The sequence below is a fragment of the Pseudomonas sp. AA-38 genome (assembly GCF_029457475.1).
Lineage (GTDB): Bacteria > Pseudomonadota > Gammaproteobacteria > Pseudomonadales > Pseudomonadaceae > Aquipseudomonas.
Genome location: NZ_CP120359.1, coordinates 2,001,866 through 2,463,238, shown reverse-complemented (window position 1 = coordinate 2,463,238; position 461,373 = coordinate 2,001,866). Strand labels below are relative to the sequence as shown.

The following is a 461,373-nucleotide window of genomic DNA, read 5'->3' as shown; positions in this document are numbered from 1 at the left end:
GGGTGTATTCGCCCAGGCCATTCACGCCAAGCCTGCGACCCTCAAGAACTGGGAGCAGAACCGCTCAAAGCCCAACGATCAGGCCACTGTCTTGATCCGTATCCTGAGCAAGCATCCAGAACTCATACGCGAGCTGGCGTAGATCACAGAGCGCTGTTGTTGCCTGTAATAGCAGTCAGTCGGCAGAACCACTCGCCGGGTACCCAAATAAATTGGGAAGCGAAATGAAGCGGGCGGTATGCAAAGGCCTTCGCCACAACTCGTTTCGCCCTCAGGCAACGTCTGCAGGGCGCTGATGGCTCCGCGCCCTGTCACCTCGATCATCCAGACTACCCATTTCGAGATGATCTGGAGCGAAAAGTAATCAGCGTCAACCGGATTACAACGTTGTTAGCCGAATAGTTCCCAGCGCTGAGGGTGAACCCTACTATCAGATAGGGAGCGACCTGCGGTCACGGACTGCCGATCACAACCGGCAGAAATTGGCCAAGAGCTGCCTGTCGGAACAGGCAGCTGAAGAGGAAAATTCGCGCGCTCTCCCCCCTCACAGCAATCTAGCGCAATAGAAGCAATGGGCTGGTAGTAGTGCGCAGCATGTGGGCAGTGGTGCTCCCCACCAGGAACTGCCGGATTCGAGAATGCCCGTAGGCGCCCATCACGAGCAGATCAATACCGTGCTCTTCTTGGTAGGCATGCAGTGCGGGTTCAACCTCCCCAGTCCGGATGGCCGTATGTACCTTGTGCCCTGCCGAGGTCAGTGTTGAACAGGCCGCCTCCATCTGCACTGCATTCTCTGTCGTCTCAGTTCCGACCATCACCAGATGAATAGGAAGTCCTTTCATTAAAGGGCTGGCGGCCAACATCTCAACTCCCTTGCGCGTGGTGGCGCCGCCATCGAAAGCTAGCATCACGCTTTCCGGCTTCTTGAAGCTGGCCGGCGTTACCAGTACAGGACGGTGCATGATTCGAATGACACTTTCCAACTGGCTGCCGACGTGTAGTTCGGCACCGTCACTGGACTCGCCCTGGCGACCGATCACCAGCACGCGGATGTCGTTTTCAAGCTCGCGCAGGCTTTCCAGAAGATCGCCATGGCGCTGCCTGGTTTCCGGCGAACTCACGCCGTCGGCGATGGCCCGCTCCTTCGCGGCAGCGAGCATGACGAGGCCTTGTTCCAGAGCCAGCTTGTTGCGTTGCTCGTCCAACGCGGCGAGTTCATCCAGCAGATGCTCTCGACTGCCCAAACCGATGTTGCCGCTCAAATTGGCGGACACCGGATACTGGCGTTGATCCAATACATGCAGGAAGGTGAGCGGGGCATCCAGGCGCTGGCTGGCCCAGGCCGCATAGTCGCAAACAGCAGGGGCGGAGGCGGAGCCGTCAATGCAAGCGGTAACGTAGGTCATCGTTGTTCTCCTTGTCAGTGGCCCATGAGTTGGTCGATGGCATCGGGTTTGTCGTGCACACCAAAACGGTCGACGATAGTGGCGCTGGCCTCATTGAGGCCCAGCACCTCGACCTCGGTGCCTTCGCGGCGCAGCTTGACCACCACCTTGTCCAGAGCAGCGACGGCAGTGATATCCCAGAAGTGAGCGCGACTCAGGTCGATGGTCACCTTGCTAATCGCTTCCTTGAAATCGAACGCCGCAACGAACTTGTCGGCCGAGCTGAAGAACACTTGGCCAATCACCTTGTAGGTGCGGTGGTCGGCCGCTTCATTCAGCTCTGAGCCAATCGCCATGTAATGACCGACCTTGTTGGCGAAGAACATCGCAGCCAGCAGAACCCCGACCAGAACGCCATAGGCGAGGTTGTGGGTGAAGACCACCACGACCACAGTCGCAACCATCACGATGTTTGTGGAGAGGGGGAATTTGCGCAGGTTACGCAGCGAGTCCCAACTGAAGGTGCCGATAGACACCATGATCATCACCGCCACCAGCGCGGCCATTGGTATCTGGCTGACCCAGTCACTGAGGAAAACCACCATCAGTAGCAGCACTACTCCCGCGATCAGTGTGGAAAGACGGGTACGGCCTCCGGATTTCACGTTGATCACCGATTGTCCGATCATGGCGCAACCGGCCATGCCGCCCATAAGGCCCGAAGCAATGTTGGCAACGCCTTGACCTTTGCACTCGCGGTTCTTGTCGCTGGTGGTATCGGTCAGGTCATCGACGATGGTCGCGGTCATCATCGACTCCAGCAGACCGACCACAGCCAGTGCTGCCGAGTAAGGAAAGATGATCGCCAGGGTCTCGAAGGTCAGTGGCACGTCAGGCCACAGGAAGATCGGGAGCGTATCCGGCAGTTGGCCCATGTCGCCGACGGTGCGGATATCCAGTCCGAGATAGATGGCAACTGCGGTCAAGACCAGGATGCACACCAACGGTGAGGGAATCACCTTGCCGAGCTTGGGTACATAGGGAAACAGGTAGATGATGCCGAGGCCGGCAGCCGTCATGGCGTAAACGTGCCAGGTGACATTGGTCAGTTCAGGTAGCTGTGCCATGAAGATCAGGATCGCCAGCGCATTGACGAATCCGGTCACCACCGAACGAGACACGAAGCGCATCAACGAGCCGAGCTTCAGGTACCCGGCGGCGATCTGAAGCACTCCACACAGCAGCGTGGCTGCCAGCAGGTACTCCAGGCCATGGTTCTTGACCAGGGTCACCATCAGCAGCGCCATCGCCCCGGTTGCCGCCGAAATCATGCCGGGTCGACCGCCAACGAAAGCGATCACAACGGCGATACAGAACGACGCATACAGGCCGACCTTGGGATCGACACCCGCGATGATGGAAAAGGCGATGGCCTCCGGAATCAGCGCAAGCGCAACGACGAGACCGGCGAGCACATCGCCTCTCAGATTCGAAAACCAATTCTGTTTGATTGTCTGCAACATCAGTAAATCCAAGGCAATGGACGCGACAGCACAATGCCAAGACGGCGTGCAGGAAGCGTCAGGTTCAAGTTGTAGGAGTCACGTGGCGCCGTGTGGAACGGCAGATTTGCTACAGGCGCAGCAAGACGAATCAGTCGGTAAGCCGAGCTGACTCAGGGAGGGGGCTAAGCGTTATGGCGGCGTAGGCAGCCAGGCAGAGATTTTCGAGGCGTTCATGCTGTCAGGTATTGAGCAGTCAGAGCAGGAAAGAGCGCAGACCATACCACGGTGAGCTCAGTCTTGCGACATTAGGGCAAAAGTTAGAGCCTAAGCTTGAGTTATGCCGATGACTACTTTTTGGCCGATATCTCCCGTTCGATGTACGTCATACCTTGCTAAGTTTATCCGTCAACCGCCATACCCTGCGGTGCTATTCCACTCTTCTTAATCTCCACCGAAACGGTCTTTGACCCCTACTCCCCCAGTACCGAACCTCTCGCCCGCGGCACATCTGCGTGCCGTGCGTTTTGCCTGGGAGGTCGGGTTCAGGGATGCATGCAACAACGGTTCTGTACGGCCAAGTGCTGGTGGTGTTGGCCATTACCCTGTCCGGGGTGTGGGGTGCTACGCAGTGGACGGCGGCCACGCTCGGCTATCAGGCGCGCCTGGGGGCACCCTGGTTCGATCTGCTGGGCACGCCGGTGTATCACCCCTGGCGTCTATTCGAGTGGTGGTTTGTCTTCGATGCCTATGCGCCGGATGTCTTCAACGTCGGCGGCAGCATCGCCGCCTGCAGCAGCCTGCTGGCGTTGGTGGTGGCCATCGGCATGGCGATCTGGCGGGCGCGCCAGGCACGCCGAGTCACCACCTACGGTTCGGCGCGCTGGGCCGATGCGGATGAGGTGCGCAAGGCCGGCCTGACCCAGCCCGCGGGCGTGTTCCTCGGCCAATTCGACGATCAGTATCTGCGCCACGAAGGCCCCGAGCATGTGCTGACCTTCGCGCCCACGCGCTCGGGTAAGGGCGTCGGCCTAGTGGTGCCTACCCTGCTCTCCTGGCCTTCCTCGGCGGTCATCCACGACATCAAGGGCGAGAACTGGAGCCTGACCGCGGGATGGCGCTCACGTTTCTCCCACTGTCTGCTGTTCAACCCCACCGACCTAGCTTCGGCAGCCTACAACCCGCTGCTGGAAGTGCGTCGCGGTGCCCACGAGGTACGCGACGTGCAGAACATCGCCGATATCCTGGTCGACCCCGAGGGCGCGCTAGAGCGGCGCAACCACTGGGAGAAGACCAGCCACGCGCTGCTGGTCGGTGCCATCCTGCATGTGCTCTACGCCGGCCAGGACAAGACCCTGCGCGGCGTGGCCAACTTCCTCTCCGATCCGGCCTGCACCTTCGAGCTGACGCTGCACCGGATGATGACCACGCCGCACCTGGGTGATGCACCGCATCCGGTGGTGGCCTCTGCGGCGCGGGAGGTGCTGAACAAAAGCGACAACGAGCGCTCGGGCGTGCTGTCCACGGCCATGTCCTTCCTCGGCCTGTACCGGGACCCTACGGTCGCTGAGGTCACCTCGCGCTGCGACTGGCGCATCGCCGACCTGATCTCGGCCGAGCATCCGGTGTCGCTGTATCTGGTGGTGCCGCCCTCGGATATCAGCCGTACCAAGCCGCTGATCCGCCTGATCCTCAATCAGGTCGGCCGGCGCCTGACCGAGTCGCTCGACGGCTCCGATGGCATCGAGCGCCGGCACAAGCTGCTGTTGATGCTCGATGAGTTTCCGGCGCTGGGGCGGCTGGATTTCTTCGAGACAGCGCTGGCCTTCATGGCCGGCTATGGGCTGCGCGCGTTCCTGATCTCGCAGTCGCTGAACCAGATCGACAAGGCCTACGGCCAGAATCACTCGATCCTCGACAATTGCCATGTGCGGGTGACCTTCGCCACCAACGACGAACGTACTGCCAAGCGCATCTCCGAGACCCTCGGTACTGCCACCGAACTGCGCGCGCAGCGCAACTACGCCGGCCACCGTCTGGCGCCCTGGCTGGGCCATCTGATGGTCTCGCGCCAGGAAACCGCCCGCCCACTGCTGACCCCGGGCGAGGTAATGCAACTGCCCAGCGACGAGGCCGTGGTGATGCTCTCCGGCCTCGCACCGATCCGTGCGAAGAAGCTGCGCTACTTCACCGACGCCAACTTCCAGAGCAGGGTGCTGCCGGTGCCGCGCTTGCAGCCGGGCGGCTATGCCGACGCTCCGGCGCCACGCGCGGACGACTGGAGCGGCCTGACCGTGCCTGCGTCCGTTGCCGTGTCGCCGGCCGACCTGAGCGATGACGAAACCATTGAGGACGGCGGCCCGCGCCGTCAGCCCGAACTGGCGGAGCTCGCCCAGTTCCCGGGTCACGACGAGCTGGCCGGCGACCTGCTGCTGCTCGACGAGGATGACGTCCCCGCCCCCTTCCCCACCCAGCCGGACCCGCGCCTGCAGCGCGTGGCGCGGCTGGCCGCCCTCGACCCTGACGATGGAATAGCCCTATGAGCCGAGCCCGCCTCAACCTGTTTATACAACCCGAGCATGCGAAGCGCCTGAACGAATTGGCAATCACCAAGGGCGTGTCGAAGTCCTCGATCATCGCTGCGGCGTTGGCCTCCTGGCTGTCGCCCGAGTCCGGTGAGCAGCGCGAGGTGGCCATGGCCAAACGCCTGGATCGCCTGTCACGTCAGTTCGAGCGCTTGGAGCGCGACCAGCACATCCTGATCGAGACTGTGGCGCTGTATGTGCGCTACTACCTCACGGTCAGCACGCCGGTACCAGAGGCGCATCAGGAAGCAGCACGCGCGCAGGGCAAGCTGCGCTTCAGCCAGTTCGTCGAGCAATTGGGGCGCCACCTGCAGCGCGGACGCAGCCTGGTCAGAGACGTGCACGAAGAGGTTCAGGCAGAGGCCCAAGTCTCGGGAGAGCGTCCATGACTGTCGCCTCGTCCCCTATGCTGAGTGCAGCGGCAGCTTCTCTGGATCGCCGCACGCGCATGTTGCGCACGGCAATGGGCCCGCTGATTGCCGCGGCCCTGGATGATCCGGAAGTGGTCGAGGTGATGCTCAACCCCGATGGCGTGCTCTGGCTGGATCGACTGTCCGCTGGCCGCGCCCATCTGGGCATGCTAGCGGCTGCCGATGGTGAACGGATCATCCGCCTGGTGGCAGCGCATGTCGGCCAGGAGGTACATCGCAACAAGCCGCTACTGAGCGCCGAGCTGCCAGAGACTGGCGAGCGCTTCGAGGGTCTACTGCCGCCAGTGGTGGCCGGGCCGACCTTCGCTCTGCGCAAACGCGCCGCTGGCGTCATCCCGCTGCAGCAGTACGTGGCCGACGGCATCCTGAGCGCCGAGCAGGCAGAGCACCTGCGCGTGGCAGTGCGTGACCGGCAGAACATCCTGGTGGCCGGCGGCACCAGCAGCGGCAAGACCACCCTGGCCAATGCATTGCTGGCCGAAGTAGCCGGTAGTGGTGATCGCGTGCTGGTGCTGGAGGATACGGTCGAGTTGCAGTGTCCGTCCCATGATCACGTCGCCCTGCGCACCAAGCCCGGCGTGGTCTCCATGGCAGATCTAGTGCGCAGCACGCTGCGCCTGCGCCCCGATCGTGTGGTGGTCGGCGAGGTTCGTGGCGGCGAGGCGCTGGATCTGGTCAAGGCCTGGGGCACCGGCCATCCCGGCGGTATCGCCACCATTCACGCTGGCTCTGCACAGGGCGCACTGCTGCGCCTGGAGCAACTCATTCTGGAAGTCGCCCTGACCGCGCCGCGGGCGTTGATCGCCGAGGCGGTCAACCTGGTGGTGTTTCTCGCCGGGCGTGGCCGCACGCGCTATGTCCAGCAGATCGCCCGCGTCACCGGCTATGACGAGCGCGGCTATCAACTCACTTCCATCGCCCCCGCATTCATTCCTTCGCTGACTCAGGAAAACAGCCATGACTGCCTGCCATCCACGCGCTGCTAATCGTCGTCGCCTCATCGGAGCCTTGTCGCTCGGAGCCCTCTGCCTGGGCGCATCCCTGCCTGCGCTCGCTGCTGGCTCCGGCATGCCATGGGAGGGACCGCTGCAATCGATCCTTGATTCGGTACAGGGTCCGGTGGCGCGGATCATCGCGGTGATCATCATCATTACCACAGGCCTGACGCTGGCGTTCGGCGACACCAGCGGCGGCTTTCGCAAGCTGATCCAGATCGTCTTCGGCCTGTCGATTGCCTTCGCCGCGTCGTCGTTCTTCCTCAGCTTTTTCAGCTTTGCCGGCGGGGCGGTGATCGCATGAACGGCGAGCGCGAACTCATCCCCGGTTTCGAGGTGCCACTGCACCGTTCGCTGGCCGAGCCGATTCTGCTCGGTGGCGCACCACGCAACGTGGCGATCCTCAACGGCACTCTGGCGGCAGTGGTCGGCCTGGGCTTGCAGCTGTGGCTGCCTGGCTTGGCGCTCTGGTTGGTAGGCCACTCGCTGGCGGTGTGGGGTGCCCGTCTGGACCCGCAGTTCCTCCACGTGTTTGCCCGACACATCAAGCAGCCGTCACTGCTGGATGTGTGAGGAGGCCGCCATGCTGAACCTCACCGAATACCAGCGCCGCCCCGCCCAACTCGCCGACTGGCTACCCTGGGCCGGCCTGGTCGCACCCGGCATCGTGCTGAACAAGGACGGTTCGTTCCAGCGCAGCCTGCGCTTTCGCGGGCCGGACCTGGACAGTGCTACCCAAAGCGAACTGGTGGCCACCTCGGCGCGCCTAAACAATGCCCTGCGTCGCCTTGGCTCGGGCTGGGCGCTGTTTGTCGAAGCCGAGCGTCTGGCGGCGGCGGACTACCCTGACAGCGACTTTCCAGAGCCGTTGTCCTGGCTGGTGGACGAGGAGCGCCGTGCCGCCTTCGAGGCGCACGGAAGCCACTTCGAGAGTAACTACCAGCTTACGCTGCTCTACCTGGCGCCGGAGGAATCGCGCTCGCGCGCCGTCGGCCTGCTCTACGAGCACCGGCCACAGCGCGGCGTCGACTGGCGCGAACGGCTGGCTGCCTTTGTCGCCGAAACGGATCGTTTCTTCGATCTGCTGGACGGGGTGATGCCGGAGCTCGCCTGGCTCGATGACAGCCAGACGCTGACTTACCTGCATGCCACGATTTCGACCCATCGCCAGCGGGTGGCTGTACCCGAGGTGCCTTTCCACCTCGATGCCCTGCTGGCCGACAGTCCCCTGACCACGGGCCTGGCGCCACGCCTGGGTGAGCAGCACCTGCGCACGCTGTCGGTCCGTGGCTTCCCCACCTCGACGTGGCCAGGCGTGCTGGACGACCTTAACCGTCTGGGCTTCGCCTATCGCTGGTCGACCCGTTTTATCTGTCTGGACAAGGACGAGGCCGAGAAGGAACTGGTGCGCCTGCGCCGGCAGTGGTTTGCCAAGCGCAAGGGTGTCCTGGCGCTGCTGCGCGAAGCAATCTTCCAGCAGGAAAGCCCACTGCTCGACAGCGACGCAGCGAACAAGGCCAGCGACGCTGATGCGGCGCTGCAGGAACTCGGTGCCGATCAGGTGGCCTTCGGCTATGTGACGGCCACGGTGACGGTGAGCGATGCCGACGCCCAGGTCGCCGACGAGAAGCTGCGCCGGGTCGAGCGGGTGATCCAAGGGCGCGGCTTCGTCACCATCGCCGAGAGTCTCAACGCGGTGGAGGCGTGGCTGTCGTCGATCCCCGGCAACGCCTACGCCAATGTCCGCCAGCCGCTGATCTCCACGCTCAATCTGGCGCACCTGATGCCGGTCTCGGCAGTCTGGGCTGGCCCAGCACGCAACGAACATCTGGAAGGCCCGCCATTGGTGATCACCCGCACCGATGGCGCGACGCCGTTTCGTCTGGTCACCCATGTCGGCGATGTCGGCCACACGCTGGTGGCCGGCCCCACTGGCATGGGCAAGTCGGTGTTGCTGGCGATCCTGGCCCTGCAGTTCCGGCGCTACCCGGGTTCGCGCCTGTTTCTCTTCGACATGGGGCGTTCGCTGCGCGCTACGGTGCTGGGGTTAGGTGGCGAGCACTATGACCTCGGCGGCGATGGCGACCTGGCCTTCCAGCCCCTCGCGCGCATCGACCAACCCGGCTACCGAGCCTGGGCCGCCGAGTGGCTGGAAGCGCGCTTGCTGCAGGAAGGCGTGGCCGTCGGCCCCGAGCAGAAGGCTGCGCTGTGGACGGCACTCGACAGCCTGGCCGGTGCGCCGGAGACGCAGCGCACACTGACCGGTTTGTCCGTGCTGCTGCAGGACAACGCCCTGCGCCAGGCACTGCAACCCTATGTGCTGGGCGGTACTCATGGCGCATTGCTGGATGCCGACCAGGATCGGCTGGGCAGCGCCGACGTGCAGTGCTTCGAGATGGAGGAGTTGATGCACAGCAAGGCGGCGGTGGCTGCAGTGCTGAGCTACCTGTTCGCCCGTTTCGAGGAGCGCTTCGACGGCGCGCCGACGCTGCTGATCCTCGACGAGGCCTGGCTGTTCCTCGACGACCCGCTGTTCGCCGCACGTATCCGCCAGTGGCTCAAGACCCTGCGCAAGAAGAACGTCAGCGTCATCTTCGCCACTCAGTCGCTGGCCGACATCAAGGATTCCAGCATCGCCGCGGCGATCATCGAGAGCTGCACCAGCCGCATCTTCCTGCCCAACCCGCAGGCGGGCGAGCCTCAGATCCGCGGCATCTACCAGGGCTTCGGCCTCAACGACCGACAGATCGAGATCATCACCCATGCCACGCCCAAGCGTGATTACTACTACCAGTCGCGCCTGGGCAACCGCCTGTTCGACCTCGACCTCGACCTGGGGCCAGTGGCGCTGGCCTTCGCCGCCTCTGCCAGCCCGGCCGAGCAGCGCGAGATCGACCGCATCCTGCAGGCGTCCGGCGCCGCCGATTTCGCTCCAGCCTGGTTGCGTTACCGCGGCCTGGAATGGGCCGCCGACCTGATTACTGCCTATCCCTCGTCACGCAAGGAGTGCCTGTCATGAGATCCCCTGTCCACCGCTTCCCCTGCGCCACGCTGCTGGTGCTTGGCTTGCTGGCTGTGCAGCCGGTCAGCGCCCTGACGGTAATCGATCCGACCAATTTGGTGCAGAACACGCTGACTGCAGTTCGCACCTTGGAGATGTCGAACAATCAGGTTCGCCAGTTACAGAACGAGACCCAGATGCTGCTGAACCAGGCCCGTCATCTGCAGCGACTGGACTACAACGTGGTCAGCCAGTTGCGCGCGAGCTTGGCCAACACCGAGCGGCTGCTCGCCGAGGCACGAGGGCTGGCCTACGAAGTGCAGCGCCTGGATCAGGAGTTCAGCCGACTCTACCCGAACGAGTACACCGGCGACGTCAGCAGCCAACGCCTTGCAGAAGAAGCACGCGAACGCTGGCAGCAGGGCCTCGACGGGCTGCATACGGCGCTGCGTGTACAGGCTCAGATAAGGCAGAACCTGGCCGAGGATGAGAGCGCCTTGGCCGCTCTGGTGCAGCAGAGTCAGTCCGCGGGTGGCGCCTTGCAGGCTGCCCAGGCTACCAACCAACTGCTGGCCCTGCAGGCCAAGCAATCGATCCAGGCACAGCAGTTGCAGATCACCCAGAACCGCGCCGTCGCCTTGGAGCTTGCCCGTCAGTCTGCAGCGGCCGAAGAGGCACGCGAACGGCGGCGGCGCTTTATGGGTAATGGCACGCCCTATACCCCCTACCCCGTGCAGTTCTATCGGTAGGGAGGCGCCCTCATGAAATTCCTGACACTGCTGCCGTTGCTGGTGCTGGTCGCCTGCGGACAGGGCGACAACAGCGTCATGCCTAAGCAAGAAGATGCGACTGAGCGCTTCTACTCCGGCTGCGCCCGGCCCGGCGAATTTCTGCGGCCTACCGACTTGCCCGCGATTCCACCAAGCTTCGACGAGGACGCGCAATGAACGACGTCAGCGTGATCGACCGATTCCTCGAGGTGTTCGGGCTGTATATCGACACCGGCTTCGGCCTGCTCGGCGGTGAGGTGGCCTTTCTCACCATGACCCTGGTGGTGATCGACATGACCCTGGCCGGGCTGTTCTGGGCCATGGGCGGTGAGGACGTCAGCGCCAAACTGATCCGCAAGACCCTCTATGTCGGTGCCTTCGCCTTCATCATCGGCAACTTCAATTCCCTGGCGAAGATCGTCTTCAACTCCTTCGCCGGGTTGGGTCTGTTGGCCTCAGGTTCAGGGTTGAGTCATGCGGAGTTTCTGCAGCCAGGGCGGTTGGCCGCGATTGGGGTTGATGCCGGAGGGCCGCTGATTGAGCAGATCAGCAAGCTAAGCGGCTTTCCCGAAGTCTTCGGTAACCTGCACAGCATCCTGGTGCTGTTCCTGGCCTGGCTGGTGGTGATCGTCAGTTTCTTCTTCCTGGCCATTCAGCTGTTCGTGACCTTGGTCGAGTTCAAGCTGACCACCCTCGCTGGCTTCGTGCTGGTGCCCTTCGCGCTGTGGAACAAGACCGCCTTTCTCGCCGAGAAGGTGCTAGGCAATGTGGTCGCGTCCGGCATCAAGGTGCTGGTGCTGGCGGTGATCGTCGGCATTGGCAGCGGGCTGTTCGCCGAGTTCCAGGCCGTACCGGACGAGCCCTCCATCGACCATGCACTGGTGGTCATGCTCGCCTCGCTGGCCTTGCTCGGCCTGGGCATCTTCGGGCCAGGCATTGCCACCGGCCTGGTCTCCGGCGCACCGCAACTGGGTGCTGGTGCAGCAGCCGGTACCGCGCTAGGCGCGGCAGGTATGGCAGCGGGTGCTGCTGCAGTAGTCACAGGTGTCGGCGGCGCGGTATTGGCCGGCGCCCGTATGGCACCCGGTGCAGCACGCTTGGCAATGGGCGGCGTTCGCTCTCTGGCAGGAGCCTCTTCCGGCGCTTCAGCAAGTGGTGCCCCCGCCACTTCCGATCCTGCGACCGCCCCAGCCAAACAGCCCGACTGGGCCAAGCGCCTGCAGCGCAGGCAGCAACTCTCACAGGCTACCAGCACGGTCACCCACACCCTGCGTGGTGGCGATGGCGGTGGTTCATCACCTGGGCCGCAGATCCGCGACCCATCGAGTTCGTAAAGGAGGACGAGGATGCGATTCAGACGTCCACGGGTGCGCTACAGCGACACCCCTCAACCTGTCACCCCTTACCAGGCAGCGGCACAGGCCTGGGACCTGCGCATGGGCAGCAGCCTGGCGCAGGCACGCAACTGGCGGCTGATGGCCTTCGGTTGCCTGGGCCTGGCGCTGCTGATGGCTGGCGGACTGGTCTGGCGTTCGGCGCAGTCGACGGTGACGCCCTACGTGGTGGAGGTCGACAACCTCGGCCGGTGCGCGCCGTCGGCGAAGCCGCCAGTCCCTACCAGCCCCAAGATGCGCAAATCGCCCATCACCTGGCGCGCTTTATCGAGCAGGTGCGCTCGCTATCGATAGATCCGGTGGTGGTGCGGCAGAACTGGCTGGAGGCCTATCACACCACCACCGACCGCGGCGCAGCCACCCTCAACGACTATGCCCGCGTCAACGATCCCTTTACTCGGGTCGGCAAGGAGTCGGTATCGGTCGAGGTCACCAGCGTGGTGCGGGCCAGCGATAGCTCGTTCCAGGTGCGCTGGATCGAACGTCGCTTCGTGAATGGTTCAGCCGCCGGCCTGGAGCGCTGGACCGCAGTGATCTCGCTGGTAGTGCAACCGCCACGCACCGAGGAAAAGCTGCGCCGCAACCCGCTCGGCATCTACGTCAACGGCCTGTCCTGGAGCCGTGAGCTGGACACTACGGAAGGAGCCAAGAAACCATGAAAACCTCCCTTCACCTCTCAATCTGCACTCTGCTGCTGAGCGTGCTGGCCGGCTGCGCCAGCCAGGAACCACCAGTGATCGCGCTGGATGAACCGGTAGAAGCGCAGCGCCTGCCGGAGCCGCCCAAGCCCATCGAAGTGGTGGAAGTCCCCAAGCCCCTGGCCCTGCCGGCGCAGCTCAAGCCGCTGCCAAAAACTCAACCCAGCAAACCCGCCAAGGAACCGGCCGACGAGCGCGTGCGAGTCTCGCGCGCCAATCGCGAGGCTCGAGTCGCGCCGAGCCGGGAAGGCTATATCAACGCCATTCAGGTGTGGCCTTACTCCGATGGCGCGCTGTATCAGGTGTACGCCAGCCCGGGTCGGGTGACGGCAATCAACCTGCAGCCCGGTGAGGAACTTGTCACCGTGGCCGCCGGCGACACCGTGCGCTGGATCGTCGGTGACACCACCAGCGGCAGCGGCGATGAGTTGCGCACCAGCGTGCTGATCAAACCGACGCGGCTCGACCTCAAGACCAACTTGGTGATCACCACCACGCGCCGCACCTACCTGATCGAGCTGAGTTCCACCGAGCAGGCCTGGATGGCGTCGGTGTCCTGGGACTATCCGAAGGATCGCATGCTCGCCCTGCAACGCCGTGCCAGTGCCGCTCAGGCCGCGGCGCCGGTGGATGCCGGCCTAACGCTGGAGCAGCTGCGCTTTCGTTATGCAATCAGCGGCAGCAATCCTCCCTGGAAGCCGCTGCGTGCCTTCGACGATGGGCGCAAGGTGTATATCCAGTTCCCCGCCGGTATCGCCCAGGGCGAGCTGCCGCCGCTGTTCGTAATTGGCCCCGAAGGTGACGGGCAACTGGTCAACTATCGCTTCCGCTCGCCCTACTACATCGTCGACCGCCTGTTCGGCGCGGCCGAGCTGCGCCTGGGCGCCGACAAGGGTGACGTGGTGCGGATCGAACGCACCGATGGCGTGGCACGGAGGCGCTGAGCATGACGGGTAAGGACAACGACCAAAACGCGGTAACCTCGCTACCGCCCAAGGAGGCGCCGGAGTCGCTGGAGCTGCGAGCCAAGCCGCGTCCGGTCACCCGCCTCAACCCACGCATGCTGGCGGTAGTAGTCGGCGGCCTATCGGCTGCGGTACTGGGTGCCATGCTGTGGTCGCTGCAGCCGCAACAGCGCCGCCCAGGCGCCGAGCCGAACGAGCTATACAACGTCGATCGCGTGGCACGCTCCGAGGGGCTGGAGCACTTGCCAGCAGACTACTCGCAGTTACCGCCTCCACCGGCTCCCGAGATACCGCAACTGGGGCCGCCGCTGCCCGGCGATCTGGGCGGGCCAATCCTCAGGGCGGAGCAGCAGGCGCAAGGTTACGGGCATGGGCCAGATGCCGCCGAAGCTGAGCGCCTGGCCCTGCTCAAGGAAGCCGAGGAAGCAGCGCAGTCCTCGGTATTCTTCCAAACCAGCAGCGCGAGGAAATCGAACGCTGCATCCACTGGGAGTGCCCAACTAGATCCCATGACCCTGGGGATGGCTTCGTCAGGCGCGGTAGCTGCAGTTGCAGGAACGCCAACCCAGCAGGAACGGAACGAGGCGTTTCTCAGTAAATACGTAAACGCACAAATCCGTAATTCCGGCTTGCTGCAGATGCCTGAGTCGCCCTACCAGGTGATGGCCGGCACCGTCATCCCGGCAGCGCTGGTCACCGGCATCAAGTCGGATCTACCTGGCGACGTGATCGCCACAGTGACCGAGCCGGTCTACGACAGTGCCACCGGTCAGCACGTGCTGATTCCCCAAGACTCGCGCCTGCTGGGCCGCTACAACAGCCAGGTGAGCTACGGACAAAGCCGCGTGCAGGTGGTGTGGCAGCGAGTGATCCTGCCGGACACCTCGTCCTTCCAGCTCGACAACCTGGTCGGTACCGATGCCGCCGGCTATGCCGGTCTCGAGGATGGCGTCGACTGGCATTGGGATCGGATTGTCGCCGGCGCGGCCATGACAAGCCTGCTGGGCATCGGTGCAGAGTTGGCGGCACCGACCAGTCGCACCGACGGCGACCGCATCATCATCGCCGGACGCGACAGCCTGCAAGACACGGTGAATCAGGTCGGCCAGAAGGTTACCCGCCGCAACCTCGATATTCAGCCCACGTTGACCCAGCGCCCTGGCCTGCCCCTGCGCGTAATCGTCAATCGCGATCTGGTGCTGCGTCCATACCAGCCCATCACAGCTCAACAAAGGAACCCGCAATGAGCACGACCAAGCTACGCCTCGGCCCGCTGCCGAAAACCGAGAACACAAAGCTTACCTTCACCTGCCCGGCCAGCCTAAAGGTTGACCTCGAGCGCTACGCGGCGCTGCACTCACAGACCTACGGTGAAGAAGTCGACGCCCTGACGCTCATTCCGCACATGCTGGAGGCCTTCATGGCGAGGGATCGGGTGTTCAGGAGAACAAATACACAATCCTGCAGCGGCAATTGATAAGCCTGCATCCCCTCCCAGCTGCCGTGATGACAACGGCAGAAAACCCACACACGGTTGAAAACCGTGACCTAATACATCACACTTATCGCCATGATCGTAAGCTTCCGCACAAAGGTCTACGCATTTTTTTTGAATCTGGCTCAACCAAAGGCATCCGGGCCGACCACGCAAAGCGCCTGGGCCGAATGCTAAGTTTTATGGATAGAGCCAATGAACCCGCCGACCTCGACATCCCCGGTTGGCGGCTACATCCCCTCAAAGGGGAACTGGAAGAGTTCTGGTCACTCACCGTCAATGGAAACTGGCGAGTGATTTTTCGATTCGTGGGTAGCGACATCGAGCTCGTCGACTACCTTGACTATCACTAAACAGGAGGGGGTTATCCATGGCCATGTTCAACCCACCGCATCCTGGTGAAACCCTGCTTGAGGACGTGCTCCCCGAACTGGGCATCAGCATTGCCGAACTTGCCCGCCGCCTTGGCTTTGCGCGGGAATCCCTGTCTCGCATCTTGCACGGCCATGCGCCGGTCAGTCCGGATTTGGCTGTTCGCCTAGAGTTGGCCGGCATCGGCAAAGCTCGCACCTGGCTCGGAGTGCAAGCCGACTACGACCTTTGGCAAGCCAGGCATCGCGAACAGCCGAACATCGAGCGCTTTGCTGCGATTGCTTAGTTCCGTATGGAAGATGACGACTGATAACGAGGGAGGCGACATCGATGAGAAGAAAGATTCTTGGGAGCAATTCAAGCCCACTATCGACCTTCTTCAGGAGCAGCTCTGATACAGCCAAGCGCGCTGCTTACGGCGCAGCAGCTGAGCGCGCCATCGAAAGTCAGCGCAAGGTACTCGAAAAAGCGAAACTCATTCGAGAAGCCAAGGCAATAGCCTGAAGTTTTCGTCGCGCCAACGAGCGCCGCTATCCACGTACGGCTTTGAGGGATTAGCCTTTCCAGCGACGCCCACCCAGTACATGCCGAAATGACAACGGCTGGGCAATCCGCGATCACTACCGACGATCAAACATCTCGAAGGCCGCTTGCAACTGAGAATGGTCGGAAGCCCGCTTCGCAGCTGATCGTGAAGCAAGATTCTGCAGTTTCCGTTTTACCGCAGGTAGCTCTGCTGCCTGTGGCAACTGGATCAAGTCAAAATCTGGATTCTCCATCTCGACGGATTCCAGAAATGCTCTCGACTGCGGGGTAAGCCACTCTGAAATTTGTCGAAGAAGCCTGGCGCGGTGCTCCAGCAGTATCTCTGAGCTGACAGGGGCAGCAGTCATACCACGGAAGTGGGTCTGGTATATCGCCTCGAAATCCTTGGGTTCATTGGGAACCAGCATCTCCCAGGCAGGTTTCGGGCTACAGGTCATGTAGATCAGGAAGGTTCGCCAAAGTCGCTCATCTGTGCGCGGATCGGCCAGAAGCAAACCGATATCAAACAGGTCGCGCGGATGCTGCCTCGACAATGCTGCTGCCATTTTCCCCGCATATAGATCCGCAAAGTCGAGCACCTGGATCGAGGCAAAGCCAAAGGCCTCCTGGACCTGCGGCTGGACAACCATTGTCCGTACCGGATGCACGGAACCGCGCATCACCGGAGTCGTTTCTATTTGGACTCGGGCTCGTCCACGACTCACTATCAGTCTGTTTATGAAGCCACCTCTCTCTGGCGCCGATGTTTGTACCTGTAGCCTTAATGGCGCAGAGCCAAGTGCCCTTCCCAGACTTTCTAATGCATCGGAGATCTGACCAGCATCCTGCGCATAGTCCTGCATCGGCAACCAAGTCAGATCGATATCCACAGACAACCTGGGCAAGTCATGCTCGAACAGGTTGATCGCCGTCCCTCCTTTGAGGGCAAATCGTGTTTCTTTCGCCAAGGTCGGCAGAATTTCCACCAACAACTGGACTCGGTCGGTGTAGCGCTTATCCCAGGTGCTCATCAAGATCCGCCGGCAAGGTTATTTGGTAGGTTGGGTTCAAGCGACCACCGGGAACCAGACAACGCTTTCCCTTCCCTAGATAGACGCCGTCCAACGAGACATGATCCACCCAGGCGTGCTGGTGGCGTTCTGCGAGGGCTAGGAACAAGCGCTTGGCTTTTATGCTGGTGCAATGTCGCAGCAGCATGCTTACCCTTTGAGGACGGAGGGTGTCCGCACCCTGCATCAGCGCATCCACTTCATAAACGAGCGACGCGTCTGACACGCCATCACACAGCTCGAGGATTGCGCGCTCAGGTGTCGCGACGACGATGCGGCCGCGGTCGCCATCAGCATCCACCCACTCGAGCCCAAGATTCCTTAGGGCTTCGTCATCCATGTCGGCCTTGAATGACAGTGCTGAAAGATTGAATGGGCTTTTGCCGCACAGCACCACCTCAGCCTTCAAGGGAAGCTTTTCCACCCAGGCAGGGAGGCTTCCAGGGCCATATAGAGTGACCCTCTCACGCTCGCCCAACCGCAGGTAGTGCTCGTGCCCATGCCAAGCCAAGGCAAAACGCCCGCCAACATGCAGCGGCAATCGCTCTCCTCCCTGCAGCGCGCGCACTACAGCAGCCCAGGTGAGACGTCCGCCTCGTCGTTGATAGATTCCACGCGCAGGCGATTCCAGCCAACCGCTCGCGATATATCGCGCTACCAGATTGCTGCTGTAGCCATGAGCCTTCAACCAGCCACTGGATACCAGGTCGCTGTCGCCGAGCCCTGCAAGCAAGGAGTTTAGTTTTTCAGGTTTTTGCACACTCATAGTGAGCAAAATAGAGTTTTTCTAAACCTCCCGCAAGAAGAAGGTTTACAGAAATCAAAAAAAACTCACCATTAGTGAGCAAAATTTAGTTTTTATAAACCCACACAGAGAACTCTTGAACATTGCTACCGCTCCCGAGGCCCCTTCCATTCCAGCAACGCCTGTAGCGGATCCAGCTCGCCAACAAGCTCACGCTCTTGGGCGAGCTTGGCCATAGCAATGCAGCGCTCGGTTTCGGGCAGATTCGATACGGAGTTCTCCGCATCACTGAAAAAGGCCTGGATCCGCTTTATGTCATCCCACTGCTTAATGACACACAGCAAGTCAGCCTTCGCCGGCTCCCTTGCCTCGTTTTGCAGTCGAATCCGCTCTCTCTCCTCACGCCTGCGAATCTGCTCCATCCCCTCTCCTCGGCCTCTCTACTAATCGGGCAACTACAGGCGCGGCGTCCGTGAGCTGCTGGACGATCTCATCCAGCTGGCCACATAGCGAGCGTTGCTTAGCCTCCCTCCAACGCTGAGACAATCAGTCCACGGATGATGCTGCAACGCCTGTGACGCCAACTGCCCCAGCGAATCTGCCCTTCTCTACTCTGCAATCCTCTCCTCCCGGTTGAGGCACACCAGAACGTGCCATATGGTGCCAAATAGACACCTTTCACGTATCACACAATCGCCGGTATGGTATCGGCGGGATCGTTATCCATGGAAGCGATACAGTTTTTGAGCCACGAGCAAGTCTGTGAGTTGACTGGCGCCAAGATAAGAGCGAAGCAAATCGAGGCCCTACGCAGAAACGGCATACCCCATACGATCAAAGCAAATGGCTGGCCATGTGTGATTGCGGCCAATCTATTGCCAGTGTCGAAGGTTAGCGTTGAGCGAGAAGTGACCTGGAGGTCGAGGAAGGCAGGATAGATGGGACGAAGACCAACAAACCTAGGGGCAATTCCGCGCCTGCGTGAGCGAAAACGCGGGAGCACGACATACTACTTCTATGACACCGGAGGCCGACCAAGGAAGGAGATTCCCCTTGGTCGAGATTACGGTCTGGCAATAATGAAGTACGCTGAACTTGAGCGCGATAGAACAGCTACAGAGCTACAACAGAAAGTCATTACGTTCGGGTATGTGGCTGGGAAATACCAAGTAGAGATTATTCCTACCAAGGCCCCCGGTACCCAAACGAAAAATCGCCAAGAACTGCGCAAGCTACTAGAGTTTTTCGACGACCCGCCAGCCCCACTTGAAGCGATCCAGCCTCAACACATTCGTCAGTATCTACGCTGGCGGCAATCCGCTCCAATTAGCGCGAACAGGGAGAAGGCTCTTCTCTCAGCAATCTGGAACTATGCACGAGAGATGGGTTACACCGCTCTTGCTAACCCGTGCGCGGGGGTGAAAGGCAACAAGGAAAAAGGACGCGACGTCTACATCGAAGACAGCCTCTTCCATGCCGTTTACTCAAAAGCGGATTCTGGCTTACGCGATGCGATGGACTTGGTTTATCTGACAGGACAACGTCCTGGAGATACCTTGCGCATGGACGAACGAGACATCAGAGACGGGCATCTGCATGTAAAGCAGTCAAAAACTGGCACCAAACGCCGCATTGAGGTTACAGGCGAACTCGGCCTGCTACTGGAAAGGATCAAGGCTCGAAAAGCAGGCCACAAAGTGCGCTCGACCAGACTGGTAGTGGCGGAGGATGGAATCGCTATGACTCCGGCAATGCTCCGCTCCCGGTTCGACAAGGCTAGAAAGGCGGCAGGTATCGAAAAAGCAGAGTTTCAGCTACGTGATCTACGGGCCAAAGCAGGCACCGACACGGCTGAATCAAGCGGAGACATCCTAAAAGCTAGAGACCAGCTTGGCCACACCACGGTAGTCATGACGGAGCATTACATCAGGGAGCGGCGAGGAAAAAAAGTGTCGCCAACAAGGTAATTGCGGAAAAAAACTGGAATTGCGGAAAAAGTGGGAAGAGAGGCGATATCTATAAGTGCTTGATTTTAAATGGTGCCCGAAGCCGGACTCGAACCGGCACGCCCTTGCGAGCGAGAGATTTTAAGTCTCCTGCGTCTACCGATTTCGCCATTCGGGCGGTAGCGCTGTGCGAAGGGCGGACTATATACAGCCCTCCGCCTCCTCGCAAGGCATGTAAAGCCTGCCTTGGGGAATGAAAAAGGCCTCGTAAATCATGGATCTACGAGGCCTTTTGAATTGGAGGCTGAGGTCGGAATCGAACCGGCGTTCACGGATTTGCAATCCGGTGCATAACCACTCTGCAACTCAGCCTTAAAACGAACGAGTCGCCTTGGCGACTCGTGTAAAACTGGAGCGGGAAACGAGACTCGAACTCGCGACCCCGACCTTGGCAAGGTCGTGCTCTACCAACTGAGCTATTCCCGCTTGTCTTGTCGACGGGCGCCATTCTATAGAATCGAATGGTGCCGTCAAGCCTTTGATTCAAAAATACTTATTTCTTTTCCGTGGTGGTGCTGAGGTGCGGCCAGGCGGCCAACAGGTAGTGCAACATCGACCACAGGGTCAGTACCGCAGCGACCACCAGCAGCACATAGCCGAGCACCACCCAGAAGGTGAAAACCGGTGGATTGCCCAGCAGGATGACCAGGGCGACCATCTGCGCCGCGGTTTTCCACTTACCCAGATTGGACACGGCCACGTGCGCCCGCGCACCCAGCTCGGCCATCCATTCCCGCAGCGCGGAGACCACGATCTCGCGGCCGATGATGGTGGCCGCTGCCAGGGTCAGCCAGAGGTTGGAGTGCTCGGCCACCAGCAGCACCAGCGCCACCGCCACCATCAGCTTGTCCGCGACCGGGTCGAGGAAGGCGCCGAAAGGCGTGCCCTGCTCCCAGCGGCGTGCCAGATAGCCATCGAGCCAGTCGGTTACGGCCGCAATGGCGAAGACCCCACTGGCCGCCCAGTAACTCCAGGAGAACGGCAGATAGAACAGCAGTATGAAGACCGGTATCAGCGCGACCCGGAGCAAGGTAAGCAAGTTGGGGATATTCATCGGCACAACTAGGCTGCGAGGTGAACGGGCATTCTACTCGCTGTGCAGAGTGTCATAAATCGACTCAGCGAGCTTTTTACTGATTCCGGGCGCTTTGGCGATCTCCTCGGCGCTGGCACGGGACAGCTCCTGCAGCCCACCGAAGTGATTGAGCAGTTCACGCCGCCTCTTGGGGCCGATGCCAGGCACTTCTTCCAGCGTCGAGGTACGCCGCGTCTTGCCCCGCCGCGCACGGTGCCCAGTGATCGCGAAACGGTGCGATTCGTCGCGGATCTGCTGGATCAGGTGCAACGCCGGTGAATTGCCGGGCAAGGTGAATTCGTGCTCGGCGTCATTCAGATACAGCACTTCGAGGCCGGGCTTGCGCGTCGTGCCCTTGGCCACGCCGAGCAGGATCAGGTCGGGCACGGCCAGTTCCTGCAGCACTTCGCGGGCCATGGCCAGTTGCCCCTTGCCGCCGTCCACCAGCAGCACGTCGGGCAACTTGCCCTCACCCTCCTTGATCTTGCTGAAACGTCGGGTCAGCGCCTGATGCATGGCGGCGTAGTCGTCGCCGGCAGTGACCCCTTCGATATTGAAGCGGCGGTAATCGGACTTGAGCGGGCCTTCGGGGCCGAACACCACGCAGGAGGCGACCGTCGCCTCGCCGCTGGAGTGGCTGATATCGAAGCACTCCATGCGCTGCGGTGGCTCGTCCATTTGCAACACGTTGGCCAGGGCCTCGAAGCGCTCGGCCAGGTGTTGCCGATTGGCCAGGCGCGCGGCCAGCGCCTGTTCGGCATTGGTCACGGCGAGCTGCTGCCAACGAGCACGGGTGCCGCGCACGCGCAAGCTGATGCTCAGGCTGCGGCCGCGCAGTGATTCGATGGCTTCGATCAGCGTGGCGAAGTCTTCATGCTGCACGTTGACGATCAGCTCGCTGGGCAGGTCGCGCTCGACATTACCCAGGTAGTACTGGGCGAGGAAGGCCATCAGCACATCGCCGCCCTCCTCCTCGATGGCCACCTGCGGGAAGAAGTTCTTGCTGCCCAGCACACGCCCACCGCGCACGCTGATCAGGTGCACGCAGGCGCCGCCCGGGGTAAGCATCACCGCCACCACGTCGACGTCGCCCGTGCCGCCTTCCATGCTCTGCTGATCCTGCACGCGACGGAGCATGGCTATCTGGTCGCGTAGTTCGGCGGCCCGCTCGAACTCCAGGGCCATGGAGGCCTTTTCCATGCTGGCGGATAGCTCCTCACTCAGCGCATTGCTACGCCCTTCGAGGAACATCACCGAGTGGCGCACGTCCTCGGCGTATTCCTGCGCCTCGACCAGGCCGACACAGGGCCCCTTGCAGCGCTTGATCTGGTATTGCAGGCACGGCCGCGTGCGGTTGCGGTAATAGCTGTCTTCGCACTGGCGAACGAGAAAGGTCTTCTGCAACAGCGCGAGGCTCTCACGAATCGCCAGCGCACTGGGATAGGGACCGAAATAGCGGCCCTTGGCCTTCTTCGCACCACGGTGGATGCCGAGACGGGGAAACTCGCCATCGGAGAGAAACACGTAAGGATAGGATTTGTCGTCGCGCAACAGGATGTTGTAGGGCGGCCGCCATTCCTTGATCAGCGTCTGCTCGAGCAGCAGCGCTTCGGTTTCATTGCCGGTGATGGTGGTTTCGATCTGCGTGATGCGCGCCACCAGCGCGGCGGTCTTGGGCGCCTGCCCGGTCTTGCGGAAGTAGCTGGCGAGGCGCTTCTTGAGGTTCTTCGCCTTACCCACGTAGAGCAGTCGGCCCTCGCCATCGAACATGCGATAGACGCCGGGGCGGCCACTGCAGGTCGCCAGGAAGGCACTGGAATCGAACGCAGCGGACATCTTCAGTTGACGGCGTCGACCATGCCGTGGCGTACCGCGAGCAGAGCCAGTTCGACGTCGCTGGTGATGGAAAGCTTCTCGAAGATGCGATAACGGTAGGTGTTGACCGTTTTCGGCGACAGGCACAGCTTGTCGGAGATGGTCTGCACCTTGTGACAGTTGGCGATCATCAGGGCGATCTGGATTTCCCGCTCGGAGAGCAGGTCGAACGGCGAGCCGCTGGTCTGCGGCTGGAAGGATTTCAGCGCCAGTTGCTGCGCGATCTGCGGGTCGATGTAACGCTGCCCGGCGAACACCAGGCGAATGGCCTGCACCATTTCATCCAGCGCGGCACCCTTGGTCAGATAACCGGCGGCACCGGCCTGTAGCAGGCGCGTGGGGAACGGGTCTTCCTCGCACACGGTGACGGCAACGACCTTGATGTCGGGATGGCTGCGCATCAGCTTGCGGGTAGCCTCCAGGCCGCCGATGCCAGGCATCTTCACGTCCATCAGAACCACGTCGGGTTTGAGTTCGCGAACCTTGAGCAGGGATTCCTCCCCGGTGCAGGCTTCGCCGACCACTTGTAGGCCATCGATATCGGCGAGCATGCGGGTAATACCCGTGCGAACCAGATCGTGGTCGTCGACTACCAGCACCCTAATCACTCGCCACCTCATTGCCCATTGTCAGCCACCACGCACGACGGTGAAATTCTACTTGCCGAGCACCATAGCAGGCAGGCTGATGAAGGCCCAGCTTGGCGCATGGCAGTCAAAAATTAAGCGTCAGATTAAGGTAAGGCGTTGCACAAGGCAAAAGAGAAATTGGCGGAAGCGGTGAGATTCGAACTCACGGATAGTTGCCCATCGACGGTTTTCAAGACCGTTGCCTTAAACCACTCGGCCACGCTTCCGTATTCGTAGTGCGCAGGCCAGGGATGTTGCATGCCTGCGCAGCGCTGCGGGCGGCAATCTTACCGGAACGCAACACACTGTCAAACTCTCTGTCTTGGCACTCGGGTAAGCTCTGTTATGATCCTGAACAATCGGATTACGGATCCCCTCGTACTTACCAGGAGTGTCGCCATGCAAGAGCAAGATTATGTACTCAACCACTCGCAGGCCGACCAGCTCGAGGTCAGCCGCGTGCTGCGCAACACTTACAGCCTGCTGGCCATTACCCTGGCCTTCAGCGGTCTGGTAGCCTTTCTCAGCCAGCGCGCCAACCTGCCGTACCCAAACTTCTTCGTGGTACTGATCGGCTTCTATGGCCTGTTCTTCCTCACCTATAAGCTGCGTGATTCGGCCTGGGGCCTGGTCTCCACCCTCGCCCTGACCGGTTTCATGGGCTATACCCTCGGCCCGTTCCTCAACCTCTATCTGGGCATGGCCAACGGCGCGCAAGTGATCACCTCGGCGTTCTCCATGACCGCGCTGGTGTTCTTCGGCCTGTCCGCCTACGTGCTCACCACCCGCAAGGACATGAGCTTCCTCAGCGGCTTCATCACCGCCGGCTTCTTCGTGCTGATCGGCGCGATGCTGGCCAGCTTCTTCTTCCAGATCAGCGGCCTGCAACTGGCGATTAGCGCCGGTTTCGTGCTGTTCTCCTCGGCGTGCATCCTGTTCCAGACCAGTGCCATCATCCACGGTGGCGAGCGCAACTACATCATGGCCACCATCAGCCTCTATGTGTCGATCTACAACCTGTTCATCAGCTTGCTGCAGATCTTCGGCATCATGGGTGGTGACGACTGATAGGTTTCGTCCCCCTCTGAGCCCGCCTCGGCGGGCTTTTCTTTTTGTGCGCAGCACCACCTGGCCTTATCATTGCCGCAGTTTTGAGCTGTCGGACGCCCCATGAAGTTTGCCATCGCCCTGTTCGCCGCCCCCCACCTGCCCGCCTCGCGCCGCGCCCTGCGCTTCGCCCAGGCGGCATTGGCCGGCGGTCACGAAATCGTCCGCCTGTTCTTCTACCAGGACGGCGTGCACAGCGCCGCCAGCAACGTGGTCACCCCGCAGGATGAGCTGGATATGCCCAGGGAGTGGCGCGAGTTCGTCACGGCCAACGGCCTGGACGCCGTGGTATGCATCGCGGCGGCGCTGCGCCGTGGCGTGCTGGATGAGGCAGAGGCACAGCGTTACGCCCGCCCGGCCGCCAACCTGCAGGCGCCCTGGGAGCTGTCCGGGCTGGGCCAGTTGCACGAGGCGGCGCAACAGGCCGACCGCCTGATCTGCTTCGGAGGCCACTGATGAGCAAATCGCTGTTGATCATCAGCCGTCAGCCCCCCTGGAGCGGCCCCGGCGCTCGCGAGGCACTGGATATCGCCCTGGCCGGCGGCGCCTTCGACCTGCCCATCGGCATGCTGTTTCTCGACGATGGCGTGCTGCAACTGAGCACTAGCCAGCAGCCTGGCGCGCTGCAACAGAAGGATCTCGGCGCCAACCTGCAGGCCTTGCCGATGTTCGGCGTCGAGGCGCTGTATGCCAGCCAGCGCAGCCTGAACGAGCGCGGCCTCGGCGAGGCCGAACTGAACCTCGAGGTGCAACGCCTGGACGACAGCGCGCTGACCGCCCTTCTCGACCGCTACGACCAGGTGATCACCCTCTGATGGCCACCCTGCATATTCTTTCCCATTCGCCATTCGCCGACAGCCGTCTGGCCAGTTGCCTGCGTCTGCTCGGTGCAGGTGACGCCCTGCTACTCAGCGGCGATGCGGTTTACGCGCTGCAACCCGGCACGGCCAATCTGCAGGCGCTGCAACTGATGCCGGCCAGCATTGCCCTGCATGCCCTGGACGAAGACCTCACCGCCCGTGGCCTGCAAGCACCGGAGCGGGTGCAGCCAGTGGACTACCCCGGGTTCGTAGAACTCTGCACCCGCTATGCCAAGGTCAATAGCTGGTTATGAGCTCGCTGAACGTCGGTGGACGCGAAATCGCCCTGGACAAGGACGGCTACTTGGTCGACCTGCAGGACTGGTCACGCCCTGTCGCCGAGGCACTGGCCATCGGCGAAGACCTGCAACTGAGCGATGAGCACTGGGAGATCCTCCAGCTATTGCGCGACTTCTATGCCGAATTCCAGCTCTCGCCAGCCAATCGCCCGCTGATCAAATACGTGGCGTTGAAACTGGGTGCGGAAAAAGGCAACAGCCTGCACCTCAATCGCCTGTTCAAGGGCACGCCCGCCAAACTCGCGGCCAAGCTCGCTGGCCTGCCGAAACCGACCAATTGCCTATGAATCTGCTCACTCCCGCCGAACACCCTTTCGCCCAGTTCGTGCGCATTCTCGGCAAGGGCAAACGTGGCGCACGCGGCCTGACCCGCGAGGAGGCCCGAGAAGCCATGGGCATGCTGCTCGATGGCAAGGTCGAAGACACCCAGCTCGGCGCTTTTCTGATGCTGCTGCGGCACAAGGAAGAAAGTGCTGAGGAGTTGGCCGGTTTCACCGAAGCGATCCGCCAGCGTCTGCCCGCACCGGTCGCCCAGGTCGATCTGGACTGGCCGAGCTATGCCGGCAAGAAACGCCATCTCCCCTGGTATCTGTTGGCGGCCAAGGCCCTGGCCGCCAGCGGCGTGCGCATCTTCATGCACGGCGGCGGCGCCCATACGGCCGGGCGCCTGTATACCGAACAACTACTCGCGTGCCTGGATATCCCGCGTTGCCAGGATTGGCAGGCAGTGGCGCAAACCCTCGACCAGCACAAGCTGGCCTTCGCCTACCTGGGCGACTGGATGGCTCCGCTGCAGCGCATGATCGACCTGCGTAATACCCTCGGCCTGCGCTCGCCGATTCACTCCCTGGCGCGAGTGATCAACCCACTTGCGGCCCGCTGCGGCCTGCAAAGCATCTTTCACCCCGGCTATCAGGCCGTGCACCGCGAGGCCAGCCGCCTGTTGGGCGATCATGCCATCGTCATCAAGGGCGAAGGCGGCGAGATCGAGGTCAACCCGGACGTCGCCTGCCATCTGTACGGGACGCGCGACGGCGAGGCCTGGGACGAAGAGTGGCCAGCGCTGTCGGCGCAGCGCCACGTCAAACCCGAGCGCCTGGATGCCGAGCACCTGCTGGCTGTCTGGCGCGGCGAGGCCGAAGATGACTATGCCCGCCTGGCCATTCTGGCGACCATGGCCGTAGCCTTGCGTGGCCTGGGCCTGGATCGCGACGCAGCCTTCAGCGAGGCGGAAAGACGCTGGAATGCTCGCCACTTATCGAGCTGACCGATAGGCGGATCCAGGTTTTTCCATCTTTCTATCGAAGCAACCGCGATAGACTGCAGGCTCATTCGCACACAAGAGGTAGGCCGAATGGGTTTGCTGATCGAAGGCACCTGGCACGATCAATGGTACGACACCGGCAAGAGCGGCCGCTTCCAGCGCGAGGAAGCGCAACGCCGTCACTGGATCACCGCCGACGGTAGCGCCGGCCCCAGCGGCGAGTCAGGCTTCAAGGCCGAGGCCGGGCGCTACCACCTGTACGTTTCCCTGGCCTGCCCCTGGGCACATCGCACCCTCCTTCTGCGCAAGCTCAAGGGCCTGGAAGATCTGATCGAGGTATCGGTGGTCAGTTGGCTGATGGGCGATCACGGCTGGACCTTCGACCCTCAGCATGGCTCCAGCGGTGACAAGCTCGACGGCCTGGAGTACCTGTACCAGCGCTATACCGCCGATGATGCCCAATATACGGGCCGCGTTACCGTGCCGTTGTTGTGGGACAAACAGCAGCAGCGCATCGTCAGCAACGAGTCGGCGGAAATCATCCGCATGTTCAACAGTGCGTTCGACGGCCTGACCGGCAACGACCTGGACCTCTATCCGCAGCCGCTGCGCGAGCGCATCGACCGGCTCAACGAGGGCATCTATCCGGCGGTGAACAACGGCGTCTACCGCGCCGGCTTCGCTACCACCCAGGAGGCCTACGAAGAGGCCTTCGACGAGCTGTTCACCACGCTCGACGAACTGGAAGCCCTGCTGGGCGAACGGCGCTACCTGGCCGGCGAGTACCTGACCGAGGCCGATATCCGCCTGTTCACTACGCTGATTCGCTTCGATGCCGTCTACCACGGGCACTTCAAGTGCAACCTGCGGCGCATCCTCGACTACCCAAACCTGTCCAACTGGCTGCGCGAGCTGTACCAGTGGCCGGGCGTCGCCGAGACGGTGGATTTCACCCATATCAAGTCGCACTACTACGCCAGCCACGCCACTATCAACCCTACCGGCATCATCCCCAAAGGGCCGTGGCAGGATTTCAGCCTGGCGCATGATCGCGAGCGCTTGCCGGGCAAGGGTGTATATCACCCGTAGGCCGATTGCGCTGGGCGGATCTTATTGATTCCCCCTGCTTCGCTCAGGCATCAGAGCCCGCGCTGCGCGCCCTCGAACCAGGCCAGCTTGTCACGCAGGGTGACCACCTCACCGACGATCACCAACGTCGGTGCGTGCACTTCGTGCTCGGCCACCAGCTGCGGCAAACTCTCCAGCGTGCCGGTGAATACCCGCTGGCTCTGCGTGGTGCCCTGCTGCACCAGGGCCGCCGGCGTGTTGGCTGCACGGCCGTGCGCGACCAGTTGCGCGCAGATATCCGGCAGGCCGACCAGGCCCATGTAGAACACCAGGGTTTGCCCTGGCGCCACTAGATCCTTCCAGGGCAGGTTGCTGCTGCCATCCTTGAGATGGCCGGTGACGAAGCGCACCGACTGCGCATGGTCGCGGTGGGTCAGCGGGATACCGGCGTAAGCGGCGCAGCCCGAGGCGGCGGTGATGCCCGGCACCACCTGGAAGGGAATGCCCTCGCCCGCCAGTTGCTCGATCTCTTCACCACCACGACCGAAGATGAAGGGGTCGCCGCCTTTCAGGCGCAGCACGCGCTTGCCTTCACGCGCCAGGTCGATCAGTAGCTGGTTGATCTGTTCCTGCGGCACGGCGTGCTCGGCGCGGCGCTTGCCCACATAGATGCGCTCGGCATCGCGGCGACACAGGTCGATGATCGCCGGGGCCACCAGGCGGTCATACAGCACCACGTCGGCCTGCTGCATCAGGCGCAGGGCACGGAAGGTCAGCAGGTCAGGGTCGCCAGGGCCGGCGCCGACCAGATACACCTCACCCAGCGCGCGCGGGGCGGCACCAGCCAGGCGTTCTTCCAGCAGGCGTTCACCTTCCTCCGGCTTGCCGGCGAATACGCTCTCGGCGATCTGCCCCTGGAACACGTCCTCCCAGAACACCCGGCGCTGCTGCACATCCGGGAATAGCTGCTTGACCCGATCACGGAAGCGCTTGCCGAGGTTGGCCAATTGGCCATAGGTGGCCGGAATCCAGGTTTCGATCTTGGCGCGAATCAACCTGGCCAGCACGGGGGCATCCCCGCCACTGCTGACCGCGACGATCAGCGGCGAGCGGTCGACGATGGCCGGGAAGATCACGCTGCACAGCGCCGGCGCATCCACCACGTTGACCGGGATGCCCAGCGCTTGCGCCTCGGCAGAAATGCGCGCATTGAGCGGTTCGTCGTCGGTGGCGGCGATCACCAGGCCGACGCCCTGCAGGTCGCCGCTGGCGTAACCGCGCAGAAACACACCAGCCTCGCCGGCCATGGCCTGCAGTTCGCTGCGGATCTCCGGAGCCACCACATGCAGGCGCGCCCCGGCCTCGGCCAGCAGACGCGCCTTGCGCAGCGCCACCTCACCACCGCCAACGACCAGCACTGGGCGGCCCTGCAGCTTGTGGAACAGCGGAAGGAATTGCATAAATCAGCCTCGCATGAGGTGGGAAGACGAACGGCGGCTCGTAGGGTGCGCCGTGCACACCGAACTACGCGGAAAGACCTTGGTGCGCACAGCACACCCTACGCGCGGCGACCATCGTCAGGCGTGCCGTTTGGAAACGAGGCGGCCGTGCCACCCCGCTGAACCGGCTTAGCCGATCACCTCGATACCGCCCATATAGGGCTTGAGCACTTCGGGCACGCGAATACTGCCGTCGGCCTGCTGGTAGTTTTCCAGTACCGCGACCAGGGTGCGCCCCACCGCCAGGCCGGAGCCATTGAGGGTGTGCACCAATTCGGTCTTGCCGGTTTCCGGGTTACGGTAGCGCGCCTGCATGCGGCGCGCCTGGAAGTCGCCGCAGTTGGAGCAGGAGGAAATCTCGCGATACTTGTCCTGGCTCGGCACCCAGACTTCCAGGTCGTAGGTCTTGGTGGCACCGAAGCCCATGTCGCCTGTGCACAGGGCCAGCACCCGGTAAGGCAACTCCAGCGCCTGCAGCACGCGCTCGGCGTTGGCGGTCAGGCTTTCCAGCGCCTCGTAGGACGTGCTCGGCTCGACGATCTGCACCATCTCCACCTTGTCGAACTGGTGCTGGCGGATCATGCCACGGGTATCGCGCCCGGAGGCACCCGCTTCGCTGCGGAAGCACGGGGTATGGGCGACGAACTTCAGCGGCAGTTGCTTGGCATCGAGAATCTCGCCGGCCACGATATTGGTCAGCGACACCTCGGCGGTGGGGATCAGGTAGAAGTCGGCCTCGCCCTCACGGGTGATCTTGAACAGGTCTTCCTCGAACTTGGGCAACTGGCCGGTGCCCTGCAGAGCCGGCGCCTGCACCAGATAAGGCGTATAGGCCTCTTCGTAGCCATGCTCGGCGGTGTGCAGGTTGATCATGAACTGCGCCAGGGCTCGGTGCAGGCGGGCGATGGGCCCGCGCAGCAGGGCGAAACGGGCGCCGGACAGCTTGGCCGCGGTCTCGAAATCCAGCCAGCCATGCTGCTCGCCAAGGGCGACGTGATCCTTGATCTCAAAGTCGAAGGCACGCGGGGTGCCCCAGCGCCGCACCTCGACGTTGTCTTCTTCGTCCGCGCCTACCGGCACCGACTCGTGCGGCAGGTTGGGAATGGTCAGCAGCAGGTGATCGAGTTCGGCCTGGATGCCATCCAGCTCACGCTTGGCCTCGTCCAGTTCATTGCCCATGCGATCGACGTCGGCCAGCAGCGGTGCTATGTCCTCGCCACGCGCCTTGGCCTGGCCGATGGACTTGGAGCGGCTGTTGCGCTCGGCCTGCAACTGCTCGGTGCGCACCTGCACCGACTTGCGCTGACTCTCCAGGGCCTCGAAGCGGGCGACGTCGAAGACGAAGCCTCGGGTGGCGAGGCGCTCGGCGATTTCGGTGAGTTGCGTGCGGACGAGTTTGGAATCGAGCATGTTCGGGTCTCAATACATCGGCGAAATAAGGTGACGGCCACCAGCGTGACGCGGGTGGTGGAGTGTAAAGCTTTAGCGGGTCAGGACGCCAATCGAGCCAGGCTCAGACCGGCCCAGGCCGCCAGCAGACCACCCAGGATACTGAGTGCCAGGTAGCCGATGGCCTCCGGGGCGCGCCCGCCCTCCAGCAGTTTCATGATTTCCAGGCTGAACGAGGAAAAGGTGGTGAAACCGCCCAGCACGCCCGTGACCAGGCCGGTGCGCAGCTCCAGAGGCAGATCGGTGCGCGTCAGGAACAGGCCCGAGAGCAGGCCGATCAGCAGGCAGCCGACGATGTTGACGGCAAGGGTGCCGAGGTAGAAATGCCGTGGCCAGTTGCCGGCAACCCAGCCCGCCACCAGAAAGCGCAGCACGGAACCCGCCGCGCCTCCCACGGCAACAGCAAGGGCTACGCGGATCATGGTTTTCTCCTCTGCCTTGGGCTGCTGGCATCCAGTTGACGCAGATGCTGCAGCTTGTCGCGAATCTTCAGTTCCAGCCCACGCGGCACCGGATCGTAATACTGGCGTGGTTCGAGGGCTTCGGGGAAGTAATCCTCACCTGCGGCGTAGGCGTCCGGCTCGTCGTGGGCATAGCGATACTCGTCGCCATAGCCGAGCTGCTTCATCAGCTTGGTCGGTGCGTTGCGCAGGTGCAGCGGCACTTCCTGCGAGCCCTGTTCGGCGGCATCGCGCATCGCTGCCTTGAAGGCCGTGTACACCGCGTTGCTCTTGGGCGCGCAGGCCAGGTAGACGATGGCCTGGGCCACCGCCAACTCACCCTCCGGACTGCCCAGGCGCTCCTGCACGTCCCAGGCATTGAGACACAGGGTCAGGGCGCGTGGATCGGCATTGCCGATATCCTCGCTGGCCATGCGTACCACACGGCGGGCGATGTACAGCGGGTCGCAGCCGCCGTCGAGCATGCGCGCGTACCAGTACAGCGCGCCGTCGGGGCTGGAGCCGCGCACCGACTTGTGCAGCGCGGAAATCTGGTCGTAGAAGGCCTCGCCGCCCTTGTCGAAACGCCGGCGGCTGTCACCCAGCAAGTTCTGCAGCAGTTCGACATCGATCTCGCCGCCGTCCTCGGCCAGGTCGGCGGCATTCTCGAGAAAGTTGAGCAGGCGCCGGCCATCGCCATCGGCAGCAGCCAGAAGAATCTGGAAGGCCTCGTCCGGCAGGCTCAACTGGCGCTCGCCCAGGCCTTTCGGGTCGTTCAGGGCGCGATTGACCAACTTGCGCATGGCCGCTTCGTCGAGGCTTTTCAGCACATAGACGCGGGCCCGCGACAGCAGTGCATTGTTCAGCTCGAACGAGGGGTTTTCCGTGGTGGCGCCGATGAAGATCAGCGTGCCGTCTTCCACGTAGGGCAGGAAGGCGTCCTGCTGGCTCTTGTTGAAGCGATGCACTTCATCGACGAAGAGGATGGTACGCCGCCCATACTGCGCCGCGTGCTGCTGGGCCACCTCCACGGCCTGGCGGATTTCCTTGACCCCCGAGAGCACGGCGGAAATGGTCTCGAAATGCGCGTCGGTGACCTTGGCCAGCAGCCGCGCCAGGGTGGTCTTGCCCACCCCAGGCGGGCCCCAGAATATCATCGAATGCAAGGCGCCCTGCTCCAGCGCCTCGCGTAGCGGCTTGCCCGGCCCCAGCACGTGCTCCTGGCCGACGTACTCGTCCAGGCTGGTGGCACGCAAACGCGCAGCCAGTGGCTGCGCGACGGGTTGGCGGCCGAACAGATCCACGGCTTACTCCTGGATGACGTCCGCGCCGTCGGGGATGTCGAAGCTGAACAGGCTGTCGTCGACCGGCTCGTTCATCTTCACGTTGAGGAACAGGATATTGGTGCGCTGGCCGATGCTGTCGATCAACTGCATGTCGTTGAGCACGCGGTTGCGGAAGGACAGGCGCAGGCTGTCGAACAGGCTGTCCTTGGCCTTGGGCTTGAGGATGAAGTCGACCACGCTGCCGCCTTCCTTGTAGTCGATCCCGAAGTTCTCGCGAATCTGCGACACGTCACCGGAGAGCAGCAGCGCCGGGGTATGGGTCAGACGCTGATCGAGGGTCTGGATGGTTACCTGCTCCAGATCCGGGTCGTACAGCCAGACCTTCTGGCCGTTGGAGACCAGCAACTGCTCCATGGGCTGGTCGGTATGCCAGCGGAACAGCCCCGGGCGCTTGAGCACCAGTTGCCCGGCGCTTTCCTGCAACTGCGTGCCGCTGGCATCGAGGGTCAGTTGGGAAAAACGGGCGCTGATGGTCTGCGCCTGGTTGAGCAATTCGGTCAGACGCTTGACGGCCGCGTCCTCGTCGGCATGAGCGGTGAGCCAGGTGAAACTCAGAGCAGCCAGCAACAGCAGGCGGATAAAGCGCATATGAACCCCTTGAGTCCGTGTAAGGATTGCCGGCAGCCGGAGCCGCCTCGAAATATCTAGACCGCAAGCCCAGCAGCCGGTGCCGGGCTGTCAGTCGCGTGACGGCCCGGGCGCGATGACCTCGCGCGAGCCGTTGGTGTTCATCGCGGTCACCACCCCTGCCATTTCCATCGCCTCGATCATCCGCGCGGCGCGGTTGTAGCCGATCTTCAGCTTGCGCTGCACGGCGGAAATGGAGGCTCTGCGGCTTTCCAGCACGAAGTTGACGGCCTCGTCGTACAGCGGGTCTTCCTCGCTGCCCTCACCGCCCCCTTCGCCACCGCCGCCCTCGAAGCCCGCACTGCCGCCTTCGTCGACACCGGCAAGGATGTCCTCGTTGTAATCCGGCGCGCCGCGCAGCTTCCACGCCTCGACCACGCGGTGCACCTCGTCATCGGAAACGAAGGCGCCATGCACACGGATGGGCAGACTGGTGCCGGGCGGCATATAGAGCATGTCACCGTGGCCCAGCAGTTGCTCGGCGCCACCCTGGTCGATGATAGTGCGCGAGTCGATCTTGCTCGACACCTGGAAGGCCATGCGCGTCGGGATGTTGGCCTTGATCAGGCCGGTGATCACGTCAACCGAGGGGCGCTGCGTCGCAAGAATCAGGTGAATACCGGCTGCCCGCGCCTTCTGGGCGATACGAGCGATGAGCTCTTCCACCTTCTTGCCGACGATCATCATCATGTCGGCGAATTCGTCCACCACCACGACGATGGTCGGCAAGGGTTTGAGTAGCGGCGCCTCGTCATCCATGTTCTCGCGGCGGAACAGGGGATCCGGGATGGGTTCGCCCGCTTCGATGGCATCCTTGACCTTGCGGTTGAAGCCCGCCAGGTTGCGCACGCCCATCTTCGACATCAGCTTGTAGCGCCGCTCCATCTCGGCCACGCTCCAGCGCAGGGCGTTGGCCGCCTCCTTCATGTCGGTGACCACGGGGCACAACAGGTGCGGAATGCCTTCGTAGATCGACAATTCGAGCATCTTCGGGTCGATCATGATCAGCCGCGCATCTTCCGGGCTCGACTTGAACAGGATCGACAGGATCATGGCGTTGACCCCCACCGACTTACCCGACCCGGTGGTACCGGCCACCAGCAGGTGTGGCATCTTGGCCAGATCGGTGATCACCGGCTTGCCGCCGATGTCATGCCCCAGGGCCAGGGTCACCGGCGACTTGGCTTCGTCGTACTCCGGCGTCGACAGCACTTCGGAAAAGCGCACGATCTGCCGGTTCTCGTTGGGAATCTCGATGCCTACGGTGGTCTTGCCTGGGATCACCTCGACCACGCGCACACTGGTCACCGCCAGCGAACGGGCCAGATCCTTGGCCAGGTTGGCGATACGGCTGACCTTGACCCCGGCGGCCGGCTGGATTTCGTAGCGGGTGATCACCGGGCCCGGGTGAATCGAATCCACCGCCACCTCGACGCCGAACTCCTTGAGCTTGATTTCCAGCAAATGGCCGACGCCGGCTAGCGATTCCGGCGAATACTCGACCTTCTTCGCCTCGGCCGGGTCGAGCAGCGAGATCGGTGGCAAGGTGCCTTCCACGGCGCTGTCAACGAACAGCGGCGCCTGCTTTTCCTTCTGTACGCGTTTGCTCGGCTCCGGCGCCTTGGTGGGCGGCGGCGTGGCGATGACCGGAGCCGGGCGCTTTTCGCGCTCGCTCATGTGCTTGCTCAGCGATTCCTCGCGCTCAAGCATGCGCTCCTTGACCCTGGCCTGTTCGCGGCGGTCGGCGATGACCGGCGCGGCCACTTCGTTGACCCGCTCGTCCAGCTCGCGCAATTGCGCGACCATCTGCTTGCGCTGACTGCGCGCGCTCCACCAGCCACTGATGGCACCGTAGATCAGCTCGATCAGATCGAGGGTGATCTTGCCGGTCAGATCCATCACGCGGAACCAGGACAGGTCGGTGAACACGGTCAGCCCGAAGAGAAACAGCGCCAGGAACAGCAAGGTACTGCCCTGCACGTTCAGCGCGTGTACCGCCAGGTCGCCCAGGCTGGCACCGAGCATGCCGCCGCCGGAACCCTGCATGCCGGGGCCGGCGGCGAAATGGATGTCGCCCAGCGCCACACCCGAGAGAATCAGGAACACCAGGCCAATGCTGTGCCAGGAAAACATCCAGCCATTGAAGTGCCAGGGTTGATTGCGCGTGCGAAACACCTGCAGGGTCTTGACCCCCAGCAGCAGCGGGAAGATGTAGGCGAAATAGCCCAGCGCGCCGAATAGCGCACTGGACAGCCAGGCACCGATGCTGCCGCCGGCATTGGCAATGCGCTGAACCTGAACGCTGTTGTCCCAAGCAGGATCCGAAGCGCTATAGGTGAGCAGCGTCATCAGCACGTACACACAGAGTGCTGCCAGGGCGATCAGAGCGCCTTCCTTCAGCCGGTACTGAAGTTTCAGGCGCCAATCCAGAGTCTGCGAGGTGGAATTCTTCAAAACAGCCATATCCTGCGCGCTAGGCGCGTCCATCGGTAATTGCCGCAAAAGGAGACATTGTACGGCTTTGCCCGCCTATCGTCATAACCTGAGCAATCAGACGGCGCTCCCGCAGCAGCAATGCTTCGGTGTAGCATAGCCGCCAGCAGATTCCATGCGGCTCAATTGGAGCATGCATTCTCTTTTGTGACAAAGGCTTATGGGGTTTTTTTATGAGCGAAGTCAAGCATTCACGCCTGATCATCCTGGGTTCCGGCCCTGCCGGTTACAGCGCTGCCGTCTACGCTGCGCGCGCCAATCTCAAGCCCGTGATCATCACCGGCATCCAGCCTGGCGGTCAGCTCACCACCACCACCGAAGTGGACAACTGGCCCGGTGACGTCGAAGGCCTCACCGGCCCCGCCCTGATGGAGCGCATGCAGAAGCATGCCGAGCGCTTCGACACCGAGATCATCTACGACCACATCCACACCGCCGAGTTGCAGAGCCGCCCCTTCGTGCTCAAGGGCGATAGTGGCACCTATAGCTGCGATGCGCTGATCATCGCCACCGGCGCCAGCGCCCAGTACCTCGGCCTGCCGTCGGAAGAGGCCTTCTCCGGCAAGGGTGTTTCGGCCTGCGCCACTTGCGATGGCTTCTTCTATCGCAACCAGGTGGTGGCCGTGATCGGTGGCGGCAATACCGCCGTGGAAGAAGCGCTGTATCTCTCCAACATCGCCAAGGAAGTGCACCTGGTGCATCGCCGCGACAAGCTGCGCGCGGAGAAGATCCTGCAGGACAAGCTGTTCGACAAGGCCGAGAACGGCAACATGCGCCTGCACTGGAACCACACCCTGGATGAAGTACTCGGCGACCAGACGGGTGTCACCGGCGTGCGCCTGAAAAACACCCTCGACGGCAGCACCCAGGAACTGGAGCTGGCGGGTGTGTTCATCGCCATCGGCCACAAGCCCAATACCGAGCTGTTCATCGGCCAACTGGACATGCACGACGGCTACCTGAAGATCAAGGGCGGCAGCGAAGGCAATGCCACCGCCACCAGCATCGAAGGCGTGTTCGCCGCCGGTGACGTGGCCGACCACGTCTACCGCCAGGCCATCACCTCGGCCGGCGCGGGCTGCATGGCCGCACTGGATGTCGAGAAGTTCCTCGACAACAACTGACGGACAAGGGCGAGCCGCCACGCTTGCCCTCCCCTGCCCTGCCGGAAAACTGCGCATGCTGACCTGGCTGCAACGTGACTCATTGCAATTCCCGCCACTCGACAAGGCCATGCGCGAGCCCAATGGCCTGCTGGCAGCCGGCGGCGACCTCAGCGCCGAACGTCTGATCAGCGCCTACCGCCACGGCTGTTTTCCCTGGTTTCAGGACGGCCAGCCGATCCTCTGGTGGTCACCGGATCCACGCACGGTGCTGTTCCCCGAGGAGCTTCACGTTTCCCGCAGCCTGGCCAAGCTGTTGCGCCAGCAGCGCTTTCGCGTCAGCTTCGACCAGGACTTCGCTGCCGTCATCGCTGCCTGCGCTGCGCCGCGGGATTACGCCGATGGCACCTGGATTACCCACGGCATGCAGCAAGCCTATCTGCGCCTGCATGAGCGCGGCCTCGCCCACTCGGTGGAGGTCTGGCAGGACGAGGAACTGGTCGGCGGCCTGTATGGCCTGGCCATGGGTCGCCTGTTCTTCGGCGAATCCATGTTCAGCCGTACCGACAACGCGTCCAAGGTGGGTTTCGTCACGCTGGTAGGCAAACTGCAGCAATGGGGCTTCACCCTCATCGACTGCCAGATGCCCACGCAACACCTGCATAGCTTCGGCGCCAGAGCCATACCGCGCGCCACCTTCGCCGAGTATCTACAGCGTTATCTGGACGAGCCCAGTACAGCCGACTGGCATCCATGACTCAGCGGGCGAATGCCGACAGCTTGTGACCTCGACAGATATTGCCCAACGCGTGTGGTAGGCCTCAAAACCCTGGCTTACACTCTAGAGGCAAGGCTTTAACGAGGTACCACCATGACCGAGCTGGCTCGCCTGAAGTTCTACGCCACCCAGCCCCATCCATGCAGCTACCTGCCCGACGAACAGGCCACCACCCTGTTTCTCGATCCCAGTCAGCCCATGGATGTACAGGTGTATGCCGAACTTTCCGACATGGGCTTTCGCCGTAGCGGCGACCATCTCTATCGCCCGCACTGCCAGCAATGCACGGCCTGCATTCCGGCGCGCATTCCCGCCGCGCTGTTCATCCCCAATCGCCAGCAACGCCGCATTCTCAAGCGCAACGAAGACATCCACGTGCGCTCGGTACGCCCGGCATTCACCGAGGAGTACTACGATCTGTACGTGCGCTACATCGAGCAGCGCCATGCCGATGGCGACATGTACCCACCCAGTCGCGATCAGTTCGCCACCTTCCTGGTGCGCGACCTGCAGTTCTCTCGCTTCTACGAGTTCCGCCTGCAAGATCGCCTGCTGGCCATCGCCGTCACCGACGTGCTACCCAATGGCCTTTCGGCGGTCTACACCTTCTATGACCCCGACGAGGAGCGACGCAGCCTCGGCCGCTTCGCCATTCTCTGGCAGATCGGCGAAACCGAGCGCCTGGGCCTGCAAGCCGTTTACCTGGGCTACTGGATCAAGAACTGCCGCAAGATGAACTACAAGACCCAGTACCGCCCCATCGAGCTCTTCGTCAATCAACGCTGGACGCTGCTGACCTAGGGTCTGTTGACGTTTCGCTCGCGGTTCGCGCCGAAGCGTCAACAGACCCTAGCGCCCTCCATCAACCTTCCAAGCCCCCTCGACAATCCAAGCCACTTGGCGTAGCCCTCTGTTTTCGGGCACAATGCACGCCGCTTTTGCCTGGCGCCAGTTGCACCGGGCCATTTTCTGGATACCGAGGGCTTTACTGCATGTCGAAAGAAGACAGCTTCGAAATGGAAGGCACTGTCGTCGACACCCTGCCCAACACCATGTTCCGCGTGGAGTTGGAAAACGGGCACGTCGTTACCGCGCACATCTCCGGCAAGATGCGCAAGAACTACATCCGCATTCTCACTGGTGACAAGGTGCGCGTCGAACTGACACCTTATGACTTGAGCAAGGGCCGCATCACCTACCGCGCCCGTTAAGCCAAGCACCAAACGAAAACGCCCGGCATCTGCCGGGCGTTTTCGTTGCCCCCTAAGGGCAACTCTAAAAACTACCTGCGTAGCCATCGCCGCGTTAAAAACAGGCTCAAAATGCTCATTTACAACACGTAAACTGCGCTTTTTCGCCTGTTTTTGCGGGGCCGCCATCGGTATTGCGCTGACTGCCTCGCTTACGTTTTTAGAGGCGCCCTAGAAGCGCAGCGGCCGAAGCCGCTGCAACCTGCGTGGCGATCAGGCGACCTCCGCCGCCGTCTCGAACTCGAAGCTCGGCTCGCCATCCTTGATGTCGATGTAGACCACGCCGCCGTGCTCGGCCAGTTCGCCAAAGAGGATTTCCTCCGCCAACGGACGCTTGATCTTGTCCTGGATCAGGCGTGCCATCGGCCTGGCGCCCATCTGCACGTCGTAGCCACGTTCGGCCAGCCAACCGCGCGCCGCATCGCTGACCTCCAGCGTGACATGCTTGTCCTCGAGCTGCGCCTGCAGTTCGGTGAGGAACTTGTCGACGATGCTCTTGATCACTTCGTGACTCAGGCGGCCAAACTGGATGATGGTATCCAGACGGTTGCGGAACTCCGGGGTGAAGCTCTTCTTGATGACTTCCATGGCATCGGTGGAGTGATCCTGCTGGGTGAAGCCGATCGACGCCCGCGACGCGGTTTCCGCACCGGCGTTGGTGGTCATGATCAGGATCACGTTACGGAAGTCCGCCTTGCGCCCGTTGTTGTCGGTCAGGGTGCCGTGATCCATCACCTGCAGCAGCAGGTTGAAGACTTCCGGGTGAGCCTTCTCGATCTCATCGAGCAGCAGCACGCAGTGCGGCTGCTTGGTGATGGCCTCGGTGAGCAGACCGCCCTGGTCGAAACCCACGTAGCCGGGCGGCGCACCGATCAGGCGCGACACGGTATGGCGTTCCATGTACTCGGACATGTCGAAGCGCACCAGCTCGATCCCCAGCGCTTTGGCCAGTTGCCGCGCCGCCTCGGTCTTGCCGACACCGGTGGGGCCGGCGAAGAGGAACGAGCCCACCGGCTTGTCCGGCGCCTTGAGCCCGGCGCGCGACAGCTTGATAGCGGTGGCCAGCGAATCGATGGCGGCGTCCTGGCCGAAGACGGTGAGCTTGAGGTCGCGCTCCAGATTGCGCAGCAGTTCCTTGTCGGAGCTGGAGACATGCTTCGGCGGAATTCGCGCGATCTTGGCGACGATGTCCTCGACCTGGGCCACATCGATACGCGCCACGCGCTTGTCTTCCGGCTGCAGGCGCTGATAGGCGCCGGCCTCGTCGATCACATCGATGGCCTTGTCCGGCATGTGCCGGTCATTGATGTAGCGCGCGGCCAGTTCGGCAGCGGCGCGCAGAGCCTCGTCGCTGTATTCGATGTGGTGGTGTTGCTCGAAACGTGCCTTGAGCCCCTTGAGGATGCCGACGGTATCCTCGACCGAGGGCTCGACCACGTCGACCTTCTGGAAGCGACGTGCCAGGGCGCGATCCTTCTCGAAGATGCCACGGAATTCCTGGAAAGTGGTGGAGCCGATGCAGCGGATCTCGCCGGAGGACAACAGCGGCTTGAGCAGGTTGGAGGCATCCATCACTCCGCCCGAGGCAGCCCCGGCACCGATGATGGTGTGGATCTCATCGATGAACAGGATCGCGTGCGGGCGCTTGCGCAGCTCGTTGAGCAGCGCCTTGAAGCGCTTCTCGAAGTCGCCCCGGTACTTGGTGCCGGCCAGCAAGGCACCGAGATCCAGCGAGTAGACCACGCTGTCGGCCAGCAGGTCGGGCACTTGTTCGTCGACGATGCGCTTGGCCAGGCCTTCGGCGATGGCGGTCTTGCCGACGCCAGCCTCGCCGACCAGCAACGGGTTGTTCTTGCGCCGACGAGCGAGAATCTGCGCCACGCGCTCGACTTCATGCTCACGACCGACCAGCGGATCGATGCGGCCCTGGCGGGCCAGCTCGTTCAGGTTGCTGGCATAGGCATCGAGCGGATTGCCAGAGGCGGAAGCTTCGCCACCCTCCTCGTCCTGCATCTCCGGGTCATGCTCATGCTGATCGCCATGGCCCGGCACCTTGGAAATACCATGAGCGATGTAGTTGACCACGTCGATACGGGCCACGCTCTGTTGCTTGAGCAGGAATACCGCCTGGCTTTCCTGCTCGCTGAAAATCGCCACCAGCACATTGGCACCGGTCACCTCGCGCTTGCCGGAGCTTTGCACATGGAACACCGCGCGCTGCAACACGCGCTGGAAGCCCAGGGTCGGCTGGGTTTCGCGGTCTTCGTCATGCTGGGGAATCAATGGCGTGGTGGAGTCGATGAACTCCTGCAGGTCATGGCGCAGCTTGTCGAGATTGGCTCCACAGGCACGCAGCACGCTGGCTGCCGCCTCGTTGTCGAGCAAGGCCAACAGCAGGTGCTCGACCGTCATGAACTCATGACGCTTGGCGCGAGCCTCTTTGAAGGCCAGATTGAGGGTGACTTCGAGCTCTCGGTTCAACATAGCTTCACCTCATACCCAAGTGGCCGGCGTTAGCCGTCCTTCTCTATTTCACAGAGTAGCGGATGCTGGCTCTCCCGTGCGTACTGATTGACCTGCATGGCCTTGGTCTCCGCAATGTCACGGGTGTAGACGCCGCATACCGCACGTCCTTCTGTATGGACGGCCAACATGATCTTGGTCGCCAGCTCCCGATTCATGCCGAAGAAGGTTTCAAGCACTTCGACGACGAAATCCATCGGGGTGTAGTCATCGTTGAATAGGACAACCTTGTACAGCGGTGGTGCCTTGAGCGCTGGCTTGGATTCCTGGATCGCGACGCCAGAGGAGTCGTCCTCATGCTCTGCCGGGTGATCCTGATTGAATGTTAGTCGAATCTGGCTACTTGCATGCATGTTGGAATCAAAGGTTCTCGGCTGGACGAACGGGGGGATGCTTGAAGGAGTTTGACTGACTTCTCAACCCATTGCCGTGCCAACTTGACTATCGGCAAAAGGGTGTTACAACCAATAAATACCCTTTCAATTTCAGGGTTTCAGGGATTCCGCGCCGTCGCCCAGCCGGATCGGTTAACGCGCGGAATCGAAGTGGATGATACTCCAGAGATGGGGTTCTTTGCAGAGGGATGTGAGCATGCTCAGCGGTAAGGTCAAGTGGTTCAACAACGCCAAAGGCTATGGATTCATCCTGGCCGATGGTCGAGATGAGGACCTGTTCGCCCACTACTCGGCCATTCAGATGGAGGGTTACAAGACACTCAAGGCAGGTCAGGCGGTTCGCTTCGACATCGTGCAAGGGCCCAAGGGCTTGCACGCTGTCAACATCAGCGCCGCCACCACGGCAACGGACGCCACGGTCAGCGCGCCACACACGGCCAGCAGTGAGAGCCCCGTCGACGCCTGATACTTCCCTGATCCACCAAGAGAAAAGGCCAGTCATGTGACTGGCCTTTTCTTTATCTACAGCCTGGCATTACATGTGCGCGATCATGGCGTCGCCGAACTCGGAGCAGGACAGCAGCTTCGCCCCATCCATCAAACGCTCGAAGTCATAGGTGACGGTCTTGGCAGCAATGGCGCCATTGGTGCCCTTGATGATCAGGTCGGCCGCTTCGGTCCAGCCCATATGGCGCAGCATCATCTCGGCCGAGAGGATCACCGAGCCCGGGTTGACCTTGTCCTGGCCAGCGTATTTCGGCGCGGTACCGTGGGTCGCCTCGAACATGGCCACCGAATCCGACAGGTTGGCGCCCGGCGCGATACCGATGCCGCCCACTTCCGCCGCCAGCGCATCGGACAGGTAGTCGCCATTGAGGTTGAGGGTGGCGATTACGTCATACTCGGCCGGACGCAACAGAATCTGCTGCAGCATGGCGTCGGCGATTACGTCCTTGACCACGATGTTCTTGCCGGTGCGCGGGTTCTTGAACTGCATCCAGGGGCCACCATCGAGCAGCTCGGCACCGAATTCCTCGCGTGCGAGCTCATAGCCCCACTCCTTGAAGGCACCTTCGGTGAATTTCATGATGTTGCCCTTGTGCACCAGGGTCACCGAGCTGCGATCGTTGTCCACCGCGTACTGCAGAGCCTTGCGCACCAGGCGCTTGGTGCCAGCCTCGGAAACCGGCTTGATGCCGATGCCGCACATGTCGGTGAAGCGGATCTTCTTGACCCCCATCTCTTCGGTGAGGAACTTGATGACCTTCTCCGCCTCGGGACTGCCGGCTTTCCATTCGACGCCGGCATAGATGTCCTCGGAGTTCTCGCGGAAGATCACCATGTCCACGTCACCCGGTTTCTTGACCGGGCTGGGCACGCCCTCGAACCAGCGTACCGGGCGCTGACAGACGTACAGGTCGAGCTCCTGACGCAGCGCCACGTTGAGCGAGCGAATGCCGCCGCCCACCGGAGTGGTCAGCGGCCCCTTGATCGAGACCACGTAATCACGCACGGCCTCGAGGGTTTCCTTCGGCAGCCAAGTGTCCTGGTCATAGACTTGGGTGGCCTTCTCGCCGGCGTAAACCTCCATCCAGGAAATCTTGCGGGCGCCGCCATAGGCCTTCTCGACTGCGGCATCGACCACCTTGAGCATCACCGGGGAAATATCCACGCCGATACCATCGCCCTCGATGTAGGGGATGATCGGGTTGTTCGGAACGTTCAGCGACATATCGGCATTGACGGTGATTTTGTCACCCTTGGCTGGCACCTGGATCTTTTGGTATCCCATTGCTGGACTCCATCTCATGGTTAGACAGTGTGCACTCCCGAGAGTAGCGCAAAGAGAAGATTCAGACACGCATGCAAAGGTCTTATGCAACTGGGCATTCTGCGACGCGTCGACGCAGTGATATACTGCTTAGGTGACTAACGAGTCATAAGGGGTGGCCCGTCTGGAACCGGATGGCAGCCTCTTGAAACCTGTGGCAGGCCACCACCGGCCACAGGCTCGAAACGCTCGACACTCTACGGGTGCATCCAACATCACCGCGGCGAGTCCTCGACCCGGCCCCACCACCAGGGGGCTCAAGCGCTTACCGGCGCAGGTCGAGTTTCTATGCGCGCTCAGCAAAGAAGAGAGTTAACGCTAAATGTCCACCCCCTCGAAGATCATCTACACCTTCACCGACGAAGCTCCGGCCCTTGCTACCTATTCGCTTCTGCCCATCGTGGAAGCCTTCGCCGCATCGGCCAATATCGCCGTTGAAACCCGCGACATCTCTCTTGCCGGGCGCATCCTGGCAAGCTTTGCCGACCGCCTGGATGCCGACAAGCGCATCGACGACGACCTGGCCAAACTGGCCGAGCTGACCCTGCAGCCGGACGCCAACATCATCAAGCTGCCCAACATCAGCGCCTCCGTACCCCAGCTCAAAGCTGCCATCGCCGAGCTGCAGGCCCAGGGCTACAACATCCCCAACTTCCCGGAAGACCCGCAGAGCGAGGAAGACAAGGAAGTGCGCGCCCGTTACGCCAAGATCCTCGGCAGCGCGGTGAACCCGGTGCTGCGCGAAGGCAACTCCGACCGTCGCGCCCCGGCCGCGGTCAAGGCCTACGCCCGCAAGCACCCGCATAGCATGGGCAAGTGGAGCATGGCCTCGCAGTCCCACGCCGACTACATGCGCGGCGGCGACTTCTTCTCCAGCGAGCAATCGATCACCATGGCCAAGGCCGGCGACGTGCGCATCGAGTTCGTCGGCAAGGACGGCAAGGTCGAGGTCAAGAAGCAACTCACCCTGCAGGAAGGCGAAGTGTTCGACAGCATGTTCATGAGCTGCCGCAAGCTGCGTGACTTCTTCGAGAAGACCCTGCAAGACTGCAAGGAAACCGGCGTGATGTGGTCCCTGCACGTCAAGGCGACCATGATGAAGGTCTCCCACCCCATCGTCTTCGGTCACGCCGTCAGCGTCTACTACAAGGACGTGTTCGACAAGTACGGCGCGCTGTTCAAGGAACTGGGCGTCAACCCGAACAACGGCATCAGCAGCGTCTACGACAAGATCAAGACACTGCCGGTTTCGCAGCAGGAAGAAATTCTCCATGACATCCACGAGGTCTACGCCCATCGCCCGGAAATGGCCATGGTCGACTCGGTCAAGGGCATCACCAACCTGCACATCCCGAGCGACGTCATCGTTGACGCCTCGATGCCGGCGATGATCCGCAACTCCGGTCAGATGTGGGGCAAGGACGGCAAGCAGAAAGACACCAAGGCCGTCATGCCTGAGAGCACCTACGCTCGCATTTACCAGGAAATGATCAACTTCTGCAAAACCAACGGTGCCTTCGACCCGACCACCATGGGCAGCGTGCCGAACGTCGGCCTGATGGCGCAGAAGGCCGAAGAATACGGTTCTCACGACAAGACCTTCGAGATGACCGCCGATGGCACCATGCGCGTCGTGGCCGCCGACGGTACCGTACTGATGCAGCACGAAGTCGAAGCCGGCGACATCTGGCGCGCCTGCCAGACCAAGGACGCGCCGATCCGCGACTGGGTCAAGCTGGCTGTTACCCGCGCCCGTCAGTCCAATACCCCGGCCATCTTCTGGCTGGATCCTGAGCGTGCCCACGACCGCGAGCTGCAGAAGAAGGTCGAGCTGTACCTCAAGGACCACGACCTGACTGGTCTGGACATCCGCATGATGGGCTACAACGAGGCCATCCGCGTATCCATGGAGCGCATGATCCGTGGCCAGGACACCATCTCGGTAACCGGCAACGTACTGCGTGACTACCTGACCGACCTGTTCCCGATCATGGAGCTGGGCACCTCGGCCAAGATGCTGTCCATCGTGCCGCTGATGGCGGGTGGCGGCATGTACGAAACCGGCGCCGGCGGTTCCGCGCCCAAGCACGTGCAGCAACTGGTGGAAGAGAACTACCTGCGCTGGGATTCGCTTGGCGAGTTCCTGGCCCTGGCCGTGTCGCTGGAAGAAACCGGCATCAAGACCGACAACGCCAAGGCCAAGGTGCTGGGCAAGACCCTGGATCAGGCCACCGGCAAGCTGCTGGACAACAACAAGTCCCCGGCGCGCAAGGTGGGCGAGATCGACAACCGCGGCAGCCACTTCTACCTGGCGCTGTACTGGGCGCAAGCCCTGGCCGAGCAGAACGACGATGCCGAGCTGAAGGCTCACTTCACCCCGCTGGCCAAGCAACTGACCGAGCAGGAAGCCACCATCGTTGCCGAACTGGCTGCCGTACAGGGCAAGCCGGCCGACATCGGCGGCTACTACCGCTCCAACCCCGAACTGACCAGCAAGGTGATGCGCCCCAGTGCAACCTTCAATGCTGCTCTGGCTGCACTGAATGCCTGATAAGGCCTGAGTGTGAAAGAACCCCGGTCTTGTGCCGGGGTTCTTTTTTATGGCGCGATGTCGAAAATCCCCACTTCCATCTGGAGCAAGCGAAATGCAGTGGCAACCCCATATCACCGTGGCCACGGTCATCGAAGATCAGGGCCGCTTCCTCTTCGTCGAGGAACTCAAGGCCGGTCGCCTGGTACTCAACCAGCCTGCCGGGCACCTGGAAGCCAACGAATCGCTGCGCCAGGCCGCGCTGCGCGAAACCCTCGAAGAAACCGGCTGGGACGTGGAGCTGACCGGCCTGACCGGCATCTATCTCTACACCGCGCCGAGCAACGGCGTGACCTACCAGCGCGTGTGCTTCAGCGCCCGCCCGTTGCGCCACGACCCCGAGCGCGAGCTGGACGCCGACATCAGCGGCATCACCTGGCTGAGCCGCGATGAACTGGCCGCCCAGCCCGAACGCTGGCGCAGCGAGCTGGTACTGCGCTGCGTGGAGGATTACCTGGCCGGCGTCAGCGGGCCGCTGGAGCTGGTGCGCGATTGATCGTCAGCGCATGCCTTCGTGTAGGGTGCGCTGCGCGCACCACGAAATAGCGCGGTGCTTGCTCGGTGCGCACAGCGCACCCTGCAGATGACCCTACGCTCGAACGTCCCGGATTTCATCCGGGCTATGGGGGCAGGCTTTCTGGTAGACTCGTCAGTTTTTCAGGCTTCACTCGCAGACTCCCATGCAAGCACCTAGCACCCAACGCGTGATCGTCGGCATGTCCGGCGGCGTCGATTCGTCCGTTTCCGCCCTGCTACTGTTGGAGCAGGGTTACCAGGTCGAAGGCCTGTTCATGAAGAACTGGGACGAAGACGACGGCACCGAATACTGCACCGCCATGGATGACCTGGCCGACGCCCAGGCCGTATGCGACCGCATCGGCATCAAGCTGCATACCGCCAACTTCGCCGCCGAATACTGGGACAACGTGTTCGAGCACTTCCTGGCCGAATACAAGGCCGGACGCACACCTAACCCGGACATCCTCTGCAACCGCGAAATCAAGTTCAAGGCCTTCCTCGACTACGCCCTGAGCCTGGGCGCTGACCTGATTGCCACCGGCCACTACGTGCGCCGCCGCGACATCGAGGGCCGTACCGAACTGCTCAAGGGGCTGGATCCGAACAAGGATCAGAGCTACTTCCTGCACGCCGTCGGCGGCGAGCAGATCGCCAAGACCCTGTTCCCGGTCGGGGAACTGGAAAAGCCGCAAGTACGGGCAATCGCCGAGAAATACGAGCTGGCCACGGCGAAGAAGAAGGACTCCACCGGCATCTGCTTCATCGGCGAACGCCGTTTCAGCGACTTTCTCAAGCAGTACCTGCCGGCCCAACCGGGCGACATCGAGACCACCGATGGCCAGGTCATCGGCCGTCATCATGGCCTGATGTACCACACCATCGGTCAGCGCCAAGGCCTGGGTATCGGCGGCATGAAGGATGCCGGCGACGAGCCCTGGTACGTACTGCGCAAGGATCTGACCCGCAACGTGCTGATCGTCGGCCAAGGCAACGAGCACCCCTGGCTGTTCTCCCGTGCCCTGCTCGCCTCGGACATCTACTGGGTCAACCCGGTGGATCTGAGCGCCCCGCGGCGCCTGAGCGCAAAGGTGCGTTACCGCCAGAGCGATCAGAACTGTACCCTGGAGAGAACCGAGAACGGCTATCGCGCCCTGTTCGACGAGCCCCAGCGCGCCGTTACCCCGGGCCAGTCCGTGGTGTTCTACGACGGCGAGGTGTGCCTGGGTGGCGGTGTGATCGAAACCGCCGAAGCTTGCCAAGGGGATGCTCGATGACCCCGATTCAGGAGCAATTGGTCGCCCTCGGCGCCGTCTTCGAGGCCGCCGTGCTGGCGGACCGGATCGCCCGCACCGGCCAGATCAGCGAAGCGTCGCTGGGCTGCATGCTCGGCAGCCTTCTCGTCCGTGATCCGCAAAGCACACTGGACGTCTACGGTGGCGACGACCTCAACCTGCGTGACGGCTATCGCGCTCTGATCAGCGCCCTGGAACGCAACCCGTCGGCCCTGCAGCGCGAACCACTGCGCTATTCCCTGGCGCTGATCGGCCTGGAGCGACAACTGGACAAACGCAGCGACATGCTGGAAATCATGGGCAGCCGCCTGGATCAGATCCAGCAACAGGTCGAGCACTTCGGCCTGGTGCATGACAACGTCATCGCGGCTTGTGGTGGCCTGTACCAGGACACCATCAGCACCTTCCGCCAGCGCATTCAGGTGCATGGCGACATGCGTTTCCTGCAGCAGCCGAACAACGCCGCGAAGATCCGCGCCCTGCTGCTTGCCGGCATTCGTTCGGCCCGCCTGTGGCGCCAACTCGGTGGGCATCGCTGGCAACTGGTATTCAGTCGCGGCAAGTTGCTCAAGGAACTCTACGCCCTGATGCGCGCCTGAATGAGCGCCCCGACTCGCAGCAGCAGACCGCTGCAGGGCGCCCTCCTGCTGGCCATATCCGCCCTGCTGCTCGCCTTTACCGGCGTCGGCATCCGCGAGATTTCCGCCAGCGTCAACAACGAGTCGGTGGTGTTCTTCCGCAATCTGGTGGGCGTGCTGTTCTTTCTGCCACTGCTGTTGGTGCGCGGGGTCAGGCCACTGCGCACCACTCGTCTGAAATCTCACCTGTGGCGCACCACCTACGGCCTGGCGGCGATGTACTGCTTCTTCTACGCCATCGCCCACCTGCCGCTGGCCGACGCCATGCTGTTCACCTACTCGGCACCGGTGTTCACTCCGCTGATCGCTCATTTCTGGCTCAAGGAGCCGCTGACTCGACGCATGCTCATCAGCAGCCTGATCGGTCTGTGCGGCGTGGCCCTGGTGGCCAAACCCAGCGCCGCTCTGTTCGAGGGCGAAGCATTGGTCGGCCTGGCCGCCAGCCTGCTGGCCGCCTTCGCTTTCGTGTCCATCCGCGAGATGAGCGACAGCGAGCCAGCCACGCGCATCGTCTTCTATTTCTCGCTGTTCAGCGCGCTGTTTTCCGCCATTCCCTTGTCCTGGAGTTGGCAACCACTGGATGCCAACCAGCTTGGTTGGCTACTGGGCATTGGCCTACTGGCCACCGCCAGCCAGGTGATCATGTCGCGCGCCTATGGCCTGGCACCGCCTGGGCTGATCGGCCCAGTCGCCTACCTGGCCATCGTCTTCGCCGGCCTCATCGCCTGGCTATTGTGGGGCGAGACGCCGGACAACCTCTCGCTGCTCGGCGCGGCATTCATCTTCGCCGCCAGCCTGCTTTCCATCAGCCGCAAGCGACAAGCTGCAAGTAACAGCAAGAACCGCAGCATTTCCTGAGCGGGTTCTACTTGCCGCTTGAAGCTTGAAGCTTGCGGCTGCTCTTTCATGTACAATATGCGCCCTTTTCGTCAGAGGCCATCCAGGCGCCTGAGCTAGAGCCCGCTTCAATGAGGCAGGCGTCATGCGCAGAGCCCCGGATGACCTATCAGCCCGACAGCCCGAGAACGCCCACATGCAGCTTTCCTCGCTCACCGCGGTTTCCCCCGTCGACGGCCGCTACGCCGGCAAAACCAGCGCCCTGCGCCCCATCTTCAGCGAATACGGCCTGATCCGTAGCCGCGTCCTGGTCGAAGTGCGCTGGCTGCAGCGCCTGGCCGCCCACGAAGGCATCCCGGAAGTCGCGCCCTTCTCCGCCGAAGCCAACGCCCTGCTCAACGAGCTGGCAGAGAACTTCGCCGTCGAGCACGCCGAGCGCGTCAAGGAAATCGAGCGCACCACCAACCACGACGTCAAGGCCGTGGAGTACCTGCTCAAGGAGCAGGCCGCCAAGCTGCCGGAACTGGACAAGGTCAGCGAGTTCATCCACTTCGCCTGCACCAGCGAGGACATCAACAACCTGTCCCACGCCCTGATGCTGCGCGAAGGCCGTGACAGCGTGCTGCTGCCGCTGATGAAGCAACTGGCAGGTGCCATTCGTGAACTGGCCGTCAAATTCGCTGACGTGCCGATGCTCTCGCGCACCCACGGCCAGCCAGCCTCGCCCACCACTCTGGGCAAAGAACTGGCCAACGTCGTCTACCGCCTGGAGCGGCAGATCGCCCAGGTCGCCGCCGTGCCGTTGCTGGGCAAGATCAACGGCGCCGTGGGCAACTACAACGCCCACCTGTCGGCCTACCCGAGCATCGACTGGGAGGCCAATGCCCGTCAGTTCATCGAAAACGACCTGGGCCTCTCCTGGAACCCCTACACCACCCAGATCGAGCCGCACGACTACATCGCCGAGCTGTTCGACGCCATCGCCCGCTTCAACACCATCCTCATCGACTTCGATCGCGACGTCTGGGGCTACATTTCCCTCGGTTACTTCAAGCAGAAGACCGTGGCCGGCGAGATCGGCTCCTCGACCATGCCGCACAAGGTCAACCCGATCGACTTCGAGAACTCCGAAGGTAATCTGGGCATCGCCAACGCCATCTTCCAGCACCTGGCCAGCAAGTTGCCGATATCCCGCTGGCAGCGCGATCTGACCGACTCCACCGTGCTGCGCAACCTGGGTGTCGGCTTCGCTCACAGCGTCATCGCCTATGAGGCAAGCCTCAAGGGAATCAGCAAGTTGGAGCTCAATGCTCAGCGAATTGCTGAAGATCTGGATGCCTGCTGGGAAGTGCTCGCCGAGCCGATCCAGACCGTGATGCGCCGCTACGCCATTGAGAACCCCTATGAAAAGCTCAAGGAATTGACCCGCGGCAAGGGCATCAGCGCCGAAGCGCTGCAAGCTTTCATCGACGGTCTGGACATGCCGACCGCCGCCAAGGAAGAGCTCAAGCAACTGACTCCGGCGCGCTATATCGGTAACGCCGTGGCTCAGGCCAAGCGTATCTGAGTACACCAGCCTCGAGGACGCCCGGCTGAGCCGGGCGTTTTTGTTTAAAGGTTTTTATCCATTTCAAGGGCTTATCGATGAATCCTGATACTCCGCTGCAGTTGCTGGGTGGCCTCACAGCCCGTGAATTCCTGCGTGACTACTGGCAGAAGAAGCCGCTGCTGGTGCGCCAGGCCATTCCTGACTTCGAGAGTCCGATCAGCCCGGACGAACTGGCCGGCCTGGCGCTGGAAGAAGAAGTCGAGTCGCGCCTGGTGATCGAGCATGGCGAGCGCCCCTGGGAGCTGCAGCGCGGCCCATTCAACGAAGACACCTTCCAGACGCTGCCCGAGCGTGACTGGACCCTGCTGGTGCAAGCCGTCGACCAGTTCGTCCCGGAAGTGGCCGAACTGCTGGAAGACTTCAAGTTCCTGCCCAAGTGGCGCATCGACGACCTGATGATCAGTTTCGCCGCCCCTGGTGGCGGCGTCGGCCCGCATTTCGACAACTACGACGTATTCCTGCTGCAGGCTCACGGCCATCGCCGCTGGCAGATTGGCCAGATGTGCGATGCCGACAGCCCGCTGCTCCCCCACGCCGATCTGAAGATCCTGGCTCAATTCGACCCAACCGATGAATGGGTGCTGGCACCCGGCGACATGCTCTACCTGCCGCCCTGCCTCGCCCACTGTGGCACCGCTGAGGATGATTGCATGACCTATTCCGTGGGCTTCCGCGCGCCAAGCGCCGCCGAAGTACTGACCCATTTCACTGACTTCCTCGGCCAGTTCCTGCCCGACGAAGAGCGCTACAGCGATGCCGACATCCAGCCCAGCGAGGATCCCAACCAGATCCAGCGCGACGCCCTGGAGCGTCTCAAGGCCTTGCTCAACGAACACATGAGCGACGAGCGTCTGCTGATGACCTGGTTCGGCCAGTTCATGACCGAACCCAAGTATCCGGAGCTGGTCGCCGGCATCGAGATCGAGGAGGAAGACTTCCTCGGCGCCTTGGAAGACGGCGCGATCCTCATCCGCAACCCCAGCGCGCGCATGGCGTGGTCGGAAGTGGGTGAAGACCTGGTGCTGTTCGCCAGCGGCCAGAGCCGCTTGGTTTCGACCAACCTGCGCGAGCTGCTGAAGCTGATCTGCAGCGCCGATGCGTTACATGTGGAAAACCTCGGCGCCTGGCTGGCCGACGACGAGGGGCGTACCCTGCTGTGGGAACTGGTCAAACAGGGCAGCCTGGGGTTTGCCGATGAGTGAGATCACCGTTCGCGTGGCGGATTGGTACCGAGACAGCGCCGAACTCCGCCGTATCCGCGACACCGTCTTCGTCGCCGAGCAATCGGTACCGCCCGAGCTGGAATGGGACGCCGAGGATGCCGAAGCGGTGCACTTCCTCGCCGAGGAAGGTGATTACGCCGTGGGCACCGCGCGTCTGCTACCGGATGGACATATCGGTCGTGTCTCGGTACTCAAGGACTGGCGCGGCCTCAAGGTTGGCGAGACGCTGATGCAGGCGGTGATCGCCGAAGCGGAAAAACGCGGCCTGCATCAGCAAATGCTCACCGCTCAGGTGCACGCCACGCCGTTCTATGAAAGGCTAGGCTTCAGGATTGTCAGCGACGAGTACCTCGACGCCGGCATACCGCACGTCGATATGGTGCGCACCAGCCAATAGAGAAGCAGATGAACGACAAACACGTCCCGGCCGACACAATCGATACGCCAGAATCCATGGAAATGGCGGCCATCGAATTTCAGTCGCCGGGGCGTTTTGCCGTGCACAATCCAGAGCCCGTCACGCCAGAGGCGAGGCAGTGGGATGCTGCTCCCTTCATCCTTGGTCAGCATGAGCGCCTGGAGCGTTTCAGCCAGCCGCCGGAAGCTTGCGCCCACGTTCTGGCACTGATGCAGCAGGCGCAACGCAGCCTGTGCCTGTACAGCGACGACCTGGAGCCCTGGCTCTACAACCATGGCAGTGTGCAGCAAGCCTGCAGTCGCTTTCTGCTGGCAAGCCCGCGGGCACGCCTGCGCATCCTGTTGCGCGATACGAGCCGCGCCGTGAAGGAAGGCCATCGCCTGCTCGCCCTATCGCGGCGACTGTCTTCCAACCTGCATATCCGCAAGCTCAATCCTGATTACCCCAGTCTCGAGCAAAGCTATCTGATTGCTGACGACAGCGGTTTGCTGCTGCGCCCAGAACTCGATCAGCATGCCGGTTACGCCGTCTACGCCGATCCGGCGCGCGTGCGTCAACATCGGACCCAGTTCGACCAGGCCTGGGACACCAGCATTACCGACCCCGATCTGCGGAGCTTCCTGCTATGACCCTGCGTAAGCTGCTCACTGCCCTGCTGCTCTGCCTGTGCCTGCCCCTGCAGGCGGCCACGGAGGTGATTCCGCTGAACTACCGCACCGCCGACGAGGTGCTCGGCGTGGTGCAGTCGATGCTCGGCAGCGAGGGCAAGGTCAGCGCCTATGGCAACCAACTGATCGTCAATGCGCCGCCGGCCAAGATCGGCGAAGTACGCGTACTGCTACAGCAGCTCGATACCCGCCCACGGCGCCTGCTGATCACCGTGGAAAGCGCCGATAGCAGCCAGCAGAACGACCGCGGCTATGGCGTCGACGGCAGCCTCAGTGCCGGTAACGCCGAGGTGCAGATCGGCCGTGGCGAAGTCAACGGCCGTGACCAAGTCCGCATCATCCGCCGCAGCACCGACAGCCGTGGCGGTGGCACCCAGCAGGTGCAGGCCACCGAAGGCTATCCGGCGCTGATCCAGGTGGGCCAGAGCGTGCCCTTGACCAGCACCCGCACCGGCCCCTACGGCCAGGTCTATCAGGACACTCAGTATCGCGACGTGACCCGCGGCTTCTACGTGACAGCAAGCCTCTCCGGCGAACTGGTACACCTCACCATCAGCAGTCAGCGTGATCGGCTCAGCAACAGCCGGCCGGGCGCGATCGACGTGCAGAGCACCGATACCCGTGTCAGCGGCCGTCTCGGCGAGTGGATGACCCTGGGCGGCGTCAGCGAGCAAAGCAGCTCCGGCGAGAGCGACGTCCTGCGCCGCTACAGCACCCAAGGGCGTGAAGACATGTCCCTGCGCATCAAGGTCGAAGCCCTCGACTGATATCTCCGACCAAAGTCCAATGCCCCTGCCCCTCTGGAAGCATGGACAAGTCGCGCAACCCCTGAAAGCCCTGAAACGCCCGCCCCATGCGGCGCGATGCGTGACCGACCAGTCGTCTACTGAATATGTAGTAGTCCGAAAAAAGCACTACAAAACGTTTGACGAAGCACCTGACGAGAGGCATGATGGCTTCGCTCCCGCTAGCCAGGGGTCCTGAAAAGGATCTCCAGATCGCCAACGAAGCACTTCGTAGCGGTCCGTGTCCCAACAGCCCACAAGGCCGTACGACGAGGTTGCGACTGGAACGAAGTTGTCCTGAGGGACGGGGAAGCGTCAAGTAACAGACAGATCGCCAGACTCAGCACTGCGCCAAGGGTTTCCACGAGCCCGAAGCCTGTAGCAACCGGCGGCCTGCTCGCCTGCCCCCCTCCTCGCAGTACAACCTCGCCTTTCAGCCGTTTTCTCGCCGTCGAAGTGGTAGCCGCCCGCAGCCGTCGCATTCATGCGCGTCTAGAGTGGGTAGTTGGTGCTCAAACAACACATTCTTTGAAGGATTGACCATGTCCGCATATCAAAACGACATCAAGGCTGTAGCCGCTCTGAAAGAGAAGTTCGGCAGCAGCTGGAGCGCTATCAACCCCGAGTCCGTCGCCCGTATGCGCGCCCAGAACCGCTTCAAGACTGGTCTGGAAATCGCTCAGTACACCGCTGACATCATGCGCAAGGACATGGAAGAGTACGACGCCGACTCCTCCCTCTACACCCAGTCCCTGGGCTGCTGGCACGGCTTCATCGGTCAGCAGAAGCTGATCTCGATCAAGAAGCACCTGAAGACCACCAACAAGAAATACCTGTACCTGTCCGGCTGGATGGTCGCCGCCCTGCGCTCGGACTTCGGCCCGCTGCCAGATCAGTCGATGCACGAGAAGACCGCCGTCTCCGACCTGATCGAGGAGCTGTACACCTTCCTGCGTCAGGCCGACAGCCGCGAGCTGGATCTGCTGTTCACCGCGCTGGATGCCGCTCGCGAAGCCGGCGACCAGGCCAAGGCTGCCGAGATCCAGAACCAGATCGACAACTTCGAGACCCACATCGTCCCGATCATTGCCGACATCGACGCGGGCTTCGGTAACCCGGAAGCCACCTACCTGCTGGCCAAGCGCATGATCGAAGCCGGTGCCTGCTGCATCCAGATCGAGAACCAGGTTTCCGACGAGAAACAGTGCGGTCACCAGGACGGTAAAGTGACCGTTCCCCACGCCGACTTCCTCGCCAAGATCGCTGCCGTTCGCTATGCCTTCCTCGAGCTGGGCATCGACAACGGCGTGATCGTCGCCCGTACCGACTCCCTGGGCGCCGGCCTGACCAAGCAGATCGCCGTCACCAACAAGCCGGGCGACCTGGGCGACCTGTACAACTCCTTCCTCGATTGCGAAGAAATCTCCGAAGCCGAGCTGGGCAACGGCGACGTCGTGATCAAGCGCGAAGGCAAACTGCTGCGTCCCAAGCGCCTGCCGTCCAACCTGTTCCAGTTCCGCAAGGGCACTGGCGAAGATCGCTGCGTACTGGACTGCATCACCAGCCTGCAGAACGGCGCCGACCTGCTGTGGATCGAGACCGAGAAGCCGCACGTTGGCCAGATCAAGGGCATGGTTGATCGCATCCGCGAAGTCATCCCGAACGCCAAGCTGGTCTATAACAACAGCCCGTCCTTCAACTGGACCCTGAACTTCCGTCAGCAGGTGTTCGACACCATGGTTGCCGAAGGCAAGGACGTGTCCGCCTACGACCGTGCCAAGCTGATGAGCGTGGAATACGACGAGACCGAACTGGCCAAGCTGGCCGACGAGAAGATCCGTACCTTCCAGCGCGACGGTTCGGCCCATGCCGGCATCTTCCACCACCTGATCACCCTGCCGACCTACCACACTGCGGCTCTGTCCACCGACAACCTGGCCAAGGGCTACTTCGCCGACCAGGGCATGCTGGCCTACGTCAAGGGCGTGCAGCGTCAGGAAATCCGTCAGGGCATCGCCTGCGTCAAGCACCAGAACATGGCTGGCTCCGACATCGGCGACAACCACAAGGAGTACTTCGCTGGCGAAGCTGCTCTGAAAGCCAGTGGTAAAGACAACACCATGAACCAGTTCCACTAAGAACGGTTCCCCGCAGCGGGCCACGCACCCGCTGCGCCTTTTGCCTAATCCGCCCCGGCTTGCCGGGGCTTTTTTATGCCTGGCGGTATCGCAAACGTCTCTGCCGGCGTCCTTCGGCGCCCCCAAAGAAGCAGTACCAACCCAGTGGTTTATTGCCCCCTTCTCCATGCTTTTTTGTGCAGCAGCGCACAGCGTCTGTCACTATTCCGTCGCTTTACTTGGTTAGCGTCATGGCTCCGTCGATCAGCCTAACCAGGAGCCCTCCGTGCGTAATCAAAAAGAGCAAGACGTGCTATTCGGCAATGGTGATGAACCGCTTAGCAATACGTCCGATAACCCCCATATCAATGACCTCATCGAAGCCGGTCTGAGCCGCCGCCAGGTGGTAGCCGGCGGTGCTGCGCTCGGCGTCATGGGTTTTCTCGGTGTTGCCCTGCCCGGCAGCGCCGAGGCCGCCGGCAATCCGCTCAAGGATCTGCTCGAACGCCTGAAAAAGCGCAACAAGCGTCTGCCATTCGATCCGGTGGCGGTTACCCGAGCGGATACCATCACCGTGCCAGCCGGTTACCGGGCTAGCGCTTTCATCCCCTGGGGCACGCCAATTCGTGGCAGCTTCCCGGCATTTCTCGAAAACGCCGGCAACAGTGCCGCCGATCAGGCCGACCAGACCGGCATGCACCATGACGGCATGCACTTCTTCCCCATCGATGGTCAGCGCGGCGGCGGTCACAAAAGCGACCACGGCCTGCTGGTACTCAACCACGAGTACATTGACGCTCAGCTCCTTCACCCCAACGGCCCCACGCTGATCGCAGGCAAGCGCAGCAGCGCCGATGAGGTTCGCAAGGAAATCAATGCCCACGGGGTTTCCGTGGTGGAAGTGCGCCGGGTGCGCGGCCAATGGGAGGTGCTGCCCAGCGCCCGCAACCGCCGCATCACTGGCGCCACGCCGATGCAGATCAGCGGCCCGGTACGCGGCCACGCCCTGCTACGGACTCGCTACAGCCCCGACGGCACCGCCACTCGCGGCACATTGAACAACTGCGCCAACGGCTTCACCCCCTGGGGCACCTACCTGACCTGCGAGGAAAACTGGGCCGGCTATTTCGCCAGTGGCGATGCCGAACGCCCGCGTGAAATGACCCGCTACGGCGTCGGCAGCGCCAGCCGCTACGGCTGGGATCACCTGGCCGGCGACGAATTCCAGCGTTTCAACGCCACCCGCATGGCCGCCGACGCCACCGGCGACTACCGCAACGAGCCGAATCACTTCGGCTGGATCGTCGAGATCGATCCCTTCGCGCCGGAATCCACCCCGATCAAGCGCACCGCACTGGGTCGCTTCGCCCACGAGGGCCTGGTGTTCGCCCCGGTCAAGCCGGGCCGTCCGGTGGTGTGCTATTCAGGCGACGATTCGCAGAACGAGTACATCTACAAGTTCGTCAGTCGCGGCAGGTACATACCGGGTCGCAGCAACGGCAGCCTGCTCGACGAGGGCACTCTTTACGTGGCGCGCTTCAAGGCCAACGGCAAGGGCGAGTGGCTGGCACTGGATATCAAGAACAAGGCTTTCCAGGCCGCCTGCGAGGCCGCCGGGGTAAGCTTCGCCGACCAGGGCGAAGTGCTGATCAACACCCGCCTGGCTGCCGACATCGTCGGCGCCACCAAGATGGATCGCCCGGAATGGGGCGCGGTGAACCCGAACAACGGCGACGTCTACTTCACCCTCACCAACAACAGTTCGCGCACCGTGGTCGATGCAGCCAACCCGCGTCCGGCCAATGCCTATGGCCACATCATCCGCTGGCGCGAGCAGAGCCGCGACTATGCCGGCCGCGAGTTCGTCTGGAGCCTGTTCCTGCTGGCAGGCCCAGAGAACGACAGCCTCGACCTCAACGGCAAGCCGCTGACCGCCGACAATCGCCTGGCCAGCCCGGATGGCCTGTGGTTCGATGAGGACGGTCGCCTGTGGATTCAGACCGACATGAGCGGCAGCCAGCTCGCCAGCGGGCCATTCGGCAACAACCAGATGCTGGTGGCCGAACCGACCACCGGTGAGATGAAGCGCTTCCTGGTTGGCCCCGCGGGTTGTGAGGTCACCGGTATCACTGCCACGCCGGACTTCCGCACGCTGTTCGTCAATATCCAGCATCCGGGTGAAGGCTCCACACCAACGAATTTCCGCAGCACCTGGCCGGACGGCCCCGGCCGTCGCCCACGCTCGGCCACAGTGATCGTCACGCGCGAAGACGGTAAGCCGCTGTTCTAAGCCTGTCGCAGGCCCCCTCTCCCGTGCAGGGCGAGGGGGGCCTCCTCTGTGCCGCCAACAGGCTGAAAACAACCAACTGCAGAACACGGCAAGCGGCTTGAACAGCTAAAACGAGCACACGCCTGGACGGTCATTGCGACCGCACCCATCACCCTAACCTTCCTGTCGTCATGACAGAAAAATTACTTTTTCTTATATAAAAAAGTTATTAATGCATTTAATGCATTAAAAATGCCGCCTACCATCTCCTTGCAGAGAGCGAGTCTCAACGCGAACGAAAGGGTTTTATTAGCATTCGTCCGCGCAATTTTTCTTCTGCTACCTTTAATCCTAGGAGCAGTGCGGATTTGCTGCGAAAGTTTCGTTCGTCCATCGGTATTGCTTCCAAAGTATGCTCGCGCGCCGCCGCCAAGTCTCGGACAATACTGACCGTTAAGCCCTTCGAGCGGCGTTACCAGTGCAGCACGCCCCCGATTCAGAGCGGTGAACGCGACAGAGTGTTGCATGGGTGCAACGAGGCAGTGCAGGTGCGTAAAACAATGAACCTATCCGCCGCGCGCCAATCTGCAACATCAGGCTCCTTGTGATGAGCGCTTGGCTGCAAGCGAGCCACAGGGCAAGGGTTTTGACACAAAGAAGACCGAATTTATTTGACGCTGGAAATTTACTTATGCCGTTCATCGGGCATAGAATTGTTTTCAGGATTTTTCAGAGCCCGTGCAGCCTGCGCGGCTCCATCATGAATAATAGAAGCCGTCTCTTTACCAAGGAGTACCGGCATGCCTGATGCGGTAACGACCATGTCCCATAACTGGGCTTTCGCTGTGTTCTTGCTGGGTGTTTGTGGGCTGATCGCCTTCATGCTCGGCGTTTCCAGTCTGCTCGGCAGCAAAGCCTGGGGACGTAGCAAGAACGAGCCTTTCGAGTCGGGCATGCTTCCTACCGGCAGCGCGCGTCTGCGCCTGTCAGCCAAGTTCTATCTGGTCGCGATGCTCTTCGTGATCTTCGACGTTGAAGCCCTCTATCTCTTCGCTTGGGCAGTCTCGGTGCGCGAAAGCGGCTGGGCGGGCCTGATCGAAGCTACAGTTTTCATAGCAATTCTGTTGGCAGGTCTTGTCTATCTTTGGCGTATCGGGGCGCTCGACTGGGCACCTCAGGGACGTCGTGAACGGCAGGCGAAGCTGAAACAATGAGGCTTTGGCGATGCAATACAAACTTACTCGGGTCGACCCGAATGCGCCCAACGAGGCGTATCCGATCGGCCAGCGGGAGGTCGTCTCCGACCCGCTGCTAGAGGACCAGGTTCACAAGAACATCTACATGGGCAAGCTCTCGGACGTGCTTAACGGCGCGGTCAACTGGGGGCGCAAGAATTCCTTGTGGCCGTACAACTTCGGCCTGTCCTGCTGCTATGTGGAAATGACCACTGCCTTCACCGCCCCGCACGACGTGGCGCGTTTCGGTGCGGAAGTCATTCGCGCATCACCCCGCCAGGCCGACTTCATGGTCATCGCCGGCACCTGCTTCATCAAGATGGCGCCGGTCATCCAGCGTCTCTATGAGCAGATGCTGGAACCCAAGTGGGTCATCTCCATGGGTTCATGCGCCAACTCCGGCGGCATGTACGACATCTACTCGGTCGTTCAGGGCGTGGACAAGTTCCTCCCCGTGGACGTCTACATTCCCGGCTGCCCGCCCCGTCCGGAGGCGTTCCTGCAAGGCTTGATGCTGCTGCAGGAATCCATCGGCCAGGAGCGCCGCCCGCTATCCTGGGTCGTTGGCGATCAAGGCATCTACCGTGCCGAAATGCCTTCGCAGAAGGAACAGCGACGCGAGCAGCGAATCGCCGTTACCAACCTGCGTAGCCCCGACGAAGTCTGAGCCGATGCTTGCCTGCGCAAGCGTCACGCCCACTTTCTACGTTGATCGACAGCGACCGAGACCATGACTCAAGACACCGTTGTGTCCATACCGCCTTACAAGGCTGACGACCAGGACGTCGTCGCCGAACTGCGCGCCCGTTTTGGCGACGACAGTTTCACCCTGCAAGCGACCCGCACCGGCATGCCGGTTCTCTGGGTCGCCCGTGAGCGCCTTATCGAAGTGCTCACCTGCCTGCGCAACCTGCCGCGCCCCTACGTGATGCTCTATGACCTGCATGGCGTCGACGAGCGCCTGCGTACCCAGCGTCGCGGCCTGCCGGACGCCGACTTCACGGTGTTCTATCACCTGATGTCGCTGGAGCGTAACAGTGACGTGATGATCAAGGTCGCCTTGTCCGAGCGCGACCTCAACCTGCCCACCGCCACCAGCATCTGGCCCAACGCCAACTGGTACGAGCGCGAAGTCTGGGACCTGTACGGCATCACCTTCACCGGCCACCCGCACCTGAGCCGCATCATGATGCCGCCGACCTGGGAAGGTCACCCGCTGCGCAAGGACTATCCCGCGCGCGCCACCGAATTCGATCCGTTCAGCCTGACCCTGGCCAAACAGCAGCTGGAAGAAGAAGCCGCGCGCTTCCGCCCGGAAGACTGGGGCATGAAACGCGGTGGCGAGCACGAGGACTACATGTTCCTCAACCTCGGCCCCAACCACCCCTCCGCCCACGGCGCGTTCCGCATCATCCTGCAGCTAGACGGCGAAGAGATCGTCGATTGCGTGCCGGAGATCGGCTACCACCACCGTGGCGCCGAGAAGATGGCCGAACGGCAGAGCTGGCACAGCTTCATCCCCTACACCGACCGCATCGACTACCTCGGCGGGGTGATGAACAACCTGCCCTACGTACTCTCGGTGGAGAAGCTCGCTGGCATCAAGGTGCCGGCCCGCGTCGACTTCATCCGCGTGATGCTCGCCGAGTTCTTCCGCATCACCAGCCACCTGCTGTTCCTCGGTACCTATATCCAGGACGTTGGCGCCATGACCCCGGTGTTCTTCACCTTCACCGACCGCCAGCGCGCCTACAAGGTGATCGAAGCCATCACCGGCTTCCGCCTGCACCCGGCCTGGTACCGTATCGGCGGCGTCGCCCACGACCTGCCACGCGGCTGGGACGGGCTGGTCAAGGAATTCGTCGACTGGCTGCCCAAACGTCTCGACGAGTACGAGAAAGCGGCGCTCAAGAACAGCATCCTCAAGGCCCGCACCATCGGCGTGGCGCAGTACAACACCAAGGAAGCGCTCGAATGGGGCACCACCGGTGCCGGCCTGCGCGCCACCGGTTGCGACTTCGACCTGCGCAAGGCGCGCCCCTATTCCGGCTACGAGCACTTCGATTTCGAAGTTCCGCTGGCGGCCAATGGCGATGCCTACGACCGCTGTATGGTGCGCGTGGAAGAGATGCGCCAGAGCATCCGCATCATCGACCAGTGCCTGAAGAACATGCCGGAAGGCCCATACAAGGCGGATCACCCGCTGACCACGCCGCCGCCGAAAGAGCGCACGCTGCAGCACATCGAAACCCTGATCACCCACTTCCTGCAGGTTTCCTGGGGCCCGGTCATGCCGGCCAACGAAGCCTTCCAGATGATCGAGGCGACCAAGGGCATCAACAGCTACTACCTGACGAGCGACGGCAGCACCATGAGCTACCGCACCCGGATTCGCACGCCCAGCTTCCCCCACCTGCAGCAGATCCCCTCGGTGATTCGCGGCAGCATGGTGGCGGATCTGATCGCCTACCTGGGCAGTATCGACTTCGTCATGGCCGACGTGGACCGCTGATCATGAATACGCTTATCCAGACAGACCGTTTCGTTCTCAGCGAAACCGAGCGCTCGGCCATCGAGCACGAGATGCACCACTACGAAGACCCGCGCGCCGCCAGCATCGAGGCGCTGAAGATCGTGCAGAAGCAGCGCGGCTGGGTGCCGGACGGTGCCGCTGACGCCATTGGCGAAGTCCTCGGCATCCCGGCCAGCGACGTCGAGGGCGTGGCCACCTTCTATAGCCAGATATTCCGTCAGCCGGTGGGCCGTCACGTGATTCGCGTGTGCGACAGCATGACCTGCTACATCGGTGGCCATGAATCGGTGGTCAGTGAAATGCAGAAGCAGCTCGGCATCGGCCTTGGCCAGACCACCAGCGATGAGCGTTTCACCCTGCTGCCGGTGTGCTGCCTGGGCAACTGCGACAAGGCTCCTGCGGTGATGATCGACGACGACACCTTCGGCGATGTCCAACCTGACGGCGTCGCCAAGCTGCTGGAGGACTACAAATGAAGCCCCTGACCTCCATCGGCCCAGCCAACCGCATCGCCCGCAGCGAAGAAACCCATCCGCTGACCTGGCGCCTGCGTGACGACGCCCAGCCGGTATGGCTGCAGGAGTATCAGCAGAAGAACGGTTATGCTGCCGCACGCAAGGCCCTGACCGAGATGGCTCAGGCCGACATCGTGCAGACCGTCAAGGAGTCCGGCCTCAAGGGTCGTGGCGGCGCGGGTTTCCCCACCGGCGTGAAGTGGGGCCTGATGCCGGCCGACGAATCCATGAACATCCGCTACCTGCTGTGCAACGCGGATGAAATGGAGCCCAACACCTGGAAAGACCGCATGCTGATGGAACAGCTGCCCCACCTGCTGGTGGAAGGCATGCTGATCTCCGCGCGCGCACTGAAGGCCTATCGCGGCTACATCTTCCTGCGCGGCGAGTACGTCGACGCCGCAGCCAACCTCAACCGCGCTATCGATGAAGCCAAGGCCGCCGGCCTGCTCGGCAAGAACATTTTTGGCAGCGGCTTCGATTTCGAGCTGTTCGTCCACACCGGCGCCGGCCGCTACATCTGCGGCGAGGAAACCGCACTGATCAACTCGCTGGAAGGCCGCCGCGCCAACCCGCGCGCCAAGCCGCCCTTCCCGGCCGCCGTCGGCGTCTGGGGCAAGCCGACCTGCGTCAATAACGTCGAGACCCTGTGCAACGTGCCGGCCATCGTCGGCCAGGGCGTGGACTGGTACAAGGGCCTCGCCCGCCCGGGCAGCGAAGACCACGGCACCAAGCTGATGGGGTTCTCCGGGAAGGTGAAGAACCCCGGTCTGTGGGAGCTGCCGTTCGGCATCACCGCCCGCGAATTATTCGAGGACTACGCCGGCGGCATGCGCGATGGTTACCAGCTCAAATGCTGGCAGCCGGGCGGCGCCGGCACCGGCTTCCTGCTGCCCGAACACCTCGAGGCGCAGATGTACGCCGGCGGCATCGCCAAGGTCGGCACACGCATGGGCACCGGCCTGGCGCTGGCAGTCGACGACTCGATCAGCATGGTTTCCCTGCTGCGCAACATGGAAGAGTTCTTCGCCCGCGAGTCCTGCGGCTGGTGCACGCCCTGCCGCGACGGCCTGCCGTGGAGCGTGAAGATCCTTCGTGCACTGGAGCGTGGCGAAGGCACACGCGAGGACATCGCCACCCTGCTCGGCCTGGTCAACTTCCTCGGCCCGGGCAAAACCTTCTGTGCTCACGCGCCAGGCGCCGTGGAGCCGTTGGGCAGTGCCATCAAGTATTTCCGTGAAGAGTTCGAGGCCGGTGTGGCCAAGGTGGCGACCACGCCCCGCATGCCGGCAAGAACGAGCTGAACAGACGAATTCCCTTAGCCAGCCGCTTTTCTGAAGCGGGTAAACGAAGACTGAAGAAATGGCCACTATCCACGTAGACGGCAAAGATTTCGAAGTCGATGGTGCAGACAACCTCCTGCAGGCCTGCCTGTCCCTTGGACTCGATATCCCCTACTTCTGCTGGCACCCGGCGCTTGGCAGCGTCGGCGCCTGCCGCCAGTGCGCGGTCAAGCAGTACAACGACGAGAACGACACCCGTGGTCGCATCGTCATGTCCTGCATGACGCCCGCCACCGATAACACCTGGATCAGCATCGACGACGAAGAGTCCAAGGCGTTCCGCGCCAGTGTCGTCGAATGGCTGATGACCAACCACCCGCACGACTGCCCAGTCTGTGAGGAAGGTGGCCACTGCCACCTGCAGGACATGACGGTGATGACCGGGCACAACACCCGTCGCTACCGCTTCACCAAGCGTACCCACCAGAACCAGGAACTCGGCCCGTTCATCGCCCACGAGATGAACCGCTGCATCGCCTGTTATCGCTGCGTGCGCTACTACAAGGACTACGCCGGCGGCACAGACCTGGGCGTCTACGGCGCGCATGACAACGTGTACTTCGGCCGTGTCGAGGACGGCACGCTGGAAAGCGAGTTTTCCGGCAACCTGGTCGAGGTCTGCCCGACCGGCGTGTTCACCGACAAGACCCACTCCGAGCGCTACAACCGCAAGTGGGACATGCAGTTCGCCCCGAGCATCTGCCATGGCTGCTCCAGCGGCTGCAACATCAGCCCCGGTGAGCGCTATGGCGAGCTGCGCCGTATCGAGAACCGCTTCAACGGCTCGGTGAACCAGTACTTTCTCTGCGACCGTGGCCGCTTCGGCTATGGCTACGTCAACCGCGAAGATCGCCCACGTCAGCCGCTGCTGGCCGGCCAGGCCATCGGCATCGATGCCGCGCTGGACAAGGCCGCCGAGCTGCTCAAGGGCAAGCGCGTGATCGGCATTGGCTCGCCGCGCGCCAGCCTGGAATCCAACTTCGCCCTGCGCGAGCTGGTGGGTGATGCCAATTACTACAGCGGCATCGCTGCCAGCGAACTGGCCAATATCCGCCTGATCCGCGACATCCTGCAAAACGGCCCGCTGCCGACCCCGACCCTGCGCGATGTCGAGCTGCACGACGCCATCTTCGTCCTCGGCGAAGACCTGACCCAGACCGCCGCACGCCTGGCCCTGGCCCTGCGCCAGGCGGTCAAGGGCAAGGCCACCGAGATCGCTGCCGGTGCACGCATCCAGGACTGGCACATGGCAGCGGTGCAGAACGTTGCCCAGCACGCTCGTCACCCGCTGTTTATCGCCAGCGTCGCTGAAACCCGCCTCGACGATATCGCCGAGCAGTGCGTGCACGCCGCGCCGGCCGACCTGGCCCGTATCGGTTTCGCCGTGGCCCACGCCATCGACCCGAGCGCCCCAGCCGTCGACGGCCTGGACGCCGAAGCCGGCGAACTGGTGCAACGCATCGCCGATGCCCTGATCAATGCCAAGCGCCCGCTGATCGTTTCCGGCGCCTCCCTGGGCGACAAGGCCCTGATCGAAGCCGCCGCCAATATCGCCAGCGCGCTGAAGAACCGCGAGAAGAAGGGCTCGCTGAGCCTGGTGGTGCCTGAGGCCAACAGCCTGGGGCTGGCCCTGCTCGGTGGCGACTCCGTCGATGCCGCACTCGATGCTCTGAGCAACGGCCAGGCCGATGCCGTGATCGTGCTGGAAAACGACCTGTACCGCCGCGCCGATGCCGCCAAGGTCGATGCCGCACTCAGCGCAGCACAGACGCTGATCGTCGCCGATCACCAGCGCACCGCCACCAGCGAACGCGCCCACCTGCTGCTGCCGGCGGCCAGCTTCGCCGAAGGCGACGGCACCCTGGTCAGCCTCGAAGGCCGCGCCCAGCGCTTCTTCCAGGTCTATGAGCCGAGCTACTACGACAGTAATATTCTGATCCGCGAAGGCTGGCGCTGGCTGCACGCGCTGCACAGCACCCTGCAAGGCAAGGCCGTGGACTGGACGCAACTGGATCAGGTCACCGAGGCCTGCGCCGCCAGCAACCCGCTGCTGGCCGGCATCAAGGACGCCGCGCCTAGCGCCTCGTTCCGCATCAAGGGCCTCAAGCTCGCTCGCGAGCCGCACCGCTACAGTGGTCGTACCGCCATGCGCGCTAATATCAGCGTGCACGAGCCGCGTCAGCCGCAAGATCAGGACACCGCCTTCGCCTTCTCCATGGAAGGCTACGCCGGCAGCAAGGAAGATCGGCAACAGATTCCGTTCGCCTGGTCGCCGGGCTGGAACTCGCCGCAGGCCTGGAACAAATTCCAGGACGAGGTCGGTGGTCATCTGCGCGCTGGCGACCCCGGCGTACGCCTGCTCGAAGCTGCCGGCAACGCCCTGCCCTGGTTCGCCGTGAACGCCGCGTTCAACCCGGCAGCCGGCACCTGGCAGGTGGCGCCGCTGCACCACCTGTTCGGCAGCGAGGAAAACTCCGCGCGCGCCAAACCGATTCAGGAACGCATGCCCGAGCCCTATGTGGCCCTGGCCCGCGATGAAGCGGCACGCCTGGGGGTGAATGACGGCGCGCTGCTGGCCCTGCGCGTCAACGGCCAGGCCCTGCGCCTGCCGCTGCAGGTGCGTGATGACCTGGCCATTGGCCTGGTCGGCCTACCGGTCGGCTTGCCGGGCATTGCCGCGACGCTCGCCGGTGCCAGCGTGACCCTGCTGCAGGAGGCCGCGCAATGAGTTGGCTGACGCCCGAACTGATCGAGATCGTCATCGCGGTACTCAAGGCCATCGTCATCCTGCTGGTGGTGGTGGTCTGCGGCGCGCTGCTGAGCTTCATCGAGCGCCGTCTGCTCGGCTGGTGGCAGGATCGCTACGGCCCCAACCGTGTGGGGCCGTTCGGCATGTTCCAGATCGCCGCCGACATGATCAAGATGTTCTTCAAGGAGGACTGGACGCCGCCGTTCGCCGACAAGTTCATCTTCATCCTGGCGCCGATGATCGCCTTCTCGGCGATGCTGATGGCCTTCGCCATCATCCCCATCACCCCGACCTGGGGCGTGGCGGATCTGAACATCGGCATCCTGTTCTTCTTCGCCATGGCGGGTCTTTCGGTCTATGCCGTGCTGTTCGCCGGCTGGTCGAGCAACAACAAGTTCGCCCTGCTCGGCAGCCTGCGTGCCTCGGCCCAGACCATCTCCTACGAGGTGTTCCTGGCCCTGGCGCTGATGGGCGTGGTGGCGCAGGTAGGCTCGTTCAACATGCGCGACATCGTCGACTACCAGGCGCAGAACCTGTGGTTCATCATTCCGCAGTTCTTCGGCTTCTGTACCTTCTTCATCGCCGCCGTCGCCGTGACCCACCGTCACCCCTTCGACCAGCCGGAAGCCGAGCAGGAGCTGGCCGATGGTTACCACATCGAATACGCCGGGATGAAGTGGGGCATGTTCTTCGTCGGCGAGTACGTGGCCATCGTCACCGTGTCGGCGCTGCTGGTAACCCTGTTCTTCGGTGGCTGGCACGGCCCGTTCGGCCTCCTGCCGCAGATTCCGTTCTTCTGGTTCGCGCTGAAAACGGCCTTCTTCATCATGATCTTCATCCTATTGCGCGCGTCGATCCCGCGCCCGCGCTATGACCAGGTCATGGCCTTCAGCTGGAAGTTCTGCCTGCCGCTGACCCTGATCAACCTGCTGGTGACCGGCGCCGTCGTGCTGGCCACGGCCCAGTAAGGAGAAAAGCAATGTTCAAGTACATCTGGGACGTGCTGGTCGGTACCGGCACCCAACTGCGCAGCCTGGTCATGGTCTTCAGCCATGGCTTTCGCAAGCGCGACACCCTGCAATACCCGGAAGAACCGGTCTACCTGCCGCCGCGCTACCGTGGCCGCATCGTCCTGACCCGCGACCCCGACGGCGAGGAACGCTGCGTGGCCTGCAACCTGTGCGCCGTGGCCTGCCCGGTGGGCTGCATCTCGCTGCAGAAGGCCGAGACCGATGACGGCCGCTGGTACCCGGAGTTCTTCCGTATCAACTTCTCGCGCTGCATCTTCTGCGGCCTGTGCGAGGAAGCCTGCCCGACCACCGCGATCCAGCTCACCCCCGATTTCGAGATGGGCGAGTTCAAGCGTCAGGATCTGGTGTACGAGAAGGAAGACCTGCTGATCAGCGGCCCCGGCAAGAACCCGGACTACAACTTCTACCGCGTTGCCGGTATGGCCATCGCCGGTAAGCCCAAGGGCGCCGCGCAGAACGAGGCCGAGCCGATCAACGTGAAGAGCCTGCTGCCTTAGGAGTTTCTGATGGAATTCGCGTTTTACTTCGCCGCCGGTGTGGCGGTGGCAGCAACGGTCGGGGTGGTCACCAATACCAACCCGGTGCATGCCCTGCTCTATCTCATCGTCTCGCTGCTGGCGGTGTCGATGGTGTTCTTCGCCCTCGGTGCGCCCTTTGCCGGTGCGCTGGAAATCATCGTCTATGCCGGCGCCATCATGGTGCTGTTCGTCTTCGTGGTGATGATGCTCAACCTTGGCCCGGCTGCTGCCGAGCAGGAGCGCAAGTGGCTGACGCCCGGTATCTGGGTCGGCCCGGCGATTCTCAGCGCCCTGCTGCTCGGCCAGTTGCTCTATGTGCTGCTCAATCACGTCAGCGACGCCCATATCGGCCACACCACGGTGGAAGCCAAGGCCGTCGGTATCAGCCTGTTCGGGCCTTATCTGCTGGCGGTAGAGCTGGCCTCCATGCTGTTGCTCGCCGCACTGGTCGCCGCCTACCACCTGGGCCGCCACGACGCCAAGGAGCCCACCGCATGACTGGAATCCCACTCGAACACGGCCTGGCCCTGGCCGGCGTGCTGTTCTGCATCGGCCTGGTCGGCCTGATGGTGCGGCGCAACATCCTGTTCATCCTGATGAGCCTGGAAGTGATGATGAACGCCGCTGCACTGGCCTTCGTCGTCGCTGGCGCCCGTTGGGGCGCGGCTGACGGCCAGGTGATGTTCATTCTGGTGATCACCCTGGCAGCCGCCGAGGCCAGCATCGGCCTGGCGATCCTGCTGCAGCTGTATCGCCGCTTCAACACCCTGGATATCGACGCTGCCAGCGAGATGCGCGGATGAACCTTCTAGCCCTGACTCTATTCTTCCCGCTGCTCGGCTGGCTGCTGCTGGCCTTCTCGCGCGGACGCTTCTCGGAAAACACCAGCGCGCTGATCGGTGTCGGCTCCATCGGCCTGGCCGCCGCCAGCGCTGCCTGGGTCATCGCCGCGTTCCTCGGCAACCCGCCGGCCGGCGGCGCCTACAGCCTCACCCTGTGGCAGTGGATGAGCGTCGAAGGCCTGGCGCCGAGCTTCACCCTGCATCTGGATGGCCTGTCGGCCACCATGCTCGGTGTGGTCACCGGCGTGGGTTTCCTGATTCACCTGTTCGCTAGCTGGTACATGCGCGGTGAAGAAGGCTATTCACGCTTCTTCGCCTACACCAACCTGTTCATCTTCAGCATGTTGCTGCTGGTATTGGGCGACAACCTGCTGGTGCTGTTCTTCGGCTGGGAAGGCGTGGGCCTGTGCTCGTACCTGCTGATCGGCTTCTACTACAAGCACGTGCCCAACGGTAACGCAGCGCTCAAGGCCTTCATTGTCACTCGCGTCGGCGACGTGTTCCTGATGATCGGCATGTTCCTGCTGTTCATCAACCTCGGCACCCTGAACATCCAGGAGCTGATGGTGCTGGCGCCGCAGCAATACGCGGCCGGCGACACCTGGCTGTGGCTCGCCACGCTGATGCTGCTGGGCGGCGCGGTCGGTAAATCCGCCCAGTTGCCGTTGCAGACCTGGCTGGCCGACGCCATGGCTGGCCCGACCCCGGTGTCGGCGCTGATCCACGCGGCGACCATGGTCACCGCCGGCGTATACCTGATCGCCCGTACCCACGGCCTGTTCCTGCTGACCCCGGAAATTCTCGAGCTGGTCGGTATCGTCGGCGGCGTGACCCTGGTGCTGGCCGGCTTCGCCGCCCTAGTGCAGACCGACATCAAGCGCATCCTCGCCTACTCGACCATGAGCCAGATCGGCTACATGTTCCTCGCCCTGGGCGTCGGTGCCTGGGATGCGGCGATCTTCCACCTGATGACCCACGCCTTCTTCAAGGCCCTGCTGTTCCTCGCTTCCGGCGCGGTGATCAACGCCTGCCACCACGAGCAGAACATCTTCAAGATGGGCGGCCTGTGGAAGAAACTGCCGCTGGCCTACGCCAGCTTCATCGTCGGTGGTTCCGCGCTGGCTGCCCTGCCGCTGCTGACCGCTGGTTTCTACTCCAAGGACGAGATCCTCTGGGAAGCCTTCGCCAGCGGCCACAGCGAGCTGCTCTATGCCGGCCTGGTCGGCGCCTTCCTGACCTCGATCTACACCTTCCGCCTGATCTTCATCGCCTTCCACGGCGAGCAGAAGACCGAGGCGCACGCCGGCCATGGCATCGCCTACAACCTGCCGCTACTGGTGCTGATCGTGCTGTCCACCTTTATCGGTGCCTGGATCACCCCGCCGCTGGCCGGCGTGCTGCCGCAAAGCGCCGGGCATGCCGGGGGCGAGGCCAAGCACAGCCTGGAGCTGCTGTCGGGGCTGATCGCGGTGAGCGGCATCGTCATCGCCGCCCTGCTCTTCCTCGGCCAGCGCCGCGTCGCCTCTGCCGTAGCGCAGAGCGCGCCGGGTCGCCTGCTGAGCGCCCTGTGGTTCGCCGCATGGGGCTTCGACTGGCTGTACGACAAGCTGTTCGTGCGCCCTTATCTGCTGCTCTGCCACCTGCTGCGCCGCGACCCCATCGACCGCGGCATCGGCCTCATCCCGCTGCTCGCGCGTGGCGGCAACGCCGCACTGGTGCGCAGCGAGAACGGCCAGGTGCGCTGGTACGCCGCTTCGATCGCCGGGGGCGCCGTACTGGTGCTCGCCGCCATCCTCTTTCTGAGTTAAGGAAAACAGCCTGATGATTCTGCCCTGGCTAATCCTGATTCCCTTCATCGGCGGCCTGCTGTGCTGGCAAGGCGAGCGCTTCGGCCACGTCCTGCCGCGCTGGATCGCCCTGATCACCATGAGCCTGCTGTTCGGCCTGAGCCTGTGGCTGTGGGTCAGCGGCGACTTCACCCTGGCGCCAGCCCCGGACGGCGGCCCGCGCTGGGCCCACGAGTTCGTCATCGACTGGATCCCGCGTCTGGGCATCACCATTCACCTGGCAATGGACGGCCTGTCGGTGCTGATGGTGGTGCTCACCGGCCTGCTCGGTGTGCTCTCTGTGCTCTGCTCGTGGAACGAGATCCAGAACCGCGTCGGCTTCTTCCACCTCAACCTGATGTGGATTCTCGGCGGCGTGGTCGGTGTGTTCCTCGCGGTCGATCTGTTCCTGTTCTTCTTCTTCTGGGAAATGATGCTGGTGCCGATGTACTTCCTCATCGCGCTCTGGGGTCATAGCGGCAGCGACGGGCGCACCCGCATCACCGCCGCCACCAAGTTCTTCATCTTCACCCAGGCCAGCGGCCTGATCATGCTGGTGTCGATCCTGGCCCTGGTGTTCGTGCACTTCAACCAGACCGGCGTGCTCAGCTTCAACTACGCCGATCTGCTGAAGACCCAACTGGCACCGGGCACTGAATACCTGTTGATGCTCGGTTTCTTCGTCGCCTTCGCGGTGAAGTTCCCGGTGGTGCCGGTGCACTCCTGGCTGCCTGACGCCCATGCCCAGGCGCCGACTGCCGGCTCGGTGGATCTGGCCGGCATCCTGCTGAAGACCGCCGCCTACGGCCTGCTGCGCTTCGCCCTGCCACTGTTCCCCAACGCCTCGGCGGAGTTCGCCCCCATCGCCCAGTGGCTCGGCGTGTTCGCCATCGTCTACGGCGCGCTGCTGTCCTTCGCGCAGACCGACATCAAGCGCCTGGTGGCCTACTCCAGCGTGTCGCACATGGGCTTCGTACTGATCGCCATCTATTCCGGCAGCCAGATCGCCCTGCAGGGCGCGGTGGTGCAGATGGTCGCCCACGGCCTGTCCGCTGCTGCGCTGTTTATCCTCTGCGGCCAGCTCTACGAGCGCGTGCACACCCGTGACCTGCGCCAGATGGGCGGGATCTGGGCGCGCATGCCCTGGCTGCCGGCCATCAGCCTGTTCTTTGCCGCCGCCGCGCTAGGCCTGCCCGGCACCGGCAACTTCGTCGGCGAGTTCCTCATCCTGATCGGCAGCTTCCCCGGGGCACCCTGGGTCGTGGTGATCGCCGCCAGCGGCCTGGTGCTGGGCTCGGTATACGCCCTAGCGATGATCCACCGTGCCTACTTCGGCCCGGTGCAACAGGGCGCGCCGCTACCGGGCCTGAAAGCCCGCGAACTGGCCATGGTACTCGGCCTCGGCATCCTGCTGATTCTGCTTGGCGTTTACCCGCAACCGGTGCTCGACACCTCCGCTGCCAGCATGCATGGCGTGCAGCAGTGGATGGCTGGCGCCCTCGATCAACTCGCCTCGGGCCGGTAAGGGTAAGGATTAGAGACTCATGGAACATCACGCTGTCGACTTCACCCTGCAACACCTGATCGCCCTGCTGCCACTGCTGGTGACCAGCCTCACCGCTGTCGTGGTGATGCTGGCCATCGCCGCCAAGCGTAATCACACGGTGACCTTCATCCTCTCGGTGGTGGGCCTGAACCTGGCGCTGTTGTCGCTCATTCCTGCGCTGGAAGTGGCACCGCTCGAGGTCACCCCGCTGCTGCTGATCGACAAGTTCGCCTGCTACTACATGGCCCTGGTGCTGGCCGCCAGCCTGGCCTGTATCACCCTGATCCACGCCTACCTGGGCGGCGATTCGGGCAAGGGCTACCCCGGCAACCGCGAGGAGCTGTACCTGCTGGTATTGCTGTCCGCCGCTGGCGGTCTGGTCCTGGTCAGCGCGCAGCACCTGGCCAGCCTGTTCATCGGTCTGGAACTGCTGTCGGTGCCTACCTACGGCATGATCGCCTATGCCTTCTTCAACAAACGCTCGCTGGAGGCCGGCATCAAATACATGGTGCTGTCGGCTGCGGGCAGTGCCTTCCTGCTGTTCGGCATGGCGCTGCTGTACGCCGACTCCGGCAACCTGGCCTTCGCCGATATCGGCATCAGCCTGATGCGTGAGAGCAGCCAACTGGTGCAGATCGGCATTGGCATGATGCTCATTGGCCTGGCCTTCAAACTGTCGCTGGTGCCCTTCCACCTGTGGACGCCGGACGTCTACGAAGGCGCTCCGGCGCCGGTGGCCGCCTTCCTCGCTACCGCCAGCAAGGTGGCTGTGTTCGCCGTGCTGTTGCGTCTGTACCAGATGTCTCCGGCCATGAGCGGTGGCTGGCTGAACGAGCTGCTGACCCTGATCGCCATTGCCTCGATCCTGTTCGGCAACCTGTTGGCCCTGCTGCAGAACAACCTCAAACGCCTGCTGGGTTACTCCTCCATCGCCCACTTCGGCTACCTGCTGGTGGCGCTGATCGCCAGCAAGGGCCTGGCCGAGGAAGCCGTCGGCGTCTACCTGGCCACCTACGTGCTGACCAGCCTCGGCGCCTTCGGCGTGATCACCCTGATGTCGACGCCCTACAGCGGCCGCGATGCCGATGCGCTGTACGAGTACCGTGGGCTGTTCTGGCGCCGTCCGTACCTGACCGCCGTGCTCACGGTGATGATGCTGTCGCTAGCCGGTATTCCGCTGACCGCGGGCTTCATCGGCAAGTTCTACGTGATCGCCGCCGGTGTCGAGGCGCAACTGTGGTGGCTGCTCGGCGCCATGGTGCTGGGCAGCGCCATCGGCGTGTTCTATTACCTGCGGGTGATGGTCACCCTGTTCATGCGCGAACCCAACCTGCATCGCCACGATGCGCCCTTCGACTGGGGCCAGCGTGCCGGCGGCATCATGCTGCTGGTGGTCGCCCTGCTCGCCTTCTTCCTCGGCGTGTACCCGCAACCGCTGCTGGAACTGGTTCAGCAAGCCGGACTGGTCGCCCTGGTGCAGTAAACGACAAGCCCCGCCGATGCGGGGCTTGTTCTTTTGAGGGTCGCGCTCAACGCCTGTGAGAAAGCTCCAGGGCCCAACGGCGTCTCTGAACCCCGGCGAGGAAATCAGTGCATGATCAGCGTCGAGTAGTCGTATAACCCCTGCGCCTCATTGCGCATTGCGCCGCTTACGGAAGCGCCCGGGGGCGACACCGAACATTTCCCGAAAACGCCGCTGAAAATGCGAGAGGGTGACGAAACCGCAAGCGACCGCGACCTCGAGCAAAGACTTGTTGGTGTACTGCAGCAATTGCCTCGCCCTGGAAAGACGCAGCTCCAGGTAATAGCGCGGCGGGGTCGCTTTCATATGACGGCAGAACAGGCGCTCGAGATGACGACGCGAAATGCCTGAGTAGCGTGCGATCTCATCGATTTCGATGGGGTCTTCTATGTTGCTGTGCATCAGCTCGAGCGCTGTCCTGAGCGGGTTCGGCAAGGTTGTATCGAGATCGATCGAGGCGACGGACACATCATAGGTCTGCCCCATCCTGTCGCAGCTCAGCACCTCTTCGACCGAACCGATCAACCCGGCATCCGCAGTCTTGCGCACGACCTCCAGCATCATGTTCAGCGAGCTGTTTGCCCCAGCGCAGCTGATTCGCTTGCGATCGACCACATAGGAGTGAGTCGTCACCTTCACCCTGGGGAAGAGCTCGGCCATCATCACCCGCCCTTCCGGGTGAAAAGCGCACTCATGGCCATCCATCAATCCCGCTTCAGCGAGAAAGTAGGCGCCGTTCCACAGTCCGCCAAGCAAGGCACCGCCAGCGTCGGCCTGACGCAACTTGCTTCTTAGCAACGGTATGGCGTGCAGATGGGTACGGAAACCACCGCACACCACGACCATGTACATGCCGCGCCCATTCAGATCGGCGAGCCGGCAGTCGACCGCGATGGAGATCCCCAGGTCGCTGACCACCACGTCCTGTTCCCCCACCACGAGTACCTGGTAAAGAGGCGTGCCGTTCATGAGATTGGTGGTGACCAAGGCATCCACTGCGCCGGTGAACGCCATCATCGAGAAGTTTTCCAGCAACACGAACGCCACTGGAAAAACAGCGGCGGGCCGTGTGTCACCTGGCTTGGGTTCCAGGTGCATACGATTCTTGTCTTTCAGAACACTCTCGAACGATGTTTTCACTGAGCAGAGGACTCCTGGCGAAGGTTATTGACCTTAGCCTGTGCACGAGGCCAGCGACTAACGCCGTGCGACCACGAACAAGCGTGGAAACGGCAGCAATACCCGACCATCGCCCTGCTGCGCATAGGCCTCGGCGATCGCTGCCTGGTAGCGCGCCAGGAATGCAGCCTGCTGCCCGGCATCCAGCGGTTGCAGGAATGGCAACAGCGCTGTGGACTTGAACCACTCCACCACCGCTGCTGCATTCTCCAATACATGGAAATAGGTGGTGCGCCAGATATCCAGCTCGCTGGCATGAGGGCTGAGGATGTCGTAATAGGTCTGCGCGCTATGCCGCTCGGCATGACTCACCTCGCCGATGCGCGCCGCCCACGGACCGTCTGCCGCCACTTCGCGGGCTAGACGGTGCGCCGGCTCATTCAGGTTGTCCGGCGTCTGGATCGCCAACCAACCGCCAGGCGAGAGTTGCGCCAACAGACGCGGATAGAGTTGCGCGTGATCCGGCAGCCATTGCAGCGAAGCATTGGCCAGGATCAGTTGCGGCGCGACCTCGGCCTGCCAGTGCTGGATATCCACCAACTGGAAGTTCACCTGCGGCAGCCGCTCACGCGCCGCGCGCAACATGTCCTCGCTGCTGTCGATACCCATCACCTGCGCTTCTGGCGCGTGGGCCTGCAATACAGCGGTGGAATTGCCGGGGCCACAGCCCAGATCCACGGCCCGTTCGATGCCCTGATGCGGCACCGCCGCCAGAAGATCGTGGACAGGTCGGGTGCGCTGACGCTCGAACAGGGAATATTGCTGAGCAGACCAGGCCATTGTCAGACTCCTTCATTTCACTCGCAGCGGCAGAATAACAGGGCGCGCCGGCAGTTTTCCGCTCCCCGCCACGGCATCACTGGCGGAAAGCCGCCATGCTGCGTGAACGGGGTCACAGCCCTGTTACGCAAGCCAGCGCCCTGGCGGAAATTCGCCACAATGGCACAAGCCTTGCGATTGGAGGGCACGCCCGTTGCCCAACAATACACTGCCGTGAACATCGCAACGGGCCCGAGCGACCAACACAGAGCGCCACCCACGAGCGCTCACACCACCGACAAGAAGAAAAGGAAGCAGTATGTTCGACATCCTCCGAGCCCTGGCTACCGGTGCCCTGGCGCTGGCCGCCCTCAGTTGCCAGGTGGCGCTGGCCGATGAACCTATCCTGATCAAGTTCTCTCACGTGGTGGCCGACAGCACCCCCAAGGGCCAGGGCGCATTGCTGTTCAAGCGACTGGTGGAACAGCGCCTGGGGGGCAAGGTCAAGGTCGAGGTCTACCCCAACTCCAGCCTTTACGGCGATGCCAATGAGCTGGAAGCACTGAACAAGAACGAAGTGCAGCTACTGGCCCCCTCCCTGGCCAAGTTCGAGCAATACACCAAGCAACTGCAGGTATTCGACCTGCCCTTCCTGTTCGATGATCTGGAGGCGGTCAACCGCTTCCAGAAGCGCGCCAAGGGCCGTCAGTTGCTGCGCTCGATGGAAGATCACAACATCGTCGGCCTGGCCTACTGGCACAACGGCATGAAGCAGTTGTCCGCCACTCGCGCGCTGCATGTCCCCGCCGACGCCAAGGGCCTGAGCTTCCGCATCCAGCCCTCGGCGGTACTGGAAGCGCAGTTCGGCGCGATTGGCGCAAATAGTCAGAAACTGCCCTTTTCCGAAGTCTTCAACGCCCTCAAGAGCGGCCAGGTGCAAGGCGCCGAGAACCCCTGGTCGAATATCTACAGCAAGAAGCTGCATGAAGTGCAACCCTTCATCACTGAAACCAACCACGGCGTGCTGGACTACATGCTGGTGAGCAACTCGCGCTTCTGGTACAGCATTCCGCACCATATCCGCACCGAGCTGGAAGCCATCATCGACGAAGTCACCTATGCGGTGAACAAGCAGGCCGAGGCCGACAACCTGGCCGACCGCCAACGCATCATCGACTCCGGCCGCTGCCAGGTCATCAGCCTCACCCCTGAACAGCGCCAGGCCTGGCGCGACGCCATGCGCCCGGTGTGGGCGCAGTTCGAGCAGCAGATCGGCGCGGACGTGCTCAAGGCGGCGCAGACGGTCAACCGTAAGCACCGCGATTGAACCTTCCCGACGCGTGGCGGGAAATCGCCACGCGTGCGCGCTACTCGGACGCCTCGCCCTGCCAACCGCCCCCCAATGCCGCGATCAGTTGCACGCTGGCCAGCAGGCGATTGCCCAGCAGGGTCAGGTTGGAGCGCTCGTTGTTCAGCGCCGTGGCCTGCACGTTGACCACGGCGTTGTAGTCGACGGTGCCGGCGCGGTACTGGTTCTCGATCAGGCGTAGCGACTCGCGCGCGGCATCCAGCGCCTCCCGCTGCACGCCGCTTTCCTGCTCCAGCACGCGCAACTGCACCAGGTAATCCTCCACTTCACGAAAGCTGTCCAGCACCGCCTGGCGATATTGCGCCACGGTCTGGTCGTACACCGCCTGGGTGCGCTGCAGCTCGGCGCTGCGCGCGCCGCCATCGAACAGGGTCAGGGCCAGTTGCGGGCCCAGCGACCAGAAACGGTTAGGCACCTCGATCCAGTCGGCGAAGCTGCTGCCACGATAGCCACCGCTGGCGCTGATGCTCAGGTCGGGGAACCATGCGGCTTCGGCCACGCCGATGCGGGCGTTGGCGGCCATCACCCGGCGCTCGGCGGCGGCGACGTCCGGGCGCCGCTCGAGCAATTGCGAAGGCAGTGCCACCGGCACCGCCGGCAGGGTCGGCACGCTCGCCCGTGGCGCGATGCTCAGTTCCGCGGGGCTCCCCCCCACCAACACGGCGATGGCGTGTTCGAGCTGGGCGCGCTGCCAGTTCAGGTCGATGGCCTGGGCCTGGGTGCTCTTGAGCTGCGTGGTGGCCTGAGACACGTCAGACCTGGGTACGATGCCGGCGCGGTACTGGTTCTCGGTCAGGCGCAGCGAGCGCGCATAGGCCGCCACCGTGGCATCGAGCAGGCGCTTCTGCTCGTCGAGCACGCGCAGTTGCAGGTAGTTCTGCACCAGCTCGCTCTGCAGGCTCAGGCGCACGGCGGCCAGGTCCGCCGCGCTGGCGGCGTAGTCCGCCTGGCTGGCCTCCAGATTGCGCCGCAGCTTGCCCCACAGATCCAGCTCCCACGCCGCGCTCAGACTCAGGTCATAGCTCTTGGACACGCTCGAACCACTGACGACCGACGAGCCTGCGAAGCGCGAATCGCTGCCCTCGCCCTGCCCGCTGCGCGTTACCCCGGCACTACCGGATAGCGTCGGCACGAAGCTGGCGCGGGCACTGCGCACCAGGGCCCGCGCCTGGCGGTACTGCGCCTCGGCGGCCGCCAGGTTCTGATTGGACACCTGCAGACGCTCGACCAGGGCATCGAGTTCGGCATCCCCGTATAGCTGCCACCAGGCGCCCCGTTCCAGGGCGTCGGCGGGGCTGGCCGTCTTCCAGCCTTCAACCTGTTTGAACTGCGCCGGCACGGCCAGCTCGGGGCGCTGATAGTCCGGCCCCAGGGCACAGCCACCGAGCATGCCAGCCAACAGCAAGGAGACGAGGGTTCGTGAGAAGGGAGCTCGGTTCATAGCGGATTTTCCAGCGAAGCGTCGCTGCGCACGCCACGCCAACGATTGACGCGATGCCGCAAGCGGTCGAAATAGAGGTACACCACCGGAGTGGTATAGAGCGTCAGCAGTTGGCTGAGCAGCAACCCGCCGACGATGGTCACACCCAGCGGCTGGCGCATTTCCGCCCCGGCGGCATTGCCCAGCACCAACGGCAGAGCACCGAGGATGGCGGCCAGGGTGGTCATCAGAATCGGGCGGAAACGCAGCAGGCAGGCCTGGCGGATCGACTCCTGCGGGCTGAGCCGTTGGCCGCGCTCCAGTTGCAGGGCCAGGTCGACCATCATGATGGCGTTCTTCTTGACGATACCGATGAGCAGGAACAGACCCAGTAGCGAGATCAGGCTGAACTCCATGCCCACCAGTTGCAACGCCAGCAAAGCGCCGACACCGGCCGAAGGCAGCGTGGAGAGAATGGTCAGCGGGTGCACGTAGCTCTCGTAGAGCACGCCAAGGACGATATACACCACCACCAGCGCCAGCAGGATCATCAGCGGCTGGTTGCCCTGCATCTGCTGGAAGGCCGCGCCGGTGCCGCCCATCATGCCCTGTACTTCGGTGGGCAGGTTCAGCCTGGCCACGGCTCGTTCGATGGCCTCGGTGGCCTGCTCCAGGCTTACTCCCTCAGCCAGGGAGAAGCCGATGTTCTCGGCGGCAAACTGGCCCTGGTGCTGCACCCGATCCTCTTCCAGACTCAGCTCCCAGCGGGCGAAGGTGGACAGCGGCACGCGCGCGCCGTCGGCGCTGATCACCTGGATCTGCCCCAGGGATTCCGGGTACTGGGCGTACTGCGGGTCGATCTCCATGACCACGCTGTACTGGTTCAGCGCCTCGTAGATGGTCGATACCTGACGCTGACTGAAGGCATTGTTGAGCACCGCGGTGATCATGCTCATGTCCACGCCCAGACGGCTGGCCGTCTCGCGATCGACCACCAGGCGGATCTGCTGCGCCCCTTCATTCTCCTTGGCGTCGATATCGGTGATTTCGGGCAAGGCGCGCAGGGCCTCGCGTACCTTCGGCAGCCACTGGCGCAGGGCGTCGAGGTCATCGGAGAGCAGCAGGTACTCGGTGTCCGAGCTGCGCCCCTCGCGGCCACCGAACTGCAGATCCTGATCGGGCATTAGGAACATGCGCCCGCCGGGCACCTTGGGCACTTCGTGGCGCAGACGGTTGATCACCGCCTGTGCCGACAGTTTGCGTTCTTCGATGGGCTTGAGGCGCACGATCATGAAGGCATTGTTGATGCCGCTGGCACCGCCGATGAAGCCGGCCACGCTGTGTACCGCAGGGTCGGCCAGCAGCGCCTTGCGAAAGGCCTCCATCTTCGGCTGCATGACCTGGAACGACAGGCCGTCGTCACCGCGAATGAAGCCGATCAACTGGCCGGTGTCCTGCTGTGGCATGAAGGTCTTGGGCACGCTGACGAACAGGTAGAGGTTCAGCGCGATGGTCGCCAGCAGGCTCAGCAGCATCAGCAGCGAGTGGCGCAGGGCCCAATCCAGGCTGCGCCCGTAGAAACCCAGCACCCGGGTCTGCAAGCGTTCACCCCACTGCTGCAGGCGCCCGCCTGGCTGCTGCTCCTCGGCCTTGAGCCAGCGCGCGCAGAGCATCGGCGTCAGGGTCAGCGACACCAGCAGGGAAATCACGATGGCCACTGCCAGGGTCAGCGAGAACTCGCGGAACAGGCGCTCGACGATGCCACCCATGAACAGGATGGAAATGAACACCGCCACCAGCGACAGGTTCATCGACAGCAGGGTGAAACCCACCTCGCGCGTGCCCTTGAAGGCGGCCTGCAGCGGTTTCTCGCCGTTGTGGATGTGCCGGGCGATGTTCTCCAGCACCACGATGGCATCGTCCACCACCAGGCCGGTGGCGATGATCAGCGCCATCAGCGACAGGTTGTTGAGGGAAAAGCCCAGCAGGTACATGGCGGCGAAGCTGCCAATCAGCGATACCGGCACCGCCAGCGCCGGAATCAACGCTGCGCGCCAGCGCCCGAGAAACGCCAGCACCACCAGGATCACCAGGGCCACGGCGATCAGCAGGGTCTGCTCCGCCTCATGCAAGGTGGCGCGGATCACCGGCGAGCGATCCATCGCCACCTGCAGCTCGACGCTGGCCGGAATCACCTCGCGCAGGGCCGGCAGCGCGGCGCGAATGTCGTCGATGGTCTGCAGGATGTTCGCCCCGCTCTGGCGGTTGATCACCAGCAGCACCGACTCCTTGTCATTGTAGAAACCGCTGTTGTAGCGATCCTCCACGCCGTCGGTGACGCTGGCCACGTCACCGAGGCGCACCGCAGCGCCGTCCTGGTAGCGAATGATCATCGGCAGGTAGTCGGCGGCGCTGGCCAACTGGTCGCTGGCCTGCACCTGCCAGCGGCGCTGTGCATCCTCCACCGCACCCTTGGGACGCAGCACGTTGCTGGCGGCGATGGCCTGACGCACCTCGTCCAGGGCGATGCCGTAATGATCGAGCAAGCGCGGCTCCAGCGCCACGCGCACCGCCGGCAGTGAGCTGCCGCCAACCTGCACCTCGCCGACACCACCGACCTGCGCCAGCTTCTGCGCCAGGATGGTGGAGGCCACATCGTATAGCTGGCCCTTGTCCAGGGTCTTGCTGGTCAGCGATAGCACCATGATCGGCGCCTGCGACGGATTGATCTTGCGGTAGCTGGGCATGCTGCGCATGCCGCTGGGTAGCAGCTCGCGGGCGGCATTGATCGCTGCCTGCACCTCACGGGCAGCGGTGTTGATGTCCTTGTCCAGGTCGAACTGCACCATGATCCGCGTATTGCCCTGGCTGCTGCGGCTGTTCATCTGGCTGATGCCGGAGATGCTGCCGAGCGAGCGTTCCAACGGCGTGGCCACGGTGGCCGCCATGATCTGCGGGCTGGCGCCGGGCAGGCTGGCCTGCACGGTGATGGTGGGAAAATCCATCTGCGGCAGCGGCGCCACCGGCAGCAGGCCGAAGCTCACCCCGCCCAGCAGCATGATCGCCAGGCTCAGCAGCAGGGTTGCCACTGGGCGACGGATAAAGGGAGCGGACAAGTTCATAGCGGCAAGCCACAAGCTTCAAGCTGCAAGCGAGCAGCAGAAGCCCGGCAGCGGACTGCCTTCAACTTGCGGCTTGTTGCTTGTAGCTTGCCGCTCATACCCCTACCCCCGCCGCACTACGCCCCGTAACCCGTCGCGACAGGCGATCGAAGTACAGGTAGATCACCGGCGTGGTGAACAGTGTCAGCACCTGGCTGACCAACAGGCCGCCAACCATCACCAGGCCCAGCGGCTGGCGCAGTTCGGCGCCGGAGCCAGAGGCCAGCATCAGCGGAATGGCGCCGAACAGCGCGGCCAGGGTGGTCATCAGGATCGGCCGGAAGCGCAGCAGCGCGGCCTGGTAGATCGCCGCCTCCGGAGTCATGCCCTGATGCCGCTCGGCCTCCAGGGCGAAGTCGATCATCATGATGGCGTTCTTCTTGACGATGCCGATGAGCAGGATGATGCCGATGATGGCGATCAGGCCCAGATCATTGCCGGTCAGCAGCAGCGCCAGCAAGGCGCCGACACCCGCCGAAGGCAGCGTGGAAAGAATGGTGATCGGGTGGATGTAGCTCTCGTAGAGCACGCCGAGCACGATGTACATGGTGACGATGGCCGCCAGGATCAGCAGCAGCGTGGACGACAGCGAAGCGCGGAAGGCCTCGGCAGCGCCCTGGAACTGGCTGTCGATGGCCGCCGGCAGGCCGATCTCCTGCTCGACCCGCTCGATTACCGCCACCGCCTCGCCCAGCGACACCCCCGGTGCCAGGTTGAACGACAGGGTCACCGCCGGGAACTGGCCGATATGGTTGACCAGCAGGCTGGCCGGGCGCTGCTCGACACGGGCCAGCGAGGACAGCGGCACCTGCTCGCCGTCGCCCGTGGCGACATGAATCTGGCCCAATGCCGCCGGGCCGATGCGCCCGCCGTCGCGGCTTTCCAGCACCACCCGGTACTGGCTGGCCTGGGTGTAGATGGTGCTGATCTGGCGCTGGCCGAAGGCATCGTACAAGGCGTCGTCGATGGCACTGACCCTGATGCCCAGGCGCGCGGCGGCGTCGCGGTCGATATGCAGATACACCTGCAAGCCACGGTTCTGCAGGTCGCTGGCCACATCGGTGAGCTGCGGCTGCCGGCGCAGCGCCTCGACCAGGCGCGGCGTCCAGCTTTCCAGCAACTGTCCATCGGGCGATTCCAGGCTGAACTGAAACTGGGTGCGGCTGATGCGATCCTCGATGGTCAGATCCTGCACCGGCTGCATGAACAGCTCGATGCCCGGCACCTTGGCCAACTCGGGGCGCAGACGCTCGATCACCTCGCTGGCGGTGACGTCGCGCTCGGCATGGGGCTTGAGGTTGATCAGCAGGCGACCGGTGTTGAGCGTCAGGTTGTTGCCATCGACACCGATCGAGGACGACAGGCTGGCCACCGCCGGATCCTTCAGGATCACCTCGGTGAGACGCTGCTGACGTTCGCTCATGGCGGTGAAGGAAATCGACTGCGGCGCTTCGGAAATGCCCTGGATCACCCCGGTGTCCTGCACCGGAAAGAAGCCCTTGGGCACCAGCACATAGAGCAACACGGTCAGGCCCAGTGTGGCCACGGCCACCAGCAGGGTCAGCGCCTGGTGACGCAGCACCCAGTTCAGGCCGACGCCATAACGCTCGATCATGGCGTCGATGAAGCGCCCTGCAACCTGGTGAAAACGGCCCTGCTCTGCGGCGCCTTCGACCTTGAGCAGGCGCGCACACATCATTGGCGTCAGGGTCAGCGACACCACCAGGGAAATCAGGATGGCCACCGCCAGGGTGATGGCGAACTCGCGGAACAGACGACCCACCACGTCGGCCATGAACAGCAACGGAATCAGCACGGCGATCAGGGACAGGGTCAACGACACCAGGGTGAAGCCGATCTGCCTCGCGCCCTTGAGCGCGGCGTTCAGCGGCGTCTCGCCCTCCTCCAGGTGGCGGGCGATGTTCTCCAGCATGACGATGGCATCGTCCACCACGAAGCCGGTGGCGATGGTCAGCGCCATCAGCGTCAGGTTATTGATGGTGAAGCCGGCCAGGTACATCACGGCGAAGGTGCCGATCAGCGACAGCGGCACCACCACCGAGGGGATCAGGGTGGCCGACAACTTGCGCAGGAACAGGAAGGTCACCATCACCACCAGGGCGATGGCCAGCAGCAATTCGTGCTGCACGTCGCGCACGGCCGCGCGGATGGTCTGGGTGCGGTCGGTAAGTACCCTGACCTCGACGCTGGCCGGCAAGGTGCTGGTCAGTTGCGGCAGCAGTGTCTGGATGCGCTCGACCACGTCGATGACGTTGGCCCCCGGCTGGCGCTGGACGTTGACCAGCACTGCCTGGTTGCGGTCGGCCCAGGCCGCCAGGCGCTCGTTCTCGGCGCCATCGATGATCTCGGCGACATCCTCCAGGCGCAGGGCCGCGCCGTCCTTGTAGGTCAGGATCAGTTCACGGTATTGCTCGACCGACTTGAGCTGGTCGTTGGCATCGAGCTGGGAAACCCGAGTCGGGCCGTCGAAATTGCCCTTGGGCTGGTTGACGTTGCTGCGGGTGATCAGGCTGCGCACGTCGGCCAGGCTCAGGCCATAGGCCGCCAGCGCCTCGGGGTTGACGCGAATGCGCACGGCCGGGCGCTGGCCACCGGCCAGAGTGACCAGGCCGACGCCGCTGGTCTGCGCCAGTTTCTGCGCCAGGCGGGTGTCCACCAGGTCGTTGACCTGCGGCAGCGGCAAGGACTTGGAGGTCACCGCCAGGGTCAGCACCGGGGTGTCGGCCGGGTTGACCTTGTTGTACACCGGCGGGGCCGGCAGATCCTCCGGCAGCAGATTGCTCGCCGCATTGATCGCCGCCTGCACCTCCTGCTCGGCCACCGCCAGGGAAATCTCCAGATTGAAGCGCAAGGTGATCACCGAGGCGCCACCGGAGCTGCTCGACGACATCTGCTTGAGCCCGGCCATCTGCCCGAACTGGCGTTCCAGCGGTGCGGTCACGGCGCTGGTCATCACGTCCGGGCTGGCGCCCGGGTAGAGCGTCAGCACGCGGATGGTGGGGTAATCCACCTCCGGCAACGCCGATACCGGCAGCAGGCGGTAGGCAATCAGGCCGCCGAGGAAGATCGCCACCATCAGCAGCGTGGTGGCGACCGGCCGCAGGATGAACGGGCGGGAGATGTTCATGGATCCTTCCGTGCTGCCCCTGCTCCGGGCGCGTCACGCGGCGGCACACTGGTTTCGGCCGGTACCGCTTCGACCACTTCCACCTGGGAGCCGTCACGCAGGCTGTCGGTGCCTTCCAGCACCACCCTTTCGCCAGGCTGCACGCCATTGCCCACCAGGCTGCGTTCGCCGGCGCTGGCGAGGATCTGCAGCGGACGCAGGCTGACCTTGTTGTCGCCATCGACCACGTAGACGAAGGTACCCTGACTGCCGAACTGCACCGCCGCCGACGGCACGATGGTGACGCCCTGGCGGTCATCCACGCGCAGGCGCACGTTGACGAACTGGTTGGGGAAGAGCATCTGCTCGGCGTTGTCGAAGCGTGCCTTGAGCTTCACCGTGCCGGTGGCGGTGTCGATCTGGTTGTCCAGGCTCTCCAGCACGCCTTCGGCCAGCTTGTGGCGTTCGCCGCGATCCCAGGCCTCCACCTTCAGGGTGGCACCCTCACGGCGACGCTGCAGCACCTGCGGCAGATCCTGCTCGGCAATGGTGAAGACCACGGCGATCGGATCGGTCTGGGTGATCACCACCAGCGGCGTGGTATCGCCACTGCTGACCAGATTGCCGACGTCCAGTTGGCGCAGGCCCAAGCGCCCGGCAATCGGCGCGCGAATCTGGGTGAAGTCGAGATCGAGCCTGGCCTTGGCTACATCCGCCTGGTTGCTCTGCAGAGTGCCGCGGTACTGGCCCACCAGCGCCTGCTGGGTATCCAGGGTCTGCTTGGCGATGCTGTCCTCGGCGTACAGGCCCTTGTAGCGCTGCAGATCCAGCTCGGCATTGCGCAGTTGCGCCTGGTTCTCCTGCAGCGTGCCTTGCGCCTGCTGCAGCGCCGCCCGATAGGGACGGGGGTCGATCACCGCCAGCAACTCACCGGCCTCGACCTTCTGCCCTTCCTCGAACAATACCTTGACCAGCTCGCCGTCGACCCGCGAACGCACGTTCACCGTGTTGTAGGCGGTCACCGTGCCCAGGGCCTTGAGTTCGATGGCGAATTCCCCCCGCTGCACCTCGGCCAGACGCACCGGCACCGGCCCCCTGTCACCGAAGCGCCCCAGCCCCATCGTTGGCGCGGGCGTCTTGCTCGGCCAGAACCACCACAGCAGCAGGAGCAGCGCGGCGAGCAGCACCAGAGCGATCAGCCATTGGCGAGAGGATTTCGTGGAAGCCTGGGGGGTATTGGACATGGAGAGCGCGGGATCACTTCTGTAGGAGCCGGAACGATAAGCACTGGGCGACGGCAAGCAAAGCCCATTTACCCGTTTTTTACCCTGCGCTTACGTAACCAACTGTTTGCACGTTCTGCTTGCGCAAATGAAAACGGCCTGCAAGGCAGGCCGTTTTCAGTGCACGTACGCCGCTTACTTGAGCACGGCCAGCGCAGCGCTGTAGTCCGGCTCGTTGGCGATCTCGCTCACCAGCTCGCTGTGCAGCACCTTGTCCTGCTCGTCCAGCACCACCACGGCACGCGCAGCCAGGCCGGTCAGCGGGCCGCTGGCAATGGCCACGCCGTAGTTCTTGAGGAAGTCGGCACCACGCAGGGTGGACAGGTTGATCACATTTTCCAGACCTTCGGCGCCGCAGAAACGGGCCTGAGCGAACGGCAGATCGGCAGAGATGCACAGCACCACGGTGTTGGCTAGCTGGCTGGCCTCGCCGTTGAACTTGCGCACCGAGGTTGCGCAGGTCGGGGTGTCGACGCTCGGGAAGATGTTCAGCACCTTGCGCTTGCCAGCCAGGCTGGCCAGGGTGACGTCGCTCAGATCGCCGCCGACCAGGCTGAACGCCGGAGCTTGCTGACCGACCTGCGGCAGTTGCCCCTCGACCTGCACCGGGTTGCCTTTGAGAGTGACTTGCGCCATTGGAACGTTCCTTTTTTCAGTGGGTTTTGCGGGAAACCGGTCGCCCGAGCGTTTCGCTCGGGCTTTGTCAGTGGGGTGTCAGACTAGCGCATAACCAGGGCCGATACACCATCGGCAGTGCGGGGGTTTGAGGATGGTTTCAGGGAGGCTCCTTGATGGCATCGGGAATGTTTGATTGATACCGGACTGGCAAGTTTGTGTGTTGGTTCGTTGAGTGTTCTGGACGCCGCTTTGGGTGTCTTCAGATACTCCGGGTTTCGCCCCCTCGGGCGACTCACTTTTCTTTGAAATGCGCAAAGAAAAGTAAGCAAAAGAAACGCACCCCCGCCATCCGGCCCCGGCTGCGCCGGGGTTCGTTCGTTCCATCATTGCTCCGAGGGCCCGCCGCGAAGGGCCATCCCTGGCCAGTCGCGGCTCTCGCGGCATCCATGCCGCTCAACCCTCTACACAACGATTCCACTCACCCTCCTGAAGGGGGGCTTTCGCGCGCCTGAGCGAATGGGCACTCCATAGGTTGCTCGGCGTGTTCTAGTGGCCATGAAGTCACGACTGGGTCGTCGAGTTAAACCAATACTTTCATTCGCGTAGGTTCATTCGCCTGGATAGCTTGCCGGCTTTCAGCCGGCATCCCGGTCAGCCCTAGGGCTGACACATGTACAAGCACTGCGCACTACTTCTGGGTTACCTCGCGTTCAGGCGCGTGCAGAGCCCGCCCAGGAGGGCGAACGCAATCGTCGTGGAAGAGGTCGAGCGACATGGATGTCGCGAGAGCCGCGATGGGCCAGGGATGGCCCACCGTGGCGGGCCTCTGGAACGGCGATGGAGTGAGCGAACCCTGGCGAAGCCAGGGCCGGATGACCGGGCGGAGGGTTTTGGTTACTTTTGCCCTACAAAAGTGACTCGCCTGGGAAGGCGAAATCAGAGACATCAGCAGAAACGCGGCAATCCGGAACAGGCACAAGAATAACCATCACAGGCCAACAAGATCACACACAAACTTGCCAGTCCGGTATCAACAATACCCCCCCTCAAAAATCCCGCCGATAGAACAGATCCAACGAACTGGCCAGGCCGCTGGCAGCCTCCAGATAAAGCCGCTTGGTCAGTTCGTAACGCAAGGCGATGGTACTGGCCGGCTCGAATACCCCAACCCCATAACGCAGGCTCAGCCGGTCGGTGATGGCGCCGCTGGCCACCACGCTGGTGGTGATGCCACTGCCCTGGGTGTCGAGCTGGAAGTCCTGAATGCCCAGGCTGCTGGCCAGGCTGCTGGTCAACGAGCTGCTGCCAGCCAACCCCAAAGCCAGGGCCGCCTGACCGAGCATGTTGTTGTCACCGCTGCTCTGCCCCATCGGCCGGCCCAGCACCAGATAGGACAAGGCCTGCTCCTGGCTCATCGCAGGCTCGGAGAAGATGGTGGTAGTGGGTTGCTCGGCATTGCCGGACAGGCGCAGCCCGGCCACCACATCGTCGACCTTGCGGATGGCCTCGACATCGAGGAAGGGCTGGTCGATCGGCCCGGCGAACAGCAATCGGGCGCGGCGGATGGTCAGGCGCTGGCCATAGGCGCGGTAGCGACCGTTGACCAGATCCAGCTCGCCACGGGTGTCCAGGTCATCGCCGATATGCACACGCCCGCGCAGGTCGGCGCTGAGGCCGAAGCCGCTGAAGGCCAGCTTGTCCTGGCCAACCTCGACCATGACGTCCATGGCGATACCCAGGGGCTGCTGCTCGCTCGCCGGTACCTGGCCGACGATCTGCGCATCGCCGGACACCTTGACCGTCGACGGAGGCAGCTCCCGCACGCTGATCTTGCCGCGCGGGATGGCCACCTTGCCACTCACGGCCAACTGCTCCTGGCGCAGTTGCAGACGCAGATCCGGCTCCACCTCCATCTTCGCGTAGGGCTCGACCGTCAGCGGCAGACGCTGGCCCTGCAGGCTCAGATCGGCCTGCTGCCCCTCGAACCAGCTCAATTCGCCGCGCAGGCTGCCGCGCCCCGCCTCGCCGCTGCTCCAGGTGCCATCGAGCTGCATCTGCTCGCCAGCGATGCGTGCCTGCAGTTGCAGGTTCTCCAGGCTGATGGGCAGCTCGCTACCGGCCAGCTCGCCGTTCTCCAGACGCAATTGGCCGTTGACCTGCGGCTCCAGCAGATGCCCGCCAATGCTGCCGCTGCCCAGCAGACGCCCTTGCAGGCGCTCGGCCATGGGCACGAAGGGGCGCAGCACTTCCAGGTCGAAGCCGCTCAGGCGGAACTCGCCCGTCAACGGCTTGCGCTGCGGGCGCGGATCGAGCTGCGTGCGCACCAAGAGCTCGCCCAGGCGTTCGCTGCGCAGACTCAGTTCGCTGTCCACCCGCTGCGGACGCAAGGTGCTGTCCAGACGCAGGCTGTCATAGGGAAAATCCAACCACTGCTGCTGATCCACCTGGCGAATGCGCAGGGTGCCAGCACCGGCATCGACCCGGATGTGACCATCAGGCCCGCTTGTCGGCAGCTCCACCTTGAGCCGTGCATCGAGCTGGCCCTGCCAGGCGAAATCATCCGGCAGCCAGGGTTGCAGGCTGGCCAGGGGGAAGTTCTCCAGCGTCCAGTCCAGGCTCGGTTGCGGCGCCAGACGTTGCTGCGCGCCACACAGGCTGGCCGGGCCAGAGCGCCAGCAGTGGGCACCCAGGCTCAGGCGGCCGTCGGCCAGGCGCTCCAGGGCCGCCGGATGCTGCAACTGCCAATCCTGGCCGCCGCTGTGTACCTGGCCGCTGGCGATACGTCCGCGCCAGTCGCCCTGCTCGTTCAGGCTGCCGTCGGCCGCCAGTTGCAGATTCAGCAGCGGCCCTTGCAGATTCAGGGTCAACGCCTGGCGGCGGATATCACCCTGGCCCCGGGCCTGCAAACGACCGAGAAAGGTGTCGTCGATATGGATGCCGTGCAGATCCAGACTGACCTGGGCCTGTTGCCGCGCATCCAGCTTGCCCTGCAGTTGCAGGCGGCGCAGGCTCGGCTCGCCGAACGCCAGGCGCTCGCCACTCAGTTGCGCTTGGCCCTGCGGCGCCTGCAAGGTGCCGGCCAGGCTGACCTGCCCCTGCAGTTGTCCCTGCAGCCCCGGCCATAGCTGCCCCAGACGTGGCAAAGCGAGTTCGAGCTGGCCGCGCAGGCGCTGATCCAACGCCCCCTGGCCGCTGACGCGGTTATCGCCCAGGCGCACCTGCAGGCGCTCCAGTTGCCATTGTTGCCCGGCTCCGCCGCCCTTGACCTGCAATTGCGCCGGCTGCCCGCGCAGGCGGCCAGCGAGGTCGATATCGGCCTGCGCCTGCAAGGTGCCTGCGGCAAAACGCCCCGAGGTATTGAGCGGGCCCGCCAGGTTGCCCGGCATTTGCGCCAGCCAGTAACCGGGGTCGAGGTCGCTGAGCTGGAGCCTGGCCTGCCAGTCGATGACCTCGGCGAAGCCCAGCTTGAGCACCCCTTCGGCACGCCCTTGGCCGGCTTGTAGCTGTATCTGGGGCAAGGTCACCTGCTCGAGGTCTCCGCTGAATGGGCTGATCAGGCTGAAGGCGCCGGCCGGCCCCTGCAGTTGCGCGTCGACATTGCCCAGGTAGTTGCCGCCGCTGTAGCTCATTTCGGCCTGCAAGCGTTGCAGGCTCACTGGCAGCGGCTCATCCAGGGGGTAAAGGCGCTGCCAGGGGAAATCCTCCCAGGCCAGTTGCGCATCGGCGCTGAAGGCCGCCTGCCAGTCGAGCTTGCCCTGCAGTTGCAGGTGTTGCTCGCCCTCGGCCTGAATGCGCAGTAGCTGGATATCCGCGCCACGAGCATCGACTCGACCAGCGAGCGTCACGGCCATGGCCCCCTGCTCAGCAGGTAGGCTGACCGAGCCTTCGACCCGGTATCCACTGGCCAGATCGCCCTGGGCACGCAGATCGACTTGCTGCAACTGCAAGGTGGCAGGCAGTTCGGCACTGGCGCTGAAGGCCGGACTGGTCAGATGCAACTCGACCGGCAGGTGTTCGGCCAGGGCCTGCACCTGGCCAACCAGGCGGCCTTCGAGGTAACCACTGCTGTCGGCCTGCACCTCGAGGCTGTGCTGCAATTCACCGCCGACCTGCAGGGCTAGCGTCCAGGGCTTGCCATCGACGGACGGCAGGCGGGCACGCCCGCTCAGGCTGGTCGGCCAGGCGCCTTGAGGTTGCAGTTCACCGCTAAGCTCCAGGGCCAGTTCATCGCGCTGCACGGCCAGGCGTTGCAGATGCACACCACCCTCGTCCCAGTTGGCGATCAGGCTCAACGCCTGCACCTGCGACTGGCCGTCAATACGCAGCTCGCCCAGTTGCACGTCACCCAGTTGCAGGCGCAACGGCAGATCGAGCGCCGGCAGGCTCAGGGGGGCGCTGTCGCTGGACGCGGAGGGAGGCAGGTCGAGGCCGGCCTGTTGCACGTGCAGACGATCCAGGCACAGGGTCAGGCGCAGCAGGCAGGCCGGCGACCAGGCCATGTCCAGGCCTTGCAGCATCAGGCGCGTATCGCCCTGTTGCCAGATCAGGCTATCGGCTTGCCAGGCGCGGCCCAGACGACCGTCGAAGCCCTGCACCTGCAAGCCCGGCACCTGCGTCAGCAACCAGCGGCTGCCCGCGCTGCTGCCCAGCAGCACGCCAATACCCAGGGCGAGCATCAGCAACAGACCCAACAGGCCGCCGGCCAGCCATGCCCAGGTGCGCCTCACAGCTCCGGCCCCATGGAAAAATGCAGACGTATGCCGCCATCGTCATCCAGCGCATGGGCCAGATCCAGGCGCAACGGCCCCACCGGCGAGATCCAGCGAATGCCGACCCCCACACCGGTCTTGAGGGTGGGAAACTCCAGCGAGTTGAACGCGTTGCCCTGGTCGACGAAGGTGGCCAGGCGCCACTTGTCCGTGAGGCTGTACTGGTATTCGGCGCTGGCGGCGAACAGGTAACGCCCGCCTATCCTGTCGCCGCGATCATTCTCCGGCGACAGGCTCTGGTAGTCGTAGCCACGCACGCTCTGATCGCCACCGGCGAAGAAGCGTAGCGACGGCGGCACGGCGGAAAAGCCATCGGTCTCGGTGCCACCGAACTGCACCCGGCCGAGGAAACGGTGGTTGTCGAAAACCGTGGTCAAGCCCTTGAACATGACATTGCCATGCAGCACGTTGGCATCGGACAACACGCCATCCACCGCGCCGCGCAACTCGAATTGCAGGCGATAGCCCTCATTGGGATCGAGGCGATTGTCGCTGCGCAGCAACGAATAACTGGCACCGGGCATCAGCAAGGTGCTCAGCCCCGAGTCATTGCCCAGGCGATATTCCTCGCGCTGGGCCTTGACCGACAGCACGCGCTGCCAGCCGCCCTCGCGCTGGCTGTGCCATTCCGGGCCGAAGGTGAGCAGGCGGCTGAGGCTGTCGCTACTGGCCAGCTCCTCGTACTGGTAACCGCCAGCAATACGCAGTTTGTCGGTCAAGGGGGGATCACCAGGAATGTCGTACCACAGGCCGACGTTCTGCCGCGGCGCGGACAGCTCCATGTCCACCCCATAGCTGTGCCCCTGCGGGTTGCGCCAGTGACGGATCCAGTTGGCACGCAGCCGTGGCCCCACATCGGTGGAGAATCCCAACCCCAGGCCCAGGGTACGCGGCTCACGGGTCTGCAGGGCGATGCTGACCGGAATGCGCAACTGCTCGGCCTGGGCGGGAATGGCATCGACCCGCACCGACTCGAAATAACCGCTGGACTGCAACGCCTGATAGAGTTCGGCGATCAGCGCCGAATCGTAGGGTGTATCGGCCTTGAACGGCACCATGCGCCGCAGCAGTTCCTCATCGAAGGGAAACTTGCCGGTGAAGGCAATATCCCCCAGGCGATAACGCGGCCCACTGACATAGACCAATTCGATGTCGGCGACTCCGGCGGCCGGATCGATACGCAGCGTCTGCTGGGTGAACCTGCCATCGAAAAAGCCGTAACGCGCGGCCTGGTTCTGGATCAGTCGCTTGGCATCTTCGTAGCGCCCATGGTTGAGCACCGCCCCTGGATGCAGGCGACTGTTGCTGGGCACGCGAAACGCGCTCAGCTCGCTGGCCGGGCCTTCGATACGAATGTCGACGTTGCGCAGGCGCACGCGTTCGCCCGGCTCCACCTCGAGGATCAGCCGCGGCGTTTCACCGGGCTCGACCCGACTGCGGATGCGCGCCTGGTAATAGCCGAGCGCCTGCGCCGCTTTCTGCGCCTCGTTCTCGGCGATGCGCCGCACGCGCCGCAGGGCCTGGATATCCCGCCCCTGTAGCGTGCCGACATAACCTTCGATGTTGGCCTTCAAGGCCGAGTTGGCTGGCGTGACCCGCACATCCAGCTCTGTGGCAGCCGTGGCGCAGGCGCTGAAGAGCATCAGCAGCAAGGTGCGCCGAACCTGTATCCATGCACTCATGGCGGCGGATGCTAACACGTCACAACACGCACGCCAGCGCGACTCGCCCCTCTGTTGCTGGACGTTCAGGCTGGAGCCGCTACCAGACTTTGCGGGTTGGGATGGAAGAACACATGCTCGACCACCGGACCGATGGCCAGCTCGCCAATTTCCTCGTAACCCTGGCGCCGATAGAAATCCAGATAGCGAGCGTTGCCGGTATCCAGCACCACGCCCTGCGAGCCAGTATCCTCGGCACACCAGTTATGCAGGGCTGCGAGCAGTTGCTCGCCGTAGTGCTGGCCCTGAAACTCCGGATGAATGCCGATCAGCGGCAGCACGTGGTAAGGCCCCGGCGGCAGGCAGGCGATCACCGCCTCATGGTATTCGAGGTAGCGTCGGGTACAGCGCAAGCCGGTGCTCAGCAGCATGCCCAGGCGCCAGCGCCAGCTTTCGGTGATGTCCAGACGCCGTTGCGGTGGCGCGATCAGCGCTGCGCCAATCAGCCGCTCATCGAGCAGCAGACCGATGGCCGGCAGTTCTTCGGCGAAGTGCTGCTTGACCAGCTCGCGTACCGTGGCCCGCACCCGCTGGTCGAAGCCGGCCCGCTCGGCCTCGAACAGGTAGGCGAAGGTAGGTTCGTGGCGGTAGGCGTGATAGAGCACGGAGCGCACTTCACGGGCGTAGCCGGCATCGAGCAGGCGAATTTCGGCAGGCGTGTCATGGGGCATGGCTGACCTCTACTGGTTGGGGTCTTGGAACCCATTCACGCACTGCAGTTCGTGGACAGGCTCTTTATTGGCAAGCTAGCAGCGACCCAGCACAACCGCCAGGCGCTGGCCGCCACGGCCCATGTCGGCTAGCATCGCCTTTTGCCTTCAGGGATCACCGCCCGTGAAAATCGTTTCCTTCAATATCAATGGCCTGCGTGCCCGTCCTCACCAACTGCAGGCTCTGATCGAAAAGCACCAGCCCGATGTGATCGGCCTGCAGGAAACCAAGGTGGCCGACGAACAGTTCCCCGAAGCGGAGATCCGTCAGCTCGGTTATCACGTGTACTATCACGGGCAGAAAGGCCATTACGGCGTCGCCCTGCTCTCGCGCAACGAGCCGCTGAGCCTGCACAAGGGCTTTCCCGGTGATGGCGAGGAGGCCCAGCGCCGTTTCATCTATGGCACCTTCGCCGATGCCCAGGGCAACCCCATCACCGTGATGAATGGCTATTTCCCCCAGGGCGAGAGCCGTGACCACCCGGTGAAGTTCCCGGCCAAGCAACGCTTCTACGCCGACCTGCAGCAATTGCTGGTGGAGCGCTTCGACCCGCAACAGGCGCTGGTGGTGATGGGCGATATCAACATCAGCCCCGAGGACTGCGATATCGGCATTGGCGAGCCCAACCGCCTGCGCTGGCTGAAAACCGGCAAGTGCAGCTTCCTGCCGGAAGAGCGCGAGTGGCTGGCCACCCTCAAAGACTGGGGCCTGGTGGATAGCTTTCGGCAGCTCAACCCACAAGTGAACGACCGTTTCAGCTGGTTCGACTACCGCAGCCGTGGCTTCGAGGACGAGCCCAAGCGCGGCCTGCGCATCGACGTGATCCTCGCCAGCAAGCCGCTGCAGGCACGCCTCAAGGACGCCGGCATCGACTACGAACTGCGTGGCATGGAGAAACCCTCCGACCACGCACCAATCTGGCTGGAACTGGCCTGAATAGACGGGTTCGTCATATCCCTGCAATCTCTTCGTCTTAATGTGCGCGGCATTTCCAGCCAACCCCAGAGCACCTCTAACAGGCGGTTGAAAAACTACCTGCGTTGCCATTGCTGCGTTAAAAACAGCCTCAAAATGCTCATTTACAACACGTAAACTGCGCTTTTTCGGCTGTTTTTGCCTTGCACTGGCTGCCTCGCCTACGTTTTTCAACGGCCTGCTGCAGGTGCCCAAGACAAGGTGTTTGCCGCATGTCGCGCGCCCAAGCCAGCCAAGACCACGAACTGTGGAGCCGTACCCTTTCCCTGCTGCTGCTCGGTTTCATCTGCTATGCCCTGCCTCTGTCAGTGTTCGCCGCTCAGGATGACGCCCCGGTACTGCGCGTGCAGGGCTCCAATACCATCGGCGCCAAATTAGGCCCGGAACTGATCAAGGGCCTGTTCGCCGCTCAGGGCCTGAGCGATATCCGCATCGTGCCGGGCGCGGCCGACAACGAGCAGCGCATTGTCGCCAAGGGCGCTGATGGACGCACCCTGGTGGCCGAGGTGGCGGCCCATGGTTCCGGTACGGGGTTCGTCGCCCTCGAAGAGAGCAGCGCCGATCTGGCAGCGGCCTCTCGCCCGATCAAGGACAGCGAGGCCGAGGCGCTGGCCGCTCTGGGCGACATGCGTAGCCTGGCAGCCGAGCAGATCATCGCCATCGACGGCCTGGCCATCATCGTCAACCCCGGCAACCCCGTGGCCCGCCTGGACATCGAGCAACTGGCCCGCCTGTTCGCCGGCGAGATTCGCGACTGGCGCGAACTCGGCGGCCGCCCCGGCACGGTGACGCTCTATGCCCGCGACGACAATTCCGGCACCTATGACACCTTCAAGGAGCTGGTACTGGCCCCCGGCACGCGCAAGCTGGCCGCCGAGGCCAAGCGATTCGAGTCCAGTACCGCGCTGTCCGATGCGGTGAGTCAGGATGCCAACGCCATCGGCTTCATCGGCCTGCCCTACATCCGCCAGGCCAAGGCCGTGGCCATAGCCTCCGGGGATTCGCAGCCCATGTTGCCGAGCACCAGCCTGATCGCCACCGAGGACTATCCGCTGTCGCGCCGCCTGTTCCTTTACGCTCCACCGCGCTCGAACAACACCTGGGTGCGCGCGCTGATCGATTTCGCCCATGGCCCCCAGGGGCAGAAGATCGTCGCCGACAGCGGCTTCATCGCACAGACGGTACGCGCCATCGAGGTTGCCCCGTCCGCGCAGATGCCCGCCGAGTACCGCGAACTCGCCGCAAAGGCCCAGCGCCTGTCGGTCAATTTCCGTTTCCAGGAAGGCAGCGCCAGCCTCGACAACAAGGCCCAGCGTGACCTGAACCGGGTGCTGGACTACCTCAGCGGCCACGACAAGATGCAGAACAAGGCGGTGCTGGTAGGCTTCGGCGACCCCAAGAGCGCGCCCTCACGTGCCGAGCTGCTGTCGAAGCTGCGCGCCATGGCGGTACGCCGTGAACTGGCGAGCCAGGGAGTGCTGTTTCGCGACATCATCGGCCTGGGCGACGAGCTGCCGGTGGCCGCCAATGACGAAGACAGCGGGCGTATCCGCAATCGCCGTGTCGAGGTATGGGTCTACTGACCCGCCTGACCAGCGCCCAGCGAATATAAGGCTCTTCGCAGAATCTCGGGAAAGTCTGTCTTGAGACTGGACTGGCAAGTTTGTGTGTGATCTTGTTGGCCTGTGATGGTTATTCTTGTGCCTGTTCCGGATTGCCGCGTTTCTGCTGATGTCTCTGATTTCTCCTTCCCAGGCGAGTCACTTTTGTAGGGCAAAAGTAACCAAAACCCTCCGCCCGGTCATCCGGCCCTGGCTTCGCCAGGGTTCGCTCACTCCATCGCCGCTCCAGAGGCCCGCCACGGTGGGCCATCCCTGGCCCATCGCGGCTCTCGCGACATCCATGTCGCTCGACCTCTTCCACGACGATTGCGTTCGCCCTCCTGGGCGGGCTCTGCACGCGCCTGAACGCGAGGTAACCCAGAAGTAGTGCGCAGTGCTTGTACATGTGTCAGCCCTAGGGCTGACCGGGATGCCGGCTGAAAGCCGGCAAGCTATCCAGGCGAATGAACCTACGCGAATGAAAGTATTGGTTTAACTCGATAGCCACATCGCTACTTCATAGCAACCAGAACACACTGTGCATACTCTGAAATGCCGGTTCGTTCAGGCGCGCAAATGTCCCCTTCAGGAGGGTGAGCGGAATCGTTGCGTAGAGGGGCGAGCGGCAGGGATGCCGCGAGAGGCGTAATGGGCCAGGGATGGCCCATGTACGCCGACCCCGGAGCAGTGCCGGAGTGAGGGAAGTCGAGCGAAGCGAGACCCGGATGGCGGGGGTGCGTTAATGAGATGGTCACCCCCACACCCAGCGAGGATTACGCTTCCACTGGGTGTTTTATTTGGAGGCCATCACCATGAATACAGTCGCGTTAGTTGGTATCGATCTCGGCAAGCACAGTTTCCACCTGCATGGGCAGGACAATGCCGGACAAGCTGTCTTTCGCAAGAAGACGACCCGCACGCAAATGATGCGGCTGCTAGGTAACCTGCCAACGTGCACAGTGGTGATGGAGGCCTGTACCGGATCGCACTTTCTGGCCCGGCAACTCATGAACTTCGGGCATGAGGTGAAGCTGATCTCGCCGCAGTTCGTGCGCCCCTTCGTCAAGACCAACAAGAACGACTTCATCGATGCCGAGGCGATCTGCGAAGCAGCTTCACGGCCCAGCATGCGCTTCGTGACACCCAAGACCGAAGCCCAACAAACCCTGTCGGTATTGCACCGAATGCGCGAATCCCTGGTACGCGACCGGACGAAAACGGCTAATCAGGCTCATGGTTTTCTGCTGGAATTCGGTATCAGCCTGCCTAAAGGCCTGTCGCAGGTCAGGCGCCTGCTGTGCACATTGGACGAGCACGAATTGCCGCCTCGTCTGGTCGGGCTGCTGAGGCGTCTGCATGAGCACTTCTGCTATCTGGATGAGCAGATCAAGGCGTTGGACAAGGAAATGGCCAGCCAGCTTGTCGAGGATGATCTGGGCAGCCGCCTGCTGACGATCCCCTGTGTAGGCACAATTACAGCCAGTCTGCTGTGTGCCGAAATGGGCGATGGCAAACAGTATGGCCGTAGTCGTGATTTTGCCGCTTCAGTGGGGCTGGTGCCACGCCAATACAGCACGGGAGGCAGGGCCAATCTGTTGGGCATCAGTAAGCGTGGCGACAAGAACCTGCGCCGGCTACTAGTGCAGTGCGCCAAGGTTTATTTGCAGCGCCTGGACTATCAGCAGGGCGCCTTAGCCGATTGGGTACGCTCGCTTCTTCAACGGCGTCACGCGAACACCGTGGCATGCGCCCTGGCCAACAAATTCGCCCGGATCGCCTGGGCAATTGCAACCAATCATTCGCAGTTTGAAGCGAGATCAGGCACTGCCGTCGCTTGATACCCGGTCTTACTGCTGTGATACGAAACACCCTTTCAGGTTTTGCGATGCTGAACAACCGATGACATGAACGGCACACCGGCCTGGTGAAGATCCTGGCAAAAGAATCGGCTTTTGAAGCCGCTGCGCTTATAAGGATCACCCGGCGCGACTCTCATCGTGGCGCGGGGCATACCCTATACAGACGCCAGATAGATTTAGGCAAGCCAATCATCCATCGCTGATCAGCGTTGCAAAAACGGGGGTGACCATAGATTTCTTTTGCTTACTTTTCTTTGCGCATTTCAAAGAAAAGTGAGTCGCCCGAGGGGGCGAAACAAGGAGTTTCCGAACACACCGAAGCGGCGTCCAGAACACCAACACAAGCCAACACACAAACTTGCCAGTCCGGTATCAACCAAAGCATTCCCCCTAAGCTGCAATCAACCCAAAATAATCCCTCACGGGGGGGATTGGCAGAATCTCGACTCGACGCTAGTCTTCGCCACGCGTGACGCCGGGCCCCTCTGGCGGTGAGCCTCTCACCGTGATGTCGGAGTCACTGAGTGAATTCTTTCGACTCAGGCAGACATTGGGAGAGCTCATGGACGCTCCACTTGCCTTTTTCACATCCCCCATCTTCGGCACACCTGGCTGGTTCTGGCTGGCCTTTCTGCTGCTGATCATCTTCCTGTTGGTGCTCGATCTCGGCGTGCTGCATCGCGATCAGCATGAGATCGAGATGCGCGAAAGCCTGCTGCTGTACTCAGGCTATTTCAGCGTCGGCGTCGCCTTCGGTGGCTGGATCTGGTGGCAGCTAGGCGCCATCAAGGCCATGGAGTACTACACCGGTTTTCTGGTGGAACAATCGCTGTCGATGGACAACGTATTCGTCATGGCGATGATCCTCGGTTACTTCAACATCCCTCGCCGCTATCAGCACCGTGTGCTGTTCTGGGGCGTTCTCGGGGTGATCGTGCTGCGCGCCATCATGATCGGCCTGGGCACGGCTCTGGTGCAGCAGTTCGACTGGATCCTCTACCTGTTCGGCGCCTTCCTGCTGTTCAGCGGCATCAAGATGCTGCGCAGTGGCGACGAGGAGAGCCATCCGAACCTGGCGCAGAACCCAGTGATGCGCTTCGTGCGCAAGCACGTACGCGTCAGCGACGAGCTGCATGGTGGCCGCTTCCTGGTGCGTCTGCAGGATCAGGCCAGCGGCAAGGCGTTGCTCTATGCCACACCGCTGCTGTTGGCCCTGGTGCTGATCGAGCTGGCCGACTTGGTGTTCGCCGTGGACAGTGTGCCGGCGGTGCTGTCCATCTCGCAGGATCCGTTCATCGTCTATACCTCGAACATCTTCGCCATCCTCGGCCTGCGCGCGCTGTACTTCGCCCTGGCAGCGCTGATGCACCGCTTCGTCTACCTCAAGTACGCACTGGCCCTGGTGCTCATCTACATCGGCGGCAAGATCTTCCTCCACGATCTGTTCAAGGTGCCTGCCCTGCTCTCCCTCGCCGTGACCCTGGGCCTGCTGGGCGGTGGCGTGCTGCTGTCCCTGCTCAAGACACGCGACCAAGAGCAATCGCCCCAGCACTGACCCTAGCGAAAATAGCGAGGCCCGCGATCGCGGGCCTCGTCCTGTTCAGCGGCTGGCTTTCATCATCTCGCGGGGCACGTACTTGCCGATCTCGTACTTGCCGATGGCCGCGCGGTGCACTTCGTCCGGGCCGTCGGCCAGGCGCAGGGTGCGCTGCATGGCGTACCAGTAGGCCAGCGGGAAGTCGTTGGAGACGCCGGCCCCGCCGTGCATCTGGATCGCCCGGTCGATCACCTTGAGCGCGACGTTGGGCGCCACCACCTTGATCTGGGCAATCTCGCTGGCGGCGATCTTGTTGCCCACGGTATCCATCATGAACGCTGCATTGAGCGTCAGCAGCCGCGCCTGGTTGATTTCCATGCGCGAGTCGGCGATATGGTCGATATTGCCGCCCAGGCGTGCCAGCGGCTTGCCGAAGGCGGTACGGCTCACGGCGCGCTTGCACATCAGCTCCAGGGCACGTTCGGCCATGCCGATCGAACGCATGCAGTGGTGGATACGGCCTGGGCCGAGGCGGCCCTGGGCAATCTCGAAGCCGCGCCCCTCGCCCAGCAGCACGTTGTCGTAAGGCACGCGCACGTTCTCGAACAGCACCTCGGCATGGCCATGCGGGGCGTCGTCGTAACCGAACACCGGCAGCGGGCGCAGCACGGTGACGCCAGGGGCATCCATCGGCACCAGGATCATCGAATGCTGCTGGTGACGGGGGGCGTCCGGGTTGGTCAGGCCCATGAAGATCATCACCTTGCAGCGGGGGTCGCAGGCGCCCGACGTCCACCACTTGCGGCCGTTGATCACCCATTCGTCACCCTCGCGACGGGCGTTGGCCTGCATGTTGGTGGCGTCAGAGGAAGCCACACCCGGCTCGGTCATGGCGAAGGCCGAACGGATGGTGCCGTCGAGCAACGGCTCCAGCCACTGCTGCTTCTGCGCCTCGTTGCCGTAGCGCACCAGCACCTCCATGTTGCCGGTATCCGGCGCGGCGCAGTTGAACGGCTCCGGACCGATCAGCGATCGCCCCATGATCTCGGCCAGCGGCGCATACTCGGTATTGCTCAGGCCGGCGCCATAATCCGACTCGGGCAGGAACAGGTTCCACAGCCCCTCGGCCTTGGCCTTGGCCTTGAGCTCTTCCATGATCGCCGTGGGCTGCCAGCGATCCCCTTCGGCCACCTGCTGCTCGAACAGCGCCTCGGCCGGATAGACATGCGCCTCCATGAACGCCGTGACGCGCTCACGCAGTTCTTGAACCTTGGGGGAGTAAGCGAAATTCATGGCGATACCTTCCGAGAGAGCTGTAGGTGAAGTCGTGAAAATCATGCTAGAGCAGCATAGAAAATTTATCGAACCTATTTTCAGCGTGTATGAACATTCATAACCGATATATGATCGCCCCATAACAAGACCCTCTGGAGCGCTTTCGGCATGAACCTGACCAAGGTGGATCTCAACCTTTTCATCGTATTCGACGCCATCTACACCGAAGCCAATCTGACCCGAGCCGGACAGATCGTCGGCATCACTCAGCCGGCCGTCTCCAACGCCCTCGCCCGCCTGCGCGAAACCTTCAACGATCCGCTGTTCGTGCGTACCGCCCAGGGTATGGTGCCCACCCCCATGGCGCAGAACATCATCGGCCCGGTGCGCAACGCGCTGCAGCTCCTACGCGTGTCGGTGCAGGAAAGCCGAACCTTCAACCCGCAGCAGGCCGGCAAGACCTACCGCATCAGCATGACCGACCTCTCCGAGCAGATCCTCCTGCCGCCGCTGTTCCAGCGCCTACGCCGCCTGGCGCCGAACGTGTGCATCGAGAGCTTTCTCGCCAAGCGCCGCGAAACCACCAAGGAGCTGGCCGCCGGGCGGCTGGATTTCGCTGTCGACGTGCCCCTCAACACCGACCCGCAGGTGCGGCATGTCAAGCTGCTGGAAGATCGCTACGTCTGCGCCATGCGCCTCGGTCACCCGCTGGCCAAGGAAAGGATCAGCCTCGACGAGTACCTGTCGCTGACCCACATCCACATCTCCAGCCGGCGCAGCGGCCTGGGTTACGTGGATCTGGCCCTGGGCAAGATGGGCATTCAGCGCCGTATAGCCCTGCGCTCACAGCACTACCTGATGGCCAGTAGCGTGATGCAGCAGACCGACATGGTCATGACCGTGCCATCGCGCTTCGCCCGCCGTCACAACCTGCACCACGTCGAGCTGCCGGTGAATGATGTGCCCTCTCTGGAAACTCACCTCTACTGGCATGAAAGCACCGACCAGGATCCGGCCAACCGCTGGATGCGCGAGCAGATGATCGAGCTGGCCCAGCACGTCACCGCCCAGGAGAAAAAGGCCGAACAGGCGTAGGGTGCGCTATGCGCACCGCACATCTACGCCCTCACCATCCCCTCCTGAACGCAAGAGGCCCGCACAGGGCGGGCCTCTTCGCAGCATTAGGCTTTGTACGAAAAGTGCCTGCGCTCGGTGATGCTGCGTTGAAATCGCTCTCAGAATGCTCATTTACAACGCGTAAACTGCGCTTCTTCGAGCGATTTCGCCTTGCCTGACCTTCGCTCGACGACTCTTCGTACAGAGCCTAGGGAAATCAGCGGGCCAGCTTGCCATCCAGCGACAGCTTGCCAGCGCCCTCGAACACCAGCGCAACGCTGATGGCCAGCAGCGCCAGGGCGAATTCGTAGCCGTTGTTGCTCATGAAGAAGCCATTGGCCAGGTGCACGCTGAAGATCGCCACCAACATGGTCACCCCCAGCACCGCCGCCGCCGGGCGTACCAGCAGGCCGATGATCAGTGCCAGGCCACCGAAAAACTCGGCACTACCGGCCATCAGCGCCATCAGGTAGCCCGGGGCCAGGCCGATGCTTTCCATCCACTGCGCCACGCCCGCCAGGCCGTAGCCGCCGAACCAGCCGAAAAGTTTCTGCGAGCCGTGAGCGGCGAAGATGAGGCCGGTGACGATACGCAGCAAGGTGATGCCAAAGCCGGCCTGGGTCGCGGTGATGTTCTTGAGCAGTGCGTTCATTGCGGGAGTTCCTTGGTGGATGGGGTTGACGGAGCCTAGAATCATCCAACTCTATCGATAATAAAAACGGAAAATACCGCTAAAAAATATCGATAAATTAGATTCTTACTTGGCCGTGACTCGCCGCCCCTGCGGCTCCAACGAATAACGCTCCCGGTCATAGGCCAAGTAGTACTTGTTGACCGCATTGACGTAGCTCACCACGCCCATGCCCATCTGCTCCATGGCCACCCGCTCCACCTGGAAGAACCACTGGTTGGGGTTGAGGCCGCGCCGCCGCGCCTCGGCGCGCAGTCCCTGCACCCGCTGCGGACCGAGGTTGTAGGCGGCCAGGACGAAGGCCATGCGTTCGCGCTCATTGAGCTGAGCACTGTTGAAGAAGTTGCGCCGGATCTTCGCCAGGTACTTGCTGCTGGCCTGGACGTTGCCGGCCAGGCTCTGAATATTGCTGACACCGACACTGCGCGCCGCCGCCGGAGTTATCTGCATCAGCCCCGTGGCGCCGCTGGCACCACGGGCCGCCGGGTTCAGGGTCGACTCCTTGAAGGCCAGCGCTGCCAGCATCAGCCAGTCGAGATCGTTCTGCTGAGCATGCTGCTGCAACACCGGTCGCACTTTCTCCAGGCGCTGCCGCTCGGTGCGACCGAACGGCGAATGCACCTTGTACAGACGACGATAGACACGCTGGAAGGTGGCGTCCTGATCGGCCGGCGCCTGATAGCCAGCGAGGAAACGGTCGATGCTCGCGCGCAGCATGGGCGCATCCGGGCGCACGAACCACTTCATCTCCCCCTCACTGGCAAACACCAGATGGCGGTCGACGCGCAGCTTGGGCATCACCTTGGCCCAACGTTCTGCGATCGGCAGCTCCACGGCGGTACGCTCGAAGATGCCCGCCTGCACCATCTCCAGCACGTCCTCCACCGCCAGGCTGGGGTCGACCCACTCCACCACGATAGGCGGCAACTTGCGCTCGACCAGGCGCTGATTGATCTCGCCCAGCGACTCGCCCACGGCGCTACCGGCAGGCAGCGACAGGCTGCGTCCGGCCAACTGCTCGAAGCTGCGGTAATGCCGGTTGCCCTGTTTGGATACCAGCACCAGCGGTACCTCGCGACGAATCGCCTTACTGGCACTGACATCATGCCCGGTACGCACGCTGAGCAACTCGCCGGGCGCGACCAGATCGCCTTCGCCTCGCTGCAAGGCGGCCAGGAGCTGATCCTTGGCCTTGGGTATCACCTTCAGGGTCAGGCTGCGTCCATCGCGCGCATTACGGTTGAGGTACTGCTCGAAGGCCCGCAGTCGATGGTACTCGACGCCAATGCTCTGTCCCTTGACCGAACCCGAGCTGTTGCGGCTCTGGTTGACCAGCACACGCAACTCGCCGCTGCTGCGAATCGCCGGCAGATCGCGACTCTGGCTAGGCTGACGACTGACCTCTGGCGGCCCGGCCAGGCGCGCGCTGGCGGGCAGCGGCAAGAGCGCCAGAAGGCAGAGGATCAGCAGCAGGCGCAATAGCGGTCTCCATGGGTGCCGACGAAGGCTTCGCCGGCCAGCGAAAAGGTGGCGGAGGGTCGCACAGCTTGGGTGAACTGCGCCACCTCGAAGCTCTCTCCAACCTTAAAAACACGACACAAGTTCCTGTAAATGATGGCTTTTCTGAGCGGCGGAGGAGATCTGTTATGCTCCGCCCAGGTAATGCTCAGGTGGCACCATGCAGCTCATCGATATCGGCGTCAATCTCACCCACCCCAGCCTGGCTCCGCAGGCCGAGGCCTTGTTGGAACGCGCGCAGGCAGCCGGTGTCTGCCAGTGGGTGCTGACCGGCACCAGTGTCGCCGAAAGCGAGGCCAGCCTGGCGCTTTGCCGACAGTTGGACGCTGGCGGCCAGCGCCTGTTCAGCACCGCCGGGGTGCACCCGCACGATGCCAGTAGCTGGAACGCCGCGACCGCCAATGCCCTGCAGGATCTGCTCGCCGAACCCCAGGTGCGCGCCGTTGGCGAATGCGGCCTGGATTTCGACCGTGACTTCTCACCCCGCCCCTTGCAGGAAAAGGCCCTGGAGGCGCAACTGGCGCTGGCGGCACAGTTGCGCAAGCCGGTGTTTCTCCACGAGCGTGCTGCTAGCCAGCGTCTGCTGGAGATACTGCGCGACTACCGCGACCATCTGCCGGCTGCCGTGGTGCATTGCTTCACCGGAGAGCGCAAGGCGCTGTATGCCTATCTCGACCTCGACCTGCACATCGGCATCACTGGCTGGGTCTGCGACGAACGGCGCGGCACGCACCTGCACCCACTGCTCAAGGACATACCCGGCGCGCGCCTGATGCTGGAAACCGATTCGCCCTTCCTGCTGCCCCGCACGCTGCGGCCCAAACCCAAGAGCGGGCGCAACGAACCGGCCTTCCTCACCGAGGTGCTGCGCGAGGTCGCCCTGCACCGCCAGCAAAGCCAGGAAGCACTGGCCAAACAAACCAGCGCAACCGCTCGCGACTTCTTCGCATTACCGACCATACTTGAGGTTGCCGCAGCCGACCTTTGATTGACGTCAAGCCGCCGACAGATGCCTGAGGCATAATGATGGCAAATAGCTAGGGTCTGTTGCCGTTTCGCGCACGGCCGCGACGGAGCCAGTTTTTGCGTGGGGCTAGGCGCGAGACGCGAAGTTTGGTCGCCCAAATGAGCCGTCGAGTAACGACGCACCACGCAAAAACTGGCCCGTCCCTGCGGGTTGCGCGGTAAATTGCGCCATGCGTCGTTGTGGGATTTGGCAAGGGAACGACCATTACCTGCATCCCACGCCTCGCGGAACGCCGCCCGGCCATGGCGCAATTTGGCGCAGCAACGCGGCTCGCGTCGAAACGGCAACAGACCCTAATAATCATCGCAAGAAAATGGACTCTATGAGCATGGGCGCCTGGATCAGCAATCTTTCCCTCAAATACAAGTTCTGGGCGGTGAACGCCGTCGCCTTCGCCATCACCCTGATGCTGGTACTGTTCGCCTTGCATATCGAACGATCGGCCCGCATCGACGACGCCCGTCAGGCCGCCAGCCAGCAGGCACGCCTGCTGCAGCAATGGCCAGCGCAAAGCCCCCTGCCGCAACTGGCCGAACTGAAAGTCCTCGACCAGGCCACTGGCCAAGCCGATACCAGTGGCTGGCAAGCGCTGCAGCATGATGCCTGGTTCAGCGACTCACCGAGCATTGGTACGCAGCGGTTCAAGTTGGCCGACGGCCGCCAGGCTGCGCTGCAGGTCAAGGCGCCAAGTCTGCTGCAACTGTTCGGCGAGCATGCCGCCAGCTATGCACTGGCCGTCGCCCTGCTGATGCTCCTGCTGCTGGCGGCCTCGCAACTGCTGATCCGCTTTCTGCTCAGCCACCTCAACACGCTCAAGGACGTCATGCTGCAGGCCGAGCGCAGTGGCGACCTGTCCCTGCGTGTACCGCTCTCCAGCCGCGACGAAGTAGGCCAGATGGCCGCCGCCTTCAACGCCATGCAGGCCGGTTACCAGCGCGTGGTCGGCACCGTGGGCCAGGTGGCTGGTGAACTGGACAGCGGCACCAGCAGCCTGGCGCGACACATGGGTAGTGTGCGCCAGGGCATGCTCGCCCAGCAGAGCGAAACCGACCAGGCCGCCACCGCGATCAACGAGATGTCCGCCACGGTGCAGCACATCGCCGAACACGCCAGCACCACCCGTGACCAGTCGCTCAGCGCCGATCAGCTCGCCCGTGCTGGCCAGCAGGTGGTCGAGCGCGTCGAGCAATCCATCGACGCCCTGTCGCAAGGGGTACGCCAGAGCGCCGGCAGCATCGAGCGCCTGGCCGAGGACAGCCAGCGCATCAGCCAGGTGGTGGCGGTGATCCATGGCATCGCCGAGCAGACCAATCTACTGGCACTCAATGCTGCCATCGAGGCGGCGCGGGCTGGCGAAATGGGTCGCGGCTTCGCCGTGGTGGCCGATGAGGTGCGTAATCTGGCCAAACGTGTGCAGAGCTCAACCGATGAGATCACCCAGATGATCGGCAACTTGCAAGGCGGCACCCGCGATGCCGTGGAGTTCATGCGTGAGAGTTCGGAGAACGCCACCCATTGCGTGCAGCTTGCTCAGGAAGCGGGCGAGTCGCTGGCTGCGATCACCGCGGCCGTTGCGCTGATGCGCGAAAGCAACACGCAAATCGCTGTGGCGGCCAACCAGCAGAGCCAGGTGGCCGAGGAAATGAGCCGCTCGGTGGTGGGCATCCGCGACGTCACCGAGCAGACCGTGGGGCAGACCCTGGAGTCCGCCGCCACCAGCCAGCAACTGGCCGAACTGGCGGGCCAGCTCAGCCGCGCCATCGGTCAGCTCAAGCTGTGATCAGCCGAACACCGTGACCGTCTGCCGGCTCAGTGCGATCAACTCGCCGCTCGGGCTCCACAGCCCGGCAGCGACATGGCCGTAACCATCGCGCGCGTGCTCGATCTCGGCGTGGTACAGGCACCATTGCTCGGTGCTCAGGTCATGCAGCGGCTGGACGAACTCGATGGTCCAGGTCAATGAACTACCCGGAGCCGGGCTCTTCAGATGCTGCAGCACGGCAGGTGGCCAGGCGTCGACCAGGGCCAGCAGGTGCGCCTCGGTAAGCGCTTGCGCTTCGGTTTCGCCCTTCAGACGCACCCAACCGCCCATCTGCCGTGAGGGGTTGTTGCTGAAGGGCATGCCGCCGATCCCCCAGCGCATGGCCAGGTAACGGGTGAATTCGGGGGTGACATTGCGGATGTAGGGCAGCTCTTGGCACTGCTCCACTGCCTTCATGCTCGGTGCCGATAGCGGCGCCACTTCGATTGCAGACTCTCTCGCCGCACCGAAGCTGCCCTGCACCAGGGTCACCACCTGACCCTCCTGGGTCGCGCGCAGGGCCATCTGGCTGACCGCCTTGCCCTCACGCAGCACCTCGGCCTCGAAGCATACCGGCACCTCAGGCACCACCGGTCCAACGAAGGTGATGGCCAAGGAACGCACAGGGCGCCCTACCGGCACCTTGGCGCACATCACCTCGTAGGCCAGCGCGGCGACCAGGCCACCGAAACCGGCACGGCCCTGGGCCCAGGTAGCGGGAATCAGCAATGCGTCGGGTTGGTTGCGCACAGCTTGCAGCAACTCGGAAAAGGTCATGAATACCTCGAATACGGGAAAGGCTCTGATCTTAGGGCATGTGATGCCCTGGCCAGCAGGCCACATCGGCCAAACAGACGGCGAAAATATCACCGTCGCGCCCAGTGCAAACCCAGCCTAGGTTCGGCGCTCAGTCGGCCAGAACAAAGTCCACCCGCAATACCAGGAGGCTGTCGTCGGCTTGCTGCTCGGCGGCCTGCATCGCCGCTTGCCAGACTGCCCGGTAAGGCGCGAGCGCAGGTTCCGTTTCCGCCAGGGCCAGCCATTGCAGGTTGTCGTGCCAGTCACCCAGCGCGCCCTGCGCGTGCTTCAAATGCGCCAGTGCACGGCGGCTCAGCCCAGACTCCCGCGGGTAGGCCTCGGCGGCGTAGCGTACCCGCTTGATCAACAGGCGCAGCCGATGGCGGTCGTGCGCCGGGTCGCGCAGGGCCAACGCCAGACGCTGCTGCTGGCGCTGCAAGCGGCGCTGGATGCGACGCGGCAGGTGATCCAGCTCGGCATTGGCAGCGGCCTGGCGCCAACGCTGTGGCCAGGCATCGAGCAATGCCAGCAGATCCTCCAGTTCCCGGGTAAGGGCCACCTCGGCCCGCCGTGGCGCCAACTCGCGGGCCATGGCATCGGCCGGGGCGCCCGCGCCGAGCTGGCGCAACTGCGCCTGCAGCACCTCGCGGTCACGCAATGGCCCGGTCAGGCGCCCCAAGGCGGCAGCGGCCTGTTCCAGGCTGTCCACCGTGGGCAGGCCACGCAAGGGCCTGAGCAGGCTGCGCATCCGCCGCAAGGTAATCCGCAGATCGTGCAGGGCCTCGTCGTCGGTGGCCTCTACCAGGCGCGCACGACAGGCATACAAACGCACCTGCAGCGCCAGAAGCTGCTCGACAGTGCTATCGACGAAAGCGCTCATCACCTCACTCCCTCTCTTTGGCTACAACACGGCGACGCCATGGCAAGGCCCGCCTCAGCTCACGCAAGATCCGTCGCAACACCGCAGCCGGTATGGCCTGCCCGGCATAACGCTGGCGCTCGTATTGCTCGGCGAAGGTGCGAATCAACACCGCCTGTTCGGGTAGAGCGCGCTCGGCACGCGCGGCATAGCTGCGCATGCCCTCGCCCGCAGTTGGCATCACCCCGTGGCGCGCCAGCATACGCTGGAAGCGACGCCAGAGCTGGCGCTGCGGATCCTCCCGGCGCTGCCAGGGCTTCAGCAGCCAGAGTGCCAGAAGCCCGACGAGCAAGGCTCCGCTACCGACCAGCGCCAGTGCCAGGCGCTGCCAATCCAGGCTGCCGAACCAGCGCTGCAACACCTGCACCTGCTGCTCGCCCTGGTAGCCCAGCACCCAGCGCTGCCAACCATAGTTGAGGCTATCCCATTGCAGGCGCAACTGATTGAGCCAGGTCAGGTTGCGATAGCGCAATGGCGAGAAGGGCTGATCCTCGAGAAAGGCTTCGTCTTCTCCCAAAGCCTCTGCAAGCCCTTGCTCGACCCGCTCCGGCGCCACCTGGAAGGTCGGGTCGACGCTGCGCCAGCCCTGCCCTGGCTGCCAGTACTCGACCCAGGCGTGGGCATCGAGCTGACGCACCAGCAGGTAATTGCCGCCGGGGTTCAGCTCGCCACCCTGATATCCGGCCACCACCCTTGCGGGAATACCGGCGGCGCGCAGCACGAAGGTCATGGCGCCGGCATAGTGCGCGCAGAAGCCGGCACGAGTGTCGAAGAGAAAAGCGTCGATGGCATTCTGGCCCAGGGGTTGCGGGCGCAGGGTGTAGTGATAGGGCTGGCGCTTGAAATGCTGCAACAGCGCCGCGACCAGCGCATCGTCCTGCGGATACTGGCGCCTGAGCTGCTCGGCCCATTCACGGGTGCGCGGCTCCCCCTCTGACGGCAGTTGCAGGTCGCGCCGCAACAGTTGCGGATCGGCCTGTGCCTCGCGCAGCGCCTGTGGCCAGGAGCGCGCCTGGTAGAGCAAGGGACGATCCACCGGGCTGCGCCGCTGCCAGCGAAAATCGCTCATCATGCGGCTGTCTTCCGGATTGATCTGGGCCACGTCCAGAGTGAACAGCCAGGGCCTGTTGCTCGGCTGCATGACGATACTGTACTCGACCGCCTCACCACGGGCCTGCCACTGCGGGGCACGAGGGATGGCCGCCTGGCCGGACTGCGACCAGCGCCGACCGTCGAAATGCTCCAGGGTCAGGGCGCGCCAGTAGAGTTCGCTGCGTGGCGGCATGGGGCCGTCGAAGCTGGCGCGAAAGGCCAGCGCCGGGGAGCGGCTGAGCTCGGCGATATCCCCTGGTGTCATGCTCTCGGCCAGCCCGGTGATGCCCTTGTCGCTGGGCATTGGCAGTGACCATAACGGCCCCAGGCGCGGGAAGAACAGGAACAACAGCAGCATCAGAGGCACGGCCTGCAGCATCAGGCTGGCCGCCAGGCGCAAGGTGGCCCAGGGGCGCCGGGCAAAGGCGCTCTGCTGCAGGCCAAGCAGCGCCGCCAGCAATGCCAGAACCGGCAGCAGGCTGTACAGGGCGGCAACAATACCGTCCTCGAACAGGTAGGAGGTCACCACGCAGAAGAAACCGAGGAAGATCAGCACCAGGGCATCGCGCCGGCTGCGCATCTCCACCAGCTTGAGGATGAAGGTGCAGATCAGCAGCACGGTGGCCGCTTCCATGCCCACCAGCGTCCCCCGTGAGGCGAAGATGCCGCCGATCACCGCAGCCAGCAACAGGCCCTTGGCCAGATTGCCGGGATGGCGCAGGCGCATGCGAAAGATCTGCACCCGCCAGAATGCCGCGACCAGCCACAGCCCCGCCACCCACAGCGGCAGATGCAGCAAGTGCGGGGCGATCACCAGCACCTGTGCCACCAGCAGCCAGGTCAGGGCGATACGCGGGATCAGTGGCTGGCTCATCACTTGCTCCCAAACAGCGCCAGGGCACGCAGACAACGTTCGCGGTGCGCGTCACCCTGCCCAACTTCGATCACCTGCCCGGGCAGGTGCAGGCCGAACGGCTGCTGCCGAGCACTGAGCTGCAGCACCCAGTGGCAGAGCAGCGACAGGCGCCTTTCCAGGTCGCCGCCCAGGCTGTCGAAGTCCAGCCATGGCTCGCGCCCGCTGAGCGTGGCGAACTCCTTGACCTGCAAGCCATGGCCACGGGAATAGGCCTTCCACGCCAGGCGGCGCTTGGAGTCACCCGGCTGATAGCTGCGCAGCCCTTGGAAGTCGTCGGCACCCTGGCCGCGCACCTGCTGCCCGTCCTCTTCCTCTTCGGCCAGCCCTGCGGCCAGCGGCAGCTCACCTTCCAGCGGGCGCGGGTAGACCAGCACCGGCTGATCCAGGTCGACCCAGCTCCAGGCCACCAGCAGCCCCAGCGGAAAGCGACTCTCGACACGCAAGCGCGGCGGTCGTAACCAGCCGCGCCGTTCGGTGGCGAGGCTCAGTTCCAGCTCCACCTGCCCCTGCGCCGGCACGTCGGCCAGTTGCAAGGCGGCCGGTGGCCAGCCCAGGGCCACGGCCTGGTGCTCACGGCCCTGGCTGTGCAGGCGCAGGCGAAATGCGGCCTGCTCACCGACGAATGCCGCCGCCGCGCCACCGGCTCTGAGCTCCAGGCCGGCCAGATTGCGATAGGTATGCAAGATGGCGACGACGAATACCGCCGCCAGCAGAAAGGTCAGGCCATAGGCCAGGCTGTTCTGGTAGTTGATCGCCACCAGCAACATCAGCAGCAGCACCAGGGCGAAAATGCCGCCCACCGCGCTGGGCAGAATGAAGATACGCCGCTGATCGAGACGCACGCTGGCTGCCGGCGGAATGCGCCGGGCCAACCAGCGTGACCAATACGGTTTGAGCAGGCGGCGCATCAGAGCGCAGGCACTTCACGCAGCAGCCATTGCACCAGGCTGCCGCCGCCATGCCCAGTTGGGTCGGCGCGCTCGCGCAGGCGGTGCCCCGCCACGGCCGGCAATACCGCCTGCACATCTTCGGGGATCACGTAGTCGCGCTCGGCCAGCAACGCCCAGGCCCGTGCCGCCGCGAGCAAGGCCAGGCTGGCGCGCGGCGACAGGCCCCAGGCGAACTGCGGCTGACTGCGCGTTGCCTCGACCAGGCGCAACACGTAATCCACCAGGGCGTCACTGGCACGCACCTTGGGCACCTCGGCCTGCAGGCGGGCCAGTTCGGCATGATCAAGGATAGGTTCAAGGCGCGGCAGCAGATCCCGCCGTGCATCCCCCAGCAACAGCGCCCGTTCGGCAGCCTGCGCCGGATAACCCAGCGACAAACGCATGAGGAAGCGGTCGAGCTGCGATTCCGGCAGGGCGAAGGTGCCGCCGCTGCTCACCGGGTTCTGCGTGGCGATGACGAAGAACGGCTCGGGCAAGGGCCGGGTGGCACCTTCGATGGTGACCTGGCCCTCCTCCATGGCTTCAAGCAGCGCGCTCTGGCTCTTGGGCGTGGCGCGGTTGATCTCATCGGCCAGCACCAGCTCGGCGAAGATCGGCCCGGGGTGGAAGACGAACTGGCCGCTTTCCTTGTCGAACACCGAGGTGCCGAGAATGTCGCCGGGCAACAGGTCGGAGGTGAACTGGATCCGCTGAAAGCTCAACCCCAGCACGCGCGCCAGGGCGTGGCTGAGGGTCGTCTTGCCCATCCCGGGCAGATCCTCGATCAGCAGGTGGCCACGGGCCAGGAGGCAGGCCAGTGCCAGGCGCACCTGCCCTTCCTTGCCCAGCAGCACCTGATTGACCGCATCGAGACAGGCATCCAGTTTACTTCGCATCATCGGCTCCTCGCGTCCAGGCTGCCGATGCTACTGGGCTGCCCGAGCCGGGCAAAGCGCCATGTAACCTTTGCTCACGAAACTGTGACGGCCCAGTCCTTTGCCGCCCGTCACCACCATTCAGAGCCTGAACTGCCCGGCCATGCCCTGCAGCTCGCGGCCCAGCTCGGCCAGTTGGGTGCTGGCCGCCGCCGTCTCGTCCATCGCCACGGCCGACTGGTCGGCGATGTCGCGGATGGAGGTGACGCTGCGGTTGATCTCCTCGGCCACGGCGGTCTGCTCCTCGGCGGCAGCGGCGATCTGCTGATTCATGTCGAAGATCTGCGCCACCGCTTCGGAAATGGCCGACAGCGCGCTTTCGGTCTGGTTGGCATCGGTCACCGCGTGGGTTACCAGGCTGGCGCTCTGCTGCATGTCCTGCACGGTACGCTGGGTACCCTCACGCAGCGTGGCAATCAGCGTCTCGATCTCGGCGGTGGATTGCTGGGTACGCCGGGCCAGGGCACGCACCTCATCGGCGACCACGGCGAAACCACGACCCTGTTCGCCCGCTCGCGCTGCCTCGATGGCCGCATTGAGCGCCAGCAGGTTGGTCTGCTCGGCCACGCTCTTGATCACGTCGAGCACCGCATCGATGCGCTGCGCATCCTGGCTCAGGCGCTCGATGCTGGCCGTCGTGGTATTCATCGCCTTGGCCAACTGGTCGACACGCTGCAGCGTCTGCCCGACCACCTGGTTGCCCGCGCCAACTCGCTCCTCGGCGTTGCGCGTGGCGGCGGCCGCCACCTCGGCGTTGCGCGCCACCTCATGCACCGTGGCCGCCATCTGACTCATGGCAGTCGCCACCTGGTCGGTTTCCGCTTTCTGCCCATTGACGCCCAGACGCGTCTGCTCGGTGACACCGGAAAGCGCCTGGGCCGCCGCGGAGATCCGCTCCACCCCGCCCTGCAGGCGCCCCACCATGTTGCGTAGATTGCTGGCCATGCTCTGCATCGCGGCGAGCAGTTGACCCACCTCATCGTCACGCGACACATCCAGTTGTACGCTCAGATCACCGGCGGCAATGCGCTCGGCCTGGGTGATCACCTGGCGCAGCGGACGCACGATCAGCTTGCTGATCAGCAACGCGGCACACAGCCCCAGCAGCAGGGCCAAGGCCGCCACCAGGACGATCAAACCACTGCTGGTGCGTTGTTCGCCGTGCATCACCTCGCGCTGTAGGCTCTGTACGCGATCGAGCTGGGTAAGCATGGCCTCGGCGGTGCTCACCAACTGCTGATAGACCTTTTTCTGCTGCTGCAGCAGCGTGGAATATTCCTTGAGGCGTTCGGTGAAGGAATCGACGTTGACCACCACATCGGCCAACACCGCTGCATAGCCGGGATCCTCCAGGGCGTCGCGCAGGCTGGCCGCGAGTTGCTGTGCCTCGACGGCCTCGGCAATCTGCTCGTCGGCGGCCTCGCCATCACGACGACTGGCCTCCAGGCGTTTGCGCGCCTCCCCCATCGCCTGCAGCAGCAATTGATGGATCTTGCCCACCTGCACGGCCTGCTGCACCGAAAGACCGCCTTGCTGCCCCTGGCTCGACTTGAGCAGATCGACGCCGTCCTCGGTCATGCCCTCCTGCAGCAGATCCAGGCTGTTGGCGGCGCTGACCACCAGCCAGTCGGCGGCATCCAGCGCGAGCTGCATGCCATCGGTCTGCTCCACGTAATGCTGAAAGGCGGTGCGGTACTGGTCGAGCAGCGGCTCGAGTTGCGTCAAAGCCTCGGCGCTGTCGCCCCCCAGTTCGCTGCGCAGCGCCTGGCTGCTCTGCAGGATGCTCTCGACCTGCTGCTGCAGGCGCTCGGCCTGCGCCTTGTCGCCGTTCAGGGCGAATCCCTGCTCCGTGGTGCGCATGCGCAACACCTGATCGCCCAGCACAGCCATGCGTTCCAGGCGCTCGGCCCCAGCATTGACCTCCCGCAGGGCCAGCAGGCCGGTCAGCGCCACCAGTACGGTGAGTGCCAGCACCAGAGAAAATCCCAGCATCAGTTTGGTGACCGTGCTAAGACTGGCCAAACGACCACTCAACGACCTTGCCATCGACCACTCCCCAGAACGAACGTCCAAACGTTGACAGTAGGAGTGTAGACCTGCAAGCGACAAGCCAGCCGGCAGGCGATTGGCCTGAACAGCTAAGAAGATGTCGCTTTTGTGCTATCAGGGGCGCTGCAGATGGAACAGCTCGGTCGTACGGCAGTAAGCACTGCCGCCCAGGCGCCCCACCAGGTCGAGCCGCAGTGGGTCGATGCGCCCCTGCTCATTGAGCACGGCGTCGTCGATATGTGCCAACAGCACTTCGGCGAAGATCAGGTGGCAGTTGGGCCGTTCAGGCGGATACGGCTGGATCTGCGCCACACGGCACTCGAAGGTCACCGCTGCTCCCGCGACGCGCGGCACGTCGATACGTTCGCAAGGCAAGCTGGCAATGGCGCCGTGCGCGAACTCGCTGACCTCGGGCGGCAGAACCGCTGCGCTGGCATTCATCGCTTCGGCCTGCGCGAAGCTGACCAGTTGAATCGCCAGTTCACCGCTGGCCTGGGCATTGCGCAGGCTGTCCTTGAGGCTGCCATCGTCACGGGTATTGACGTTGACCAGCACGGTGGCGGGATTGTCGCTGATGATCTGGAAGAAGCTGAACGGTGCCAGGTTGGCCACGCCCTCGGGCGAGCGGGTGGAGACCCAGGCGATGGGTCTGGGCGTGATGCTGGAGGCCAGCCAGCGATAGGCCTCCAGCGGGCTGAGCGAAGCGAAATCGAGCTGCATCAGCGCCCTGCTCGCGATTCGCGAATATAGAAGCGCGCCCGCTCGGCCTTGCTGACGCAGCCCTCATAGGCCTCGAACTGCTGCTGAGTCTTGGCCGCAGTCAGCAACGACAGCGCCTTGGAGTAGCTCACCGTACCGGCGAAGCCCTCGGCCTCGGCGATGCTCAGTTCCTTCCAGGCGGCATCCAGTTGGTTGGCACAGGTATCCCGGTAAACGGTCTTGCCGGCGCAGCCACTCAGCGCGACCGCCAGCAGCGGCAAACAGATCCAGTGTTTCATCGACCACACTCCTCGAACGGATATGACTACGGACTTGGCCCAGCCTATGACGCTGCAACACAACGAAAGTGCCCGGCTCACTCGCCGTTTCGTTCACGCAAGTATTGCACCACGGCTTGCTGCTCACCGGCGAATTCGATACGCCCCGCCTTGCTCTCGCGCTGGAACACGTACATGGGATCGTAATACTCCACCAGCAGAGCTTCGATCCAGCCACGGTGAGTGTCTACCTGGCCGTCGGCTTCCTGCTCGACCAAGGCCTGATCCATGATCGCGGCGAGGCGCTGGTAACGCTCGCCGCCCAGGCGCCGGGTGATGTTGGCCAGGCTTTCGCGCAAGCGCGCGGCATAGGCGGCAAAGCCCGCCTCCTCGCCCTGTTGCGCGACGAACTCCGCGCACAACTCCACCACGTAGGCCTGGAGGATACGCTCGATGCGATTCTGCAGACTGTCTTCCAGCCATACCAGCGGGTAATGCTGCATACCCTGGTGCAGCGGCAACGGCAAGGAGCAACGGCCGATCAGGCGCGCCTCGTCCTCCAGCACGAACTGCTGCTGGCCGCGAGCACGACGCTTGAGCAGGTCGATGGCCAAGGCATTCTCGAAGTCGATCTGCGCCGGCTGGGCGCTGGCCCGCTTGCCGAAGCTGGAGCCACGGTGGTTGGCGTGGCCTTCCAGATCCACGGCATTGGCCAGTTGCGCGATCACCTCGGTCTTGCCGGTGCCGGTCATGCCGCCGACCAGCACGAAAGTGCACTCCTGCAGCGCCTGTTCGGTGGTATGCAGGAGGAAGCTGCGCAGCGCCTTGTAGCCGCCGACCACGCGCGGGTAGTCGATGCCGGCCTCGCTCTTGAGCCACTGCTGGACGATCTGCGAACGCAGACCACCGCGGAAGCAGTACAGGTAACCCTCGGGATTGGCCTTGGCAAACGTTACCCAGGCCTCGATACGCTCGGCCTTGGTGCGCCCGCTGACCAGTCGGTGGCCCAGTTCGATGGCCGCCTGCTGGCCCTGCTGCTTGTAGCAGGTGCCCACCTTCTGCCGCTCGATATCGGTCATCAGCGGCAAGTTGATCACCCCCGGAAAGGCGCCTTTGGCGAACTCCACGGGAGCACGCGTATCCATAAGCGGCCAGTCATGCAGGAAAAGTTCGCGGTAGTCGGTGCAATCGTCGCGCATCAGTACACCTCGACCGCGTGACGCTGTCGCTCCACCAGCTCGCCGATGGGGGACAGATCCAGCCCCAGCTCGGCAGCCGTGGCGAGAAACTCGGCCTCGCCTTCAGGCATCACCGCGATCAGCAGGCCGCCACTGGTCTGCGGATCACACAGCAGCAACTTGACCAGCTCGGGCAGCGGTGCGATGCGTTCACCATAGCTGTCGAAGTTGCGCAACGTGCCACCCGGGATGCAGCCCTGCTCCAGGTAATGTTCCACGCCGGCCAGACGCGGTACGCGAGCGAACTCGACGCGGGCGCTGAGGCCGCTGCCATCGGCCATTTCCACCAGATGGCCGAGCAGGCCGAAACCGGTCACATCGGTCATGGCGCAAACCCCTTCGAGCTTGCCGAAACGGCTGCCGGGCTTGTTCAGGGTGCACATCCAGTCACGGGCCAGGCCGACATCTTCGGCACGCAGCCTGGCCTTCTTCTCGGCGGTGGTGAGAATGCCGATGCCCAGCGGCTTGGTCAGGTACAACTTGCAGCCGACGCTGGCGGTATCGTTGCGTTTGAGGTGGCGTTTTTCCACCAGGCCGGTCACGGCCAGGCCGAAGATCGGCTCCGGGGCATCGATCGAATGGCCGCCGGCCAAGGGGATGCCGGCTTCGTCGCAGATGGCGCGGCCACCCCGAATCACCTCGCGCGCCACTTCCGGGGCCAACACGTTGACCGGCCAGCCAAGGATGGCAATGGCCATCAGCGGGTCGCCACCCATGGCGTAGATGTCACTGATGGCGTTGGTGGCGGCGATACGGCCGAAATCGAAGGGATCGTCGACGATGGGCATGAAGAAATCGGTGGTCGAGACCACCCCGCGTTCCTCGTCGATGGCGTAGACCGCCGCGTCGTCACGCGAGGCATTGCCGACCCACAGACGCGGGTCGAGATGCTGTGCGCCGCTGCCGGCCAGTATCACTTCCAGCACCTTGGGGGAAATCTTGCAGCCGCATCCGGCACCATGGCTGTATTGGGTCAAACGGATCGGCTCGCTCATTGCATGCTCCGGCAGGGACGACTTGGCGGCGAATTCTAGCAAAAGGTGCCTTGGCGCCGCACACGGCGAAGGGTAAGGTCGGGGCTGAATTCGGGGGAAACAGTGATGAGCAAGAGAGTCGCACTGGTACTGGGCTCCGGTGGTGCGCGTGGCTACGCACACATCGGTGTGATTGACGAACTGCAAGCACGCGGCTACGAAATCGGCTGCATCGCGGGTTGTTCCATGGGGGCGGTGGTCGGCGGCATTTTCGCCGCTGGCAAGCTCGACCAGTATCGCCAATGGATCGAAAGCCTGGATTATCTCGACGTGCTGCGCCTGCTCGATGTCAGCTTCCGTCTCGGCGCGATTCGCGGTGAACGGGTGTTCGGGCGCATCCACGAGATCGTCGGCGACATCGACATCGAACAGCTATCGATTCCCTTCACAGCCGTGGCCACCGACCTCACCAACCAGCAGGAAATCTGGTTCCAGGAGGGCTGCCTGCACCAGGCCATGCGCGCCTCGGCCGCCATCCCCAGCCTGTTCACGCCAGTGATCCAGGGCAAGCGCGTGCTGGTCGATGGTGGCCTGCTCAACCCGCTGCCGATCGTGCCGGTGGTGTCCAGCCATTGCGACCTGATCGTGGCGGTCAACCTCAACGCCACCAACCAGTTGCGCTACAGCCTGCCGGTGATCGAGCGCCCGCCTGCACTCAAGGGGCGTATCGACCTGTTGATGGCCTCGCTCGGTGCCCGCCTGCCCAGTTTCAAGCGCAAGGACGATGACAGCCTGCTGCTGGCCGACGAACAGCGCCAGGCCAACGCCACCAGCGTGCCGGCAGCCCCCAGCCAGACCGAGGACAGCCCCGCGCCCAAGTCTGCCAGTGGCTCGCGCATCGCCGAGTTCAGCGGCCCGGCGTCGTTGCTCGAGCTGATCAACCAGAGCGTCGAGGTGATGCAGACCTCGCTGGCGCAATACAAGATCGCCGGTTACCCGCCGGACATCCTGGTCAACGTGCCCAAGCGCGTCTGCCGCTTCTTCGAGTTCTACAAGGCACCGGAGCTGATCATGCTCGGCCGCCAGATCGCCCGGGACACGCTGGACAAATACGAACGCGAGCAGGGCTGATCAGCCACGCGACTCCTCGCTGGGCAGCGCCTTTTCTGTCATGGCCTCGCTGGTTGGCGCCTTGTCCGCCACCCAGTCGCTGAGCAGGCTGTAGGCCACTGCCAGCAGGGTCGGGCCGAGGAACAGACCCATGAAGCCGAAGGCCAGAATGCCGCCGAACACGCCGAGCAGCACCACCACCAAGGGCAGGTTGCCGCCACGACTGATCAGATAGGGCTTGAGGATGTTGTCCACGCCGCTGATCACGAAGAAGCCCCAGATGCCGAGGAAGATCGCCATGCCGATCTCGCCCTGCCACACCAGCCAGGCCACGGCTGGCCCCCAGATCAGCGGCGGCACCATGATCAGGCTGCAACCGAAGGTCAGCAGCCCCAACAACAGTGCGCCCGGTACGCCAGCGATGAGAAACCCGACATAGGCCAGCAGCGCCTGCGCTGCGGCGGTGCCGATCACGCCGTTGACCACGCGCTGCACCGTACCGGCCACCAGCTCCAGATAATGATCGGCGCGTTCGGCGATCAACCGCTCCAGCAGGCTGCGCACGAACACCGCCAGACGCGGGCCGTCACGGTAGAAGAAAAACACCAGCACCAGGCTCAGGGCCAGCTCGAGCATGCCTCCGCCGATTCGTGCGCTGCGTGCCAGCAGCCAGTTACCGACCTGCCCCAGATAGGGGCGCAGGGTATCGAGGAAGGCCACCCCCTGCTGATCGATGGTGCGCCATAGCTCCGCCAGGCTCTGGCCCACCAGCGGCAGGCTGTCCAGCCAGCTAGGCGGCGGTGGCAGGCCGTCGACCTGCAGATCCTTGATCAGGGCATTGGCATCCTTGATGTGGTCGGCCAGATTGAACCCCAGCAACACCAACGGCACCGCCACCAGCAACACCCAGCAGCCGGTGAGAATACCGGCTGCCAGGGACAGACGCCCACCCAGCAGCAGGCTCAGCCTACGCATCAGCGGCCAACTGGCAAACGCCAGCAGCGCGGCCCAGAACAACGCCGACCAGAAGGGTGCGAGCACCCAGAGACTGGCGGCCAGCAGGCCAAGCAGCAGTATCTGCACCAGCAGCCGATCATTGGTGGCCATGGCGACGAACTCCTCGATTGATCATATCAACGACAGAGCGCCCGACTCGGGCGCTCTGGGGGGAACCTGGGAAACGAACCTGGCGATATTAGCAGGCCGTTGAAAAAAGTAGGCGACGACTGCATGGACGCAGGAAGCCAAAGCCGAAGTAGTCTTTCAACGGCCTGCTAGCGCAATAGCCTGACCTGCAATGTACCTTCCTGCCCCTCGCCCAGTTCCAGGCGGGCCTCACGTACGCGCTGAGCAATCAGCGCCTCACGCCAGTCCTCAGCCCGGGCGCCGCTGAGACTGACGCGCAGGGTGCTGTCGAGATTGAGGGTACGCGCCAGCAGGCGGCTCCACTCGGCATCGGGTGTGGCGTCTTGCGACAGACTCAACACGCCCTCGCTGCGTAGCTGACGCAGCAGGGTGGCGGGCGTCGACAACAGCCTGCCCAGAGCGCTTTTGGCGTCGAGCTGCTCGGCATGCAGGTAGGCGCGGCGATTGCCGCGGGTGATGCTATACAGCGCCACCAGGCTTTCATGCCGGGGCTCGGCCAGGCGCAACAGGGCATAGGCCTGCTGGTTGTCCGAGCCGTACAGCGTGGCATCGCCGAACACTGCATTGGCCCACAGGCTGCTCGACCCGCATTCACGGCCCTGACACCAGTACAGCAGCTCGGCACCGCCTGCCAGCAGAGCCTTGCGCGCCTGGTCAAACACCTGGTCAGCACTGTGGGTACTCGGCAGTTGGTAGGTCACGGCCTGTAGCTGCCCTTCCGCCAGCACTTCACGCTCGTAGCGCAAACGACCGCTGATACGGCGAACGGCGCCTTGCGGGTAGATACGCTCTACGTCCGGGGTACTCCGATAGGCGACGATCTGGCTCGCCGGGAAGCGTGGCAACACCTCGAGATCCTGGCTGCCCGGCACGTCCGCCGCCCAGATCCAGCTACTGCAGAACATGGCGATCGCCGCGGCCAGCCAAGCTAAAGGTTTCGTGGAGGCCCGCGCGCCGGATGCTACAGCCAGGCGCTGCGTGTGGCAGATGAAGGGGCTGACGATCATGCAATTCTCCATGGCAGACCGCCACACCTTTCCTCAAGGGCCTCCATCAAGTCAAGGCGAGCCCAGGAATGGATTGAAACAATCCGCTACACGCTGGGCCCCGGTTTCATCGTTCAGATGCAGGTGATGGCCGCCAGGCAGACGATGGATGTCGAATGGCAGACTTGCCAGCAAAGTTTCCAGTTGCGGCTGGGCCAGCACCATGCCCTGCTCGGCCAGCACCAGGCTCACCGGACACTGCAGCGCACGCACGAAGGCCTCGGCATGGGCACGACTCAGGCGCAGCGGCGAAGGCAGGGTCAGCCGCGCATCGCTGCGCCAGGTATAGCCACCCGGCACCGGCATCAGACCGCGGCGGGCGAGCAGTTCGGCGGCCTCGTAGCTGACCGCTCCGATGCCGGTCATGCGCGCCTTCACTGCACGCTCCAGGTCGGCATAAACCGGTTTGCGCTTGCCTTCCAGAGCCAGCTTGGCACGCAAGGCGTCACCCAGCTTGGCCGGCGCTTCATCCGCCTCGCTGGTATATGGCAGCAAGCCGTCGATCAGCGCCAGGCGCTCGATGCGCTCGGGCACGGCAGCGGCCAGCAGTACGGCGGTGATGGCGCCCATGGAATGACCGAGCATGGAGAAACGCTGCCAGCCGAACTGTTCGGCCACCATCAACACGTCATGGGCGTAAGCCCAGAGCGCGTAATCCGTCCCTGCTGGACGATGGTCGGAATGGCCGTGCCCGGCGAAGTCCAGAGCGACGATGCGCACCCCGTGCAGGCGCGGCGCCAGGTGCGCGAAGGTGGCGGCGTTGTCCAGCCAACCGTGCAGGGCGATCACCGGCCTGCCATCCTCCGGGCCATACAGATGGGCGGCCAGCTCGATATGCGACAGGCTCAGACGCACTTCCTCGAATGCCAGGCTCATGCGCACACCTCCTCGGCGGCGCTCCAGCGCGCGAACAACTGGCGCAGCAGCGCTGCGGTGTCCTGCGGGCGCTCCAGGGGAAACATGTGCCCGCCCGGTAGCTGATGGTATTCGGCGCGCGGCATGCGCCGTACCGCGCGGGTATGGTGTGGCAACACCACACGGCTATGCCGCCCCCGCACCATGGCCAGCGGCACGGCGAGCTGGCGCGGCTTGCCCGGCGCGATATGCGGCACGCTGCGGTAGATGCTGATTTCCGTCGCAGCGTCGAAACGCAGGCGCAGGCCCTGCTCCACTGGCTGCAGACCATGCTCGACATAGGCATCGAGGCACTCGGGGTCGAAACGGCGAAATAACGTCTTACCGGCGAAATAGGCACGCGCCTCGGCCAGGTCGGCGAAGGCCTCGCGCCGGCCCAAGGTTCGCCCAGCCGGGGTGATGCGATCGATGAAGCCGAAGCGCTTGGCCGCACGAATCACCATGCGATCGGCCAGGGTCAGTATCGGCGAGTCGAGCATCACCACGCCGCGGTACAGCTCCGGGCAACGCAGCGCGGCATGGTAATGCAGCACGCCACCGAGCGAGTGGCCGACGCCCCAGACCCGCTCGCCGCCCTTGCGCAGATGGTGGATCAGCTCCTCCACCAGATTGCTCCAGTTGTCATCCACCGGAAACGCCGGGTCGTGACCATGCTGCTGGAGATGCAGCACCCGGTAGTCCGGTGCCAGCGCGGCGAACAGCTTGCCGTAGGTGGCAGATGGAAAGCCATTGGCATGGGCGAAGAAGATCGGCTGCGACATGCGCGATTCCTGCAAGAGAACATGCGGCAATTCTCCAGCAGCCTCGCCAGGCCGGCAATGACCGTAACCGCCATGGATGACGGCGCAATGGCCAGGCCTATGACGCCAGGTGTCCGACGATGCTCGCGGCCACCAGTAGAAACACCAGGCCACAAACGAAATCGACGGTCGGCGCCACCTGCAGCAGCCGCTGACGCATCGCCGGGCGACTCAGGGTCAGGCCCAGCAAGCTGAACCAGAACAGACTGAGGCCGAACAGGAGCGCGGCACAGGCCATCTTGCCTGGCAGCGACATGTCCGCCGGCACCAGGCTGCTGAGCAGCGCCAGGAAGAATACCAGCGCCTTGGGATTGCCCAGGTTGGTCAGCACTCCGCGCAACCAGGGGCCGAATGCCGAAGGGGCCAGCTCGCCGTCCAGGCGCCGGCTGCTCGTGCCGCCGCGCCACCAGGCCTGTACCGCACCGATACCCAACCAGCCCAGGTAGAGCGCGCCAGCGACCTGCACCAGCTCGAACAACCAATGGGTGCGGCTGAGCAGCAAGGCCACGCCGCTGAGCACCAGGGTGCCATGCAGGAGAATGCCGCAGGCCAGCCCCAGGGCGCTGAGCAGACCGGCCCGGCGGCCCTGGTGCAAGGCGGTACGCACCACCAGGGCCACGTCCGGCCCGGGACTGACAAGGGCCACCGCGAAGACGGCAGCGAGCGACAGCAAGACGGATGTCTCCTGCATTGCGTTCTCCAGATGAGAGGAAGGTAGCGCAGTGTTTGCCGGTATCAGCCCTGGCGCAGGCGCGCCGGCGGCAGCCCATAGGTACGACGGAACAACCGCGAGAAATGCGCCTGATCGTAGAAGCCCAGGCGCAGGGCGATCTCGCTCAGTGGCTGGCCTGCCAATACCAGCGGCAACGCACGTTGCAGGCGCAACTGGGTGAGCCACTGGTGCGGTGGCAGACCGGTGTGCTGACGGAAACGCCGCAATGCCTGCCAGGGACTCATGGCGCAGAAGGCGGCGAGTTCTTCCAGTGAAGGAGGATCGTCCAGGCGACTCTCCAGCCAATCGCGCAGACGCTGCCAGGTTTGCCTGTCGAATGCCCGATTCGGCTCACTGATGCGCAAGCTCGAACCCATTTCCAGCAACTGCGCCAGGGCCTGCCAGAGCGCGCTTTCCTGAGCCAGTGGCGAGCCCCCGAGCATGGCGGCATGAAAGTGCTGCAGGCGCTGCGCCAGCAAGGGATGACGCAGACTCGTGGTGGTCAGCCTCGGCGCGCCCTGGCGCCCTTCGCTCAGGCTGCGGCTGGCCTCGTCGAGCCAATGCGGATCGAACGCCATGACCCGAATGCGATAGCCCGCACCATCCAGGCAGGCACCGTCGTGGATGCCCTCCGGCGCCATCAGCAGCACATCCCCTGCCCCGGCCTGACGCCGCTCGCCGCCATAGACATAGCGGTGCTGCCCCTGCACCAGCAGGCCGACGTGATATTCGAGGTGGAAATGCCGGGGAAAGGCGAAGCGATGGTACTCGGCGTCGATCAGGCGGACGCCGGGCAAACTGCTCTGGGTGTGAGTGATCTGTTCCATGGCGCCCACTCTAGCGCCATGGCTCGGCTAAAGCTTGGATGAAATTGCAGCCTTACTCAGCGCCCTGGCGGTTGCTCACCCAGCGGCACGATGGCCACGGTCAGGCGTGAGATGCAACTGGGTTTGCCGTCATCGCCATGCAGGCGAATGTCCCAGACATGGGTGCTGCGCCCCAGGTGCACGGCGCGCGCGACCGCATGAACACGCCCGCTGCGCAAGCCACGCAGGTGATTGGCGTTCACCTCCAGACCCACGCAATAGAAACGCTCGGGATCGATGCACAGGTAGCTGGCCATCGAGCCCAGGGTTTCGGCAAGCACCACCGAGGCGCCGCCGTGCAGCAGGCCATAAGGCTGATGGGTACGAGCATCGACCGCCATGCTGGCGCTGATCGAGTCGTCGTCGAAGGACTCGAAACGGATGTCGAGTACTTCGCCGATGGTATTGCTCAGGCTTGCATTGAGTGCCTCGAGATCAGGCGTACGCTGCCAAAGGCTCATGGAAATATCCTTGCGCTGGAAATACCGGGCCAGCATGCGCCAGCCCACCACAGGCTTCAATCGTGCCAGAGCACCACTTCGCCACGCTGCTGCCATTCGCCGAAGCGCTCGCCGTAGATGCCTTCGATCACCGCACGCTTGATCTTCAGCGTCGGCGTGAGGAAGCCGTTATCCACGCCCCAGACCTCCTTGACCAGCACCAACCCCTGCAGGCGCTCGTGCTGGTCGAGACGCCCGTTGATCTCCTCGACCAGCGCACGCAGACTGCTTTCGAGGCCTGCGCGCGCCTCGTTGGCCGACTCCTGGCGACCGATATCCGACAGCACGCAGAGCGCGATGGGCTGCGGCAGGCCATCGCCCACCACGCACACCTGTTCGATCCGCGGGTGCTCGCCCAGACGGTTCTCGATGGGCGCAGGCGCCACGTACTTGCCCTTGCTGGTCTTGAAGATCTCCTTGATCCGCCCGGTCAGACGCAGATTGCCCTCGGCGTCCTGCTCGCCCTTGTCGCCGGTACGCAGGAAACCATCGTCGGTGATGGCTTCAGCGGTCTTCAGCGGCTCCTTGTAATAACCCTGCATATTGGCCCCACTGCGCACCTGCACCTCGCCGTCCTCGGCGATGCGCACCTCCACGCCCGGGTTGTTCTGACCAATCCAGCCCTGCTTGAAACGACCGGGCCGGCATACATGGGAGTAACCACAGTTTTCGGTCATGCCGTAGACCTCCTGGATTTCCATACCCAGGCGGCGATACCAGTTGAGCAGCGCCTCAGGCACCGGCGCGGCGCCGGACAGCGCGTAGCGCACGGCATCGAGACCCAGGCCGGCCAGCACCTTGCGCCCGACGATGCGGCCGATGATCGGCAACCTGAGCAGACGCTCGAGCTTGTGCGCCGGCATCTTGGTGTACACGCCCATCTGGAACTTGGTCCAGATCCGCGGCACGCCGAACATCACGGTGGGGCGCGCCCGCTTGAGGTCATCGAGGAAGCTGTCCAGGCTCTCGGCGAAGAACACCGTCTGCCCGCCATAGAGCGAGGCCAGTTCGACGAACATGCGCTCGGCCACATGGCACAGCGGCAGGTAGGAAATCACCCGGTCGTCTTCGTTCACGCCGAACAGGCCGGTGGCATTGCTGGCGGCGAAGCCCAGATTGGAGAAGCTGTGCATCACCCCCTTGGGCATACCGGTGGTGCCGGAGGTGTAGATGATGGTGGCCAGTTGGCCGGGGGCCGGCTTGGGGTCGTCCTGGATCGGCGCACTGCACTGCAGGTCGTCCCAGCGGTGATCGAAGCTGCCCAGCGGATGCAGCGGCAGGCTGATGGTCGGCACACCTTCGGGCAGGCCCGGCGCCATGCTCGGCCAATCATCGAGCTTGCCGATGAAGGCCAGGGCCGCCTCCGAGTGCACCAGCACCTGACGCAGCGAATCCGCGGTGAGGTTGGGATACAGCGGCACCGAAACATGCCCGGCCATCCAGATCGCCAGGTCAGCGATGATCCAGTGCGCGCAGTTCTTGGAAACGATGGCGATACGGCTACCAGGGGGCAGTTCGCGGCTACGCAGCCAGTTGGCCGCGCGTCGCGCCTGCTCCCCTACATCCGCCCAGCTCAGCTCGAGCAGTTGACCGCCGGGCAGCGGTTGAACCATGTAGCGTTTGTTCGGGTGCCTTGCTTCACGCTCATAGAACAGCTCGAGCGGCAAACGGATCGCATCAGCCACAGGGCGTCCTCCTTGTTGTTTTTGTAGGGGTCAACCAAGCACTTGCTTGGTTGACTATTCCACGCACATCGAGGAGGCGCAAGTTAAGAAATGTTTCTGCTTCAGGCGGCAGGCGGATCAGCCTGTGCGAGACCCAGTGCCCCTAAAGGCTTTTGCTTGCAGCTTGTGGCTTGCAGCTTGAAGCTGCTCAATACGGATGAATCAGCGCCAACAGCTCCATCAGCCCGGCTGCCGGGATATCACCTTCCAGTTCCGCCAGGCTGGCCGTACGCATGGGCAGCGGCTCCTGACAGTGGCCGTGCACCAGCAACCCACCCAGAGCACCGATCAGCGGCTGGTGACTGACCAGCAACACCTCGACACCCTCTCGTCCATCGAGGTGTTTCAGGACATCCCGCGGGTCATTGTCCGGTGTCAGCCAGGGCACGGTATCTATCTGGCCGGCGAAGGCCAGCTCGCTGCGCACCAGCTCCGCCGTCTGCTGCGCACGCACGTAGGGGCTGGCGATGATGGCGCTCAGCGGCCGACCGGCCAGTTGCGCGGCAGCCTGCCGTACTTCCTTGCGACCGTGGGCGGTGAGCTCGCGGGCGGCGTCGCTGGCCGCCTGCGGCTCGGCCTCACCATGACGCAGCAGCCACAGCCTCACAGCTTGGGCTCCTCGTCACGCACCGGGTGCGGCGCTGGCGGGATGCTGTGCGCCGCCTCGCCTTCCGGAGCGCGCGGCGTCGGCCAGTCGGCGAAAGGCCAGGGTTTTTCATCGGTATTGAAGGTGCCGAAGCGGCCGATCTGCGCCAGGTACTGGCTGAGGCTGTCGCCAAACCCGAGCAGGCTGGCGTTCGGTGCGCCGTAGAACAGGCGATAACCCAGTTGCAGCAGCACCACGGCCCCCAGCAGCAGCTCCGCCAGTTGCCAGACGATGACGAAAATCACCATCCAGAGGATGCGCAGCAGTATCGATTCGCGCGCCAGTTCCCGTTGTTCGTCGCTCATGCTCTGCTCTCCTTCAGAAACCTGCGGTGGGGATGAAATCGACATCGGTTTTCGGTTCGCCGGTCATCAGCAGCTCGATCACCTGGGCCAGGGTGCGCCCCTCGAACAGTACGGCATGCAGCCCGGCGACCAGGGGCATATAGACGTCCAGCTCCTCGGCCCGAGCCTTGAGTACGCGCAGGGTGTTGACCCCTTCGGCCACCTCGCCCAGGCGCTCCACCGCCTCCTCCAGGCTCAGCCCCTCGCCCAGGGCGAAGCCGACCTGATAGTTGCGGCTTTTCGGTGACGAACAGGTAACGATCAGGTCGCCCACCCCGGCCAGACCAAGGAAGGTCATGGGGTTGGCGCCGAGCTTGACCGCGAAACGGGTCATCTCCGCCAGGGCACGGGTGATCAGCATGCTCTTGGTGTTCTCGCCCATGCCCAGGGCGGCAGCCATGCCGGACATGATGGCGTAGACGTTCTTCAGCGCGCCGCCGAGTTCGACGCCGAAACGGTCGGCACTGGCGTAAACGCGGAAGGTTCGACCGTGCAGGGCCTCCTGCACACGCAGGCAAAGCGCCTCGTCCTCGCTGGCGATGACCGTCGCGGTCAAGGCGTGATCGGCCACTTCCTTGGCCAGGTTCGGCCCGGACAGCACACCGATGCGCGCCGCCGGGGCGATTTCCTCGAGAATCTGGCTCATCAGCTTGAAGCTCTTGGCCTCGATGCCCTTGGTGGTACTGATCAGCATCTTGCCAGCCAGGAGCCCGGCCACTGGCTGCAGGGCCTCGCGCAGCGCGCTGGAAGGCAAGGCCACCAGCACCAGTTCGGCCTGCTCCAGGGCCATCTGCATGTCGCTGGTCGGCTCGATGCCGGGATGCAGCTTGACCCCCTTGAGGTAGCGTGGATTCTCGCCATTGCGGCGCATCTGCTCAGCCTGCTCGGGGTCGCGCATCCACTGCAGGACACGCTGACCGTTTTCCGCCAGCAGGTTGGCCAGAGCAGTACCGAAGCTGCCGCCACCGAGCACGGCAATGGGAAGGGACTCAGTCATAAATCATCCGATTGAAGCCATCTAGGCTGGCGTTTTACAGGCATTATACGGAGCCGAGAGCCATCGGCCAGGGGCAAAAATGCCCGGGCCGGCCAGCCGACGAGGCGCAAGACTGTCGAGGCCGGAGCTTGAACCGGTTCTCAGACGCTTTCGGCAAATGCAGGGCACCACTGGCAAAGACCTGCAGGTCGGTTACCATGCACGTTTGACGTTCATCGCCAAGGACGGAATCGTGCCTGCCGGTACTGCCCTGCTCCCCACCCAGAGTCTTCAGCCATGAGCCAACGCCGTGGTTGGAACATCCATACCCGGACCCAATTGATCAGCGTCGGTCCGGCCCTGTTGCTGACGTTGCTATTGACGGGTTTTCTCACTTTCACCCGGCTGCAGGATCTGCGTCAGGAACTCAACCACACCGGCCAGTTGATCGCCAATCAGCTCGCCCCAGCCACCGAGCAGGTGTTTCTCAGCGGCAATCTCGACGCCCTCGACCGCCTGCTGAGGGCCACGCTGGATACCCCGGACGTACGCTTCGCCGAGGTACGCGATCGCGACGACAATATCCTGGTCTACGTCGAGCGGCCCAAGCCTCATGGCCAGGGCACGGCGCACGTGGAGGTGTTCCAGGCCGCCATTCGCCTGCAGCGCCCGGCCGCCAACGTGCTCGGCACGCCAACCAGCCACAATGGCTATCTGGGCCGCGTGGTGGTGGCCATGTCCAACGACACCTTCAACGCCCGGCAGCAGGAGATCCTGCTCAAGGCCGCCGTGCTGTCGCTGCTCGCCCTGCTTCTTACCTTTCTCCTTGCCCGCCGCCTCGCCAGGCGTCTGGCGCAGCCGATCAGCGCCATGGGCCAGGCGCTGGAGCGTATCCAGGGCGGCGACTATAGCCAGCCCCTGCGCGAGGTGGGCAACGACGAGCTGACCGACCTCGCGCGGCATATCAACAACCTGGCCAGCACTCTGGATCGCAGCGGCCGTGAGCAACGCCTGGCCATCGAAGCGCTGGTGCAGGCGCGCGAGGAGTCGGAGCAGGCCAACCGCGCCAAATCCGATTTCCTGGCCATGATGAGCCATGAGCTGCGCACCCCGATGAATGGCGTGCTGGGCATGCTGCAACTGCTGGAGACCACCGAGCTCAACGACGAACAGGCCGAATACGCCGCCCTGGCTGCCGAATCCACCGAACACCTGCTCAAGGTGATCAACGACATACTCGATTTCTCGCGCATCGAACGCGGCGCCCTGGAGCTGGAGAGCATTCCCTTCAACCTGCCGGAACTGCTCGAAGGGTCAGTACAGGTGTTCCAACACAGTGCCCAACAACGCGGCCTGGAGCTTTCCCTGGAAATCCAGCCGGGCCTGGAACACCTGGAAATCAGCGGCGACCCCACGCGCATCCGGCAGATCCTGGTCAATCTGATCGGCAACGCGCTGAAGTTCACCGAAGAAGGCAGCATCGCCCTGCACGCCCAGTGGCAGATACTGGACGAGCAGGTGCTCTGGTTCACCTGCTCGGTACGCGACTCCGGCATCGGCATCGACAGCGAGCACCTCGGGCGCATGTTCGATGCCTTCGCCCAGGCGGACAACTCGATTTCCCGCCGCTATGGTGGCACGGGCCTGGGCCTGCCCATCGCGCGCACGCTGGCCGAACGCATGGGCGGCACCCTGAACGTGGAGAGTCAGGTAGGCAGCGGCTCGGTGTTCACCCTGGAGATTCCCCTGCCCTTCCGTCCAGCACAGGAACATCCGGCTGACATCGAGGGTCAACCTCTGGGTACAGGTGATGGCCAGCAGGTTCTGCTGGTGGAAGACAACCCGGTCAACCAGACCGTGATCGAAGCCATGCTGCGTAGTCTAGGCTACCGAGTCAGCCTGGCAGCCGATGGTCAGCAGGCCGTGCAACGCTTTGCAGAGCAGCCTTACGCGGCGATTCTCATGGATTGCCGCCTGCCGCTGATGGACGGCTACGAAGCCACCCGGCAGATTCGCCAGCAGGCACAAGGGCATGCGGTGCCGATCATTGCCCTGACCGCCAACGCGTTGCAGGGCGACCGCGAAACCTGCCTGGCCGCGGGCATGAACGATTACCTGGCCAAACCCTTCAAACGGGCGGATCTGCAGCGCATTCTGCAACGTTGGCTGCACCCTTGAGAGGGCAGGAACGGGCAAGACACAACGTACGCCGTTACATGCCGTGATGGCAGCCCTGTGACAAGCGCAGGCGAGCGGAGTACAACTGTACTCATCGCACTGTGACTTTCACCACAACGCAACAGTCTATGACTAGGCTGCCGGCATACACCCAGCGTTGGTGCCGGCCAGGACGATTCGCCCAGCCTTAGATGCATGGGGACAATTGAGGAGCTCGCATGACAAAACCAAACGCCTACTCTCGGGAAGATCTGCTCGCCTGCGGCCGCGGCGAACTGTTCGGCCCGGGGAACGCGCAACTGCCCGCCCCGAACATGCTGATGATCGATCGCATCGTTCATATCAGTGAAACCGGCGGCAAGTATGGCAAGGGCGAAATCGTCGCGGAGCTCGACATCAACCCGGACCTGTGGTTCTTCGCCTGCCACTTCGAGGGCGACCCGGTGATGCCAGGCTGCCTGGGCCTCGACGCCATGTGGCAACTGGTCGGCTTCTATCTCGGCTGGCAGGGCAACCCCGGCCGTGGCCGCGCGCTGGGCAGCGGCGAAGTCAAATTCTTCGGTCAGGTACTACCGACCGCCAAGAAAGTCACCTACAACATTCATATCAAGCGCACCATCAACCGCTCGCTGATTCTCGGCATCGCCGATGGCAACGTCAGCGTCGACGGCCGTGAAATCTACAGCGCTGAAGGCCTGCGTGTCGGCCTCTTCACCTCCACCGACAGTTTCTGAAGGACTTGCATATGCGTCGTGTCGTGATTACCGGTCTGGGCATCGTTTCCTGCCTGGGTACTGACAAAGAAACCGTTGCCAGCAGCCTGCGCGAAGGCAAATCGGGTATCCGCTTCAACCCGTCCTACGCGGAAATGGGCCTGCGCAGCCATGTTTCCGGCTCCGTTAACCTGAACCTGGAAGAGCTGATCGACCGCAAGATCATGCGTTTCATGGGCGACGCGGCCGCCTTCGCCTACCTGTCCATGGAGCAGGCGATCAAGGACGCCGGCCTGACTCCGGAGCAGGTTTCCAACCCGCGTACCGGTCTGATCGCAGGCTCCGGCGGCGCTTCCACCTTCAACCAGATGGAAGCCCTGGACATCCTGCGCGAGAAAGGCGTCAAGCGCATCGGCCCATACCGCGTCACCCGTACCATGGGCAGCACCGTTTCCGCCTGCCTGGCCACGCCCTTCCAGATCAAGGGCGTGAATTTCTCCATTTCTTCGGCCTGTGCCACCAGCGCGCATTGCATCGGCCAGGCTATGGAACAGATCCAACTGGGCAAGCAGGACGTGGTCTTCGCCGGCGGCGGCGAGGAAGAACACTGGAGCCAGAGCTGCCTGTTCGACGCCATGGGCGCCCTCTCCACCCAGTACAACGAGACCCCGGAAAAGGCCTCGCGCGCCTACGACGCCAAGCGTGACGGTTTCGTCATCGCCGGCGGTGGCGGCATGGTGGTGGTCGAGGAACTGGAACACGCCCTGGCCCGTGGCGCCAAGATCTACGCCGAGATCGTCGGCTACGGCGCCACCAGCGACGGCTACGACATGGTCGCCCCGAGCGGTGAAGGCGCGGTGCGCTGCATGCAGCAGGCGCTGGCCACCGTCGACACCCCGATCGACTACCTCAACACCCACGGCACCTCGACGCCGGTGGGCGACGTGGCGGAAATCCGCGGCGTGCGCGAAGTGTTCGCGGACAAGGCGCCGAAGATCAGCTCCACCAAGAGCCTCTCCGGCCACAGCCTGGGCGCTGCCGGCGTGCAGGAAGCCATTTACTGCATGCTGATGATGGAAAACAACTTCATCGCCGGCTCGGTCAACATCGACGAACTCGACCCGGAAGTGGCCGATATGCCGATCGTGCGCAAGACCGAAGAAAACGCCAAGATCGACACCGTGATGAGCAACAGCTTCGGTTTCGGCGGCACCAACGCCACCCTGGTGCTCAAGCGCTGGGCTGGTAAGTAACGGCTATAGCTGTGAAGAGAAACGGCGCCTGCGGGCGCCGTTTTCATTTAAGGGTTATTGCATTTTAGGGGGAATGCTGGTTGACACTGGACTGGCAAGTTTGTGTATTGGTTTCGGTCGTTTTCGGTGTTCAAGCTGCTTATCGGCGTTCTGCTGATGTTTTTGGTTTCGCCCTCCCGGGCGAGTCACTTTTGTAGGGCAAAAGTAACCAAAACCCTCCGCCCGATCATCCGGCCCTGACTGCGCCAGGGTTCGCTCACTCCACCGTCGCTCCAGAGGCCCGCCGCGGTGGGCCATCCCTGGCCCATCGTGGCTCTCGCGGCATCCATGCCGCTCAACCTATTCCACGACGATTCCGTTCGCCCTCCTGGGCGGGCTCTGCACGCGCCTGAACCTGCAGTAACCCCCTGATCCAACGGCGTACTTAGCGAGTACGCCCTACGCGCTGCTGTATAGAAAACGGCGCCTACGGGCGCCGTTTTCGTTTGTCGCATCCGAGCTGTCAGACCTTGAAGCGCGCCACCAGGCTGTTGAGATCCACCGCCAGACGAGACAGCTCCTGACTCGCAGCAGTGGTCTGGTTGGCCCCAGCCGAAGTCTGCATCGACAGATCGCGGATATTGACCAGGTTGCGATCCACCTCTCGCGCCACCTGCGCCTGCTCTTCAGAAGCACTGGCGATCACCAGATTGCGCTCGTTGATCGAGGCAATGGCCTCGGTAATCTGCTCCAGCGCCCCGCCGGCGGCCTGCGCCACCTCCAGTGTCGAGCGCGTGCGCCCATTGCTGCTTTGCATGGCGCTGACAGCGCGCTGAGTACCACTCTGGATGCCGCCGATCATCTGCTCGATTTCCTGGGTCGATTGCTGTGTGCGCTGCGCCAGCAGGCGTACCTCATCGGCCACCACGGCGAAACCACGGCCCTGTTCGCCGGCACGAGCGGCCTCGATGGCGGCATTAAGCGCCAGCAGGTTGGTCTGCTCGGCGATGGAGTGGATCACGTCGAGCACCTTGCCAATCTCCTGCACCCGTTGCGCCAGTTGCTCCACCTCGCCGGCGGTACTGGCCACATCAGTCGCCAACTGACCGATGGACTCCACCGTCTGACGCACCTGTTCGCGACCCTGGTGGGCAGTCTGGGTGGAAGCGCGCGAGGCTTCCGAGGTGCTCACGGCATTGCGCGCCACCTCCTCCACTGCGGCGGTCATTTCATTGACCGCCGTAGCCGCCTGTTCGATCTCGGTGTTCTGCTGATGCAGGCCACGGGTGGCGTCTTCGGTGACGGCATGCAGCTCTTCGGATGCCGAAGCCAATTGATTGGACGAGTCGGCGATGCTCTGAATGGTGCTGCGCAGGCTACCCTGCATTGCCTTCAGGGCGTTCAGCAGACGCGCCGGCTCGTCCTTGCCTGCAGCATGAATGGTCTGCGTGAGATCGCCAGACGCAACGAATTCGGCGGCCTGTACCGCCTCACCAAGCGGCGCGACGATGCTGCGGGTCAGCACCACGGCGAGCAAGATGGTAATGCCGAGTGCCAGGGCAATGGCGACGAAAACACCGTACCGGGCCTCGCTATTGGCACGCGCGATGGACTCGGTTGCCGCCTTGACCCCCTCGTCGTTCAATTTTGCCAGCGCGGTCAAGGACGTGGCCAACGCATCGGCATGGCGATTGAGCACATCCGTCTCGAAGCGGGCCATGGCCGCATCGAAATCGCCCGTCTGCGCCAGACGTAGCACCTCGGCGCGCTCTGCCAGATAGCTTTTCTCGGCCGCGCGGAACTGCTCGAATAGTTGCTGCTCCTTCGTGGAAGAAATACGCGACTCATAAGCCTCATAGACATTCTGGACATAGTTCAGCAACTCGTCCGCCCGCTTGAGGGTCAGTTCGGACTTGGCCACGTCGCGGTCGACCAATACGCGCAGGGTCAGCGCGCGTACCCGCAGCACCGTCTGCGACAGATCGTTGAGTGCCAGAATGCTGGGTACCCAGTTGTCTTCCACCTCCTGTGACTGTTGATTGATGTTTTGCAGCGTGACGAGCATCCATATGCCCATCAGCAAGACCAGCAACGCCACCAGACCGAACCCCAGACCTGCACGGGGAGCAATGGACATATTGCGCAGCGACATTCGATTCACCTGTTTCGGTTGTGCGCCGCCCCTGGCGATTCTGTGAATGCCCGAGGCGCTCGGCGCGTTTGTGCCTGAGTTCTCGAACGGTCACATGCACAGCTTCTACAGCATGACGACTGACCCCTTCAGGAGCCTAGTTCAGATATCCGGAGTTTGGACGAAGGTACGAAAAAGTGATCGGCACGCTGCGGAAAGACCCTAGCGATTCAGCGCCTTGGCCATCGCCTGATCGACGTGGTGACGCCATTCGCGATCGCGCCAGTCCTGCTCGCTGCTCACATGCCAGTCGTCACGTTGCTGGCTCTGCTCGCACTGGCGAAAGCCATCGTCCCACCCTTGCGTGTACAGAGGCTCGGACTGATAGCGGCTGAGCGCCTTGGTGTAACCGCCCAGCGGGCCGGCGGCTGCCCGTCCACTCTGGCAGCCCGCCTCGAAACCATCGACGAAGGCTGGCGGGTAGTCGGCGGCCAGCATGCTCTCACGCAGGCTCTGGCAGGCCACGAGCGTGACCAGCACCCCCCCAGCAGCATCCGTCGGTACAGGTTCATGTCAGGCACCGGCCATCCAACCAGACAACGCCGCCTTGAGCTGGCACAGCGCCCAGGGGCTGGTGCTGCAGGCACCGCTCTCCAGAGCGGTGCGCAACGCGCCGATGTCGGCACCGCGAATGTAGCGTTCGGCATCGCCCATGCGATCCTCACCACCGAAGCCGCCGCCGGCCATCTCGGCCAGCGCCTGCTCCTTGCTCCAGTCCTGATAGATGATTCGATACATCGCGGCGATCAGCCCCGTACGGTTCTGTCCGTGCTTGCAATGGATCAGCACCGGGCCTTGCGCCTGGGCCTGGCGGATGCTGCGCATCACCTCGATCACGTCGCTGTCGTCGATACGGTCGGTGTGCAACGGTAAATGAACCTGGCGCACACGCGGGTCGCGCAGCCATTGCCCGTCACCCTGCTGATAGAAGTTGATCACCGTGGTAACGCCGAGGTGCTGCAGTTGCGGCCAGTCCTGCGCCTTGGGCAAGGCGCTGCGATACAGATCGGGCGCCATGCGATAGAGGTTGATGTGCTTGTCCAGCGGCTGCGCCCAGCCGGCCGGCCGCACCGGCATGGCCGGCGCAGCGGGATTGCTGGCGCCCCAGGCCATGCTCAGGGGCAACGCCAACAGAGCACCCAGGAATACAGCAGCGGCGATAACCACGCGTAACATCTGCAACAAACCTTTCATTACCCCTGCCCTCCCCATGCCAGTTGTTCTTGCTGCGCCTGTACGGCAGGTGCCCGATACAGCACCAGACGGTAGGTCACCAGGCAGATGACCCAATCGATCAATAGCGTCCACAGGTTGTGTGAAAGAAAATGCGCGCCCTGCAGCATGCGCCCCAGCGAGAACAGCGAGCCGAGACCGAGCGCCACCATCAGCGCGACACGGGCGGCACGCGGCCTGCGGTCACGCAAAACGAAGAACAGCGCGATCAGCGAGAACCCGGCCGAGGCGTGGCCGCCCGGCCAACAGCGCCCCGGATTGGCAGTGGGCGCACGCTCGGCGAGCAACGGCGTGAAATGTTCCTGGCCACCGAACTCGCTGAGACTCCAGGGGCAATGCATGCCGGTCAGGGTCTTCAGCGGCGTGACTACCGAAGTGGAAAGCCCCAACGCCAGCACCAGATAGCCCAGCGCACGGCGCCAAGGCCGCAACCGCGTCGGCAACAGGCTGAGCAGGAAGCCGGCGATGGCCAGCACACCGACGACGATGACCGCCTGCTTGGCTCGGTCATGCAGGATGTCTTCCAGCCAGAAACTGTGACGACCGATAAAGCCCTCGCCAGGCTGGTAGAACAGATGCTCGATGGCAAAGTCCAGGGGGCTGGGGTCAATCGCCAGCAGCAAGGCCATCATCAACAGCGGGACGCCCAGAGCCAGCGGGAAGTTGAAGTAACGTGACCTCATGCTCGGCTCCTCAGCGCTGGCTCAGTTGAGAATCGGACTGCCCGCCGGGATGCCAGGCGATCAGACGCTTCTGAAAGGCGTGGCTGGCCCCCTGGTAGTAGGCGATGTCACGACGCATCAGCGGATCATCGCTGTCGACGCGTGTCTCACGGCTGAGCCCCAGGGCATCCACGTGGCGGCGCATGCCCTGGCGCGGACTGAGAATGGCCAGGTCGTGGCCGTCGAACAGCCCCAGATGCTGGTAGTTGCCCAGCAGCGCACGGCCTTGGGCGTGATCCTCACGCAGCAGGTTGCGGCCGAAGAAGGTGGACACGTAGTCCATGTTCATCAGCCCCAGCAACGTCGGCGCCACGTCGATCTGGCTGGCCACGTCGGCGTATTCGGCCGGGTTGATGTGTTTCGGCGAGTAGACGAACAGCGGGATGTGGTAGTTGGCCACCGGCAGGTCTTCGCGCCCGGCGCTGCCGGCGGTGTGGTCGGCGACGAAGACGAACAGGGTGTCGTCGAACCAGGGCTTGCTGCGCGCCTCGGTGAGGAACTGGCCGATGGCATAGTCGGTGTACTTCACCGCCCCCTCACGCCCCTCGCCCGACTTGATGTCGATACGACCATCGGGATAGGTGTAGGGACGGTGGTTGGAGGTGGTCATCAGTTGCAGGAAGAAGCGCTTGCCGCTGGCATGGTCGGCATCGGCCACCTTCAGCGCCTGGCGGTAGAGATCCTCGTCGGCCATGCCCCAGGCGTTCTGGAAGCTCATGTCGGCGTCGGCGACGCTGCTCTGGTCGACGATGCGATAGCCATTGCCGCCGAAGAACGCATTCATGTTGTCGAAATAGCCACGACCGCCGTAGATGAACACGCTGTCATAGCCCTTGGCAGTCAATTGCTGACCCAGGCTGGCATAGCCGGCCTCGCGACCGATGCGTTTGACGATGGAGCGCCCCGGCGTCGGCGGCATGGACAGGGTGATCGCCTCCAGGCCACGGTCGGTACGGGTACCGGTAGCGTAGAAATGGGTGAACACCAGGCTGTGCTTGCGCAGCTCGTCGAGGTTCGGGGTCAGTCCACGGCTATCGCCGAAACTGCCCAGGTACTTGGCACTGAGGCTTTCGATGGTCACCAGCACCACATTGAGCGGCTTGGGCTGGCCCGGGTTGTCGATCACCCGGCGGATGTCCTCCGGATCGCTGCCGATGAAGCGCGCATTGGGTTCGCTCACTTCCTCACGCAGCAAGCTGGCCACGGCCTGATCCGGCAAGGTGGCGTAGAACTGCCGATAATCCAGCTCGTTGTTACGGAAGGCGGCGAAGAACTGGTACGGCCCGTTGCTCGCCAGTTCGCGCTGATAGGTGTTGCCCCCCAGCCCGCGTGGCGCATCCTGGCCGACCAGGGCAAGACACAGGCCCACCAGCAAGGCCAGCAGCATCACGCCAGGCACCGCGCGCTTGAATGGCAGACGCGGCGCCTGCAGCGCATCATGCAGGGCACGCCGCAGGACGAAAGTCAGGCCAATCGCCAGGGCAGCCAGCAACGCCAGCAGCGGGTAGATCGGGTAGGACTCGAGGATGTTGTCCACCACCTCCTTGGAGTACACCAGGTAATCCACGGCGATGAAATTGAAGCGCACCCCGAATTCGTCCCAGAACAGCCACTCCGCCACGGCGGTGAAGAACATCACGAAGATGCTGACGGCGGCCACGCCCAGCAGCAGCCGCTGATGCCAGCGCCGCTGCCACAGCCAGGACGGGCACAGCAGCAGGTACAGGGTCATGGGCGTGGCGGCGTAGAGCAGAAAACTCAGGTCATAGACCAGGCCGACCCCGTACAGTCCCAGCAGATTGGCCGGCGTGACGCCGGCATCGCCCAGGTGGCTGACCAGCAGCACGCTACGGGTGAGGAAGAACACTGCCAGCCAGACCAGCAGAATGATCGACAGATAACGAAGTTGCGCGTAATGAAGCCGAGGCATCGTATGATCCTTTCAGGATGAAACGTGCCTCAGTCTGCTCAGGGCTGCGTGAGCCGCTCGTCAAAGCCATGTGAAAAAATCGTCAAACCCGGGACACCACCAATGCGCATTCTGGTCATCGAAGACAATCGGGACATCCTCGCCAACGTGCTCGACTACCTGCAGCTCAAAGGCTTTACCGTGGATTGCGCGCAGGACGGTTTGAGTGGCCTGCACCTGGCCAGCACCGGTCATTACGACCTGATCGTGCTGGACATCATGCTGCCCGGCATCGACGGCTATCAGGTGTGCAAGCGCCTGCGCGAGGATGGCCGCAACGAGGTACCAATCCTCATGCTCACGGCCCGCGATGCACTCGATGATCGCCTGCAGGGCCTCAATGCCGGCGCCGATGACTACCTGATCAAACCCTTCGCCCTGTCCGAGCTGGTGGCGCGTATCGAAGCCATCCTGCGCCGCAGCCAAGGCAGCCGCAAACGCCAGTTGCAGATCGCCGACCTGATCTACGACCTCGACACCCTGCACGTCAGCCGCGCCGGTCAACCGCTCAAGCTCAACCCGCTGGGCCTCAAGCTGCTGGCCATCCTCATGCAACGCAGCCCGGCCGTGGTGCGCCGCGAGGCGCTGGAGGAGGCACTGTGGGGCGACGACTGCCCGGACAGCGACAGCCTGCGCAGCCACGTCCACCAGTTGCGCCAGGTGCTCGACAAACCCTTCCCCACGCCCCTGCTGCATACTATCCACGGCGTCGGCTATCGCCTGGCGGAGACTGCCCATGCTGGCTAAGCAACCCTTCGAGCGGCGCATTCTCATCGCCTTCGTGCTGATGACCGTGGTGGTCAGCGGCCTGTTTTCCCTGAGCATCGTCGCGGTGGTGCACTTCATCGAAGAACACCTGGTCTCCCAGGAGCTGAGTCGTGAGCTGAGCGAAACCCTGAGGGAGGACATCAGCCAGGGCCACGCGCCACGCCTGGACAGCAGCACCCGCTTCTTCTCTTCGGCTCACCCCGAGTACGCCATTCCCCAGGCGTATGAAGGTCTACGAGAAGGCTTCAACGAGTTGTTCAGCGGTGATGAGGCGTATTACGTCTACGTGCAGCAGATCAACGGCCAGACCTACATGCTGGTGGAGGATCAAGAGGAGTTCGAGGCCCGCGAGAATGCCCTGTTCAACGTGGTGCTGGCCGGTTTTCTGCTCACCGTGCTGGCAGCCTGGGGCCTGGGCCTGATCACCGCCCGCAAGGTCATGGCACCGGTCACCCGCCTGGCACAACAGGTGCGCCACCGCGACCAGTTGCACCCGCTGGCGCCGCCACTGGCACCGGATTACCCGGATGACGAGATCGGCCAACTGGCGGCAGCCTTCGACAGCACCCTTGGTCAGGTACGCCAGTCACTGGAGCGCGAGCGCCTGTTCACCAGCGATGTCAGCCATGAGCTGCGCACCCCACTGATGGTCATTGCCTCCTCCTGCGAACTGCTCGCCGAGGCGCCGCTGGCCCCGCGCGAAAAGGAACAGGTGGCACGCATCGCCCGTGCCTGCGAGGAGATGCGCGAACTGGTGCAAACCTTCCTGCAACTGGCACGCGACAAGAGCAACGCGGCGGCGTTCGTCGGCGATCGCTCGCTGGCCAGTGTCGCCGAGGAACAGGCCACGCGTTGGGGAGCACTGATGCAGGAGAAGGGTCTGGACTTCCAGATGCGCATCGAAGGCCAGGACGAGGGCCAGTACAACGCCACCTTTCTCGCCACGGTGATGGCCAACCTGCTGCGCAATGCCCTGCACTACACCGAGCGCGGCAGCGTGCGCCTGATCCTCGAACGCGGCGCCTTCCGCATCGAAGACAGCGGTGCGGGGATTCCTGTCGAACAGCACGAGCAGATCTTCCAGCCCTTCGTCCGCGGCCCTCAGGCCCGTGGTGAAGGCCTCGGTCTGGGCCTGTCGCTGGTCAAGCGAATCTGCACCAAGCAGGGCTGGAAGGTCAGCCTGCAGAGTGAACCTGGGGGGGGCACCCGTTTCCGGGTGGAACTGGCGGCCGCGTCTTGACGAAATTTTCACAGCCCTTTGACGTGAACTTGATGCCCTGACCACTAGGGTAGCGAACGTAATCCATTGCCGGACGTTCGCCATGCACAAGCCAAGCCCCATCGAACTGGAATTCTCCCGCAAGTACGACCTCGACCACGCCCAGCAGTACCTGCACAAGCATCAGGACGGCCTGGCCAGGCGCCTGTCGCATTGGCGCGATATCCAGGTGGCGCGACGCGCCCTGAAGCTGGCCGAGCAGCCCAACCTGGTACTCGACCTGCCCTGTGGCGCCGGGCGCTTCTGGCCCATGCTCTGCGAACAGCAGAACCGGGTGATCCTCGCTGCCGACAATTCCGCCGACATGCTCGCCACCGCCCGCGCCGCCCAAGCACGCGAAGTCGTGGCACGGGTCAACAGCTTTCGTACCTCGGCCTTCGCCATCGACCTGGGTGCCAACGCGGTGGACTGCATCTTCTGCATCCGCCTGCTGCACCATATCGAGTCGAGTGAGCATCGCCTGGCCATCCTGCGTGAATTCCATCGGGTCAGCCGCGACAGCGTGATCGTCTCGCTGTGGGTCGACGGCAATTACAAGGCCTGGAAGCGCCGCCGCCTGGAAGCGCGTCGTGCCGCCGCTGGCCGCGCCACGCAGAACCAGAATCGCTTCGTGGTGCCGCGCGCGGTGATCGAGGGGGAGTTCCATCAGGCCGGTTTCGACATCGTCGGTCACCTGGACTTCCTGCCCGGCTATGCCATGTGGCGCACCTACGTGCTGCGCAAGGAGGTCTGAACATGGGCATCCTCAGCGAAAAAGCCTTGGTCGCCCTGCCCTCCAGCGAATTCGAGCGCTGGTGGCACAGCCCAGGTGAATGGGTCGAAGAAGCCAACCAGCGTCGTGGTGGCGAAAGCGGCGTGCGCCTGCTGCAAGCCTGGGACAGCAGCCGCCCGCCGCTATACTGCAAGCGCCAGACTGGCCACCTGCACCGCTCGCCACGCCATCCGCTCGGGCGGCCGACCATCCTGCGCGAGCTGCAGGCCTACCGCGCCTTCGCCCGGCTCGGCATCCGCACACCCAATATCATCTACTGCGCGGCACGCAAGCAGGCCGGCCAATGGCAGGCCCTGCTGGTCACTGAAGCGCTGAGCGGCTTCGTCAGCCTCGAAGACTGGTATGCCCAGCCTCATGCGCAGGCGCTCGAGCATGCCGTGCTGCAACAGGTGGCCGTGACCCTGGCGCGCCTGCACCTCGGCGGCTGGCAGCATGGCTGTTGCTACCCCAAGCACCTGTTCGTCAAGGTGCGCAGCGAGGGTGACGTGGATGTGGCCCTGCTCGATCTGGAAAAGAGCCGACGGCGCTGGTTGCTGCGTCAGGCACAGCGCGACCTCGGGCAATTGAAGCGGCATCGCGGCGCCATCCCGGAAAGCGCCATCGTCTACCTGCAGCAGGCTTACCAGCATGCCCTGCACAACCCCTGGGGAGTGCTGCAGCCGTGAATCCCAGCCCGCGACTGGATGCCCTTGACCTCAAGGGGCGCCGAGGCCTGCGCCGCATTCTCGATGCCAGCGGCTATTCGCTGGCTGGCCTGCGGGCGGCTTACACGGGTGAAGCCGCGTTCCGCCAACTGGTCTGGTTGAACCTGCTATTGCTGCCGCTGGCCTGCCTGGTGGACGTGAGCCGCGCCGAACGGGCGCTGCTGATCCTGGTACCCATGCTGGCGCTGGTAGTGGAGCTGCTCAATTCAGCCATCGAGGCGGTGGTCGATCGCATCTCCCTGAGCCTGCATCCGCTGTCCAAGCAGGCCAAGGACATGGGCAGCGCGGCCCAGATGGTCGCCCTGCTGATGATCGCCCTGACCTGGGCGATCATCCTGCTCTGATCAGCGCACCTCGAAGCGCTGTTCGGCCAGCTTGCGATCGCCCTGATAGACGATGAAGTGCCACTCCCCGGGCACCACCTCATGGTGCTCGGTGAACTCGAAGGCCATCACGTCCTGCGGCGCGCCGGGCACCAGCTTCTGCACCACCTCGAACTTGTCGTGGCGCTGGCCGTCCGGGGTGACCACGCCTGGGGTGAGATACAGCAACGTCAGCGGCGTATCCCCCTCGCGCTTGCCAGCCAGGCTGTAGCGCATGCCGAACTTGGTGCCGAGCTTGGCGGGAATCCGGTCGGTGACCTGGATATCCTGACTGCTGCGCGTCAGTACGCGTTCGCCGGGCTGGAAGTCCTGATAATCCGTGGTGAAGATGCCGTACTCCACCGGCCCTTCAACCCGTACGTCCGCCTGAACCAGGCCGGTGAAAGCGAACAGACCGGCAAGCAAAACCTTGGAAATATGCTGCATGACGCGCTCCTCGTTGAGATGAGCGCGAGCCTATGACCCTGCGGTGACAAACTGATGACAGCTCTACTGCGGTAGCTCCGCCCTTACCTTGCGCGGCAGCACCGAGAGGAAGTTGTCCCGCGCCACCTTGTGCGCCACGTCCTCGGGCAAGGCGTCGAGGAAGGGGTCGAAACCATGCATGTACTCGCCCAGGCTGCCAAAACGGCCGACCACGTCCGAGCCGATCATGAAACGCTCGGGATAGCTGCTGACCAGGTGCACCCAATCCGGGTCCGGTTTGCCGTTTTCGTCCAGCAGATAGGGGCGCAGCACGGTCCAGGACAGGTCGATATACAGGTTGGGGTAGTCGCCCAGCATGCGTTCCAGGGTCGGCAGGAGGAAGTCCAGTTTTTCCTGGTGGCGATGAATTTCCGCGCTGGTGCCGGCATGTGCCCAGATGAAGCGCACATGCGGATGATTGCGCAGCGGTTTTTCGATCTCCTGCAGATAGAGCGGATTGCGCTCGCGCTTGGAAGTGATGTTGGAATGCAGCATCACCGGCAGGTCGTATTCGGCGGCCAGGTGGAACACCCGCGCCAGCGCCTCGTTGTCAGCCCTCGGCGCACGGCCGTGGATCAGTGCGGTGAGATCGTCGTGGCGAGTGAAGATTTCGCCGATGCCCTGCCATAAACCCGGATCGAGTTCGAGCATGCGCCGGATGTGCGCGTCGGCATTCTTGTCATTGGGGTTGAAGCCGGACAGGAAGGGGTGAAAACGACGGCGCTGCTCGGCAGGCAGCCGCTTGTAGGCCTCGGCAACGAACACGTCGGTGGCGCTGTACCAGTAGGCATTGGCGTCGTCGCCGGCATAGTAACGCGGGCGCTTGGGTTCGTCCTCGTCCCATTTCTTGACCACCGGAATGCCGGAGAACATCACGTGATCGACGTTGTTCTGCGCCATCTTCTCCAGCAGCTCATCCATGCCGGCGCTTTCCTGGAAGAAATCCACGTAGTGCAAATGGGCATCGCTGTAGCGGTATTCACGGGCCTGGGCGGCGCCGTGGGCGAGCATCGCGCCGAAGGCCAACAGCAATGGCATCGAACGAAGAGTGAGCAAGGCGAGTCCTCCTGACGGTATGGCAGCATAGACCGCCGCGGCAGGCGGCAAGTTCGCCGCCTTCGCCCTGCGCTGGAGCGTGAAGAGCATGACTGCACCAACACTGCACGGCAGACGCTCGCTCGATGCCCTGCCAGTGCAATGGCTACGCCGGAGCGGTAATGGCACTTGGCTTGCAACACTCCAGGCAAAACAAAGGGGGAACAGCCATGATGCAGTTGCTGCGCAAACCAACCCGCAAAGCCCAGAATGAGGCCGCTCTGGAGGCCCTGTTCCAGGAACACGATCTCACCATTCGCCTGCCAGAACAGCAGCAGTGGATGACCCGCCTGAATCTGTTCAGCGCCGGCCTACAGCAGCGCATCCGCAGCAGCCTGACAGCCGCCGTCGGCATCGCTGCCCATGCGCCGCAACTGGCGAGTATCGCCGCCGCCAATCAGCAGAGCGGGCAAACCCTGGCGCAGTCTTCGGAATTGATCGCCAGCGCCAGTGAACAGGTCACCACCACCCTCGATGCCGAGCTGGTACCCGGTGCCGGCGAGGTCGCCCGGCTGTCCAGCGAAGTTTCCGCCACCCTGCATCGCTGCCAGGAAAGCGGCAAGGCCGTGCTAGACCAGGTCGAAGTGATCGATGCCAGCGAGGCACAACTGATTCAGGTGATCGGGCAACTGACCGCACAGCTCGACGAGGTGAGTAAGGTCATCGGCGTGATCGCCAGCATTTCCCAACAGACCAATCTGCTAGCCCTCAATGCCGCCATCGAGGCCGCGCGGGCCGGCGAGCATGGCCGTGGCTTCGCCGTGGTCGCCGAAGAGGTACGACGTCTGGCGGGCCGTACCACCGAAGCCACTGGCCAGGTCAGCGATATCATCGAAGGCTTCCGCACGGGCATGCAACAGCTCGGCGATGCCAGCCAGCAGATGCACCAGGCCGTGGCCGATGGCCGTTGCGGCATTCTCGCCGTCAGTTCAGGGCTGGACAGCACGCGCCAGGTCATGGATCGCCTGGACGCTCAGGTCGGGCAGATCGCCGCTGGCACCGAACAGATCGGCCAGGCCGTGCGCTCCATCAATGGCGACGTGCAAGACATCGCCCGTGTGGCCGGCGATCTGCTCGGCAAGGCTGGCCAGGTGCTGCACCATAGCCAGGCCGTGCGCGAAGACGGTGACCGTCTGCTCGCCGGGCTCGGCGACTTCCGCCTGGAAATCCACAACGCCGTACGTGCCAGTGTCGAGCAACTGGCGCAGCGCCCCGAACTGGGCGGCGAGGTGGCCGCCGCCGAACGCCTGCTCGAGAGCACTCTGGCACGCGACAATCGCTTCGAGCTGTTCTACCTGGTCGACCAGCGCGGCGTGCAGATTTCCGAGAACATCTTCGCCGCCGACCTGGCTCACGAGCAGCAGAGCAGTTGCCGAGGCTGCGACTGGAGCCAGCGCCCCTGGTTCCGCGCCGTGGCTGAACAGAAGGCCAGCCATATCACCCAGGTCTACCGTTCTTCGGCCACCGATGATTTCTGTTTCACCGTATCGGTGCCCATCCTCGATGGCCAGGGGCGTCTGCTGCGCGTTCTGGGTGCCGACGTGCGCCTGTCGGCACTGGTGTGAAGGGCCCTGCCTGGGCTAGGCTTGCGACCATTGCCGTCACGCCTTCCGGGAAGCGCCATGATCCGCATTCATAGCAGCAAGGGTCTGCAGCAACAGATCAGCATCGACGCCCACCAACTACTCGGCGACGTAGCTCCCGAACTGGGCGGCGACGGCGCCGGGCCTGATCCTCACGATCTGTTCGACGCCTCGCTCGGCACCTGCAAGGCCATGACCCTGCTGCTCTATGCGCGCCAGCGCGGCCTGCCGCTGGAGGGTATCGACGTCAGTGTCGAGCGCGACGACAGCGAAGAACGCGAGGGCAACTACCACCTGATCGTCGAGCTGTCGCTCAAGGGCCCTCTGGACGAGGCCCAGCGCCAGCAACTGCTGCGCATCGCCGACAAGTGTCCGATCCACAAGCTGATGACCAGCACCGATATCCAGATCGAAACCCGCCTGACCGGGGCCTCGGCATGAGCGGCCTGCAACTGATCCAGCCGCGCGCCGAAGACATTTCCGGCCAGCCGATCCTGCGTCCGCTGCCCTCGGCGCGTGCCCGCAGCATCGGCCCCTTCGTCTTCTTCGACCATATGCTGGAACAGGACTACCCAGCCGGCAGCGGCATGAACATCGCCCAGCATCCGCATATCGGCCTGTCCACCCTCACCTACCTGTTCGAGGGCCAGTTGCAGCACAAGGACAGCCTTGGCTCGGATCAGTTGGTCGAACCCGGTGACGTCAGTTGGATGACCGCTGGGCGCGGCGTCGCCCATGTCGAACGCACACCGCCCGGGCAACGCGGGCAGCACAAGCGTCTACATGGCTTGCAGGTCTGGCTGGCCCTGCCACAGGCGGAGGAAGACTGCGCCCCCAGCTACAAGCATCATCCCGCCGTCTCTCTGCCACGCAGCGAGGCCATGGGCGTAGGCATTACCCTGATCGCCGGCAGAGGTTTCTGCCTCGAATCACCCGTGCCGGTACGCTCCCCCACCCTCTACGCCGAGCTGCGTCTGACCGCCGGCGCCAGCCTGCTGATCCCGACCGAGTACAGCGAGCGTGCGCTCTATCTGATCGATGGCGAGGCCGAACTGGACAGTGAAGCCCTGCCCACCCATACCATGGCCGTCATTCCGGCCGGCGAGACACCGCTGCTTCGCGCCTGCGGCGAATGCCACCTGGCGCTGATCGGCGGTGAGCCCATCGGCCCACGGCGGATGAACTGGAATTTCGTAGCCAGCACCCCGCAATTGATCGACCAGGCGCGCCGACGCTGGGCCGCTGGCGACTGGCCGCAGGTGCCGGGAGAAACCGAGCGGATCGAGTTGCCCGGCTGAAATCCATCCCTAAACACCGGTACCAGGCGGTGCCTTTCATAGCAAAGGACTGCCATCTTGCCCTCGTATCGCACCCTCTCAGGCCTTCCGTTGTTGCCCGCGTTGGCCCTGGCCGATCTACCCAGTTTCAAACCTGAGCCCAGGCAGCACGCTCAGGTACAACAGCAAGGCGAAGGCTATTTTCTGCAGCGCGTACGGACTGCGGCAACCCTGAGACGCGCGTCGCAAGCACAAAAAAGGCTGCAGCCAAGGGATGCAGCCTTTGAGGAAAGCCCGTATCACTGCTCGGCAAACACCTCATCGAACAGATCGTTCATGGCCCTGAAGGCCCGCGCGGCCACCACCGGATGGTACTGATTAGAGCCCGGCACGTTGGCCTTGGGGTTGGTGAACGAGTGCACCGCACCGCCATAGCTGACCAGTTGCCAGTCGGCCTTGGCCGCCTTCATCTCGGCGATGAAGCCGTCGACCTGCTCCTGTGGCACGGCCGGGTCGTCCGCGCCGTGCAGCACCAGCACCGGCGCCTTGATGTTCTTGGCATCGGCAGGATTGGGGGTATCCAGATTGCCATGGAAGGAGACGAAGCCCTTCAGCGGCGCGCCCGAACGCGCCAGCTCCAGCACGGTGCCGCCACCGAAGCAGAAACCGATGGCACCCAGCTTGCTGACATCCAGCGCCACCTCGCTGCTCTGCGCCTTGAGCACCTCGACCGCCGCCTGGGCGCGCTTGCGCATCAGCGCGCGGTCGCTGCGCACCGCCGTGGCGGCCGCCTTGGCTTCGTCGGCATTGCTCGGGCGAATGGACTTGCCGTACATGTCGGCAAGAAACACCACGTACTTGTCCCCGGCGGCGCGCGCCGCCTTCTTCACCGTGTCCTCGTTCACCCCCATCCAGTTGGGCACAGCCAACAAACCGGGGCGTGGCGTGCTGACCGAATCGTCATAGACCAGCACGCCCTCGAAGGCTTCACCGTCGATTTCGTAGGGTATGGGCTTGGCCACGACCGCCGCCTCTGCCAGGCCACCGAGCGTGGCGCACAGGAGCGGAGCCAGGGTTTTCTTCTGCATGGGTAAGCATCCTCAGTGGTGAATGGATGAGCCACATGGCCCGTCGGCCACGCCTTGGCCGAGTAACCTTGTACAAAATGATCAGGCACCCTGTTCGGCCCAACGTTCCTTGATCTGCAGGATTTCCGGCAGACAGCCGATGAACAGCTCCACCAGGCGCGGGTCGAAGTGGCGGCCGCTCTGCTCGCGCAGGAAGGCAACAGCCTCTTCCACCGGCCAGGCCTGTTTGTAGGGACGCACGCTGGTCAGGGCATCGAAGACATCGGCAATGGCGACGATACGACCCTCCAGCGGGATGTCCTCGCCGCTGAGGCCGTTGGGGTAGCCAGTGCCGTCCCATTTCTCGTGGTGCGACAGGGCGATGCGCTGGGCGGTGCGCAGCAAGCCGGAACTGTGTTCGCCGATGATGCGCGCGCCGATCTCGACGTGCTGACGCATGATCTGCCATTCCTGTTCATCAAGCTTGCCCGGCTTGCGCAGCACCGCATCGGGTATGCCGATCTTGCCGACATCGTGCATGGGCGCGGCGTTGAGCAACTCCTCGGCCGCGCTCTCGCTGAAGCCGGCGGCCAGGGCCAGGATCTTGGAGAAATGGCTCATGCGGATCACATGCAGCCCGGTCTCGTTGTCCTTGTATTCGGCCGCCATGCCCAGGCGCTGGACGATCTGCAGGCGCGTGCGCTTGAGCTCGTCGAGGCGCACCAGGGACAGGTGCGTGCGCACCCGGGCGCGAACGATCGAGGGGCTGACCGGTTTGGTGATGTAGTCCACCGCACCCACCGCAAAGCCATGGGCCTCGTCGTCGATATCGGCCAGGGCGGTGACGAAGATCACCGGGATCGACTGCAACAAGGGGTCGGCCTTCAGGGTTTCGCACACTTCATAGCCGGTCATGCCGGGCATCATCACATCGAGCAGGATCAGGTCAGGCACTTCCCGCGCCGCCATTTCCAGTGCACGCGCCCCTTCCTTGGCGAACAGCAGGCGGTAATCGTCCTGCAGGATATGGCGCAGTACCTGCAGGTTGGTCGGCTCGTCATCGACCAGTAGCAGCAGCGGACGGGTATCGTTGGTCTGGGTCATGATTCGGGTATTTCCTCGTCCTGCAGTTGCAGCAACAGTTCATTCAGCTCGGCAAGTGCCAGATCGAAGTCGAAATCGTCCAGGGCCTGGCGGATGCGCGCCACGCTCGCCACATCGCTGCAGCCGCTCTCCAGTATCTGCATGGCGGCATCGTTCAGACCGCCTCGCAGCATGGCTTGACGCAATTGCAGGCCAGCCAGGTGCAAGGTGGCGCTGTCGAGTGGCTGCACAGGGGTGACCGGCGCCAGACCACCCGGCGGCAAGGGTACGGCAGCGGCGATGGCCTGCAAGGTCTGCTCGACACGCCCGGCCAGCTCCCGCAGCGTTGCCTCGTCCTCGGACTCGAAACCCTGTTCGAGGCGCAGTGCCAGCTCCGCCAGGCCGGTCAATGCCAGGTTGCCGGCCACACCGCGCAGACGATGCGCCAAAGCCCGACCGGCCTGCCAGTCTTGAGCGCCGAGCACCTCTTCGAGCCGTGCAGGCAGGTCTTTCTGTTCGGCGACGAAGGCATGAATGGCCTCAGCCATGCGCAGCGCACCGCCCCAACGCAGGCTGCCCCGTGCCCAGTCGAACAGGCCATCGCCGTTGTGCAGATGGCTGACGCTGGCCGGTACCTGGGTCAGGCCGCGCACCCGGGCAATTTCCCAGAGCAGTGCCTGCATGTCCAAGGGCTTGGCGGCGAAGGCATTCATGCCGGCATCCAACGCCGCCTGGCGGTCATGGTCGAGCACACTGGCAGTCAGGGCGATGATCGGTACTGCCGGGCGTGCCTGCTCGAGTTCCAGCGCACGAATGCGCCGCGAGGCTTCCAGCCCATCCATGCCGGGCATCTGCACGTCCATCAGAATCAGGTCGAAGCTGCCTTCGACGAATGCGGCGAGCACCTGTTCGCCATCGCCAACACAGTGCACGCGGTGCCCCAGGCGTTGCAGGTTGATTTGCAGCAGCTCAAGGTTCTGCGGCACGTCATCGGCAGCAAGGATGGACAGGCGCCCCAGCTCCGGCAATGCCACGTGCTGCGGCGATATCCTCTGCTTGCCGGCACGCAGTGGCAGCTCGACACTGAAGCAACTGCCCTGCCCCTCGATGCTCTCCACGCGCAATCGACCGCCCATCAGCTCGACCAACTGTCGCGAGATGGTGGTACCGAGGCCATTGCCACCGAAGCGACGGCTCATCGAGGCATCGGCCTGGGCGAAGGGGTCGAAGATCCTTTCCAGGCGATCAGCGGCGATGCCGATGCCGGTGTCTTTCACCGCCAAACGCATCGCTTCTGGCTCACCGGAAACCGTCAGGCACACTTCGCCCTCGAGGGTGAACTTGACCGCATTGCCCAGCAGGTTGGTCAGCACCTGCTGGATGCGCAGCGAGTCGCCGCAGAAGAATTCGGGCACCGCTTCCGGGTAATCCAGATGCAAGCGCAAGCCCTTGCTCTCGGCCGCCAGGCGCTGGGTGGCGCAGACCTGCTCGCATAACTCGCGCAGGGAAAAATCCAGGGCCTCCAGCTCGACGGCGCCGCGGTCGAGCTTGGCCGTATCGAGAATGTCGTTGAGCAGCCCCAGCAATGAGCGCGACGCGTCATGCACGGTTTTCAGGTGACGCCGCTGCTCGCTGGACAGCGAGGTATTCAGCAGCAGCTCGGTAAACCCGATGATGGCGTTCATCGGGGTGCGGATTTCGTGGCTCATGTTGGCCAGGAAGCTGCTGCGTGCGGCGGCAGCGGCCTCGGCGCGGTCACGGGCAGCACGCAGTTCCTGCTCCATCAAGCGCCTTGGGGTCAGGTCGGTGGCCAGCTTGACCACCTTGAAGGGTTTGCCATCGCTATCGAGAATCGGGTTGTAGCTGGCCTGGATCCAGCATTCGCGCCCGCCCTTGCCAAGCCGCCGGTACTCGCCCATACGGAAATGCCCGGCACGCAGTTCCTCCCAGCCCTGCCGGTAGGACTCGCTGGCCACCAGCTCAGGGTCGCAGAACATGGCATGGGGCTGACCAATCACTTCTTCGCGCGCGTAACCGAACAGCGCCAGAGCATTGTCGTTGATCTCCAGCACCCGGCCATCGAGGTCGAACTCCACCATGGCCATGGCCTTGCTGATGGCCGTGACCTTGCCCTCGTACTCGGCGTTGCGCTGCTTGGTTTCGGTCTGATCGAGCAATACGCCATCGATCCAGCGCGTCACACCCTCCGCGTCGCACACCGCACTGCCGCTTTCCCAGATCCAGTGCTCACGGCCATCGCGGTCGAACAGGCGGTACTCCACCGTGTAGTTGCGTTGCTGCTCGATGGCTCGGTTCACCTCATCGGCCACACGCTGGTAGTCATCCGGGTGATACAGATCGGCGATGGAGCAACGCCGGGAGATGAAATCCTCGGCACTCCAGCCCGTCAGCGTCTGCACCGCATCGCTGATGAACAGCATGCTCCAGTCGCGATCGAGCAGGCAGCGGAACGACACCCCGGGAATGTTGCCGATCAGCGAGCGGTATTGCAGTTCGCTCTCGCGCAGCGCCTTCTCCATGTGTTGCCGCTCGCTGATATCGCTGACGAAGACCACGAACAGGGGGCGATGACCGGCATGGGTGATGCCGACGCTGATCCGCACCGGTTTTTCCTCGCCGTCATGGCTCAGGCAAATCAGTTCCCGTTCGCCGTTGGCCATGGAGAGCTGCCCGCAGCGCAGATAATCGGCGAGCAGTTGCTCGATCTCTCCCACCAGGCGCTGGGGCACCAGAGTACTCATGTGCATGCCCACCAAGCTCTGCGGCGCCCAGCCGAATAGACGCGTGACCGAGCGATTGGCCGAACGCACGATGCCCCGATGATCGACGGTGACGATGGCATCCAAAGCCGTATCGAAGATCGAGCGCAGATGCTGCTCGCTGGCCTTGAGCTGCTGACTCATGCGGCGATAACGCAGCATGGTATTCACGGCCACCACGCAGACGGTCAGGGTGACGGTCAGCAGGGTGATGGCTACGGCGATGTAGCCGCTGTCCATCACCCCCGTGGGTTCGGCGAACTCGGGCGTGCCGACGAAACGCGCAGCCGCCATGCCGGTATAGTGCATGCCGCTGATGGCCAGGCCCATGACCAGCGCACTGATCGCCAAGGTCCAGAACGCGGGCAGTCGCCCTTCCAGGCCGAAGCGTATCCACAAGGCGAGTATGGCCAGGGCGATGGCCACGATGATGGACAGCGCGAACATCCAGGGGTCGTAGCGCAGCAGCGGCGTCATCTGCATCGCGGCCATGCCGCTGTAATGCATGGCGCCAATGCCCGCACCGACCAGCACGCCCCCCACGCAGAGCTGCGGCAGGCTCAGGTCACGCCGTGCCAGGAGGCTCAACGCCACCCAGGAAGCGCCCAGGCTGGGCAACATGGACAGCAGGGTGATGCCCAGGTCGAAATGCACGGTGGCGCACAGCTCGAAGGCCAGCATGCCGAGAAAGTGCATGGCCCAGATGCCACCACCGAGCGCCAGTGATCCGGTGAGGATGGTGACGTGCCGGGCCATGGGCTGGGTACTGTTACGCGCCTCGCCGGCCAGTTGCAGGGCCATGCCAGCGGTGAACACGGCGATGGTCAACGACAGCAGCACCAGACCGGGGTCGTAGTTGCTGAGAACCAGAACGGCAGGATCCGCGCCCATGATGAAGAGTAGATCGAAGAGCGCCATAGAACCCCGAAGCACGTAATTGAAGGCAAAGCGCCACCATCACAGCCGACAACCCTCTCCCTGTCAATCTATGGGGCTGATAGCAAAGCCTCGCGCACATGGCGCTGGGCAAGTGCGGCTGACGAAGCGGTCTTGCCGATAAACCTAGACAATAAAAACGCCGCGTTCCAATACGGAACGCGGCGTTTCTTGAAACGGGCTGGGAGCAGGCTCCCAGCATTCGGAGTCAGGCGGAAAGCTCGACCAGCAGCTTGTTCAGGCGCTGCACGTAGGCAGCCGGATCCTTCAGGCTGTCGCCGGCCGCCAAGGCCGCCTGATCGAAGAGGATATGCGAGAGGTCGGCGAAGCGGTCTTCGTCGGGCTCGGCATCCAGACGCTCGATCAGCGGATGCTCCGGGTTGAACTCGAAGATGGGCTTGGAGTCCGGCACCTTCTGCCCGCTGGCCTCGAGGATCTGGCGCATCTGCAGGCCGAGATCCTGTTCGCCAATGGCCAGGATCGCCGGCGAATCGGTGAGGCGGTGGGAGACGCGCACCTCGGCCACCTGCTCGCCCAGCGCACCCTTGAGGCGCTCGATCAGCCCCTCCTTGGCCTTGGCTACTTCCTCCTGGGCCTTCTTGTCCTCTTCCGAGTCCAGCTTGCCCAGGTCCAGGTCGCCACGGGCCACGTCGACGAATTGCTTGCCGTCGAACTCGGTCAGGTAGCTCATCAGCCACTCGTCGATGCGATCGGTGAGCAGCAGCACTTCGATGCCCTTCTTGCGGAAGACTTCCAGGTGCGGGCTGTTCTTGATCTGCGCGTAGGATTCGCCGGTGAGGTAGTAGATCTTGTCCTGGCCGTCCTTGACGCGGCTCAGGTAGTCGGCCAGCGACACGCTCTGCTCGTCGCCCTCGCCAGCGGTGGAAGCGAAGCGCAAGAGACCGGCGATCTTCTCCTTGTTGGCGAAGTCTTCCGCCGGACCTTCCTTGAGTACCTGACCGAAGGCCTTCCAGAAGGTCTTGTAGTCGTCCGGCTTGTCCTTGGCCAGCTTCTCCAGCATGTCCAGCACACGCTTGGTCAGTGCCGACTTCATCGAGTCGATCACCGGATCTTTCTGCAGGATCTCGCGGGACACGTTCAGCGACAGGTCGTTGGAGTCCACCACGCCCTTGATGAAACGCAGGTACAGCGGCAGGAACTCATCGGCCTGATCCATGATGAACACGCGCTGCACGTAGAGTTTGAGGCCCTTGGGCGCTTCGCGGTGGTACAGGTCGAACGGCGCACGGCCCGGCACGTAGAGCAGCGAGGTGTACTCCAGCTTGCCCTCGACCTTGTTGTGGCTCCAAGTCAGCGGGTTCTCGAAGTCGTGGCCGACGTGCTTGTAGAACTCCTGGTACTCCTCGTCCTTCACTTCGCTGCGTGGGCGGGTCCACAGGGCGCTGGCGCGGTTGACGGTTTCCCACTCGGGCTCGGTGGGCTTGTCCTTCTCATCGCCATAGTGCTCTTTCGGCAGCTCGATGGGCAGGGCGATGTGGTCGGAGTATTTCTTGACGATGTTGCGCAGACGCCAACCATCGGCGAACTCTTCCTCGCCCGCCTTCAGATGCAGGACGATACGGGTGCCACGCTCGGCTTTCTCGATAGTGGCCACCTCGAATTCACCCTCGCCCTGCGATGACCAATGCACGCCCTCGGCAGCCGAAAGACCGGCGCGACGGGTGAACACCTCCACCTTGTCGGCGACGATGAAGGCCGAGTAGAAGCCCACACCGAACTGGCCGATCAGGTGCGAATCCTTCTTCTGATCACCGGAGAGGTTCTTGAGGAAGTCGGCGGTGCCGGACTTGGCGATGGTGCCCAGGTGCGCGATGACCTCATCGCGGCTCATGCCGATGCCGTTGTCCTCGAGGGTAACGGTCTTGGCCTCCTTGTCGAAGGACAGGCGGATCTTCAGCTCGGCGCCGCCCTCGAGCAGCTCGGGCTTGGCCAATGCCTCGAAACGCAACTTGTCGGCGGCATCGGAGGCGTTGGAAATCAACTCGCGCAGGAAGATTTCCTTGTTCGAGTACAGGGAATGGATCATCAGGTGAAGCAGTTGCTTCACCTCGGTCTGGAAGCCCAGGGTTTCTTTTTGAGTTTCCACACTCATGGTCGTCTAACTCCACATGCTGGTCTGAGCCGCCGGGCGGCGGATGACCTACAGATGGGGCCAGTACGATGGATTTCAAGGGCTTAGGGTCTGTTGCCATTTGGCGCAGCAACGCGGCTCGCGTCGAAACGGCAACAGACCCTAGCGTGCAGCTAGGGCTCCAACAGTTCCAGGCGGCCGATTTCCTCCGGCGCGAAGCTGAAACTGGCCTGCCCGCCGCCGCTGCCCATCTGCTGGCTTAGACGAATGCTGCCGTCGCTGTCGATGCCGACGAAGCGCCCCTCCACCGTACCGCCATTGGTCCGAACCAGGCGCATACGCAGGTTACGGTACAGCTCCGGGCTTCGCTGCAGGCGCGTCAGACTGAAGCGTTCACGACGATCCAGCGGCCGGCTGACTCGGGGTTCCTCGACGACCTGGGGGTTCTCGGCCACCGGCTGGGCATCCGCCGCCGGCAAGGGTGGGAAGTGATCGGCCTCGACCACCCAGCCCTGCGCGCCCTTGTTCAGCCTGACCGGCAAACGCTCGAGCCGCGTACCGATCCGTGCCTCGACCTCCAGCTCCAGGCGTTCACCCTTGAAACTGAAGGTCGGCAGCCTGGACAGCTCCACCGCCTCGGTGGCGAAGCGTCGCTGCACGTAATCACGGAGCACGTAGGCAATGGTGTCACGCGAGTCGAAGCTGCGATCCACCCGGCCGTCACGGTAGCGCAGGTGATCCGTGTACAGTTCCACGCGGCCACTCAGGCTGGTCTTGAAACGCGGCGGCAGCACCAGATGAAAGTCACCGATCAGGCGGTTCGGCGCCTCTGGGCGCAGATCCAGGTGCAGGGTATAACCACGAGCGAGGCGGCGAGCCTCGGGCAGATCCTGCTCCGGCAGCAACCAGCTCAGTTCCACCTCCGGCAAGTTGCCGGTGTCTTGCGGTAGCACATCGACGCGCACCGGGCCGCTCACAGGCTGCGGCAGGCGAATGGTCAGCTCGCGCAAGGCGAAGAAATCCATGCCCTCACGCAGCCGCAGCACACCCTCGATCAACTCGCCCTGTTGCGGCTGGAACGGCAGGCCGTTGAGTTTGCCACGCAGATCGATGGCCAATTCGCGCGGTGCCTGTACCTCGGGCTGCAACCAGTCCAGACGCAAGATGGCCGCGAGCCGGTCAGCATCCTTGCTGGCCAACAGCGTCATGCCCACCACCAGCGGGATGATGCCCAGCCCCACCAGCATCAGGGCGCTGCGCGCCTTGGCCCAGTGCCGCAGGATATACAGCAGCGTCAGCGGGGGGATCAGGCTGCCCCAGCCCCACAGCAAGCTGGTGGAGAAAGCGCGCATGACCAGCCAAACCAGGCCTGCCAGGATCAACAGCAAGCCCCCGATAATCAGTAACGCATCCATCCAGCAGTTCCTTGTCTTCTATAGCGTGCGCAGGCAAAGCGCATCATCGCCGCAAGCCGTCGTGCGACCGTGCACCACGATAATGGCCGCTCCCCGAGTAATCCACCGAGGAGTCGATGATTTTCAGCAAATCTGTGCACCCTCTCATCCGGTGCGCCCCTCAACCTTGGATAGGGCCAGCGCCGGGAACTTCGTGGTGCTCGGTTGGCTCCAAGCAATGCGTATGGGCCCTGCCCCGCACCATAACTCTCAGACATGGAGTGCTATCGTGAAAAAACATCTGACTTACGTCCTGCTGCTTGCCACCGCTCTGGGTCTGGCCGCCTGCGAGAAGAGCCCGGAAGACAAGATGGAGTCGGCCAAGGAGTCAGTCTCCGAAGCCATGGACAACCTGGGCGATGCCGCCAAGGAGAGCGGCGAGGCCATCGAACAGAAAACCAACGAAGCCCTGGGTAACGAACCCACCACTGGCGAAAAGATTCAGAACGCTGCCGATGATGCAGCAGACGCCGTCGAGGATGCCGGCGATGAAGCCAAGGATGCCGTCGACGGCAACTGATCGCCCTCTCGAGCACGCAACGAGGCCCGCTCTGCGGGCCTCGTTCGTTTCATAGCGCCGGGCTGAGCATCAGCAGCAGGCTGCTGGCCAGACCGACGATCCATACCAGGCTGCGCTGCCAGTGCAGATCCCACCAGTACAGCAGCAGATAGAGCACGCGGCTGACCACGAAGGTAATCGCCAGAACGTCCACCAGTAGCCCATTGGTCTGGCTGACGTGAGCCATCAGCACCCCGGCGACGAACAGCGGAAAGGCCTCGAAGCTGTTCAGATGCGCTGCCAGGGCACGCGCGCCGAAGCCGGTCAGGCGTGCCTGCTGAGCGCGCGGATGATGGTTGTCGTAGCGTCCACTCCCCTCCTCGGCCATGGCCTTGGCCACCGGCGCCTTGGCGATGAAGATCAGCAAGGCACTGATGAAGATGCACCAGAACGGTATCGTCATTCGCTTTTCTCCTTGGCCGCCTCGGCGGCCGGTGTTGGGGTGTAGACCATCACTTCCAGCACGTCCGAGTGGAATTCGCGGTGATACAGCACCAGCACCACACCGGTGGTGACCAGCATGAAGAACCAGGGGTTGATGAACCAGGCCAGGGTGGCCATGCCGAAATAGTAGGCACGCAAGCCGAAGTTGAACTGGTTGGCGGCCATCGAAATCACCCGTGCAGCTCGCTCGGCGAAAGCCCTGCGTTCCGGCTCGATGACGTGCCGCTCACCCACCATGGGCGCCGAGCCCACCAGCACCGCAGCGAAGTTGTACTGGCGCATGCACCAACTGAAGGTGAAGAAGGCGTAGACGAAGATGATCCCCAGGCACAGCAGCTTGATCTCGGACAGGCCACGGCTGACCGGCTGCACGAAGGGAATGTCCGCCAGCAACGACAGGGCGCGGTCGGAGGCGCCCAGCACGGTGAGAATACCGGCGAGGATGATCAGCGTGCTGGAGGCGAAGAACGAGGCGTTACGTTCCAGGTTGCCGATCACGTTGGCATCGGCGATGCGGTTCTCGCGTAGCAGCATGCGCCGCATCCAGTCCTCGCGATAGAGGTGCAGGACACTGGCCAGGCACGGTGTGGTACGGCCCTTCCAGGAGGCATAGCGGGTATAGCCGCCCCAGCACAGAACGAACCAGAGCGCGGCGAGAAAATGGGGCAAAAGTGTGTTGCTGGTGGGCATGCCAACTCCTTGTATGACTGCCGCGAATTATAGCCGGAGCGCAGGCTTGCTGGTTCGACAAAAGGCAAAGAGAAACGCCGCGATTTCGCGGCGTTTCGTCGATTCAGGCGGCGCTGGTCTGCCGGCTGCCAAGGATGCGGTCGAGCAAGGCGACCAGTGCCAGGGTGACGAGTACCGGCACCAGCCAGCCCAGGCTCTGCCCAGCCAGCGGCAATTGGCCGAACCAGGCTGGTACATGCTCAGCATAGGCCGATGCGGCCAGACCGTCGGCCACACCGAAGACCAGGGTCACGGCCATCACCGGCACGAACACCAGCGCTTGCGAGCACCACAGGCGGTTGGCCAGGCTCAGGGCGACCAGAACGATGGCCAGCGGATACAGCCCCACCAGAACCGGAACGGAGAAGCTGATCAACTGGGTCAACCCCTGGTTGGCGACCACCAGGCTGAACAGCCCGAACAGGATCACCACCAGACGATAGGAAACCGGCAGCAGCTTGCTGAAGAACTCGCCACAGGCCGTCAACAGCCCCACCGCGGTGGTCATGCAGGCCAGGGTAATGACCACGGCCAGCAGCAGGCTGCCGGTGATACCGAAGGTATGGTTGACGTAGGTGGTCAGCACCTGCACACCATTTTCCGCATCACCGGCGATGCCCTGGCTGGTGGCGCCAAGATAGAACAGCGCCAGATACACCAGCGACAGGCCAATGGCCGCGATCATCCCGGCGATCATCGAGTAGCGTGTTACCAGAGCGCTGTCGCTGACACCGCGATCACGAATGGCACTGGCGATGACGATGCCGAACACCAGCGCACCCAGGGTATCCATGGTCAGGTAGCCCTGCAGGAAGCCCTGCACCAACGGTGCGTCACGGTAGCTGTCGCTGACCACACCGATCTCGCCGGCCGGCGCGAACAGCGCCGCACCACCAAGCACCAGCAAGGCACTGAGCAGCACCGGAGTGATGAATTTACCGATGCGATCCACCAGGCGCCCCGGATTGAGCGAGAGGAACAGCACCACGGCAAAGTACGCCAGGGTGTAGAGCAGCAAGGACAGCGCCTCGTCGCCCGTGAAAGGCGCGACGCCCATCTCGAAAGACACCACGGCGGTGCGCGGCGTGGCGAACAGAGGGCCGATGGCCAGATAGACGGCGACCGCCAGCAGCGTGCCGGCGACCTTGCCCAGCGGCGCGGTCAGGCTGTCCATGCCACCGCCGACACGGGCCAGCGCCACGACGGTGAGCAACGGCAGACCCACGCCCGTCAGCAGAAAGCCCAGGGCGGCAGGCAGTAGATTGGCCCCGGCGGCCAACCCGGCACTGGGCGGGAAGATGATGTTGCCGGCGCCGAGAAACAGCGCAAAAGTCATGAAACCAAGGGCCAGGACATCCAGGCCTTTCAAACGAGTCATAGCGGGAAATACCACAGGCAGGAATTCAGAAAGTCGCGCAGGTTTCCTTCAGGGATCAAGGGAAACGTCGCCCGAGCGTTTGGCTCGAACCACTGGGAGCGTCGCCCGGCGCTTGTGGCGCCACGGACAGGGTTAGCAGGCCATGGTAACGAAAACGGCCCTACAGCAGCTCAGAATGGGGCAAAACTGTCGAAATGCCGCAATTCGCTGTCGCATGCGTGATAGTTGCAGGACTCCACATGACGACCACCCTGCCCCATATACCTTCCCACTCTCATGGTTTGGCAGCTCCCGCAAAACAAAAAAGGCCACCCGAAGGTGGCCTCTCTCGATCCGCCAAGAACGCTTAGGCGTTCTTGACTTCCCAGCCGGTCAGCTCGGCCAGGGCCTTGCCGATGTCAGCCAGGGAACGCACGGTTTTCACACCAGCGTCCTGCAGGGCAGCGAACTTCTCGTCTGCAGTGCCCTTGCCGCCGGAGATGATGGCGCCAGCGTGGCCCATGCGCTTGCCGGGCGGAGCGGTCACGCCAGCGATGTAGGAAACCACCGGCTTGGTGACGTTGGCCTTGATGAAGGCAGCCGCTTCTTCCTCGGCCGAACCGCCGATCTCACCGATCATGACGATCGCTTCGGTCTTCGGGTCTTCCTGGAACAGCTTGAGGATGTCGATGAAGTTGGAGCCCGGGATGGGGTCACCGCCGATGCCCACGCAGGTGGACTGGCCGAAGCCGGCGTCGGTGGTCTGCTTCACGGCTTCATAGGTCAGGGTGCCCGAACGGGACACGATGCCAACCTTGCCTGGCAAGTGGATGTGACCCGGCATGATGCCGATCTTGCACTCGCCGGGAGTGATCACGCCCGGGCAGTTCGGGCCGATCAGGCGTACGCCCAGCTCGTCGCACTTGACCTTGGCTTCCAGCATGTCGATGGTCGGGATGCCTTCGGTGATGCAGACGATCAGCTTGATGCCGCCGTTGGCCGCTTCCAGGATCGAGTCCTTGCAGAACGGAGCCGGAACGTAGATCACCGACGCTTCGGCGCCAGTGGCTTCCACGGCTTCCTTGACGGTGTTGAACACCGGCAGGCCGAGGTGGGTGGAACCGCCCTTGCCGGGGGTCACGCCGCCAACCATCTTGGTGCCGTAGGCGATGGCTTGTTCGCTGTGGAAGGTGCCCTGCGAGCCGGTGAAGCCCTGGCAGATGACCTTGGTGTCTTTGTTGATCAGGATGCTCATTACTTACCCTCCGCGGCCTTGACGACCTGCTGGGCAGCGTCGGTCAGGCTGGTTGCCGCGATGATGTTCAGACCGCTTTCGGCCAGGACCTTGGCGCCCAGCTCAGCGTTGTTGCCTTCCAGACGGACGACGACCGGGACTTTCACGCCGACTTCTTTCACGGCGCCGATGATGCCTTCGGCAATCATGTCGCAACGAACGATGCCGCCGAAGATGTTCACCAGAACGGCAGCCACGTTGCTGTCGGACAGGATGATCTTGAACGCTTCGGTCACACGCTCTTTGGTAGCACCGCCGCCAACGTCGAGGAAGTTGGCCGGCTTGCCGCCGTGCAGGTTGACGATGTCCATGGTGCCCATGGCCAGGCCAGCACCGTTGACCATGCAGCCGATGTTGCCTTCCAGCGCGACGTAGTTCAGCTCCCACTTCTGCGCATGGGCTTCACGAGCGTCGTCCTGGGACGGGTCGTGCATAGCGCGCAGCTTGGGCTGGCGGTACATGGCGTTGGAGTCGATGTTGATCTTGGCATCCAGGCAGTGCAGGTTGCCGTCGGCCTTGATCACCAGCGGGTTAACTTCCAGCAGGGCCAGGTCGTAGTCCTGGAACAGCTTGGCCAGGTTGACGAAGATGTGGGTGAACTGCTTGATCTGATCACCTTCCAGGCCTAGCTGGAACGCCAGCTCGCGACCCTGGTACGGCTGTGCGCCAACCAGCGGATCGATGGTGGCCTTGAGGATCTTCTCAGGGGTTTCGTGAGCCACTTTCTCGATGTCCACGCCACCTTCGGTGGAGGCCATGAACACGATACGACGGCTGGAACGATCGACGACCGCGCCCAGGTACAGTTCCTTGGCGATGTCGGTGCAGGATTCGACCAGGATCTTGCTGACCGGCTGACCATTGGCGTCAGTCTGGTAGGTCACCAGACGCTTGCCCAGCCAGTTGGCGGCGAACGCCTTGGCGTCGTCCTTGCTCTTGACCAGCTTTACGCCACCGGCCTTGCCGCGGCCACCAGCGTGGAGCCTTGACGACCCACTCGCTGCCGCCGATTTTTTCGCAGGCCTCTGCGGCTTCTTCCGGGGTGTCCACCGCGAAGCCCTTGGATACAGGCAGGCCGTATTCAGCGAACAGCTGCTTACCCTGATACTCGTGAAGATTCATGCTTGTCTACCGTCTTCGTTTAGGTATTGCGCATTCGGCGCTGTACTTGTGATACCGCGCCACCTGTGACTGCCGGAGCAGTCCGCCGGGCATTCCGCAACCGGTTGAGCAACCGGCTGCGGGCCTTCCGACGTGGTTCTGCATTGCAGGGCCGACAGGATGAAGGGGCGAGAAGCCCCATCTGTCGATGACCCTGCACGAAACTCGAAGTGGCCGAACCAGTCGGCCACTGTCACGCTTAGCGCTTCTTGCGGTTGGCGATATGGATCGCGCCACCGTTGACCGCCAGGGCAGCTTCGTGCAGCGCCTCGGACAGGGTCGGGTGGGAGAAGACCATCATGCCGAGGTCTTCGGCGCTGGTGCCGAATTCCATGCCGATCGCGCCTTGCTGTACCAGCTCGGCAGCGCTCGGGCCAATCACGTGAACGCCCAGCACGCGGTCGGTGTTGGCATCGGCGATGACCTTGACCAGACCACCGGTATCGTTGGCAGCCATGGCACGGCCGCTGGCCGCGAAGGGGAAGGTACCGATATTGACGGCAACGCCTTCGGCCTTCAGTTGCTGCTCGGTCTTGCCGACCCAGGCGATTTCCGGGTGGGTGTAGATCACCGACGGGATCAGGTCGTAGTTGATCTGCGCCTTGTGCCCGGCGATGCGCTCGGCCACCATCACGCCCTCTTCCGAGGCCTTGTGCGCCAGCATCATGCCACGCACCACGTCACCGATGGCGTAGACGCCCGGAACGCTGGTTTCGCACTGGTCGTTGACGTAGATGTAGCCACGCTCGTCCAGATCCACACCGCTGTCGGCGGCCAGCAGATCGGTGGTCACCGGGCGACGCCCCACAGCCACGATCAGCTTGTCGAATACCATCTTCTGCTCGCCATTGGCGTCGGTGAAGGTGACGGTCACCTGCTTCTTCTTGACTTCGGTAGCCGTGACGCGAGCGCCCAGGCGGATGTCCAGGCCCTGCTTGGTCAGGGTCTTCTGGGCTTCCTTGGCGATCTGCTCGTCGGCGGCGACGAGGAACTTGTCCATGGCCTCCAGCACGGTGACTTCCGAACCCAGGCGGGCCCATACCGAGCCCAGCTCCAGGCCGATCACGCCAGCACCGATCACGCCCAGCTTCTTCGGTACGGCCTGGAATTCCAGGGCGCCGGTGGAGTCGACGATCACGTCCTGATCGACCGGGGCCGGCGGGATCTCCACCGGCTTGGAGCCGGAAGCGATGATCACGTGGGCGCCTTCGACCACCTGGGTCTTGCCGTCGCTGCCGGTGACTTCCACCTGCTTGCCAGCCAGCAGCTTGCCGTGGCCTTCGAGCAGGGTCACGCCGTTGGCCTTGAACAGCGCGCCGATACCGCCAGTCAGGTTCTTCACGATGTTGGCCTTGCGCCCGATCATCGCCGGCACATCGATGGTCACGCCCTTGGCCTCGATACCGTGAACGGCGAAGCCTTCCTTCGCTTCGTGATACTTCCAGGAGCTGTCCAGCAGCGCCTTGGAGGGAATGCAACCGACGTTCAGGCAAGTGCCGCCGAGGGCGATCTTGCCGTCCTTGCCCTGATACTTCTCGATGCAGGCGGTTTTCAGACCGAGTTGCGCTGCCTTGATGGCGGCGACGTAGCCACCTGGGCCGGCACCAATGACTACCACGTCGAATTTCTGGGTCATAAAAGATTCCTTTTCAGCTTCAAGCTTCAGTTTCAAGCTGCAAGGCGAAGGCTTCTACTTGAAGCTTGGCGCTTGCAGCTCGAGGCTGGTGTATTAGATGTCCAGCAGCAGGCGGGCCGGATCTTCGAGCAAGTTCTTGATGGTCACCAGGAAGGTCACGGCTTCCTTACCATCGATCAGGCGATGGTCGTAAGACAGCGCCAGGTACATCATCGGGCGGATCACCACCTGACCGTTGATCGCCATCGGGCGCTGAATGATGTTGTGCATACCCAGGATGGCAGCCTGCGGCGGGTTGACGATCGGCGTCGACATCATCGAACCGAAGGTACCACCATTGGTAATGGTGAAGGTGCCGCCGGTCATTTCCTCGATCGACAGTTTGCCGTCACGGGCCTTCTTGCCGAAGGTGGCGATGCCGTTCTCGATTTCCGCCAGGCTCATCAGCTCGGCATTGCGCAGTACCGGAACCACCAGGCCACGATCGCTGGACACGGCCACGCCGATGTCGGCATAGCCGTGGTAGACGATGTCGTTGCCGTCGATCGAGGCGTTGACCGCCGGGAAGCGCTTCAGCGCCTCGGTGGCGGCCTTGACGAAGAAGGACATGAAGCCCAGGCGCACGCCGTTGTGGGACTTCTCGAACAGATCCTTGTACTTCGAGCGCAGGGCCATGACTTCGGTCATGTCCACTTCGTTGAAGGTGGTCAGCATGGCCATGGAGGACTGCGCCTCGACCAGACGCTCGGCGATCTTGGCGCGCAGGCGGGTCATCGGCACGCGCTTCTCGGTGCGGTCGCCAGTGGCCACGACCGGCTCGGTAGCAGCCGGAGCAGCAGCAGGCTTGGCAGCGGCGGCCGGGGCGCTCTTCTTGGCTTCTACGGCGGCGACCACGTCTTCCTTGGTCACGCGGCCACCCTTGCCGGTGCCGGCGATGCTGTTCGGGTCGATGCCGTTCTCTTCGGCCAGCTTGCGCGCGGCCGGCGAGAGAATGGCGTCATCGCCAGCAGCGGCAGCCGGAGCAGCAGCCTGGGCCGGAGCAGCGGCAGCGGCCGGAGCGGCAGCCGGAGCAGCGGCGGCAGCGCCACCTTCGGTCAGCTTGCCCAGCAGCTCGTTGGAGAGAACGGTGTCACCTTCGTTCTTGATGATCTCGGCCAGAACGCCGTCGGCCTCGGCCAGGACTTCGATCACCACCTTGTCGGTTTCGATGTCGACGATCAGCTCATCACGTTTGACCGCTTCACCCGGCTTCTTGTGCCAGGTAGCGACGGTGCCGTCGGCAACCGATTCCGGGAAGGTTGGGGCTTTGATCTCGATAGCCATTGTGTGCGTTTCCTTAAATTCGGTTTGACCGGGAGGTGGCACCTGCCACCTCCCGGATGAAGGCGTTAAACAGTAAAGGCGTCCTGCAGCAGTTTTTCCTGCTGCTCGGCGTGCATCGACGCGTAACCGCAAGCAGGGGCTGCCGAAGCGTCACGGCCGGCATACTCGAGGAACAGGGTTCTCTTGTGTGCGGAGGTCACGCGACGCATGTGGTGCTGGCTGCAGTACCAGGCGCCCTGGTTCATGGGCTCTTCCTGGCACCAGACCACGTGCTTGAGGTTCTTGTACGGCGCCAGGGCCTCGGTCAGATCTTCTTCCGGGAACGGATAGAGCTGCTCGATACGCACGATGGCGATGTCTTCGCGACCTTCGGCTCGACGCTTCTCCAGCAGGTCGTAGTAGACCTTGCCGCTGCACAGGATCATGCGCTCGACCTTCTTCGGATCCAGCGAATCGATCTCGCCGATCACGGTCTGGAAGGAGCCTTCGGCCAGTTCTTCCAGGGTCGACACGGCCAGCTTGTGGCGCAGCAGCGACTTCGGCGTCAGCACCACCAGCGGCTTGCGCAGCGGGCGGATCACCTGGCGACGCAGCATGTGGTAGACCTGCGCCGGGGTGGTCGGCACGCACACCTGCATGTTGTGCTCGGCGCACAGTTGCAGGTAACGCTCCAGACGCGCCGAGCTGTGCTCGGGGCCCTGGCCTTCGTAGCCATGCGGCAGCAGCATGGTCAGGCCGCACAGGCGGCCCCACTTGGTCTCGCCGCTGGAGATGAACTGGTCGAATACCACCTGGGCGCCGTTGGCGAAGTCGCCGAACTGGGCTTCCCAGATCACCAGCGCGTTCGGCGTGGTGGTGGCATAGCCGTACTCGAAGGCCAGCACCGCTTCCTCGGAGAGGTAGGAGTCATACAGCTCGAACCTGGGCTGACCCTCGTAGAGGTTCTTCAGCGGAACGTAGGCCGATGCGTCCTTCTGGTTGTGCAGCACCGCATGGCGGTGCGAGAAGGTGCCACGGCCGATGTCCTGACCGGTCATGCGGATCGGATGGCCCTCGAACAGCAGCGTGGCGTAGGCCATGGTCTCGGCGAAACCCCAGTTGATCGGCAGGCCACCGGCCCCCATCTTCTGGCGATCTTCGAGAATCTTCGAGACCTGACGCTGCACCACGAAGCCTTCCGGTATCTCTAGCAGCTTGGCGGACAGATCCTGCAAGGTCTTCAGATCGAAACGGGTGTCGTGACGCGCGGTCCAGGCGTGGCCCAGATACGGGCGCCAGTCGACGAACAGCTCCTTGTTCGGCTCCTTGACCAGGCTCTTGACCACGTGCTGGCCATTGTCCAGCGCGGTACGGTACTCATCGACCTTGGCCTGCACGTCATCACTGGTCTGCACGCCGGCAGCCACCAGAGCATCGGCATACAGCTCACGAGTGGTGCGCTGCTTGGCGATCTGCTGATACATCAGCGGCTGGGTGCCGCTCGGCTCGTCGGCCTCGTTGTGGCCACGGCGGCGGTAGCAGACCAGATCGATGACCACGTCACGCTTGTATTGCATGCGGTAGTCGACGGCCAGCTGAGTGACGAACACCACCGCTTCCGGGTCGTCGCCATTCACATGGAAGATCGGCGCCTGAATCATCTTGGCCACGTCGGTGGCGTACTCGGTGGAGCGCGAGTCCAACGGGTTGCTGGTGGTGAAACCGACCTGGTTGTTGATCACGATGTGGATGGTGCCGCCCGTCTTGTAACCACGGGTCTGCGACATCTGGAAGGTCTCCATGACCACGCCCTGCCCTGCGAAAGCGGCATCACCGTGAATGGAGATCGGCAGTACCTTGTCGCCGGTGGCGTCGTTGCGACGATCCTGACGGGCACGCACGGAACCCTCGACCACCGGGGAAACGATCTCCAGGTGCGAGGGGTTGAACGCCAGCGCCAGGTGCACTTCGCCGCCCTGGGTCATGACGTTGGAGGAGAAACCCTGGTGGTACTTCACGTCACCGGAGGACAAGCCTTCGGCCTTCTTGCCCTCGAACTCGTCGAACAGATCACGCGGGTTCTTGCCCAGGGTGTTGACCAGCACGTTGAGGCGGCCACGGTGGGCCATGCCGATGACGATTTCCTTGGTGCCGTAGGAGCCCGAACGCTGGATGATCTCATCCATCATCGGGATCAGGCTTTCACCGCCTTCGAGGCCGAAACGCTTGGTGCCCGGGTACTTGGTGCCCAGGTACTTCTCCAGGCCCTCGGCCGCGGTCACGCGCTCGAGGATGTGGCCACGCAGCTCAGGCGAGAACTGCGGACGACCGCGCACGCTCTCCAGACGCTGGGCGAACCAGTTGCGCTGGCCGGAATCGACGATGTGGGTGAACTCGGCACCGATGGTGCGACAATATGTCTGCTGCAGCGCATCGCGGATTTCGCGTAGCGTTGCTTCTTCCTTGCCGATATACAGCTCGCCGGTACGGAAGGTGGTGTCCAGATCGGCGTCGGTCAGACCATAGTGATTGATCGACAGGTCGGACGGCGCAGTGCGCTCCCACAGCCCCAGCGGGTCGAGCTGAGCTGCCTGATGACCACGCATGCGATAGGCCTGGATCAGGCGCAGCACTTCCACCTGCTTCTTTTCGTGCTCGCTGCTCACAGCCCCGGCGGAAACCGGCTGAGCACGGCGCGAATTCTTGGCGAGCAGAACGAAATGATCACGGATGGTCGAGTGCGATACGTCCGTGGTACCGCTGCCATCGGTCGGCAGTTTCTGGAAGTAAGTGCGCCACTCTTCTGGCACAGCGTTGGGATCGTGCAGGTAGAGCTCGTAGAGCTCTTCCACGTAGGCAGCGTTACCACCGGATAGGTGGGCGCTTTCCCACATGCGCTGCATCACGCTTTCTTGCATGCTTGGTCACCCTCGGTAAGGGGACACCACCGGCGTGAATACCGCATGGCTCCAATCAAAGTCATGTTGACTGCGACTCGAATAAAGCCACTCGGGTTCCCGCAGATAGTCCGGGTACCAGCCCGGATGCCCCTGCTGGTCGTCATGTTTTTCAAAATGTGAATCACGGCTTTTTGGGCTGTGATTCCGGCTTTTGCTGCAATACCGGCCGAAGCCGGTACTGCAGGTGCTACAGGTACAGCGATTTGCGAATCAGGTGCCGCTCTGCAGCAGCATGTTACGCACGTGACCGATGGCCTTGGTCGGGTTCAGACCCTTGGGGCAAACGTTCACGCAGTTCATGATGCCGCGGCAACGGAACACGCTGAACGGATCATCCAGCGACGCCAGACGCTCGGCGGTCTTGGTGTCACGGCTGTCGGCCAGGAAACGATAGGCCTGCAGCAGCGCAGCGGGACCGAGGAACTTGTCCGGATTCCACCAGAAGGACGGGCAACTGGTGGAGCAGCACGCGCACAGGATGCACTCGTACAGCCCGTCGAGCTTCTCGCGATCTTCCGGGCTCTGCAGACGCTCGATGGCCGGAGCCGGGGTATCGTTCTGCAGGAACGGCTGCACCTTCTCGTACTGCTTGTAGAAGATGCTCATATCGACGACCAGGTCACGAATCACCGGCAGACCCGGCAACGGACGGATCACCAGCTTGCCGCCTTTCAGCCCCGCTGCGGACAGCGGGGTGATGCAGGCCAGGCCGTTCTTGCCGTTGATGTTCATGCCGTCGGAGCCGCAAACGCCTTCACGGCAGGAGCGACGATAGGAGAAACCTTCGTCCTGCTCCTTGATCAGCGCCAGCACGTCGAGAACCATGACGTCCTTGCCGCCGGTATCAACCTGGAAGTCCTGCATGAAGGGCGCAGCGTCCTTCTCCGGGTTGTAGCGATAAACACTGACTTGCAACATATCGGTCACCCTTAATAAGTCCGAACCTTGGGTTCAAATGCCGGAACGGTCTTCGGCGCGAAGTTCACGTCACGCTTGGCTACGCGCTTCTCGCCCGGGAAGTAGAGCGAATGGCACAGCCAGTTCTGATCGTCGCGCTCCTCGAAGTCTTCGCGAGCGTGCGCACCGCGCGACTCTTTGCGAGCCTCGGCAGCCACAGCGGTCGCTTCGGCGACTTCGAGCAGGTTTTGCAGTTCCAGCGCCTCGATACGCGCAGTGTTGAACGCCTGGCTCTTGTCGGAGATCTTCACCTTGGCGATACGCTCGCGCAGGTCGGCCAGTTGTTGGATACCCTTCTGCATGTACTCGCCAGTGCGGAACACGCCGAAGTAGTTTTGCATGCACTGTTGCAGCTCGCGCTTGAGCGGAGCGACTTCTTCGCCCGTGCTGCGCTCGTTGACGCCAGCCAGGCGAGCGAGCGACTGCTCGATGTCGGTTTCGCTGGCGCCACGGACTTCCACGCCTTCTTTCAGCGCTTTTTCCAGGTGCAGGCCAGCGGCGCGACCGAACACCACCAGATCCAGCAGCGAGTTGCCGCCCAGACGGTTGGCACCGTGTACCGACACGCAAGCCACTTCGCCCACGGCGAACAGGCCTTCGATGATGGTGTCCTTGCCGTTGGCATCCTGGGTGATGGCCTGGCCATGGATGTTGGTGGCAACGCCGCCCATCATGTAGTGGCAGGTCGGGATGACCGGGATCGGCGCGACCACCGGGTCGACGTGCGCGAAGGTCTTGGACAGTTCGCAGATACCCGGCAGGCGGCTGTGCAGCACTTCTTCACCGAGGTGATCGAGCTTGAGCAGCACGTGATCCTTGTTCGGGCCAACACCGTTGCCGGCGATGACTTCCTTGACCATGGAACGGGCAACCACGTCGCGACCGGCCAGGTCCTTGGCGTTCGGCGCGTAACGCTCCATGAAGCGCTCGCCATGGGCGTTGATCAGGTAACCACCCTCACCACGGCAACCTTCGGTGACCAGTACACCGGCACCGGCGATGCCAGTCGGGTGGAACTGCCACATCTCGATGTCCTGCACCGGCACGCCGGCACGCAGGGCCATGCCCACGCCATCGCCGGTGTTGATCAGGGCGTTGGTGGTGGAGGCGTAGATACGACCGGCACCGCCAGTGGCCAGAACCACGGCCTTGGAGCGGATGTAGACGGTTTCGCCGGTCTCGATGCAGATGGCGATGATGCCGACGATGGCGCCATCCTGGTTCTTCACCAGGTCAACGGCGTACCACTCGTTGAGGAACGAGGTGCCAGCCTTCAGGTTGGCCTGGTACAGGGTGTGCAGCAGCGCGTGACCGGTACGGTCGGCAGCGGCGCATGTACGGGCAGCCTGGGTCGGATTGTCCGGCCCCTTGGACTGACCGCCGAACGGACGCTGATAGATGCGGCCCTGCTCGGTACGGGAGAACGGCAGGCCCATGTGCTCGAGCTCGAACACCGCTTCCGGGCCGACGGAGCACATGTATTCGATGGCATCCTGGTCACCGATGTAGTCGGAGCCCTTGACGGTGTCGTACATGTGCCAGCGCCAATCGTCGTTCGGGTCAGCCGAAGCGATGGCGCAGGTGATGCCACCCTGAGCGGAAACGGTGTGCGAACGAGTCGGGAACACCTTGGTGACCACGGCAGTCTTGTGACCGCCCTGAGCCAGTTGCAGCGCGGCACGCATGCCGGCGCCGCCGCCACCTACGATGATGGCGTCATAGGAAAGAGTACGGATGCTAGCCATGAATCAGAAACCCCACAGAATCTGCACGCCCCAGACGAAAAACGCGAACATGGCGATGCCACACGCGGCCTGGAACAGGAAACGCACAATGGTCGCCGACTTGCCCAGCGCCATCGGCGTCAGGTAGTCAGTGGAGATGGTCCACATGCCGACCCAGGCGTGCACGCTCAGTGCAACCAGTGCCAGCAGGCTGAAGATGCGCATTGCGGTATGCGAGAACAGGCCGTGCCATTCGGCGTAGCCCATGCCCGGATTGCAGATCACATAGCCCAGCAGAAACAGCGTATAAGCCGCGAGAACGACCGCAGAAACGCGCTGCGCCATCCAGTCATAGAGGCCCGAACGCGAGAAATTCGTGACATTAGTTACCATATCCACACCCCCAGCAGCACGATCACGATCGCCGCAACGGCGATGACGATTTTCGAGCCCAGCTTGCCGCCTTCCAGCGTCTCACCGATGCCCATGTCCATGATCAGATGGCGCACACCGGCCACCAGGTGGTACAGCAGAGCGGACAACAGACCCCAGATCACGAACTTGGCCAGCGGGCTGGTCAGGCATTCCTTCACCTGGGCGAAGCCCTCTTCGGAAGTCAGCGACTTGTCGAGGCCGAACAGCAGAATGGCGATACCGACGAAGAGGATGACACCGGAGATACGGTGAAGAATGGACGTGTAAGCGGTGATCGGGAGCTTGATAGTCCTAAGGTCTAGGTTTACAGGTCGTTGGCTATTCACGGCTTTTTATCACACTGAGAGCCCCTAACTATCAGGGCAAAGTTGTTGGGAAGTGCACTGGTCAGGTACCCATCACCCAAGGAGTGACGACCGCCATTATATGGCCCTGAAGCCCCTGACGGTCGGGCGCAGAGTATAGACAGTTAGCAGACTAATGACAATGCAATGCCCTCCCCCAAAAAGCGCATTGCAGCCTTCGTACAAATGGCGTAAATAGCCCGCTTTTTTCGTTGAAAACCGCGCCAGAAGCCTTCTGCGACGGGGTTTTCGCAAATTGACATTCGGATTTATCCCACTATAGTGGTGCGGGCCCTGCGTGGGGGGCTGTCTGATGATTTCAAGCATAACTAGGAGGCCACACATGGCTGACAAAAAAGCGCAGTTGATCATCGAGGGCGATGCCCCCGTAGACCTGCCTGTTCTGACCGGCACCGTTGGTCCCGACGTAATCGACGTGCGAGGACTGACCTCCACGGGCCGCTTCACCTTCGACCCCGGCTTCATGTCCACCGCTTCCTGCGAGTCGAAGATCACCTACATCGACGGTGAAAAAGGCATTTTGTTGCACCGCGGCTACCCGATCGAACAGCTTGCCGAGAAATCCGACTACCTGGAAACCTGCTACCTGCTGCTCAACGGCGAACTGCCGACCCAGGCGCAGAAAGCCCAGTTCGTCAGCACCATCAAGAACCACACCATGGTGCACGAGCAACTCAAGACCTTCTTCAATGGCTTCCGCCGCGACGCTCACCCCATGGCCATCATGTGCGGCGTGGTCGGCGCCCTGTCCGCCTTCTATCACGACTCGCTGGACATCAAGAACCCGCAGCATCGCGAAGTTTCCGCCATGCGCCTGGTCGCCAAGATGCCGACCATCGCCGCCATGGCCTACAAGTACTCCATGGGCCAGCCCATGATGTACCCGCGCAATGACCTCAATTACGCGGAAAACTTCCTGCACATGATGTTCAACACCCCGGCCGAGATCAAACCGATCAGCCCGGTACTGGCCAAGGCGATGGACAAGATCTTCATCCTCCACGCCGACCACGAGCAGAACGCCTCCACCTCCACCGTGCGCCTGGCTGGCTCCTCGGGCGCCAACCCCTTCGCCTGTATCGCAGCCGGCATCGCCGCCCTCTGGGGCCCGGCGCACGGCGGCGCCAACGAAGCGGTGCTGACCATGCTCGACGAAATCGGCAGCGTGGAGAACATCGACAAGTTCGTGGCCAAGGCCAAGGACAAGGACGACCCGTTCAAGCTGATGGGCTTCGGCCACCGTGTGTACAAGAACTTCGACCCGCGCGCCAAGGTCATGAAGCAGACCTGCGACGAAGTCCTGGCCGAGCTGGGCATCAACGACCCGCAACTGGAACTGGCGATGAAGCTGGAAGAGATCGCGCGCAACGATCCTTACTTCAAGGAGCGCAACCTCTACCCGAACGTGGACTTCTACTCGGGCATCATCCTCAAGGCCATCGGCATTCCCACCTCGATGTTCACCGTGATCTTCGCCCTGGCGCGCACCGTCGGCTGGATCTCGCACTGGAAGGAAATGCTCTCTGGCCCGTACAAGATCGGCCGCCCGCGCCAGCTCTACACTGGCCATGCCAAGCGCGACCTGCCCGACGACCGGGGCTGATCGCCGCTGAAAGAAAAAGGGCTGCCAATGGCAGCCCTTTTCATTTGTACCCTGGAAAACTACTTTGCCTCCGCCTTGGCCCGTAGCGCCTTGAGCGTCTGCAAGGGCGCATCGACCACGAAGCTGTTGGCCAGCCAGGACGGCACGCTGCCACCCGGCTCGGTATGGGCTTCGTAGGTCACTTCCACCCGATGCTCGCCTTCCGGTTTGAGCAGCCACTCCCCCTCCAGGCTGGGTACACGCACGTAGCCCTTCTCCTTGGGCAAACGCCCTGGGTCGCCTTCGAGCATGCGTGTCACACTGCCGTCCGCCTCCTTGCGCGTCGTCACCTCAATCACCGAGTCACGCGCCTCTACCGGCCAGGGCATCTTGAAACGGGTGTACAGCCAGCTCTTGTCGCCCTCACGTTGCAACAAGCGTTGCTCCTGGCAGCTATAGACCCAGGCACAGGCACCAGGGACATCTTCCTGCAGGGCAAGCACCTTGGGCAGATCGGCATCGATGGTCACCACGCCACGATAAGCCTTGTACTTGGAGCCCGGCACATCGGCCAGATAGACCTTGATGCCCTCCTCCTCATGCTCTAGCTGCCATTTGCGCTCGGCCGCCTGAACGCCCGAGGCGCAGATCAACACGGCCAGCAATGCGATACGGGACTTGCTCATGACCACTCCTGAATGCTGTTTTCGTTTCGACCCGCGCACGCCGACACGAGTTCATGGGGCGAGGCGGTGGCTTGTTCGAGCCAGCCCAGCAGGCGGATCGCAGCCTCACGGCTGTCGCCGCACACCGCCTCGTCGGGCTTGAAGCCACCACACACCGCCGGACGCTCGGCGCGCCCGAACAGGGCGCACAGATGCTCGGCGGACAGATGAATGCAACGCACGCCGGCCGGCTTGCCTGCAGGCATACCGGGAATCGGCGAGCTGATGGAAGGCGCGATGCAGCAGGCACCACAACCGGCACGGCAATTCACGGCCAAAACTCCTCGGCAGACCAGATCGACGGCGGCGATAGTAGCGCCTGCCGAAGCCCGATGGGAGATTTGCTGTACGCGTTGCCGCTTCAAAATCGCGTTGCAGGCACTCCACACGAACCGCTCAGAGTCTTCAGCGATCGCTGGTCAGCCATCGGATGGATCATTACGCCCAAAGGGCATGCAACCTTCGCCACGAATGTCCCTCTGATACACAGACGCCAGAGCCCATACGCCGTTTGCCGGTAGTAGAAAGCTTTTCCATACTGGCGTACCGCGACGCACGCCCCAAACCGCTAAGGAGCGCCAATGGGACACTGGCTGGTCATCGACCTGGAAGCCACCACCGATGAGGGTGGCTGGCCACTGGAAGAAATGGAGATCATCGAGATCGGTGCCAGCCTGGTAACCGCCGCAGGCCACGAATGCGACCATTTCCAGCGTTTCGTGCGTCCACAGCGCCGGCCCTGCCTGACCGATTTCTGCCGTCAGCTCACCCATATCAACCAGAGCGACATCGATGCCGCCACCTCGCTGCCGCAGGTCTGGGCGCAATTCGAGCGCTGGCTCGGCCAGCATGCGCCACGCCTGGCTGGCTGGGGGAGCTGGGGCGACTACGATCGCCGGCAATTGCTGCACGAGTGGCAACAACATGGGCTTCACAGCCTGCTCAGCGCCACGCCGCACCTGAACCTCAAGCAGGCGTTCGCCAAGGCCCGGCAACTGTCGCGCCAGGTCGGCCTTAACCAGGCCCTGCAATTGTCCGGCCTGCAGTTTCAGGGGCAACAGCACCGCGCCTTGATGGATGCCCGCAACACGGCGCGCCTGCTGCCTCTGGTACTGCCCATCAAAGGGTGATGACGACACCAGAGCGCTTGGGCATACTGTCGGGCCTTTTCAGCCCAGCGGCGAGCGGTGCGTCAGCGCTGCTGTCGATTGCCTGGCCCCTTTCGCCCCCTTTCCGAGGAATCGCAGATGTTCAAGGTCAACGAGTACTTCGACGGCACCGTCAAATCCATCGGCTTCACCATGGCTGAAGGCCCTGCCACCATCGGTGTGATGGCGCCGGGTGAATACGAATTCGGCACCAGCCAACTGGAAGTCATGCACGTCGTCGCCGGTGCCCTGACCGTCAAGCTGCCGGGCAGCGAGAGCTGGGACACCTTCGCCGCTGGCAGCCAGTTCACCGTACCGGCCAACAGCAAGTTCCAGCTGAAGGTCTCCGTGGACACCGCCTATCTCTGCGAATACCGCTAACAGGCCGTTGAAAAACTACCTGCGTTGGCAATCCCGCGTTAAAAACGACCTCAAAATGCTCATTTACAGCTCGTAAACTCCGCTTTTTCGGTCGTTTTTGCCTTGTCTTGCCTGCCTCGCCTACGTTTTTCAAAAGCCTGGCAGCCCAAGGCGCCACGAAGAACCGGCCCCAGCGGCCGGTTTTTTCTTATCAGCATTACAGTTTCGGTGCGCGCGGCGCACCCTACTTCTGACACCCATTGACCCGCCAAGGACAGCCTCCATGCCCCGCACCGCCCTCTTCGCCCCTATCGCCCTGCTGGTGGTGGCCATGGTCTCGATCCAGAGCGGCGCCTCCCTGGCCAAGCATCTGTTCCCCCTGGTGGGCGCCGAAGGCACCACGACCCTGCGCCTGGTGCTCGGCGCGATCATCCTGTCACTGGTGATGCAGCCCTGGCGGGCCAAGCTGGATCTGCGCAAATGCCAGGCCCTGCTCGCCTATGGCCTGGCGCTGGGCGGCATGAACCTGCTGTTCTACATGTCGCTGCAGCGCATTCCACTGGGCATCGCCGTGGCCCTGGAATTCACCGGGCCACTGGCCCTGGCGCTGTTTTCCTCACGTCGCCCGCTGGATTTCGTCTGGGTGATCCTGGCCATCGTCGGCCTGTGGATGCTGCTGCCGACCGGCGCCACGCAGAGCGCCATCGACCCGCTGGGCGCAGCGCTGGCCCTGGCCGCCGGTGCGTGCTGGTCGCTGTACATCGTCTTTGGGCAGAAAGCCGGCGCCCAACATGGCCGGCATACCGTCGCCCTGGGCACCTGGGTCGCGGTGCTGCTGGTGCTGCCCATCGGCGCCTGGCGTGCCGGCAGCGACCTGCTCAACGTCGATCTGCTGCCCATCGCCCTGGGCGTGGCGGTGCTTTCCTCTGCCCTACCCTATAGCCTGGAAATGGTCGCATTGACCCGCCTGCCAGCGCGCACCTTCAGCGTCCTGATGAGTATGGAGCCCGCCATCGCCGCCCTCTGCGGCCTGGCGTTTCTCGGCGAGAAGCTGCTCTGGGGTCAGTGGCTGGCCGTCGGCGCCATCATCCTCGCCTCGGCCGGCGCCGCCGCCACCATCCGCCCCCAGCGCTGATCAGGCATTCTGGCCGAACTGCAGCTCGGCCAGGCGCGCATACAGCGGGCTGCTCTCGATCAGCTCGGCATGAGTGCCAATGGCCGCCAGACGTCCCTGTTCGATCACCGCGATACGATCCGCCTGCTTGATCGTGGCCAGACGGTGGGCGATCACCAGCGTGGTGCGCCCGGCCATCAGCGACGGCAGTGCCTGCTGGATCAGGTGCTCGCTCTCGGCATCCAGCGCACTGGTGGCTTCGTCGAGCAGCAGGATCGGCGCATCGGCGAGCAACGCGCGGGCAATTGCCAGGCGTTGACGCTGCCCACCGGAAAGCCCCAGGCCAGCCTCGCCCAGGTGGGTCTGATAGCCCTGCGGCAGGCGCTGGATGAACTCATGGGCGTGTGCCGCTCTAGCAGCGGCCTCCACCTCCGCCTGGCTGGCATCGAGGCGGCCATAGCGGATATTGTCCTCGACCGAACCGAAGAACAGCGCCGGATTCTGCGACACCAGGGCGAAGCAGCTACGCAGCGCATCGGGATCGAGCTGATCGATGGCCACGCCGTCCACCAGAATGCGCCCGGCCTGCGGGTCGAAAAAGCGCAGCAGCAGGTCGAACAGTGTCGACTTGCCAGCCCCGGACGGCCCCACCAGCGCCAGGGTTTCCCCCGCCGCCACCTGCAGGTCGATGCCATCGATGGCGTAGCTGTCCGAGCGCGACGGATAGGCGAAGCGCACACCCTGCAACTCGATGCGTCCCTGCACCGGCTGCGGCAGCGGTTGCGGCTGCTGCGGCGCGACTATGGCATTGCCGGCACGCAACAGCTCGGCGATGCGCTCGGCGGCGCCTGCGGCGCGCTGCAGCTCGCCAATCACCTCACTGAGGGTGCCGAACGACGAGCCGACGATCAGGGCGTAGAAGACGAAGGCCGCCAGTTCGCCACCGGAAATGCGCCCGGCGATCACATCCATGCCACCGACCCAGAGCATCACCCCCACCGCCCCGAGCACCAGCACGATGACCACGGTGATCAGCCAGGAGCGCTGGGCGATGCGCTTGCGCGCCACCTCGAACGCCGCCTCGACGGACGTGGCGAAACGACGCTTGTCCTCGTCCTGGTGGTTGTAGGCCTGCACCGTCTTGATCTGCCCGAGCACCTCGCCGACATAGCTGCCGACATCGGCCACGCGATCCTGGCTCTGCCGCGACAGCGCGCGCACACGGCGGCCGAACAGCAGGATTGGCGCCACCACCAGCGGCAAGGCCAGCAGCACGATGCCGCTGAGCTTGGGATTGGTGACCACCAGCAGCACGCTGCCGCCGATGAGCATGATCAGGTTGCGCAGCGCCATTGACAGCGACGAACCGATCACCGACTGCAGCAAGGTGGTGTCGGCGGTCAGCCGCGACTGGATTTCCGAACTGCGGTTGCTTTCGTAGAAGCCTGGATGCAGCTCGATCAAATGATCGAACACGCGCCGGCGGATATCGGCCACCACCCGCTCGCCGATCCAGGACACCAGGTAGAAGCGCATGTAGGTGCCCGCGGCCAGTGCCAGCACCAGCACGAAGAACAGCCCCAGGGAGTGGCGCAGCGCCGCAGGCGACTGCGTGGCCAGGCCCTGATCCACCAGCAACTTGATGCCCTGGCCCATGGACAGAGTAATGGCCGCCGTGAACATCAGCGCCAGCAGTGCGCCCAGCACCCGCCCGCGATAGGGCGCGATGAAACGCCAGGCCAGGCGTATGGCGCCGCGCTGGCGGGAAGAAAGCATCGATGTCATGGCAGGTCTCAGGAGTCAGCAGTCGAGGGGGCTTCCGCCAGCCAGGCCACGGCGCACAGCGCCAGGGCAGCCAGGTTGGTGGAAAGCGGATTGAACGCCTGAAGCAACAGATGGGGACTCAATAGCGCGACATCAAGCAGCAGCACCAGCAATATCAAGCCCGCGACCAGCAACGGCCAGCGCTGGCGGCGTACCGTCAGCAGGGCGATACCCAGCAGGATCTCGGCAGTGCCCCCGACAGCGGCGATCAGCCCTGGCGCGAACCAGGGATGATCCGGCAAGCCATGGGCGCCAATCATCGCCACTTCGTCAGGGCTGAGCCAGAGGATCTTCGGCACCAGGCCATGCCAGAGGAATACCGCTGCCAGCGCCAGGCGAGCGAGCCAGGCAATCCGTACCAGGCGCTGCTCAGTCATGCAGAAAGCGCTCGGCGTGGTCGGCGCTGGGCAGCAGGCAGACCTCATGGCGGCCGAACATGCGGTAGCGGTTCAGGGCAATACGCTCATAGCACCAGTCGCGCAGCGAGCGCGGAACCAGACGCAGCCAGGCCAACACCCGCCAAGGCTGGGGCAAGCGGGCAAGAATGCGCAGCAACGCGGTCGAGCGCAGATGCAGGCCCTGCTCGTCGATCAACGCCATGGTGTCGAAGTGATCGGTCGGTAAACCGTACCAGGCCAGCAACGCCTGCCCTTGGGCGGACTGCACGGACGCCAGGCGAAACTGCCGCGCAGGGTCGTGGCGGATAAGGAACTTCGCCCAGCGATTGCACAGCTTGCAGACGCCGTCGAACAGCACGACGCGCTCGCCTGCCGACAGGCCGGGTGGTAGCGATGGCTCCGTCATCGTAGGGCACTCGCCTGTTGCGCCTGCGGGCGGTATTGGCCAGTGATGCGGTAGGTGAAGAGGATGTCTTCCTCCTGCGTGCCGCGGCCGATGTTATGCAGGATCAGCGGCGCACCATTTGACGCCTGACGATCGCTGACGATGCCGATATGAGTCAGGCCGCGCCCCAGATCCCAGGTGACGATATCGCCAGCCTGGTAAGCCGCAGGATCCTGACTGACCGGCAGCGACCAGCCCTGACGCTTGAACCAGGTCATCAAGTTGGGCACGCGACGGTGGTCGATATTGCTGTCCGGCCGGCTCAGGCCCCAGTTTCTCGGGTAGACGGCAAAATTGCCGCGCATGTCGCGATGCACTGCCTCCTGCAGGTCCAGCCCCTGCTGGCGCAGCGCGCGGATCACCACGTCGGTGCACACGCCGGTGGCCAGGGGCACGTCGCCGCCCGGATAGTTCAACTGGCGGTAGGCCGGGTCATAGCCCAAGGTCACGCCGACCTGCTTGCGCGCATCCAGCACCAGCTTGTCCGCCTCGATGGCGTGCGCAGCGAATGCCAGCAGCCAGAGCGTGATGAAAACGACTATCCGCATCGCGACCTCCTATCGACTGAGGGGATAGAGCAATTCTTCCTTGTAACCCGCCCAGACCTTCACCGCATCCGGGAAGGCGTCATCCAGGCTCACGTCACCGCTGTCGACCAGCAGCGGCCGCCCGTCCAGCGTGCCCAGCTTGCGCTTGGTAGCGACCACCCGCAGGCGCTCCAGGCCGACCACACGCAGCACGCGCGGGCTGATCTGCTGATTGCCACGACCGATGATATGGCCCTGACCGCCGATGGCAGTGACCAGCAGGTAACTCGGATGCCCCTCGACCAGAGCGAACAGTTCGGCCTCGGTGACATCGCGGGCGATCACCCGCCCATCTTCGATCACATCGACGCCGAGCAAAGTGGTGTCCAGCCCCAGGTTCTGCGCCAGGCCATGCAAGGTCGAACCGGGGCCGAACACATATCGCACGCCGGGCTCCCATTCGCTCTCCAGCCAGGCTGCCAGATCGGCCAAAACCAGTTCCTCGGACTCCACGCCGCCCTGCTTGACCGCCTGCACGTAGCCGCCTTCCTGCGGCACGCACAGCTCGCCATACCAGCGCGCAGTGACCCGGCCGTCGCGCAGGGCGGCCTCGTCGATATCACGCACCTCGCCGCTGGCCAGACGCACCAGACCGCCCTCGACCAGCCGCACGGTCAGCTCCCCGGCCGCACGCGGGCTGATGGCGTAGACGCCGGACTGAATCTTCACGCCAGCCGGAATGCCCAACACTGGCTGCCCTTCGCGCACGGCGGCGCAGACGTCGCGCGCCGTGCCGTCGCCGCCGGCGAACAGAATCAGCGCGACACCCGCCTCCTGCAGTTGAACAACGGCACGCCGCGTATCCTCGGCCGTGGTAATGCCTTGCGCCACTTCTCCCAGCAATCGATGGGAAAAACCCATCTGCGCCAACAGATCACCGCCCATGGCGCCGGGATAGCTGACGAACTCGACACGCTCCTGCAGCGCCAGCAAGGGCTGCAACGCTGTACGCGTACGTTCGACGGCTTTCGGCTCGACGCCCAGCGCTAGTGCCTGCTCGGCCATGCCATCGCTACCCTTGAGCGCAGCGGGGCCGCCCAGGCCAGCGAGTGGGTTGATGATCAGACCTATATGGAAACGCGACATGAATGCCTCATTGCTGGCAGGCTGGCATGCCGCCTGCTTGTACCTGTTATGCGTCGCGGGATGACGGTTTTCCGTACCACGCCGTTGTCACCGCACGTTCATCCGCCGCCACTAGACTGCGCGCAGAACCGATGAGGAGACAGGCCATGAGCTTGCACAACACCGCCAATCAGCCGCAACACTCGAACAACCGTCCGCTGCCGACGCCGGTGGGCGGCTTCATCATCGATGCGCAGGGCCGCGAAGTACCGATCACCGAAGAGATGATCCAGCGTGCCTGCCAGTCGCTGGAGCAGAGCCTGCAAGGTCGCCCACAGAAACGCTGAACATCACCTTCCAGGGCTGCCGCGCCCGGCAGCCCTTTTTCCTGCCTACTCGCGCGGCACCAACTTGAGCGAGACGGAGTTGATGCAATAGCGCAGCCCGGTCGGGCGTGGCCCATCGGGAAACACATGGCCCAGGTGGGCATCGCACTTGGCGCATTTCACCTCGACACGGTGCATGCCGTGGCTGAAATCATCCAGCTCGCGGATCACCCCGTCGCTGACCGGCTGGAAATAGCTCGGCCAGCCGCTGCCGGAGTCGTACTTGGCGTCGGAATCGAACAGTGCTTCACCGCAGCAGGCGCAGTGATAGACACCCGGCACCTTGCTGTCGTGGTACTGCCCGGTGAAGGGGCGCTCCGTGCCGCCCAGGCGGCAGACGTGGAACTGTTCATCCGACAGCTCATCTCGCCAGGCATCCAGGGGTTTATCGAGCTTGTCCACGGACGGCTTCCTCCTCGTAAAAAAGCCCGACCGAAACCTTTGCCAGGGTCAGGCTGCAACGTATCATTCGTGCGCAGTCTGTCACCCGTCCTGCACGCTGCCAAGGCTCGCCCCGGCGATACTTTTTGCAGCGTGATTCAGCGGGCTCTCCATCGATCGGGATTTCTCACATGCAGGTCAGCAAATCGAACAAGCTCGCCAACGTCTGCTACGACATTCGCGGGCCGGTGCTCAAGCACGCCAAGCGTCTGGAAGAGGAAGGCCACCGCATCCTCAAGCTGAATATCGGCAATCCGGCGCCGTTCGGTTTCGAGGCGCCCGAGGAAATCCTTCAGGACGTCATCCGCAACCTGCCCACCGCCCAGGGCTACAGCGACTCCAAGGGACTGTTCAGCGCGCGCAAGGCGGTGATGCAGTACTACCAGCAGAAGCAGGTCGAAGGCGTCGGCATCGAGGACATCTACCTGGGCAACGGCGTGTCCGAGCTGATCGTCATGGCCATGCAGGCGCTGCTCAACAATGGTGACGAGGTGCTGATCCCGGCCCCGGACTACCCGCTGTGGACCGCCGCCGTGGCGCTCTCCGGTGGCAAGCCGGTGCACTACCTGTGCGACGAGCAGGCCGGCTGGTTCCCCGACATCGCCGACATGCGCGCCAAGATCACACCGAACACCAAGGCGCTGGTGCTGATCAACCCGAACAACCCCACCGGTGCGGTGTACTCGAAGGAAGTGCTACAGGACATCGTCGAACTGGCGCGCCAGCACAACCTGGTGATCTTCTCCGACGAGATCTACGACAAGATCCTCTACGACGAAGCCGTGCACATCAGCACCGCCTCGCTGGCCCCGGACGTGCTCTGCCTGACCTTCAACGGCCTGTCCAAGAGCTACCGCGTGGCCGGTTTCCGCTCCGGCTGGGTGGCCATCTCCGGGCCCAAGCACAAGGCGCAGAGCTATATCGAAGGCCTGGACATCCTGGCCAACATGCGCCTGTGCGCCAACGTGCCGAGCCAGCACGCGATCCAGACCGCCCTCGGCGGCTACCAGAGCATCAATGACCTGGTGCTGCCCAACGGCCGCCTGCTGGAGCAGCGCAACCGCGCCTGGGAACTGCTCAACGACATTCCGGGGGTCAGTTGCGTCAAACCCATGGGCGCGCTCTACGCCTTTCCGAAGATCGACCCCAAGGTCTGCCCGATCCACAACGACGAGAAGTTCGTCCTCGACCTGCTGCTGTCGGAGAAACTGCTGATCGTCCAGGGCACCGCCTTCAACTGGCCCTGGCCGGATCACTTCCGCGTGGTCACCCTGCCCCGCGTCGACGACCTGGAGCAGGCCATCGGCCGTATCGGCAACTTCCTCAAGGGTTACAGCCAGTAAGCCGACATGGATCTGCAGATCGACGACTTCTACAAGGATGCGGCCAGCGGCCTGCTCATGCTCTATCAGGCCTTCCCGCGCAAGATGGCGCTGTACGTGGAAGACCTGATCGGCCGCGAGGAGCCTGACGAATTCGGCCTGCCCAGCAAGCGCCACCAGGCCTGCCTGGGTGCCCTGCTGTGGCTGGCCGAGGAAGGCTACCTGCGCTACGAGTCGACCATCGCCTATGACGCACTGGATCAGGCGGTACTCAGCGAAAAGGGCTTCCTGCGCCTGTCACGGGGCATTCCTCACGCCCTGCGTGAAGGCGAAGCACTGCCGCCGAGCGTGCGCCGGGTGCATGCCACCCTGGCCTTTCAACTGCGTGAAGCCCTGGCACAACAGCATGGGGAACGAATCGCCCGTCTCACCCGTCTGTTGTTCGAAAGCCAAGCGGGCAAGGCAAGCGACATAGTTTGAAATAGTCGCCAGTTGAAAGCCCAAGGGGTGCGCCCTTATATAGCCCGCATCGCTCGTACGTCTTTTCCCGTGAGGAGTCCGTTCACACCATGATGCGCATTATGTTGTTCCTGGCCACCAACCTGGCGGTGCTGATCATAGCCAGCATCACCCTCAAACTGCTGGGGGTCGACCGCTTCACTGGCCAGAACCATGGCAGCCTGCTGATCTTCTGCGCCGTGTTCGGTTTCGCCGGTTCGCTGGTATCGCTGTTCCTCTCCAAGTGGATGGCGAAGATGAGCACCGGCACCCAGATCATCACCCAGCCACGCACCCGCCACGAACAGTGGCTGCTGCAGACCGTCGAAGAACTGTCGCGCGAAGCCGGCATCAAGATGCCGGAGGTCGGTATCTTCCCGGCCTACGAGTCCAACGCCTTCGCCACCGGCTGGAACAAGAACGACGCCCTGGTGGCCGTAAGTCAGGGCCTGCTGGAGCGCTTCTCGCCCGATGAAGTACGTGCGGTGCTGGCCCACGAGATCGGCCACGTGGCCAACGGCGACATGGTCACTCTGGCGCTGATCCAGGGCGTGGTGAACACCTTCGTGATGTTCTTCGCGCGCATCTTCGGCAACTTCGTCGACAAGGCCATCCTCAAGAACGAGGAAGGCCATGGCATTGGCTACTTCGTCGCGACCATCTTCGCCGAGCTGGTGCTGGGTATCCTGGCCAGCATCATCGTCATGTGGTTCTCGCGCAAACGTGAGTACAAGGCTGACGAGGCCGGCGCCCGCCTGGCCGGCACTGGCGCGATGATCGCCGCCCTGCAGCGCCTGCGCGCTGAACAGGGCGTGCCGGTGCAGATGCCCGACAGCCTGGCTGCCTTCGGCATCAACGGCAACCTGAAGAACGGCCTGGCCGGCCTGCTGATGAGCCACCCGCCGCTGGAAGACCGCATCGAGGCGCTGCGCCGCCGCGGCTGATACCTCTCTCGCTACGCACAGGGCGACCCTCGGGTCGCCCTTTTTCATGGTTCTTCGGATTTCTGGGGAATGTTTGGTTGATACCGGACTGGCAAGTTTGTGTGTTAGCTCGTATTGGTTCGTTGGGTGTTTTGGACGCCGCTTTGGGTGTTTTCAGATATTCCGGGTTTCGCCCCCTCGGGCGACTCACTTTTCTTTGAGCTGCGCAAAGAAAAAGTAAGCAAAAGAAACGCACCCCCGCCATCCGGAACTAGGCGTCCCCGTCATGCTTCGCTCGACTTCCCTCACTCCGGCACCGCTCCGGGGTCGGCGTACATGGGCCGTCCCTGGCCCATTACGCGGGGCCGCCATCGGTATCTCGCGGCATCCATGCCGCTCGCCCCCTGCGCAATGCCTGCGTTCGGCCTCCTGAAGGGGGAATTTGCGCGCCTGAACGAACAAAAATTCCAAGGCATGCTCGGCGTGTTCTGGTAGCAGTGAAACCACGATGTGGCTGTCGAATTAAACCAATAGTTTCATTCGCGCAGTTTCATTCGCCTGGATAGCTTGCCGGCTTCCAACAGGTATTCAGGTCAGCCCTAAGGCTGACCCATGTTCAACCACTCCACGCTAATTCTGGGTTACCTCGGGTGCAGGCGCGTGCAGAGCCCGCCCAGGAGGGCGAACGGAATCGTCGTGGAAGAGGTTGAGCGACATGGATGTCGCGAGAGCCGCGATGGGCCAGGGATGGCCCACCGCGGCGGGCCTCTGGAGCGGCGATGGAGTGAGCGAACCCTGGCGCAGCCAGGGCCGGATGACCGGGCGGAGGGTTTTGGTTACTTTTGCCCGTCAAAAGTGACTCGCCCGGGAGGGCGAAACCAGAAACATCAACAAAAACGCGGCAATTCGGAACAGACACAAGATCAACCAATACCGTATTGCCAATCTAGCGAGAGCATCTCACAGAACCTTTTCACCCCAGATGGTAGGCCACTGCGGATTCCACGGTCATCTGGCCACCCATTCCATGAACATCTGACCACCGATTCCACGCTGATCCGGCCACCCATTCCACGCGCATCCGGCCACTGATTCCACGGCCATCCGGCCACTCAACCGGGCAGGCAGCTACGCAGGATTTCTTCACTACCATCGACCTCTTTTTCGAAGCAGAGAGGTCGTCGTGGAGCGTTTATCCATGCGTAAGATTCGCGAAGTACTACGTCTCAAGTTCGAGGTCGGACTATCAGCTCGCCAGATTGCGGTCAGCGTGCAGGTCGGTCGTGTCACCGTCGGCGACTACCTCAATCGTTTTGCCGCCAGTGGTCTCAGTTGGCCCTGTTCGTTGTCCGATGCCGAGTTGGAGCAGCAACTGTTCCCGCCGGCCCCGGCGGTTGCCAGCGAGAAGCGGCCTTTACCCGATTGGGCATGGGTGCATGCCGAACTGCGCCGCCCCGGGGTGACCCTGGCGCTGCTCTGGCAGGAGTACCGCCTGAGCCAGCCGCAGGGCTTTCAGTACAGCTGGTTCTGTGAGCATTACCGAGCCTGGCAGGGCAAGTTGGACGTGGTGATGCGTCAGGAGCACCGCGTCGGCGAGAAGCTGTTCGTCGACTATGCCGGCCAGACGGTGCCGGTTATCGATCGCCACAGCGGCGAGATCCGCCAGGCGCAGGTGTTCATCGCAGTGCTCGGCGCGTCCAGCTACACCTTCGCCGAAGCCACCTGGTCGCAGCAGCTGCCGGACTGGCTAGGCTCCCATGCCCGCTGCTTTGCCTTCCTCGGCGGCGTGCCGGAGATCGTGGTGCCGGACAACCTGCGCAGCGCGGTAAGCAAGGCCCATCGTTACGAGCCGGACATCAACCCCAGCTACCGCGACCTGGCCGAGCACTACGGAGTGGCGGTGGTGCCGGCGCGGGCACGCAAACCGCGCGACAAGGCCAAGGCCGAAGTCGGCGTGCAGGTGGTCGAGCGTTGGATCCTCGCGGCCCTGCGCAACCGTCAGTTCTTCTCCTTGGACGAACTCAACAGCGCCATCTCCGTGTTGCTGGAGCGGCTCAACCAACGCCCGTTCAAGAAGCTGCCGGGCTCGCGCCAGACGGCCTTCGACAGCCTGGATCGTCCGGCGCTGCGCCCCCTGCCGGTGCAACCCTACGTCTACGCCGAGTGGAAGAAGGCGCGGGTGCACATCGACTACCACGTCGAGGTCGATGGGCATTACTACTCGGTGCCGTATCAACTGGTGAAGAAGCAGCTGGAGGTGCGCCTGACGGCGCGCACCGTCGAGTGTTTCCACGCCAACCAGCGAGTGGCCAGCCACCTGCGCTCAATGCACAAGGGCAGGCACAGCACGCAGGCCGAGCACATGCCCAAGAGCCATCGCGAGCATGCCGAGTGGACGCCGCAGCGGCTGATCCGCTGGGCCGAGCAGACCGGGCCGAACACCGCCGGCGTGATCCGGCACATCCTCGAACGGCGCATCCATCCGCAGCAGGGCTACCGGGCCTGCCTGGGCATCCTGCGCCTGGGCAAGACTCATGGCGAAGTGCGCTTGGAGCTGGCCTGCCGACGCGCCCTCAGCCTCGGCGCGTGCAGCTACAAGAGCCTCGAATCGATCCTGTGCCAGGGCCTGGAAAGCCTGCCGCTGGCTCAAGCCAACCTGCCGCTGCTGCCGGACGACCACGCCAACCTGCGCGGCCCCGGCTACTACCACTGAACCCAAGGAAACTCACCATGCTGCCCCATCCGACCCTGGACAAGCTGCAAACCCTGCGCCTGCACGGCATGCTCAAGGCGCTGAACGAACAACTGAAAACCCCGGACATCGACAGCCTGAGCTTCGAGGAACGCCTCGGCCTGCTGGTCGACCGCGAGCTGACTGAACGCGACGATAAGCGCCTGAGCAGCCGCCTGCGCCAGGCCCGGCTCAAGCACAACGCCTGCCTCGAAGACATCGACTACCGCAGCCCGCGCGGGCTGGATAAGGCGCTGATCCTGCAACTGAGCGGCGGCCAGTGGCTACGCGACGGCCTCAACCTGATCATCGGCGGCCCCACCGGCGTGGGCAAAACCTGGCTGGCCTGCGCCCTGGCCCACCAGGCCTGCCGGGACGGCTACAGCGTGCGCTACCTGCGTCTGCCGCGCCTACTGGAAGAGTTGGGCTTGGCCCATGGCGACGGGCGCTTCGCCAAGCTGATGAGCAGCTACGCCAAGACCGACCTGCTGATCCTCGACGACTGGGGCCTGGCGCCGTTCACCGCCGAACAGCGCCGCGACATGCTGGAGCTACTGGACGACCGCTACGGCCAGCGCTCGACCCTCGTGACCAGCCAAATGCCCGTGGACAACTGGCACGAACTGATCGGCGATCCAACCCTGGCCGATGCCATCCTCGACCGCCTGGTGCACAACGCTTATCGGATCAATCTGAAGGGTGAATCAATGCGCAAACGGACGCAGAAATTGACGACGCCAGCCAACCCAGACTAACAATGCCACCCCTGCGTCGCTGCGCTCCGACTGCCCGGCCGGATGGCCGTGGAACAGGTGGCCAGATGGCCCTGGAATGCCTGGCCAGATGAGAGCGGACTGGGTGGCCGGATGGCGTGGAATCCGCAGGCCACCTCATCCAACGCCTTGAGATCATGGCGAATGAACTTCCAGTTGCCCGCCAACACATCCTCACGTTGCAACTCGTCGACCACCCAGCGCCCCGCGAAATGCTCACGCACCTCGGCATCGCTGACCGAGAACGGCGGGCCGTCCATGCGTGACTGCTCGTAGTCCAGGGTCACCAGCAGGCCCTGGCAGCCCTCCGGCAGAATCGCTCGCAGATACGCCGCATAGCGTTCACGCATGGCCGCCGGCAAGGCGATCAGTGCGGCACGATCATAAAAGGCCTGGCAGTCGAGCACATCCTCAGCACTCAGGGCGAAGAAATCGCCGCACCAGAGTTCGATATCGGCGGCACGGTAACGCTCGAACGCGCCATGAACCTCGACCTGGGGCTGCAAACCGTGCTCGGCGAAGAATTCGCGAACGGCCTTCTGCGCCAGCTCTACCCCCAGCACCGCATGCCCCTGCCCAGCCAACCAGGCCAGGTCGAGACTCTTGCCGCACAGCGGCACCAGCACTTTCGCGCTGCTCTTTACGCCCAGGTTGGGCCAATGGCGCTGCAGATAGGGATTGACCTGGGCCTGGTGAAAGCCAATCTGATCGCGCGCCCAGCGCTCCTGCCAGAAAGCTTCGTGCATCTTTCCCTCTCAAATGGATGAACATTCACAACGGTAACGCCCAGACGCCTCGCCGGGGAAACCCTAACAGACGACGCCCGCAGGCGCCGACCAAAAGCATCGAAACAGCCGATAAGAATAGCGCAGAATATGCGTTATTCATCGATAGATAGCTCGGCGAGAATGAAGCCTCGTCACGGAGGTTTCCATGTTACCTGCGCTCTTCATCTCTCACGGCTCCCCCATGCTGGCGCTGGATTCCGGTGCCAGCGGTACGGCACTGGCACGCCTGGCCGCCGAATTGCCGCGTCCGCGCGCCATCCTGGTGGTGTCCGCGCATTGGGAGAGCGAGCAACTGCTGCTCACCGGCGCTGCCCAGCCGCAAACCTGGCATGACTTCTACGGCTTCCCGCCCGCCTTGTACGCGCTGCGTTACCCGGCCCCAGGCGCTCCCGAGCTCGCTGGCGAAGTGGCCGAGCTGCTCGGCGTGGCCGGCCTCAGCGCCGCCCTCGACCCACAGCGCCCATTCGATCACGGTGTCTGGGTACCGCTGTCGCTGATGTATCCGGCGGCCGACATCCCAGTGATCCAGCTCTCCCTGCCCAGCCGCCATGGCCCGGCGCTGCAGACGCGCATCGGGCAGGCCCTGACCAGCCTGCGCGAACGCGACATCCTGTTGATCGGCTCCGGCAGCATCACCCACAACCTGCGCGAGCTGGACTGGCACGCCGGGCCGGACGAGGGCACGCCCTGGGCCAAGGCGTTTCGCCAATGGATGGTGCAACAGCTCGCTGCGAACGACGAGCAGGCACTGCATGACTACCGGCAACGGGCACCGGAGGCGGTGCGCAACCATCCGAGCGACGAGCATCTGCTGCCGCTGTTCTTCGCCCGTGCGGCTGGTGGTGCCTTCGCCATCGAGCACAGCGGCTTCACCCACGGCGCGCTGGGCATGGATATCTACCGTTTCGGCTGAACAAGGTCAGACTGCAAGCAGGTCGAACCTCTGCGGCAATGCCAGGGTCGATACCCATAGACCCTGCGCATACGGAGGTAGCGACATGAGTTTTCACTGGGATCTGATCGAACGCCTGCTGCACGAGGCACAGAACTCCGCCGGCCAGCCCTTCGCGCCACGGCGTTATGCCGAGGAGCTGGCCGAAGAGCTCAGCCAGGCCGGAAAAGGCGTCGACGACCTCGACCATTTCCGCGCGGAGGCAACCCATTACGAGGCCAGCCTGCTCAAAGGCGACTTCATCGCACCACGCCCGGAAAGTGAAGGCGGCAACGGCGAGAACTTCGTCCTGACCACTCGCGGCGCGCAGCTCCTGAGCCTGCTCGACAGCAGCATTCCCGGCAGCGAACGACCGCGTGAAGTGCTCGACCAGGCTGGCGAAGCAGCGCTGACACCCGAGGTGTTCGACCGCCTCGCCCAAGAGGCCACCCTCGGCGAAACGCAGTAAACGGCGCACCATGAAAAACGCCGCGCCCGGTCAACCGGGCGCGGCGTTCTGTGCAAGCAGCAGACCCGGCGCTACGCCGGGTAATGCCTCAGTCTTCGCGGTAGCGGCGCAGCTTCAGGGCCTTGCCGGCGACGCGAGTGTCCTTGAGCTTGCCGAGCAGGCGATCCAGGCCATCTTCCGGCAGCTCTACCAGGCTGAAGGTCTCACGGATCTGGATGCGACCGATGGCTTCGCGGGCCAGGCCGCCCTCGTTGAGGATGGCGCCGAGCAGGTTCTTCGCGGCGATGCCGTCACGAGTGCCCAGGGCGGTACGGCAACGCACGCGACCTTCGGCCAGCGGCAGCGGCGCACGACGCTCACGGTATTCAGCGCGCTCGCCACCGCGTTCACCGTCACGCTCGCGACGCTCACGCGGCGCACCGCCAACACCCGGCACCAGCGGCTGCTCACGCTCCACGGTAGCCAGATCGAGCGCTTGGCCGTTGGTGGCCTTCTTCAGCAGCGCAGCGGCCAAGGCACGCGGGCTGCAGCCGATGTCGGCGGTCAGACGGTCGAGCAGATCGCCATGGCTGGCTTCGGCCTCGGCCACCAGCGGCGCCAGGCTGTTGGTCAGCTTCTTGATGCGTGCATCGAGCACCTGCTGCGGGTTGGGCAGCTTGGCCTCGCCGACCTTCTGCCCGGTAACGCGCTCGATCACCTGCAGCATGCGCCGCTCACGCGGGGTCACCAGCAGCAGCGCACGGCCTTCGCGGCCGGCACGGCCGGTACGGCCGATACGGTGCACGTAGGATTCCGGGTCGTAGGGCATGTCGACGTTGAACACATGGGTGATGCGCGGCACGTCGATACCACGGGCAGCCACGTCAGTGGCGACGACGATGTCCAGGCGGCCATCCTTGAGCGAGTCGATCACGCGCTCGCGCTGGTTCTGGGCGATGTCGCCATTCAGTGCGGCAGCCTTGTAGCCCTTGGCTTCCAGCGCGGCGGCCAGATCCAGGGTGGCCTGCTTGGTGCGCACGAAGGCGATCAGCGCGTCGAACTCTTCCACTTCCAGCAGGCGCAGCACGGCGTTGATCTTCTGATCGGCGTGGATCATCAGGTGCGCCTGCTCGATGCGCGAGACGGTCTGGGTCTTGGCGGCGATCTTGATGTGTTGCGGCTCGCGCAGGTGCTTCTCGGCGATGGCACGGATCGAATGCGGCAAGGTGGCGGAGAACAACACGCTCTGGCGGCTTTCCGGCATGGCCTCGAAGATGATCTCCAGATCGTCCATGAAGCCCAGCTTGAGCATCTCATCAGCCTCATCGAGCACCAGATGCTGGATGGTGGACAGCACTTTTTCGTCACGACGCAGGTGATCGACCAGGCGACCCGGCGTGGCGACGATGACCTGTGCACCCTGGCGAATGGCCTTGAGTTGCGGCCCCATCGGCGCGCCGCCGTAAACGGCAACCACGCTGACACCCGGCATTTGCTTGGAGTAAGTCTCGAAGGCGGTGGCAACCTGCAGGGCCAGCTCGCGAGTCGGGGCGAGGATCAGTACCTGCGGCTCACGCTTGGCCGGGTCGATCTTCGACAGCAGCGGCAGGGCAAAGGCGGCGGTCTTGCCGGTGCCGGTCTGGGCCTGGCCGATCATGTCATGGCCGGCGAGGATCACCGGAATGGCCTGCGACTGGATCGGCGACGGCTCTTCGTAACCGACGGCGGTCAGAGCGGCGAGAATATTGGGGTGAAGTCCGAGTGCGGCGAAGCCGCCGATTTCCTGGGTCATGGGGTCTGCCTCTGTGCATCCGCAAAGACCCAGGAACAAAGGCTGCACGTGCCATGTAGGACCTTGTGGGTCACCCTGGCAGCCGATAGACGGGCATTTGCGAAAACGATGGATGAAACGTCAAGAGTAGTTCGCCGCAGCGAACCAGCAACGAAGCGGGGCTTCGCAGTAGTGACGAGGCCGTTTTGGCCGGGCGCGGATCATACAGGATTTTTTAGCCTGAGGGACAGGTTTTTCCGACGCCAAGCTGCTGTCGCTGCGTTAACTGGCCGGGCGCAGCAGATCGATCAATGGCTGCAACGAATAGCCCAGCCGGGGCGCCATCTCGCCAGCACGCAGTTGCAGCAGGCCCAGATCCAGCTCCTGATCCAGGTCGGCGGGAATCAGCATCACCACGTTGCCCTCCTTCACCGGGCACTCCCAGTAATGGCGATGGAACAGGCCACGCAGCAGCGCCGCGCCCAGAGGCTTGCCGTCGTTGCCGGCCCACTGGTTGATGATCAGCCAACCGCCGGGGTTGAGCTTGGCCTGGCACTGCTCGAGAAAATTCCAGGCCAGGTGGCCAACACCCGGACCCTGGTCGGTATAGAGGTCGAGGAAGATCAGATCGGCGGTTTCCGCGCTGGGCAACAGCTCGATGGCGTCGCCGATGCGGATGGTCAGTCGCGGGTCGTCGTCGAGGCCGAGAAATTCCATGGCCAGGCGCGGCACGTCCGGGCGCAGCTCGATGGCCTCGACATCTTCCAGAGGCAGGAACTTCAGGCAGGCCTGAGTCAGGTTGCCCGCGCCCAGGCCGAGGAACAGGGCGGTCTCAGGCTTCTCATGAGCCAGGGCACCGAGCAGCATGGCGCGGGTGTAGTCGTACTCCAGCCAGGTCGGGTCGGCAGGAAAGACGCAGCTCTGCTCGATGGCATCGCCGAATTCGAGGAAACGATAGGCTCCGATCTGCACCACACGGATCACCCCGAAGGCATCGCGCACTTCGGCCAGCAGGACTTCGTCCAGCTTCTGCATCTCTTCGCTCGGCGGCAATCCCGGCATGTCCTTGCTCCTGAATGTCGTCCCTGAGCCACGCGGCCGGGTCACCGCTGCGATTGTCGGCCAAGCACTGCCGATGGTCACGCGATAATTACACGGCGAGCCGGCCGCCTTATCGGTTACCATGCGCGGCGCCTCAATCAGCCGCTAGAGATGCACCATGTCGCACGCCTGGAGCCCCGAAAGCTGGAGGGCCAAGCCCATCCAGCAACAGCCCGAATACCCCGACGCTGCCCACCTGGCACAGGTCGAACGAACCCTGGCCGGCTATCCGCCGCTGGTGTTCGCTGGTGAAGCACGCGAGTTGCGCCGCCAGTTCGCCGAAGTCACCCAGGGCCGCGCCTTCCTGCTCCAGGGCGGCGACTGCGCCGAAAGCTTCGCCGAGTTCTCCGCCGCGAAAATCCGCGACACCTTCAAGGTGCTGCTGCAGATGGCCATCGTCATGACCTTCGCCGCCGGCTGCCCGGTAGTCAAGGTCGGGCGCATGGCCGGCCAGTTCGCCAAGCCGCGCTCGTCCGGCAGCGAAACCCTCGATGGTGTCACCCTGCCCGCCTACCGGGGCGATATCGTCAACGGCATCGGCTTCGACGCCGCCAGTCGCGTGCCCGATCCCGAGCGCCTGCTGCAGGCCTATCATCAGGCCACCGCCAGCCTCAACCTGCTGCGTGCCTTCGCCCAGGGCGGCTTCGCCGACCTGCATCAGGTGCATCAGTGGAACCTCGACTTCATCGCCAACTCGGCGCTGGCCGAGAAGTACCACCAGCTCGCCGACCGCATCGACGAAACCCTGGCCTTCATGCGCGCGGTGGGCATGGACAGCGCACCACAGTTGCGCGAAACCAGCTTCTTCACCGCCCACGAGGCACTGCTGCTGAATTACGAGCAAGCCTTCGTCCGTCGCGACAGCCTCAGCGGTCGCTGGTACGACTGTTCCGCACACATGCTGTGGATCGGTGACCGCACCCGCCAGCTCGATGGTGCGCATGTCGAGTTCATGCGCGGCATCGAGAACCCCATCGGCGTCAAGGTCGGCCCGAGCATGGATGCGGACGAGCTGATCCGTCTGATCGACGTGCTCAACCCGGACAACGATCCGGGTCGCCTCAACCTGATCGTGCGCATGGGCGCGGACAAGGTCGAAGCGCACTTCCCGCGCCTGCTGCGCAAGGTACAGAGCGAAGGCCGCCAGGTGCTGTGGAGCTCCGACCCCATGCACGGCAACACCATCAAGGCCAGCAGCGGCTACAAGACCCGCGACTTCGCGCAGATTCTCGCCGAGGTGCGGCAGTTCTTCGCCGTGCACCAGGCCGAAGGCACATATGCCGGCGGTATCCATATCGAGATGACCGGGCAGAACGTCACCGAGTGCATCGGCGGCTCGCGACCGATCACCGAGGACGGCCTGTCCGACCGCTACCACACCCACTGCGACCCGCGCATGAACGCCGACCAGTCCCTGGAACTGGCCTTCATGATCGCCGAGACGCTGAAACAGGTGCGCCGCTGACTCAGCGCGCCCTGGCCAACGGCCAGGGCGCGAACCACCTCGCACTTCTTTCGTGCGATATCCGGCATAATGCCACCCCCTACGCGAGCACCCCAGCCGGTGCCTAAGACGCTACCAGCCGGAAAGGACTCGCGGCCAACACCTCCAACAAGGACGATGACCCATGCAACTGCGCACCACCCTCTCCGCTTTCGCCCTCTCCAGCGCCGTACTGCTGAGCGGCTGCCAAAACATGTCCCCCGACGCCATGCTGCAATCGGGCATGATGGCAGTGCAGGCCGCCACCCTCAGCGATGCCGAAGTCAAAAGCATGTCCGACAAGGCCTGCGCGCAAATGGATGCTTCCAACAGCATCGCCGGCCCGGACACCTCCTACGGCAAGCGCCTGAACAAGATCGCCGCCAACCTCGGCAACCAGGTCAATGGCACGCCGGTCAACTACAAGGTCTACCTCAATGACGAGGTCAACGCCTGGGCCATGGCCAACGGCTGCGTGCGCGTCTACAGCGGCCTGATGGACGCCATGAACGACAACGAGGTGGAAGGCGTGCTGGGCCACGAAATGGGCCACGTCGCCCTCGGCCACACCAAGAAGGCCATGCAGACCGCCTACGCCACCTCTGCCGCACGCAATGCCGCGGCTGCCTCGGGCAATGGCACCGTCGCCGCACTGTCATCCTCGCAACTGGGTGCACTGGGCGAACAACTGGTCAATGCGCAGTTCTCGCAAAGCCAGGAAAGCGCGGCCGACAACTTCTCCTTCGACCTGCTGACCGAACGCAACATCCCCCGCGAAGGCCTAGTCAGTGCATTCGAGAAACTGGCCAAACTCAGTGGCGGCGAGAGCAGCATGTTCGACTCGCACCCAAGCTCCGCCGAGCGCGCCGAAAATATGCGCAATCGCCTGGCGGCCAAGTAAGGGCAAGGCTCAGGGGCTGCGCCGTGGCCCCTGAGCCCACAGGGAGACAGTCATGTCGACGCTGAGCAAATATCTGATCGCCGCTCTGCCACTCCTGCCGCTGAACACATGGGCCGATTACGACAAGCAATACCAGGACTGCCTGGACGCCAATGGCACGGTCAACAACTCCGTCGTCGCAATCTGCGCGGAAGGCGTATCGAACAAGGCGAAGCAGGAGATGAACCGCATCTATCAACAGCTTTTCCTGAAGTTCCAGGCAAGCGCGCAAGAAGATGCCCAGCAGTTGGAAGCGGCGCAAAAGGCCTGGCTGATCTATCGCAACGGCCAATGTGAATTGCAGGGCCGCCGTGTCGGCTCACCGATGTATCACTATTGCCCGATGAAGATGAATATCGAGCGCGTCAACGAACTGCAATTCCTGCTGGATAACGGCATCTAGCCGAACACCCCTCGCTGGCTAACACTCGGCGCCAACCACACCTCATCCAGCCCCAGCCAATGCGCCAGCACTTGCAGCGAATCGCTCAGCGCCTGGCGCGCCTCCTCACTCAATACCGCCTCTTCCAGATGCACGGCATGCACCGCCAGGCGTCCGGCCGCGCGCTCGCTGCGCAGATCCACTCGCGCCAGCAGGCGTTCGTGATGCAGAAATGGCAGCACGTAGTAGCCATACACGCGCTTGGCCTGCGGGGTGTAGATCTCCAGGCGATAGCGGAAGCCGAACAGCCGCTCGGTACGCTCGCGCTCCCAGATCAGAGAATCGAAGGGCGACAGTAACGCGCTGTGGCGCACGCGCCGTGGGATGTGCGGCTCACCACGACAGTAGGCAGTCTGTCGCCAGCCTTGCACCGTTACCGGCAATAGCTCGCCGGCTTCCACCAGCTCGGCGATACGCCGCTTGCTGTCACCGACCTCGAGCCGGTAGTAGTCGCGCAGATCCTTCTCGGTGGCCACGCCAAGGGCATCGGCCGAACGCAACAAGAGTTGGCGCTGCGCTTCATCTTCGGCCAGGTCGGTGTGGTTCAGCAGTTCGTTCGGGATGACCCGCTCCGGCAGGTCGTACAAACGCTCGAAGCCACGCCGCCCCGCTACCGTCACCTCGCCAGCAGCGAACAGCCATTCCAGCGCCGTCTTTTCCGCGCTCCAGTCCCACCAGGGCCCGGCCTTCTCCGTGCGCGTGCTGAGGCTGCCGGCGCCTAATGCGCCACGCTCGCGCACTGCCTGCAGCACGGCTTCTATCACATCGCGCCGTTCCACGCCGAAGCGCGCCAGGCCTGGATAGATGCCCTGTCCGTCCGCCGCTCGGCGCATGCGCCAGCGCAGCAGCGGGTAGAGTTCCAGCGGCAGTAGAGACGCTTCATGCCCCCAGTACTCGAACAAGCGTCGGCGCCGCGCACGGCCCCAGGCCAGCTCATCAAGGTGCTGCGCCTGGTAATGGCCCAGGCGGGAGAACGCCGGCAAGTAATGCGAGCGCACCAGAGCATTGACCGAATCGATCTGCAGCACGCCCAGACGCTCGATCTGCGCCTGCAATTGCTTGTGGGCGATGGTGCCACGCGGCACACGACCGAAGCCCTGAGCTGCCAGGGCCAGGCGACGGGCTTCGCCAAGGGAAAGTGAGAGAGTCATGGCAAGCCAGCCTAGCAGGCCGGCGCCGCGAACGCATGGCGAAAGCTGAAGGCCTGTTGTGTAGCACCATGCTCGCGAAGATGAGCCAGACGCTCGGCCGCCTCCACTACACTCGGACGATGCCCGGCCGGCACCCACCACAGCACCTGATGCGCCTGCTCGACACGCTCGAACCATTCACGGCGGCGCTTGAGCATCTCGGTATGGGCGGATTTGTAGACGTAATCGCTAAGGGACTGAACATCCTGCCAGACCGACATATTGACCAAGACTTCCTCACCGAAGGGGCGGATGGCCGTGGCATCCCCCGCCTCGTCCTGCAGGCGCCAGACATAGCCGGGCGCGGCTTCGGCCAGCACATTGATGCGTTCCAGATTGGCGACGAAGTCGGCCATCTCCGGCGACTCCAGCGGCGCTTTCATCCAGGCGATATTCAGTTGGGCCAAGTGATAAGTGGACAATCTCCAGCCTCCTTGCGGATCAGGGTTGCTGCGGTACACCGCGCCAGCCGGCCAGGCGTCGGCGCAGCCAGGCCTCGCTGCTGACCAGCGTGATGCCACTGAGCACCAGCGCCGCGCCGATGACGAAGTTCAGGGTCAGCGGCTCGTCCAGTACCAGCACGCCGAAGGACACCCCGAACAGCGGGGTCATGAAGGAGAACACCGCCATGTTCGAGGCCAGGTAGCGACGCAGCAGCCAGAACCAGGCCAGGTAGGTGAAGAACGACACCACCACGCCCTGCAACAGGATGCTACCGATGACAAGCGGGCTCCAGCGCACCTGGCCGAGGTCGACCACCGCCAATGCATAAGCGAGCAGCAGGACGAAGGCCACCGCCAGTTGGTAGAACAGGGTCAGCCCGGCCGGCGCCTCGGACAGACGCGAGCCGCGCACCACCACGGTGGTGGCGCCCCAGGCCATGCCCGCGCACAGCGCCAGCGCATCGCCAAGCAGAATGCCGCGGTCGATCCCGGCCCAGTTGCCGCCGACGCCGAAAGCCATCACCACGCCGCCGAAGCACAACGCGATGCCCAGCCACTGCAGGCGCCGCAGGCGTTCGCTGGGCAGCAACAGGTGCAGGCCCAGCGCCGAGAAGATCGGCGCAGTATAGAGAAACACAGCCATGTGCGAGGCCGAGGTATGGCGCAGGCCGAGGGCGATAAAGAAGAACTCCAGCGCGAACAGCACCCCGGCCAACACGCCCGCGCGCCAGGTACAGCCCACCCAGCCCTGCCAGCCGCGCTGCCAGAGCAGCAGCAGGCCGACCAGCAAGGCGGCGATACCCGAACGCAGGGCCACCTGCAGCATGGGTTCGATATCCGGGGCCGCCAGCTTGATCGCCACCTGCTGGCTACCCCAGATGGCACAGAGCAACAGCATCAACTGGAACAGAAACAGGTCGGCGCCCTTGCGTACCGCAGTCATCACTTCACTCCTTGGTTCATTTGCGCAGCGGATCATCCCAGAACGGCCGCTCGCTTTCCTGCATCACGTCCGCGCGGCTCAAGCCCAGATCCTTCAGCGCCGCCATATCCAGCTCGGCCAACTGACGGCGCTCACGTGCCAGTTGCTGCCAGCGACGCAGCACGCGCCAGACATTGAGCAACTTCGGCAAGCGCCCGGACGGCATGGCCGAAGCCATCGCATAACCTTTCTGACCTTTCATCTCATCGCCCTCCCTGTGGGGTTGGCGCCAGTCTCACGCCGGGCTTATGATCAATCCAACGAATGTTTCTTATGCAATACATCTCGAGAGTTGATGAATGGCTTACCACCCCAGCATTGATACCGAATTGCTGCGCAGCTTCGTCGCCATCGCCGACACCGGCGGTTTCACCCGCGCCGCCGATGCGGTGAACCGCACCCAATCAGCGATCAGCATGCAGATGAAGCGATTGGAGGAAGACGTGGTGCAGCGCCCCTTGTTCGAGCGCGACGGCCGCCAGGTTCGGCTCACGCCCGAAGGCCAGGTGCTGCTGGGTTATGCGCGACGCATCCTCAAGCTGCATGGCGAGGTGCTCAACACCCTGCGCGAGCCACATATGGTCGGCGCCGTGCGCATCGGCACACCGGACGATTACGTGATGCGCTTTCTGCCGGAGATTCTCTCGCGCTTCGCCCAGGCCTACCCGCTGGTGCAGGTTGAGGTGCACTGCGAACCCTCCGGGCAATTGCTGCAGCGCCAGGATCTGGATCTGACCATCGTCACCCGCCAACCGGGCAAGGAGATCGGCCAGCTACTGCGCCAGGAGCGCTTCGCCTGGGCGGTGGCGCAGGGTTTCGCCCCGCACGAGCAGACGCCCATGCCGCTGGCGATGTTCAATGCCGACTGTTTCTGTCGCGAATGGGCGTGCAATGCGCTGGACGCGATGAGCCGCCCCTACCGCATCGCCTATACCAGCCCCAGCCTGTCGGCGATCTTCGCCGTGGTGCGCGCAGGATTGGCAGTGACCGCGCAACTGCAGAGCCTGATCACCCCCGATCTGCGCATTCTCGGCGAAGCCGAGGGCCTGCCGACGCTGCCGCTGACCAGCATCGTGCTGCTACGCAAGCAAGGCAGCCAGTCGCCAGTGACCGAGTGCCTGGCCGAGCATATCGTCGAGGGGTTCAGGCTCTAGCGCAGGGGGCAGCACAGCCTAAGACTTGCCGCTCGAGCACTTGGGCTCGACGGTGAACGTCCTGGAAACATCAACGGCGCCCAGGTGCTCCAGCGTGCGCCGGCCGATCAATACCGGATAGATCATCTTGCCGCGATTCTTCAGCGAGAACTCCTCGTTGTAGATGCGATCACCAATGCACATCTTCAATTTGACCACCGGGCGCCTTTCCGCACCGCCGGCGCCCCTGACCCTGACGTTCCTTTCGACGCGCCGCTCGAAGGGAATGCTCAGCGTTTTTCCGCTCTTGCTGTCATTGGCTTCCACATTGAAACGCACCCAGTCCTCGCCATCCTTCTCGAAGCGCTCGAGATCCTTGGCATCCATCGACGACGTCAGGGCGCCGGTATCCAGCTTGATCTTCAGCGAAGCCCTTTCAGGCAACAGCAGCCCCTCCTCTACCCACCCATAAACGCGGGGAGATGGCGAGTTCGTCTTCGAGTGCACCGCTGGCGAAGACATCATTGCCAGCATCAGCGCTACAGCGGAAGCGGTTACAGGGGGCATGGCCATCGACAGCTACCTCGGTTGTGAAAAGTCCACCCTACTCGGGTGCAGGTCAATTTTTCGTCAAATGGCCTGCTCGCTTGTCACAAGCAAAGTAGAACCACCCTCTTGAGAGTGGCAGGGTCAGATTTCAGTTCAGTGCGGAGCGGGACGCCCTACACGCTGCCAAAAAGGCCACGCTCGTTACTCGGCGCGATCCACCCGGCTCATGGCCTGACGCTCATAGCGCGGGTAGAGATGGCTGACGCTGCGGATCAGCTCGTAGCGGCTCAGATTCACCTGGGCGAAACGCGTGGGGATTGGCGTGCGGATCAGCTCGTTCATCTCGGCGCCCTGCTCCGCGCCCTGGCGCAGCAGGCCATCGAGCCAACCCAGGTAGTCGCGCATCTGCACGAAAGGCGCGGCGTCCCTGGCCAGTGGCCCGTGACCAGGCACGAGCTGCTTCCAGGGCAGCGCTTGCAGGCGATCCAGGTCGGCCAGCCAGACGTCCAGCCCCGGCGTGTTCGGCGTGGTCAGGGCGCGCTGGTAGAACAGGATGTCGCCCGCGAACAACACCCCTGTGCGCTCGTCGAGAATGGCCAGATCCGCGCCGGTATGGCCGCTCAGCGCCAGTAGCTGCAGGCGCCGACCGCCGATCTCAAGCACGCCCTCCTGCGCCTCTTCGGTGGGCAACACCACCTCGGTACCACGCATCCAGTCGCCCACCAGGCGGTACATGTTTTCCGCCATGGCATCGCCCTGCTCGGCTAGACGTTTCGTGGTGCCCGGCAAGGCGACGATAGGTACGTCGGTGAAGGCCTGGTTACCCAGCACGTGATCGGGGTGATGGTGAGTCAGCAGCACACGCAGCACCGGCTTGCCGGTGACCTTTTCGATAGCCTGATGCAGTGCCTCGCCATAGCGGCGCGAGGGGCCAGTGTCGATCACCACCACGCCGTCGGCGGTTTCGATGAAGCCGACATTGACGATATTGCCGCCGTTGTCCGCGGCGAAATTGTCGGTGCTGCCTTCCAGCAGCCAGACGCCTTCGGCGATCTGCCGGGGTAGCAGGTGGTAATCGAGGGCCTGGGCCAGGTTGGCGAGCAGGCAGGTCATCAATAGTATCCAGCGCATGGGGAGCACCCTTGGTGACTGGTGCGCGCAGCGCACCCTACGCCGCATCGTTCAGAACGCGGCCTGGAATTCGTTGCCGTTGTTGTCGCGCAGCCACAGCTCGGCGTGCTGGTCGCCACGCAGGTCGAAGGTCAGCGTCGGGTTCTCGCTGACCGCCGGGAACAGCTCCAGACGCCCCAGCACCTGGCCGTCAGGATCGCGCAGCTCGGCCCGTTCGATATAGAACTCGGGGATGCCACCGACCAGGCCGTTGTCCATCGGGTGCGACACCTGCAGGCGCAGGCGGCTGTCCTCGCCGCGCTGGAAGCGCTTGCCCAGCACCTGGCCCAGGCGCTCCTGCCAGCCGGCTTCGGCGCGCACCACACTGGGCGCGGTGCAGCCACCGCCGGCCGCCTCCACCCGTGCCGAGCCGATATGCCAGAGGCCGTCCTCGGTGAGCACCGCCGCACGAATCGGCGTGGCCTGCTCGACGCGGATGCGAATGGCCAAAGTCGGCTCCAGCGCCGCGCTGGGGGTGAAATCGACAATACGCGGGATGGGGTTGAGCTCGGCCCAGGCGAGGATGCGTCTGACCTTGCCGCGATAGGCGCTGGCGTCGATCTGGATCGGCACCTGGCGCGCGTCCTCGGCGAAGGGCGGTACCTCGAGGCGTACCAGCTCGTCGAAGACGAAGGGTTCGCCATCGAGCAAGCGCTGGTGGTAGTAGTCCCACATCACCGAGGCCACCGGATCGGGCTCCGCCGCCTGCGTCTCCCAACTCCAGACGCACAGCGCCAGTACTATCAGGCCACGCCAATCCATCGCCCACCTCCGGCTCGCGCCCTATTGGTATTGTTCGGGCTTCTCGAAGCGCAGACCGTACTGCCCGTAGAGGCGCTCCAGCGAACCATCGAGAATCAGGTTTTCCAGTTGTTCTTCCAGGGCATAGGCCAGTTGTCGATTGGTCTCGTGTACTGCCATGCCGATTTCCCAGATCTGCCGGCCCATGTCCGGGTAGGCGTTCTCGGCCAGCGCCAGTTGCGGATCATTGGCCTCGTGCAGCAGCCAGTCCACCTCGCCGCGCAGGGCCATCACCGCGTCCACCTCACCGGCACGCATGGCAGCGCAGGCCAAGGTCGGCGACGGATAGTGACGAGCCTGCGAGCGCAGCAAGCCGTCCATCGCGGAGCTGAGGTAGAACGACGGCACGCTATCCACCTCGACGCCAATGGGATGCTGCTGCAGGGCATTGATGCTCGGCACCTCGGCCAGGCGACGGCGGTCGAAGGCCAGTTGCCAGCGCTCGCGCTGATAGGGGCCGAACATCACCACGCGTTCGTTGACCAGCTCACCCAGTTCGTTGCGCATCTGCGCGTAGTCACGGTCGTAGGGCACGCGCAGCATCAGGTCGGCCAGCTCGCCCTGGGCGGTGACCCGGCCACGCCAGATGTAGTCGCGCAGGTCGTCGTCGAGCTTTTCGCCGGGTGGCGCCCAGATCACCTGCAGCCGCAGGCCCAGCCCAGCGGCCAGGGCCTTGGCCAGCTCATAGTCGACCCCACGCGGCTGGCCCTCCTGCTCGAAGCTGTAGGGCGGAAAGTTCTGGTACAGCGCCACACGCAACACGCCCTCTTCCATGATGCGGTCGTAGTCGCGCACCTGTGCCTGGGCAATACCCAGGCACAGGCCGCACGACAGGATCAGCCAGCGCATGGCTGCGGAGGTCGTGAAGCAGGAACGCAGCAGCATGATCATCAAGCGCTACTCCTCGACGTGCACGCTCTCCAGATAGCTGCGCACCGCCCACAGGGCTTCCTGGCTCAGGTAGTCGGCCATTTTCGGCATGTACACCCGGCCATCGCGCACCGCGCCGTTGATTACCCGCTCCTTGAACCACTCATCACCACTGGCTCCCGTTTCGAGCAGACGCAGGTCGGGGGCGATACCGCCAGACTTGGCTTCCAGGCCGTGGCAGGCGGCGCAGTTCTGGTTGTAGGCCGAGGCGCCGATCTCGATGGCGCGCGGGTTGCCACGGTAGGGGTTTTCTTCCAGCCATTCTTCACCCAGGGGGTCCAGGCCATCGGTATTGACCGCCTGGGGCACCACGTCGCCGTGCGCCCAGAGCTGGGTGGACGCGGCCAGCAGCATCAGGGCCAGGGTGGATTGGATCTTCTTCTTGTTCATGGCTAGGACCTCATCGAATGCACGCCGAACAGCCCGTTTCGAGCTTGTGGCGTCCATCTTAGAAAGGCCCCCGCGCGCACCGAATCCTGCTTTGGTGGCCGCGTTCTAGTCCCTTGGTAGTAGGGCTTGGGTGGGGGTTTGGCTGATGCCTTGGCAGCAAGGCCAAGTCATGGGGCGACTGGGAAATCCTCCCGGCGAAGTCGGGAGTTTTTCCGTAGGCGCGGAGGTGGCCGGGCACCACCATCGGCTTGCCACTGCGGCACTTTCAACTCCAACGGGAAGCACGACCATGACAACAAGAAACCTACCCAGCAGCCCTCGCCCCCTGGCCCTCGCCCTGATGCTGGCCGGCGGCCTGGCGCTGAGCCAGGGCGCGCTGGCCAAGCCGGTCACCTGGGAAGACATCGCCAATGACCACGCCACCACCAACAACGTGCTGCAGTACGGCATGGGCACCAACGCCCAGCGCTGGAGCCCGCTCACCCAGGTCAACGCCGACAACGTGTTCAAGCTCACCCCGGCCTGGAGCTATTCCTTCGGTGACGAGAAACAGCGCGGCCAGGAGTCGCAGGCCATCATCCATGACGGCGTGATCTACGTGACCGGCTCCTACTCGCGGGTGTTCGCCCTCGACGCCAAGACCGGCAAGCGCCTGTGGACCTACAGCCACCGCCTGCCCGACAACATTCGCCCGTGCTGCGACGTGGTCAACCGTGGCGCCGCCATCTACGGCGACAAGATCTACTTCGGCACCCTCGACGCCCGCGTCGTGGCGCTGAACAAGGACACCGGCAAGGTGGTCTGGAACAAGAAGTTCGCCGACCATGCCGCCGGCTACACCATGACCGGCGCCCCGACGCTGGTGAAGGACGGCAAGAGCGGTAAGGTACTGCTGATCCACGGCAGCTCCGGCGACGAGTTCGGCGTGGTCGGCAAGCTGTTTGCCCGCGACCCGGACACCGGCGAAGAAGTCTGGATGCGTCCCTTCGTCGAAGGTCACATGGGCCGCCTCAACGGCAAGGACAGCACCCCCACCGGCGACATCAAGGCACCGAGCTGGCCGGACGATCCCAACTCGCCCACCGGCAAGAAAGAGGCCTGGAGCCAGGGCGGTGGCGCACCGTGGCAGAGCGCCAGCTTCGATGCCGAAACCAACACCATCATCGTCGGCGCTGGCAACCCGGCCCCCTGGAACGGCTGGGCACGTACTGCCGACGGCGGCAACCCGCACGACTACGACAGCCTCTACACCTCCGGTCAGGTCGGCGTCGACCCCACCACTGGGGAAGTGAAGTGGTTCTACCAGCACACCCCCAACGACACCTGGGACTTCTCCGGTAACAACGAGTTGGTGCTGTTCGACTACAAGGACAAGGACGGCAAGGTCACCAAGGCCACCGCCCACGCCGACCGTAACGGTTTCTTCTACGTGGTCGACCGCGCCAACGGCAAGCTGAAGAATGCCTTCCCCTTCGTCGACAAGATCACCTGGGCCAGCCATATCGACCTGGAAACCGGCCGCCCAGTGGAAAACGAAGGCCAGCGCCCACCCAAGCCCAAGCCGGGTGAAAGCAAGGGTGAAGTGGTGGAAGTCTCGCCGCCCTTCCTCGGCGGCAAGAACTGGAACCCCATGGCCTACAGCCAGGACACCGGCCTGTTCTACGTGCCAGCCAACCACTGGAAGGAGGACTACTGGGCCGAGGAGCCGCACTACAAGAAAGGCTCCGCCTACCTGGGCATGGGCTTCCGCATCAAGCGCCTGTTCGACGACCACGTCGGCATCCTGCGCGCCATGAACCCCACCACCGGCAAGGTCGTGTGGGAGCACAAGGAGCGCCTGCCGCTGTGGGCCGGGGTGCTGGCCACCAAGGGCAATCTGGTGTTCACCGGCACCGGCGACGGCTACTTCAAGGCCTTCGACGCCAAGAACGGCAAGGAGCTGTGGAAGTTCCAGGTCGGCACCGGAATCATCTCCCCGCCCATCACCTGGGAGCAGGACGGCGAACAGTACATCGGCGTGACCGCCGGCTACGGCGGCGCCGTACCGCTGTGGGGCGGCGACATGGCCGAGCTGACCAAGCCGGTCGCCCAGGGCGGTTCTTTCTGGGTGTTCAAGCTGCCGAGCTGGGACAAGGCCAGCGCCCAGCGCTAAAGGCTGAACGCATGGCGCACGTAGGGTGCGCCATGCGCACCAGCTCCTCGCGTTGCAATCTCGCCCTCTGCACAGCGCCGTAGCCTGGGTTGAGCACGGCGAAACCCAGGGGCCTATTCCCCGGGTTTCGCGCCGCTCTACCCAGGCTACACAACTGCACTGCCCCATTGGTGCGCACAGCGCACCCTACATGAGGACTCGCCATGAACTACCTGCCTCTGCTTGTCCCGGTTCTGCTGCTGGTACTCGGCAGCCACGCCATCGGCGCCGAGACCGACAACGACGGCGTGCCGCAGATCAACGGCTGCCGCCTCGAACCCGACAGCAAATGCCCCAAGGCCGATCTGCGCGGTGCTGACCTACGCAACCTCGACCTGCGCCGCATGGACTTGTCCGGTGCCGATCTTTCCGGCGCCGACTTGCGCCACGCCAACCTCGACCTGGCCAATCTGGAAAAGGCCAAACTGCGCGGTGCCAATCTCACCCGCGCCAGCCTGCAACAAAGCAACCTGCGCCTGGCCGACTTCTCTGGCGCCAGCCTGGTGGCCATCGCCGGCTGGGGCCTGTTCGCCCAGGCTGCGCAATTCGAGGGGGCCGACCTGCGCGCCGCCAACCTGGAATTTGCCCGCCTCTCCGGGGCCAAGCTGCACGACGTGCAACTGCAGGCCGCCAACCTGGAAATGACCTGGCTGAGCAAGGCCGACCTCAAGGGTGCGCATCTGCAGGACGCCAACCTGCAGGAGGTGAAGCTCGGCGGCTCCAATCTGGAGAACGCCAACCTCAGCGGCGCACGAGTGCGCTTCGGCAACTTTCAGGATGCCAATATGCCCGGCTGTGTCGAGTGCCCCAAAGGCTGGGACTAAAACCTACCGTCCCCACACCCCGTAGGAGCGGCTGGGCGGCATTGCGCTTCAGCCGCGATCGCACCTGGATATCGCGACTAAAGCCGCTCCTACGCCCCACGCGAGCCCCAGGCTGAACCCCATCAGCCCCAGCGCGTAGGGTGGGCTTCAGCCCACCGACAGAGAGCACGGCTAACGGCAATCAGCACTCGCAATGCGGTCTAACCGCGCCCCCGGCATAAAACACACTGAACCATGCCCCTTCGGGGCAATCCCTTCTTAGGTCAGAGCGAGGCCGTTCCAGGTGAGCGGCCATCCATCAACGACCCAAGAGGGATCTTCCGTGACCACCACTTCAAGCATCCACCTGAGTCCACCCAACCGCCTGCATGCCATTCTGCTTTGCGGCCAGATGCCGTTGTTTCTCGGTGCCCTGCTCAGTGATTTCGCCTACTACCGCAGCTATCAGATCCAATGGAGCAACTTCGCCTCCTGGCTGATCGCCGGCGGCATGGTCTTCGCCGGCCTGGCCCTGCTGTTCGCCCTCATCGACCTGTTCCGCGAACGCGGTAACGGACATGCCAGCACCTACTTCCTGCTGCTTCTGGCCACCTGGCTCGTTGGCCTGGTCAATGCCCTGGAGCATGCCAAGGACGCCTGGGCCGCCATGCCCTGGGGGCTGCTGCTCTCGCTCATCGTCGCCCTGCTGGCCTGCGTCGCCACCTGGGTCGGCCTCGCCCAACCACGCCTGGAAGATGACCGATGAACCTCGCCAAGCTACTACCCACCCTGCCCCTCGCCCTGCTGCTCAGCGCCTGCGGTGAAGACCCTGGCAGCCCGCAACAGACCACCGGCGCCCAACCGCAACTGCCCGAGCCCGCACGCGGGCTGCTACCGAGCATGAGCATCGCCGAACCAACGCCCTGGGGCGATCAGCAGCCGACCGTACCGGAAGGCTTCAGCATCAGCGCCATCGCCACCGACCTGAAGATTCCCCGGCAGACCCTGGTGCTGCCCAATGGCGACATCCTCGTCGCCGAAGGCCGTGGCGGCAACGCGCCCAAGCTCAAGCCCAAGGACGTGATCGCCGGCATGATCAAGTCGCGCGGCACCACCTCGGTGGAAAGCGGCAACCGCCTGACCCTGCTGCGCGACGCCGACGGTGACGGCGCCTATGAACTGCAGACCGTCTTTGCGGAAAACCTCAACGCCCCTTACGGCCTGGCTTTGTATGAAGGCAATCTGTACGTGGCCAATCAGGACGCCCTGGTGCGCTTCGACTACAGCGAAGGCCAGACCCAGGCCATGGGCCCGCCCAGCAAGGTCACCGACCTGCCCTCAGAGATCAACCACCACTGGACCAAGGCGCTGACCGTCAGTGAGGACGGCCGCTACCTCTACGTCGGTATCGGCTCCAACAGCAACATCACCGAGCGCGGCATGGAGGTGGAAGCCGACCGCGCCATGGTCTGGCAGATCGACGCCGCAACCGGTGCCCACAAGCCCTATGCCACCGGCCTGCGCAACCCCACCGCACTGGCCATCCAGCCGGGCACCGGCACCCTGTGGACAGTGGTCAACGAGCGCGACGAACTGGGCGAGAACCTGGTGCCCGACTACCTCACCTCGGTCAAGGAAGGCGCCTTCTACGGCTGGCCCTATAGCTACTGGGGGCAGAACGTCGACCCACGGGTCAAGCCGCAGAACCCGGACAAGGTGGCCAGCGCCATCGCCCCGGACTACGCCCTCGGCGCCCACGTCGCCGCGCTGGGCCTGGACTTCTCCAGCGAAGTGATGGGTGGGCAATATGCCGACGGCGTATTCGTCGGCGAGCACGGAAGTTGGAACCGCGAGGATCCGGTGGGCTACAAGGTGGTCTTCGTGCCCTTTGAGAATGGCCGCCCCGCAGGCGACCCCATCGACTTCGTCACCGGCTTTCGCGACGACGACGGCAAAACCCGCGGCCGCCCGGTGGGCGTAACGGTCGACCCGCGCGGCGCGCTGATCGTGGCCGACGATCTGTCGAATACGGTTTGGCGGGTGGTGCGGGATGGTGGCGAATGAGGGGTTGAGGGTGGAAATGGCAAAGCGTTTCCACCCTCGGCATCTGAGCTGCGGACATGGTGGACAAGCTTCGCGTTGTCCACCCTACCCATACCTTTGCGTAGGGTGGATGACGCTTTTTTCATCCACCCTTGGCAGAATCAATGGCCGAGTCACCTGATCAAGGAACCTTTGTATTGGGACATACGCTGAACGAGCCGCGCCTATCCGCCATCAGAGTCGCCCTTTCCGACCTGTTCAATGACTTCCCGGTGGATTACGACGCCATAGCCCAGGCAGTCAAAGATATCGAACCGAAAATCCTCCACGAGATTCTCTACTCCGAAGTAGCGCCAGTGTGCTTTACGAATATCGCTGCCGCCGTACCCTCCGTCTGGACGGGCTTCGAGCCTGAATCACTCAACGCCATGATCGAAGCAAGGCTGGCAGCAAGAAAGAACAGTTGGATTCGCCGGCAAGCCGATAAAGCCCTGGCTGCCTGGCTTAAATTCAACTACGCCTATTTATGGAAGGAAGTTTCTCGCAGGCTTTGAGGTGAAACGGTGGACAAGCTTCGCGTTGTCCACCCTACATATCCCTTGCGTAGGGTGGATGATGCTTTTTCATCCACCATTGGTAACGCCAATGTCAGGGCTACTTGCTGGCAACACCGATGTCCGGCTACTGCTAACTACCAAATAGCACAGTGATGGCAGCGCCAATAGAACCACCTAAAATGGCAGCAAACAGAACTACTGCAAATTCTATATGCTTACTACTCTTACTCTGAAAATAATCTACAATCTCTGAAGTTTCTTTAACCGGATACACTGTCCAGTTCGCCAAGACCGCGTCAACAAAATCCCTTAGATAGACACTATGCTTGCCAGCCTTATAAATACTATAGTAGTGCGTGTCACGTATATTTTTATCAAATATTTCCTGCCCCTTAAACAAGCCTATATCTCTATATAGGCAATTCAACAATCGCGGCTTCTTAATAAATCTATCTCTAAGAGTTTTTCTGTAGCCTTCCCCCTCCATTTCAAGCAGCCCATGAAGACTCTCCTGCACCTTGCTCCACTCCAGAGCTCGCCTGGAGTGCAAAATTTTGAGTTCATAGAAGAAAGCAACCTCGCTTGAAATTTCCGTCAGCAATCTCTTAAATGCAACTTCCTCTGACTTATATTGATTGCAAGGATAAAAAAATTTCAGCTCATCGTAGCCAGGAATTTTGAGATGGGCCAGTTGAAACCTTGAAGAGTCATCTCCGGAAAATAGCTCATCTGAGCTAATCAAGAAGAAATCAGCATGAAATGGAGATGGCCCGACGAAGTCAAGCTTTAGAATACTGGCTCCCGAATCAACCTCTCGCTTTAAGTACTCTCTGACTATTTGAACAGCAGTAGATGGCGCCGAATCTTTGTTACCTCCAATGAGCTCCACAACCGAAAGAGCCCCATACCAATCATGCTTAAACGTGACCCGAAAATTCTCAGTATTAGTACGAACATATTTCTGATCACCCCCAACCAGCTCAGCCTGAACTCTTAACGGCAAATAAAGATCAAATGACAGATTAAACATTGAAACGTGTGGATAACAAGGATCCCCATCATTCATGTGGGTACTTATGGATGTATCGACCACCTCATCTTTAAAATCCAAATCAAAAAACAGCTCGACATTACTGATGTTAGGCAGCCGCTCCAACGAACCCCTTACCTCATCAATATATTCTTGAACTGTAATTTCTTTCTTAGCTCCACCTTTGAAAGAAAAGTGCAGACAACCGATACCAAATGCTTTCATCCATAGCCCTATTCGATTGGTGCTTTAAAAGTGATGAACCATATGCTATTTCAGTCCACAGACGGAGATTGGTCTAGTTATGTAACGCCCATCACGGCCTAGCGCCGTGACTCTACACCGCATGGAGGCTCTCTGGCGATCATGAGTGATCACCACGAGACAGCAGACCATTGCAGCCTACCCTTCCCCCTCAAGCACTCTCCAACCCCACCCGAACCACCCCACTATCAATCGCCAAATGCACCAGCTCCGCCTGCGAGGCGATCTGCAGTTTGTTCTTTACCAGGGTCTGGTAGTTGGACAGGGTCTTGGCACTGATGCATAGCTTCTCGGCGATCTGCTTCGGTGGCAGGCCGCGGGCGAGCATGACGAAGATCTCGAATTCTCGCTGGGTCAGCTCGCGCAGCCGGGGGTCGAGGCCATCGCTGCTGGTGGGGTTGCAAGCAAGCTGGGTGGCCAGTGGTTGTTCGATATAGGCGTGGCCAGCGGCGGTGCGTTTGACCGCCTCCACCAGCACTTCCGGTGAAGAGTTCTTGGTCAGGTAGCCGATGGCGCCGGCGTCCAGTGCCTGGCGTACCAGGGGCAGTTCGTCGTGCATGCTGAAGAACAGGATGCGCAGTTGCGGCAGGCGCTGGCGCAGGCGGCGGGTGGTTTCCAGGCCGCTGATGCCGGGCAGGCCGATATCCATGATGACCAGGTTGGGGATCTCTTCCTGCACCCGTTGCAGGGCCTGTTCGCCGTCGCAGGCCTCGCGCAGTTGCACGTCCGGTAACAGGGCGCGCAGCAGGCTGGCGTAGCCCTGGCGCACCACAGCGTGATCGTCTACCAGCAGAATCTTCATCGCGTTGCCTCCAGGGGAATATTCAGGCACAAGGCCCAGCCCGCTTGCGGGCGGCTGTGCAGGCGCAGTTCGCCGCCCAGGCTGCGGCTGCGTTCGCGCATCGAGCGCAGGCCGATGCCGGGGCGTAGCGGCAGTGCGGTGCCCTGGCCGTTGTCACGCACCAGCAGGCGCAGGCCCTGGCCACGGCGTTGCAGGCGAATGCGTACTTCGCTGGCGTCGGCATGGCGGGCCACATTGGTCAACGCCTCCTGCACCAGGCGATAGAGATGGGCCTTGCTCGCCAGCGGCAGGCTCGGCAGGTGCTCGCCCAGTTGCAGGCGGCAGCGAATGCCTTGCGCCTGCTGCCAGTCGGCGGCCAGTTGCTGCAGTGCCGGGCCAAGCTCCAGGCGCTCCAGCACCACCGGGTAGAGGTCGCGGATCAGGCTGCGAAAGCCCTGCTGCAGGCGCTCGCAGTTGTCGTCCAGCAGGCGCGCGGTGTCCTGCACCTGCTGTGGCCGGTCGGCGATCACCTTGAGCAGGCAGGCCTGGGCGCGAATGCCGCTGAGGTATTGGCCGAGGTCGTCGTGCAGGGTCTGCCCGAGGCGAGTGCGCTCGCGCTCCTGCAGCTCCAGCAGGGATTGGGTCAGCTCGGCGTTGTCCGCCTGCACCTGCTGCAGGGTGGTGGCCATGTCGTTGAAGTGGCCGGCCAGGCGCTTGGCCTCGGCCAGGCCGTGATCCCGCAAGCGGGTGTCGAAGTGGCCGGCACCGACCTGGCGCAGGCCGGTGAGCAGTTCGTCCAGCACGCGGCGGGCGCGGCGCACGGCGAAGCGGATGGTCAGCAGGCTGAGGATCAAGGCGAAGGCGCTGAGCAACAGCAGTTGCAGCAGCGAGTCCTGGATTTCCTCGATCTCGTCGAAGGGGTCGAGGGCGATATGCAGTTCACGGCCATCGGCCAGCGGCCAGGCATCGCTCACCAACGTCGTCGAACCCAGCAGGCGCTCGGCGATCCAGCGCTCGACCAGGCTCTTGCTCTGCGCCCTCGGCTGCTCGCCGGGGCGCAGCCAGCTCACGCGGATATGCCGCAGGTTGTCGGTCAGCTCCGGGCGCAGGCTACCGGGGTTGCTGCGCGCCACCTCGCCAAGGTACTCGACCACCGCCTCGGCGGCCTGTAACTCACGCTGCACGTCATGGCTGGCCTGGCGCAGCAGTAGCGTCAGCCCGGCCAGGGTCACCAGCACGAAGAGCAGGCTGACCACTAGGTTGATGCGGCCGAGGGCGCTCATCTGCTTGACCCGGCTACTTGACCACGAAGTAGCCGAGCATGCCCTTGCCTTCCAGACCCTTGGCGTAGAAGCGGTATTTGCCCGGTTTGACCGGCAGGAAGAAGATTTCCGCCTCGCCGGCGTCCTCGAACTCCAGTTCGGTGAGGGTCATGGCCTTGACCTCCACGCCGCCGGCCTCGACCTTGCGTAGGTAGATCGAAGTGGCGAACTCCGGCGCCTGGAAGGCGTATTCCTTCTGCCCGTTGGAGATGATCTTGAGCTGGTAGGCCTGGCCGGTTTCCAACTGGTACTCGCTCTGCGACATGAAGTAGTCACTGTCGTCGTTGCCCAGCACCAGGTCGGGCAGCGCCACCGGGCGGCGGGTCATATCGCCGGCGGCGTGCAACTGGTCGATGCCGAGCAGGCTGATGATCAGCAACAAAGGCAGCAGCAGGGCCTTGAAAATACGCATGAAGGTCACCGTTATTGTTATTGGGCGGTGCCTGCCATGCTAGGAAGTAAAGCCCCACACCGGGTTACTACCTTGGTACTACCAGGCTGGTACTTTGGGCAGGTTGGCCGCGCCAATTGGCGTGACGGACTACGACCTTCGTAGGTGGCGGGCGCTACCTTGGGCATATTTCCCGAGCTGGCCGCCCTTCCTATGCTGGGGCATCCTCCGATGGAGCCACCCCATGCGCCTGCTCTGCCACGCCCTGCTCTGCCTGTTCGCCAGCCTCGGTCTGAGCCTGGGCGCCAGCGCGGACGAGCTGCAGGTGCGCATCGGCTACCTGGCGCATCAGCCACTGCGTGGCCCGCTACTGTCCAACGTCATCCCCGAACCCACCGACGCAGGGCGCCGTGGCGCCGAACTGGCGATCATCGACAGCAACAGCACCGGGCGCTTTCTCAAACAGCGGTTCGAGTTGCACAGTGCCGAGAGCGACCAGGCCGATGAGTTGCTCGCCGCTGCCGAGCAGCAGCACCAGGCCGGCATTCGCCTGTTCGTGGTCAACGCCCCGGTCGCCACCCTGCGCCTGCTCAGCGAACGCCTGCCGGACAGCCTACTGTTCAATGCCGGCAGCGCCGACGATGGCCTGCGCCGCGAACAGTGCCTGGGCAACGTGCTGCATACCCTGCCCAGCCGCGCCATGCTGGCCGATGCCCTGGCACAGTTTCTCGCCGTGCGCAAATGGACGCGCTGGCTGCTGGTGACCGGCAACACCGAGGACGACAGCGCCTACGCCGACGCGCTCAAACGCGCGGCCAAACGCTTCGGCCACAAGATCGTCGCCGAGAAGCCGTGGAGCTTCGACAACGACCAGCGCCGCAGCGCCCAGGCGGAGATGCCGCTGTTCACCCAGGCTGGCGAATACGACGTGGTGCTGGTGGCCGACGAGCGCGGCGACTTCGGCGAATACCTGCCCTACAACACCTGGCTGCCGCGCCCGGTAGCCGGCACCCAGGGCCTGACCCCCACCGCCTGGCACAAGACGGTGGAAACCTTCGGCGCCGCGCAATTGCAGAAGCGCTTCGAGGCACTGGCCGGGCGCTGGATGAACGACCGCGACTTCGCCGCCTGGATGGCCGTACGCAGCATCGCCGCTGCCGTGACCAAGCTACGCGCCGCCGAGCCACAGGCGATTCGCACTCTGGCGCTGTCCGCCGACCTGCCGCTGGACGGCTTCAAGGGCCGCAAGCTGAGCTTCCGCCCGTGGAACGGCGAGCTGCGCCAGCCTATTCCGCTGGTGCACCCGCGCGCGCTGGTCAGCACCTCGCCGCAGGACGGTTTTCTCCACCCCAGCAACGAGATGGACAGCCTCGGCTATGACCGGCCTGAAGTGAGCTGCGATCTGGCGAGTACATCTGACTGATGGTGCGCGCACAGCGCACCCTACCCACACCGAGCCGTAGGGTGCGCCGCGCGCACCACATGCCGCCCAAGACAACAACAAGAGGATCAACCCCATGCGCCTGACCCGTCTCGCCTGCGCCGTCGCCTTCGGCCTGGCCTGCCACTCGGCCCTTGCCGCCACCGCCTACGTGTCCAATGAGAAGGATGACAGCATCAGCGTCATCGACCTGGACAGCCTCGAGGTCACCGCCACCCTGGACGTCGGCATGCGCCCGCGCGGCCTGCTGCTGTCTTCCGACAACAAGCTCTTGTACATCTGCGCCAGCGACTCGGATCGCGTGCAGGTGATGGATCTGGCCACACGCAAGATCGTCAAGGAGCTACCCTCCGGCGCCGACCCCGAGCAGTTCGCCCTGCACCCCAACGACCGCTGGCTGTACATCTCCAACGAGGACGATGCGCTGGTCACGGTGGTCGACACCCAGAGCGACGAGGTGCTGGCGCAGATCGACGTGGGCGTGGAACCCGAAGGCATGGCGGTGAGCCCGGACGGCAAGTGGGCGGTCAACACCAGCGAAACCACCAACATGCTGCACTGGATTGACACCAGCACCCAACAACTGGTGGACAACACCCTGGTCGACCAGCGCCCGCGCCACGTCGAGTTCGACAAGGATGGCAAGCGTCTGTGGGCCTCGGCAGAGATCGGTGGCACGGTAACGGTGCTGGATGTGGACTCGCGCCAGGTGCTCAAGGTGCTGAAGTTCGCCATCAAGGGCGTGCACCCGGACAAGGTGCAGCCGGTGGGGGTCAAGCTGACCGACGACGGCAAATACGCCTTTATCGCCCTCGGCCCGGCCAACCATGTGGCCGTGGTGGATGCCAAGACCTACGAGATTCTCGACTACCTGCTGGTGGGCCGGCGCGTCTGGCACCTGGAATTCACCCCGGATCAGAAGCGCCTGCTGACCACCAACGGCGTCAGCGGCGACGTGTCGGTGATCGACATCGACAACCTCAAGGTGAGCAAGTCGATCAAGGTCGGCCGCTACCCCTGGGGCGTAGTGGTGACGCCATGAACGCCCTCGAGGTGAGCGGCGTCGGTTTCGCCTATGGCGCGCGCCAGGCACTCGACGGGCTGGACTTCGAGCTGGCGCCGGGGCGCTTCGGCGCCCTGCTCGGCCCCAACGGCGCTGGCAAATCCACGCTGATCGCCCTGCTCACGCGCCTCTACGACCTGCAGCAGGGCGATATCCGTATCTTCGGCCACAGCCTGCGCGACGAACCGCGCCAGGCGTTGCGCCAGCTCGGTGTGGTATTCCAGCAGAGCACGCTGGATCTCGACCTGTCGGTGCAGCAGAACCTCGCCTACCACGCGGCATTGCATGGCATGCCGCGTCGCCAGGCACAGGCGCGTATCGACGAAGAGCTGCTGCGCCAGGATCTCGCCGAGCGCCGTCACGACAAGGTGCGCACGCTCAATGGCGGCCACCGCCGCCGCGTGGAGATCGCCCGCGCCCTGCTCCATCAACCGCGCCTGCTGCTGCTCGACGAGGCCAGCGCCGGGCTCGATCCGGCCAGCCGCCTGGCGCTGGGCCGGCACGTGCGCAACCTGTGCCGTGAGCAAGGCCTGTGCGTGCTGTGGACGACCCACCTGCTGGACGAGATCGAGTCCAGCGACGACCTGCTGATCCTCCATCGTGGCGAGCGCGTGGCCTGGGGCAAGGCCAGCCAGTTCGGCGATGACCTGGCCATCAGCTTCGCCCGCCTGACCGGCGACGAGGCGCTGGGTCGGGGGCATGTGCGCGAGGCGTTGCGGCCGAAACGTGGCGGCGACCACGACGATGATGAAACAGCCCCGGTGCGCACGGCGCACCCTACGCGAGGTGCGCGCTGATGAGTGCCTACTGGGAATGCCTGCGCGGCATCGTGCTGCGCGAATGGCTGCGCTTCGTCCTGCAGCGCTCGCGCTTTCTCAGCGCCCTGGTGCGGCCGCTGCTGTGGCTGCTGGTGTTCGCCGCCGGCTTTCGCGCCGCGCTGGGCATCGCCATCATCGAGCCGTACGACACCTACATCACCTACGACACCTACATCGTGCCGGGCCTGGCCTGCATGATCCTGCTGTTCAACGGCATGCAGGGCTCGCTGTCGATGGTCTATGACCGCGAGATGGGCAGCATGCGCGTGCTGCTCACCAGCCCGCTGCCACGGGCCTTCCTGCTCGCTGCCAAGCTGCTGGCCACGGCGCTGATCTCGCTGCTGCAGGTCTACGCCTTCCTCGCCATCGCCTGGGTGTATGGCGTGCAACCGCCAGCCTGGGGCCTGCTCGCCGCATTGCCGGCGCTGCTCTTGGTGGCGCTGCTGCTCAGCGCCCTCGGCTTGCTGCTGTCCAACGGCATACGGCAACTGGAGAACTTCGCCGGGGTGATGAATTTCGTAATCTTCCCCATGTTCTTCCTGTCATCGGCGCTGTACCCACTGTGGAAGATGCGCGAGTCCAGCGAGTGGCTGTACTGGCTGTGCGCGGTCAACCCCTTCACCCATGCCGTGGAATTGGTGCGCAACGCGCTGTATCTGCGCCTGCATGTCGAGGCACTGCTGATCTGTGTCGGCCTGACGCTGCTGCTCACCCTGCTCGCAGTGGTCAGCTTCAATCCGCAGCACGCGGCGCTGCGCAAGGCGGGATAGGTGCGCATCCATTGGCGCCTGTGCGGTCAGGATCGCCAATGAATTCGCGCCTGCAAAAACACCGGCACGCCCCATGACAGGCTCAGCCGCCATCCCCCTACTACTTTGGTACTGCTTTTCCTCTCCATCGTCGAATTCCCAAGCCTGCGACCATGGCCTGTAATACCCGCACAAGAATAAGTAGAGAACTCGCCATGAAGTACCGTCTGCCTGTGCCTGCAGGCCTGATGCTCGTCTCGCTGCTATTGGCCAACCTGGTGCACGCCGAAGCCCTGTTCGATGCCGAGGGCTATCGCAGCGGCCAGTACCGCAGCCCCACCCCGACTCATCTGGAAGGCGTGCAGGTCCTCGATACCCCCGCGTTGCAGAAACTGCTCGCCGCACGCCCCGCTACCCGCCTGATCGATGTCTACCGCCGCCCCTGGGTGCAGAACCGCTTCGTCGAGGACACACCCCACGCCAACCTGCCCGGCAGTCTGTGGCTGGCCAATGCCGGCGACGGCAATCTGGGAAGCCTCTGGCAGCGCTATTTCGCGCACCATCTGCAGCAGGCAAGTCAAGGCGACATGCGCCAACCCTTCGTGTTCTACTGCCGCTCCGATTGCTGGCTGAGCTGGAACGCCGCGCGCCGTGCCCAGGCCCTGGGCTATCGCGAGCTGTACTGGTACCGCGACGGCGTCGATGCCTGGGAACAGGCCGGCCTGCCCCTGGTGCCGGCGCAACCGGCCGAGATGCCGCACGCTTTCCTCACGCCCGCCGCCACACCATAATCACGACAACGAGGTGCAAGGCCATGTACAAGATTCTGATTGCCGACGACCATCCGCTGTTTCGTGAAGCCATCCATAACGTCATCGCCGACGGCTTTCCCGGCAGCGAGATCATGGAAACAGCCGACCTGGACAGCGCCCTGGCGCTGACCCAGGAACACGATGACCTGGATCTGATCCTGCTCGACCTGAACATGCCCGGCATGCACGGCCTGGGCGGCCTGATGAACCTGCGCAACGAGGCACCGACCATCCCGGTGGTGATCGTCTCCGCCGAGCAGGACAAACAGGTGGTGCTGCAGGCCATCACCTACGGCGCGGTGGGTTTCATCACCAAGTCCTCGCCTCGGGCGCAGATGACCGATGCCATCGGCCAGATCCTCGACGGCAACGTCTACCTGCCGCCGGACATCATCCGCACCCAGAAGAGCGGCAGCTCGCGCCCACACCACGACAACCCGAGCATCGCCCCGGAGCTGTTGCAGGCGCTGACGCGCAAGCAATTGCTGGTGCTCGAACGCATGACCAAGGGTGAATCGAACAAGCAGATCGCCTACAGCCTGGATATCGCCGAAACCACGGTCAAGGCGCATGTCTCGGCCATCCTGCGCAAGCTGGGGGTGCACAACCGGGTGCAGGCGATCCTCTCGGCCGGTGACATCGATTTCGCCGCCTACCTGCGGCGCTGAGCGCTGTGCTAAAACGGCGGCTTCCTCATCAGGAGCCGTCTCTATGCTGATCCGCCCCTTCCAACTGGCCGACCAAGCCGCCGTCATCGATCTCTGGCGGCGCTGCGACCTGATTCGTCCCTGGAACGATCCGTACAAGGACATCCAGCGCAAGCTCGCGGTGCAACCCGAGCTGTTTCTCCTCGGCGAACTCGATGGCGCCCTGGTCGCCTCGGCCATGGCCGGCTACGAAGGGCATCGCGGCTGGGTCAACTACCTGGCGGTGTGCCCCGACAGGCGCAAGCAGGGCCTGGCGCGGCAACTGATGCAGCATATCGAGGAAAAGATGCTTGCCCTGGGTTGCCCCAAGCTGAGCCTGCTGGTGCGCAATACCAACCAGCAGGCCCTGGCCTTCTACGAGCGCCTCGGCTACCAGGTCGATGCTTCGGTAAGCCTGGGCAAGCGCCTGATCAGCGACGAGTGATGGGCTGCTTCATATACGCAACTGGCCCAGACTCTGCAGCACGCTGGCGCCAGTGAACAGCATCAGTACCTGTTCCTCGGCCAGTGCGCGAATGGCCTCGCGCCGCTGCGGCTGGCCGATGTAGTCCAGTGACAGCTCGAACAGGTTGCGGCTGATCAGCCCCGACACCTGGCGCACGGTGTCAGCACTGACGATCCCCGGCAGCAGCTCCAGCTCGAGCAGATCCTCGGCCATGTCGCTGGCGAAATCGTCCATTACCTGGCGCAGCGCCTCGCGCAACACCGGCGAAGCACCATGCAGTTCACGCACGCCGATGATGAAGGCCTCGGGGTGCTCGGCGGCAAAGTCGAAGAACAGCTTCACCGTCTCGTGGCAGACCCGCCGTCCACGCCCGAGGTCGATGCCCAGCAGCTTGGGCAGCATCGCCCCCTTGTCGCTCACGGCCCGCTGCGCCGCCTCGCGGCGCAGGTCACGCAGTGGCTGGCGCAACAGCGTGTTGATCTCTTCGATGATGGTCAGACCGAGGTCGTCGACATCGCGAAAGTGCCGGTAGAAGGTGTTGGGGTTGAGCCCCGCCTCGCGCGCCAACTCGCGCAGGCCCAGGCTGCTCAGGCTGCGATGGGTCGAGGTAAGGCGTAACGCCGCCTCCAGCAACAGACGCTTGCCAGGTGCGGCCACGGCCCGTTCGCGCAGTGAGGTATCGTCGTCCTGCATGCTGACCCTACCTAAAGTTGGTTTGTCGATTGGCTGGATTGCCAAGGAGTATACACATGTCTACCTTGGTAGACAGATGTAGACACCCACAATAACGACAAGCAGGAGTCACTCCATGAACGCGTCCGTGTCACCGCTCCCGGCGACCCGCCACTGCAAGATCGCCATTCTCGGCAGCGGTTTTTCCGGCCTTGGCATGGCCATTCGCCTCAAGCAGGAGGGCGAAGAGAATTTCCTGCTGTTCGAGAAAGAGGCCGGCGTTGGCGGCACCTGGCGGGTGAACAACTATCCGGGGTGCGGCTGCGACGTGCAATCGCACCTGTACTCCTTCTCTTTCGAGCCGAACCCGAACTGGACGCGGATGTTCGCCAGGCAGCCGGAAATCAAGGCCTATCTCGAAGGGTGCTGGGAAAAATACCGCCTGCAGGACAAGACCCTGCTGGGCACCGAAGTGGTGGAGATTCGCTGGGACGAGCAGGCCGAACTGTGGCACCTGAAGGATCGCGCCGGCCAGCGCTACAGCGCGCAATTCGTGGTGTCCGGCATGGGCGCCCTGTCCACTCCCTCGATCCCCAAGCTCAAGGGTCTGGAAAATTTCACCGGTGAGGTCTTCCACTCGCAGCAGTGGAACCACGACTATGACCTGAGCGGCAAGCGCGTGGCGGTGATCGGCACCGGCGCCTCGGCCATTCAGTTCGTGCCGCAGATCCAGAAGCAGGTGGCGCGCCTCGACCTCTACCAGCGCACTGCGCCGTGGATCATGCCCAAGCCGGATCGCGCCATTCGCGACGACGAACGCAGCCGCTTCAAGCGCTTCCCACTGGCGCAGAAACTCTGGCGCGGCGCGCTCTACAGCATGCTCGAAAGCCGCGTGATCGCCTTCGCCTTCGCCCCGCGCCTGCTACGCCTGGCCCAGAACATCGCCAAGCGCTACATCCACAAGCAGATCAAGGATCCGGTGCTGCGCGCCAAGGTCACCCCGGACTACACCATGGGCTGCAAGCGTGTGCTGATCTCCAACGACTACTACCCGGCGCTGGTTCAGCCCAACGTCGAGGTGATCACCGACGGCATCGCCGAGATCCTGCCCCATGGCGTGCGCACCGCCGACGGCCAGGAGCGCGAGGTGGACGCCATCATCTTCGGCACCGGCTTCACCCCCAGCGACCCGCTGCCGCGCGGCACGGTGTTCGGCCGTGGTGGCGTCGACCTGCTCGACACCTGGCCCGAAGGCCCGGAAGCCTACAAGGGCACCATGACCGCCGGCTTCCCCAACCTGTTCTTCCTCATGGGGCCGAACACCGGCCTCGGCCATAACTCGATGGTGTACATGATCGAGTCGCAGATCCACTACGTGCTCGGCGCCCTGCGCCTGCTCGAAGAAGGCCAGTTGCAGAGCCTGGAACCCAAGCGCGCGGTGCAGGACGCCTTCAACCACAAGATCCAGGGCGCGGCCCGCAATACCGTGTGGAATGCCGGTGGCTGCATGAGCTGGTACCTGCACCCGGTCAGCGGACGCAACTGCACGGTATGGCCTGGTTTCACCTGGCGCTTCCGCATGCTCACCCGTCACTTCGATGCACCGGCCTACCACTTCAGCCGCAAGAACGCTGCACATCCAGCGCAGAGCAATGCCATTCACAGCCAGGAAGCCCAGGAGGCCAGCGCATGAAATCCTTCGAGAACAAGGTTGCCGCCATCACGGGTGCCGGTTCCGGCATCGGCCGAGCCCTGGCCTATCATCTGGCGCGCCAGGGCTGCCATCTGGCCCTGTCGGACGTGAATGTCGAGGGCCTGCACGAAACCGCCGAACAGGCACGCAAGCTTGGTGTCACCGTCAGCGCAACGCGGGTCGACGTCGCCGACCGCACCGCCGTCGAAGCCTGGGCTGGGCAGGTAGTAAGCGAGTTCGGCCGGGTCAACGCCATCTTCAACAATGCCGGCGTGGCCCAGGGTGGCACCGTGGAAGGCAACGACTACGCCGACTACGAGTGGATCATGGGCATCAACTTCTGGGGTGTGGTCAACGGCACCAAGGCCTTCCTGCCACACATCAAGGCCAGCGGCCAGGGCCATGTGATCAACGTTTCCAGCGTCTTCGGGCTGTTCTCGCAGCCGGGCATGAGTGGCTACAACGCCAGCAAGTTCGCCGTGCGCGGCTTTACCGAATCGCTGCGTCAGGAGCTGGACATGGCGCGCTGTGGGGTTTCCGCCAGTTGCGTGCACCCTGGCGGCATTCGCACCAACATCGCCAAGACCGCACGGATGAACGACAGCCTGGCCAAGGTCACCGGACAGGACATCGAGAAGGCGCGCCAGCAGTTCAACGACCAGTTGCTGCGCACCACGCCGGAACAGGCAGCCAAGGTCATCGTCAATGGCGTACTGGCCAACAAGCGGCGCATTCTCATCGGTGGCGACGCCCATGCCCTGGACTGGATGCAACGCAGCATGCCGGCGGCGTACCAGCGCCTGGTCACCTTCAGCATGGGCCTGGCCGCTCGCTTCGCGCCCAAAGGCGCGCGCAAGGCACGCGAAGCGACCGAGTAACACACTGGCAACCGCTTGATCGTTCAGCTAAGCGGTATGACCTTAGGGCCCGTTGAGTAACGGGCCTTCAAAATCCTCACCGTCCCTGGTCTGATGACCTTGGACGGTGAGGTCTCAATACATGGGATTTCCCAACACACCGCAGACACCCAGCACAGCAGCTTGTCAGGCCCGATTCCCTTCGTTTCACCTCCGAGATCCATCCCAATCACTGGCACATGCCTTGCTTCGCCAGAGGGTAAAGCGTCCTCCAATGGCGGAAAGACGCATTCGACAATGGCGTCGTACCCGCCGGCCGTGACAGGCTGGCTGGACGACGCTTTTTTATGGCCTGGCCATCCAGGTCACCCCGGATGTCGAGCAGGAACGATGCCTCATGAGTGAACATGACACCCCGCGCAATGACGCCCTGGCCTGGAGCCATGGCAGCGATGCACCGGAAAAGAGCGCCCTGAACATCGGTTTCATGGCCTTGAGCGATTCCGCCTCGGTGATCGTCGCCGCGACTCAAGGCTTTGCCGAAAAGCATGGCCTGAGCCTGCGACTGCAACGCCAGGCATCCTGGTCTGCCCTGCGTGATCGCCTGGTCAACGGCGAGCTGGATGCAGCCCACAGCCTCTACGGCCTGATCTATGGCGTGCAACTGGGCCTCGGCGGCGCACCGGCCACCGACATGGCGGTGCTCATGGGGCTGAACCAGAACGGCCAGAGCATCAACCTCTCGCATGGGCTGCAACAGGCCGGCGTGACCAGCAGTGAGGCACTGCGCAAGTACGTGCACCAGCATGAAGCAAAACTCACCTTCGCCCAGACCTTCCCCACCGGCACCCATGCCATGTGGCTGTATTACTGGCTGGCCAGCCAGGGCATCCACCCGCTGCGCGACGTGCGCAGCGTCGTGGTGCCGCCGCCGCAGATGGTCGAGCACCTCAAGGCCAGGCGTATCGACGGTTTCTGCGTCGGTGAACCCTGGACGGCCAAGGCCGTGGAAGACAATCTCGGCTGCATGCTCACTACCACCCAGGCGATCTGGCCGGATCATCCGGAAAAGGTACTGGGCTGCACGCGCAGCTTCGTCGAAGAGAACCCCAAGACGGCACGGGCCCTGATCAGCGCGGTACTGGAGGCCAGCCGCTTCATCGACGAGAGCGAGGAGAACCGCCGTGGCACGGCGCAACTGCTGAGCGGCAGTGCCTATGTCGACGCGCCGCTGTCGGCAATCCTGCCGCGTTTTCTTGGCCAGTATCAGGATGGCCTCGGCAATGCCTGGCAGGACGCCCATCGCCTGCGCTTCCACGCCGATGGCGCGGTCAACCTGCCCTATCTGTCGGATGCCATGTGGTTCATGACCCAGTTCCGTCGCTGGGGCCTGCTGCGTGATGACCCGGATTACCTGGGAGTCGCCCAGGCCGTTCAGCAACTGCAGATCTATCGCCAGGCGGCGGAAGCACTGGGCGTCGCCTGCCCCGAGCCCATGCGCGGTTGCGCTTTGCAGGGCGGCCCCTACTGGGACGGCAGTGATCCGGCCGGTTACGCCCGTAGCTTCGCCCTGCATGCCCTGGCCGACGCGCCAGCGCTCAGCGCCTGATCATCTGGAGAGCTGCCATGCTGCGTATCCTGCTGATCAATGACACACCGAAAAAGGTCGGCCGCCTCAAGAGCGCCCTGACCGAAGCCGGCTTCGAGGTGATCGACGAGTCCGGCCTGACCATCGACCTGCCGGCGCGGGTGGAAGCCGTGCGCCCCGATGTCATCCTCATCGACACCGAGTCTCCGGGGCGTGACGTGATGGAACAGGTGGTACTGGTCAGCCGCGACCAGCCTCGGCCCATCGTCATGTTCACCGACGAGCACGACCCCGGCGTGATGCGCCAGGCGATCCAGAGCGGTGTCAGCGCCTACATAGTCGAGGGCATTCACGCCCAGCGCCTGCAACCGATCCTCGACGTGGCCATGGCCCGCTTCGAGAGCGACCAGGCCCTGCGTGCCCAGTTGCAGGCCCGCGAGGCGCAACTGGCCGAACGCAAGCGCATCGAATTGGCCAAGGGCCTGCTGATGAAGATGAAGAGCTGCAACGAGGAAGAGGCCTACACCCTGATGCGCCGCCAAGCCATGAGTCGCCAGCAGAAGCTGATCCAGGTGGCCGAACAGATCATCGCCATGCACGACATGCTGGGGGGCTGAGACCTGACGGTCGGGTAAAAAACAGTCGAACCTTGCGTACCTCTCGCCACTCTCTGACTAGGCCTGTTCAGGCAGGCCTTTTCATTCAGGGAGCGTAGAGTTGCAGTCGCCACAGGCGAGCATGCGCGGCCCGGCAACGAGGACGAAAGCATGCAAGCACTCCCGTCACGCGCATTGAGCATCCAGTGGTTCGGCACTGCCCTGTGTGGCTGCCTGCTGGCCGGAAACGGCCATGCCGAGCTGTACAGGAGCGTTTCTCCGGGCGGCAACTTCGCCCTGGACAACTGGAATCTCACCGTCCCCCAGGACGCCGATGGCAGCACCGAAGGCACCGCGATCACCGCTCGCCCCGACCAGTTGACCGGCCCCTATGGTTACAAATCGCGCTGGTTTCGCACCGATGCGCAAGATGGCGCCATGACCTTCTGGGCTCCCATCAATGGCGCCACAGCCGGCGGTTCCAGCAGCCCACGCGCGGAACTGCGCGAGATGCTCGATCCCAGTAACCTGTCCATGACCTGGAGCGGCGCGGGCGAGTCGGTACAGGACGCCATGCTCAGGGTGATGCAGGTTCCGCAGGACGGCATCGTCATCGTCGGCCAGGTTCATGGCTACCGTAGCGCGCCCTTGATCATGGTCTATTACCGCTACGATGCCGCCCGCCAGACCGGCCGGGTCATCGCCAAGCTGCAGGGGCTACCGGAACAGGGGCCACCCTTTACCACCCATACACTGGCCAACGACATCGACCTGGGGGAAACCTTCAGCTATCGGATGAAGGTCAGCAAGAACGTGGCGACGGCCTCGGCCAATGGCGGGCCGAGCGCCCGCATGCCAATGGATCCGGCCTGGAACAGTCACACCTTCTACTTCAAGGCCGGTGCCTACCTGCACATGCATGGCGACAGAGCCAGCGAAGGTGCCCGCGTCAAGTTCTATCGCCTGGCTGCCAGCCACCCCAATGACGGGCTTGCGATCACCAGCGTTGCAGCCCTGCCCAACGCCCGGGCAGGCCAAGCCTATGAAGCCAGACTCAACAGCAGTGGCGGCCGTGGTGGAGCCACCTGGCGCCTGGTCAGCGGCCATCCACCAGCCGGCATACAGCTATCCCGCGATGGCACGATCAGCGGCACACCTCAGCTTTCGGCAGTCTCCGCCACGGCGCACTGGTTCGTGGCCCAGGTGCGCGACGTGAACGGCAATACCCTGCACAAGAAGTTCTCCATTCTGGTCGGAGACTGAGCAACGCCATCTGGCGCGGCCCGCGCCTTTGGCAGGGCCACCCTGCTGCTGCATGTGAAGCAAGCGCTGATAAGCCACTCCCACCGCTCCACTTGCGGCTTGGCGCTTGAAGCTTGCGGCTAAAAAGGCTTATCTTCGCCGTCGGCCACAGCAGTGGCCAACGTCGCTCGGACGGTTCCGGGCGCTTACGTACCCCGAGGAAATCATGGCCGAAAACGCCAAGCGCCGCTTTGCGCGCATCGATCGTCTCCCCCCTTATGTCTTCAACATCACCGCCGAACTGAAGATGGCCGCGCGCCGTCGTGGCGAGGACATCATCGACTTCTCCATGGGCAACCCCGACGGGGCGACACCGCCGCATATCGTCGAGAAGCTGGTGCAGGTCGCCCAGCGTGAAGACACCCATGGCTATTCCACCTCCCGCGGCATTCCCCGCCTGCGTCGCGCCATCTCGCGCTGGTACCAGGAACGCTACGACGTGGAGATCGACCCGGAAAGCGAAGCGATCGTCACCATCGGTTCCAAGGAAGGCCTGGCACACCTGATGCTGGCCACTCTGGATCATGGCGATACCGTGCTGGTGCCCAACCCCAGCTACCCCATCCACATCTACGGTGCGGTGATCGCCGGCGCCCAGGTGCGTTCGGTGCCGCTGGTACCGGGGGTGGATTTCTTCAACGAGCTGGAACGCGCCATCCGCGAATCGATCCCCAAGCCGAAGATGATGATTCTCGGCTTCCCCTCCAACCCCACCGCGCAGTGCGTGGAGCTGGACTTCTTCGAGCGCGTGGTGGCCCTGGCCAAGCAGTACGACGTGCTGGTGGTGCACGACCTGGCCTATGCCGATATCGTCTACGACGGCTGGAAGGCACCCTCGATCATGCAGGTGCCGGGCGCCAATGACATTGCGGTGGAGTTCTTCACCCTCTCCAAGAGCTACAACATGGCCGGTTGGCGCATCGGCTTCATGGTCGGCAACCCGGAACTGGTCAGCGCCCTGGCGCGGATCAAGAGCTACCACGACTACGGTACCTTCACCCCGCTGCAGGTGGCAGCCATCGCCGCCCTGGAGGGCGACCAGCAATGCGTGCGCGATATCGCCGAGCAATACCGCCAGCGCCGCAACCTGCTGGTCAAGGGCCTGCACGAAATCGGCTGGATGGTGGAGAAACCCAAGGCGTCGATGTACGTCTGGGCCAAGATACCCGAGGCCTACGCACACCTGGGCTCGCTGGAATTCGCCAAGAAGTTGCTGGCCGAGGCCAAGGTCTGCGTATCACCCGGCCTGGGTTTCGGCGACTATGGCGATGACCACGTGCGCTTCGCCCTGATCGAGAATCAGGATCGCACCCGTCAGGCACTGCGCGGCATCAAGGCCATGTTCAGGGCCGATGGCCTGCTGCCGGCGAAGAAGGCCAAGGCCGAGCAGGAGTGATGTGGAAGGGGCGCCAGCGATGGCGCCCCTTTCGTTTTGTTCAGCCGGAATAGTCCAGCGCCGTCCAGTTACGGCTAAGCCCCTGCGACAACACACACTGTGGGCTATCCAGTTCCTGATTGTGCAGCAGCGTGGTATCCCCTTCCGCTTCGCCAAGACGCTCGGTGAGCCACTGCAACCTGCCGCAATTGGGGGTTTCGATCACATAGCTGGCCGCGATGCTGGAGTGATGCCCCGGCAGATGGACCACATCCAGCACACGCCCCGCCTCTTCCACGCGTCTCCCGTCGGAAACCAACACGGCCCAGGCCTGTTTGCCGTCGATCACCAGGTAGGCGCCATTGGCCTGTGGCCGCTCCATCTGCGGCTGCGCACAACCGCCGAGCAGGGCCAATAGCACAATCGTCACAAGCATCTGTTGCATTGTTCATTCTCCTTTACCAGAACGCCCGTCAGGGGGATTGGGCGGGTGGATGTCGCTGCGATGGCCTAACTATTACGCGATACTGTTTATTTGTACAGTACTTTTCGGATAGGCTTGCAACCACTGATAAACGAGCAAGGCACAGGAGCATCATCATGCTGGACGTACTGCAAGTGAAACATCAGGTCAATCGCATGCCGCTGGAGCGCGTGCGCGCCATGGTCGAAGAGCTGCAGCGTGAAGGCCTGGTGATGGAGGGGCGCACCCCCTTCAACCGTACCCATTTCAATACCTGCTTCGCCGAAATCGAGGCGCTGCTGCAACGCGCCGGCTATCACCGGCAACTGGACGTGGTCGGCTATCAGGGCCTGGCCTATGCCCTGTTCGACCCTGCGCGCTGGGAGGCGGTGGAGGTGTTGCGCTGGCTGCGCGACTTCGTCGAGGAGTCGCGCAGCGTCCCGGCCTCCTGAACGCGCCTCAAAAACGTTCAGCGCAGGCATCGGATGCACGGCATTGGCCCCGCACAGGGCCTTCTCGGGCGCTGCTCGCTGCGCCTCGTGCGGCGCAGGTGACTGATTTGCAAGGCAATTGCCTCGCTTATCGAGGCTGGTGGAAAAACTGGCAAGCACTTTGCTAATTCCCCTCCAGCATCCTGCGTAGCGCGCCAACGGCGGCGGGCCGAGGATCACGGACAACGGCGTCCGTCGGATCACCTTCCTCCCAGCGAGGCGATCTGACGCACGCCGTTTTTTTGCGCCCGAAAAAAGAGATCAGCCCATGACCGATCGTGATTCGAAAAAAGCCGTCGACAGCAGCCGCCGTAATTTCCTCAAGCAATCCATCGCCATGGCCGGGGCCATCGGCGGTATCGCCGCCCTGGGGCTGTCGGCCCCGGCCTCGTTGCGTAGCGCCGCCTGGGCGGCCGGTTCCGACGCGCCGGAGAAGGCCGCGCTGAAGGTGGGTTTCATCCCGCTGACCGACTGCGCCTCGGTGGTGGTGGCCGCCACCCAGGGCTTCGGCGAGAAATACGGCCTGACCATCACCCCGAGCAAGGAGGCGTCCTGGGCCGGTGTGCGTGACAAGCTCAACACCGGCGAACTGGATGCTGCCCATGTGCTCTACGGCATGATGTACGGCGCCCAGCTCGGCCTGGCCGGCCCGCAGAAGGACATGGCCGTGCTCATGAGCCTGAACCAGAACGGCCAGGCCATCACCCTCTCCAAACAACTGCGCGAGGCCGGCGTGAGCAACGGCGCGCAACTGGCCGAACACATCAAGAAAGGCGGCAGCCCGCTGACATTCGCCCAGACCTTTCCCACCGGCACCCACGCCATGTGGCTGTACTACTGGCTCGGCAGCCTGGGCATCAACCCCATGAGCGACGTGAAGACCATCGTTGTGCCGCCACCGCAGATGGTCGCCAACATGCGCGTCGGCAACATGGACGGCTTCTGCGTCGGCGAGCCTTGGGGTGCGCGGGCGATCTTCGACAAGATCGGCTTCACCGCCACCACCACCCAGCAGATCTGGCCGGATCACCCGGAGAAGGTGCTCGGCACCACCCGCGCCTTCATCGAGCAGTATCCCAACGCCGCTCGCGCGCTGATCATGGCCGTGCTCGACGCCAGCCGGTTCATCGAGGCCAGCGAGGAGAACCGCAAGAGCACGGCCAAGCTGATTGCCGGCAAGGCCTACGTCAACGCGCCGGTACAGGTGATCGAGCCGCGCTTTCTCGCCCACTACGAGGACGGCCTCGGCAACAGTTGGCAGGACGAGCACGCCATGGCCTTCTGCAAGGACGGCAGCGTCAACTTCCCCTACCACTCCGACGGCATGTGGTTCCTCACCCAGTTCAAGCGCTGGGGCCTGCTCAAGGAGGCCCCGGATTACGCCGCCGTGGCCGCCCAGATCAACCAGACCGCGCTTTACGCCGAAGCCGCCGGCGCGCTCAAGCTGGCCGTGCCCGGCAGCCCGCTGCGCAGCAGCACGCTGATCGACGGCGTGGTCTGGGACGGCAGCGACCCGGCTGCCTACGCCGATTCCTTCGCCATCAAGGCCTGACCGGAGGTGAACATGAATGCGCCCCTGAAAACACCCCTGCAGCCCGTCGCCAAGCCGCGCCTGTCGTCGCGGCTGCCCAGCGCCGCGGCCCTGGGCAATCTGTGCAAGGCCGGCATCGCGCCGCTGCTGGGCATCCTCGTCTTCATCGGCTTCTGGTCGTTGCTGGCGCAGTACAGCGAGGGCCTGCCCGGGCCGCTGAGTACCTGGCAATCGGCGCTGGTGCTGTTCGCCGACCCCTTCTACGACAACGGCCCCAACGACATGGGCATCGGCTGGAACATCCTCAACTCGCTCGGCCGCGTCGGGGTCGGTTTCGGCCTGGCGGCGCTGGTGGGCATCCCGCTGGGCTTCGCCATCGGCCGCTTCGCCTTCCTCGCCGGCATGCTCGCGCCGGTCATCAGCCTGTTGCGTCCGGTCTCGCCACTGGCCTGGCTGCCCATTGGCCTGCTGGTGTTCGAGGCCGCCGGCCCGGCCTCGATCTGGGTGATCTTCATCAGCTCGATCTGGCCAATCATCCTCAATACCGCCGCCGGCGTGGCCAGCGTGCCGCAGGACTACCTCAACGTTGCCCGCGTGCTCAAGCTGTCGGAGTTCAAGGTGCTGACGCGCATCCTCTTCCCCGCCGTGCTGCCGCACTTGATGACCGGCATCCGCCTGGCCATCGGCGTGGCCTGGCTGGTGATCGTTGCCGCGGAGATGCTCACCGGCGGCATCGGCCTGGGTTTCTGGGTGTGGGACGAATGGAACAACCTCAACGTCGAGCACATTCTCATCGCCATCATCATCGTCGGCCTGGTGGGCCTGGCACTGGAGCAGACACTGCTGCTGATCGCCAAACGCTTCGACTACGCCAGCTAAGGAGACGAACATGGACAAATTCGTGGAGCTGACCGGCGTCAGCAAGCACTTCGACACCAGGAAAGGCCGCTTCCAGGCGCTGACAGACGTCAACCTGAGCATCGCCCGCGGCGAGTTCGTGGCGCTGATCGGCCACTCCGGCTGCGGCAAGTCGACGGTGCTCAACCTGATCGCCGGCCTGCTGGAAGCCAACGAGGGCGGACTGATCTGCAACGGCCGCGAGATCGACGGCCCCGGCCCCGAACGCGCCGTGGTGTTCCAGAACCACAGTCTGCTGCCCTGGATGACCTGCTTCGGCAACGTGCATCTGGCCGTGGAGCGGGTGTTCGGCGCACGCGAAGGCAAGGCCCAGCTCAAGGCCCGCACCGAACAGACGCTGAACATGGTCGGCCTGGGCCATGCCATGCACAAGCACCCGAACGAGATCTCCGGCGGCATGAAGCAGCGCGTCGGCATCGCCCGCGCCCTGGCCATGGAACCCAAGGTGCTGCTGATGGACGAGCCGTTCGGCGCCCTCGACGCCCTGACCCGTGCGCACCTGCAGGACGAGTTGCTGCGCATCGTCGCCCAGACCCGCAGCACCGTGGTGATGGTCACCCATGATGTGGACGAGGCGGTGCTGCTGTCCGATCGCATCGTGATGATGACCAACGGCCCGGCGGCGACCGTGGGCGAAACGCTCAGCGTCGAGCTGCCGCGCCCGCGCGATCGCCTGGCCCTGGCCAGCGACCCGCAGTACCACGCCTATCGCAGTGCCGTGCTGGAGTTCCTCTACCAGCGCCAGCAGCGCCCGGCCGCCTGAACCGATGCAACCGCCCCGGCTCATGGGCCGGGGCGGCGGAACCAATCGCTTCGCTTGTACACGAACAGGGATCCTCAACAATCAGGCAGGCAACTCCCGTGTTAGACCTCTCCACCTGGAATCTGTCGATTCCCACCGAACCGACTCCCACCACCATCAGCACCCAGCGCCTGAACAATGGCTATCAGAGCCGTTACTTTCGACGCAACGACGACGGCAGCGTGACCTTCTGGGTACCCGTCACCGGCTCCACCACCGAAGATGCCCGCTATCCACGCAGCGAGCTGCGCGAAACCCAGCGCGATGGCAGCCTCGACAACTGGCAGCATGCCAGTTCGGACAGTTACCTCAGTGCGGTACTGCAGGTCGATCAGGTGCCCAGCAAGGGCAAGGTGGTGATCGGCCAGGTGCACAGCACCGACGTGCCCGGCAGCGAGAACGACCCTCTGCTCAAGCTGCAGTATCACTATCGCCGTGGCGTCGGTCGCGTCGAACTGCTGCTGCGCGCCCGTCCAGGCGATAGCGAGGTGCAGAACATCCTGCTGGCCGACAACGTGCAGCTCGGCGAGCGCTTCGGCTACGACCTGCGGGTCACGCCCAGCGGGCGTATCGGCATCAGCGTGGCCAGTGTCGATGGCGACGAAGGCTCGCTGTACCGCCAGTTGAGCAGCCGCTGGAGCACCCAGAGCCTATACTTCAAGGCCGGCGCCTACGTGCAGGACAACTATGGGCCGGACAAGGAAGGAGGCCGCGTGACCTTCTACCACCTCAACAGTCAGCACCGCTGAGCAACTGCGTGATCCCAGCATCTGCACGATTGCGCAGCGCCATGCCCGTCAAGGCCGAAGCCACAGAGGCCCCCGCCAAATACGGCTGATCATCCGCCCCGTGAGCACGCCCCGTTGCGGTGCACCGGCCTCGCCAGCGCCTCCTTTTGCGCCAGGCACGGGTGCGCCGAACGCCCTCGAACCCGCAACCGCCGGGCTTTACCCTGCTTGGCGCAGCTCTTGCTAGATCACGGCACAAGGTAGCCAACGGCGGCCACCTCCTTCACGACAAAGACGTCGCCTCACCTCGCCCTCACGGGCCGTGGTGAAGCGACGTTTTTTTTCGTGTTCGCCCCAGTGTCCGGGGCTGGCGCAGACCTCGCGATCCGAACCTGCGCTGCAACCGCTCGAACCTGCTTGCGGCCCAGGCCGCAGGGCTCTGCATCACAAGTGCGGGCCTCCCCGGCAGGCGCGGCCGCCGTGTCCACGACCACGGTTCGCCGCGCGCTGTCGGGCTCCTTCTCGCTGATGAGGTGATCGATGAATACAAGTTTCTGGAAAGCCGGGCACGCCCCCACCCTGTTCGCCGCCTTTCTCTACTTCGACCTGAGCTTCATGGTCTGGTACCTGCTCGGGCCACTGGCGGTACAGATCGCCACCGATCTGGAGCTGAACGCCCAGCAACGCGGCCTGATGGTGGCCACGCCGATTCTGGCAGGCGCCGTGCTGCGCCTGCTGATGGGCTTTCTCGCCGATCGTCTGTCGCCCAAGACCGCCGGCCTGCTCGGCCAGGTGGTGGTCATCGTGGCGCTGTTCTGCGCCTGGCGAATCGGTATCGGCAGCTACGAACAGGCCTTGCTGCTGGGCCTGTTCCTCGGCTTCGCCGGTGCCGCCTTCGCCGTGGCACTGCCGCTGGCCTCGCAGTGGTATCCGCCGCAGCACCAGGGCAAGGCCATGGGCATCGCCGGCGCCGGCAACTCCGGCACGGTACTGGCGGCGCTGTTCGCCCCGGGCCTGGCCGCACTCTCGGGCTGGCAGAACGTGTTCGGCTGGGCGCTGATCCCGCTGCTGGCGGCCCTGGCGATCTTCGCCCTGGTGGCCAGAAACGCCCCGCAGCGCCCCAAGCCCAAGGCCTTCGCCGATTACCTCAGGGCCCTCGGCGACCGCGATAGCTGGTGGTTCATGTTCTTCTACAGCATTACCTTCGGTGGCTTCATCGGCCTGGCCAGCGCCCTGCCCGGCTACTTCAGCGACCAGTACGGGCTGAACCCGGTCACCGCCGGCTATTACACCGCCGCCTGCGTCTTCGCCGGCAGCCTGCTGCGCCCGCTCGGCGGCGCCCTGGCCGACCGCATCGGCGGCATCCGCACCCTGCTGATGATGTACGGCATCGCTTCACTGTGCATTGCCGTGGTGGGCTTCAACCTGCCCAGCTCGAGTGCGGCGCTGGCCTTGTTCGTCGCTGCGATGCTCGGCCTGGGTGCCGGCAACGGCGCGGTGTTCCAGCTGGTACCGCAGCGCTTTCGCGCGGAAATCGGCGTGATGACCGGGTTGATCGGCATGGCCGGTGGTATCGGCGGCTTCCTCCTCGCCGCCGGCCTCGGTGCCATCAAGCAGCACACGGGGGATTACCAGCTTGGCCTGTGGCTGTTCGCCAGCCTCGGCGTGCTGGCCTGGGTCGGTCTGCATGGGGTCAAGCAGCGCTGGCGCACCACCTGGGGCAGTGCCGCGGTCAGCGCTGCGCGGGTGTGAGCGAACCCTCGCTGGTTCACCTATCGTAGGGTGCGCCATGCGCACCAGCGCACCATCGTCGAGCCCGGTACGCACGGCGCACCCTACGATCCACAGCGCTTACCCAATCAACCATTTGCGGAAACCACCCATGGCCCTGCAACTGAGCACCGGCGAAGCCAGCGCCACCGGCCCGCGCAGCGAGAATCAGGACGCCCTGCGTGTGGTCACCCCGGCGCCGGCCCTGGCCGCCAGCCGGGGCTACCTGCTGAGCCTGGCCGACGGCGTCAGCCAGTGCGCCGATGGTGGCCTGGCGGCCCGTGCGACTCTGCAGGCACTGGCGCTGGATTATTACGCCACGCCGGAAACCTGGCCCGTGCAGTACAGCCTGGATCGCCTGCTCACCGCGCACAACCGCTGGCTGCAGGCCAACGGCGGCGGTCAGCCGCTGCTCACCACCCTCACCGCCCTGGTGCTGCGCGGCCGGCGCTATACCCTGGCGCATATCGGCGACAGTCGCGCCTATCTCTGGCGTGACGGCCAACTCATGCGCCTGACCGAGGATCATGTCTGGGAACAGCCGGGCATGCAGCATGTGCTCAAGCGCGCCATGGGTCTCGACCAGCATCTGGTGGTGGATTACCGGGAAGGTGAGCTGCAGGTCGCCGACGCCTTCCTGCTGATCAGCGATGGCGTCTGGAGCGCACTCAGCGACGCGCGTATCGCTCAATTGCTACAGAGCAGCAACGATGTCCAAGGCCTATGCCAGGCGCTGATCGCCGAAGCGCACCGCGTCGGCAGCCAGGACAACGCCAGTGCCCTGCTGGTGCGAATCGAGCGACTCCCCGAGGCAGCGGCCCTGGCCGACACCCTGGCGCAATTGGCGCACTGGCCGTTGCCACCGCGCCTGCGTGCCGGGCAACACTTCGAGGGCTGGCGGGTCGAAGGGCTGCTGGGCGAGTCGCGCCAGTCGCTGATCTATCGGGTCAGCGATGCCGATGGCCAGCCCTGGCTGCTCAAGACCCTGCCCACCAGCCGCGCCAGCGAAGAACAGGCTGGCCCGGCACTGTTGCAAGAAGAATGGCTGCTGCGCCGCGTCGCCGGTCGCCACTTCCCCGAAGTGCACGCCCTGCCACAACGCCAGCATCTGTATTACGTACAGCGCGAATACAAGGGACAAACCCTGGAGGCACGCCTACGCCAGACGGGCCCGCTGAGCCTGGCGCAGTGGCAGGATCTGGCACCACGCCTGATCAAGGCACTGGGGCTGCTACACCGGCGCAATATCGTCCATCGCGATATCAAGCCGGAGAACCTGCTGCTCGGCGACGACGGTGAACTGCGCGTACTCGACTTCGGCCTGGCCTACTGCCCAGGCCTGAGCCACGACGAGGTCCATAGCCTGCCCGGCACACCCAGCTATATCGCCCCGGAAGCCTTCGCCGGCAGCCCGCCCAACCCACAGCACGATCTTTACGCCGCTGGCGTGACGCTCTATCACCTGCTGTGCGGGCACTATCCCCATGGCGAGATCGAAGCCTTCCAGCGCCCGCGTTTCGCTCAACCCGTGCCGGTCAGCCGTTACCGCCCGGACATCCCGACCTGGCTCGACGAATTGCTCGCTCGCGCCGTCGACGCCAGCCCGGAACAGCGCTTCGAGACCGCCGAGGAATGGCTGCTGGCGCTGGACATGGGCGAGCGCAGATCGCTCGACAAGCGGCCACGGCCCTTGCTGGAACGCGAGCCACTGCGGGTCTGGCGCACGGTGGCGTTGCTGTCGCTGCTCATCAATCTGCTGCTGGCGGTACTGCTGCTCAAGTAATGCACGCACCAAGGCAAGGCATTGCGCCCTAGAAAGAGGCATCCATCGGTGAAAAAAGCGCCAACTATCGCTGCCGAGAGCCTGTAAACGGGCCACTCGGCGAGTTGGCACAAGCACTGCATTGGTATTGCCACAAGGTAAACAAGGCGCCTCCTTCAACGAAGAAGGTGGCGCCCCCCGATAGAACGGGATCTGGACAAAGGCGTCCTCGCTAGGTGACTAGCGGGACGCCTTTTTTGTTTTCCGGTTCGCCATTGCTGGCGACCACGCTCAGAGCCGTCGCGGCGCGAGATCGCACCCGACAACCTTTTACCGTGATCAACGATTCAGGAGACAGCCGGCATGCAGAAACTCAAGCTGGTGATGATCGGCAACGGCATGGCGGGTGTGCGCACCCTCGAAGAGCTGCTCAAGCTCGCCCCCGATCTTTATGACATCACGGTGTTCGGCGCCGAGCCGCACCCCAACTACAACCGCATCCTGCTTTCGCCGGTGCTGGCTGGCGAACAGACCTTCGAGGAGATCGTGCTCAACGACCTCAACTGGTACGCCGACAACGGCATCAAGCTGCTGCTCGGGCGCAAGGTAGTGAAGATCGACCGCAAGGCACGCCGGGTGATCGCCGATGACGGTAGCGAGGCCGAGTATGACCGCCTGCTGATCGCCACCGGTTCCACGCCCTTCATCCTGCCGATTCCGGGCAAGGATCTGGACGGCGTGATCGGCTACCGCGACATCGCCGACACCCAGACCATGATGGACACCGCCAAGACCCACAAGCATGCGGTGGTCATCGGTGGCGGCCTGCTCGGCCTGGAAGCGGCCAATGGCCTCAAGTTGCGCGGCATGGACGTGACCGTGGTGCACCTCGGCGATTGGCTGCTGGAGCGCCAGCTGGACCGTACCGCAGGCGAGCTGCTGCAGAAGTCGCTGGAAGACCGCGGCCTGAAGTTCCTCCTGCCCAAGCAAACCGCCGAACTGCTGGACAACGGCGAAGGCCGTGTGTGTGCGGTGAAGTTCAAGGACGGCGAAGTGATCCCGGCCGATCTGGTAGTGATGGCCGCCGGCATCCGCCCCAACACCGAACTGGCGGAGAGCGCCGGCATCGCCTGCAACCGTGGCATCCTGGTCAACGACACCCTGCAGACCTATGACCCGCGCGTCTATGCCATCGGCGAATGCGCCAGCCACCGTGGCATCGCCTACGGTCTGGTGGCGCCGCTGTTCGAGCAGGCCAAGGTCTGCGCCAACCACCTGGCCCAGCTCGGTTTCTCCCGCTATCAGGGCTCGGTGACCTCCACCAAGCTCAAGGTTACCGGCATCGACCTGTTCTCCGCCGGGGAATTCATGGGCGGCGAAGGCACCGAAACCATCACCCTCTCCGACCCCATCGGCGGCGTGTACAAGAAGCTGGTGATCAAGGACGACGTACTGGTCGGCGCCTGCCTGTACGGCGACACCGCCGATGGCGGCTGGTACTTCCGCCAGATCCGCGAGAACCACAACATCAGCGAGATTCGTGACCATTTGATGTTCGGCGAAGGCGCCATCGGCGACGTCGGCCACCAGGGCGCGGACAAGACCGCCAACATGCCCGACAGCATGGAAATCTGCGGCTGCAACGGCGTGTGCAAGGGCACCATCGTCAAGGCCATCCAGGAGAACGGCCTGTTCTCCGTCGACGAGGTCAAGAAGCACACCAAGGCGGCCAGCTCCTGCGGCTCCTGCGCCGGCCTGGTGGAGCAGATCCTGATCAGCACCGTGGGCGGTGCGGCAGACGTCAAGCCCAAGAGCGAGAAGGCCATCTGCGGCTGCTCCGACCTCAATCATGGGCAGATCCGCAAGGCCATCCGTGAACAGCACCTGACCTCCATGGTGCAGACCATGGAGTACCTGAACTGGAGCACGCCCAACGGCTGCGCCACCTGCCGCCCGGCGCTGAACTACTACCTGATTTCCACCTGGCCGGGCGAGGCTCAGGACGACCCGCAGTCGCGCCTGATCAACGAACGCGCCCACGCCAATATCCAGAAGGACGGCACCTACTCGGTGGTGCCGCGCATGTGGGGCGGCGTGACCAACCCGTCGGAGCTGCGCCGCATCGCCGACGTTGCCGACAAGTACAACGTGCCCATGGTCAAGGTCACCGGCGGCCAGCGCATCGACCTGCTGGGGATCAAGAAGGAAGACCTGCCGGCGGTGTGGAAGGAGCTGGACATGCCCTCCGGCCACGCCTACGGCAAATCCATCCGCACCGTGAAGACCTGCGTGGGCAGCGAGTTCTGCCGCTTCGGCACGCAGAACTCGACCCAGCTCGGCATCGACCTGGAGCACGACCTGTTCAACATGTGGTCGCCGCACAAGGTCAAGCTGGCGGTTTCCGGTTGCCCGCGCAACTGCGCCGAGGCTGGCATCAAGGACGTCGGCATCATCGGCGTGGACTCCGGCTTCGAGATCTACATCGGCGGCAACGGCGGCATCAAGACCGAGGTGGCCGAGTTCTTCGTCAAGGTCAAGACAGCCGAAGAAGTGCGCGAATACAACGCTGCCTTCCTCCAGCTCTACCGCGAGGAAGCCTTCTACCTGGAGCGCACCGTGCACTACCTGCAGCGTGTCGGCATGGAATACATCAAGAAGGCGGTGATCGACGACGAGGCCAACCGCAAGGCGCTGGCCGCGCGCCTGCACTATGCCCTGTCGTTCGAGCAGGATCCGTGGAAGCAGCGCATCGAGACGCCACAACTGAAGAAGGAATTCGACACCATCAAGGTCGTGCAACTCGAGGAGGCCACGGTATGAGCTGGCTGGATATCTGCGCCCTGGATGAGATCAACCCGTTGGGCTCGCGCATCGTCGAAGGCCCCAAGGGCGATATCGCCATCTTTCGTACCGCAGCCGACGAGGTCTTCGCCCTCGACGATCGATGCCCGCACAAGGGCGGCCCGCTGTCCCAGGGGCTGATCTACGGCAAGCGCGTGGCCTGCCCGTTGCACAACTGGCAGATCGAACTGGAATCCGGCGAGGCCGTGGCACCGGACGTCGGCTGCGCCCACCGACACCACGTCCGGGTCGAGAACGGCCGCGTGCTGCTGGCCCTGAATACCACCGAGAAATGTGCGTAAGCCGTAGGGAGGAAAATCGCTAAGCATTTTCCACCGACACAAATGCGCAGCGGAGGACAAAACACAGCGTTGTTCACCCTGCGCCTGTAGGAGCCCGATATGGCCAGCCCCACGCAAATTACCGCCTCCACCTGCTGCTACTGCGGCGTCGGCTGCGGCGTGCTGATCGAGCACGACGGCGAGCAGATCCTCGGCGTCGCCGGCGACCCCAGCCACCCGGCCAACTTCGGCAAGCTGTGCAGCAAGGGCTCGACCTTGCACCTGACCGGCGATCTCGACGCCCGCGGCCTGTACCCCGAGCTGCGTCTGGGCAAGAGCCTGGCCCGTACCCGCACGGACTGGAACAGCGCCCTGGATCACGCCGCGGCCGTGTTCGCCGAAACCATCCGCGAACACGGCCCGAACAGCGTCGCCTTCTACATTTCCGGGCAACTGCTGACCGAGGACTACTACGCCTTCAACAAGCTGGCCCGCGCCCTGGTCGGTACCCACAATATCGACTCCAACTCGCGGCTGTGCATGTCCAGCGCTGTGGTGGGCTACAAACGCAGCCTCGGCGCCGACGCGCCGCCCTGCTCCTACGAAGACATCGAACAGAGCGAGTGCGTGCTGATCGCCGGCTCCAACATGGCCTACGCCCACCCCGTGCTGTTCCGCCGCCTGGAAGAAGCCAAGGCGCGCCGGCCGGACATGAAAGTGATCGTCATCGACCCGCGGCGCACCGATACCTGCGAGTTGGCCGACCTGCATCTGGCGATACTGCCTGGCACCGATGTCGCCCTGTTCCACGGCATCCTGCATATCCTGCTGTGGGAAGGCTTGATCGACCGTGCCTACATCGACGCCCATACCGAAGGCTTCGAGGCGCTGAAGGATCTGGTACGCGACTACAGCCCCGCTGCCGTCGCGGAAATCTGCGGTATCAGTCGTGAGGCGCTGCAGACCTGCGCGCAATGGATCGGCCAGGCACCCAGCTTTCTCTCGCTCTGGTGCATGGGGCTCAATCAGTCATCCTCCGGCAGCGCCAAGAACAGCGCGCTGATCAACCTGCACCTGGCCACCGGACAGATCGGCAAACCCGGTGCAGGCCCCTTCTCCCTGACTGGCCAGCCCAACGCCATGGGCGGTCGCGAGACCGGCAGCCTGAGTAACCTGCTGCCCGGCCATCGTGAAGCCGGCGATGCCGAACACCGCGCCGAAGTCGCTGCCTACTGGGGTATCGATGCCCTGCCGGAGACGCCCGGCCTGTCCGCTATCGAACTCTTCGATGCGGTGCACGACGGGCGCATCAAGGCGCTGTGGATCGCCTGCACCAACCCGGCACAATCGCTGCCGAACCAGAACAAGGTGCACGAAGCCCTGGCCGCCTGCCCCTTCGTGGTGGTGCAGGAAGCCTTCTTCACCACCGAGACCTGCCACTACGCCGACCTGCTGCTACCCGCCGCCAGTTGGGGCGAGAAGGAAGGCACGGTGACCAACTCCGAGCGCCGCGTCAGCCATGTACGCCCGGCCGTGCCAGCGCCCGCAGAGGCGCGGCCCGACTGGTCGATCACCTGCGACTTCGCTCGTCGCCTGGAAACCCTGCTCCGCCCCGGCCTGCCCAGCCTGTTCGACTTCACCAGCAGCGAATCGCTGTTCGAGGAATACAAACACCTGACCGCCCAGCGCGATCTCGACCTCTCGGGGCTGAGCTACGCCCTGCTGGATGACCAGGGCCCGCAGCAATGGCCGTTTCCGGCCGATGCCAGCCAGGGCACCGCGCGCCTCTATGCCGACGGCCGCTTCCCCACCACCAGCGGCCGCGCACAGTTCCATGCCGATCCCTACCGCGCACCGAAGGAAAGGCGCGAGGCGCGCTATTCGCTGAGCCTCAACACCGGCCGCCTGCGCGACCAGTGGCACGGCATGAGTCGTACCGGTACGGCCGCGCAACTGTTCGGCCACGTCGAAGGCCCCTTGCTGGGTCTACACCCGGATGAATTGCGACGCAGGCGCCTGCAGGACGGCGATCTGGTCAGGCTGCGCAGCCGTCGCGGCAGTCTGATTCTGCCGGTGCAGAGCGACGACAGTGTGCGGCCTGGCCAGGCCTGGCTACCGATGCACTGGGGCAATCGTTTCCTGCGAGGTCTGGGCACCAATGTGCTGACCCAGCCGGCCTGCGATCCACTGTCCAAGCAGCCAGAGCTCAAGCATGCCGGCGTCGAGGTGGATAAGGTCGAGCTGCCCTGGCAGTTCTTCGCCCTGGTCGAAGGCCAAGTGCAGCAACGCCTCGAGGCGCTGCGCCCGCTATTCGAGGGCTTCGCCTTCGCCAGCCTCACGCCCACAGGGCGCGAGCGCCCCGCCCTGCTGATTCGTGCCGCCAGTACCGTAGCGCCGCAGCCCGAGTTGCTGGCGCAGATCGACCGGCTGCTGCACCTGAACGAAGGCCCGGTGCTGGCCTATGACGACCCACGCCGCACCGTCGGCAAGCGTGTGCGTATCGAGGAAGGCCGCATCGTCAGCATCCGCCTGGCCGGAGAAACCGCCGCCAGCGAATGGCTCAGAAGCTTGTGGCTGGATGGCCAGGCCGACGCCGATCTGCGTCGCTGGCTGCTCGCCCCGGTCTCGGCACCGCCGGGCAGCGCCAGCACTGCGCTGCGCGGCAAGACCCTGTGCAACTGCCTGAACGTCAGCGAAAGCGCGGTGTGCGCCGGCATCGAACGCGGCCTGGATCTGAACGGCCTCAAGCAGGAACTCAAGTGCGGCACCAGTTGCGGCTCCTGCGTCCCTGAAATCAAACGCCTGCTGGCTCGACAGCCAGCGGTGACACACGCGTAGGGTGCGCTGTGCGCACCGCTGCAAAATCATTCGGTGCGCACAACCCAGGCGGCCCCGCGACACCCTACGAGGTAGCAATATGAGCGCAAAAGTCTGGCTGGTGGGCGCTGGCCCTGGTGATCCCGAGCTGCTGACCCTCAAGGCGGTGAAAGCCCTGAGCCAGGCCGATATCGTGATGATCGACGATCTGGTCAACCCCGCCGTACTGGAGCACTGCCCAGGGGCACGCATCGTAGCTGTGGGCAAACGCGGCGGTTGCCGCTCCACCCCGCAGGCCTTCATTCATCGCCTGATGCTGCGCTATGCGCGCCAGGGCAAATGCGTGGTGCGCCTCAAGGGGGGCGACCCGTGCATCTTTGGTCGTGGCAGCGAAGAAGCCGACTGGCTGAACGCCCATGGCATCGAGGTGGAACTGGTCAACGGCATCACCGCCGGCCTGGCCGGTGCTACCCAGTGCGGCATCCCCCTGACCCTGCGCGGTGTCGCCCGTGGCGTCACCCTGGTCACAGCACATACGCAGGACGACAGCGGCCTGAACTGGCAAGCGCTGGCGCAGAGCGGTACGACCTTGGTGGTGTACATGGGCGTGGCCAAGCTGGACGAGATTCAGGCTGGCCTGCTCGCCGGCGGCATGAATGGCGATATGCCGGTGGCAATGATCGAAAACGCCTCGCTGCCCGCGCAGCGCGAATGTCGCAGCCGGCTCGCGGCGCTGCAGAACGATGCTGCGGCCTTTTCCCTGAAGAGCCCGGCCATCCTAGTGATTGGCGAAGTGGCCCGCGCCAGCGCCCAGATCAGCATGCCCCAGCTCCTGCATGCCTGACCGCTTCGCGCTCCTGCGAAGCCGTTGTTTGCCCGCTGTATTCGGCGGGCTTTTTTATTTCAGAAAAAGAAAAACCCGGCCGAGGCCGGGTTCTTCGCGAAGCATCAGGGCATTACTGCTTGACCTGAGCTTCCACTTCCGCTTCAACGCGACGGTTGATGGCACGACCTGCATCGGTGGCGTTGTCGGCAACCGGGCGGGTTTCGCCGTAACCAACAGTATTTACACGGCTGCCGTCTACGCCGTACTGGTTGACCAGCACGTTACGCACGGCGTTGGCACGACGCTCGGACAGTTTCTGGTTGTAGGCATCGGTACCGACGGAGTCGGTGTGACCTTCAACGGTGGTGGTGGTCTGCGGATACTGGTTCATGAAGTCAGCCAGGTTCTTGATGTCGCCATAGCTTTCTTCTTTCACGCGATCCTTGTCGAAGTCGAACTTGACGTCCAGCTCGACGCGAACGGTTTCCATGGCCGGTTCCGGAGCAGGCTCAGGCATCGGTTCCGGCGCTGCGGCAACGACCGGAGCCGGAGCCGGCTTGCTGCCGCCACCGAAGTTCAGACCAACACCCACGCCAGCTTGCCACTCGGTGTCGCCCTGATCGATGTTGTACAGAGCGTCGACGCCGGCACGGGCGTAGAACATATCGGTGAAGTAGTACTTGGCGCCGGCACCTGCGATGGCCAGAGTCGAGTGGTTACGACCACCGCTGTTGGCGTCGCCGATGCTCTGATGGCCGAAACCGGCAGACACGTAAGGACGCAGCCCTGCACCCGGCTGACCGAAGTGGTAGATGGCCTTCAGATCGCTCAAGTTGCCTTTGATGTTCTTGCTGCCCTGAGTGCCTTCACCACGCAGGTCGTGGTACTCACCGTAGGACAGTGCCAACTCGACGTCATCGGTCAGGTAGTAGCCGATGCTACCGCCGAACAGGTTACCTTCGTCATGCGCGAAATCACGCTGAGAATCGGTGAAGTAGCGATTGACGAAGCCTTCCACCTCGACTGCGCCTTGGCCTTGCGCCAGCGCGCCGAAGGAAGTAGCGGCAACGATAGAACCAATGACTACGCCCAAGGTGTTTTTTACTTTCATCCGTTAAATCCCCATCTTGATGGTTAATAAGTTCCCGTGTAACTCAAAGCGGCAACTTGGCGGCGATTTTATCAGATCTCGCCACTGCTTTAGTGTCAGTTTGCTGAATTAAGTTTCGGAATTGTCCGAAAATTTCTCCCGCAACCGATCCAGCGCACGCTTGTAGCGCATTTTCGTCGCGCTCAAGCCCATGTGCATGATGTCGGCGATCTCCTGGAACTCCAGTTCCGCAACGAAACGCAATACCAGAATTTCCCGGTCGATCGGATTAACGTGTACCAACCAGCGATCGAGCCCGCCGCGCTCTTCGACTTTGGGGGTCTTCTCGTCGGAGGCTTCCTCCAACGGATCCAAACTCAAGGCGTCAATCAGTCGGCGCTTTCTTCGCTCTTTACGGTACTGGGTGATGCACTCGTTATAAGTGATGCTATAGAGCCAGGTCTTGAACTTGGACTTGCCCTCGAAGTTCTTCAGGCCGTAGAGCACTTTCAGCATCACTTCCTGACAGACATCGTCAGCGTCTCTTTCGTTCCCCAGGTAACGTGCGCAGACATTGAACAGCGTGCGCTGATAGCGGCGCATCAGCTCTTCGTAGGCACGGGTGATGTGAAACAGCTCGTCATGGGCGCGCGCCACCAGCTCCTCATCGGTGAGCTCGCGGGGATCGTAACGCGTGGGCAGGGTTTGAGCTTTGTTCAAAACGGGTCAGGCCGACGGACAGGACGAAAGTGCCCGGCGGGTCTACCGGCCGGGCAGCTATATAAAATAACAGATTGGCGTCAGCGACTGTTCACCCGTTGTTCGAGCATCACGCGATTGGCCACCGAAACCAGCTCGCCGGAGTCGGTCAGCAGAATGGTCTTCACCGTGCCGATCTCTTCGATCTGTCCTTCGACCTCGCCGATCTGCACTTGTTGCCCAACCTGGTACAACTCGCGCACGTAGATACCCGCCAGGATCTGGCTGGCGATCTCACGGCTCCCCAGCCCCAGGGCCAGCGCGACCGCCAGACCGACGGAAATCAGCACGATGGCGATGACGTTGTTGAGCAGGTCGGTCTTGATTTCCAGTTGGCCGATGGCCACCGAGATGCTGATGATGATCACCAGCCCCTGGGCGACGCGTCCCAGGCCGTGGGCATACTCCAGGCCCACACCTTCGGCAGCGCCACGCACCAGGCTGCTGACCAGTTGTGCCAGCAGCACGCCAGCGAGCAGCACTAGGGCCGCCCCGAACACCTTGGGCAGATACAGCGCCAGCACGTCGAGGGTTGCAGACACGCGCTGCAGGCCGAGCGATTCAGCGGCCGAAACCAGGAAGATCAGCAGTACGAACCAGTAGACGATCTTGCCGATCAGGGTGGAGACCGATACCTGGATACCGACACGCCCCAGCAGCTTGGTCATCCCGGTGCCCATCATCAGGCGATCCAGCCCCACCTTGCCTAACAACTTGGACAGCAGGGTATCGAGCAGCTTGGCCACGACGAAGCCCAGCAACACCAGCACCAGCGCCACGAACAGATTGGGAATGAAGCCTGCCACCTTGTTCCACAGGGCGCTCATGGCGGCAATCAGGCTTTGGGTCCAGGGGTCGAGTTCCATTTCAATCGGCCTTGTCAGCGGAAGCGGAGGATTGGGTACGGCGCGAAACCGGCGCGACATGCGCCGAGCCGTTGTTCAGGGCGATCATCAGTGCTTGTAGCCAATGCCCCATCAGGCTGAACAGATCGCCCGCACCGACCTGGCGGTTGGCGGTCTTCAGCACGCGATGCAGGCAAGCGTCGTCATCGCGGCTCGCCGGCGTCGTCTTGAGCAGATCGCGCAGGGATTCTTCAAATGGGTCGTGCATGGGCACCTCACTGGATGTCTGGGCTAGACGCCCTTGCCATGGGCCAGGTCACAGTTCATAGCCAGCGCCAACGCCGAAACAGCAGCAGTTGCGCGACAGCCAGAACCACCATCAGGCCGCAGGCAACGAAGAACCCGGTCGGGCTTTCTGCCCCCGGAATACCGCCCACGTTGATGCCGAGCAGGCCGGTCAGGAACGTCAACGGCAGGAACATGCCGGTGATCACCGTGAAACGATACATGATGCGATCCATGCGCTCACGCAAACGCTGGCTCTCTGCTTCGAGCACCAGGCTGACGCGTTCGCGGACCAGTTCCAGCTCTTCCAGGTAACGGGTCAGGCTGTTGTTCAGCTCGTTCCAGTAATCACCGTCATCCTCTAAGAACCAGGGCTGCCGGCTGCGGACAAGCTGCGCATAGAGGTCACGCTGCGGCGCCAGGAAACGCCGCAGGCTGGCCGCACGGCGACGCACTTGCAGCATCAGGCCATGATCGGGACGATAGCGTTCGTCGCTGTCGAGACGGTCCTCTTCGGCTTCCAGTTGCTCGCTCAGCTCGGCCACCAGATCGTCGACCCGGTCAGTCAGGTGCCGGGCCAGTTCCAGCAGCAACTCGGAAGAGGTGCGCGGCCCTTTGCCAGCACACAGATCGGCGATCAGGGCGTCGGTGGCCAGCAGCGGGCGCAGGCGCAACGAGATGACCCGCTGAGCATCAGCGAAGATGCGCACCGAGACCATGTCTTCCGGCTCGGCCCCCGGATTTCGGTTAATGCCACGCAGGAATACCAGCAGTTCGTTGTCTGGCAGCGGCAACAGGCGTGGGCGGGTGTTTTCCTCCAGCAGCAGGTCGCAACTGAATTCGTCCAGCCCGCTGCTTTCACGCAACCAGCGCTGCGCCTGCGCCTGGCCACGATCCCAGTGCAGCCAGAGGCTTTCCTGGGCGCCGAGCTGCAGTTCGTCCAGCTCGCGCCGGTCGATGCTGCGCGCCCCGCCCTGCCCGTCGAGCACGAAGGCGTGCAGCAACGCCGAATCCTGATCGACCATCGGGCTTATTCCGGCATGCTCAAGGCTTGCGGGGAGACGATGATGCCGTTGTTGTCGGCATACAGGTACTCGCCTGGCTTGAAGGTCACGCCGCCGAAAGTCACCGGTACGTTGAGGTCGCCGATACCGCGCTTGTCGGTCTTCATCGGATGGCTGGCCAGGGCCTGTACGCCAAGATCGGTCTGCGCGATCACGTCGACGTCGCGAATGCAGCCGTACACGACTATTCCCGCCCAGCCATTCTTCGCTGCCTTCTCGGCCAGCATGTCGCCGAGCAACGCGCGGCGCAGCGAACCACCACCATCGACCACCAGCACACGGCCTTCGCCGGGCAGATCGACCTGCTCCTTGACCAGCGAGTTGTCCTCATGGCACTTGATGGTGACCATCTGCCCACCGAAGGAATCACGGCCACCGTAGTTGGCGAACATCGGCTCGACCACCTGCACCAGTTCCGGGTAGGCATCGCACAGGTCTGGGGTGATGTAGTGCATGGCAAAACTCCTTTGAGCAGGGATGGGAGCAGCTGGCCTTGAGCAGGCCGCTTGATTGCGACAGCGAAAAGCGAACGTCGCCCGGCACGCAGGCCGGAGAATGACCAAAGCGCCTGGAGGCGTCACATCTTACCGGGATGCCGCCTGTGATGAAACGCCCGGCATCGCCTAGAGGCTCTACTCCGAGATATCTGGCGGTAACTGCAGATGTTGCAACCAATGCTTTACCAACGGCCAGACTTCGGTTTGCGCCTCCTTGCTGACCAGCATTTCGATATGGCCGAGGTCGCTGGAAAAGCCATTGGCCTTGCTCAGCAACAGGAAGGTCGTGCTGGCCTGGCCGCACTGCTGCAGCAACTTGCGGCAGGCCCAGGCAGGATCCTGCCGATCGCCGACGGCGCTGACCGCCAGTACCGGCAGTCTGACCTCGGCCAGTCCCGCCCACCAGTCGCGCTCCGGCTCGCCGAAGCGTCCGAACAATCTCTGCCAGCGCAGGAATTCCCGCACAATGCCGATGGGTTCATCTTCCGGCCCACGCTTGAGCCGCCGCCCCGACAGGTAAGGGAACAGGCGCAGGGCCAGGCGTGCGCTCCATTGTACCGGCGGCAGCTTGAGCGGCCAGTGACCACGGCTTACCTGGCTGCCGAAAAGGCTGGCCGAGCGTACCCGCCCGCCATCCAGATACCAGCCGCCGAGCGCCGCCGCCAAAACAACACCGCCCAGTGAGTGACCGAGCCAATGCGCGGCCTGCCCCGTCTGCTCGAAAACGAAATCGGCGATAGCGGGCAGGTCGTACCGGGCATACTGCGCCACGCTGTTGTTGCGGTAGTCAGTGTTACGTGGCGACAAACCATGGCCACGCATCTCGGCGATCCATACATCAAAACCGGCGCGCGCCAGGTAGGCGCCCAGCCCCAACCCCCTGGGTGAATACCAGAAACGCCGGTTGGAGAAGCTGCCATGCAACAGCACCACCGGCACACCGCGCGGCGTGTCTGCAGCAGCCTGCCCCAGACGGGTCAGCGCCAGCTCGACGCTGGTATCGGGGCTGTTGTTGGGTTTGAGGCGGTAGACATCCTCGCTGAGGTCACCACGAAGCTCAGCGCTGACCAGGGCGACGGGAAAAAGCTCACTGCTGCTTTGCATGAATCGGACGACCACATGGGCAATTTGCCATGAAAAACGAAACACGAAACGGGCTGCACGCCCAGTAGGCCAAGCACGAAAAAGGGCGGGCTAACAGACCGCGCGAAAACGTAGCGAGCGAAGGTCAGGCAAGGCAAAGAACGGCGAAAAAGCGCAGTTTACGCGCTGTAAATGAGCATTTTGAGCCGTTCTTTAACGCAGCATGGCCGAGCGCAGTAGTTTTCTCGCGGTTTGTAACCCGCCCTTTCGTCACCTATTGGTGCCGCCTCAGGCAGCGCCACCCTCGGCGAGGAAGAACCAGGTGTCGAGTACCGAGTCCGGGTTCAGCGAAACGCTCTCGATGCCCTGCTCCATCAGCCACTTGGCCAGATCCGGGTGATCCGAGGGCCCCTGGCCGCAGATGCCGATGTACTTGCCGGCCTTGTTGCACGCGGCGATGGCGTTGGCCAGCAGCTTCTTGACCGCCGGGTTACGCTCGTCGAACAGGTGAGCGACGATGCCGGAGTCGCGATCCAGGCCCAGGGTTAGCTGGGTCAGATCGTTGGAGCCAATGGAGAAACCGTCAAAGAACTCGAGGAACTCCTCGGCCAGGATGGCGTTGGACGGCAGCTCGCACATCATGATGACCTTCAGGCCATCCTGACCGCGGGCCAGGCCGTTGCTGGCCAGCAGCTCGACCACTTGCGAGGCCTCACCCAGGGTACGCACGAAGGGCACCATGATCTCGACGTTGCTCAGGCCCATCTCACCACGCACCTTCTTCAGTGCACGGCATTCCAGCTCGAAGCAATCGCGGAAACTCTCGCTGATGTAGCGCGAGGCGCCACGGAAACCCAGCATCGGGTTCTCTTCTTCCGGCTCGTACAGCTTGCCGCCGATCAGGTTGGCGTACTCGTTGGACTTGAAGTCCGACAGGCGCACGATGACCTTCTTCGGCCAGAAGGCGGCGGCCAGGGTGCTGATGCCCTCGACCAGCTTCTCGACGTAGAAGTCGACCGGATCACCGTAACCGGCGATACGTTTCTCGACGCTATCCTTGATCTCCGCCGGCAGGCTGGCGAAGTTCAGCAGCGCCTTGGGGTGCACGCCGATCATGCGGTTGATGATGAACTCCAGGCGGGCCAGACCCACGCCTTCGTTCGGCAGTTGGGCGAAGTCGAAGGCACGATCCGGGTTACCGACGTTCATCATGATCTTGAACGGCAGTTCGGGCATGGCATCGACCGAATTCTTGCGGATGTCGAAGCCCAGTTCGCCCTCGAAAATGAAGCCGGTATCCCCTTCGGCGCAGGACACGGTGACGCCCTGGCCGTCCTTGAGCACGCTGGTGGCGTTGCCGCAACCGACCACAGCCGGGATACCCAGCTCACGGGCGATGATCGCCGCGTGACAGGTACGCCCGCCGCGGTTGGTGACGATGGCGCTGGCGCGTTTCATCACCGGCTCCCAGTCCGGATCGGTCATGTCGGAAACCAGCACGTCGCCTGGCTGCACCTTGTCCATCTCGGACACGTCGTGGATCACCCGCACCTTGCCGGCGCCGATGCGCTGACCGATGGCGCGGCCTTCCACCAGTACGGTGCCCTTCTCTTTCAGCAGGTAGCGCTCCATGACGGTGGCGCTGGAACGGCTCTTCACGGTTTCCGGACGAGCCTGGACGATGTACAGCTTGCCGTCGTCACCGTCCTTGGCCCACTCGATGTCCATCGGGCGGCCATAGTGCTTCTCGATGATAAGCGCCTGTTTGGCCAGCTCGCTGACCTCTGCGTCGGTGATGCAGAAACGCGCACGCTCGGCGCGGTCGACGTCGACAGTCTTGACCGAACGACCGGCCTTGGCCTCGTCGCCGTAGACCATCTTGATCGCCTTGCTGCCCAGGTTGCGACGCAGGATCGCCGGACGGCCCGCTTCCAGGGTCGGCTTGTGCACGTAGAATTCGTCGGGGTTCACCGCGCCCTGCACCACGGTCTCGCCGAGGCCGTAGGCGCCGGTGATGAACACCACGTCACGAAAGCCGGACTCGGTGTCCAGAGTGAACATCACCCCGGCGGTGCCGGTTTCCGAACGCACCATGCGCTGCACACCAGCAGACAGGGCGACCAGCTTGTGGTCGAAGCCCTGGTGCACGCGGTAGGCGATGGCACGGTCGTTGAACAGGGAAGCGAAGACTTCCTTGGTGGCACGGATCACGTTGTCCACGCCGCGGATGTTGAGGAAGGTTTCCTGCTGGCCGGCGAAGGACGCATCCGGCAGGTCTTCGGCGGTGGCCGAGGAACGTACGGCCACAGCCATGTTGTCGTTGCCAGCGCTCATGGCGGCGAAGGCATCGCGAATCTGCTTGTCCAGCTCGGCCGGGAAGTCGGCTTCCATAACCCACTGGCGAATCTGCGCGCCGGTCTTGGCCAGGGCGTTGACGTCGTCGACGTCGAGCGCATCGAGGGCCGCGTGGATCTGGGCATTCAGGCCGCTCTGCTCGAGGAAGTCGCGATAGGCCTGAGCCGTAGTGGCGAAACCGCCTGGAACCGAGACGCCGGCACCTGCCAGGTTGCTGATCATCTCGCCGAGGGATGCGTTTTTGCCCCCCACATGCTCTACATCGTGGACGCCGAGCTTATCGAGGGAAACTACGTACTCTACCAAGGTGATCTCTCCACTAACGGTGTTGGAAAAGCTCAGTGGGCTGCGCAATGTCGAACGACCAGAGTCGCGCGATTGTGGCCTTGCCCTTGAATAAGTAACAATGCCGAAACCCCCATGGGCCCGGCGAAAAACGCGGCCTATCATAGCCAAGAATCGATCTCAGCTTAAGGCCTTTGGCGCAAATGAAACGAACCGCTTTCTTCATCTCCGACGGCACCGGCATCACCGCCGAAACCCTGGGCCAGAGCTTGCTCGCGCAGTTCGAGAATATCCAATTCACCAAACTCACGCGTCCTTATATCGACAGCGTCGATAAAGCGCGCGCCATGGTACAACAAATCGATGCGGCCGCCGAAAGGGACGGCGCACGTCCGATCATCTTCGACACCATCGTCAATCGCGATATCCGTGCGATCCTCGATACGGCAAATGGTTTCATGATCGACATCTTCTCCACCTTTCTCTCGCCACTGGAACAGGAGCTGAGCTCGCACTCCTCCTACTCCGTCGGCAAGTCGCACTCCATCGGCCAGAACTCCAACTACATGGAGCGTATCGAGGCGGTCAACTTCGCCCTGGACAACGATGACGGTGCGCGCACTCACTATTACGACAAGGCCGACCTGATCCTGGTCGGCGTGTCGCGCTGCGGCAAGACGCCCACCTGCCTGTACATGGCCATGCAGTACGGCATCCGCGCCGCCAACTACCCCTTGACCGAAGACGACATGGAGCGCCTGCAACTGCCCGAGTCGTTGAAGAAGTACCGCGACAAACTGTTCGGCCTGACCATCGACCCGGATCGTCTCACCGCCATCCGCCACGAGCGCAAACCCAACAGCCGCTATGCCAGCTACGCCCAGTGCGAGTTCGAGGTGCGCGAAGTGGAGAACCTGTTCCGCCGCGAAAACATCGCCTTCATCAACTCCACGCATTTCTCGGTGGAGGAAATTTCGGCCAAGATTCTGGTGGAAAAAGGCGTGGAGCGCCGTCTCAAGTAACCTCGCGCGAGCCCAACATGACACTCAACGACGCCCTGCTGTTCGCCCCGCTCGCCCTGCTGATCGCTATAACACCGGGGCCCAACAATTTCTGCTCGATGAACAATGGCATCCGCCATGGTGTGGGCACCGCAGTGCTGGCCACCACTGGGCGAGTCGCCGCCTTTGCCTTTTTCCTCTCGATTTCGGCTGTCGGCCTCGGCGCGATGCTGCTGGCATCCGAGCGAGTATTCACTGCAATCAAATGGATCGGCGCCGCCTACCTGCTGTACTTGGGCATCAGCGCTTGGCGCAGCCACGCCTTCGCCCCGAGCGAGCAGCAAGGAGCGCTACCCTCACGGCGCAACTTGTGGCTGGCGACACGCCAAGAGTTCCTCATCGGCATCAGCAATCCCAAGGCGATCTTGTTGTTCGCGGCGATCTTTCCGCAATTCATCCGCACCGATCAGCCAGCCACCGAACAGTTTCTCTACCTCGGGGCGACCTACCTGCTGGCTGAATACGTGGCCTCGCTGCTATACGCACTATTCGGTCTGCAGATTCGCCGCCTGATCCGTACCGCTCGCGGTGTGCGCAACCTCAACCGCACCACCGGCGCCTTCTTCGTGGGTGCCGGTGGCCTGTTGCTGGGCACCAGCCAGCACTGAGCGATTCAGAAGCTGTCGCCCGGTACCCGCACCCAGCCTTCCATCAGAATGCGCGCACTGCGACTCATCACCGCCTTGGTCACCGTCCACTGCCCCTCGACCCGCTTGGCCTGGGCGCCGACCCGCAGGGTGCCGGACGGGTGACCGAAACGTACCGACTCGCGCTCGCCGCCACCAGCGGCCAGGTTGACCAGCGTCCCTGGAATCGCCGCCGCCGTGCCGATGGCCACCGCGCAGGTGCCCATCATGGCGTGGTGCAACTTGCCCATGGACAGCGCGCGCACCAACAGGTCGATATCACTGGCCTTGACGTCCTTGCCGCTTGAGGTGCAGTAATCCTTGGGTGGGCTGACGAAGGCGATCTTCGGGGTGTGCTGACGGGTCGCGGCCTCCTCGGCCGTCTTGATCAGCCCCATGCGCAGTGCGCCGGCAATGCGCATCTGCTCGAAGCGCGCCAGTTGCGCCGGGTCACCATTGATATCCTCACGCAGCTCGGTGCCCCGATAGCCGATGTCCTCTGCATTGACGAAGATGGTCGGGATGCCGGCGGTGATCATGGTGGCCTTGAAGGTGCCGATGCCAGGTACCTCCAGATCGTCCACCAGGTTGCCGGTGGGGAACATCGAGCCGCCCTCCTCGCCGTCATCGGACGGGGCGAGGAATTCCAGCACGATCTCGGCCGCCGGGAAGGTCACGCCGTCCAGCTCGAAGTCGCCAGTTTCCTGCACCTGCCCATTGCTGACCGGCACATGAGCGATGATGGTCTTGTGGATGTTGGCCTGCCAGATGCGCACCACGCAGGTGCCGTCCTCGGGAATTCGAGTGGGGTCGACCAGGCCGGCATGAATGGCGAAGGCGCCAGCCGCGGTGGACAGGTTGCCGCAGTTACCGCTCCAGTCGATGAAGGCCTTATCGATGGAGACCTGGCCGTAGAGGTAGTCGACATCGTGATCGGGCTGAGTGCTTTTCGACAGGATCACGCACTTGGAGGTGCTTGAGGTCGCGCCGCCCATGCCGTCGATCTGCGCGGCGTACGGATCGGGGCTACCGATCACGCGCATGAACAGTTTGTCACGGGCCTCGCCAGGCACCTGGCAGGACTCGGGCAGATCCTGTAGGCGGAAGAATACGCCCTTGCTGGTGCCGCCTCGGATGTAAGTGGCGGGGATTTTCACTTGAGGCAGATGAGCCATGAGTGCAGTCCTGAAGTAGCCCGGATGCAATCCGGGGAGAATCATTCAACCTTGCCCCGGATTTCATCCGGGCTACGCGCTTGTCTCCCCTCTCCCGCTTGCGGGAGAGGGGCCGGGGGAGAGGGTCTATCAGACAACACCGAGCCGCCTGCACCACCCTCTCCCCAGCCCTCTCCCATGAATGGGAGAGGGAGTAGACCGCGTCATCACGCCACCGCGCCTTCGAGGAAGTCCTTGGCGAAACGCTGCAGCACGCCACCGGCCTTGTACACGTTGACATCGGCAGCCGTATCCAGGCGGCAGGTCACCGGCACCTTGACCGTCTCGCCGTTACGGCGATTGACCACCAGGGTCAGGTCGCAGCGTGGCGAGATGTCGCCCTCGATGTCATAGGTTTCGGTGCCATCCAGGCCCAGGGTCAGGCGGGTGGTACCCGGCTTGAACTCCACCGGCAGCACGCCCATGCCCACCAGGTTGGTGCGATGGATGCGCTCGAAACCTTCGGCGACGATCACCTCCACACCCGCCAGACGCACGCCCTTGGCCGCCCAGTCACGGGACGAGCCCTGGCCATAGTCAGCACCGGCAACGATGATCAGGTTCTGCTTGCGGTTCATGTAGGTCTCGATGGCTTCCCACATTCGCATCACCTTGCCTTCGGGCTCCACCCGGGCCAGCGAGCCCTGCTTCACCTGCCCGTCGACCACGGCCATTTCGTTGACCAGTTGCGGGTTGGCGAAGGTGGCGCGTTGCGCAGTCAAATGGTCGCCACGGTGGGTGGCGTAGGAGTTGAAGTCTTCTTCCGGCAGGCCCATTTTCGCCAGGTACTCGCCAGCGGCCGAATCCGCCAGGATAGCGTTGGACGGCGACAGGTGATCGGTGGTGATGTTGTCCGGCAGGATCGCCAGCGGGCGCATGCCCTTGAGCGTACGCTCGCCGGCCAGCGCGCCTTCCCAATATGGCGGGCGGCGGATGTAGGTGGACATCGGCCGCCAGTCGTACAGCGGGCTCTCGGCCTCCTGCACGCTACCCAGGTCGAACATCGGGATGTAGATCTGCTTGAACTGCTCGGGCTTGACGCTCGCCGCGACTATGGCATCGATCTCCTCGTCGCTCGGCCACAGATCCTTCAGCGTGATCGGGTTGCCCTGAGCATCAGTGCCCAGCGCATCCTGCTCGATATCGAAACGCACGGTGCCGGCAATCGCATAGGCCACAACCAGCGGTGGCGAAGCGAGGAAGGCCTGCTTGGCATAGGGATGGATGCGCCCGTCGAAGTTGCGGTTGCCCGAGAGCACAGCGGTGGCGTACAGGTCGCGCTCGATGATTTCCTTCTGGATTTTCGGATCGAGCGCGCCAGACATGCCGTTACAGGTGGTACAAGCATAGGCGACGATGCCGAAGCCGAGCTTTTCCAGCTCCGGCAGCAGACCGGCCTCCTCCAGGTACAGCTTGGCGACCTTGGAGCCTGGCGCGAACGACGTTTTCACCCAGGGCTTACGCACCAGGCCCAGCGCATTGGCCTTCTTCGCCACCAGACCGGCAGCGATGACATTGCGCGGGTTGGAGGTGTTGGTGCAGCTAGTGATGGCGGCGATGATTACCGCGCCGTCAGGCATCAGGCCCTGGGCTTCTTCGCCCTTGCCGGCCTGCAGCTTGTCTTCGTCGGCGATACCACGCTCGGCTAGCGCCGAGGTCGGCAGGCGGCGATGCGGGTTGCTCGGGCCAGCCATATTGCGCACCACGCTGCCCAGATCAAAACGCAGCACGCGCTCGTACTCGGCGGTTTTCAGCGCGTCGCTCCACAGGCCGAGGGTCTTGGCGTAATTCTCCACCAACGCCACCTGCTCCGGTTCACGCCCGGTGAGCTTGAGGTAGTCGATGGTCTGGCCGTCGATATAGAACATCGAGGCCGTCGCACCATACTCGGGGCACATATTGGAGATGGTGGCGCGGTCGCCGATGGACAGGCTGTCGGCGCCCTCGCCGAAGAACTCGACCCAGGCACCGACCACGCGCTCCTTGCGCAGGAACTCGGTCAGTGCCAGGACGATATCGGTGGCGGTGATGCCAGGCTGGCGCTTGCCGGTCAGCTCGACGCCGACGATATCAGGCAGACGCATCATCGATGGATGGCCAAGCATCACCGTCTCGGCCTCCAGGCCGCCGACGCCGATGGCGATGACGCCCAGGGCATCGACATGCGGGGTATGCGAGTCGGTGCCGACGCAGGTATCGGGGAAGGCGATGCCGCCGCGCGCCTGGATCACCGGGCTCATCTTCTCCAGGTTGATCTGGTGCATGATGCCGTTGCCGGCCGGGATCACGTCGACGTTCTTGAACGCGGTCTTGGTCCAGTCGATGAAGTGGAAGCGATCCTCGTTGCGCCGATCCTCGATGGCACGGTTCTTCTCGAAGGCGTCAGGGTCGAAGCCCGGCGCCTCGACGGCCAGGGAGTGGTCGACGATCGGCTGGGTCGGCACCACCGGGTTGACCTTGGCCGGGTCACCACCTTTTTCTGCGATGGCGTCACGCAGGCCGGCCAGGTCGACCAGTGCGGTCTGGCCAAGGATGTCGTGGCACACCACACGCGCCGGGTACCAGGGAAAGTCCAGGTCGCGCTTGCGGTAGACCAGTTGCTCCAGCGAGGCGATCAGGTCTTGCGGATCGCAGCGGCGCACTAGCTGCTCGGCGAGCACGCGCGAGGTGTAGGGCAGCTTGCTCCAGGCGCCGGTCTGGATCGCCTCGACCGCCTCACGAGCGTCGAAGTAATCCAGCGCGGTACCGGGCAGGCGCTTGCGGTATTGACTGTTCACGGTTTCGGTCATTTTATTTACGGTCCTTGAGCGGCACGAACTTCAGGTCTTCGGGGCCTGTGTAGTTGGCGCTCGGGCGGATGATCTTGCCGTCGATGCGTTGCTCGATAACGTGCGCGGACCAGCCGGCGGTACGGGCGATAACGAACAACGGAGTGAACATGGCGGTGGGCACGCCCATCATGTGGTAGCTCACGGCGCTGAACCAGTCGAGGTTGGGGAACATCTTCTTGATCTCCCACATCACGCTTTCCAGTCGCTCGGCGATGTCATACATCTTGGTGTTGCCCTGCTCCACGGATAGCTCGCGGGCCACTTCCTTGATCACCTTGTTGCGCGGGTCGCTGACGGTGTAGACCGGGTGACCGAAGCCGATCACCACTTCCTTGCGCCCTACCCGCTCACGGATGTCGGCCTCGGCCTCGTCCGGGCTGTCGTAGCGCTTCTGCACCTCGAAGGCCACCTCATTGGCGCCGCCGTGTTTCGGCCCTCGCAGCGCGCCGATGGCGCCGGCGATGCAGGAGAACAGGTCGGAGCCGGTACCGGCAATCACCCGCGAGGTGAAGGTGGAGGCGTTGAATTCGTGCTCGGCATACAGGTTCAGCGAGGTGTGCATGGCGCGCACCCAGGACTCGCGCGGCTTCTCACCATGCAGCAGATGCAGAAAGTGGCCGCCAATGGAGTCGTCGTCGGTGTCCACCTCGATGCGTTTGCCGTTGTGGCTGTAGTGGTACCAGTACAGCAGCGCCGAACCCAGAGAGGCCATCAGCTTGTCGGCAATATCGCGGGCACCCGGGTGGTTGTGGTCATCCTTTTCCGGCGCCAGGCAACCGAGCACCGATACGGCGGTGCGCATCACGTCCATCGGGTGCGCCGAGGGCGGCAGAGTCTCCAGAGCCGCCTTCACCCCGGCCGGCAGGCCGCGCAGGGCCTTGAGCTTGGCCTTGTAGCCAGCCAGCTCGGCGACGTTGGGCAACTTGCCATGCACCAACAGATGGGCGATCTCCTCGAACTCGCAGCGGTTGGCGAAATCGAGCACATCATAGCCACGGTAATGCAGGTCGTTGCCTGTGCGGCCAACGGTGCACAGCGCGGTGTTGCCGGCGGCGGTGCCGCTCAGGGCGACGGATTTCTTCGGTTTGAAGCCAGGGGTGGTTTCGGTGGCACTCATGGTTATCTCCTCGAATCCTTGTTCTTGTCTTTATTTCTTGCCAGCAGCGAACAGCGCATCGAGCTTCTGCTCGAAGGCGTGGTAGCCGATGCGGTCGTAGAGTTCGGCGCGGGTCTGCATCAATTCGATCACGTCCTTCTGGTGGCCGTTCTGGCGGATCGAGGTGTAGACACTTTCCGCCGCCTTGTTCGCCGCACGGAAGGCCGACAGCGGATAAAGCTGGATGGCCACGCCGACCGAGGCCAGTTCGTCGCGGGTGAACAGCGGCGTGGCACCGAATTCGGTGATGTTGGCCAGCACCGGCACCTTCAGCGCCTCGACGAAGCGCTGGTAAGTGGGCAGGTCATAGGCCGCCTCGGCGAAGATACCGTCGGCACCCGCCTCGACGTAGGCTTGGCAGCGCTCGATGGCGGCGTCCACCCCCTCGGCCTGAATAGCGTCGGTACGGGCGATAAGGAAGAAGTCAGGATCGGTCTTGGCATCAGCGGCAGCCATCACGCGGTCGCACATTTCCTCGGTGGAAACGATCTCCTTGCCCGGACGGTGGCCGCAGCGCTTGGCACCGACCTGATCCTCGATATGCGCGGCAGCGGCACCTGCCTTGATCAGGTTCTTGATGGTGCGCTCGATGTTGAAGGCACTTGGGCCGAAGCCGGTGTCGATGTCCACCAGCAGCGGCAGGTCGCAGACATCGGTGATGCGGCGCACATCGGTCAGCACGTCATCGAGGGTGTTGATGCCCAGGTCTGGCAGGCCCAGGGAGCCGGCCGCCACGCCACCACCGGACAGGTAGATGGCGCGGAAACCGGCACGCTTGGCCAGCAATGCATGGTTGGCGTTGATCGCGCCGATCACCTGCAGCGGTTGCTCTTCGGCGAGGGCCTGGCGGAAACGCTGGCCGGCGGAAAGCTGGGTCATGAATCACCTCGGGTCTGGGATGAAGTGACGAGCGCCTCCTGATAGTGGCGCTCGATATTACGCTTGGAGGCGCCGATATGACGGCGCATCAGCAGTTCGGCCAGTTCGCCGTCACGTTCGGCGATGGCATCGAGAATGCGGTGGTGTTCGGCGAAAGCCTGGTGCGGTCGATTGGGCGTAGCGGAAAACTGCAGGCGGTACATGCGCACCAGTTGGTACAGCTCGTCGCACAGCAACTTGGCCAGGGTGCGATTGCCGCTGCCCTGGATGATCCGGTAGTGGAAATCGAAATCGCCTTCCTGCTGGTAGTAGCCGACGCCGGCCTTGAACGCGGCGTCCTGCTCGTGCAGCTCCAGCACCCGGCGCAGTTCGTCGATCTCGCCCTGGCTCATGCGCTCGGCGGCCAGGCGGCAGGCCATGCCTTCGAGGGACTCGCGAATCTCGTACAGCTCGATCAGCTCGCAATGGCTGAGCGACACCACCCGCGCCCCCACATGTGGCACCCGCACCAGCAACTTCTGCCCTTCCAGGCGATGGATCGCCTCGCGCAACGGGCCACGGCTGATGCCATAGGTGCGTGCCAGTTCGGGCTCGGAGATCTTGCTGCCAGGGGCGATCTCGCCGCGCACGATAGCTGACTGGATCAACCGGAAGACATGCTCGGCCAGGGTTCCAGAGTCTTCCTGCGCTTCTTGAGCCTCAATGACATTAAGCATATTGTCGACACTAAATTCTGAAAACAGCCAAATAGATACGCCAAACCAGCAGCCACGTCAAAGAAAAAAGCACTATTGTCGACAATGATGCAGATGCGTAGCCCCTTCCCCGTATCATGCCCATCGCCCTGTCGAAGCCTCGCCCTGATAGCTGCTCAGCCCGCCACAAGGCAACAAGCCCTGGCCTGGTTTCTTGAAGCCAACGACATGGCAGTTGCGCAATCGGTTACACCACCTGCGTTACAAGCAATTGTCAGCGGTCTTGCAGCACATGCTAGAATTCCTCGCATTTCGCCGCTGGCCCAGTGCCACTGCCTGCATCAATACGGCAGACTTGCGCTGCGACCGTTGCTCACTGGCGTATGGACAGTCCATCGCTTTACCTACTCAAGGACTCATGAGACTCCAGCTTCTAGCCTCCCTGCCCTGTCTGTTTGCACTGCTCAGCCCAAGCATGGCCGTGGGCAAGTCCATCTATGGCCTGAACGAGTACGTCCATATCGAAGAACTGGATTTGCTGGTTGCCGCCAAGCTCGACACCGGCGCCAAGACCGCCTCGCTCAGCGCTCGCGACATCAAACGCTTCAAGCGTGATGGCGAAACCTGGGTCAGCTTCATCCTGGCCATCGACGATACCCACGAGCGCACCTTCGAGCGCCCGCTGGCCAGGATCAGCAAGATCAAACGCCGCGCCGGCGACTATGATCCCGATGAAGACAAAACCTATACCGCACGCCCCGTAATCGACCTCGAACTGTGCCTGGGCCAGACCCTGCGCACGATAGAAGTGAACTTGACCGACCGAAGCGCATTCCAATACCCGCTTCTGATCGGCTCCGAAGCACTCAAACGCTTCGGTGCCATGGTCGATCCAAGCCTTAAATATGCCGCCGGCAAGCCTGGCTGCACCAACGACGCAACCCCTGGCGAGTAATTCCCATGCGCTCTCTGAACCTGCATCTGAAAGTCCTGATCACCCTGTTGGTGACCCTGGGCGTTCTGATTACGGCATATCAAATATTCATTCTCGGCATCCCGGTCACCGAGGATGAAACCGATGACCTGTGGAACATCGACGCCAAGGTCGAATTCCAGGCCAACCCGCGCGAGCCGGTGAAGTTGCAGATGTTCGTGCCGCCGCTGAGCCAGGATTACGTCAGCCTCAACGAGAGCTTCATCTCCAACAATTACGGGGTCAGCGTCAACCGTGTCGACGGCAACCGCCGCGTGACCTGGTCGGCCCGACGTGCCAGCGGCAAGCAGACTCTTTACTACCGTCTGGTGCTGACCAAGCGCTACAGCGGCGAACAGACTCAGGTCAAAGGCCCTATCTTCCGTGACAGCATGGTGGTCGAAGGCCCCGAGAAGATCGCCGCCGAAGCCCTGCTGGCGCCGATCCGCCAGCACTCGGCGGATGTCGAAACCTTCATCAGCGAGACCATCAAGCGCGTCAACAATAGCAATGACGACAACGTCAAGCTGCTACTCGGCGGCGACGCCTCCACCGCCAACAAGGCCAAGGTGGTCGACCTGCTGCTGTCCATCGCCCACGTACCGATGGAGCGCGTGCACACCATCCGCCTGCAGGCCGAGGTGGCGCAGTCGCCGGAACTGTGGCTGCGCAGCTTCAACGGCCAGAAATGGCTGTATTTCAACCCGGAAACTGGCGAGCAGGGCCTGCCGGCAGACCGACTGGTGTGGTGGATCGGCGACGACGATCTGATCAACCTCGAGGGCGGCAAGCAGGTGCAGGTCAGCTTCAGCCTGAACAACAGCGAGATGAACGCCATCCGCCTGGCCAAGCTGACCGACGAGAACACCGACGCGAGCTTCCTCGAATACTCGCTCTACGGCCTGCCGCTGCAAACCCAGCAGACCTTCATGATCATGGTGATGATCCCCATTGGCGTGCTGGTCATCCTCATCTTGCGTAACCTCGGCGGCCTGCAGACCCTCGGCACCTTCACCCCGGTGCTGATCGCCCTCGCCTTCCGTGAAACCCAGCTAGGCTTCGGTATCTTCCTATTCACCGTGATCACCGCGCTAGGCCTGTCGCTACGCTCCTATCTGGAGCACCTCAAGCTGCAGATGCTGCCGCGCCTGTCGGTGGTGCTGACCTTCGTTGTGGTGTTGATCGCCACCATCAGCCTGTTAAGCCACAAGCTGGGTCTGGAACGCGGCCTGTCGGTGGCCCTGTTCCCGATGGTGATTCTGACCATGACCATCGAGCGCCTGTCGATCACCTGGGAAGAGCGAGGCGGTAGCCATGCCTTCAAGGTCGCCATCGGCACCCTGTTCGCCGCCACCATCGCGCACCTGCTGATGACCGTGCCGGAACTGGTCTACTTCGTGTTCACCTTCCCGGCCATCCTGCTGATCCTGGTGGGCTTCATGCTGGCGATGGGACGCTACCGCGGCTACCGCCTGACCGAACTGTTCCGCTTCAAAGCCTTCCTCAAGGACTAAGACCATGTTCGGCCTGATCAAGACGTGGAAGGCCCTTGAAGCCAAGGGCATCATGGGCATCAACCGACGCAATGCGGACTACGTGCTGAAGTACAACAAACGGCACCTGTACCCCATCGTCGACGACAAGATCATCACCAAGGAGCGGGCCATCGAGGCCGGCATCGACGTGCCGGAGCTGTACGGCATCATTGAAACCGAGAAAGGCATCGACAAGCTCGACGAGATCATCGCCGGGCGCAACGACTTCGTCATCAAGCCGGCGCAGGGTGCCGGCGGTGACGGCATCATGGTGATCGCCGATCGTTTCGAGGATCGCTTCAAGACGGTATCCGGCAAGATCGTCAGCCACGAGGAGCTGGAACAGCAGATTTCCAGCATCCTGTCCGGCCTGTACTCCCTTGGCGGGCACCGCGACCGCGCGCTGATCGAGTACCGCGTGACCCCGGATACCATCTTCAAGAGCATCAGCTACGAAGGTGTGCCGGACATCCGCATCATCGTGCTGATGGGCTACCCGGTGATGGCCATGCTGCGTCTGCCTACCCGGCAGTCCAACGGCAAGGCCAACCTGCACCAGGGCGCCATCGGTGTCGGCGTGGATCTGGCCACCGGCGTCACTCTGCGCGGCACCTGGCTGAACAACAAGATCAGCAAGCACCCGGACACCACCAATGCGGTGGATGGCGTGCAACTGCCGAACTGGGACGGTTTCATGAAGCTCGCCGCTGGCTGCTACGAGCTGTGTGGCCTGGGCTACATCGGCGTGGACATGGTGCTGGATCAGGACAAGGGCCCGCTGATTCTCGAGCTCAACGCCCGCCCAGGCCTGAACATCCAGATCGCCAACGACTGCGGCCTCACCAAGCGTACCCATGCCGTCGAAGCGCGCCTGGAAGAACTGAAAGCCAAGGGCATTCAAGAGAACGCCGAGGAGCGTGTACGCTTCTCCCAGGAGCTGTTCGGCAACATCGTGCTCAAGCAGGACGATTGACCCCTGTGGAGCGGGTTGCCCCTCGCCAGAGCCTGCAACCCGCCGTAGCCCGGATGCAATCCGGGACCTGCCAGCGCCCCTCCCCTTAGGCTCAGCCCCTAACGCACGATCGCCAGCTCGAATTCACCTTCGTCGCCATGGGCATGTCGCTGCATGCCCGCCTCGTCCACGGCCAGCGCCTGCAGAGGCCGTTTGAACGGCTTGTTGTCGAGGGTCTGCAGACTGCGATCCTCGTCCGTGGTGAGCAGCAACACGTAGCGCTCGCCCTGCTCGGCGCGCACCTTGACCGTGCCCTCGATGAAAGCATAGCGGTACCAGGTTTCCGGATGGAGCTGGTACACCGCATCACTGACCAGGCGCGTCGGTCGCTTGGCCTCATCGAGAAACAACAGTGAGGGATACACCACCTGGCGATTGGCGAAACTGCGTACGCGCAGACCGTAGGTCTGGCGCGACGCCGGTAGACTCAAGGCCGCGTAATAACTGCGCCCCATGGGAAAGTCGAAGCTCGGCGAATAGCGGCTCAACTCTTCGTAACGCGGTTCCTCGACAGACAAGGGAGTGAAATCACTCTCGCGCATCTGCCCACAGCAACGCTGCAGCAACTCGGCATACAGGCCTTCACCGCGGGGCTCGCTGCCCTCCAACAGCGCCTGCATCGCCGCACTAGGCTGGCCATCGAGCGTCGGCAGTTTGCTCGCCACAGGCTCGAACTTAACCTGCCGTCCTTCGCTGTAATGCACCGCCTGCGCCCCGCTCGGCTTATTCTGCCGACCAGGTGCCAACACCGGCGAGTTGTGCATCTGCCCCTTCTCATCGACCCAGGTGTAGTAACGGCTGTCGGACTGGCTGCGGGCGAAACCACGCCCCTCCAGCTCATCGGCGTCGATGTAGTCACCGACTCGCTCTCCCGTACCCAGCAACTGGTCACGCTCCCCGCCTTCGCGGTTGCGCTCGCCCAGATAGAAGCTGTTGTGCAACTGGCCACCGCTGTCGACCCAGGTGTAGTAACGCCGCTTGCTCTCGCCCGTGTCCGGCGCACTGCCCGGCCATTTGCCGCTCTCCCCCAGCCGCGCCTGATCGCTGAGTTCGGCACGACGCTGCGCGCTGCGCTGCTGCTCGGCGAAGCGTTCGTCGACGAAGGTGTTGTGCACCCGACCTTGGTCATCCACCCAGGTCAGGTAACGGCTGGCTGCCAATGACGGCAGGCAGGCCAACAACAGCCAGGCCAACAGCAACAGGCGCATGATGTCAGAACCTCGTGGTGTAACTGAGGGAGAAGATATAGGCCTTCACCGTCGTCTCGATGTTGAGCCCCGCATAAGGGTTATAGACGAGCTTGTCCAGACCTTCGCAGTTGGCGTTGCAGCTACTGCCCGCCGGGATGCTCTGCTTGGAGACGAAGTAATTGAAGCCGGCTTCGATGGTGGTGTCCTTGTCCCAGCGATAAGCGAAACCGAGCCCATAGAGATCGGCGTCGCCCACAGGGGCCAGCACGTCAGCCTTGTTCTTGGGAATCGCCGAGGGGCGGTACTCGTAGCCGGCGCGCAGAGCCAGGCGGTCGTTGACCTCGTACTGCACGCCAACGCCCCAACTCCAGGTGTCTCGATAACCGCGATCAAGGATGATGCTACGGTTGGTCGCGTTTTGACTGCTGAAGGTCTTGGCGATGCGCAGGATATCCAGCTCACGATCGAACTCAATCTCGAAATTGTTCCAGTCGCTGTAACCAACCCAGCGCAGGTCGAAGTTGAACTGCCACTTGTCGAAGGGCCGTACCTTGATGCCGGTGCTGAAGGAGTCCGGGTAAGTCAACTTGAGCGAGGCATTACCGCTCTCCTCTTGCGCCCCATAGGGAAACAACGGGCTGAAGATTGCGCCAAACAACGAGCCCTGCAAACCGCTCCAGAAGCCGGCCCAGTCCTTGGAGTACTCGATGCGATACTTGCCCTGCAGATGCATCCGCGCTTCGCTCTGGTAGGTCGCGCCCCAAGCGAACCAGTCGGTGGGCTCCCAGAGAATGCCCAGGTTGTAGGTGGGTGACAGGCTCTGCTGCAGATCGAGCTGAAGGTTGGCCAGGGAGTCGAATGGGCCGATCCTGCCACCACAAACGTTGAAGAATGCTCCCAGAAGCTCCTGCAAACCTGGTTGACATAACGCCCTATTCAGTTCTTGGGTCAGCCCGGTGAGCAAGCTAGGGTTACGGAAATCCTGATTGAGCGCCATGGCCTGGTGCGAGAAGCCAATCGACAGCCCCAGCGACAGCTCGTCGTTGACCTGATAGGCCAGCGATGGCGAGAAGTAGGTAATGCGCTGCAGGGACACCTGACGGCCCTGAAAGCGCCCCGGATCGCTGTCGGAATCCCGCGAATAGCCCAGCGCCATGGGAGCGTAGACGTTGGTGGCAAAGGTGAACTTGGAACCCGGTGGGTTGATCGACAGCCCCGCCAGCGGCGCCGCCAGCAGTGGCATCTCGGTCATCCCCCCGAGGCCTGGCAGATACATGGCCGGTGTCGTGGTGCGGGTGCTGGAGTTCTTGTACGGATCGTCGTCGTAACCAAAGAAATTGTAGCCTTCACGCGGATCGAACTTGGCGCGGATGTCCATGACGCCGCTGATCATCTTCAGCGTGGTCATCCGCCCTTTGAGTTTGCTCAAAGCCGCCGGGTTGTAATGCACTGCGTCGATGCCAGTTGAGTCGGCCGTCACGGCGTTGCCCATGGCCATGGCCTTGGGGTTGCCGATGGTGAGGTTATTGGCCAGTTGCGCCTGCGCCGGCAACCACCAGCCAAGCGCCAGGCCCGCCAACAGCAGGGGCTGCAGCATTGCACGAGAAGTCATGAGAGTCGTACTCGCTGCTTATTGGGGCTTCAAACCCTTGATGTCCAGAGGCAAGGAAAATCCGAGCAGGACATCGGGGGAATCTTCGGTCATACCGAAGCCGGCGTTGATGTTGACGATACGATCCGGCGAGGTACGCAGACCAAGAGAGAAGTTCATCACCGCGCTGGTCTGCTCGGTGCCCTCGAACTTGGCATCCTCAAAAGTGAAGGTCGGCGCCAGGTTATGCGACATCTGGAACGAGGTGGCCAGGGACACGTCGTAGGACAGGGCATAGGCGAAGCCCATGCTGAGCGCCAGGCTCGCTCCCGGATCGACCGAACGCAACAGGCGCCCACCGCGCACCTGGTCGACGTTGCGCACCGGCATGTTGTAGGTGTAACCAAGCGAGCCGAACAGCACCACCGGGTCAACCACGTAGGACAGGTTGGCGCCGAAGCCCAGGTTGTAATAGCCATTGCCGGTAGACAGACCACTGTCCACCTTGACGTCGTAAGGGCTGTCCCCCGTGGGCAGGCCGAGCGTGGCGAACAGGGTGGTGACCGGTTTGCCCCGTGCCGACGACCAGGGCTGCCAGCGCAGGCTGAGCGACAGGTCGCCCAGGCTGTGGGTATCGATGTCGCGCTCGGTGTCGTACTTGGCGACGAAGGGCACGCGCACGCTGAACGTCAGGTTGTCCCAGACGCCATAGTCGAAGGTGAAGGAGTTGGTGAAGGTGTGCTGCGCCTCGCTCTGACCGATGACACTGAACACGTTGTTGCCCGTGCGTACCGTCTGGATCTGCGTGTCGCGCAGCAACGAATAATCGAAACCGTAGGTCAGGGTGCGCTCACCCTTCTTGAGCAGGGTGTAGCTCTTTTCCGCCGCCTGGAATACTTGCTCCAGCGCCTTGGCGCTGTCGGCGTCATCCTCTTTCTTGGTCAGCGCCTCACGCGCGTCGTCGACCGTAGCCTGCTCCGCAAACACCTGCTGCGTCTGTGCAGCGAGCAGTAGCACGAATGCCAGCCGCGCATATACCGAAAATCCCATGACGCTGCTCCCAGATCGTTATTGTTATGCCGGGTAAATCACTTGCGGCGGATGTACTGAATATCCCCTCCCGAGCCCAACTGGTCGGCTTGGTTGGTGGAGAACTTGGCCATTTGTGGAAACTCGCGAAAGGCCAGCAGGCTGATGGTGCGATCATCGATGATACGTAGATCGCGCTCACTCAGAGCCAGTGCATTGGGCGGCTCGTTACCGCTGGGGAAGATCACGAACAAGACGTTCTGATCCCAGATTTCCTCGAAGCGCACCCGGGTGAAACTGATGTTGCCCAAAGCCGGGTCGGCCACGAAAACATGATCGTTATAGACGTCACGCACCACGACGAAATGCTTGAAGCCCGCATAATGGATCGGCACGATGGCCGGATTTTCCAAGGATTCCAGATCACTGAAGGAAGCACGAAAGCCACCGCTCTTGTAACCCAGCGCCGTCACGAAACGCTTCATGTCGAGCAAGGAAAAGCCGCGGCGTTCGACGATCTTTTCCGCTTCGCCGAAACGCAGCAAACCTTCCATCACCTGGCGTTCCTGCAGGTTGCGCCCCAGGAAGTAGTCGAGCAGCGTGGTCAAGGCAGCGGAACCACAGCTATAGTCGTAGGCTTGGCGGGTAACGTTACGAAACTGCAGCTGGCTCATCGGCTCCAGCACCACAGACTCGCGCTGCACGGGATTCAGGGCGGCCTGGCCGATATTGACGGTGCCGGCGGGTGGCGGCTTGGTGTCGACAGCCTCGGTAAAACCGAACAGGCCGATCAGGCTGCCCACGAGGATTTCGATCATGTTGCTATCCGACGACTACCAGACTGAAGTGGCGACCCGAGCCACACCTCGCACTCAGGTCGCCTCATACCACTCAAGCGGAGATCAATGCCCCCAAATTCTGACGGTCGAACCGGCCATGTTGAGGTCGTTGACGGCGACACCACCGATGCTGTTGTTCCCGATGTTGACCGCACCGACCTTGACCTGACCATTGATGGTCGGCAGGCCGATCTGCAATTTGCTGTCGACCACGTCGATGGTCAGCGGCGCGTTGTCGTCGATGTTGAAGCCCGACAGGGTGACGGTATTCAGGCTCAGGGTGTTGCTGCCATCGGTGACGCCGTCTTCGGTATCGGTGTAGACGACGGAGCCGATGGTGGCATTGAAGTTACCGGAGATGCTGATGCCTGCCTGACCGGTGACATCCGACAGGGCAGAGTCGTCCAGCGCTTTCAGGTCAGCATGAGCGGCGAAGGGAAGCGCCACGACGGCAACGGCAAGAGCGATTTTTTTCAGGGTCATCATTGTTGTTATCTCCACAGTTCAAATGGGGGGTCCCCGGGCTCTGCCGGTGACGTCCTGTCACGAGCAGACTGATCGGCAGATGCCGATCTCCAGACCTGCCACGACTTCCATAGGTGTGCCAGGCTTGGACTCTCGAAGCACATTGCGCTTCGCGATGGCTACAAGCTACTAACCAGCCGGCGCCCTGCCAGCCCATCCAACGAATGGCGCGAAGGCTTTGCCGCGCGCCTTACGGAACTCAAGCCTCACTGAGCAGCCCCAGGCTTTTGCCCTTGAGCACAGCCTGAGTCCGGCTGCGCACTCCGAGCTTGGCAAACAGATTGTGCAGGTGCCACTTGATGGTGGCTTCCGACAGGTGCACGGCCTGGGCGATATCACGATTCGACAACCCAGCCGCCACGAGCCGCAGGATCTCTCGCTCGCGTGGGCTAATATCTTGATTTTCCTCGAAATCATGAGGATCCACAGCCAGGCGGCGACACTGCTCACGCATCAATTCAGGCACCTGCGGCCAGGCGGCGGCACGTTTGGGTAGCGCCTCGCTCCAGGCGTCCCACAGAGGCAGCAGCCACAGGGCTTCGTCCTGGAACAAGCGACGGTAACCGCACTGCCAGGCTTCTTCCAGAGTGTTGCCGAACAGCTCGAAAGCCTTGTCGCTGTTACCTTTTCGCCAGTACGCAACAGAAAGTAACAGCGCCAGACGCAAGCGCCGATCACGCTGATGGTCGGCATCCTGCTTGGCAAGACAGTTCTCCAGGCTCACCAGGGCCTTTTCCACACGCCGCTCGAACAGGGCCAGGCGGGCTTCGGCCAACGCCCAGGCGGTATGCGCATCGCCATAACGCTCGATGGGCAAGGGCGCGATATGCCGCTCCATCTGCAATAGAATGCGTTGCGCCTCGTTAGGTCGCCGCAACCACAGCAGAAACTGCACCTTGCAGCCCATGACAATGGCAAACACCCGCTCGTAACCGATTCCCTGCAAGCCACCGAGCCATTCATCGAGTTGCGCCAGGCCCTGCTCGGGCTCCCCTGCAAAGAAACGCGCCCGAGCCATCACCAACTGACCACGGCTGATCAGCTCGACCGGCGTCGCCACATCGCGCCAGGTCGTGGCCAGGGGCAGTTCGGCGAGGATGGCGGCATGCCGATCCTGCTCGTACAGCAGGTCGGCATAAGCCAGTGCGAGCGGCCCACCGACCCGGCTGCGGCGCCCGAACACCTGATCGACCCGTGCTCTGGCACGTTCGGCCAGGGCACATCCGCGCTCGAGCTCGCCATGCTCCTTGCAGATCAGCGCCTCGATCAGGCTGGACATCACGTGCAGATATTCGCTTTCACACTGGCGCAGGTTGTCACGCACCACGGCGATGGCCTTGGCCGCCTCACCGAACTCGCCCAGCAAGGCGAGTGCCGCCGCCTGCACGCAGGCCAGGCTGGCACGAAAGACCGGCTGATTCTGCGGAACCAGCGCCAGCCAGTGGCCAGCGACCTTGAGGCAAGCCTCGAGCTTGTCCTGATAGAGCAGCACCAGCGCCTTGAGCACCTGGGCAGCGGCGAGCAGTTCGAGCAGGCCGAAGTGCATGCCCTGGCCACGGCCCTGGGTCAGGCGCACGCTGACCTCCTCGATCAGGGCCTCGGATTCGGCGAATTTCTGCTCGAACGCCAACTGCCAGGCATAGAAGATCTGGAACACCGGCTGCTCGCTGATTACCAGCGGTGGAATGTCCTTGAGAATGGCGAGGATGCCGTACACCCGGTTGCTGGCGATCAGTTTCGCGCCCTGGCGCTCCAGTAGCTCGGCGGCAAATGCGTAATCGCGCGCGCGCAAGGCATATTTGATGGATTTGTCGGCCAGGTCGTGGCTTTCGCACCAGCGTGCCGCTGCGTGCAGCAGATGCGCCGGGTCGCCCCGCTTGACCAGGCGCCCCTGGAGAAAATCGCTGAACAAGTGATGGTAGCGGAACCACTCGCCCTGTTCATCCAACGGGATGACGAACAACTGCTCGCTCTGCAGACGCTGCAGCATCTCCTCGCCATCCTGACGACCAGTCAGGGCATTGCACAGCTCGGCGTTGAACTCATCGAGCATGGAGGTCTGGTCGAGAAACAACTGCAGGCCTTCCGGCAGTCTGGCCACCACGTCTTCGGCCAGGTAGTCGGCAATATCCCGCTCGGCACCGGACAGGCCGGCGAGGAAAGCACTGCGATCAAGTTGCCGGGGCAAAGCCAGCGCCGCCAGGTGCAATGCAGTGATCCAGCCCTCGGTGCGATCATGTAACTGATCCAGCTCCTCTTCGCCAAGCTCCAGTCGCTTGACCTCGCGAAAATAGGCGGCTGTCTCCGTGCGATTCAAGCGCAGATCATCGGCCAGCAGCCAGAAGGTGCCGCTCTCGAGCATGGGTTTGCCGTCGAGAAAGCCAGGCTGGTAGCGGGTACTGACCACTATGTGCACATGCTCGGGCAGGCGCTCGAGCAGATATCGCGCCCGTTCCGCCAAAGCGGGATAACGCAGCCGGTGGAAGTCATCGAGCATCACGTAGAGGTCATGGTCGATGGCCTTGAGATCTTCGGCAAAGGCATCGAGCACGGCCAGCAGGTTCCAGTTCAGGTCGCCTTGCAGCAGGCGTGATGCACTGTTGCCGACATTCGGGCAGACGGCTTCGATGGAAGCGATCAGGTACTGCAGCAAACGCGGCGGCTCACTGTCCACCTCATCGCACGAGAGCCAGGAAACATGCGCCCGTTCGGCCTGTAAGCGCTGGCGAAACTGGCTCAACACGGTGCTCTTGCCAAAACCGGCCGGGGCACTGAGCACCAGCAGACGCTGATTACGCGCGGCCATCAGGCGCTCGAGCAACGCCTCACGCTCGAGCAGTGGAGCCCCTTCGGCGTGCGGAGGATGCAGCTTGGTTCGCAACAGGGCGAAGGTTTGCAGGCTCGATGAAAGTTGTTCGGTCATGGTTCGAGTAGGCTCAGTTCACGGGCGCGACGGATGGCTTGGGTACGGTTACGCACCTTGAGCTTTTCATAGATGTTGTGCAGGTGCCATTTGACGGTACCGAGCGCCAGCGCCAGTTGCTGACCGATTTCGTCATTGGACAAGCCCTTGGCTGCGAGGCAGACCACCTCGCGCTCACGCTCGGTCAGCCCCTCCTCCAGCATGTCCATGGCCTGTTGCGCCTCGCGCCCAGGCCAGATGCCCAGAAGACTGCGCAGAAAGCCTTGCAGGGCCGGTTGGCGCTCGGCTGCTTCCAATTGCTGCAGTAACTGACGAATAGCCTCGCCCTCCTCGATGAACACGCTGCGCGCCCCTTCGCGCTCGGCGCAGATCAGGCATTGCACCAGCAGGCTCTGGGCCCGCTCCTGATAGCCCAGGCGCTGGTAACTCAGCGCAGCCAGCAGATCCAGGCGCATGCGCTGCAGATCATGCAGGCCTTCTTGTAACTGGGTACGCAGTTGCGCCAGCTCGTGCAGGGCCTCACTGTAATGGCCGCGGGCCTGCTGCAGACGGATGCGCGTCAGCCCCAGCACCCACAGCACCGGGTTGAGGGCACGTGACTGATAGGGCTCGGCCAGCTTGTTCCAGTCCACGCTCTTGAGCCGTTGTTCAGCGCGTTTGCAGCGATCGACCTGGGGTTCCTGCAGGATCAACGCAATCTCTTCGCCTACCGCCTGCACGTAAAAACGCCAGGACTGATTGCGGGCCGCCAGGTTCTGCATCAACACCAGGGTGGCGCTGGCCTCCTTGCTTGCCCCCTGCATGCGCTGCACCCGGGCCAGGCAGAGCATGGCCTGGGCATAGAGATCGATGGGGTTGATCACGTCGATGGTGGCGAGCGCCCAGCGCAGGCGCTCCTGCAGCCCGTCGAAACGCCCCTGCCGGTAATCGATCAGGGACTCGGTGATGGTCGGCAGCACCAGCGCCCGCGAGCGCTGGTCGAACCAGCCGGTGAAACGCTCACGCAACTGCTGGAAGAGCAGTTGCGCCTGTTTCAGACCGCCCTGCTCCAGGCACAGCAGCACCTCGACGTTGCTCAGTTGCATGTCGAGATAGTGGCCTTCGAGGAAATGATTGCGCTGTTGCGCCAAGGCCAGCAGGCGCCTTGCCGGCTCGGCCTGACCCAGCATCACCAGCGCCAGGGCGCCGACGATGAGAATGGCCACTTCGAGAAAGGCTGTGTGTTGCCCCAACTGCGCCTCGATACGTCGCGCCAGAAGCACGCAGGTGTCCAGGTCATCCTTCTGCAGGGCGATCACCGCCTTGATCGCCAGGGTGGCCAGCAAGCGCTCGCTCAATGGCCCGCTGTCACGCGTCGCCCCCCACCGCTCGAGCAATTCGTCGAGCAGACGGTAGGCTTCGCCTAGGCTCAGATCGGTGGCACGCGTCCAGACATCGGCCAGTACCAGCACCGGAAAGCGGCTCGCCACCTCGTCAGGCACCTGCTTACGCCACCGGTAGAGCAGGCCGAGCTGCCCGCGGTTGATCAGTTCCAGGCCGCAGCCGTCGAGCAAGGCGGCGAGCATTTCCGGGTCTTCGGCCAGGCTGGCATGCTCGATGGCCAAGTTCTGCATGTGATGGTTGGTGAACCACAGGCTGGCATTGAAGTGCAGTTGGCGAAAACGCTCGGGATCTCGTTCGCGCAGGCGAGCGCGCAGGAACTCGGCGAACTGGTTATGGAAGCGATACCACTGCCGCTCACGGTCCAGCGGCAGCAGGAAGAGCTGCATCGCCTCCAGCTCTTCCAGCAGTTGCTGGCCATCCTGACGTCCCGTCAGGGTATTGGCCAGATCGCCGCTGAGCTGCCGTGCCACGCCCAGCGCCAGGAGCTGTTCCTGACGCTCTGCCGGCAATTGCTCGAACACCGTATGCAGCAGGTAGTCGCCGACGGCATGCTGATCGCTGCCCAGCTCGAGCAAGGAGGCCACGGGTTGTGGCTGGTTACGCAGCCACAGGCTGGCCAGATGCACGCCGATCATCCAGCCTTCGGTATGCGCGTAGAGCGACTTGAGTGCAGCGCAGTCCAGGTGCACGCCGGCATGCTCGAGGTACTGACTCATTTCTTCGGGGCTCAGACGCAGTTCGTCCGCCCCCAGTTCGAGCAATAGCCCCTTGGCACGCAGTGTCGCCAGATTGAGCGCCGGTAACGAACGACTGCCGGCAGCGAGCATGAAACTGGCAGGCGCCAGTTTGACCATGCGGTTGAGGGCTGCCAGCAGGTCGCTGTCCTGAATAAGATGCAGGTCATCGAGCACCAGCAGCATGGGGGTCTGCACCCGCGCCAAGTCGCTCAGCAAAAGCTCCATGGCCGCTGCCACTGGCACACCCATCGGATTGCACAGATAACCGAGTGCATCCCGGCCCAAGCCTGGCACGACCTGACCGAGGGCATCGATCAAATGCTGGAAAAAACGCGACGGATCATCGTCATCGCAACCCAGCGACAGCCATACCACTTGCACACCCTGCTCCTGGCGGCGAGCGGCAAAGTCAACCAGCGCAGTGGTCTTACCAAAGCCGGCAGGAGCACAAAACAATACCAGGCGGACATGGGGATTGGCCGCAAGGGCTGCATCGACCCGTGGTCGTGCCATATAGAAGCCAGTGGCTGCCTGGGGCGGCGAAAGTTTCGAGCGCAGCAGGCCTCCAGTGGCTGGATCCTGTACTTCATCCATAGCCTGAACCCCTTCGTCGTTATTATTCTGGAGCAAAAAATCAGCGCGTCGCGGCCTCATACTAAACAGCCATCAGCGCTCAAGTAAACTGCTGGCAGACGCTCTAGGATGAATGTTGTCGGCACATTACAATCGCCACTTCGACTCATCCGACAGGCCCTCATGCTCACCTGCCAAGTTCATGCCTTGCCCTACCAGCCCGATCCCAGCGGCTATTTTCAGCGTCTGCGCCAGGCACCGGGTGCCGTACTGCTAGATGCCGGTCGACCGCTGGCGACTCGCGGACGCTATGACCTAATGAGCGCCTGGCCATTGGCAGAACTGGCACCCATTGCCGACGAATCGGCCAAGGCCTTTCTTCAACGCCTGCGTCAGGCACTGCATGAACTGGGTCAGGCCCAGCTTCCCGAACACCTCGAGCTCCCCTTTGCCGGCGGGCTGATCGGTTATCTGGCCTACGACTTCGGCAGACGCCTGGAGCACTTACCCAGCATAGCCGAGGATGATCTGCAGCTACCCGATGCAAGCCTTGGCCTGTACCCCTGGGCGCTGATCAGCGACCATCTGCTGGGCACCAGCCAGCTCGTCTTCCACCCCAGCCTGCCAGGCGACGAACGGCAACGCCTGCTGACCCTGTTCAACGCTCCAACCGCCCCCGAGCCGGCGCCATTTCGTCTCCTGCAGCCCTTTCGTGGCGATCTCGCAGCACGCGATTACCAGGCCGCCATCGAACGTATTCAGGCCTATATCCTGGCCGGCGACTGCTATCAGGTGAACTATACGCAGCGTTTCCAGGCCACTTATGAAGGCGATCCCTGGGGCGCCTACCTGGCCTTGCGCCAGGCCTGCCCCACACCTTTCTCAGGTTTCCAGAGCCTGAGCGGCGGCGGCGCGATTCTCAGCCTGTCGCCCGAACGCTTCCTCAGAGTCAGCCAGGGCCAGGTGGAAACCCGCCCGATCAAGGGCACCCGCCCGCGAGCGAAAGACCTTGCCGAAGATCGCGCGCACGCCGATGAGCTGCTGGCCAGCGACAAGGATCGGGCGGAGAACCTGATGATCGTCGATTTGCTGCGCAACGACCTGGGACGCAGCTGCCGCATCGGCTCGGTGCAGGTGCCGGAGCTGTTCGCGCTGGAAAGCTACCCCAACGTGCATCACCTGGTCAGCAGCATCACCGGCACGCTGGCCGCCGGCAAGGACGCACTGGATCTGATTGCCGGCGGCTTTCCCGGCGGCTCCATCACCGGCGCACCGAAAATCCGCGCCATGCAGATCATCGACGAGCTGGAACCGACGCGGCGCGGCCTCTACTGCGGCTCGCTGCTGTATCTGGACGTGCGCGGCGAGCTGGACAGCTCCATCGCCATCCGCAGCCTGCTGGTCAAGGATGGCCAGGTCAGTTGCTGGGGCGGCGGCGGCATCGTCGCCGACTCCAGCTGGCAGGCCGAGTATCAGGAGTCGATCACCAAGGTCAAGGTGCTGCTCGACACCCTGGAACGCCTGGGCCGCTGAGCCCCGTGGGAGCGAGCGTCGCGAGCGAAGCTTTTGCGGCACCGATATTCGCGAGCAGAGCTCGCTCCTACAGACTCCGCTGCAGCGCGGCGATGCCGCTGCGCGCGTTGGCCTGGGCGGCCAGCTCGCGCTCCTCCGCCGTGGCGTAGTCGCGGTCCCAGGCCAGCACCTTGGGCGTCATCAGGCGGTGCCACAGCGGCGGGATCATCGCCACGATGATGGTGGTCAGGTAGCCGCCGATCATCATCGGCGCATCGGGGAAGGGTTGCAGGTCCTGGTAGGGCACTTCGCCCTGGGCGTGGTGGTGGGAGTGGCGGGTCAGGTTGAACATGGTCCAGGAGCTGATGCGCCGGTTGCTGTTCCACGAGTGGCGCGGCTGCACCGGCGTGGCCGGGTTGCGCACCATGCCGTAGTGCTCCATGTAGTTGACGATCTCCAGCAAGGCCTTGCCCCACAGCGCGCAGGCGACGAAGAACAGCGCCGCCACCACCCCGCCCATGGCCCAGGCGGCCAGCACCAGCAGCGCGCTCATCAGGTGGCCGCGCAGCAGCGCGTTGCGCCAGCCGAACAGGGCATGGCCCTTGCGCTGCAGGCGCTTCTTCTCGATCTGCCAGGCGCTGAGGTTGCCCTTGAGGGTGGAGGCGAGGATATGGAAGTAGACGTTGCGCCCGCGCGGCGCGGTGGCCGGGTCCTCGCGGGTGGAAACGTAGCGGTGGTGGCCGTAGACGTGCTCGATGGCGAAGCTGGTGTCGAAGCTGAAGGCCAGCAGCCAGCGGCCGATCAGCATGGACACCGGGTCCCAGGTGCGGTGGGTCAGCTCGTGGGCGGTGATGGTGCCGATCATGCCGATCATCAGGCCGGTGAGGATCACCGCCGCGACGTGGTGGCCGAAGGCGGTCGCCTCGCGCGCGGCGAGCACGTCGTAGCCGCTCAGCGCGCTGGCCCAGGCGCCGAAGCCCAAGGGGTCGCCGCCGCTCACCGTCCATACCGCGGTGAACACGATCAACGCCAGCAGCGGCAGGGCCAGCCACAGTTGCACGGTGAGAATCCACGGATGCTTGAAGCGCGGGGTCGAGGTGTCGTCGCCGCACACGGCATCGCCCAGCAGGTAGATCGCCAGCACCGTCAGCAGGCCGCCGGTGGTGTAGGCGCCGCCGGCGAGCAGCGCCAGCACGGCGAACAGGCCGATGGCATGGAACAGGAAGTACTTCAGGTAATGCAGGATATTCATGGCGGTTTCTCTTGTTATGGGTAACGGGTCTGGCGGCTCTCAGGCCGAAGCCGCCAGGGTGTCCTGCTGCGTGGTGAAACGGTCGGCATGGATGTGCGCGCGGGCCACGCCGTGGCGCACCAGCTGCGCCACGGCGGCGTCGATCATCGCCGGCGGGCCGCACAGATAGGCGTGGGCGCCGGGCTCCAGCACCTGCGCCAGATGCTCGGTGACCAGCCCGCGCGCGCCCTGCCAGGGCGCATCGGCGGGCAACGCCGAGAGCACCGGGAGAAAGCGGAAGGGGCCGCGCCACTGCGCGGCGATGGCGCTGATTTCCTCCAGGGCGTAGAGGTCGCGCTCCTCGCGTGCGCCGAACAGCAGGGTCAGCGAGCGCGTCACGCCGCTGGCCAGGGCCTCCTGCAGCAACGCCAGGATCGGCGCCAGGCCGCTGCCGCCGGCGATCAGCAACAGCGGCGCAGCGCCCTGGCGCAGCCAGAAATCGCCCAGCGGCCCTTCCAGGCTGACGCGCTCACCGAGCAGGTTGTGTTCATGGACAAAGCTGGAGAACCGCCCGTCCGCCACCCGGCGCACGAAGAAGCTGACCTTGGCATCGGCCTGCGGCGGGCTGGCGAAGGAGTAGCTGCGCACCACGCCGGGCAGCGCCTCGATAGCGAGGTTGGCGTACTGGCCCGACTTGTACGGCAGGCTGGCGTCGAGCTGCAGCAGCAGGCGAGTGATGTCGTGGGTCAGGCGCTCCTGCGCCACCACGCGCCCCTCGACGCGGCGCCGGGCCTGCTGAACGCTCATGTCCACGGCGATGCGCACGTCGCTTTTCGGCACGCTCTGGCAGGCGAGGATGTAGCCCTGCTCCAGCTCCTCGTCGGAGAGGATGTAGCCGGTTTCGGTCAGCTCCCTGACCTGCCCCTCCAGCAGCCGGCACTTGCAGCTGGCGCAGCCGCCCACGCGGCAACTGTGGGGAAAATCCAGGCCCTGGCGCAGGGCGGCCTGCAGCAGGGTCTCCTTGGGCTCGACGCCGATCGTCCGGCCATTGATGCAGGCCGTGCTCGGGCGTCGCCTGGCGAACAGTGAAAACATGCGACCTCCTGTTGTAGTTGTGCGAATGAGGTGTCAGGCGTTTTCAGGTTAAGGACGGCGCGGCGCGGGCGTGAGGTTCGGGATTGACATCCACGGGTCATTTATTGACATTGTTCGCCGCAGTGATTCGCTTCCAGCGCAGGAGCCGCGATGCACAGCTTCACCCTACCCGCGCAGTACCTGCGGCAGATCGTCGGCCTGGTCGGCGACATGGGCGCCGACGTGCCGGCCTGGCTGGCACGCGCGCAACTGAACGAGGCGCAACTGGGCGAAAGCGAGCTGCGCCTGTCGCTGGCCACCTTCGAACGCCTGATCGAGGACGCCGTGGCGCGTACCGACGAGCCGGCCTTCGGCCTGCTGGTGGGCGAGCGCCTGGTGGTCAATACCCACGGCCTGCTGGGCTATGCAGCGATGAACAGCACCACCCTGCGCCAGGCCGCCCAGCTGATCGAACGCTATATCGGTCTGCGCACCAGCCTGGTGAGCATCCGCCTGGTGGAAACAGAGGGGGAAGCGCGCCTGGTCTTCGCCGAAGCGGCGCCGCTGGGCGGCATTGCCCGCCCGGTGCTGGAGGCGGTGATCCTGGCGATCAAGAACGTGCTGGACTTCATGACCCTGGGCAGTTGTCCGCTGGAGCGGGTCAGCTTCGCCTTCGCCAGGCCCGCCTATGCCGAGCTGGCCCATGAACTATGCCGGTGCGAGGTGCGCTACGACGCCGGCTGGAGCGGCGTCGTCCTGCCCGCCCAGAGCATCGACCAGCCGCTGAAGACGGCCGATGCGGCCAGCTTTCGCGATACCGAACAGATACTCCAGCGCGAACTGGCCAAGCTCACCGCCGAGCAGTCCATGAGCACGCGGGTGCGCCGGGTGCTGCTGGAAAAACAGGGCGGCTTCCCCTCGCTCAGCCTCACCGCCCGCCTCTTCCACCTGACCCCACGCACCCTGCACCGCCGCCTGCTGGCCGAGGGCACTTCGTTCAGGAGCCTGCTCGAGGAAGTACGCCACACCCTGGCCCGGGAGCACCTCAAGGCCGGGCGCATGACGGTGGAAGAGATCGCCTACAGCCTCGGCTACACCGACCTGGCCAACTTCCGCCGCGCCTTCAAGCGCTGGCAGCACCAGTCGCCCTCGGCCTATCGCGCCGAACAGCAGGAATAACGATCCGGCAGGGTGCGCCGTGCGCACCACGGGCACCCCGACAAACGCCGGTGCGCACGGCGCACCCTACGACTACAGACTCAGCTTGCGGTTCGACGCCTTGAGGAACTCGCCCTTGAGGTCTTCATAAGTGTGCACCGCCGGGAACTGCGGGAACTCGCGGATCACGTTGTCCGGCGCATGGAACAGGATGCCGGCATGGGCTTCGCTGAGCATGCTGGTGTCGTTGTACGAATCACCGGCAGCGATCACACGGTAGTAGAGGCTCTTGAAGGCGATCACCGACTGGCGCTTGGGATCCTTCTGGCGCAATTGATAGCTCACCACACGATCGTTCTCGTCGGTGATCAGGCGGTGGCACAGCAGGGTCGGGAAGCCCAGTTGACGCATCAGCGGCTGGGAAAACTCGTAGAAAGTGTCGGAAAGGATCACCACCTGGAAACGCTCGCGCAACCAGTCGACAAACGCCACTGCACCATCCAGCGGCTCGAGGGTGGCGATCACGTCCTGGATGTCCTTCAGCTTCAAACCGTGCTCATCGAGGATGCGCAGGCGCTGCTGCATCAGCACGTCATAGTCGGGGATGTCACGGGTGGTCGCCTTGAGCGACTCGATGCCGGTTTTTTCCGCGAAGGCAATCCAGATTTCCGGGACCAGTACGCCTTCCAGGTCGAGACACGCGATTTCCACAGGACACTCCTCGGTTGAGCCAAAAAGGAGCCGGCACTCTAGCCGCTGGGCTGTGCTCGTGCAATGCGGCCTCTTATAACCATAAGAAAGCTCGACAATAGTCTTGGTTATTTAGCCGCATAACCGGCCTTTGCTACCATCGCGCCCTCTCGCACACGATCTGGAGTCCTCAGCATGCAACTCGATCTGGACGCGCTCAACGCCGAGTACGGCAAGCAACCGGAAAAGCTGGTGCAATGGGCCATCGGCCTGGGCAAACCGGCCATCTGCACCACCAACTTCCGCCCCTTCGAGGCGGTCATCCTGCACATGGTCAGCCAGGTCAAACCGGACATTCCGGTGGTCTGGATGGACAATGGCTACAACACCGAGGCCACCTACCGCTTCGCCGACGAGGTGACGCGCAAGCTGGGCCTCAACCTGATCACCTATCTGCCCAAGCGCTCGCGCGCCCACCGCGAGGCGCTGGAAGGCCCGGTACCGGCCCTGGACGACCCGCGCCATGCAGCCTTCACCGAGGAGGTGAAACTGGAGCCCTTCACCCGTGCCCTGCGCGAGATGAATCCCGGCGTCTGGTTCACCGCCCTGCGCGCTACCGATACTGCCGTGCGTGCACAGATGGAGCCCATCAGCATCAACCCGGATGGCCTGATCAAGGTCGCCCCGCTGCTGCACTGGACGTCCAAGGATCTTTATCAGTATCTGGTAGCCCATGACCTGCCGAACGAGTTCGATTACTTCGACCCGACCAAGGGCGAAGACAACCGTGAGTGCGGGCTGCACCTGAGCCACTGATCGCTACCTCGCAACGAAAAATGGCGCCTGTGACGGCGCCATTTTTTCAGGTTTTTCGCGGAATCTCGGGAAAGTCAGTCTTGATACCGGACTGGCAAGTTTGTGTGTTGATTCTTCTTATGCCTGTTCCGAATTGCCGCGTTTTTGTTGATGTTTTTGGTTTCGCCCTCCCGGGCGAGTCACTTTGCGGGCAAAGTAACCAAACCCTCCGCCCTTTCATCCGGCCCTGGCTGCGCCAGGGTTCGTTCGCTCCATCGCCGCTCCAGAGGCCCGCCGCGGTGGGCCATCCCTGGCCCATCGCGGCTCTCGCGACATCCATGTCGCTCAACCTCTTCCACGACGATTCCGCTCACCCTCCTGGGCGGGCTCTGCACGCGCCTGAACCTGCGGTAAGCCAGAAGTAGTGCGCAGTGCTTGAACATGAGGTCAGCCGTAGGGCTGACCGGGATGCCGGCTGGAAGCCGGCATGCTATTCAAGCGAATGAAACTATGCGAATGAAAGTTTTGGTTTAATCCGGTGCCCCATCGCGGCTCCACAGCTACCAGAGCACGCCAGGCATGCCCGGAACCGATTTACGTTCAGGCGCGCTAACTCCCCCTTCAGGAGGCCGAACGTAGGCATTGCGCAGGGGGCGAGTGGCATGGATGCCACGAGAGGCGTAATGGGCCAGGGATGGCCCATGTACGCCGACCCCGGAGCAATGCCGGAGTGAGGGAAGTCGAGCGAAGCGAGACCCGGATGGCGGGGGTGCGTTTCTTTTGCTTACTTTTCTTTGCGCATTTCAAAGAAAAGTGAGTCGCCCGAGGGGGCGAAACAAGGAGTTTCCGAACACGCCGAAGCGGCGTCCAGAACGCCAACCAAGACAACGAGACCACACACAAACTTGCCAGTCCAGCATCAACCAAGCATTTCCCCAAAAAATGCTAAGAACATTTTTCATGGGTTGCGAACCTTCAGTGCATCGGCAGCTCGACACCCTCGAACAGTTCTTCCAGCTCGGTCTTGTTGTGGCACTGCACGGCCTTGGCCAGCATCTCGCGGGTCAGGTGCGGAGCGAAGCGCTCGATGAAATCGCACATGAACCCACGCAGGAAGGTGCCGCGGCGGAAACCGATCTTGGTCACGCTGGGCTCGAACAAATCGTCGGCATCGAGCACCACCAGATCCGGATCAAGCTTGGGATCGACGGCCATCTTGGCCACGATCCCCACGCCCAGATTGAGACGCACGTAGGTCTTGATCACGTCGGCGTCGGCGGCAGTGAACACTACTTTGGGTGTCAGGCCGCGATGATTGAAGGCCTCGTCCAGCTTGGAACGGCCAGTGAAGCCGAACACGTAGGTGACGATGGGGTGCTCGGCCAAAGCTTCAAGGGTGAGCTTGGGCAACTTCGCCAGCGGGTGGCCCTGCGGCACCACCACACAGCGGTTCCAGCGGTAGCAGGGCATCATGATCAGATCGTTGAACAGCTCCAGACCCTCGGTGGCGATGGCGAAGTCGACAACGCCATCGGCAGCCATCTCGGCGATCTGGGTCGGCGTGCCCTGGTGCATGTGCAGGGATACGTCCGGGTACTGCTTGATGAAGGCGCTGATCACCGGCGGCAAGGCATAGCGCGCCTGGGTATGGGTGGTGGCGATGGACAGCGTGCCCTTCTTCTCGTTGGAGAATTCCTGGGCGATCTGCTTGATGCTCTCGACCTTGCGCAGGATTTCTCCTGCAGTGGTGATGATGCGCTCACCGGCAGGAGTGACGCGTGTGAGATGCTTGCCACTACGAGCGAAAACCTCAACGCCCAGCTCATCCTCCAGCAGACGTATCTGCTTGCTGATCCCTGGCTGCGAGGTATACAGACTCTGCGCCGTGGCCGACACGTTGAGATCGTGATGCGCGACTTCCCAGATGTAGCGCAGTTGCTGAAGCTTCATAGATTTCCCTCAAAGCTGAACGGCCCGCTCATGATGGCCGGCATTCATATAACCATATTACTGGTTCATGGCCTAAATATAGATTGTTTTTCTGCTTAGAGCCTGAGCACGAAGACGTCAGCTTCCTCAGATATCTGCATGGGCACGATGCTGCAACATGGGCACCAGATACACCGGTACCTCCGATAGCTGCAACAGCCGTGACGCCGTGCGTCCCAGCGGCACGGCCATTTCCGCACCATGGCTGTGACTGCCTACGACCAGCAAATCCACCCCGAGTTTCTGTGATTCTTCGAGAATCACCGTGGGCGGATCTCCCTGAATCACCCGCACCGCCCGGATCTGATCGAGATCCTGCGCAGCATCGCCGAGCTCGTCGCGAAAACCTTCGAGCACGCGCTGCTCGATGCTCGACATCACCGTGCCCAGTCCATTGCTGCGCAGCTCCTTGAGCGTGTCGTCATCGAGATAGGTTTGCAGCACGGACTCGGCGAACAAGCCCATCGGCTCCACGGCATGCACCACATATAGATTGGCATTGAAGCTGCGCGTCAACGCCAGCGCATGTTGCAGCACATAAGAGGCATAGAGCCCAAGATCGGTGGCGTAAAGTATCGAGCGGATCATGTGCGGCCTCCTTGACTACTCTGACTTGGGCCCATCAATGAGAGTAGCAGCGCAGCGGATAACGCAAGGTTGGCCAAGCCATTCAGGACGAATGGTTATAAGTCATCGACGCAAGGACAAGCCTCGCAACGGTACGCCCCCTCGAGGGAAGGCCTGCTCGCACAGGCACTCAGGGAATCGGCTCATTGCTCACGCCATGGGGCACGTGCCCCGTTGCCACCACCTGCCGCGCGGCCTCGCAGTGCCCCGTCTGATCATCGAAGAACACATCGGCGGCAAATGCCTCCAGCACCGCGGACTTGTCCAGGCCACCGAGGAAGAAGGACTCGTCGAGGCGGATGTTCCACTCACGCAGGGTGCGAATCACCCGCTCGTGTGCCGGCGCCGAGCGGGCCGTGACCAGGGCTGTACGAATCGGGCAGGCATCCTCAGGGAAGGCCTGCTGCAAGCGGTGCAGCGCCGCAAGAAAGGGCTTGAACGGCCCGCCCGGCAAGGCCTGTCGGGCGGCGTCACGCTCATGGTTCTGAAAAGCGTGCAGCCCACCACTCTGGTAGACCCGTTCGGAATCGTCGGAAAACAACACGGCATCGCCATCGAAGGCGATGCGCAGCTCATTGCTCGCTGCGCGCCGCGAACCACCGGAAAGCAGCGTCGCCGCCCCGAAGCCGGCCTTGAGGGCACTGCGCACGTCATCGGCATGGGTGGAGAGAAACAGATGGCAACCAAACGCTGCCAGGTAGGGGTCGGGGCTGCGCCCACCGACGAAGGCAGCGCGGGAGATGCCCAGGCCATAGTGCTGAATCGAATTGAAGGCGCGCAGGCCGGTATCGGCACTGTTGCGCGACACCAGGATCACCTCGACGCGCTGCTCGCTGAGCCGAGCATTGAGCCCCAGCAACTTCTCCACCAGAGGGAAGGCATCACCGGGCATCAGCACTTCGTCCTCGTGCTCGATCTGGTAACGCCGGTAGGCTTCAACGCCTTCGCTTTCATAGACCTGGTGGCTCTCGCTGAGGTCGAACAGCGCCCGCGAGGAGATCGCCAACACCAGCTTGTCGCCCAACCCCTTGCCCATGACCTATGCCTCCTGCCGCGCCTGCAAGAACTGCAGAGCCTGATACAGTGCGCGCACCTTGGGCATGTCCTGCCCTGCCGCAGCGGCAGCCGCCAGCGGCGTGGCGTAGATGGCCTGCAGTTCGGCCGGGCGGCGCTGGGCGAAATCGTGGTACATGCTCGGCAGATAATCGGGCATGCGCTCGGTGGCCGCCAGCAGCTTGTCGGCATAGTTCTCCGGCATGTCGTGACCGAGCGCCTGTGCGGCCTGCACCACCTCGAGCATCAGGTCGCGGATCAGCGCACGGCTGCTGGGATTGCCCATCATCGCCTTGGTATCGGCATCGAGCAGTACCGAAAGGCCGTTGTAGGGCACGTTCCACACCAGCTTCTGCCAACGGGTCTGTTCGAGTTTGGCCATGGCCTGCGAATCCAGACCCGCCTTGCGAAACAGTTCCGCGCCCTCGTCCACCAAGCTACGCCGAGCCTCGTCATCCTCGGCTGGGCCACTGTGGTAGGCCAGGTTGATGGCGCCCAGGGCCTGATGCTCGATTACCCCTGGCGCACTGCGGTGAACGCAGATGTAGCACAGGCCACCGAGCAGATGCAGGCCGTCGTCCAGCAAGGGACGCAGCGCCGTCTCCACGCCCAGGCCGTTCTGCAGCAACACGACGCGCGCACCCGGCGCCCCTGCCTGATTGATCAGCGGGGCCAGTTCGGCATTGGCCGTGGTCTTGGCGCCCACCAGCAGCCAGTCACAGGCCGGCATGTCCTCGGCATGGCGATAGGCCTGCACCGGCTGCAGATGCAGCGCACCATGCACCTGGCTGTTGAGCTGCAGGCCATTGGCAGCTACGGCCGGGTACTCACTGCGTAGGAGAAAATGCACATCGAAACCAGCACGTGCCAGCAGCAGGCCATAGAAGCCACCAATGGCGCCAGTGCCAATGATGCCGATACGTGGCGCAGGATTAAGGGTCATCAGGGAAGCTCCTCAGCCGGGCGACGCAGGGCGTGGCCGACGGCAGTGATCAGTTCGGAAGACGTGAGAGGTGCCGACAGGGCGCCATGAAATTGACCGTTTCGCACGATGAACAATGCAGGCAGATGAAAGACTTCGTAGCGCGTCACCAAACCGGCATTGTGCCCGGCATCGATCCAGCACAGGCGATCCACCGGAAGGCCCATGCCAGGCAGGCTCTGCCGTGCCCAGCGGCAACTGGCACAGCCCATGCTAGTGAAGATCAGCAGCGATATGCCGTCGAGGTCGAGCAAGTGTCGGTCGGCATCCAGATCGGTCAACTCCAGTTGTATGGCTATACTGGAGTCACTGATATCACTTTGCCTGCAGTCGAGGTCAGTGCTCATGCGTAAATTTCTGCGTCATCCCAGCGACATGCCGGTGGAACTGGTTCTGCGCAGGCAAGCCAATATCCCGCGACAAAGACTGCACAATATCAGCCTCGGCGGGGTGGCGTGCAACTCGAGTCGCGCCTTTCGCCGCGGTACCGCAATAGAGATGCGCATCCCGCTGCTGGGCGAACAGGCCCGTTACCCAGGCGTCGTCGCCTGGTGTCGGCGTCAGGCCGACGACTATCTGGTCGGCATCGCCTTCACCGACGAGGACACCCTGTTTCGCGCGCGTATGGTCGAACAAGTGTGCCAGATCCAGCATTACCGGCAGCAGCTTGAACGGCACCAGGGCGCCCCCGTCTCCATCGAACACTGCGCGCAGGAATGGATCGCCCAGCATGCCGCCGGCTTTCCGCAATTGTCCTGAAGAGTCCGTCTATCGACCTCATTGGCCCTTCGCCCCATTGTCGCGCCGCGCCTTACGCGCTAAGGTTCGGCTCCCCCTGCTTGAACTGGCCGTGTCTACCATACCAGGGGAACGCTGGCGGCCTGCACCCGTGACCCGACGACCCTGACCTGATGACAAGCACGATGGCTGATTTACCGATCAACGACCTCAACGTCGCCTCCAATGAAACGCTGATCACCCCGGATCAGCTCAAGCGCGAAATCCCCCTGACCGATTCGGCGCAAGAGACCGTCGCCAACGGTCGCCAGGTGGTGCGTGACATCCTCGACGGCAGCGATCACCGTCTGTTCGTCGTGGTCGGCCCCTGCTCCATCCATGACATCAAGGCCGCACATGAATATGCCGAGCGCCTCAAGGTGCTGGCTGCCGAGGTGTCCGACACATTGTTCCTGGTGATGCGCGTGTACTTCGAGAAGCCGCGTACCACCGTGGGCTGGAAAGGCCTGATCAACGATCCCTACCTCGACGACTCGTTCAAGATTCAGGATGGCCTGCACATCGGTCGCAAGCTGCTGCTCGATCTCGCCGAGATGGGCCTGCCCACCGCCACCGAAGCGCTCGACCCGATCTCCCCGCAATACCTGCAGGATCTGATTAGCTGGTCGGCCATCGGCGCCCGCACCACCGAATCGCAGACCCACCGCGAGATGGCCTCCGGCCTGTCCTCGGCCGTCGGTTTCAAGAACGGCACCGATGGCGGCCTGACGGTGGCTATCAACGCTCTGCAATCGGTATCCAGCCCGCACCGTTTCCTCGGCATCAATCCCCAGGGTGGCGTCTCCATCGTCACCACCAAGGGCAACGCCTATGGCCATGTGGTGCTGCGCGGCGGCAACGGCAAACCCAACTATGATTCGGTCAGCGTTGCCATTTGCGAGCAGGAACTGACCAAGGCCGGCATCCGCCCGAACATCATGGTCGACTGCAGCCACGCCAACTCCAACAAGGATCCGGCCCTGCAACCGCTGGTGATGGAGAACGTCGCCAACCAGATCCTCGAAGGCAACAACTCCATCGTTGGCCTGATGGTGGAAAGCCACCTGGGCTGGGGCAACCAGTCGATTCCGAAGAACCTCTGCGACCTCAAGTACGGTGTGTCCATCACCGACGCCTGCATCGACTGGGACACCACCGAGAAGGCGCTGCGCAGCATGCATGCCAAACTCAAGGATATACTGCCCAAGCGCCAGCGTAGCTGAGCGCTTCATGCGCAAACGAAAACGCCGGGCATTGCCCGGCGTTTTTCTGTGCCCTGAACGCTCAGCTCACCTGATGGCGCTGGCGACGCTCCAGGTAGCGCTCGACGTAGGAGCAGGACGGGATCACAGTATAGCCTCGGTTTTCAGCATAGCGCAGGGCGTGCTCGGTCAAGGCTGCGGCGATGCCACGGCCGCGCAGGGAGTTGGGCACGAAGGTGCGGTAGATATCCAGCGTCTGCTTGCCCAGATCCATGTAGGCCAGGTAGGCACGATCACCGTCGACGGTGGTCACGAACTGATGACTGGCCTCGTCGTGATGAATGGATAACGCTTCGCTCATATCAACTCCTCTGTCCGTCGTACGCTTTCTCCGAAGCGCCTCGGTGCAGCGGCAACCTTCTGCTACTCGACGGCCAGCGGCCGGAAATGCCTGAAACCTGCCCTGCAACAATCTGCAATCCTTGCAGCTTAGCAGGGCACGTGGGTAACAGTCATGCGTAATCAACCACTTACACAAGGCTCAAGACGGCGATACAGGCCAGGCAGGCGACCACAGGAATCAGCACGGTGATGACGAAGATATCCTTGTAGGCCTGCTTGTGGGTCAGGCCCATGATCATCAGCAGGGCGATGACCGCACCGCAATGCGGCAACGAATCGAGCCCACCGGCGGCGATATTGGCGATACGGTGCAATATCTCCGGCTCGATGCCCATTTCCAGGTAACGCGGTGCCAGCGTCTGCATGAAGATTTGCAGGCCGCCCGACGACGAACCAACGATACCCGAAACCACGCTGACCGAAGCGAATACCGAAAGCAACGGCGGTAGCTCGACCGAGACGATCCACTGAGCGAACTGGGCGAAACCCGGCGTCTGCGTTACCACCCCACCAAAGCCGATCACAGCCGCGGTGTTGAGCAGCGGCATGATCGCATCATCCGCGCCCTGCCCCAGCGTCTGCAGCAGGTTGCGGCGCAACGCCGGGAACATCAGGATCGCCAGGCCGGTAGCCAGCACCAACGCCAGACTGGGCCAGAGGATCGGTTGCGCCTGACTGAACGCCAGCAGCCCGCCGAGCATCCCATCGCCCGCCACGACCATACCGGACAGCGCCAAAAGACGCGGCAGCAAAATGATGCCCAGGACGGCGACGATCGGCATCACCGCCATCCCCCAGTGCGGCCCGCTGCCAGGCGTGCCGGCCAAGTGCGCCATGCGCTCGTCCTGAGCATTGGCCTCGAAGCCCTCGCCGCGCTCACGGGCCAGGCGCCACTCACGTTGCAGGTAGGCCATGCCCAGCCCGACCATCAGCAGGCTCGCCAGCAGGCCGATCCAGGCTCCGGCGAACAGATCAGTGCCCAGAGCGCTGGCGGCGATTACGTTATGGATCGATGGCGAGCCCGGCAGCGCAGTCATGGTGAAGCTTCCCGCGCCAAGAGCAATGGCGCCACAGAACAGACGCTTGGGCAGATTGGCCTCGCGCATCAGGGAAATCCCCAAGGGGTACATGGTGAAGATCACCACGAACACCACCACACCACCATAGGTCAGCACTGCGCAGACCAGCATTGCCACCCACAGCGTGCGTTGCGTGCCCAAGCCACGCGTAATGGCCTGAGCAATGCTGCTGGCAGCCTGACTGGCAGCCATCACCTTGCCGAAGATGGCGCCACAGAGAAACAGCACGAAGAACTTGCCAGCGAAGGTAAAGGCTCCCAGTGGGCCAAACGGAAAGTACTCCAGCAAGGCCTTGGGCACCTGCACCGCATTGGTCAAGGCTACGAGGATCGCGCACAGCAGCGCAGCGATGAAGATGTTCACCCCACGCAGCGCCATGAAGATCAACAGCGCCAGCCCCACTAACAAGCCCAAGTTACCCAGCATCTTTTAAGCCCCTTATTGTTCTTAGTTGGATTACGCTGGCCTTACGACATCGCCGACCTAACCTACTGCACCCTCATTAAGTCGAGCCAGCGGCTTTTTGTTTGTTTTTTGTACAAACCACTGCTACGGCGCGTGCGGCGTCACTCGGAGAGTGAAAAAAAGATGTCACTCTTGCCTTCACTCAGTTTACTTACTGGAACTAACAGGTAGTATGTACGCCGGCTAATTTCCCAAAGTAGGGAAATTGCTTTTTATGGAAAACTCCACCTCAAGGGGAACACGATGAACAACGTTCTGAAATTCTCTGCTCTGGCTCTGGCCGCTGTTCTGGCTACTGGCTGCAGCAGCATGTCCAAAGAAACCGAAGCTCGTCTGACTGCTACCGAAGACGCTGCTGCTCGCGCTCAAGCCCGTGCCGATGAAGCCTACCGCAAGGCCGATGAAGCTCTGGCTGCTGCTCAGAAGGCTCAGCAGACCGCTGACGAAGCCAACGAGCGCGCTCTGCGCATGCTGGAAAAAGCTAGCCGCAAGTAATAGCGACGGGCTTTTCAAGAAGCCGATCCGGGCAACCGGGTCGGCTTTTTTGTTGCCTGCCATCCCTGGCGGCAACCCTTCTGGCCGTCGCAAGCGACGTCAAAAATTGCTCCCGGCAATTTTTTGTTGCCTGCCTCGCCTTGGAGCCACCCTTCGGGCCGTCGCAAGCGACGTCAAAAATTGCTCCTGGCAATTTTTTGTTGCCTGCCCATCAATGCCCAATCAGTGGGCAATAAAAAACCCGCCGATGCGAACATGGGCGGGCTTTTCGGGGCACCAGGCTCAGAACGACGGCTGTTCGCTGCTGGCAACCGTGCCGCCACTGGCCTGGGCAATGACCACCGGCAGGCCATCTTCGGCCGCCACGACTTCACGCACGCTGTCCCAGTCCAGGCGCAGGCCGGTGAGATCGTCACGTTTGAGCAACGCGTTGATCACTGCAGTGTGCTTATCCACCACCGAGGGCTCGCCTTTTTCGTTCAGCGGGGCATGCGCTTCCAGGTACACCTTGCCGCCACTGAGGCCGAACTTGTAGGGCTCGTTGATGATACGCACCGGCGTATTTACCGGCGCCATCGCCGCCAGCTCCAGGACGTTGTGGTTGAACATGCGGAAACAGCCATGGCTGACTTGCATACCGATACCGAACTTCTTGTTCGAGCCGTGGATCAGGTAGCCAGGGAAAGACAGAGACATCTTGTAGGGGCCCAGCGGGTTGTCCGGCCCCGGCGGCACCACGGTTGGCAGCGGATCGCCGTCTGCCGCATGCTCCTCACGGATCGACTTGGGTGGGTACCAGGCCGGGTTTGGCGTCTTGGCGGTGATACGCCCGGTGCCGAGCGGCGAGCCCCACCCCTCACGACCGATGCCGAGCGGGAAGGTGTACACCACGTTCTTGTCTTTCGGGTAGTAGTACAGACGGTACTCGGCGAGGTTGATCACGATCCCCTCACGCGGGCCAGGTGGCAGTATGAAACGAGTCGGCAGGACGACTTCCTTGCCCTCGCCCGGCAACCAAGGGTCGACGCCCGGGTTGGCCGCGACCATTTCCAGATAACCCAGGTTGTTGGCCTTGCCCAGATCCGCGAAGGTGTCTTCGTACTTGGCCTTGACCACCTGCACCTGACCGACGATGTCCTCACCAGGAGGAGGCAGGGGAAATTCGAGCGCCTGAACGGCGGTGCTGGAGCACAGAGCCAGCACAGCGAGACAACGGTTGACCGCAGAGAATCGCGACAACATCCGGGAATCCTTGATGGGTTGAAAGTTGAGTGAAGTCGATTGTACACCGCCGCCTGAAGCCTAGGCAGTCATCAGCCATCCGCCCAGTTGGAGCACAGACCCTGACGCTGCGCCTGCAGCACCGCCAGACAATCCGGGCAGAGGCGCCGATCGCGCAGCGACTCGCTTTGCATGGCTCGCCAACGGGGTTGCGCGGGCAGCAGTCCGCCGCACAGGGTGCGGTCGGCATGGCCGCCCAGGCGCAACTGCCGAGCCACCAGGTGCAGACGCACTTCGCGACAGGCGAACAGATCGAGCTGCTCGTCCGGCTCGATGAGCTGGTAGGCATGAATGGACCAGGCAGGACGCGGCATCTGGAGCTCCGGGGCGGGGTCGCCACATTAGCCGAAAGACCCTGACGGGAAAAGCCTCTAGCAGGCCGTTGAAAAACGTAGGCGAGGTAGGCAAGACAAGGCGAAAACGGCCGAAAAAGCGCAGTTTACGTATTGTAAATGAGCATTTTGACTGGGCTCGCACGCGAGGCTGTTTTTAACGCAGTATTGCCAACGTAGGTAGTTTTTCAACGCCCGCTAGAGCAGCGGCTCGAGCGCCGGCCAGGCATTATCAAGCAGCACTGGCTGAGCGGCGATATTGGGATGAATGCCATCGGCCTGCATCATCCCCGGCACACCACCCACGCCCTCGAGGAAGAACGGCACCAGCGCGACCCGCTGCGCCTGCGCTACATCAGCGAACACCTTGGCGAAAGCCGTGGTGTAGCGAACGCCATAATTAGGTGGCAGCTTCATCCCCAAAATCAGTACCTTGGCTCCGGCCTGCTGCGACTGCTCGACCATCGACGCAAGATTCTGTTGCAATTGCCCAGGAGGCAGGCCACGCAGGCCATCGTTACCGCCCAGTTCGATGACCACCACCTGCGGGCGATGCTCGGCAAGCAGCGCCGGCAGGCGCGCCAGGCCGCCTGCGCTGGTATCGCCACTGATCGAGGCATTGGCCACTCGATGGTCGAAACCCTCGTCCGAGAGGCGTTTTTCCAGCAACGCCACCCACCCCTGGCGGCTATCCAGGCCAAAAGCGGCGCTGATACTATCGCCGACCACAAGCAGGGTGCCTGCAACCGCCCCCTGGGTCCAGAACAGCAAGGCCAAGGCACCACTCAGCCACCATGCACGCATTGGATTCTCCATGACTTCGAGCATTCTCGCTGCGCGGAACCTTAGCAAAGTGGTCAGCAGCGCGGAAGGCGAGCTGACCATCCTCCATGATCTCGACCTGAACCTGGAAAAGGGCGACAGCCTGGCCATCGTCGGCAGCTCTGGCTCGGGCAAGTCCACCCTGCTCGGCCTGCTCGCCGGGCTAGACCTGCCCAGCGCCGGTAGCGTGCTGCTGGCCGGCCAGGACCTCAGCCTACTAGACGAGGATCAGCGCGCCCGCCTGCGTGCCGAGCATGTCGGCTTCGTGTTCCAGTCCTTCCAGTTGCTCGACAGCCTCAATGCGCTGGAAAACGTCATGCTGCCGATGGAGCTCGAAGGCCACGCCGATGCCCGCCAGCGTGCCCGCGCCCTGCTCGAACGAGTCGGCCTGGGCCAGCGCCTGTCGCACTACCCGCGCCAGTTGTCCGGTGGCGAGCAGCAGCGCGTGGCCATCGCCCGCGCCTTCGCCGCAGACCCGGACGTGCTGTTCGCCGACGAACCCACCGGCAACCTCGACACCCAGACCGGCGAGCGCATCAGCGATCTACTGTTCGCCCTCAATCAGGAGCGCGGTACCACCCTGGTGCTGGTTACCCATGACGAACGCCTGGCTCATCGCTGCCAGCGCCTGATCCGCCTCGAAGCCGGCCACCTGATCGACCAGGTACAGCCCTGATGACCCGCCTGTCCTTCGCCCGCCTGCTGACACTGGCCAGCCGCCAGTTGTGGCGTGAGGCTCGCTCCGGCGAGTTGCGCGTACTGTTCTTCGCCTTGCTGGTGGCCGTGGCAGCCAGTAGCGCCATCGGCTATTTCAGCGCACGGCTGAACGATGCCATGCTCCTGCGCGCCAGCGAGTTCCTCGCCGCCGACCTGCGCCTGAGCGGCAGCACGCCGGCCACGGAAGAACAGATCGAGGCCGGCAAACGCCTGGGCCTGCAGCACTCACACCTGGTCGAGTTCTCCAGCGTGGTGGCCGCCGGCGACGGCATTCAGCTTGCCAGCATCAAGGCAGCCGACGAGGCCTACCCCCTGCGCGGCGAGTTGCGCAGTGCCGCCGCCCCCTACCAGGCACAGCGCCCCGGGCAGCTTCCCGCCCCCGGCGAAGCCTGGGCCGAAGCGCGTCTGATGGTGGCCTTGGGCATTGCCGTGGGCGACGAGATCGAGATTGGCGCCAAACGCCTGCGCCTGAGTCGGGTGCTGACCTACGACCCAGCCAACGCTGGCGACTTTTATAGCCTCACGCCGAGAGTGCTGATCAACCTCGCCGACCTGGCTGCCACCGAAGTGGTGCAACCAGGCAGCCGCGTCACCTACCGAGAACTCTGGCGCGGCGACGGCCAGGCCCTGGCAGCCTATCGGCAAGCCGTGGAACCCGGCCTGCAACCCAACCAGCGCCTGGAGGACGCCCGCGTCGGCAATCGCCAAGTGGGCGGTGCCCTGGGCCGCGCCGAGCGCTATTTGAATCTGGCCAGCCTGGCCGCCGTACTGCTCGCGGGGGTCGCCGTGGCCCTGTCGGCCTCACGCTTCGCCAGCCGTCGCTTCGATGCCAGCGCCCTGCTGCGCTGCCTGGGCCTGTCACGCCGTGAAGCCCTCGGCCTGTTCAGCCTGCAACTGGCCTTGCTGGGGCTGCTGGCCTGCCTGCTCGGCGCCCTGATCGGCTGGTTCGGCCAGTACGTGCTGTTTCACCTGCTGCGCGGCCTGGTGCCGGATGATCTGCCGCCTGCCGGCATCTGGTCGGCGCTGGCGGGCATGGCTACCGGTCTGGTGGCGCTGGCGGGCTTCGCCCTGCCGCCACTGGCCGCGCTGGGCCGGGTGCCACCGCTGCGCGTGCTGCGTCGCGACGTGCTGCCAGTACCGGCCAGTTCCTGGTTGATCTACGGCGCAGCTTTGCTGGCGCTGGGCCTGATCATGTGGCGCCTGAGTCTGGATCTGCGCCTGACCCTGGCGCTGCTTGGCGGTGGACTGATCACCACGCTGCTGCTCGGTGGTTTGCTGCTCGCCGGCCTGCAGAGCCTGCGTCGCCTGCTGCAACGCTCCGCCCTGCCCTGGCGCCTGGGCCTGGGCCAGTTGCTGCGCCACCCGCTGGCGGCAGCCGGGCAAGCCCTGGCCTTCGGCCTGATCCTGCTGGCCATGGCGTTGATCGCCCTGTTGCGTGGCGAGTTGCTCGACACCTGGCAGGAACAGTTGCCCGCCGATGCCCCCAATCATTTCGCCCTCAACGTGCTGCCAGCCGAGCGCGATGCCTTCGCCGCGCGCCTGGCCGAACTGTCGCCACACCCGGCGCCGCTGTACCCGGTGGTACCGGGCCGCCTGGTAGCGATCAACGACGAGCCGGTCAGGCAGATCGTCAGCAAGGACAGCCGTGGCGAGCGCGCCGTGCAGCGCGATCTGAGCCTGACCTGGGCCGAGCAGTTGCCGAGCAGCAACCGCATCAGCAGCGGCCAGTGGTGGTCACCTGAAAGTCACAGTGAACTGCCAGGCGTATCGGTGGAAGCCGAACTGGCCGAAAGCCTGAAACTCAAGCTGGGTGACCGCCTGCGCTTCAACGTCGGCGGCATCGAGCGCGAAGCCCAGGTCAGCAGCCTGCGCGAGGTGGACTGGGACAGCTTCCAGCCCAACTTCTACATGATCTTCGAGCCGCAGACGTTGCAGGATCTGCCGACCACCTACCTCACCAGCTTCTACCTGCCGCCCGGCCATGATGCTGACCTGGTCGCCCTCAGCCGCGCTTTCCCCAGCGTCACCCTGCTGCAGGTCGATGCCGTGCTGGGGCAACTGCGCAGCATCCTCGCCCAGGTCACCCTGGCCATCGAATACGTGCTGTTGTTCGTCCTGGCGGCCGGCGTCACCGTGTTGCTCGCGGGCCTGCAATCCACACTCGACGAGCGCATCCGCCAGGGTGCCCTGTTGCGTGCCCTGGGGGCCGAGCGGCGCCTGCTGATGCAGGCCCGAAGGGCCGAGTTCGGCCTGCTCGGCGCGGCGGCGGGACTGTTGGCGGCACTGGGCTGCGAGCTGGTGAGCCTGCTGCTGTACCGCTATGCCTTCGATATCGCCTGGCAACCACACCCCTGGTTATTGCTGCTGCCTGTGATCGGCGCCTTGCTGGTAGGCAGCGCCGGTGTACTGGGTACGCGCCGTGCGCTCAACGCCAGCCCGCTCAACGTGTTGCGCGAAGGTTAAGGCTAGCAGGCTGTTGAAAAACTACCTACGTTGCCATTGCTGCGTTAAAAACAGCCTCAAAATGCTCATTTACAACACGTAAACTGCGCTTTTTCGGCTGTTTTTGCCTTGCACTGACTGCCTCGCCTACGTTTTTTCAACGGCCTGCTAGACGAGGGGTTTGCTAGACTGGCGCCCCCTTCAGCAGCCGAGTCGCCATGAGCCGTTATCGCCCCCCCGCCCTGCCGGTACACCGCTGATCACCCCCGAAGGCGAAGCGCGCCTGCGCGCCGAGCTGCACGAGCTCTGGCATGTGCGTCGCCCCCAGGTAACCCAGGCCGTCAGCGAGGCCGCCGCACAAGGGGATCGCTCGGAGAACGCCGAGTACACCTACGGCAAGAAGATGCTGCGCGAGATCGACAGCCGTGTGCGTTTTCTCAGCAAGCGCCTGGAAAAGCTCAAGGTGGTCAGCGAACGGCCATCGGATTCCAACAAGGTCTACTTCGGCGCCTGGGTCACCATCGAGGACGAAGACGGCGAACAGTCACGCTACCGCATCGTCGGCCCGGACGAGCTGGATCTCAAGCAGGGCCTGATCAGCATCGATTCACCGCTGGCGCGCGCCCTGGTCGGCAAGCCCCTGGACGCCGAAGTGCGAGTACACACGCCAACCGGCGAGAAGACCTGCTATATCGTCGAGATCGACTACCCCTAGACTCCGGGAGCGAGCCCGATTCGCGAACATTGGCGCTCATGAAGCTTCGCGAGCAGAACTCGCTCCTACACCTAGGGCAAGGATCAGCGCCGGGTGATCAGCCCCTGACGCGCCACCCTGACCAGCTCGGCGATGGTCGCGTCCCGCTGTTCGGCGGTGGGTGCCTGCACCACGGCCAGGTCGAAACTGTCACGCGCAAAGCGTGCCAGCGATTCGTCGTTCTGCACGAACTGGATGCGAAAGGCATGGGGCCCGCGCCAGCGCTTGGGCCAACCCTCGAGATAGCGCAGCAGCGTGGGCTGATGGCTACCGCCAAGGAGAATGCGTGGATTGCGCAGCGGCAGACCCGAAGTGATGGGCGCCAGGCGAATATGCAATTGGGGACAGGTCATGGTCGAGTCTCCGCCTCTTCTTCCCGCTGGGCAGCGGTGAGAGGCGACACCGAACCAGCGCTTTAGCGGAATTTCAGGCGTCTCGCGACTCCCTCTGGCGCCCCGCAAGTAGCTGTTTAAATCGGCGCAGAGCGGCATCCTAGAGAAGCCACATGGCAGCGTCAAGATGACAGCCGAAACACCAATCGCCGCCAATACAGCCAACCTTCGATTGGCTCACCCCTTCCGAAGCACCCTACAGCCTTCAAGTGGTTCCCAGTCCCCTACACGCCTTGTCAGGTGCGGCGTTTCTGGGTGTAACAAGAAGATGCCTGCACGATCCCCACAGTAAACTCGCCAATACCGACAAAGCCGCTCCAGCCGGCCATTCCCCGGAGATGCCGTGATGATGGCACGTTTCCTGCCGTGCCATTGTCAGCAAGGAAGGCCACGAATCAGCACAGGATGTGCCTGCAAAGTGCCCCCAATTCAACACGAGAGCACCCATGAACAAGAACAAGACCCTGCTCGCCCTCTGCCTCGGTGCCGGCCTGTTGACCTGCGCTCAGACGCAGGCTGCCTGGTTCGGCGCCTCTGGCTCCACCGGCTATACCCAGACCCGCTACCCCATCGTCCTCGGTCACGGCATGCTCGGTTTCGACGACATCTACGGCGTCGATTACTGGTATGGCATTCCTGATGCCCTGCGTCGCGACGGCGCCAGCGTCTACGTCACCGAAGTCAGCCAGTTGGACACCTCCGAAGCCCGTGGTGAGCAATTGCTGCAGCAGGTCGAGGAAATCGTCGCCATCAGCGGCAAGCCCAAGGTCAACCTGATCGGCCACAGTCATGGCGGCCCGACCACCCGCTACGTTGCCGCTGTACGCCCGGATCTGGTCGCCTCGGTCACCAGCGTCGGCGCTCCGCACAAGGGCTCGGCTGCCGCCGACTTCCTCAAGGAGCTCAGCGAAGGCCCTATCGGCCCGGCTGCCACCCCGATCCTGGTAGGTATGGTCAACGGCCTCGGTGCGATGATCAACTTCTTCTCTGGCGGCCCCAGCGACAGGGAGCAGAACGCCCTGGGCTCGCTGGAGTCGCTCAACAGCGAAGGGGCGGCACGCTTCAACGCCAAGTTCCCACAAGGCCTGCCGACCAGCGCCTGTGGCGAAGGCGCCTATAGCGTCAATGGCATTCGCTACTACTCCTGGAGCGGCACCAGCCCGCTGACCAACCCGCTCGACCCCAGCGACCTGCTGCTCGGTTCCGCCGCGCTGACCTTCAAAGGCGAGGACAACGACGGTCTGGTCGGGCGTTGCAGCTCGCACATGGGCCAGGTGATTCGCGACAACTATCGGATGAACCATCTCGACGAGGTCAACCAGACCATGGGCCTGACCAGCCTGTTCGAGACCGACCCGGTAACCGTCTACCGTCAGCACGCCAATCGTCTGAAGAACGCCGGGCTGTAATCCCCCCACGAGGGCCAGTCAGCACGGCTGGCTGGCCCTTTGTGCTGCTCAGGACGCTTTCGTGAAAAGACTCGCTCTGCTGCTTCCCCTGCTCTTCGCCGCCAGCCTGGCACTGATGCTCTATCTGCAACCTGCGGCCAATACCGAACATGAGGCCGTCGCCAAGCCTGTCACTGCCCAGGTGACGCCGCCAGACGACAGTGCACCCATCACCCGCAACGCACCCACACCCACTCAGACGAGCACCAGCCAGGCCAGCAAGCTGAATCTGCCGCGCTCGTTCATCGGTACCGAAATCGATGGCAGCCTGCGGGTAGACGCTGCCGGTAACCTGATCATCAGCGAAGATATCCGCCGTCTGTTCGACTACTTCCTCGCCAGTATTGGCGAAGAAAGCCTGGCTGCCAGCGTCGGGCGTCTACGTACCTATATCGACAGCCAGCTCGCCGAGCCGGCGCGCTCGCGTGCCCAGACCTTGCTCGATCAGTACCTCGACTACAAACGCGAACTGGTCTTGCTCGAGCGTGACCTGCCACAACTCCCCAATCTGGATGCTCTGCGCCAGCGTGAGAATGCCGTGCAGACCCTGCGCGCACGCCTGTTCGATGCCGAGACGCACCAGGCCTTCTTCGCCAATGAAGAGGGTTACAACCGCTTCACCCTGGAGCGCCTGGCCATCCGTCAGGACACGAGCCTGAGCGACGAAGCCAAGGGCCAGGCCATCGACCGCCTGCGCGCCAGCCTGCCAGCAGAGCTGCAGGAGGCCGTGCTGCCCGAGCTGCAACAGGAACTGCGCCAGCACACCGCGCGCCTGCAGGCCGAAGGTGCCAGCGCCGCACAGATCCGCCAGATGCGCCAGCAACTGGTGGGTGCCGAGGCCACTGCACGCCTGGAGGCGCTCGATCAGCAACGACAGCAATGGCAAAAGCGCGTGGACGACTACCTGGCCGCCAAGGCACGCATTCAGAACAATGAAGGCCTCAGCGCCAGCGACCGTGCAGCGGCCATCGACACGCTGGCCGCCGAGCGTTTCGACGAGCACGAACGCCTGCGTCTGCAAGCCGTCGAACAGCTAGCCAAATCGCGCAAGGAAGGCTGAACGGCAGCGGCTCGGCAATATTTCGATTGAAGCGAGGTTCTAGGGTGCGCCGTGCGCACCACCTGAGCGAGTACCGAGACTTGAACACGACGCAAATCCGCGCCCCTCTCCCACTTGGGGGAGAGGGGTTGGGGAAGAGGGTTTATTGCCCTCGGCAACGGCGCAACCCCCGATGCGCATAGCGCACCCTACAAACCGCGTGCGATCACCATGCGTTGTACATCGCTGGTGCCTTCGTAGATCTGGCAGACACGAACGTCGCGGTAGATACGCTCGACCGGGAAGTCCTTGAGGTAGCCATAGCCGCCCAGGGTCTGGATCGCCGCCGAGCACACCCGCTCGGCCATCTCCGAGGCGAACAGCTTGGCCATCGAGGCCTCGCTCAGGCAGGGCTGGCCCGCCTCGCGCAGGCTGGCGGCGTGATGCACCATCTGCCGCGCCACGGCGATCTGCGTGGCCATGTCGGCCAGGCGGAAGGCCACCGCCTGGTGCTCGATGATCGGCTTGCCGAAGGTCACCCGTTCCCGGGCGTAATCGCGCGCCGCCTCGAACGCCGCTCGCGCCATGCCCACCGCCTGTGCGGCAATGCCGATGCGCCCGCCTTCCAGGTTGGCCAGGGCAATGCGATAGCCCTCCCCCTCCTCACCCAAGCGCAGGCTGGCCGGAATACGCACACCATCGAGCTGCAGTTGGCAGGTATCGGAGGCATGCTGGCCGAGCTTGTCCTCCACCCGCACCACGGAGAAACCGGGGGTATCGGTGGGCACGATAAAAGCGCTGATGCCCTTCTTGCCCGCTTGCGGGTCGGTGACGGCGAAGACGATGACCATGCCGGCGTGGCTGCCGGAAGTGATGAACTGCTTGGCGCCATCGAGCACGTAATGCTCGCCGTCACGCCGGGCACGGGTGCGCAGGTCGCTGGCATCGGAGCCGGCTTGCGGCTCGGTGAGGGCGAAGGCGCCAAGCATGCGGCCTTCGGCCAGCGGGCGGAGAAAGCGCTGTTTCTGCTCTTCGCTGCCGTATTTGAGGATCGGCATGCAACCCACCGAGTTATGCACGCTCATGATGGTGGAGCAGGCGCCATCACCGGCAGCAATTTCCTCCAGCGCCATGGCGTAAGCCAGATGCCCCGTCTCGGCACCGCCCCACTGCTCGGGCACCAGCATGCCCATGAAACCCAGTTGGCCCATCTCGGCGATGGCCTCGGCGGGGAAACGATGCTCGCGATCCCACTCGGCAGCGAAGGGTTTCAGCCGCTCCTGGGCGAACTGGCGGGCCATATCGCGGATGAGGATTTCTTCTTCTCTGGGCAGCATCGCTGGCTCCGGGCGTAGGGTGCGCCGTGCGCACCACTGGTTGGCGGAAACACTCGGTGCGCACAGCGCACCCTACGGGTCGATTCAATACAACTCGATGGCCACGGCAGTGGCCTCGCCGCCGCCGATGCACACTGAGGCAACCCCACGCTTGAGCCCGCGCTGCTGCAGCGCCGCCAGCAGGGTCACCAGAATGCGCGCGCCGGAGGCGCCGATGGGGTGGCCCAGGGCGCAGGCGCCGCCGTGTACGTTGAGTTTGTCGTGGTCGATGCCCAGCTCGCGCATGGCCACCATGGGCACCACGGCAAAGGCCTCGTTGATCTCGAACAGATCGACCGTCTCCAAGGCCCATTCGGTACGCGCCAGCAAACGTTGGATCGCTGCCACCGGCGCGGTGGTGAACAGGTTCGGTGCCTGTGCATGACCGGCATGACCGACGATACGCGCCAGCGGCTTCAGACCGCGCTCCTGCGCCTCGGACAGACGCATCAGTAGCAACGCGGCGGCGCCATCGGAAATGGAGCTGGCATTGGCCGCCGTCACCGTGCCGCCTTCGCGGAACGCCGGTTTCAGGCTGGGAATCTTGTCCGGCCGGGCTTTGGGCGGCTGCTCGTCGGTATCCACCAGGCGCCGCTCACGCCCCTGCGGCGCCTCCACGGCAACGATCTCGCCTGCGAACGAACCGTCCGCTATCGCTAGCTGGGCGCGGCGCAGCGACTCCAGGGCATAGGCGTCCTGTTCCTCGCGACTGAAGCGATACTGCTCGGCGCAATCCTCGGCGAAGGTGCCCATCAGCCGGCCACGTTCGTAGGCGTCTTCCAGACCGTCGAGGAACATATGGTCGAGCACCTGGCCATGGCCCATGCGATAGCCGCTACGGGCGCGCGCCAGCAGGTATGGCGCGTTGGACATGCTCTCCATACCGCCAGCCACCAGCACGTCGGCGCTGCCGGCGAGCAACTGGTCATGGCCGAGCATCAGCGCCTGCATGCCGGAGCCGCACATCTTGTTCAGCGTGGTGCACTGCGCCGCCTGGCTCAGCCCGGCACCCAAAGCAGCCTGACGCGCCGGGGCCTGGCCCTGGCCGGCTTGCAGCACGCAGCCCATCAGCACGGTATCCACCGCTTCGGCGGCGAGGCCGACACGCTCCAGCGTCGCTCGTATGGCCGCTGCACCGAGTTCGGCCGCCGCAAGGCCGGCCAAATCACCGAGAAAGCCGCCCATGGGGGTGCGCGCGGCGCTGACAATGACGATGGGATCGAGTTGCTGATTCATGAGTTCACCTGCAGATCCTGTGGCCCGGATGCAATCCGGGAAATGTGTGGGACTCCCCGGATGGCATCCGGGCTACCGTTACTTCGCCGCCATGCGCAGTGCGCCATCGAGGCGGATCACCTCGCCATTGAGCATGGCGTTCTCGACGATATGCCGCACCAGCGCGGCGTATTCGTCGGGCCGACCCAGGCGCGGCGGAAACGGCACGTTGGCCGCCAGCGAGTCGCGCACCTCCTGCGGCATGCCGGCCATCATCGGCGTCTCGAACACGCCGGGAGCAATGCACATGACACGGATGCCGGAGCGCGCCAGATCGCGCGCCGCAGGCAGCGTGAGCGCCGCCACCCCGCCCTTGGACGCGGCATAGGCCACCTGGCCCATCTGCCCGTCGAACGCCGCCACCGAGGCGGTATTGATAATGACCCCACGCTCGCCGCCCGCGTTCGGCGTGTTCTGCGCCATGGCCGCGGCAGCCAGGCGCAGCAGGTTGAAGCTGCCGATCAGGTTGACCTCGACTGTGCGACGAAAGCTATCCAGGCCATGGGCGCCATTACGTCCCAGCACCTTCTCGGCCGGCGCGATACCGGCGCAATTGACCAACCCGTGCAGCGCGCCGAAGGCCTCCAGCGCCTGTGCCACGGCTACCTGGCCGTCTTCTTCACGGGTGATATCGGCGCTCACGAAGCTCGCAGCGGCGCCCAGTTCGGCAACGGCCTGCTGACCGGCCTGCTCGTTGATATCCAACAGCAGCACCTTACCGCCCTGCCCGACCAGTTCACGGGCCGTGGCCAGGCCAAGGCCGGAGGCACCGCCGCTGATCAGGAATACGCAATGTTCGATCTGCATGATGAGGTTCCTCGATCAGTGGCTGCCGGCGGCCGCCTGGGCCTTGGCGATTTCCTGGTTACGCAGCAGAAAGCGCTGGATCTTGCCGCTCGGGGTCTTCGGCAGCTCGCTGACGAACTCGATCTCGCGCGGGTAGGCATGGGCCGACAGGCGCTTGCGCACGTATTGCTGCAGCGTCTCGGCCAGTGCATCGTCCGCTGCGTGGCCGGCATGCAGCACCACGAAGGCCTTGACCCTTTCGGTACGCTCCGGGTCGGGCTTGCCGATCACCGCCGCCTCGATCACCGCCGGATGCTCGATCAGCGCGCTCTCCACATCGAAGGGGCCGACCCGGTAGCCGGAGGTGGTGATCACGTCATCGGCGCGTCCGACGAAACTGATGCTGCCATCGTCGTTCAGCTCCACCGTATCGCCACTGAGGTAGTAGTCGCCGACGAAGGCTTTCGTCGCCATGCCCCGATAACCGGGGAACCAGAACAGCGGCGAGCGCGCCATGTCCAGCGCCAGAATGCCGGGCTGACCAGGCGGCAGTTCGCGCTGCTGCTCGTCCAGCACCACCACGCGATGGCCGGGCATGGCAAAACCGGCAGCCCCCAGGCGCACCGGATGCTGCAGCGCATGGTGGTTGCACAGCACCATGCCCAGTTCGGTCTGCCCGTAATGATCGTGGATGGTGCAGCCCAGCCCATCGGCGAACCAGCGGATCACTTCCGGCGTCAGCGGCTCGCCGGCACTGCTCACCGCGCGCAGTTGCCCCTTGATCGTCGACTCCACCTCGTTACGCGCCGCCAGCAACAGACGATAGGCCGTGGGGGAGCCAGCCAGGTTGGTAATGCCGTGCTCACGGATCACCCGGCAGGTGCTCTCGACGCTGAACGCCCCCTCGTAGAAGGTGGTGGTATGCCCCAGTGCCAGCGGGCCGGTGACGGCGTAATACAAACCGTAGGCCCAACCGGGGTCGGCCAGGTTCCAGAAGCGATCCTCGGTGCGCAGCCCCACCGCCTCGCGCATGTAGCTGACGAAGGCGACGATGGCCTTGAGCGGCACCTGCAGCGGCTTGGCCAGGCCCGTGGTGCCGGAGGTGAACATCAGCAGGAAGGGATCGTCCGCCTGCCGCATCACCGGCTCGAAGCGATCCGTCTGCCGCTCCAGCTCGGCCCAGAAATCTTCACCCACCACCAGCGTGGGCGGCGCCTGCTCCACCTCGTCGAGCTTGCCACGGTTAAGCACATCGGTGACCACCAGCTTCGAGCCGGCCGTATGCACCCGGTGCTCGATGGCCTTGGGGCCGAAGGCGGTGAACAGCGGTTGATAGATGGCACCGGCGCGCCAGGTGCCGAGAATGGTGATCAACAGCTCCGGGGTACGCGGCAGAATGCCCGATACGCAATCGCCGGCGCCGATACCACGACTGGCCAGCAGATTGGCGAAGCGCGCCGAGGCGGCCTGCAACTGCTCGAAGGTCCAGGTGGCGCGCTCGCCATTGCGCCCCTCCCAGATCAGCGCCGTGCGCTCGGCACCGACATGGCGGTCGCAGCATTCCACGCAGGCATTGAGAGCATCGAGACGACCGGTCAGGGTACTGGCGACGGCAGCCTGGTAGTCGAATTCACGGGCAGCGGTAAAGTAATCGCGCATCGGGGTGATCTCCCGGATTGTTCTTATTGGATGCTGCGATCTTTACCCCGCGCCCGCCCGCCGGCAATGTCGAAAGGTCTCAATCTGAATGAGCAGAAATGACAAAAGCGCTGTTGCTCAAAGATTTTCTGGGTTGATCAGCGCGCGGTACTGGCCCGGCGTAGACCCCGTCCACTTCTTGAAGGCCTTGTAGAAGGCACTGGTATCGGCGAAACCCAATTCGCTGGCCAGCTCGCTGAAATTGCTCTCGTCATTGTCCAGGCTGGCGATGGCCAGGTCGCGCCGCACCTGATCCTTGAGCCCCTGATAGGACTGCCCGTGCAGCGACAGCTTGCGCCGCAGGGTCGAAGGCGCCATGTGGAAATGCCCGGCCAGCGCCTCCACATCCGGCCACTGTTCCGGTGCCAGGCTGCGCAAGTGGGCCTTGATCCGCGCACCCAGGCTCTGCGGGTCGCGGTAGCGCACCAGAATATTGCCCGGTGCCCCGGCGAGAAAGCGCTTGAGCTCATGCGGGCTGCGTCGGATCGGCACCTGCAGGCTGTCGGCATTGAACAACAGGCGGCTCTGCCCGCGCGCGAACTGCAGATTGCGGGTGAACATCACCTGATAATCCTCGATGTAGTCAGGCTGCGGGCAGCGTAGCTGGATGCCGAGTACATCGATGCGCCGCCCGGCCAGCCAGCAGCTCAGGCCATGGATGATCAGCCACAGGGTGAAATAGCCGAAGGCGCGGCAGGCCTGCCCAGGCGCCTCGTCGATGACGATGGCCGCCAGGCCATCGCGCACTTCCAGCCTCGGGCTGAAATCATCGAAGACCAGATGCAGAAAGCGCAGCGCGCCTTGCAAGGCCGCGCCCAGAGTAGGCTCCTTCGCCGCAGCGCGGGCCATGTAGGCGAAACTGCCCACCTTCATGCGCCGTGGGTTCATGCCGAAGAACTCATCGTCCATCTGCCGGGCGATGGCCAGCCAGAGCTGGCCATAGGCCTCGGACGACACCCTTGCGTCGAGCTGCGCCAGCAGCTCGCCGTCGATCCCGGCCTCGGCCAGCAACGCCGCCTCGTCGACGCCTTGGCGGCGCAGCTCGCACAGTGCTTCGAGCACCAGGCGCACGGAAATCGTGCCTTTTTCAGCGGACGCACCTGCCATGAGTTGCCTTGCTTCGTGGCTGTCGACAAGAGCGGCATTCTAGAGGCTTTGCCGTAGCGCCTGTCCAGCCGGTGAAATCGATCCGGACAACGGCAGCGTTGACAGTCTGCAAAAGCCAACTTAACGTTTACGTAAAGGTAAACAACAAGAACAGTGCCATGCCCACCACCTACAGCATCTCCGACCTGGCCCGCGAACTGGATGTCACCCCGCGCGCCATCCGCTTCTACGAGGAACAGGGCATGCTCGCCCCCGAACGCCGTGGCCAGGAGCGTATCTATCAGCCCAAGGATCTGGTGACCCTGAAACTCATCCTGCGTGGCAAGCGCATCGGCTTCTCCCTGGCCGAATGCAAGGAGCTAATCGACCTCTACGACCCCAGCAGCGGCAACCACAAACAGCTCAATACCTTCCTCGCCAAGATCGCCGAGCGTCGCCAGCAGCTTGAACAACAGTTGCTGGATATCCAGCAGATGCAACTGGAGCTGGATACCGCCGAGGAGCGCTGCCTGGCCGCCCTGGCCGACACTCACGCGCACCACTGAATCCGTCCCGGTGCGCACGGCGCACCCTACGACAACCATAGGTGACCCCATGAGCTACCCCACCCTCAACTTCGGCCTCGGCGAAACCCTCGACATGCTGCGCGACTCGGTGCACCAATTCGCCCAGGCCGAGCTGGCGCCGCGCGCCGCGCAGATCGACCGTGACAACGAATTCCCCATGGACATGTGGCGCAAGTTCGGTGACATGGGCTTGCTCGGCATGACGGTCAAGGAAGAGTACGGCGGCACCGACATGGGCTACCTGGCCCATGTGCTGGCCATGGAAGAAATCAGCCGCGCCTCGGCCTCGGTGGGCCTGTCCTACGGCGCGCATTCCAACCTGTGCGTCAACCAGATCCACAAGAACGGCAGCGAGGCGCAGAAGCAGAAATACCTGCCCAAGCTGTGCTCCGGCGAGCACATCGGCGCCCTGGCCATGAGCGAACCCAACGCCGGCTCCGACGTGGTGTCGATGAAGCTGCGCGCGGAAAAACGCGGCGACCGCTACGTGCTCAACGGCAACAAGATGTGGATCACCAACGGCCCTGATGCCCACACCTACGTGATCTACGCCAAGACCGACATCAACGCCGGCTCGCGCGGCATGACCGCCTTCATCGTCGAGCGCGACTTCAAGGGTTTCTCCCGCCACCAGAAGCTGGACAAGCTGGGCATGCGCGGCTCGAACACCTGCGAGCTGGTGTTCGAGGACTGTGAAGTGCCGGAAGAGAACATTCTCGGCGTCGAAGGCGGCGGCGTGCGCGTGCTGATGAGCGGCCTGGACTACGAGCGCACCGTGCTCTCCGGCGGCCCCACCGGGATCATGAGCGCCTGCATGGACGTGGTGCTGCCCTACGTGCACGAGCGCCAGCAGTTCAAGCAGTCCATCGGCGAATTCCAACTGGTACAGGGCAAGCTCGCCGATATGTACGCCGGCATGAATGCCTCCAAGTCCTACCTGTACAACGTCGCCAAGGCCTGTGATCGCGGTGAGGAGTCACGCAAGGACGCCGCCGCGGTGATCCTCTACACCGCCGAGATGGCCACCAGGATGGCCCTGGATACCATCCAGTTGCTCGGCGGCAACGGCTACACCAACGAGTACCCGGCCGGGCGCCTGCTGCGCGACGCCAAGCTCTACGAAATCGGCGCCGGCACCAGCGAAATCCGCCGCATGCTGATCGGCCGCGAGCTGTTCAACGAAACGAAATAAGCGGCAAGCCACAAGCTTCAAGCGGCAAGTAGCAGCGCTTTGGTGCTCTTGCTTGTAGCTTGCGGCTTGAAGCTTGCAGCTCCTACGGAGTAGGCCATGACCATCCTGCACACCCAGATCAACACCCGCTCACCCGAGTTCGCCGCCAATAGCGCGGCCATGCTCGCCCAGGTGGATGAACTGCGCGCCCTGCTCGCCCGCATCCATGAAGGCGGTGGCGCCAAGGCGCAGGAACGCCATACCTCGCGTGGCAAGCTGCTGCCACGCGAACGCATCAACCGCCTGCTCGATGCCGGCTCGCCCTTTCTCGAGATCGGCCAGCTCGCCGCCCATGAGGTGTACGGCGAGGACGTACCCGCCGCTGGGGTGATCGCTGGCATCGGCCGCGTCGAAGGCGTCGAGTGCATGATCGTGGCCAACGATGCCACGGTCAAAGGCGGCAGCTACTACCCGCTGACGGTGAAGAAGCACCTGCGTGCCCAGGCCATCGCCCGCGAGAACCGCCTGCCGTGCATCTACCTGGTGGACTCCGGCGGGGCCAACCTGCCGCGCCAGGACGAGGTGTTCCCGGATCGCGAGCACTTCGGTCGAATCTTCTTCAACCAGGCCAATATGAGCGCGCTGGGCATCCCGCAGATCGCCGTGGTCATGGGCTCCTGCACCGCCGGTGGCGCCTACGTGCCGGCCATGAGTGACGAGACCATCATGGTGCGCGAACAGGCCACCATCTTTCTCGCCGGCCCGCCGCTGGTGAAGGCTGCCACGGGTGAAGAAGTCACCGCCGAGGAACTGGGCGGTGCCGACCTGCACTGCAAGACCAGCGGCGTGGCCGATCACTATGCCGAGGACGACGAACATGCCCTGGCCCTGGCGCGCCGCTGCATCAGCAATTTGAACTGGCGCAAGCTCGGCCAGCTCGACAGCCGCGCGCCCATCGCCCCGCGCTACCCGGCCGAGGAGCTGTATGGGGTGATTCCGGCCGATGCCAAGCAGCCTTTCGATGTGCGCGAGGTGATCGCGCGGATCGTCGACGACTCGCAACTGGATGAATTCAAGGCGCTGTTCGGCACCACTCTGGTGTGCGGCTTCGCCCGCATCAACGGTTACCCGGTGGCGATCCTGGCCAACAACGGCATCCTTTTCGCCGAGTCAGCGCAAAAAGGCGCGCACTTCGTCGAACTGGCCTGCCAGCGCGGTATCCCGCTGTTGTTCCTGCAGAACATCACCGGCTTTATGGTCGGGCAGAAATATGAAGCTGGGGGAATTGCGAAACATGGCGCCAAGCTGGTCACCGCCGTGGCCTGCGCCCAGGTACCCAAGTTCACCGTGATCATCGGCGGCAGCTTCGGTGCCGGCAACTACGGCATGTGCGGCCGCGCCTACGACCCGCGATTCCTGTGGATGTGGCCCAACGCGCGCATTGGCGTGATGGGCGCGCAGCAGGCCGCAGGCGTGCTGGTGCAGGTCAAACGCGAACAGGCGCAGCGTGCCGGCCAGCCGTACTCCGACGAGGACGAACAGCGCCTCAAGCAGCCCATCGTCGAGCAGTACGAGCAACAGGCGCACGCGTTCTATTCCAGCGCCCGCCTGTGGGACGACGGCGTGATAGACCCGGCGCAGACCCGCGAAGTGCTGGCCCTGGCCCTGTCCGCCAGCCTCAACGCCCCCATCGAACCGACCCGCTTTGGCGTGTTTCGTATGTAGGGTGCGCTGTGCGCACCAATATTCAATGTATCGGTGCGCACAGCGCACCCTACGGAATGACCATGACCGACTTCACCACCGTACAGCTTGAAAAAGACCCGCGCGGATTCGCCACCCTCTGGCTGAACCGCCCGGAGAAGAACAACGCCTTCAACGCCGAGATGATCCGCGAGCTGATCCTCGCCCTCGACGCCGTCGGTGAAGACAAGAGCCTGCGTTTCCTCCTGCTGCGTGGCCGTGGCAAGCACTTTTCCGCTGGCGCCGATCTGGCCTGGATGCAGCACGCCGCCACCCTGGATTACAACGCCAACCTTAACGATGCCCGCGAACTGGCCGAGCTGATGTACAACCTGCACAGCCTGAAGATCCCCACACTGGCCGTGGTGCAAGGCGCCGCCTTCGGTGGCGCGGTGGGCCTGGCCAGTTGCTGCGACATGGCCATCGGCGCCGAGGATGCTCTGTTCTCGCTGTCCGAGGTGCGCATCGGCCTGGCTCCGGCAGTGATCAGCCCCTTCGTCGTGCAGGCCATGGGCGAGCGCGCGGCCAGGCGCTACGCGCTGACTGCCGAGCGCTTCGACGGCAAGCGCGCCCGCGAACTGGGCCTGCTGGCCGAATGCTTCCCGGCCGCTGACCTGGAAAGCCAGGTCGAGGCCTGGGTCGCCAACCTGCTGCACAACAGCCCACAGGCCATGCGCGCCAGCAAGGATCTGCTGCGCGAAGTCGGCAGCGGCGAGCTGACCCCCGCCCTGCGCCGCTATACCGAGAACGCCATCGCCCGCCTGCGCGTCAGCGCCGAGGGTCAGGAAGGCCTGCGCGCATTCCTGGAAAAACGCCAACCTTCCTGGCAGGAGCAATGACCATGATCGATACCCTGCTGGTCGCCAACCGTGGCGAGATCGCCTGCCGCGTGATGCGTACGGCCAAAGCCATGGGCATTCGTACCGTCGCCGTGCACAGCGCCATCGATGCCAGCGCACGGCATGTGCGCGAAGCCGACGTGGCGGTGAACCTCGGTGGCGCCAAACCTGGCGAAAGCTACCTGCTGATCGACAAGATCGTCGCCGCCGCCAAAGCCAGCGGCGCCCAGGCCATCCACCCGGGCTACGGCTTTCTCTCGGAGAACGCCGGTTTCGCCCACGCCTGTGAGGAGGCCGGGCTGATCTTCCTCGGCCCACCCGCCTCGGCCATCGAAGCCATGGGCAGCAAGTCGGCGGCCAAGTCGCTGATGGAAGCGGCCGGCGTACCGCTGGTGCCCGGCTACCACGGCGACAAGCAGGATCTCGACACCTTCCGCGAGGCCGCCGCACGCATCGGCTACCCGGTGCTGCTCAAGGCTGCCGCTGGCGGCGGTGGCAAGGGCATGAAGGTCGCCGAATCGGAAGCGCAGCTCGCCGAGACACTGGAATCGGCGCAGCGCGAAGCGCAATCGGCCTTCGGCGACTCGCGCATGCTGATAGAAAAATACGTCCTCAAGCCGCGCCACGTGGAGATTCAGGTGTTCGCCGACCAGCACGGCAACTGCCTGTACCTCAACGAGCGTGACTGCTCGATCCAGCGTCGCCACCAGAAGGTGGTGGAGGAGGCGCCAGCGCCGGGCCTCAGCCCCGAGCTGCGTCGCGCCATGGGCGAGGCGGCGGTCAAGGCCGCGCAGGCCATCGGCTACGTCGGCGCTGGTACGGTAGAGTTTCTGCTGGACGAGCGTGGCGACTTCTTCTTCATGGAGATGAACACCCGCCTGCAGGTGGAGCATCCGGTTACCGAGGCCATCACCGGGCTCGATCTGGTGGCCTGGCAGATTCGCGTCGCCCGTGGCGAACCGCTGCCGATCAGCCAGGCGCAGGTGCCGCTGAACGGCCACGCCATCGAGGTGCGGCTGTACGCCGAAGACCCGGATCACGTCTTCCTCCCTGCCACCGGCACCCTGGCGCTGTACCGCGAGGCCGCCAGTGGCGACGGGCGCCGTATCGACAGCGGCGTGGCCGAAGGCGATAGCGTTTCGCCCTTCTACGACCCGATGCTCGGCAAGCTGATCGCCTGGGGCGAGAACCGCGAACAGGCGCGCCTGCGCCTGCTGGCCATGCTCGACGACACCTTGGTTGGCGGGGTGAAGACCAACCTGGCGTTCCTGCGCCGCATCCTCGCCCATCCGGCCTTCGCCGCCTGCGAGCTGGATACGGACTTTATCCCGCGTCATCAGCAGCAATTGTTACCTGCCCCCAGTGAGTTGCCGGAGACCTTCTGGCAACTCGCCGCCGATGCCTGGGTACAGAGTGAGACGCCGCTAGAGCGCGACGATGACCCGCATTCGCCCTGGTCAGCCCGTAATGGTTGGCGCTCCGGCAGTCCAGCGGAAATCGAGCTACACCTGAGCTGCCAGGGCGAGAGCCGCAAGGTGCGCGCGAGCAACCTGGCCCACTTGCGGGGCGAAGCACTGCTGGCAGAGATCGACGGCACGCGCCAGCGCCTGCGTGCCATCCGCCGTGGCGACACGCTTTACTTGCAGTGGCACGGCGAGCTGCATGCCCTCACCCGCTTTGACCCCATCGCCGCCGCCGAGGCCAGCCATGCCCAGCATGGCGGTTTGAGCGCGCCGATGAACGGCAGCATCGTCCGTGTGCTGGTCGAGCCAGGCCAGGCGGTCGAGGCCGGCGCGACCCTGGTGGTACTGGAGGCGATGAAGATGGAGCACAGCATCCGCGCACCCGAGGCCGGCACGGTCAAGGCGCTGTATTGCGGCGAGGGGGAGATGGTCAGCGAAGGGGCGGTGCTGGTGGAGCTGGAGCCGTAGGATGGATCAGGCTTTATCGATCCACCGCCAGGCAATTCCCTTATCAGAGGGTGGACATGAAAAGCGATGTCCACCCTACGCCGCTCCGTAGGGTGGGCTTTAGCCCACCGATTCAGCTCAGCTCCATGTAGGACGAGTGCAACCCGCCCTATAGCTACCACGTCTTGCCGCAAGCGGTGCGCACGGCGCACCCTACGATGAACACGAGGACACCCGATGAACCTGCCCCAATCCGTACGCCTGGTGGAAGTCGGCCCGCGCGACGGCCTGCAGAACGAGAAACAGCCGATCAGCGTGGCCGACAAGGTGCGCCTGGTCGATGAGCTGAGCGCCGCCGGCCTGCACTATATCGAGGTGGGCAGCTTCGTCTCGCCCAAATGGGTGCCGCAGATGGCCGGCTCCGCCGAAGTATTCGCGGGTATCCAGCGCCAACCGGGCATCACCTACGCTGCCCTGACGCCCAACCTGAAAGGCTTCGAGGCCGCGCTGGAGGCCAAGGTCGAGGAAGTGGCAGTGTTCGCCGCCGCCAGCGAGGCCTTTTCGCAGAAGAACATCAACTGTTCCATCGCCGAAAGCCTGCAGCGTTTCGTGCCGCTGATGGAGGCGGCCAGGGCCGCGAACCTGCGCGTGCGTGGCTACGTCTCCTGCGTGCTCGGCTGCCCCTATGATGGGGAGGTCGATGCGGCCCAGGTCGCCAGCGTCGCACGTGAGCTGTATGCCATGGGCTGCCACGAGGTATCGCTGGGCGACACCATCGGCACCGGAACCGCCGGCAAGACACGCAGGATGTTCGAGGTCGTCGGCCGCGACATCCCGCGTGAGCGGCTGGCCGGGCATTTCCACGACACCTACGGCCAGGCATTGGCCAATATCTACGCCAGCCTGCTCGAGGGTATCAGCGTGTTCGACAGTTCGGTCGCAGGTCTGGGGGGCTGCCCCTATGCCAAAGGCGCCACTGGCAACGTCGCCAGCGAGGACGTGCTCTATCTGCTGCAGGGTCTGGGCATCGAAACCGGCGTGGACATGGATAAGCTGATCGCCGCTGGCCAGCGTATCTGCGAGGTGCTGGGCAAGGCCAATGGCTCGCGTGTCGCCCGCACCCGCCTGAGTCAATAAGCGCCGTAGGGTGGATCACGCCTCACCGATCCACCACAACGGTGGATGAGAAAAGCGTCATCCACCCTACGCCTGGCACTACGGGCGCGCGTAGTAAAGGTCGGTGCAATGCCAGCAAAGGTCGTCTGAGTTAAAGTCCAAAGGCCTGCACGGACTAAGCTCAAGCCCACAAGAACGACGAGGACTCACCATGCCGCAACCTCTGTGGACACCTTCGCCCGAGCGTATCGCCGCCAGCCGGATGGACGCCTTTCGCCGTTTTGTCAACCAGCGCCACGGTATGCAACTGGCCGACTACCCGGCCCTGCATGCCTGGAGCGTCGAGCAGCGCGAAGCCTTCTGGCAGGCCATAGTCGATTTCTTCGAGATTGCTTTCCATGCCCCCGCCGAATGCGTGCTGCGCGAAGGCCCGGCGATGCCGGATGCCCAGTGGTTCCCCAGCGCCACGCTGAATTTCGCCGAACACCTGCTGCGCCGCCGCGACGGCCACCCGGCGCTGGTGGCCATCGGCGAGGACGGCAGTCGCGAGCAGCTTAGCCATGCGCAACTGGCCGCCCATGTCGCCGGCCTGCAGCGTGCCCTGCGCGATGCTGGCGTGGGTATTGGCGACCGCGTCGCGGCCTTCATGCCCAACACCTGGCAGACCGTGGTAGGCATGCTCGCCAGCGCCAGCCTGGGCGCCACCTGGTCGAGTTGCTCGCCGGATTTCGGTACCCAGGGGGTGATCGACCGTTTCGGCCAGATCGAACCCAAGGTGCTGATCGCCGCCGCCGGCTACCGTTACGCCGGCAAGACCATCGACCTGACCGACAAGCTCAACGAAATCTTGGCGCAACTGCCCAGCCTGGAGCGCCTAATCATCGTGCCCTACTCACGGGAAGAGGCCAGCCCTAGCGATTACACGTCAGTTGCTCCAGTCAGCCTCTGGCAGGACTTCTACCAACCCGGCGGCGCGCCGCAGTTCACCCCGGTAGCCTTCGACCAACCGCTGTACATCCTCTACTCCAGCGGCACCACCGGCGTGCCGAAATGCATCGTCCATGGCGTCGGCGGCACCCTGCTGCAGCACGTCAAGGAGCATGGCCTGCACACCGACCTGGCTGCCAGCGACACCCTGTTCTACTACACCACCTGCGGCTGGATGATGTGGAACTGGCTGATGTCGGGCTTGGCCCTGGGCGCCACCCTGGTGCTCTACGACGGCTCACCCTTCCAGCCCGAGCCAACACGGCTGATCGACCTGATCGACGCCGAAGACATCTCCATCTTCGGTACCAGCGCCAAGTTCATCGCCGCGCTGGAGAAGGCCGGCGTCAAACCACGCCAAAGCCATAGGCTGAGCAGCCTAAAAGCCGTCCTCTCCACCGGCTCGCCGCTGGCCCACGAGAGCTTCGACTACGTCTACCGCGACGTAAAGCGCGACCTGTGCCTGTCGTCGATTTCCGGCGGCACCGATATCGTTTCCTGTTTCGCCCTGGGCAACCCGACCCTACCGGTCTGGCGCGGCGAACTGCAGTGCAAGGGCCTGGGCATGGACGTGCAGGTATGGAACGACAGCGCCCAGGCGGTGACGGGAGAAAAGGGCGAACTGGTTTGCGCCCGGCACTTCCCCTCGATGCCAGTGGGCTTCTGGAACGACGCAGACGGCGAGAAATTCCATGATGCCTATTTCGCCAGGTTCCCCGGCGTCTGGGCCCACGGCGACTATGCCGAAGAAACAGAGCACGGCGGCCTGGTCATCCATGGCCGCTCAGACGCGGTGCTCAATCCGGGCGGCGTGCGCATCGGCACCGCGGAAATCTACCGCCAGGTGGAAAAGGTGCCGCAGGTGCTGGAGTCCATCGCCATCGGCCAGGACTGGCAAGGCGATGTGCGCGTGGTGCTGTTCGTGCGCCTGCGTGATGGCGTGACGCTGGACGACGCCCTGCGCGAGGAAGTCCGCCAGGTGATCCGCGCCAACACCAGCCCACGCCACGTGCCGGCAAAGATCGTCCAGATTGCCGATATCCCCCGAACCCTCAGCGGCAAGATCGTCGAACTGGCGGTGCGCAATGTGGTTCATGGCCGCCCGGTAAAGAACACCGATGCCCTGGCCAACCCCCAGGCGCTAGCGTTATATCGTGATGTGCCAGAACTGCAGAACTAGATGAAAGAGCATCAGGCGGCCTGCGCCCTGGACATTCTCGGTGTCCAGGATCATTGCGCCCATATGCGTCACGCGGCGCCACTCATGGTTGGAGCGGGCGGCATCGGTTGTCGCAGGTCGACATCGGCAGCAGGCTCTATACTTTCCTCATCCAAGCCCGTGGATGTCGGCCGTGCCCATCATCTTCTGCCTGCTTGCCCTGTTGCTGCTGCCCCGCTACCTGGCCGCGGGAGAGACGGTGCTGCTCTACATGCCCGACGCCCCGCCGCTGACCCTGCACGAATATCAGGGTGGCTATGGCATGGTGGGTGATGTGGCGCTGGCGGCCATCGCCCGTAGTGGCCGGCTGAGCCAACTCATGGACGAGCCCTGGCCCAGAGCACAGGCCAGTGTCGCCGATGGCGAGGATCTGCTGATCATCCCGCTGTCGCGCACGCCGGATCGGGAAGAACGCTATAGCTGGATCGCCCCGATCATGCCGCTGGAGCGGGCCTTCTTCAGCCTGGACACCCCCGTGCACAGCTTCGCCGAGGCCCGCCAGCGCTATAGCCGCATCGGCGTCGGCCTGGGCACGGCGCAGGTGGAGATACTGCGGCGCGAGGGCTTCGCGGACAGCCAGGTGGTGCAGCTCAAACTGGGCGAGAATCCGGCGCGCCTGCTTGAACTGGGACGCATCGATGCCTGGTTCACCGGCATACCGGAAGCGCTATACATCTGGAACAAATCCAGTGAACGCCAGAACGATCTGCAGATGAGCCCGGCGCTGGCAAGAACCGACCTCTACCTGGCCTGCTCCAGGCTGTGCGACCCGCAGCTAATCGCCGAACTGCGAACGGCAGTGCTGGAGCTGGAAGCGGAAGGCGTCAGCCAGCGCTTGCGCCAGGCCTATCTGCCTGCGCCCCTCTACCCCTAGATGCCGTGGCGCCCCGGATCTTCCGGGGGCTGCTCCTGCTCGATCTCCTCCAGCTTCAGCTCCCACTCACTGGCTGCTGCCGCTTTCGCAGGCGCCGCGGGTGCAGCGGCGACAGGCGCCGGCTTGGCATTGGCTGGATTGTCGCGGTGCAGCTTGAGCTTGAGGCGCACGTTGTTCGCCGAGTCGGCATTCTTCACCGCCTCTTCCTCGTCGATGGCACCTTCGTGCACCAGGTCGATCAACGCCTGATCGAAGGTCTGCATGCCCAGGTTCTTCGACTTCTCCATGATTTCCTTGAGCTCGGAGAACTCGTTGCGCTTGATCAGATCGCGCACCGTCGGCGTGCCCAGCATCACCTCCACGGCGGCGCGACGCTTGCCATCGGCGGTCTTGACCAGGCGCTGGGAGACGAACGCCTTGAGGTTGTTGCCCAGATCGTTGAGCAGTTGCGGACGACGTTCTTCGGGGAAGAAATTGATGATGCGATCCAGCGCCTGGTTGGCGTTGTTGGCATGCAGGGTGGAAATGGCCAGGTGGCCGGTGTCGGCGAAGGCCAGGGCGTGCTCCATGGTTTCGCGGTCACGGATCTCGCCGATCAGGATCACGTCCGGCGCCTGACGCAGGGTGTTCTTCAGCGCGGCATGGAAGCTGCGAGTGTCCACCCCAACTTCGCGCTGGTTGATGATCGACTTCTTGTGCCGGTGCACGTACTCCACCGGGTCTTCGATGGTGATGATATGGCCGCCGCTGTTGCGGTTGCGGTAGTCGATCAGCGCCGCCAGGGAGGTCGACTTGCCCGAGCCGGTGCCACCGACGAAGAGCACCAGGCCACGCTTCTCCATCACCGTGTCGAGCAGCACTTCGGGCAGCTTGAGATCCTCGAAGCGCGGGATGTCCAGCTTGATGTTGCGCGCGACGATGGACACCTCGTTGCGCTGCTTGAAGATGTTGATACGGAAACGCCCGACGCCCGGCAGAGAGATCGCCAGGTTCATCTCCAATTCGCGCTCGAATTCCTCGCGCTGCGCACCGTCCATGATCGACTCGGCGATGGCCGCCACGTCGCCGGACTTCAAGGGCTCCTGGCTGAGCGCCTTGAGCACGCCATTGAACTTGGCGCAAGGCGGTGCGCCCGTGGAGAGGTACAGGTCGGAACCATCCTGGGTGGACAGCACCTTGAGCATTGCATGGAGATCCATGGCGGCATTCCCGTGAAGACAGTTGAATTACCATAGCCACGATTGACCGCCCTCTGAGTGGCGAGCCATGGCTGCAAACTGGCGTCATTCTGCTGGCGCAACGAATGCTGGCACAATACGCGCCCGGTGAATATGAGGACTGCATCAATGGCAAAGGCAATGGCCCGCCACATTCTGGTCAAGACCGAAGCGGAAGCCGCGGCGCTGAAAAAGCGCATCGCTGCCGGTGAGGCCTTCGACGTGCTGGCGCGCAAGCACTCCACCTGCCCCTCCGGCAAGAAAGGCGGCGACCTGGGCGAAGTGCGCCCCGGGCAGATGGTCCGCGCCGTGGATCAGGTGATCTTCAAGAAGGCCCTGCGCGAGGTGCACGGCCCGGTGAAGACGCAGTTCGGCTATCACCTGATCCAGGTGTTCTATCGCGACTGAAGGGCGCCTCTAAAAACTACCTGCGTTGCCATCGCTGCGTTAAAAACAGGCTGGAACGCCAGCCCGGTCAAATGCTCATTTACAGCTCGTAAACTGCGCTTTCTCGCCTGTTTTTGCCTTGCGCTGGCTGCCTCGCCTACGTTTTTAGAGGTGCCCTGATCGACCGCTGCTGGCACATAGCCTTTATTCGCGCGTTATCATGCCTGCTCCCGCCACCGTGCGCTTGCCTCAGGAGCCCCGATGAACGCCAGCCGCCCCGCCGTTTTCGCCCGTGAGTGCGACCTGGTCATGAAGGGCGGCATCACCAGCGGCATCGTCTACCCGCTGGCCATCAGCGAGATCGCCAAGGCCTTTCGCCTGCGCAGCATCGGTGGCACCAGCGCCGGGGCGATCGCCGCCGCAGCCGCGGCCGCAGCGGAACTCGGTCGCCAACGCTTCCAGGCCGGTGAACTGAGCGAGGATCCGCAAGGTTTCGCCGAGATCGAACGCCTGCCCCGGCACCTGTGCCTGCCGGCGGCGAGCGGCCAGGGCACCAAGCTGCTGGCACTGTTCCGCCCACAGCCCAGGCTCCGTGGTCTGTTCGACACCTTCACCGCCATGCTCGATGCCCGGCGCAAGCCCCTCGGTCTGCTACGCGCCGTGCTGCGTCATTATGGCTTGGCGGCAGGCCTCGGCGCCCTGCTCGGCGGCGGCCCGTTATGGCCGCTGGCATTCGGCGACCATGGCTGGCTGCTCTGGTTGTGGCTGCTGCTCAGCGCACTGGTCGGAGCCCTGGTGGCCGTCGCTATCTGCCTGCTGCGCCAGCTCGGCCGCGAACTGCCAGCCAATGGCTTCGGCCTGTGCAGCGGCATGTCCAGCTCGGACGACATCGCCCCAGGTGAAGCGCTGACCCCCTGGCTGAGCGACTACCTCGACCGCCTCAGCGGCCAGCGCCAGGCCTGCGCGAACGAAGCCGAGGCAGTGCAGTGCACCCGTCCCCTGACCTTCGGTGACCTGCGCCGGCATGGCATCGATCTGCAGATGATGACCACCTGCGCCAGCATGGCGCGCCCCTTCCGCCTGCCCTTTGGCAACGACGGCCGGGTACGCGAGAACAACCAGTTCTATTTCTCCCACTCGGAATTCGTCTCTCTCTTCCCCGCGCGTGTCGTCAACTGGATGTGCGCACGCCAGCGCCCGGAGCAGCAAGGCGAGCGCAGTGACGGCCTGTATCGCCTGCCACTGCCGGACGACCTGCCCGTGGTGGTGGCGGTGCGCATGAGCCTGAGCTTTCCCCTGCTGCTCAGCGCGGTGCCACTGCACGCCGTCGACTACCGGCACAGAGACAAACCCATGGAGCGCTGCTGGTTCACCGATGGCGGTATCGCCTCGAACTTTCCCATTCACTTCTTCGACCAGGCCCTGCCGACCCGGCCCACCTTCGGCCTCGACCTGGGCAGCACCGAGGACGCCCGCAGCCAGCGCGTGCATTTCCCCACGAGCAACAACGACGCGCGCCTGTCCTACTGGCGGCGCTTCCCCGGCAGCGGCCTCGGCGCCCTGGGTGGTTTCCTGCGCATCGTGATGAACGTGGCCAAGGACTGGAACCACGAGACCCTGTCGTTGCTACCGGGGTTTCGCGACCGTATCGGCCTGATCCAGCTGACCCGCGAGGAAGGCGGCCTGAACCTGACCATGCCGCCCGAGCGCATCGCCCGCCTGACCGAATACGGCCGCCAGGCCGGCATCGAGTTCGTCCGTCGCTTCGGCGACCCGGCTTGCTGGCAGGCCGGCGCGCAGGCCACCAAGATGAACTGGGAGAACCACCAGAGCATTCGCCTGCGCCTGATGTTGGCCAGCGTCGCCGAGCAGCTCACCAGCCTGGAACGCGCCTGCAGCAGCCTGGCGCAGACGCCCGAGGACTATGCGCGCTTCTTCCGCGAGAAACACAGCTACGCACTGCAGGGCCTCGGTAACCTGGCTGCCGACGCTGACGGCCAGTACCCGAGCCAGGCGGCGCTGGCCCTGGCGCAACTGGATGCCCTGCGCGAGCTGGCCAGGCTGATCGAGGCGCAAAGCCAACGCCGCCCTGCCCTGCATCCGGCCAAGGGCGCGCCGAAACCAACGCCGGAGCTGAAATTGCGTCCGCGTGTCTGAAGTACGTTTCCAGGAATCTAGGCGAGGCAGCCAGCGCAATACTGATGCTGGTTCTATGAAACACCGGAGCGATTCACGCCGGGCTGGCAAGTTTGTGTGTGGGTTGTTGGCTTGTTGGTTGTTCGGGTGCTTGTTCCGGATTGCAGCGTTTTTGTTGATGTTTTTGGTTTCGCCCTCCCGGGCGAGTCACTTTTGGGGCAAAAGTAACCAAAACCTCCGCCCGGTCATCCGGCCCTGGCTGCGCCAGGGTTCGCTCACTACATCGCCGTTCCAGAGGCCCGCCGCGAAGGGCCATCCATGGCCCATCGCGGCTCTCGGCTTTGGCATCCTGCGTCGCTCTACCTCCTGCATCCATGCAGTCGTCGCGACATCCATGTCGCTCAACCTCTTCCACGACGATTCCGTTCGCCCTCCTGGGCGGGCTCTGCACGCGCCTGAACCTGCGGTAACTCTCTGGAACTCTGTGTGCTTGAACATGAGGTCAGCCTTAGGGCTGACCAGAATGCCGGCTGCAAGCCGGCAATCTATTCAAGCGAATGAAACTACGCGAATGAAAGTTTTGGTTTAACTCGATAGTCCAGTCGCGATTTCACAACCACTAGAACACGCCGAGCATACTTTGGAATGCCCGTTCGTTCAGGCGCGCTAACTCCCCCTTCAGGAGGCCGAACGCAGGCATTGCGCAGGGGGCGAGCGGCATGGATGCCGCGAGAGGCGTAATGGGCCAGGGATGGCCCTTGTAAGCCGACCCCGGAGCAATGCCGGAGTGAGGGGAGTCGAGCGCAGCATGACGGGGACGCCTAGTTCCGGATGGCGGGGGTGCGTTTCTTTTGCTTACTTTTCTTTGCGCTGGGCGGCAATCCGAGTTCAAAGAAAAGTGAGTCGCCCGAGGGGGCGAAACAAGGAGTTTCTGAATACACCGCAGCGGCGTCCAAAAACACCCAACGAACCAATACGAGCTAACAAACAAACTTGCCAGTCCGCTATCAACCAAGCCCTCCCCCTAAAATCCGAAGAACCTGTTTTTAACGCTGCGATCACAACGACTGCATGGGGCAGGAAGCCCAAGCCGAGGCAGTGCTCAGAGGCGCTCTTGAAACTGCCCATCTACCCCACAAATCCCCTAGAATCGCCCGCTGCCTACGGGATGAATACCACGAGCCACCTTTACCCATGCCCACCATCACCCACGACATCGAGCGCTGCGCGCAGCAGCTACAGAGCGGCGAGCTGGTCGCCATGCCCACCGAAACCGTCTACGGCCTGGCCGCCGACGCCCGTAACGGCGACGCCGTGGCCAAGGTGTTCCAGCTCAAGCAGCGCCCGGACAGCAACCCGCTGATCGTCCACCTGGCCGATGCCGGCCAGGCCACAGACTGGGCCAGCCAGGTGCCGCCGCAGGCCCAGGCCCTGATGGATGCCTTCTGGCCGGGGCCGCTGACCCTGGTGCTGCCAGCGCGTGACGAAGTGCTGCGCAACGTCACCGCCGGGCAAGACAGCGTCGCCTTGCGCGTACCCGCCCACCCGGGCGCACGCGCCCTGCTGCAAGCCTTCGGCAGTGGGCTGGTGGCGCCCTCGGCCAATCGCTACATGTCCATCAGCCCCACCAGCGCAGCCCACGTTGCCCAGCAATTCTCAGACAGCGAGTTGCTGATCCTCGACGGCGGCCCCTGCCAGGTGGGCCTGGAATCGAGCATCGTCGCCCTGCTGCCCGGTGACGCCCCGCGCCTGCTGCGCCACGGTATGCTCGACCAGCAGCGCCTGCAGCAGGTGCTCGGGCAAGACCTGGAAACCCGCGACGGCGGCCTGCGTGCCCCAGGCCAGCACCGCCGCCACTATGCACCGGGCACCCAGGCCAGCACCTTCGTCGAGGTGCCCGAAGCGGCGCTGGATGCCCCCGACTGCGGCTGGATCTGGTGCGGCCAGGCGCGCCCGAGCCAAGGTCCTGCCATCGACCTCAGCGCCGACCCGGAACGTTACGCCGCCGGCCTGTACGCCGCCCTCTACCAGCTCGACGCCATGGCCCTGCGCCACCTGCATATCGCCCTGCCGCCAACGGGCGCGGCCTGGGCCGCGGTGCACGAGCGCCTGCAACGGGCCACCACCCAGTAATCCAGCCTGACGGCTCATCCCGCCGTCAGCGGGCGCCAGCCTCGTGCATCGCGTAGCTGCAGAGGGGCGCCGGGCTGGTCGTCCAGTTGCAACAGATACAGCCAAGCGTTCTCCACCAGCTCACGCACCACCTGATGCTCGGCGATCACCTGATCGATCATCGCGCGCGGCGCAGCGATCACCACGCTCAGGCGTACTGGCCGATGCACCCAGCGCTGACCATCGTGCAGCGATTGCCGCGCCAGGCCGATGCGCAGGTCGCCACCGTTGCCCTCGAACACGCCGATATGCCCACCCACCACGTTGTGCAGCACCTTGTTGCCACTGCCGAAGCGCAGGTTGTCGGTGGTCGAGGTCAGGTACTGCAGGTTGATCCAGTGCGTCACCAGCATGGGCGCGGTCATGATCTGCTCCAGCGCTTTGCCGCCCTCGTCCGCACGCCAGTCGTAGTCATGCAGGAAGGCCCTGCCCTGCAGGTCGAGGCCGCGACTGCGCGCACGCGGCGCGACGATGAACGCGGCATTGCCGGCTAGGCCCCACTCCGGGCGGGTCTGTGCCCAGTCATTGGCGCGCCGACGTAGCGCCGTCAGCAGGCGTGCGGGGCGTTGGCCCAGGTGTTCGAGGCCGAGCTGGCTAGCGCGGCTCTGGCGTACCTTGACCGCAGCGGCATCCAGCGCTTCGCGCAGACGCTGCCAGTGCGCAGTGAAGGCTGACGGCAAGCGTTCGCTGGCGAACACCTGCACCTCGTCGGTGGTGGTGTTGTGCAAGCCGGCCAGCACATGGCAATCAGCCGGCAGCTCGATGCCCTGCACGACCAGCCCCTGGCGCACCTGCGGGTCATTGAGCAATTCGGCCAGCACGCGCGCATTGACCTCGCCGCTCTGGCCGCAGCAGGCGCCGCAATCCAGCCCGGCCGCCTGGGGGTTGTTGGCACTCTGGCTGCCATGGCCGAGCAACAGGATCAGCGGCGGGAAATCCCGCGTCAGGCTCATCGCCCGCAGAATGCGCGCCGCCAGTTGTACCCGCTGCTCATCGGCCAGGGGCGCCAGTACCGGTTGCAAGCGCTGCCATTCACTGGCCTTCAAGGCCACGCGCTCGGCCGGGGTATGGCCCCGCAGCAGCCCACCGGTGTGACCAAGCAGCGCGGCGGCATGCCCCAGGCCGATGGACTCGACCAGGGTGAAGGCCGAGGCCGGCAAACGCCCGAACAGGCGCCAGCCACCCTGGCGGCCCAAACGCGCCTGGCGCCGTCCGGCCAGCTTGGCGTCGCAGTCGGCATCGCCGCAACTGTCGCTGACCGCCAGTTGCGGCGCCAGCAAGCCCGGCAATTGCGGGCGCGTGGCCGCCGTGCCCAGCGGGGTATAGGCGATGGGCAGGCCGAAGAAGCCGGCGAAACCGCCGGTCTGCACCTGCGGGCAAACCGCTTCCAGGGCTCGCCGCAGCGGCTCGGAGCGCACGTCGATGCAGAAGTAGACCCTGGCCAGCGGAGCCTCGGGAGCAGGTTCCTCGCCGTGGCCGCACAGAAGCTGCTGCAGGTGCTCCTGCCAGGCCAACTCCTCGGCACGCTGCCAGAGCTGCAATGCCTGCCAGGTGGCTGATGGCCGGCGACCACGCGCCAGTTGCCAGGCCTGACGCCAGGCGCTCCAGCGGCTGCCGGCGCCGCGCTGGTGGTCGTCCACCAGCCATTCCCAGGACGCGCGTATGGCCAGCAGGTCGAGCAGCGTGGCATCGTCGCCACCGGACAGGCGCGCCTGCCAGCGCCGGTAGGCGCACCAGGAAGCCCAGCCCAGGCTGCGCAGCAGCAGGCAGTCGAACCATTCATCCAGCTCGTCGACACCGAGCCCGAGGTGCTGCACCACGCTTTCCAGTGCCGCCTGTGGCTGTGGTGGCAGCTTGGCGATGCGCGCGCCCAGCTCAGGGCAGGCACTGAGCACGCTGAGGCCGCGGTCATCCTGCATGGCCTGGCGCCAGGCCTGGTACAGACCGTCCTGGCGATGCGGATGCCAGTCGGCCTGCGCCTCGTCGAACCAGGCGGCGCAGCACTGGCCGATCTGTTGGGTGATCAGCGTCGGCCAGCCCGGCAAGGCGATCTCGGCGTCGGTCATGTCCTCCAGCAGCGGCAGGCTGCGAGCTTCCTCGTGGACTGCGTGCAAGGCCTGCAACAGATCCGCGACCGTCAGGCCCTGGGGGTTGTCGGCCAGCACCTGCTGCAGATGACGTTCGCCGATCTGCCCATTGGCCCAGGCCTGGCGATAGTCCTCGGGCTTCAGGGTCAGGCGACTGCCTACACGGCGCCAGAGCTGCTCGGCCACCTCGCCCCAGTGCTGCTGGCGCCGCTCCCACAGGGGGCTGACGGCGATCATGCGATCCAGCGGCCAGGTCGGGGCGATACGCTCGCAGGCCCGGTTGGCAGCGGCATGCAGGGTGTCGCGGTCGATCACGGCGAAATATTCGATGGCGGTCATGGGCGCTCTCCGTTGACGGATACGGTGGCTTGCGGCGGGCGTACCGGCCACAGGCGAAAGGTCAGGCGGGTGAAATGTTCATCGAGGAAGAAGCCGGCGAATGCGGCCGGATACAGGCGCCGCGCCAGCGCCCCTTGCGGCCTCGCGACTATCCAGGCCTGCAGCAGGTAGAGGGCGAGGAACAAGCTCAGGGCCAACAGGCTCAGGGCCAGCGGCGCACCTGGCAGTTGCGGGCCTAGGTCAAGAATCCAGCTCGCCGCCAGGTGCCAGAGCAGGTACAGGCCCATCAGTGCCACCAGCATCGACCCGGCATGCAGCGCATGGCCACGGCGCAGGCACCAGGGGGCCAGGCCCACGGCGAGAATGATCAGCGCCTCCAGCGGCAGCGGGTGCGCCGGCACGAAATGCCGCCATGCCTGATCGAGCCCGATCACGGCCAGCGCTGCCAGCACCAGCGCCAGCAGCAAGGCAGCCAGGCCCGGCGCCGGGCGAGACGGCTGCAGCGCCTGCTGACGCACCTGCAGCACCGTCTCGCCGGAGGCCAGGAAGGCATGCGCCTTGTACAGCGAGTGTGCCAGCAGGTGCACCAACGCCAGTTCGTAGAGGCCCAAACCGCATTCCAGCAGCATGAAGCCCATCTGCGCGCAGGTCGACCAGGCCAGACGCACCTTGATGCTGATGCGGGTCATCATCACCAGCGCCGCGAGCACGGCGGTCAGGCCGCCGATCAGTACCAGCAGCGTCTGTGCCAGCGGCACGGCCGAAAGCAAGGGAGCGAAACGCAGCAGGACGAAGCCACCCAGGTTGACCACCCCGGCATGCAACAAGGCGGATACCGGCGTCGGCGCCTCCATCACCTGGATCAGCCAGCCATGCACCGGCAACTGCGCGGACTTGAGAATCACCGCCAGCACCAGCAGCACGGCGGCCAGTTGCAGATCCCAGCCCAGGGCCCCGCCCGGCTGCAGGCGCGCCGTCACCTGTTCGAGAATCGCTGCCAGTTCACTGCTGCCCGCTGCCCGTACCAGCAGCACGCTGGCCAGCAGCAGGCAGACATCGGCCAGGCGGCTGGCGAGGAATTTCTTGTGCGCCGCCACCTGCGCCTGAGGCCGATCGGGGTAGAAGGTCAGCAGTTGATGCAGGCACAGGCTGGAGACGATCCAGGCCGCCACCAGCAGGTACAGATCGCGGCTGGTGACCACCATGGCCACGGCTGCCAGGGTGCCCAGCAGCGCTAGCAGATAGCGACGCTGACCGGGTTCGCCTTGCAGGTAGCGAGCGGAGAACTCGATGATCACCCAGGCCAGCAGGCTGATCAGCGTGGCCATGGCTAGCCCCAGGCGGTCGGCGGGCTGGTCATCGAGTCCAGCCTGTAACAGCGCGGCCAGTACCAGTGCGAAGCCTGCCGCACCGGCCAGACGCCCCGGCAGCCACAGACGGCTGCCCTGCCGTTGCGGCCACAGTGCCACGGGCAGCAGCGCCAGGGCGTACAACCAGGGCAGCCAGGTGGCCAGTTCAGAATAAAGCGGGAGCATGAGCAATCTCCGAAGCGAGAAGATGGCTCTAGTCTCCGTTAGCACTTTTTTTATTTAAAATAGATTGATAAGAATTGAACATTCTTTTTTAGAGAACAAAAGATGCGCCGCCTGAATTTCCATCACCTGCATTATTTCTGGGCCGTGGCCAAGGAAGGTAACCTGACCCGCGCCGCTCAATCCCTGCACGTCGCCCAGTCGGCGCTGTCGACGCAGATCCGCGCGCTCGAGGAGCAGCTCGGTCACGCCCTGTTCATCCGCTCCGGGCGCAACCTGCTGCTGACCGAAGCCGGGCAACTGGTGCTGGATTATGCCGACAGCATCTTCGCCCTCGGCAGCGAGCTGCAGATGACCCTGCAGGGCGCGCTGCAGGCCAACCAGCGGCTGCGCATCGGCGCCGTGGCCACGCTGTCGCGTAACTTTCAGGAGAACCTGCTGCGCCCTTTCCTCGGCCGCCGCGAACTGCGCGTCACCCTGGAATCCGGCAGCCTCGGGGAGTTGCTGGAGCGTCTGGCCCTGCACAAGCTGGACGTGGTGCTGAGCAACCAGGCGGTGAGCAGCGACGCCCAGCGCTCCTGGCGCTGCCGCTTACTGGATAGACAGAGCGTGTGCCTGGTCGGCCCGCCACGCAGCGCCAGCTTCGACCTGTACCGCGACCTGCAACAGGCGCGCCTGATCGTGCCGGGACGCAGCAGCGACATTCGCAGCCAGTTCGAGCTGTTCTGCGACAGCCATGGCCTGCGCCCGGACATCTGCGCCGAAGTGGACGACATGGCCATGCTGCGTCTGCTGGCCCGCGACTCCGGCGACATGGCGCTGTTACCGGCGGTGGTGGTGCAGGACGAGCTGCAGGCCGGGGTGCTGCAGCTCTATGCCGAGATTCCGGAGATCGCCGAGCAGTTCTTCGCCGTGACCCTGCAGCGGCATTTCAACCTGAGCATTCTCGACGAACTGCTGGGCTGAACGCTGCAACTCGCCGAGCGAAGCAGTTGCCCCACTACTGTTTCGTGAGCGCCTGATAGAACGCCCGCACATTGGCGAAGGCCTCGCCGAAATAGGCCTCGTAGCTGTGCTTCTCGACATAGCCCAGATGCGGCGTGCAGAGCACTCGCGGGTGAGTGAGCAGCGGATGGTCGGCCTGCAGGATCGGCTCCTGCTCGAATACGTCCAGCGCCGCCTGGCCGGGCCGACCACGTTCCAACGCTTCGAGCAGCGCCCCCGGTGCGATCAGCTCGGCGCGGCTGCTGTTGACCAGCAATGCATCAGGCTTCATCCGCGCCAGGTCGGCAGCGCTCACGCAATACCGCGTGGCCTCGACCAGACGCAGATGCAGGCTGACGATATCGGCCTGCGCGAAGAAGGCCTCACGCGTCGGCGCGGCCTCATGACCATCGGCCACTGCCGCCTGGCGCGACGCCTCGCTGCCCCACACCAGCACCGGCATCTCGAAGGCCCGCGCATAGCGCGCCAGGCGCTGGCCGATCCTGCCGTAGCCCCAGATGCCCAGCGTCTGGCCGTACAGGCGTTGGCCCAGGTTGACCTGCCACTGCCCGGCGTACAGACCGTTCATGGCCTCACGCAACCCGCGCCGGGCATTGAGGATCAGCGCCCAAGTCAGCTCGGCGGCGGCAATCGGCGAGCCGGTGCCTTCGGCAACCGTCACACCACGCTCGCGACAGGCTTCCAGATCGAGATGCGGCCCTGCCCGCCCGGTCTGGCTGATCAGCTTGAGCCTGGGCAGGCGCTGCAACAGCGCGGCATCGAGGCGCGTGCGCTCACGGGTCAGCACCAGCGCGTCGGCCTCGGCGAAGCGCTCGGCCAGCACGTCCACGTCACTGACGGCATCGTGATACACGCGGACATCGAAGCCCTCCAGCAGGCTGAAACACTCGAGCCCCTGCACGACGCGCTGATAGTCATCGGGTATCACGATACGCATGCGACTTTCCTCTAGCGGTATCAGGCGGCGCTGGCGACGCCGGCCTTCTGCTCACGACGCGCACGCCAGGCACGCCAGAACGGCAGCACCACCATCACTGCCACCAGCGCCCAGACCACCCAGGTGATCGGGCTGGCGAAGAGGATACCGACATCACCGCTGGACAGCGACAGCGCCCGGCGCAGGTTCTGCTCCATCATCCCGCCCAGGATGAACCCCAGCAGAATCGCCGACAGGGGGAAATCCAGCTTGCGTAACACGTAGCCGAACAGACCGATGGCGATCATCAGATAGAGGTCGAAGGTGGTCGCGTGTACCGCGTACACGCCGATGGCAGTGATGATCGCCACCGCCGGCACCAGCGCCCAGTAAGGCACGGCGAGCACCTTGGTGAAGATCTTGATCATCGGCACGTTCATCACGATCAGCATGATGTTGGCGACGAACAGCGAGGCGATCAGGCCCCAGACGATGTCCGGCTGGTGCTGGAACAGCAACGGCCCCGGGGTGATGTTGTACAGCGTCAGGGCACCAAGCATCACCGCGGTGGTGCCCGAGCCCGGCACACCGAGGGTCAGCATCGGCACCATGGAACCGCAGGCGGCAGCGCTGTTGGCCGTTTCCGGTGCGGCCAGGCCGCGCAGGTCGCCATTGCCGAACCTGTTGTCCTTGACCGCCATGCGCTTCTCGCTCATGTACGACACCGCACTGGCCAGTGTTGCGCCGGCACCCGGCAACACGCCGAGGACGAAGCCGACCACACCACTGCGCAGGTTGGTAGCCAGCACGTAACCACCTTCTTTCAGGGTGAACAACATGCGGCCGCTGGCCTTGATCGCCTTCTGCCCGTGGTGGGTACGCTCGAGCAGCACCAGCAACTCACTGACCGAGAACAGCCCCAGCACCAGCACCACGAACTGAATCCCGTCGGCCAGCCCCAGGCTGCCGAAGGTGAAGCGATAGACGCCGCTGTTGGCGTCGATGCCCACGCATGACAACAGCAGGCCGATCAGCGCAGCCACGCCGGTCTTCAACGGTTTGCTGCCGGCCATCCCAGCCAGGCAGGTAATGGCAAAGACCATCAGCACGAAGTATTCGGCCGGGCCGAAGGCCACCGCCCATTTCGCCAGCAGGGGCGCGAACAGCACCACGCCGACGGTGGCGATCAGACCACCGATGAACGAACTCCAGGCCGACAGCGACAGGGCCACGCCAGCCTGCCCCTGACGGGCTAGGGGGTAACCGTCCAGGGTGGTCATCACGGCGGACGCCTCACCCGGAATGTTGAGCAGGATCGAGGAGATACGGCCGCCGTACTCGCAGCCCAGATAGACCGCTGCGAGCAGGATCAACGCCGTTTCCGGCGGCAGGCCGAGGGCGAAGGCCACGGGAATCAGCAGCGCCACGCCGTTGATCGGGCCAAGCCCCGGCAGCAGGCCGACCACCGTCCCGATCAGGGTTCCGCACAAGGCGGTGAGCAGATTGTAAGGACTCAACGCCACGCCAAAGCCATGGCTGAGATAACCGAGCGTTTCCATGGGTCAGCTCTCCAGATTCGCGAGAATGCCGAGCGGTAGCGGTACCGCCAGGGCTTTGTCGAACAGCAGGTACAGGCCGATGGCGAGTACCACGCCACTGATCAGGCTGTGGGGCCAGCGCCCGCCATACAGGCGCGCCATGCCCATGCCGAACAGCAGGCTGGCGAGAATGAAGCCGAGGGTCTCGAACAGCATGGCGTAACCGAGCATCAGGCCGAGGAAGGTCAGTGACTTGACCAGCACCGCCCGATTGAGCGGCGGCTCCTCGCCTTCGGCAGGCGCAGGCGGCTTGAGCAGCAGTTGCACGCAGCCGAGGGCGATCAGCAACAGCAGCAGCAATGGGAAGGCTTTCGGCCCGACCGGTTCATAGGAAAAAGGTGCGCTGTAGCCCCAGGCCAGAACGGCCAGCACACAGCAAAGCAGCAAGGTGACCCCTGCAAAGATACGATCATGCATGGTGTTGCTCCGCAGCGATGCGCCGCCCACAGGCGGCGCATGGGACTATCACTCAACCAGGCCGAATTCTTCGCCCAGCTTGCGGTATTCCTGTACCTGCGCCTTGACCAGCGTCTCCAGCGCCGGGCCGGTCACGTAGTCGGGCAACACATCACGATCAGCCAGGTAGGCCTGGAAATCCTTGGAGGCGTTGAGCTTGTCGAACTGCGCGTGCCACCAGGCCACGTCTTCGTCCTTCACATCCGGGCCGAGGAAGTAGCCACGGATCAGCGGCCACTGAATCTCGTAACCCTGCTCACGCGCGGTGGGGATCGAGGCCAGATCGCCGTCCAGGCGCTTCTCGCTGAACACCGCCAGGGTACGGATCTTGTTGCCCTTCTGCGCGCGGATCTCGCTGGCACTACCGGTAACCAGGTCGACATGCCCGCCCATCAGTGCCATATAGTGCTCGGCACCACCTTCAAACGCGGCATAACGCAGGTCACGCGGATTGACACCGGCAGCTCGGGCCAACAGCGCGATCTTCATCCAGCCCTGCCCGCCGATGCTGCCGCCACCGCCGACGATGATGCTCTTGGGATCCTTCTTCAGCGCCTGCACCACGTCGTCGAGATTCTTGTAGGGCGAGTCGTCGCGCACGGCCAGGGTGCCGTAGTCGTTGCCGATCACCGCCAGCCACTTCACCGCGTTCTCATCGAAACGGCCGTACTTGCCCAGGGCCAGGTTGAGCAACGAGGCACCGGAAAAGGCCACCAGCGTGCCCGGCTCGGCACGGCGGTTGGCGGCAATCGAGTTGTAGGCCACGGCGCCGATACCGCCGGGCATGTAGGTCACACGCATGGGCGACTCGAGCAGGCCTTCGTCCTTGAAACCGGCCTGGGCCAGCTTGCAGGTCAGGTCGAAGCCACCACCCGGTTTGCTCGGGGCGATGCATTCCGGACGCGCCGGTTCGTTGCCCAGCGCAGAGGCACTGGCCAGCAGAGCGGCAAGGGAAAGCGGCAGGATACGGCGGATGGAACGGGGGATCATGGTGGGTTCCTCTTATTAGATTTGTAGGCAAGGGCGCTGGGTTACCACAGCGGCACGATGTAGCTCAGGATCAGGCGATTCTCGTCCAGATCACGGACGAAGCTGGAGCGATAGGTGGCATTACGCCAGGTCAGGGTCAGGTTCTTCAGCGCACCCTGGCCGAAGGTGTAGGCGATATCGGTATCACGCTCCCATTCCTGACCTTCGCCGGCGGCGAGGTCGACCTGGTCGCCACGCACATAGCGGGTCATGAACTTCAGGCCCGGCACGCCGACGCTGGCGAAATCGAAGTCGTAGCGCAGTTGCCAGGAGCGCTCGTCAGGCCCGGCGAAGTCGTTGATCTGCACGAAGTTGGTCAGATACGGCGTGGCCCCATCGACATAGGTGAAGGCATCATCGCCACGCATCTTCTGGTAGCCAAGCCCCAGCGCATGACCGGCAAGGCTGTAGGTGAACATGCCATTGAGCGCCTGGTTGTCGATCTTGCCGGCCCGCTCCTGCCCTGCCTCGGCGTTGTTGAAGTAGCGCAGATCGCTCTTCAGCTTGCCTGGGCCCAGCGCCAGGGTGTGCTGCACGCCCGCGAAATGCTGACGGTAGACATCCCTCAGCTCGGCATGGTGGTAGCTGACCAGCAACTGCGGATTGATCGCATAGTCGACACCGCCGAAACGCAGGTCGTCACTTTCCGGGCTGCCACCGAAACGGCCGTTCTTGTTGTTCAGGGCGAGTTTGGCCGAACCGGACTCGTCGCGCTGTACCACCCGGTTGATTTCACCCAGGGTGAAGGTGGCGCGCTCGAGATCCTTGCTCTGCAACTGCCAGCCTTCGTATACCTGCGGCAACAGGCGCGAATTGCTGAACTGCAGGTAGGGCATCTTCGGCATCAGCGTACCGACACGCAGTTGGCTCTCGGCGAAGCGCACCTTGGCGGTCACGCCCAACTTGCTGTAATCGTCCTCGGGGCGGTTCTTGCTGTCGCGCGGCAACAGGTCGGTGCCGCTGCGAGCCTTCGAGGAATCCAGCTTCAGGCCGAGCATGCCGATGGCATCGACGCCGAAGCCCACGGTGCCCTCGGTGAAACCGGACTGCAGATTGAGAATGAAGCCCTGCGCCCACTCCTCGCGTTTGTTCTGCCCTGGGAACTGACGGAAGTCACGGTTGAGGTAGAAGTTGCGCAGTTCCAGGCTGGCCTTGCTGTCCTCGATGAAGCCGGCCGCCTGCAGACTGGGCAGCGACAGTGCCGACACACCGCAAGTGGTCAGCGTCAGTAGGGTCTTTCTTGTCATTGTGTTCAAGCCCTTGATGTGGTGGTGAGTGAAGCGGTGTCAGGTACCCGTTCGGCGACTGAGCGGGATGTAAACCTCGCCGGAGAACAGCCGGCGTGCGGTGCGCACCAGCGAGGCGCGCATGTTCTGTGGCTGCCCGTCAGCGGCAGGTTGCAGAGAGACTTCGATCTGCCCGCCGGGATGCTCCAGGCGTACCAGCGCTTCGCCAGCGATAGGCGCGATGTCCTGGGCGACGCTGCCGGGCACCGCACAGGCGGTCGCCAGACCGATGGCGCCGGTGGCGGCGACCGAACGGTGGCAGTTGTGCGGCATGAAATAGCGCACGCCGAGGGTGCCGCCATGGCGTGCCGGCGCCAGCAGCACCGGCTTGGGAATCACCATCTGCGAAACATCACCCAGGCCCATGGCCAGACCGGCTTGCAGACGGATGCGCTCCAGGCGCTGGAGGAATGCCGTATCGGCGTCCAGCTCGGCCGGCGACTCGTAACCGGTCTTGCCCAGTGCCTCGGCATGCAGCAGCACCATGGGCATGGCCATGTCGATGCAGGTGGCCTCTACCCCGTCGAAATGGTCACGGCTGCGGCCGGTGGGCAACAGGCTGCCGGTCTTGGCACCTGCAGCGTTGAGAAAGGTCAGCTGGATCGGCGCGGCGGTGCCGGGCACGCCATCGATGGCGGTATCGCCGTCGTAACGCACACGGCCATTGGGCGTCATCACGTCGGAGTCGACGAAGGTGTTGGTGTTGAGGTTGCGGATACGCACACGGGTCATCGGCGAGCTGGCGTTGACCAGCCCATGCTCGATGGCGAACGGGCCGATGGCGCAGAGCATGTTGCCGCAGTTGGGGGCGGTGTCGACACGGCGCTGAGTGACCATGACCTGCACAAACAGGTAATCGACATCGGCATCCGGATGAGGTGAGCGGCTGACGATCGCCACCTTGCTGGTCTGCGGGCTGCCACCGCCGATGCCATCGATCTCCAGCTCATGGCCCGACCCCATGAGATTGATCAGCAGCTCGTCGCGTTGCAGCGGGTCACTGGGCAAGTGATTGGCCAGGAATACCGGCCCTTTCGAGGTGCCGCCTCGCATGAGTACGCAAGGTACTGTCCGCATGATGCCTCCAGCGCATTAAAACTGGCGATTGTTGCTTTGCGTTGATTATGAAGAGGCCAAGTTTCTTCTGTAAAATGCATATATTTCGATATTTATTCCGATATATGCATTAATGCATCAGCCAAGTGTTCTGACTTGCCAGCCACAAGCGAAATGACTAGGGTTCATTGGTAAATTTCAGGCAAAAATAAAGAAGACTAATAACGAGCACGCATGAATTACGAACTCCAGGATATCCGTGCTTTCGTGAAAATCGCCGAATTCGGCAACTTTCACGAAGCCGCCAACGCCATCCATCTGTCTCAGCCTGCGCTGACCCGGCGCATGCAGAAGCTCGAAGAGAGCCTGGGCACGCAATTGCTCGATCGCACCACCCGGCGCGTCAGCCTGACCGCCGTTGGCCGCGACTTCCTGCCCAAGGCGCAGCGCCTGCTGGACGATTTCGAGCGCTCCATCCTCGGCATTCGCGAGCTGGCCGAGCGCCAGTCCGGCCAGGTCACCCTGGCCTGCATCCCGACCGCCGCGTTCTACTTCCTGCCCACGGTGATTCGCGCCTTCAACCTGCAGTATCCGAAGATCCGCATCCGCATCCTCGACCTCAGCGCCCATGAAGGGCTGGAGGCGGTGATCCGTGGCGAAGCGGATTTCGGCATCAACATGCAGAGCGGCCAGAGTGCGGAAATCGACTTCACCCCGCTGGTCAACGAGCCCTTCGTACTGGCCTGCCGGCGCGACCACCCCCTGGCCAAACAGTCGGAAGTGGCCTGGCGCGAACTGAGCGACTATCGCCTGATCGGCGTCGGCCGCCTCAGCGGCAACCGGGTGCTGCTCGACCATGGCCTGGCCCATCTGGACTGGCGCCCGAGCTGGTTCTACGAGGTGCAGCACCTGTCGACCTCACTGGGCATGGTCGAAGCCGGCCTGGGCATCGCCGCCCTGCCTAGCCTGGCCATGCCCGCCGAGGATCATCCGATACTGGTCAGACGGCCGCTGGTCGATCCGGTGATCAGCCGTACCCTGGGCCTGGTACGGCGCCGTGGCTCGTCGCTGTCACCGGCGGCCGAACAGTTCGTCGAAACGCTACTCAGACAATGGCCTGGCTATACCTCACTGGGTACCGCCAGTGAATCGAGCGTCGGCAAAGCAGAGTAAGGCCTCAAGCGCTCAAAGGCCGTGGCGCTACCGGCGCATGCTCGGCCAGCAGCGCCACGATCCAGTCGATGAACACCCGCAGCTTGGCACTGACATGGCGGTTCGGCGGGAAGGCCAGGTACATGGGCATAGGCGCCATCTGCCAATCCTCGAACAGAGGCACCAGTTCGCCACTGGCCAGATGCGGCTTGGCCATGTAGTCCGGGAGCCAGAGCATGCCCAGTCCTGCCAGCCCCGCCGCCAGATAGGCATTGCCATCGTCGACGGTGAGCAGCGGCCGGCCCTGGCTCTCGACACGCTCCTCCCCGCGCTGCATCGCATAGGGCAAGACCTTGCCCGTGCGCGACCAGAGAAAGCCCACGGTGCTGTGCCCGGCGTCCTCCAGCTCGCGCGGATGCAGCGGCATGCCGCTGCGTTGCAGATAGCCCGGCGTGGCATAGATGCCAAGCTGCAGATCGCCCACGTGCCGGGCGATCAGCGATTGATCGGTGATCTCGCCGCCGCGCACCACGCAATCGACGTTCTCACCGATGATGTCAACGATGCGATCGCTCACCCCCAGGGTTAGCTGGATTTCCGGATAGCGCGCGTAGAAGGCCGGCAATGCCGGGATCAGCAGCAGGCGCGCGAAGGGGCTGGGCACATCCACGCGCAGCCGCCCACGCGGGGCCAGAGCTGCGCTGGACAGGCTGGTCTCGGCATCGTCCAGCTCGGCCAGCAGGCGCACCACCCGCTCGTAGTAGACGGCGCCATCGGCGGTGACATTGACCTTGCGCGTGGTGCGGTTGAGCAGGCGCACACGCAGGCGCGCCTCCAGTTGCTGGACGAGCTGCGTCACGCTGCTGCGATTGATGTGCAACGTTTCGGCCGCCTTGGTGAAGCTGCCGGTCTCCACCACACGGGCGAACGCCTGCATTGCATCGAAACGATCCATCTCGGGTTTCTCTTTTGCTGCTGGATTGTTTGGATTCTACAAACAGTCATGACCCGAGGTGCGTGTTTATCCCGGTCAGGGCTCTTCCTAAAGTGGCTCCATCATTCACCACGGCCCAAACGGGTTCGGATGGAGGCAGGCAATGAGCAACAAACGTGATGTGGTTTTCCCGGCCGAGCGCCATGCGCTGTACGAGCTTCACCGCTATTCTCCGGCGATTCGCAGCAACGGCTTTCTGTTCGTCTCCGGTCAGGTCGGCAGCCGTAAGGACGGCTCACCGGAGCCGGATCTGCGAGCCCAGGTACGCCTGGCCTTCGCCAACCTCAATGCGATTCTGGCCGAGGCCGGCAGCAGCTTCGATGACGTAGTCGATACCACTCTGTTCATGCTCGATCCGCACGCTCAGTTCGAGACCATCTGGGAAGTCGCGGCCGAATACTGGGGCCAGGCCCCCTACCCGACCGTTACCGCCCTCGGCGTGACCTGGCTGGCCGGTTTCGATTTCGAGATCAAGGTAATCGCCAAGCTGCCGGCGTGAGAGATACTGCGCCCGGCCATGTAACTGAGCGCAGCAGACAAGCTCAGAGGTAGGTGAACACGCGCTCGGCCGGCAAACGCGATTTCGGCAACGCGGCGTTGAAATCGCTCTCGCTGTGATAGCCCAGCGCGACCATCACCAGGCTGCGCAGGCCGCGCTCGGCCAGGCCTAGCTCGGCATCCAGGGCATCGCGATCGATGCCTTCCATCGGCGTGGCATCCAGGCCCAGGCTGGCCGCGCCGAACAGCAGCGTGCCGAGCGCCAGGTAGGCCTGCTTCTCCATCCAGTGCGACATGTCGCCCAGTTCGCGATGCAGCTTCACGTAGCTGTTGCGGGTGTTCTGCTGGGTGGTACGGGCGGCATCGTCACGGAAGCGGCCATCGGCGCCCTCCTGCTCCAGCAGCGCCGCCAGGTGCGCCTCGCTCATCTCGCGCAGGGTGCAAATCAGGATCACGTGCGAGGCATCGAGCACCTTCGGCTGGTTGTAGACGAAGCCACCCTGAGTGCCCTTGGCCAGGCGCGCCTTGCCTTCGGTGGAGCTGGCCACGACGAAGTGCCAGGGCTGCGAGTTGACCGACGACGGCGCCAGGCGCAGCAACTCCAACAACTCATCGATGCTCGCCTGCTCCACCTGGCGGGTCGCATCGTAGGCCTTGGTGGTGTAGCGCTGGCGTGCGAAGGAAACGGGGTTCATGAAAGATCTCCTCGGTAAAGGTGGTAAGGGAATGAAGATCAGGCCGAATCAAGCAGACCGGCTCAGCCCAGCGCCCGTGCGCTGAAACGCGGCGCCGGTGCCACGATCTGCTCCTGCGCCGCCACCAGCGGCAGATCGCGCGCACCTTCTGCAGTCTGCTCAACCAGGGCATAGAGCGTCGCAGTGGCCAGTTCCAGAGCCTGTGGCAGTGCCTGCCCGGCCAGCAGGCGACCAAGCAAGGTGGCGGAGAACACGTCGCCCATGCCATTGGGCAAGGGGTGCAGGGCCAGGCGCGGGGTGCTTACCAGCCAGGCGCCCTCGCCGTTGACTGCCAAGGTGCCCAGCTCGCTGTCGGGGATATCCGGCGTCGCCAGGCTGGTGATCACCACGATATCCGGGCCACGACCACGCAGTTGCCGGGCGATCTTCACCGCTTCCTGCAGGCTGCCCAGCTTCGTGCCGGTGAGCAGCTCGAACTCGAACTGGTTGGGGGTGATGATGTTGGCGAAGGGAATCGCCTGGTCACGCAGAAAGTCCGGAATCGCCGGATTGACGAACACGCCCCGGCCGACATCGCCCATCACCGGGTCGCACAGGTAGCGCACGCCGGGATTGTGCTGGCGGATCTCGCCGACCGCTTCGAGAATCACCCGGCCGCTGTCGGCATCGCCCAGATAGCCCGACAGCACCGCCGACAGGCGCGGCAGCACGCCGCGCTCACGCAGCCCCAGCAACACCTCGCGCACGTGCTCGGCGCCGAATACCTGGCCACGGAACTGGCCGTAGCCGGTGTGGTTGGAGAACTGCACGGTATGGATCGGCAGCACCTCGAAGCCCAGGCGCTGCAGCGGGAAGACCGCCGCGGCATTACCGACATGGCCCCAGGCGACATGGGATTGGATCGATAGAACCAGCGGTGGCAGGACGGCACTCATCAGGGGCTCCGGCAGTGAAGGGACGGGTGGCGATTATTGGTCATGTCGAGGCCGCAAGGCCACTGCCGGCTCAGGCAGTGACCCGGGTTCCAACGCTCCACCATCGGCACGATGCCCCTAGCTGATCATCAGCCTGGAAACCACAAGCAGGGCGAGAAAAGGCGTGGCCAGGCCATGAAGTGTGAGTGGGCGCGACAACACACCGAGCAGCAGTACGATGCTCACCGCGAAAAACAGACTCTTGAAGCATTCCTCCACGCTCCCTCCGAGGCGCGTCCCGGGTCGCAGCGCCCCTCTCGACTGCCAGGCGCCAGCCGTACGCATGAGCATGAGCTCCGGCAGGGCTCATCAGGCAGACATCAGGCGGCCATGCGGCGACAGGCCTCGGCGCAAGCCTTGCAGGTCTTGGCGCAGTCCTGGCAGTGCTGGGCCTCATGCCGGCTGCACTCCTCGCCGCATTGGCTGCAGATCTCGGCGCAGACGCCACAGAAAGACGCTGCCAGCTCGCTGCCACTGGCCATCAGCGACGCCGCGAGGCGGCACACCTCCGAGCACTCGCGATCTAGCTGGATGCACTGGGCCATCATCTGCACCTGGCCTTCGCTCAGGCAGGCGGCAAAGCAACGGTCACAGGTCACGGCACAGTCCAGACAGGCCTTGATGCAGGATTCGATATCAGCGTTATTCATGAGCATTCTCCACTCGTGGTAGGTCTGCAATCGTCAGTCGATACCCGCCCCCGAGGCAGAGTCTCGGGCGACCACGGGCGCCAGGGCCGCGCACACACGGTTCGACTCGTGACATCGCACTGTGGCCCTGCATGGCACCTCGGGGCTCACCGAGCAGCACGTCAGTCATCAGCAACGTCGAGGGAAATCCTCGTTTCCCAGCCCATGCCGGTTTCAGTGGCGATGTGCGCAGTGGACAGGGGCAGGCAAAGCCAGGTTCAGGGAGTTTTCCGCCCTGCCCCTTGCCTCGCTCACCAGTGGCGCTGGGGTTCCGGGCCACGACCCGGCCGAGAGCAAAAACAGGCTGAACTCCCTACGAAGCTCCTCAGTCCCCATTACAGGAGCCATCGCCCAGCGACTGGCGCTACGCAACCTCGCTGGCAATTGGCGCATCGCCAACCCGTTCCACCGACTGCAGGAGAATCCAATGGCAAGCGTTCAACTGAACGACGCACTGGTGGTGATCACCGGCGCCTCGAGCGGCATCGGCCGCTGCGCCGCCCATGCCTTCGCCCGGCATGGCGCGCGCCTGGTGCTGGCGGCCCGTGATGAAGCGGCACTGGCCACAGCCGTCGAAGAATGCGAGCGAATCGGTGCCCGCGCCCTGGCCGTGCCTACCGACGTCACCCGTAACGAATCGATGCAGCACCTGGCCGAACAGGCCGCGGCCTTCGGCGATGGGCGCATCGATGTCTGGGTCAACAATGCCGGCGTCGGCGCGGTGGGCAGCTTCGAGGACACTCCGCTGAACGCTCACGAGCAGGTGGTGCAGACCGACCTGCTCGGCTACCTGCGCGGCGCCCATGTCGTGCTGCCGTATTTCAAGGCGCAGACCTCGGGCATCCTGATCAACACCCTGTCGCTCGGCAGTTGGGTCGCCCAGCCCTACGCGGCCGCCTATTCCGCCGCCAAGTACGGCTTGCGCGGGCTCACCGAGGCGCTGCGCGGCGAACTGGTGCGCTGGCCGCACATCCATATCTGCGACCTCTACCCAGCGGTGATGGACACCCCCGGCTTTCGCGATGGCGCCAACTTCACCGGCCACCAGCTCAGCCCGCCGCCACCACGCTACGATCCGCGCCAGGTCGCCGAGGCCATGGTGGAACTGGCCCTCGATCCCCGCCCGAGCCGCACGGTTGGGCTCGCCGCCACCCTGCTGCGCCTCGGCCACTTCCTCCTGCCGGGCTTCGCCCAGCTCTCCGGGCTGGTGGTGGGCAGCGCGCTGAAACGCGGGCCACGCACGCCGCACTCCACCGGCAACCTGTTCCAGCCAGCGACTGGAGAGCGGCGCATCGACGGCGGCTGGCGCAGCAACCCGGCGGATAGCCGGATGCCGGCCCTGCTGACCGGCACAGCGGCTGTGCTGCTGGTCGGCTGGGGGCTGATGCGCCTGCGTAATGGCTCTCGCTGAGCCGCCCGACCTGACTGGGCCGCAGCCGACACCCTGGACTTTCTCAGTGAGATGCAGAGGGTGCTGTTTCGCGCCGTGATGAGCTGGGCCTGCCGGCCAGCGAGCATTCGGCCAGGCGCCAGCGCCAGTTCGTGGCCTTGATCGAAGGGGCTGGCAGTATCGGCTTGGGACAACTGCGCGGGCGAGCAGAAGTCTTCTGTACGGAGTGAGTACTTCCCATCTGTACAGCAACATGCCCGGCCTGGCGCCGCTGGTAGCGTGGTCGCCCTCGCAGTAAGTAAATCTGTCCCGTTTTCCTTGTTCAATGGTGCGCGCGGCGCACCCTACCCTTGTGCGCCGCGGTGGCTGAAGTTACAGATGCCAAGTGATACCATTGCGCGCCTAGACGCCGCCCTGGGTACCAGCAGGCTATGGCGCCACGATACCCGACACATCCACCCATGCCGAGCAGCCCCAACGGCTCGTCTGCCGGCAGGGTCGTAGCCCTCACTCATCTGCGCAGGTTCGTCTTCCTCGGTTCGGGCCGGGATTGCAAGGCTCGAAGCGGTATCCCCGTTCAACAGCGCACCTCAAGTTACTGATAGGTAAGCCCTTTGATTTCCACCGCTAACATCACCATGCAGTTCGGCGCCAAGCCGCTGTTCGAGAACGTTTCCGTCAAGTTCAACAACGGCAACCGCTACGGTCTGATCGGCGCCAACGGCTGCGGCAAGTCGACTTTCATGAAGATTCTTGGCGGCGATCTGGAGCCGTCGGCCGGCCAGGTGATGCTCGAACCCAACGTGCGCCTGGGCAAGCTGCGCCAGGATCAGTTCGCCTACGAAGAATTCAACGTGATCGACACCGTGATCATGGGCCACGAGGAGCTGTGGAAGGTCAAGGCCGAGCGCGACCGCATCTATTCGCTGCCGGAAATGAGCGAAGAAGACGGCATGAAGGTGGGCGAGCTGGAAGGCGAGTTCGCCGAGATGGACGGCTACACCGCCGAGTCCCGCGCCGGCGAACTGCTACTAGGCCTGGGCATTCCGCTGGAACAGCACTTCGGCCCGATGAGCGAAGTCGCCCCCGGCTGGAAGCTGCGCGTACTGCTGGCTCAGGCGCTGTTCGCCGACCCGGACGTGCTGCTGCTCGACGAACCGACCAACCACCTGGATATCAACACCATCCGCTGGCTGGAAAACATCCTCACGGCGCGTAACAGCACCATGATCATCATTTCCCACGACCGCCACTTCCTGAATGCGGTCTGCACCCATATGGCCGACCTGGACTACGGCGAGCTGCGCCTGTTCCCCGGCAACTACGACGAGTACATGACCGCTGCGACCCAGGCACGCGAGCAACTGCTGGCCGACAACGCCAAGAAGAAGGCGCAGATCGCCGAGCTGCAGACCTTCGTCAGCCGCTTCTCGGCCAACGCCTCCAAGGCCAAGCAGGCCACCAGCCGCGCCAAGCAGATCGACAAGATCCAACTAGCCGAGGTCAAGCCGTCCAGCCGCGTCAGCCCGTTCATCCGCTTCGACCAGAACAAGAAGCTGCACCGCCAGGCGGTCACCGTCGAGAAGCTGTCCAAGGCCTTCGACGACAAGGTGCTGTTCAAGAACTTCAGCTTCACCATCGAGGCCGGCGAGCGTGTGGCCATCATCGGCCCCAACGGCATCGGCAAGACCACCCTGCTACGCAACCTGGTCGGTGAGATGACCCCGGACGCCGGCGCGGTGAAATGGACCGACAGTGCCGAGGTGGGCTACTACGCCCAGGATCACGCCCACGACTTCGAGGCCGACGAAACCCTGTTCGAGTGGATGGGTCAGTGGACCAGCGGCGAGCAGAACATTCGCGCCGCCCTGGGCCGCATGCTGTTCTCCTCCGACGAGATCCAGAAGTCGGTCAAGGTGCTCTCCGGTGGTGAGCAGGGCCGCATGCTGTTCGGCAAGCTGGCCTGCCAGAAGCCCAACGTGCTGGTGATGGACGAACCGACCAACCACCTGGACATGGAGTCCATCGAGGCGCTCAACCTGGCGCTGGAGAACTATCCCGGCACGCTGATCTTCGTCAGCCACGACCGTGAGTTCGTCAGCTCCCTGGCCACGCGCATCATCGAGCTGTCGGACAATGGTGTGACCGATTTCAGTGGCAGCTACGACGACTACCTGCGCAGCCAGGGCGTGATCGTCTGACGTCTGCTACAGAAATGAAGAAGCCCGCGACTGCGGGCTTTTTCATGGCCGCTCGATCAGGCCATAGGCGTCAGATGCGGAACTGACGCACCAGTGCGCTGAGGCGATCGCCTAGCCCAGCCAGGCTGCGCGCGGTCTGCGCGCCCTGCTCCGTCTCGCTGGCGACGCTGTCAACCGCTCCGGCAATCTGGTGCACGCTGCGGTTGATCTCCTCGGCCACAGCGGTCTGCTCCTCGGCCGCACTGGCGATCTGCGCGTTCATCGCGTTGATGGTGGCGATCAGTTGCGCGATGGCATCCAGCGAGGCGCCGGCCTTGTTCGCCTGTTCGCTGGTCAGCTCGCCGGCATCGCTGGAGCGGCGCATGGCCGTGACCGAAGCCTGGGTGCCCTGCTGCAGGCGGTCGATCATGCCCTGGATTTCCTGAGTGCTTTGCTGGGTGCGGCTGGCCAGCGCTCGCACCTCGTCGGCCACCACGGCGAAACCGCGCCCGGCCTCCCCGGCCCGCGCCGCCTCGATGGCCGCATTGAGCGCCAACAGGTTGGTCTGCTCGGCGATGGAACGGATCACGTCGAGCACGCTGACGATGGACTGCACGTCCTGCTGCAAGCTGTCCAGCGACGCGCCGCTGCTGCGGATATCCTCCACCAGGGCATGAATGCTCTGGATGCTGCCGTCGACCACGCGCTTGGCCTCCTGGCCTTCATGGTCGGTCTGCTGGGCAGCCTCGGCCGCGTTCTGCGCACTCTTGGCCACCTCATGCGCTGCCGCCGACATCTGGTTGATCGCCGTGGCCACCTGATCGGTTTCATGGCGCTGCTGCGCCATGGCCTGCTCGGAACGCTGCGCCTGAGCGGACACCTGACCGACCAGGTCGGTGAGCTGGCCGGTCATTTCGGCGATCTGCCGCACCAGACCATGGATCTTCTCGACGAAGCGATTGAAGGAGCCGGACAGCTCGCCCAGCTCATCCTGGCTGGTAATGGGGAGGCGATGGGTAAGATCACCGTCGCCCGCGGCGATGTCATCGAGGTTCGCCTTGATCTGCACCAGTGGCCGTAGAAAGGCATTGCCCAACCACACCGCGACGATACCGACCAGCACCAGCAGCACCGCTGCCACGACGACGACACTGGTGATGATGGTGCTGATGCGTTTGTCGATGGCTGCCTGCACCTCGGCGATCTGCGCCTCGATACCGTCAAGATTGAGCGCAGTACCCAACGCCATGTCCCACTTGGGCAGGTAGTAGCTGTAGGCGAGCTTGGGCACCTGCACCGACTCGTTGCCCGGCAGCGGCGAGGAATAGTTCACGAAGTAGGTATTGTTCTTGGCGACATTGACCAGCTCGCGGTTGATGTAAACGCCGTTCACATCACGCCGGTCAATCAGGCTCTTGCCGACGTCCACCGGGCTGTCGCTGCGAAACAGGCGCACCACGTTGGAATCATGCGCGAAGAAGTAACCGTCAGTGCCGTACTTGATCTTCGAGAGAATGGCGATAGCCTGCTCGCGGCTGGCCATGTCGCCCTGACTGGCGTTGTCGTAGAGGCTCTTCACCGCCCCGACGGCGATCTGGATGTAGTTCTGCAGCTCGGTGCGCTTCTCCTGCAGCAAACGCTCTCGGGTCTCGGCCACCTCGTCGGCGGCCAGGCTCTGCAACACCTGGGCGGCGGTACCGCTGAGCACCAGTGCGAAGAGCATCACCGGCACCAGGGCCAGGAGTATTACCTTGGCTTTCAATGTCAGGCGCATTTCTTGTTGTCCTTTATGCTGCCAATGAAAAAGCGGGGCTAGCGCTTGTATCGGCAGCCCCGCTGAAGAACTTGAAAGCGACCTGATGGACTGAAAATCCGAGCGCGGAAGATGCCCTCACAGAAGCATAGCTGCGGCCCAACCGAACGCTAGCAGCGGCAGGTTGTAGTGCACAAAGGTGGGCACCACGCTGTCCCAGATGTGGTTGTGCTGGCCGTCGATGTTCAGACCGGCGGTGGGCCCCAGGGTGGAGTCGGACGCCGGCGAGCCAGCATCGCCCAAGGCTCCGGCCGTGCCGACGATACTGACGATGGCCAAAGGGCTGAACCCCAGTTGCAGGCCCAGCGGGACGAAGATCGCGGCAATGATCGGCACGGTGGAGAATGACGAGCCGATGCCCATGGTCACCAGCAGCCCCACCAGCAGCATCAGCAGTGCGCCCAAGGCCTTGTTGTGGCCGATCAGCTCGGCCGCGCCATTCACCAGGGCCTTCACCTCGCCGGTCGCCTCCATCACGGCAGCGAAGCCGGCCGCTGCGATCATGATGAAGCCGATCATGGCCATCATCTTCATACCCTCGGTGAACAGGCCATCGGCCTCGCGCCAGCGCACCACACCGGAGATCGAGAAGATCACGAAGCCCGCCAGGGCGCCGATAATCATTGAGTCCAGCCAGAGCTGCACGACGAAGGCAGCGGCGATGGCAACGCCAGCCACCAGCAGGCTCATGGGGTTGTACTGGACGTTCACCCGCTCGGCCTGTTCGATCTTCTTCAGGTCGTAGCTGCGTTTACCGCGGTAGCTGAACAGCACGGCGACCAGCAACCCACAGAACATGCCCAGAGCCGGAATCGCCATGGCCTGGGTGATGCTCACGCCACTGACGTCGACGCCGGCATGCGCGACGTTGGCCAGCAGGATTTCGTTGAGGAAGATGCTGCCGAAGCCGACGGGCAGAAACATGTAAGGCGTGACCAGGCCGAAGGTCAGCACGCAGGCGATCAGTCGGCGATCCAGTTGCTGCCGGCTCATGACGTACAGCAGTGGCGGCACCAGCAGAGGGATGAAGGCGATATGGATCGGCAGAACGTTCTGCGAGGCGATAGCCACCAGGAGCAGCAGCGCGATCAGGCCCCACTTGAGCACAGCACCGCCACCTTCGTGCTGACTGTCGACCAGCCTCAATGCCTTGTCGGCCAGAGCATGAGCCAGGCCGGACTTGGCAATGGCCACGGCGAAGGCGCCCAGCAATGCGTAGGACAGCGCCACCTTGGCGCCACCACCAAGTCCCTGGTTGAACGCGGCCAGCGTGCCGTTAACGCCTAACCCACCGAGCATGCCACCGACCAGCGCACCGGCGATCAGCGCCACCACCACATGAACCCGACACAGGCTCAAGGCCAGCATGACGCCAACTGCCGCGATTACTGCGTTCATGAAAAGTCTCCAGCTATTCAGCGCGCGGCCATCGACCGCAAAAAACCGCGTACTCTGCCGCAAGCGGATCAGCGTGTCAAAACGGCGATCGTTCGATATATTGATCAACTCGTGCGATATAAAAATCAAACGCCCCACAACCTGTCGCTGAAAAAACGTCCAGATTCGCTCAAGAATTGTTCAATACACGCCGACACCTCTCTTATCCCAACCCCGGAAGTAGCCTGCTCATGCCCTTCAGTCGCCTTTCTATCCAGTGGAAAATCACCTTGCTGGCTGGGCTTTGCCTGCTGGCCATCGTCACGCTACTGGTCGGCGCATCGCAGTACCAGTCCAGTCGCAGCGCCATGCTGGTCAAGGACGCCAGCTCCACCATGCTGGAGGAAAGCGCCAAGCTGCGCCTGAAGGCACGTGCCGACCTGCAGGCCATTCGCATCCAGCGCTATTTCATGGATGCCTACCAGTACGGCAAAGGCGTCTCCAGGCAGATCCTGTTCCTGCGTGAGCAGGCCAATAAACGCTTTCTCGACGCCTACGATCTACGTGAAGACCTAACCCGCCAGGTACGCACCAGCCTCGAGGCCAACCCCAGCCTACTCGGCCTGTACCTGGTGTTTGAACCCAATGCGCTGGACGGCAAGGACGAACTCTTCATTGATCAGCTCAACCTGGGCAGCAACGATGTCGGGCGCTTTTCGCTGTACTGGTCTCAGCCGACACCGGGCCAGTTGAACTCAGAGGCAATGCCCGAGTCGCTACTGGCGGATAGTACCCTCGGCGACAACGGCGTGCCCTACAACGCCTGGAACACCTGCCCTCGCGAGACCCGACAGGCCTGCGTGCTCGAACCCTATTACGACGACGTGGCGGGACAGCGCATCCTCATGACCAGCATCGCCTTCCCATTGGAGCAGGATGGCAAGGTCATTGGTGTGATGGGCCTGGATATCAGCCTCGACAGCCTGCAGAAGATCAGCCTGGAGGCCAATCGCGAGCTTTACGAGGGCCAGGGCCACGTCAGCATCCTCAGCCCCTCTGCCCTGCTGGTCGGCCACAGCAGCAATGCCAGCCTGCTCAGCCTGCCGGTGGAACGCGCGTACCCGGAGCAAGCCGATCAATTGCGTCAACTGGTGCAGAACGGCAACGCTGCTGAACTCGATCACGGCAATACGCTGCGAGAGCTGAGCCCCTTCCGACCAATCCCTGAAGCCAAGCCCTGGAGCGTGCTGCTCGAAGTGCCCAAGCCCGTGTTGCTGGAGCGAGCCATTCAACTCGGCAACCAACTGAGTGAACGTCGCGCCAGCGACAGCCTGTTCGCCCTGTTGCTCGGTCTTGGCGCTATGGTCGCCGGTCTGTTGCTGATGTGGTTGACCGCACGCGGCGTGACCCGGCCCATTCTCAGTGTGGCCGCGATGCTCAAGGACATTGCCAGCGGCGAAGGTGACCTCACTCGCCGCCTGAGCTATGCCAAACGCGACGAGCTGGGTGAGCTGGCCGGTTGGTTCAACCGCTTTCTCGACAAGCTCCAGCCCATCATCGCCGACGTCAAGAACAGCGTCGTCGATGCGCGCAGCACCGCAGACCAGGCCGCGGCCATCGCCAGCCAGACCAGCGCGGGCATGCAGCAGCAGTACCGCGAGGTGGATCAGGTTGCCACCGCCTTCCAGGAAATGAGCGCCACGGCTCATGACGTGGCCCACAATGCAGCGCAGGCAGCTGAGGCGGCACGCGGTGCCGATCAGGCCAGCCGCGAAGGCCAGCAGGAGGTCGACAAGACCACGAGCAGCATCGAATTGCTGGCCAACGAGATGAATGTTGCCATGCAAGAGGTCGAAGGCCTGTCCAGCAGCAGCGAAAAGATTGGCTCGGTGCTGGAAGTGATTCGCGCCATCGCCGAGCAGACCAACCTGCTGGCACTCAATGCCGCCATCGAGGCGGCACGCGCAGGCGAGGCAGGTCGAGGCTTCGCTGTGGTGGCTGACGAGGTACGCAACCTGGCCCAGCGCACCCAGGGTTCGGTCGAAGAGATCCGCCAGGTCATCGAAAGCCTGCAAAACGGTACCCGCGAAGTAGTCAGCACCATGCAAAGCAGCTATCACCAGGCCCAGGGCAGTGTCGATCAGGTACAAAAGGCGGTCGCCGCGCTGCAGCGCATCAGCCAGGCGGTAAGCGTGATCACAGACATGAATCTGCAGATCGCCAGCGCGGCCGAAGAGCAAAGCTCGGTCGCCGAAGAGATCAACCGCAACGTCGCCGCGATTCGCGATGTCACCGAAGCCATTACCGCACAGGCAGGCGAATCGGCCCAGGTAAGCCAGAACCTAAATCGGCTGGCCAACCACCAGCAGGGTCTGATGGATCAGTTCCGCGTATGACGCCAGATCATCCCTGATCTGGCAGCGCCTCCCTTGCAGCGCAGGCGGTCAATGGCCTAGCCTGCGTTCTTTTTTTGAGGGAAGCAGCATGCTCAATATCGCCTTGGTCGCCGGCTCCAGCCGTAACAACAGCCAGTCGGGGAAGGTCGCACGTTTTCTGCGGCAGCGTCTGATCGAAATGGGTCATACCACCCAGGAATCGAGCAGCATCATCGACCTGGGTCTGGCGCCGCTGCCACTCTGGCCCGCCGAAGACGCCGGTCCCTGGGAGCTCTATCGCCAGCAACTGGCGGCAGCCGATGCCCTGGTGATCGTTGCGCCGGAGTGGAACGGCATGGCTTGTCCGGCAATCAAGAACTTCTTCCTCTACGCCAGCAAGGCGGAACTGGCGCACAAGCCGGGGCTGCTGGTGGGCGTTTCCTCGGGTATCGGTGGCGCCTACCCGATCAGCGAGCTGCGCGCCTCCAGCTACAAGAACTGCCGCCTCTGCTATCTGCCCGAACACCTGATCGTGCGCCAGGTGGAGAAGGTGCTGAATGCACCACAGGCGCAGGACGAAGCCGATCAGCGCATCCACGAGCGCGCCGATTATGCCCTCGATGTGCTGGTGCGCTACGCCCATGCTCTGCAGCCGGTACGCGCTGCCATAGGCTTCGACAACCCGGCGTTCGCCAACGGCATGTAAGGACGCTCAGCAGGCCGTTGAAAAACGTATGCGACGACTGCATGGATGCAGGAGGTAGAGCGAAGCAGGAAGCCCGAGCCGAGGCAGCCAGTGCAATACCGATGGCGGCCCCGCAAAAACAGGCGAAAAACGACCGGGGTCGCGCTCGACTTTACGAGCTGTAAATGAGCATTTTGATCGGACTCGCGCACGAGCCTGTTTTTAACGCAGCAATGGCAACGTAGGTAGTTTTTCAACAGCCTGTTAGCGGCTCGGCAGCTCGATGGCCACACGCAGCCCGCCCAGCGGGCTGTCCTGCAAGGTGATGGAGCCACCCCAGGCTTCGACGATATCGCGCACGATGCCCAGCCCCAGGCCATGCCCGGCGACTTGCTCGTCCAGGCGCGTGCCCCGCCCCAGCACCTCCTCACGGCGCTGCGGTTCGATGCCCGGGCCATCGTCATCGACATGGATCAGCAGCTTGCCAGGCGTCTCCTGTAACGCCAGGCGCACCTGGCCATCGGCCCATTTGCAAGCGTTGTCCAGCAGATTGCCGAGCAGCTCCAGCAGGTCTTCGCGATCGCGCTGCACCACCAGGCCGGCAGGTGCCTGCCAGTCCAGTTCGATGCCATGGTCATGAATCATCGCCAGGGTGGCGAATAGCCCTGGCAGTTCCTGGGCACAATCGAAGCGCGCGCCTGGCAGTGCCTCCCCTGCCAGGCGCGCACGGCCCAGCTCGCGGCTCAGGCGCTGTTCGATCTGTTCGAGCTGTTCGCGCAACGTGGCACGCAAGGCCGGATGGGCCGCCAATTCCTCGCGCCCGGCCAGGCTGATCAACACGGCCAACGGGGTTTTCAGGGCATGGCCCAGATTACCCAGGGCGTTACGCGAGCGCTTCAGGGTGTCCTCGGTATGGGCCAGCAGGTGGTTGATCTGCGCCACCAGGGGCTCCAGCTCTTCAGGCACTTGGGTATCCAGCTCGCTGCGCTGGCCTTGCTGCAACTGGGCGATCTGCTGGCGCACCTGCTCCAGAGGCTTCAGGGCTCGCCGCACCGTGTAGCGCTGAGCAATCAGGATCAGCACCAGCGCGGCGCCCCCCAGCCCTAGGCCCAGCCACTGCATGCGGCGAAAGCCCTGCAGGATCGGCGCGTAGTCCTGCGCCACGCTGATCGACAGGTTTTCCCCGTAACGCCGGTAGTCGGCGCGGTACACCAGCAGGCGCTGCCCTTGCGGCCCATCGCTGAGACCATCGTGCATGCCAGGGCCTGCAGGCTTGAGCAACTCACGATCCCACAACGAGCGTGAGCGCCAACTGTGATCAGTGAAATCGATGCGGAAATAATGGCCGGAGAACTGCCGCTGGAAGGACGGGTCGAGGCGCCGTTCATCCAGTTGCAGGCCCGCCGGGCCACGCACCAGAGCGGCCAGCAAGCCCTGCGCTTCGTCGCGCAGATCTTCCTCCAGGTAAGCGCGCAAACCACGGTCGAACACCCACAAGCCCGCCTGCGCCAGGGCCAGGCCAACCAGCAACAACACGGCCGCCAGGCCCAGGCTCAGGCGCCGCTGAATCGACCTCACCCACGCTCTCCGCTGAAGCGGTAGCCCTGGCCGCGCCGGGTTTCGATGACTTCGCGCCCCAGCTTGCCGCGCAGACGATTGACATGAACCTCGATCACGTTGGAATCACGCTCGGTTTCGCCATCGTAGAGGTGGTCGGCCAGGTGGCTCTTGGACAGGATCTGCCCAGGGTGCAGCATGAAATAGCGCAGCAGCCGGAATTCGGCGGCCGTCAGATCGATGCGCTGCCCGCCAGCGGTCACGCACTGGCGGCTTTCGTCCAGTTGCAGGCCGGCCGCCTCCAGTTGCGGCTGGTTAGCCAGGCCATGGGCACGGCGCAGCAGGGCCTGAATGCGCAAGGCCAGTTCTTCCGGGTGGAAGGGCTTGGTCAGGTAATCGTCGGCCCCTGCTTTCAGGCCCTCGATGCGCTCGGCCCAGGAACCGCGCGCGGTGAGCACCAGTACAGGGGTGGTCAGGCCGCCGGCACGCCACTCCTGCAACACCTCGAGCCCAGGTTTGCCCGGCAGACCGAGATCCAGAATGATCAGGTCATAGGGTTCGCTTGCGCCCTGGTATGCGGCATCGCGGCCGTCTGCCAGCCAATCCACGGCATACCCCTGGCGGGTCAGGCTCGCACTCAACTCATCGGCCAGGGGCACATGATCCTCAACCAGTAACAGGCGCATCAGTCATCTTCCTCGTCCTTCAGTACGCGTCCGTCACGCGCGTCCAGTTCCAGCTCGCGTACCACACCCTGCGGCGTGAGAATCTCCACTTCGTAGACCAGTACACCGTCCTCCTCCTCGAGTTCGGCCTCCAGCAGCGTGGAGCCAGGATAATGCTGATCCACCCGTTTCATCATCTGCTCGAAGGGCAGGATGACCCCCTCCCGGCGCAGGCGCAGGGCCTCGTCCTGGTCGAGATCACGCGCCAGGCTCACGCCACTGAGCAGCACGCCACTCAGCAGCATGAGGATGGCAAAGGTACGCATGTTCATCAGTCGTCCTGGTGGTTCTTCAGTATGGTGCCGCTACTGGCATCGAGTTCCAGATCCCATTGCACGCCATTGGCATCGTGCAATTCGACCTGATAGATGTAACGACCGTATTCATCTTCCAGCTCGCTTTCCCTGATACTGCCCCCGGGGTGCTGGGCCAGCGCCAGTTCATTGAGCTGCTCGAAGGTTTTGATGGTGCCGGCATCCTGCAGTCGCTGCGCCTCATCCGGTGCCAGATCGCGCGCCTGGGCAATGGTAGCGGCGCCAGCAAGCGTGGCAAAGGCCAGAACACTGAGCAATCGATTCATGAGTAGACTCCAGCAAAGAAAACTGTACGGCCACCACTGTAGGTAATGGCACTTAATTCAAGCTGAATGCTGTCTCGCACAGGTGCGTCATTCAGCCACTGAAGTCGCTTGGCCCTGCTTCACAGGGCTCTATAATCGCCAGCTTGCATCGATGGAGATGATGATGAGCGCAATCCATATCAAAGCCCCCGCCCTGACCATCAAGGCCGGCAGCAAGGCCCTGGCCCGCATCCGCGAGCAAGGCCTGAGCCCAGCGGATGTCGGCATTCTGCCGGGCGCCGCAGGCGGGCCCAAAGGGCTGGGCATTCAGGGGCTGGATCTGGCGCTGTTCGGCGACTGGCTGGCCCGGGCGCCGCGTGAACGGGCGCTGATCGGCGCCTCCATCGGCTCCTGGCGTTTCGCCAGCGCCTGTCTGCCCGACCCAGCCGAGGGCATTCGCCGACTCGGTGAACTCTACACCTCGCAACGCTTCGCCAAGGGCGTGAGCATGGCCGAAGTGTCAAGCACTTGTCGGCGCATGCTGGATGAGCTACTGGCCGATCAGGATGCCGACATCATCGGCAATGCCCACTACCGCCTGCATGTCGTCGTGGTGAGAAGTCAGGGCCTCTTGCAACACGATCATCGTGGCAAGCTCAGCCTCGGGCTGTCCTCGGTGATAGGTAACAACCTGCTGGCCCGACAACGCTTGGCGCGCCATTTCGAGCGGGTGATTCTGCATGACGCCCGCCAGCTACCGCCCCTGGCACGACTTCAGGACTTTACCTCGCACTTTCACGTGTTGACGGCCGACAACCTGCGCCACGCCCTTATGGCTTCCGGATCGATCCCCATGGTCATGGAAGCCATCCGTGAGATTCCCGGTCTGCAGCCGGGCGCCTACCGCGATGGCGGCCTGCTCGACTATCATCTCGACCTGCCCTACAGCGGTGACGACATCGTGCTCTACCCGCACTTCACCGACCGGGTGATTCCGGGCTGGTTCGACAAGGGCATTCCCTGGCGACGCAGCACGCCTGGGCATCTGCAGAACGTGGTGCTGCTTGCCCCCTCTGCGCAATACCTGGCGCGCCTGCCCCATGGCAAGCTGCCGGATCGTCGCGACTTCAAGCGCTATCTCGGCGACGATGCAGGTCGCGAACGTTACTGGCGGCAGGCCATGGCCGAAAGTGAACGCCTGGGTGACGAATTTCTCGAACTGGTGGAAAGCGGCCAGCTCGCGACTCGCTTGCAACCACTATGAGCTGAGGCGACTGTGCGCCTTCCTGAAGCTCACAGGCTGCCCGGCCGATGGGCAAGAACTGTTAAACTGCGCGCCCTAACGATCATGGCAAGCCGAGCGCAACACAGTGGAACTGTTCAAGGAATTCATCTTCGAGGCGGCCCATCGCCTCCCCCATGTCCCCGCAGGCCACAAATGCGGTCGCCTGCATGGCCACTCGTTCCGGGTGGCCCTGCATATCGAAGGCGAGGTGGATCCCCATACCGGCTGGATACGCGACTTCTCCGAGATCAAGGCAATCTTCAAGCCCATCTACGAGCAACTTGATCACAACTACCTCAACGACATCCCTGGCCTGGAAAACCCCACCAGCGAGGTGCTGGCCAAGTGGATCTGGCAACAGGTCAAACCCCTGCTGCCCGAACTGTCACGCGTGCGAATCCACGAGACCTGCACCAGCGGCTGCGAATATCGCGGCGATTGATCAGCGCCCCAGCCACACCAAGGCCACCTTCTAGGTGGCCTTTTCATTGCGCAGTCAGCGTAGGGTGCGCTGCGCGCACCATGGCCCATGCCCCCGGTGCTTCGGTGCGCACAGCGCACCCTACATGGCTTTAGGAGCCGGCTTGCCGGCGATGTGCCCCGGCCTCACCTCTTCGCCTGCAAGCGGGCTCCTACTGATTCACCACCCGCCGTATCAGACTTTCCCGCTGCACATCAGTGTAGGGTGCGCCGCGCGCACCATGGCCATAAACCCGGAGCATCGGTGCGCACAGCGCACCCTACGCCAGGCTTCGGCTTTTCCCGGCGCAAAGAAGAAACCCCAGACCGCGTTGGCGATCTGGGGTTTCGTATAGGAGCTTGACGATGATCTGGCCGGCACTCCGGGACTCTCACCGCCACCTGCCATTTTTCGCGCACATAGAAGAACGCCCTGACCAGTTACCTGATCAGGGCGTTCGTATAGGAGCTTGACGATGACCTACTCTCACATGGTGAAGCACCACACTACCATCGGCGATGCGTCGTTTCACTACTGAGTTCGGGATGGGATCAGGTGGTTCCAACGCTCTATGGTCGTCAAGCAATTCGGTTGGGATCTCGTCGTTAGACGCTATCCCCTGGATACGTGATAGAGGCTTTGTAGTTCTTGCAAATTTTCGGCTTTCTGTCGACTTCACCATCGACACCCTCTGCACGAGGGCAGATTGTTTGGGTGTTATATGGTCAAGCCTCACGGGCAATTAGTATTGGTTAGCTCAACGCCTCACAGCGCTTACACACCCAACCTATCAACGTCGTAGTCTCCGACGGCCCTTTAGGGAGCTCGAGGCTCCAGTGAGATCTCATCTTGAGGCAAGTTTCCCGCTTAGATGCTTTCAGCGGTTATCTCTTCCGAACATAGCTACCCGGCAGTGCCACTGGCGTGACAACCGGAACACCAGAGGTTCGTCCAACCCATCCTCTCGTACTAAGGTCAGCCCCTCTCAAATCTCAAACGTCCACGGCAGATAGGGACCGAACTGTCTCACGACGTTCTAAACCCAGCTCGCGTACCACTTTAAATGGCGAACAGCCATACCCTTGGACCGGCTTCAGCCCCAGGATGTGATGAGCCGACATCGAGGTGCCAAACACCGCCGTCGATATGAACTCTTGGGCGGTATCAGCCTGTTATCCCCGGAGTACCTTTTATCCGTTGAGCGATGGCCCTTCCATACAGAACCACCGGATCACTAAGACCTACTTTCGTACCTGCTCGACGTGTCTGTCTCGCAGTCAAGCGCGCTTTTGCCTTTATACTCTACGACCGATTTCCGACCGGTCTGAGCGCACCTTCGTACTCCTCCGTTACTCTTTGGGAGGAGACCGCCCCAGTCAAACTACCCACCATACACTGTCCTCGACCCGGATGACGGGCCAGAGTTAGAACCTCAAGGTTGCCAGGGTGGTATTTCAAGGATGGCTCCATGAGAACTGGCGTCCCCACTTCAAAGCCTCCCACCTATCCTACACAAGCAAGCTCAAAGTCCAGTGCAAAGCTATAGTAAAGGTTCACGGGGTCTTTCCGTCTAGCCGCGGATACACTGCATCTTCACAGCGATTTCAATTTCACTGAGTCTCGGGTGGAGACAGCGCCGCCATCGTTACGCCATTCGTGCAGGTCGGAACTTACCCGACAAGGAATTTCGCTACCTTAGGACCGTTATAGTTACGGCCGCCGTTTACCGGGGCTTCGATCAAGAGCTTCGCTTGCGCTAACCCCATCAATTAACCTTCCGGCACCGGGCAGGCGTCACACCCTATACGTCCACTTTCGTGTTTGCAGAGTGCTGTGTTTTTAATAAACAGTCGCAGCGGCCTGGTATCTTCGACCGGCATGGGCTTACGCAGTAAATGCTTCACCCTCACCGGCGCACCTTCTCCCGAAGTTACGGTGCCATTTTGCCTAGTTCCTTCACCCGAGTTCTCTCAAGCGCCTTGGTATTCTCTACCTAACCACCTGTGTCGGTTTGGGGTACGGTTCCTAGTTACCTGAAGCTTAGAAGCTTTTCCTGGAAGCATGGCATCAACCACTTCGCATTCTAAAAGAACGCTCGTCATCAGCTCTCGGCCTTGATCTCCCGGATTTACCTAAGAAACCAGCCTACCGCCTTAAACACGGACAACCAACGCCGTGCTGGCCTAGCCTTCTCCGTCCCTCCATCGCAGTAACTAGAAGTACGGGAATATTAACCCGTTTCCCATCGACTACGCATTTCTGCCTCGCCTTAGGGGCCGACTCACCCTGCGTCGATTAACGTTGCGCAGGAAACCTTGGTCTTTCGGCGTGCGAGTTTTTCACTCGCATTGTCGTTACTCATGTCAGCATTCGCACTTCTGATACCTCCAGCAAGCTTCTCAACTCACCTTCACAGGCTTACAGAACGCTCCTCTACCGCTCATCCAAAGGATGAACCCGTAGCTTCGGTGTATGGTTTGAGCCCCGTTACATCTTCCGCGCAGGCCGACTCGACTAGTGAGCTATTACGCTTTCTTTAAAGGATGGCTGCTTCTAAGCCAACCTCCTAGCTGTCTAAGCCTTCCCACATCGTTTCCCACTTAACCATAACTTTGGGACCTTAGCTGACGGTCTGGGTTGTTTCCCTTTTCACGACGGACGTTAGCACCCGCCGTGTGTCTCCCGTGCTGACACTTGCTGGTATTCGGAGTTTGCATCGGTTTGGTAAGTCGGGATGACCCCCTAGCCGAAACAGTGCTCTACCCCCAGCAGTGATACACGAGGCGCTACCTAAATAGCTTTCGAGGAGAACCAGCTATCTCCGAGCTTGATTAGCCTTTCACTCCGATCCACAGGTCATCCGCTAACTTTTCAACGGTAGTCGGTTCGGTCCTCCAGTCAGTGTTACCTAACCTTCAACCTGCCCATGGATAGATCGCCCGGTTTCGGGTCTATACCCAGCGACTAAAGCGCCCTATTAAGACTCGCTTTCGCTACGCCTCCCCTATTCGGTTAAGCTCGCCACTGAATATAAGTCGCTGACCCATTATACAAAAGGTACGCAGTCACCCAACAAAGTAGGCTCCCACTGCTTGTACGCATACGGTTTCAGGTTCTATTTCACTCCCCTCTCCGGGGTTCTTTTCGCCTTTCCCTCACGGTACTGGTTCACTATCGGTCAGTCAGTAGTATTTAGCCTTGGAGGATGGTCCCCCATGTTCAGACAAGGTTTCTCGTGCCCCGTCCTACTCGATTTCATTGATAAGAGCGTTTCGTGTACGGGGCTATCACCCACTACGGCGGCACTTTCCAGAGCCTTCCACTACACTCAAATCAACTTAAGGGCTAGTCCCCGTTCGCTCGCCACTACTTAGGGAATCTCGGTTGATTTCTTTTCCTCAGGGTACTTAGATGTTTCAGTTCCCCTGGTTCGCCTCTTGCACCTATGGATTCAGTACAAGATACCTAGGTTATCCTAGGTGGGTTCCCCCATTCAGACATCTCTGGATCACAGTCTGTTTGCCGACTCCCCAAAGCTTTTCGCAGGCTACCACGTCTTTCATCGCCTCTGACTGCCAAGGCATCCACCGTATGCGCTTCTTCACTTGACCATATAACCCCAAGCAATCTGGTTACTGTCTCAATCGTGAAGACGACATTCGCCGAAAATTTGCGTCTTGAGAACTACAAATTTTACCTTGACCAGATCAATTGCCAGTGAAAGCAATCAATCAGTCACTTCTATCACATATCCAAATTTTTAAAGAACGATGTTTCTACCGGTCAAAAGACCAGAAATCAGCACTCACCAGGTCTACCCTGAAGCGCTCATTTCTGAACTCTTTCCTTCTACCGCAACGCGCGAGAGTGGTGGAGCCAAGCGGGATCGAACCGCTGACCTCCTGCGTGCAAAGCAGGCGCTCTCCCAGCTGAGCTATGGCCCCGTAATCTTCTGCACCAAGCAATTGGTAGGTCTGGGCAGATTTGAACTGCCGACCTCACCCTTATCAGGGGTGCGCTCTAACCAACTGAGCTACAGACCTATAACAGGGTCGCGTTACAGCATCGTCTTCGACTATGAATCAAGCAATTCGTGTGGGAACTTATGAAGAAGCTGATGTCTTCGATTAAGGAGGTGATCCAGCCGCAGGTTCCCCTACGGCTACCTTGTTACGACTTCACCCCAGTCATGAATCACTCCGTGGTAACCGTCCCCCCGAAGGTTAGACTAGCTACTTCTGGAGCAACCCACTCCCATGGTGTGACGGGCGGTGTGTACAAGGCCCGGGAACGTATTCACCGTGACATTCTGATTCACGATTACTAGCGATTCCGACTTCACGCAGTCGAGTTGCAGACTGCGATCCGGACTACGATCGGTTTTATGGGATTAGCTCCACCTCGCGGCTTGGCAACCCTTTGTACCGACCATTGTAGCACGTGTGTAGCCCTGGCCGTAAGGGCCATGATGACTTGACGTCATCCCCACCTTCCTCCGGTTTGTCACCGGCAGTCTCCTTAGAGTGCCCACCCGAGGTGCTGGTAACTAAGGACAAGGGTTGCGCTCGTTACGGGACTTAACCCAACATCTCACGACACGAGCTGACGACAGCCATGCAGCACCTGTGTCTGAGTTCCCGAAGGCACCAATCCATCTCTGGAAAGTTCTCAGCATGTCAAGGCCAGGTAAGGTTCTTCGCGTTGCTTCGAATTAAACCACATGCTCCACCGCTTGTGCGGGCCCCCGTCAATTCATTTGAGTTTTAACCTTGCGGCCGTACTCCCCAGGCGGTCAACTTAATGCGTTAGCTGCGCCACTAAAATCTCAAGGATTCCAACGGCTAGTTGACATCGTTTACGGCGTGGACTACCAGGGTATCTAATCCTGTTTGCTCCCCACGCTTTCGCACCTCAGTGTCAGTATCAGTCCAGGTGGTCGCCTTCGCCACTGGTGTTCCTTCCTATATCTACGCATTTCACCGCTACACAGGAAATTCCACCACCCTCTACCGTACTCTAGCTCGCCAGTTTTGGATGCAGTTCCCAGGTTGAGCCCGGGGCTTTCACATCCAACTTAACGAACCACCTACGCGCGCTTTACGCCCAGTAATTCCGATTAACGCTTGCACCCTTCGTATTACCGCGGCTGCTGGCACGAAGTTAGCCGGTGCTTATTCTGTCGGTAACGTCAAAATTGCACGGTATTAACGTACAACCCTTCCTCCCAACTTAAAGTGCTTTACAATCCGAAGACCTTCTTCACACACGCGGCATGGCTGGATCAGGCTTTCGCCCATTGTCCAATATTCCCCACTGCTGCCTCCCGTAGGAGTCTGGACCGTGTCTCAGTTCCAGTGTGACTGATCATCCTCTCAGACCAGTTACGGATCGTCGCCTTGGTGAGCCATTACCTCACCAACTAGCTAATCCGACCTAGGCTCATCTGATAGCGCAAGGCCCGAAGGTCCCTGCTTTCTCCCGTAGGACGTATGCGGTATTAGCGTTCCTTTCGGAACGTTATCCCCCACTACCAGGCAGATTCCTAGGCATTACTCACCCGTCCGCCGCTAAATCAAGGAGCAAGCTCCTCTCATCCGCTCGACTTGCATGTGTTAGGCCTGCCGCCAGCGTTCAATCTGAGCCATGATCAAACTCTTCAGTTCAATACTGCTTGGGTTTTGAGAAAACCCTAAACTTGGCTCAGCAATCGCAAATCTCTTACTTAAAAGAGTAACTCTCGAATTCACGAGTGTTGCTTTGTGATGCTGATAATCTGTCGACTATCAGGCTTACCTCACAAGCACCCACACGAATTGCTTGATTCAGTTGTTAAAGAACAGTTGGTTAAGCCTCTCGCCTCAACCAGGCCGCGCATTCTACAGCAGCCTTTCTTTCTGTCAAGTCGTTTTCAAAAGAATTTTTTCTTTCTACTCAACCACTTGCGCCTTCGATCAGAACTTCTTCTCTCCAGCGGGAGGCGCATTCTACAGCGTTCAAAACCGCTGTCAACCACCTCTTTACAAACCGCTTTCGATCCATTCGATCGAACCACCAACAGGACTCAAACACCACCCTGTCGACCGGCGCGCATTCTACACGCCATACCCAGCCTTGCAAGCCCTTCATTTAACTTAACTTATTGATTAACAAGCAGTTTTTGAAGCGCTTCATCGCTGAAGTGGCGCGCATTCTACCGCCAGCAGAATGCGCGTCAAGCTTATTTTGCAGTTTTGTTACCTGGGTGACTCGAGCGCCTCGCGCAGACCGCTACGGCGCTCGACGCGACGCTGCAGCGCCTGCTCGAAGATGCCGGCACGGCTTTCGATCAGGCTGAACCAGTTTCTGGCGCGAGTGATACCGGTATAAAGCAGTTCCTTGGTCAACACAGGGTTGAGCGTGTCGGGCACCAGCAGTGCGCAATGCTCGAACTCCGAGCCCTGGGACTTGTGCACGGTCATGGCGAATACGGTTTCCACCGCGCTCAACCGGCTGGGCAGGATATGCCGCAGCTCGCCACTGCCATCGTTGCGCGGAAAGACCGCACGCAGCACCAGGCGCCTTTGGCCGCCCTCCTCGTCCGGCAGCTTCAGCGCGATGCCGATATCCCCGTTCATCAGACCTAAGCTGTAGTCGTTGCGCGTCACCAGAACGGGGCGGCCTTCGTACCAACCCTGATCGGCGTCCAGCAAACCGGCAACGTGCAGCGCCTGGGCGATGCGCTGGTTCATCGCCTCGACGCCCCAGCGCCCCTTGCGCACGGCACAGAGCAACTGAAAGCGGTCGAAGGCCGCCAGCACCGCTGCCGCCCAGGTATCCCATTGCAGATTCGCTGCCTCGAGTGCCGGCCGCCGCGCATGCAGTACCTGCAGATAGTGTCGATAGCCCTGCGCCTGCTGGCCGATGCCGTCGAGCAGCAGAGACTCAAGCGCTCCATCCTGCTCGCCAGTCAGAAGCAGCCGGTGCAGATCGCCATAGCCCCCCGTCAGCACCGCTTTGCTCTGATCAGCCTCACCGGCATTGACTGCCAAGGCCAACTGGCCGATGCCCGAGCGACTGTCGAAGCGTCGGGAGTGGCGCAGCATGACGATATGCTGCGCCAATGGCTGCTCGCCTTGCCTCAGACTGCCTTCAGGCAAGGGCTCCTGCGTGCGCGACTCGAGCCAGGCCAACGTCTGCGCACTGTAGCCACCCTGCTCGGCATCCCGGCAGAGATCACCCAGCACAGCGCCGGCTTCCACCGAGGCGAGCTGATCCTTGTCCCCCAGCAGAATCAGCCGCGCATGTACCGGCAGTGCGTCGAGCAGATTGGCCATCATCTCCAGATCGATCATCGAGGCTTCGTCCACCACCAGCACGTCCAACGGCAACGGATTGCTGGCATCGTGACGGAAGTGGCGGCTGTCCGGCAGGCTGCCGAGCAGGCGGTGCAAGGTGGTCACTGCAGTGGGAATCTGCAGCTTGATCGCCTCGTCCAACGGCAAGGACGCCACCTGAGCGCCAATCGATTCGGTCAGGCGCGCCGCTGCCTTGCCGGTGGGCGCGGCCAGGCTCAGGCGCAGCGCAGCCCCCTCGGCCATGGCCGCTTCCTGTAACAGCGCCAGCAAGCGCACCACAGTGGTGGTCTTGCCGGTGCCCGGCCCGCCGGTTATCAGGGTGAAACACCCGCGTGCCGCCAGGGCGCAGGCCAGTTTCTGCCAGTCGGTCAGGCGCTCGCCCGCCACCATCAGGGGCTCGGGGAACAGCCGGGCCAGGCGCGCGGCCAGTTGCGCCGGCTCCTGCGCTGGCCTTTGCAGGCGCTCGCGAATCTGCCCGGCGACGCGCTGCTCATAATCCCAGTAACGCCGCAGGTACAGGCAACTGCCACGCAATACCAGCGGCGCCGCCGGTGCCAGCAGGGTGCTGGAGCGGCAGGCTTCGAGCCAGTGCTCTAGCGTCAGCCCCTGCAGCACCTGCGAAGGCAACAGCAACTGCTCGGCCTCTTCGCCCTCCGGTGGCAACGAGAGCGCGAAGTCCGGGTCGTTCAAGGTAGCCGCCAGGTCCAGGCAGACGTGACCCTGCCCCAACTGGTGGCTGGCCAGGGCAGCGGCCAACAGCAGCAGAGGAGATGCCGATTCATCCAGTTCGGCAAGGAACTGCGCCAACGAGCGGTCCAGCTCGCGCAGCCAGCCACGTTCGCTCCAGGAGGCCAGCAGGGCGAAGAGCGCCTCGCGCGAAGCCAGAGCCGAATTCATGCCCGCACCTCCTCTGCAGCGCCGAGAAAGAGTGCATCGAGCTGTTCGATCAGCTCGCGTGCCGGCCGCGCCTGGTACTGCCCGCAGGCAGGTGCGCGCAGGAACAGGAAGAGCGCCCCGCCCAGGTGCCGGTCATAGTCGTAATCCGGCAGGCGCAGGCGCAACTGCCGGTGCAGGGCCAGCACATAGAGGACGTATTGCAGGTCGTAGCGATGCTCGAGCACGGCGTCGGTCATGGCCGCCTGGGTATAGGCCTGTTCGTCGCCGCCCAGCCAGTTGGATTTGTAATCAAGCACGTAATAGCGCCCCCCGTACTCGAAGGCCAGATCGATGAAGCCCTTGAACATGCCATTGAGGCGGTCGGCGCGTAGCGGTTGCCGCGCCTGCCCCGGCAACTCGAAGCGCTGCACCAGGGCATCCAGGCGCTGCACATCCACCTGACACGCCTCGAACCAGAACTCCAGCTCGGCCTGATAGTCGTCCAGCCGTGCCAGGCTGGCCGCATTCCCGCCGACCAGCTTCAACGGTTGTTGCAGCAGTGCCAGCAGCCAGTCCTGCAGCGGTTCGATCCAGGCCTCGAGGCCACGACGCTGGCAGCGCCGGGCCAGCAGGTCACGCAGCACATCAGGCTTGCCAAGCAGATGCGCGAAGCCTTCACTGGCCGCCAGCTCCAGCAGGCCATGGAGGAAAGTACCGGGGTTCGGCCCACGCGGGAAACGATGCAGCCCCTGCGCCGCCACCGATAGGGGCAGCGCTACCGGCGTGGCCGGTTCGTCATCGCTGGCATTCTGCATGGCGGCGCTGTCAGGCGCGGCATCTTCATGCCGTTGCACGCCCGACGAGTCCCCCTCCTCCAGGCGCAGCGCACTGTAGGAAGCGATCCACCAATGCTCGGCAGCGCGCCGCGATGGCGTGCGCCAGTGGGCCTGGAACGCCGATGCCGCCAGCGGCCGATAACGCTCGTCGCTCGCTTCGGGCAACGGCAACAGCACACTGCCTGGAGCCTGCTCGAAGCGCTCCAGCCAACGCCCAAGGTCGGCGCTCTGCGCCAAGGCATCGCCGCCGCCTAGCAGATAACCGAGCGCGGATTGATGCAGCCGCGACTTCCTGGCGTTGCCGATTTTCAGATCCGCCACCCCGAGCCAGCAGGCATGCCGCGCACGGGTCAGCGCCACGTAGAGCAGGCGCAGGTCCTCGCCGAGGCGCTCACGCTCGGCACGTTCGAGCGCCGCTTCGTCGGCCTTGAGCAGCAGGCGTCGGCGCTCGCCGTCCTGCACCAGCATGGGTTTCTTCTCATCCAGCGGGCGGAAGCCACAGATGAAGGGCAGGAATACCAGCGGGTACTCCAGGCCCTTGGACTTGTGGATGGTCACCACCCGCACCAGAGACTCGTCGCTTTCCAGACGCAGCACCTGCTCATCGGCGCCCCGCCCTTCGCCTGCCAGCAGTTCGCCGAGATGGCGGATCAGCGCCTGCTCGCCATCCAGCTCGCTGGCGGCCTGTTGCAGCAGCTCGGCCAGGTGCAGCAGGTTGGTCAACACCCGCTCGCCATCGTCACGCCCCATCAGCCGTTGCGGCAGCTCGAAGTCCTGCAGCAACTGGCGCAGCATCGGCAGCACACCCTGGCGCTGCCAGCACTGGCGATAGGCACGAAACTGCATGACGCGCCGTTCCCAGGTGCGCTCGTCGAGGTTGAGCCCTTCCAGCTCCTGTAACTGCAGACCCAGGGTGGCGCTGGCCAGGGCGGCGCGCAGCGGACGATCCTGATCCGGCTCGGCGCAGGCCCGCAGCCACAGCAGCAAGTCACGCGCCTCCTGGGCGGCGAATACCGAGTCCTTGTCCGATAGATAGACGCTGCGCACACCGCGCGCCGCCAGCTCACCACGGATCGCCTGGGCCTCGCTGAAGTCACGCACCAGCACGGCGATATCGCTGGGTTGCAGGGCTTTCAACTCAGCGCCGCGGAGGAAACCGGCCTGGTCACGTTGCCCCTGATTGAGCAACGCGGTGATTTCGCTGGCTGCGGAGGCGGCCATGGCCTCCACGTAGGCCTTCTTCGACAGCGGCTCGTCGCTGTGCAGGTGCCAGACCGTCAGTGCCGGTTGGCACTGGCCCTGCACCGTCCAGCTCTCCGGGCGGCCTTGCGCACCCACCTCGATAAATGGCAGATCGTCACGCAGCAGGAAGGCCCCCGCGCCACTCTCACGCCGCTCGGCCGCCAGGAACAGAGCATTGACCGCCTCCACCACGGCCTGACTGGAGCGGAAGTTGGTTTCCAGGTTGTAGTGGCGCCCCTGGGTGGCGCGGCGCGCACGCAGATAGGTGTGGATGTCAGCGCCACGGAAGGCATAGATGGCCTGCTTGGGGTCGCCGATCATGAACAGGCCACAGTCGGCGCGGTTGGCTTCGACCTGATAGAGGGTATCGAAGATGCGGTACTGCAGCGGGTCGGTGTCCTGGAATTCGTCGATCATCGCCACCGGAAACTGGCAGCGGATGACCTCGGCCAGGCGCGCGCCGTTCTCCCCTTGCAGCGCGGCATCGAGACGGATGAGCATGTCGTCGAAGCCCATCTCGGCGCGCTGGCGTTTTTCCCAGTCGAAACGCGCCCGCACCCAGGCGGCCGCGTGTCGCAGCGCCGGTTCGGCAGGGTCACTGAGCGCCGCCAGGCGTGCTTCCAGACCGGCCATGGCGACCAGCGCCGGATGTTGCGGTAACTCGCCCTTCCAGGCTTCGGCCAGACCATCTGGGGTCAGGCGCTTGAAGCCGCTGCCCAGATCGAGCGCAGCCTCGTCGCTGCCCGCCCATTCGCGCAACTTGTGCAGCCAGGGGTTGTAGTAGCGCGCCTGGATCTTGCGCGCGTCCACCTGTTTGTCGGCAACAGCCTTGTCCAGCAGCAGTTGCAGTTCATCGGCCCACTTCGTCCAGGGCGCCTTGAGCGCAGCCAGTTCGGTTTCGCGCTCGGCAAGTGCCTGTTCGAGCAACTCACCCAGCGCTTGCCCCTGAGCCTGATCCGCCTCGCCCAGCAGCGGCCGTAGCCGCTCACCGAGCGCATCCGGCGTGCCCCACTGCTGCGCCACCCAGCTCAATGCCGCGCCCTGCAAGGGATAGCAATGCTGCCGCCAGTAATCGCGCACCACCTCGGCGAGCAGCTCGCTGTGGTCGGTTTCCAGGGTCTGGCTGAACAGGCTGCCGCTGTCGAAGGCATGTTCGCGCAGCATGCGCTGGCACCAGCCGTGGATGGTAGACACTGCCGCCTCGTCCATCCATTGCGCGGCCAGCTCGAGGCGCCGCGCGCAATCGGGCCACTGTGCCTCGGAGAAGTCATCGCGCAGCGTCGCCAGCAAGGCATCGCCTTCACGGTCACCGCGAAAAACCGCCGCCGCCTCCACCAGGCGGGCACGAATGCGGTCGCGCAGCTCGCGGGTGGCGGCATCGGTGAAGGTCACCACCAGTATCTGCGGCGGCAGCAGCGGCTCGGCGAAGGCCGCCTCGCCACCGTAGCGCAGGATCAGACGCAAATACAGCGCGGAAATGGTGTAGGTCTTGCCCGTACCGGCGCTGGCCTCGATCAGGCGGCTGCCATGCAGGGGAAAACGCAGGGCCAGAGGGCGTTGCGCGGCACTCATGGCGTCACCTCCCCGAGCGCGCGCGGCTCACTGTCGAGCAAGGGCCGATACAGACGTTCGCTCCATTCGGCAAAGCCGCCGTCAGCGGTCAAGGCGGCATAATCCGGGAACTGGCGGGCCAGGCAGGCATTGGCCTGAACCTCTCCGGTCTGTTTGAAGGCGCCCTCGTAGGCGCTGCGCGCCTTATCCTCGTTGCCGTCGAGCAACCAGACCAGAGAAGTTTTCAGGGCCACCGGTAGCGGCGCGCACATGCCCTCGACCCAGCCCTGCAGCCAGGCATCGAGCACCTCACGGGCACGTTCGAGCGGCACCGGGTCGAAGGCCAGCGCCTGATCCTCGCCCACCAGCAGGGTGGTCAGCGGATGTTCGCAGGCCGAGGCGATCAGGTGCAGCACATAGGGTCGCAGCAGGCGGTGCCACTTCCAGGCGCCGTCCTTGGCCAGCGCCCCAGGCAGCATCTGCAAGCTGGCCAGCGTGCCATCGCGGCCTCGGCGCAGGCCACTGAGCCAGCCCTCAAGCAGCACTTCGCCCTGCACGTAATGCAACGCCAAGGGTGAGTCGATCACCTCTGGCCAAGCGTTACGCAGCATCCGGTAACGCTGAACCTGTGCTGGCAAGGGGGCTAGCAAGGCCTGGCGGTACTGTTCACCGAAGCCAGCCAGGGGCAGCACGCCGCTGCGCCGCAGACGTTCGGCGGCACTGGTCAGTGCCTGCTCGGGCGCTTCGTCATCCGCCAACAAGGCCGCCTTGAGCAGACGCTCTTGCAACTGGTAACGCGCCAGGCCGTCCAGGGCGAAGGGTTCGCTGTCCAAGCGAGGCTGCGCCTGTTCATCCAGGTACACCTTGAGGCGGCGACTGAACAGGCAGCGGACGGGATCGCGCAGAAAGCTCTGCAGCAGCTCCGGGGTCAGGGTGCGCCCCTCCTCCCACACCGGCAACGCACTCTCGAGCAGTGCCGGCGATGCCTGACCATGCAGGGCAGCCCACTCGTGGGCATAGCTGAAGAGCTGCGGATCGGCGCCGAAGTAGCGCCGACTGAACGGCTGCAAGGGGTGCACGGTGGTCAGCGCCTGCAACAGATCGCCGCCATCGTGCAGACGCCAGGCGTTGGCCAGGTGATCGCGCAGTTGGCCGATCAGTACCGAGGGCGGCCGCTCGCTGTTGTCGCGCACACTGCGCCCGACCCAGCTTATGTAGAGATGATCGCGGGCGGCGAGCAGCGCCTCCAGTAGCAGGTAACGGTCGTCCTCACGGCGCGAGCGATCGCCTGGGCGGTAATCGCCGGCCATCAGATCGAAGTCCAGCGGCGCCTGGCTGCGCGGGTAGTCGCCGTCGTTCATGCCCAGCAGGCAGACCTGGCGGAAGGGGATCGCGCGCATGGGCATCAGGGTGCAGAAGTTCACCGCACCGGTGAGAAAGCGTTGGCTGAGACGGCCCTGATCGAGACCGCCAAGCCAGGCTTCGCGCACCACCGCCAGCGGCAGAGCCTCCTCCAGCCCAGCGCCGTCGCAGAGTTCCAGCCAGGTATCGAGGGCTTCCAACAACTGGTTGCGCAGCACCTCGTCGCGCTCGTCCTGCGCGAGGAAGAAATCATCCAGCAAATCACGCAGACGCTGCCCCCAGAGCATCGGGGCAGCCGGTTCATGCAAGGCTTGCAGCAGACGCTCGAGGGCGTCGAGCAAGCGGTCGAGCGGGCCGATCAGAGCGGCATCGAGCCCGCCGATCTCGTCGAAGGGCTCGATATCCGCATAGGCTTCGCCGCGCCCCACCGCATAGCCCAGCAACATGCGGCGCAGACCGAAACGCCAAGTGTTCTGTTCCAGCCCCTGGCCGACACCAAGTGCCTCGCGCTGCTGGGCATCGAGCCCCCAGCGGATGCCGGCGCCCTCCAGCCAGCGGCGCAGGGTCGGTAGTTGTTCCTCGCTGATGGCGAAACGGGCACGCAGCGCGGCGACATCCAGCAGGTCGAGAATCTCGCTGACGCTGAAACGGCTCTCCGGCAGGCGCAGCAGGTGCTCCAGGGCAATCACCAGCGGCTCCTTGCCGCGCAACCCCTGGTCGGCCAGGGTGAAGGGAATGAAGCGCGGATCATCGCTGGCGAACTGGCCGAACACCGCCTGGATGTGCGGCGCGTAGGCATTGACGTCCGGCACCATGACGATCACGTCACGCGGGCGCAGGCTCGAATCGGCACTGAAACGGGCCAGTAGCTGATCGTGCAGCACTTCCACCTCGCGTTGCGCACTGTGCGCCACATGGAAACGCAGCGACTGATCCTGCTCTGGCTGTACCGGCGGCCAGGTGCTGCGGCTTTCCGCCAGCGTGCGCAGATCGAGGATGTCGTGCTGCAACTGGCCCAGCAGGCAGTCGTCCGCAGGCGGGCTGAACAGGTCGATGCGCTCGAACTGCTCACGGTAACGCTGCGGCTCGTCATACTGATCCAGCAGATTGATGTAGTCGCGCCCCTGCTTGCCCCAGGCGGCCAGCAACGGCTGGGCATGCTGGTGCATTTCCACTTCGTCGAACAGGCCTATCTGCCCGCCAGGGTCGCCCTTGCGCCGCTGGCGGCGGTACTGGTGGCGCAGCAGATCCTTGTCTTCGACGATATCGCCCCAGTGGTGCTGACAGGGGTTGTGCACGAAGAGCATCACCTGGCTGAAGCGCGCCATGGCTGCCAGCGCCTCGAGCATCTGCGCTGGCAGCGAGGAAATGCCGAACACCGTGATCCGCCGGGGCAGGCCGGCGGGCCGGCTATCCAGCGTGCCAAGGTGGGCGACGAAGCGCGGATGCACGCCGGCGCGGCTCTCAGCCAGGTGCTGCGGCCCGACATCGGCCAGCAGCGCCCGCCACAAGGCAGGCTGCCAGAGCGAAGCCTGGTCCAGTGGGCGCTCACCGCCGCGCGAGGTGCGCAGACGATCCAACCCGTTGGCCCAATCCTCCAGCCAATCGGCGCGGTAAACCTGATACTGGTCGAACAGATCGGCCAGGCGCTCGGCCAACTGATAGCGCTTGCGCAAGTCCTGATCGTCGGCCAGGAAGCGACGCAACGGCGCGAAGGCCTCCTCGGCCAGCAGCCCCGGCAGCAGGCGCATCAGGCGCCAGGTCAGCGGTGCCTTGTCCAGCGGCGACTGCGCAGGAATCGCCTCCTTGCCCAATACACTGCGATAGGCCTGCCAGAGAAAACGCGCCGGCAGCTCCACCTGCTGTGCAGCGGCGATGCCACAGCCGTCGTTCTCGGCCAGGGCCAGCTTGAGCCACTGCGCGATGCCGTTGCTCTGCACCAGCAGCACCTCGTTCTCCAGCGGCCGCAAGGGATAGCGGCGCATCCAGGCCACCGAGAGCGCACGCAGCTCCTCCAGATGGTTACCGTGGATGACGATGAGGCCGGGGGACAATTCCGGGCTGGCGGGCATCGACTGTCTGACTCCTGAGAAAACGAACCGCAAGTTTGCCAGCATTGCCCGCGAGATGCGCCATCGCGCGCAAAGGAACGCAGAGCGGCAGAAATGAAAAAGGGCGACCCGAGGGTCGCCCTTTTCTGCGATGAATCAGCCGAACTTAGTTCTGGCTTTCCATCTGAGCACGGATCAGATCACCAATGGTGGTCGGGCCGGTGCTTTCAACGTCTTGCTTGTTGCGCAGTTCCTTCATCGCGTCCTTCTCGTCCTCGACGTCTTTCGACTTGATGGACAGGCTGATAACGCGGGACTTGCGGTCAACGCTGATGATCTTGGCTTCTACTTCGTCGCCTTCTTTCAGCACGTTGCGCGCGTCTTCGACGCGGTCACGGCTGATTTCGGAGGCTTTCAGCGTGGCTTCGATCTCGTTGCCCAGGTCGATGATGGCGCCCTTGGCGTCGACTTCCTTGACGGTGCCGCGCACGATGCTGCCTTTGTCGTTCAGGGAAACGTAGTTGCTGAACGGATCGTCTTCCAGTTGCTTGATACCCAGGGAGATACGCTCACGCTCCGGGTCAACCGACAGGATGACGGTTTCCAGCTCGTCGCCCTTCTTGAAGCGACGCACGGCTTCTTCGCCAGGCTCGTTCCAGGAGATGTCGGACAGGTGAACCAGACCATCGATGCCGCCGTCCAGGCCGATGAAGATACCGAAATCGGTGATCGACTTGATGGTGCCGGAGATCTTGTCACCCTTGTTGAACTGACCGGAGAAGTCTTCCCACGGGTTGGTCTTGCACTGCTTGATACCCAGGGAGATACGACGACGCTCTTCGTCGATGTCCAGAACCATGACTTCCACTTCGTCGCCGACGTTGACGACCTTCGACGGGTGGATGTTCTTGTTGGTCCAGTCCATTTCGGACACGTGCACCAGACCTTCAACGCCTTCTTCCAGCTCAGCGAAGCAGCCGTAGTCGGTGAGGTTGGTGACGCGCGCCATGACGCGGGTGTTTTCCGGGTAACGAGCCTTGATGGCAACCCACGGATCTTCGCCCAGTTGCTTCAGACCCAGGGAAACGCGGTTACGCTCGCGATCGTACTTCAGAACCTTGACGTCGATCTCGTCGCCAACGTTGACGATCTCGGACGGGTGCTTGATGCGCTTCCAGGCCATGTCGGTGATGTGCAGCAGGCCGTCTACGCCGCCCAGGTCAACGAACGCACCGTAGTCGGTGAGGTTCTTGACGATACCTTTGACCTGCTGGCCTTCCTGCAGGGATTCCAGCAGAGCTTCGCGCTCGGCGCTGTTCTCGGCTTCCAGGACGCTACGACGGGAAACGACAACGTTGTTGCGCTTCTGGTCCAGCTTGATGACCTTGAATTCCAGCTCTTTGCCTTCCAGGTGAGTGGTATCACGCACCGGACGGACATCGACCAGGGAACCCGGCAGGAACGCGCGGATGCCGTTGACGTCAACGGTGAAGCCGCCTTTGACCTTACCGTTGATGACGCCCTTGACCACTTCTTCAGCGTTGAACGCAGCTTCCAGAACCAGCCAGGATTCAGCGCGCTTGGCTTTCTCGCGGGACAGCTTGGTTTCACCGAAGCCATCTTCAACCGCGTCCAGCGCGACGTGGACTTCGTCACCGACCTTGATGGTCAGCTCGCCTTGTTCGTTGAAGAACTGGTCGAGCGGGATGACGCCCTCGGACTTCAGGCCGGCGTGTACGGTAACCCAGTCACCGTCGATGTCGACCACGATGCCGGTGATGATGGCGCCCGGCTGCATGTCGAGGGATTTCAGGCTTTCTTCAAAAAGTTCTGCAAAGCTTTCGCTCATGTTGATTCCTGTTGATCAAGGGCGGGGATTCGCCCAAACCACACTCCAGACAATGTGGGTTCGTTCATGTAAAAAGAGGCCTGCGGGACTAGGACTGGTCTCCCGCATGCCTCCTTGCGAACCTGTCGGTTTAAGGCAACCGTGGCTCTGGTGAACCCCAGAGGGTTCTTTTACCCGGCGAGGTCGCGCGCGGCGACCTCGCTCAGAATTCGTTCCAGCACCTGCTCGATGGAAAGTTCGGTGGAATCCAGCACCAGCGCATCGGTTGCCGGTTTGAGCGGTGCCACCGCGCGCTGGGTATCACGCTCGTCGCGCGCCCGTATCTCATCAAGAAGACTCGCGAGATTAACATCATCGCCCTTGCCCTTCAACTGCAGGTAGCGGCGACGGGCACGCTCCTCGGCGCTGGCGGTGAGGAAAACCTTGAGTGGCGCGTCGCTGAACACCACGGTACCCATATCCCGCCCATCGGCCACCAGACCCGGCATTTCCCGGAAAGCGCGCTGACGTTGCAGCAGCGCTTCGCGCACGGCCGGCAGGGAAGCGACCATGGAAGCCCCCGCCCCCACCTGCTCGTTGCGGATGGCGTCGGTCACCTCTTCGCCTTCGAGGACGATGCGCTTGTCGGTGAACTGCACGTCCAGGTGCGCCGCCAGTTGCTTGAGCGCCTCTTCGTTGGTCAGGTCGATGCCGTGGTTGCCGGCGGCGAAGGCCAGCAGGCGATAGAGCGCGCCGGAGTCGAGCAGATTCCAGCCCAGTTGCTTGGCCAGCAGGGCGCAGACCGTGCCCTTGCCAGATCCGCTCGGCCCGTCGACGGTGATTACCGGAGCGTTCATGATTTGCCCTCTACTGCCACATTGATGCCGACCTCGGCCGCCAGGGCGAGGAAGTTGGGGAAGGACGTGGCGACGTTGGCGCAATCGTGAATGCGGATCGGCGCACTGGCGCGCAGCGAGGCAACACTGAAGGACATGGCGATACGGTGGTCGCCATGGGCCCAGACTTCGCCACCGCCAATGGCGCCGCCTTCGATGACGATGCCGTCCGGGGTTGGCTCGGCCTTGACGCCCAGGGCGACCAGGCCGTCGGCCATCACCTGGATGCGATCGGACTCCTTGACCCGCAGCTCTTCGGCGCCGCGCAGCACGGTACGGCCTTCTGCGCAGGCGGCGGCAACGAACAGCACCGGGAACTCATCGATGGCCAGCGGCACCAGGTCTTCGGGGATGTCGATGCCCTTGAGCTTGGCGGCGCGCACACGGATGTCGGCCACCGGCTCACCGCCCACTTCGCGCTGATTTTCCAGGCTGATATCGCCACCCATCAGCTTGAGAATGTCGATCACACCGGTACGGGTCGGGTTGATGCCAACGTGCTCCAGCACCAGTTCGGAACCTTCGGCAATACTGGCGGCAACCATAAAGAAGGCGGCGGAGGAGATATCGGCCGGCACTTCGATGCGCGTGGCGGTCAGCTTGTGGCCGGACTCGACGCTGGCCGTGCTGCCCTCGACGCTGACTGGGTAGCCGAAGCCACGCAGCATGCGCTCGGTGTGGTCACGGGTCGGCGCCGGCTCGGTCACCGAGGTGCGGCCAGCGGCATACAGCCCCGCCAGCAGCAGGCAGGATTTGACCTGAGCGCTGGCCATGGGCATTTCATAGGCCATGCCGGTCAGGCGCTGACCACCCTTGATGTGCAGCGGCGGGCGGCCTTCGGCGCCGGTCTCGATCACCGCGCCCATTTCCCGCAGCGGCTTGGCCACGCGGTTCATCGGGCGCTTGGACAGCGAGGCGTCGCCGGTCAGGGTGGTGTCGAACGGCTGCGCGGCCAGCAGGCCGGAGAGCAGACGCATGGACGTGCCGGAGTTGCCCATGTACAGCGGGCCGGCCGGGGCTTTCAGACCATGCAGACCGACGCCATGGATGGTCACACGGCCATGATGCGGGCCTTCGATAACCACGCCCATGTCACGAAACGCCTGCAGGGTAGCCAGGGCATCTTCGCCCTCGAGGAAGCCTTCGACCTCGGTGGTGCCCTCTGCCAGCGAACCCAGCATGATCGAGCGGTGCGAGATGGATTTGTCACCCGGCACGCGGATACGTCCAGCCAGCGAGCTACCAGGTTTTGCCAGGAAAATCAGATCGGTCGAATGCATAGCGTCCACATAGGCCCTGCGGGCCAGAATTTTGCTGAAATGTTCGCGGGCCACGCGAGCGCGGGTGAACACGCCCAGGAGTTGATGCCCGTCCCCGGCGTCGACCGCGTCGCGCAGGGCGTCGAGGTCGTCGCGAAAGGTGTCCAGGGTGCGCAGCACGGCCTCGCGGTTGGCGAGGAAGATATCGTGCCACATCACCGGGTCACTGCCGGCGATCCGCGTGAAGTCGCGAAAGCCGCCAGCGGCATAACGGAAGATTTCCAGATTCTCGCTGCGCTTGGCCAGCGAGTCGACCAGGGTGAAGGCCAGCAGGTGCGGCAGATGGCTGGTAGCCGCGAGTACCTGGTCGTGATGCTCCACGTCCATCTGCTCGACATCCGCGCCCAGCGCTTGCCACAGGCTCTGTACCAGCTCCAGCGCCGCATCGTCGCTGTGCTCGCTGGGGGTGAGGATGACCTTGTGCCGGCGGAACAGCTCGCCGTTGGAGGCCTCCACCCCGCTCTGTTCTGAGCCCGCAATGGGGTGCCCCGGCACGAAGCGCACCGCCCGCCCGAAGAAGGCCGTGCGCGCGGCGCGCACCACGTTGCCCTTGGCGCTACCGACATCGGTGAGAATCGCCTGGCCCAGCTCCAACTTGGCCAATTCGGCCAGCACCTTCTCCATGGCCAGGATCGGCACCGCAAGCTGGATCACCTCGGCGCCCTGACAGGCCTGAGCCAAATCGCTCTCGCAGCGATCGACCACACCCAACTCGACGGCCAGATGACGCGACTGCGGATCCAGATCGACACCCACCACCTCCCGACACAACCCGCGCTCACGTAACCCCTTGGCGAACGAACCGCCGATCAGACCCAGACCGATCACCACCAGGCGGCCGATCTTAGGGGGGCTCGGTTGCACTGCCGTTACAGTCTCGGTCACGCCGACAGCACCTTGCCCAGGGCATCGAGGAAGCGCGCATTCTCCCGTGGCAAGCCAATCGACACGCGCAAGAAGTTCGGCATGCGATAACCCGCCATTGGTCGCACGATCACCCCTTCGCGCAGCAGCGCGAGATTGATCGAGGCGGCATCGCGGCCGAAGTCGACGGCGATGAAATTGCCCTTCGAGGGAATCCAGCCAAGGCCCAACGCGCGCAGGCCCTCTTCCAGTTGCCGCATGCCGGCATCGTTGAGACGACGGCTCTCGGCCAGATAGTCGCTATCGGCCAGCGCGGCGCAGGCGGCCGCCAGGGCCAGACTGTTGACGTTGAACGGCTGACGTACGCGGTTGAGCACGTCGGCGATGGCCGGTGAGCTGATGGCGTAACCGACGCGCAGCGCCGCCAGGCCATAGGCTTTGGAGAAGGTGCGCGAAACCAGCAGGTTGGGATAGCGCGCCAGGTAATCCAGGCCATCGGGCAGTTCATCGCCTTCGGCGTACTCGATATAGGCCTCGTCCAGCACCACCAGCACTGTCTCCGGCACCTTGGCCAGGAAGGCCTCCAAGGCCTGCGGACCGAACCAGGTACCGGTCGGGTTGTTGGGGTTGGCGATGAACACCACGCGAGTCTTGTCGTCGATGGCAGCCAGCATGGCGCCCAGATCGTGGCCGTAGTCCCTGGCCGGCACGATCTTGCCCTGGGCACCAACGGCCTGGGTGGCGATGGGATACACCGCGAAGGCATAGTCGCTGAACACGGCATTGAGGCCAGGCGCCAGATAGGCCCGGGCAACCAGTTCGAGGATGTCGTTGGAGCCATTGCCCAGCGTCACCTGCGCAGCTTCGACGCCATAACGGGTCGCCAGCGCGGTTTTCAGATTGAAACCGTTGCCGTCCGGATAACGGGTCAGCTCGTCCAGCTCGGCACGGATCGCCGCCAGCACCTTGTCACTGGGGCCGAGCGGGTTCTCGTTGCTGGCCAGTTTGACGATACCGGCCGGATCGAGATCCAGCTCGCGCGCCAACTCATCGACCGGCTTGCCGGGCACGTAAGGGGACAGTTTTTGCACGCCCGGCTGAGCCAAGGCAAGGAAATCACAGGGCATAGCTACAAGCCTCAAGCTACAAGCTTCAAGAAAAAGCGACTCACGGCAGCACCTCCGGCATCAGGCGACAAACTGCTTCCCTCTTGCAGCTTGCGGCTTGACGCTTGCGGCTCAAAGTACCGCCTTCGGATAGGACCCCAGCACCTTCAGCGCCACAGCGTCTTGGGCAAGCTTCTCCAGCACGTCCTTGATCAACGGATCGCGATGGTGACCGACGAAGTCGATGAAGAACACGTAGGTCCACTTGCCGCTGCGCGACGGCCGCGTCTCGATGCGGGTCAGGTCGATACCGTTGTTGTGGAACGGTACCAGCAGCTCGTGCAGCGCGCCGGGCTTGTTGCGCATGGAGACGATGATCGAGGTCTTGTCGTCGCCGGTCGGCGGCACTTCCTGGTTGCCGATGATGAGAAAACGCGTGGAGTTGTCCGGGCGATCCTCGATCTTCTCCGCCAGTTTGCTCAGGCCATACAGGTTGGCCGCCATGTCGCCGGCGATGGCCGCGCTGTTCCACTCGCTCTTGACCCGCTTGGCCGCGTCGGCGTTGCTGGACACCGCCACGCGCTCGACGTTCGGGTAATGCGCGTCCAGCCACTTGCGGCACTGCGCCAGGGACTGGGCATGGGAATAGATGCGAGTGATCTTGTCGGTCTTGGTAGTTTCGCCCACCAGCAAGTGATGGTGGATGCGCAGTTCGACTTCGCCGCAGATCACCAGGTCATGCTCGAGGAAGCTGTCGAGTGTGTGGTTGATGGCACCCTCGGTGGAGTTTTCCACCGGCACCACACCGAAGTTCACCGCGCCGGCGGCCACTTCGCGGAACACTTCGTCGATGGCCGCCATCGGCACACTGATCACGGCATGGCCGAAATGCTTCATCGCCGCGGCCTGGCTGAAGGTGCCTTCCGGGCCGAGGTAGGCCACCTTGAGCGGATTCTCCAGGGCCAGACAGGAGGACATGATCTCGCGGAACAGCCGCGCCATTTCCTCGTTACCCAGCGGCCCCTGGTTACGCTCCATCACGCGCTTGAGCACCTGGGCTTCGCGCTCGGGACGATAGAACACCGGGGACTCGCCTTCCTTGAGTTCCTTCATCTTCACCCGCGCCACTTCTTCGGCGCAGCGGGCGCGATCACTGATCAGTTCGAGGATGCGCTCGTCCAGATTGTCGATGCGCACGCGCAGCGCCTGCAGCTCCTGCTCGGACATATCAACCGTGCTCCTTCTCGAACTCGGCCATGTAGGCCACCAGCGCCTCGACGGCATCCAGGCCGACGGCGTTGTAGATGGAAGCGCGCATGCCGCCGACCGAACGGTGTCCCTTGAGGTTGAGCAGGCCGCGCTCATCGGCACCGGCGAGGAAGACCTTGTCCAGCTTCTCGTCGGCCAGGCGGAACGGTACGTTCATCCAGGAACGGGCGTTATGGGCAATGGGGTTGCTGTAGAAATCGCTGCTGTCGATGGCCTTGTACAGCAGCTCCTTCTTGGCGCGGTTGACGCGCTCCATGGCCTCGACGCCACCCTGCTCCTTGAGCCACTGGAACACCAGGCCGGACAGGTACCAGGAATAGGTGGCCGGGGTGTTGTACATCGAGCCGTTGTCGGCCGAAACCTTGTAGTCGAGCATGGTCGGGCAGGCACTGCGGGCACGGCCAAGCAGGTCTTCGCGAACGATCACCACCACCAGACCACTGGGGCCGATGTTCTTCTGCGCACCGGCGTAGATCAGACCGAACTGCGACACGTCGATGGGGCGCGAGAGGATGTCCGAGGACATGTCCACCACCAGCGGGGTATCGCCGGTCTGCGGCACCCAGTCGAACTGCAGGCCGCCGATGGTTTCGTTACTGCAGTAATGCACGTAGGCGGCATCTTTCGACAGTTGCCAGTCGTTCTGTCCGGGAATGGCGAAGTAGTCGTGCGCCTTGGCACTGGCGGCCACGTTGATGGCGCCATAGCGACGCGCCTCTTCGATGGCCTTCTTCGACCAGATGCCGGTGTCGACGTAATCCGCCACGCCGTCTTCCGGCAGCAGGTTCAGCGGAATCTCGGCGAACTGCTGGCTGGCACCGCCCTGCAGGAACAACACCTTGTAGTCGTTGGGCACGGCGAGCAGATCGCGCAGGTCCTGTTCGGCCTGACTGGCGATGGCCACGTACTCGTCGCTGCGATGACTCATCTCCATCACCGACAGGCCCTTGCCCTGCCAGTCGAGCATCTCGGCCTGGGCGCGTTGCAGTACAGCGGTCGGCAGCGCGGCGGGGCCGGCGCAGAAGTTAAAAGCTCGCTTGCTCACGTCTGTCTCTCTCAGATTCACAGAACGCCACCACCAAGCAGTGGCATGTCCAAACTGTCTGCCGCACCCGTAGAAGGCGCTTTAGCGGCGACAGTCGCAGCTAAAACCCCTCCAACAGAACCCGACCTTACTCCTCGCCAGCTTCCTCGGCGTCAATGGCCGGTGCCTCGGCGCTTTCGGCGACTTCAACGCCCTCTTCACCTTCGACCAGCTCGTCTTCCTCTACCGGCGTCGGCTCCTGCACACGCTCCAGGCCCACCAGGGTCTCGTCCTTGGCCAGCTTGATCAGGGTCACACCCTGGGTGTTACGGCCGGAACTGGACACCTCGTCGACACGGGTACGCACCAGGGTGCCCTGGTCGGAAATCAGCATGATTTCCTCGCCGTCCTGCACCTGGATGGCACCGACCAGCTTGCCGTTACGCTCGCTGGTGACCATGGCGATCACGCCCTGGCCACCACGCCCGCGACGGGGGAACTTGCCCAGGCCGGTGCGCTTGCCGAAACCGCGCTCGGAGGCGGTCAGAATCTGTGCGCCGGACTCGGGAATCAGCATGGAGATCAGACGCTGATCCTTGCCCAGACGCATGCCACGCACACCGCGGGCGGTACGGCCCATGGTGCGCACCTTGCTCTCGGCGAAACGCAGCACCTTGCCAGCATCGGAGAACAGCATGACTTCCTTGGCGCCGTCGGTGATGGCAGCGGCGATCAGGGTGTCGCCCTCTTCCAGCTTCAGGGCGATCAGGCCGGCACTGCGCGGACGGCTGAACTGCACCAGCGGGGTCTTTTTCACGGTACCGAAGGCAGTGGCCATGAAGATGTAGGCACCGGTCGGCTCGGCCACCAGCTCGGGAGTTTCGCCCTCGACCTCCTCGACCTCTTCAGCCTCGACCACCTCGGTGGCCTCACCTTCGATCACCAGGCCTTCGTCGTCCAGATCCTCGTCGGCGCCCGCACTCTGCTGCAGGGCTTCAAGATCGATCTGCAGCATGGCAGTGATACGCTCGCCCTCGTCCAGCGGCAGCAGGTTGACCAGCGGGCGACCACGGGCGGTACGCGAGGCCTCGGGAATCTCGAAGGTACGCAGCCAGTACACCTTGCCCTTGCTGGAGAACAGCAGCAGGGTCGCGTGACTGTTGGCCACCAGCAGGTGTTCGACGTAGTCCTCGTCCTTCACCCCGGTGGCGGACTTGCCACGGCCACCGCGACGCTGCGCCTCATAGGCGGCCAGCGGCTGGCTCTTGGCATAGCCACCGTGGGAGATGGTGACGACGCGCTCTTCCTCGGTGATCAGATCGGCGATGGTCAGATCCTGACGCGAAGCGATGATCTCGGTACGGCGGGCATCGCCGAACTCGGCCTTGACCTTCTCCAGCTCCTCGCGGATGACTTCCATCAGGCGCTCGGGGCTGGTGAGAATGCGGATCAGCTCGCCGATCAGGCTGAGGATTTCCTGGTACTCGGCCAGCAGCTTCTCGTGCTCCAGGCCGGTCAGGCGGTGCAGGCGCAGCTCGAGGATGGCCTGGGCCTGCTCCGGCGACAGGTAGTACTTGCCGTCGCGCAGACCGTATTGTTCATCCAGCCCTTCCGGGCGGCAGGAATCAGCACCGGCGCGCTCGACCATGGCTTCCACCGCACTGGACTCCCAGGCGGTGGCGATCAAGCGTTCCTTGGCCTCGGCCGGGGTCGGCGAGCTCTTGATCAGCTCGATCACCGGGTCGATGTTGGACAGCGCGACGGCCTGGCCTTCGAGGATATGGCCACGCTCGCGCGCCTTGCGCAGTTCGTAGACGGTACGCCGGGTCACCACTTCGCGGCGGTGACGGACGAACACCTCGAGCATGTCCTTGAGGTTCATGGTCTTCGGCTGACCGTCGACCAGCGCCACCACGTTGATGCCGAACACGCTCTGCATCTGGGTCTGGGCGTACAGGTTGTTCAGCACCACGTCCGGCACTTCGCCGCGACGCAGTTCGATCACCACGCGCATGCCGTCCTTGTCGGACTCGTCACGCAGCTCGGTGATGCCTTCGATCTTCTTCTCTTTGACCAGCTCGGCGATCTTCTCGATCAGACGCGCCTTGTTGAGCTGGTACGGCAGCTCGGTCACCACCAGTTGCTGGCGACCGCCTACCTTGTCGATGTCCTCCACCTCGACCCGGGCGCGCACGTAGATGCGCCCACGGCCGGTGCGGTAGGCCTCGATGATGCCGGCGCGGCCGTTGATGATGCCGGCGGTGGGGAAATCCGGGCCGGGGATGTACTGCATCAGCTCATCGACGGTCAGCTCGGCGTTGTCCATCAGCGCCAGGCAGCCATCGATCACTTCGGAGAGGTTGTGCGGCGGGATGTTGGTGGCCATGCCCACGGCGATACCACTGGAGCCGTTGACCAGCAGGTTCGGTACCTTGGTCGGCATCACCGCCGGAATCTGCTCAGTGCCGTCGTAGTTGGGCACCCAATCGACGGTTTCCTTGTCCAGGTCGGCCAGCAGCTCATGAGCCAGCTTGGTCATGCGCACTTCGGTGTATCGCATGGCCGCGGCGTTGTCGCCGTCCACCGAACCGAAGTTGCCCTGGCCATCGACCAGCAGGTAGCGCAGAGAGAAATCCTGGGCCATGCGCACGATGGTGTCGTACACCGCGGTATCGCCGTGCGGGTGGTATTTACCGATCACGTCACCGACCACACGGGCGGATTTCTTGTAGGGCTTGTTCCAATCGTTGCCTAACTCGCTCATGGCATAGAGCACACGGCGGTGGACCGGCTTCAAGCCGTCGCGCGCATCCGGCAGCGCACGCCCGACGATCACGCTCATGGCGTAGTCGAGATAGGACTGTTTCAGCTCGTCTTCGATATTGACCGGGAGAATTTCTTTGGCCAGTTCGCCCATGAGAAGCCTGGTTCCTTTTTCTGGTGAAACTCCGCGTCATTCTTCCTGAACGCTACGAAGTTCGTCGGCATGGCGCCTGGCCATGACGACTCGCGATAAATCAACGGGTTATGCCGCGCTAAAGAGGCGCCGGGATCACTGCCGGCAGGCCCCATGAAAACTGCCGGAGCTTACCACAAAGCCCGCCCTGCACCTACCCCGCCACTGGCTGTGGCGGATGGCTCAGTGCAGGCGCTTGCGGCACATCAATTGCGCCAGTTTCTCGCTGTCCGGGCGCTCGACCACGCCCTTCTCGGTGACGATGTAGTCCACCAGATCCGCTGGCGTCACATCGAACACCGGGTTGCTCACCGCCACATCGGCGGCGATCGGCCGCCCGCCCAGCAGGCGCAGCTCATCGCCACTGCGCTCTTCGAGGGGGATGTCTTCGCCGCTTTCCAGCGCCATGTCGATGGTGGAGCTGGGCGCCACCACCATGAAGCGCACGCCGTGGTGCATGGCATTGACCGCAAGCTGATAGGTGCCGATCTTGTTGGCCACGTCGCCGTTGGCGGTGATGCGATCGGCGCCGACTATCACCCAGGACACGCCCTTGACCTTCATCAGGTGCGCGGCAGCGGCATCCACATTCAGGCTCACCGGCACGCCATCGCCGGCCAGCTCCCAGGCCGTCAGCCGCGCGCCCTGCAGCCAGGGCCGGGTTTCATCGACATAGACCCGTTCCACCAGCCCCTCCAGATGGGCCGCGCGAATCACCCCGAGCGCCGTGCCGAAGCCCCCTGTAGCCAGAGCGCCGGCATTGCAGTGGGTCATCAAGACCTGCTCGCTGCCCTGATGCTTGCGGATCAGTTCCATGCCCAGTTGCGCCATGGTCAGGTTGGCTTCGCGATCACTGGCGTGAATGCCCACCGCCTCGGCCTCGAGCTGCTCCAGTACACCCTGGTCGTCTTTCAGACGCTGCAGCCGCTCACGCATGCGCTGCAGCGCCCAGAACAGATTCACCGCCGTCGGGCGCGAAGCCGCCAGCCGCTGGAAGTCAGCCTCCAGCGCCTGACGCCAATCGCCACCCGCCGCCAGACAGGCCTGCGCACCGAGCACCACGCCATAGGCGGCGGCGATGCCAATGGCCGGCGCACCACGCACCACCATGTCGCGGATGGCCTGTGCCACCTCGGCAGCCGAATCGAAACGCAACCAGACCTGCTCCTGCGGCAACAGGCGCTGATCGAGCAGATAGAGCGCACCACCATGCCAATCGATTGCCTGAACCTTCTCTGCCGCCAGCAATTGCTCGCGCATCTGTTACCTCACCCTTGGCAATCGAAAACAGCTAAGTATACGCCGCCTGGCCAGCGCTCAGACAGCAAGCATCTGCATGCAGACGCTTCAAGCGCCTGATGTTCCTCTATAAACTGGCGCCCACCCATGCCCTCGATCCAAACGGATAGCCTGATGCCCTCAGCTCCACTCGATCTACTGCTTCTCCCCACCTGGCTGGTTCCGGTGGAGCCGGCTGGCGTCGTGCTGCGCGATCATGCCCTGGGCATCCGCGATGGCCAGATCGCCCTGCTCGCCCCGCGCGAGGAAGCCCTGCGCCAGGGCGCTCGGGAAGTACGCGAGCTGCCACACTGCCTGCTCGCCCCCGGCCTGATCAACGCCCACGGCCACGCGGCCATGAGCCTGCTGCGCGGCATTGCCGACGACCTGCCGTTGATGACCTGGCTGCACGAGCACATCTGGCCGGCCGAAGGCCAATGGGTCGACGAGGACTTCGTTCGTGACGGCACCGAGCTGGCCATTGCCGAGCAGATCAAAGTCGGCATCACCTGTTTCTCCGACATGTACTTCTACCCGCAGGTGGCCTGCCAATGCGTGCACGATGCCGGCGTGCGTGCGCAGATCAGCGTGCCGGTACTGGACTTTCCCGTGCCCGGCGCGCTCAACGCGGCAGAAGCGCTGCGCAAGGGCCTGCAACTGTTCGATGACCTCAAGCAACACCCACGCATCCGCATCGCCTTCGGCCCACACGCCCCTTATACGGTCAGCGACGACAAGCTCGAGGAAATACGCGTGCTGGCCGACGAACTGGATGCTGGCATCCAGATGCACGTGCACGAAACCGCCCAGGAAGTGGCCGAAGCCATGGCCAAGCAGGGCGAACGGCCGCTGGCACGCCTGGCGCGCCTGGGCCTGCTCGGGCCACGCTTCCAGGCCGTGCACATGACCCAGATCGACGACGAGGATCTGGCGCTGCTGGTGGAGCATAACTGCAGCGTGATCCACTGCCCGGAATCCAACCTCAAGCTGGCCAGCGGCTTCTGCCCGGTCGAGCGCCTGTGGCAGGCGGGCGTCAACGTCGCCATCGGCACCGACGGTGCGGCGAGCAACAACGACCTCGACCTGCTCGGCGAAACCCGCACGGCGGCCCTGCTGGCCAAGGCGGTGGCCGGTTCGGCCACCGCGCTGAACGCCCATAGCGCCTTGCGCATGGCCACGCTCAATGGCGCCCGCGCCCTCGGCCTGGAGGCACAGGTCGGCTCACTGGAAGTGGGCAAGCTGGCCGACGTGGTAGCCTTCGACCTTTCCGGACTGGCCCAGCAACCAATCTACGACCCGGTGTCGCAACTGATCTATGCCAGTGGCCGCGACTGTGTGAGGCACCTGTGGGTCGGCGGCAAGCAGCTCCTGGAAGACGGCCGCCTGACGCGCATGGACGAGACCGAGCTGATCGCCAGGGCCAGGGCCTGGGGAAGCCGGATCAGCGGTGCCAGCCGTCAAGCACATGACACCGACCCTGCGACAAACTGACATACATTGAACGAATTCGCGCCGCTCCATGCACACGCCTAAACTGGCAACATAGCGGCGATACGCTTTCCATGCTTTGAAAAAAGAGATGCTTATGAGCAACGTCGACCGCGCCGAAATCGCCAAATTCGAGGCCCTGGCTCACCGCTGGTGGGACAGGGAAAGCGAGTTCAAACCCCTGCACGACATCAACCCCTTGCGCGTCAACTGGATCGACGAGCGCGTCGGCCTGGCCGGCAAGCGTGTGCTGGACGTCGGCTGCGGTGGCGGCATCCTCAGCGAAGCCATGGCTCAGCGCGGCGCCAGCGTCACCGGCATCGACATGGGCGAAGCGCCGCTGTCGGTGGCCCAGTTGCACCAGTTGGAGTCCGGCGTCGAAGTCGAGTACCGGCAGATCACCGCCGAAGCCCTGGCCGAAGAAATGCCCGGCCAGTTCGACGTGGTCACCTGCCTGGAAATGCTCGAGCACGTGCCCGATCCGTCCTCGGTGATCCGCGCCTGCCACAAGCTGGTCAAACCTGGCGGCCAGGTGTTCTTCTCCACCATCAACCGCAACCCCAAGTCCTACCTGTTCGCAGTGATCGGCGCCGAGTACATCCTGCGCTTGCTGCCACGCGGCACCCACGACTTCAAGAAATTCATCCGCCCCTCCGAGCTCGGCGCCTGGAGCCGTGCCGCCGGGCTGGAGGTCAAGGACATCATCGGCCTGACCTACAACCCGCTGACCAAGCATTACAAACTGGCCGCCGACGTCGACGTCAACTACATGATCCAGACGCTGCGCGAGGAGTGAGACGCATGCGTTTGCAAGCGGTTCTTTTCGATATGGACGGCACGCTGCTCGATTCGGCACCGGACTTCATCGCCATCACCCAGGCCATGCGTGTCGCCCGTGGCCTGCCGCCGCTGCCGGACAAGGCCATTCGCGACCAGGTTTCCGGCGGTGCCCGCGCCATGGTCGCCTGCGCCTTCGACGAAGCGCCGGACTCGCCCGCCTTCGAGGCCCTGCGCCTGGAATTCCTCGAACGCTACCAAGAACACTGCGCGGTGCTGACCCGCCCGTTCGACGGCATCGAAGCCCTGCTCGCCGACATCGAACACGCGCGCCTGCCGTGGGGCGTGGCCACCAACAAACCGGTGCGCTACGCCGAGCCGATCATGCAGCGCCTGGGCCTGGCCGAGCGCTCGGTGGTGCTGGTCTGCCCGGATCACGTCGAGCAGAGCAAGCCGGCGCCGGACATGCTCCTGCTGGCCTGCCAAAAAATGGGCGTGAAACCCGAGGAAACCCTGTTCGTCGGCGACGATGCCCGCGATATCGACTCAGGCCGCGCGGCCGGCTGCCGCACGGTGGCAGTCACCTACGGCTATATCCACCCTGAAGACAACCCCCGCAACTGGGGCGCCGACGCGGTGGTCGACCACCCCTCGGAGCTACGCGCCATGCTCGATCGCGCCCTCTGTGGCTGCTAGCACAGCAGCGGCAGGCGGCCACCATTTCGTTTTCTGTTTTTTCTTGAAGCTTGCAGCTTGAGGCTTGCAGCTCTGCGAAGGAGATTTGTCCATGTACGACTACAGCGCCCGCCCCGACCTGCTCAAGGATCGGGTGATCCTGATCACCGGTGCCGGCCGCGGCATCGGGGCTGCGGCCGCGAAAAGCTTCGCGGCCCATGGCGCCACCGTGCTGCTGCTGGGCAAGACCGAAGCCAACCTGAGCCAGGTCTATGACGAGATCGAAGCCGCCGGCCATCCGCAGCCGGTGGTGATCCCCTTCAACCTGGAAACCGCCCTGCCGCATCAATACGACGAACTGGCGGTGATGATCGAGAACGAGTTCGGTCGCCTCGACGGCCTGCTGCACAACGCCTCCATCCTCGGCCCGCGCACGCCGCTGGAACAGCTTTCCGGCGACAACTTCATGCGGGTGATGCACGTCAACGTCAACGCCATGTTCATGCTCAGCAGCACCCTGCTGCCGCTGCTCAAGCTGTCGCAGGACGCCTCGGTGATCTTCACCTCCAGCAGCGTCGGTCGTAAGGGACGCGCCTACTGGGGTGCCTACGCGGTGTCCAAGTTCGCCACCGAAGGCCTGATGCAAGTGATGGCCGACGAGCTGGACGGCATCGCCAACGTACGCGCCAACAGCGTCAACCCCGGCGCCACGCGCACCTCCATGCGCGCCCAGGCCTACCCGGCGGAGAACCCGGCAAGCCGCCCCGAGCCGGAAGCGATCATGCCGCTCTATCTCTATCTGATGGGCCCGGACAGCCAGGGCGTCAATGGTCAGGCGCTGGATGCGCAATAGCTGCCAGCCCGGCCCAAGGCGGCGACAGCTTTCCGGCGCAAGCGGCATCAATTTGCCATCAACCTTTCTGCAAAGCCGGCAAATACTTGCCGGCAGGCCTCTTTAAAATCAAGCAAGCAACTGATTAATAAGGACTTTTAGATCACCACGAAACACCTGGCACGGAATTCGCTCTAACCTCTTCGTCGTCGCACTCTTGCGCCAGAGGTTCAGTCGTATGGCCCCCCCCCGCCGCCCCAACACCATTGATTTCGATGCAGCCAAACTGCAGCGTCTGGGCTTTTCCGGCAATCGCAACCTGCCGCTCAAACCCACCACGCTGGCCGAGCTGCGCCAGCAACTGAACCTGCAGCTACAAACCAGCCTGGAGATCGAGCGCATCCTCGAGCTGTTCTACCGTGAGGTGCAATCGCTGGTGCCAATCGACGCGATGGGGTTCCAGCATTCGTCGCACGATCTGCGCCTGGAGCTGGGCGAGCGTGCTCCGCATTCGGCGGGCTACCGCCTCAGCCATGACGGTGAGTACCTGGGCGAGCTGACCTTTCGCCGCCGTCAGCGCTTCGACGATGACGAACTGGCCCAGCTCGAGTCTTTGCTGGCCTGCCTGCTGTTCCCGCTGCGCAACGCCCTGCTCTACCGCACCGCCCTGCTAAGCGCCCTGCGCGACCCACTGACCAATACAGGCAACCGCATCGCCATGGATCAGGTGCTGCAACGCGAAGTCGACATGGCCAGGCGCAACCTGCATCCGCTGTCGCTGCTGATGCTGGATATCGACCACTTCAAGATGATCAACGACACTCACGGTCACGCTCAGGGTGACGAGGTGCTCAAGGCCGTCGCGCAGACGCTCAAGCAGCAACTGCGCAATGTCGACATGGTGTTCCGCTATGGCGGTGAGGAGTTCCTCATCATCCTCTCCAACACTGGCCGCGAGGCAGCCGCTCAGGTCGGCGAACGCCTGCGCTTCGCCGTGCTGGAACTGCAATGCCTGAATGCCGGCCAACCCATCGAAGTGTCCATCAGCCTCGGTTGCGCCAGCCTGCTGCCGGGTGAGTCCAGCGAGAGCCTGCTGCGCCGCGCTGACAACGCGCTCTATATCGCCAAGCGCGAAGGGCGTAACCGCTTGAGTATGGCGGGATAAGAGCAACCGCAAGCTACAAGCTACAAGCTACAAGCTACAAGCTACAAGCGATGACCCACTTGCAGCTTGTAGCTGCTCTATCGCTTACGCCCGAAGCCTGGACGCTGACCATCACCACCCGACGGGCGCTTGCCCGGCGACGAAGGGCGCGGTTTGCGCGCGGGGCGATCGGCCAACTCCACCGCTGGGCGCGGCTGACGCTTCTTCACATCGCCCGGGCGCTCGGCCACAGGAGTGCCACGTTCACGACGCTCGCCACCCTCCTGACGCGGGCCGCGAGACCCCCGCTGTTCGCCATCACGCTGACGCGCCGGCCGGCTCGCACGCTCGCCCTCGCCAGCCTCGTCCTTGGCAGGACGCAGCACGCGCTTGCCGCGCACTTCGGCCGGCTTGGCCGACTTGCGCTGCAGGCGGTCGAGCTTGTCGCGTACCTTTTCCTTCATCACCGGCAGCGCTTGCGGCGTCAGCCCCACTTCGGCGCTGAGGATGTCCACTTCGCGCTGATCCATCTCGCGCCAGCGGCCCATGGTGATGTCGGAGGTAAGGAACACCGGACCGAAACGCACACGCTTCAGCCGGCTGACCACCAGGCCCTGGGATTCCCAGAGACGACGCACCTCGCGGTTGCGCCCTTCCATCACCACGCAGTGATACCAGTGGTTAAGGCCATCGCCGCCCGGCGCTTCCTTGATATCGGTGAACTTGGCCGGGCCGTCCTCGAGCATCACGCCCTTTTTCAGGTTTTCCAGCATTTCCTCGGTGACTTCGCCGCGCACGCGCACGGCGTACTCGCGATCCATCTGGTAGGAGGGGTGCATCAGGCGGTTGGCCAGTTCACCGTCGGTGGTGAACAGCAGCAGGCCGGTGGTGTTGATGTCGAGACGGCCAATATTGATCCAGCGCCCCTCACGCGGGCGCGGCAGACGCTCGAAAACCGTGGAACGGCCTTCCGGGTCGTCACGGGTGCAGATCTCGCCGTCGGGCTTGTTGTAGATCAGTACGCGGCGCACCGAGGTGGCGACTTCTTCGCGCTTGAGCAAGCGGCCGTCGAGCACGATGGCGTCGCTGATCTCGACGCGCTGCCCCAGCCCGGCCACGGCGCCATTGACCTTGACGCGGCCCTCGCTGATCCAGGTCTCGATCTCGCGGCGCGAGCCCAGGCCCATGCGCGCCAGCACCTTCTGCAGTTTTTCCCCAGCCGGACGCTGGGTTTCGAGTTCGTTCATCTAAGGCACCTCCCGGTGTAATGATGGATGATCAAAAGGGCGCGAATCATACGCCCTGCAGAGAACTTAGGGTAGACGAATATGGGCTGCCGGCAGCAACCCGACCAGCGGCGCCAAGCCGGCGGCAGGGCTGCGATGCCCCTGCCGACCAGCCCTGCCAGATCTCAGAACGTCTCGCCCCTGGCCGCCTTATCCAGCAGCAGCGCCGGCGGCAGGAAGCGCTCGCCATACTGCTCGGCCAGGTACTGCGCGCGAGCCACGAAGTCCTTGACCCCGTACTGGTTGATGAACTGCAGCGCACCACCGGTCCAGGCGGCGAAACCGATGCCGAAGATCGAGCCGACGTTGGCATCGGCCACCGATTTCAGTACGCCCTCTTCCATGCAGCGCACCGTTTCGATGGCCTGGATGAACAGAATGCGGTCGCGCACATCCTCCTGAGCGATCTGCGCATCGGCCTTCTCGAAACGCGCCTTGAGCTCGGGCCACAGGTGTTTCTTGCCGCTGGCCGGATACTCATAGAAACCGGCCCCAGCCGCCTTGCCCGGACGCTTGTACTCACTCACCATCAGGTCGATGACGGCGAAGGCCGGGTGCTCAGGGATGGATTTGCCCTCGGCGGCCAGATCCGCGAGGGTTTGCTGACGGATATGGCTCATCAGGCTCATCGACACCTCGTCGCTGATCGCAAGCGGCCCGACCGGCATGCCGGCCTTGCGCGCCTCGTTCTCGATCAGCGCCGCGCTGACACCCTCGCCGAGCATGGCCAGGCCTTCGTTGGTGAAGGTGGCGAACACCCGTGAGGTGAAGAAGCCACGGCTGTCGTTGACCACGATGGGGGTCTTCTTGATCTGCATGACGTAGTCGAAGCCGCGCGCCAGCGTTTCATCCGAGGTCTTCTCGCCACGGATGATCTCCACCAGCGGCATCTTGTCCACCGGGCTGAAGAAATGCAGGCCGATGAAATTCTCCGGCTTGGCCACGGCAGTCGCCAGGCCGGTAATCGGCAACGTCGAGGTGTTGGAAGCGATCACCGCATCGCTCAGCGCAGCGGCTTCGGCGGCAGCGGTGACCTTGCCCTTGAGCGCGCGATCCTCGAACACCGCTTCGATGATCAGGTCGCAGCCGGCGAAATCAGCCTCGTTGTCGGTGGCCTTGATCAGCCCCAGGAAGGCCTCGCGCTGCGAGGCCGTCATATGGCCCTTGCTCACCTTCTTGTCCAGCAGCTTGGCCGAGTAGCCCTTGCCCTTCTCCGCCGCTTCGAGGGATACATCCTTGAGCACCACCTCGATACCGGCAGCCGCGGACACGTAGGCGATGCCTGCCCCCATCATGCCGGCACCAAGCACGCCGACCTTCTTCGTCTGGGTTTTCGCATAGCCCTGAGGGCGCGAGCCGCCAGCGTTGATCTCGTTGAGCTGAAACCAGAAGGTGCCGATCATGTTCTTCGCCACCTGGCCGCAGGTCAGCTCGGTGAAGTAACGCGCCTCGATGATCTGTGCGGTGTCGAAGTCCACCTGCGCGCCCTCGACGGCGGCGCACATGATCTTTTCCGGCGCCGGGAAGCAGCCCTTGGTCTTGTCGCGCAGCACGCTCGGCGCGATGGCCAGCATCTGCGCCACGTTCGGCGAACTCGGCGTGCCGCCGGGGATCTTGTAGCCCTGCACATCCCACGGCTGCTTGGCCGCCGGGTTGGCGGCGATCCAGGCACGCGCTTTGGCCAGCATCTCCTCACGGTCGCCGGCCAGATCGTGGATCAGGCCGGCCTTGAGCGCAGCGTCCGGGCGTACCTTCTTACCCTCGGCCAGGTACGGCAGGGCCTTTTCCAGGCCAAGCAGGCGCACCATGCGCACCACTCCGCCCCCCCCTGGCAGCAGGCCGAGGGTGACTTCCGGCAAGCCGAGCTGGACGTGGCTCTCGTTCAGGGCAATGCGGTGGTGGCAGGCCAGAGCGATTTCCCAGCCGCCACCCAGCGCCGCACCGTTGATGGCGGCGACCATCGGCTTGCCGAGGGTTTCCAGGCGGCGTAGCTGGCCCTTGACCTTGAGGATCATCGCGTAGAAACCCTGGGCCTCGGCCTGGGTGACCTTGATCAGTTCATTGAGGTCGCCGCCGGCGAAGAAGGTCTTCTTCGCCGAGGTGATGATCACCCCGGCAAGCGAATCCTTCTCGGCTTCCAGACGGTCGACGATCTGGCCCATGGCCTCGCGATACGCCGCGTTCATGGTATTGGCGCTCTGGCCGGGCATGTCCATGGTCAGGACGACGATATTGTCCTGGCCTTTTTCGTAACGGATGGCGTCAGTCATTTTTGTATTCTCTTCCCAAAGCTGTGGGAGCTGCGTAGGGCGGGTGCAACCCGCCAGCACACGAATGGCGGGTTTCACCCTACCGATCAGATTCGTTCGATGATGGTGGCGATGCCCATGCCGCCGCCCACGCAGAGGGTGGCAAGGCCGTAGCGCAACTGGCGCTTCTCCAGTTCATCGAGCAGTGTGCCGAGGATTGCGCAGCCGGTGGCGCCCAGCGGGTGGCCCATGGCGATGGAACCGCCGTTGACGTTGACCTTGTCCTCGCTCACGCCCATGTCCTTCATGAACTTCATGACAACGGAGGCAAAAGCCTCGTTGACCTCGAACAGGTCGATGTCGTCGATGGAGAGTCCCGCCTTGGCCAGCGCCTTGCGCGTGGCCGGCGCCGGGCCGGTGAGCATGATGGTCGGGTCGGTGCTGGTCACCGCCGTGGCGACGATGCGCGCGCGCGGCTTCAGGCCCAGTTCCTTGCCCTTGGCCGCCGAGCCGATCAGCATCAACGCCGCGCCGTCGACGATGCCGGAGCTGTTGCCCGGCGTATGCACGTGCTCGATGCGCTCGACATGGCTGTAGACGCGCAGTGCAGTGGAGTCGAAGCCCATCTGCCCCATCATCTCGAAGCTCGGCTTGAGCTTGCCGAGGCCTTCCAGAGTCGAATCGCCACGGATGAATTCGTCATGGTCGAGCAGCACGATGCCGTTCTGGTCGATCACCGGCACCAGCGACCTGGCGAACGAGCCATCGGCGCTGGCGCGCGCCGCCTTCTGCTGCGAGCGCAGGGCGAAGGCATCGACATCGGCGCGGCTGAAACCCTCCAGGGTGGCGATCAGGTCGGCACCGATACCCTGCGGTACGAAATTGGTGTGGATGTTGGTTTCCGGGTCCATCACCCAGGCGCCGCCGTCCGAGCCCATGGGCACGCGCGACATGGACTCCACGCCGCCCACCACCACCAGGTCCTCGAAGCCGGAGCGTACCTTCATCGCGCCCATGTTCACCGCCTCAAGCCCCGAGGCGCAGAAGCGGTTGAGCTGCACGCCGGCGACGCTGACGTCCCAGTCCGCGACCATGGCTGCGGTCTTGGCGATGTCGGCACCCTGATCGCCCACGGGCGTCACGCAGCCCAACACGATGTCGTCGACCTGGCTGGTATCCAGATCGTTGCGCGTTTGCAGGGCATTGAGCAGGCCGGCAATTAGCTGAACCGGCTTGACGCTGTACAGCGCGCCGTCCTTCTTGCCCTTGCCACGCGGTGTGCGCACCGCATCGAAAATATATGCTTCGGTCATGGCGTCCTCGGATATGGTGTGGCGCTAGCAGGCCTGTTCTTGTCGAGCACCTCTACCATAGCGCCGCCACCTGCTGGCTCAATGACCTAAGCGCTCAGGGGCATTGACTACAAAGCTCAGACGAACGGTCATCCTGCCCCCGGAAGCTTCGTCTGATCGAGCAAGCCGTCTAGCGCAAGGTTCCTGTGCCAACGGTCAGGAACTGGCATAACGCTAAGGTACGATGACTGCGCTGCTTGCAACCAAGTTGTCTAAAAAACTGCCGGTACCCGGCCTAGAGTTGTTCGTGCACGCAGTCGTCAAGGTGCATGGGATCGTCGCCGGGTCATGCCGGGGCGAGTGACAGGATCAGGCCCAGAAGTCGCAGCAGCCAAGCGGTCGCGCAGCGGTGCCGAACACCAGCCAATAACAACAAAGGCACCGGCCATGTTCAAACAACCGAAACTCCGCCAGGCGGGCATCATTCTCTTCGCCACCACCGTCATCCTGATCATTCCCAACCTGACCCGGCTGGTCAGTTGAGGCGCAGCCCCTAGCAGGCCGTTGAGAAACGTAGGCGACGACTGCATGGATGCAGGAGGTAGAGCGACGCAGGAAGCCAAAGCCGAGGTAGTTTTTCAACAGCCTGCTAGACCCGGGCTTTCTGTCAGGCGATGCTGTACGCCCCTGCACAGGAGTTCGACATGCGCCCGTTACTGCTGCTTCTCACCTTGAGTGGTCTGGCCCAGGCCGGGGAGATCGACCAGGACGCAGCCCTGGCTGCATTGCGCCAGCCCGCTGCCGTGCTGATCGATGTACGCACCGAGCAGGAATTCGCCGACGGCGCCCTGCCCGGCGCCATTCGCATCGGCCATGAGCAGATCGCCTCGCACATCGCCGAGCTGGCCCCCGACAAGGATCGGCCGTTGGTGCTGTATTGCCGCAGCGGACGGCGCTCGTCACTGGCCCAGGAAAAACTGCAGGCACTGGGCTACAGCCAGGTGATCAACGCCGGCGCCTACGACGACCTGGCCCCGCTGCTCGAGTCGGCCCGATGAAAGCCCTGCTCGCCAGCCTGCTGCTCCTGGCCTGCAGCGTACAGAGTGCCGAACTGCAAGTGATCCAGGGCGATGCCAGGCGTACCTGGAGCAGCGCCGAGCTGCTGAATCACCCGCAGGCGCGCGATATCGAAATCCCCGACGATGTGGCCTACAAGCGCAGCATGCACTATCGCGCCGTGCCGATAAGCGTTCTGCTCGATCGCATCGCCCCTGGTGATCACCTGCAAGCGGTGGCGCTCGATGGTTTCGCCGCCGAATTGCCCGCCGCCACCCTACTGGCCACACAGGGGGCTCGCGCCTGGCTGGCCGTGGAGGACGAGCGACAGCCCTGGCCGGCGCTGGCCAAGGGCAAACCCAGCGCCGGGCCTTTCTACCTGGTCTGGAGCAATCCGGCGGCCAGTCAGATCGGCCCCGAACAATGGCCCTATCAGGTCGCGACGATTCGCCAGTTGGCGCCGGTCGCCCAGCGCTTCCCCGCCCTGGTGCCAGCGGTGGATGCCAGCGCTGACGTGCAGGCCGGTTTCGCCGTCTACCAGAAGAACTGCATGGCCTGCCATCGCCTCAATGGCGCCGGCGATGCCGAGTTCGGCCCCGACCTGAACCTGCCACACAACCCCACCGAATACTTCACAGGCGACTTCCTGCGCCAGTACATCCGCGACCCACAGAGCCTGCGGCGCTGGCCGCAGGGGCGTATGCCGGGGTTCAGCGAAACGGTATTGCCGAGCGCCGAACTAGAGCGCCTGATCGCCTATCTGCGGCACATGGCACAGCGCAAGGGCAGCACGAATCTGTAGTAGGGTGCGCCGTGCGCACCGATGTTTCGGTCGGAGGTGCGCACAGCGCACCCTACTCCCTCCCAACGCCTATCGACACTTCACTGCTGTCGCACCTGCAACAACGGCGCCACCTGCACCTGGGCGTGCATCTGCTCGCAACCGCCACCACGGCGCATGCCACGTACCGGGCAGGCGTCAAGGTAGTCCAAGCCTACCGCCAGCTTGAGATGGCGCTCCGGGCGTGCCAGGCAGTTGGTCACGTCGAAGCTGTACCAGGCGTCGCCCACCCAGGCCTCGGCCCAGGCGTGGCTGGCCAGGTGCTCGGCGTCGTCGGTGTACAGATAACCCGACACGTAGCGCGCCGGCACGCCGAGGCTGCGCGCGCAGGCGAGGAAGGCATGGGTGTGATCCTGGCAGACGCCACGGCGGCCCGCGAAAGCCTCAGCGGCGCTGGTGTCCACTGCGGTGATGCCCGGCTGGTAGGCGATATGGGCGTTGAGCGCGTGCATCAGGTCGATCAGCCCATTGCGATCGGTGCGTGACTTGCTCTGCTGAGCGGCGAATTCGCGGATGGCATCGTCGGCCTGGGTCAAACGAGTGAAGCGTAGGAAGGGCAAGGCCGACTGGCTCTCGTGCTCGGCTTCGCAGCTTTCGTCGATGTCCACCTGACCGCGAGCGCCGATGACGATGGACTCGTGCGGCTCGTCCAGGGTCAGTACGTGCAGGATATTGCCGTAGGGGTCGAGCTGGGCGTGCACCGGGCGCGGCAGGTCGAGCTGCCAACTGAGCACCTGCTGGCGTTCGCTGTCATGCGGAGTCAGGCGTAGGTACTGGATGCTCGCGCGCACCTGATCATCGTAATGGTAGGTGGTGTCATGGCTGATCGAGAGTCTCATGCGACCTCCAGATAGGACGTATGGATGGTGTTGCCTAGCTGGCGCACCAGCAGGATGAAGTCGGTCAGCCAGGCATGCAGGCCTTCGTCGAGCACTTCATCGATGCTGGTGTAGCGCAGGCGGGCATCCAGTTCGGCGGCCAGGCGTTGTGCCGGGCGACCATTCTCTCCGGGTAGACCGGAAAGCATCAGGTTGAGTTCTTCCATGCAGGCACGCAGCGAGCGCGGCACGTCCGGGCGCAGCAAGAGCAGTTCGGCCACCTTGCGCGTACGCGGCGAGCCGCGGTAGCTCTCAGCGAAGGCCTCGAACGAGGACAGTGCCCGCAGCAAGGCACTCCATTGGTAATAGCTGCGGGCGGTGCGTTCTTCCAGTTCGTCGATTTCCTCGCCAAGCATTTCATAGCGGGCATCGAGCAGACGCAGAGTGTTGTCGGCGCGCTCGATGAAGGTGCCCAGGCGGATGAAGCGATAGGCCTCGCCACGCATGATGGTGCCGAAGGTGGCACCACGGAACAGGTGCGAACGTTCCTTGACCCATTCGCAGAAACGGCTGATGCCATAGCGCCCCAGGCCTTGTTCGGCGATGCCGCGCATCTCCAGCCAGGTGGCGTTGATGTTCTCCCACATGTCGGCGGTGATCCGCCCGCGCACCGCATGGGCATTGCTGCGCGCGACCTGCAGGCAGCAGTAGATGCTGCCGGGGTTGCTCGCATCGAGGGCGAAGAAGTGCAGCATGCGCTCGGCGTGCAGCGGGCCATGGCGCTCCAGGTAGTCGTCCAGGGTGCCGGTGATCAGCAGCGGCATGGCCAGCTCATCGAGGCCGTCGCCACGGCCGTCCTGCGGCATCAGCGACAGCGAATAGCTGACGTCGAGCATGCGCGCCAGGTTCTCGGCACGCTCCAGGTAACGCGACATCCAGTACAGATCGGAGGCAGTTCTCGAAAGCATGGGTCAGTCCTCCACCACCCAGGTGTCCTTGGTACCGCCGCCCTGCGACGAGTTGACCACCAGCGAGCCTTCGCGCAGTGCCACACGCGTCAGGCCGCCGGGCACCAGGCGGGTTTCGCGGCCGGTGAGGACGAACGGACGCAGGTCGATGTGGCGCGGAGCGATACCGCGTTCGACGAAGGTCGGACAGGTCGACAGGCACAGCGTCGGCTGGGCGATATAGGCCTCCGGCTTGGCCATCAGCCGCGCGCGGAAGTTCTCGATCTCGGCCTTGCTCGCCGCCGGGCCGACCAGCATGCCGTAGCCGCCGGAACCTTGGGTTTCCTTGACCACCAGCTCCGGCAGATGAGCCAGCACGTGGGACAGCTCTTCCGGCTTGCGGCACTGCCAGGTGGGCACGTTCTTGAGAATCGGCTCCTCGTCGAGGTAGAAGCGGATCATGTCGCCAACGAAGGGGTAGACCGACTTGTCGTCGGCCACGCCGGTGCCGATGGCATTGGCCAGCACCACATTGCGCGAGCGGTAGGCCGACAGCAAACCGGCGACGCCGAGCATGGACTCGGGGTTGAAGGCCAGTGGGTCGAGGAAGGCGTCGTCGAGGCGGCGGTAGATCACGTCCACCTGACGGGCGCCGGCAGTGGTACGCATGTAAACCTTGTCGTCACGCACGAACAGGTCGGCGCCCTCCACCAGCTCTACGCCCATTTCGCGGGCGAGGAAGGCATGCTCGAAGTAGGCGCTGTTGAAACGCCCCGGCGTCAGCACCACCACCGTGGGATTGTCCAGCGGGCTGGAGCTCTTCAGCGCATCGAGCAGCAGGTTCGGGTAGTGATCCACCGGCGCCACGCGCTGCGCGGCGAACAGCTCAGGGAACAGTCGCATCATCATCTTGCGGTCTTCGAGCATGTAGCTGACGCCGCTGGGGGTGCGCAGGTTGTCTTCCAGCACGTAGTAACTGCCGTCGCCGTCACGCACCAGGTCGACCCCGGCGATATGCGCGTAGATGTCACGGTGCAGGTCGAGGCCCTGCATGGCCATCTGGTAGCCCTCGTTGGCCAGCACCTGCTCGGCCGGGATGATCCCCGCCTTGATGATGCGCTGGTCGTGGTAGAGGTCGGCGAGGAACAGGTTGAGCGCCTGTACACGCTGAATGCAGCCGCGTTCGACGATGCGCCATTCGCTGGCGGGGATCGCACGCGGGATGATGTCGAAGGGAATCAGGCGCTCGGTGCCCTGGTCATCGCCATAGAGGGTGAAAGTGATACCGGCGCGGTGAAACAGAAGGTCGGCTTCTCGGCGGCGCTGGGCCAGCAGATCGTCCGGCGTCTCAGCCAGCCAGCGGGAAAATTCGCGGTAATGCGGGCGGACAGCGCCGCTCGCGTCGTACATCTCGTCATAAAAGGTGCGGGCCATGCCGTACTCCTTGTCACCCGGACTTGCAGGTACCTTTGCAAGCCCCGAGCCAGAGCAGTTAATCCTTTAATTTCAAGTACATACCAGCAGCATCCGAACAAAACGCACCACAAAGGTGCGCCGCCATGTTTCCGTCATGAAGCGCCGCCCCATTGCGTGGCAGGCACGATGGCCATCACCCGGACATGCAACCGAAGAAGGCCAAAAACCTTTGTCAGCCGCCCTGCGCCGGGCCGGACACGCAGAGGTCACATTGCGTGACCCATCGGTCAAGCGCAACCGCTTTTGCAACACGCCGGGCACGAAAAGGTATCCGAATGAAAGTGCATAGCCGGGGTGCATAGCAGCGCTTGCTGATGGCATGGCACGAGCGGCCAGCGTCTGCGACGGTTATGAAACAGCCTAGGCTCTGTTGCCCTATCGCGCACGCCGCGACGAAGCGGCAACAGCCTCTAGCGCATCTGTGACCGAACAGCATCCGAAGCGAGGAACTCCACGATGCTTCTGGTCGCCGTGTCGAGGTGCTGTTCATGGCTGAAGCCGGACGCCTTGAGGGGTTTCAGATCATGATCGGCCGCCTGTAACCAGTGCAGCTCGATGGTCGGTGACAGATCGTAAGTGGCGACGGCCTCGCGACTGCCCAGCGCATCGCGTTCACCCTGCACGATCAGTGTCGGTGTGCGCAGCTCGGCCAGGTGCGCGACTCGCGGCTTTTCCGGTTTGCCGGCGGCATAGAAGGGATAGCCGAGGCAGACCAGCGCTGCCGCCCCCAGCTCATCGGCCAGCAGGCTGGCCATGCGCCCGCCCATGGATTTGCCGCCGATGGCCACCGGCCCTGCGACCCGTTGGCGCACCTGGGCATATACCTCGCGCCATTGCTGGAGCAGTTGCGCCTGCGGATTGGGTGGACGCTTACGCCCATCCACACGTCGTTGCGCCATATAGGCGAACTCGAAGCGCACCACCTGCACGCCGCGCGCGGCAAGGCCTCGAGCCATGCTCTGCATGAACGGGCTGTCCATGGGAGCGCCGGCGCCGTGGGCGAGGATCAGGGTAATCCCGTCGCCCTGCGGCGCTTCGTCCCACTGCCAGGGCAGCCCCGACTCACATTGACCGGCGTCAATAAACCCAGATGGCCCTTTGCTCATGCTTACCTCGCGTCGATATCCGTGGTGTTCGTGGCCTGCTCATGCCTAGGGGTGCCACGGGTATCGGCCGCTCTGCCATAACCGTGGATGGAAGCCCAGACATGAACACAACAACCCGTTCCGCCTACAACTACAGGGTGGTTCGCCAGTTCGCCATTATGACGGTGGTTTGGGGCATCGTCGGCATGGGACTCGGCGTATTCATCGCTGCCCAGCTGGCCTGGCCCGAACTGAACTTCAACCTACCCTGGACCAGCTTCGGCCGGCTCCGCCCGCTGCATACCAATGCGGTGATCTTCGCCTTCGGTGGCTGCGCTCTGTTCGCCACCAGCTACTACGCGGTGCAACGCACCAGTCAGACCACGCTGTTCGCGCCGAAACTGGCGGCCTTCACCTTCTGGGGCTGGCAACTGGTGATCCTGCTCGCAGCCATCAGCCTGCCACTGGGCTGGACCAGTTCCAAGGAATACGCCGAGCTGGAATGGCCCATCGACATCCTCATCACCATCGTCTGGGTGTCCTACGCCATCGTCTTCTTCGGTACGGTAATGCAGCGCAAGGTCAGCCACATCTATGTGGGCAACTGGTTCTTCGGTGGTTTCATCCTCACCGTGGCCATTCTCCATCTGGTCAACAACATGGAGATTCCGGTCACCCTGACCAAGTCCTACTCGCTGTATGCCGGCGCCACCGATGCGATGATCCAGTGGTGGTACGGGCACAACGCCGTGGGCTTCTTCCTCACCGCCGGTTTCCTGGGGATGATGTATTACTTCGTGCCCAAGCAGGCCGGTCGCCCGGTCTACTCCTACCGCCTGTCCATCGTCCACTTCTGGGCGCTGATCGCGGTGTACATCTGGGCCGGCCCGCACCACCTGCACTACACCGCGCTGCCTGACTGGGCCCAGTCCCTGGGCATGGTGATGTCGCTGATCCTTCTGGCCCCCTCCTGGGGCGGCATGATCAACGGCATGATGACCCTCTCCGGTGCCTGGCACAAACTGCGTACCGACCCGATCCTGCGCTTCCTCGTGGTCTCCCTGGCCTTCTACGGCATGAGCACCTTCGAGGGCCCGATGATGGCCATCAAGACCGTCAACGCCCTGTCCCACTACACCGACTGGACCATCGGCCACGTACACGCCGGCGCCCTCGGCTGGGTCGCCATGGTGTCCATCGGCTCGCTGTATCACCTGATTCCCAAGGTGTTCGGCCGTGAGCAGATGCACAGCATCGGTCTGATCAACGCCCACTTCTGGCTGGCCACCATCGGCACCGTGCTGTACATCGCCTCGATGTGGGTCAACGGCATCACCCAGGGCCTGATGTGGCGTGCGGTCAACGAGGACGGCACCCTCACCTACTCCTTCGTCGAGGCGCTGGAAGCCAGTCACCCCGGCTTCGTGGTGCGGGTGATCGGCGGCGCCATCTTCTTCAGCGGCATGCTGCTGATGGCCTGGAACGTCTGGCTGACCGTGCGTAGCGCCAAATCCGTGGAGATGGAAGCAGCCGCGCAGTTCTCGGTAGAAGGAGCCCACTGATGAAACACGAGATTCTCGAGAAGAACATCGGCCTGATGGCCCTGGTGATGATCCTGGCGGTCAGCATCGGTGGCCTGACCCAGATCGTCCCGCTGTTCTTCCAGGACGTCACCAACGAGCCGGTCGATGGCCTCAAGCCCTACACCGCCCTGCAACTGGAAGGCCGTGACATCTACATCCGTGAAGGCTGCGTCGGCTGCCACTCGCAGATGATCCGCCCGTTCCGCGCCGAGACCGAGCGCTACGGCCACTACTCGGTCGCCGGCGAAAGCGTCTGGGATCACCCCTTCCTGTGGGGCTCCAAGCGTACCGGCCCGGATCTGGCACGGGTCGGCGGCCGCTACTCGGACGAGTGGCACCGCGCCCACCTGTACAACCCGCGCAACGTCGTGCCCGAGTCGAAGATGCCCGCCTACCCCTGGCTGGTGGAAGGCACCCTCGACGGCCAGGACACCGCCAAGAAGATGAGTGCCCTGCGCACCCTCGGCGTGCCCTACAGCGACGCCGACATTGCCGGTGCCAGCGACGCGGTCAAGGGCAAGACCGAGATGGAGGCGCTGGTCGCCTACCTGCAGGTGCTCGGCACCGCCGTGAAGAACAAGAGGTAAGCGCCATGTTCGAGTTCATCGATGTGGGTACGTTGCGCGGTCTGGGTACCGCACTGGTACTGATCGCCTTCACCGCAGTCACCTTCTGGGCCTATAGCGGCGAACGCCGCGACGAGTTCAACGCAGCGGCCAACCTGCCGTTCGCCGACGACAAGCCCGATGTCTGGAGTAATGAAGCATGACAGCCTTCTGGAGCATCTACGTCACCCTGCTCACCGTCGGCACGATGGTCGCGCTGTTCTGGCTGATCTTCGCCACCCGCAAGAGCGAAGTGCACAAGAACCCGACCGAGCAGACCATGGGCCATGCCTTCGATGGCATCGAGGAGTATGACAACCCGCTGCCCAAGTGGTGGTTCATGCTGTTCCTCGGCACCCTGGTGTTCGGCGCAGCCTACCTGCTGCTCTACCCGGGTCTGGGCAACTTCAAGGGCCTGCTGCCCGGCTACGAAGACGGCTGGACTCAGGTCAATCAGTGGCAGCGCGAGATGGATCGTGCCGATGAGCTGTACGGCCCGATCTTCGCCAAGTACGCCGCCATGCCCATCGCCGAAGTGGCCAAGGACGAGCAGGCGCAGAAGATGGGCGGCCGTCTGTTCGCCTCCAACTGTGCGGTGTGCCATGGTTCCGATGCCAAGGGCAGCTACGGTTTCCCCAACCTGACCGACGATAGCTGGCGCTGGGGCGGCGAGCCGGAAACCATCAAGACCACCATCCTCAAGGGGCGTCACGGCATGATGCCGCCGCAGGGTGCGGTGATCGGCGAGGACGGCGTACGCAACGCAGCCGCCTACGTGCTGACCAAACTGGGTGGCCGTGAACTGCCGGAAGGCGAAGTGGCGGATGTCGCCGCAGGCGAGAAGATCTTCTCCACTACCTGCTTCGCCTGCCATGGCGCAGACGGCAAGGGCACACCTGCCCTGGGCGCACCGGATCTGACCCACCCGAGCGCATTCATCTACGGCAGCAGCTTCGCTCAACTGCAGCAGACAATTCGCTATGGTCGCAATGGCAACATGCCTGCTCAGGAAGATTTCCTCGGTAACGACAAGGCCCACCTGCTGGCCGCCTATGTCTACAAGCTGAGCCACGGTAAAGAGCAATAACCCCGCCTCTTGCCGGTGGTCGCAGCCGCGACCACCGGCCCCTCCCTTCATGCGACCCGATGTCGCACCATCCGACCAACAGCAACGCAGGCTCCTTCACCTGCGCTAAGCTCGTTGACAGTCGCCATCTGCATACAATTCCAAGGCGATCCATTCCTAGCGCCGCGCAAACTGCTTGCGCAACGAGGTGCAAGGCGCTTTTTCAGGCCTGACCAACAGGCCGATGAAAAGCCCTGAAACCCTGATCGTGTCGGTGGGTTGCGTTGCAATGGCTACCTGCTTTCTCCATACTTGCCGCCGATTTTTGCCCCATAAAAATCCATTAACCGTGGAACCCCTAGCATGAGCACAGCAATCAGTCAGACTGCTTATAACTATAAGGTGGTCCGCCAGTTCGCCATTATGACGGTGATCTGGGGGGTCATAGGGATGGGTCTAGGCGTGTTCATCGCCGCACAACTCGTGTGGCCGGAACTCAACCTAGGCCTGCCGTGGACCAGCTTCGGCCGTCTGCGTCCCTTGCATACCAATGCGGTGATCTTCGCCTTCGGCGGATGCGCACTGTTCGCGACTTCGTATTACGTGGTCCAGCGTACCTGCCAGACGCGTCTGGTTTCCGATGGTCTGGCTGCATTCACCTTCTGGGGCTGGCAAGCCGTGATCGTGCTCGCCGTGATCACCCTGCCCCTGGGCTACACCAGCTCCAAGGAATACGCCGAACTCGAGTGGCCGATCGACATCCTGCTGGGTGTGGTCTGGATCACCTACCTGCTGGTGTTCTTCGGCACCATCATGAAGCGCAAGACCAAGCACATCTATGTGGGCAACTGGTTCTTCGGCGCCTTCATCCTGGTCACCGCCATGCTGCACATCGTCAACAGCATGGAAATGCCGGTCAGTCTGACCAAGTCCTACTCCATGTACTCCGGCGCCACCGACGCGATGATCCAATGGTGGTACGGTCACAATGCCGTGGGCTTCTTCCTGACCACCGGCTTCCTGGGCATGATGTACTACTTCGTACCCAAGCAGGCCGAGCGTCCGATCTACTCCTACCGCCTGTCCATCGTCCACTTCTGGGCGCTGATCACCCTGTACATCTGGGCCGGCCCGCACCACCTGCACTACACCGCCCTGCCGGACTGGGCCCAGTCCCTCGGCATGGCCATGTCGGTGATCCTCCTGGCGCCGAGCTGGGGTGGCATGATCAACGGCATGATGAGCCTGTCCGGTGCCTGGCACAAACTGCGCACCGACCCGATCCTGCGCTTCCTCGTGGTCTCCCTGGCCTTCTACGGCATGAGCACCTTCGAGGGCCCGATGATGGCCATCAAGACCGTCAACGCCCTGTCCCACTACACCGACTGGACCATCGGCCACGTACACGCCGGTGCCCTCGGCTGGGTAGCGATGATCTCCATCGGCTCGCTGTACCACCTGATTCCGAAGGTGTTCGGCCGCGAGCAGATGCACAGCATCGGTCTGATCAACGCCCACTTCTGGCTGGCCACCATCGGCACCGTGCTTTACATCGCCTCGATGTGGGTCAACGGCATCACCCAGGGCCTGATGTGGCGCGCAGTCAACGAAGACGGCACCCTGACCTACTCCTTCGTCGAAGCGCTGGAAGCCAGCCATCCCGGCTTCGTGGTGCGCATGATCGGCGGCGCTTTCTTCGTCACCGGCATGCTGCTGATGGCTTACAACACCTACCGCACCGTGCGTGCCGCCAAGCCGGCTGAATACGATGCGGCTGCGCAGATTCCCGCCGGAGTAGCTCACTGATGAAACACGAAATCATCGAGAAGAATATCGGCCTGATGGCGCTGCTGATGGTGATTGCCGTCAGCATCGGCGGCCTGACCCAGATCGTTCCGCTGTTCTTCCAGGACGTCACCAACGAGCCGGTGGAAGGCCTCAAGCCCTACACCGCGCTGGAACTGGAAGGCCGTGACATCTACATCGCCAACGGCTGCGTCGGCTGCCACTCGCAGATGATCCGTCCGTTCCGTGCAGAAACCGAGCGCTACGGCCACTACTCCGTCGCCGGCGAAAGCGTCTGGGATCACCCCTTCCTGTGGGGCTCCAAGCGTACCGGCCCGGATCTGGCCCGCGTCGGCGGCCGCTACTCGGACGAGTGGCATCGCGCCCACCTTTATAACCCGCGCAACGTCGTGCCCGAGTCGAAGATGCCCGCCTACCCCTGGCTGGTGGAAAACAAGCTCGATGGCAAGGACACCGCGAAGAAGATGGAAGTCATGCGTGGCTTCGGCATCCCCTACACCGACGAGGACATCGCCGGTGCCCGTGATGCAGTGAAAGGCAAGACCGAAATGGACGCGCTGGTCGCGTACCTGCAGGTTCTCGGCACTTCCATCAAGAACAAACGGTAAGACGCCATGGATATCGGGACTATTCGCGGAATCGGCACGGCGGTGGTGTTCATCGCCTTCATCAGCGTGGTGCTCTGGGCCTACAGCAGCAAGCGCAAGTCCAGCTTCGACGAAGCCGCCAACCTGCCCTTCGCCGACGACCCCGAAACCAAGCCCGAGTCCAAGCGTGACCAAGACTCTTCCAGGAGCAATAACCAATGACCACGTTCTGGAGTTGGTACGTAACCATCCTCTCCCTGGGCACCATCTTCGCCCTGACCTGGCTGATCTTCGGCACCCGCAAGGGCCAGCGCCAGGAAGTGACCGACGAAACCGTCGGCCACAGCTTCGATGGCATCGAGGAGTATGACAACCCGCTGCCCAAGTGGTGGTTCATGCTGTTCGTCGCCACCATCGTCTTCGCTCTGGGCTACCTGGCCCTGTATCCGGGCCTGGGCAACTTCAAAGGCCTGCTGCCGGGGTACGACTACCTCGACAGCGAGAGCAAGACCCCCTTCGCAGAAGGTGTACAGATTGCTGATGGCTCCATGCGTCACTCCGGCTGGACCGGCGTGCACCAGTGGGAGAAGGAAATGGCGCGCGCCGATGCGCAATACGGCCCGCTGTTCGCCAAGTACGCCGCCATGCCGATCGAGGAAGTGGCCAAGGACGAGCAAGCCCTGAAAATGGGTGGTCGCCTGTTCGCCTCCAACTGCTCGGTCTGCCACGGCTCCGATGCCAAGGGCAGCTATGGTTTCCCCAACCTGACCGACAACGAATGGCGCTGGGGCGGCGAGCCGGAAACCATCAAGACCACCATCCTCAAAGGTCGTGAAGGCGCCATGCCCGCCCAAGGCCCGGCCATCGGCGAAGACGGTGTACGCAACGTCGCCGCCTACGTGCTGACCCAACTGGCTGGCCGTCAACTGCCGGAAGGCGTGGAAGCCGACATCGCTGCTGGCCAGAAGGTCTTCGCCGGCACCTGCTTCGCGTGCCACGGCGCCGACGGCAAGGGCACCCCCGCCATGGGCGCGCCGAACCTGACCAACCCGGCAGCGTTCATCTACGGCAGCAGCTATGCTCAGTTGCAACAGACCATCCGCTACGGTCGTCACGGCAAGATGCCGGCCCAGGAAGAATTCCTCGGCAACGACAAGGTGCACCTGCTGGCTGCCTACGTTTACAGCCTGTCGCATCAGAGCGAAGAGCAGTAAGCGCAGCACGACTCTTTTGACAAGGGTCAATGAACGCCCGGGTCGCGACTGCTCGTCGCACCCGGGCGTTGTCTTTCAGGCGTACCATATGGGTACCGTGAAACGACCCTGACCGGCACGTATCGGCCTGGGCTGCCAACCAACCGCTGTGGTGCGCATCGATGAGCAATCAGATACCTGTCCAGGACATCACCCCCCCTGCCAAGAATGCCGGCGTCGATCTCTACGCCAGCCGCGAGAAGATCTACACCCGCGCCTTCACCGGGCTGTTCCGCAATCTGCGACTCGCAGGCGGCGCCCTGCTCTTCCTGCTGTTCTTCGGCACCGTCTGGCTCAACTGGGATGGTCGCCAGGCCGTGTGGTGGAACCTGCCGGAGCGCAAGTTCCATATCTTCGGCGCCACCTACTGGCCGCAGGACTTCATGCTGCTGTCCTGGCTGCTGATCATCTGCGCCTTCGGTCTGTTCTTCATCACCGTCTTCGCCGGCCGCGTCTGGTGCGGCTATACCTGCCCGCAGAGCGTGTTCACCTGGGTATTCATGTGGGCGGAGAAAGTCACCGAGGGTGACCGCAACCAGCGCATGAAGCTGGACAAGCAACCCATCAGCGGCAACAAGCTGGGACGCAAGCTCGCCAAGCATGGCATCTGGGTCGGCGTATCGCTGCTGACCGCCATTACCTTCGTCGGCTACTTCACGCCGATTCGCGACCTGGTGGTGGAGATCTTCACCGGCCAGGCCAGCGGCTGGGCCTATTTCTGGATCGGCTTCTTCACCCTCGCCACCTACGGCAATGCGGGCTACCTGCGCGAGCAGGTGTGCATCTACATGTGCCCCTATGCGCGCTTCCAGAGCGTGATGTTCGACCAGGACACCCTGATCGTCTCCTACGATCCGCGCCGCGGCGAGAAGCGTGGCCCGCGCAAGAAGGACGCGGACTACAAGGCCCAGGGCCTGGGTGACTGCATCGACTGCAAGATGTGCGTGCACGTCTGCCCCACTGGCATCGACATCCGCGACGGCCTGCAGATCGAGTGCATCGGCTGCGCGGCCTGCATCGATGCCTGCGACAGCATCATGGAGAAGATGAACTATCCCAAGGGACTGATCAGCTACACCACTGAACACAACCTGTCCGGCCACAAGACCCACCTGCTGCGGCCACGCCTGATCGGCTACGCTGTCGCGCTGGTGGCGATGATGGGCCTGTTCGCCTGGGCCGTGGCCAACCGCCCGCTGGTGGAGCTGGACGTGCTCAAGGATCGCGTGCTATTTCGCGAGAACGAGCGTGGCTACATCGAGAACGTCTACACCCTGAAGATCATGAACAAGGCGCAGCACGACATGACCTACGTGATCAGCGCCGACGGCCTCGACGGCCTGGTCTACGAAGGCAAGCGCGAGGTGCGCGCCCTCGCCGGCGAGGTGTACTCCTTCCCGGTGGAGCTCTCCATCGCGCCGGAGAAGCTGCCCTCGAGCGCCAACAACATCGTCTTCCACGTACAATCGGCGGACGACCCCAGTATCAAGAACGACGCTGACAGCCGCTTCATCGGCCCAAGCGTCCGCTGACAACGGAAAGAGCATGACCGAGCACGCACCATCGCCAGCCAAACCCTGGTACAAGCAGTTCTGGCCCTGGTTCATCATCGCCCTGCTGGGCTATTCGGTGGTGCAGGGCGTTGCCCTGCTCACCCTGGCCACCAAAAACCCACCGGGGTTGATTTCCGACGACTACTACGACGTCGGCAAAGGCATCAACCAGTCGCTGGAGCGCGAGAAACTGGCCGAGCGTCTGCAACTACATGGCGAGCTGGTATTGGACAACACCACCGGTACCGCCCTGCTCAGCCTGCAGGGTAACAGCCGCCCACAGCAGATCGTGCTCAACCTGATCTCTCCGACCCAGCCGGAGCGCGATCGCCGTGTCATCCTGCAACCGACGGCGGACGGCCAGTACCGTGGGCAGATGGTCGATCAGGTCAGCGGTCGCCGCTTCGTCGAACTGCTCGGCCAGGAAGGCAGCCAGAACTGGCGGCTGTTCGAGGAAGAGACCATCAGCGATGGCCAGAGCATCATGATCGGTGACAACCCCTCCTACTGACCCTGCCGATGCCCACCCCCACTCCCTGCTATCACTGTGGCCTGCCGGTGCCTGCCGGCAGCCAGTTCCATGCCGACGTGCTCGGCCAGACCCGCGAAATGTGCTGCCCCGGCTGTCAGGCCGTGGCCGAAGCCATCGTCGCCGGCGGCCTGGAGCATTACTACAGCCATCGCAGCGAGAACGCGGCCAACCCGCAGGCACTGCCCGCCGCCCTGCCGGATGAACTGGCGCTGTATGACCGCAGCGATGTGCAGCAGCCCTTCGTCCAGCACCAGGGCGAACTGAGCGAAACCCAGTTGCTGATCGAAGGTATTAGCTGCGCCGCCTGCGGCTGGCTGATCGAGAAGCACCTGCGCGGCGTGCCAGGCGTGGCCGAAGCGCACCTGAACCTGTCCAACCACCGCCTGCAGGTGCGCTGGCAGGACAGCCAGATCGCCCTGAGCAAGCTGCTCGCCGAACTGCGCCGCATCGGTTACGCCGCCCACCCCTGGCGCGCTGACGAGGTGGCCGAACGCATGGCCGCGGAAAACCGCCGGCGCATGCGCGAGCTGGGCGTGGCCGGGTTGTTGTGGATGCAGGTGATGATGGCGACCATGGCCACCTGGCCGGAATTCAACATCGACCTGTCGCCGGAGCTGGACAAGATCCTGCGCTGGACCAGCCTGTTTCTCACCACGCCTATCGTCTTCTACTGCTGCGGCCAGTTCTTCCGTGGCGCCCTGCGCGACCTGCGTACGCGTCACCTGACCATGGACGTCTCGGTCTCGCTGGCCATCGGCGGTGCCTACGTGGCCGGCATCTGGTCGACCATCACCGGCCAGGGCGAACTGTATTTCGACGCCGTGGGCATGTTTGCGCTGTTCTTGCTCGCCGGGCGCTACCTGGAGCGCCGTGCACGAGAACGGACGGCAGCCGCTACGGCGCAGTTGGTCAAGCTGCTACCGGCCTCCTGCCTGCGCTTGAACGCCGACGGCCAGAGCCAGCGCATCCTGCTCAGCGAGCTGCGCGAAGGTGAGCAAGTGCTGGTGCAACCCGGCTCGCTGATTCCCGCTGACGGGCGCATCCTCGCAGGCCAATCCAGTGTCGACGAATCGCTGCTCACTGGCGAATACCTGCCGCAGGCACGCGGCATCGGCGACCCCGTCACCGCCGGCACGTTGAACGTCGAAGGCCCGCTGACGGTGAGCGTGCAGGCCCTGGGCGACGCCACCCGGCTGTCGGCCATCGTGCGCCTGCTGGAGCGCGCGCAGAGCGAGAAGCCGCGCCTGGCAGAAATCGCCGACCGGGTTTCGCAGTGGTTTTTGCTGTTCATCCTCGTTGCCGCTGCCGTGGTCGGTCTCGCCTGGTGGGAAATCGACTCCAGCCGCGCCTTCTGGGTGGTGCTCGCCCTGCTCGTGGCCACCTGCCCCTGCGCATTGGCCCTAGCCACGCCGACCGCGCTGACCACCGCCACCGGCAGCCTGCACAAGCTGGGCCTGCTGCTGACCCGTGGCCATGTGCTCGAAGGCCTCAACCATATCGACACGCTGGTGCTGGACAAGACCGGCACCCTGACCGAAGGCCGCCTCGCCCTCAGCGCCATCCATCCGCTGCGCGAACTCGATCAGGACGCCTGCCTGGCCCTGGCCGCCGCCCTGGAAAACCGCTCCGAACACCCCATTGCCCGCGCCTTTGGCCAGGCGCCACGCGCAGCCGACAGCGTCGACAGCTATCCCGGCCAGGGCCTGCAGGGCCGCGTCGACGGCCGCCTGCTGCGCATCGGCGAAGCCGGCTTCGTCTGCGCCTTGAGTGGCCAGACCGTGCCAGCGATTACCAGCCAATATGGCCAGTGGCTGCTGCTGGGGGATGAGCAGGGCCCACTGGCGTGGTTCGTGCTCGACGACCGCCTGCGCGAGGATGCGCCCGAGCTGATCGCCGCCGCCCGCGCCCGTGGCTGGCACATCCACCTGCTGTCCGGCGACAGCTCGCCGATGGTGGGTGAAGTGGCGCGTCAGCTCGGCATCGAGGATGCCCGTGGCGGCCTGACCCCGGATGCCAAGCTGGCTGTACTCAAACAGTTGCATGCCGAAGGCCGTCGCGTACTGATGCTCGGCGATGGCGTCAATGACGTGCCGGTGCTGGCTGCAGCCGATATCAGCGTGGCCATGGGTTCGGCGTCCGACCTGGCCAAGACCAGTGCCGATGCCGTACTGCTGTCCAATCGCCTGAGCAGCCTGGTGCAGGGCCTGAGCATGGCCAAACGCACACGGCGTATCATCATCGAAAACCTGTGTTGGGCGACCCTGTACAATGGCCTGGTGCTGCCGTTCGCGGCGCTCGGCTGGATCACCCCCATCTGGGCAGCGGTGGGCATGTCGTTCAGCTCGCTGCTGGTGGTACTCAATGCCCTGCGTCTGAGCCGCTAAGCTGCAGCAAGCGTAGCCCGAACATCGAGGAGCGAGCCCTGCTCGCGAAGAAGCATTTCGCGAACAAGGCTCGCTCCTACCCAGACGCCACCCCGGAGAGCGTATGTCCGCCCTGTACATCCTGATTCCCGTCGCCATCGCCCTGGTCGCGTTCGCCATCTGGCTGTTCTTCTGGGCGGTGGACAGCGGCCAGTACGACGACCTCGACAGCCCCGCCCACAGCATTCTCTTCGACGACGAGGATCCGCTGCACAAGGCCGGCGTCGAGCAGGCCGAGGATCACAACAAGCCGGGCAAACCTGATGCTTGAGCTGGCTCCCCTGCTGGTGTCGGCGCTGATCCTCGGCCTGCTCGGCGGCGGTCATTGCCTGGGCATGTGTGGTGGCCTGATGGGCGCGCTGACCCTGGCGATTCCTCCGGAGCAACGCGGCAAGCGCCTGCGCCTGCTGCTGGCCTACAACCTCGGGCGCATTCTCAGCTACAGCGCCGCCGGCCTGCTCCTCGGCCTGGCCGGTTGGGCCGTGGCTGGCAGTAGCGCCGAAGTGGTCATGCGCAGCCTCGCTGCCCTGCTGCTGATCGCCATGGGCCTGTACCTGGCCGGCTGGTGGAGCGGGCTGACACGCATCGAAGCGCTGGGCCGTGGCCTGTGGCGGTACATCCAGCCCCTGACTCGGCGCTTCATGCCGGTCACCAGCATCCCGAAGGCCGTGGTGTTGGGCGGACTATGGGGCTGGCTGCCCTGCGGCCTGGTCTACAGCACCCTGCTGTGGGCCTCAAGCCAGGGCAATGCAGTGGACAGCGCCCTGCTGATGCTGGCGTTCGGCCTCGGCACCTGGCCAGTCTTGCTGGCCACCGGGCTGGCCGCCGAGCGCCTCACCGCGCTGCTGCGCAAACGGGGCGTGCGCATGGCGGGTGGCCTGCTGGTTATCCTGTTCGGCCTCTGGACCCTGCCCGGCCCGCACCAGCATTGGCTGATGGGGCACTAGAGCAGCTACAAGCCTCAAGAGGCAAGTAAAAGCAGAAGCACGAGCACGCGCGTAGCCCGGATGCAATCCGGGAAAACCTGCCACCACTCCCCGGATTGCATCCGGGCTACGTCGCCAGAGCAGCTACAAGCTGCAAGCCTCAAGCGTCAAGTAAAAACAGAAGCACGGGCTACGCTCTCGGTCGCCCCTGCCTTTCTCCCCGTTGATTCAGGTCAAGGCCCCCACACACCCGCATCCCTAGACTGGCCGCACAGCCTGTACAGGATTATTTCCCATGCTCGACGCCATCCAGTGGGATGCCGACCTGATCCGCCGCTACGATCTCGCCGGCCCGCGCTACACCTCCTATCCGACCGCCGTGCAGTTCCACGACGACATCGGCCCCTTCGACCTGCTGCATGCGCTGCGCGACAGCCGCAAGGCAGGCCGCCCACTGTCGCTCTACGTGCACATCCCGTTCTGTTCGCACATCTGCTATTACTGCGCCTGCAACAAGGTGATCACCAAGGATCGCGGTCGCGCCCTGCCCTATCTGGAGAAACTGGAACGGGAAATCGAGATCGTCAGCCGCTACATCGGCAAGGAACAGGTGATTGAGCAACTGCACTTCGGCGGCGGCACACCCACCTTCCTCAGTCACGACGAACTGCGCCGTCTGATGCAGCACCTGCGCCAGCATTTCAACCTGCTGGATGACGACTCCGGCGACTACAGCATCGAGATCGACCCCCGCGAAGCGGATTGGTCGACCATGGGCCTGCTGCGCGAGCTGGGTTTCAACCGCGTCAGCCTCGGCGTGCAGGATCTCGACCCCGAGGTGCAGCGCGCGGTCAACCGCCTGCAGACCCTGGAAGAAACCCGCGCCATAGTCGAGGCGGCACGCACCCTGCAGTTTCGCTCGTTGAACATCGACCTGATCTACGGCCTGCCCAAGCAAACCCCGGAGCGCTTCGCTCGCACCGTGGCCGAAGTGATCGCCCTGCAACCCGATCGCCTGTCAGTGTTCAACTATGCGCACCTGCCGGAACGCTTCATGCCACAGCGGCGCATCAACGCCGAGGATCTGCCGCCGGCGGCCGACAAGCTGGCCATGCTGCAGGCCAGCATCGAGCAACTGACCAAGGCCGGCTACCGTTACATCGGCATGGATCACTTCGCCCTGCCCGACGACGAGCTGGCGGTGGCGCAGGAGGAAGGCACCCTGCAGCGCAACTTCCAGGGCTATACCACCCACGGTCATTGCGACCTGATCGGCCTGGGGGTCTCGGCCATCAGCCAGATAGGTGACCTGTACAGTCAGAACGACAGCGACATCGGCAACTACCAGCAGAGCCTCGGCAATGGCCAACTAGCCACGCGCCGTGGCTTGCACTGCAACGCCGACGACCGCGTGCGGCGTGCCGTGATTCAGCAACTGATCTGCCACTTCGAGCTGGATTTCCGTGGCATCGAACAGGCTTACGCCATCGATTTCCGCTACTACTTCTCGGCGCTCTGGCCGGATCTGCAGCGCCTGCACGATGACGGCCTGATCGAACTTGGTGAACACGGCATCCGGGTACTGGCCGCCGGCCGCCTGCTGGTGCGCTCGCTGTGCATGCTGTTCGACCGTTACCTGACCGACCAGGTGCGTCAGCGCTTCTCACGGGTGATCTGAATAGCACGGCCTGTGTTTTGCGGCTTACAGCGTGTAGGAACGGATTTATCTGCGAAAGGGTTGCCGCCGTAGCCGCCAGAATCGCCAATGAATCCGCTCCCACGGTCGCGGACGATATCTGGCCGGCATCAGCCAGCACACCGTTTTCAGCCCATGGCCAGGGATGAGGCGGTCTGCATCTGTTCCTTGCTCAAGCCCTGCTCACGCATCTGCCTGATCAGGTTGGCATTGGCCGAGGTCAGTGCGCTATTGAGGCTGCTCAGCTCCGTCTGCAAGGCATCGGCCTTGGCCCGCTTGGTTTCCGCATCCAGGCTCTGGTCGGCCATCAGCGCCTTGAGTTCGGCCTGCTTGGCGGCGATCTCAGCCTTCAGCTTGCGGATCATCTTCAGCAACTCCTTGATGCTGTCCGGCAAGCCGCTCTCGTCGACATCCTTGTTGTTCGCCTCGCCCCTGCTGGCCGACAGGCTCTTGCCCAATTCCGACAGGCTGACCCGCAAGCCATCGCGCACCTCTTCAGGCGTCTGCTCGACTGCGATATTTTGTCGCTGAGAAGCTATGCTCAGGTTGCTCAGCGGGGTATTAGCGTCGATGCGCATCTTCGCACCTCCCTTGCTTTCGATTGCAACTGCTATCGGCCGCACCAGGACAAACTTGAACGTCAGTTCAGCTTTCTTTCGACTGGCCGCAAGCCTTGCCCTGCTGTACTCTTTAACGTCATTGCGTGTTTATCAGGAAGCGGAACGATGTCCGAGAACATCAAGCTGCGGGCACAGCACCAAGCCCATTGCAAGGATTGCAGCCTGGCCAGCCTGTGTCTGCCGATCTCGCTGAACATGGAAGACATGGACGCGCTCGACGAAATCGTCAAACGCGGTCGCCCACTGAAGAAAGGCGAGTTTCTGTTCCGTCAGGGCGATGCCTTCGGCTCGGTATTCGCGGTGCGCTCCGGTGCGTTGAAGACCTTCGGTCTGAGCGACTCGGGTGAGGAACAGATCACCGGCTTCCACCTGCCCAGCGAGCTGGTCGGCCTGTCCGGCGTCGATGGCGAGCGCTACCCGGTGTCGGCCCAGGCCCTGGAAACCACTTCGGTGTGCGAGATCCCCTTCGAGCGCCTGGATGACCTGGCTCTGCAACTGCCGCAACTGCGTCGCCAGCTCATGCGCATCATGAGCCGCGAGATCCGTGACGATCAGCAGATGATGTTGCTGCTGTCGAAGAAGACCGCCGACGAGCGCATCGCCACCTTCCTGGTCAACCTCTCCGCCCGCTTCCGCGCCCGAGGCTTTTCCGCCAACCAGTTCCGCCTGGCCATGTCACGCAACGAAATCGGCAACTACCTGGGTCTTGCCGTGGAGACGGTGTCCCGCGTGTTCACCCGCTTCCAGCAGAACAACTTGCTCGAGGCCGAAGGCAAGGAAGTGCACATTCTCGACCCCATCGAGCTGTGCGCCCTGGCCGGTGGCAATATCGACATCTGAAACCACCGCAGTCCCTGACACCAGCGGTTTCCCTCCAGCACGACAGCGCCGCGCATGCGCGGCGTTTTCGTCCGCGCGATTCCAGCAGGACACCCCATGATCTTCGACGAATTCAGCATCAAGACCCTGATCCGCCCGGTGGTGGACTTCCCCAAGCCCGGCGTGGTGTTCCGTGACATCACCCCGCTGTTCCAGTCGCCCCGCGCGTTGCGCATGGTCGCTGACAGCTTCATCCAGCGCTACGTCGAAGCCGAGTTCAGCCATATCGGCGCCATGGATGCCCGTGGTTTCCTGATCGGCTCGATCATCGCCTACGAACTGAACAAGCCACTGGTGCTATTTCGCAAGCAGGGCAAGCTGCCAGCCGACGTGCTCAGCGAGGGGTATCAGACCGAATACGGCGAAGCCTTCCTGGAAGTGCACGCCGACAGCCTGTGCGAAGGCGACTCGGTGCTGATCTTCGATGATCTGATCGCCACGGGTGGCACCCTGATCGCCGCCGCCAATCTGGTAAGGCGCATGGGTGCAACCATCCATGAGGCAGCCGCGATCATCGATCTGCCGGAACTGGGCGGCTCGCAGAAGCTGCAGGACGCCGGCATCGCCACCTTCACCCTGACCGCCTTCGCCCTCGACGAGCAGTAATCCCCAGGTCATCGCCACCTCCAGCCGCTCCGATCTGCACAAGGCTTCACCACTGCCGCAAAGGCTGTGAGCGAAGCCTGGCGACAAGGGCTCAGCAGCTCACGGAAACAATGGGTAACCCTTAATACCCAGGGCAAGCCCTCCAACACCTGATCAGCTTCGGTCTGGAAACCGTAGAATCATTCGCTCACTTCCCTGACCGAATCTCGATTGCCCCTTGACCATGAACGAACTCACTACGCATCCGAGTCCTGCTTGGCGTCAGCGCCTGGGCGCTGTCATGGACGGTACGTCCGTACAGCGTCTGATCACGGTATTGATCCTGATAAATGCCGCCATCCTCGGCATGCAGACCTCGCCGAACATCATGGCGCAATGGGGCAAACCACTGCTGATCCTCGACGCGCTGATCCTCGCCTGCTTCGTCATCGAGTTGCTCCTGCGCTTCACCGCACGCGGCCTGAAGCTGCTGCGCGACCCCTGGGCAGTGTTCGACTGCCTGGTGGTCGGCATCGCCCTGATTCCAGCCAGCGGCCCCTTCGCCGTGCTGCGCGCCCTGCGCGTATTGCGGGTGCTGCGCCTGGTGTCGATCAATCCGAGCATGCGCAAGGTGGTGCAAGCGCTGCTCGCCTCGCTGCCGGGCATGGGCAGCATCGTCATGCTCATGGGGCTGATCTTCTACGTCGCTGCGGTGATGGCCACGCAGTTGTTCGGCCAGAGCTTTCCCGAGTGGTTCGGCAACATCGGCGCCAGCCTCTATACCCTGTTCCAGGTGATGACCCTGGAAAGCTGGTCGATGGGCATCGTCCGCCCGGTGATGGAACAGCACCCACTGGCCTGGCTGTTCTTCGTGCCCTACATCCTCATCGCCACCTTCATGATGCTCAATCTGTTCATCGCGGTGATCGTCAACGCCATGCAGAGCACCCACGAGCCCAATGCCGAAGAACAGGCTGCGGTGGCGCGCGAGCAGGCCATACTCGACGAGCTGCGCGCACTGCGCCAGGAACTGAGCGAGCTGCGGCAAAAGCCGTCCTGAACGGCTCACGAGTGCAAGACCCGCCTAAAGTTGGCGGCGTTGGGCCGCATGAAACCTGATAGTTACATCGTTCAATGGCAAAGTCGCCGCAGGAGGCATGCGGCCCTATCCGCGACTGGTGCCAATCAGAGCCGCATAACAATCGGGAGCACGACTCCCCAAGAGGACTCGAACGATGACTGCAAGCACCGCTCTGCCCCAAGCGAAAGCCAGCTTCCCGGTTCGGCGCATGGATTTCAGCTTCACCGCGACGCCCAAATACTGGTTCTACAACGACCCGTTCATGAGCCAGTTCATGAACAACCTGTCCTCGCTGTTCCCCTACGGCGAGAAGTTCTTCGTCGACAGCGTGCGCGCGGTGCGTGACGAGATCACCGACCCGCAGTTGAAGAAGGACATCAGTGCCTTCATCGGCCAGGAAGCCATGCATTCCAAGGAACACGCGGCCTACAACGATTATGCCAACGAGCACGGCATCGATCTGGAACGCCTGGAACTGCGCATCAAGGTGCTGCTGGAATGGACGACTCGCTTCAGCACCAAGAAGCATCGCCTGGCGGCCACCTGCGCGCTGGAACACTTCACCGCCACCATGGCCGAGCAACTGCTCAAGCGCGAAGACCTCACCACCCAGATGAACGACCCCAAGCTGTACCAGCTATGGATGTGGCACGCCATCGAGGAGAATGAGCACAAGGCAGTCTGCTACGACGTCTACCAGAATCTCTACGGCGGCTACTTCACCCGCGTATTCGTGATGATGATGACCACGGTGATGTTCGCCGGGGTGATCGGCTGGTTCCAGTTGCATCTGCTGCGCAAGGACGGCCAACTGTTCAACTGGCGTAGCTGGGCGCTGGGCCTGCGCAAGCTGTTCGGCCCGCGTGAAGGTTTCTTCACCAAGATGATCGGCCCTTACCTGGACTACTACCGCCCGGGCTTCCATCCCAAGGATCACGACACCACCGAGCTGGAAAACCGCTGGCGCGCGCGCCTGGGCTTCTCCAGCTAAGTCAGGCCTGCACGACGCCGCGTTCGAGCAGATGATTCATCGCGGCCTTGAGTTTCATCGGCCGCACCGGCTTGTGCAGCAGGCTGTGGCCAAGTTCGCGCATCTGCAGCTTGAGTTCGTTGCTGTAGTTGGCGGTGATCATCAGCGCCGGTAGTGGCGTGCTGCGCCGTGCGTTGATCTGCGCCACGGCATCGACGCCGTTGCGCTCATCGTCCAGGTGGTAGTCGGCTATCAGCAGGTCGGCCTCGGCGTGGTAGTTGTCCACCTGGCGCGCCAGATCCTGCTCCGATAGCGCAGTGATCACCCGGCAGCCCCAGCCTTCGAGCAGGGTGCGCATGCCGGCGCAGATCGCCGCGTCGTTATCCAGCACCCACACGCGCGCACCGCTCAGACGCTCGAGCGGATATTGCGGGCTGTCCTCCAGGGTGCGTGCCCGTGGCGCGCGCCGGGTCAACGGCACCTCCACGGCGAACATCGACCCCCTGCCCTGCTGCGAGGCCACGCGGATGCGATGGCCGAGCATGCGGGCGATTTTGTCGACGATGGCCAGGCCCAGACCGAGGCCACGATCCTGTTTGCGTTGCACGTTATCGCCGCGCTTGAACTCCTGGAAAATCTCGCCGAGCTTGTCTGGCGCGATGCCGATGCCGCTGTCCCATACCTCGATGGACAGGCTGTTGCCGCGCCGCCGGCAACCCAGCAGGATGCGTCCGCTGGCGGTGTAGCGAATGGCGTTGCTGAGGAAATTGCGCAGAATCCGCGCCAGCAGTTGCACGTCGCTGCGCACCAGCGCCGTACTGGGCAGGTAATCCAGGCGCAGCCCCTCGCTGCTGGCGATCTGGTGGTATTCGGCGGCCAGGTTATGTAACAGCTCGCTGACGGCGAACGGCGCGATATCGGCCTTGATCACCCCAGCATCGAGCTTGGAAATGTCCACTAGGGTGCCGAGCAGACTCTCCACGTCCTCCAGGGAATTGCTGACGTTGCGTACCAGGGGTGCACAGCCGGACAGGTCATGCTTCTCAAGCAGCGCGCTGGTGAACAGGCGCGCTGCGTTGAGCGGTTGCAGCAGATCATGGCTGACCGCGGCGAGGAACTTGGTCTTGGACAGGTTGGCCTGCTCCGCCTCGCCCTTGGCCTCGCGCAGGCGCACCTCCATCTGCGTGCGCTCGTCGATTTCGCGGCGCAGTTGCTCGTTCACCGTGGTCAGCTCGGCAGTGCGTTCACGCACGCGCTGTTCCAGGTGCTGATAGGCCTGATGCAGGGCTTCGGCGGTACGACGGCGCTCGGTGATATCGCGGATCAGCACGAAGATGCCCACCACCTCGCCGCTGGCCTGCCGGTTGGGCACGTAGGAGCGCAGCATGTAGCGCTCCTGCCCGGCGTGATTGGTCTCGGCGAACTCGAAGGTCACGCTCTCGCCGGACAGTGCCCGCTCGACGTAAGGCTCCAGGCGCTGGCAGTGCTCATCGCTGTGCACTTCGCGCAGGCTCTGGCCTAGCATGGCGCCACGCGGCCAGCAGTACCATTCCTCGTAGACCTTGTTGGTGAATTCGTAGACCAGATCGGCAGACAGGTAGGCGATCAGCGCCGGCACATGGTCGGTGATCAGGCGGATCCAGCGCTCGCTGTCGCTCAGCGCCTGGGCCTGACGATGACGCTCGGTGATGTCGGTGAAGGTGTTGACGAAGCCGCCGGTGGGTAGCGGATGGGTGCGCACCTCGAGCATGCGCCCGTCGAACAGCCGTACCTCTACCTGACGCAACGGCTTGCCGGCGGCATCGCGGCTGTCCGGGGTCAGCGGCTGTAGCTCGCTTTCCGCCATCACCTCGGCGAAGGGCCTGTGCGCGTTGATCGGCGCCAGGCCGCAGAGCTCGAGGAAACGGTGATTCCACAGCTCCAGCGCGCCCTCGGCATTGACCATGGCCATGCCCTGAGACAGGTTGTCCACCGCACGCTGCAACAGGCGCGACTTCTGCGCCAGGGCCTGCTCGCGGCGCAGCGCCTCGCTCTGCTTGACCTCGGTGATGTCGGTGTAGAGGATCACCAGCCCGCCTTCGCGAGTCGGCCGCTCGCTGACCTGCACCCAACGGCCATCCTGCAGGCGGAACAGGCTCGGCTCGCCTTCCTTGCCCAGTTGCGCCTCCACCACCAGCCCGGTGCTGCGACTCAGGCGCTTGATCTCCTCCAACCGCGTGCCCGTGCCGATACGCGCCCGGCTGCGTGCCCACAGGGCCTTGAAACGGCTGTTGAAGAGGACGATGCGCTGACGGTCGTCGAACAGCACGAAGGCATCGGAAATGCTCTCGATGGCGTCGATCAGGTGCTGGTGCGCGGTCTCAGCGCGCAGGCGCGCATCGCTGAGCAACTGGTTGCTCGACTTGAGTTCGGCCATGGCCTGGTTCAGCGCGTCGGTGCGCTCGCGCACCTGCTCGGCCAGTACCACCGAGTGCTGGAAAGCGGCATAGGCATCGTCACCCCGCGAGTGGATCGATTCCACCCGCTCGATCAGCGCGGCGTTGATGCGCTTGAGCTTGGCGTTCTCCAGCTCCAGCGCGGCGCAGCGTGCCTGTAGCTCAGCGTTCGCAGCGTCCAGCGGGGCGACCAATGGCGACCCCGGTGAAGGTCTGGTTGATGTGCATGCCATTGAACTGCTCTCCGTAGGTGTTGAAGCCGATCACCCGCTGCTGACGCAGTAGGTCGGCGACCGGCTCGACGCCAGCGTCGTTCTCGATTTCCAGGCGGCGCAGGAAGCAGTCGCAACCGATGGTCAGCAGCAACGGGCCGAGGCGCTGCTGCAGACCGGCGAATAGCTGTTGCAGATTGGGCAGCAAGGGACCAGGGCGCATGCCGGTAAGGACGATGCCGTTCTCCACTGCGCAGTAGAAGGTCAGGCTGAGGTCGTCATGCACCTGCTGGATCGAACGCACGTAGTAGTGATCGCTGATGCGCACCGCCAGCGGATAGGCGGCGAATATGCGGTGATCCAGAGCCTCGAGTGGTACGCCGATCAGTTCGGCATACTCCTGCGCCGCCGGTGCGGCGTTGAGTTCGTACACCCGACGGCTGGCGCTGTCGGCACGGGTGACCACCAGTTTGTCGGCGCTGGGCAGGATGTGGTGGGTGCTGAACACCTCGAAATCCAGCCAGGTGTTGAACAACACCACCACCGCGGCACCACTGTGAAAGCGCCCGTCGTGATAGACATGGGTATGGGTCAGGTGGTTGTCGTCGCCGGCCGAACCGCCGAAATGCGGGATGCTGCCCAGTGCCGCGCTGAGCGCGCCGAGCACCAGCTCCTCGCGGCTGGAGAGGCCGTCGAGCAGGGTCAGGGCAAAGCTGTGGCCCTTGATCGAGGCCAGCTCGTTACTGCGGCAATCCTTGACCAGGCCATCGACCAGGTGCTGCGCATCGAGCAGGTTGAAGCGCTCCATCTCGTCGATCAGCACGCTGGCGATGGAGAAGCAGCGCAGGTCGAAGCCCAGCGCCACCACGCACCCTCGGCCATAGCCCTGCGGGGTGATCTCGCCGGCACTGGTGCAACCAACCAGGCTGACGCCGCCAAAGTGCGCCTCCAGCGCCTGACCAAGGCCATCGAGGTCATACTCGGCCGAGCAGAAAAACAGCACGAAACCGAGATAGGGATGGATCAGCTGGCGTGCCAGTTCCTGCGCGGCCAATTCCACGTCCTTCGTGCTGGAAACGGCGCTGACGACGCCCTCCGACTGATCCAAGGCCATATAACGCCCCAATACACCTGCTGGTCTTGGGGAAATTCTACGAAGCAGCCGGCGCTTCCCCCATGCTACTTGAGTACTGGGTAGTCGATCCGTATGGCGTACTCGCGAAGCAGTATGCCGCCTGATTCAGGCTCTGCACCCCAGGATGACCGATCCAGACGCACTCGCCAGACCAGCGCATTTGCCGATCTGCCCGCCGAAGCGCGCGCCAGGGCCATGGCTGGCGGAGCGCGCCTTGAATAGAGTCAGGTATCGCCTCTAATTCATAACAGTTCAAAGTGCGAGCCCCATGAGCCAAGCCGATCTGATTTCGCCCATTCGCTTTCTGGCCCACCTGCCGCAACACCTGCCACGCGTGCCACGCATGTTGCGCGGGCTCTACTACGCGGGTATCCGCAATCGCGAGAAGAGCCTGTCGCTGGCCTGGGCCCTGCAACTCGCCACCGAGCGCTACCCCGAGCGCCCGGCCATGATGGATGAGAACCGCCAGCTCAGCTATCGCGCGTTCAATGCCTGGGCCAACCGTCTGGCCTGGGCCTTCAAGGCCGAAGGGGTCGGCCATGGCGACGTGGTCGCGGTGATGCTGGAAAACCGCCTGGAACAGTTGGCTATCCTCGCCGGCTTGAGCAAACTCGGTGCGGTCGGCGCCCTGATCAACACCACCCAACGCGGCAAGGTGCTGGCGCACAGCTTCAACCTGGTCAAACCCCGCTTTCTGGTGATCGGCGACGAACTGCTCGGCGCCTTCGACGAAATCGCCGAGCAACTGCAGAACCAGCAGGCCAAACGCTACTGGGTTGCCGACCAGGATTGCCTGCGCGATCCCGGCCAGGCACCGGACGGCTGGAGCAACCTGATGCAACTGGCCGTCGGCCAGGCTGAAGACAACCCACCGGACAGCCTGCGCGTGCGCATGAAGGATCCCTGCTTCCTGATCTACACCTCGGGCACCACCGGCCTGCCCAAGGCCTCGATCATGAGCCATGGCAAGTGGATCAAGGCCTATGGCGGCTTCGGTCACTCCGGCCTGACGCTGAACGAACGTGACGTGCTCTACCTCACGCTGCCCTGTTACCACAACAACGCCGTTACCGTGTGCTGGAGCGCGGCGCTGGCCGGCGGCGCCGCCATCGCCCTGCGCCGGCGCTTCTCCGCCAGCGCCTTCTGGAGCGACGTGGCGCGCTACCAGGCCACCTGCTTCGGCTATATCGGCGAGCTGTGCCGCTACCTGCTCAACCAGCCGGTGCACCCGGCCGAACGGGGCAACAGCCTGCGCTGCATGATCGGCAATGGCCTGCGCCCATCGATCTGGGCCGAGTTCAAGGAGCGCTTCGGCATCGAGCAGATCACCGAATTCTATGCCTCCAGCGAAGGCAACATCGGCTTCACCAACGTCTTCAACTTCGACAACACCGTCGGCTACACCCCGGCCACCTACGCCATCGTCCGCTACGACCTGGAGAACGACCGCCCGGTCCGCAGCAGCAACGGTTTCCTGCAGAAGGCCGACAAGGGCGAAGCCGGTCTGCTGATCAGCGAGATCAGCGCCAAATGGCCCTTCGACGGCTACACCGACCCGGCCAAGAGCGAGTCGGTGATCCTGCGCAACGTGTTCAAGAAAGGCGATGCCTGGTTCAACACCGGCGACCTGATGCGCGACATCGGCTGCAAGCACGCACAGTTCGTCGACCGTCTCGGCGATACCTTCCGCTGGAAGGGCGAGAACGTCTCGACAACCGAGGTGGAAAACGTGCTCGGCGCCTTCCCCGGCGTGGAGGATGCTGTGGTCTATGGCGTGGAGATACCCGGCACCAACGGCCGCTGCGGCATGGCCGCGTTGCGCCTGGCACAAGGCTGCGAGCTGGACGGCGCCGCACTGGCCGCCTATCTCGATGCCGAGCTGCCAGCTTATGCCGCCCCGCTGTTCATCCGCCTGCTCGGCGAGGTGGAGACCACCGGCACCTTCAAGTACAAGAAGACCGATCTGAAACAGGCCGGCTACGATCCGAAAAAGGTAGACGAGCCACTCTACGTGCGCCTACCGGGCTCGACGAGCTTCCAGCCACTGGATGCCGATGTGCATACGGCTATCGAGCTGCAGGTGCATCGGTTCTGAATGACGTTACGCGGCGCCAGACAGTTGGCGCTGCGCTCCTGCCTGCCGCTACTGCTTGAACTCGAACTGCAGCTCGGCGCCTTCGATGGAATCCCAGTAGTCGTCCACTCGCGCGTTGTTGATCAGCTTGCCGCTGATCTGGAACGGGCCAGTGCTTTCGGGCTTCTCGCCGAACAGAGGCGGCAGCAGCGGTTTCAGCTCCTGCTCGGTTTTGCTTTGCAGTGCCTGCTCGAACAGCTCATGGGGCACGCTCAGATCCAGCGCCTGCGCCGCAGCCGGCTCTACCGGCTTGGGTTGTACGGGAGCGGGCTTGGGCGTGACGGCAACCGGCGCTTTGCCGGGCGCTACCACCGGCTTGGCCTCGACCGCTTCGCCCCGCGCCGGCGCGGCGGGCTTGGGCTTGGCGGCAGGTGCTTCGACAGGTGTGGTAACGGGGGCGGCCTGGGTAGGCTCGGGCGGCTGCGCCACGGGCTGCGGCACAGGTTCGCAAGCACTCAGCCAAGCCAGGCACAGCAATAACAGCAAAGACTTAGGTTTCATGGGGTACAACTGACTCATTCACTAACCCGCCCATGCTCCCCTGCCCGAACCTGTCTGGCAAGACGACTTACACGACTTTTACGCCGCATCTCATTCACGAGGTTCTTCTTCGGCCAGATGGCTCAGCTCGGCCTCGATATCCAGTTGCGGGTAATCGGCCTGGAGCTGCTCCAGCAGGCGCTGCGCCTCTTCCTGCTGACCAGTCTTGCGCAGCGCCAGCAGTTGCAACAATGCCTCGCGCGGCTCGCTCTGGATCACCAGCTCGGCCATGGGCGCCATGGCCTCTGAACTGGCCATGGGCGTGTCGGCCATCGCGGCAGGTGGCAGCGGACGCACCAGAGCCTCGGCCTTGAGGCGCTCCTGTGGTGCGGCCATACGCGCCATCGACTCGCTCTGCGCGGCACGCTTGGCGGCCATCGGTGCGGGTGCTGGTGCGGCGGGACTCATGGCCACGCTGGGCGGCACACTATCGAAGGCTTGCGGCACCTGCTCCAGCGTGCGCCAGGTCAGGCTGACACCGATGCCGACACAAGCCAGCCCGGCCACGGCCACCGACCAGCGCTGGCGGGTGCTGCCGAACAGCCATTGATGCAGACGCCGTGCCCAGCCAGCCTTGGCCTCATCGGCCCGGCGTGCCTCAGATGCAGCTACGCTGGCAGCGGCGAGGATACGCGCATCCAGCTCGGCCGAAGGTTCACCGCTGCCATGAGCACGGAAATGCGCCAGCAGCGCCTGTTCGTGATCCAACGGTTCTCGTTCATGGGTCATGCGGACAACTCCTCGGTGGCCAACAGCCGGCGCAGTTTCTGCAATGCATAGCGCAAACGGCTCTTGACCGTCTCCGCCGGCGTGCGGGTCAACTCGGCAATCTCGTTCAGTTCCAGGTCGCCGTGAGCGCGCAGCAGGAACACCTCGCGCTGCTCTTCCGGCAGGTCAGCCAGCGCAGCCTGCAGCCGCTCACTGTCGCGACTCAGGCCCCACTGCTGCTCCGGGCCGGGTTGCGGGTCGGCCTGGGCGTGCTGGTCCTCATCGTATTCGTCATGCCCGGTCTGATGTCGGCCCGTCTTGCGCCAGTGATCGATCAGGCGATTACGCGCGATCTGGTACAGCCAGGTCTTGAACAGCACGGCCTCGCGCTGCTCGCTCTGGCTGCGGATCAGGCTCATCCAGGTGTCCTGAAACACTTCCTCGGCCAGGGCATGATCGCCGCACAGGCCAAGCAGAAAGCGGAACAGGCCCAGCCGATGGCGCTGGTACAGCGCATTGAAGGCCGTGGCATCGCCGTGGCGGTAACGCCGCAGCAAAGCGGCGTCGTCATCCGTGAGAGGTGCGTTCACTGCTGAACTCGTGCGGGGGTGGAGGCGGAAGTGTGCAGGCTCTGGGCGATTTCGGCCAGTTGGATGAACTCGCCGCGCAGGCCGAAGCGATCCTCGCCCTTGGCCGAGCGCGCCAGCTCAATGCTCTGCGCCAGGCCGAAGTCGCCGATGTAGCGCCCATCCTTGAGTTGCTGGGCGAAGGCAGCGACTGCAGCGGCGAAGCGCAGATCCTCGCTGGCGGCGTTCATCTGCTTGGCCTCGGCACGCGCGATGGGGCGCTCCAGCAACCGACTGCTCACCTCTCCCGGCGCCTTGTAGCGAATCCGCAACCAGGCCAGTTCGCCACTCTTGCTCGCGGTCTGGGCAGTGGCCTTATAGCGCAGCGGCTCCAGCCAACCCTTGCTACCTGTCGGAACGATCTCGTACAGCGCAGTGACGGTGTGCCCGGCGCCAATATCACCGGCGTCGACCTTGTCATTGCTGAAATCCTCGCGCTTGAGTGCGCGGTTCTCGTAGCCCAGCAAGCGGTACTCGCTAACCTCGCTCGGGTTGAATTCCAGTTGCAGTTTCACGTCGCTGGCCACGGTGGCCAGGGTCGAGCCAAGCTGATCCACCAGCACCTTGCGTGCTTCACGCAGGTTGTCGATATAGGCGTAATTGCCGTTGCCGGCATCGGCCAGTTGCTCCATCAGACGCTCATTGTAGTTGTCCACGCCAAAACCCAGGGTGGTCAGCGAAATGCCGCTCTTGCGCTTGTCGGCGGCCAGTTGCTTGAGGCTGTCGAAGTCGCTGATGCCCACATTGAAATCACCATCGGTGGCCAGGAGGATGCGATTGATACCGCCGTCGATCAGGTGCTTGCTCGCCTGCTGATAGGCCAACTGGATACCGGACTCCCCTGCCGTCGAGCCACCGGCGCTGAGTTGATCGATGGCCGCACGGATCTTCGCCTTGTCGCTACCGGGCGTGGAGTCGAGCACCACCTGGCTGTCACCGGCATAGGTGACCAGCGAGACACGATCCTGCGGGCGCAGTTGCTCGACCAGCAGCTTCAGGGTGCCCTGCACCATCGGCAGCCCTTCGCGGCGCTGCATCGAGCCGGACACATCGACCAGAAACACCAGATTGGCCGGTGGCAGCTCATCGACGCTGCGATCAGAGGCCTTGATGGCGATGCGCAGCAGGCGGGTCTGTGGGTTCCAGGGCGTCACTGCCAGCTCGCTGCTGACACCGAAAGGCACATCACCCTGCGGCAACGGATAGTCATAAGGGAAGTAGTTGACCAGCTCCTCCAGGCGCACCGCATCCTTAGGAGGCAGTTGTCCATCGTTGAGAAAGCGCCGCACATTGGCGTAGCTGCCGGTGTCGACGTCGATGCTGAAGGTGGACACCGGCGTCTCGGCGACGGCGTGCACCGGGTTGTCGGCATAGGCCTGATACTGCTCCCGCGGCTGGTCACGGTAGCCTGGCGGCAAAGCGTCGGCCATCGGGGCCGGCGCGTAGGCCAGGTTCGCCATGCGTTTGTGGCTGGCCTCGGCAGCCATCTCGACTGTTGCAGGTGCTGCCAGGCGCCCAGGTGTCAGCGACGCCGCCGGCTCCGTACTGGACTGGGCCTCTGGCTCCGGGCCAGAGGCGCTGCAGGCGGCGAGCAGCAACAAGGTGCTCACAGAAAAACCGATGGACAACGGATGAACGAGCAACCGGAAATGAATGGGCATGATGCAGCTCCTGAGCAATGGCACGAGACCTTCGCTCAGGTAGACGCAGTTGCTTGATGAATCGGGTTAAAGCTCGAACAGGCTTTTCAACCTTCCCATGAGCCACCCGCCTCCTGGCACAACTGCGTGGCCAGCATGCCCAGGGTCATCAGCGCCCTTTCCGCCTCGCGATTCCACGGGATGCCGCAATTGAGTCGCACGCAGTGGTTGAACTGCTCGGTGTTGCTGAAGATCAGCCCCGGCGCGATGGAAATACCCTGCTGCAAGGCGCGCACGTGCAGATCCTTGGTATTGACCCGCGCTGGCAGGCTGACCCAGAGGATGAAGCCGCCCTTGGGCCGGGTCATCTGCGTGCCGGCCGGAAAATACTGCTGCACGGCCAGTTGGAAGGCGCTGAGGTTCTTGCGGTACTCCTGGCGGATATGCCGCAGATGGCGGTCATAACCACCGTTCTCCAGGTAAGCCGCTACCGCCATCTGGGTAACGCTGCACGCCGAATGGGTGGAAAAGGTCTGCAACCGCTGAATCTCGTCCTGATACTTGCCAGCGACGATCCAGCCGATGCGCACACCGGGCGAAAGCGTCTTGGAGAAGCTCGAGCAATAGATCACCCGGCTGTCGCGATCATGGGACTTGAGCGCCTTGGTCGGCCCCTGCTCGAACATCAGCTCGCCATAGATATCGTCCTCGACGATCTGGAAATCGTAATCGCCGGCTAGGCGCAGCAATTGGCGCTGGCGCTCCTCGGGGATGGTTCCGCCCAGCGGGTTGGACAGCCGCGCAGTCAGCACCAGTGCCTTGATCGGCCACTGGTTGGCCGCCAGTTGCAGCGCTTCGAGGCTGATGCCAGTGGTGGGGTCGCAGGGAATCTCGATGACCTTGAGGCCGAGCAGGTCAGCCAGTTGCAGCAGGCCATAGTAGGTCGGCGATTCCACGGCAATCAGATCGCCTGGCTTGGTCAGCACGCGCAGGCTCATCTGCAGTGCATCGACGCAACCATGGGTGATCACCACCTCGGACGGGTCGACCACCACCCCCGCATCGCGCATGCGGATCGCCACCTGGCGGCGCAGCGGCTCGAAGCCGGGGCTGAACATGTAGCTGAAGGCACGCGGGCTATGAAAGCGGGTGACCTTAGCCAGTTGCTGGTGCAGCGCGCGCACCGGCAGGTAATCGACATGGGGCACCGCGGCGCCCAGCGGGAACACCCCTTCGCGGCGCGACTCGGTGAGCACCTGATTGATGATGCTGGCGCGGGTGACCAGGCCAGGCCGCTCCACCTTGGCGATATCCGGGGTCGGTGCGGTCAGCGCGGGCGTCTGATGCACGTAGAAGCCCGATTGCGGCCGTGCACGGATCAGGCCCTGGTCTTCCAGATTGGCGTAGGCCTGTAGCACCGTGGCGTGGCTGACGTTGAGTTGCGCGCTCATCTTGCGCACCGAGGGCACACGTTCCCCCGGCTGGTAGACGCCGCGACGGATATCGTCGGCCAACTGCTGGGCGATACGTTGATAGAGCAACAGATTGGTCACGGCGAGCTCCTCCTGGCTACTGAACCATAACAGTAGCTGATAAGCGCAGAATTGTACCGGGACAGTTCAACATTGTTTTACTCGTACAACCAGGCCTCATGAAAAAGGTTGTTCGCGTTATAGGGGGATGCTTGCTTGACACTGGACCGGCAAGTTTGTGTGTGGTTGTTGTCTTGTTGGTTGTTCGGGTGCTTGTTCCGGCTTGCCGCGTTTTTGTTGATGTTTTTGGTTTCGCCCTCCCGGGCGAGTCACTTTTGTAGGGCAAGCCCACCAAAACCCTCCGCCCGGTCATCCGGCCCTGGCTGCGCCAGGGTTCGCTCACTCCATCGTCGCTCCAGAGGCCCGCCTTAGGGCTGACCGGGAAGCCGGCAAGCAATCCAGGCGAATGAAACTATTGGTTTAATTCGACAACCACGTCGTGATTCCACTGCTACCAGAACACGCCGAGCAGACCTTGGAATGCCGGTTCGTTCAGGCGCGCGAATGTCCCCCTTCAGGAGGGTGAGTGGAATCGTTGTGTAGAGGGTTGAGCGGCATGGATGCCGCGAGAGCCGCGACTGGCCAGGGATGGCCCTTCGCGGCGGGCCCTCGGAGCAATGATGGAACGAACGAACCCCGGCGCAGCCGGGGCCGGATGGCGGGGGTGCGTTTCTTTTGCTTACTTTTCTTTGCGCATTTCAAAGAAAAGTGAGTCGCCCGAGGGGGCGAAACAAGGAGTTTCTGAATACACTGAAGCGGCGTCCAGAACACATACCAGCACACAAACTTGCCAGTCCGGCGTCAAGACGACTTTCCCGAGACTCCACGAAGAACCATGAAAAACGCCGCGTCCCATACGGGGCGCGGCGTTGTTCGGAGCCTACACAAAGGCCTAGCGTTCGCTACCCAGTTGCCCGCGCTCATCGGAGAAGACGATCTCCACCCGGCGGTTCTGCGCCCGCCCGCGTGCCGAGGCGTTTTCCGCCACCGGGAAGTCGACGCCATAGCCCACCACCTGGATGCGCTTGGCGTCTATACCCAGGTCGATCAGCAGATCAGCCACCGTCTGCGCCCGGGCCCGTGACAGCTCCAGGTTCTCCTCGACGCTGCCAGTGTTGTCGGTATAGCCCTCGATGCGCACACGGCGCTGCGGGTTGATCTGCAGGAACTGCACGAGCTTGAGCAAGGTGCGATTGGCCGCTGGCTGCAGCTCGGCACGCCCGGCGTCGAAGAGCATGTCACCCAGGGTCATCACCAGGCCACGATCCGTCTCGCTGGCGGCGAGGCTGACCATCTGCTCCTCGAGCCAGCCATTGTGCTGCTGCACGCTGAGCAACTTGGCCTCGCGCAGAGTCAGTTGCAGGCGCTGCAACTCCAGCTCCAGCTTGGCCACGCGCTCCTGGTTCAAGCGGGTTTCGCTGTGCTGGCGGGCGATGGCAGCATAGCGTTCGCTGAGGTAGGCATAGTGGGCCACGTCCGCCCCACTGCCCCAGTAACTGGACAGGCGCTCGGCGCGAGCCAGGGATTCACCGGCGCGGATCACGTCCTTGGGGGCGGCACGCAGCACGTCCGGGTCTTCCTTGACCGACTGGAAGCTGGCGCGGGCGGCGTCGAGGGCCTCTTCGTTCGACGGCGATAGCGCACAGCCCGTGAGCGAAACGAGCAGCACTGCGAGCATCGGCAAGCCTTTCATCACATCGCCCCCAGTTGCTGGCGCAGTCGAGCAATACGGCGATTGAGCTCGGTCAGTTGCTCGCGGCTCCTGACGTTGAGGTGCTCGGCTTCGGCCAGGCGCGCATCCAGCTCAGCCTGCTCGGCCAGCAGGCGTGCCTCCTTGTTGTCCTCGTCCGCAGCAGCGATCCGAGCGCGCGCGTACTTGTCCTCGGCCTGGGCCAGCAACGGCGCCTGCTCGGCGCCAACAGCCAGCGCCTGCACCTGGCTCAGGGCCTGTTCGGTCAGGCGCAACTGCTCGGTCGGTGCCGGATCACTGGCACAGCCAGCGAGCGCCAGGGGTAGTATGAGTCTGCAAAGGTATCGATCGATCACGAAAACGTCCTACTGATTGGCATCGCCAACGGGGTCGGGTTGCATCTGCTGCGCTTGCCACAACGCCAGATTGCGCTGCAGGAACTGCTCGGGCACGCCTGCGGCAACCATTTCTGTCATCTTGCGCGCGAGCTGTCCACGCAGCCAGGGCTCGTTACAGGCCGAATTGTGCGACAGCGCGAGGTACAGGCCCTCGCTGGAAATCGGCGGTTCCAGTACCTCGAGGTCGCTGTCCACACCCAGGGTTTCCGCCAGCGCCAGGCCGGGGTAATGCTCAGAAAGCACATAGTCGGTACGCCCGAGCAAGAGCTTCTGGAACGCCTGGGTGAGACTGGCGACACCTTCCAGGGTCAGGTTCTGCTTGGCGAAAGCATCGAACTGCTGGCCGAAGCTGTTGCCCACCAGGGTGTCACCCTTGTGCCCTTGCAGATCGACCCAACTGCCATACGGGAAACCTTCACCCTTGCGCACCCAGACCACGCTTGGCGTGATGAAGAACGCGGGGTGTACATAATCCATGCTCTCTAGCCGTGGCAGGGTGATGAAGGCGCCGACCAGCAGGTCGACACGCCCGCTGCGCACCTCTTCCTGCGCCTGCGACCAGGGGCCAGTGTGGATCATCTCGATGGTCACGCCCAGCTCCTTGCCCAGTTGCTTGAGCAGGTCGGCATTGGCCCCGATCAGCTGCTTGGGGTTCTGCGGATCACGCCACAGATAAGGCGGGTACTCGGGATTCCCCGTGGCCACCAGACGCTCGCACTTGCCAGCCGCGAGCAATGAGCCCGGCAATATCAGCAGGCCCAGCCACAACAGCAGAGACTTCGATGCAAAGCACTTGAGCATTGGCTACTCTCGGTTCAGATGAGAATCGACGGCGAAAGCCTGCCGACGACTCGATGAAATGGGACTTCATGCTAGTTTAACCAAGCCGCCACGATAATCCCTGATAAGGATGGTCATGAAAAAATGCCTGCTTGGCCTCGTACTGCTTCTCGCCCTTGCCGCAACGACGCTCTACCTCTTCCCCGCAACTCAACTGGCCAGCCTGCGTCTGATCGAACAGTACCGCGCCGGCATGAGCCACGAGCGAACGCGCGTCGGCGATCTTAACATTCATTATTACCAGGGCGGGCCAGCAGAGGGCGAAGTGGTGGTGCTGATCCATGGCTTCGCCGCCGACAAGGACAACTGGCTGCGTTTCTCCCGTTACCTGACGGATCGCTATCGGGTCATCGCACTCGACCTGCCCGGCTTCGGCGAAAGCGACCGCCCGGCCGGCAGTTACGATGTCGGCACTCAGGCCGAACGCCTGGCCAACATCCTCGACGCCCTGGGCCTGCAGCATGTCCACCTGCTGGGCAACTCCATGGGCGGCCACATCGCCGCGCTGTATGCGGCGCGTTACCCTGAGCATGTGCGCTCCCTGGCATTGTTCGATAACGCTGGCGTCACCGCCCCGCACCTGAGCGAGCTTTACCAGCGCCTGCTGCAAGGCCAGCCCAACCCATTGATCGTTCATCAGCCAAAGGACTTCCAGGCCCTGTTGGACTTCGTCTTCGTCGAGCCTCCCTACCTGCCCGAGTCGCTCGAGCATTACCTGGCCGAACGCGCCATCGCCAACGCGGCGTATTACGAGCAGGTCTTCGCGCAACTGGTGGAGCGCTACGTTCCGCTGGAGCCACAACTGGCGAAGATCAGCGCGCCAACCCTGCTGCTCTGGGGCCGGCAAGATCGGGTGCTGGACGTGTCCAGTATCGAGGTGATGCAGCCGCTGCTGCAGAAGCCGAGCGTGGCTATCATGGAGGGTGTCGGTCACGTGCCCATGCTCGAACGCCCCGAGCAGAGCGCCCTGCTCTATCGGCAGTTTCTGCAAAGCGTGCAGTGAGTGAAGCCAGTACCTGGAAGAGGGTTCTGCGCATTCTATGGGGTGATGGTTGCTTGATACCGGACTGGCAATTCGGTGTTGGTTTTTTCTGGTGTCTGTTCCGAATTGCCGCGTTTTTGCTGATGTTTCTGGTTTCGCCCTCCCGGGCGAGTCACTTTGCGGGCAAAGTAACCAAAACCTCCGCCCTTTCATCCGGCCCTGGCTGCGCCAGGGTTCGCTCATTCCATCGCCGCTCCAGAGGCCCGCCGCGGTGGGCCATCCATGGCCCATCGCGGCTTTCGCGGCATCCATGCCGCTCAACCTCTTCCACGACGATTCCGTTCGCCCTCCTGGGCGGGCTCTGCACGCGCCTGAACCTGCGGTAACCCAGAATTAGCGTGGAGTGCTTGAACATGGGTCAGCCCTAGGGCTTACCAGAATGCCGGCTGCAAGCCGGCAAGCTATCCAGGCGAATGAAACTGCGCGAATGAAACTATTGGTTGAATTCGACAGCCAAATCGCGGCTCCACAGCGACCAGAACACGCCGGGTATGCCCGGAACCGATGTACGTTCAGGCGCGCTAACTCCCCCTTCAGGAGGCCGAACGTAGGCATTGCGCAGGGGGCGAGTGGCATGGATGCCACGAGAGGCGTAATGGGCCAGGGATGGCCCATGTACGCTGACCCCGGAGCGATGCCGGAGTGAGGGGAGTCGAGCGCAGCGAGACCCGGATGGCGGGGGTGCGTTTCTTTTGCTTACTTTTCTTTGCGCATTTCAAAGAAAAGTGAGTCGCCCGAGGGGGCGAAACAAGGAGTTTCTGAACACACCGAAGCGGCGTTTAGAACACCAGCAATCCAACACACAAACTTGCCAGTCCGGTATCAACCGAAAATCCACAAAAAACCAAAAAGAAAACCCGCTCATGGGAGCGGGTTTCTCTCGTAGCAGGAAAGCCAGCTTAAACCAGCTTTTCCAGCTCCGGTACGGCCTCGAACAGATCGGCCACCAGACCGTAGTCAGCCACCTGGAAGATCGGCGCTTCTTCGTCCTTGTTGATCGCCACGATCACCTTCGAGTCCTTCATACCGGCCAGGTGCTGGATGGCACCAGAGATGCCGACGGCGATGTACAGTTGCGGCGCGACGATCTTGCCGGTCTGACCGACCTGCATGTCGTTCGGCACGAAACCGGCGTCGACGGCGGCACGGGAAGCGCCGACGGCAGCGCCAAGCTTGTCGGCCAGCGCGTAGAGGTGCTTGAAGTTGTCGCCATTGCCCATGCCACGACCGCCGGAGACGACGATCTTGGCAGCGGTCAGCTCCGGACGGTCGGACTTGGCCAGCTCTTCACCGACGAAGGCGGACTTGCCGGCATCGGCCGGACCGGATACCGCTTCGACGGCAGCGGAGCCACCTTCGGCAGCGGCGGCGTCGAAACCGGTGGTACGCACGGTGATCACCTTGACCGCCGCCGAGGACTGCACAGTGGCGATGGCGTTACCGGCGTAGATCGGACGCTTGAAGGTGTCGGCGCTCTCGACGGCGATGATCTCGGAGATCTGGTCAACGTCCAGTTGCGCGGCCACGCGCGGCAGGTAGTTCTTGCCGTTGGTGGTGGCAGCAGCCAGGATGTGGCTGTAGTTCTTGCCCAGCTCGGCGATCAGCGGCGCGACGTTCTCCGGCAGTTGATGCGCGTAGGCGGCGTCGTCAGCCAGCAGTACCTTGGCCACGCCAGCAACCTTGGCAGCGGCTTCGGCTGCGGCAGAAGCGTTGCTGCCGGCAACCAGCACGTGGATATCGCCACCGATCTTCTGCGCGGCAGTGACGACGTTGAGGGTGGCGGGCGCCAGAGCGGCGTTGCTGTGTTCAGCGATAACCAGAATAGCCATTTAGATTACCTTCGCCTCGTTCTTCAGTTTCTCGACCAGTTCAGCCACGGACTTGACCTTGATGCCGGCGCTGCGGGCAGCCGGCGCTTCGACTTTCAGGGTCTTGACGGTGGACGCGGTGGAAACGCCCAGAGCGTCCGGGGTAACGGTTTCCAGCGGCTTCTTCTTGGCCTTCATGATGTTCGGCAGCGACGCGTAGCGCGGCTCGTTCAGGCGCAGGTCGGTGGTGACGATGGCCGGCAGGTTGAGGGCCACGGTCTGCAGACCGCCATCGATCTCGCGGGTGACGTTGACCTTGTCGCCGGCGACTTCCACCTTGGAGGCGAAGGTGCCCTGGGCGTAGCCGCTCAGCGCGGCCAGCATCTGGCCGGTCTGGTTGTTGTCACTGTCGATGGCCTGCTTGCCGAGAATCACCAGCTTCGGTTGCTCCTTGTCGACCACGGCCTTGAGCAGCTTGGCCACGGCCAGGGAGTTCAGCTCGTCGCTGGACTCGACCAGGATGGCACGGTCGGCGCCGAGTGCCAGGGCGGTACGCAGTTGTTCCTGAGCGGTGGTCGGGCCGATGGAGACGACGACGATCTCGCTCGCCACGCCCTTCTCCTTCAGGCGTACGGCTTCTTCCACGGCGATTTCGCAGAAGGGGTTCATGGACATCTTGACGTTGGCGAGGTCGACGCCGCTGTTGTCCGCCTTGACGCGGACCTTGACGTTGTAGTCGACCACTCGTTTGACAGCTACAAGAACCTTCATGGATTCCTCGTTACTCTCCGGTGAATAAGAATGTCGCCAAGGCGAGCCTGGCCAGTGATGCAGATCGGCCAGAATCAGCCTTCAGCCCAGACGGCGAGCGCAAAACCGCCCGTATCTTGACCCCGCGACCTGACTCGGTCAATACAGCGAACTGGCCGGTCATCCGCGATGTAGTAGGATTCTAGCAGGCCTACAGAAAATTCAAACAAACGTTTGTATTGGCCCGCTGGGAGGGTGTAGATATAATGCCGCAGCACTCAGGGAGACGAGTTGCGCCCTCCAATATAAAACATCGAAGAGCCTTGAGTAGGAGATAGCCTGTGGAACGCGAATTTATGGAGTTCGACGTCGTCATCGTCGGCGCCGGCCCGTCTGGCCTTTCCGCCGCCTGCCGACTGAAACAGAAAGCCGCTGAAGCGGGCCAGGAGATCAGCGTCTGCGTGGTCGAGAAAGGCTCCGAAGTCGGCGCTCACATCCTCTCCGGCGCGGTCTTCGAGCCTCGCGCTTTGAACGAACTGTTCCCTGACTGGAAAGAACTGGGCGCCCCGCTCAACACCCCGGTCAAGGGTGATGACATCTACCTGCTCAAGGACGCCGAGAGCGCCGTCAAGCTGCCCGGCTTCTTCGTGCCCAAGACTATGCACAACGAGGGCAACTATATCATCTCCCTCGGCAATCTGTGCCGCTGGCTGGCCCAGCAGGCCGAGAACCTGGGCGTGGAAATCTACCCCGGCTTCGCCGCTCAGGAAGCGCTGATCGACGACAACGGCGTGGTGCGTGGCATCGTCACCGGCGACCTGGGCGTCGACCGCGAAGGCAACCCGAAGGAAGGCTACTACACCCCGGGCATGGAACTGCGCGCCAAGTACACCCTGTTCGCCGAGGGCTGCCGTGGCCATATCGGCAAGCAACTGATCAAGAAGTACAAACTCGACAGCGAAGCCGACGCCCAGCACTACGGCATCGGCATCAAGGAAATCTGGGACGTCGACCCGGCCAAGCACCAGCAGGGCCTGGTGGTGCATACCGCCGGCTGGCCGCTGGACATCATGGGCAAGGAAAACACCGGCGGTTCCTTCCTCTATCACCTGGAGAACAACCAGGTAGTGGTCGGCCTGATCGTCGACCTGTCCTACGCCAACCCTCACCTGTCGCCTTTCGACGAGTTCCAGCGCTACAAGCACCACCCGGTGGTCAAGCAGTATCTGGAAGGTGGCAAGCGTGTCGCCTACGGTGCCCGCGCCATCTGCAAGGGCGGCCTGAACTCGCTGCCGAAGATGGTCTTCCCCGGTGGCGCGCTGATCGGCTGCGACCTCGGCACCCTGAACTTCGCCAAGATCAAGGGCAGCCATACCGCGATGAAGTCGGGCATGCTGGCTGCCGATGCCATCGCCGAAGCCCTGGCTGCAGGCCGTGAGGGCGGCGATGAGCTGACCAACTACGTCGACGGCTTCAAGGCCAGCTGGCTGTACGACGAACTGTTCCGCAGCCGTAACTTCGGCGCGGCCATCCACAAGTACGGCACCCTGATCGGCGGCGGCATCAACTGGCTGGATCAGAACGTCTTCGGCGGCAAGGCGCCCTTCACCCTGCACGACAACAAGCCGGACTATGCCTGCCTCAAGCCAGCAGCCGAGTGCTCCAAGATCGACTATCCCAAGCCGGACGGCAAACTGAGCTTCGACAAGCTGAGTTCGGTGTTCCTCTCCAACACCAACCATGAAGAAGAGCAGCCCTGCCACCTCAAGCTCGCCGACCCGAGCATTCCGCTGGCGAAGAACCTGCCGCTGTACGACGAACCGGCGCAGCGCTACTGCCCGGCCGGCGTGTACGAGGTAGTGACGCAGGAAGACGGCGAGAAGAAGTTCCAGATCAACGCGCAGAACTGCGTGCACTGCAAGACCTGCGACATCAAGGATCCGGCGCAGAACATCACCTGGGTGGCACCGGAAGGCACCGGCGGGCCGAACTACCCCAACATGTAATCCGGCCATCGCAACGAAAAGCCCGACTCGAAAGAGTCGGGCTTTTTCATTGCTTTTACTCGAAGCTTGTCGCTTGCAGCTTGCCGCTGCTACTCCTGGTAAATCATCTTGCGGCTCATGCCGCCGTCGATGACGAACTCCTGCCCGGTGACGAAACCGGCATCATCGGAGAGCAGCCAGGCCACTTGCGCTGCAATATCCTCCACGGTGCCGACACGGCCGACCGGATGCTGCGCATGGTCGAACACCGAGAGCGGCTCGCGCCGTTGCTGTACGGGGTCACGGGCATCGATCCAGCCCGGGCTGACGCAATTGACTCGCACCTCCGGCCCCAGGCTGATGGCCAGCGCATGGGTCAGCGCCAGCAGGCCACCCTTGCTCGCGGCATAGGCCTCGCAGTTGGCCTCGGACTGGCTGGCGCGGGTCGAGGCAATATTGACGATGGCGCCGCGATGACCACGCAAATATGGCGCACAGTGCTTGGCCAGCAGCATGGCGCCGGTGAGGTTCACCGCCAGTATGCGGTTCCAGCGCCTGAGGTCGAGCGATTCCAGCGGCGGCGTATGCGGGTCGGCGATGGCGGCGTTGCACACCAGCGCATCGAGGCGACCGAACTGGCCAAGCACTTCGGCGACGCCGACACTGACCTGATCTTCCTTGGCCACGTCCATGGCCACGAACCAGGCATTGGCACCCAGCGCTCGTGCCACCTTGGAGCCGCGTTCGCGGTCGACGTCCGCCAGCACCACCTGCCAGCCTTCGCAGACCAGCCAGGCGGCGATGCCCAGGCCGATACCGCGAGCCGCGCCGGCCACCAGCACGACTCGCCCGGTATTGGACGCGGCCTCACTGCCCCACTCGAACATGCTCAGAGCGCGGCCAGGCCGCGTGCCAGATCGGCCTTCAAATCATCCAGGTCTTCCAGGCCGACCGCGACGCGGATCAGGCTGTCGCGGATACCGGCATTGGCACGCTCCTGCGGGGTCAGACGCCCGTGTGAGGTGGTGGCCGGATGGGCGATGGTGGTCTTGGTGTCGCCGAGGTTGGTGGTGATGGAAATGACGCGGGTGGCGTCGATCACCTTCCAGGCGGCGTCACGCCCGCCCTTGACCTCGAAGCTGACCACCGCACCGAAGGCGCTCTGCTGCCGCTTCGCCAGCTCGTGCTGCGGATGGCTGGGCAGCCCGGCGTAATACACCCGCTCCACCTGCGGCTGTTGTTCCAGCCACAGCGCCAGTTGCAGGGCGCTGTCGCTCTGCGCCTGCATGCGGATGCGCAGGGTCTCCAGCCCCTTGAGGAACAGCCAGGCGTTGAACGGGCTCAGGGTCGGGCCGGCGGTACGCAGAAAGCCGACCACTTCCTTCATCTGATCGCGGCGCCCCGCCACCACACCACCCAGGCCGCGGCCCTGGCCGTCGATGTACTTGGTGGCCGAATGCATGACGATATCGGCACCCAGCCTCAACGGCTGCTGCAGCGCCGGCGTGCAGAAGCAGTTGTCCACTGCCAACAACGCGCCACGGGCATGGGCGATGTCGGCCAGCGCGGCGATATCCACCAGCTCGGCCAGCGGGTTGGAGGGCGACTCGACGAACAACAGCCGGGTGTTGGGCTTGAACGCTTCCTTCCAGGCATCGAGATCGGCCAGCGGCACGTAATCCACCTCGACACCGAAGCGCTTGAGGTACTTCTCGAACAGGCTGATGGTGGAGCCGAACACGCTGCGCGACACCAGCACGTGGTCGCCGCCGCTGCACAGGCTCATGACGATGGCGAGGATGGCCGACATGCCGGAAGCCGTGGCCACCGCCTGTTCGGCGCCCTCCAGGGCGGCGATGCGCTCCTCGAAGGTGCGCACCGTAGGGTTGGTATAACGCGAATAAACGTTGCCCGGCACCTCGCCAGCGAAACGCGAAGCAGCATCGGCCGCCGTGCGGAACACGTAGCTGGAGGTGAGGAACAGTGCCTCGCCGTGCTCGCCTTCCGGCGAACGGCGCTGGCCGGCACGCACCGCCAGGGTATCGAAGCCTGCGCCATCCAGATCGCTGTCGAGCCGACCGGCTTCCCATTCCAGTGTCATATCGCTACCTCACGCAAGTAGCCCGGATGCAATCCGGGAAATTCAATCTGCGATGGCCCCGGATTACATCCGGGCCATGCCTGAAGCCCGTCAGTTGTTATGCAGATCGATGATCGCACTGACAGCCTGCGATTTGGCCTTGCTGGCATCGTTGCGCGCCTGCTCGATGCGATCCAGATACGCCGCATCGACATCGCCGGTCACGTACTTGCCATCGAAGACCGCGCAGTCGAAGTTGTCGATCTTGATCTTCTTGCTGCCACTGACCGCCTCGATCAGGTCGGACAGGTCCTGGTAGACCAGCCAGTCGGCACCGATCAGCTCGCACACCTGTTCGGTGGTGCGGCCATGGGCGATCAGTTCGTGTGCACTGGGCATGTCGATGCCATACACGTTCGGGTAGCGCACCGCCGGCGCCGCCGAGCAGAAGTAGACGTTCTTCGCCCCGGCCTCACGGGCCATCTGAATGATCTGCTTGCAGGTGGTGCCGCGCACGATGGAGTCGTCCACCAGCATCACGTTCTTGCCGCGGAATTCCAATTCGATGGCGTTGAGCTTCTGCCGCACGGATTTCTTGCGCGCTGCCTGGCCGGGCATGATGAAGGTGCGGCCGATATAACGGTTCTTGACGAAGCCTTCGCGGAACTTCACGCCCAGGTGGTTGGCCAGCTCCAGCGCTGCAGTGCGGCTGGTATCGGGGATCGGAATGACCACGTCGATATCGTGATCCGGACGCTCGCGGAGGATCTTGTCGGCCAGCTTCTCGCCCATGCGCAGGCGCGCCTTGTACACCGAGATGCCATCCATGATCGAGTCCGGGCGCGCCAGATAGACATGCTCGAAGATGCACGGGGCGTACTTGGGATTGGTCGCGCACTGGCGGGTGAAGAGCTGGCCTTCCTCAGTGATGTACACCGCTTCGCCCGGCGCCAGGTCGCGGATCAGGGTGAAGCCGAGCACGTCCAGCGACACGCTTTCGGAGGCGATCATGTACTCCACGCCCTCGTCGGTGTGACGCTGGCCGAAGACGATGGGGCGAATGCCGTTGGGATCACGGAAGCCGACGATGCCGTAGCCGGTGATCATCGCCACCACCGCGTAGCCACCCACGCAGCGCTCGTGCACATGGCTGACGGCGGCGAACACGTCTTCCTCGGTGGGTTGCAGCTTGCCGCGCTGGGCCAGCTCGTGGGCAAACACGTTGAGCAGCACTTCCGAGTCGGAGTTGGTGTTGACGTGACGCAGATCGGACTCGTAGATCTCCTTGGCCAACTGCTCGACGTTGGTCAGGTTGCCGTTGTGCGCCAGGGTGATGCCATAGGGCGAGTTGACGTAGAACGGCTGCGCCTCGGCCGAGCTGGAGCTGCCGGCGGTGGGGTAACGCACGTGGCCGATACCCATGTGCCCGACCAGGCGCTGCATGTGGCGCTGCTGGAACACGTCGCGCACCAGGCCATTGTCCTTGCGCAGGAACAGCCGGCCTTCATGGCTGGTCACGATGCCGGCAGCGTCCTGGCCGCGATGCTGAAGGACGGTTAGCGCGTCATACAGCGCCTGATTGACGTTCGACTTGCCGACGATACCGACGATGCCACACATGTGCCACGACCCCTGCTAGATAGTTCAGGCTAATTCAGCGACCGGCACGGCGGTTGCCCGCGTCGGCCGCTCTTTTCAAAGCAGACCGGCTGGGTGAGCCGTTCCACCGTTAAACCATTGGCCCGACCAGCCCAGAATCAGATTCTTCGACCAATCGGCGACCATCAGAAAATGCGGCACCAGCTTCGACTGCTGCCACCAGGTATCCTGCTCCACCGGCGCCAGGCTGATCAGCCCCACCAACAGCACCACCAGCAGACCACCGCGCGCCGCGCCGAAGACCATGCCCAGAAAGCGATCGGTCCCCGACAGCCCGGTGACCCGAATCAACTCGCCAATGAGGAAATTCACCAGCGCACCGACCAGCAGCGTGGCGACGAACAGAATGGCACAGGCGGCGATGACTCGGGCAGAAGGTGTTTCGATGTATTCGACGAGATGCTGGGACAAGGCGCCACCGAACATCCAGGCAACCACGCCCGCGATGATCCAGGTGAGCAGCGACAGGGCTTCCTTGACGAAGCCACGCTTGAGGCTGATCAAGCTTGAGATGGCGATGACGGCGATGAACGCCCAATCGACCCAGGTAAATGCCACGGTGCAGTCTGCCAGCGGAAAAGGCCGGCATTCTAACAGAGCGCGGCGCGCGGAGTAACCGGGCGCCGCGTCCGAGACTTAGCCGGCCTCCGGCTGGAAGCGCACGACGAAGCCGTTGAGCTTGTGCTGGCGGTTGAGCTGGTCGCGCAGGCGCTCGGCCTCGGCGCGTTCGATCAGCGGCCCGACGAACACCCGGTTCATGCCGTCGAAGGTGCGGATATAGGCGTTGTAGCCCTGGCTGCGCAGGGTCTTCTGCAGGTTTTCCGCACCAGGGCGGCTGGACAGGCTGGCCAGTTGCACCGACCAGCTTATCGGCAGGCTGTTGGCGTCCAGACGGCTCTCCGGCTTGGTCGCGGGCGGCGTCGCAGGTTCGGCTGCCGGAGCCGGCTTGGCCTCGCTGGCCGGCGCTGGCTTCTGCTCTTCAGGCTGGGGGACAGGCACCTCTGCACCCAGGGGCGCCTGCGGATCGGCCGGCACCGGCTCCTGTGGCAACGCCTCGGGCTCGACCACTTCGGCTGGCTCGACCACGATCTCCGGCGCGGCTGGAGCCTGCGGCATCTGCGGCACGTCCACCACCACCTGGCGCATTTCGTCCTCGCGCGACAGCAGCATCGGCAGAAAGATGACCGCCAACGCCACCAGCACCAATGCGCCGACCATGCGCTGCTTGAGCCCCTTTTCCAACAAAGCCATGCCCTACTCCACGGTTGAAAAGCCACAAGCTGCGATACTGCCATCCCGACGCCGTGCAGCGCCAGCCTGTCAGCCGTGCTCGGCCAACCATTGCAGCGCTTCGGCCACGCAGAAGAATGAACCAAAGAGGAGAATCTCGTCCCCCTCAGCAGCCAGTTGGCATTGCGCCACCAAGGCCTCAGCGACGCTGCCATGCTGGCTGACCTGGGCACCGCGCATGCGCAACTGCTCGGCCAGTTCCGCCGCAGGCCGCGAACGCGGCGTGGCCAGAGGTGCCACGGCCCAGCTCGCAACCAGGCCTTGCAAGGGGACCACGACTCCGGGCAGATCCTTGTCGGCCAACAGGCCGAACACGGCCAGGCGCCGCCCCACCGGCGGACGGGCTTCTAGTCGCTGCGCCAGGTAGTCGGCGGCATGCGGGTTGTGCCCGACATCCAGGAGCAGGGTCAGGTGCTTGCCCTGCCAGGTCAGCGCACGCCGATCCAGGCGCCCCACCACTCGGGTGGCGAGCAAGGCACGGGTAATGGCTGCCTGATCCCAGGCCAGGCCGAGCAAGGCATAGGCCTGCACGGCCAGGGCAGCGTTCTCCATGGGCAGGTCGAGCAGAGGCAGATCATTCAGGCGCAGGACACGGCCCTGCTCATCCAGACCGAACCAGTCCCAGCCCGTCTCGCCGACACTCAGCCCGTAATCGCGCCCACGCAGGAAGAACGGCGTATCCAGGCGCACCACGGCATCGATCAGCGGCTGCGGTGGATCCAGATCACCACAGAGCGCCGGCTTGCCAGCGCGCATGATGCCGGCCTTCTCGAAGGCCACCGACTCGCGGCTGTCGCCCAGCCAGTCGGCATGGTCGAGGCCGATACTGGTGATCAGCGCCAGGTCGGCATCCACCAGATTCACCGCATCCAGACGTCCGCCCAGGCCGACCTCGAGCACCACGGCATCCAGCGCCGCGCGCTCGAACAGCCAGAAGGCCGCCAGGGTGCCCACCTCGAAATAGGTCAGGGAAATCTCGCCACGCGCCGCCTCGACGGCGGCGAAGGCCTGGCACAGCTCGTCGTCGCTGGCCTCGCGTCCCTCGATCACGACGCGCTCGTTGTAGCGCAGCAGGTGCGGCGAGCTATAGACCCCGACGCGCTGCCCCTGCTCGCGCAGCAGGCTGGCGATGAAGGCGCAGGTGGAGCCCTTGCCATTGGTACCGGTGACGGTGATCACCCGTGGCGCCGGCTGGCCAAGGCCCATACGCTGCGCCACCTCGCGCGAGCGCTCCAGACCCATGTCGATGGCCGAGGGGTGCAGTTGCTCGAGGTAGGCGAGCCATTCGCCCAGGCTGCGTTCGGTCATGTCATGCCGTGGCCGGCAGGGCCACAGGGGACGGACGATTCATCAATTGCGCGAGCAAACGTGCCAGACGCGGGCGCAGTTCGTCACGCGAAATGATCATGTCGATGGCGCCGTGCTCGAGGAGGAACTCGCTGCGCTGGAAGCCTTCCGGCAGCTTCTCGCGCACGGTCTGCTCGATCACCCGCGGGCCGGCGAAGCCGATCAGCGCTTTCGGCTCGGCGACGATCACGTCACCGAGCATGGCCAGGCTGGCGGAAACGCCGCCGTAGACCGGGTCAGTCAGCACGGAGATGAACGGCAGGCCTTCCTCGCGCAGGCGCGCCAGGGCCGCCGAGGTCTTGGCCATCTGCATCAGCGAGATCAGCGCCTCCTGCATGCGCGCACCACCGGAAGCGGAGAAGCACACCAGCGGGCAACGCTTTTCCAGAGCGACGTTGGCGGCCTGGACGAAACGCTCGCCGACGATGGCGCCCATGGAGCCGCCCATGAAGGAGAACTCGAAGGCGCAGACCGCGATCGGCATGCCTTCGAGGGTGCCGCTCATGGAGATCAGCGCATCCTTCTCGCCGGTCTGCTTCTGCGCGGCGGCCAGGCGATCCTTGTACTTCTTGCTGTCACGGAACTTCAGACGATCGACCGGCTCCAGATCGGCACCGATTTCCTCGCGGCCATCGGCATCGAGGAACAGATCGAGGCGACGACGCGCGCCGATACGCATGTGGTGGTTGCACTTGGGGCAGACATCCAGGGTCTTTTCCAGCTCGGGGCGATAGAGCACGGCCTCACAGGACGGGCACTTGTGCCAGAGCCCCTCGGGCACGGAACTCTTCTTCACCTCGGAACGCATGATCGAGGGGATGAGTTTGTCTACCAACCAGTTGCTCATGCTGTTATCTCTCCATAACCGATGGTCGGAGCGGGCGGCCACACAGCTACCCGCCTCCAGCAATTCGTTTGCGCCGCGTTCAGGCGGCACGACAGCTTAGTGGACGGCACCAGGCGCGCCGCCGTCACATCAGGCTAACGCGACCGCCTGCAGGAATGCGTGAATCTTGCCTGCATCCTTTATGCCTTTTGCCGCCTCCACCCCACCACTGACATCAACGGCGTAAGGGCGAACCTGGGCAATGGCCTGCGCAACGTTGTCCGCCGTCAGCCCGCCGGCAAGAATGATCGGCTTGCCGGCCTCGCACGGTACCAGCGACCAGTCGAACGCCGCCCCCGTGCCACCGGGCACACCTTCGACGAAGGTATCCAGAAGGATGCCGCGCGCACCGGCATAGGGCGCCAGCAGGGCTGCAACGTCCCCACCGGGGCGCACGCGCAGAGCCTTGATGTAGGGGCGGCCATGGCCTTCGCAGTCAGCCGGCGACTCCTCGCCATGGAACTGCAGCAGGTCGAGCGGCACCTGCGCCAGCACCGCCTGCAACTCCTCACGCGGCATGTCGACGAACAGCCCCACGCTGGTGACAAAAGGCGGCAAGGCGGCAACGATGGCCTGCGCCTGCTCGACACTGACCGCACGCGGGCTCTTGGCGTAGAACACCAGGCCAATGGCATCCGCCCCGGCCTCCACGGCGGCCAGCGCATCCTCCACGCGGGTAATGCCGCAAATCTTGCTGCGCACGCGCATTGGCTTCATACCTGTTGGCTGTCGGACGCAGGATGTTAGCAAAGGCCTAGCTCTGCCGCACATCCACCAGGCCGGAAAGAAAGTGTGGCCCCAGGTAGCGCGACGGCAGCTCGAACTCCTCGGGGTATTCGACCTCGACCAGATAGAGACCGTGAGGATGGGCGGTGACGCCGCCACTGCGCCGCTCGCCCCGCTCCAGCACCTCGCGCGCCCACTCCACGGGGCGCTCGCCAGCGCCAATGGTCATCAGCACACCGGCGATGTTGCGCACCATGTGATGAAGGAAGGCGTTGGCACGGATATCCAGCACGATGAAGCGACCATGCTCGATCAGCGCCAGATGATGGATGGTCTTGATCGGCGACTTGGCCTGGCACTGACTGGCGCGGAAGGCGCTGAAATCATGGGTGCCGACCATAGCCTCGGCCGCCTGGCGCATGCGCTGCAAGTCCAGCGGGCGGTGATTCCAGGTGACTTCCTCGGCCATGTGCGCGGGGCGGATCGGATCGTTGTAGATGACATAGCGATAACGCCGCGCCATGGCACTGAAACGAGCATGGAAATGCGCCGGCATGACCTTGGCCCAGGTCACGCTGATGTCCTTGGGCAGGTTCATGTTGGCGCCCATGATCCAGGCATGCAGCGGGCGCTCGACGGCGGTATCGAAGTGCACCACCTGGCCACTGGCATGCACCGAAGCATCGGTGCGACCGGCGCACATGATGTTCACTGGCGCGCCCCCCGCCACTTTCGACAGCGCCGACTCCAGGCAACCCTGAATGGAAGCGACCTTGCCACTCTGACGCTGGAAGCCGCGATAACGGGCGCCCTTGTACTCGACACCCAGGGCGATTCGGGAAAAGCCAGCGACCGCCATTTCGGCGGCCGCTACAGGTACTGCATCGGACATGGATCTCAAACCAGCTTGGCAATCATCTCGCGGGCTTCCTGTTGCTGAGCTTCGCTACCCTCGGCAACCACTTCATCGAGAATGTCGCGCGCACCTTCGGCATCACCCATGTCGATATAGGCACGGGCCAGATCCAGCTTGGTCGCGGTCTCGTCGGTGCCGGCGAGGAAGTCGAAATCATCGTCGCCTTCAAGATCCTCACTCAGGCCATCGCTGGCCGGCAGATCGAAGGTATCGGCCGGCTCGCTGGCCGCTTCGTTCTCGGCGGAGAGCTGTTCCAGCTCGGCACTGACCTCGTCGAGTTGCGCGGCGAAGCTGCCGACATCGGCGGGCTTGGCCGGCTCGTCGTCGGCCAGCGACAGGTCGAAATCGGACGGCAGATCCACTTCGTCAGCCGGGTTTTCCTCGGGCAGATCCAGACTCAGATCAGCCAGCGGATCGAGCTCTTCGGGTGCGGCAGGCTGCTCATCCAGGCTCGCCAGGAAATCGTCCGCCTCGTCACTTGTAGCAGGAGCAGCAGGCTCGTCCAGATCGAGGCTGAAGTCAGCCAGCTCGTCGGCCAGCGGCTTGCTCTCGGCAGGCTCGTCATCGAGCGACAGGTCGAAATCCAGGTCGTCCACGGCCTTGCTGGCCGGCTGCTCGTCGAGCAGACCGAAATCCAGATCCTCATCCAGCGCCGGGGTCGGCTCGGCCGGCTGCGCGCTGGCCTGCACGTCACGCTCCAGATCGCTCTCCAGGTCATCCAGGCTCAGGTCGAAGGCGTCATCCAGATCATCTGTCGTGCTAGCGGTTTCATTGCCGCCATCAGCCAGGCCAATGTCATCGAGGCTGAAATCCAGATCATCCGCCGCCGCACCTGCAGCAACACCAACCCCGACGAACGCGGCCATGGCCGGATACTTGCTCTTGAGCTGCTCGGCTTCGGCAGTGGCGCCACCGATTTCCCGCAGTTCGTTGTCCTGGCGGGCGAAGCCTTCGCGGTCACCCAGTTCGGCATAGACCTCCATCAGCTTCAAGCGCAGATCAGTACGATGCGGCTCGTCGTTGATGGCGTTGTGCAGCAGCTCGGCGGCCTGATTGAAGCGACCGTAGGCAATATAGATGTCGGCCTCGCCCAGCACGTCGCCGGTTTGCGCGGTCACACGATCCTCTGCAGCCGCCTTGGCCGGCTCATCGTCGAGACCGGCGAAGCTGTCTTCCGGCATGTCCAGCTCTTCGGCGAAGGCGCTGTCCTGAGCGAGCGCCTCGGCCTGCGCCTCATGCTGCTCCGACTCCTTCATGGCATTGCGCCGCGACAGGGCCATCAGACCGACCAGCAGCAGCAACAACGCACCGCCGCCGGCCAGCCCCAGGGTCATTGGATTGCCCAGCAGCTCATCGACAAAGCTGGGCTGCTCCACGGCTGGAGCCGCCGGCTGCGCAGGCTTGGCCGGTTCTGCGGCTGGCGCCTCGCTGGCCGCTGGCGGCGTTTCGACAGCAGGCTCCTGCACGGGCTCGGCAGGCTCTTCGCTGTAGTTGTAATCCGGTGCTGCAGCCGGTTCGGCCGGTGCTGGCTCGGTTGCCGCTGGCGCTTCTGCGGCGGCATTCTCGGCAGGCGCCGGGGCCTGCTCGGCGGCCGGCGCTGCTGGCGCCTCGGGCGTGGCAGCCGGTGTCTGGCCTGCCTGGGCGCTCTCGGCCTGCAGTTTTGCCAGTTGGCTGTCCTTGAGCTCGATCAGGCGTTGCAGCTTGTCCAACTGGCTCTGCAGATCACCGATGCGGCTCTGCAGCTCGGCATTTTCGCGTCGCGTCGAATCCAGGCTCTCCTGAGTCACGGCCAGCTTGTCGGCCAGGGCCTTGCTGTCGGCGGAGCCGGTATCGCTGCCCTGCGTCGCCTTGCCAGTCTCACCCGAAACCAGTTTCAGGCTATCGCCGCGCTCGGCCACGGCCGGAGCGGAGCCCGCTTCGGTGCGGCGCGTAGCGTCGAGCTGGCGGGAAGCAACGTCACGCCCTGCGCGCCAGGCGGCGTTCTGCTCGGCGACCTGAGCGATGGCTTCGGCGTTACTGCGGCTGCGAACCTGCTGCTCGTCGGGCAGACGCAGCACCTGGCCACTCTTCATGCGGTTGATGTTGCCACCGATGAAGGCATCCGGGTTCAGATCCTGAATGGCCAGCATGGCCTGGTGAACGCTACCACCCTCGACGCGCTGAGCGATTTCCCACAGCGTGTCGTTCTTCGCCGTGCGGTATTCATTGCCGGCAATGGCGCGCGACGGTGCAGCAGGCGCGGTGTTCGACCGCGGCGCAGCGCTGCCTGCCACGGGAGCTCGCGGCGCCGCACTCGGGCGTGGCGCGGGCGCAGGTGCGGCGACTGGAGCCTGCGGAGCAGCAGCGGCGGTTTGCGGGGAATACAGAGGCGGGTCAAGCAACAGGGTGTATTCACGCAACAACCGACCATTCGGCCAGAGCACTTCCACCAGGAAGTTCAGATAAGGTTCACGCACCGCCTTGCTGGATGTCACACGAATGACACTCTTACCGTTCGGCTTGAGTATCGGCGTGAACTTCAGGTCGGTGAGGAAGAACTGGCGGTCGACACCCGCTTTGGTGAACTCTTCAGGAGAAGCCAGTTTCGGCACGAGTTCGTCGGAGGTCAGATCGCGCACCTCCAACAATTCGATTTCCGCCACCAGAGGCTGGTTCAGCGAGGATTGCAGGGTCACTTCACCCAACCCCAGCGCATGCGCCATACCGGAAGACAGGGCGGAAGCCGCTGCGATTGCCAGCACCAGTTTGCGAACCCGAACCATAGCGTTATCCCTTGTTTTAACTTCTTTCTCGAAGACGAGAGGGGTTTAGATGAACACCGCCTGCATCCGCTGAATCAGCGGCTCCCCATTCGGTATTCATCCAAACCAGTATTGCCAAGCTAGAAAAATTCTTCAAATTTCTAGGTAAGTATCTTTTACAGATAGTGTTTTATCAACAACTCTGCTATTTGCACGGCATTCAGAGCAGCACCTTTTCGCACATTATCAGACGCAATCCACAAATTGAGCTGAGTCGGATCGGCAACGGCCTGGCGAATACGGCCCACCTGGATCACATCCTGCCCCAGCGCATCCCCCACAACCGTGGGGTAATCCCCCTCCTCTGCCAGCTCGAGTCCGGGCGCCTCGGCCAGGCAAGCAGTAATGGCCGCCACGTCCACCGGAGTATCACTCTCGAGAGTGACCGCCAGGCTATCCCCGAAGAATACCGGCACCTGGGCACAGGTCGCGGCAATGGGCAGGTGCGCATCGCCCAGCAATTGCTGCAACTCCGCTGCCAACCGTGCCTCCAGCCGCGCATGCCCCTGCTCGTCCGGCGTACCGATCTGAGCCAGTACGTTGAAGGCAATCTGCCGATCCACGCCCTGCGGCTCGAACGAACGGCCATTGAGCAACTCGGCGGTCTGCCGTGCCAGCTCCCGCACCCCGGCACGGCCCAGCGTGGAAGCCGACAACATGGCCGTCACCCCGATACGACGGGGCCGCAACAGAGAGCGTAGCGCCTGTGTCACCAGCGCGACAGCGACGGCAGCCGGCGTCGGGCTGCTGAGCAGGAAGGGTGGCCGCTGCGTCGCCAGCCACAGCTCACCTGCCTCTGGCAGCAGGCAGGGCGCCTGGGTCAAGGGCAATGCGGCGGACAGATCGATCAGTGAGCAGTTGGCCGCGACGATCCGCTCCAGGTACTCACGGGTGACCTCGGCACTGGCCGCACAGAACACCAGTTGCGCGGCCTTGAAATCGAACGCATCGAGTGCCCTGACCCGCACCTGGCGGTCACGAAACGACAGACTTTTCCCGGCGGATTCATCACTGGCCAGCAGATACAGATCCTTGACCGGAAAATCGCGCTCTTCGAGCAGACTGACCAGCGCTTCACCGATGTTCCCGGTGGCGCCCACGATGGCAATGGAAAGTGACTGGCTCATGAGGAAAACCTGTGACGCGAAGGGAGCGGCACTGTAACCGCGCCCTCGCGCCCAGGCAATCGGCTATCGGCGAGCCCACCGACAGCCGGGACGAATCAACGCTCCAGGAGGATACGCAGCATGCGTCGCAGCGGCTCGGCAGCGCCCCATAGCAACTGGTCGCCCACGGTGAAGGCACCGAGGTACTGCGAGCCCATGTTGAGCTTGCGCAGACGCCCGACCGGAACGCTCAGGGTGCCGGTCACGGCAGTCGGGCCGAGGTCGCGGATGGAATCTTCGCGATGGTTCGGCACCAGCTTGACCCAGGGATTGTGCTGGCTGATCAGGCCTTCGATGTCGGCCATCGGCACATCCTTGTTCAGCTTGATGGTCAGTGCCTGGCTGTGGCAACGCATGGCGCCGATGCGCACGCAGATGCCATCCACCGGGATCGGGCTCTTGAAGCGACCGAGGATCTTGTTGGTTTCGGCCTGGGCCTTCCACTCTTCACGGCTCTGCCCGTTCGGCAGTTCCTTGTCGATGTAGGGGATCAGGCTGCCGGCCAGCGGTACGCCAAAGTTGTCCACCGGGAAGGCCTCGCCACGCATGGCCTCGGCCACCTTGCGGTCGATATCGAGAATGGCGCTGGCCGGGTCAGCCAGTTCATCGGCGACGGCACCGTTGATCGCGCCCATCTGCTTGATCAGCTCGCGCATGTTCTGCGCACCGGCACCCGAGGCCGCCTGGTAGGTCATGGCGCTCATCCACTCGACCAGACCGGCTTCGTAGAGGCCGCCCAAGGCCATCAGCATCAGGCTGACGGTGCAATTGCCGCCGATGTAGTTCTTGCTGCCGGCGTCCAGCGCCTGGTCAATCACCTTGCGGTTGACCGGGTCGAGCACGATCACCGCGCTGTCGTCCATGCGCAGCGACGAGGCAGCATCGATCCAGTAGCCCTGCCAACCGGCTTCGCGCAGCTTGGGGAAGACTTCGTTGGTGTAGTCGCCGCCCTGGCAGGTCAGGATCACGTCCAAGCCTTTCAGGTCGTCGATGCTGTAGGCGTCCTTCAGCGGGGCAATGTCCTTGCCAATGGCGGGGCCCTGGCCACCGACATTGGAGGTGGTGAAGAACACCGGCTCGATCAGGTCGAAGTCCCGCTCTTCCAGCATGCGCTGCATGAGCACGGAACCGACCATGCCACGCCAACCGATCAGACCTACACGTTTCATAACGACTACACCTATATGAACAGCCCGCCGGAACCACCCCGGCGGGGCCGAGAAGATTACAGACTACGCAGCGCTTCGACTACTGCATCACCCATGGCAGCAGTACCGACCTTGGTCTTGCCTTCGGACCAGATGTCGCCAGTACGCAGGCCCTGATCCAGCACCAGGCTCACCGCTTTTTCGATGGCGTCGGCAGCGGTCACCTGGCCGAAGCTGTAACGTAGCATCATGGACACCGAGAGAATGGTGGCCAGCGGGTTGGCGATGCCCTGCCCAGCGATGTCCGGCGCAGAGCCATGGCACGGCTCGTACATGCCCTTGTTGTTGGCATCCAGGGATGCCGACGGCAGCATGCCGATGGAACCGGTGAGCATCGAAGCCTCGTCGGACAAAATGTCACCAAACATGTTGTCGGTGACCATCACGTCGAATTGCTTGGGGGCACGCACCAGTTGCATGGCGGCGTTGTCGACGTACATGTGGCTCAATTCGACGTCCGGGTAATCCCTGGCCACTTCCTCGACTACGGCGCGCCATAGCTGGCTGGAGGCCAGGACGTTGGCCTTGTCCACCGAGCACAGCTTCTTGTTGCGCACCATGGCCATGTCGAAACCGACCTTGGCGATACGGCGAATTTCACTCTCACTGTACGGCAGCGTGTCGTAAGCCATGCGCTCGCCGTTTTCCAACACCTTGCTCTCGCGCGGCTGGCCGAAGTAGATTCCGCCGGTCAGCTCACGGACGATAAGGATGTCCAGGCCGGCGACCACTTCCGGCTTGAGGCTGGAGGCCTCGGCCAGTTGCGGGTAGAGGATGGCCGGACGCAGGTTGCCGAACAGGCCCAGTTGCGAACGGATCTTCAGCAGGCCGCGCTCCGGGCGGATGGCCGGATCGATGGCGTCCCACTTGGGCCCACCAACGGCGCCGAGCAGCACGGCATCGGCGGCCTTGGCGCGCGCCAAGGTCTCGTCGGCCAGCGGCACGCCATAACGGTCGATGGCCGCGCCGCCCAGGTCATCGAAGCTCAGCTCGAAACCCAGGGCGTACTTGTCGTTGGCCAGGTTCAATACCTTGACCGCCTCGGCCATGATTTCCGGGCCGATACCGTCGCCAGGGAGAACCAGAATCTGCTTGCTCATCTTTTTTCCTTCGGAAATAGCTTCAAGCTGCAAGCCACAAGCACAAGCCGCTTTTACTTGCAGCTTGAAGCGTGCGGCTTGCAGCTCCTGTCATTTGATCGCGCCGAACAACCAGGGGCTGTTCTGCTGGTGTTTGGCCTCGAAGGCCTTGATCGCCTCCTGATCCTGCAGGGTCAGGCCGATGTCGTCCAGACCGTTGAGCAGGCAGTGCTTGCGGAAGGCGTCGACCTCGAAGGCGTACTGCACGCCATCGGGGCGAGTGACGGTCTGCGCCGCCAGATCGATGGTCAACTGATAACCCTCGGTGGCCTCGGCCTGCTCGAACAGCGCGTCCACCTCTTCATCCTTGAGGATGATCGGCAGCAGACCGTTCTTGAAGCTGTTGTTGTAGAAGATGTCGGCGAAGCTCGGCGCAATCACCGTGCGGAAACCGTACTCGTCCAGCGCCCAGGGCGCGTGCTCGCGCGAGGAGCCGCAGCCGAAGTTCTCACGGGCCAGCAGCACGCTGGCACCCTGATAACGCGGGAAGTTGAGCACGAAATCCGGGTTGATCGGGCGCTTGCTGTTGTCCTGGTTCGGCTGACCGACATCCAGGTAGCGCCACTCGTCGAACAGGTTGGGGCCGAAACCGGTGCGCTTGATCGACTTGAGGAATTGCTTGGGAATGATCTGGTCGGTGTCGACGTTGGCGCGATCGAGCGGGCAGACCAGGCCGGTGTGTTGGGTGAAGGCTTTCATCAAAACTCTCCTCAGGCCTGGATCAATTCGCGAACGTCGATGAAGCGACCGGTCACCGCAGCCGCAGCAGCCATGGCCGGACTCACTAGGTGGGTACGACCACCGGCGCCCTGACGCCCCTCGAAGTTGCGGTTGGAGGTGGAGGCGCAATGCTCGCCGCTGCCCAGCTTGTCCGGGTTCATCGCCAGGCACATGGAGCAGCCTGGCTCACGCCACTCGAAGCCGGCCTCGATGAAGATCTTGTCCAGCCCCTCGGCCTCGGCCTGCGCCTTGACCAGGCCGGAACCCGGCACCACCAGCGCCTGCTTGACGGTGGCAGCTACCTTGCGCCCCTTGGCCACCTCGGCGGCGGCGCGCAGGTCTTCGATGCGCGAGTTGGTGCAGGAGCCGATGAACACGCGATCGAGCTGGATAGCGGTGATCGGCTGATTGGCGGTCAGGCCCATGTACTTGAGCGCGCGGGTGATCGAGTCCTTCTTCACCGGGTCGCTTTCGCGCGCCGGATCCGGCACGTTCTGATCCACCGCCAACACCATCTCGGGCGAGGTGCCCCAGCTAACCTGCGGCTTGATGTCCTCGGCTTTCAGCTCGACCACGGTATCGAACACCGCATCGGCGTCGGACACCAGGTTCTGCCATTGCGCCACGGCCTTGTCCCAGTCGCTGCCCTTGGGCGCGAACGGGCGATCCTTGACATAGGCGATGGTCTTCTCGTCCACCGCCACCAGGCCCACACGGGCACCGGCCTCGATGGACATGTTGCAGATGGTCATGCGCCCTTCCAGGGACAGGTCGCGAATGGCGCTACCGGCGAACTCCAGGGCATGGCCATTGCCGCCGGCGGTGCCGATCTTGCCAATCACGGCGAGTACGATGTCCTTGGCGGTGACGCCGAACGGCAGCTTGCCCTCGACACGCACCTGCATGTTCTTCATCTTCTTGGCCACCAGGCACTGGGTGGCAAGCACGTGCTCGACCTCGGAAGTGCCGATGCCGTGGGCCAGCGCGCCGAAAGCGCCGTGGGTGGAGGTGTGCGAGTCGCCGCAGACCACGGTCATGCCGGGCAAGGTGGCGCCCTGCTCCGGGCCGACCACGTGAACGATGCCCTGGCGCACGTCGTTCATCTTGAATTCGAGGATGCCGAAGTCATCGCAGTTCTCGTCCAGGGTCTGTACCTGGATGCGCGAGACCTCGTCGGCAATGGCTTCGAGGCCGCCCTGGCGCTCGGCCTTGGTGGTCGGCACGTTGTGATCCGGGGTGGCGATGTTGGCGTCGATGCGCCACGGCTTGCGCCCAGCCAGGCGCAGCCCCTCGAAAGCCTGCGGCGAGGTCACTTCGTGGAGGATGTGACGATCGATGTAGATCAACGAGGAACCGTCGTCGCGACGTTTCACTTCGTGCATTTCCCAGAGCTTGTCGTAGAGCGTCTTGCCGGCCATCAGCCTATACCTCATCAGCGTCTTTCTATACCCGGGCGAAATGGCCCTGCGGCTTATGGGGTGAAATGCTATGATCACGAGACGAATAACTCAAATTCATATTTTTCATCCAGAGGATTCCAGAAAGGAATCCATTTCAAGCTGCAAGCGTCAAGCTACAAGCCGGAAGCAAAGACCGAGCGGCCCAGCTTGTGCCTTGCAGCTTGCCGCTTGGAGCTGCTTCTATGGATCTGGCCAACCTCAACGCCTTCATCGCCATCGCCGAAACCGGCAGTTTCTCCGAAGCCGGCGAGCGCCTGCATCTGACCCAACCAGCCGTGAGCAAGCGCATCGCCGGCCTGGAACAGCAACTGGGCGTGCGCCTGTTCGACCGCCTGGGCCGCGAGATCGGCCTGACCCAGGCCGGCCGCGCCCTGTTGCCACGCGCCTACCAGATACTCAACGTGCTGGACGATACGCGTCGCGCATTGACCAACCTGTCCGGTGAGGTCAGCGGCCGCCTCACCCTGGCCACCAGTCACCACATCGGCCTGCATCGCCTGCCCGCCCTGCTGCGCGCCTTCACCCGCGCCCACCCGCAGGTGGCACTGGACATCCAGTTCCTTGACTCGGAGGTGGCGTATGAAGAAGTGCTGCATGGCCGTGCCGAACTGGCGGTGATCACCCTCGCCCCGGAAACCCGCGAGCCGATCCGTGCCGTCGCCGTATGGGACGACCCGCTGGACTTCGTCGCCGCGCCAGAGCACCCGCTGGCGCGCAGCCAGGTGATCAGCCTGGCCGACGTGGCCCAGCACCCGGCGGTATTTCCCGGCGGCAACACCTTTACCCATCACATCGTCCAGCGTCTTTTCGAGGCCCAGGGCCTGACCCCCAATATCGCCATGAGCACCAACTACCTGGAAACCATCAAGATGATGGTCTCCATCGGCCTGGCCTGGAGCGTGCTGCCGCGCACCATGCTTGACGACCAGGTCACCCGCCTGCCCATCCCCGGCATTCAGCTAAGCCGGCAACTGGGCTACATCCTGCATACCGAGCGCACCCTGTCGAACGCCGCCCGCGCCTTCATGGACCTGCTCGACAGCCAGCGCGACGACCTTGCACAAGCAGCCATGCACCGTCTAACGTGAGGGCACAATACCAAGAACACATATTCATCATGCGCACCGCGCACCATCGGAGGACGGCTCGGCCATGGCCAGATCGACTGACCAGACTCCGCCCTTGCCTTACATTCCGGCGATGGATCCCGCCGAATTCGAGCAGACCTGGCAAGACGCGCAGCGCCTGCTGGCCGCTCTCAATGGCGCCCATCTCGGCACCTGGTACTGGGACATTCGCAGCGGCCAGGTGAGCTGGTCACGCGGCGCCCAGGCACTGTTCGGCCTGGATCCCAACCGGCCGGTCACGCAACCGCTGAACTACTTCGAGCTGATTCCGGAAGAAGAACGCCCCGCGATTCTGGCGAAGTTCGACGCCATCGTCAGGGGCGAACAGATCTTCGATGTCCTGCGCCATCGCATTCGCTGGCCCGATGGCAGCCTGCACTGGCTGGAAATCACCGGCAGCCTGCGACAAGAGGCAGACGGCAGCCAACGCATGTTCGGCGTGATCCGTGACATCAGCGCGCAACAGGAACGCGCCGCCGCCCTGCGTGCGTCGGAACAGCGCTTCGCCAGCCTGTTTCGTCTGAGCCCGGACATCATGATGCTGGTGCGCTACGAAACCAGCGAGATCCTCGAGGTCAATCAGCACTTTTCCCAGGCCTTCGGCTGGGCCAGCGATGAGGTGCTGGGCCGTAGCACCCATGAACTGAACATCTGGGTGCACAGCGAACAACGCGAGCAACTGCGCCAGCAAGCCCCGCTCAGCCGTGACCCGCTGATCCAGGAAGTGCAACTGCGCACACGCAACGGCACCATCCTCGACGGCGTGCTCTCCAGTCAGTACATCGAGCTGCAGGGCGATAACATGTTGCTCTGCACCTTCCTCGACACCAGCGCGCGCAAACGGGCGGACAATGCCCTGCGGGCCAGTGAGGAGAAGTTCGCCAAAGCCTTCATGCACACCCCCGATGCCGTCTCCATTTCCGATATCGCGAGCGGGCGCTTCATCGAGATCAATCCCAGCTTCGAGCGGCAATTTGGCTGGACGAATACCGAGGCCATCGGCCGCACCTCACTGGAGCTGGGCATCTGGGGCTCGGCCAGCGAGCGCCAGCGCATGCTCGACGCCCTGCACGATGGCCAGCTGAACAACCTCGAAGTGCGCCTGCACAGCCGCGATGGCAGCACCAGCAGCAATCTGCTGTTCGGCGGCCCCATCGAGCTGGACGGCAATACTTATCTGATCCTGACCATTCGCAACATCACCGAGCAACGCTTACAGGAACGGGCCCTGAAAGAAAGCCAGGAGCGTCTCAAACTGGCCCTGGACTCGGCCGAGCTGGGTACCTGGGACTGGCACATTCCAACCCAACGCCTGTACGCCAGTGCCCGCGCGGCAGAACTGCAAGGGCTGCCGGCCACCCCCTTCGACGGCGACTTTCTGAGCTTCTTCAACCACGTACCGATGAGTGATCGCCAAAACCTGCGCCAGAGCTATCTGCAATTGGTGGAGCAACGGCAGACGCACTATCAGGTGACCTATCGGGTCAATCTGGACAAAGGCAATCTGCGCTTTCTGGAAAGCACCGCCAAACTGCAGCTCGACGAAGCCGGCCAGCCACTGCGCATGGTCGGCACCCTGCTCGATATCAGCGAGCGCGTGCAGCGCGAGCAACGCCTGAAAGCCTCGGAGGAGAAGTTCGCCAGGGCTTTTTATTCCAGCCCCGACGCCATCATCATCAGCGAGCGCGACAGCGGGCGCTATATCGAGGTCAACCAGGGCTTTACCCGTATCACCGGTTACGAAGACTGGGAGGCAGTCGGCAAGACTGTCTACGAGCTGAACATCTGGGCCTGCCCGGAAGAGCGCAGGCAGATGATCGAGGATCTGCTGCTACACGGCCAGGTACTACACCGGGAAATGCACGGCAGGCACCGCAACGGCGAAGTGTTGTTGGTGGATGTCTCCGTGCAGCCCATCGAAATCGAGGGCACCCCCTGCCTGCTGCTCACCGCCCGTGATATCAGCGAACTGAAGCAGGCGCAGGCACAGGTGCAACACCTGGCCTATCACGATGCCCTGACCAACCTGCCCAACCGCGCCCTGCTGATGGAGCGCCTGACCCAGCAGATCGCCCTGCACAAACGCCTGGCCATGCATGGTGCCCTGCTGTTCATTGATCTCGACCACTTCAAGCACATCAACGACTCGCTCGGCCACCCGGTGGGCGACGCCGTACTGCGCCTGATCACCGCACGCCTCGAGGCCAGCGTGCGCGAAGAGGACACCGTCGCCCGCCTGGGCGGTGATGAATTCGTCGTGCTGATCTCCGGCCTGGAAAGCAAACGCTCGGAAGCCACCCGGCAGGTGCGCCAGGTGGCGGAAAAGCTGCGCCATCTGCTGGCCCAGCCGATGCTGCTCGACGGCCACCAACTGCAGGTCACGCCCAGCATCGGCATCGCCCTGATTCCCGATCATGGTGACAACCCGGCAGATCTGCTCAAACGCGCCGATATCGCCCTGTATCGCGCCAAGGACTCCGGGCGCAACACCATCCAGTTATTCCGCAGCACCATGCAGGACGCCGCCAGTGCACGCCTGCGCCTGGAGAGCGAGCTGCACCTGGCCCTGGCCCGCGGCGAATTCGAGCTGTACTTCCAGCCACAGGTGGACGCCAGCAGCGACCGCATCGCCGGGGCGGAGGTTCTGCTGCGCTGGCGTCACCCGGAACAGGGCATCCTCTCGCCGCTGCACTTCATCGAAGTGCTCGAGGAAAGCGGCCTGATCATCGAGGTGGGCGGCTGGGTGCTGGCAGAAGCCTGCCACGTCTGCGCCCGCCTGCTGGCAGATGAGCTGATCAGCGCCGGCCAGTTCAGCCTGTGCGTCAACATCAGCCCCCGGCAATTTCGCCAGCACGAGCTGGTCGAACGGATCGCCAACTGCCTGCGCGAAAGCCAGTTGCCCAATGCCATGCTCAAACTGGAAATCACCGAAGGCATCGTCATCCAGAACATCGAGGACACCATCGGCAAGATGCTGCGCCTGAAGAAGCATGGTGTCAGCTTCGCCATGGACGACTTCGGCACCGGCTACAGCTCGCTGACCTACCTCAAGCGCCTGCCGGTGGACATGCTGAAGATCGACCAGTCTTTCGTGCGCGAAGCCAACCACGATACCAACGATGCCGAGATCGTTCGCGCCATCATCGCCATGGCGCGCAGCCTCAACCTGGAAATGATCGCCGAGGGCGTGGAAAAGCAGGAGCAACTGGACTTTCTGCGCGCGCAAGGCTGCCATCACTACCAGGGTTACCTGTTCAGCAAGCCCCTGCCGGAGGGCGAATTCCGCGCCCTGCTGAGCCGGCAGCGCGGCTGAAATGCAGAAGGCGCCCCGTGGGGCGCCTTCCGTTCATGCATCCGACCGGATCAGTTGTCCTCCAGCGCCGGACGCTGGTTGCTGCCGATGGGGATGCGCTTGGGCTTGGCCTCTTCCGGCACGATGCGCTCCAGCTCGACACTCAGCAGGCCGTTGGCCAGGTTGGCGCCCTTGACCTCGATATGGTCGGCGAGGCGGAACGACAGCTTGAAGGCGCGCTGGGCGATGCCCTGGTGCAGGTAGCTGATGCTCTCGGCGCTACGGTCACGCTTGTTGCCCACCACGCTCAGCACACCGTTCTCGACCTGCAGCTCCAGGTCTTCTTCCTGGAAGCCGGCAGCCGCGACCACAATGCGATAGTGGTCATCGCCATGCTTCTCGACGTTATAGGGCGGGTAGGAGCTGCCGGCATCGTTGCTGCGCAGGGCAGACTCAAACAGATCATTGAAACGGTCGAAACCGACGGATTGGCGGAACAGAGGGGCCAAAGAAAGTACGTTGCTCATGAGTATTCTCCTGATTTCAGCAAGTTTCACGATGCGGAACCCGACTTCGGCATCCCGCAGTGACTTATCTAGGGGCGGCCAGAAGAATTTCAAGGCATGCACGATCACCGCGCGCAAGGTTGTGGATGGCGTAGGGTGCGCCGTGCGCACCAAGAGCCGAACCGTAGCCCGGATGTAATCCGGGAAAATGCGCCTCCCTGGATTTCATCCAGGCTACGAGACCTTAGCTGGAGGGCATCAGCAGCCGGTCGATGCGCTCGCAATCCTGCTCACGGCGTATCTCGGCAAACAAGGCCACGGCTTCCGGGTAGGTACGGGTGAGCATCGCCAGCCATTGTTTCAGTCGGCCTGGCGCATAGCGCGGCGCCAGTTTGCGCCGCGCCTGCTGCCAGAAGTCCTGCAACAGCGGCTGTAACTCGGCCCAGCTCATTTCCTCCGGCGCCTCCCCCGCCCTGACCGCCGCGATCTGCCGTGCCAGGCCAGGGCGAGACACCAGGCCGCGCCCCAGCATGATGTCCTCCACACCACTGATCTCCCGGCAGCGACGCCAGTCCTCCAGCGTCCACACCTCGCCGTTGGCGAACACCGGCACCGCTACCACCTCCTGCACCCGCGCCACCCATTCCCAGTGCGCTGGCGGCTTGTAGCCCTCGACCTTGGTACGCGCATGCACCACGATCTGACTCGCGCCACCCTCGGCGAGCGCACGGGCGCAATCCAGCGCCCCACTCTTGTCCTCGAAGCCCAGCCGCATCTTCGCCGTCACCGGAATCTCGGCCGGCAGCGTGCGCCGTACCTCGCGGACGATGGCGTGGAGCAGCTCCGGCTCCTTGAGCAGCACGGCGCCGCCGCGCGACTTGTTCACCGTCTTGGCCGGGCAGCCGAAGTTGAGGTCGATCACCGGTGCCCCGAGGGTGCAGGCGAAGGCGGCATTGTCAGCCAGGCATTGCGGGTCGGAGCCAAGGAACTGCACGCGCATCGGCGTACCGGCCCGAGTGCGCGCACCGTCGAACAGCTCGGGCGCCAGCTTGTGGTAGGTGGCCGCAGGCAACAGCCGCTCACTGACACGAATGAACTCGGTGACGCACCAGTCGATTCCGCCGATGCGGGTGAGGAGGTCGCGCAGGATCTCGTCGACCAGCCCTTCCATGGGCGCCAGGGCAATTTGCATGAGGTGATCCGGAAAAAGGGGGCGCACAGTTTAAGGGGTCGCGCGCGCCACGCAAGATGGGCGAAACTGGCCACATTGCAAACGGAGAGCCCCCATGCGCCCTGTCATATGCGCCCTGCTCGGCCTGCTCTGCATGACGACTCAGGCCAGCGAAAATCTGCCCCCGCCATCGGATCCGGTGGCCGATGCCCCGGCCCGGCTGATCGTCAGCCGCGACGAGCAGGCACCGAACGCCTGTGACGTGGAGCTGTACGTCAACCAGCAAGTGGTGGCCACGCTCGGCCCGGGGGAACGTACCAGCCTGGACTTGCCCAGCGGGGAACAGAGTCTGGCCGTGGCGATTTCACCGGAAGGCTATTGCGGCGGTACTGGCCCGCAGACCATGCAGTCGATACTGCTGAACCCGGGGGAAACCCGCCAGTTCGAGGTAAAGGTGGAACCCGATCAGGTGTTTCTCGCACCACGACTCGAATGAATGACATTACGCCTGCGGCACAGAAACTGGCAGCAAGGCCCTGCCATAACCCTCGATGAACTCCGCCGGCATGCGCTTGGGTCGACCGCTGGACAACTCGATGCAGACGAAGGTGGTCTTGGCTCTTAGCAGGGTCATGCCATCTTCCGGGCGCAGCAACTGGAAACGCCGATCCATCTTCAGACGCTGGTCGGATTCGACGATCCAGGTGGCCATCTGCAAGTGCTGCCCTTCGTAGGCACTGGCCAGGTAATCGATCTCGTGGCGCACCACGGCCATGGCCCGATCCAGGCGGCGATATTCGACCAGGTCCAGTCCCAGGAACTGCGAATGACGCCAGGCGCAGCGTTCCAGCCAGGTGACATAGACCGCGTTGTTGGCATGGCCAAGGCCATCGATGTCCTCGGCAGTCACCTCGATGTCGATGACGAAGGGGCTGGGCAACTCCCACTGCATGGCTATACCTCCAGTTTTGCCGGTCGCGCGCCGAGCTGAGTGATACTGCGCACGGGGCCGCCATGATACGACGCACAGCCAATCCCTGCAGCGCCAGAGCTTTCTCCTCATGATCTCATCGCGCCATAATGCGCGATGCACTTGCCTGAGAGCCCGAGAACGAGCAATTGACTGCCACCCTGCACCTATTGATGCTGCTGTTGCTACCTGCACTGACCTGGGCCAAGAGCCTGCCGCTGCCGGCCGATCACACCCAGATGCTACCTGGCCCCTACATGTTCGTCTGGAAGGATCCGAACGGCCAGGCCGACTTCAAGCAGGTCAGCACCCTGCCCGACTCCGCCTGGCAAGCCGTGGGCCGGCGCGATGCCAGCTTCGGCTACGGCGGTAATGCCTACTGGCTGCGTCTGGACGTGCATAATCCGCACGACCGTTCGCTGGATTGGATACTGGTGATCGGCAATCCGCTGCTCGACCAATTGGATGCCTATGGCCTGGACGGTGAGCGCATCTACCGCGCCGGCGACCAGCGCCCCTTTGCCTGGCGCTGGCTCGAACACCGCCAGTTGCTGTTGCCGCTGCGAGTGGAGCCTGGCGAGCAGCAGCGTATTTGGCTGCGCATGCAGACCGCAGGCTCGGCCAACCTCAGCGCCAGCCTGATGACACACGTAACCTTCAACCACCAGGAACAACTCAACCTGTTGCTGCAGGGCCTGTTCTTCGGTGCCTTGATTGCGATGCTCATCTACAACCTGAGCATCTTCTGCATCACCCGCGACCGCAATTACCTCTGGTACAGCCTGTTCGTCGCCAGCTTCAGCCTCTACCAATTCATCCAGCTCGGTTTCGCCCAGCAATGGTTGTGGCCTAACGCCCTGGCCTGGCAGCAGTTGAGCTTCCCGTTCATGTCGGCACTGGCGACGCTCTTCGGCATCCATTTCACCTATGGGGTACTGGAACTGGACAAGGCCCCCAAGGCCTATCGCTGGACAACCCAGGCGCTCAAGGCCTGTTGTTGGCTGGTGTTGGGCATGGCCTTGTTCGGCCCTTACACACCGGCCCTGTTCGGCAGTTTCGCGCTGCTGATCGCCTGCGCCCCCGTGGCTTTCATCATCACCCTGCTGCGCTGGCGCGAAGGCTATACAGCGGCACGCCTATTCGCCCTCGGCTGGTTCGTGCTGATCACCGCCAGCCTCGCCAGCATCTTCACTGGCACGGGCCTGCTGCCCTACTCGCTACTGACCCTGCACGCCCAGCAGATGGGTGGGCTGATCGAGATGACGGTGTTCTCCATCGCTCTCGCCGCGCGCATCCGCCAGGCGCAACAGGCCAAACGCCAGGCCCAGGCCAAGCTGATCGAGCAGGAACGCCGCCTCGGCCTCGAACAGGCCAAACGCCTGGAGCTGCAGCAACAGATCAGCGAAAACCTGGAGCAACGCGTCCAGGAGCGCACCGCAACCCTGCAGGACACTCTGCAGCAGTTATCCCAGGCCAACCAGCGTTTGGCGGAGTTGAATCGTCATGACGGTCTCACCGGCTTGCTCAACCGGCAGACACTGAGCGAGGAGCTGACACGTGCCTGCTTCCGCGCCATGCGCAGCCAGCAACCATTGGCCGTGCTGATGCTGGATCTGGATCATTTCAAACAGGTCAATGACCGGCATGGCCACCTGGCTGGTGACGCCTGCCTGCGCCATGCCGCCCAGCGCATCCGCCAGCGTCTGCGCAGCAGCGACTGGCTAGCGCGCTTCGGCGGCGAAGAGTTCGTCGCCCTGCTCGACAGTACGGATATGACCGGCGCGCTCGACCTGGCCGAACAATTGCGCGAAGACCTGGCCAGCAATCCCTGCCCCTATCAACAGCAGTCGATCCCGCTGAGCCTGAGCATCGGCCTGCATGCCGGAACGCCGAGCACCCCCGCTTGCGGCGAACACTGGCTCGACCTCGCTGACCGCGCGCTTTATCGCGCCAAGGCAGGCGGCCGTAACCGTGTGGCCTGTTACGAAGAGCAAGCGCTCGACAACGCCTGAGCAGTGCCCACAAACAAAAAGGGGCCGCTTCCGAAGAAGCAGCCCCTGGTTCCGCAAACGCGGCAAAAAATGATGTTCCTGCGCCCCTGCGAGCACCACGAAAAACCAGTGCGAAGGGGCGAAATGACGAGGCCAGCACTAGGCTGGCCTCGTTTGCGATTGGTGGAGCTAAACGGGATCGAACCGTTGACCTCTTGCATGCCATGCAAGCGCTCTCCCAGCTGAGCTATAGCCCCGAAACCTTGCGGTCGGCTCGCAACGCCTGCGCGCTGCGACTGGAAAATGGCGTCCCCTAGGGGACTCGAACCCCTGTTACCGCCGTGAAAGGGCGGTGTCCTAGGCCACTAGACGAAGGGGACGGAACCTTCGATGAACAAGGCCAGCACTTGGCTGGCCTGGTCAGTGTTTGGTGGAGCTAAACGGGATCGAACCGTTGACCTCTTGCATGCCATGCAAGCGCTCTCCCAGCTGAGCTATAGCCCCGAAACCTTGCGGTCGGCTGCAACGCCTGAGCGTTGCGGCTGGAATAAGTGGCGTCCCCTAGGGGACTCGAACCCCTGTTACCGCCGTGAAAGGGCGGTGTCCTAGGCCACTAGACGAAGGGGACGCAAGACCCTGATCGTGAACCGACTCACATCGATTCTGGCACTCCCGAAGGAGCCGAGATTGGTGGAGCTAAACGGGATCGAACCGTTGACCTCTTGCATGCCATGCAAGCGCTCTCCCAGCTGAGCTATAGCCCCATCTCGAGGACGGGGCGCATGTTAAGAGCGCCCCGAGTGCCTGTCAACAACATTTTTCCTGACGGGCAAAATTTTTTGCCACTAGAACAACTACTTACAGCCAACCCTGTGCTCGAACGCCGCCCCAGGCGTAGGGTGCGCTATGCGCACCGCTTGCTGGGCTGTTGAGCATCGGTGCGCATGGCGCCCCCCCTACGCAGCCTTCAACCGATGCTGGCCAGCAGCTTCTCCCACTCCTTGGTTTCTTTCTTCGAGGTACCGCCAAGCAGCTCCAGCGCCTGGCGCAAGCGGAAACGGGTCAGATCCGGGCCGAGGATTTCCATGGCATCGAGCACGGACACCGAGCTGGCCTGGCCGGTGATGGCGGCGAACATCAGCGGCATGGCATCACGCAGCTTCAGCTCCAGGTGTTCCACCACCGCTTGAATGCAGCCGGTGATACGGTCCTTCTCCCACTGGCGCAACGCTTCGAGCTTCCACAGGATCAGTTGCATCAACTGGCGCACCTGATCCGGCGACAGCTTCTTGTGCTCGAACAGCTTGGCGTCCAGGTTCAGCGCGCCGGAGAAGAAGAAGCCGGCCAGCGGTGCGATCTGGCTGAAGGTCTCCACCCTGCCCTGCACGT

General features: G+C 63.4%; 395 protein-coding genes, 11 tRNA genes, 3 rRNA genes and 5 pseudogenes (2 of these 414 only partly in view). 191 read left to right on the top strand and 223 right to left on the bottom strand.

Translation table 11 applies throughout. The features are described 5' to 3' along the window. Positions 1–142, top strand: the 3' portion of a protein-coding gene (locus PVE35_RS11220) for a transcriptional regulator (RefSeq protein WP_196622128.1). 167 nt of this gene lie to the left of the window's left edge; the window shows 142 of its 309 coding nt (coding positions 168–309); its start codon lies off the left edge, out of view; the stop codon is at positions 140–142. A gap of 412 nt (positions 143–554) precedes the next feature. Here PVE35_RS11220 and PVE35_RS11215 read toward each other — a convergent pair whose 3' ends face one another. After that, on the bottom strand, positions 555–1,406 hold the full coding sequence (locus PVE35_RS11215; protein ID WP_277374666.1) for a universal stress protein: 852 nt from the start codon (positions 1,404–1,406) through the stop codon (positions 555–557). Positions 1,407–1,420: 14 nt separating this feature from the next. After that, a complete protein-coding gene (locus PVE35_RS11210; protein WP_277374665.1) occupies positions 1,421–2,908 on the bottom strand; it encodes a SulP family inorganic anion transporter in 1,488 nt (495 codons plus the stop codon). Between the two features lie 530 nt (positions 2,909–3,438). Between PVE35_RS11210 and PVE35_RS11205 the strand changes: the two genes are divergently transcribed. From PVE35_RS11205 to PVE35_RS11130, 16 genes and pseudogenes are all read left to right on the top strand, one after another. Next, positions 3,439–5,430: a conjugal transfer protein TraG gene (locus tag PVE35_RS11205; RefSeq protein ID WP_277374664.1), complete on the top strand. Its 1,992-nt coding sequence runs from the start codon at positions 3,439–3,441 to the stop codon at positions 5,428–5,430. Then, the gene (locus tag PVE35_RS11200; protein ID WP_014596911.1) at positions 5,427–5,861 is read left to right on the top strand and encodes a CopG family transcriptional regulator; all 435 of its coding nucleotides are present in this window, start codon (positions 5,427–5,429) and stop codon (positions 5,859–5,861) included. Before PVE35_RS11205 ends, PVE35_RS11200 begins: the two co-directional genes overlap by 4 nt. A 59-nt stretch (positions 5,862–5,920) precedes the next feature. Then, positions 5,921–6,889 carry a P-type conjugative transfer ATPase TrbB gene (gene trbB / locus PVE35_RS11195; RefSeq protein WP_277374877.1) on the top strand — a complete coding sequence of 323 codons (969 nt, stop codon included), beginning with the start codon at positions 5,921–5,923 and terminating at the stop codon, positions 6,887–6,889. Between the two features lie 52 nt (positions 6,890–6,941). Next, positions 6,942–7,202, top strand: a pseudogene (locus PVE35_RS11190) (TrbC/VirB2 family protein); the annotation flags it as partial. Continuing rightward, complete coding sequence (locus PVE35_RS11185; protein WP_277374662.1) at positions 7,199–7,471, top strand: VirB3 family type IV secretion system protein; 273 nt, start codon at positions 7,199–7,201, stop codon at positions 7,469–7,471. The pseudogene PVE35_RS11190 and the gene PVE35_RS11185, both read left to right, overlap by 4 nt. 10 nt (positions 7,472–7,481) lie before the next feature. Continuing rightward, complete coding sequence (trbE, locus tag PVE35_RS11180; protein WP_277374661.1) at positions 7,482–9,917, top strand: conjugal transfer protein TrbE; 2,436 nt, start codon at positions 7,482–7,484, stop codon at positions 9,915–9,917. Further along, positions 9,914–10,648 (top strand): P-type conjugative transfer protein TrbJ, encoded by a 735-nt coding sequence (gene trbJ, locus PVE35_RS11175; protein WP_277374660.1) that lies wholly within the window; start codon positions 9,914–9,916, stop codon positions 10,646–10,648. Before trbE ends, trbJ begins: the two co-directional genes overlap by 4 nt. Positions 10,649–10,660: 12 nt before the next feature. Further along, positions 10,661–10,846, top strand: coding sequence for a hypothetical protein (locus PVE35_RS11170; protein WP_277374659.1), 186 nt, complete (start codon positions 10,661–10,663; stop codon positions 10,844–10,846). Further along, positions 10,843–12,003, top strand: a complete 1,161-nt coding sequence (gene trbL / locus PVE35_RS11165; protein WP_277374658.1) for a P-type conjugative transfer protein TrbL — start codon at positions 10,843–10,845, stop codon at positions 12,001–12,003. The genes PVE35_RS11170 and trbL overlap by 4 nt, the downstream gene beginning before the upstream one ends. Before the next feature lie 12 nt (positions 12,004–12,015). Then, positions 12,016–12,722 (top strand): annotated as a pseudogene (gene trbF, locus PVE35_RS11160) (conjugal transfer protein TrbF). Then, a complete protein-coding gene (trbG, locus tag PVE35_RS11155; RefSeq protein ID WP_277374657.1) occupies positions 12,719–13,705 on the top strand; it encodes a P-type conjugative transfer protein TrbG in 987 nt (328 codons plus the stop codon). The pseudogene trbF and the gene trbG overlap by 4 nt, the downstream one beginning before the upstream one ends. A 2-nt stretch (positions 13,706–13,707) precedes the next feature. Next, a complete protein-coding gene (locus tag PVE35_RS11150) occupies positions 13,708–14,973 on the top strand; it encodes a TrbI/VirB10 family protein (protein WP_277374656.1) in 1,266 nt (421 codons plus the stop codon). Next, a complete protein-coding gene (locus tag PVE35_RS11145; protein WP_277374655.1) occupies positions 14,970–15,203 on the top strand; it encodes a DUF2274 domain-containing protein in 234 nt (77 codons plus the stop codon). The genes PVE35_RS11150 and PVE35_RS11145 overlap by 4 nt, the downstream gene beginning before the upstream one ends. A 74-nt stretch (positions 15,204–15,277) precedes the next feature. Beyond that, on the top strand, positions 15,278–15,574 hold the full coding sequence (locus PVE35_RS11140; protein ID WP_346772065.1) for a type II toxin-antitoxin system RelE/ParE family toxin: 297 nt from the start codon (positions 15,278–15,280) through the stop codon (positions 15,572–15,574). A 17-nt stretch (positions 15,575–15,591) separates the two neighbouring features. Further along, complete coding sequence (locus tag PVE35_RS11135) at positions 15,592–15,879, top strand: HigA family addiction module antitoxin (protein WP_090337702.1); 288 nt, start codon at positions 15,592–15,594, stop codon at positions 15,877–15,879. 44 nt (positions 15,880–15,923) lie between these two features. Then, positions 15,924–16,097, top strand: coding sequence for a hypothetical protein (locus tag PVE35_RS11130; RefSeq protein WP_157782029.1), 174 nt, complete (start codon positions 15,924–15,926; stop codon positions 16,095–16,097). Between the two features lie 116 nt (positions 16,098–16,213). Here PVE35_RS11130 and PVE35_RS11125 read toward each other — a convergent pair whose 3' ends face one another. From PVE35_RS11125 to PVE35_RS11115, 3 genes are all read right to left on the bottom strand, one after another. Further along, positions 16,214–17,149 carry a nucleotidyl transferase AbiEii/AbiGii toxin family protein gene (locus tag PVE35_RS11125; protein ID WP_277374654.1) on the bottom strand — a complete coding sequence of 312 codons (936 nt, stop codon included), beginning with the start codon at positions 17,147–17,149 and terminating at the stop codon, positions 16,214–16,216. After that, a complete protein-coding gene (locus tag PVE35_RS11120) occupies positions 17,133–17,954 on the bottom strand; it encodes a type IV toxin-antitoxin system AbiEi family antitoxin domain-containing protein (protein WP_277374653.1) in 822 nt (273 codons plus the stop codon). Before PVE35_RS11120 ends, PVE35_RS11125 begins: the two co-directional genes overlap by 17 nt. 125 nt (positions 17,955–18,079) lie before the next feature. Further along, complete coding sequence (locus tag PVE35_RS11115; protein ID WP_277374652.1) at positions 18,080–18,355, bottom strand: hypothetical protein; 276 nt, start codon at positions 18,353–18,355, stop codon at positions 18,080–18,082. A gap of 303 nt (positions 18,356–18,658) precedes the next feature. Here PVE35_RS11115 and PVE35_RS11110 point away from each other — a divergent pair, with 303 nt between their 5' ends. Together PVE35_RS11110 and PVE35_RS11105 are read left to right on the top strand one after the other, a co-directional pair. Further along, positions 18,659–18,871, top strand: coding sequence for a DUF4224 domain-containing protein (locus PVE35_RS11110; RefSeq protein ID WP_277374651.1), 213 nt, complete (start codon positions 18,659–18,661; stop codon positions 18,869–18,871). Then, complete coding sequence (locus PVE35_RS11105) at positions 18,872–19,900, top strand: tyrosine-type recombinase/integrase (protein ID WP_277374650.1); 1,029 nt, start codon at positions 18,872–18,874, stop codon at positions 19,898–19,900. Between the two features lie 70 nt (positions 19,901–19,970). Here PVE35_RS11105 and PVE35_RS11100 read toward each other — a convergent pair. From PVE35_RS11100 to PVE35_RS11070, 7 genes are all read right to left on the bottom strand, one after another. Continuing rightward, a tRNA-Leu gene (locus PVE35_RS11100) sits at positions 19,971–20,057 on the bottom strand. A 120-nt stretch (positions 20,058–20,177) separates the two neighbouring features. Next, positions 20,178–20,251, bottom strand: a tRNA-Cys gene (locus PVE35_RS11095). Between the two features lie 38 nt (positions 20,252–20,289). Next, positions 20,290–20,365: transfer RNA gene (locus tag PVE35_RS11090), tRNA-Gly, on the bottom strand. A gap of 67 nt (positions 20,366–20,432) precedes the next feature. Beyond that, complete coding sequence (gene pgsA / locus PVE35_RS11085) at positions 20,433–20,993, bottom strand: CDP-diacylglycerol--glycerol-3-phosphate 3-phosphatidyltransferase (protein ID WP_268184091.1); 561 nt, start codon at positions 20,991–20,993, stop codon at positions 20,433–20,435. A 33-nt stretch (positions 20,994–21,026) separates the two neighbouring features. Then, positions 21,027–22,850: an excinuclease ABC subunit UvrC gene (gene uvrC / locus PVE35_RS11080; protein ID WP_277374649.1), complete on the bottom strand. Its 1,824-nt coding sequence runs from the start codon at positions 22,848–22,850 to the stop codon at positions 21,027–21,029. Between the two features lie 2 nt (positions 22,851–22,852). Continuing rightward, positions 22,853–23,497, bottom strand: a complete 645-nt coding sequence (uvrY, locus tag PVE35_RS11075) for a UvrY/SirA/GacA family response regulator transcription factor (protein WP_268184085.1) — start codon at positions 23,495–23,497, stop codon at positions 22,853–22,855. A gap of 160 nt (positions 23,498–23,657) precedes the next feature. Continuing rightward, positions 23,658–23,745: transfer RNA gene (locus PVE35_RS11070), tRNA-Ser, on the bottom strand. A gap of 172 nt (positions 23,746–23,917) precedes the next feature. Between PVE35_RS11070 and PVE35_RS11065 the strand changes: the two genes are divergently transcribed. From PVE35_RS11065 to PVE35_RS11035, 7 genes are all read left to right on the top strand, one after another. Further along, positions 23,918–24,586: a Bax inhibitor-1/YccA family protein gene (locus tag PVE35_RS11065; protein ID WP_277374648.1), complete on the top strand. Its 669-nt coding sequence runs from the start codon at positions 23,918–23,920 to the stop codon at positions 24,584–24,586. Between the two features lie 102 nt (positions 24,587–24,688). Continuing rightward, positions 24,689–25,081 (top strand): sulfurtransferase complex subunit TusD, encoded by a 393-nt coding sequence (gene tusD / locus PVE35_RS11060; protein WP_268184081.1) that lies wholly within the window; start codon positions 24,689–24,691, stop codon positions 25,079–25,081. Next, on the top strand, positions 25,081–25,440 hold the full coding sequence (gene tusC / locus PVE35_RS11055) for a sulfurtransferase complex subunit TusC (protein ID WP_268184080.1): 360 nt from the start codon (positions 25,081–25,083) through the stop codon (positions 25,438–25,440). The genes tusD and tusC overlap by 1 nt, the downstream gene beginning before the upstream one ends. Then, on the top strand, positions 25,440–25,739 hold the full coding sequence (gene tusB, locus PVE35_RS11050; protein ID WP_268184078.1) for a sulfurtransferase complex subunit TusB: 300 nt from the start codon (positions 25,440–25,442) through the stop codon (positions 25,737–25,739). The genes tusC and tusB overlap by 1 nt, the downstream gene beginning before the upstream one ends. After that, positions 25,736–26,071, top strand: a complete 336-nt coding sequence (locus tag PVE35_RS11045; RefSeq protein WP_268184076.1) for a TusE/DsrC/DsvC family sulfur relay protein — start codon at positions 25,736–25,738, stop codon at positions 26,069–26,071. The genes tusB and PVE35_RS11045 overlap by 4 nt, the downstream gene beginning before the upstream one ends. Then, a complete protein-coding gene (locus tag PVE35_RS11040; protein ID WP_277374647.1) occupies positions 26,068–27,051 on the top strand; it encodes a glycosyl transferase family protein in 984 nt (327 codons plus the stop codon). The genes PVE35_RS11045 and PVE35_RS11040 overlap by 4 nt, the downstream gene beginning before the upstream one ends. Positions 27,052–27,138: 87 nt before the next feature. Beyond that, complete coding sequence (locus PVE35_RS11035) at positions 27,139–28,137, top strand: glutathione S-transferase family protein (protein ID WP_277374646.1); 999 nt, start codon at positions 27,139–27,141, stop codon at positions 28,135–28,137. A 50-nt stretch (positions 28,138–28,187) separates the two neighbouring features. Here PVE35_RS11035 and cysG read toward each other — a convergent pair whose 3' ends face one another. The 6 genes from cysG to PVE35_RS11005 all read right to left on the bottom strand — a co-directional run bounded on the left by cysG (position 28,188) and on the right by PVE35_RS11005 (position 35,940). After that, positions 28,188–29,576, bottom strand: a complete 1,389-nt coding sequence (gene cysG / locus PVE35_RS11030; RefSeq protein WP_277374645.1) for a siroheme synthase CysG — start codon at positions 29,574–29,576, stop codon at positions 28,188–28,190. Between the two features lie 168 nt (positions 29,577–29,744). After that, positions 29,745–31,025: a serine--tRNA ligase gene (serS, locus tag PVE35_RS11025; protein WP_277374644.1), complete on the bottom strand. Its 1,281-nt coding sequence runs from the start codon at positions 31,023–31,025 to the stop codon at positions 29,745–29,747. A gap of 80 nt (positions 31,026–31,105) precedes the next feature. Next, the gene (gene crcB, locus PVE35_RS11020; protein ID WP_268184066.1) at positions 31,106–31,486 is read right to left on the bottom strand and encodes a fluoride efflux transporter CrcB; all 381 of its coding nucleotides are present in this window, start codon (positions 31,484–31,486) and stop codon (positions 31,106–31,108) included. Beyond that, positions 31,483–32,808, bottom strand: coding sequence for a replication-associated recombination protein A (locus PVE35_RS11015; protein ID WP_268184065.1), 1,326 nt, complete (start codon positions 32,806–32,808; stop codon positions 31,483–31,485). The genes crcB and PVE35_RS11015 overlap by 4 nt, the downstream gene beginning before the upstream one ends. A 3-nt stretch (positions 32,809–32,811) precedes the next feature. Then, positions 32,812–33,438 (bottom strand): outer membrane lipoprotein chaperone LolA, encoded by a 627-nt coding sequence (lolA, locus tag PVE35_RS11010; protein WP_268184064.1) that lies wholly within the window; start codon positions 33,436–33,438, stop codon positions 32,812–32,814. A gap of 90 nt (positions 33,439–33,528) precedes the next feature. Continuing rightward, positions 33,529–35,940, bottom strand: a complete 2,412-nt coding sequence (locus PVE35_RS11005; RefSeq protein WP_268184063.1) for a DNA translocase FtsK — start codon at positions 35,938–35,940, stop codon at positions 33,529–33,531. A 203-nt stretch (positions 35,941–36,143) separates the two neighbouring features. Between PVE35_RS11005 and trxB the strand changes: the two genes are divergently transcribed. The 4 genes from trxB to infA all read left to right on the top strand — a co-directional run bounded on the left by trxB (position 36,144) and on the right by infA (position 39,062). Next, complete coding sequence (gene trxB / locus PVE35_RS11000) at positions 36,144–37,094, top strand: thioredoxin-disulfide reductase (protein ID WP_268184062.1); 951 nt, start codon at positions 36,144–36,146, stop codon at positions 37,092–37,094. Between the two features lie 55 nt (positions 37,095–37,149). After that, the gene (gene aat / locus PVE35_RS10995) at positions 37,150–37,830 is read left to right on the top strand and encodes a leucyl/phenylalanyl-tRNA--protein transferase (protein WP_268184060.1); all 681 of its coding nucleotides are present in this window, start codon (positions 37,150–37,152) and stop codon (positions 37,828–37,830) included. Between the two features lie 114 nt (positions 37,831–37,944). Beyond that, positions 37,945–38,652 carry an arginyltransferase gene (locus PVE35_RS10990; RefSeq protein ID WP_268184058.1) on the top strand — a complete coding sequence of 236 codons (708 nt, stop codon included), beginning with the start codon at positions 37,945–37,947 and terminating at the stop codon, positions 38,650–38,652. 191 nt (positions 38,653–38,843) lie between these two features. Continuing rightward, positions 38,844–39,062: a translation initiation factor IF-1 gene (gene infA, locus PVE35_RS10985; RefSeq protein WP_002553999.1), complete on the top strand. Its 219-nt coding sequence runs from the start codon at positions 38,844–38,846 to the stop codon at positions 39,060–39,062. Between the two features lie 252 nt (positions 39,063–39,314). Here the strand turns inward: infA and clpA are convergent, their stop codons facing one another. Together clpA and clpS are read right to left on the bottom strand one after the other, a co-directional pair. Continuing rightward, positions 39,315–41,585 carry an ATP-dependent Clp protease ATP-binding subunit ClpA gene (gene clpA, locus PVE35_RS10980; protein WP_268184056.1) on the bottom strand — a complete coding sequence of 757 codons (2,271 nt, stop codon included), beginning with the start codon at positions 41,583–41,585 and terminating at the stop codon, positions 39,315–39,317. Between the two features lie 29 nt (positions 41,586–41,614). Then, on the bottom strand, positions 41,615–41,977 hold the full coding sequence (gene clpS, locus PVE35_RS10975; protein ID WP_268184055.1) for an ATP-dependent Clp protease adapter ClpS: 363 nt from the start codon (positions 41,975–41,977) through the stop codon (positions 41,615–41,617). A gap of 238 nt (positions 41,978–42,215) precedes the next feature. Between clpS and cspD the strand changes: the two genes are divergently transcribed. Beyond that, positions 42,216–42,485 carry a cold shock domain-containing protein CspD gene (gene cspD / locus PVE35_RS10970; protein ID WP_268184053.1) on the top strand — a complete coding sequence of 90 codons (270 nt, stop codon included), beginning with the start codon at positions 42,216–42,218 and terminating at the stop codon, positions 42,483–42,485. Positions 42,486–42,554: 69 nt separating this feature from the next. Here cspD and icd read toward each other — a convergent pair whose 3' ends face one another. Further along, positions 42,555–43,811: an NADP-dependent isocitrate dehydrogenase gene (icd, locus tag PVE35_RS10965; RefSeq protein ID WP_277374643.1), complete on the bottom strand. Its 1,257-nt coding sequence runs from the start codon at positions 43,809–43,811 to the stop codon at positions 42,555–42,557. Positions 43,812–44,172: 361 nt separating this feature from the next. On the opposite strand from icd, the gene PVE35_RS10960 reads away from it, so the two are divergent. From PVE35_RS10960 to nuoN, 25 genes are all read left to right on the top strand, one after another. Further along, on the top strand, positions 44,173–46,401 hold the full coding sequence (locus tag PVE35_RS10960) for an NADP-dependent isocitrate dehydrogenase (RefSeq protein ID WP_277374642.1): 2,229 nt from the start codon (positions 44,173–44,175) through the stop codon (positions 46,399–46,401). A gap of 94 nt (positions 46,402–46,495) precedes the next feature. Further along, positions 46,496–46,936 (top strand): NUDIX hydrolase, encoded by a 441-nt coding sequence (locus PVE35_RS10955; protein WP_277374641.1) that lies wholly within the window; start codon positions 46,496–46,498, stop codon positions 46,934–46,936. A 184-nt stretch (positions 46,937–47,120) separates the two neighbouring features. Next, a complete protein-coding gene (gene mnmA, locus PVE35_RS10950; protein WP_277374640.1) occupies positions 47,121–48,233 on the top strand; it encodes a tRNA 2-thiouridine(34) synthase MnmA in 1,113 nt (370 codons plus the stop codon). Further along, complete coding sequence (gene hflD / locus PVE35_RS10945; RefSeq protein WP_268184045.1) at positions 48,230–48,850, top strand: high frequency lysogenization protein HflD; 621 nt, start codon at positions 48,230–48,232, stop codon at positions 48,848–48,850. Before mnmA ends, hflD begins: the two co-directional genes overlap by 4 nt. After that, positions 48,851–49,747: a DMT family transporter gene (locus PVE35_RS10940; protein ID WP_277374639.1), complete on the top strand. Its 897-nt coding sequence runs from the start codon at positions 48,851–48,853 to the stop codon at positions 49,745–49,747. It abuts the gene before it with no gap. Positions 49,748–49,922: 175 nt separating this feature from the next. Further along, positions 49,923–51,293, top strand: a complete 1,371-nt coding sequence (purB, locus tag PVE35_RS10935; RefSeq protein ID WP_268184040.1) for an adenylosuccinate lyase — start codon at positions 49,923–49,925, stop codon at positions 51,291–51,293. Positions 51,294–51,370: 77 nt separating this feature from the next. Next, positions 51,371–52,537 carry a cupin domain-containing protein gene (locus PVE35_RS10930; protein WP_268184038.1) on the top strand — a complete coding sequence of 389 codons (1,167 nt, stop codon included), beginning with the start codon at positions 51,371–51,373 and terminating at the stop codon, positions 52,535–52,537. Further along, positions 52,530–52,955: a GNAT family N-acetyltransferase gene (locus PVE35_RS10925; protein WP_268184035.1), complete on the top strand. Its 426-nt coding sequence runs from the start codon at positions 52,530–52,532 to the stop codon at positions 52,953–52,955. The genes PVE35_RS10930 and PVE35_RS10925 overlap by 8 nt, the downstream gene beginning before the upstream one ends. A gap of 8 nt (positions 52,956–52,963) precedes the next feature. Further along, positions 52,964–53,605 carry a histone acetyltransferase HPA2 gene (locus PVE35_RS10920; protein WP_268184034.1) on the top strand — a complete coding sequence of 214 codons (642 nt, stop codon included), beginning with the start codon at positions 52,964–52,966 and terminating at the stop codon, positions 53,603–53,605. Further along, positions 53,602–54,411 (top strand): secretin N-terminal domain-containing protein, encoded by an 810-nt coding sequence (locus PVE35_RS10915; protein WP_268184032.1) that lies wholly within the window; start codon positions 53,602–53,604, stop codon positions 54,409–54,411. The genes PVE35_RS10920 and PVE35_RS10915 overlap by 4 nt, the downstream gene beginning before the upstream one ends. Before the next feature lie 560 nt (positions 54,412–54,971). Continuing rightward, a complete protein-coding gene (locus PVE35_RS10910) occupies positions 54,972–56,567 on the top strand; it encodes an isocitrate lyase (protein ID WP_268184031.1) in 1,596 nt (531 codons plus the stop codon). Positions 56,568–56,832: 265 nt separating this feature from the next. Beyond that, the gene (locus tag PVE35_RS10905; protein ID WP_277374638.1) at positions 56,833–58,836 is read left to right on the top strand and encodes a PhoX family phosphatase; all 2,004 of its coding nucleotides are present in this window, start codon (positions 56,833–56,835) and stop codon (positions 58,834–58,836) included. Between the two features lie 779 nt (positions 58,837–59,615). Further along, positions 59,616–60,029, top strand: coding sequence for an NADH-quinone oxidoreductase subunit A (locus PVE35_RS10900; RefSeq protein WP_013715479.1), 414 nt, complete (start codon positions 59,616–59,618; stop codon positions 60,027–60,029). 10 nt (positions 60,030–60,039) lie between these two features. Continuing rightward, positions 60,040–60,717: an NADH-quinone oxidoreductase subunit B gene (locus PVE35_RS10895; protein WP_013715478.1), complete on the top strand. Its 678-nt coding sequence runs from the start codon at positions 60,040–60,042 to the stop codon at positions 60,715–60,717. A 63-nt stretch (positions 60,718–60,780) separates the two neighbouring features. Beyond that, positions 60,781–62,562, top strand: a complete 1,782-nt coding sequence (gene nuoC / locus PVE35_RS10890) for an NADH-quinone oxidoreductase subunit C/D (RefSeq protein ID WP_277374637.1) — start codon at positions 60,781–60,783, stop codon at positions 62,560–62,562. Next, positions 62,559–63,059: an NADH-quinone oxidoreductase subunit NuoE gene (nuoE, locus tag PVE35_RS10885; RefSeq protein ID WP_277374876.1), complete on the top strand. Its 501-nt coding sequence runs from the start codon at positions 62,559–62,561 to the stop codon at positions 63,057–63,059. The genes nuoC and nuoE overlap by 4 nt, the downstream gene beginning before the upstream one ends. Beyond that, entirely contained in the window at positions 63,056–64,402 is a 1,347-nt protein-coding gene (gene nuoF, locus PVE35_RS10880; protein ID WP_277374636.1) for an NADH-quinone oxidoreductase subunit NuoF, read from the top strand. The genes nuoE and nuoF overlap by 4 nt, the downstream gene beginning before the upstream one ends. A 58-nt stretch (positions 64,403–64,460) precedes the next feature. Beyond that, a complete protein-coding gene (gene nuoG, locus PVE35_RS10875; protein WP_277374635.1) occupies positions 64,461–67,169 on the top strand; it encodes an NADH-quinone oxidoreductase subunit NuoG in 2,709 nt (902 codons plus the stop codon). After that, positions 67,166–68,158, top strand: a complete 993-nt coding sequence (gene nuoH / locus PVE35_RS10870) for an NADH-quinone oxidoreductase subunit NuoH (protein WP_013715473.1) — start codon at positions 67,166–67,168, stop codon at positions 68,156–68,158. Before nuoG ends, nuoH begins: the two co-directional genes overlap by 4 nt. 11 nt (positions 68,159–68,169) lie before the next feature. Continuing rightward, positions 68,170–68,718 carry an NADH-quinone oxidoreductase subunit NuoI gene (gene nuoI, locus PVE35_RS10865; protein WP_041979355.1) on the top strand — a complete coding sequence of 183 codons (549 nt, stop codon included), beginning with the start codon at positions 68,170–68,172 and terminating at the stop codon, positions 68,716–68,718. Positions 68,719–68,727: 9 nt separating this feature from the next. Next, on the top strand, positions 68,728–69,237 hold the full coding sequence (gene nuoJ, locus PVE35_RS10860; protein ID WP_017360843.1) for an NADH-quinone oxidoreductase subunit J: 510 nt from the start codon (positions 68,728–68,730) through the stop codon (positions 69,235–69,237). Next, positions 69,234–69,542, top strand: a complete 309-nt coding sequence (nuoK, locus tag PVE35_RS10855; RefSeq protein WP_003460477.1) for an NADH-quinone oxidoreductase subunit NuoK — start codon at positions 69,234–69,236, stop codon at positions 69,540–69,542. The genes nuoJ and nuoK overlap by 4 nt, the downstream gene beginning before the upstream one ends. Beyond that, complete coding sequence (gene nuoL, locus PVE35_RS10850) at positions 69,539–71,389, top strand: NADH-quinone oxidoreductase subunit L (protein WP_277374634.1); 1,851 nt, start codon at positions 69,539–69,541, stop codon at positions 71,387–71,389. Before nuoK ends, nuoL begins: the two co-directional genes overlap by 4 nt. Before the next feature lie 13 nt (positions 71,390–71,402). After that, positions 71,403–72,932 (top strand): NADH-quinone oxidoreductase subunit M, encoded by a 1,530-nt coding sequence (gene nuoM / locus PVE35_RS10845; RefSeq protein WP_277374633.1) that lies wholly within the window; start codon positions 71,403–71,405, stop codon positions 72,930–72,932. Between the two features lie 19 nt (positions 72,933–72,951). Then, positions 72,952–74,436: an NADH-quinone oxidoreductase subunit NuoN gene (gene nuoN / locus PVE35_RS10840; protein WP_277374632.1), complete on the top strand. Its 1,485-nt coding sequence runs from the start codon at positions 72,952–72,954 to the stop codon at positions 74,434–74,436. A gap of 147 nt (positions 74,437–74,583) precedes the next feature. Here the strand turns inward: nuoN and PVE35_RS10835 are convergent, their stop codons facing one another. Together PVE35_RS10835 and tam are read right to left on the bottom strand one after the other, a co-directional pair. Further along, positions 74,584–75,615, bottom strand: coding sequence for a GlxA family transcriptional regulator (locus PVE35_RS10835; protein WP_268184014.1), 1,032 nt, complete (start codon positions 75,613–75,615; stop codon positions 74,584–74,586). Between the two features lie 57 nt (positions 75,616–75,672). Continuing rightward, positions 75,673–76,434 (bottom strand): trans-aconitate 2-methyltransferase, encoded by a 762-nt coding sequence (tam, locus tag PVE35_RS10830; protein WP_277374631.1) that lies wholly within the window; start codon positions 76,432–76,434, stop codon positions 75,673–75,675. A gap of 298 nt (positions 76,435–76,732) precedes the next feature. Here tam and PVE35_RS10825 point away from each other — a divergent pair, with 298 nt between their 5' ends. After that, positions 76,733–77,740 carry a TRAP transporter substrate-binding protein gene (locus tag PVE35_RS10825; protein ID WP_277374630.1) on the top strand — a complete coding sequence of 336 codons (1,008 nt, stop codon included), beginning with the start codon at positions 76,733–76,735 and terminating at the stop codon, positions 77,738–77,740. A 40-nt stretch (positions 77,741–77,780) separates the two neighbouring features. Here PVE35_RS10825 and PVE35_RS10820 read toward each other — a convergent pair whose 3' ends face one another. From PVE35_RS10820 to PVE35_RS10785, 8 genes are all read right to left on the bottom strand, one after another. Continuing rightward, positions 77,781–79,223, bottom strand: a complete 1,443-nt coding sequence (locus PVE35_RS10820) for an efflux transporter outer membrane subunit (protein WP_277374629.1) — start codon at positions 79,221–79,223, stop codon at positions 77,781–77,783. After that, complete coding sequence (locus PVE35_RS10815; RefSeq protein ID WP_277374628.1) at positions 79,220–82,324, bottom strand: multidrug efflux RND transporter permease subunit; 3,105 nt, start codon at positions 82,322–82,324, stop codon at positions 79,220–79,222. Before PVE35_RS10815 ends, PVE35_RS10820 begins: the two co-directional genes overlap by 4 nt. Positions 82,325–82,418: 94 nt before the next feature. Further along, entirely contained in the window at positions 82,419–85,511 is a 3,093-nt protein-coding gene (locus PVE35_RS10810) for an MdtB/MuxB family multidrug efflux RND transporter permease subunit (protein ID WP_277374627.1), read from the bottom strand. After that, positions 85,508–86,734: an MdtA/MuxA family multidrug efflux RND transporter periplasmic adaptor subunit gene (locus PVE35_RS10805; protein WP_277374626.1), complete on the bottom strand. Its 1,227-nt coding sequence runs from the start codon at positions 86,732–86,734 to the stop codon at positions 85,508–85,510. Before PVE35_RS10805 ends, PVE35_RS10810 begins: the two co-directional genes overlap by 4 nt. Before the next feature lie 174 nt (positions 86,735–86,908). Next, a complete protein-coding gene (gene tpx, locus PVE35_RS10800; RefSeq protein ID WP_277374625.1) occupies positions 86,909–87,409 on the bottom strand; it encodes a thiol peroxidase in 501 nt (166 codons plus the stop codon). A 1,028-nt stretch (positions 87,410–88,437) separates the two neighbouring features. Beyond that, on the bottom strand, positions 88,438–92,067 hold the full coding sequence (locus PVE35_RS10795; RefSeq protein WP_277374875.1) for a translocation/assembly module TamB domain-containing protein: 3,630 nt from the start codon (positions 92,065–92,067) through the stop codon (positions 88,438–88,440). Between the two features lie 47 nt (positions 92,068–92,114). Next, the gene (locus PVE35_RS10790) at positions 92,115–93,842 is read right to left on the bottom strand and encodes an autotransporter assembly complex family protein (protein ID WP_277374624.1); all 1,728 of its coding nucleotides are present in this window, start codon (positions 93,840–93,842) and stop codon (positions 92,115–92,117) included. A gap of 65 nt (positions 93,843–93,907) precedes the next feature. After that, the gene (locus PVE35_RS10785) at positions 93,908–94,552 is read right to left on the bottom strand and encodes a GNAT family N-acetyltransferase (protein WP_268183995.1); all 645 of its coding nucleotides are present in this window, start codon (positions 94,550–94,552) and stop codon (positions 93,908–93,910) included. Positions 94,553–94,715: 163 nt separating this feature from the next. Here PVE35_RS10785 and xthA point away from each other — a divergent pair, with 163 nt between their 5' ends. From xthA to PVE35_RS10765, 4 genes are all read left to right on the top strand, one after another. Next, positions 94,716–95,528: an exodeoxyribonuclease III gene (xthA, locus tag PVE35_RS10780; RefSeq protein WP_277374623.1), complete on the top strand. Its 813-nt coding sequence runs from the start codon at positions 94,716–94,718 to the stop codon at positions 95,526–95,528. A 251-nt stretch (positions 95,529–95,779) separates the two neighbouring features. Next, positions 95,780–97,150, top strand: coding sequence for a substrate-binding domain-containing protein (locus PVE35_RS10775; RefSeq protein WP_277374622.1), 1,371 nt, complete (start codon positions 95,780–95,782; stop codon positions 97,148–97,150). Positions 97,151–97,980: 830 nt separating this feature from the next. Further along, positions 97,981–99,006, top strand: coding sequence for an IS110 family transposase (locus PVE35_RS10770; RefSeq protein WP_268179744.1), 1,026 nt, complete (start codon positions 97,981–97,983; stop codon positions 99,004–99,006). A gap of 583 nt (positions 99,007–99,589) precedes the next feature. Beyond that, positions 99,590–100,582: a TerC family protein gene (locus PVE35_RS10765; protein ID WP_277374621.1), complete on the top strand. Its 993-nt coding sequence runs from the start codon at positions 99,590–99,592 to the stop codon at positions 100,580–100,582. A 45-nt stretch (positions 100,583–100,627) separates the two neighbouring features. On the opposite strand, the gene PVE35_RS10760 is transcribed toward PVE35_RS10765, so the two are convergent. Then, entirely contained in the window at positions 100,628–101,857 is a 1,230-nt protein-coding gene (locus tag PVE35_RS10760) for an acyl-CoA dehydrogenase (protein ID WP_268177672.1), read from the bottom strand. 150 nt (positions 101,858–102,007) lie between these two features. Between PVE35_RS10760 and PVE35_RS10755 the strand changes: the two genes are divergently transcribed. Further along, positions 102,008–102,934 carry a LysR family transcriptional regulator gene (locus PVE35_RS10755; protein WP_268177673.1) on the top strand — a complete coding sequence of 309 codons (927 nt, stop codon included), beginning with the start codon at positions 102,008–102,010 and terminating at the stop codon, positions 102,932–102,934. A 238-nt stretch (positions 102,935–103,172) separates the two neighbouring features. Here PVE35_RS10755 and PVE35_RS10750 read toward each other — a convergent pair whose 3' ends face one another. Further along, complete coding sequence (locus PVE35_RS10750; RefSeq protein WP_268177674.1) at positions 103,173–103,607, bottom strand: DoxX family protein; 435 nt, start codon at positions 103,605–103,607, stop codon at positions 103,173–103,175. Between the two features lie 105 nt (positions 103,608–103,712). Beyond that, on the bottom strand, positions 103,713–105,125 hold the full coding sequence (locus PVE35_RS10745; protein ID WP_277374620.1) for a transglycosylase SLT domain-containing protein: 1,413 nt from the start codon (positions 105,123–105,125) through the stop codon (positions 103,713–103,715). Positions 105,126–105,324: 199 nt separating this feature from the next. Here PVE35_RS10745 and PVE35_RS10740 point away from each other — a divergent pair, with 199 nt between their 5' ends. Together PVE35_RS10740 and PVE35_RS10735 are read left to right on the top strand one after the other, a co-directional pair. Then, the gene (locus tag PVE35_RS10740) at positions 105,325–106,152 is read left to right on the top strand and encodes a TatD family hydrolase (RefSeq protein WP_268177676.1); all 828 of its coding nucleotides are present in this window, start codon (positions 105,325–105,327) and stop codon (positions 106,150–106,152) included. Between the two features lie 367 nt (positions 106,153–106,519). Then, positions 106,520–107,971 carry a methyl-accepting chemotaxis protein gene (locus PVE35_RS10735; RefSeq protein WP_268177677.1) on the top strand — a complete coding sequence of 484 codons (1,452 nt, stop codon included), beginning with the start codon at positions 106,520–106,522 and terminating at the stop codon, positions 107,969–107,971. On the opposite strand, the gene PVE35_RS10730 is transcribed toward PVE35_RS10735, so the two are convergent. The 10 genes from PVE35_RS10730 to selD all read right to left on the bottom strand — a co-directional run bounded on the left by PVE35_RS10730 (position 107,972) and on the right by selD (position 118,840). After that, positions 107,972–108,769, bottom strand: coding sequence for a thioesterase family protein (locus tag PVE35_RS10730; RefSeq protein WP_268177678.1), 798 nt, complete (start codon positions 108,767–108,769; stop codon positions 107,972–107,974). It abuts the gene before it with no gap. A 130-nt stretch (positions 108,770–108,899) separates the two neighbouring features. Beyond that, positions 108,900–109,670 carry a CHAD domain-containing protein gene (locus PVE35_RS10725; RefSeq protein ID WP_277374619.1) on the bottom strand — a complete coding sequence of 257 codons (771 nt, stop codon included), beginning with the start codon at positions 109,668–109,670 and terminating at the stop codon, positions 108,900–108,902. Between the two features lie 4 nt (positions 109,671–109,674). After that, positions 109,675–111,678 carry a DUF3488 and DUF4129 domain-containing transglutaminase family protein gene (locus tag PVE35_RS10720; protein ID WP_277374618.1) on the bottom strand — a complete coding sequence of 668 codons (2,004 nt, stop codon included), beginning with the start codon at positions 111,676–111,678 and terminating at the stop codon, positions 109,675–109,677. Further along, on the bottom strand, positions 111,675–112,625 hold the full coding sequence (locus PVE35_RS10715; RefSeq protein WP_268177681.1) for a DUF58 domain-containing protein: 951 nt from the start codon (positions 112,623–112,625) through the stop codon (positions 111,675–111,677). Before PVE35_RS10715 ends, PVE35_RS10720 begins: the two co-directional genes overlap by 4 nt. Next, positions 112,625–113,542, bottom strand: a complete 918-nt coding sequence (locus tag PVE35_RS10710; protein ID WP_268177682.1) for an AAA family ATPase — start codon at positions 113,540–113,542, stop codon at positions 112,625–112,627. The genes PVE35_RS10715 and PVE35_RS10710 overlap by 1 nt, the downstream gene beginning before the upstream one ends. Before the next feature lie 120 nt (positions 113,543–113,662). Beyond that, complete coding sequence (locus tag PVE35_RS10705; protein ID WP_277374617.1) at positions 113,663–115,627, bottom strand: methyl-accepting chemotaxis protein; 1,965 nt, start codon at positions 115,625–115,627, stop codon at positions 113,663–113,665. Positions 115,628–115,744: 117 nt separating this feature from the next. Then, positions 115,745–116,350: a flavin reductase family protein gene (locus PVE35_RS10700; protein WP_268177684.1), complete on the bottom strand. Its 606-nt coding sequence runs from the start codon at positions 116,348–116,350 to the stop codon at positions 115,745–115,747. Then, complete coding sequence (locus tag PVE35_RS10695) at positions 116,350–116,628, bottom strand: hypothetical protein (RefSeq protein WP_268177685.1); 279 nt, start codon at positions 116,626–116,628, stop codon at positions 116,350–116,352. The genes PVE35_RS10700 and PVE35_RS10695 overlap by 1 nt, the downstream gene beginning before the upstream one ends. Before the next feature lie 77 nt (positions 116,629–116,705). Then, positions 116,706–117,806, bottom strand: coding sequence for a tRNA 2-selenouridine(34) synthase MnmH (gene mnmH, locus PVE35_RS10690; RefSeq protein WP_277374616.1), 1,101 nt, complete (start codon positions 117,804–117,806; stop codon positions 116,706–116,708). Then, positions 117,806–118,840, bottom strand: a complete 1,035-nt coding sequence (gene selD / locus PVE35_RS10685; RefSeq protein ID WP_277374615.1) for a selenide, water dikinase SelD — start codon at positions 118,838–118,840, stop codon at positions 117,806–117,808. Before selD ends, mnmH begins: the two co-directional genes overlap by 1 nt. Before the next feature lie 105 nt (positions 118,841–118,945). Between selD and PVE35_RS10680 the strand changes: the two genes are divergently transcribed. After that, entirely contained in the window at positions 118,946–119,950 is a 1,005-nt protein-coding gene (locus tag PVE35_RS10680; RefSeq protein ID WP_268177688.1) for a patatin-like phospholipase family protein, read from the top strand. Here the strand turns inward: PVE35_RS10680 and PVE35_RS10675 are convergent, their stop codons facing one another. The 11 genes from PVE35_RS10675 to PVE35_RS10625 all read right to left on the bottom strand — a co-directional run bounded on the left by PVE35_RS10675 (position 119,951) and on the right by PVE35_RS10625 (position 129,625). Further along, entirely contained in the window at positions 119,951–121,036 is a 1,086-nt protein-coding gene (locus tag PVE35_RS10675; protein WP_268177689.1) for an AI-2E family transporter, read from the bottom strand. Between the two features lie 167 nt (positions 121,037–121,203). After that, complete coding sequence (locus PVE35_RS10670; RefSeq protein WP_268184311.1) at positions 121,204–121,980, bottom strand: DUF4892 domain-containing protein; 777 nt, start codon at positions 121,978–121,980, stop codon at positions 121,204–121,206. Positions 121,981–122,133: 153 nt separating this feature from the next. Continuing rightward, positions 122,134–122,997, bottom strand: coding sequence for an alpha/beta fold hydrolase (locus PVE35_RS10665; RefSeq protein WP_277374614.1), 864 nt, complete (start codon positions 122,995–122,997; stop codon positions 122,134–122,136). Continuing rightward, positions 122,994–123,797, bottom strand: a complete 804-nt coding sequence (locus PVE35_RS10660; RefSeq protein WP_277374613.1) for an alpha/beta hydrolase — start codon at positions 123,795–123,797, stop codon at positions 122,994–122,996. Before PVE35_RS10660 ends, PVE35_RS10665 begins: the two co-directional genes overlap by 4 nt. A gap of 97 nt (positions 123,798–123,894) precedes the next feature. Next, positions 123,895–124,527: a LysE family translocator gene (locus PVE35_RS10655; RefSeq protein WP_277374612.1), complete on the bottom strand. Its 633-nt coding sequence runs from the start codon at positions 124,525–124,527 to the stop codon at positions 123,895–123,897. Positions 124,528–124,571: 44 nt separating this feature from the next. Then, positions 124,572–125,375 carry an AraC family transcriptional regulator gene (locus tag PVE35_RS10650; protein ID WP_277374611.1) on the bottom strand — a complete coding sequence of 268 codons (804 nt, stop codon included), beginning with the start codon at positions 125,373–125,375 and terminating at the stop codon, positions 124,572–124,574. 56 nt (positions 125,376–125,431) lie between these two features. Beyond that, a complete protein-coding gene (locus PVE35_RS10645) occupies positions 125,432–125,875 on the bottom strand; it encodes a hotdog fold thioesterase (protein WP_277374610.1) in 444 nt (147 codons plus the stop codon). A 56-nt stretch (positions 125,876–125,931) separates the two neighbouring features. After that, complete coding sequence (locus PVE35_RS10640) at positions 125,932–127,599, bottom strand: AMP-binding protein (protein ID WP_277374609.1); 1,668 nt, start codon at positions 127,597–127,599, stop codon at positions 125,932–125,934. Between the two features lie 187 nt (positions 127,600–127,786). After that, a complete protein-coding gene (gene sixA, locus PVE35_RS10635; RefSeq protein WP_268177697.1) occupies positions 127,787–128,245 on the bottom strand; it encodes a phosphohistidine phosphatase SixA in 459 nt (152 codons plus the stop codon). Then, positions 128,242–128,589 (bottom strand): DUF4389 domain-containing protein, encoded by a 348-nt coding sequence (locus PVE35_RS10630; protein ID WP_277374608.1) that lies wholly within the window; start codon positions 128,587–128,589, stop codon positions 128,242–128,244. The genes sixA and PVE35_RS10630 overlap by 4 nt, the downstream gene beginning before the upstream one ends. A 13-nt stretch (positions 128,590–128,602) precedes the next feature. Beyond that, positions 128,603–129,625: an NAD(P)H-dependent glycerol-3-phosphate dehydrogenase gene (locus PVE35_RS10625; RefSeq protein ID WP_268177699.1), complete on the bottom strand. Its 1,023-nt coding sequence runs from the start codon at positions 129,623–129,625 to the stop codon at positions 128,603–128,605. A 276-nt stretch (positions 129,626–129,901) separates the two neighbouring features. Here PVE35_RS10625 and PVE35_RS10620 point away from each other — a divergent pair, with 276 nt between their 5' ends. The 3 genes from PVE35_RS10620 to fabB all read left to right on the top strand — a co-directional run bounded on the left by PVE35_RS10620 (position 129,902) and on the right by fabB (position 133,748). Then, on the top strand, positions 129,902–131,782 hold the full coding sequence (locus tag PVE35_RS10620; RefSeq protein ID WP_268177700.1) for a response regulator: 1,881 nt from the start codon (positions 129,902–129,904) through the stop codon (positions 131,780–131,782). A 218-nt stretch (positions 131,783–132,000) separates the two neighbouring features. Further along, positions 132,001–132,516 (top strand): 3-hydroxyacyl-[acyl-carrier-protein] dehydratase FabA, encoded by a 516-nt coding sequence (gene fabA, locus PVE35_RS10615; protein ID WP_268177701.1) that lies wholly within the window; start codon positions 132,001–132,003, stop codon positions 132,514–132,516. Positions 132,517–132,527: 11 nt separating this feature from the next. Further along, on the top strand, positions 132,528–133,748 hold the full coding sequence (fabB, locus tag PVE35_RS10610; protein ID WP_268177702.1) for a beta-ketoacyl-ACP synthase I: 1,221 nt from the start codon (positions 132,528–132,530) through the stop codon (positions 133,746–133,748). 502 nt (positions 133,749–134,250) lie between these two features. Here the strand turns inward: fabB and PVE35_RS10605 are convergent. The 5 genes from PVE35_RS10605 to PVE35_RS10585 form a co-directional block, all read right to left on the bottom strand. Then, on the bottom strand, positions 134,251–135,879 hold the full coding sequence (locus PVE35_RS10605; RefSeq protein ID WP_277374607.1) for a methyl-accepting chemotaxis protein: 1,629 nt from the start codon (positions 135,877–135,879) through the stop codon (positions 134,251–134,253). Positions 135,880–136,080: 201 nt separating this feature from the next. Continuing rightward, positions 136,081–136,398 (bottom strand): hypothetical protein, encoded by a 318-nt coding sequence (locus PVE35_RS10600; RefSeq protein ID WP_277374606.1) that lies wholly within the window; start codon positions 136,396–136,398, stop codon positions 136,081–136,083. 33 nt (positions 136,399–136,431) lie between these two features. Then, positions 136,432–137,112: a dual specificity protein phosphatase family protein gene (locus PVE35_RS10595; RefSeq protein WP_277374605.1), complete on the bottom strand. Its 681-nt coding sequence runs from the start codon at positions 137,110–137,112 to the stop codon at positions 136,432–136,434. Next, positions 137,112–137,834 carry a phosphatase PAP2 family protein gene (locus tag PVE35_RS10590; protein WP_277374604.1) on the bottom strand — a complete coding sequence of 241 codons (723 nt, stop codon included), beginning with the start codon at positions 137,832–137,834 and terminating at the stop codon, positions 137,112–137,114. The genes PVE35_RS10595 and PVE35_RS10590 overlap by 1 nt, the downstream gene beginning before the upstream one ends. Before the next feature lie 10 nt (positions 137,835–137,844). Continuing rightward, positions 137,845–139,803 (bottom strand): alkaline phosphatase family protein, encoded by a 1,959-nt coding sequence (locus PVE35_RS10585; RefSeq protein WP_268177707.1) that lies wholly within the window; start codon positions 139,801–139,803, stop codon positions 137,845–137,847. A 102-nt stretch (positions 139,804–139,905) separates the two neighbouring features. Between PVE35_RS10585 and PVE35_RS10580 the strand changes: the two genes are divergently transcribed. The 5 genes from PVE35_RS10580 (at position 139,906) to PVE35_RS10560 (ending at position 143,709) form a co-directional block, all read left to right on the top strand. Beyond that, a complete protein-coding gene (locus PVE35_RS10580) occupies positions 139,906–140,589 on the top strand; it encodes a response regulator transcription factor (protein ID WP_277374603.1) in 684 nt (227 codons plus the stop codon). Beyond that, positions 140,579–141,850, top strand: a complete 1,272-nt coding sequence (locus tag PVE35_RS10575; RefSeq protein ID WP_277374602.1) for a HAMP domain-containing sensor histidine kinase — start codon at positions 140,579–140,581, stop codon at positions 141,848–141,850. The genes PVE35_RS10580 and PVE35_RS10575 overlap by 11 nt, the downstream gene beginning before the upstream one ends. Before the next feature lie 82 nt (positions 141,851–141,932). Continuing rightward, positions 141,933–142,622: a class I SAM-dependent methyltransferase gene (locus tag PVE35_RS10570; protein ID WP_268177712.1), complete on the top strand. Its 690-nt coding sequence runs from the start codon at positions 141,933–141,935 to the stop codon at positions 142,620–142,622. Between the two features lie 2 nt (positions 142,623–142,624). Continuing rightward, positions 142,625–143,326 carry a lipopolysaccharide kinase InaA family protein gene (locus tag PVE35_RS10565; RefSeq protein WP_277374601.1) on the top strand — a complete coding sequence of 234 codons (702 nt, stop codon included), beginning with the start codon at positions 142,625–142,627 and terminating at the stop codon, positions 143,324–143,326. Beyond that, positions 143,323–143,709 carry a diacylglycerol kinase gene (locus PVE35_RS10560; RefSeq protein WP_277374600.1) on the top strand — a complete coding sequence of 129 codons (387 nt, stop codon included), beginning with the start codon at positions 143,323–143,325 and terminating at the stop codon, positions 143,707–143,709. The genes PVE35_RS10565 and PVE35_RS10560 overlap by 4 nt, the downstream gene beginning before the upstream one ends. Here the strand turns inward: PVE35_RS10560 and PVE35_RS10555 are convergent, their stop codons facing one another. Continuing rightward, a complete protein-coding gene (locus PVE35_RS10555) occupies positions 143,710–144,174 on the bottom strand; it encodes a DUF3859 domain-containing protein (RefSeq protein ID WP_268177715.1) in 465 nt (154 codons plus the stop codon). Positions 144,175–144,237: 63 nt separating this feature from the next. Then, complete coding sequence (locus PVE35_RS10550; protein ID WP_277374874.1) at positions 144,238–145,251, bottom strand: amidohydrolase family protein; 1,014 nt, start codon at positions 145,249–145,251, stop codon at positions 144,238–144,240. A gap of 227 nt (positions 145,252–145,478) precedes the next feature. On the opposite strand from PVE35_RS10550, the gene PVE35_RS10545 reads away from it, so the two are divergent. From PVE35_RS10545 to PVE35_RS10535, 3 genes are read left to right on the top strand one after another with little or no spacing between them, the layout of a single operon-like run. Then, the gene (locus PVE35_RS10545; protein WP_277374599.1) at positions 145,479–146,873 is read left to right on the top strand and encodes a methyl-accepting chemotaxis protein; all 1,395 of its coding nucleotides are present in this window, start codon (positions 145,479–145,481) and stop codon (positions 146,871–146,873) included. Between the two features lie 57 nt (positions 146,874–146,930). After that, positions 146,931–147,332 (top strand): OsmC family protein, encoded by a 402-nt coding sequence (locus PVE35_RS10540; RefSeq protein WP_268177717.1) that lies wholly within the window; start codon positions 146,931–146,933, stop codon positions 147,330–147,332. Then, on the top strand, positions 147,329–148,189 hold the full coding sequence (locus PVE35_RS10535) for a pirin family protein (RefSeq protein WP_277374598.1): 861 nt from the start codon (positions 147,329–147,331) through the stop codon (positions 148,187–148,189). The genes PVE35_RS10540 and PVE35_RS10535 overlap by 4 nt, the downstream gene beginning before the upstream one ends. A 278-nt stretch (positions 148,190–148,467) precedes the next feature. On the opposite strand, the gene PVE35_RS10530 is transcribed toward PVE35_RS10535, so the two are convergent. The 5 genes from PVE35_RS10530 to PVE35_RS10510 form a co-directional block, all read right to left on the bottom strand. Continuing rightward, entirely contained in the window at positions 148,468–149,256 is a 789-nt protein-coding gene (locus PVE35_RS10530; RefSeq protein ID WP_268177719.1) for a dienelactone hydrolase family protein, read from the bottom strand. 81 nt (positions 149,257–149,337) lie between these two features. After that, positions 149,338–150,339: a two-component system response regulator gene (locus tag PVE35_RS10525; protein WP_277374597.1), complete on the bottom strand. Its 1,002-nt coding sequence runs from the start codon at positions 150,337–150,339 to the stop codon at positions 149,338–149,340. After that, positions 150,336–154,016 (bottom strand): PAS domain S-box protein, encoded by a 3,681-nt coding sequence (locus tag PVE35_RS10520; protein WP_277374596.1) that lies wholly within the window; start codon positions 154,014–154,016, stop codon positions 150,336–150,338. The genes PVE35_RS10525 and PVE35_RS10520 overlap by 4 nt, the downstream gene beginning before the upstream one ends. Before the next feature lie 226 nt (positions 154,017–154,242). Continuing rightward, on the bottom strand, positions 154,243–156,147 hold the full coding sequence (htpG, locus tag PVE35_RS10515; protein WP_277374595.1) for a molecular chaperone HtpG: 1,905 nt from the start codon (positions 156,145–156,147) through the stop codon (positions 154,243–154,245). 152 nt (positions 156,148–156,299) lie between these two features. Next, complete coding sequence (locus PVE35_RS10510; RefSeq protein ID WP_277374594.1) at positions 156,300–157,541, bottom strand: MFS transporter; 1,242 nt, start codon at positions 157,539–157,541, stop codon at positions 156,300–156,302. Between the two features lie 268 nt (positions 157,542–157,809). On the opposite strand from PVE35_RS10510, the gene PVE35_RS10505 reads away from it, so the two are divergent. Continuing rightward, positions 157,810–158,100 (top strand): hypothetical protein, encoded by a 291-nt coding sequence (locus PVE35_RS10505; RefSeq protein ID WP_268177724.1) that lies wholly within the window; start codon positions 157,810–157,812, stop codon positions 158,098–158,100. Between the two features lie 49 nt (positions 158,101–158,149). Here the strand turns inward: PVE35_RS10505 and PVE35_RS10500 are convergent, their stop codons facing one another. The 12 genes and pseudogenes from PVE35_RS10500 to sdhC form a co-directional block, all read right to left on the bottom strand. Beyond that, the gene (locus PVE35_RS10500; protein ID WP_268177725.1) at positions 158,150–158,542 is read right to left on the bottom strand and encodes an MAPEG family protein; all 393 of its coding nucleotides are present in this window, start codon (positions 158,540–158,542) and stop codon (positions 158,150–158,152) included. After that, entirely contained in the window at positions 158,539–159,273 is a 735-nt protein-coding gene (locus tag PVE35_RS10495; protein ID WP_277374593.1) for a DUF599 family protein, read from the bottom strand. Before PVE35_RS10495 ends, PVE35_RS10500 begins: the two co-directional genes overlap by 4 nt. 103 nt (positions 159,274–159,376) lie before the next feature. Beyond that, the gene (brnQ, locus tag PVE35_RS10490) at positions 159,377–160,690 is read right to left on the bottom strand and encodes a branched-chain amino acid transport system II carrier protein (protein WP_268177727.1); all 1,314 of its coding nucleotides are present in this window, start codon (positions 160,688–160,690) and stop codon (positions 159,377–159,379) included. A gap of 346 nt (positions 160,691–161,036) precedes the next feature. Then, positions 161,037–161,924 (bottom strand): succinate--CoA ligase subunit alpha, encoded by an 888-nt coding sequence (sucD, locus tag PVE35_RS10485; RefSeq protein ID WP_003240843.1) that lies wholly within the window; start codon positions 161,922–161,924, stop codon positions 161,037–161,039. Beyond that, positions 161,924–163,085 (bottom strand): annotated as a pseudogene (gene sucC, locus PVE35_RS10480) (ADP-forming succinate--CoA ligase subunit beta). The gene sucD and the pseudogene sucC overlap by 1 nt, the downstream one beginning before the upstream one ends. A 238-nt stretch (positions 163,086–163,323) precedes the next feature. Continuing rightward, complete coding sequence (gene lpdA, locus PVE35_RS10475; RefSeq protein WP_268177729.1) at positions 163,324–164,760, bottom strand: dihydrolipoyl dehydrogenase; 1,437 nt, start codon at positions 164,758–164,760, stop codon at positions 163,324–163,326. A 93-nt stretch (positions 164,761–164,853) separates the two neighbouring features. Beyond that, the gene (gene odhB / locus PVE35_RS10470) at positions 164,854–166,083 is read right to left on the bottom strand and encodes a 2-oxoglutarate dehydrogenase complex dihydrolipoyllysine-residue succinyltransferase (RefSeq protein WP_277374592.1); all 1,230 of its coding nucleotides are present in this window, start codon (positions 166,081–166,083) and stop codon (positions 164,854–164,856) included. A 65-nt stretch (positions 166,084–166,148) separates the two neighbouring features. After that, entirely contained in the window at positions 166,149–168,980 is a 2,832-nt protein-coding gene (locus PVE35_RS10465) for a 2-oxoglutarate dehydrogenase E1 component (RefSeq protein WP_268177731.1), read from the bottom strand. A 252-nt stretch (positions 168,981–169,232) separates the two neighbouring features. After that, on the bottom strand, positions 169,233–169,940 hold the full coding sequence (locus PVE35_RS10460) for a succinate dehydrogenase iron-sulfur subunit (RefSeq protein ID WP_268177732.1): 708 nt from the start codon (positions 169,938–169,940) through the stop codon (positions 169,233–169,235). A gap of 11 nt (positions 169,941–169,951) precedes the next feature. After that, the gene (sdhA, locus tag PVE35_RS10455) at positions 169,952–171,724 is read right to left on the bottom strand and encodes a succinate dehydrogenase flavoprotein subunit (protein WP_159971346.1); all 1,773 of its coding nucleotides are present in this window, start codon (positions 171,722–171,724) and stop codon (positions 169,952–169,954) included. Positions 171,725–171,727: 3 nt separating this feature from the next. Continuing rightward, on the bottom strand, positions 171,728–172,096 hold the full coding sequence (sdhD, locus tag PVE35_RS10450) for a succinate dehydrogenase, hydrophobic membrane anchor protein (RefSeq protein WP_268177733.1): 369 nt from the start codon (positions 172,094–172,096) through the stop codon (positions 171,728–171,730). Continuing rightward, positions 172,090–172,464 (bottom strand): succinate dehydrogenase, cytochrome b556 subunit, encoded by a 375-nt coding sequence (sdhC, locus tag PVE35_RS10445; protein WP_003240853.1) that lies wholly within the window; start codon positions 172,462–172,464, stop codon positions 172,090–172,092. Before sdhC ends, sdhD begins: the two co-directional genes overlap by 7 nt. Before the next feature lie 361 nt (positions 172,465–172,825). Between sdhC and gltA the strand changes: the two genes are divergently transcribed. Beyond that, positions 172,826–174,106, top strand: coding sequence for a citrate synthase (gene gltA, locus PVE35_RS10440; protein ID WP_268177734.1), 1,281 nt, complete (start codon positions 172,826–172,828; stop codon positions 174,104–174,106). A 59-nt stretch (positions 174,107–174,165) separates the two neighbouring features. Here the strand turns inward: gltA and PVE35_RS10435 are convergent, their stop codons facing one another. After that, complete coding sequence (locus tag PVE35_RS10435) at positions 174,166–174,771, bottom strand: START domain-containing protein (protein ID WP_277374590.1); 606 nt, start codon at positions 174,769–174,771, stop codon at positions 174,166–174,168. A 59-nt stretch (positions 174,772–174,830) separates the two neighbouring features. Next, positions 174,831–175,082 (bottom strand): annotated as a pseudogene (locus PVE35_RS10430) (YkgJ family cysteine cluster protein); the annotation flags it as partial. 309 nt (positions 175,083–175,391) lie between these two features. Between PVE35_RS10430 and PVE35_RS10425 the strand changes: the two are divergent. The 3 genes from PVE35_RS10425 (at position 175,392) to rhtA (ending at position 177,453) form a co-directional block, all read left to right on the top strand. After that, the gene (locus PVE35_RS10425; RefSeq protein ID WP_268177737.1) at positions 175,392–175,940 is read left to right on the top strand and encodes an exonuclease domain-containing protein; all 549 of its coding nucleotides are present in this window, start codon (positions 175,392–175,394) and stop codon (positions 175,938–175,940) included. 117 nt (positions 175,941–176,057) lie between these two features. Further along, positions 176,058–176,339, top strand: a complete 282-nt coding sequence (locus PVE35_RS10420) for a pyrimidine/purine nucleoside phosphorylase (protein ID WP_277374589.1) — start codon at positions 176,058–176,060, stop codon at positions 176,337–176,339. Positions 176,340–176,601: 262 nt separating this feature from the next. After that, on the top strand, positions 176,602–177,453 hold the full coding sequence (gene rhtA, locus PVE35_RS10415) for a threonine/homoserine exporter RhtA (RefSeq protein WP_277374588.1): 852 nt from the start codon (positions 176,602–176,604) through the stop codon (positions 177,451–177,453). Here rhtA and PVE35_RS10410 read toward each other — a convergent pair whose 3' ends face one another. The 5 genes from PVE35_RS10410 to PVE35_RS10390 are packed head-to-tail and all read right to left on the bottom strand — an operon-like array spanning position 177,454 to position 181,772. Then, positions 177,454–179,217: an ABC transporter transmembrane domain-containing protein gene (locus PVE35_RS10410; protein WP_277374587.1), complete on the bottom strand. Its 1,764-nt coding sequence runs from the start codon at positions 179,215–179,217 to the stop codon at positions 177,454–177,456. Between the two features lie 8 nt (positions 179,218–179,225). After that, complete coding sequence (locus PVE35_RS10405; RefSeq protein ID WP_268177741.1) at positions 179,226–179,633, bottom strand: DoxX-like family protein; 408 nt, start codon at positions 179,631–179,633, stop codon at positions 179,226–179,228. Next, positions 179,626–180,060 (bottom strand): thiol-disulfide oxidoreductase DCC family protein, encoded by a 435-nt coding sequence (locus PVE35_RS10400; RefSeq protein ID WP_277374586.1) that lies wholly within the window; start codon positions 180,058–180,060, stop codon positions 179,626–179,628. Before PVE35_RS10400 ends, PVE35_RS10405 begins: the two co-directional genes overlap by 8 nt. Further along, positions 180,057–180,647 carry a DUF1287 domain-containing protein gene (locus tag PVE35_RS10395; protein ID WP_277374585.1) on the bottom strand — a complete coding sequence of 197 codons (591 nt, stop codon included), beginning with the start codon at positions 180,645–180,647 and terminating at the stop codon, positions 180,057–180,059. The genes PVE35_RS10400 and PVE35_RS10395 overlap by 4 nt, the downstream gene beginning before the upstream one ends. 9 nt (positions 180,648–180,656) lie before the next feature. Continuing rightward, on the bottom strand, positions 180,657–181,772 hold the full coding sequence (locus tag PVE35_RS10390) for an ATP-NAD kinase family protein (protein WP_277374584.1): 1,116 nt from the start codon (positions 181,770–181,772) through the stop codon (positions 180,657–180,659). A gap of 146 nt (positions 181,773–181,918) precedes the next feature. Between PVE35_RS10390 and PVE35_RS10385 the strand changes: the two genes are divergently transcribed. Next, on the top strand, positions 181,919–182,098 hold the full coding sequence (locus tag PVE35_RS10385) for a PA1571 family protein (RefSeq protein ID WP_268177744.1): 180 nt from the start codon (positions 181,919–181,921) through the stop codon (positions 182,096–182,098). Positions 182,099–182,143: 45 nt separating this feature from the next. Here the strand turns inward: PVE35_RS10385 and msrB are convergent, their stop codons facing one another. Then, positions 182,144–182,539 (bottom strand): peptide-methionine (R)-S-oxide reductase MsrB, encoded by a 396-nt coding sequence (gene msrB, locus PVE35_RS10380; protein ID WP_268177745.1) that lies wholly within the window; start codon positions 182,537–182,539, stop codon positions 182,144–182,146. Between the two features lie 170 nt (positions 182,540–182,709). Here msrB and PVE35_RS10375 point away from each other — a divergent pair, with 170 nt between their 5' ends. From PVE35_RS10375 to istB, 5 genes are all read left to right on the top strand, one after another. Further along, a complete protein-coding gene (locus PVE35_RS10375; protein ID WP_268177746.1) occupies positions 182,710–183,921 on the top strand; it encodes a pyridoxal phosphate-dependent aminotransferase in 1,212 nt (403 codons plus the stop codon). 6 nt (positions 183,922–183,927) lie between these two features. Beyond that, positions 183,928–184,380: a hypothetical protein gene (locus PVE35_RS10370; RefSeq protein ID WP_268177747.1), complete on the top strand. Its 453-nt coding sequence runs from the start codon at positions 183,928–183,930 to the stop codon at positions 184,378–184,380. 89 nt (positions 184,381–184,469) lie between these two features. Further along, positions 184,470–185,342, top strand: coding sequence for a protease HtpX (htpX, locus tag PVE35_RS10365; RefSeq protein ID WP_268177748.1), 873 nt, complete (start codon positions 184,470–184,472; stop codon positions 185,340–185,342). 1,177 nt (positions 185,343–186,519) lie between these two features. Continuing rightward, complete coding sequence (gene istA / locus PVE35_RS10360) at positions 186,520–188,034, top strand: IS21-like element IS1491 family transposase (protein WP_128651466.1); 1,515 nt, start codon at positions 186,520–186,522, stop codon at positions 188,032–188,034. A gap of 17 nt (positions 188,035–188,051) precedes the next feature. Next, entirely contained in the window at positions 188,052–188,807 is a 756-nt protein-coding gene (gene istB / locus PVE35_RS10355) for an IS21-like element ISPpu7 family helper ATPase IstB (RefSeq protein WP_230927319.1), read from the top strand. 134 nt (positions 188,808–188,941) lie between these two features. Here istB and PVE35_RS10350 read toward each other — a convergent pair. After that, positions 188,942–189,571 (bottom strand): annotated as a pseudogene (locus PVE35_RS10350) (thiopurine S-methyltransferase); the annotation flags it as partial. A gap of 187 nt (positions 189,572–189,758) precedes the next feature. Here PVE35_RS10350 and PVE35_RS10345 point away from each other — a divergent pair. Next, entirely contained in the window at positions 189,759–190,526 is a 768-nt protein-coding gene (locus PVE35_RS10345) for a class III extradiol ring-cleavage dioxygenase (protein WP_268177751.1), read from the top strand. Positions 190,527–190,611: 85 nt separating this feature from the next. Then, positions 190,612–191,013 (top strand): transcriptional regulator, encoded by a 402-nt coding sequence (locus PVE35_RS10340; RefSeq protein ID WP_268177752.1) that lies wholly within the window; start codon positions 190,612–190,614, stop codon positions 191,011–191,013. Between the two features lie 88 nt (positions 191,014–191,101). Here the strand turns inward: PVE35_RS10340 and PVE35_RS10335 are convergent, their stop codons facing one another. Then, positions 191,102–192,817 carry a DEAD/DEAH box helicase gene (locus PVE35_RS10335; RefSeq protein ID WP_277374873.1) on the bottom strand — a complete coding sequence of 572 codons (1,716 nt, stop codon included), beginning with the start codon at positions 192,815–192,817 and terminating at the stop codon, positions 191,102–191,104. Between the two features lie 228 nt (positions 192,818–193,045). Then, positions 193,046–193,825, bottom strand: a complete 780-nt coding sequence (locus tag PVE35_RS10330) for a spermidine synthase (protein WP_277374583.1) — start codon at positions 193,823–193,825, stop codon at positions 193,046–193,048. Positions 193,826–193,982: 157 nt separating this feature from the next. Between PVE35_RS10330 and PVE35_RS10325 the strand changes: the two genes are divergently transcribed. From PVE35_RS10325 to PVE35_RS10315, 3 genes are all read left to right on the top strand, one after another. Beyond that, complete coding sequence (locus tag PVE35_RS10325) at positions 193,983–195,329, top strand: 3-deoxy-7-phosphoheptulonate synthase class II (RefSeq protein WP_268177754.1); 1,347 nt, start codon at positions 193,983–193,985, stop codon at positions 195,327–195,329. A gap of 163 nt (positions 195,330–195,492) precedes the next feature. Next, complete coding sequence (locus tag PVE35_RS10320; protein WP_268177755.1) at positions 195,493–196,248, top strand: M48 family metallopeptidase; 756 nt, start codon at positions 195,493–195,495, stop codon at positions 196,246–196,248. A 52-nt stretch (positions 196,249–196,300) separates the two neighbouring features. After that, complete coding sequence (locus PVE35_RS10315) at positions 196,301–196,690, top strand: lysozyme inhibitor LprI family protein (protein ID WP_268177756.1); 390 nt, start codon at positions 196,301–196,303, stop codon at positions 196,688–196,690. Here PVE35_RS10315 and PVE35_RS10310 read toward each other — a convergent pair. The 4 genes from PVE35_RS10310 to PVE35_RS10295 are packed head-to-tail and all read right to left on the bottom strand — an operon-like array spanning position 196,687 to position 199,546. Then, positions 196,687–197,880, bottom strand: coding sequence for a crosslink repair DNA glycosylase YcaQ family protein (locus PVE35_RS10310; RefSeq protein ID WP_277374582.1), 1,194 nt, complete (start codon positions 197,878–197,880; stop codon positions 196,687–196,689). The genes PVE35_RS10315 and PVE35_RS10310 overlap by 4 nt on opposite strands. A gap of 11 nt (positions 197,881–197,891) precedes the next feature. After that, positions 197,892–198,341, bottom strand: a complete 450-nt coding sequence (locus PVE35_RS10305; RefSeq protein WP_277374581.1) for a DUF3291 domain-containing protein — start codon at positions 198,339–198,341, stop codon at positions 197,892–197,894. Positions 198,342–198,360: 19 nt separating this feature from the next. Next, complete coding sequence (locus PVE35_RS10300; RefSeq protein ID WP_277374580.1) at positions 198,361–199,305, bottom strand: DMT family transporter; 945 nt, start codon at positions 199,303–199,305, stop codon at positions 198,361–198,363. A 16-nt stretch (positions 199,306–199,321) separates the two neighbouring features. Continuing rightward, entirely contained in the window at positions 199,322–199,546 is a 225-nt protein-coding gene (locus PVE35_RS10295; protein ID WP_277374579.1) for a DUF1127 domain-containing protein, read from the bottom strand. Between the two features lie 97 nt (positions 199,547–199,643). On the opposite strand from PVE35_RS10295, the gene PVE35_RS10290 reads away from it, so the two are divergent. Further along, positions 199,644–200,498, top strand: a complete 855-nt coding sequence (locus PVE35_RS10290) for a LysR substrate-binding domain-containing protein (protein ID WP_268177761.1) — start codon at positions 199,644–199,646, stop codon at positions 200,496–200,498. A gap of 18 nt (positions 200,499–200,516) precedes the next feature. On the opposite strand, the gene PVE35_RS10285 is transcribed toward PVE35_RS10290, so the two are convergent. The 5 genes from PVE35_RS10285 to pedF all read right to left on the bottom strand — a co-directional run bounded on the left by PVE35_RS10285 (position 200,517) and on the right by pedF (position 204,317). Next, on the bottom strand, positions 200,517–201,050 hold the full coding sequence (locus tag PVE35_RS10285) for an ATP-dependent zinc protease (protein ID WP_277374578.1): 534 nt from the start codon (positions 201,048–201,050) through the stop codon (positions 200,517–200,519). A gap of 177 nt (positions 201,051–201,227) precedes the next feature. Beyond that, the gene (locus tag PVE35_RS10280) at positions 201,228–202,157 is read right to left on the bottom strand and encodes a quinoprotein relay system zinc metallohydrolase 1 (protein WP_268177763.1); all 930 of its coding nucleotides are present in this window, start codon (positions 202,155–202,157) and stop codon (positions 201,228–201,230) included. Positions 202,158–202,208: 51 nt separating this feature from the next. Further along, the gene (locus PVE35_RS10275; RefSeq protein ID WP_268177764.1) at positions 202,209–202,958 is read right to left on the bottom strand and encodes a quinoprotein dehydrogenase-associated SoxYZ-like carrier; all 750 of its coding nucleotides are present in this window, start codon (positions 202,956–202,958) and stop codon (positions 202,209–202,211) included. Between the two features lie 21 nt (positions 202,959–202,979). After that, positions 202,980–203,846 (bottom strand): transporter substrate-binding domain-containing protein, encoded by an 867-nt coding sequence (locus PVE35_RS10270; RefSeq protein ID WP_277374872.1) that lies wholly within the window; start codon positions 203,844–203,846, stop codon positions 202,980–202,982. A gap of 48 nt (positions 203,847–203,894) precedes the next feature. After that, positions 203,895–204,317, bottom strand: a complete 423-nt coding sequence (gene pedF / locus PVE35_RS10265; protein ID WP_277374577.1) for a cytochrome c-550 PedF — start codon at positions 204,315–204,317, stop codon at positions 203,895–203,897. A 340-nt stretch (positions 204,318–204,657) separates the two neighbouring features. Between pedF and exaA the strand changes: the two genes are divergently transcribed. From exaA to PVE35_RS10240, 5 genes are all read left to right on the top strand, one after another. Beyond that, positions 204,658–206,469 carry a quinoprotein ethanol dehydrogenase gene (gene exaA, locus PVE35_RS10260; protein ID WP_268184320.1) on the top strand — a complete coding sequence of 604 codons (1,812 nt, stop codon included), beginning with the start codon at positions 204,658–204,660 and terminating at the stop codon, positions 206,467–206,469. 203 nt (positions 206,470–206,672) lie between these two features. Next, on the top strand, positions 206,673–207,332 hold the full coding sequence (locus PVE35_RS10255) for a pentapeptide repeat-containing protein (RefSeq protein WP_268177767.1): 660 nt from the start codon (positions 206,673–206,675) through the stop codon (positions 207,330–207,332). 322 nt (positions 207,333–207,654) lie between these two features. Next, entirely contained in the window at positions 207,655–208,077 is a 423-nt protein-coding gene (locus tag PVE35_RS10250; RefSeq protein ID WP_277374576.1) for a DUF2231 domain-containing protein, read from the top strand. Beyond that, a complete protein-coding gene (locus PVE35_RS10245; RefSeq protein ID WP_277374575.1) occupies positions 208,074–209,375 on the top strand; it encodes a sorbosone dehydrogenase family protein in 1,302 nt (433 codons plus the stop codon). The genes PVE35_RS10250 and PVE35_RS10245 overlap by 4 nt, the downstream gene beginning before the upstream one ends. A 176-nt stretch (positions 209,376–209,551) precedes the next feature. Beyond that, positions 209,552–209,908: a hypothetical protein gene (locus PVE35_RS10240; RefSeq protein ID WP_277374871.1), complete on the top strand. Its 357-nt coding sequence runs from the start codon at positions 209,552–209,554 to the stop codon at positions 209,906–209,908. Between the two features lie 133 nt (positions 209,909–210,041). Here the strand turns inward: PVE35_RS10240 and PVE35_RS10235 are convergent, their stop codons facing one another. From PVE35_RS10235 to PVE35_RS10220, 4 genes are all read right to left on the bottom strand, one after another. Further along, entirely contained in the window at positions 210,042–211,166 is a 1,125-nt protein-coding gene (locus PVE35_RS10235) for a hypothetical protein (protein ID WP_277374574.1), read from the bottom strand. A 190-nt stretch (positions 211,167–211,356) separates the two neighbouring features. Then, positions 211,357–212,007: a response regulator transcription factor gene (locus PVE35_RS10230; protein WP_277374573.1), complete on the bottom strand. Its 651-nt coding sequence runs from the start codon at positions 212,005–212,007 to the stop codon at positions 211,357–211,359. Continuing rightward, positions 212,004–213,269 (bottom strand): histidine kinase, encoded by a 1,266-nt coding sequence (locus PVE35_RS10225; protein ID WP_277374572.1) that lies wholly within the window; start codon positions 213,267–213,269, stop codon positions 212,004–212,006. The genes PVE35_RS10230 and PVE35_RS10225 overlap by 4 nt, the downstream gene beginning before the upstream one ends. Before the next feature lie 13 nt (positions 213,270–213,282). Next, complete coding sequence (locus PVE35_RS10220; protein WP_277374571.1) at positions 213,283–213,720, bottom strand: copper-binding protein; 438 nt, start codon at positions 213,718–213,720, stop codon at positions 213,283–213,285. A gap of 223 nt (positions 213,721–213,943) precedes the next feature. Between PVE35_RS10220 and PVE35_RS10215 the strand changes: the two genes are divergently transcribed. The 7 genes from PVE35_RS10215 (at position 213,944) to PVE35_RS10185 (ending at position 219,713) form a co-directional block, all read left to right on the top strand. Then, entirely contained in the window at positions 213,944–215,122 is a 1,179-nt protein-coding gene (locus PVE35_RS10215; protein ID WP_277374570.1) for an ABC transporter substrate-binding protein, read from the top strand. Positions 215,123–215,216: 94 nt separating this feature from the next. Further along, positions 215,217–216,182 carry a YVTN family beta-propeller repeat protein gene (locus tag PVE35_RS10210; RefSeq protein WP_277374569.1) on the top strand — a complete coding sequence of 322 codons (966 nt, stop codon included), beginning with the start codon at positions 215,217–215,219 and terminating at the stop codon, positions 216,180–216,182. Continuing rightward, positions 216,179–217,000 carry an ABC transporter ATP-binding protein gene (locus PVE35_RS10205; RefSeq protein WP_277374568.1) on the top strand — a complete coding sequence of 274 codons (822 nt, stop codon included), beginning with the start codon at positions 216,179–216,181 and terminating at the stop codon, positions 216,998–217,000. Before PVE35_RS10210 ends, PVE35_RS10205 begins: the two co-directional genes overlap by 4 nt. Further along, positions 217,000–217,791, top strand: coding sequence for an ABC transporter permease (locus tag PVE35_RS10200; protein ID WP_277374567.1), 792 nt, complete (start codon positions 217,000–217,002; stop codon positions 217,789–217,791). The genes PVE35_RS10205 and PVE35_RS10200 overlap by 1 nt, the downstream gene beginning before the upstream one ends. A 194-nt stretch (positions 217,792–217,985) precedes the next feature. Continuing rightward, positions 217,986–218,561 carry a PQQ-dependent catabolism-associated CXXCW motif protein gene (locus PVE35_RS10195; RefSeq protein ID WP_268177779.1) on the top strand — a complete coding sequence of 192 codons (576 nt, stop codon included), beginning with the start codon at positions 217,986–217,988 and terminating at the stop codon, positions 218,559–218,561. 23 nt (positions 218,562–218,584) lie between these two features. Continuing rightward, positions 218,585–219,250 carry a response regulator transcription factor gene (locus PVE35_RS10190; protein ID WP_268177780.1) on the top strand — a complete coding sequence of 222 codons (666 nt, stop codon included), beginning with the start codon at positions 218,585–218,587 and terminating at the stop codon, positions 219,248–219,250. A gap of 43 nt (positions 219,251–219,293) precedes the next feature. Further along, complete coding sequence (locus tag PVE35_RS10185; RefSeq protein ID WP_277374565.1) at positions 219,294–219,713, top strand: GNAT family acetyltransferase; 420 nt, start codon at positions 219,294–219,296, stop codon at positions 219,711–219,713. A 9-nt stretch (positions 219,714–219,722) separates the two neighbouring features. Here PVE35_RS10185 and PVE35_RS10180 read toward each other — a convergent pair whose 3' ends face one another. After that, entirely contained in the window at positions 219,723–220,427 is a 705-nt protein-coding gene (locus PVE35_RS10180; protein WP_268177782.1) for a TetR family transcriptional regulator, read from the bottom strand. Between the two features lie 115 nt (positions 220,428–220,542). Here PVE35_RS10180 and PVE35_RS10175 point away from each other — a divergent pair, with 115 nt between their 5' ends. From PVE35_RS10175 to alaC, 6 genes are all read left to right on the top strand, one after another. Further along, a complete protein-coding gene (locus PVE35_RS10175) occupies positions 220,543–222,099 on the top strand; it encodes an NAD(P)/FAD-dependent oxidoreductase (protein WP_268177783.1) in 1,557 nt (518 codons plus the stop codon). Continuing rightward, on the top strand, positions 222,096–222,977 hold the full coding sequence (locus PVE35_RS10170) for an SDR family NAD(P)-dependent oxidoreductase (protein WP_277374564.1): 882 nt from the start codon (positions 222,096–222,098) through the stop codon (positions 222,975–222,977). The genes PVE35_RS10175 and PVE35_RS10170 overlap by 4 nt, the downstream gene beginning before the upstream one ends. A gap of 376 nt (positions 222,978–223,353) precedes the next feature. Continuing rightward, positions 223,354–224,565 carry a CmpA/NrtA family ABC transporter substrate-binding protein gene (locus tag PVE35_RS10165; protein WP_268177786.1) on the top strand — a complete coding sequence of 404 codons (1,212 nt, stop codon included), beginning with the start codon at positions 223,354–223,356 and terminating at the stop codon, positions 224,563–224,565. Between the two features lie 17 nt (positions 224,566–224,582). Further along, positions 224,583–225,161, top strand: coding sequence for an ANTAR domain-containing response regulator (locus PVE35_RS10160; protein WP_268177787.1), 579 nt, complete (start codon positions 224,583–224,585; stop codon positions 225,159–225,161). 150 nt (positions 225,162–225,311) lie between these two features. Beyond that, positions 225,312–226,403 (top strand): polysaccharide lyase family 7 protein, encoded by a 1,092-nt coding sequence (locus PVE35_RS10155; protein ID WP_277374563.1) that lies wholly within the window; start codon positions 225,312–225,314, stop codon positions 226,401–226,403. Between the two features lie 205 nt (positions 226,404–226,608). Further along, positions 226,609–227,838, top strand: coding sequence for an alanine transaminase (alaC, locus tag PVE35_RS10150; RefSeq protein WP_277374562.1), 1,230 nt, complete (start codon positions 226,609–226,611; stop codon positions 227,836–227,838). A 40-nt stretch (positions 227,839–227,878) separates the two neighbouring features. Here the strand turns inward: alaC and PVE35_RS10145 are convergent, their stop codons facing one another. Next, positions 227,879–228,262 carry a hypothetical protein gene (locus PVE35_RS10145; RefSeq protein WP_268177790.1) on the bottom strand — a complete coding sequence of 128 codons (384 nt, stop codon included), beginning with the start codon at positions 228,260–228,262 and terminating at the stop codon, positions 227,879–227,881. Between the two features lie 155 nt (positions 228,263–228,417). On the opposite strand from PVE35_RS10145, the gene PVE35_RS10140 reads away from it, so the two are divergent. The 11 genes from PVE35_RS10140 (at position 228,418) to cobA (ending at position 243,065) form a co-directional block, all read left to right on the top strand. After that, positions 228,418–228,732, top strand: coding sequence for a transcriptional regulator (locus tag PVE35_RS10140; protein WP_268177791.1), 315 nt, complete (start codon positions 228,418–228,420; stop codon positions 228,730–228,732). Positions 228,733–229,039: 307 nt separating this feature from the next. Beyond that, positions 229,040–230,323 (top strand): CmpA/NrtA family ABC transporter substrate-binding protein, encoded by a 1,284-nt coding sequence (locus PVE35_RS10135; RefSeq protein WP_277374561.1) that lies wholly within the window; start codon positions 229,040–229,042, stop codon positions 230,321–230,323. Positions 230,324–230,335: 12 nt separating this feature from the next. After that, entirely contained in the window at positions 230,336–231,181 is an 846-nt protein-coding gene (gene ntrB / locus PVE35_RS10130; RefSeq protein WP_277374560.1) for a nitrate ABC transporter permease, read from the top strand. Between the two features lie 10 nt (positions 231,182–231,191). Next, positions 231,192–231,983 carry an ABC transporter ATP-binding protein gene (locus PVE35_RS10125; RefSeq protein WP_277374559.1) on the top strand — a complete coding sequence of 264 codons (792 nt, stop codon included), beginning with the start codon at positions 231,192–231,194 and terminating at the stop codon, positions 231,981–231,983. Positions 231,984–232,081: 98 nt separating this feature from the next. Further along, on the top strand, positions 232,082–232,771 hold the full coding sequence (locus PVE35_RS10120; protein ID WP_268177796.1) for a polysaccharide lyase family 7 protein: 690 nt from the start codon (positions 232,082–232,084) through the stop codon (positions 232,769–232,771). Positions 232,772–233,290: 519 nt separating this feature from the next. Continuing rightward, positions 233,291–234,502: a nitrate/nitrite transporter gene (locus PVE35_RS10115; RefSeq protein ID WP_277374558.1), complete on the top strand. Its 1,212-nt coding sequence runs from the start codon at positions 233,291–233,293 to the stop codon at positions 234,500–234,502. 130 nt (positions 234,503–234,632) lie between these two features. Beyond that, positions 234,633–236,303: a bifunctional protein-serine/threonine kinase/phosphatase gene (locus PVE35_RS10110; protein WP_277374557.1), complete on the top strand. Its 1,671-nt coding sequence runs from the start codon at positions 234,633–234,635 to the stop codon at positions 236,301–236,303. Positions 236,304–236,645: 342 nt separating this feature from the next. Continuing rightward, on the top strand, positions 236,646–239,102 hold the full coding sequence (gene nirB / locus PVE35_RS10105; protein WP_277374556.1) for a nitrite reductase large subunit NirB: 2,457 nt from the start codon (positions 236,646–236,648) through the stop codon (positions 239,100–239,102). Next, positions 239,099–239,425: a nitrite reductase small subunit NirD gene (gene nirD / locus PVE35_RS10100; protein ID WP_268177800.1), complete on the top strand. Its 327-nt coding sequence runs from the start codon at positions 239,099–239,101 to the stop codon at positions 239,423–239,425. Before nirB ends, nirD begins: the two co-directional genes overlap by 4 nt. 99 nt (positions 239,426–239,524) lie before the next feature. Further along, positions 239,525–242,242, top strand: coding sequence for a nitrate reductase (locus tag PVE35_RS10095; protein WP_277374555.1), 2,718 nt, complete (start codon positions 239,525–239,527; stop codon positions 242,240–242,242). A 79-nt stretch (positions 242,243–242,321) separates the two neighbouring features. After that, a complete protein-coding gene (gene cobA, locus PVE35_RS10090) occupies positions 242,322–243,065 on the top strand; it encodes a uroporphyrinogen-III C-methyltransferase (protein WP_277374554.1) in 744 nt (247 codons plus the stop codon). Positions 243,066–243,177: 112 nt separating this feature from the next. Here cobA and PVE35_RS10085 read toward each other — a convergent pair whose 3' ends face one another. The 8 genes from PVE35_RS10085 to ppsA all read right to left on the bottom strand — a co-directional run bounded on the left by PVE35_RS10085 (position 243,178) and on the right by ppsA (position 251,331). Further along, positions 243,178–244,158 (bottom strand): OmpA family protein, encoded by a 981-nt coding sequence (locus PVE35_RS10085; RefSeq protein WP_268177803.1) that lies wholly within the window; start codon positions 244,156–244,158, stop codon positions 243,178–243,180. Between the two features lie 108 nt (positions 244,159–244,266). Beyond that, entirely contained in the window at positions 244,267–244,857 is a 591-nt protein-coding gene (gene sigX / locus PVE35_RS10080) for an RNA polymerase sigma factor SigX (RefSeq protein WP_268177804.1), read from the bottom strand. Between the two features lie 80 nt (positions 244,858–244,937). Then, positions 244,938–245,762, bottom strand: a complete 825-nt coding sequence (locus tag PVE35_RS10075; RefSeq protein ID WP_268177805.1) for a mechanosensitive ion channel domain-containing protein — start codon at positions 245,760–245,762, stop codon at positions 244,938–244,940. Between the two features lies 1 nt (position 245,763). After that, entirely contained in the window at positions 245,764–246,015 is a 252-nt protein-coding gene (locus tag PVE35_RS10070; RefSeq protein ID WP_277374553.1) for a CrfX protein, read from the bottom strand. 49 nt (positions 246,016–246,064) lie between these two features. Further along, positions 246,065–247,051: a zinc transporter ZntB gene (locus PVE35_RS10065; RefSeq protein WP_277374552.1), complete on the bottom strand. Its 987-nt coding sequence runs from the start codon at positions 247,049–247,051 to the stop codon at positions 246,065–246,067. Between the two features lie 5 nt (positions 247,052–247,056). Continuing rightward, entirely contained in the window at positions 247,057–247,545 is a 489-nt protein-coding gene (gene rraA, locus PVE35_RS10060) for a ribonuclease E activity regulator RraA (RefSeq protein ID WP_129482420.1), read from the bottom strand. Between the two features lie 177 nt (positions 247,546–247,722). Then, positions 247,723–248,691 (bottom strand): alpha/beta fold hydrolase, encoded by a 969-nt coding sequence (locus PVE35_RS10055; RefSeq protein WP_277374551.1) that lies wholly within the window; start codon positions 248,689–248,691, stop codon positions 247,723–247,725. Positions 248,692–248,958: 267 nt separating this feature from the next. Beyond that, complete coding sequence (gene ppsA, locus PVE35_RS10050) at positions 248,959–251,331, bottom strand: phosphoenolpyruvate synthase (protein ID WP_277374549.1); 2,373 nt, start codon at positions 251,329–251,331, stop codon at positions 248,959–248,961. A gap of 182 nt (positions 251,332–251,513) precedes the next feature. Between ppsA and PVE35_RS10045 the strand changes: the two genes are divergently transcribed. Both PVE35_RS10045 and PVE35_RS10040 read left to right on the top strand, forming a co-directional pair. After that, complete coding sequence (locus PVE35_RS10045) at positions 251,514–252,332, top strand: pyruvate, water dikinase regulatory protein (protein ID WP_268177810.1); 819 nt, start codon at positions 251,514–251,516, stop codon at positions 252,330–252,332. A 17-nt stretch (positions 252,333–252,349) separates the two neighbouring features. Further along, positions 252,350–252,979 carry a LysE family translocator gene (locus PVE35_RS10040; protein WP_277374548.1) on the top strand — a complete coding sequence of 210 codons (630 nt, stop codon included), beginning with the start codon at positions 252,350–252,352 and terminating at the stop codon, positions 252,977–252,979. A 5-nt stretch (positions 252,980–252,984) separates the two neighbouring features. On the opposite strand, the gene prpF is transcribed toward PVE35_RS10040, so the two are convergent. The 5 genes from prpF to PVE35_RS10015 all read right to left on the bottom strand — a co-directional run bounded on the left by prpF (position 252,985) and on the right by PVE35_RS10015 (position 259,793). After that, a complete protein-coding gene (prpF, locus tag PVE35_RS10035; RefSeq protein ID WP_277374547.1) occupies positions 252,985–254,172 on the bottom strand; it encodes a 2-methylaconitate cis-trans isomerase PrpF in 1,188 nt (395 codons plus the stop codon). A 206-nt stretch (positions 254,173–254,378) separates the two neighbouring features. Next, positions 254,379–256,988, bottom strand: coding sequence for a Fe/S-dependent 2-methylisocitrate dehydratase AcnD (gene acnD / locus PVE35_RS10030; RefSeq protein WP_277374870.1), 2,610 nt, complete (start codon positions 256,986–256,988; stop codon positions 254,379–254,381). A 13-nt stretch (positions 256,989–257,001) separates the two neighbouring features. Beyond that, positions 257,002–258,159 carry a 2-methylcitrate synthase gene (prpC, locus tag PVE35_RS10025; RefSeq protein WP_277374546.1) on the bottom strand — a complete coding sequence of 386 codons (1,158 nt, stop codon included), beginning with the start codon at positions 258,157–258,159 and terminating at the stop codon, positions 257,002–257,004. Between the two features lie 30 nt (positions 258,160–258,189). Beyond that, on the bottom strand, positions 258,190–259,077 hold the full coding sequence (prpB, locus tag PVE35_RS10020) for a methylisocitrate lyase (protein WP_277374545.1): 888 nt from the start codon (positions 259,075–259,077) through the stop codon (positions 258,190–258,192). Then, positions 259,074–259,793 (bottom strand): GntR family transcriptional regulator, encoded by a 720-nt coding sequence (locus PVE35_RS10015; protein ID WP_268177815.1) that lies wholly within the window; start codon positions 259,791–259,793, stop codon positions 259,074–259,076. Before PVE35_RS10015 ends, prpB begins: the two co-directional genes overlap by 4 nt. Before the next feature lie 397 nt (positions 259,794–260,190). On the opposite strand from PVE35_RS10015, the gene PVE35_RS10010 reads away from it, so the two are divergent. From PVE35_RS10010 to PVE35_RS10000, 3 genes are read left to right on the top strand one after another with little or no spacing between them, the layout of a single operon-like run. Beyond that, complete coding sequence (locus PVE35_RS10010) at positions 260,191–260,727, top strand: ATP-dependent zinc protease (protein ID WP_277374544.1); 537 nt, start codon at positions 260,191–260,193, stop codon at positions 260,725–260,727. Positions 260,728–260,732: 5 nt separating this feature from the next. Next, entirely contained in the window at positions 260,733–262,259 is a 1,527-nt protein-coding gene (locus tag PVE35_RS10005) for an inactive transglutaminase family protein (RefSeq protein ID WP_268177816.1), read from the top strand. 4 nt (positions 262,260–262,263) lie between these two features. Then, a complete protein-coding gene (locus PVE35_RS10000; protein ID WP_268177817.1) occupies positions 262,264–263,253 on the top strand; it encodes an alpha-L-glutamate ligase-like protein in 990 nt (329 codons plus the stop codon). A gap of 98 nt (positions 263,254–263,351) precedes the next feature. Here PVE35_RS10000 and PVE35_RS09995 read toward each other — a convergent pair whose 3' ends face one another. The 7 genes from PVE35_RS09995 to PVE35_RS09965 form a co-directional block, all read right to left on the bottom strand. Next, the gene (locus PVE35_RS09995; RefSeq protein WP_277374543.1) at positions 263,352–264,500 is read right to left on the bottom strand and encodes a MalM family protein; all 1,149 of its coding nucleotides are present in this window, start codon (positions 264,498–264,500) and stop codon (positions 263,352–263,354) included. A 4-nt stretch (positions 264,501–264,504) separates the two neighbouring features. Then, a complete protein-coding gene (locus PVE35_RS09990) occupies positions 264,505–266,094 on the bottom strand; it encodes an outer membrane protein transport protein (RefSeq protein WP_277374542.1) in 1,590 nt (529 codons plus the stop codon). 18 nt (positions 266,095–266,112) lie between these two features. Then, on the bottom strand, positions 266,113–267,123 hold the full coding sequence (locus tag PVE35_RS09985; RefSeq protein ID WP_277374541.1) for a transporter: 1,011 nt from the start codon (positions 267,121–267,123) through the stop codon (positions 266,113–266,115). A gap of 38 nt (positions 267,124–267,161) precedes the next feature. Next, positions 267,162–267,920: a C39 family peptidase gene (locus tag PVE35_RS09980; RefSeq protein WP_268177821.1), complete on the bottom strand. Its 759-nt coding sequence runs from the start codon at positions 267,918–267,920 to the stop codon at positions 267,162–267,164. 84 nt (positions 267,921–268,004) lie between these two features. Beyond that, complete coding sequence (locus PVE35_RS09975) at positions 268,005–268,427, bottom strand: DUF6160 family protein (RefSeq protein WP_277374540.1); 423 nt, start codon at positions 268,425–268,427, stop codon at positions 268,005–268,007. A gap of 238 nt (positions 268,428–268,665) precedes the next feature. After that, positions 268,666–271,389, bottom strand: a complete 2,724-nt coding sequence (locus PVE35_RS09970; RefSeq protein WP_268177823.1) for a LuxR C-terminal-related transcriptional regulator — start codon at positions 271,387–271,389, stop codon at positions 268,666–268,668. After that, positions 271,386–273,890, bottom strand: coding sequence for a LuxR C-terminal-related transcriptional regulator (locus tag PVE35_RS09965; protein WP_277374539.1), 2,505 nt, complete (start codon positions 273,888–273,890; stop codon positions 271,386–271,388). The genes PVE35_RS09970 and PVE35_RS09965 overlap by 4 nt, the downstream gene beginning before the upstream one ends. Here PVE35_RS09965 and PVE35_RS09960 point away from each other — a divergent pair. Both PVE35_RS09960 and pabB read left to right on the top strand, forming a co-directional pair. Beyond that, entirely contained in the window at positions 273,885–274,190 is a 306-nt protein-coding gene (locus PVE35_RS09960) for a hypothetical protein (protein WP_277374538.1), read from the top strand. The genes PVE35_RS09965 and PVE35_RS09960 overlap by 6 nt on opposite strands. A 75-nt stretch (positions 274,191–274,265) precedes the next feature. Further along, on the top strand, positions 274,266–275,615 hold the full coding sequence (gene pabB / locus PVE35_RS09955; protein ID WP_277374537.1) for an aminodeoxychorismate synthase component I: 1,350 nt from the start codon (positions 274,266–274,268) through the stop codon (positions 275,613–275,615). 67 nt (positions 275,616–275,682) lie between these two features. On the opposite strand, the gene PVE35_RS09950 is transcribed toward pabB, so the two are convergent. Together PVE35_RS09950 and PVE35_RS09945 are read right to left on the bottom strand one after the other, a co-directional pair. Continuing rightward, the gene (locus tag PVE35_RS09950) at positions 275,683–276,846 is read right to left on the bottom strand and encodes an alkane 1-monooxygenase (protein ID WP_277374536.1); all 1,164 of its coding nucleotides are present in this window, start codon (positions 276,844–276,846) and stop codon (positions 275,683–275,685) included. 39 nt (positions 276,847–276,885) lie between these two features. Continuing rightward, a complete protein-coding gene (locus PVE35_RS09945; protein ID WP_277374535.1) occupies positions 276,886–277,920 on the bottom strand; it encodes a 2Fe-2S iron-sulfur cluster-binding protein in 1,035 nt (344 codons plus the stop codon). 150 nt (positions 277,921–278,070) lie between these two features. Between PVE35_RS09945 and PVE35_RS09940 the strand changes: the two genes are divergently transcribed. Then, positions 278,071–279,078: an AraC family transcriptional regulator gene (locus PVE35_RS09940; RefSeq protein ID WP_277374534.1), complete on the top strand. Its 1,008-nt coding sequence runs from the start codon at positions 278,071–278,073 to the stop codon at positions 279,076–279,078. Positions 279,079–279,150: 72 nt separating this feature from the next. Here the strand turns inward: PVE35_RS09940 and thrH are convergent, their stop codons facing one another. Next, positions 279,151–279,768 (bottom strand): bifunctional phosphoserine phosphatase/homoserine phosphotransferase ThrH, encoded by a 618-nt coding sequence (gene thrH, locus PVE35_RS09935; RefSeq protein WP_277374533.1) that lies wholly within the window; start codon positions 279,766–279,768, stop codon positions 279,151–279,153. A gap of 174 nt (positions 279,769–279,942) precedes the next feature. Between thrH and PVE35_RS09930 the strand changes: the two genes are divergently transcribed. Continuing rightward, entirely contained in the window at positions 279,943–280,563 is a 621-nt protein-coding gene (locus tag PVE35_RS09930) for a phosphoadenosine phosphosulfate reductase family protein (RefSeq protein WP_277374532.1), read from the top strand. 954 nt (positions 280,564–281,517) lie between these two features. On the opposite strand, the gene cysB is transcribed toward PVE35_RS09930, so the two are convergent. The 5 genes from cysB to PVE35_RS09905 all read right to left on the bottom strand — a co-directional run bounded on the left by cysB (position 281,518) and on the right by PVE35_RS09905 (position 285,540). Further along, a complete protein-coding gene (cysB, locus tag PVE35_RS09925) occupies positions 281,518–282,492 on the bottom strand; it encodes an HTH-type transcriptional regulator CysB (protein ID WP_277374531.1) in 975 nt (324 codons plus the stop codon). 126 nt (positions 282,493–282,618) lie between these two features. Continuing rightward, positions 282,619–283,119, bottom strand: coding sequence for a universal stress protein (locus PVE35_RS09920; protein ID WP_277374530.1), 501 nt, complete (start codon positions 283,117–283,119; stop codon positions 282,619–282,621). A gap of 169 nt (positions 283,120–283,288) precedes the next feature. After that, complete coding sequence (locus tag PVE35_RS09915) at positions 283,289–284,194, bottom strand: 5'-nucleotidase (protein ID WP_268177830.1); 906 nt, start codon at positions 284,192–284,194, stop codon at positions 283,289–283,291. A gap of 3 nt (positions 284,195–284,197) precedes the next feature. Next, positions 284,198–285,154 carry a putative 2-dehydropantoate 2-reductase gene (locus PVE35_RS09910; protein ID WP_277374529.1) on the bottom strand — a complete coding sequence of 319 codons (957 nt, stop codon included), beginning with the start codon at positions 285,152–285,154 and terminating at the stop codon, positions 284,198–284,200. Next, complete coding sequence (locus PVE35_RS09905) at positions 285,154–285,540, bottom strand: thioredoxin (RefSeq protein ID WP_268177832.1); 387 nt, start codon at positions 285,538–285,540, stop codon at positions 285,154–285,156. Before PVE35_RS09905 ends, PVE35_RS09910 begins: the two co-directional genes overlap by 1 nt. Here PVE35_RS09905 and PVE35_RS09900 point away from each other — a divergent pair. Both PVE35_RS09900 and PVE35_RS09895 read left to right on the top strand, forming a co-directional pair. Further along, a complete protein-coding gene (locus PVE35_RS09900) occupies positions 285,539–285,952 on the top strand; it encodes a PilZ domain-containing protein (protein WP_268177833.1) in 414 nt (137 codons plus the stop codon). The genes PVE35_RS09905 and PVE35_RS09900 overlap by 2 nt on opposite strands. Positions 285,953–286,116: 164 nt before the next feature. Next, positions 286,117–287,193, top strand: coding sequence for a 3-deoxy-7-phosphoheptulonate synthase (locus PVE35_RS09895; protein WP_277374528.1), 1,077 nt, complete (start codon positions 286,117–286,119; stop codon positions 287,191–287,193). A 61-nt stretch (positions 287,194–287,254) separates the two neighbouring features. Here PVE35_RS09895 and PVE35_RS09890 read toward each other — a convergent pair whose 3' ends face one another. Both PVE35_RS09890 and PVE35_RS09885 read right to left on the bottom strand, forming a co-directional pair. Continuing rightward, complete coding sequence (locus PVE35_RS09890) at positions 287,255–287,533, bottom strand: GNAT family N-acetyltransferase (RefSeq protein ID WP_268177835.1); 279 nt, start codon at positions 287,531–287,533, stop codon at positions 287,255–287,257. Positions 287,534–287,702: 169 nt separating this feature from the next. Then, positions 287,703–289,079, bottom strand: coding sequence for a GntP family permease (locus tag PVE35_RS09885; protein ID WP_268177837.1), 1,377 nt, complete (start codon positions 289,077–289,079; stop codon positions 287,703–287,705). A 282-nt stretch (positions 289,080–289,361) separates the two neighbouring features. Here PVE35_RS09885 and oprI point away from each other — a divergent pair, with 282 nt between their 5' ends. Beyond that, entirely contained in the window at positions 289,362–289,613 is a 252-nt protein-coding gene (gene oprI, locus PVE35_RS09880; RefSeq protein ID WP_003239826.1) for an outer membrane lipoprotei OprI, read from the top strand. Positions 289,614–289,895: 282 nt separating this feature from the next. Here the strand turns inward: oprI and PVE35_RS09875 are convergent, their stop codons facing one another. The 3 genes from PVE35_RS09875 to PVE35_RS09865 all read right to left on the bottom strand — a co-directional run bounded on the left by PVE35_RS09875 (position 289,896) and on the right by PVE35_RS09865 (position 292,030). Next, positions 289,896–290,855 carry a L,D-transpeptidase family protein gene (locus PVE35_RS09875; protein ID WP_277374527.1) on the bottom strand — a complete coding sequence of 320 codons (960 nt, stop codon included), beginning with the start codon at positions 290,853–290,855 and terminating at the stop codon, positions 289,896–289,898. 71 nt (positions 290,856–290,926) lie between these two features. Then, complete coding sequence (locus PVE35_RS09870) at positions 290,927–291,208, bottom strand: hypothetical protein (RefSeq protein WP_277374526.1); 282 nt, start codon at positions 291,206–291,208, stop codon at positions 290,927–290,929. Between the two features lie 216 nt (positions 291,209–291,424). Then, the gene (locus tag PVE35_RS09865) at positions 291,425–292,030 is read right to left on the bottom strand and encodes an arylesterase (protein ID WP_277374525.1); all 606 of its coding nucleotides are present in this window, start codon (positions 292,028–292,030) and stop codon (positions 291,425–291,427) included. Between the two features lie 10 nt (positions 292,031–292,040). On the opposite strand from PVE35_RS09865, the gene PVE35_RS09860 reads away from it, so the two are divergent. The 3 genes from PVE35_RS09860 to greB all read left to right on the top strand — a co-directional run bounded on the left by PVE35_RS09860 (position 292,041) and on the right by greB (position 295,922). Next, complete coding sequence (locus tag PVE35_RS09860; protein WP_277374524.1) at positions 292,041–292,724, top strand: ABC transporter ATP-binding protein; 684 nt, start codon at positions 292,041–292,043, stop codon at positions 292,722–292,724. After that, positions 292,724–295,228, top strand: a complete 2,505-nt coding sequence (locus PVE35_RS09855) for an FtsX-like permease family protein (protein WP_277374523.1) — start codon at positions 292,724–292,726, stop codon at positions 295,226–295,228. The genes PVE35_RS09860 and PVE35_RS09855 overlap by 1 nt, the downstream gene beginning before the upstream one ends. Before the next feature lie 160 nt (positions 295,229–295,388). Further along, positions 295,389–295,922 carry a transcription elongation factor GreB gene (gene greB, locus PVE35_RS09850; RefSeq protein WP_277374522.1) on the top strand — a complete coding sequence of 178 codons (534 nt, stop codon included), beginning with the start codon at positions 295,389–295,391 and terminating at the stop codon, positions 295,920–295,922. Positions 295,923–296,005: 83 nt separating this feature from the next. Here the strand turns inward: greB and PVE35_RS09845 are convergent, their stop codons facing one another. Then, a complete protein-coding gene (locus PVE35_RS09845; RefSeq protein ID WP_268177847.1) occupies positions 296,006–296,314 on the bottom strand; it encodes a class I SAM-dependent methyltransferase in 309 nt (102 codons plus the stop codon). A gap of 485 nt (positions 296,315–296,799) precedes the next feature. Here PVE35_RS09845 and PVE35_RS09840 point away from each other — a divergent pair, with 485 nt between their 5' ends. Next, complete coding sequence (locus PVE35_RS09840; RefSeq protein ID WP_277374521.1) at positions 296,800–297,762, top strand: triacylglycerol lipase; 963 nt, start codon at positions 296,800–296,802, stop codon at positions 297,760–297,762. 61 nt (positions 297,763–297,823) lie between these two features. Beyond that, positions 297,824–298,861: a lipase secretion chaperone gene (locus tag PVE35_RS09835; protein WP_277374519.1), complete on the top strand. Its 1,038-nt coding sequence runs from the start codon at positions 297,824–297,826 to the stop codon at positions 298,859–298,861. A gap of 188 nt (positions 298,862–299,049) precedes the next feature. Here the strand turns inward: PVE35_RS09835 and PVE35_RS09830 are convergent, their stop codons facing one another. From PVE35_RS09830 to PVE35_RS09810, 5 genes are all read right to left on the bottom strand, one after another. Beyond that, positions 299,050–300,177, bottom strand: a complete 1,128-nt coding sequence (locus PVE35_RS09830) for an acyl-CoA dehydrogenase family protein (RefSeq protein ID WP_277374518.1) — start codon at positions 300,175–300,177, stop codon at positions 299,050–299,052. Between the two features lie 84 nt (positions 300,178–300,261). Next, positions 300,262–301,452 carry an acetyl-CoA C-acyltransferase gene (locus PVE35_RS09825; RefSeq protein WP_277374517.1) on the bottom strand — a complete coding sequence of 397 codons (1,191 nt, stop codon included), beginning with the start codon at positions 301,450–301,452 and terminating at the stop codon, positions 300,262–300,264. 78 nt (positions 301,453–301,530) lie between these two features. Further along, positions 301,531–302,298, bottom strand: coding sequence for a 3-hydroxyacyl-CoA dehydrogenase (locus PVE35_RS09820; RefSeq protein WP_268177853.1), 768 nt, complete (start codon positions 302,296–302,298; stop codon positions 301,531–301,533). A gap of 15 nt (positions 302,299–302,313) precedes the next feature. Beyond that, a complete protein-coding gene (locus PVE35_RS09815) occupies positions 302,314–303,936 on the bottom strand; it encodes an acyl-CoA synthetase (protein ID WP_277374516.1) in 1,623 nt (540 codons plus the stop codon). Between the two features lie 117 nt (positions 303,937–304,053). Beyond that, positions 304,054–305,082: an AraC family transcriptional regulator gene (locus PVE35_RS09810; RefSeq protein ID WP_277374515.1), complete on the bottom strand. Its 1,029-nt coding sequence runs from the start codon at positions 305,080–305,082 to the stop codon at positions 304,054–304,056. 158 nt (positions 305,083–305,240) lie between these two features. On the opposite strand from PVE35_RS09810, the gene PVE35_RS09805 reads away from it, so the two are divergent. From PVE35_RS09805 to PVE35_RS09770, 8 genes are all read left to right on the top strand, one after another. Next, the gene (locus tag PVE35_RS09805) at positions 305,241–305,627 is read left to right on the top strand and encodes a MerR family DNA-binding transcriptional regulator (RefSeq protein ID WP_277374514.1); all 387 of its coding nucleotides are present in this window, start codon (positions 305,241–305,243) and stop codon (positions 305,625–305,627) included. A 49-nt stretch (positions 305,628–305,676) separates the two neighbouring features. Further along, complete coding sequence (locus PVE35_RS09800) at positions 305,677–306,840, top strand: isovaleryl-CoA dehydrogenase (protein WP_277374513.1); 1,164 nt, start codon at positions 305,677–305,679, stop codon at positions 306,838–306,840. A gap of 96 nt (positions 306,841–306,936) precedes the next feature. Beyond that, complete coding sequence (locus tag PVE35_RS09795; protein WP_277374512.1) at positions 306,937–308,544, top strand: carboxyl transferase domain-containing protein; 1,608 nt, start codon at positions 306,937–306,939, stop codon at positions 308,542–308,544. 62 nt (positions 308,545–308,606) lie between these two features. Beyond that, positions 308,607–309,401, top strand: a complete 795-nt coding sequence (locus PVE35_RS09790; protein ID WP_277374511.1) for a gamma-carboxygeranoyl-CoA hydratase — start codon at positions 308,607–308,609, stop codon at positions 309,399–309,401. Positions 309,402–309,403: 2 nt separating this feature from the next. Continuing rightward, entirely contained in the window at positions 309,404–311,332 is a 1,929-nt protein-coding gene (locus PVE35_RS09785) for an acetyl/propionyl/methylcrotonyl-CoA carboxylase subunit alpha (RefSeq protein ID WP_277374510.1), read from the top strand. 216 nt (positions 311,333–311,548) lie between these two features. Then, on the top strand, positions 311,549–312,448 hold the full coding sequence (locus PVE35_RS09780) for a hydroxymethylglutaryl-CoA lyase (protein WP_277374509.1): 900 nt from the start codon (positions 311,549–311,551) through the stop codon (positions 312,446–312,448). 190 nt (positions 312,449–312,638) lie between these two features. Beyond that, positions 312,639–314,594: an acetoacetate--CoA ligase gene (locus PVE35_RS09775; protein ID WP_277374508.1), complete on the top strand. Its 1,956-nt coding sequence runs from the start codon at positions 312,639–312,641 to the stop codon at positions 314,592–314,594. 163 nt (positions 314,595–314,757) lie between these two features. Beyond that, positions 314,758–315,507 (top strand): transporter substrate-binding domain-containing protein, encoded by a 750-nt coding sequence (locus PVE35_RS09770; RefSeq protein ID WP_268177867.1) that lies wholly within the window; start codon positions 314,758–314,760, stop codon positions 315,505–315,507. On the opposite strand, the gene PVE35_RS09765 is transcribed toward PVE35_RS09770, so the two are convergent. Beyond that, positions 315,504–316,706 carry a PilT/PilU family type 4a pilus ATPase gene (locus tag PVE35_RS09765; protein ID WP_277374507.1) on the bottom strand — a complete coding sequence of 401 codons (1,203 nt, stop codon included), beginning with the start codon at positions 316,704–316,706 and terminating at the stop codon, positions 315,504–315,506. The two genes, PVE35_RS09770 and PVE35_RS09765, sit on opposite strands and share 4 nt — an antisense overlap. Positions 316,707–316,853: 147 nt before the next feature. Here PVE35_RS09765 and PVE35_RS09760 point away from each other — a divergent pair, with 147 nt between their 5' ends. The 3 genes from PVE35_RS09760 to PVE35_RS09750 all read left to right on the top strand — a co-directional run bounded on the left by PVE35_RS09760 (position 316,854) and on the right by PVE35_RS09750 (position 321,380). Beyond that, positions 316,854–317,132: a peptidylprolyl isomerase gene (locus tag PVE35_RS09760; protein ID WP_017362973.1), complete on the top strand. Its 279-nt coding sequence runs from the start codon at positions 316,854–316,856 to the stop codon at positions 317,130–317,132. 240 nt (positions 317,133–317,372) lie between these two features. Continuing rightward, a complete protein-coding gene (locus PVE35_RS09755) occupies positions 317,373–319,268 on the top strand; it encodes a patatin-like phospholipase family protein (RefSeq protein WP_277374506.1) in 1,896 nt (631 codons plus the stop codon). 1,173 nt (positions 319,269–320,441) lie between these two features. Next, positions 320,442–321,380: an L-threonylcarbamoyladenylate synthase gene (locus tag PVE35_RS09750; RefSeq protein WP_277374505.1), complete on the top strand. Its 939-nt coding sequence runs from the start codon at positions 320,442–320,444 to the stop codon at positions 321,378–321,380. Between the two features lie 14 nt (positions 321,381–321,394). Here PVE35_RS09750 and PVE35_RS09745 read toward each other — a convergent pair whose 3' ends face one another. Together PVE35_RS09745 and PVE35_RS09740 are read right to left on the bottom strand one after the other, a co-directional pair. Then, positions 321,395–323,845, bottom strand: coding sequence for a DUF2309 domain-containing protein (locus tag PVE35_RS09745; RefSeq protein ID WP_277374504.1), 2,451 nt, complete (start codon positions 323,843–323,845; stop codon positions 321,395–321,397). Further along, positions 323,842–325,380, bottom strand: a complete 1,539-nt coding sequence (locus PVE35_RS09740; protein ID WP_277374503.1) for an NADH-quinone oxidoreductase subunit L — start codon at positions 325,378–325,380, stop codon at positions 323,842–323,844. Before PVE35_RS09740 ends, PVE35_RS09745 begins: the two co-directional genes overlap by 4 nt. Before the next feature lie 102 nt (positions 325,381–325,482). Here PVE35_RS09740 and PVE35_RS09735 point away from each other — a divergent pair, with 102 nt between their 5' ends. Then, positions 325,483–326,343 (top strand): LysR family transcriptional regulator, encoded by an 861-nt coding sequence (locus PVE35_RS09735; protein ID WP_268177873.1) that lies wholly within the window; start codon positions 325,483–325,485, stop codon positions 326,341–326,343. Positions 326,344–326,377: 34 nt separating this feature from the next. Here the strand turns inward: PVE35_RS09735 and PVE35_RS09730 are convergent, their stop codons facing one another. From PVE35_RS09730 to PVE35_RS09705, 6 genes are read right to left on the bottom strand one after another with little or no spacing between them, the layout of a single operon-like run. Beyond that, positions 326,378–327,319, bottom strand: a complete 942-nt coding sequence (locus PVE35_RS09730) for a D-2-hydroxyacid dehydrogenase family protein (protein WP_277374502.1) — start codon at positions 327,317–327,319, stop codon at positions 326,378–326,380. A gap of 20 nt (positions 327,320–327,339) precedes the next feature. Beyond that, on the bottom strand, positions 327,340–328,857 hold the full coding sequence (locus tag PVE35_RS09725; RefSeq protein WP_268177875.1) for a tripartite tricarboxylate transporter permease: 1,518 nt from the start codon (positions 328,855–328,857) through the stop codon (positions 327,340–327,342). Between the two features lie 3 nt (positions 328,858–328,860). Continuing rightward, positions 328,861–329,313 carry a tripartite tricarboxylate transporter TctB family protein gene (locus PVE35_RS09720; protein WP_277374501.1) on the bottom strand — a complete coding sequence of 151 codons (453 nt, stop codon included), beginning with the start codon at positions 329,311–329,313 and terminating at the stop codon, positions 328,861–328,863. Between the two features lie 48 nt (positions 329,314–329,361). Further along, the gene (locus PVE35_RS09715) at positions 329,362–330,342 is read right to left on the bottom strand and encodes a tripartite tricarboxylate transporter substrate-binding protein (protein ID WP_277374500.1); all 981 of its coding nucleotides are present in this window, start codon (positions 330,340–330,342) and stop codon (positions 329,362–329,364) included. A gap of 41 nt (positions 330,343–330,383) precedes the next feature. Beyond that, positions 330,384–331,628 (bottom strand): OprD family porin, encoded by a 1,245-nt coding sequence (locus PVE35_RS09710; protein WP_277374499.1) that lies wholly within the window; start codon positions 331,626–331,628, stop codon positions 330,384–330,386. A 39-nt stretch (positions 331,629–331,667) separates the two neighbouring features. Continuing rightward, positions 331,668–332,744, bottom strand: a complete 1,077-nt coding sequence (locus tag PVE35_RS09705) for a 4-oxalomesaconate tautomerase (protein WP_277374498.1) — start codon at positions 332,742–332,744, stop codon at positions 331,668–331,670. Positions 332,745–332,957: 213 nt separating this feature from the next. On the opposite strand from PVE35_RS09705, the gene PVE35_RS09700 reads away from it, so the two are divergent. Continuing rightward, a complete protein-coding gene (locus tag PVE35_RS09700; RefSeq protein WP_268177880.1) occupies positions 332,958–333,896 on the top strand; it encodes a LysR family transcriptional regulator in 939 nt (312 codons plus the stop codon). A gap of 4 nt (positions 333,897–333,900) precedes the next feature. On the opposite strand, the gene PVE35_RS09695 is transcribed toward PVE35_RS09700, so the two are convergent. Next, a complete protein-coding gene (locus tag PVE35_RS09695) occupies positions 333,901–334,830 on the bottom strand; it encodes a LysR family transcriptional regulator (protein ID WP_277374497.1) in 930 nt (309 codons plus the stop codon). Between the two features lie 142 nt (positions 334,831–334,972). Here PVE35_RS09695 and PVE35_RS09690 point away from each other — a divergent pair, with 142 nt between their 5' ends. After that, a complete protein-coding gene (locus PVE35_RS09690; RefSeq protein ID WP_268177882.1) occupies positions 334,973–335,368 on the top strand; it encodes a RidA family protein in 396 nt (131 codons plus the stop codon). 43 nt (positions 335,369–335,411) lie between these two features. Here the strand turns inward: PVE35_RS09690 and nfsB are convergent, their stop codons facing one another. From nfsB to PVE35_RS09675, 3 genes are all read right to left on the bottom strand, one after another. Further along, entirely contained in the window at positions 335,412–336,062 is a 651-nt protein-coding gene (gene nfsB, locus PVE35_RS09685; protein WP_268177883.1) for an oxygen-insensitive NAD(P)H nitroreductase, read from the bottom strand. A 62-nt stretch (positions 336,063–336,124) separates the two neighbouring features. Beyond that, positions 336,125–336,997, bottom strand: coding sequence for a pyridoxal kinase PdxY (pdxY, locus tag PVE35_RS09680; protein WP_277374496.1), 873 nt, complete (start codon positions 336,995–336,997; stop codon positions 336,125–336,127). A 359-nt stretch (positions 336,998–337,356) separates the two neighbouring features. Next, entirely contained in the window at positions 337,357–337,686 is a 330-nt protein-coding gene (locus PVE35_RS09675) for a four-helix bundle copper-binding protein (protein WP_277374495.1), read from the bottom strand. A 466-nt stretch (positions 337,687–338,152) separates the two neighbouring features. On the opposite strand from PVE35_RS09675, the gene PVE35_RS09670 reads away from it, so the two are divergent. Beyond that, the gene (locus PVE35_RS09670; protein ID WP_277374494.1) at positions 338,153–339,136 is read left to right on the top strand and encodes an SDR family oxidoreductase; all 984 of its coding nucleotides are present in this window, start codon (positions 338,153–338,155) and stop codon (positions 339,134–339,136) included. Between the two features lie 593 nt (positions 339,137–339,729). Continuing rightward, positions 339,730–341,316: an ABC-F family ATPase gene (locus PVE35_RS09665; RefSeq protein ID WP_268177887.1), complete on the top strand. Its 1,587-nt coding sequence runs from the start codon at positions 339,730–339,732 to the stop codon at positions 341,314–341,316. 70 nt (positions 341,317–341,386) lie between these two features. Here the strand turns inward: PVE35_RS09665 and PVE35_RS09660 are convergent, their stop codons facing one another. Beyond that, positions 341,387–343,069, bottom strand: a complete 1,683-nt coding sequence (locus tag PVE35_RS09660; protein ID WP_277374493.1) for a methyl-accepting chemotaxis protein — start codon at positions 343,067–343,069, stop codon at positions 341,387–341,389. A gap of 117 nt (positions 343,070–343,186) precedes the next feature. Further along, the gene (locus tag PVE35_RS09655) at positions 343,187–344,506 is read right to left on the bottom strand and encodes a Na+/H+ antiporter NhaC family protein (protein ID WP_277374492.1); all 1,320 of its coding nucleotides are present in this window, start codon (positions 344,504–344,506) and stop codon (positions 343,187–343,189) included. 230 nt (positions 344,507–344,736) lie between these two features. On the opposite strand from PVE35_RS09655, the gene PVE35_RS09650 reads away from it, so the two are divergent. After that, entirely contained in the window at positions 344,737–346,881 is a 2,145-nt protein-coding gene (locus tag PVE35_RS09650) for a methyl-accepting chemotaxis protein (RefSeq protein WP_277374491.1), read from the top strand. Between the two features lie 88 nt (positions 346,882–346,969). After that, positions 346,970–347,566: an NAD(P)H-dependent oxidoreductase gene (locus PVE35_RS09645; RefSeq protein WP_277374490.1), complete on the top strand. Its 597-nt coding sequence runs from the start codon at positions 346,970–346,972 to the stop codon at positions 347,564–347,566. A 243-nt stretch (positions 347,567–347,809) separates the two neighbouring features. Here the strand turns inward: PVE35_RS09645 and PVE35_RS09640 are convergent, their stop codons facing one another. The 4 genes from PVE35_RS09640 to PVE35_RS09625 are packed head-to-tail and all read right to left on the bottom strand — an operon-like array spanning position 347,810 to position 350,407. Further along, entirely contained in the window at positions 347,810–349,123 is a 1,314-nt protein-coding gene (locus tag PVE35_RS09640) for a sensor histidine kinase (RefSeq protein WP_268177892.1), read from the bottom strand. Beyond that, the gene (locus tag PVE35_RS09635; protein WP_268177893.1) at positions 349,120–349,788 is read right to left on the bottom strand and encodes a response regulator transcription factor; all 669 of its coding nucleotides are present in this window, start codon (positions 349,786–349,788) and stop codon (positions 349,120–349,122) included. Before PVE35_RS09635 ends, PVE35_RS09640 begins: the two co-directional genes overlap by 4 nt. Then, entirely contained in the window at positions 349,788–350,093 is a 306-nt protein-coding gene (locus PVE35_RS09630) for a PepSY domain-containing protein (RefSeq protein ID WP_268184327.1), read from the bottom strand. The genes PVE35_RS09635 and PVE35_RS09630 overlap by 1 nt, the downstream gene beginning before the upstream one ends. A gap of 5 nt (positions 350,094–350,098) precedes the next feature. Then, complete coding sequence (locus PVE35_RS09625; protein ID WP_277374489.1) at positions 350,099–350,407, bottom strand: PepSY domain-containing protein; 309 nt, start codon at positions 350,405–350,407, stop codon at positions 350,099–350,101. A gap of 163 nt (positions 350,408–350,570) precedes the next feature. Between PVE35_RS09625 and PVE35_RS09620 the strand changes: the two genes are divergently transcribed. Together PVE35_RS09620 and queD are read left to right on the top strand one after the other, a co-directional pair. Continuing rightward, positions 350,571–351,650 (top strand): patatin-like phospholipase family protein, encoded by a 1,080-nt coding sequence (locus tag PVE35_RS09620; protein ID WP_268177895.1) that lies wholly within the window; start codon positions 350,571–350,573, stop codon positions 351,648–351,650. 106 nt (positions 351,651–351,756) lie between these two features. Continuing rightward, entirely contained in the window at positions 351,757–352,113 is a 357-nt protein-coding gene (queD, locus tag PVE35_RS09615) for a 6-carboxytetrahydropterin synthase QueD (RefSeq protein WP_277374488.1), read from the top strand. Positions 352,114–352,598: 485 nt separating this feature from the next. Here queD and rrf read toward each other — a convergent pair. The 16 genes from rrf to mtnA all read right to left on the bottom strand — a co-directional run bounded on the left by rrf (position 352,599) and on the right by mtnA (position 379,905). Further along, positions 352,599–352,714 (bottom strand): 5S ribosomal RNA (gene rrf / locus PVE35_RS09610). A gap of 138 nt (positions 352,715–352,852) precedes the next feature. Continuing rightward, positions 352,853–355,742: ribosomal RNA gene (locus tag PVE35_RS09605) — 23S ribosomal RNA — on the bottom strand. Positions 355,743–355,999: 257 nt separating this feature from the next. Then, positions 356,000–356,075 (bottom strand) — tRNA-Ala (locus PVE35_RS09600). Between the two features lie 22 nt (positions 356,076–356,097). Next, positions 356,098–356,174 (bottom strand) — tRNA-Ile (locus PVE35_RS09595). 85 nt (positions 356,175–356,259) lie between these two features. Then, a 16S ribosomal RNA gene (locus tag PVE35_RS09590) occupies positions 356,260–357,794 on the bottom strand. Together the 16S, 23S and 5S rRNA genes with 2 tRNA genes alongside form the textbook arrangement of a ribosomal RNA operon. Positions 357,795–358,364: 570 nt before the next feature. Further along, positions 358,365–360,362, bottom strand: coding sequence for an exodeoxyribonuclease V subunit alpha (gene recD, locus PVE35_RS09585; RefSeq protein WP_277374487.1), 1,998 nt, complete (start codon positions 360,360–360,362; stop codon positions 358,365–358,367). Next, positions 360,359–363,991, bottom strand: coding sequence for an exodeoxyribonuclease V subunit beta (gene recB, locus PVE35_RS09580; RefSeq protein ID WP_277374486.1), 3,633 nt, complete (start codon positions 363,989–363,991; stop codon positions 360,359–360,361). Before recB ends, recD begins: the two co-directional genes overlap by 4 nt. Beyond that, positions 363,988–367,404 (bottom strand): exodeoxyribonuclease V subunit gamma, encoded by a 3,417-nt coding sequence (recC, locus tag PVE35_RS09575; protein WP_277374485.1) that lies wholly within the window; start codon positions 367,402–367,404, stop codon positions 363,988–363,990. The genes recB and recC overlap by 4 nt, the downstream gene beginning before the upstream one ends. A 145-nt stretch (positions 367,405–367,549) precedes the next feature. Then, positions 367,550–369,232 (bottom strand): 30S ribosomal protein S1, encoded by a 1,683-nt coding sequence (gene rpsA, locus PVE35_RS09570; RefSeq protein WP_268177900.1) that lies wholly within the window; start codon positions 369,230–369,232, stop codon positions 367,550–367,552. A 170-nt stretch (positions 369,233–369,402) separates the two neighbouring features. Next, positions 369,403–370,068 (bottom strand): (d)CMP kinase, encoded by a 666-nt coding sequence (gene cmk, locus PVE35_RS09565; RefSeq protein WP_268177902.1) that lies wholly within the window; start codon positions 370,066–370,068, stop codon positions 369,403–369,405. Continuing rightward, on the bottom strand, positions 370,065–372,311 hold the full coding sequence (locus tag PVE35_RS09560) for a bifunctional prephenate dehydrogenase/3-phosphoshikimate 1-carboxyvinyltransferase (protein WP_277374484.1): 2,247 nt from the start codon (positions 372,309–372,311) through the stop codon (positions 370,065–370,067). The genes cmk and PVE35_RS09560 overlap by 4 nt, the downstream gene beginning before the upstream one ends. Beyond that, positions 372,308–373,417 (bottom strand): histidinol-phosphate transaminase, encoded by a 1,110-nt coding sequence (hisC, locus tag PVE35_RS09555; RefSeq protein WP_277374483.1) that lies wholly within the window; start codon positions 373,415–373,417, stop codon positions 372,308–372,310. The genes PVE35_RS09560 and hisC overlap by 4 nt, the downstream gene beginning before the upstream one ends. Before the next feature lie 111 nt (positions 373,418–373,528). Further along, on the bottom strand, positions 373,529–374,623 hold the full coding sequence (gene pheA, locus PVE35_RS09550) for a prephenate dehydratase (RefSeq protein WP_268177905.1): 1,095 nt from the start codon (positions 374,621–374,623) through the stop codon (positions 373,529–373,531). 1 nt (position 374,624) lies between these two features. Then, a complete protein-coding gene (serC, locus tag PVE35_RS09545; RefSeq protein WP_268177906.1) occupies positions 374,625–375,710 on the bottom strand; it encodes a 3-phosphoserine/phosphohydroxythreonine transaminase in 1,086 nt (361 codons plus the stop codon). Between the two features lie 127 nt (positions 375,711–375,837). Further along, positions 375,838–378,606 (bottom strand): DNA gyrase subunit A, encoded by a 2,769-nt coding sequence (gene gyrA, locus PVE35_RS09540; protein ID WP_277374482.1) that lies wholly within the window; start codon positions 378,604–378,606, stop codon positions 375,838–375,840. 222 nt (positions 378,607–378,828) lie between these two features. After that, positions 378,829–379,905, bottom strand: coding sequence for an S-methyl-5-thioribose-1-phosphate isomerase (mtnA, locus tag PVE35_RS09535; protein ID WP_277374481.1), 1,077 nt, complete (start codon positions 379,903–379,905; stop codon positions 378,829–378,831). Positions 379,906–380,058: 153 nt separating this feature from the next. Here mtnA and PVE35_RS09530 point away from each other — a divergent pair, with 153 nt between their 5' ends. From PVE35_RS09530 to PVE35_RS09510, 5 genes are all read left to right on the top strand, one after another. Beyond that, positions 380,059–381,414 carry a TRZ/ATZ family hydrolase gene (locus PVE35_RS09530; RefSeq protein ID WP_277374480.1) on the top strand — a complete coding sequence of 452 codons (1,356 nt, stop codon included), beginning with the start codon at positions 380,059–380,061 and terminating at the stop codon, positions 381,412–381,414. Positions 381,415–381,508: 94 nt separating this feature from the next. Beyond that, positions 381,509–382,207 carry a bifunctional 2-polyprenyl-6-hydroxyphenol methylase/3-demethylubiquinol 3-O-methyltransferase UbiG gene (ubiG, locus tag PVE35_RS09525; protein WP_268177910.1) on the top strand — a complete coding sequence of 233 codons (699 nt, stop codon included), beginning with the start codon at positions 381,509–381,511 and terminating at the stop codon, positions 382,205–382,207. A gap of 5 nt (positions 382,208–382,212) precedes the next feature. Next, positions 382,213–382,884 carry an N-acetylmuramic acid 6-phosphate phosphatase MupP gene (mupP, locus tag PVE35_RS09520; RefSeq protein WP_277374479.1) on the top strand — a complete coding sequence of 224 codons (672 nt, stop codon included), beginning with the start codon at positions 382,213–382,215 and terminating at the stop codon, positions 382,882–382,884. Between the two features lie 91 nt (positions 382,885–382,975). Further along, positions 382,976–383,716 (top strand): YciK family oxidoreductase, encoded by a 741-nt coding sequence (locus tag PVE35_RS09515; RefSeq protein WP_268177912.1) that lies wholly within the window; start codon positions 382,976–382,978, stop codon positions 383,714–383,716. 217 nt (positions 383,717–383,933) lie between these two features. Then, the gene (locus PVE35_RS09510; RefSeq protein ID WP_268177913.1) at positions 383,934–384,860 is read left to right on the top strand and encodes a GGDEF domain-containing protein; all 927 of its coding nucleotides are present in this window, start codon (positions 383,934–383,936) and stop codon (positions 384,858–384,860) included. 77 nt (positions 384,861–384,937) lie between these two features. Here PVE35_RS09510 and rluB read toward each other — a convergent pair whose 3' ends face one another. The 3 genes from rluB to PVE35_RS09495 form a co-directional block, all read right to left on the bottom strand. Continuing rightward, the gene (rluB, locus tag PVE35_RS09505; RefSeq protein WP_277374478.1) at positions 384,938–386,086 is read right to left on the bottom strand and encodes a 23S rRNA pseudouridine(2605) synthase RluB; all 1,149 of its coding nucleotides are present in this window, start codon (positions 386,084–386,086) and stop codon (positions 384,938–384,940) included. Positions 386,087–386,250: 164 nt separating this feature from the next. Beyond that, complete coding sequence (locus tag PVE35_RS09500) at positions 386,251–388,395, bottom strand: 3-hydroxyacyl-CoA dehydrogenase NAD-binding domain-containing protein (protein WP_277374477.1); 2,145 nt, start codon at positions 388,393–388,395, stop codon at positions 386,251–386,253. 86 nt (positions 388,396–388,481) lie between these two features. Further along, a complete protein-coding gene (locus PVE35_RS09495; RefSeq protein ID WP_268177916.1) occupies positions 388,482–389,687 on the bottom strand; it encodes an acetyl-CoA C-acetyltransferase in 1,206 nt (401 codons plus the stop codon). Between the two features lie 683 nt (positions 389,688–390,370). Here PVE35_RS09495 and PVE35_RS09490 point away from each other — a divergent pair. Together PVE35_RS09490 and PVE35_RS09485 are read left to right on the top strand one after the other, a co-directional pair. Continuing rightward, on the top strand, positions 390,371–390,724 hold the full coding sequence (locus tag PVE35_RS09490) for a rhodanese-like domain-containing protein (protein ID WP_277374476.1): 354 nt from the start codon (positions 390,371–390,373) through the stop codon (positions 390,722–390,724). Beyond that, positions 390,721–391,524, top strand: coding sequence for a cytochrome c (locus PVE35_RS09485; RefSeq protein WP_277374475.1), 804 nt, complete (start codon positions 390,721–390,723; stop codon positions 391,522–391,524). The genes PVE35_RS09490 and PVE35_RS09485 overlap by 4 nt, the downstream gene beginning before the upstream one ends. 80 nt (positions 391,525–391,604) lie before the next feature. Here the strand turns inward: PVE35_RS09485 and PVE35_RS09480 are convergent, their stop codons facing one another. From PVE35_RS09480 to PVE35_RS09465, 4 genes are all read right to left on the bottom strand, one after another. Then, positions 391,605–392,402, bottom strand: a complete 798-nt coding sequence (locus PVE35_RS09480; RefSeq protein WP_268177919.1) for a transglutaminase family protein — start codon at positions 392,400–392,402, stop codon at positions 391,605–391,607. Further along, positions 392,399–393,349 (bottom strand): alpha-E domain-containing protein, encoded by a 951-nt coding sequence (locus PVE35_RS09475; RefSeq protein WP_277374474.1) that lies wholly within the window; start codon positions 393,347–393,349, stop codon positions 392,399–392,401. The genes PVE35_RS09480 and PVE35_RS09475 overlap by 4 nt, the downstream gene beginning before the upstream one ends. A 3-nt stretch (positions 393,350–393,352) precedes the next feature. After that, entirely contained in the window at positions 393,353–394,762 is a 1,410-nt protein-coding gene (locus PVE35_RS09470; protein ID WP_277374473.1) for a circularly permuted type 2 ATP-grasp protein, read from the bottom strand. Between the two features lie 452 nt (positions 394,763–395,214). Continuing rightward, positions 395,215–395,910, bottom strand: a complete 696-nt coding sequence (locus PVE35_RS09465; protein ID WP_277374472.1) for an alpha/beta fold hydrolase — start codon at positions 395,908–395,910, stop codon at positions 395,215–395,217. Between the two features lie 101 nt (positions 395,911–396,011). On the opposite strand from PVE35_RS09465, the gene ccoN (PVE35_RS09460) reads away from it, so the two are divergent. From ccoN (PVE35_RS09460) to hemN, 14 genes are all read left to right on the top strand, one after another. Beyond that, positions 396,012–397,451, top strand: a complete 1,440-nt coding sequence (gene ccoN / locus PVE35_RS09460; protein ID WP_268177922.1) for a cytochrome-c oxidase, cbb3-type subunit I — start codon at positions 396,012–396,014, stop codon at positions 397,449–397,451. Next, positions 397,451–398,059 carry a cytochrome-c oxidase, cbb3-type subunit II gene (ccoO, locus tag PVE35_RS09455; protein ID WP_268177923.1) on the top strand — a complete coding sequence of 203 codons (609 nt, stop codon included), beginning with the start codon at positions 397,451–397,453 and terminating at the stop codon, positions 398,057–398,059. Before ccoN (PVE35_RS09460) ends, ccoO (PVE35_RS09455) begins: the two co-directional genes overlap by 1 nt. 5 nt (positions 398,060–398,064) lie before the next feature. Then, positions 398,065–398,241, top strand: coding sequence for a cbb3-type cytochrome c oxidase subunit 3 (locus tag PVE35_RS09450; protein WP_268177924.1), 177 nt, complete (start codon positions 398,065–398,067; stop codon positions 398,239–398,241). Then, the gene (ccoP, locus tag PVE35_RS09445; RefSeq protein ID WP_268177926.1) at positions 398,238–399,164 is read left to right on the top strand and encodes a cytochrome-c oxidase, cbb3-type subunit III; all 927 of its coding nucleotides are present in this window, start codon (positions 398,238–398,240) and stop codon (positions 399,162–399,164) included. The genes PVE35_RS09450 and ccoP (PVE35_RS09445) overlap by 4 nt, the downstream gene beginning before the upstream one ends. A 342-nt stretch (positions 399,165–399,506) precedes the next feature. Next, positions 399,507–400,949, top strand: a complete 1,443-nt coding sequence (gene ccoN, locus PVE35_RS09440) for a cytochrome-c oxidase, cbb3-type subunit I (protein ID WP_268177927.1) — start codon at positions 399,507–399,509, stop codon at positions 400,947–400,949. Beyond that, on the top strand, positions 400,949–401,557 hold the full coding sequence (ccoO, locus tag PVE35_RS09435; RefSeq protein ID WP_134675985.1) for a cytochrome-c oxidase, cbb3-type subunit II: 609 nt from the start codon (positions 400,949–400,951) through the stop codon (positions 401,555–401,557). The genes ccoN (PVE35_RS09440) and ccoO (PVE35_RS09435) overlap by 1 nt, the downstream gene beginning before the upstream one ends. 6 nt (positions 401,558–401,563) lie before the next feature. Then, complete coding sequence (locus tag PVE35_RS09430; RefSeq protein ID WP_268177928.1) at positions 401,564–401,758, top strand: cbb3-type cytochrome c oxidase subunit 3; 195 nt, start codon at positions 401,564–401,566, stop codon at positions 401,756–401,758. Continuing rightward, positions 401,755–402,750 (top strand): cytochrome-c oxidase, cbb3-type subunit III, encoded by a 996-nt coding sequence (gene ccoP / locus PVE35_RS09425; protein WP_268177929.1) that lies wholly within the window; start codon positions 401,755–401,757, stop codon positions 402,748–402,750. Before PVE35_RS09430 ends, ccoP (PVE35_RS09425) begins: the two co-directional genes overlap by 4 nt. A 161-nt stretch (positions 402,751–402,911) precedes the next feature. Beyond that, positions 402,912–404,321 (top strand): cytochrome c oxidase accessory protein CcoG, encoded by a 1,410-nt coding sequence (gene ccoG / locus PVE35_RS09420; RefSeq protein WP_268177930.1) that lies wholly within the window; start codon positions 402,912–402,914, stop codon positions 404,319–404,321. Between the two features lie 13 nt (positions 404,322–404,334). Further along, complete coding sequence (locus PVE35_RS09415) at positions 404,335–404,853, top strand: FixH family protein (RefSeq protein ID WP_277374471.1); 519 nt, start codon at positions 404,335–404,337, stop codon at positions 404,851–404,853. A gap of 8 nt (positions 404,854–404,861) precedes the next feature. Then, entirely contained in the window at positions 404,862–407,258 is a 2,397-nt protein-coding gene (locus tag PVE35_RS09410; protein ID WP_277374470.1) for a heavy metal translocating P-type ATPase, read from the top strand. Positions 407,259–407,361: 103 nt separating this feature from the next. Further along, complete coding sequence (gene ccoS / locus PVE35_RS09405; protein WP_268177934.1) at positions 407,362–407,568, top strand: cbb3-type cytochrome oxidase assembly protein CcoS; 207 nt, start codon at positions 407,362–407,364, stop codon at positions 407,566–407,568. Beyond that, entirely contained in the window at positions 407,561–408,244 is a 684-nt protein-coding gene (locus PVE35_RS09400; protein WP_277374469.1) for a sulfite exporter TauE/SafE family protein, read from the top strand. Before ccoS ends, PVE35_RS09400 begins: the two co-directional genes overlap by 8 nt. Positions 408,245–408,518: 274 nt before the next feature. Further along, entirely contained in the window at positions 408,519–409,901 is a 1,383-nt protein-coding gene (hemN, locus tag PVE35_RS09395) for an oxygen-independent coproporphyrinogen III oxidase (protein WP_277374468.1), read from the top strand. Between the two features lie 146 nt (positions 409,902–410,047). Here the strand turns inward: hemN and PVE35_RS09390 are convergent, their stop codons facing one another. Then, positions 410,048–410,497, bottom strand: coding sequence for a hypothetical protein (locus PVE35_RS09390; RefSeq protein ID WP_268177937.1), 450 nt, complete (start codon positions 410,495–410,497; stop codon positions 410,048–410,050). A gap of 147 nt (positions 410,498–410,644) precedes the next feature. Here PVE35_RS09390 and fnr point away from each other — a divergent pair, with 147 nt between their 5' ends. The 4 genes from fnr (at position 410,645) to PVE35_RS09370 (ending at position 414,075) form a co-directional block, all read left to right on the top strand. Next, positions 410,645–411,379: a fumarate/nitrate reduction transcriptional regulator Fnr gene (gene fnr / locus PVE35_RS09385; RefSeq protein ID WP_268177938.1), complete on the top strand. Its 735-nt coding sequence runs from the start codon at positions 410,645–410,647 to the stop codon at positions 411,377–411,379. Between the two features lie 96 nt (positions 411,380–411,475). Next, positions 411,476–412,024, top strand: a complete 549-nt coding sequence (locus PVE35_RS09380; protein WP_268177939.1) for an adenine phosphoribosyltransferase — start codon at positions 411,476–411,478, stop codon at positions 412,022–412,024. A gap of 223 nt (positions 412,025–412,247) precedes the next feature. Further along, on the top strand, positions 412,248–413,063 hold the full coding sequence (locus PVE35_RS09375; RefSeq protein WP_268177940.1) for an ion transporter: 816 nt from the start codon (positions 412,248–412,250) through the stop codon (positions 413,061–413,063). Positions 413,064–413,238: 175 nt separating this feature from the next. After that, positions 413,239–414,075 carry a metal-dependent hydrolase gene (locus PVE35_RS09370; RefSeq protein ID WP_268177941.1) on the top strand — a complete coding sequence of 279 codons (837 nt, stop codon included), beginning with the start codon at positions 413,239–413,241 and terminating at the stop codon, positions 414,073–414,075. 1 nt (position 414,076) lies between these two features. Here PVE35_RS09370 and nahK read toward each other — a convergent pair whose 3' ends face one another. Then, on the bottom strand, positions 414,077–416,722 hold the full coding sequence (nahK, locus tag PVE35_RS09365; RefSeq protein WP_277374467.1) for a hybrid sensor histidine kinase/response regulator NahK/ErcS': 2,646 nt from the start codon (positions 416,720–416,722) through the stop codon (positions 414,077–414,079). Further along, on the bottom strand, positions 416,652–417,815 hold the full coding sequence (gene nosP, locus PVE35_RS09360) for a nitric oxide-sensing protein NosP (protein WP_268177943.1): 1,164 nt from the start codon (positions 417,813–417,815) through the stop codon (positions 416,652–416,654). The genes nahK and nosP overlap by 71 nt, the downstream gene beginning before the upstream one ends. Before the next feature lie 289 nt (positions 417,816–418,104). Here nosP and PVE35_RS09355 point away from each other — a divergent pair, with 289 nt between their 5' ends. Then, the gene (locus tag PVE35_RS09355) at positions 418,105–419,931 is read left to right on the top strand and encodes a long-chain-acyl-CoA synthetase (RefSeq protein WP_277374466.1); all 1,827 of its coding nucleotides are present in this window, start codon (positions 418,105–418,107) and stop codon (positions 419,929–419,931) included. 48 nt (positions 419,932–419,979) lie between these two features. Here the strand turns inward: PVE35_RS09355 and PVE35_RS09350 are convergent, their stop codons facing one another. The 8 genes from PVE35_RS09350 to PVE35_RS09315 all read right to left on the bottom strand — a co-directional run bounded on the left by PVE35_RS09350 (position 419,980) and on the right by PVE35_RS09315 (position 427,905). Continuing rightward, positions 419,980–420,471: a hypothetical protein gene (locus PVE35_RS09350; RefSeq protein ID WP_277374465.1), complete on the bottom strand. Its 492-nt coding sequence runs from the start codon at positions 420,469–420,471 to the stop codon at positions 419,980–419,982. 90 nt (positions 420,472–420,561) lie between these two features. Beyond that, a complete protein-coding gene (locus tag PVE35_RS09345; protein ID WP_277374464.1) occupies positions 420,562–421,239 on the bottom strand; it encodes a hypothetical protein in 678 nt (225 codons plus the stop codon). Then, complete coding sequence (locus tag PVE35_RS09340; RefSeq protein WP_277374463.1) at positions 421,236–421,808, bottom strand: RNA polymerase sigma factor; 573 nt, start codon at positions 421,806–421,808, stop codon at positions 421,236–421,238. Before PVE35_RS09340 ends, PVE35_RS09345 begins: the two co-directional genes overlap by 4 nt. Beyond that, positions 421,805–423,505, bottom strand: a complete 1,701-nt coding sequence (locus PVE35_RS09335) for a VWA domain-containing protein (RefSeq protein WP_277374462.1) — start codon at positions 423,503–423,505, stop codon at positions 421,805–421,807. Before PVE35_RS09335 ends, PVE35_RS09340 begins: the two co-directional genes overlap by 4 nt. Before the next feature lie 86 nt (positions 423,506–423,591). Continuing rightward, entirely contained in the window at positions 423,592–425,037 is a 1,446-nt protein-coding gene (locus PVE35_RS09330; RefSeq protein ID WP_268177951.1) for a PLP-dependent aminotransferase family protein, read from the bottom strand. Between the two features lie 871 nt (positions 425,038–425,908). Next, on the bottom strand, positions 425,909–426,709 hold the full coding sequence (locus tag PVE35_RS09325) for an OmpA family protein (protein ID WP_268177952.1): 801 nt from the start codon (positions 426,707–426,709) through the stop codon (positions 425,909–425,911). Continuing rightward, a complete protein-coding gene (locus PVE35_RS09320; protein WP_268177953.1) occupies positions 426,709–427,062 on the bottom strand; it encodes a DUF4398 domain-containing protein in 354 nt (117 codons plus the stop codon). The genes PVE35_RS09325 and PVE35_RS09320 overlap by 1 nt, the downstream gene beginning before the upstream one ends. A gap of 9 nt (positions 427,063–427,071) precedes the next feature. Further along, positions 427,072–427,905, bottom strand: coding sequence for a transporter substrate-binding domain-containing protein (locus PVE35_RS09315; protein WP_268177954.1), 834 nt, complete (start codon positions 427,903–427,905; stop codon positions 427,072–427,074). Positions 427,906–428,020: 115 nt separating this feature from the next. Between PVE35_RS09315 and PVE35_RS09310 the strand changes: the two genes are divergently transcribed. Next, the gene (locus PVE35_RS09310; RefSeq protein WP_277374461.1) at positions 428,021–428,947 is read left to right on the top strand and encodes an alpha/beta fold hydrolase; all 927 of its coding nucleotides are present in this window, start codon (positions 428,021–428,023) and stop codon (positions 428,945–428,947) included. Positions 428,948–429,885: 938 nt separating this feature from the next. Here PVE35_RS09310 and PVE35_RS09305 read toward each other — a convergent pair. Continuing rightward, positions 429,886–430,815, bottom strand: coding sequence for an FAD-binding protein (locus PVE35_RS09305; protein ID WP_268177956.1), 930 nt, complete (start codon positions 430,813–430,815; stop codon positions 429,886–429,888). Next, entirely contained in the window at positions 430,816–431,565 is a 750-nt protein-coding gene (locus PVE35_RS09300) for an electron transfer flavoprotein subunit beta/FixA family protein (RefSeq protein ID WP_268177957.1), read from the bottom strand. It lies immediately after the preceding gene. Positions 431,566–431,885: 320 nt separating this feature from the next. Between PVE35_RS09300 and PVE35_RS09295 the strand changes: the two genes are divergently transcribed. Next, positions 431,886–433,550: an electron transfer flavoprotein-ubiquinone oxidoreductase gene (locus PVE35_RS09295; RefSeq protein WP_277374460.1), complete on the top strand. Its 1,665-nt coding sequence runs from the start codon at positions 431,886–431,888 to the stop codon at positions 433,548–433,550. An 89-nt stretch (positions 433,551–433,639) separates the two neighbouring features. Here PVE35_RS09295 and PVE35_RS09290 read toward each other — a convergent pair whose 3' ends face one another. The 15 genes from PVE35_RS09290 to leuC all read right to left on the bottom strand — a co-directional run bounded on the left by PVE35_RS09290 (position 433,640) and on the right by leuC (position 450,885). Then, entirely contained in the window at positions 433,640–434,416 is a 777-nt protein-coding gene (locus PVE35_RS09290; protein WP_277374459.1) for an SDR family oxidoreductase, read from the bottom strand. A gap of 2 nt (positions 434,417–434,418) precedes the next feature. Then, positions 434,419–435,630 (bottom strand): O-succinylhomoserine sulfhydrylase, encoded by a 1,212-nt coding sequence (locus tag PVE35_RS09285; RefSeq protein ID WP_277374458.1) that lies wholly within the window; start codon positions 435,628–435,630, stop codon positions 434,419–434,421. A 90-nt stretch (positions 435,631–435,720) separates the two neighbouring features. Further along, entirely contained in the window at positions 435,721–437,229 is a 1,509-nt protein-coding gene (gene purF / locus PVE35_RS09280; RefSeq protein ID WP_268177961.1) for an amidophosphoribosyltransferase, read from the bottom strand. Positions 437,230–437,304: 75 nt separating this feature from the next. After that, complete coding sequence (locus PVE35_RS09275) at positions 437,305–437,826, bottom strand: CvpA family protein (RefSeq protein WP_277374457.1); 522 nt, start codon at positions 437,824–437,826, stop codon at positions 437,305–437,307. A 78-nt stretch (positions 437,827–437,904) separates the two neighbouring features. Beyond that, the gene (locus tag PVE35_RS09270) at positions 437,905–438,519 is read right to left on the bottom strand and encodes an SPOR domain-containing protein (protein WP_277374456.1); all 615 of its coding nucleotides are present in this window, start codon (positions 438,517–438,519) and stop codon (positions 437,905–437,907) included. Positions 438,520–438,588: 69 nt separating this feature from the next. Beyond that, on the bottom strand, positions 438,589–439,866 hold the full coding sequence (gene folC / locus PVE35_RS09265; protein ID WP_277374455.1) for a bifunctional tetrahydrofolate synthase/dihydrofolate synthase: 1,278 nt from the start codon (positions 439,864–439,866) through the stop codon (positions 438,589–438,591). A gap of 1 nt (position 439,867) precedes the next feature. After that, complete coding sequence (gene accD, locus PVE35_RS09260; protein ID WP_268177966.1) at positions 439,868–440,752, bottom strand: acetyl-CoA carboxylase, carboxyltransferase subunit beta; 885 nt, start codon at positions 440,750–440,752, stop codon at positions 439,868–439,870. Positions 440,753–440,881: 129 nt separating this feature from the next. After that, complete coding sequence (locus PVE35_RS09255) at positions 440,882–441,499, bottom strand: phosphoribosylanthranilate isomerase (protein WP_277374454.1); 618 nt, start codon at positions 441,497–441,499, stop codon at positions 440,882–440,884. Positions 441,500–441,545: 46 nt separating this feature from the next. Then, positions 441,546–442,409 carry a tRNA pseudouridine(38-40) synthase TruA gene (gene truA / locus PVE35_RS09250; protein ID WP_277374453.1) on the bottom strand — a complete coding sequence of 288 codons (864 nt, stop codon included), beginning with the start codon at positions 442,407–442,409 and terminating at the stop codon, positions 441,546–441,548. A gap of 5 nt (positions 442,410–442,414) precedes the next feature. After that, a complete protein-coding gene (locus tag PVE35_RS09245) occupies positions 442,415–445,195 on the bottom strand; it encodes a FimV/HubP family polar landmark protein (protein WP_277374452.1) in 2,781 nt (926 codons plus the stop codon). Between the two features lie 155 nt (positions 445,196–445,350). After that, a complete protein-coding gene (locus tag PVE35_RS09240; protein ID WP_277374451.1) occupies positions 445,351–446,361 on the bottom strand; it encodes an aspartate-semialdehyde dehydrogenase in 1,011 nt (336 codons plus the stop codon). 95 nt (positions 446,362–446,456) lie between these two features. Then, the gene (asd, locus tag PVE35_RS09235; protein ID WP_268177971.1) at positions 446,457–447,569 is read right to left on the bottom strand and encodes an aspartate-semialdehyde dehydrogenase; all 1,113 of its coding nucleotides are present in this window, start codon (positions 447,567–447,569) and stop codon (positions 446,457–446,459) included. A 56-nt stretch (positions 447,570–447,625) separates the two neighbouring features. Then, positions 447,626–448,708 (bottom strand): 3-isopropylmalate dehydrogenase, encoded by a 1,083-nt coding sequence (gene leuB / locus PVE35_RS09230; RefSeq protein ID WP_268177972.1) that lies wholly within the window; start codon positions 448,706–448,708, stop codon positions 447,626–447,628. 90 nt (positions 448,709–448,798) lie between these two features. Continuing rightward, positions 448,799–449,446, bottom strand: coding sequence for a 3-isopropylmalate dehydratase small subunit (gene leuD / locus PVE35_RS09225; RefSeq protein ID WP_268177975.1), 648 nt, complete (start codon positions 449,444–449,446; stop codon positions 448,799–448,801). A gap of 11 nt (positions 449,447–449,457) precedes the next feature. Next, positions 449,458–450,885 carry a 3-isopropylmalate dehydratase large subunit gene (gene leuC / locus PVE35_RS09220; RefSeq protein ID WP_268184329.1) on the bottom strand — a complete coding sequence of 476 codons (1,428 nt, stop codon included), beginning with the start codon at positions 450,883–450,885 and terminating at the stop codon, positions 449,458–449,460. A gap of 224 nt (positions 450,886–451,109) precedes the next feature. Between leuC and PVE35_RS09215 the strand changes: the two genes are divergently transcribed. After that, positions 451,110–452,015: a LysR family transcriptional regulator gene (locus PVE35_RS09215; protein WP_268177976.1), complete on the top strand. Its 906-nt coding sequence runs from the start codon at positions 451,110–451,112 to the stop codon at positions 452,013–452,015. A gap of 64 nt (positions 452,016–452,079) precedes the next feature. Continuing rightward, positions 452,080–455,367 carry an EAL domain-containing protein gene (locus tag PVE35_RS09210; RefSeq protein ID WP_268177977.1) on the top strand — a complete coding sequence of 1,096 codons (3,288 nt, stop codon included), beginning with the start codon at positions 452,080–452,082 and terminating at the stop codon, positions 455,365–455,367. A 50-nt stretch (positions 455,368–455,417) separates the two neighbouring features. Here PVE35_RS09210 and PVE35_RS09205 read toward each other — a convergent pair whose 3' ends face one another. Together PVE35_RS09205 and PVE35_RS09200 are read right to left on the bottom strand one after the other, a co-directional pair. Continuing rightward, a complete protein-coding gene (locus PVE35_RS09205) occupies positions 455,418–455,873 on the bottom strand; it encodes an Hsp20 family protein (protein WP_268177978.1) in 456 nt (151 codons plus the stop codon). A gap of 223 nt (positions 455,874–456,096) precedes the next feature. Further along, positions 456,097–457,044, bottom strand: coding sequence for a tRNA-dihydrouridine synthase (locus PVE35_RS09200; protein WP_277374450.1), 948 nt, complete (start codon positions 457,042–457,044; stop codon positions 456,097–456,099). A gap of 94 nt (positions 457,045–457,138) precedes the next feature. Here PVE35_RS09200 and PVE35_RS09195 point away from each other — a divergent pair, with 94 nt between their 5' ends. Then, a complete protein-coding gene (locus PVE35_RS09195) occupies positions 457,139–457,519 on the top strand; it encodes a hypothetical protein (RefSeq protein WP_268177980.1) in 381 nt (126 codons plus the stop codon). 6 nt (positions 457,520–457,525) lie between these two features. Here the strand turns inward: PVE35_RS09195 and PVE35_RS09190 are convergent, their stop codons facing one another. Further along, entirely contained in the window at positions 457,526–457,975 is a 450-nt protein-coding gene (locus PVE35_RS09190; RefSeq protein WP_268177981.1) for a thioesterase family protein, read from the bottom strand. Between the two features lie 167 nt (positions 457,976–458,142). Between PVE35_RS09190 and PVE35_RS09185 the strand changes: the two genes are divergently transcribed. Next, positions 458,143–460,005, top strand: a complete 1,863-nt coding sequence (locus tag PVE35_RS09185) for a diguanylate cyclase (RefSeq protein ID WP_277374449.1) — start codon at positions 458,143–458,145, stop codon at positions 460,003–460,005. 160 nt (positions 460,006–460,165) lie between these two features. Here PVE35_RS09185 and PVE35_RS09180 read toward each other — a convergent pair. From PVE35_RS09180 to gltX, 6 genes are all read right to left on the bottom strand, one after another. Continuing rightward, positions 460,166–460,241: transfer RNA gene (locus PVE35_RS09180), tRNA-Ala, on the bottom strand. A 47-nt stretch (positions 460,242–460,288) separates the two neighbouring features. Next, a tRNA-Glu gene (locus PVE35_RS09175) sits at positions 460,289–460,364 on the bottom strand. Positions 460,365–460,412: 48 nt separating this feature from the next. Beyond that, a tRNA-Ala gene (locus PVE35_RS09170) sits at positions 460,413–460,488 on the bottom strand. Between the two features lie 48 nt (positions 460,489–460,536). Next, positions 460,537–460,612, bottom strand: a tRNA-Glu gene (locus PVE35_RS09165). 60 nt (positions 460,613–460,672) lie between these two features. Continuing rightward, positions 460,673–460,748: transfer RNA gene (locus tag PVE35_RS09160), tRNA-Ala, on the bottom strand. Positions 460,749–460,951: 203 nt separating this feature from the next. Then, on the bottom strand, positions 460,952–461,373 hold the final stretch of the coding sequence (gene gltX, locus PVE35_RS09155) for a glutamate--tRNA ligase (RefSeq protein WP_277374448.1). The gene runs 1,060 nt beyond the window's last position; 422 of the gene's 1,482 nt are visible here — the last part of the coding sequence; the start codon falls outside the window, past its right edge — the gene reads right to left on this strand; the stop codon is at positions 460,952–460,954.

Bases quoted from the DNA above. Each gene is read 5' to 3' on its own strand.
- PVE35_RS09315 (WP_268177954.1), bottom strand. From the start codon at position 427,905: ATGCTCAAGTGCTTTGCATCGAAGTCTCTGCTGTTGTGGCTGGGCCTG.
- PVE35_RS09895 (WP_277374528.1), top strand. From the start codon at position 286,117: ATGGCTGATTTACCGATCAACGACCTCAACGTCGCCTCCAATGAAACG.
- clpA (WP_268184056.1), bottom strand. From the start codon at position 41,585: ATGTTGAACCGAGAGCTCGAAGTCACCCTCAATCTGGCCTTCAAAGAG.
- PVE35_RS09745 (WP_277374504.1), bottom strand. From the start codon at position 323,845: ATGACCGCCATCGAATATTTCGCCGTGATCGACCGCGACACCCTGCAT.
- PVE35_RS09410 (WP_277374470.1), top strand. From the start codon at position 404,862: ATGCCCACCCCCACTCCCTGCTATCACTGTGGCCTGCCGGTGCCTGCC.
- PVE35_RS09245 (WP_277374452.1), bottom strand. From the start codon at position 445,195: ATGGTTCGGGTTCGCAAACTGGTGCTGGCAATCGCAGCGGCTTCCGCC.
- nirD (WP_268177800.1), top strand. From the start codon at position 239,099: ATGAGCTGGCTGGATATCTGCGCCCTGGATGAGATCAACCCGTTGGGC.
- PVE35_RS10140 (WP_268177791.1), top strand. From the start codon at position 228,418: ATGCTGGACGTACTGCAAGTGAAACATCAGGTCAATCGCATGCCGCTG.
- PVE35_RS10315 (WP_268177756.1), top strand. From the start codon at position 196,301: ATGTCGACGCTGAGCAAATATCTGATCGCCGCTCTGCCACTCCTGCCG.
- PVE35_RS09515 (WP_268177912.1), top strand. From the start codon at position 382,976: ATGTACGACTACAGCGCCCGCCCCGACCTGCTCAAGGATCGGGTGATC.
- ccoP (WP_268177929.1), top strand. From the start codon at position 401,755: ATGACCACGTTCTGGAGTTGGTACGTAACCATCCTCTCCCTGGGCACC.
- PVE35_RS09820 (WP_268177853.1), bottom strand. From the start codon at position 302,298: ATGCAGATCGAACATTGCGTATTCCTGATCAGCGGCGGTGCCTCCGGC.
- PVE35_RS10395 (WP_277374585.1), bottom strand. From the start codon at position 180,647: ATGCGGATAGTCGTTTTCATCACGCTCTGGCTGCTGGCATTCGCTGCG.
- PVE35_RS10275 (WP_268177764.1), bottom strand. From the start codon at position 202,958: ATGGATTGGCGTGGCCTGATAGTACTGGCGCTGTGCGTCTGGAGTTGG.
- purF (WP_268177961.1), bottom strand. From the start codon at position 437,229: ATGTGTGGCATCGTCGGTATCGTCGGCAAGTCGAACGTCAATCAGGCG.
- leuB (WP_268177972.1), bottom strand. From the start codon at position 448,708: ATGAGCAAGCAGATTCTGGTTCTCCCTGGCGACGGTATCGGCCCGGAA.
- PVE35_RS09735 (WP_268177873.1), top strand. From the start codon at position 325,483: ATGCGCCGCCTGAATTTCCATCACCTGCATTATTTCTGGGCCGTGGCC.
- PVE35_RS10675 (WP_268177689.1), bottom strand. From the start codon at position 121,036: ATGGCCACCAATGATCGGCTGCTGGTGCAGATACTGCTGCTTGGCCTG.
- gyrA (WP_277374482.1), bottom strand. From the start codon at position 378,606: ATGGGCGAACTGGCCAAAGAAATTCTCCCGGTCAATATCGAAGACGAG.
- PVE35_RS10320 (WP_268177755.1), top strand. From the start codon at position 195,493: ATGCAACTGCGCACCACCCTCTCCGCTTTCGCCCTCTCCAGCGCCGTA.
- sdhD (WP_268177733.1), bottom strand. From the start codon at position 172,096: ATGGTAACTAATGTCACGAATTTCTCGCGTTCGGGCCTCTATGACTGG.
- PVE35_RS10765 (WP_277374621.1), top strand. From the start codon at position 99,590: ATGGACGCTCCACTTGCCTTTTTCACATCCCCCATCTTCGGCACACCT.
- ccoG (WP_268177930.1), top strand. From the start codon at position 402,912: ATGAGCAATCAGATACCTGTCCAGGACATCACCCCCCCTGCCAAGAAT.
- PVE35_RS09240 (WP_277374451.1), bottom strand. From the start codon at position 446,361: ATGAGCCAGTCACTTTCCATTGCCATCGTGGGCGCCACCGGGAACATC.
- PVE35_RS10790 (WP_277374624.1), bottom strand. From the start codon at position 93,842: ATGAGTGCATGGATACAGGTTCGGCGCACCTTGCTGCTGATGCTCTTC.
- PVE35_RS10520 (WP_277374596.1), bottom strand. From the start codon at position 154,016: ATGGCGCTCTTCGATCTACTCTTCATCATGGGCGCGGATCCTGCCGTT.
- ubiG (WP_268177910.1), top strand. From the start codon at position 381,509: ATGAGCAACGTCGACCGCGCCGAAATCGCCAAATTCGAGGCCCTGGCT.
- PVE35_RS09675 (WP_277374495.1), bottom strand. From the start codon at position 337,686: ATGAATAACGCTGATATCGAATCCTGCATCAAGGCCTGTCTGGACTGT.
- trbL (WP_277374658.1), top strand. From the start codon at position 10,843: ATGAACGACGTCAGCGTGATCGACCGATTCCTCGAGGTGTTCGGGCTG.
- PVE35_RS09370 (WP_268177941.1), top strand. From the start codon at position 413,239: ATGACTGCAAGCACCGCTCTGCCCCAAGCGAAAGCCAGCTTCCCGGTT.
- PVE35_RS10235 (WP_277374574.1), bottom strand. From the start codon at position 211,166: ATGAAAGCATTTGGTATCGGTTGTCTGCACTTTTCTTTCAAAGGTGGA.
- PVE35_RS10300 (WP_277374580.1), bottom strand. From the start codon at position 199,305: ATGACTGCGGTACGCAAGGGCGCCGACCTGTTTCTGTTCCAGTTGATG.
- PVE35_RS10700 (WP_268177684.1), bottom strand. From the start codon at position 116,350: ATGCAGCTCGATTTCGCTTCGCTCAGCCCGCTGGAGGCCTATCGCTGG.
- uvrC (WP_277374649.1), bottom strand. From the start codon at position 22,850: ATGTCCGCTGCGTTCGATTCCAGTGCCTTCCTGGCGACCTGCAGTGGC.
- PVE35_RS10670 (WP_268184311.1), bottom strand. From the start codon at position 121,980: ATGTTCTGCAGTAGCTGGATCTGGGCGGCGGACGTGCCGGGCAGCCAG.
- nuoM (WP_277374633.1), top strand. From the start codon at position 71,403: ATGATTCTGCCCTGGCTAATCCTGATTCCCTTCATCGGCGGCCTGCTG.
- PVE35_RS10785 (WP_268183995.1), bottom strand. From the start codon at position 94,552: ATGCCCCATGACACGCCTGCCGAAATTCGCCTGCTCGATGCCGGCTAC.
- cmk (WP_268177902.1), bottom strand. From the start codon at position 370,068: ATGAACGCTCCGGTAATCACCGTCGACGGGCCGAGCGGATCTGGCAAG.
- PVE35_RS09630 (WP_268184327.1), bottom strand. From the start codon at position 350,093: ATGCGTACCTTTGCCATCCTCATGCTGCTGAGTGGCGTGCTGCTCAGT.
- crcB (WP_268184066.1), bottom strand. From the start codon at position 31,486: ATGATCCGCGTAGCCCTTGCTGTTGCCGTGGGAGGCGCGGCGGGTTCC.
- PVE35_RS09485 (WP_277374475.1), top strand. From the start codon at position 390,721: ATGAAAGCCCTGCTCGCCAGCCTGCTGCTCCTGGCCTGCAGCGTACAG.
- asd (WP_268177971.1), bottom strand. From the start codon at position 447,569: ATGAAACGTGTAGGTCTGATCGGTTGGCGTGGCATGGTCGGTTCCGTG.
- PVE35_RS10705 (WP_277374617.1), bottom strand. From the start codon at position 115,627: ATGGCAAGGTCGTTGAGTGGTCGTTTGGCCAGTCTTAGCACGGTCACC.
- aat (WP_268184060.1), top strand. From the start codon at position 37,150: ATGCTGACCTGGCTGCAACGTGACTCATTGCAATTCCCGCCACTCGAC.
- PVE35_RS09215 (WP_268177976.1), top strand. From the start codon at position 451,110: ATGGATCTGGCCAACCTCAACGCCTTCATCGCCATCGCCGAAACCGGC.
- PVE35_RS09190 (WP_268177981.1), bottom strand. From the start codon at position 457,975: ATGCAGTGGGAGTTGCCCAGCCCCTTCGTCATCGACATCGAGGTGACT.
- PVE35_RS10215 (WP_277374570.1), top strand. From the start codon at position 213,944: ATGCGCCTGCTCTGCCACGCCCTGCTCTGCCTGTTCGCCAGCCTCGGT.
- PVE35_RS10175 (WP_268177783.1), top strand. From the start codon at position 220,543: ATGAACGCGTCCGTGTCACCGCTCCCGGCGACCCGCCACTGCAAGATC.
- PVE35_RS10370 (WP_268177747.1), top strand. From the start codon at position 183,928: ATGGATCTGCAGATCGACGACTTCTACAAGGATGCGGCCAGCGGCCTG.
- trbJ (WP_277374660.1), top strand. From the start codon at position 9,914: ATGAGATCCCCTGTCCACCGCTTCCCCTGCGCCACGCTGCTGGTGCTT.
- PVE35_RS09830 (WP_277374518.1), bottom strand. From the start codon at position 300,177: ATGCTGCCCAGAGAAGAAGAAATCCTCATCCGCGATATGGCCCGCCAG.
- exaA (WP_268184320.1), top strand. From the start codon at position 204,658: ATGCTGGCCGGCGGCCTGGCGCTGAGCCAGGGCGCGCTGGCCAAGCCG.
- PVE35_RS09950 (WP_277374536.1), bottom strand. From the start codon at position 276,846: ATGAATATCCTGCATTACCTGAAGTACTTCCTGTTCCATGCCATCGGC.
- PVE35_RS10435 (WP_277374590.1), bottom strand. From the start codon at position 174,771: ATGAGCAAGTCCCGTATCGCATTGCTGGCCGTGTTGATCTGCGCCTCG.
- PVE35_RS09980 (WP_268177821.1), bottom strand. From the start codon at position 267,920: ATGATCGAAATCCTCGTGGGCAGCCTGATCGGCCTGTTCGGTTTTACC.
- PVE35_RS09695 (WP_277374497.1), bottom strand. From the start codon at position 334,830: ATGGATCGTTTCGATGCAATGCAGGCGTTCGCCCGTGTGGTGGAGACC.
- PVE35_RS10125 (WP_277374559.1), top strand. From the start codon at position 231,192: ATGGACAAATTCGTGGAGCTGACCGGCGTCAGCAAGCACTTCGACACC.
- PVE35_RS09815 (WP_277374516.1), bottom strand. From the start codon at position 303,936: ATGCGCGATTACTTTACCGCTGCCCGTGAATTCGACTACCAGGCTGCC.
- PVE35_RS10695 (WP_268177685.1), bottom strand. From the start codon at position 116,628: ATGAAACACTGGATCTGTTTGCCGCTGCTGGCGGTCGCGCTGAGTGGC.
- PVE35_RS09900 (WP_268177833.1), top strand. From the start codon at position 285,539: ATGCGTAAATTTCTGCGTCATCCCAGCGACATGCCGGTGGAACTGGTT.
- PVE35_RS10955 (WP_277374641.1), top strand. From the start codon at position 46,496: ATGCAGTGGCAACCCCATATCACCGTGGCCACGGTCATCGAAGATCAG.
- trbE (WP_277374661.1), top strand. From the start codon at position 7,482: ATGCTGAACCTCACCGAATACCAGCGCCGCCCCGCCCAACTCGCCGAC.
- PVE35_RS10205 (WP_277374568.1), top strand. From the start codon at position 216,179: ATGAACGCCCTCGAGGTGAGCGGCGTCGGTTTCGCCTATGGCGCGCGC.
- folC (WP_277374455.1), bottom strand. From the start codon at position 439,866: ATGACCGAACGCAGCCTGGGCGAATGGCTCGCCTACCTCGAGCAACTG.
- PVE35_RS09350 (WP_277374465.1), bottom strand. From the start codon at position 420,471: ATGAAACCTAAGTCTTTGCTGTTATTGCTGTGCCTGGCTTGGCTGAGT.
- PVE35_RS09975 (WP_277374540.1), bottom strand. From the start codon at position 268,427: ATGATGACCCTGAAAAAAATCGCTCTTGCCGTTGCCGTCGTGGCGCTT.
- cobA (WP_277374554.1), top strand. From the start codon at position 242,322: ATGAGCGCAAAAGTCTGGCTGGTGGGCGCTGGCCCTGGTGATCCCGAG.
- PVE35_RS10280 (WP_268177763.1), bottom strand. From the start codon at position 202,157: ATGCGCTGGATACTATTGATGACCTGCCTGCTCGCCAACCTGGCCCAG.
- alaC (WP_277374562.1), top strand. From the start codon at position 226,609: ATGGCCGAAAACGCCAAGCGCCGCTTTGCGCGCATCGATCGTCTCCCC.
- PVE35_RS09720 (WP_277374501.1), bottom strand. From the start codon at position 329,313: ATGCATGATCGTATCTTTGCAGGGGTCACCTTGCTGCTTTGCTGTGTG.
- PVE35_RS09475 (WP_277374474.1), bottom strand. From the start codon at position 393,349: ATGCTTTCGAGAACTGCCTCCGATCTGTACTGGATGTCGCGTTACCTG.
- prpF (WP_277374547.1), bottom strand. From the start codon at position 254,172: ATGGCTCATCTGCCTCAAGTGAAAATCCCCGCCACTTACATCCGAGGC.
- nuoL (WP_277374634.1), top strand. From the start codon at position 69,539: ATGAACCTTCTAGCCCTGACTCTATTCTTCCCGCTGCTCGGCTGGCTG.
- truA (WP_277374453.1), bottom strand. From the start codon at position 442,409: ATGTCCGATGCAGTACCTGTAGCGGCCGCCGAAATGGCGGTCGCTGGC.
- PVE35_RS10665 (WP_277374614.1), bottom strand. From the start codon at position 122,997: ATGAGCCTGGCATTCGAGGAAGTGCGTCTGAGCCTGTCGCATATCGAG.
- PVE35_RS10095 (WP_277374555.1), top strand. From the start codon at position 239,525: ATGGCCAGCCCCACGCAAATTACCGCCTCCACCTGCTGCTACTGCGGC.
- PVE35_RS10400 (WP_277374586.1), bottom strand. From the start codon at position 180,060: ATGACGGAGCCATCGCTACCACCCGGCCTGTCGGCAGGCGAGCGCGTC.
- ccoN (WP_268177922.1), top strand. From the start codon at position 396,012: ATGAACACAACAACCCGTTCCGCCTACAACTACAGGGTGGTTCGCCAG.
- PVE35_RS10645 (WP_277374610.1), bottom strand. From the start codon at position 125,875: ATGAGCCTTTGGCAGCGTACGCCTGATCTCGAGGCACTCAATGCAAGC.
- PVE35_RS09875 (WP_277374527.1), bottom strand. From the start codon at position 290,855: ATGTTGTCGCGATTCTCTGCGGTCAACCGTTGTCTCGCTGTGCTGGCT.
- PVE35_RS10750 (WP_268177674.1), bottom strand. From the start codon at position 103,607: ATGAACGCACTGCTCAAGAACATCACCGCGACCCAGGCCGGCTTTGGC.
- ccoO (WP_268177923.1), top strand. From the start codon at position 397,451: ATGAAACACGAGATTCTCGAGAAGAACATCGGCCTGATGGCCCTGGTG.
- PVE35_RS09375 (WP_268177940.1), top strand. From the start codon at position 412,248: ATGAACGAACTCACTACGCATCCGAGTCCTGCTTGGCGTCAGCGCCTG.
- PVE35_RS09770 (WP_268177867.1), top strand. From the start codon at position 314,758: ATGTCGGCCGTGCCCATCATCTTCTGCCTGCTTGCCCTGTTGCTGCTG.
- PVE35_RS10770 (WP_268179744.1), top strand. From the start codon at position 97,981: ATGAATACAGTCGCGTTAGTTGGTATCGATCTCGGCAAGCACAGTTTC.
- sucD (WP_003240843.1), bottom strand. From the start codon at position 161,924: ATGAGCATCCTGATCAACAAAGACACCAAGGTCATCTGCCAGGGCTTC.
- PVE35_RS09725 (WP_268177875.1), bottom strand. From the start codon at position 328,857: ATGGAAACGCTCGGTTATCTCAGCCATGGCTTTGGCGTGGCGTTGAGT.
- PVE35_RS09865 (WP_277374525.1), bottom strand. From the start codon at position 292,030: ATGCGTGCATGGTGGCTGAGTGGTGCCTTGGCCTTGCTGTTCTGGACC.
- PVE35_RS10460 (WP_268177732.1), bottom strand. From the start codon at position 169,940: ATGTTGCAAGTCAGTGTTTATCGCTACAACCCGGAGAAGGACGCTGCG.
- fnr (WP_268177938.1), top strand. From the start codon at position 410,645: ATGTCCGAGAACATCAAGCTGCGGGCACAGCACCAAGCCCATTGCAAG.
- PVE35_RS10815 (WP_277374628.1), bottom strand. From the start codon at position 82,324: ATGAACTTGTCCGCTCCCTTTATCCGTCGCCCAGTGGCAACCCTGCTG.
- PVE35_RS10425 (WP_268177737.1), top strand. From the start codon at position 175,392: ATGGGACACTGGCTGGTCATCGACCTGGAAGCCACCACCGATGAGGGT.
- nuoN (WP_277374632.1), top strand. From the start codon at position 72,952: ATGGAACATCACGCTGTCGACTTCACCCTGCAACACCTGATCGCCCTG.
- nosP (WP_268177943.1), bottom strand. From the start codon at position 417,815: ATGGCCTTGGATCAGTCGGAGGGCGTCGTCAGCGCCGTTTCCAGCACG.
- infA (WP_002553999.1), top strand. From the start codon at position 38,844: ATGTCGAAAGAAGACAGCTTCGAAATGGAAGGCACTGTCGTCGACACC.
- PVE35_RS11185 (WP_277374662.1), top strand. From the start codon at position 7,199: ATGAACGGCGAGCGCGAACTCATCCCCGGTTTCGAGGTGCCACTGCAC.
- PVE35_RS11115 (WP_277374652.1), bottom strand. From the start codon at position 18,355: ATGGAGCAGATTCGCAGGCGTGAGGAGAGAGAGCGGATTCGACTGCAA.
- PVE35_RS09710 (WP_277374499.1), bottom strand. From the start codon at position 331,628: ATGACAAGAAAGACCCTACTGACGCTGACCACTTGCGGTGTGTCGGCA.
- PVE35_RS10925 (WP_268184035.1), top strand. From the start codon at position 52,530: ATGAGTGAGATCACCGTTCGCGTGGCGGATTGGTACCGAGACAGCGCC.
- PVE35_RS09855 (WP_277374523.1), top strand. From the start codon at position 292,724: ATGACCCGCCTGTCCTTCGCCCGCCTGCTGACACTGGCCAGCCGCCAG.
- cysB (WP_277374531.1), bottom strand. From the start codon at position 282,492: ATGAAGCTTCAGCAACTGCGCTACATCTGGGAAGTCGCGCATCACGAT.
- PVE35_RS11035 (WP_277374646.1), top strand. From the start codon at position 27,139: ATGGGTTTGCTGATCGAAGGCACCTGGCACGATCAATGGTACGACACC.
- PVE35_RS09670 (WP_277374494.1), top strand. From the start codon at position 338,153: ATGGCAAGCGTTCAACTGAACGACGCACTGGTGGTGATCACCGGCGCC.
- mupP (WP_277374479.1), top strand. From the start codon at position 382,213: ATGCGTTTGCAAGCGGTTCTTTTCGATATGGACGGCACGCTGCTCGAT.
- PVE35_RS10160 (WP_268177787.1), top strand. From the start codon at position 224,583: ATGCTGCGTATCCTGCTGATCAATGACACACCGAAAAAGGTCGGCCGC.
- PVE35_RS10550 (WP_277374874.1), bottom strand. From the start codon at position 145,251: ATGCCATTGCTGTTGGCCTTCGGCGCGATGCTCGCCCACGGCGCCGCC.
- PVE35_RS09620 (WP_268177895.1), top strand. From the start codon at position 350,571: ATGAGCGCAATCCATATCAAAGCCCCCGCCCTGACCATCAAGGCCGGC.
- PVE35_RS09650 (WP_277374491.1), top strand. From the start codon at position 344,737: ATGCCCTTCAGTCGCCTTTCTATCCAGTGGAAAATCACCTTGCTGGCT.
- htpX (WP_268177748.1), top strand. From the start codon at position 184,470: ATGATGCGCATTATGTTGTTCCTGGCCACCAACCTGGCGGTGCTGATC.
- PVE35_RS11110 (WP_277374651.1), top strand. From the start codon at position 18,659: ATGGAAGCGATACAGTTTTTGAGCCACGAGCAAGTCTGTGAGTTGACT.
- PVE35_RS09995 (WP_277374543.1), bottom strand. From the start codon at position 264,500: ATGCGCCTGTTGCTGTTGGCCTGGCTGTTGTTGGCCTGCCTGCCGTCA.
- PVE35_RS09285 (WP_277374458.1), bottom strand. From the start codon at position 435,630: ATGACACTGGAATGGGAAGCCGGTCGGCTCGACAGCGATCTGGATGGC.
- PVE35_RS10775 (WP_277374622.1), top strand. From the start codon at position 95,780: ATGTCGCGCGCCCAAGCCAGCCAAGACCACGAACTGTGGAGCCGTACC.
- PVE35_RS09870 (WP_277374526.1), bottom strand. From the start codon at position 291,208: ATGCCGCGTCCTGCCTGGTCCATTCATGCCTACCAGCTCATCGAGCCG.
- istB (WP_230927319.1), top strand. From the start codon at position 188,052: ATGCTGCCCCATCCGACCCTGGACAAGCTGCAAACCCTGCGCCTGCAC.
- PVE35_RS11125 (WP_277374654.1), bottom strand. From the start codon at position 17,149: ATGAGCACCTGGGATAAGCGCTACACCGACCGAGTCCAGTTGTTGGTG.
- PVE35_RS11200 (WP_014596911.1), top strand. From the start codon at position 5,427: ATGAGCCGAGCCCGCCTCAACCTGTTTATACAACCCGAGCATGCGAAG.
- PVE35_RS11145 (WP_277374655.1), top strand. From the start codon at position 14,970: ATGAGCACGACCAAGCTACGCCTCGGCCCGCTGCCGAAAACCGAGAAC.
- PVE35_RS09945 (WP_277374535.1), bottom strand. From the start codon at position 277,920: ATGTTTTCACTGTTCGCCAGGCGACGCCCGAGCACGGCCTGCATCAAT.
- PVE35_RS10545 (WP_277374599.1), top strand. From the start codon at position 145,479: ATGATGCAGTTGCTGCGCAAACCAACCCGCAAAGCCCAGAATGAGGCC.
- PVE35_RS10630 (WP_277374608.1), bottom strand. From the start codon at position 128,589: ATGAGCGACGAACAACGGGAACTGGCGCGCGAATCGATACTGCTGCGC.
- PVE35_RS10045 (WP_268177810.1), top strand. From the start codon at position 251,514: ATGAAACGAACCGCTTTCTTCATCTCCGACGGCACCGGCATCACCGCC.
- recD (WP_277374487.1), bottom strand. From the start codon at position 360,362: ATGAATTCGGCTCTGGCTTCGCGCGAGGCGCTCTTCGCCCTGCTGGCC.
- PVE35_RS09890 (WP_268177835.1), bottom strand. From the start codon at position 287,533: ATGAGCGAAGCGTTATCCATTCATCACGACGAGGCCAGTCATCAGTTC.
- PVE35_RS10495 (WP_277374593.1), bottom strand. From the start codon at position 159,273: ATGCCCACCAGCAACACACTTTTGCCCCATTTTCTCGCCGCGCTCTGG.
- PVE35_RS10225 (WP_277374572.1), bottom strand. From the start codon at position 213,269: ATGAGCGCCCTCGGCCGCATCAACCTAGTGGTCAGCCTGCTCTTCGTG.
- PVE35_RS10405 (WP_268177741.1), bottom strand. From the start codon at position 179,633: ATGACTGAGCAGCGCCTGGTACGGATTGCCTGGCTCGCTCGCCTGGCG.
- PVE35_RS09840 (WP_277374521.1), top strand. From the start codon at position 296,800: ATGAACAAGAACAAGACCCTGCTCGCCCTCTGCCTCGGTGCCGGCCTG.
- PVE35_RS09730 (WP_277374502.1), bottom strand. From the start codon at position 327,319: ATGCGTATCGTGATACCCGATGACTATCAGCGCGTCGTGCAGGGGCTC.
- PVE35_RS09205 (WP_268177978.1), bottom strand. From the start codon at position 455,873: ATGAGCAACGTACTTTCTTTGGCCCCTCTGTTCCGCCAATCCGTCGGT.
- PVE35_RS11120 (WP_277374653.1), bottom strand. From the start codon at position 17,954: ATGAGTGTGCAAAAACCTGAAAAACTAAACTCCTTGCTTGCAGGGCTC.
- lolA (WP_268184064.1), bottom strand. From the start codon at position 33,438: ATGCGCTTTATCCGCCTGCTGTTGCTGGCTGCTCTGAGTTTCACCTGG.
- serS (WP_277374644.1), bottom strand. From the start codon at position 31,025: ATGCTCGATTCCAAACTCGTCCGCACGCAACTCACCGAAATCGCCGAG.
- PVE35_RS09910 (WP_277374529.1), bottom strand. From the start codon at position 285,154: ATGACCCTTAATCCTGCGCCACGTATCGGCATCATTGGCACTGGCGCC.
- PVE35_RS10190 (WP_268177780.1), top strand. From the start codon at position 218,585: ATGTACAAGATTCTGATTGCCGACGACCATCCGCTGTTTCGTGAAGCC.
- ccoS (WP_268177934.1), top strand. From the start codon at position 407,362: ATGTCCGCCCTGTACATCCTGATTCCCGTCGCCATCGCCCTGGTCGCG.
- PVE35_RS09940 (WP_277374534.1), top strand. From the start codon at position 278,071: ATGCACAGCTTCACCCTACCCGCGCAGTACCTGCGGCAGATCGTCGGC.
- PVE35_RS10185 (WP_277374565.1), top strand. From the start codon at position 219,294: ATGCTGATCCGCCCCTTCCAACTGGCCGACCAAGCCGCCGTCATCGAT.
- trbB (WP_277374877.1), top strand. From the start codon at position 5,921: ATGTTGCGCACGGCAATGGGCCCGCTGATTGCCGCGGCCCTGGATGAT.
- PVE35_RS09495 (WP_268177916.1), bottom strand. From the start codon at position 389,687: ATGACCGAAGCATATATTTTCGATGCGGTGCGCACACCGCGTGGCAAG.
- PVE35_RS09785 (WP_277374510.1), top strand. From the start codon at position 309,404: ATGATCGATACCCTGCTGGTCGCCAACCGTGGCGAGATCGCCTGCCGC.
- PVE35_RS09930 (WP_277374532.1), top strand. From the start codon at position 279,943: ATGCAACTCGATCTGGACGCGCTCAACGCCGAGTACGGCAAGCAACCG.
- PVE35_RS10710 (WP_268177682.1), bottom strand. From the start codon at position 113,542: ATGCGAAGTAAACTGGATGCCTGTCTCGATGCGGTCAATCAGGTGCTG.
- trbG (WP_277374657.1), top strand. From the start codon at position 12,719: ATGAAAACCTCCCTTCACCTCTCAATCTGCACTCTGCTGCTGAGCGTG.
- PVE35_RS10565 (WP_277374601.1), top strand. From the start codon at position 142,625: ATGGGCATCCTCAGCGAAAAAGCCTTGGTCGCCCTGCCCTCCAGCGAA.
- PVE35_RS10110 (WP_277374557.1), top strand. From the start codon at position 234,633: ATGGCCCTGCAACTGAGCACCGGCGAAGCCAGCGCCACCGGCCCGCGC.
- PVE35_RS10375 (WP_268177746.1), top strand. From the start codon at position 182,710: ATGCAGGTCAGCAAATCGAACAAGCTCGCCAACGTCTGCTACGACATT.
- PVE35_RS10915 (WP_268184032.1), top strand. From the start codon at position 53,602: ATGACCCTGCGTAAGCTGCTCACTGCCCTGCTGCTCTGCCTGTGCCTG.
- PVE35_RS09750 (WP_277374505.1), top strand. From the start codon at position 320,442: ATGCCCACCATCACCCACGACATCGAGCGCTGCGCGCAGCAGCTACAG.
- PVE35_RS10005 (WP_268177816.1), top strand. From the start codon at position 260,733: ATGCGCTCTCTGAACCTGCATCTGAAAGTCCTGATCACCCTGTTGGTG.
- trxB (WP_268184062.1), top strand. From the start codon at position 36,144: ATGAGCGAAGTCAAGCATTCACGCCTGATCATCCTGGGTTCCGGCCCT.
- PVE35_RS10595 (WP_277374605.1), bottom strand. From the start codon at position 137,112: ATGAAAGGTTTGTTGCAGATGTTACGCGTGGTTATCGCCGCTGCTGTA.
- PVE35_RS09380 (WP_268177939.1), top strand. From the start codon at position 411,476: ATGATCTTCGACGAATTCAGCATCAAGACCCTGATCCGCCCGGTGGTG.
- brnQ (WP_268177727.1), bottom strand. From the start codon at position 160,690: ATGACTCGTTTGAAAGGCCTGGATGTCCTGGCCCTTGGTTTCATGACT.
- rpsA (WP_268177900.1), bottom strand. From the start codon at position 369,232: ATGAGCGAAAGCTTTGCAGAACTTTTTGAAGAAAGCCTGAAATCCCTC.
- PVE35_RS10755 (WP_268177673.1), top strand. From the start codon at position 102,008: ATGAACCTGACCAAGGTGGATCTCAACCTTTTCATCGTATTCGACGCC.
- pheA (WP_268177905.1), bottom strand. From the start codon at position 374,623: ATGTCCGAGCAGGAGCTGCAGGCGCTGCGCGTGCGCATCGACAATCTG.
- PVE35_RS10065 (WP_277374552.1), bottom strand. From the start codon at position 247,051: ATGGTCGATCAGGATTCGGCGTTGCTGCACGCCTTCGTGCTCGACGGG.
- PVE35_RS10620 (WP_268177700.1), top strand. From the start codon at position 129,902: ATGAGCCAACGCCGTGGTTGGAACATCCATACCCGGACCCAATTGATC.
- PVE35_RS10570 (WP_268177712.1), top strand. From the start codon at position 141,933: ATGCACAAGCCAAGCCCCATCGAACTGGAATTCTCCCGCAAGTACGAC.
- PVE35_RS10715 (WP_268177681.1), bottom strand. From the start codon at position 112,625: ATGCGCCGCCTGCTCAAACCGTATTGGTCACGCTGGTTGGCCCGGCGC.
- pabB (WP_277374537.1), top strand. From the start codon at position 274,266: ATGCTCACCTGCCAAGTTCATGCCTTGCCCTACCAGCCCGATCCCAGC.
- PVE35_RS09700 (WP_268177880.1), top strand. From the start codon at position 332,958: ATGAATTACGAACTCCAGGATATCCGTGCTTTCGTGAAAATCGCCGAA.
- PVE35_RS10465 (WP_268177731.1), bottom strand. From the start codon at position 168,980: ATGCAAGAAAGCGTGATGCAGCGCATGTGGGAAAGCGCCCACCTATCC.
- PVE35_RS09755 (WP_277374506.1), top strand. From the start codon at position 317,373: ATGAACGCCAGCCGCCCCGCCGTTTTCGCCCGTGAGTGCGACCTGGTC.
- PVE35_RS09210 (WP_268177977.1), top strand. From the start codon at position 452,080: ATGGCCAGATCGACTGACCAGACTCCGCCCTTGCCTTACATTCCGGCG.
- PVE35_RS10650 (WP_277374611.1), bottom strand. From the start codon at position 125,375: ATGGAACAGATCACTCACACCCAGAGCAGTTTGCCCGGCGTCCGCCTG.
- PVE35_RS09990 (WP_277374542.1), bottom strand. From the start codon at position 266,094: ATGACTTCTCGTGCAATGCTGCAGCCCCTGCTGTTGGCGGGCCTGGCG.
- PVE35_RS09255 (WP_277374454.1), bottom strand. From the start codon at position 441,499: ATGCGCGTGCGCAGCAAGATTTGCGGCATTACCCGCGTGGAGGATGCG.
- PVE35_RS10725 (WP_277374619.1), bottom strand. From the start codon at position 109,670: ATGAGCGCTTTCGTCGATAGCACTGTCGAGCAGCTTCTGGCGCTGCAG.
- PVE35_RS09465 (WP_277374472.1), bottom strand. From the start codon at position 395,910: ATGAGCAAAGGGCCATCTGGGTTTATTGACGCCGGTCAATGTGAGTCG.
- PVE35_RS10000 (WP_268177817.1), top strand. From the start codon at position 262,264: ATGTTCGGCCTGATCAAGACGTGGAAGGCCCTTGAAGCCAAGGGCATC.
- PVE35_RS09400 (WP_277374469.1), top strand. From the start codon at position 407,561: ATGCTTGAGCTGGCTCCCCTGCTGGTGTCGGCGCTGATCCTCGGCCTG.
- PVE35_RS11040 (WP_277374647.1), top strand. From the start codon at position 26,068: ATGAATCTGCTCACTCCCGCCGAACACCCTTTCGCCCAGTTCGTGCGC.
- PVE35_RS10195 (WP_268177779.1), top strand. From the start codon at position 217,986: ATGAAGTACCGTCTGCCTGTGCCTGCAGGCCTGATGCTCGTCTCGCTG.
- PVE35_RS10555 (WP_268177715.1), bottom strand. From the start codon at position 144,174: ATGCAGCATATTTCCAAGGTTTTGCTTGCCGGTCTGTTCGCTTTCACC.
- PVE35_RS10420 (WP_277374589.1), top strand. From the start codon at position 176,058: ATGTTCAAGGTCAACGAGTACTTCGACGGCACCGTCAAATCCATCGGC.
- ccoN (WP_268177927.1), top strand. From the start codon at position 399,507: ATGAGCACAGCAATCAGTCAGACTGCTTATAACTATAAGGTGGTCCGC.
- tusC (WP_268184080.1), top strand. From the start codon at position 25,081: ATGAGCAAATCGCTGTTGATCATCAGCCGTCAGCCCCCCTGGAGCGGC.
- ntrB (WP_277374560.1), top strand. From the start codon at position 230,336: ATGAATGCGCCCCTGAAAACACCCCTGCAGCCCGTCGCCAAGCCGCGC.
- PVE35_RS10330 (WP_277374583.1), bottom strand. From the start codon at position 193,825: ATGCCGGGATTGCCGCCGAGCGAAGAGATGCAGAAGCTGGACGAAGTC.
- PVE35_RS10895 (WP_013715478.1), top strand. From the start codon at position 60,040: ATGCAATACAAACTTACTCGGGTCGACCCGAATGCGCCCAACGAGGCG.
- PVE35_RS09690 (WP_268177882.1), top strand. From the start codon at position 334,973: ATGAGCAACAAACGTGATGTGGTTTTCCCGGCCGAGCGCCATGCGCTG.
- PVE35_RS09715 (WP_277374500.1), bottom strand. From the start codon at position 330,342: ATGATCCCCCGTTCCATCCGCCGTATCCTGCCGCTTTCCCTTGCCGCT.
- PVE35_RS09740 (WP_277374503.1), bottom strand. From the start codon at position 325,380: ATGCTCCCGCTTTATTCTGAACTGGCCACCTGGCTGCCCTGGTTGTAC.
- gltA (WP_268177734.1), top strand. From the start codon at position 172,826: ATGGCTGACAAAAAAGCGCAGTTGATCATCGAGGGCGATGCCCCCGTA.
- PVE35_RS11150 (WP_277374656.1), top strand. From the start codon at position 13,708: ATGACGGGTAAGGACAACGACCAAAACGCGGTAACCTCGCTACCGCCC.
- prpB (WP_277374545.1), bottom strand. From the start codon at position 259,077: ATGACCCAGCTTTCCGCCGGCCAGCGTTTCCGCCAGGCCCTCGCCGAA.
- PVE35_RS11170 (WP_277374659.1), top strand. From the start codon at position 10,661: ATGAAATTCCTGACACTGCTGCCGTTGCTGGTGCTGGTCGCCTGCGGA.
- PVE35_RS10960 (WP_277374642.1), top strand. From the start codon at position 44,173: ATGTCCACCCCCTCGAAGATCATCTACACCTTCACCGACGAAGCTCCG.
- PVE35_RS09415 (WP_277374471.1), top strand. From the start codon at position 404,335: ATGACCGAGCACGCACCATCGCCAGCCAAACCCTGGTACAAGCAGTTC.
- PVE35_RS09660 (WP_277374493.1), bottom strand. From the start codon at position 343,069: ATGCGCCTGACATTGAAAGCCAAGGTAATACTCCTGGCCCTGGTGCCG.
- nuoC (WP_277374637.1), top strand. From the start codon at position 60,781: ATGACTCAAGACACCGTTGTGTCCATACCGCCTTACAAGGCTGACGAC.
- PVE35_RS09915 (WP_268177830.1), bottom strand. From the start codon at position 284,194: ATGGGCAAGGGGTTGGGCGACAAGCTGGTGTTGGCGATCTCCTCGCGG.
- PVE35_RS10655 (WP_277374612.1), bottom strand. From the start codon at position 124,527: ATGCAGGAGACATCCGTCTTGCTGTCGCTCGCTGCCGTCTTCGCGGTG.
- PVE35_RS11130 (WP_157782029.1), top strand. From the start codon at position 15,924: ATGAGAAGAAAGATTCTTGGGAGCAATTCAAGCCCACTATCGACCTTC.
- PVE35_RS10590 (WP_277374604.1), bottom strand. From the start codon at position 137,834: ATGAGGTCACGTTACTTCAACTTCCCGCTGGCTCTGGGCGTCCCGCTG.
- PVE35_RS09345 (WP_277374464.1), bottom strand. From the start codon at position 421,239: ATGACCCATGAACGAGAACCGTTGGATCACGAACAGGCGCTGCTGGCG.
- PVE35_RS09270 (WP_277374456.1), bottom strand. From the start codon at position 438,519: ATGGCTTTGTTGGAAAAGGGGCTCAAGCAGCGCATGGTCGGCGCATTG.
- PVE35_RS10210 (WP_277374569.1), top strand. From the start codon at position 215,217: ATGCGCCTGACCCGTCTCGCCTGCGCCGTCGCCTTCGGCCTGGCCTGC.
- PVE35_RS10410 (WP_277374587.1), bottom strand. From the start codon at position 179,217: ATGACATCGATGCTTTCTTCCCGCCAGCGCGGCGCCATACGCCTGGCC.
- PVE35_RS10145 (WP_268177790.1), bottom strand. From the start codon at position 228,262: ATGCAACAGATGCTTGTGACGATTGTGCTATTGGCCCTGCTCGGCGGT.
- htpG (WP_277374595.1), bottom strand. From the start codon at position 156,147: ATGAGTGTGGAAACTCAAAAAGAAACCCTGGGCTTCCAGACCGAGGTG.
- PVE35_RS10340 (WP_268177752.1), top strand. From the start codon at position 190,612: ATGAGTTTTCACTGGGATCTGATCGAACGCCTGCTGCACGAGGCACAG.
- PVE35_RS10735 (WP_268177677.1), top strand. From the start codon at position 106,520: ATGGGCGCCTGGATCAGCAATCTTTCCCTCAAATACAAGTTCTGGGCG.
- recB (WP_277374486.1), bottom strand. From the start codon at position 363,991: ATGAGTGCCGCGCAACGCCCTCTGGCCCTGCGTTTTCCCCTGCATGGC.
- mtnA (WP_277374481.1), bottom strand. From the start codon at position 379,905: ATGCGCGAGCAATTGCTGGCGGCAGAGAAGGTTCAGGCAATCGATTGG.
- PVE35_RS09905 (WP_268177832.1), bottom strand. From the start codon at position 285,540: ATGAGCACTGACCTCGACTGCAGGCAAAGTGATATCAGTGACTCCAGT.
- PVE35_RS11215 (WP_277374666.1), bottom strand. From the start codon at position 1,406: ATGACCTACGTTACCGCTTGCATTGACGGCTCCGCCTCCGCCCCTGCT.
- nirB (WP_277374556.1), top strand. From the start codon at position 236,646: ATGCAGAAACTCAAGCTGGTGATGATCGGCAACGGCATGGCGGGTGTG.
- PVE35_RS10385 (WP_268177744.1), top strand. From the start codon at position 181,919: ATGAGCTTGCACAACACCGCCAATCAGCCGCAACACTCGAACAACCGT.
- PVE35_RS10290 (WP_268177761.1), top strand. From the start codon at position 199,644: ATGGCTTACCACCCCAGCATTGATACCGAATTGCTGCGCAGCTTCGTC.
- PVE35_RS10135 (WP_277374561.1), top strand. From the start codon at position 229,040: ATGACCGATCGTGATTCGAAAAAAGCCGTCGACAGCAGCCGCCGTAAT.
- sdhA (WP_159971346.1), bottom strand. From the start codon at position 171,724: ATGGCTAGCATCCGTACTCTTTCCTATGACGCCATCATCGTAGGTGGC.
- PVE35_RS10270 (WP_277374872.1), bottom strand. From the start codon at position 203,846: ATGCGCTGGCTGATCCTGTCGTGCGGCCTGTGCCTGGGTATTGCCCAG.
- rluB (WP_277374478.1), bottom strand. From the start codon at position 386,086: ATGAACGAACTCGAAACCCAGCGTCCGGCTGGGGAAAAACTGCAGAAG.
- PVE35_RS10900 (WP_013715479.1), top strand. From the start codon at position 59,616: ATGCCTGATGCGGTAACGACCATGTCCCATAACTGGGCTTTCGCTGTG.
- nahK (WP_277374467.1), bottom strand. From the start codon at position 416,722: ATGGCATGCACATCAACCAGACCTTCACCGGGGTCGCCATTGGTCGCC.
- PVE35_RS09480 (WP_268177919.1), bottom strand. From the start codon at position 392,402: ATGAGACTCTCGATCAGCCATGACACCACCTACCATTACGATGATCAG.
- PVE35_RS10760 (WP_268177672.1), bottom strand. From the start codon at position 101,857: ATGAATTTCGCTTACTCCCCCAAGGTTCAAGAACTGCGTGAGCGCGTC.
- PVE35_RS10040 (WP_277374548.1), top strand. From the start codon at position 252,350: ATGACACTCAACGACGCCCTGCTGTTCGCCCCGCTCGCCCTGCTGATC.
- accD (WP_268177966.1), bottom strand. From the start codon at position 440,752: ATGAGCAACTGGTTGGTAGACAAACTCATCCCCTCGATCATGCGTTCC.
- PVE35_RS10825 (WP_277374630.1), top strand. From the start codon at position 76,733: ATGTTCGACATCCTCCGAGCCCTGGCTACCGGTGCCCTGGCGCTGGCC.
- PVE35_RS09635 (WP_268177893.1), bottom strand. From the start codon at position 349,788: ATGCGCCTGTTACTGGTTGAGGATCATGTGCCCCTGGCCGATGAGTTG.
- PVE35_RS10580 (WP_277374603.1), top strand. From the start codon at position 139,906: ATGCGCATTCTGGTCATCGAAGACAATCGGGACATCCTCGCCAACGTG.
- PVE35_RS09985 (WP_277374541.1), bottom strand. From the start codon at position 267,123: ATGGGATTTTCGGTATATGCGCGGCTGGCATTCGTGCTACTGCTCGCT.
- PVE35_RS10115 (WP_277374558.1), top strand. From the start codon at position 233,291: ATGAATACAAGTTTCTGGAAAGCCGGGCACGCCCCCACCCTGTTCGCC.
- PVE35_RS09885 (WP_268177837.1), bottom strand. From the start codon at position 289,079: ATGCTGGGTAACTTGGGCTTGTTAGTGGGGCTGGCGCTGTTGATCTTC.
- ccoP (WP_268177926.1), top strand. From the start codon at position 398,238: ATGACAGCCTTCTGGAGCATCTACGTCACCCTGCTCACCGTCGGCACG.
- PVE35_RS10075 (WP_268177805.1), bottom strand. From the start codon at position 245,762: ATGGAACTCGACCCCTGGACCCAAAGCCTGATTGCCGCCATGAGCGCC.
- lpdA (WP_268177729.1), bottom strand. From the start codon at position 164,760: ATGACCCAGAAATTCGACGTGGTAGTCATTGGTGCCGGCCCAGGTGGC.
- PVE35_RS10015 (WP_268177815.1), bottom strand. From the start codon at position 259,793: ATGCTTAATGTCATTGAGGCTCAAGAAGCGCAGGAAGACTCTGGAACC.
- tpx (WP_277374625.1), bottom strand. From the start codon at position 87,409: ATGGCGCAAGTCACTCTCAAAGGCAACCCGGTGCAGGTCGAGGGGCAA.
- PVE35_RS10805 (WP_277374626.1), bottom strand. From the start codon at position 86,734: ATGTCCAATACCCCCCAGGCTTCCACGAAATCCTCTCGCCAATGGCTG.
- PVE35_RS09760 (WP_017362973.1), top strand. From the start codon at position 316,854: ATGGCAAAGGCAATGGCCCGCCACATTCTGGTCAAGACCGAAGCGGAA.
- PVE35_RS09310 (WP_277374461.1), top strand. From the start codon at position 428,021: ATGAAAAAATGCCTGCTTGGCCTCGTACTGCTTCTCGCCCTTGCCGCA.
- PVE35_RS10310 (WP_277374582.1), bottom strand. From the start codon at position 197,880: ATGACTCTCTCACTTTCCCTTGGCGAAGCCCGTCGCCTGGCCCTGGCA.
- PVE35_RS10255 (WP_268177767.1), top strand. From the start codon at position 206,673: ATGAACTACCTGCCTCTGCTTGTCCCGGTTCTGCTGCTGGTACTCGGC.
- mnmA (WP_277374640.1), top strand. From the start codon at position 47,121: ATGCAAGCACCTAGCACCCAACGCGTGATCGTCGGCATGTCCGGCGGC.
- PVE35_RS11210 (WP_277374665.1), bottom strand. From the start codon at position 2,908: ATGTTGCAGACAATCAAACAGAATTGGTTTTCGAATCTGAGAGGCGAT.
- mnmH (WP_277374616.1), bottom strand. From the start codon at position 117,806: ATGCGCGACGATTGCACCGACTACCGCGAACTTTTCCTGCATGACTGG.
- cysG (WP_277374645.1), bottom strand. From the start codon at position 29,576: ATGCAATTCCTTCCGCTGTTCCACAAGCTGCAGGGCCGCCCAGTGCTG.
- PVE35_RS09845 (WP_268177847.1), bottom strand. From the start codon at position 296,314: ATGACCTGTCCCCAATTGCATATTCGCCTGGCGCCCATCACTTCGGGT.
- leuD (WP_268177975.1), bottom strand. From the start codon at position 449,446: ATGAAAGCCTTCACCCAACACACCGGCCTGGTCTGCCCGCTCGATCGC.
- PVE35_RS11005 (WP_268184063.1), bottom strand. From the start codon at position 35,940: ATGGCTGTTTTGAAGAATTCCACCTCGCAGACTCTGGATTGGCGCCTG.
- PVE35_RS10295 (WP_277374579.1), bottom strand. From the start codon at position 199,546: ATGAAAGGTCAGAAAGGTTATGCGATGGCTTCGGCCATGCCGTCCGGG.
- PVE35_RS09500 (WP_277374477.1), bottom strand. From the start codon at position 388,395: ATGACTGACGCCATCCGTTACGAAAAAGGCCAGGACAATATCGTCGTC.
- PVE35_RS09765 (WP_277374507.1), bottom strand. From the start codon at position 316,706: ATGGATCTCCATGCAATGCTCAAGGTGCTGTCCACCCAGGATGGTTCC.
- PVE35_RS09335 (WP_277374462.1), bottom strand. From the start codon at position 423,505: ATGCCCATTCATTTCCGGTTGCTCGTTCATCCGTTGTCCATCGGTTTT.
- PVE35_RS10325 (WP_268177754.1), top strand. From the start codon at position 193,983: ATGTCGCACGCCTGGAGCCCCGAAAGCTGGAGGGCCAAGCCCATCCAG.
- PVE35_RS09805 (WP_277374514.1), top strand. From the start codon at position 305,241: ATGCCCACCACCTACAGCATCTCCGACCTGGCCCGCGAACTGGATGTC.
- PVE35_RS10010 (WP_277374544.1), top strand. From the start codon at position 260,191: ATGAGACTCCAGCTTCTAGCCTCCCTGCCCTGTCTGTTTGCACTGCTC.
- odhB (WP_277374592.1), bottom strand. From the start codon at position 166,083: ATGGCTATCGAGATCAAAGCCCCAACCTTCCCGGAATCGGTTGCCGAC.
- PVE35_RS09490 (WP_277374476.1), top strand. From the start codon at position 390,371: ATGCGCCCGTTACTGCTGCTTCTCACCTTGAGTGGTCTGGCCCAGGCC.
- PVE35_RS10740 (WP_268177676.1), top strand. From the start codon at position 105,325: ATGCAGCTCATCGATATCGGCGTCAATCTCACCCACCCCAGCCTGGCT.
- PVE35_RS09450 (WP_268177924.1), top strand. From the start codon at position 398,065: ATGTTCGAGTTCATCGATGTGGGTACGTTGCGCGGTCTGGGTACCGCA.
- PVE35_RS09200 (WP_277374450.1), bottom strand. From the start codon at position 457,044: ATGCAAATTGCCCTGGCGCCCATGGAAGGGCTGGTCGACGAGATCCTG.
- PVE35_RS11135 (WP_090337702.1), top strand. From the start codon at position 15,592: ATGGCCATGTTCAACCCACCGCATCCTGGTGAAACCCTGCTTGAGGAC.
- PVE35_RS10180 (WP_268177782.1), bottom strand. From the start codon at position 220,427: ATGCAGGACGACGATACCTCACTGCGCGAACGGGCCGTGGCCGCACCT.
- PVE35_RS09860 (WP_277374524.1), top strand. From the start codon at position 292,041: ATGACTTCGAGCATTCTCGCTGCGCGGAACCTTAGCAAAGTGGTCAGC.
- PVE35_RS09775 (WP_277374508.1), top strand. From the start codon at position 312,639: ATGCCGCAACCTCTGTGGACACCTTCGCCCGAGCGTATCGCCGCCAGC.
- PVE35_RS11045 (WP_268184076.1), top strand. From the start codon at position 25,736: ATGAGCTCGCTGAACGTCGGTGGACGCGAAATCGCCCTGGACAAGGAC.
- nuoH (WP_013715473.1), top strand. From the start codon at position 67,166: ATGAGTTGGCTGACGCCCGAACTGATCGAGATCGTCATCGCGGTACTC.
- PVE35_RS09795 (WP_277374512.1), top strand. From the start codon at position 306,937: ATGACCATCCTGCACACCCAGATCAACACCCGCTCACCCGAGTTCGCC.
- PVE35_RS10500 (WP_268177725.1), bottom strand. From the start codon at position 158,542: ATGACGATACCGTTCTGGTGCATCTTCATCAGTGCCTTGCTGATCTTC.
- pedF (WP_277374577.1), bottom strand. From the start codon at position 204,317: ATGAACAAGAAGAAGATCCAATCCACCCTGGCCCTGATGCTGCTGGCC.
- selD (WP_277374615.1), bottom strand. From the start codon at position 118,840: ATGAGCGAGCCGATCCGTTTGACCCAATACAGCCATGGTGCCGGATGC.
- cspD (WP_268184053.1), top strand. From the start codon at position 42,216: ATGCTCAGCGGTAAGGTCAAGTGGTTCAACAACGCCAAAGGCTATGGA.
- PVE35_RS10535 (WP_277374598.1), top strand. From the start codon at position 147,329: ATGAGCGGCCTGCAACTGATCCAGCCGCGCGCCGAAGACATTTCCGGC.
- PVE35_RS10940 (WP_277374639.1), top strand. From the start codon at position 48,851: ATGAGCGCCCCGACTCGCAGCAGCAGACCGCTGCAGGGCGCCCTCCTG.
- PVE35_RS09355 (WP_277374466.1), top strand. From the start codon at position 418,105: ATGAGCCAAGCCGATCTGATTTCGCCCATTCGCTTTCTGGCCCACCTG.
- PVE35_RS09290 (WP_277374459.1), bottom strand. From the start codon at position 434,416: ATGTTCGAGTGGGGCAGTGAGGCCGCGTCCAATACCGGGCGAGTCGTG.
- PVE35_RS09300 (WP_268177957.1), bottom strand. From the start codon at position 431,565: ATGAAGGTTCTTGTAGCTGTCAAACGAGTGGTCGACTACAACGTCAAG.
- PVE35_RS10200 (WP_277374567.1), top strand. From the start codon at position 217,000: ATGAGTGCCTACTGGGAATGCCTGCGCGGCATCGTGCTGCGCGAATGG.
- PVE35_RS09645 (WP_277374490.1), top strand. From the start codon at position 346,970: ATGCTCAATATCGCCTTGGTCGCCGGCTCCAGCCGTAACAACAGCCAG.
- PVE35_RS10230 (WP_277374573.1), bottom strand. From the start codon at position 212,007: ATGAAGATTCTGCTGGTAGACGATCACGCTGTGGTGCGCCAGGGCTAC.
- nuoI (WP_041979355.1), top strand. From the start codon at position 68,170: ATGTTCAAGTACATCTGGGACGTGCTGGTCGGTACCGGCACCCAACTG.
- PVE35_RS09790 (WP_277374511.1), top strand. From the start codon at position 308,607: ATGACCGACTTCACCACCGTACAGCTTGAAAAAGACCCGCGCGGATTC.
- pdxY (WP_277374496.1), bottom strand. From the start codon at position 336,997: ATGAGTGCCGTCCTGCCACCGCTGGTTCTATCGATCCAATCCCATGTC.
- PVE35_RS09920 (WP_277374530.1), bottom strand. From the start codon at position 283,119: ATGATCCGCTCGATACTTTACGCCACCGATCTTGGGCTCTATGCCTCT.
- PVE35_RS09530 (WP_277374480.1), top strand. From the start codon at position 380,059: ATGCCCTCAGCTCCACTCGATCTACTGCTTCTCCCCACCTGGCTGGTT.
- PVE35_RS09655 (WP_277374492.1), bottom strand. From the start codon at position 344,506: ATGAACGCAGTAATCGCGGCAGTTGGCGTCATGCTGGCCTTGAGCCTG.
- PVE35_RS10820 (WP_277374629.1), bottom strand. From the start codon at position 79,223: ATGAACCGAGCTCCCTTCTCACGAACCCTCGTCTCCTTGCTGTTGGCT.
- recC (WP_277374485.1), bottom strand. From the start codon at position 367,404: ATGCCCGCCAGCCCGGAATTGTCCCCCGGCCTCATCGTCATCCACGGT.
- rhtA (WP_277374588.1), top strand. From the start codon at position 176,602: ATGCCCCGCACCGCCCTCTTCGCCCCTATCGCCCTGCTGGTGGTGGCC.
- clpS (WP_268184055.1), bottom strand. From the start codon at position 41,977: ATGCATGCAAGTAGCCAGATTCGACTAACATTCAATCAGGATCACCCG.
- PVE35_RS10660 (WP_277374613.1), bottom strand. From the start codon at position 123,797: ATGTCGCAGCCGATCTTCTTCGCCCATGCCAATGGCTTTCCATCTGCC.
- PVE35_RS10795 (WP_277374875.1), bottom strand. From the start codon at position 92,067: ATGCTCGCCCTGGGTATTGGCGTGCTGCTGGGCAGCAGCGCGGGCAGC.
- PVE35_RS11105 (WP_277374650.1), top strand. From the start codon at position 18,872: ATGGGACGAAGACCAACAAACCTAGGGGCAATTCCGCGCCTGCGTGAG.
- PVE35_RS10920 (WP_268184034.1), top strand. From the start codon at position 52,964: ATGAACGACAAACACGTCCCGGCCGACACAATCGATACGCCAGAATCC.
- leuC (WP_268184329.1), bottom strand. From the start codon at position 450,885: ATGGCCGGCAAGACGCTCTACGACAAGCTCTGGGAAATGCACGAAGTG.
- PVE35_RS10085 (WP_268177803.1), bottom strand. From the start codon at position 244,158: ATGAAAGTAAAAAACACCTTGGGCGTAGTCATTGGTTCTATCGTTGCC.
- PVE35_RS10165 (WP_268177786.1), top strand. From the start codon at position 223,354: ATGAGTGAACATGACACCCCGCGCAATGACGCCCTGGCCTGGAGCCAT.
- PVE35_RS11065 (WP_277374648.1), top strand. From the start codon at position 23,918: ATGCAAGAGCAAGATTATGTACTCAACCACTCGCAGGCCGACCAGCTC.
- hemN (WP_277374468.1), top strand. From the start codon at position 408,519: ATGCTCGACGCCATCCAGTGGGATGCCGACCTGATCCGCCGCTACGAT.
- PVE35_RS09800 (WP_277374513.1), top strand. From the start codon at position 305,677: ATGAGCTACCCCACCCTCAACTTCGGCCTCGGCGAAACCCTCGACATG.
- PVE35_RS10540 (WP_268177717.1), top strand. From the start codon at position 146,931: ATGATCCGCATTCATAGCAGCAAGGGTCTGCAGCAACAGATCAGCATC.
- PVE35_RS09195 (WP_268177980.1), top strand. From the start codon at position 457,139: ATGCGCCCTGTCATATGCGCCCTGCTCGGCCTGCTCTGCATGACGACT.
- hflD (WP_268184045.1), top strand. From the start codon at position 48,230: ATGACCCCGATTCAGGAGCAATTGGTCGCCCTCGGCGCCGTCTTCGAG.
- PVE35_RS10930 (WP_268184038.1), top strand. From the start codon at position 51,371: ATGAATCCTGATACTCCGCTGCAGTTGCTGGGTGGCCTCACAGCCCGT.
- nfsB (WP_268177883.1), bottom strand. From the start codon at position 336,062: ATGAACCCCGTTTCCTTCGCACGCCAGCGCTACACCACCAAGGCCTAC.
- nuoK (WP_003460477.1), top strand. From the start codon at position 69,234: ATGACTGGAATCCCACTCGAACACGGCCTGGCCCTGGCCGGCGTGCTG.
- PVE35_RS09305 (WP_268177956.1), bottom strand. From the start codon at position 430,815: ATGGCTATTCTGGTTATCGCTGAACACAGCAACGCCGCTCTGGCGCCC.
- PVE35_RS10680 (WP_268177688.1), top strand. From the start codon at position 118,946: ATGAGCAAGAGAGTCGCACTGGTACTGGGCTCCGGTGGTGCGCGTGGC.
- PVE35_RS10625 (WP_268177699.1), bottom strand. From the start codon at position 129,625: ATGACTGAGTCCCTTCCCATTGCCGTGCTCGGTGGCGGCAGCTTCGGT.
- PVE35_RS09470 (WP_277374473.1), bottom strand. From the start codon at position 394,762: ATGGCCCGCACCTTTTATGACGAGATGTACGACGCGAGCGGCGCTGTC.
- PVE35_RS10345 (WP_268177751.1), top strand. From the start codon at position 189,759: ATGTTACCTGCGCTCTTCATCTCTCACGGCTCCCCCATGCTGGCGCTG.
- nuoG (WP_277374635.1), top strand. From the start codon at position 64,461: ATGGCCACTATCCACGTAGACGGCAAAGATTTCGAAGTCGATGGTGCA.
- PVE35_RS09705 (WP_277374498.1), bottom strand. From the start codon at position 332,744: ATGCGGACAGTACCTTGCGTACTCATGCGAGGCGGCACCTCGAAAGGG.
- PVE35_RS10585 (WP_268177707.1), bottom strand. From the start codon at position 139,803: ATGCCTCGGCTTCATTACGCGCAACTTCGTTATCTGTCGATCATTCTG.
- PVE35_RS09825 (WP_277374517.1), bottom strand. From the start codon at position 301,452: ATGAATCAGCAACTCGATCCCATCGTCATTGTCAGCGCCGCGCGCACC.
- PVE35_RS10605 (WP_277374607.1), bottom strand. From the start codon at position 135,879: ATGTCGCTGCGCAATATGTCCATTGCTCCCCGTGCAGGTCTGGGGTTC.
- hisC (WP_277374483.1), bottom strand. From the start codon at position 373,417: ATGCCCTGTGATTTCCTTGCCTTGGCTCAGCCGGGCGTGCAAAAACTG.
- PVE35_RS10245 (WP_277374575.1), top strand. From the start codon at position 208,074: ATGAACCTCGCCAAGCTACTACCCACCCTGCCCCTCGCCCTGCTGCTC.
- PVE35_RS09810 (WP_277374515.1), bottom strand. From the start codon at position 305,082: ATGGCAGGTGCGTCCGCTGAAAAAGGCACGATTTCCGTGCGCCTGGTG.
- PVE35_RS10055 (WP_277374551.1), bottom strand. From the start codon at position 248,691: ATGCAAAGCAGCAGTGAGCTTTTTCCCGTCGCCCTGGTCAGCGCTGAG.
- rraA (WP_129482420.1), bottom strand. From the start codon at position 247,545: ATGCACTACATCACCCCAGACCTGTGCGATGCCTACCCGGAACTGGTG.
- PVE35_RS10525 (WP_277374597.1), bottom strand. From the start codon at position 150,339: ATGACCCAGACCAACGATACCCGTCCGCTGCTGCTACTGGTCGATGAC.
- PVE35_RS10990 (WP_268184058.1), top strand. From the start codon at position 37,945: ATGACCGAGCTGGCTCGCCTGAAGTTCTACGCCACCCAGCCCCATCCA.
- PVE35_RS10220 (WP_277374571.1), bottom strand. From the start codon at position 213,720: ATGCGTATTTTCAAGGCCCTGCTGCTGCCTTTGTTGCTGATCATCAGC.
- PVE35_RS10285 (WP_277374578.1), bottom strand. From the start codon at position 201,050: ATGGCCATGCCCCCTGTAACCGCTTCCGCTGTAGCGCTGATGCTGGCA.
- PVE35_RS09325 (WP_268177952.1), bottom strand. From the start codon at position 426,709: ATGAAAGGCTTGCCGATGCTCGCAGTGCTGCTCGTTTCGCTCACGGGC.
- PVE35_RS09970 (WP_268177823.1), bottom strand. From the start codon at position 271,389: ATGACCGAACAACTTTCATCGAGCCTGCAAACCTTCGCCCTGTTGCGA.
- PVE35_RS10530 (WP_268177719.1), bottom strand. From the start codon at position 149,256: ATGCAGAAGAAAACCCTGGCTCCGCTCCTGTGCGCCACGCTCGGTGGC.
- PVE35_RS10155 (WP_277374563.1), top strand. From the start codon at position 225,312: ATGCAAGCACTCCCGTCACGCGCATTGAGCATCCAGTGGTTCGGCACT.
- PVE35_RS09430 (WP_268177928.1), top strand. From the start codon at position 401,564: ATGGATATCGGGACTATTCGCGGAATCGGCACGGCGGTGGTGTTCATC.
- fabB (WP_268177702.1), top strand. From the start codon at position 132,528: ATGCGTCGTGTCGTGATTACCGGTCTGGGCATCGTTTCCTGCCTGGGT.
- ccoO (WP_134675985.1), top strand. From the start codon at position 400,949: ATGAAACACGAAATCATCGAGAAGAATATCGGCCTGATGGCGCTGCTG.
- nuoF (WP_277374636.1), top strand. From the start codon at position 63,056: ATGAAGCCCCTGACCTCCATCGGCCCAGCCAACCGCATCGCCCGCAGC.
- PVE35_RS10510 (WP_277374594.1), bottom strand. From the start codon at position 157,541: ATGGATGCGTTACTGATTATCGGGGGCTTGCTGTTGATCCTGGCAGGC.
- icd (WP_277374643.1), bottom strand. From the start codon at position 43,811: ATGGGATACCAAAAGATCCAGGTGCCAGCCAAGGGTGACAAAATCACC.
- tam (WP_277374631.1), bottom strand. From the start codon at position 76,434: ATGGCCTGGTCTGCTCAGCAATATTCCCTGTTCGAGCGTCAGCGCACC.
- nuoJ (WP_017360843.1), top strand. From the start codon at position 68,728: ATGGAATTCGCGTTTTACTTCGCCGCCGGTGTGGCGGTGGCAGCAACG.
- tusB (WP_268184078.1), top strand. From the start codon at position 25,440: ATGGCCACCCTGCATATTCTTTCCCATTCGCCATTCGCCGACAGCCGT.
- fabA (WP_268177701.1), top strand. From the start codon at position 132,001: ATGACAAAACCAAACGCCTACTCTCGGGAAGATCTGCTCGCCTGCGGC.
- PVE35_RS09390 (WP_268177937.1), bottom strand. From the start codon at position 410,497: ATGCGCATCGACGCTAATACCCCGCTGAGCAACCTGAGCATAGCTTCT.
- PVE35_RS11205 (WP_277374664.1), top strand. From the start codon at position 3,439: ATGCATGCAACAACGGTTCTGTACGGCCAAGTGCTGGTGGTGTTGGCC.
- oprI (WP_003239826.1), top strand. From the start codon at position 289,362: ATGAACAACGTTCTGAAATTCTCTGCTCTGGCTCTGGCCGCTGTTCTG.
- PVE35_RS10390 (WP_277374584.1), bottom strand. From the start codon at position 181,772: ATGTCGCGTTTCCATATAGGTCTGATCATCAACCCACTCGCTGGCCTG.
- PVE35_RS09510 (WP_268177913.1), top strand. From the start codon at position 383,934: ATGGCCCCCCCCCGCCGCCCCAACACCATTGATTTCGATGCAGCCAAA.
- PVE35_RS10910 (WP_268184031.1), top strand. From the start codon at position 54,972: ATGTCCGCATATCAAAACGACATCAAGGCTGTAGCCGCTCTGAAAGAG.
- PVE35_RS10170 (WP_277374564.1), top strand. From the start codon at position 222,096: ATGAAATCCTTCGAGAACAAGGTTGCCGCCATCACGGGTGCCGGTTCC.
- prpC (WP_277374546.1), bottom strand. From the start codon at position 258,159: ATGAGTGCCACCGAAACCACCCCTGGCTTCAAACCGAAGAAATCCGTC.
- PVE35_RS09625 (WP_277374489.1), bottom strand. From the start codon at position 350,407: ATGAATCGATTGCTCAGTGTTCTGGCCTTTGCCACGCTTGCTGGCGCC.
- PVE35_RS09780 (WP_277374509.1), top strand. From the start codon at position 311,549: ATGAACCTGCCCCAATCCGTACGCCTGGTGGAAGTCGGCCCGCGCGAC.
- PVE35_RS10810 (WP_277374627.1), bottom strand. From the start codon at position 85,511: ATGAACATCTCCCGCCCGTTCATCCTGCGGCCGGTCGCCACCACGCTG.
- purB (WP_268184040.1), top strand. From the start codon at position 49,923: ATGCAGCTTTCCTCGCTCACCGCGGTTTCCCCCGTCGACGGCCGCTAC.
- PVE35_RS10730 (WP_268177678.1), bottom strand. From the start codon at position 108,769: ATGACCTTTTCCGAGTTGCTGCAAGCTGTGCGCAACCAACCCGACGCA.
- tusD (WP_268184081.1), top strand. From the start codon at position 24,689: ATGAAGTTTGCCATCGCCCTGTTCGCCGCCCCCCACCTGCCCGCCTCG.
- istA (WP_128651466.1), top strand. From the start codon at position 186,520: ATGCGTAAGATTCGCGAAGTACTACGTCTCAAGTTCGAGGTCGGACTA.
- PVE35_RS10575 (WP_277374602.1), top strand. From the start codon at position 140,579: ATGCTGGCTAAGCAACCCTTCGAGCGGCGCATTCTCATCGCCTTCGTG.
- pgsA (WP_268184091.1), bottom strand. From the start codon at position 20,993: ATGAATATCCCCAACTTGCTTACCTTGCTCCGGGTCGCGCTGATACCG.